Source organism: Microbacterium sp. Au-Mic1 (assembly GCF_021341785.1).
Lineage (GTDB): Bacteria > Actinomycetota > Actinomycetes > Actinomycetales > Microbacteriaceae > Microbacterium.
Genome location: NZ_JAJTTF010000005.1, coordinates 1 through 330519 on the forward strand (window position 1 = coordinate 1; position 330519 = coordinate 330519).

The window sequence follows — 330519 nt, forward strand, 5'->3', positions numbered from 1 at the left end:
CGGCCCCCGCGGCCGACTCCACGACCGCTGAGGCGAAGCCCGCCCCGACCGAGGCGGAGATGGTGCGTGCCCGCGAGATCCTCGACACCGTGTCGAACGCGTACTCCGCCCGCATGGTCGGGCAGGAGCGCCTGCGCACGAGCCTGCTGCTCGCGCTCATGGCCGGCGGCCACATCCTGCTCGAGTCGGTGCCCGGCCTCGCGAAGACCACCGCCGCGAGCACCCTCGCCGACACGGTGAAGGCCGACTTCAAGCGCATCCAGTGCACCCCCGACCTGCTGCCGAGCGACATCACCGGCACGCAGATCTACGACTCCGCGAGCGGCACCTTCCGCACCGTGCTCGGCCCCGTGCACGCCAACTTCGTGCTGCTCGACGAGATCAACCGGTCCAGCGCCAAGACGCAGTCGGCGATGCTCGAGGCGATGCAGGAGCGCCAGACGACGATCGGCGGGGAGATCCACCGGGTGCCGCGTCCGTTCCTCGTGATCGCGACGCAGAACCCGATCGAGCAGGAGGGCACCTACGAGCTGCCCGAGGCGCAGATGGATCGGTTCCTGCTCAAGGAGATCGTCGAGTATCCGAGCCCGGCCGACGAGCTCGAGGTGCTCGCCCGCATCGACTCCGGCGCCCTGGATCCGGACCGGCACGCGACCACGACGATCTCGCTCGCCGACGTCGAGCAGCTGCAGGACATCTCGTCGCGGGTGTACGTGGATCCGGCGATCCGCAACTACATCGTGTCGCTCGTCTACGTCACGCGCAATCCGGTGCCGTACATCGGCGAGACCCTCGGCGGCTACATCAAGTACGGATCCAGTCCGCGCGGATCCATCGCCTTCCTGCAGGCGTCGCGCGCGCTCGCCCTGCTCGCCGGGCGCTCGTACGTGATCCCCGAGGATGTGCGGAACCTGCGCCACCTGGTGCTCCGGCACCGGGTGCTGCTGACGTTCGAGGCGGAGGCCGAGAACGTACGCAGCGAAGACGTCATCGACGCCGTGTTCGGCGCCGTGCCGACCCCCTGATCCGCCGAGAGGATCAGGGACCGAGGACACCATGGCCAGCCTGCTGACGCCGGTGAAGGGCAAGCTCTTCATCGATTCGACACGCAAGTCGACGCACGCGCTCGACGGCGCGTACGCGTCGCTGCTGCGCGGGCACAGCCTCGATTTCGACGACCTGCGCGCCTACGAGTACGGCGACCAGATCCGCGACATCGACTGGAAGGCCACGGCGCGGCTCGGATCCCCTGTGGTGCGCCGGTCGCTCGCGACCCGCATGCACACCGTCCTCTTCGCCGTCGACACGGGCCTCGCGATGACCGCGCTCGCCCACGACGAGAAGCCGAAGAAGGATCTGGCGATCCTGACGGTCGGCGTGCTGGGACTGCTCGCGTTGCGGCACGGCGACGATTTCTGCCTGGTCAGCGGTGATTCCTCGGGCGTCCGCCGTCGCGAGATCGGCCGCAGCGAGGCCGCGCTGGAGCACACCCTGCGCACGATCGACCACGCGGTCGACGCCGCCGCCGCGCCGAGCGACCGCGACGCGGTGCTGTCGTACATCGCGCGCACGATCGCGCGACGCATGATCGTCGTCGTGGTCACGGACGACGCCCCGGTCTCCGACGAGACCGAGCGGCTGCTGCGGCGGCTGCGCGTGCAGCACGACGTGCTGTGGATCACGCTGCGCGACGCGGAGCCGGTGCTGGACCCTTCGACGGGCTCGGGGACCGGTGCGCGGTCGACGGGCTCAGGACCCGCCCCGCAGCGTGCGCGCCGCGATGTCGCGACGCGCTGGGCGATCCCCGAGTTCGTCCAGGGCGACGCCGAGCTCGCCGCCGAACTGCACGCCGCCGATGCCGCGGAGGCCGCGCGCACCGAGGCCCTGCTGCGCCGGCTGGAGATCACGCACGTGCCTCTGGCCGAACAGGACGAGGCGGTCGGCGCGCTGCTGCGGATGCTGGATGCGAGGTCGCATGTCCGGCACGGATGAGCTGTACCCTCCGGCCCAGTACGGCTGGGGCTGGATCCTGCTCGCGATCGGCGTCCTCGTGCTGATCGCCGGGATCGCCTGGCTCGTCGTCGTGCTGACCCGACCGCGCCGCGCGCTCGCCGTCGCGTCAGCGCCGACCCCGGTGCCGGCCTTCACCGCCGACGTCGCCACCGTGCTGCGGCAGGAGTACCTCGGCGCGATCGCGCAGATCGAGGCCGACTACCGCGAAGGACGCACCGACGCCCGCCGCGCCAACCTCGATCTCAGCCGCGTGGTGCGCGGCTTCGTGAACGAGTACAGCGGGATCGAGGCGCCCGTGCTGGCGCTCGACGACCTGGTGCGGATGGGCGTGCACCCCGCGCTCATCGATGCGATCGGGCGCAACTACTACCCCAGCATCTTCCGCCGCACCGCCCCGATCGACCCGCTCGTCGGCGCGGACGCCGCCCGGACGGTGGTGACCACGTGGTACTAGCCAACGTCTGGATCCTGCTCGCCGTCATCGGCGCCCTGCTCGTCGCCGTCGCGCTCGGCGTGCTCCTCGGGCTGCGCGGCCGCGGCACCGGATCCGCAGCACCCGGCGCCCCGATCGCGCGCGCCGAGCGGATCCGCTCCCTCCCGGCGTTCCAGCGCGCGGTGCGCCGACGCCAGGCGGCGCTCGCGGGCATCGTCGCGCTGGGCGTACTCGCCGTCGTGCTCGGCGGGGTGGTCGCCGCCCGCCCGATCGCCCAGAAGACGATCCAGCCGGTGTCCACGAACCGCGACATCATGCTGTGCCTGGACGTGTCCGGATCCATGACCGACGTCGACAAGGAGATCGTGTCGATCTTCGACAAGCTCGCCGACGGCTTCAAGGGCGAGCGCGTCGGGCTCACGATCTTCAACAGCTCCGCCGTGCAGGTCTTCCCCCTCACCGATGACTACCGGTTCATCCAGGAGCACCTGCGCAGCCTCATGAAGGGCCTCGACTACTCGACGGACGTCCCCGAGCAGTGGGTCGGCACGATGAACGGCGTCGGCGCCTCGCTCATCGGCGACGGCCTGGCCTCCTGCGCTCTCCGCTTCGACCACGCCGACGAGCAGCGCGCCCGCTCGATCATCCTCGCGACCGACAACGAGCTGAACGGATCCCCGATCGTCACGCTGCAGGAGGCCGCCGACTACGCGGCCTCGAAGAAGATCCGGATCTACACGATCAATCCGGTCGACGGCATCGACCAGCCCGACAGCAAGACGCTGGCCGACGCCGCAGCCACGACGGGCGGCAAGGCCTATGCGCTGCGGGCGACCACGACGGTCGGCGACATCATCAGCCAGGTGCAGAAGCAGGAGGCGACCCAGCTCAAGGGTCAGGCCACCGTGATCTGGACCGACGTGCCACAGCTGTGGATCGCCGCGCTCATCGTGATCGCGCTCGGCTTCGTCGTGCTGCTCTGGAGGGTGCGCCTGTGATCCTCCAGCCCGTCCTCGCACCGCTCCTGGTGCTCCTGCTCGTGCTGCCCGTGCTGGCCGCGACCGTGTGGATGCTCGTGCGTGCGCTGCGCCGTGCACCCGGTGGCGCCTCGACCGGCGCCGGTCCTGTGATCTGGGCACTGCGCGTGGTGCTCGTGCTCGCGTGCGGGGCGCTGCTGCTTCGGCCGGGCGTGCCCGGCGGGCACGTGCGCACCCTCGCCTCTGCGACGGACGTGGTGATCGCGATCGACACCACCGCGAGCATGGTCGCCGAGGACTGGGACGGCGTGAAGAACGGATCCGCGGGGAACGCCGACAGCACCCGCATGGCCGGCGTCCGCGAGGACGTGCAGCGTATCGCCGAGGCGTACCCCGGGGCGCGGTTCGCCCTCATCACCTTCGACGCGAACGCGGTGCTGCGCCTTCCGCTCACCACCGACACCGGCGCGCTCGTCTCGGCCGTCGAGGTGCTGCAGCCGGAGGTGACGCGGCAATCGAAGGGCAGCTCGATCGGCATCGCGAACCAGCTGCTCACGCAGACCCTGCAGAATGCGCAGAAGGCAGCGCCTGACCGCGCACGGATGGTGTTCTACCTCGGTGACGGCGAGCAGACGGTCTCCACCGAGCCCGAGCCGTTCGACAGCGCGAAGAAGCTGATCTCGGGGGGCGAGGTGCTCGGCTACGGCACCAGCCAGGGCGGCCCGATGCGCGAGACCACCGGCGCGTTCGGCGACACCGCGTCGGGCTCCGGCGCCGGGCCGTACATCCAGTACCAGGGATCCGATGCGCTCAGCCGCATCGACGAGAAGAACCTGCAGCGGATCGCCTCCGAGCTCGGCGTGGGCTACGAGCGCCGCACGGCCGACGCGAAGACCGTGCTCCCGCCCGCGCCGAAGTCGACCACCGCCTACCGCGAGGACGACCCGCTCACGCAGCCCACCGATCTGAGCTGGATCGTGGCGCTGGTGGTCGCCGCACTCCTGTGCGCCGAGATCGCCCGCGCGACCATGCTGATCGTGCGCATGCGCGGCCTCTCGGCGCGGCCGACGCCGGGAGGTGAGAACGCATGACCGCCACCGCGACGCCGGTTCCCGAGCGCGTCCCACCGGTTCCTGAGCGCGCCGAAGACGAGACGAAGGCCGCGCACGCCCTGCTCGCCGCGAACCGGCGTCGCCGCGTTGCGCGCCGATGGATCGCCTGGTGCTCGCTGCCGCTGCTGCTCGTCGCCGCGCTCTTCGTGGGCAAGCTCGTGAGTCTGTACGCCTTCGCGTACCAGTCGATCGTCACCTACGTCGCCGGCGACTACTCCGGGTCCGTGAGCGCCGCCGAGGGTCTGAACCCCGCGAACTGGTTCGAGCCCTACAAGGCCCCCTTCGATCAGGGCGTGGGCCTGGCCGAATCGGGAAAGCTCGCTGCCGGGCAGAAGAAGTTCGAGGAATCGCTGAAGCTCGCGCACGGCCTCGAGGTGTGCGCGGTGCGGTTCAACCTCGCCCTGGTGCTCGAGCGCGAGGGTGACGCGGCCGCCGACACCCAGGACCACGCCACGGCGCTCGAGTTCTACGCGCAGGCGCTGCAGGTCAACGCCGACCGGCCCAAGGAGTGCGACAGCAAGAAGGCGCAGGAGCAGTCGCCGGATCCGCAGCGCGACCTGAGCCAGTCGAACAAGGATCAGAAGGACCGACTGCAGCAGAAGCAGCAGGACGAGCAGCAGAAGCAGCAGCAGTCCCCGGATCCGAAGCAGGATCCGCAGCAGCCGCCGCAGCCGCAGACACCCGACCCGAACAAGCTCGACGAACTGCAGAAGAAACTGCAGCAGGGCGAGCAGGACCGCCAGCAGAACCAGCAGGGCGGCACCGACGGCGGCGGCAGCAGCGGGACGGACAAGCCATGGTAGAGCGCAGCGATCCGCCCCGGTACGTGTCCGATTCGGCCGGCGCCCCGCCCGTGCCGCCGCCCGGCGGCTACCGCGGTGCGCGGCGCGCGCTGCTGGGCACGGCGGTGCCCCTGGCCACGCCGGGTGTGCCGGCTCCGGCCGCTCCGGCTCCCGCGACCGGGGTCGTTGAGCACGGACGCGCGGAGCGCGCCCGAGACGAGACCCAGCGCCCTCTCGAAGGGAGCGTTTCGTCGCGCGCCGCCTCTGGCGGTGCGCGCTCGACGACCTCGAAAGCGCTGGGATGGATCGCACTGTGCGCCGCGATCGGCTTCGCCGTGATCATGCTGATCCTGCTCGCGATCGGCGCCGCCGACGCATTCTTCGGGGCGACCATGCTCGTGCTGCAGCTCGTGGTGCTGGGCCTCGCGATCGCCGCGCTGGCGACGAAGGCGGGTCGCGTGCTGGGCGCTGCCGCGCTCACGATCGCCCTCGTCCTGAACGTCGGCACGATGGGCGCCCTGAGCGCCGTCCGCGTCGCGGCGACCGGATCCTATGACGGGCACAAGACCGCCAAGCAGAAGCTCTGGGAGGCGTATCCCGGCATCAAGGACAAGGACCCGAGCACGTTCCTGAACCAGCAGTCCCTCGAGAAGCTGCAGGCACTGGCGGACGAGACCATGGCTGACGTGCGCGCCCGCTTGACGGCCGACTACGGCCTGCAGTGGGTGAAGTCGGCTGATGCCCAGGAGCGCCCTGAGCGCAACGGTTACGGCGGCGAGTCGATGCTGGTGCGCTTCACGTCGGACACCTGGGCGACGACGACGCCGGTGACCGGCTACGCCCACAAGCTCGAGGTCATGCAGACGATCGAGTCGGTGATCGCGCAGCACGGCTGGCGCGGCATGGTCGCGTTCAACGATCCGGGCAGCGGGGTGGATCCGGCGATGATCTCGAAGATGTACGGCGGGGCCACGCCCGAGACCCAGGTGAACTGGGAGTGGTTCAGCGACGACGAACCGGATCCGGGCTGGTTCTACGCCGACATCACCGATCTCGCGAACGACACGACGGGCGAGTACCGCGCGTCCCGCGAGCAGACCTCGCAGCGCACCGGCGAGCCCCTCGAGGGGCTGCAGCTCGCGATCGTGGGCCGCTACATGCTGAGCGAGAAGAAGGCCGGCGACTTCCAGAAGGCATTGACGAAGTACCCCTGACCGACGGGATCCGGCATCTTCGGCACCGCACCCGGTCGGCGGCAGGACCTGGCGCTATCTTCGATGCATGCAGATCTCCGCGCCCGAGCGCTCCGCGACCCGCCCGGCCCGCTTCACGATCGACATGAGGACCTGGTCCGTGGTTCGCCTCGTCGGCGCACTCGCGATCCTCACCGCGGTCGCCACTCAGCTCACCATCACGATGCAGAACGCGCTGGGGTCGACGACGCCCTGGGGCTCGCACCTGCCGACCGTGGTGACGAACTTCCTCAGCTTCTTCACGATCGAGTCGAACGTGTCCTCCGCCGTGGCGCTCATCCTCGCCGCGATCTGGGGGCTGCGCGTCGCCGCCTCCTCGAGGGGCGCTTCGTCTCGGTCGGCTTCGCCGTCCTCGCTCAACGACACCGGTGCGGCGGTCGAGCCGCGCTGGCTGGCGATCCTGCTCGCCTGCACCTCGACGTACATGATCGTCACCGGCATCGTCTACAACACCCTGCTGCGCGGCATCGAACTGCCACAGGGCACCACCGTCGTCTGGGCGAACGAGATGATGCACGTCGTGGGGCCCCTGATCCTGCTCGCCGATGTGCTGCTCGCGCCGCGCCGGCGCTGCCTCGGCTGGGGCGCACTCGGCATCATCGCGGCCTTCCCGATCGTGTGGGCCGGATACACGCTCATCCGTGCGAACCTCATCATCGCGCCCGCGACCGGCGAGCACAGCTGGTACCCCTACCCGTTCCTGAACCCGGCGCTCGTGCCCGGCGGCTACCTCGGCGTGGCCGGATACATCGTGGGCATCGCCGTCGCGATCCTCGCCGTGGGCGCCGGCGTGATCTGGGTCTCCCGCAAACGCGGCAGCTGATCCGGATCCGATCGCCTCGCTCTGAGCGTCGACGTCCGGCCGATCCGATCGCCGGACAGCGCGCTCCGCGGCGTCGAAACGCCGCCGAATCGAGCGCAGACCCGCCGATAGACTGGATCCCATGTCCAAGGTCCTCCAGTCCCTGCCCGTCGGCGAGCGCGTCGGCATCGCCTTCTCGGGAGGGCTCGACACCTCCGTGGCCGTCGCGTGGATGCGCGACAAGGGTGCTGTGCCGTACACGTACACCGGTGACCTGGGCCAGCCCGACGAGGACGACATCGCGTCGATCCCGGGCCGCGCGCTCGAGTACGGCGCCGAGGACTCGCGCCTGATCGACTGCAAGACCGCGCTGGTCGAGGAGGGCTTCGTCGCCCTGGCCTGCGGAGCGTTCCACATCCGCTCCGGCGGCAAGACCTACTTCAACACGACGCCGATCGGCCGCGCCGTCACGGGCACGCTGCTCGTGCGCGCCATGAAGGAGGACGGCGTCGACATCTGGGGCGACGGCTCCACCTACAAGGGCAACGACATCGAGCGGTTCTACCGCTACGGCCTGCTGGCCAACCCGCGGCTGCGCATCTACAAGCCGTGGCTCGACGCCGACTTCGTCACCGAGCTCGGCGGACGCCAGGAGATGAGCGAGTGGCTCGTCGCACACGGCTTCCCCTACCGCGACTCCGCCGAGAAGGCCTACTCGACCGACGCCAACATCTGGGGCGCCACGCACGAGGCCAAGACGCTCGAGCACCTGGACGTGTCCCTCGAGACCGTCGACCCGATCATGGGTGTGAAGTACTGGGATCCCTCCGTCGCGATCGAGACCGAGGACGTCACGGTGACCTTCGCCGGCGGCCGCCCGGTCGCGCTCAACGGCGTCGAGTTCGCCGACCCGGTGGAGCTCGTGTTCGAGGCCAACCGCATCGGCGGCCGGCACGGCCTGGGCATGAGCGACCAGATCGAGAACCGCATCATCGAGGCGAAGTCGCGCGGCATCTACGAGGCCCCGGGCATGGCGCTCCTCTTCATCGCATACGAGCGCCTCGTCAACGGCATCCTCAACGAGGACACCCTCGCGACCTACCACGAGCAGGGCCGGCGCCTGGGCCGCCTCATGTACGAGGGCCGCTGGCTCGAGCCGCAGTCGCTCATGCTGCGCGAGTCGATCCAGCGCTGGGTCGGATCCACGATCTCGGGCACCGTGACGATCCGCCTGCGCCGCGGCGACGACTGGACGATCCTCGACACCGTCTCCCCCAACCTGTCCTACGGTCCGGAGAAGCTGTCCATGGAGCGCGTCGGCGACGCCGCGTTCGGTCCGGTGGACCGGATCGGCCAGCTCACGATGCGCAACCTCGACATCGCCGACTCGCGTGCGCGCCTCGAGCAGTACGCGGGCCTCGGACTCGTGGGCGGAGCGACGGGCGAGCTCGTCGGCCGCGTGACGGCGGGCGAGGCCTCTGAGATCGCGGCCGCGGTCGAGGGCACGACTCTCGCCGACACCGAGGAGGCCCTGGCCGACGCGGTGGACGCGGCGAGCGAGGGCGCGGCGTTCGACGCAGGCACGGACTGAGCCCGGGTCTTCGAGGGGGGCGGATGCTGCGGCATCCTCCCTCGTTCCGGGACTCGCCCCCGGCGCCCTGCGCCTGCGCCCTCGCCGCGCCCCGCGCGACGCCTGCACGATCCTGCGACGGATGCACGATCGGATCCGCCGATCCCTCGTGCATCCGTCGCGTCGTCGTGCAGACGTCGCGCCGGTGCACCACCATTCACCGCTAACTTGCACATCGATGTGCAGGTTAGTAGTACACTGGTCCGGTGACAGACACCACCGCACCCCGCCGTCAGCGCAGGGACGCCGCCGAGAACCGGGCCGGCATCCTCGCCGCTGCCTCGCAGACCCTCGCCGCGGATCCGCACGCGTCCGTCGACCAGATCGCCCGCGCCGCCGGCCTCAGCCGCCGCGCACTGTACGGCCACTTCGACGACCGCACCGCGCTGGTGCACGCGCTGATCTCCGCGGGCGCAGCGCGCTTCAACGCCGTCGCACAGCGGGTCGACGACGCCGACAGCCGGATCGCCCTGGCCCGCCTCACCGCCGACCTGTGGCGCGAGGCCGCGCATGTGCAGGTGGCCGCGGCGATCGCGCTCAACGAGGCGCACGTGGAGGAGACCGCCGCCGCCCTCGCACCCCTGAGGCGCGTGCTCGCCGCGCTCGTGCGTCGCGGCCAGGAGGACGGCGAGCTGCGCCAGGACATGGCCGCCCCCACGCTCGCGCGCCTCATCGAGGAGAGCGCCCGCACCGTCGTCACCCGCACCGACGCCTCCTCCCCCGTCGCCGGAGACATCGCGGTGCGCGCCGTGCTCAGCATCGCGGGCCTCGGCTGGCGCGAGATCGACGCGCTGCTCATCGCGCACCCCGACCTCTCGTGGACCGGTGCGCCGGATACGCTTGCCACGATTCCCGCCGAGGAGGGCCGCGCATGAGGATCGCCGTGCATGACGTCAGCAAGGGCAAGAAGGGCCATGCGCTGCCCACCACGTCGCTCGAGATCGAGACGGGCCACGCCCGGTTCGTGCTCGCCGAGACCGAGCTGCGCCCCACGGTGCTGGGGCTCATCGCCACCGGCCGGATGCGTCCCGACACGGGCGAGGTCACCATCGACGGCACCCGGAACGACCGCGACCTGCGCCGCCGCATGGCGCTCGTCGACGCCCCCGAGGTCAGCGACCCGCACCCCGGGGTGACGCTCGCCGCGGTCGTGGGCGAAGAACTCATGTTCGCGGGACTCCCCGCCACCCCGCTGCACGCCCGGCGCTGGCTCGAGCAGATCGGCTTCGCCGAGCTCGCCGCGCAGCCGATCGGCACGATCAAGCCCTCTGTGCGCGTGCGCGTCATGGCCGAGCTCGCCGTGCTGCGCGACGACGTGGAGGGGTTCGTCCTGGTCTCCCCTGACCGTCACGGCGGACGGCCCGAGGGCTGGTGGCGCATCGCCACGGAGTTCGCCGAGCGCGGCTTCGCCGTGCTCGTGATCGTCGGCGGATCCGCGGCCGCCGTCATCGAACGCCTCCCCGAGGCGCTCGAGACCGACTATCCGTCCAACGCCACGGTCCCCGTCCGTCCGCTCGCCGACGTGACCGGATCCACGACCGTGAGGGACGCGGATCCGGCCACGCCGGTGGACGATCCCGCGGACACCCCTGGGGACGTCGAGCGAGCACCGGCGCAGCCAGAGCGAGACGAAACGCCGCTGCCCGCGGGAGACCCCGTTTCGTCTCGATCGGCTTCGCCGTCCTCGCTCAACGACCCCGTTGTGGAGGATCCGGCTGCCCCCGAGGCAGCCGACCCCGGGGAGGACCAGACGGCCCCCGTGCCGGATCCCGCCCCGGTCGCCAACCCCACGGACACCGACCCCACCGACACCGCGAACGGAGCCGAGCGATGAAGATCCCCGCGATGATCGGCGCCGAACTGCGCCGGCTGACCGCGAGCCCGATGGCCGTGATCGCCCTGATCGCCCTGATGGCCGTGCCGATCCTCTACGGCGGACTGTACCTGTGGGCCAACCAGGATCCGTACGGCAAGTTCAGCGAGGTGCCTGTCGGCCTCGTCGTCGAGGATGCCGGATCGACCTCGAACGGCACCACCACGAACTTCGGCGAGAAGGTCGCCGACAACCTCGTCGAGGGCAAGGCCTTCGACTGGCAGCGCATGAGCGCCCCCGCCGCGCGCGCCGCGCTCAAGAACGGCGACGTCGACTTCACGGTGACCATTCCGAAGACGTTCTCCGAGGCGCTGCTCTCCGCGTCCGGCACGAGTCCGCATCAGGCGCGGATCGAGCTCGAGACGAACGACGCCAACAACTACCTCGCGTCGTCGATCGGATCCGGTGCGGTCGAGAAGATCCGCCGCTCGGTCGCCGAGATGGTGGGCCAGGAAGCGGCGGACAAACTGCTCACGGGGCTCAGCGACGTGCGCGACAAACTCGGCGAAGCCGCCGACGGCGCCTCGCAGCTGCACGACGGTGCGAACACGGCGCTCTCCGGCAGCGGACAGCTCGCCGACGGCACGTCCCAGTTGGCCGACGGAGCATCCCAGCTGGCCGGTGGCACCGCGCAGATCGCGGACGGCTCGCAGCAGCTCGCCGCCGGTGCGGCGACCCTCGCGAACGGCGCACAGCAGGTGAGCGACGGGAACCAGCAGATCGCGCAGTACGCGAACGAGGCCGGATCGCTCGTTCAGCAGGCGACCGACGCCCTGCCCCAGGTGCGCAGCGACATCGCCAGCGCTCTCGCGGACCGCGGGCTCTCACAGGCGGAGATCGACGCGGTGCTCGCGAAACTGGATCCGCTCGGCGACGATCTGCGCAACGGCAATGACAGGGTGCAGGGCGCGGTCGGCAAGATCGACCAGCTCGCCGACGGCAGCGCCCAGGTCGCGTCCGGCAGCGCCACGCTCGCCGACAAGTCGCAGCAGCTCGCGAACGGTGCCCAGACCGCAGCCTCGGGCGCGGCGACGTTGAGCACGGGCGCGGCCGGCGCCCGCGACGGCGCCAAGGCCCTGCACGACGGCCTCGGCACCCTCGCCACCGGCATCGGCACGCTGCATGACGGCCTCGTGGCCGGCGTCGACGCGATCCCCGCCTCCACGCCCGACCTTCGCGAGCAGCAGGCGAAGACCATCGCGAACCCCGTCGACGTGTCCAGCGACAAGGTCGCCGCCGCGAAGGACTACGGTCAGGGACTCGCGCCGTTCTTCGCGGCGCTGGCCGGCTGGATCGGCATCTACGCCCTGTTCCTGATCATCAAGCCGATCTCGCGGCGCGCGGTGACGGCGCTGCACTCGCCGATCCGGATCACCCTCGCCGGCTGGCTCACCCCCGCGGCGTTCGGCGCCGTGCAGATGGTGGGCCTGCTCGGCGTGCTCGCCTGGGCGCTCGGGTTCACATTCCAGAACGGGTGGGGCGCGCTCGGGATCATGGTGCTCGCCTCGGCCACTTATGCGGCGATCATCCTCGCATTGAACGTCTGGCTGGGATCCGTGGGGCAGTTCGTGGGCCTCGTGCTCATGGTGCTGCAGCTCGTGACCGCGGGCGGCACGTTCCCGTGGCAGACGCTGCCCGCGCCGCTCGCCGCGCTGCACCATGTGCTGCCGATGGGATACGTGGTGGATGCGATGCGCCAGTTGATGTACGGCGGGCAAGTCGGGAGGGCGATGACGGATCTAGCGGTGCTGGGGATCTGGCTGGTCGGATCCCTGCTGCTGGCCATGATCGGCGTGACCCGGATGACGCACAAGCGCACGCTGCGCGACCTGCAGCCCAGCCTGATCGGCTGAGCGGCGGGCCGGCCGCCCGGATCCCGCTCTCGACAGGCCGCCATCCCGGGCTCGGATCCCAGCCTCGGATCCCGGCAGTGGGATCCGCGAAACCGAACTCTCGTCCCGAGACCGCGCAACTTATCGTGGGTCTCGGGACGCAGGTTCGGTCTCGCGGTCATCGTGGCGCAAGGGCGTCGGCCAGGACCGGACGGCGATCGCCCCGCGCTAGGATGCCAACACGTCTCGCGAGCTGCGACCCGATCCTTCCGGCAGTGAGACTCCGTGTCACGCGAAGGAGCGCTCATGTCGTCAGCCGATCCCACGGTGAAGCCCCGGCGCGCGGGCCGGATCGTCGGGCGCACCGCTTTCGGGGTGCTCGCGGGGATCGTGATCCTCGCCACCGCCGCCGCCCTTTTCCTGGTGTGGACCGTGCAGCGTTCGTTCCCGCAGACCTCAGGCGAACTGGCGGTCAAGGGGCTGCAGGCGCAGGTGACCGTGCAGCGCGACGATCGCGGGATCCCGACGGTCACTGCCGACAACACGCACGACCTGTTCTACGCGCAGGGGTTCGTGCACGCGCAGGACCGCTTCTGGGAGATGGACTTCCGCCGGCACGTCACGAGCGGCAGGGTCGCCGAGCTGTTCGGATCCTCGCAGGTCGCCACCGACGAGTTCCTGCGCACTCTCGACTGGCGCGGCATCGCTGAGAAGGAGGTCACGGCGATGGACGCCACCACCCGCGGCTTCTACCAGGCCTACGCGGACGGGGTGAACGCCTACCTCGCAGACCACAAGGGGGCAGAGGCATCCTTCGAATATGCCGTGGTCGGCATGACCAATCCCGACTACGGCATCGAGCCCTGGACGCCCGCCGATTCGGTCGCCTGGCTGAAGGCGATGGCCTGGGATCTGCGCGGCAACGTCGAGGACGAGACCACCCGTGCGCTGCTGGCTCCCACCGTCGATGCCACCACGATGAACGAGATCTACCCCGCGTACCCGTTCGACGAGCACCCCGTCATCGTTCCGACCATCACGCCGATGGAGCAGAGCGGGAGCGGGGCGGCCGCCGCGAGCACGTCCGCGACCTCACCGGACGGGACGGGATCGAACGCCGCTCCCGCGGGGACGGCACCCTCCGCGGCGCCCACCGGCGCAACCCCACCCACGGCCGGCGCGACCCCACCCACCGCCGGAGCCGCGGCGAGCGCGTCGGCGACGGTCCGCTGGACCACCGTGCGCAACACCCTCGAGGCCGTCCAGACGCTGCTCGGAGACCCCGGCGAGGGCATCGGATCCAACTCCTGGGTGGTCTCCGGATCCCTCACGGCGACCGGCAAGCCGCTGCTCGCGAACGACCCGCACCTGGGCGCGGCGCTCCCCTCGGTCTGGTACCAGATGCAGCTGCGCTGCCGCACGGTAAGCACCGCCTGCCCGTTCGACGTGGCCGGGTTCTCGTTCTCCGGCCTTCCGAGCATCGTGATCGGGCACAATGCGAACATCGCCTGGGGGTTCACGAACCTCACCACCGACGTGACCGACCTGTACATCGAGAAGATCGACGGTGACAGCTACTGGCGCGACGGCGTGCGCGTTCCACTGCAGACGCGCACCGAGACCGTCAAGGTCGCGGGCTCCACCGACGTCACGCTCACCGTCCGCTCCACCGCGCACGGCCCGATCGTCTCCGGGCTGACCGACGACTTCACCGCGCTCGCGAAGGCCCCCATCGTGGGGCGCACCGACACGACCTCACCGGGGGGCGAGACGGGCGTCGCCCCCGATGCCGCGACCGACGCGCTTCCCGGGCAGTACGCGGTGAGCCTGCGCTGGACCGCACTGGATCCGGGCACCACGTCGACCGCCATCTTCGCCATGAACACCGCTGCGGACTTCACCGACTTCCGGCATGCGGCGTCGCTGTTCGACGTGCCAGCGCAGAACCTCATCTACGCCGACCAGAAGGGGAACATCGGGTATCAGACGCCGGGCCGCCTGCCGATCCGCGGTGCGGGCAACGGCTACTACCCGCAGCCGGGGTGGACGAGCGCATCCGACTGGACCGGCTACATCCCCTTCGAGAAGCTCCCCGTGTCCTACAACCCCGACGCGGGCTACATCGTCACCGCGAACAATGCGATCGTGCCGGACAGCTACCCGTACTTCCTGTCGCGCGACTGGGACTACGGCTATCGCGCTGCGCGGATCGCCGATCTCATCGAGCGCACCGCGAAGCAGCATCCGCTCACCGCGCAGGACATGCGAGACATCCAGTTCGATCAGCAGAGCTGGATCGGCAAACAGCTCGCGGCGGAGATGCAGGAGATCCCGGCCTCGAAGGACGCCGGCGTGCGCGGGGCCGTGGCGCTGCTCAAGACGTGGGATGCACAGGCCACCGCCGACTCCCCCGCTGCGGCTTATGCGAACGTGCTCTGGCAGCACCTGGCGCTCAACCTCTTCGCCAACCGCGAGCATCCGCTGCCGATGGACGGGCAGGGTCGGCTGTTCACCGTGGTCGGACCGATGCTCGAGAACCCGGACGACCCGCTCTGGACCAACCCGAAGATCGGCGTGTCCGGGCGCGACGAGATGCTGGCTCTGTCGGCGAAGCAGGCCTACGACGAGCTCTCGAAGGCGCAGGGGCCGGATCCAGCTCGGTGGAACTGGGGCGATCTGCACGCGATCACGCTCACGCACCAGACGCTCGGCAAGAGCGGCATCGCGCCGATCGAGTGGCTGTTCAACCGCGGACCGTATCCGGTCGGGGGCGGATCCTCCCTCGTCGACGCCACCGGCTGGACGCTCGGCGGCTCCTACGCGACGACCACGGTGCCGTCGATGCGGATGGTGGTCGACCTCTCCGACTTCGACGCCTCCACGTGGAACCACCTCACCGGCGCGAGCGGCCACGCCTTCAGCCCGCACTACACCGACCAGACCGAGAACTGGTCGAAGGGCGTGCAGTCCCCCTGGGCGTTCACGAAGAAGGCGGTGGACGCCGCAACCGTCGACACCCTCGTGCTGAAGCCCGCGGGCTGAGCCGGGTCGGCGTCCTCACCGCCGCATGGAGTGGAGGCCACAGTGCTGAATCGCGGCATCGGCCTCTTGCCCAGCCGACCCCACCCTCTGGGGGCCGTTCCACCGGAGGCCGGCGGTCCATCCGGCTGAAGAAGTCTCGAATGGCTGGACCATCCCCGCCGGATCCCTCCGCCAGGCGGGCAGAGCTCAGCCAGCCGCCCCAGCCACGCTCACAGCGTCCAGGTGTGCACGGGGTCTCCGGTGTGCATGCGCTCGAGGTAGTCGGCGAGCATTCCGTGCAGCGCCTCCGACCGCGTGGCGCCGGCGCGTTCGCGGGCGGCGACGGCCTCCCGCTGCCACACCGCGCCGTTGCGGCCCGTCAGGCAGCGCTGCTCGATGACGCCGAGGTAGCGGTCGCGCGCGACCGGATCCACCCCGAAGCCGTCCAGCCCTTCAGCGGCGAGTGGCAGGAGCCGGCGCAGCACGAGCTCGCGCGGACCGATCCAGCCCACCTCGGGCCAGTACAGCCGCGACTCGATGCCGTCGCGCGCCGCGGAATGCAGGTTCTCCTCGGCGGCGTCGAACGTCATCTGCGTCCACAGCGGCCGGTCGGCCAGGGCGAGACTGCGCACGAGGCCGTAGTAGAAGGCGGCATCGGCCAGCACGTCCACGATCGACGGCCCGGCGGGAAGCACGCGGTTCTCCAGACGCAGGTGGTAGCGGTCGCCGTGCCCGTCGTAGATCGGCCGGTTCCAGCGGTAGACGGTGCCGTTGTGCATGCGCAGCTCGGAGAGCGCGGGAGTGCCGCCGCGCGCGAGCACCTCGAACGGATCCTCATCGGTCGTCACCGGTAGCAGGGCCGGGAAGTAGCGGGAGTTCTCCTCGAAGAGGTCGAAGATCGAGGTCACCCAGCGTTCGCCGAACCACACGCGCGGGCGCACCCGCTGGTTCTTCAGCTCGACCGAGCGGGTGTCGGTCGCCTGCTCGAACAGCGGGATCCGGGTCTCGTGCCACAGGGCCCGCCCCGCGAAGAACGGCGAGTTCGCCGCCAGAGCCACCTGCACGCCGGCGATGGCCTGCGCCGAGTTCCAGTAGGCCGCGAAGTCGGCGGGGTCGACCTGCAGGTGCAGCTGCACCGAGGTGCACGCGGCTTCGGGCAGGATCGTGTCGCACACGATGTCGAGGCTCTCCCGGCCGCCCGCACCGCCCAGTGCGGAGCCGTCGAGGCGCAGCTCGATGTCCTCACCTCGGGCCGCGAGGATCTGCTGGCTGAGCAGGTCGTAGCGCGGATCCTCGGAGAGCCACTCGCTCGTGAAGTGGTGCTCGTCGAGCGTCGGGAGCATCCCGATCATCGCGAGCCCGCACCCCGTGCTGCGCGCCTTGGCGTCAGCGGCGTTCAGCGCCTCGCGCAGCGAGTCCTCCAGCCGGATCACGTTGCCGCCGGCGAGGGGGCGCGGTTCGACGTTGATCTCGATGTTGAACTGACCGAGCTCGGTCTGGAACGCGGGATCGGCGATCGCCTCGAGCGCCCGTGCGTTCGCCATGGCCGGGTCGCAGGCGTCGTCGACCAGGTTCAGCTCGATCTCGAGACCCAGCCGCGGCTCTGACACCTCGAACTGGCCGTCGGCGAGCATGCTGGCCAGGGCATCGAGGCACCGCGCCGTCTTCTCGCGGAACCGTGTGCGGTCCTGCCGGGTGAACACCCGGTCGTCGACTCGGTCTCCCATGAGCAGAAGCTACTCGCCCCTTGTCGGCGCGTCGAGGTCGGATCCGACGATCCCGGGGGCTCACACCCGGACGTCCTGCTCCCGTGCGGCGCGGAACGCGATCGCCGCGATGCCGAGAGCGGATCCGAGGAACACGACCGCGAGGATCGCCCAGCCGGCGAAGCCGAGCGCGATGGCCGTCGCGTTCACCAGGATCGGCGCGACCAGGGAGCCGATCGAGAACGTCATGCCGAACACGCCCTGATAGGCGCCCGCGCGCACCGGATCGGCGAGCTCGAAGCTCAGACCCCAGCCGCCGGCCTGCGACAGGATCTCGGCGAAGGTGTGCGCGACGAGTGCGACGAGCAGCACCGCGACGGCCGCCACGACAGGGAGTCCGGCGGCCGAGGCGTAGACGAAGCAGGCGCCCGCCATGAGCGCGCCGGCGATCAGCGAGACCTTGCCCGCGACGCGCAGATCGTGCGTGTTCCGCGACAGCCGCACCTGGAAGAGCACGACCAGCACGGTGTTCGAGATGAGGAGCACCGAGACGGTCGCGTCCGGAGCGGTGGTGGCATGAGTGATCCACAGCGGCACGCCGACCTCGGCGACGCCGAACTGCATGCCGAACGCGGCGGAGAACAGGGTGAGGAGCAGGTAGCGGGGATCGCGCCAGGGCGAGCGGGCGCGCCAGTCTCGACGGAGTTCGCGCTCTGCGGCCGCCGTGGCGGCGGTGTTCACGGATCCGGTCTCGGTCGTGATCTTCTCGGCCACCCGCGCGACGGCATCGACGGACGCGGGCAGCCGCAGCAGCGGGATCGCACCGATCGCGCAGATCGCCCCGGCGATCACGATGACCGCTCGGTAGGCGACGGGGGTTCCGATCGCGAGTGCGATCGCGGCGACACCGGATCCGGCCGCGATCGAGAGGTTCGTCACGGTGCGCAGCACCGCGCGAGCGTGCACGCGGTTGTCCCCGGTGAAGCCCCGGGCGATCACCGCTGAGCGGGACGACTGCGCCAACGCGTCGAGGAAACCGCTCGCGACGGCCAGCGCGATCGCCGTGGCGAACGTGCCGACGAAGGCGTACGCGATAAGGAGAAGTCCCGCCGCGACTTCGAACACGAACGACAGCCGCCGCGCGCTCCACCGGTCGGCGAGCCATCCGCCGAGGAACGACGCGAGGATGCTGCTGCCGCTCGCCGCGGCGAGGACGATCGCCGCCTCGCCGCCGCTGAGCCCGACCACCCGGATGAAGTACAGCACGGTGATCGACAGGAAGACGCCGCGGCCGATGCGCGCCACCGTGGTGGCGGCGACCAGCGCCCGCAGCACCGGATCGTCGAGGGATCCGATGATCCGGCCGATCGGACCCGGGCGGCGCAGGGTCTGCGTGCCCGCCGGATCCGAACTCATAGGGTTCGATCCTATGCCGCACGCGACGGGAGGCCGCGGTCGGCGCCGGCGCGACCGTCACCCACGCCCTGGCCTCTGCCCCGCGGCCGCGGACGCCCCGGCCCGCGGCCCCACCGGCATCGATCTGCGACTCAGGCGGCGGCCTACGCTGGTCCTGTGCAGCGGACGACGATCGAAGGGGTCCGGATCGCCTGGGCTCGTTCGGCGTCCGACGTCCGCCGGGAGACCGCCCACGCCCTGATCCGGTCTCTGGCCGCCGAGCTGGCCCCGGGTTCCGACCTGCGGATCGTGCGGCGTTGCGTGCAGTGCGGTGGACCGCATGGGCGGCCGCTGCTGCCCGACGCCCCGCTGCACGCGAGCATCGCGTACGCGGAGCCCTGGGTGGTCGTGGCCGTCACCCGCGAGCAGGACTCCGCCGCGATCGGGATCGACGCCGAGCACGCGGGGACGATGCCTGCCCTCCGCGCGCTGTTCGCCCCGGCCGACCCGCCGGATCTGCGCGGGTGGACGGCCATCGAGGCGGCGCTCAAGGCCGACGGGCGGGGGCTCGCCCTGCCGCCGGATCAGGTGCGATTCACCCCCGACGGCTTCGCGACTGTGCCCGGCGGCGGCGACTTCCGGATCCTGCCGGTCGATGTCGACCCGGAGTTGATCGTCACCCTCGCGAGACGGCCTCCGGACTCAGGCCCGAGACCCACTCCTCGACGGTGACCACCTCGGCCTGACGCGGGAACACCTTCTCCAGCAGCACCCGGTGCACCTCCGCATCCTGATCCGCACAGGCGTCCGCAAGGACCGTGAGCCCGAAGTCCTGGTCGGCCGCATGGCGAACGGTGCTCAGCACGACGCCACTCGTGGCGACGCCCGCGAGCACGAGTTCGGTCGCACCGAGCCCTCGGAGCACCACGTCGAGGTCGGAGGCGAAGGCGCCGACGCGGCGTTTGACGACGATCGGCTCCCCCGGCCGCGGGGCGAGGTCGGCGACGACCTGCGACGCCTCGGCCGACTCCACGAGAAGTGGTCCGAGCGGTGAGTCCTTGATCGCGCCGAAGGCCTTGTTCCGCGCGGACGCCTCGGGGAAGCCCTCGCGGAAGCCGACGCGCACGAAGACGACGGGGATCGCGCCCGCGCGGGCCGCGTCGAGGGCGCGCCGCGCCGCCGGGATCACGCCGGGTGCGAGCTCGGCATAGCGAGCCGCGAAGCCGTTCTGGAAGTCCATGAGCAGGAGTGCAGTGGTCATGCGCGGCATCCTCGCACACATTAGACAGTTTTACCTGTGCAGTTTAGGCTGTCGATATGCCCGAGACTCCGTCCGAGACCTCCACGGTCACGCCGACCCCCACGCAGACGGCGCTCGATCTGCGCACCGTCGTCGCGCGCCTCCTCCGTCGGTTCCGTGAGGCAGGAGCCGACGACGCGCTCACGCCGTCGCAGGCGTCGGCCCTCGCCCGACTGGGCAAGGGCGGTGTCTCGACGGTGAGCGCCCTCGCGTCCGCTGAGCGCGTGCGGCCGCAGTCGATGGCGGCGACGGTCGAGGCCCTCGAGAGCGCCGGCTTCGTCACCCGCAGCCAGGATCCGAACGACGGACGCCGCCAGATCATCGACCTCACGGACGCCGGCTGGGCCCGTATCGCGGGCCAACGGGACGCCGCGGCGGCCTGGCTCGAGCACGCACTCACCGAGCTCGACGCGGAGGATCTGCGCGCGGTCTCGGTCGCGATGTCGGTGCTCGAGCGGATGCTGCCCTGATGCCGTCCCGCCGGGGCCTGCAGGGAGGGCCGGCGCCCGAAGGCCGCTTCGATCGGCGATTGCTCGCCCCGATGATGGTGGGGGCGATCCTCAACCCGATCAACACGGCCATCATCGCCGTGGCGCTCACCCCGATCGGCCTCGCCCTGGGCGCTCCCGCCCGCGAGACGGTGTGGCTCGTGTCGAGCCTCTACCTCGCCACCGCGATCGGTCAGCCCCTGGTCGGCCGGCTCGTCGACATCTTCGGGGTTCGCTCCCTGTTCCTGCTCGGCGCGGTGCTGGTGACGGCCGCCGGCGCGATCGGACTGCTCGCCCCGGAGAGCCGCGACAGCATCTGGTGGCTCGTCGCGGCGCGCGTCATCCTCGGCCTCGGCACGTGCGCCGGCTACCCCGCCGCGATGCACATGATCCGCGCGGAGGGCGAGCGCACCGGCGTCGCCTCCCCCGCGGGGATCCTCACCCTGCTTTCGGTGACGACGCAGACGATCGCCGTCGTCGCCCCTGCGCTCGGCGGCGTGCTGATCGGCGCCTGGGGCTGGCGAGCCACGTTCGCGGTGAACGTGCCGCTGGGACTCGCCACGCTGCTCCTCGGCGCCCTGTTCCTGCCACGCCGGACCGGTCTGGAGCCCGCCCCCGAGGATCGCCCGCGGATCGACGGGATCGGGATCATCCTCTTCGCCGTGGCCATGCTGGCGCTGCTGGTCTTCCTGCAGAACATCGCGCCCGCGTTGATCTGGCTGCTCGCCGTCGCCCTCGTCGCTGGCGGGGGCTTCGTCTGGTGGGAGCGCAGGATCTCGGATCCGTTCATCGACGTGCGGGTGCTCTCCGGCAACGGTCCCCTGCTGCTCAGCTATGTCCGGTCGCTGCTCACCGCGACCATCTCCTACACGTTCGTGTACGGCTTCACCCAGTGGCTCGAAGATGGGCGCGGTCTCACGCCGACCGTAGCGGGGCTGATCCTGCTGCCCGTGTTCGCGACCGGGATCGCCGTGGCTCTCGCGTTCGGGCGGCGCCCCGAGGTCGTCTGGAAGCTGCTGGTGGGATCCGTCGCGCAGCTCGTCGCCGGCGTGCTGGTGCTGTTCATGACCGGGACCTCCCCCATCTGGTTCCTCGTGCTCGCGATGCTGATCCTCGGCATCCCGCAGGGGCTGAACAACCTCGCGATCCAGAACGCGCTGTACTTCCAGGCCGAGCCCGAGCGGATCGCGTCGTCCGCGGGACTGCTGCGCACGTTCTTCTACCTCGGCGCGATCGTCTCGGCCGTGATCTACGGCAACGTCTACGGCGCACGGGCGACGACACCCGGCCTGCACGTCCTGGGCTGGGTCGTGGTCGGGATCGCGGCGGTGTTCCTGCTCATCACGGTGTTCGACCGATCGCTCGCCCGGATCGGGCGCTCCGATCGCGGCGACGCGGCCTGATCTTGCCGTCCGAGCGGAGCGATCAGGCCTCGCTCACCGCGCGCGGATTCACGCTCAGCGCCTCGGTCACCGGCGCCGGCTCGACCGCCGCGAGAGCCCCGGCCGCCTCGGGCAATGCCGGAAGCGCGGTCTGGTCGAGCCAGGCGTCGAAGAACGCCTCGAGCCTACGGCCCGCGATCGACGCGGCGAGCGTGCGGAAGTCCTCCGTCGTGGCGGTCGCGCCCGCGAAGCGCTCGGTCCAGGTGCGCAGGATCCGGAAGAACGCGTCGTCGCCCACCGTCAGCCGCAGCGCGTGCAGGGCGAGAGCGCCGCGCTTGTACACGCGGTCGTCGAACATGAGCTCCGGACCAGGATCCGAGAGCACGAGATCCTGCGGCTCGGTGGCGAGCGCGGCCCAGTGCCCGAGCGCCTTCGCGTGAGCGCTGTGCCCGCCGCTGCGCTCCGACCAGATCCACTCGGCGTAGCAGGCAAAGCCCTCGTTGAGCCAGATGTCGCGCCACCGGGCGACCCCGACGCTGTTGCCGAACCACTGGTGGGCGAGCTCGTGCGCGATGAGACGCTCGAGGCTGCCCTTCCCGTCGATGTGGTTGGCGCCGAACACGCCCATGCCCTGCGCCTCGAGCGGGATCTCCAGGTCATCAGCCGTCACCACGAGTCGATAGGACGGCAGCGGGTACGGCCCGAACGACTCGGTGAACACCGCCATCATGCGCGGCAGGGGCGCGAGGTCGGCCTGCACCCGAGCAGCCAGCGGGGCCGGGTGCAGCACCTGCCCCACGACGCCCGCCAGATCCATGCCGCGCGAGACATATTTTCCGATCTGCACCGTCGCGAGATAGCTCGGAGTCGGCGTGCTGCGCTCGAAGACCCAGGTCGTGCGCCCGCCCTTGGTCGCCGAGGAGACGGGCTCGGCCGCGGCGACCGCGTACCCGGGGTCGGTCGTGATCGAGAGCCGGTACGTCGCCTTGTCGGAGGGGTGGTCGTTGCAGGGGAACCACGACGGCGCGCCGATCGGCTGCGAGGCGACGATGGCGCCGTCCTCCAGCTCCTCCCATCCGAGCGTGCCCCAGCGGGTGCGCCGCGGGCGCGGGGCTCCCCCGTAGGAGATCGTGAGCTCGAACGGATCCCCCGCCGCGAGCTCACGGCCGAAGGCGACCTTGAGCTTGCGGTCGGTCTGGGTGAAGCCGATGCGCCCGCCGACGTCTCCGCGCACCTTGGTCGCGCGCAGCCCGGCAAGATCCAGGGAGACCGCCTTGGTCGCCTCGACGGCGCGCCCGCGCACGATCGCGACGCCGTCCAGCCGGTTCGTGCCGAGGCGGTAGTCGATGCTCAGGTCGTAGTGCTCGACGCGGTACCGGCGATCGCCGGAGTGCGGGGTGTAGTCGTCGGGGCTCACGGTTCCATGCTCACAGATCGCGCGGCCCGGTGCGCGCCCGTTCGGCGCCGCCGCCGGATCGCCCTCATTCGGCCGCCTGGTAGCTTCGCACCTTGACCGCACGCCACGGGCCGATCGGGTTGCCGCTCCATCGGCTCCCGACTGGCACGCTCTCCCCGCGCATCACGAGGGACGCCGGTCCCACCGTGGCATCGGATCCGATGGTCGCGGCCGGCAGGATCACGCTGTGCGGGCCGAGGGTCGCACCGGCCTCGAGTGTGACCGTGTCGATGCTCATCACGCGGTCGTGGAAGAGGTGCGTCTGCACCACGCAGCCGCGGTTGACCGTGGCGCCGTCGCCGAGCGTCACGAGATCCGGCTCCGGCAGCCAGTAGCTGTCCGTCCAGACGCCCTTCCCGATCGTGGCGCCGAGCGAGCGCAGCCACACGGCGAGCGCGGGCGTGCCCGCCGCGGCGTTGGCGAACCACGGGGCGGCCATCATCTCGGTGAACGTGTCGGCGACCTCGGTGCGCCAGACGAAGCTCGACCACAGCGGGTGCTCCCCCGGGCGGATCGGCCCCACGAACGCCCACTTCGCTGCGGTCGCGAACCCCGCGGCGACGGCGCCCGCGACCAGCAGGACGAGGCCGGAGAGCACCACGGTCCAGACCGGACCGACGCTCTCGGCCAGCGCGGCGAGCGTGAGCAGCACCGCCAGCCCGAGCGCGCAGGTGAGGATGACCGGCACGATGCGGCACAGCTCCCACAGACCACGCGCGACCCGCAGTCCCGTGCGAGGGCGGTAGGTGCGCTCCAGATCCGACTCGTTCACCACTCGGCGCAGGCGCACCGGCGGGGAGCCGAGCCACGACGATCCCGCCTTCGCCTTGTCCGGCGCCACCGAGAGCACCGCGACGAGGCCGTCCTTGGGCACCTTGTGCCCGGCGCCCGCCATGCCGGAGTTGCCGAGGAACGCACGCTTGCCGATCCGCGCCGCGGCCAGGCGCATCCATCCGCCGCCGAGCTCGTAGGAAGCGACCATCGTGTCATCGGCGAGGAACGCACCGTCGTCGATCGTGGTCATCGACGGGATCAGCAGCACCGTGGAGATCTCCACCTCCTTGCCGACCTTCGCCCCGAGCAGGCGCAGCCAGGCAGGGGTGAACAGGCTCGCGTACAGCGGGAAGAGCAGCGTGCGGGCGGAGTCGAGCAGTCGCTCGGTGGTCCACGCCTGCCACGCGATCCGGCCGCGGACCGGGTGGATCCCCTCGCGCAGCCCGATCGAGAGCAGCCGGGTCGCCGCCACGACGAGCACGGCGAACACGAGTCCGGTCACGAGCACCGACGGGACGAGCCAGATCGCCAGCCCCGGAAGCGCATCGCCGAGCGAGGCGGCACCACGCGCGCCCTGCACGAGCACGAGCGCGCCGAGGGCGAAGGCGAGCACGGGCAGGAGCCCGAGTCCCATGCTCGATGCGGCATATGCCCACAGCCAGCGCCTCGGCGCGGGCGGGCGCTCGGGCGCGAGCGGGGCGGACTTCCCGCCGACGCGCACCGCGGGGGAGCCGGCCCAGCGCTGCCCGGCGCGCACTCGGCCGAAGACGGCGGATCCGGGGGCGACCTCGGCCGCGCGACCGATGCGGGTGCCGGGGGCGAGGGTGCTGCGAGCGCCCACCACCGCGCCCGCACCGATGCGAATCCCGCCGATGCGCACCGTGTCGCCGTCGATCCAGTAGCCGGAGAGGTCGACCTCGGGCTCGATCGCCGCACCCCGACCGATGTCGAGCATGCCGGTCACGGGCGGCAGCGTGTGCAGGTCGACGTCGGGGCCGATCTTCGCCCCGAGCGCCCGGGCGTAGTAGCTCACCCACGGAGCGCCCGCGAAGCCGACGGGATCGATCTGGTGGCTGACCTGCTCCGCGAGCCAGAGCCGCAGGTGCACCCCGCCGCCGCGCGGGTAGTCCCCGGCCCGCACACCGGTGAGCAGGATCCTCGCGGCGATCGCGGCGATCGCCATGCGTCCGAACGGGGTCGCGAACACCACGAGGCCGATGATCAGCAGCCACAGCGGCGCCGTCGGCAGCCAGTCGAACCCTGGCACGAGGTGCAGGATCGCGCTGCCGGTGAGCAGCCAGAGCACCCACCTGATGCCGCCGAGGACGAACAGCGGCACTCCCAGGAGCGACTGGATCCACTGCATGCGCCGCGGTGTGGGCCGGGACTCGTGGAACTCGCCCGGCTCGTCGTCCTCATCGCCGGCCTCGGCCTCGACGGCGTCGGCCATGCGCCGCAGCCGCGGCAGGTCGTAGACGTCGGCCATCGTGAACTCGGGGGCGCGGGATCGGATCCGGCTCACCAGCTGCGCGGCCGCGAGGGATCCGCCGCCGAGCTGGAAGAAGTCGGCGTCCTCGTCGAGCGGCCGCGTGCCGAGCACGGCGAACCACTGCTCCGCCAGCCAGGCCGCGGTGCCGGTGAGCGTGGAGTCGTCCGCGTCCGGATCCGTGAGCGGCCACGGCAGGGCGGCCTTGTCGACCTTGCCCGAGGTGCGCACGGGCAGGTCGTCCATGACCGCGAGCAGCGGGATGAGCGGCGCCGGGAGCGTCTCGGCGAGCTCGGCGCGCGCGGTCTGCCGGTCGAAGCCCTCGGTCGGCACCACGTACCCGACGAGCAGGGGGATCCCGCCCTCGCTGCGCTGCACGACGACGGTCGCCGCCGTGACCGCGGTGAGGTTCTGCAGCGCGGCTTCGACCTCGCCGAGCTCGATGCGCCGGCCGCCGATCTTCACCTGGTCGTCGGCGCGACCCTGGAACACCAGGCCCGCCTCCTCGTACCGCACGAGATCCCCGGAGCGGTAGGCGCGATCCCAGCCCAGGGACGGCATCGGCGCGTACTTCTCCGCGTCCTTGGCCGGATCCAGGTACCGTGCGAGCCCGACACCGCCGATCACGAGCTCGCCGACCTCGCCCTCGGCGACGCGGTTGCCCTGGGCGTCGACGACGGCGAGTTCCCAGCCGTCCAGTGGCAGGCCGATCCGCACCGGCTCCCCCGCGCGCAGCGCCTCGCCGTCCATCTCGGCCGCGCACGCGACGACCGTGGCCTCGGTAGGTCCGTAGGTGTTCCAGACCTCGCGGTCCTCGCCCACGAGCCGCGCGGCGAGTTCGGGCGGCAGCGCCTCGCCACCGAAGATCAGCAGGCGCAGGTTCTCGATCGCGTCCTGCGGCCAGAGCGCCGCGAGCGTCGGCACGGTCGACACCGCGGTGATGCCGTGGCCGAGCAGCCAGGGTCCGAGGTCCTCGCCGGAGCGCACCAGCGCGCGCGGCGCCGGCACGAGGCAGGCGCCGTACCGCCAGGCCAGCCACATCTCCTCGCACGAGGCGTCGAACGCGACGGAGAGGCCCGCGAGCACGCGGTCACCGGGGCCGAGCGGCGCGTCCTGCAGGAACAGGTTCGCCTCGGCGTCGACGAACGCGGCGGCGGAGCGGTGGGTCACGGCCACGCCCTTGGGCACGCCGGTCGAGCCGGAGGTGAAGATGATCCAGGCGTCGTCCAAGGGCAGCGGGTGCGGCACCGTCGTGATCGAGACCGAGTTCGGGTGCGGATCCTCCCCGGCGAACAGGCCGGATCCGGGTCGCTCCGCGTTGGCGGGTCGTGCTGGCTCGGCCGTTACGGGGCTTGTTCCGTCCGTTTCGGCCGTGGGGCCATCCCCCCGATCCGCTTCGGGGCGCGCCGGCTCGTCTCGGGGCGCGCCTTGCCCGGGTTCGGCGGCGTGGTGCGCCCCGAACGGGGAATCTGCGCCCCGGAACACTCCGCCGGCGCCGATGACGCCGCGCACCTTGGCCTCGCCGAACACGAGGTCGGCCCGCTCCTGCGGATCGTCCGCGTCGACCGGCACGTACGCCGCGCCCGCGGCGAGCGTTCCGAGGATCGCGAGGTACAGCTCCCGCCCGCCGGAGGGCATCCTGATGCCGACCCTGTCGCCGCGCATGACGCCGTGCTCGCGCAACCGGGCTGCCGTCCGCCAGACCTGGGCGAGCAGCTCGGCATAGCTGAGCGCACCGTCCGCGTCCTCGATCGCAGAGGCGTCCGGGTATCGGCGCGCGGTGTCGACCAGGATGTCGATCAGCGTGCGCGGCGGCGCCGCGAGCGCGGCGCGGTCGAGGATGTCTTGCATCGGGTTCCGTTCGAGCGGCTGCACACAGGGCGCGTGCGCGCTCAGGGTACCGCGGGCGGGGAAACAGCAGGTGAAGCGCCCCCGCCGCCCCGCGATCCGGCCGTCGGCCCCCGCGTCAGCCGGCGCCGGGTGGGGTGCGCTTCGAGTCGGCGAGTTCGTCGACCACGAGGGAGCGCTCGTCGATCGTGCCGTTGCGGTAGGCCTGGCGACCGACCATGTGCGCCGACAGCGGGGCGGTCGCGAACTGCATGAGCACGACGGGCGCCACGAGCAGCAGCCCCAGCGCGACTCCGATCACGGAGCGCTGCGAGAGCGCGATCGCCAGGCAGATCAGGAGCAGACCGAGCACCTGCGGCTTCGTGGCGGCATGCAGCCGGTTCGGTACGTCGCGCAGGCGGAGCAGGCCGATGCCGGCGATCAGGCACAGCAGCGCGCCGATCAGCACGAGCACCCAGACTGCGGTGTCCACCACGACGTCGGGGATCCGCAGCTCGAAGACGTTCATCGCTCTCCCCCGTCCCGGCGGGTGCGGTGGGCGAAGGTCTGGTTCATGATGACCCCGTTCATGACGGCGTGTTGTCCCTCCGCGCGACGTAACGCGCGACTGAGATGGACCCGAACACGCCCACCGCGGCGACGACGATCAGCACGGGCAGCGTGCGCGTGTGGTGGTTGATCGCCATATCGGCGCCGAGCACGCACATCACCTCCGTGAGCAGCACGTCGGCGGCGACCGCGCGGTCGAGGATCGACGGTCCGATCACGATGCGGATCACCGCGAGCACGGCGGCGACCGCGAACACGATCATGATGACGAGCAGCAGCGGATTCATCGGCGACCCTCCTCGGATCCGTGCGACGTGCCGGATCCCTGCGGTCGGTGCGGCTTCGGCGAGGTCCCGGCCACCATACCCCCGAGACGGTCCGCCTCGGCGCGCTCGTCCGCACGCAGCCGGGCCGCCTGCGCCGGCGATCCCAGCGCCCGCACGATGCGCCGCTCCCAGCGCAGCACGCCCGCGCGCTGTCGCTCCACGTCCTCGAGCGAGCGCACGCCGATCACGTGCAGATACAGGGTGCGGGTGTCGCGCTCGGCCTCGACCACGAGGGATCCGGGGATGAGCGACGACGTCACCGCGACGTGGGTCATGACGAGGTCATCGGCGTAGCGCAGCGGCACCGCGATGATCGCGGCCCCCGGCGCGCGCCGCGGGTTCAGCACCTGCACCGCGACGGTGAGCGAGCCGTGCACGACGGCCGCCAGGAACTGCACCACCAGCAGCGCCGCCCACCACAGGTTGATCCGCCCGGAGAGCTCGATCGTGGGCAGCCGGAACACGCGCGTCACGAACAGCGCCACGGCGATGCCCGTCACGGCCGACAGCACGGTGAACTGGCCCCAGAGCAGCATCCACAGCACGACCAGCCAGAGCAGGAACGGCAGCTGCAGGCCGATCTCGCGCCAGAGTCCGCGCTTCGTCCCGGTGCTCATGAGGAGGCCTCGTCCCCGTCGAGCATGTCGAGGTGCACGGGCTGCAGCAGGTTGGCGCCGATCCGCTCGCAGAGCCCGTAGATCGGGCCCGCGAAGACCGTCAGTGCGAGGGTGACGGCGACCATGCCTCCCGTGGCAAGGGTCATGATCGTCGGGATCCGGCGCCGCTCCTGCTGCTCGTCGGCGGCCGGTGCGCTGCCGAGATGGGCGATGCGCTCGTTCTCCATCTCCTCCGGCGTCTCGTCCTTGCTCCGCCAGAAGGCGAGGTTCCACGCGCGCATGAGCGCGTACAGCGTGAGCAGAGAGGTGAGCACGCCGCCGACGACGAGCACCCAGATCAGCGGGGTCGCGACCTGCGCGGCCGCCTGGAACAGCGCGAACTTGCCGATGAATCCCGAGAACGGCGGCAAGCCGCCGAGGTTGATCGCCGGCACGAAGTACAGCACGGCGATGAGCGGCGCCGCCTTCATGAGGCCGCGCACCTTGAGGATCGAGGTGCTGCCCGCGCGGCGCTCGACCAGCCCCACCGCCAGGAACAGGGTGGTCTGCACGATGATGTGGTGCACGATGTAGTACACCGTCGCGCCGATCGCGGCAGGGGTCGCGATCGCCAGACCGAACACCATGTAGCCGACGTGGCTCACCAGCGTGAACGACAGGATCCTCTTCAGCTCCGCCTGCGCGACGGCGCCGAGTATTCCGATCACCATCGTCGCGAGCGCCACGATCATGAGCAGCGTGTTGATGCTCGACACGTTGAACAGCTGCGTCTCGGTGCGGATCAGGGCGTACACGCCGACCTTCGTGAGCAGTCCTGCGAACACCGCCGTGACCGGGGCCGGGGCGGTCGGGTACGAGTCGGGCAGCCAGAACGACATCGGGAACACGGCCGCCTTGATGCCGAAGGCGACCACGAGCATGAGGTGCAGCACGAGCTGCGTGCTGGGCGGGATCTCCCCGATCCGCTCGGCGATCTGCGCCATGTTCACGGTGCCGAGCGCGGCGTAGATGAGCGCGATCGCCACGAGGAACAGCACCGACGAGACCAGCGACACCACGATGTAGACCGCGCCGGTGCGGATCCGGGACTCGGTGCTGCCCAGCGTGATCAGCACGTAGGAGGCGACCAGGAGGATCTCGAAGCCGACGTAGAGGTTGAACAGGTCGCCCGCGATGAAGGCGTTGAAGATGCCCGCGGCGAGGATCAGATACGACGGATTGAAGATCGAGATCGGGGTCTCCTCGGCCCCGTCCGCGGCCCCCTGGCCCACCGAGAAGAGCAGCACGGCGACCAGCACGATGCTCGACACGAGCACGAGCAGGGCGGCGAGCCGGTCGACGTACAGCACGATGCCGAACGGGGCGGGCCAGCCTCCGACCATCACCGCGATCGGCTTGGTCTGATCCACGATGACGAGCAGGGTCGCGGCGATCACCGAGACCGCCGCGAGCGTGGCGACCGTGACGATGACCTGCACGCGCGTGTTGCGGCCGAACACGAGCGTGATCGCGGCGCCCAGCAGCGGGAGGGCGACGAGCAGCGGGACGAGGGCGTTCATCGCGGCTCCTCCCCCGGCTCGGGTCGTTCGTCAGGGCGCCGCGTTTCATCTCGGTCGGCTTCGCCGTCCTCGCTCAACGACCCCGGTCCGGCTGTGGTCGTTGAGCGAGCACCGCCCGAGGCGGAGCGAGACGAAACGTCGTCTATCGGATCCGGCCGGTCCACCGGGGCGTCATCGATGAGACCGTCCAGATCCTTGGCATGCAGCACGCGGATCGGAGAGGTCGCGACGCCCACGAAGTCGGTCGTGGCGTCCTCGTCCTCGAGGTCGACCTCGTCGTCCATGAGGTCTTCCTCGATCTCCGTGCGCTCGCGCAGTGCGATGTCGGCCTCGTCGTCCTCGACCGTGTCGGCCTTGCCCAGCTGCCAGGAGCGGTAGATGAGCGCGAGCAGGAAGGCGGAGACGGCGAAGGTGATCACGATCGCCGTGAGCGTGAGCGCCTGCGGCAGCGGATCGCTCATGTCGCCGTCGATGCCGTAGAACGGCGCACGCCCCGGGCGCCCCATCACGATCAGCAGCAGCAGGTTCACGGCGTTCCCGAGCAGCAGGAACCCGATCAGCACGCGGGTCAGGCTGCGCTCAAGCATCGCGTACACGCCGCAGCCGAACAGCACCGCCATCACGATGATGAGCACCAAGGAGACGTCCATCAGATGTCCACCCCCCGCGCACGCATCTCGAGGGTCTGCCGGTCGACCTCGGCGCCGAGGCTGCGCAGCACGTCGAGCACCAGCCCGATCACGACGAGGTAGACGCCGATGTCGAAGAACGTGGAACTGACGAACTCGATGTGCCCGATGACGGGGATCTCCGCCTCCCACACGGTGCTGGTCAGCGGAGCCATCCCGAAGAACAGGGGTACCACGGCCGCGCCCACGGCGAGAATGAGCCCGGCACCGAGCAGGCGACCGGCGTCGGTGGGCGCCGCTGCGCCCAGCTCCCAGCGGCCGCCCGCGATGTAGCGCATGACCAGGGCCATGCCCGCGACGAGGCCGCCGGCGAAACCGCCGCCCGGGGCGTTGTGCCCCGCGAAGAGCAGGTAGATCGACACCACGATGATCGTGTGGAACAGGATCCGCACGATCACCTCGAGCAGGATCGAGCGGTTCTCCGGCTTCACATTGCCGCCGCCGACGAGCCACGCGCGCGGGGCGGTGTCGCCCGCGGTCTGCACGCGCACGCCTTCGGTCGTCTCGACGAGTGGCCGGCGGCGAGCCTGCCGCGGGCCCTCGGGGAGCGCTTTCGTGGCCGAGAGCCGGTCGGCGCGGTGCGTGACGAAGACGAGCGAGGCCACGCCGGTCGCCGCGAGTACGAGCACCGACAGCTCCCCCATCGTGTCCCAGCCGCGCAGGTCGACCAGGGCCACGTTCACCACGTTCTTGCCGTGCCCGAGGTCGTACGCGAGCTTCGGGAAAGCCTCGGAGATGGGTTCGGCGACCCGGGATCCGGTGGCGACGATCGCCACGAGCGCCATCATCACGCCGGCCGCGATGCCGAGGATCGCGCGCGGCACCCTTCCGACCGACGCATTGTGCTCACCCATCCGCGCAGGCAGCCGGCGCAGCACGAGCGCGAACGTGACCAGCGTCACGGTCTCGACGAGGATCTGCGTGAGAGCGAGGTCGGGGGCGCCGCTCGTGCCGAACAGCACGACCATGCCGAGGCCCGTGACGGAGACCAGGACGACGCCGGTGTAGCGCTTCTGCGCCCGGATCGCGAGCAGGCCCGCGAAGATCATGATCGGCGCGACCACCAATTGCACCGGGGTGTGCCAGGCGCTCAGCTGCGCGTTCGCCGGGCCGCCGGCGATGAGGGCCGTCGTCTCGCCCGCGATCACGACGACGAAGATCGTGCCGACGTAGACCGGCAGCGAACCGCGCTGCGTGAGCGAGGTGGTGACCACGGAGAGTCGATCGACGCTGCGCATCACGAGGTAGTACGCGTCCTGAGCGGTGAACCGCAGCAGGCGCGGGCGGCGGTCCCAACCCAGGCGACGCGTGAGCGGGAACAGCGCGAGACCGAGCAGCACGGCCCCGAGCGACAGGAACAGGGCGGGTGCCAGACCGTGCCAGAGGGCGAGGTACCCGGGATCCAGGTCCACGCCGTCGTAGCCGGGCGCCTTCGCGTCGTCCGCGTAGCCGTACAGCACCACGGTGACCGCGGAAGCGAGCGGCCCCAGCACGAGCGTGCCGAGGGCGAGCAGCACCGGCGACACCAGGAACCCGAACGGAGGCGAGGGCCATTCCGTGTCCGGCATGTAGGTGCCCGCCGCATCCTTCTTCCGCCAGAACGCGCCCCAGAGGAACCTCGCACCGTATGCCGCAGTGAGTATGGATCCCAGGATCACGCCGATGAGCGCGACGATCCCCCAGGGGGACCCGCGCAGCGATTCGTCGAAGAGGGCCGCGAGCGTGGACTCCTTCGCCGCGAACCCGATCGTCGGGGGGATCCCCATCATGGATCCGACCGCGAGGAAGCCCGAGATCGCGAGCAGCGGGGCCTGGCGCCCGACGCCGCTGATCTCGGTGACGTCACGGGTGGAGAGCTGGCGGTCGATGACGCCGACGATCAGGAAGAGCGACGACTTGAACAGGGCGTGGCTGATCACGAGCGCGAGTCCCGCGAGCATCGCGTCGGGCGTTCCGTAGCCGAGCACGACCGTGAAGAAGCCGAGCTGGCTCACGGTGCCGAACGCGAGGATGCGCTTGAGGTCGGTCTCGCGCAGTGCCTGCACGCCGCCGAGCAGCATCGTGAACACACCCAGCGTGATCGTGATCGGCCGCCACGGACCGGACAGGGCGAACACCGGCGCGAACCGCGCGATGAGGTAGATGCCGGCCTTCACCATGGCCGCGGCGTGCAGGTAGGCGCTCACCGGAGTGGGGGCGGCCATGGCGCCCGGCAGCCAGAAGTGGAACGGGAAGATCGCGGACTTGCTGAGGGCGCCGACCAGCAGCAGCACGATCGCGGCGTCGACGACAGGCCCGGTGGGCGCGATCTCGAGGATCCGCGACATGCTCGACGTGCCGGCCTCGACGGCCAGGAACACCACCCCGATGAACATCGCGAGCCCGCCGAGCGTAGTCACCAGCAGGGCCTGCAGCGCAGCACGGCGGCTCGCACCGCGGCGGTGGTAGTGCCCGATCAGCAGGTAGGAGAGGATGCTGGTCAGCTCCCAGAACATGACCAGCAGCACCAGGTCGTCGGTCGTCACCAGCCCGTACATCGCGCCGGCGAACGCCAGCAGCACCGCCGCGAACTGGCCGATGCCCTCCTTCGAACCGCGGAAGTACCAGCGGCAGTACAGGAGCACGAGCGCGCCCACACCGGTGACGATCAGGGCCAGCAGCCAGCTCAGTTCGTCGAGCCGGAACGAGAGCGAGAGCCCGAGCTGAGGGATCCAGTCGATCGATTCCCGCGGCACCAGCGCGGGGTCATCGGATCCGGCGAGCACCTGAGGTGTGAGCACGATCAGATGCACGAACGCCGCGGCCGGCACGAGCGCCGCGACCGCGAAGGCGCGCGCGCCGATCCAGGAGACCAGCAGCGGCAGCAGCAGGGACGCGACGGCGAACACGGCGAGGAGCGTCAGCATGGCAGTCTCCTCTGGCTCGTCGGTCTCTGCAGGCTCAGCGGGTGAGCGTGCAGGTCGACACAGGCGGGCGGGTTCGGGTCCAGTTTACGTGCCGGATCCGGAATCGACCGCCGCCGTCGTCACGAAGCCGGCTCCGGCGAGGGCACAGGCCCGGTCGTGGTGCCCTCGCGGAACGTGCACGTGAAGCGGATCGACGCGGCCTGCTCCCCCGCCAGCAGCCGCGCGACGGCGTCTCCGGCGGCACGTCCCTTCTCCACCGCGGGCTGCACGGCGGTGGTGAGCACGTGCTCGCCGAGGCCGTCCACCGCGATGCCGTCGAACCCGGCCACGCTGACGTCCTCGGGAACGCGCAGGCCCGCCTCCTCCGCCGCGCGGATCACGCCCGCGGCGAGGAGGTCGCTCTGCGCGATGACGGCTGTCGGACGGGTCGGCGGATCCGCGAACAGGGTGCGCCCGGCGATGAGGCCCTCGTCGATGAGGCTGCCTCCGGCGGACACCACGCGGGCCGCCGGGAACACCTCGAGCGTCGCGTCCAGGCGCGCCTTCGTCACGGGCGTCGTGATCGTCTCGATGCGCTCGGGCGTCGCGTCGCCGCGCACCTTGCCCCCGTCGAACGGCAGCGTCACCACGGCGATGCGCCGGTGCCCGAGCGCACGCAGGTGGTGCGCGATCTGCGCGGCCGCCTCGCCGTTGTCCAGCTCCATGCGAGGGACGTCGTCGCCGGCATCGCCCTCGATCACCACCACGGGCAGGCCGCGGTTGCGCACCGCCTGCAGGGTCTCGCGCATGCGCGGGCTGCAGCCGATCAGCACGGCGGCGTCGATGGGCGCCGTGGCGAGTGTCGGCGCATCGGCCCCGGCCTCGGGGTCGTCCCGCAGCAGCAGCACCCCGGCACCGAGCTCGGCGAGGCCGTCGGTGAGCCCGTCCATCGTCGCGGTCTTGATCGGATCCAGGAACGCGGTGCGCAGATGCTCCTCGAGCGCCACCGCGACGATGCCGCTGCGCCCCCGCCGCAGCGAGGCGGCGCGGGGGTCCGGGCCCGTGTAGCCGAGCTCCGCCGCGACCGCGAGCACCCGCTGCCGTGTGGCATCGGCGACGGGCGCCTTCCCGCTGAACACGACCGACGCGGTGGATGGGCTCACCCCCGCGGCACGCGCCACATCCGCGATCGTGGCGCGGCGGCGCACCGCCGCAGCATCCGGATCCGAGCTCATGCCTCGACAATAACATCGTTGGGAACACAGAGATCGAATCGATTCGATACACTGACCGCATGGACACCGCTCTCACCCGCTCCCAGTTCGTGCGCTGGCGCACCGCGATCTTCGCGATCTTCCTCGCCAGCGGTCTGTCCATCGCCACCTGGGCCTCGCGCGTGCCCGACATCAAGGCGGCGCTGCACATCGACAACGGCCAGATGGGCCTGCTGCTGCTGGGCATGGGCGTCTCGTCGATCATCGGCATCTCGACGAGTCCGGCGGTCATGGCGCGCACGGGGGCGCGCCTCGGCATGCTCCTCACGATGCTGAGCTTCGCGGTCGGCGTCGGCCTCGTCGGCCTGGGCACCAACGTGCTCGGGTCCGTACCGGTCGTGGTGACGGGGCTCGTGCTGTTCGGCCTCGGCAACGGATCGCTGGACGTGATGATGAACGTCGAGGCGACGGCGATCGAGCAGCAGATGGGCAGGACGATCCTGCCGGTGTTCCACGCCTTCTTCAGCTTCGGCACGGTGATCGGCGCGGGCGTGGGCGCCCTCGTGGTACACCTCGGCCTGAACGTCGCGGCGCACACGCTGCTCATCGCCGTGGTCATCGCCGTGCTCGCCGTCGCCTGCTGGATGAACGTGCCCGACCGCGAAGCGACGCTCGACCCGCAGCCCGAGGAGAAGCCGCATTGGCGCGAGCGGATGCACACCGCACTCGAGGCCTGGCGCGAGCCCCGCACCTACTTCCTCGGCATCGTGATGCTGGGCATGTCGTTCGCCGAGGGCGGCGCCAACGACTGGCTGGCGCTCGGGGTGTCCGAGGACCACGGCGCCGGCCCCGCACTCGGCGCGGCGGCCCTGGCCACGTTCTCCGTCGCGATGACCGTGGTGCGCCTGTTCGGCGGCCCGCTCGTCGACCGCTTCGGGCGCGTCGTGGTGCTGCGGGTTCTCGCGATCACCGCGGCCGCCGGCATCCTGCTGTTCATCCTGGCGCCGAGCACCCCGCTCGTGTTCGTGGGTGCGGCGCTCTGGGGGATCGGGGCCTCGCTCGGCTTCCCGCTGGGCATGTCGGCCGCCGCCGATGACCCGGTCAAGGCCGCCGCGCGGGTGAGCGCAGCCGCGACGATCGGCTACATCGCCTTCCTCGGCGGGCCGCCCGTGCTCGGCTTCATCAGCAACCACATCGGCCTGCTCAACACGCTCTACATCCTGGTCGTGCTGGCCGCGCTCTCGGGCCTGTTCTCCGGGGCGGCCCGCCCGCTGCGGGACGACGAGAAGTTCAGCGCCGGCTGAGCGTCATCGCCCACTGTTCACCCGGGCCATGCGGCATGGTTCATATGGCCGGCGTTGTCACGGATGGCTGACGGATCCGCCGGATTCCTCAGCCGTTCGTGACCGTGTCCGCCGAACGGGACGCCGCCCCGCCCGGATCCGACGTCATGCTGTGACGCCCGCATGTCGGATCTACGGATCCGCGGATCCATCGGGTGTCCGCCCGACGACCGCGCCGGCGCGGCTGCCCAGCGGGCTAGGCTCTTCGGGTGCGTCTCGTCATCGCCCGCTGCGCCGTGGACTACTCCGGCCGGCTCAACGCCCACCTGCCCCTCGCCACGCGTCTGCTCGTGCACAAGGGCGACGGCAGTCTGCTCGTGCACTCCGACGGCGGCAGCTACAAGCCGCTGAACTGGATGAGCCCGCCGTGCCGCCTCGAGTCGGAGCAGCCGGGGGAGGAGGAGGCGTCGGCCGGCGTCACCGAGGTGTGGCGGGTCACGCACCAGAAGACCGGCGACGCGCTGCGCGTGCAGATCTACGAGATCCTGCATGACTCGGCGCACGAACTGGGCATCGACCCCGGCCTGCAGAAGGACGGCGTCGAGGCTGATCTGCAGCGCCTGCTGGCCGAGCAGGTCGACCGGATCTCCGAGGGCGCCACTCTCGTGCGCCGCGAGTACCCGACCGCCATCGGCCCGGTCGATCTCATGGTGCGGGACGCCGACGGCGCCGCGATCGCCGTCGAGATCAAGCGCCGCGGCGACATCGACGGCGTGGAGCAGCTCACCCGCTACCTCGAACTGCTCGGCCGGGATCCGCACCTCGCTCCCGTGCAGGGCGTGTTCGCCGCGCAGGAGATCAAGCCCCAGGCCCGAGTGCTGGCCGAGGACCGGGGTATCCGGTGCCTCGTGCTCGACTACGAGGACATGAAGGGCATCGAATCCGGCATCCCGCGGCTGTTCTGAGGCCGTATTCCCCGAGAGGCATGAACATGGCTGCATCCCCCTACACCTGCATCCTCTGGGACGTCGACGGCACGATCGCCGACGCCTCCGCCGGGATCCTGCCTCGTCTCGTCGAGGTGTACGCCGCGTTCGGCCTCCCGGAGCCCGCGCAGAGCGAGCTGTCCCGCTGGATCGGTCCGCCGATGTTCGAGTCGTTCCGCGACCTGGCCGGTCTGTCCGAGGCGGACGCGCATCTGGCGGTGCGGAAGTATCGCGAGCTGGCCATGCGCGACGGCTACGCCGCGAGCGTGCGGATCTACCCGGGGGTGGCCGAAGCACTGCAGACCGTCAAGGCCGCGGGGATCCCGCAGGCCACGGCGAGCTCGAAGCCGGAGAACCAGGTGCTGGCGATCCTGGAGCACTATGGCCTCATCGACGACTTCGTCGTCGTCGCCGGCGCCCTCCCCGATGCCGCGGGCCTGCACGACGGGAAGGAGGCGGTCCTCCGCCGCGCACTGAGCCGCCTGGCCGACGCGGGTGTCGACGTCAACCGCCCCGTCCTGATCGGCGACCGCCTGCACGACATCGAGGGCGCAGCGCCGCTCGGCGTTCCCGTGATCTTCGTCACCTGGGGCTTCGGCGAGCCGGGGGAGTCGGCCGGCGCCGTCGCCGAGGTCGCGACCCCCGACGAGCTGCTGCGGTTCCTGCTGCCCGCGGCCTGACCGGATCCGGCCGAGCCCGATCGCCCCGGCTTTCCGCGAGACCCGACTTCCATCTCGAGACCTACGAAACGATCGTCGGTCTCGAGACGCAGGTTCGGTCTCGCGGTCAGGGGTGCGGTTCTCACGGTCACCGCGGGTGGGTCAGGGAGCGCACAAAGAGAACTCCCCCGGTGCCGAGGCACCGGGGGAGTCAGAAGTCCGTGTCGCTCAGAGCGGACGGATGTTCTCGGCCTGCAGGCCCTTGGGGCCCTGCGCCACATCGAACTCGACGCGCTGGTTCTCGTCGAGCGAGCGGTAGCCGGAGGATGCAATGGCGGAGTAGTGCGCGAACACGTCAGCTCCACCGTCGTCGGGGGAGATGAAGCCGAAGCCCTTCTCCGAGTTGAACCACTTAACCGTGCCCTGAGTCATGTACTGCCTTCTTGCTTGGGCTTACGCCGGCGCAGACGCGTCGACGATGCTAACGCTATCCGAGTCGACCCGCATCGCAACACCCCGGATGACAAGGTGACGAAAATGTTGCAAGGCCGCGTGAGCGCCGGATCCGATCGACGCCGGTCGCACCCATCACGCGGAGCGGCGCGCATGCCGACGAAATGGAGCGGGTCCCCACCGCGGGGGGAGCGATGGGGACCCAGGACGACCGGAGGGTGCGTCTGAGACCAGCATAACCCATGTTCGTAGATTTTGTCCCCCAAAAGGGGGACAAAATCTCTTCGCGGGGATATCATCGCAATACATCGGAATACTGGGGACGAAGCGGCCCCCTCGGGGGATCCATTGGGGACTGGATGCGCCGAGGGGGCCATTGCACGCACTGACCGCCGGTCTCTGGGGAAGACCTTCCGCCTTCGCTGGGGACGTCAGGCGGGAGCGGCCGTCTTCACGTGCGCGCGGTCCACACTAGGCGAGGGCGCGCACCCTGTCCAGGTGGCACGGGCGTGCCGATCGGAAAACGCTCTCAATCGGTCAGGGAGCGCCATTCTTCGGCGAGAATCCCGTAGTTCATGCCATCCATCCACTCGCCGCTGCGGTGCAGGGCCGTGCCACGGCTGTGTTCCTCACGCCGCATTCCGAGCCGCTCCATCATCCGCCACGAGGCCTCGTTCGCGGCGAAGCAGCCCGCGCTGACCCGGCGCAGCCCGAGCGCGGTGAAGCACGCGGCCATCACCGCGCGCACCGCCTCGGTCGCGTAGCCGCGGCCCTGCTGCGCGGGATCCATGGCCCAGCCGAGCTCCGCCTGCACACCCGCGGCCTGTGCGCGCACTTCGGCCTGAGACCAGGCGTCCTCGACGCGCACCATGATGTCGCCGATCACGCCGGTGCCGGGCAGCTCCACGAGCAGGGTGATCGCGAGCCGGTCCGGATCCGTGAAATGCGCACGGAACTCCTCGGCATCGGCGGGCGCCGTGGTCAGCCAGCGGGAGACCTCGTCGAGACGGCGGTAGCGCCACACGGCGTCGGAGTCGGCCGGCGTGCTCGCGCGCACGATCAGCCGCTCGGTGCGCAGCGGGAGGGCGATCCGTTCCAGAGCGGAGGGGGTCATGCCTCCAGGCTACGGTCCGGATCCGACATCCGGGCGGCGCGCACGTCGACGAGCCCGTCCAGGGCCTGCAGCAGGCGCTCGGCACCCGGCCGGTCCGGGGTCGCCCGGGTGTGCACCAGCACGTTCATCGCGGCGAGCACGAGCGACACCGCGCGCACGGCCTCGTCATGATCGGCCGCCCGGCGCTCGGCGAGGTCGATGAGCTGCTCGCGCACGGATCCCATCCACTGCGAGAACGCGGGCAGCAGCTCGGGCCGGCGGATGAGCAGCTGCTTGATGCGCTGCCGGTCCATGCCCTCGTCCATCGACGAGCCGACGACCTCGCACAGCGCCGGTACGAGCTCGCCGCGAGCATGCAGGAAGCGCGTCACCACGTCGGCGGCGGCCCCGGACTCGGGCAGCTTCAGCGCCGCAGCCGCCTTCGACGGGAAGTAGTTGAAGAAGGTGCGCGGCGAGACGTCGACGGCCTCGCAGATCTGCTCGATCGTGGTGCCGTCGAGGCCCTGCTCCTCGACGAGGCGCAGGGCCGCCTCGTGCAGAGCCTGACGGGTCTGCTGCTTCTTGCGCTCACGTCGGCCCTCACCGGCGCGCTCGCTCGCGGCGCCCCGGCCGTCGGCGGTCTCGATCATGGTCATCATCCTTCCCGACGGGAGGGCCGGAACGGGAATCCGCCCGTTCCGGCCCGTCCGCTCAGGCCTGCTGGGTCCTGATGGTGCCGGTCTCGCTGACGCCGGCCTCGTCGGCCTGCTCCTGCAGCGCCGAGCGGGTGCGCAGCGGCGGAGCCTTGAAGAACCAGCTCAGCACGAACGCGAGCATGAGCACCCCGAACCCGACCCAGTAGATGATGTCGATGGCCTGCGTGAAGCCGACCATGAACGGCTTGGTGAGCACGGGGTCCGCGCCGTTCAGGAACGACGTGTCACTCACCGAGCTGCTGGATCCGCTCGACGCCTTCGACGTGCCCTTGTCGATCTCCTTGACGATGTTCGGCACGAGCTGATCGACCCAGTAGGAGCGCTGATCCTTGTTCGACCAGTCCACGACCACCTTGCCGTCCTGCACCGTCGCGTGCGCCTTGTCGGCGACCGCCTGCAGAGCCGCGGCCTCGGCCGCCGGTGTCGCCTCCGCCACCTTCTGGTCGATCACGGTCTGTGCCGCGGCCGCCGGGAGCTGACCCGCGGCGACGGCCTGGTTCACGCCGTCGGTGACCTTCTGCGTCACGGCCTCGCCGGCCGCGGTCTTCGCCGCGGCAGCGCCCTTGTCGAGCTGCGCCTGGATGTTCTGCTCGAGCGGACCGGTGATCGGCGTCCACAGCTGCTTCATCACGGCCTTGTTCTGCTCCTTGCCGGCCACGGCAGGATCCAGGGCCGCGTTCAGCGCGGCGGTCAGCGTCGGCTTGTCCGCCATGCTGTGCGTGATGTTCAGCGGCAGCAGCGTGAACAGGATCGAGAGCATGATCGCGGTGCCCAGCGTTCCGCCGATCTGGCGGAAGAAGGTCGCGGCGCTCGTGGCGACGCCCATGTCGGGGGCGGCGACCGCGTTCTGGCTCGCCATGGTGAGCGACTGCATGAGCTGGCCGAGGCCGAGGCCCACCACGAACATGCCGATCATCATGAACCACACGGGCGTGCTGGACGAGACGAACGTGAGCAGCAGGAAGCCGAGCGCCGTGCACAGCGTGCCCGTACGCGGGAAGATGCCGTACTTCCCCGTACGCGACGTGATCTGACCGGCCGCCATCGACGACGTCATGAGGCCCACGACCATCGGCAGCATGGCGAAGCCCGACTCCGTGGGCGTCAGGCCGGCGACGATCTGCATGTACAGCGGGATGGTCATCATCGCGCCGAACATGCCGAAGCCGACGAGCACGCCGATGACGGTCGCCATCGAGAACGTGTTGGAGTGGAACAGCCGGATCGGGATGATCGCGTCGTCCTTCATCGCGATCTCGATCAGCACGAAGGCGATCGCCCCGAGGCCGCCGATCACGTAGCAGGCGATCGCGGCGAACGACGACCAGCCCCACTCGCGGCCCTGCTCGGCCACCAGCAGCAGCGGCACCAGCGCCACGATCACGGCCGTCGCACCCCACCAGTCGATGCGCGGGTTCGTGTGCTTCCCGACCTTGGGGAGGTGCAGGAACGCGATCACCATGGCGAGCGCGATGAGGCCGATCGGCAGGTTGATGAGGAACACCCAGCGCCATCCGGAGATCCAGAGAATCTCGTTCGCACCGGCGAACAGACCGCCCACGAGCGGGCCGATCAGCGACGAGATGCCGAACACGGCGAAGAAGTAGCCCTGGTACTTGGCACGCTCACGCGGGGCGAGGATGTCGGCCATGATCGCGAGCGGCAGCGACATCAGCGCACCGGCGCCGATGCCCTGGAAGGCGCGGAAGCCGGCCAGCATCAGCATCGACGTCGAGAACGTCGAGAGCACGGATCCGATGATGAACACCGAGATGCCGAAGATGAACAGCGGCCGGCGGCCGAAGATGTCGCTGAGCTTGCCGTAGATCGGCACCGAGATCGTCGACGTGATCAGATACGCCGTGGTGACCCAGGCCTGCTGGTCGAGGCCGTGCAGGTCGTCGCCGATCGTGCGGATCGCCGTGCCGACGATCGTCTGATCGAGAGACGACAGGAACATGCCGGCCATGAGGCCGTAGATGACGAGCAGGATCTGCCTGTGCGTCATGATCGGGGCGTTGTGCTTGCGCTCGGTGCGCGTCGCCCCTGTGGTTGCAGTCGCGGTGGACATGGAGTCCCTTCGGGTGGATCGAGGACGCCGGAGCTCGTCGTCGACACCCGTCGCCTCGAGCGCCGACGTTGGCGGCAAGAATGTTGCAGCCCTGCAAGATTACACGATGGGAAAGGTTGCGCAAACGCAGTTTCGCTATGAGATTCCTGGATCTGCGGGGATCCGGCTCAGACCGCGTCGCGCAGCAGGGCGCCCCGGGCGGCCACCAGCTGCTCCACGGCCTCGAGCAGCCGTGCGGCACCGGGGCGTTCGCCGCCGGCGGTGCCGTCGTGCACGATCACGCTGAGCGCCGCCATGGTGAGCGCGACGGCGGCCATCGCCTCAGCGTCATCCGCGCGCTCGCGGACCAGGTGGAAGTACTGCTCCCGCACGCCGCCCATCCACTGCGCGAAGGCCGGCATGAGTTCGGGGCGCCGCATCACCAGGGCCTTCATGCGCTTGCGCTGCTGGGCGTCGTCCATCGAGGCGCCGATGAGTGCGCACAGCGCCGGCACCAGCTCGCCCTCGGCCGCTCGGAACGCCTCGGCGCCCTCGGGGGAGATCCCGGAGTCGGGCAGGTCCAGGGCGGCGGCCGCCTTCGAAGGGAAGTAGTTGAAGAAGGTGCGCGGCGAGACGTCTACTGCCTCGCAGATCTGCTCGACCGTGGTGCCGTCGAGGCCCTTCTCATCCACGAGCCGCAGCGCGGCCTCGTGCAGCGCCAGGCGCGTCTGCTGCTTCTTGCGCTCACGGCGCCCGCAGTTCTCCGCGTGCGGATCCGCCGCGGTCATCTCATCGATGTTCGTCATCTCGCTCTCCTCGAGCGCCGGGGCGGATGGGCCCCGGCGCTCGTCAGGCTCTGCTCAGGCCTTGTGGGTCCTGATGCTCCCGGTCTCGGTCATGCCGGCCTTGTCCGCCTGCTCCTGCAGGGCGGAACGCGCGCGCAGCGGCGGCACCTTGAAGAACCAGGTGAGCACGAACGCGAGCAGGATCACGCCGAACCCGACCCAGTACAGCGTCACGAGCCCCTGGATGAAGCCGATCATGAACGGCTTGCTGAGCGCCGCGTCCGCACCGGTCAGGAAGGAGGTGTCGTTCACTGCGGTGCCGGAACCGGATCCGGAGGCGTCGTTCTCCTTCTTCTTGATCTCGTCCTGCAGCGTCGGCACCAGCTGGTCGACCCAGTAGGTGCGCTGGTCGTGATCAGCCCAGTCGACCGCGACCGTGTCGCCCTGCACCGAGGCGTGCGCCTTCTCGGCGACCGCGGTCAGCACCTTCTGGTGCGCGGCGGCCTCGGCGGCGGGGGTCGCCTCGGCGACCTTCTGCGCGATCACGGCGGGCGCGGCCTCGGCGGGCAGCTGACCCGCGGCGACGGCCTGGTTCACGCCGGCGGTCACCGCGCTGGTGACGGCGTCGCCCGCGGCGGCCTTCGCCTTCGTGTCGCCCTCGGCCACGCCCTTGTCGAGCTGCGCCTGGATGTTCTCGGTCAGCGGATCGACGATCGCGCTCCACTGCTGCTTCATGATCGCGGCGTTCTCGGCCTTGGACGACGTCGCCGGATCCAGAGCCGCGTCCAGCGCGGCACTCAGGTTCGCCTTGTCCTCGGTGGCGTGCAGGATGTTGGCCGGGAGCATCGAGAACAGCACGGAGAGCATGACGGCCGTACCCAGGGTTCCGCCGATCTGGCGGAAGAAGGTGGCGGCGCTCGAGGCGACGCCCATCTCGTGCGGGTCGACCGAGTTCTGGCTGGCGAGCGTCAGCGGCTGCATGAGCTGGCCGAGTCCGAGACCCAGCACGAACATGCCGACGAAGATCTGCCACAGCGGCGTCTCGTACCGGATGAGCGTGAGCGAGAAGAAGCCGACCGCCGTGAACAGCGTGCCGAGGACCGGGAAGATGCGGTACTTGCCGGTGCGCGCGGTGAGCTGACCCGAGGCGAGCGAGGCGATCATCAGACCGACGATCAGCGGCAGCATCGACAGGCCGGACTCGGTCGGGTTCATCCCCACGACGATCTGCATGTACAGCGGGATGGTCATCATCGCGCCGAACATCGCGAAGCCGACGAGGAAGCCCAGCACGGTGGCCATCGAGAAGGTGCCGGAGCGGAACAGCTTCAGCGGGATGATCGCGTCGTCCTTCATGAGGGCCTCGATCACGATGAACGCGACGAGCCCGATGCCGCCGATCACGTAGCAGGCGATGGAAGCGACGGAGTCCCAGCCCCAGGCCCGGCCCTGCTCGACGACGATGAGCAGCGGCACGAGCGCCACGATCACGGCCGTCGCACCCCACCAGTCGATCCGCGGACCGTGGTGCTTCCCCACCTTCGGCAGGTGCAGGAACGTGATCACCATGAACAGCGCGAACAGGCCCAGCGGGATGTTGATGAGGAACGTCCAGCGCCAGCCGTCGATCCAGAGGATCTCCTTCGCGCCGGCGAACAGACCGCCGACCAGCGGGCCGATCACGGTCGCGATGCCGAAGACTGCGAAGAAGTAGCCCTGGTACTTGGCACGCTCACGCGGGGCGAGGATGTCTCCCATGATCGCGAGGGGGAGCGCCATGAGGGCACCGGCGCCGATGCCCTGGAACGCGCGGAACGCGGCGAGCATCATCATCGAGGTCGAGAACGCGGAGAGCGTGGATCCCAGGATGAAGATGACGATGCCGAGGATGAACAGAGGCCGGCGGCCGAAGATGTCGCTGAGCTTGCCGTAGATCGGCACGGCGATGGTCGAGGTGATGAGGAACGCCGTGGTGACCCAGGCCTGCTGGTCGAGGCCGTGCAGGTCGTCACCGATCGTGCGGATCGCGGTGCCGAAGACGGTCTGCGCGAGCGACGACAGGAACATGCCGCTCATCAGGCCGTAGATCACGAGCATGATCTGCTTGTGCGTCATGATCGGCTTCGCAGCCAGCGGGGCGGGCGCCTCGACCGTTGTGACGGTGTCGGTGGCGGTTGCCATGGAGGTCCTTCCAGGAGAACGGGGGATGGAGCGGTGCGGATCCTGCCCGCGGACTTCGTCGATCGACGCGGGCGCCGACGCCGGCGCAAAACTTGCAACCCTGCAATGTTACACCCTTGCAAGCTTTCCTGCACGCACGGATTCGGAACCGGGCCGCCGGGCCGTCCGTGTTGTCGGAGGCATCCGTCACGATGGACGCATGGCCGACGGCTACGACTCCGGGTTCCTCTCTTCATCCGTTCCCCTTCCGCGCCCTGCACAGGAGGTGCGCGAGCTCTCGTATCCGCGCTTCACGGTGCTGCTGGATCCGGGCCGCAAGCTGGCCGCGGCGACCGGGGTGAACATCGACGGGCGCACGATGCGCGATCTGCCGCGCACGGGCGAGTGGCGACTCGACCCTCGGGTGGGCGAGGACGAACAGACCGGTCCGGCCGTCTACGCGCGCAACGATCTCGATCGGGGCCACCTGGTGCGCCGTCGCGATCCGGGCTGGGGTGAGACCGGCGAGGCGCGGACGGCGATGGAGGCCACCTTCGTCTACCCGAACGCTGCGCCGCAGGCCGCCCGGTTCAATCAAGGTCCCGAACTGTGGCTCGGGCTCGAGGACCACGTGATGTCCTACGCCGAGGCGACCGAGCAGCGCCTCTCCGTGTTCACCGCTCCCGTGCTCGCCGACGATGACCCGCCGTACCGCGGCATCCTGATTCCGCTGCGGTTCTGGAAGATCGCGGCCTGGGTCTCGTCCGGCTCGCTCGCGGCGGCAGGGTTCGTGCTCGACCAGACGGAACTGGTCGACACCGGCAACGGGCTGCTCCCGGTCGCACCGCTCGGAGGCTTCCGCACCTTCCAGGTGCCCGTCGCAGACATCGCCGCCCTCGCCGGCGTCGACGTCGGGCCGCTCGTCGCGGCCGATGTGCTGCCCCCGCGCACCGTACGGGCGGAGGAGTGGATCCCACTGCAGAGCGACGACGACATCGTGCTCTGAGTCCGTGACCGGCCGACGGATCGGGGAGCGTGCTCAGCCCGCGGGCAGGTCGGCGCAGTCCGGGGTCGGCTCCTTGCCGTCCCAGCGGTCCAGGGTCCACTGCTCGAGCTGCGGCGTGAGGGGCGAGTCGGGCCCGACCAGCTCCACGTGCCCGAGTCCCGGGTAGGTGCGGTAGTCGATCGGGATCCCCGCGTCGCAGCGCGCCTGCACCCACTCATGCTGGATCGCCGGTTTGACGAGCGGATCCGCGAGGCCCTGAGCGACGAGCAGAGGGGCGGGGAACGGCCCGGTGGGCTCCTGCTTCTTGAGCTCGTCCCCGAACGGGCCGTCGAGCAGAGCGTTCGGGAAGATCTGGTTCGGCACCTGGCTGCCGCGCAGGATCGCCGCGAGCCCGTCGCGGCCGTTGAAGCAGAGCCCGCCGATGCGCTCCACAGGACCCGCGGATCCGGGGGTGAGGTTCTTCTCGACGTCGAGGGCGGGGAACACCTTGTCCCAGGTCGCCGCGATGTACGCCGACACCGTCTTGCCCGCCGTCTCCGACTTGATGGCCTCGGCCAGCGCGTACAGGTTGGATGCCGGTGCGAACGCGGCGACGCCCTTGACCGTGAACTCCGGCGCGTACGACCCGGCGATCTGGCCGGTCCACAGCGACCCCTGGCCGCCCTGCGAGTGACCCCAGATCACGGTGTCGGTCGAGACCTTGAGCTCGCTGAAACCGAGCATGGCCTTGGAGGCGTCCCACACGTTGCGCGCTTCCGCGTCGCCCACGAGGTAGGGGTGCGGGCCCTTGGTGCCCAGGCCGATGTAGTCGCTCGTCACGGCGACCCAGCCGTGCTTCACGACCATGTCGACCATCGCCGTACCCGCACCGTCGGCGAACGGCGCGGCGCTGAGCGAGGGTGCACAGCCGGGGACCACGCCGACCGTGCCGTGCGAGACGGTGAGCAGCGGGAGCGGATCCGGCCCGGGGGTCGCAGGTGCGAGCACCGTGCCGCTGCTCACCGCCGGGGATCCGTCGGGATTCGTGGTCGTGTAGAGGATGCGCCAGGCCCTCGCCCCGGCGGGCACTCCGACGGTCATCGGCTCGGAGCGGATCAGCGCGCCGGCCTTCGACGGCACATCGGCGGGCGGCGTGTAGAAGGCGTCCGGCGCCGGCAGCGGAGTGCCGCCGAGCAGCACGCCGCTGCCCGCGGCGAGCGCGACCGCCAGGACGAGCGCGACGCTCGCCCCGATCGTGCGGAGCCAGCGCACCCCGCGGCGTCCGCCCGGGGCCGCGCGCCCGGAGGACCGTCGCCACAGCGCCCGCACGAGAAGCTGCAGCCCGATGAAGACGAACCACGCGCCCACTCCGAGGCGGAACACGACCAGCGTCAGCACGGGCCAGAACACGGTGATCGCCGCGACCGCGAGCGTCGCGACGGCCGCGATGATCCCGGTGACGCGCTGATCCGCGCCGGGTCGGAGGGCGCGCACGGCGGTCGCCACGGCGAAGGCGACCAGCGCGACAGTGAGCAGCGTGGACAGCAGCGGCGCACCGGCGACCGGCCACAGCGCCATGCCCAGACCGAGCAGCACCAGCAGCACGCCGAGCACGCGCGAGACGATCACGGCCGCCGGACGCGACCCGGATCCAGCGCCCTCACCGGGCTCGCCGGCGTCGCCCGCCGTGAGCAGCACGGCGAACCCCGCCAGCGCGATCCCGATCCCGGTGACCAATGCGATCGTCTGCACCGTCATCGACACGAGGAGGAAGACGACGCCGACCGCGGCGAGCGCGAGACCCAGCACGATGCGGATGGGCGTGCTCTGTCGCGCGATCATCGCGGACAGGCGACGGAACGATCCCGTGCACCCCTCGTGCGGTTCGGGCGCCGTTGCGGACTCGCTCGGAACCACGGCGTCTCCTTCGGCTCGCACCGCGGTCCGCGGCTGACGCCAGGGTAGCCGCGCACGGGTCGCCTGTGAAGCTCCTGTGACCGGTGCCGCCGGCCGCGTGGCCGCAGCAACGAGAAAGGTCCCGGATCCTCTCGGATCCGGGACCTTTCCTTCTGTGCGCGAGGGGGGACTTGAACCCCCACGCCCTTGCAGGCACTGGCACCTGAAGCCAGCGCGTCTACCTATTCCGCCACTCGCGCATGTCGGTCCTCACGAACCAACCTCCCGAGAATATCACGCCCCGGGACCCGGTTCGAACCACGGCGCCGCACCTGCAGGCCGCCCCATCCGCGAGACTGCATCTGCGTCGCGAGACAGCGCGATAGTCAAGCAGTCTCGTCACGGAGTTGCAGTCTCGCGGATCCGAGCCCCGCGGATCCGTGCCGCCGCGTCGGCCCGCCGCATCCCCGAGCACTTCAGGGTTTCCTGCGTATCGCGCCGTCCGGGGGTTCATTCAGGCCGTGTGGCTACGATGGCCGTACCGATCGGTGAGCCATGGGAGCCCAGTGGGACTACTAGACAGCTTTGAGAAGGGTCTCGAGCGCGCAGTGAACAGCGCGTTCGCGAAGACCTTCCGCAGCGGCATCCAGCCCGTGGAGATCGCTTCGGCCCTGCGCCGTGAGATGGACACGAAGGCCGCCGTCGTCAGTCGCGACCGCATCATCGTGCCGAGCACGTTCCTCGTGCATCTGAGCGGCGAGGATGCGACCGCCATGCACGGCCTCGGATCCGCTCTCACCGACGAGCTGCACGTCCTGGTCAAGGAGCACGCCCGCTCGCAGGGCTACAGCTTCTCCGGCCCCGTGAACATCGCGCTCGAGGCGGACGACAAGCTCGCCACCGGCACCGTGCGCGTGGAGTCCGCCTCGACCTCGACCGGCGGACGGGTCACCTGGCAGGCCGAGATCTCGACCGGCGGATCCCGGTACCCGCTCACGAAGGCCCGCACCGTCATCGGGCGCGGCAGCGACGCCGACATCACCATCTCCGACGCCGGTTCCAGCCGCAAGCACGCCGAGGTCCTGTGGGACGGCGACCACGCCATGCTCCGCGATCTGGGCTCGACCAACGGCACCAAGCTCAATGGCCAGCGCGTGCGCGAGGCGCAGCTCGAGAGCGGCATGGTCATCACGATCGGCCGCACGGACCTGACGTTCCAGGTCGTGCCCGTCGCTGCTCCTGCCCGCGGCGGCCGCGGCGACGACACGACCCGCGCGTTCGGGGTCACCCCGTGAGTGCCTTCCGACAAACCTCAGGGATCAGTGAGGAGCTTTCGGCATGAGTGAACTGACGCTCCTCCTGCTGCGCATCGGCTTCCTCGTGCTGATGTGGTTCTTCGTGTTCGCGGTCGTCTATTCGCTGCGCGCGGATCTCTTCGGCGTGCGCGTGCGCAAGCTGCCGCAGGCTCAGGCCGCAGCGGCGAGCGCTCCCGCGGCGAAGCCGGCGCCCGCGAAGCCCGCGGCCGCGCCGAAGGGCAAGCCGGGCGGCCCCGCCACCACGTCCACCGTCACGAAGCTCGTGATCACCTCGGGTCCGAAGGCGGGCCTCGAGGTGCCGCTCGGATCCGAGCCGATGTCGATCGGCCGCTCCAGCGAGTCCGGTCTGGTGATCCGCGACGACTACACGTCCAGCCACCACGCGCGCCTGCTGCTGTGGGGCGAGGCATGGATGCTGCAGGACCTCGATTCCACCAACGGCACCTTCCTGAACGGCGAGCGCGTCGGCGCCCCGGTGCCCGTATCGATCGGCGCACCCATCAAGGTGGGCGCCACCACGTTCGAGCTGCGGGCGTAACCGGCGACCATGGTCTTCGAGGGCTCGAGCGCCGCGATCTCCCACACCGGGAAGGTCCGCTCCAACAACCAGGACTCCGGCTACGCCGGGGCCAACCTGTTCGTCGTCGCCGACGGCATGGGCGGCCACGCGGGCGGCGATGTCGCGAGCAGCATCGCGATCCATCGGCTGCAGAACCTCGATCACGCGTACCCCTCGACCATGGATGCGGAGGCCTCGCTGCAGGCGGCCGCGACGACGGCCGCGGGCGACATGATCCGCGCCGTCAAGGACCGTCCGGAGCTCGCCGGCCTCGGCACCACGCTCGATGCGATCATCATGGTCGACGACTACGCGGTCATCGGCCACATCGGCGACTCGCGCATCTACCTCTACCGCGACGAGACGCTCACCCAGATCACCACCGACCACACGTTCGTGCAGCGTCTGGTCGACTCCGGACGCATCACCCCGGAGGAGGCGCGGTACCACCCGCGCCGCTCGGTGCTGATGCGCGTGCTCAGCGACATGGACGCGGATCCCGAGCTCGACATGTTCGTCATGCCGACCCAGCCCGGCGACCGCTGGCTGCTGTGCTCCGACGGCCTGAGCGGCGTGGTCGACGAGGCGCACATGCAGAAGGCACTGCGACTCGGCATGGCGCCGGGGCGCACCGCGGACGGCCTCCTGAGGTACGCCCTCGACGGGGGCGCCCCCGACAACGTCACGATCGTGATCGTCGATGTCGGCGGGCAGCACCCTGTGCTCTCCGGATCCGCCACGGTCGTCGGCGCGGCGGCGAATCCGCAGGGCATCGTCGTGCCCGCGGCCCGCCCCGCGCGCCCCAGCTGGCTGCACCCGGTGCGCCAGGCGGCGAACGAGCCCACGCACTTCGAGCCCGCGGCCGACTACCTCGAGGAGCTCATCGAAGAGGACCACCGCCGTGCGGTGCGCCGGCGGATCGGCTGGATCACCGGCCTCATCGTCGTGATCGCGCTCATGACGGCCGCGCTGTTCGGCGCCTACGCCTGGACCCAGACGCGCTACTTCGTCGGTGTCGGCGCCGATACGGGCACCGTCGTGATCTACCAGGGCATCCAGCAGGATCTCGGGCCCATCTCGCTCTCGCACGTCTACGAGGACACCGGGATCAAGGTCTCCGACCTGCCCGCGTTCTATCAGTCGGCCGTCAAGGAGACCACCAGCGCCAGCACCCTGGCCGCCGCGCAGACGACCGTCGACAGCCTCCGTGCCGCCGCGGGGACGGGGAAGACGCCATGACCGCCACCGCGCCCGCTCACGACGTCGCGGCCGACACGGCCGTGCTCCGCGCCCTGCGCCGCATCCGCGGTCCGCAGACGCAGCGCAACCGCGAGTTCTGGCTGCTGCTGTTCGCCGTGATCGTCGCGGGCGCGGCGCTCACGCTCGTGCAGCTGGGCGCGCTCGGCCGCATCGACCCGATGATCCTGCTGATCGGCGGGGGTCTCGCCGTGCTCGTGTTCGCGCTGCACATCACGCTGCGCTTCGTCGCGAGCGATGCGGATCCGTTCGTGCTTCCGATCGCGACGCTGCTCACCGGTGTCGGCATCGCCGAGATCTACCGCATCGACATCGCGAACCACGACACCGGCTGGAACGCGTCCTCGAACAAGCAGCTCATGTGGATGGCGATCTCGGTGGTCGGCGCGATCCTGCTGGTGAGCCTGCTGCGCAACTACCGCGTGCTGTACAAGTACACGTACCTCTCGGGCCTGACCGGCATCGTGCTGCTGGTCCTGCCCTTCATCCCCGGCCTGAAGGCCGAGGCGAACGCGGACGTGTGGATCTCGATCGGCGGGCTCGGGTTCCAGCCGGGCGAGCTCTCGAAGATCTTCCTCGCGATCTTCTTCGCCGGGTACCTCGTGCGCACCCGGGAGAGCCTCTCGTCCGTGGGCAAGCGGTTCGCGGGCATCACCTGGCCGCGCATGCGCGAACTCGGTCCGGTGATCGTCGTGTGGCTCATCTCGCTCGCCATCATCGTCGCCCAGCACGACCTCGGCACGGGTGTGCTCATCTTCGGCATGTTCATCGTGATGCTCTACGTCGCGACGGGCAAGACCAGCTGGGTCCTCATCGGCGTGGTGGGCGTCGTGATCGGCGTCGCCGTCGTCGCGCAGTTCCTCACCTACGTGCAGAACCGCTTCAACACGTGGATCAACGCGTTCGACCCCGACCTCATGGAGAACCAGAGCTACCAGCTGACGCAGGGCATCTTCGGCCTCGCGCACGGCGGGCTGCTCGGCACCGGACTCGGCCAGGGACGCCCCCAGATCACCCCCGTCGCGGAGAGCGACTTCATCATCACCAGCCTCGGCGAGGAGATCGGCCTCATCGGCCTGTTCGCGCTGCTGTGCCTGTACATGGTGTTCGTCAGCCGTGGACTGCGCATCGGCGTCGCCGGCCAGGACGACTTCGGCAAGCTCCTCGCCGTCGGCGTCTCGTTCACGATCGGACTGCAGGTGTTCATCATGGTCGGCGGCGTCACCCGCGTGATCCCCCTCACCGGCCTCACCACGCCGTTCCTCGCCGCGGGCGGATCCTCCCTGATCGCCAACTGGCTGATCGTGGGCCTGCTGCTGCGGATCTCCGACGGCGTGCGCCGACAGCCCAGGGTGGTGATCGGATGACCAAGGAGCTCCGTCGGATCAGCATCCTCGTGCTGGTCATGTTCCTCGCCCTGTTCGGTTCCGTGAGCTGGATCCAGGTCGTGCAAGCCGACGCCCTCTCGCAGAACGACGCGAACCGGCGCACGAAGCTGGACAGCTACGAGATCCAGCGCGGGTCGATCATCGCCGGGGGCGCCCCGATCGCCACATCGACGCCGTCGAACGACATGTACTCGTTCCAGCGCGTCTACACCGATCCGCAGATGTGGTCCGCGGTCACCGGCTACTACAACCCCGCCCTGGGCAGCGCGACGGGCATCGAGAAGGCGATGAACAGCGAGCTCAGCGGCACGGGCGGCTCGCAGTTCCTGTCCTCGATCCAGCGCATCATCTCTGGTCAGCCGCAGAAGGGCGCCAACGTGGTGCTCTCGCTCGATCCCGCAGCGCAGAAGGCCGCCTACGACGCGCTGCAGGGGTATCAGGGAGCCGTGGTCGCGATCGAGCCGAAGACGGGCCGGATCCTCGCCATGGTGTCCACCCCGGGTTTCGACACGAACGGACTCGCCGTGCACGACTCGAAGGCCGCGAACGCGACCTATGACGGCCTCGTCGCCGACCCGAACAAGCCGCTGTCCAACCGTGCCATCGGCGGGAACATGAACCCGCCCGGATCCACGTTCAAGCTCGTCGTCGCCGCCGCCGCGCTCGACTCCGGCAAGTACACGATGCAGTCGACGTTCCCGAACCCGGCCGCCTTCACCCTGCCGGGCACCAGCACCGCGGTGCACAACGCGTGGGGCGGCACGTGCCCGGGTGGCGACGGCCAGACCGTGAGCCTCGCCGACGCGATCCAGTACAGCTGCAACATCCCCATGGCGGAGCTGGCCGTGCAGCTCGGCGACAAGGCGATCCGCGCCTCCGCCGAGAAGTTCGGCTTCGGCCAGCAGTTCTCGCTGCCGCTGCAGTCGACCGCATCGACCTACCCGAAGAGCCTCTCGCCCGACAAGACGGGTCTGACCGGCTTCGGGCAGGGCGACGTGCGCGCGACGCCGCTGCAGATGGCCATGGTCTCGGCCGGCATCGCGAACGACGGCGTCGTGATGAACCCGCGCATGGTCGACCAGGTCGTCGGCGATGATCTGTCGGTGCAGAAGCAGTACGAGAACACGCAGTTCCAGCAGGCGATGACCCGCGAGCAGGCCGCGGCGATCACGGCGGCCATGCAGGCGTCGGTCTCAAGCGGCGCGGCGCAGGGTGCAAGAATAGACGGAGTCGACGTGGCCGGTAAGACGGGCACAGCGGAGAACGGTGACACGGACCCCTACACGCTGTGGTTCACCGGCTTCGCGCCCGCTTCGAACCCGGAGATCGCCGTTGCGGTCGTCGTCGAAGACGGCGGTGGGCAGGGACAATCCGGATCCGGTGATGCAATCGCATCACCGATTGCCAAGAAGGTCATGGAGGCGGTGCTGAAGAAATGAGGCCGACGCAGGGTGTGCATTTCGGCGGTCGCTACGAGCTGCAGTCTCGGATCGCCATCGGCGGCATGGGCGAGGTGTGGGAGGCGACCGACCACGTCATCGGCCGGACCGTCGCGATCAAGATCCTCAAGGACGAGTACATGGGGGATCCTGGCTTCCTCGAGCGCTTCCGCGCCGAGGCCCGCCACGCGGCCCTGGTGAACCACGAGGGCATCGCGAGCGTCTTCGACTACGGCGAGGAGAACGGCTCCGCGTACCTCGTCATGGAGCTCGTTCCCGGCGAGGCCCTCTCGACCATCATCGAGCGCGAGGGCACCCTCAGCGCCGACAAGACCCTCGACATCGTCGCGCAGACCGCCTCCGCCCTGCAGGCCGCGCACGCCGCGGGTCTCGTGCACCGCGACATCAAGCCCGGCAACCTGCTGATCACGCCGGACGGCCGGGTCAAGATCACCGACTTCGGCATCGCCCGCATCGCCGACCAGGTGCCTCTCACGGCCACCGGTCAGGTCATGGGCACCGTGCAGTACCTCTCGCCCGAGCAGGCGTCCGGGCACGCCGCGTCACCGGCCACCGACATCTACTCGCTCGGCATCGTCGCGTACGAATGCCTGGCCGGGAAGCGCCCGTTCACGGGCGAGTCGCAGGTCGCGATCGCGATGGCGCAGATCAACGACGCCCCGCCGCCGCTGCCCGCCACGGTGCCGCAGCCGGTGCAGAACCTGGTCATGGCGATGATCGCGAAGAAGCCGGCCGACCGGCCGAGCTCCGCCGCCACCGTCGCGCGCGCCGCGCAGGCGCTGCGCCGCGGCGACCTGAACTCCGCGGCCATCGCGGTACCCGCCGTCATCGCCGGCGTCGTGGGCGCCGGGGCGGTCGCGAGCTCCGACGACGCCATGACGCAGCTCATGGGTGCGACCCAGGGCGCGACCACGATCATGCCGACCACGGCGCAGATCCCGACCGAGGCCGATGAGGCACCGGAGAAGAAGAAGCGCAGCCCGTGGACCTGGCCGCTGATCGCCCTCATCGCGCTGCTGATCATCGTGCTCGGCGGCACCGTCTGGGCGTTGCTGTCGAACCAGAAGGCCCCCGTGCCCGGCCCGTCGACGTCGTCGTCGGCTCCGGTCGTCACACCGACGAAGACGACGCCCGCACCGACGCCGACGTCTGACACCGTCGCGCTCAGCACGCTCGGACTCATCGGCAAGACCGGCGACGAGGCCGTGCAGATCCTCAAGAACGCCGGCCTCGACGGGTCCTACTCGACGGGCGACAGCGCCCCGGCGCAGGACAAGGTCGGCACGGTCTACAGCACCGACCCCAGCGGCGGCAACGTCAAGAAGGGCACCTCGGTCAAGCTCACCGTGTACGGCGACCTCGCTCCGATCGGCGCTCCCGACTCCGCTCCGAAGCTCGGCGGCCCGGCGATCGCGGGTCAGACCGTGCAGCTGAGCTGGGCCGGCTTCGTGTGCCCGAGCGGTACGGGCAACGTGTCGGGCTACGTGGTGACCCTCACCAACGCGACCTTCGTCGGCGACGGATCCCAGAAGACGTTCGACGCCGGCACGCTGAACGCGGAGGTCTCGATCGCGAACCAGCCCGGGGCTCAGGTCACCGCCACGTACATCGCGCTGTGCGGGGACAGCAAGCGCGAGAGCGGTCCGTCGCCGCAGATGGCGGATCCGATCCTGCCGGGCACCGGCCCGGTCACTCCGGCACCGACGCCCTGACGCCGGCCGAGCAGTACGAACGAGAGAACGAGGGGGGTCCTCTGTGGCGACGATCACGCGTGTGATGGCGGGTCGGTACCGCGTCGATGACCTCATCGGCCGTGGTGGCATGGCCCATGTGCACCGGGGTTACGACCTGACTCTGGGTCGCGAGGTCGCGATCAAGATCCTCGACCGCGATCTCGCTCGTGACGCGGCGTTCCGCACGCGCTTCCGGATGGAGGCTCAGGCCGCATCGCGCATGTCGCACCCGTCGATCGTGCGCGTGTTCGACGCCGGTGAGGACGCCACGCCCGAAGCCGGCGGCACGCCCGCCGAGCCGGTGCCGTTCATCGTGATGGAGCTCGTGCCGGGCGACCTGCTGAAGGACATCATCGCGCGCGGACCGGTGTCGACCGCCGACGCCGTGCGCTACGCCGACGGGATCCTCGAGGCCCTGGAGTACTCCCACCGCGCCGGCGTCGTGCACCGCGACATCAAGCCGGGCAACGTGAAGGTCACCCCCGACGGCACGGTCAAGGTGATGGACTTCGGCATCGCCCGCGCCGTGTCGGACTCGTCATCCACCGTCGCCGAGACCACGCAGATCATCGGCACCGCCGCGTACTTCTCGCCGGAGCAGGCCAAGGGCGAGCAGGTCGACGCCCGCACGGACCTGTACTCCGCCGGCATCGTGCTGTACGAGATGCTCACCGGGCGGCAGCCGTTCCGCGGCGAATCCCCGGTGGCCGTCGCCTACCAGCACGTCAGCGAGACGCCGCTGCCGCCGAGCGAGGTGCACGACGAGGAGCACTCCGCCGCCGAGCTCGAGCGCATCCGCGCCCTGGATCCGGTCGTGCTGCGCGCGATGGCGAAGGATCCCTTCCAGCGCTTCCCCGACGCCGTCTCGTTCCGCACCGCGCTGGACGATGCCGTGACCGGCACGGTGCCCACGAAGAAGCAGCTGACCTCGCTCACCAGCGAACTGTACGGTCCGAGCCCGCGGCACGCGCAGGAGACCGCGCGCACGCTCCGGCAGCTCTCCACCGACACGACCATGACGCGCACGCAGTCGGGTCCTCCGGTGGCATGGATCTGGGCCGGTGTCGCACTGCTGGTCGTGCTGCTGGCCTCGGTGCTGATCTGGGTGCTCGCGATCAAGCCCACCGCCGACGTGCCGAGCGCCACCCGCACGGTGCCCAGCGTCACCGGGCAGACCTACGAGTCGGCCGTGGCGCTGCTGTCGAAGAACGACCTGCGCGCGATCCGCATCGACCAGTCGGATGCGACCGTCGAGAAGGGCAAGGTCGTCAGCACCGAGCCCCAGGCGGGCACCCACATGGACAAGGGCCAGTCCGTCACCGTGTACGTCTCCAGCGGCGCGGCCGACGTCGCCGTCCCGCAGCTGGTGGGCCTCAGCGCCACCGCGGCCAAGGACGCTCTCACCAAGGCGGGACTGCAGCTCGGCTCCATCAGGCAGGAGAACGACCCTCGCACCCAGCACGACATCGTCCTGTCGTCGAGCGTGCAGGCCGACACCAAGGTGGCTCCCGGCACCGTCATCGACCTCGTCGTGGCGAGCGGCGTGGTGACGTTGAACAACCTCACGGGCTGGACGCTGGACTCGGCGACGCAGACGCTGCAGGAGGAGGGGCTGACGGCGAACCCGGTGGCGAACCCGAACTGCAAGGCCACGGATCCCAAGACGGTCGCCTCGATGTCGGCGCCCCCCGGAGACGTGCCCGTGCTGTCGACGATCGACCTGAGCTACTGCACCGGCAAGTGATCGGATCCGGTCCCCGTTGACGTTCGGGGAGCGATGTTCGTCCCCTTCAGGCCCGGAGCAGGACAAACATTGCTCCTCGAACGGTCAATGACCCGCGGCGCCCTCCCGGATCCGCTCAGGTCGGCGTCGGCGCGGGCTCGATACTGACGTCTCCAGGCGAGATCAGCGGGCTCACCCAGGGGAAGACCCAGAACATCAGGGCGTACAGCACCGCGGCCAGCAGCGCCAGCACGATGATCAGCCGCACCCACCACGCGCCAGGGAGTATGCGCCACAGAGCGCCGTACATCAGCTCACCGCCTTCAACGAGGCCGGGGCGCCCAGGGCCCGCGGCTGGAAGCTCTCGAACACCCCGTACGCGACGATCCGCTCGGCGAGCGAGTACAGCGGCGAGCACGCCGTGAGCGTGATGTACCGGCCGCCGACGGCTCCCGCCGCGGCCGGATCCAGCTCCTGGGGAACGGGATTCAGCACGTCGACACTGTCCGGCGTCACGTACTCGAGCGTGCGGAACCGATACGTGTACCAGCCCTGCTCCGTCTCGATCACGATGGCGTCGTTCAGGCGCAGCCGGTCGAGCTGGTTGAAGGGCTTGCCCCAGGTGGTGCGATGCGCCGCCATCGAGAAGTTGCCGACCTGTCCCGGCATGCCCGACCCCGGGTAGACCCCGATCCAGCCGTGGTCGAGGGTGTCGGGCCGGGTCACTCCGCCGGCGATCGTGACGGCGTAGTCGGCACCCCAGCGCGGCACGCGCATCAGGGCGCCCCAGGGCACCCCGTCCTTCGGCGCGGTCATCACGGGCGGCTCATACCGAGGGGTCGCATCGCCGACACCGCTCCCGTCGTCGATCACGGGCGGCAGGGCCGGGGCCGGGTCCTTCGCCCACTGCGCACTGATCGACTGCCCCTTGTCGTTCGCGGCGGCACTCATGATGACGTCGCCGATCCACATCTGCCACGCCACGTACAGCAGCACCACGACACCGGCGGTGAGCAGCAGTTCGCCGAGCACGCTCGTCACCGTGGCGCGGCGGCGGGGCCGTCCGCTCCGGCCGGCACGACGTGCGGCGGCTCGCGAGGCGTCGGTCATCCCGCGATCCTACCGAGGTGAGCTTTCCTCGAGCCCACGCCCTGATGTGCGACGCGGCACGTTGGGTAGACTGTGGCCATGGCACGATCCCGCAAGCCCGAAGAAGCCGCCACCCCGAAGGTCGACGGCGAAGCCGCACCCAACGCCGTGTGGTTCAAGCCGGTCATGGTCGGCTTCATGCTGCTGGGCCTGGCCTGGATCCTGGTCTTCTACATCACCGGGATGCAGTACCCGATCCCGGGCCTGCAGTCCTGGAACCTGCTGATCGGCCTCGGCATCGCCCTGATCGGCTTCCTGATGACGACGCGCTGGCGCTGACACCAACGCCCTCTTCTTCGAGACGCCCTCGCTCACGCGGGGGCGTTTCTGCATTCCGGAGCGGGAATCCCGCAGGGTTGTCCACGGATCCGGCGGGTTATCCACATTCTGGGGATGGATATGCACACCCCTTCCCCGAAGTTATCCACAGATCTATCCCCATGTGGGGAGAATTACACGCGTGTTATTCACACCGTCGGAAGACGACGAACGGCCCCCGCCCGAAGGCGAGGGCCGTTCCCGTCGGACGCTCAGCGGCCGGCGGTGATGAGCAGGGGAGGGACGATGGCGACCACGGCGAGCAGCACGAGGACGAGCGCGGAGACAAGACCGATCCACCAGAACTTCGCGTTGCGGCGCCCGCTCGCCCGGACGTAGACGAGCGCCACCAGCGCCCCGACGACGGCACCGCCCACATGCGCCTGCCACGCGATCCCCGGCACGATGAATCCGTACACGAAGTTGATCGCGAGCACGACCAGCGCGCCGATGATGTTGCCGCCGAGGTGTCGGCCGATCACGATCAGGGCGACGAACAGCCCGAAGATCGCTCCCGACGCTCCGACGGTGGGCTGGGCCGGAGCGATCAGGGCCATGGCGACGGATCCGCCGAGGCCGCTCACAAGATACAGCGTGAGGAACTTCGCACGACCCAGCAGCGGCTCGAGCTGCTGCCCGACCATCCACAGCGCCAGCATGTTCAGGCCGAGGTGGATGAAGCCACCGTGCACGAGCAGCGCGGTCAGCATGCGCCACGGCTCGAACGGCAGTCCCGACAGCGACGGATAGAGGTAGGCGCCTGCGAACTGCAGCGCCCCGGTGATCGGTCCGCCGATCCCGGGAAGCAACTGCAGCAGACTCACCGCCGAGGTGATGGCGAGGATCCAGTACGTGACGATCGGACGCCCGCCGACGGCGGTCATCGACCGCGCGCCCCAGCGCCGGTTGGCGCGGCGCTGGGCCGGGGTCTGGCTGCGACGCTGCTCCTGCATGCACTCCGGGCAGATCACGCCGACGGGGGCCTGCGTCTGGCACTCGGGGCAGATCGTCCGCATGCACCGCTGGCAGAGCACGAAGCTCTGCCGTCCGGGATGCCGGTAGCAGAAGTTGTCGGGATTCGCGTGGAACTCCGAAGTCGTCATCCGTGCGCTCCGGAGTCCGCTCGCGGGGTCAGTTCGCGACGATGTCGACGGACTGGAGCACCACGTCCTCGACCGGACGGTCGCCCGCACCGGTGCGCACCGCGGCGATCTCGTCCACGACGGCCTTGGACGCGTCGTCGGCGACCTCGCCGAAGATCGTGTGCTTGCCCTGCAGCCACGGGGTCGGGTCGGTCGTGATGAAGAACTGCGATCCGTTGGTGCCCTCGACCTGGCCGGTGATGGCGTTGCGGCGCAGGCCGGCGTTGGCCATGGCCAGGATGTAGGGCTCGTTGAAGTTCAGCTCGCCGTGGATCTCGTCGTTGAAGTTGTAGCCGGGTCCGCCGACGCCCTGCCCGAGCGGGTCACCGCCCTGGATCATGAAGTTCGGGATGATGCGGTGGAAGATGACGTCCTTGTACAGCGGGCCCTCGCCGGGCTTGCCGGTGGCCGGGTGCGTCCAGGATCCGGTGCCGTCGGAGAGCTCGACGAAGTTCTTCACCGTGCGGGGAGCGTGGTCACCGTAGAGGTTGACGACGATGTCTCCGTGGTTGGTGTGCAGCGTGGCGACGTGAGTGGCGTGAGGCATGGGTCCATTCTCGCATCGGATCCCCGGCAGTCTCTGATTCCGCCGGGAACTTCTCGGGCGCACACCCGCCACTCAGGGGCTTGTCTGGCAAGATGGGGAGTCCGAACCCCGTTTCGATTGGGAGGGCATCGTGAGCCTGAGCCGCAAGCGTCAGAAGGAACTCCGCCAGCTGCAGAGCGAGGCCGCCAAGCTGTGGGCCGCCCAGCAGGTGATCGTCGGCGAAGCCGCGGGCGTGGCCCGTGAGGCGGGCCGGCAGCTCGACAACTTCCGCCGCGAGCAGGTCGTCCCCACCGTGCAGGACGTGTACGAGCACCGCGTCGTTCCCGCCGTGGACAAGGGCGTGCGCTTCTCCCGCGACGTCGTCGACCACAAGGTCGTCCCCGCGATCGGCGGCGTGGTCGGATCCGCGCTCACCGCGTGGGACATCGCGAACGCCAAGCGCACTGGGACCACGCACGCCCCGCGGGCCCTGGTCGCGGCGCCCGCAGAGCGCAAGAGCGGCCTCGGCATCGGCTCCGTGATCGCCATCATCCTCGGTGCCGCCGCCGCGGTGGGCGTCCTCGTCGCCGCCTGGCAGGCCCTGCGCGCCGACGACGAGCTCTGGGTCGCGGACGACCCGCTGAACGCCCCCGAGGCGTGAGCACCTCCGCCGGCCCGGGCCCCGAGTCGGGCCCACGCGCCTCGGAGGCTCCGGGCAGCGCGGAGCGCCGGCTGGAGCCAGGCGTGGGGATCGAAGGATCCGCCGACGCGACGGATCTGCACGCCCGCGTGCGCGAGGCCGCGGCGTCACGCGGCCTGGAGATCGAGATCCGCGAGCGCCCCGCGGCGAACAGCCTGCACGAGGCCGCCGCCCTGCTCGGACTGGACCCCTCCGGCATCGTGAAGACCCTTGTCGTGAAGAGATCCGACGACACCTTCCTGTTCGCACTGATCCCCGGCGGGCGCAAGATCTCCTGGCCGAAGCTGCGGGCCCTGGTCGGAGCGAACCGGCTGAAGCTCCCCGAACCGGCCGTCGCCCTGGCCGCGACCGGCTACGAGCGCGGCACGATCGTCCCGATCGGCAGCACCACCGCCTGGCCCGTGTTCGCCGACGCGACGATCCGCGGCCGGCGGATCGCGATGGGCGCGGGTGCGCACGGCTACAGCCTGTTCGTGGACGCCGACGACCTCATCGCCGCCTATGACGCGACGGTGTCCGACATCTCCGAACCGGAGTGATCACGGCGCCCCTGCGTAAGGCGCGAGCCGGGGGGTAGCATCCGGGGCATGACGGAAGCGCTGGATGTGTGGTCGGAGTTCCACGTCGCGATGCTGGGCGCGACCGCGGCCCTCGCAGGGCTGGTCATCGTCGCGGCGAGCGTCAACATCGAGAAGATCATCCTCGCCAAAGCGCTGACCGCCCGACTCGCCGCGGCCATCGCCGGCCTCGTGCTCGCGATCCTCACTTCGGGCATCGCCCTCATCCCCGCGCTCGAACCGCTCTGGTTCGGCGCGCTCGTGCTGGTGACGACGGCCGGCGCCGCGGGCTTCCAGGTGCACGCCGCGCTCGCCCTCCGGAAGGACCCAGGGCTCGGCAGCATGGTGCCCCGCGCGGCTCTGGGCTTCCTGCCGCTGATCGCGTACACCGCTGCGGGCGTGCTCCTGCTGGCGGGTCTTCCCGTCGGGCTGATGTTCGCCGCCGCGGGGTCGCTGCTCGCCCTCGTCGTCGCGATCGTCATCTCGTGGATCGCCCTGGTCGAGGTGCTGCGCTGACCTTCAGGCCCTCGCGCCCGCCATGCCGAGCGCGATGTCGACGAGCCGCACGCGCTGCAGGCCGGCGACCTCGTCGAGCGAATACCACGCGGCCATGTCGGTGGATCCGCTCTTCTCGAAGCGGAGCCTCCCGCCGGTGATCCTGGCGCGGTACACGATGCGCAGGGTGTGCAGCGGATCCGTCGCACCGGGCGTGACCCGGCGGCGGGCGGGGATCACCCGGGAGTGGATGCCGAGCAGCTCCTCGACGACCACCTTGTACCCGGTCTCCTCGCGCACCTCACGGCGCGCGGCGGCCTCGGGGTCCTCACCCGGCTCGAGCCCGCCGCCCGGCATCGTCCACGACACGCGGCGCCCCTCCGTCCAGCGCGCCAGCAGCACGCGTCGGTCCTCGTCGAGGATGACGGCGTATGCCGCGACGCGCATGTCCATGGTTCACACCCTAGGACGTCCCGGCCGGTATGGCGCGGTCAGCTCACACGCCGACCGCCGAGGTGCACCTCGCGGACCACGGCCTCGGCGAGATCCTCGGGCGACACGGTCAGCGGATCCCGATCCAGCACGATCAGGTCGGCGAACAGGCCGGGAGTCAGGGATCCGATCTCGTGCTCGCTGAATAGCTGCCGCGCCGCGTTGGCCGTGTGCGCGGCGAGCGCCTGCGCCCGGGACACCGGGGAGCCCGCGGGCATGACCCGTCCGGAGCGCGTGCGCCGGGTCTCCGCCACCGCCATGTTGCGCAGCGGCTCGGCGGGCGTGACCCATCCGTCGTTGTGGAACGTCGCGCGGTGTCCGGCCGCGAACGCCGCGCCCGCGTCCGCCCAGGCCCCGCCGCGCTCCGGGCCGAACAGGTCGTCGACGAGCACCTCGCCCCAGTAGGTGATGTGATCCACGAACAGGCTCACCGTCACGCCGAGCGATGACGCGCGCTCGAACTGATCGCGCCTCATCGCTCCCACGTGCTCCAAGCGGAAGCGGTGATCGGTCAGGCCGTGCGTCACGATCAGTCGCTCGTAGACGTCGAGCGTCTCGTCGATCGCCAAGTCCCCGTGCGCGTGGCAGGCGAGCTGCCAGCCCGCGGCGGCGTAGGGCTGCGCGATCTCGTGCAGCTCGTCGGCGCTGTAATTGGAGGCGCCGCGATGCCCCGGTTCCAGACCGAGCCCGCGGGTCGCGGTCGTGTCGAGATAGGGGAAGCTCGTGGCGATGTTGCCGATCCACGGGGAACCGTCGGTCCAGGTCTTCACCCCGACCTGGCGGATCACGTGGTCCTCGGCGCCCGGCACTCCCGCGGGATGCGCCGCCGGAGACCCGCCCGGACGGGACATCTCGTACCAGCGCAGTCGGAGCGGCATCCGCCCGGCCGCGCGGAGCGCGTCGACGGCCGGGTTCAGCGCCGGGTTCCAGCTGAGGTCGGAGATGGTGGTGATCCCACGGCGGGAGAGGTCGGCGAAGTGCGCGCCGAGCAGCTCTACGATGTCGGCCTGCGCCGCCTGCAGCAGCGGCGCGGCCACCCGTTCCACGGCCCCCGCCTCGAGCGCGACGCCGTTCAGCTCGCCGTCCGCCGTGCGCCCGAACGAGGCGCCGGCCGGGTCGGGCGTAGACCGATCCAGCCCCGCGGCGACCGCCGCGGCGGCGTTGAAGTACGCCGAGTGCCCGGAATTGTGCACGATGACGAGCGGTGTGGATCCGGCGAGCCCGTCGAGGAGGCGCATGTCGGGGTCGGGCAGGCCGCGCTGCAGCAGGGCATCCCACCCGTTCGCGTAGACCGGCGCGCCCGCGGAGGCGGCGATGACGGTCCGCAGCGCGGACATCACGCCCTCCGCGTCCGGCACGACCACGGGCCGCAGATCCAGCACGCGGTCGGAGAGCAGCACCGCGGCGGTGCCGGGGTGCCCGTGCGGCTCGATGAGCCCCGGCATGACCCAGCCGTCCAGGGCCACGCGCTCGGCCGACGGATCCAGGGCGAGGAGGTCGTCCGTCGCGCCGACGGCGACGATGCGTCCGTCGCCGTCGACGAGCAGCGCTTCGACGAGATCGTCGGCGGAGGGGGAGAGCGGTCGGATCCGGCCCGTGAACAGCATCGTCATGACGCCATCGTGGCAGGTCCCCGGCGCGCGCGGTCTCCGGGTGCCCGCACACGTCTCGGATCGATCAGTTCTGAAGAAGCGCCGGTCGGCACGCCTTCGTACGCTGAAGGAAGTCCCCCGGATCCACGGGGCGTCGACAGGAGGATGCCATGACCGACAACACCGCCCCCGTGCTGACCGACTTCGAGCGTGCCGCCGTCAAGGAGGCCGCCAAGGAGAGCCGCACGCGCGCCGCCCGCAAGAAGGTGAGCCCAGAAGAGCTTCGGGCCGCCGGAGAGGCCGACGTGCTGGCCAAGATCGCGGAGATGGACGAGGAGGACGCATCGCTCGCCACCGCCCTGCACCGCCTCGTCGCGGAGAACGCGCCGCACCTGGTGCCGAAGACGTACTACGGGATGCCCGCGTGGGCCAACGCCGCCGGCAAGACGGTGTGCTTCTTCAAGCCCAAGGCGAAGTTCAAGGTGCGCTATGCCACGTTCGAGTTCGAGTGGCCGGCGCAGCTCGACGACGGCACGGTGTGGCCCGTCGCCTACGCGGTGACCACCCTCACGCCCGCCGACCTCGCCTTCCTCGGCGAGCGCGTCCGCATCGCAGCCCCGCGGAGTGACGGATCCGGATCCGTCACTCGCCGCGCAGGTGCGCGGCGGTGAGCTCGGCCATGTCCTCGTCGCTGAGCTCGTCCATGGTGCGCGACTCGCGTTTGTCCGTCCGGATCCAGCGCATCATGAGGATCACGAGGATCGGCACGTCGACGATCTCGGCGATGAACCACAGGAGGTCGCCCGAAAGCTGCTGATCGCGCAGCGGGTTCGGGAACCACAGCGGCAGCGCCCCGGGCCACCCCCCGGCGTGATCGAACACGACCGTGCCCAGGCGCAGCAGCACGCCCGGGATCGCGTCGAGCACCAGCTCCACGAACGCGAACATGAACTCGGCGACGATGAACAGGCTGGTGCGCGCCACGGTGTGCGCTGCCATCGGCAGCACCATCAGCAGGCCCAGCAGCGGCACGATCGCCGAGATCGCCCCCTCCGCCGCCGGGGAGAACCGCAGCATCGCCGACAGCGGCGTGAAGAACACGGCGAACACCAGGCATGTGAACACCGGGGCCATGATCGCGTTGCCGAAGAACTTCGCGAGCCACGACCTCAGGAAGCCGTTCATGCGGGCGCGGGGCCGCGCGGACAGTACCGTCCGGGCCAGCGATACGGGCCGGCCGAACGTCACCAGCATCGGCACGACGAACAGCAGCAGTGCGATCCGCGTCGTGAACGCCCAGCGGAGCTCGGTGCTCCACGTGCCGAGGAATCCGAACGACACCCAGGCGTACGAGCCGAGCCCGAGCACCAGGTACATGAGGGTCAGCCGCAACGGCCACCGGTGACCGCGCCGGCGCAGGACGAGGACCCCGCCGAGGTAGAGCCCGGCCGCGACGATCAGCACCGCGAGCGCGGTGGGATCCAGGCTCCAGGTGCTGAGGAAGACGGGGATGGACGGCGTGGCGACTCCGTGTCTCGTGAGGGCGGTGGGGGCCGCACCGCGCGGCGGGCGGTGCGGTGCAGCGGCGGTGGGCCGCGACGACGCTACGCCCGGCGGCTATGCGGCGGATGAGGACCTCGCGTGATGGGCCGCGGACGGGCCGCTCTTAACGCCGGGTGAACTCTCGCGGTCGAGTGCGCGAAAGGGGCTGTTCGCTCTTCCGGGGACCGGAATGCTGACGACCATGAGCGCCGAAGTGATGATCCTCGTCCTCGTGGTCGTGACCGCACTCGGGTTCGACTTCACCAACGGATTCCACGACACCGGCAACGCGATGGCGACGTCCATCGCCACCGGGGCGCTGAAGCCCAAGGTCGCCGTGGCGCTGTCGGCGATCCTGAACCTGGTCGGCGCGTTCCTGTCGGTCGAGGTCGCCGCGACCATCACCAAGGACGTGCTCACGATCCAGGGCCCGAGCGGAGACCTCGTGCCCGGCCTGAACCCCGAGTCCGCGATGATCATCATCTTCGCGGGCCTCGTGGGCGGCATCCTGTGGAACCTGCTCACCTGGCTGCTTGGGCTGCCGTCGAGCTCGTCGCACGCCCTCTTCGGCGGTCTCATCGGCGCAGGCATCGCGGGCGCCGCCACCGTCAACTGGGCCGGCATCGTCGGCAAGATCATCGTCCCCGCCGTGCTCTCCCCGCTGATCGCGGGCGTCGTCGCCGCCATCGGCACCTGGCTCGTCTATCGCCTCACCCGCACCGTGCACGCCAAGCATCGCGAGGCCGGGTTCCGCTGGGGTCAGATCGGCACCGCGTCGCTCGTCTCCCTCGCGCACGGCACCGGCGACGCGCAGAAGACGATGGGCGTGATCGCACTCGCGCTCATCGCGCACGGCACGCTCACCGGAGATCAGATCCTGAACGAAGGCCTGCCGATCTGGATCATCGTCACGTGCGGTGCGGCCATCGCCCTCGGCACATACCTCGGCGGCTGGCGGATCATCCGCACCCTCGGCAAGGGACTCGTCGAGATCGAGTCGCCGCAGGGTCTCGCCGCCGAGGCCTCCTCCGCCGCGATCATCCTCACCTCGAGCTCGATGGGCATGGCGCTGTCCACCACGCACGTGGCCACGGGCTCGATCCTCGGATCCGGCGTGGGTCGCCCGGGCGCGCAGGTGCGCTGGGGCATCGCCGGCCGCATGGTCACCGCGTGGTTGATCACCATGCCCGCGGCCGGGGTCGTGGGCGCCCTCTGCTTCTTCCTCGCGCACAGCATCGGCGGGCTCGCCGGTGCGATCACCGTGTTCCTGCTGCTGCTCGCGGCCGCCGCGCTGATGTACCTGCGCAGCCGCCGACAGAAGGTCGACCACCACAATGTCAACGCCGAGTGGGACGGATCGCTCGCGCCGAACTCCGCCGCGCAGGGCGCGACGGCCTGAACCGAAGGAGGGATGAGATGAACTTCGACATCGCGCAGATGGCGCTCTCGGCCGGCCGCGTGCTGCTGGTCGGCCTGCTGTTCGGCGCGGGACTGCCCGCCCTGTTCGCGATCGGGATGCGCCTGCAGTCCGCCGGAACCGGTGAGGTGGACGGCGAGGCACCCGGCACGCGTCGGCCGCTGCTGACCGCGGCGGGGTGGATCCTGTTCGCGCTCGTGATCGCGGTCGTGCTCGCGGGAGTCCTCTTCATCACCCGGCTGAGCATCTACCACTACTTCGGCATCTCGCTGTTCGGAGTCGGGAAGTGAACGGCAACGTCCTCAGCCGCGTGCTCGACTGGCTGCGTGCGGGATATCCGGAGGGCGTGCCGCCCAAGGACTACACGCCGCTGCTGGCGCTGCTCCGGCGCACACTCACCGCGGAGGAGCTCACGGCGGTCGTCACCGCGCTCGCCCAGCAGGAGACCGACCCGGTGCGGGTCTCGCAGATCCGCACCGCGATCGCCGGCGTGACCTCGGCGACCCCCGGCGACGACGAGGTGCGCCGCGTCGCGATGCTGCTCGCCGACCGCGGAGTGCCGCTGAGCACCAAGGCGCAGCGCATCGTCGGCGATCGGACGATCCTCGCGGAGGCCGCTGCCGGCGCGCACGGATCCCCCGGCTCCGACACGGCGACCGACCGGCCCGTGTCCGACGAGCAGAACCCGATCGCACAGGCCCTGCGGTGGCTGGGTGCGGGCTATCCCGAGGGCATCCCCGCCCAGGACCGCGTGCCGATCCTTGCGCTGCTGCGCCGGCGCCTCACCGACGACGAGGTGCAGGAGGTGTGCGAGGCGGTCGCCGCGCAGAGCGGGGCGGATCCGGAGATCTCGCTCGTCGACGCGCAGGTGCTCATGATGAAGGTGCTCGGCGAGCTCCCCGGCGACGACGACGTGGAACGCGTGCGTGCGCGCCTCGAGGAGTCGGGCATCACGCTGAGCTGAGCGCGAATCGTCCACCGCGCACGGCGCAGGACTCGCTCGGAGAAGACGAATCCCGCGCTGTTCGCGGAGGACGCGACGGTTCATCTCGATCTCGGAATATGTCTCCCCGCACCGCTGGCGCGGCTGCCAGGGCGGACGTAGCGTGGAGGGGTGAGCACCCCTTTCCCCGCCTCCGTGTACGCCGCCCGCCTCGACCGCGCCCGCGCCCTGACCGCCGAGGCGGGTCTCGACGCGATCGTCGTCGGGGCCGGTCCTGACCTGACCTATCTCGCGGGCGTCGAGGGGGACACGATCGAACGACTGACCGCTCTGGTGATCCCGGCGGTGGGGGATCCGACGGTCGTCGTCCCGCGGATGGAGCTCGCGAAGGTGCGCGACACGGCCGTCGGCGCGCTCGGGATCGCCGTGTCGGACTGGGTGGACGGCGAGGATCCCTACGCGCTGGTGACGGCTGCGATGAGCGGCGCGGTCTCGCGTTTCGGCGTCGCGGACGCCCTGCCGGCGCTGCATGTGATCCCGCTGACCGAGCGCCTGGACGCGCGGCCCGAGCTCGCGACGCCCGTGCTCCGCGAGAGCCGCATGATCAAGGACGCCGCCGAGATCGCCGAACTGCGCCGCGCCGGAGAGGCGATCGACGCGGTGCACCGTCGTGTTCCGGCCCTGCTCCGCGCCGGCCGTACCGAGCGCGAGGTCGGCGCCGACATCGCCGCGGCGATCGTGGAGGAGGGCCACCGCACGGTCGAGTTCGTGATCGTCGCATCCGGGCCCAACGGCGCCGATCCGCACCACGAGGTGTCGGACCGGGTGATCCAGGACGGCGATGTCGTGGTCGTGGACATCGGCGGCGCCGTGCCGGCCGGCTACAACTCCGACAGCACGCGCACCTACGCGGTCGGCGAACCGGATCCGGAGGTCGCCCGGCGGATCGCCGTGCTGGTGCGCGCCCAGCAGGCGGCCGTCGACGCGGTGCGTCCCGGCGTCACCGCGGAGCAGGTCGATGCCGCCGCCCGCGACGTGCTCGCCGCCGAAGGTCTGGGCGAGGCGTTCCTGCACCGCACCGGGCACGGCATCGGCGTCACGACGCATGAGGAGCCGTACATCGCACCCGGCAACGCGCTGCCGCTACGGGAGGGCATGGCGTTCAGCATCGAGCCCGGCATCTACTTCCCCGGCGCCTGGGGATCCCGCATCGAGGACATCGTGGTCGTCACCGCCGACGGCTGCGTGAACCTGAACACGACCCCGCACGAGCTGACCCCCGCCGGAGCCTGAGCCGTCACCCGCCCCTTCGGGGTCGTTGAGCGAGCCCCGAGCGCAGCGAGGAGCGAGACGAAACGCGGTGACATCGCGAGAGCGCTGCGTTTCGTCTCGGTCGCCTTCGGCGTCCTCGCTCAACGACCCCGGGGGGGCGGAACCCCGGCTCAACGACCGTCCGCCCGTGGGTCTCCCGGTGCGAGCGCGGGGGGCGGGCCCGCACCGGGAAGTCTGCAACGTGGTCAGCGCACGCGGTCGAGCGCCTCGGGGATCTCGATGCGCCAGGACGACGGGGCCTCCGAGGCCGGGGCCGCCGGCAGCACGCCCTCGCCGTCGGGGTGCGGGATCGCGTCGAGCAGCGCCTCGGTGTAAGGGTGCACCGGATTGGCCCACACCACGGGCGTCGCGCCCGACTCGACGATCCGGCCGCGGTACATGACGGCGACGCGGTCTGCCATGAGCCGGACCACGGAGAGGTCGTGCGAGATGAACAGCATCGCCGCGCCCGAGGCCACGCACAGCTCGCGCATCATGCCGGCGACCGAGGCCTGGGCAGAGGCGTCGAGTGCGGAGATCGGCTCGTCGGCGACGATCAGGTCGGGCTTCGCGGCGAGCGCACGCGCGATCGCGACGCGCTGCCGCTGTCCGCCGGAGAGCTGATACGGGTAGCGGTTCTCGAGAGTGGGAGAGAGGCCCACCGCTTTCAGCCAGTGCGACGGCGCCTCGGTGTCGACGCCGCGGGCGCGGGCCGCCCGGGATCCCTCCGCGATCTGCTGAGCCACGCGGATGCGCGGGTTCAGCGAGGAGTTCGGATCCTGGAAGACCATCTGGATCGCCGTGAGCTCGGCCGGGCGCGTGCGCATGCCGAGCGGCTGCACGGGACGGTCGCGATAGAGCACCTCGCCCGCACGCGGCTTCTCCATGCCAATCACGGCGCGCGCCGTCGACGACTTGCCGCAGCCGCTCTCGCCGACCAGCGCGAGCACCTCACCGGCCGCGATGTCGAAGGAGACGCCGTCCACCGCGCGGAACGCGGCGCGACCGCCGTATTCGACGACCAGGGAGTCGACGTGCAGGACCGGCTTCTGAGCGGTCATCGGTTCTCCTCCGTGGCGTCGGCGTCGTTGGTCGGGTTCTCCGCAGGCGCATCGACGAGGGAGTCCTGCGCGTCGGGCATCGCTTCCAGCAGCTCACGCGTGTACGGATGCTGCGGATCCTGGAAGACCTGCTGCCGGGAGCCGGATTCGACGATCAGCCCGCCGCGCATCACGGCGACCTCGTCGGCGATGGCGCTCATCACACCGAGGTCGTGGGTGACGAGCATCACGGCGAGGTCGCGCTCGGTCGCCAGGTCGCGCAGCAGGTGCAGGATCCCCGCCTGCACCGTCACATCGAGCGCGGTGGTCGGCTCGTCCGCGAGCAGCACCTCGGGCTCGCAAGCCAGGGCGATCGCGATCGCGATGCGCTGCCGCTGCCCGCCGGAGAACTGATGCGGGTACTTCTGCAGCGCCTCCTCCGGGTTCGGCACGCGCACCAGCGCGAGCAGCTCCGATGCACGCTTCCTTGCCTCGGCGCGGGAAAGTCCGAGATGCGTGCGGATCCCGTCCGCGAGCTGGGAGCCGACCGTGATCTGCGGGTGCAGGCTGGCGGACGGATCCTGGAAGACCATGCCGATGCGCTTGCCGCGCACGCTCCGGTAGGCTTTGCCCTTCATGCCGACGAGCTCGACCTCCGATCCGCCCGTGCCCCCGAGGACGATGGATCCCGATGCGGTGCCGCCGGCAGGCAGCAGACCGAGGATCGCCATGGCCGTCATGCTCTTGCCGGATCCGGATTCCCCGGCGAGGCCCTGGATGCGTCCCGGCACGAGGTCGAGCGAGATGCCCTTGACGACCTCGGTGCGCTGCTTCTTGCTCTGGCCGAGCTCGACGCGCAGGTCGCGGATCGCGAGCGCGGTCATGGGGTCACCTCCGCAGCGGCGGCGGAGACCGCGGTGGGCGACTCCGCCTCGCGCTCGCGCGCGGCGAGCGGGTCGAGGGCGTCGCGCAGCGAATCGCCGATGAAGTTGAAGGCCATCACGATGCTGAGGATCGCGAGGCCCGGGAACAGGCCGAGCCACCAGGCCGAGGTGTTCTGCATCGCCGCGGCGATCATCGTGCCCCATTCCGGCGTCGGCGGCTGGGCACCGAGACCGAGGAAGGACAGGCCCGAGAGCAGCAGGATCGCGGTGCCGATGTCGAGCGAGGCCAGCACGAGCACGGGTCCGGCGATGTTCGGCAGCACGTCCCGGAGGAGGGAGCGCAGCGGCGAGGATCCGAGCAGGCGTCCGGCGATCACGTAGTTCTGCGTGCGCAGGCCGAGTACGAGCGACCGCGTGATGCGGGCGTAGGGCGGCCAGGCCACGATGATGCCGGCGATCACCGCGTTCATGATGGACGGGCCGAGGGAGGCGGCGATGACCATCGCGAGGATCACGGTCGGGAACGCCATCACCATGTCGGTGATGCGCATGAGCACCTCGTCGAACCAGCCGCCGAGGTATCCCGCGACCGCGCCGACGGTGGTTCCGACGATCATCGCGCAGACGACGAGCATGAGCGCGAGCGGGATGGTCGCCTGAGCGCCCAGGAGCAGGCGCGAGAACACGTCGCGGCCGTTCACGTCGGTGCCCATGATCGCCTCCCCGCTGGGGGCGGCGAGCCGGGGGAGGTCCTGCGCGAGCGGGTCGTGCGGGGCGATCCACGGGGCGAGGATCGCGATCACGATCCACATCAGCGCGATCACGGTGCCGACCACGGCCAGGGGTGTGCGCCAGGCGCGCGGCAGCCAGGGGCGGCGGCGCTTCGGGGCGATCTTCTCGGGGATGACGAGATTCATGACAGCCTCACTCGCGGATCCAGGACGCCGTAGAGCACGTCGACGACGAGGTTGATGACGAGGTAGATGACGCCGACCACGAGGCCGACGCCGGTCACCGCGAGCAGGTCGAGGTTCTTCGACGCGTTGTAGGCGTAGGTGCCCAGGCCCGGCCAGGCGAACACCGCCTCGACGAGAACGGTGCCGGAGAGCAGGCTGCCGAAGGCGATGCCGACGAGCGTGAGGATCGGCAGCGCCGCTCCTCGCAGCACGTAACCGACGACGACCCGGCGTCCGCGCAGTCCCTTCGCCCGCGCCGCACGCGCGTAGTCCATGTCGAGCACCTCGAGCACCGAGGTGCGCACGAACCGGGTGAGGGTCGCGATCGTGAACAGGCTGAGCACGAGCACCGGCAGGGCCAGGTGGCTGGTCGCGTCGAAGAACCCGACCGAGTCGCCGTTCAGCAGGTAGTCGATCGTGTAGAAGCCGGTGATGCGCGGCGGCGGGGTGATCGTGGGGGAGATCCGCCCGGATCCCGACACCCAGTGCAGCTGCATGAAGAACAGCTGGTAGGTGAGGATCGCCATCCAGAACGTCGGGATGCTGAGCCCGATCAGAGTGACCACGCGCACGACCTGATCGGTGACCTTGCCACGCCGGTAGGCGGCGAGCGTACCCAGCACGATCGCGACGGCGAGGCTGATGATGATCGCGTAGAAGGCGATCTCCGCCGTGGCCGGGACCGCCTTGGCGAGGTCGGCCGAAACCGGCTGCCCCGACTTCAGCGACGTGCCGAGGTCGCCGCGCAGCAGGTTGCCGACGTAGAGGAAGAACCGGATCCACACCGGCTGGTCGAGTCCGTACTTCTGCCGGAACGCCTCGACCGTGGCGGGGTTCGACGCGGCCCCCTCGCCGAGGGCGGCGCGCACCGGATCGCCGGGCACGATCACGGTGAGGGAGAAGGTGACCAGCACGATCCCGAACAGCAGGATCACGCTCGTCACGGCCCGGCGGGCGAGGAACCGCAGCAGCGTGTGCTGGGCCTGCCTCGTCTTGCGGGTGGCGATGACTTGGGTCTCGGACACAGGGGCGCTTCCGGGTCTACGTGGCGGAGAGGGCGTGGTGCTGCGGGGGCCGGAACCTCTGGCTCCGGCCCCCGCAGGGCTTACTTCGCGGGGTGCAGCGTCCGCAGGTCGAGGGTCCAGGTCACGTTGTACTCGAGACCGGCCACCTTGGTGGAGCTGGCGAGGTTGATGCCGGGCACGATCAGCGGCACGAACGGGCCGGACTCCTGCATCGCCTTCGCGTAGTCGCTGAACGCGGTGTTGCGCGCGTCGACGCTGGTCGCGTTCTGCGCCTTGGTCACCAGGTCGGCGATCGATGTGTCGGCCTCGGCGGTCCAGCCGGCGCGCAGACCGACCTTCTGACCCGGTCCGAACGGCAGGAACGACGAGGTGTCGGCGTAGTCGGGGCCCCAGTACCAGAGCGAGAACGCCTCCTGCGCCTTGACGTACGGCTGCACCTCGGTCGCGAACGGCGCCGGGGCGAGGGTCGCGTTGATGCCGGCGGCCTTGAGCTGCTCCTGCACGCGCTCGGCGACCGGCGTGAACTCCACGCCGCCGACCGGGTTGTCGTTCGGGAACTGCAGCTTGACCTCCTGGCCGGCGTAGCCGGAGGCGGCGAGGGCGGCCTTGGCCTTGTCGAGATCCTGCTTCACGCCGGTCTTGTTGGCACCCGGGAACATCGGCGGGATGACGCCGGTGGCCTGCTCGGATCCGGCGCCGGCCAGCTCGAGCAGCTTGTCGTAGTCGAGCGCGTAACGCACGGCCTCGGCGAACTTCGGGTTCGCGGTCACGCCGCCCACGTTCTTGTCCTGGTTGATGAGAAGGAACAGGGTCTCGGCAGAGGGCGCCGAGTTCACCGTGAAGCCGTCGCCGAGGTTCTTGACCTGGTCTCCGGAGAGGTCGACCGCCACGTTCGAGTCGCCGCCCTTGAGGTTGGTCAGCTGCGTGGAGGACTGCGAGATGTTGCGCACGACGATCTTGTCGTAGGCCGGCTTGTCCTCGCCGTCGTACTTGTCGTTCTTGACGAGCACGACCTGCGAGGTGAGGTCGAGCGACTGCAGCTTGTACGGGCCGGATCCGGCCGAGTTGGCGTCGAGCCAGGTCTTCGCCGCGTCCTTGTCGTCGGTGGTGCCGCCGTTCTTCTTCACGAGCTTCGAGTTGAGGATCGCGAGCGACGGGTTGGTGACGATCGCGGGCAGCTGCAGCGACGGGGTCTTCGTGGACAGCGTGACCGTCTTGTCGTCGACCTTGGCGACGGTGATCCCGGTCATCAGGAAGTTCGCCTTGGAGTCGGTGATCCCGGCGACGCGGTCGAGCGAGAACACGACGTCATCGGCGGTGACGGGGGTGCCGTCGGAGAAGGTGCGTCCGTCCTGGATCGTGAAGGTGAACTCGGTGGCGTCCGAGTTCTGCTTCATGGTCGCGAGATCCGGCTTCGGGGTGGTCGAATCGGCGCCCTGGAACGTCAGCAGCGTGTCGTACACGGCGTGCAGCACCATGTTGCCGGTCGGCACGTAGTTGCGGCCGGGGTCACCGGTCTCGAGCGAGAACGCGGTGTCGACCACGAGCGTGCCGCCCGAGGAGGAACCGCTGGAGCTGCTGTTCGCGGAGTTGCCTCCCGAGCAGCCGGCGAGCGCGATGGCGGCCGCAGCGATGAGTGCTGCGGCGACGTGGCGATAGGAACGGGCCACGGGCTTCCTCCTTGAAGATGGACAGGTCAGATGACCAGGTCGGGTTTCCCGGCACTATATCCGACCGAATGGCTTGATTTCGAGCAATCCATTGTCACGCTTGCGTCACTACGGCAATATGTCCACCATGAGCGACGATCAGCCCTCTGTCTCTGGACGATCCGCGCCCGTGATCGACGAAATCGCCTACGACATCCTCCGGGCACTGCGTCGCAACGGCCGGATCTCGATCGCCGCGCTCGCGCAGGAGGTCGGGATCTCCCGGGCCAGCGCGTACTCCCGCGTGGAGTCGCTGACCCGCGCCGGGATCATCACGGGATACACCGCCGAGGTCGACACGACACGACTCGGCCTCGGGGTGAGCGCGCTCGTGTTCTGCACGATCCAGCCCCAGTCCTGGAGCTCGTTCCTGCAGGCGATCGGGGAGATGCCCGACGTGGAATCGGCGATGGTGATGACCGGGGAGCACGATGTGATGCTCCTCGTCCGCAGCATCGACATGGAGCGGATGCAGTCGCTCGTGATCGGCACGATCGCCGACCGCCCCGAGGTGACCAAGGTCGAGACGGCGATCGTCATGGGCGAGGTCTTCCGCCGGCCGTTCGTGCTCCCGGACGAGATCCCCGAGCGCGCGGCGATCGGCGTCGACAGCGGACTGATGCGCTTCACCCGCACCGATGGCAGCCGCGGGACGCGGGTCTGACCGTCACCCCCAGGGTCGTTGAGCGAGGACGGCGAAGCCGCCCGAGACGAAACGCGGTGCCCTCACCGGCGACCGCGGCGCTCAGACCTGCAGGCAGACGCTCACGTGGTCGACGCCGTCCACGGCGAAGTCCTCGATGAGGCGGATCCGGCCGTCGTCCTCCTGCTCGGCGCGGCTGACCGCGTCCCCGCGCACGACCGTGCCGTCGCTCACGAGCGCGTGGGCGAACGAGACCCGCACCTCGGCACCCGCGATCTCGCCGACGAAGCGCCCCTCGGTGACGGTGTCCCCGGTGTACTCGCCCCAGATCAGCCGGCCGTCCTGGTGATAGTCGAAGGTCGTCGGGGCCTCGGGATCGACCTCGCTGGCGGTCGAGGACACCATGGCGAAGCGCAGTCCGTCGAGGATGAGGGTGGAAGGCATGACGACGAGTATGGACCCGACACCGGCCTTCGGCGCAATCCCGTCGGCCCGCGGCCGGGGCTTCGACACCGGTCTCCGGATGGCGTATCCGCGGCGATCCTCTCCACCGGGAATGACAATCCCCGCAGAGCCGAAATCTATTAACAGGTTCATCCACATGTGGATTACTCGGCGAATGCGGAAATCGTCCTGCGCACCGCGTCCCGACCGGATCACGAGCGGCGATACCGGCTGTTCACCAGTGGTTTTCTCGGGCGTCACGGATCCGATCGCGGTGACCGCGGGAAAGCACGCACCGATATACCGGAGGCTCGCTCACGGACCCGGGAATCACCATCCGCGGATGGCGGATCCGCCTCAGGAAATCCGCCGGAAAAGCGCATTCCCGGCTGCGGCGAATGCGCACCCCACGGCGAGGATCGCGGCGCCCCCACCGGCGTAGGCGATCTGCAGGTGGCTGCCGTGGTTCTCCACCGTGATGAAGATGATGACGAAGGCGACGGCCGAGGCGAAGGCGCTCGCCCCCGCGATCCACCACAGCGCGGGCAGGGTCCGCGCCGGCGGCACGGCCTCCGGCACGCGCCAGAGCAGCAGCGCGATGCCACCCAGGCAGCCGCATGCCGCAACGAGCATGAAAGCCGCCACCACGTCGCTCGGCCGATGCCACTGCTGGATCACGAGCAGAATGCCGGTGAGTACAGCGAATGCTCCCCCCAGCACGGCCGCGAGCGGGCGCCAGCGCGGCGGGCTCACGACGAAGACGGCGAACGCTGCGGCGGCCGCGACGGTCGCATGCCCAGATGGGAATGAGTTGTCCAGCAGGTCGGTGGCTCCGGTCTCGGCGCGCACCAGGAACACGTGCTTGGCGAGTTCGGCCGCGATCACCGCGATCGTGCCGACGGCCAGGGCGACCACCAGATGCCGGAAGCGTCGCGTCACGAGGCCGATGACGAGCGTCAGCAGGATCCCCCCGCCGATCGCGATGGTCGGCACGTTCCCGAGCACCATGCCCGTCAGGCGGAAGACGGTGTCATGCTGCGAGGACGCCCCCACGAACGCCCGCTCGTCGACGATCTGCCCGATGTAGGTGCGCACGAAGAAGACGTACGTCGCCAGGAAGGCGGCCGCCAGGGTCACCGCAGCGATCGCGAACGACCACACTCCCCGTCTTGTCGCCATGCTCCCATCATGCAGGCCCGACCTGTGCGGTCGCTCACCAGTCCCTGCGGTCGCGCGCCGCGCGCAGGTCACCGCGAGCGCGCTCGTCGTCGTAGCTCACGACACCGGCGCGCCGCGTGAGTCGTCGGACGAGCCCCGCGTCCTCGGGGGGCAGCGTCCGCCCCTCCGGCACCCCGCCACCTCCGCGGCCCGTGCGCCTCGTGTCGAGCAACGGCATGGCGATGTGCACGAGCGGGCCGATTCCGAGGGCGAAGACCACCGTGCCGACGCCCACGGTTCCGCCGAGCAGCCAGCCGACCGCGAGCACCGTGAGCTCCACAGTGAGACGGGAGACCCAGATCGGCCAGCCGAGGCGGGAGTTCATCCCGGTCATCAGACCGTCGCGCGGCCCGGGCCCGAAGTGCGCACCGATGTACAGCCCGCTCGCGAGGGCGACCGCGAGCACCCCGCCGATGAGCAGGAGGATCTGCATGAGCAGGCCGTGCGCCGGCGGCAGGACTGTCACCGTGGCCTGGATCGCGGTGCCCACGAGAAGGACGTTGAGAAGCGTGCCGATGCCCGGCTTCTGTCGCAGCGGAATCCACAGCAGCAGCACGAGGAGTCCGACGATGTTGGTGATCCAGCCCACGCCGATCCCGGTGCGCTGAGCCAGGCCCTGGGCGAACACGGTCCAGGGGTCCACGCCGAGACCGGCGGTGATCATGAGCCCGTCTCCGACGCCGTAGAGCACAAGTCCGATCACCAACTGCAGCACCCGTCGTGTCATGGATCCATGATGCCGGAGAACTGGACTGTTGAGATCAGTCCAATCGTCCTAGGCTGGCCTCATGGACTCCCGGCTCTCCGCGCGCGCGCTGGTCGATCTGCTCGGCCTGTGGCGCACCAGCGAACCCGCGTTCGACGCCCTCGCCGACGCCATCCGCCTGCTGTGCCTCGACAACAGGATCGCCCCCGAGACGGCGCTTCCGGCCGAACGCGAGCTCGCCGCGGCGCTCGGAGTGAGCCGCACGACGGTGGCCGCCGCTTACCGCGCGCTGCGCAGCACCGGTCACATCGTCAGCCGGCAGGGATCCGGCAGTGTGACCCGCCCGCTCGGGCGCACCAACGCCGCTCGCTGGTTCGACCGCGAGGGCATCGACCTGCAGCAGGCGAGTCCTCCCGCCTGGCCGGGTCTTCCCGGGGTGATCGCGGAGGCCGCGACGTCGGCCACCGCTCTCGTCTCGCGCGCGGGCTACGACATCCTCGGCCACGCCGAGCTGCGCGCCGCGATCGCGAACCGGTACGCCCGGCAGGGGACCCCGACGCAGCCCTCGCAGATCATGGTCACCACCGGCGCGCAGCAAGCCCTGAACCTCATCGCGTCGACGCTGCTGCGCCGCGCGGACCGTGTGCTGATCGAAACCCCGAGCTACCCCCACGCGATGGAGACGTTCCGGCGGGTGGGGGCGCGGCTGGTCGGCGTGCCCGTCGACTCCGGGAGCGGCTGGGATCTGGACCGCGCCGCCCAGGCGTTCGCACGAACCAGGCCCGTCCTCGCGTACCTCATGCCCGAGTTCCAGAACCCCACAGGGCGCTCGATGAGCCTCGAGGAGCGCGCCGTGTTCGAACGCTCCGCACATGATGCCGGATGCGTCCTCCTCATCGATGAGACCACGGCCGACCTCGACATCGACGGCCTTCCGCGCGCGCGTCCGCTGGGTACGGCCGGCACCGGGACGATCCGGGTCGGATCGCTGGGCAAGTCGGTCTGGGGCGGACTGCGGATCGGCTGGATCCGCGCGGCCGACGATGTGATCCGGCGCCTGCGCGCCGCCCGGCCGACGCACGACCTGGGCACGCCCGACCTGGAGCAGGCCGTCGCGACCCGCATCGTGCACCGGCTCGACGAGATCCTCCCGCAGCGCGCGGCGCTGCTCGGTGCCGGCCGGGACGCCCTCACCTCCGCACTCCGACGCGAACTGCCGGACTGGTCCGTACCGCAGGTCCACGGCGGCGTCGCGATCTGGGCCGGACTGGGGGCGCCGCTCAGCTCGGCGCTCGTGATCGACGCCGCCGCGCACGGGCTGCACCTCAGCGCCGGCCCGAGATTCGCCGTCGAGGGGGGCCAGGAGCGCCACCTGCGGATCCCGTTCACGACCGAACCGCGCCAGCTCGAACAGGCTGTCGACATCCTCGCCGCATCGTGGGCACGCGTCACGGCGGGCTCGCCCCGCCTCTCGCCCGTCGCGGCCCTCGCCGAGGCGGTCGTGTAACCCACCGGCACCTGCCCGTATTCCAGGACACTCGACGAGATGACCCCGTCCGTGGTGGAGACGAAGAAACGGATCCGGTGGGACCGGATCCGTTTCGTGTTGTGGAGCCTAGGAGATTCGAACTCCTGACATCCTGCTTGCAAAGCAGGCGCTCTACCAACTGAGCTAAGGCCCCGTGTCGATGTTCGACGGGTTTCGACCGAATGAGCGGATCCAATTTCTCGGATCCGCTCACATGTCGGTGGGGCTACCAGGACTTGAACCTGGGACCTCTTCATTATCAGTGAAGCGCTCTAACCGCCTGAGCTATAGCCCCGTATCAACCTCCAAGACTTTACCGGACGTTGACACGATCGCGAAATCGAGCGGAGCTCGACGGCGTTCAGCTGCCTTCGCGCAGGGTGATGCTGCCCGCGGACAGGCGCGCATCGATGCGGTGGGTCGAGGACGAATCCTCCTGGAGGCGCGCGTCGATGGTGCCCGCCGACGAGTTCTTCTCGAGCGCATAGCGCCCTGCCGGCACCGTCACGTCCATGGATCCGGCGCTCACATCCAGGCGGACATCGTCGGGCTGGCGGCCCGAGATCGTCGCGTTCAGCTCGCCCGCCGACATCGACAGATCCGCGGTGGTCACGTCGTCCAGACGGAGCGTCGCGGATCCCGCGTTCACCGTGGTGGTCACGGTCCTCGCGCCCCCATCGAGGGACAGCGACCCGGCGTTCACCTTCGTGGTCAGCGTGTCGAATCGACCCTCGGTCGTGAGAGCGCCGGCATCCAGCTGCAGATCGGCCGTCAGCTCGCCCTCCAACTCACGGGGGAGCGTGAGCGTCATCTGCGGGTCGATCCCGAACCAGCCGCCGACCCACCAGCCGAACGGCCCGTTGGGACGGTCGACCCGCAGGACGTCGCCGTCGCGCCGAATGGTCCAGTCGCTGCTCCCCGTGCCGCTGACGCGCATGGTCGCCTCACTCACGTCGTCGAAGCGGATCGTGGCGGATCCTCGCCCGACTTCGACCTTGAGACCGGTGATGCCTGTCGTGTCGACACTGGTGCTGCGTGCCGCCGATCCGTCGCTCGAGGCGACCTGGGCGACGGCCGCGAGGGCCGAGCCGCCGCCGACCGTGACCAGCGCCCCACCGCCGATGATCGCTGCGGCGATCGTGATGGCGGCGAGCGTCCCTCGGCTCGGGGATGACGGGGGCGCGGGGGAGGAGGCGAGGGGATCCGCGGTGTGCGGCGTTCGTCCGCCGACCGGGTCGTGCTCGGGGGCGCTCGGAGGGGTGAGGTTCGTCATCGGTTCGTTCCTGTCTGTGCGGGTCCGGCTCCAGCGCCGTTCAAGCCGGCGCTGGAGATGTGGGCGATCGCGGCGAGGACGCGGCGGTTGCCGGACTCGTCGGGTTCCAGCCCGAGTTTCTGGAAGATGGCGGTGATGTGCTTCTCCACGCTGGCCTCAGACAAGAACAGCGTGGCCGCGATGGCCTGATTCGACTTGCCCTCCGCGATCAGCGCGAGCACCGTGCGCTCGCGCTCGGTGAGGCTTCGCATGCGGTCGTCCTGCCCCCGGCGGGTGAGCAGCTGCGCCACGACCTCGGGATCCAGCACCGTGGATCCGGATGCGATGCGCTCGACCGACTCGATGAACTCGGAGACGTCCGCCACCCGGTCCTTCAGCAGATAGCCGAGCGGACCCGCGGATCCCTGTGCCGATCCGCCCTGTGCGATGATCAGGTCGCTCGCATAGCGCTCCTCGACGTACTGGGAGAGCACGAGCAGCGGGAGCTGCGGAAGGCGCTTGCGCAGCGACAGTGCCGCGCGGATCCCCTCATCCACGAACGTCGGCGGGAGCCGGACGTCGAGGATGCAGAGCTCCGGAGACGTCGCATCCACGGTCTCGTCGAGGGAGTCCGCATCGCGGAGTGCGGCGACCACGTCGTGGCCAGCGTCCTCGAGGAGCCGCACGAGGCCCTCGCGGAGCAGGACGGAGTCCTCGCAGATCAGGATCCTCATGAGATGCACTCCTTCGGGGCGAGATCGCGGTGCTGGTCGAGAAGCGAGCAGATCAGGATGCGCACGGGACGCTCACCTCCAGGCTGGTCGGACCGCCAACGGGGCTGTCCAGACGGAACGTGCCGCCGGCCGCGAGCACGCGGTTGCCGATCCCGTCGAGGCCTCCGCCCGGGAGCACGGTCGCGCCCCCGATGCCGTTGTCCTCGACGCGGGCCCAGAGCGTGCCGCCGTCGCGCACCCGCACCACGACCCGGCACTCGCTGGCCCGGGAGTGCTTGGCCGCATTGGTGAGCGACTCCGCGATGGTGAAGTACACGGCGGCCTCGGCGTCGCGCGAGCACCGCCCGTTGAGCCGCACGTCGAGCACCACGGGCACGGGGGAGCGTCCGGCGAGGGCCGAGAGCGCCGCGTCGAGCCCGCGGTCGTCGAGCACCGACGCGTGGATTCCACGGGCGAGCTGGCGCAGCTCGGTGATCGCCGCCTTCGTCGAGGTGTGCGCCTCGGCGATGAGCGCCTTCGCGGCCTCCGGATCCGAGTCGATCTTCTGCTGCGCCATACCGAGGGTCATGCCGACGGAGACGAGGCGCGGCTGCACGCCGTCGTGCAGGTCCCGCTCGATGCGGGTGCGCTCCACGTCTGCGGCGCGCACGGCGCCGGCGCGCTGCGCCGTGGTGGTGCGCACCTGCTCGCTGAGGTCGAGATTCCGGTCGGGGGTGGCGACGATGCCGCGCGAGATCACCCGGTGCAGCAGGGCCACGCTGATGATGCCGACGACGCCGGCTGCCGCGCCCGCGCCGCCGATGAGCGGCGCCCAGGCGCTCGGATACCTCGTGCCCCAGCCCGTGTCGACCTCGCCGGTCGTGAACAACGGCGCGAAAGCCGTGACGGCCGACCACCCGAACCACGCCATGAGCCGCAGCACGAGGGATCCGAGCGCGCACGCGATGGCGAAGTTCGCCAGCGCGCGCCACATCCGCCCGTTGTAGGCCTGCCGCCAGAGCGAGAGCAGCCAGCCGCCGAAACCCGGGCGGTCGGTCGCGCGCCAGCGCAGGGCCGGGAGACCGAAGCCGTACAAGCCGTTCAGCCGGGCGATCTCGAACCAGGCCAGTCCGAACAGGGCGTAGACCAGACCCACCAGCACGAGGATCCCGATGCCGATGAAACTGAGGCCGAAGCCGATCCCCAGCGCGCCGCCGAGAATGCCGACCACGGCGGATCCGATCACGCCCAGCGCGGCGAGTTCGAGGATCGTGAGGAACAGTCGCACCGGAGTGCGCGCCGCTCCCGCGACAGGATCCGTCACGGGAGGCGGGGAGGAGGACGCTGCTGTGGTCATGGCTCCACGCTACGGGCGCAGCTGTGAGCGCGGAACGGAGGAACCCCGGGGATCCGGTTCGGGGTTTCCGTAAGACTCGCGGTTATGCATGCCTTGCCTGGATGGACGGCGGGCGCGTGCAGGTGCTTACGTTGACCCATGCGCGAACCGCGCGAACGGAGGGGTATCAAGTGACTGCAGCACATCCGCACGAACCGCACGGCACCGGTCTCGGGCAGCGCCTGAACTGGCTGCGCGCCGGGGTGCTCGGGGCGAACGACGGCATCGTCTCGGTCGCCTCCCTGGTGGTGGGCGTGGCCGGGGCGACGACCGACAACTCCGCGCTGCTGGTCGCGGGCCTCGCGGGCCTCATCGGCGGCGCCATCTCGATGGCGCTCGGCGAGTACGTCTCGGTGAGCAGCCAGCGCGACAGCGAGCACGCCCTCATCGCGAAGGAGCGCGAGGAGCTGCGCACGATGCCGGACGCGGAGCTCGCCGAGCTCACCGAGCTATACCGTCAGCGCGGCCTCAGCGACGACACCGCACATCGGGTCGCCGTCGAGCTCACCGCGCACGATGCGCTGTCCGCGCATCTCGAGGTGGAGCTCGGCATCGACCAGGACGATCTGGTGAACCCGTGGCATGCCGCGCTCTCCTCTGCGGTCGCGTTCACGGTCGGCGCCATCCTCCCGCTGCTCGCCATCCTGCTTCCGCCGCCCGCGTGGCGGGTGCCGGTCACGTTCCTCGCGGTGCTGATCGCCCTCGCCGCGACGGGCTTCCTCTCGGCGCGGATCGGCGGATCGAACCCGATGCGCGCCTCGATCCGCCTCGTCATCGGCGGGGCGCTCGCCCTCGCCGCCACCTGGCTCATCGGCACGCTGCTCGGCTCCGCGGGCGTGGTCTGAGGATCGATCCCGGATCCATCGACCGCGAGACTGCATCGCCGTCGCGAAACGGCAGCAGAGTCGTGCCGTCTCGCGACAGAGTTGCAGTCTCGCGGTCAGAGAACGCGGAAGGCCCGGATCCGAGGATCCGGGCCTTCCGCGTGTACGGGCGTCAGTTCGAGGTGAAGCCGACCAGCAGTCCGCCGGTGACCTTGACCGCGAGGTTGTAGATGCCGGCGACGATCGCTCCGAGCACCGTGAAGACGATGAGGTTGAGGATCGCGACGACGGAGCCGAAGGCGAGCACCTGCGGCAGCCCGACGACCGCGCTCAGCTTCGCGCCGTCGGCGATGCCGGAGACGAACTCGTCGGCCTTGGTCATCAGTCCCGTGGCATCGATCACCAGGTAGATGAGCAGGAACGAGACCAGGGTGACGATCGCGATGGCGATCGCACCGAGGAAGGACAGCTTCACTGCCGACCAGAAGTCGATGTAGACCAGGCGCAGGCGCACCTGCTTGCTGGAGGTCTTGCGGGAAGACTTCTTCGCGAGCTTGTCGGCTACCGTGCTCATGCGTCAGTTCCTTCGGGGGCTTCGGGGGCTTCTGTCTCGGGGGCCGCACCGGAGTCCTCGGACTCCTCGCTGTCGGCCAGGCCGCGCTCGGTGTTCCGGGCGATCGCAAGGATCCGATCGTCCTCATCGGTCCGGGCGAAAACCACGCCCATGGTGTTGCGACCCTTCGCCGGCACCTCGGCCACGGCAGAGCGTACCACCTTGCCACTGGCAAGAACCACAAGGACCTCGTCGTCCTCCTGGACGATCAGACCCCCCGCCAGAATGCCCCGGTCGTCGTTCAGTTTGGCGACCTTGATACCCTGACCGCCACGTCCCTGCACGCGGTACTCGTCCACCGAGGTGCGCTTCGCGTAGCCGCCGTCCGTGACCACGAAGACGAATCCGTCGCCCGTGACGAGCGAGGCGGACAGCAGGCTGTCCTCCCCGTTGAACCGCATGCCCTTGACACCCTCGGTCGCACGTCCCATCGGCCGCAGCGCCTCATCGGTGGCCTGGAAGCGCACCGACATGCCGTGCCGGCTGATCAGCAGGACGTCGTCGGTGGCGTCGGCGAGGAAGGCGCTGACGAGCTCGTCGTCCTCGCGGAGACGGATCGCGATGACACCGCCCTGACGGTTGGTGTCGTAGTCGCCGAGCCGGCTCTTCTTCACCAGACCGCCCCGGGTCGCCAGCACCAGGTACTGCGCCGCCTCGTAGTCGCGCAGGTCGAGGATCTGCGCGATCTTCTCGTCCGGCTGCAGCGCGAGGAGGTTGGCGACGTGCTGGCCCTTCGCATCGCGGCCGGCCTCGGGGATCTCGTAGGCCTTGGTGCGGTAGACCCGGCCCTTGTCGGTGAAGAACAGCAGCCAGTGATGCGTGGTCGTCACGAAGAAGTGCTCGACGAGGTCGTCGGCCCGCAGCTGCGCGCCCTTGACGCCCTTGCCGCCGCGGTGCTGCGAACGATAGTTGTCGCTGCGGGTGCGCTTGATGTAGCCCTCACGGGTGACCGTGATGACCATCTCCTCCTCGGCGATGAGGTCTTCCATCGAGACGTCGCCGTCGAATCCGTGCAGGATGTGGGTGCGGCGCTCGTCTCCGAAGCGCTCCACGATCGCGGTGAGCTCCTCGCGGATGATCTCGCGCTGGCGGCCCTCGTCCGCGATGATCTCCTTGTAATCGGCGATCCGCACCTCGAGCTCGGCGGCCTCGTCGATGATCCGCTGGCGCTCCATCGCCGCGAGGCGACGCAGCTGCATGTCGAGGATCGCCTGGGCCTGCTCCTCGTCGATGTCGAGGAGCTTCTGCAGACCCTCGTTGGCCTCCTGAGCCGAGGGCGAGCGGCGGATCAGGGCGATGACCTCGTCCAGCGCGTCGAGCGCCTTGAGGTAGCCCTGCAGGATGTGCATGCGCGCCTCGGCCTTGGCGAGGCGGAACTTGGTGCGCCGCACGATGACGTCGATCTGGTGGTCGAGCCAGTGCGTGATGAAGCCGTCGAGCGCGAGCGTGCGCGGCACGCCGTCCACGATCGCGAGCATGTTGGCACCGAAGTTGTCCTGCAGCTGCGTGTGCTTGTACAGGTTGTTCAGCACGACCTTCGCGACCGCGTCGCGCTTGAGCACGATCACGAGGCGCTGGCCCGTGCGGTCGCTCGACTCGTCACGGATGTCGGCGATGCCCGTGATCTTGCCATCGCGGGCCAGGTCGCCGATCTTCACCGCGAGGTTGTCGGGGTTCACCTGGTACGGCAGCTCGGTGATCACGAGGCAGGTGCGGCCCTGGATCTCCTCGACGCCGACGACCGCGCGCATCGTGATGGAGCCGCGGCCGGTGCGGTACGCCTCCTGGATCCCCTTCGTGCCGAGGATCTGCGCGCCGGTCGGGAAGTCGGGTCCCGGGATCCGCTGGATCAGGCCGTCGAGCAGCTCCTCCCGGGGAAGGCCGGGGTTCTGCAATGCCCAGAGCGCGGCGTCCGAGACCTCGCGCAGGTTGTGCGGCGGGATGTTCGTGGCCATGCCGACCGCGATGCCGATCGAGCCGTTCACGAGCAGGTTCGGGAACCGCGCCGGCAGGACGTCGGGCTCCTCGGTCTGGCCGTCGTAGTTCGGCGAGAAGTCGACCGTGTTCTCTTCGATGTCGCGCACCATCTCGAGTGCGAGCGGGGCCATCTTGGTCTCGGTGTATCGCGGAGCGGCCGCGCCCATGTTGCCGGGGGAGCCGAAGTTGCCCTGGCCGAGTGCGAGCGGGTAGCGCAGCGACCACGGCTGCACGAGACGCACAAGGGTGTCGTAGATCGCCGAGTCGCCGTGCGGGTGGTACTGGCCCATGACCTCGCCGACCACGCGGGCGCACTTGGAGAACGACTTGTCGGGGCGGAATCCGCCGTCGTACATGCCGTAGATCACGCGACGGTGCACGGGCTTGAGCCCGTCGCGCACGTCGGGCAGCGCGCGGCCCACGATGACGGCCATCGCGTAGTCGAGGTAGGACCGCTGCATCTCCGACTGCAGATCGACCTGGTCGATCTTGCCGTGGTTGTGCTCGGCGTCGGGACGGCTTTCGTCAGTCATGTCTTCTCTTCGTCTCAGCCAGTCGGTGTTGTCTTGGGGCCGGGCTCCGGGGATGTGATTCTGCGGAATCGGCGGGTTCCTTCCCGCTTCGCGGGCCCCTCCCGATATTCCGCAGAATCACATCCCCTGCGCCCTCCTCCGCAAGTGGCGGCGCAGTCCCGGGTTTTCGCTTTTTTGGTTGGGGGTCAGATGTCCAGGAAGCGGACGTCCTTGGCGTTGCGCTGGATGAAGCTGCGGCGGGACTCGACGTCCTCGCCCATCAGCACGCTGAAGATCTCGTCCGCGGCGGCGGCGTCGTCGATCGTGATCTGGCGGAGCGTGCGCGTGGTGTGATCCATCGTGGTCTCCCACAGCTCCTTGGCGTTCATCTCGCCCAGACCCTTGTAGCGCTGGATGCCGGCTTCCTTCGGGATCCGCTTGCCGTTCGCGAGGCCGTGCTCGAGCAGCGCGTCGCGCTCCGCGTCGGAGTACACGTACTCGTGCGGCGAGTTCGTCCACTTCAGGCGGTACAGCGGCGGCATCGCGAGGAACACGAAGCCGGCCTCGATGAGCCCGCGCATGTAGCGGAACAGCAGCGTCAGCAGCAGCGTCGTGATGTGCTGGCCGTCGACGTCGGCATCCGCCATGAGCACGATCTTGTGATAGCGCGCCTTGCCGAGATCGAAGTCCTCGCCGATGCCGGTGCCGAACGCCTGGATCATCGCCTGGACCTCTTTGTTGGCCAGGGCCTTGTCGAGACGCGCGCGCTCGACGTTGAGGATCTTGCCGCGCAGCGCCAGGATCGCCTGCGTGTGCGGGTCGCGCCCCTGCACGGCGGAGCCGCCGGCCGAGTCGCCCTCCACGAGGAAGATCTCCGAGATCGACGGATCCTTGCTCGTGCAGTCCTTGAGCTTGTCGGGCATCGCGGCCGACTCGAAGACGCTCTTGCGGCGCGCGGTCTCACGCGCCTTGCGCGCCGCCATGCGGGCGGTCGCGGCTTCGACGGCCTTCGTCACGACATTCTTGGCCTGCTTCGGGTTGCGGTCGAACCAGTCGCCGAGCTGGTCGCCGACCACCTTCTGCGTGAAGGCCTTCGCCTCCGTGTTGCCGAGTTTGGTCTTCGTCTGGCCCTCGAACTGCGGTTCGCCGAGCTTGATCGAGATGACGGCGGTCAGACCCTCGCGCACGTCGTCGCCGGTGAGGTTGTCGTCCTTCTCCTTGAGGATGTTGTTGGCACGCGCATAGCGGTTGACGAGTGTCGTCAGCGCCGCGCGGAAGCCCTCCTCATGGGTGCCGCCCTCGTGCGTGTTGATGGTGTTCGCATAGGTGAACACGTTCTCGGTGTAGCCCGTGGTCCACTGCATCGCGACCTCGAGCGAGATCTTGCGCGAGGTGTCCTCCGACTCGAAGGCGATGATCTCGTCGTTGACGACCTCGGCCTTGCGCACGTGGTTGAGGTACTCGACGTAGTCGACGAGACCGCGCTCGTAGAAGAACACGTCCGCGCGCTGGTGGGTGACGACGGTGCCGTCGACCTCCTCGTCGACCGTCGCGCCCTCGCGCTCGTCGAGCAGCTCGATGCGCAGCCCCTTGTTCAGGAACGCCATCTGCTGGAAGCGGGTGCGCAGGGTGTCGTACTCGAACTCGACCGTCTCGGTGAAGATCTCCGCGTCCGGCCAGAACGTGATCGCCGTTCCGGTCTCGGTCGTGGGCTCGCCCTTCTCGAGCTGCTGCTGCGGGGCGCCGCCGTCGGCGAAACGGTGCCTCCAGACGAAGCCCTTCTGCTTGACCTCGACGTCGAACCGGGTCGACAGCGCGTTGACGACCGAGGATCCGACGCCGTGCAGACCGCCGGAGACCGCATACGCGCCCCCGCCGAACTTGCCGCCGGCGTGCAGGATCGTGAGCACGACCTCGACCGTCGACTTGGTCGGGTCGGAGGAGTGCGGGTCAACCGGGATCCCACGGCCGTTGTCGATGACGCGGACGCCGCCGTCGGCGAGGAGCGTGACGAGGATCTTGTCGGCGTAACCGGCGAGCGCCTCGTCGACGGAGTTGTCCACGATCTCGTACACCAGGTGGTGCAGACCACGCGGTCCGGTCGAGCCGATGTACATGCCGGGGCGCTTGCGCACCGCCTCGAGGCCCTCGAGGATCTGGATCGAGTCGGCTCCGTACTCCACTTCTGGGGCAGGCTTCGCCGCCTCGGCGGGCACGGTCGGCTTCGTCGCGGATCCGGGTGCTTCTGCCCCCGTCTGGGTCGAGTCGTTCATGGTCGATTCGTGCGCGTCAGAGGGGGTTTCAGGCGTCATCTGAGGGGAGGCTCCACATCGAAGATCTAGACGCTCAGTCTATCGGAAAGACCCCTTCCTGTCTCGTTGTACGCGCTTCTGCGCGCCTGAAGTCCCCTGGGACGGGATGGATCTTGTCCTAACCGTAGGTATCGCGCGGACCGCGCCCTGGAGCGACTCTGGGGCCCCATTTCCATGAAGGAACGTCCGGCCCGACGAAGCGGATGTTCTCCACGCCGGCCTCCGGGTACCGCCGTCCGATCTCCGTGATGATCACCGCGCGCATGTACTGCAGGTTCTTCGCCCACGCCGTGGAGTCGCACTTCACGGTGAGCATGCCGCCCTCCAGCGACACCGGCTCGGAGTGCTTCGCGGTGTCTGGACCGGCCAGCTCCGCCCACTGCAGCACGAGGTCCTCGCGGCTGAGTGCCGCCTCCCAGCCCGCATCCTTGGTGAGCTTGGCGAGCACGTCGCCGAGCGTGCCGGGGTCACGTCCCGCGGTGAACGGCGCGTTCTCGTCGTCGACGAGGCGCTTCTTGCGCTTCCAGTTCTTGGAACTCGGCTTCAGCCCGCGGAGGCGCAGGTAGGTCGAGATCGTCTCCGGGACATCCTGCTCGTCAGGCCCGGTCATCGTCGACCTCGCGCTCATCGGTGATGGTGCCCGCAGAGATCCGCACCACGTGGCGATGCAGCACCTCGGGGATGTCCTCCTCCACGGCCGCGGTCACCAGCACCTGCTCGTAGCCGGCCGTGATGCCGGCGAGACGCCGGCGCCGCTCCGCGTCGAGCTCGGCGAACACGTCGTCGAGGATGAGCACCGGATCCCCGGCCGGGGATTCGGCCCGCAGCAGCTCCGCCGAAGCGAGGCGCAGCGCGAGCGCGATCGACCACGACTCCCCATGGGAGGCATAGCCCTTCACGGGCAGGTCGCGCACCCGCAGCACGAGATCGTCACGGTGAGGTCCGACCAGGGTGAGCCCGCGCTCGAGCTCGGCGGAGCGCTTCGCTGCGAGCGCAGTACGGAACAGGTCGGCCGTGGATCCCGGCGCGGATGCTTCCTCGGCGTCGTCCCCCTCTTCGGGGTCGCCGCCGCGGATCGACTGAGCCCAGTGCAGGCGCGGGTCGTGGTCCTCGCCGGCGATCGCGGAGTAGGCGTCGGCGAGCCCCGGCTGCAGATCTGCGGCGAGGCGGGAGCGTGCATCGATGATCTCTGATCCGAGCGCGACGAGCTTGTCGTCCCAGACGTCCAGCGTCGTCAGGGACTCGGCCTTCATACCGCGGGCGCGGGCGGACTTCAGCAGCGCCGTGCGCTGGCGCAGTACGCGGTCGTAGTCGCCGAGCACCGCGGTCATGCGCGGAGTGCGCTGGATCAGCAGTTGGTCGGCGAAGCGGCGCCGGGAGGACGGATCCCCGCGCACGATCTGCAGATCCTCCGGAGCGAACAGCACGACATGGGCGTACCGGGGCAGATCCGCGGTGCGTCCCGGAGCCCCGTTGATCCGCGCCTTGTTCGAACCCTGCCGGTTGATCTGCACCTCGATCAGGACTTTCCTCTGGCCGTGCGCGAGTCGTGCGCGGACGATGCCCGCATCCTGGCCGTCGCGCACCATCGGGGCATCGGAGGACACCCGGTGCGAGCCGAGGGTGGCGAGGAACACGATCGCTTCGGCGAGGTTCGTCTTACCCTGTCCGTTGCGGCCGACGAGGACGTTCGGGCCGCGGTGCAGCGCGAGTTCGGCGGTCGCGTAATTGCGGAAATCCACGAGGCTGAGATGCTCCACAATCACCCGAGCAACCTTACCCGCGGGCCCCGACACCCGGCTCGGGGTGGGGCTCCGGTTCAGAGCGCGCGGGCGACGTAGACCATGCCGCCCTCGCGGCGGATCTCGCTCATGCCCGACCGCGCCAGCACCGCGAGAGAGGCGAGATTCGTCTCCTCGGTGTCGGCGATCGCGCGTACCGCCCCGTGATCGGCCGCGATGCGCAGGCCCTCCGTGACAGCAGCCGTCGCGAGGCCGCGTCCGCGGGCGGCGGGGATCAACCCGTACCCGAACTCCACCGTTCCGGACTCGTCCGGCGGACCGAAGAAGCCGAATCCGCCGACCGCAATGCCCTCGCCATCACGGATGGCGTAGAGCGTGAAGACCGGATCCGCCTTTTCGCGAGCGGCGAGCGACCGCAGCGGCACCAGCTCGTCCTCGAACGGGTACTGGGGGTGCCAGTCGTCACCCGACCGCTCGTCGCGGGCGACGATCCGCGCCGCGAGCGCGGGATCGATCGGATCCAGTCTCATCCCGCTCAGCGCAGCAGGAGGTTCGGCTGCAGCAGGTACTTGAACGAGTCGAGGCCGGCCGCGTCGACCGAGGTCTGGCTCGTGATCAGCACCGGGCTGAGCTTGTTCGCATTGTCCGAGGACGTGAACGTGACGCGCACGAACTCGCTCTTGAGCGCGCCGAGCGCCTCGAGCAGGTACTGCGGGTTCAGGCCCAGCGTCACCTCTTCGCCGTTGAGGTGGGCGTCGACCGATTCGGACGCGCGGGCCTGTTCTCCGCCGGAGGCGTCCATGGTTACATCCGACGTGTCGAACGTGAAACGCAGCGGTGCGGAGCGGTCCAGCACGAGCGCGACGCGGCGCACGGCCTCGGTGAGGTCGGCGGTGTTCACCACGGCGTGGTGGTCGGTCTGCTCCGGGAAAAGACGGCGGACCGGGGGGAAGTTGCCCTTGATGAGCAGCGACGTGACGGTCTTGTTGCCCGCCGTGAACGCGATGATCTCGCGGTCACCGGCGCCCGAGAACGAGATCTGGATGGTGCCGGCGTGACCGAAGGTCTTGCCGACCTCCTGCAGCGTGCGGGCAGGCACGAGCGCCGTCTGCTCCACGGCCTCTCCGTCCCACGGCACGTCGCGCAGCGACACCCGGTAACGGTCCGTGGCGACGAGGCTCAGCGTGTTCTCGCCGACCTCGAGCTGCACGCCGGTGAGCACGGGCGTGACGTCGTCGCGGGATGCGGCGAAGGCGACCTGGGCGATCGCGGTGCCGAAGTCCTCGGCGGGCACGACGCCGCTGGTGCCGGACACCTCCGGGATCGAGGGATACTCCTCGACGGGCATGGCGGCGAGGGTGAAGCGGGCGGATCCGCAGCGCACGGCGATGCCGCCGTCCTCCTCGACCGAGATCTCGATCGGAGCGTTGGGCAGGCGGCTGGCGATGTCGGACAGCAGACGACCGTGCACGAGGATCGTGCCGGGCTCGTCCACCGTGGCCTCGATGGTCGTGCGAGCGGACGCCTCGTAGTCGAATGCCGAGAGCGTGAGCCCTTCGTCACCGGCCTCGATCAGCACACCGGCCAGGATCGGCTGCGGGTTGCGCTGAGGCAGCAGCTTGACGACGAAGGACACAGCTTCGCTGAAGACATCGCGATTGACCTGGAACCTCACGGCGCTCCTCCGTCGACTCGATGCGGAGAATGACATGCTTCTCCGCCCCATGGCACACACCAGGGGATCCCATGCTAATGCCACGCGGTGTCAGGTCCAGGTCGAAGTGCTCCGGATCGGGATCTATCCCCAGCCGGGCAGTGGGTGGTGATCGATGGACCGAGATTCGAAAGGAGTTCTTAACGGTGTTAACGCCTGTGGATACTGTGGATAAGTCTGGGGATGCTTTGCGGCTCTAGGGAACTACAGACGTGTGAGTTGTGGAGACCCTGCGGAAACAGTGGGGTTTCGGGCTGTCCTCTGCCGATCCGGTTCACCGAGTTATCCACAGATCGGGGGTCCTGATGGGGATTCCACACCGTCGCGATCCCGAGATATCCCCAAGTTATCCACATGTGGACTTCCGGGCGGGGCGGATGCCAGAATTCGCGCCGCTGACGCGGAAGGGTCGCTGACGGCGCTCCTGCGATCGCGGAGAGGGGGTCCCGTGTGGGGAGGGATCCGTGCGGAGGGTCAGCGCCGGCTGAGCTGGGCGGTGATCTCGGTGACCTGGTTGAAGATGGCGCGGCGCTCCTTCATGAGCTCGCTGATCTTCTTGTACGCGTACATCACGGTGGTGTGGTCGCGGTTGCCGAACAGCTGGCCGATCTTCGGCAGGGAGAGGTTGGTGCGCTCCCGGCACAGGTACATCGCGATCTGCCGTGCGGTCGCGATCTGCTGCGACCGGCTGGATCCGTAGAGGTCGTCTTCGCTGAGCTTGAAGTAGTTCGCCGTCGTCGTGATGATGTCGGTCGGCGAGATGATGCTGTCCTCGTCCTGATCGACGATGTCGCGCAGCGCGGTCTGCGCGGTGGCGATGTCGAGCGCGGAGCGGTTCAGGTTGGCGAACGCGGTGGCGCGGATGAGTGCGCCCTCGAGTTCGCGGATGTTGGACGACACCTTCGTGGCGATGTACTCGAGCACGTCGTCCGGCACGTGCAGCTGCTCGCTCTGCGCCTTCTTGCGCAGGATCGCGATGCGCGTCTCGAGGTCGGGCGCCTGTACATCGGTGATGAGGCCCCACTCGAACCGGCTGCGCATGCGCTCCTCGAAGCCGGTGAGGTGCTTCGGCGGCAGATCGCTGGTGATCACGACCTGCTTGTTGTGATCGTGCAGCTGGTTGAAGGTGTGGAAGAACGCTTCCTGCGTCTCCGCCCGGCCCTGCAGGAACTGGATGTCGTCGATCATCAGGATGTCGACTTCGCGATAGCGCGCCTGGAAGGCGGATCCGCGGTTGTTCGCGATCGAGTTGATGAAGTCGTTCGTGAACTCCTCGCTCGACACGTAACGCACCTTGACCCCGGCGTACAGCGACTGGGCGTAGTCGCCGATCGCGTGCAGCAGGTGCGTCTTGCCCAGACCCGGTCCGCCGTAGATGAACAGCGGGTTGTAGGCCTTGGCCGGCGCCTCGGCCACGGCCACGGCGGCGGCGTGCGCGAAGCGGTTGGACTGGCCGATGACGAAGTTGTCGAAGACGTACTTGGGATTCAGCCGCGACTCATGCCGGATCGGGGTCGGCTGCTGCTCGATGGGGGATTCGATCCGGGCGTTCTCCTGCCGACCCGGTGCGAAGTCGGAGACCGGGATCGGGACGGTCTGCTGCTCCACCATGTCGTGGTTGACCGTGACACGGAACGAGGTGACCTCGTCGCCGATGCGGGCGAGGGCTTCCATGATCGGCAGCCGGAGGCGCTTGTTGATCTGCCCCGCGGTGAGGTCGTTCGGGACCTCCAGGTAGAGAGTGGCCGTCATGACACCCGCCGGGACGGCGAGGTTGAGGAAGCCCTGCAGAGGAGCGGAGACGCGCTCGTCTCGGGCCAGCTCCGCGAGAAGTTCGTCCCAGATGGGGACTTCGGACTCTGCGGCTGCGGACATGGTTCCCCCGGGCGACTCGGCACAGCGGGCGAACATGGACACGCTGCCTGTGGATAACTGCTCGTGCCACGGTAGTCAGCCTGGGCCGCGAGGGCAACCTGCGACTGGGAACGGGCGACGGCGTGTCCCTGTTGAAGGATCCCTCCACAGATGTGGATAATGGTCCTTTCGCCTGCTCGGTTTGCGATGTCGGGGTCGACGTCGTAGCCTTAATCGGTTGACTTATGCCATTTCGGCAGTCTTTGTCCACCGTCTCCGGCCGCATCGATCCCGGTGACAGCTTCCCTTCCCCGGAGAAATCATGAGCAAGCGCACTTTCCAGCCCAACAACCGTCGTCGCGCCAAGAAGCACGGCTTCCGTGCCCGCATGCGCACCCGCGCCGGCCGCGCCATCCTTTCGGCACGCCGCACGAAGGGCCGTGTCGAGCTCTCGGCGTAATCCGTGCTCGCCCGCCCGCATCGCCTCGTCCGCGGGTCCGACTACCGCACGGTGGTTCGGCGCGGGCGACGATACGGCGGGCCGCGACTGGTCGTCTCGGTGCTCGACACCGGTGAGCAACGACCCGTGCGCTTCGGCTTCATCGTGAGCAAGCAGGTGGGGAACGCTGTGATCCGGAACACCGTCCGACGACGGTTGAAGGACGCATGCGCCCGTCAACTCCCGCTGCGGGACGGCGTCGACATCGTCATCCGCGCCCTGCCCTCCGCGGCGGAGGCGCCTTTCGTCGAACTGCTGTCGGATCTGGGACGGGCAGTCGACAGGGGCGTGCGATGAGCGCCTTGCCGGCGTACTCGCGGGGGACCGCCCACCTGCACGCTGCGGATGTGCTCCGAGCTGTGCCGCTGGTGCCGCGGAATCTGGCGTTGGGATTCCTCACCGCCTACCGCGCTCTGGTCTCGCCGCTGTACGGCGATGTCTGTGCGTACTATCCCAGCTGTTCCGCCTACGCTGTAGGAGCGGTGCAGCAGCACGGCGCGGTGAAGGGCGCAGGCCTCTCGGCGTGGCGGATCCTGCGCTGCAATCCCTGGAGCCACGGCGGTGTGGACGACGTGCCGCCGCACAAGAACTTCCGACACGCCCTCACGCCTCGAGGATTCGTCGTACCCTCCCGAAAGGACTGATCAGTGGGTTCCGACCTCCTGTTTGCCGCGTCTACGACGCCCGCTGCCTCGAGCGGAGGCTTCGATCTGCTCGGCATCGTCATGTGGCCGTTCAAGGCGCTGGTCGAGGCGATCCTCGTCGCCTGGCATTGGCTGTTCACCGCGATCGGTCTCCCGGGCGCTGCCGGCCTCACTTGGGTCCTGTCGATCGTCGGGCTTGTGCTGGTCATCCGCGCCGCGGTGTTCCCGCTCTTCGTGCGCCAGATCAAGAGCCAGCGCAAGATGATGGAAATCGCTCCTGAACTCAAGAAAGTTCAGGAGAAGTACAAGGGCAAGCGCGACCAGCTGAGTCGCGAGGCGATGAGTCGCGAGACCATGGCGCTGTACAAGAAGCACGGCACGACGCCGATGTCGAGCTGTCTTCCGCTCCTGGTGCAGATGCCCTTCCTGCTCGGCATGTTCTACACGCTGAGCGATGTGAAGAAGCACGCCATCGCAGGCGAGGGCGGCGTGTGGCTGCTGACGAAGCAGCTGACCAAGCAGTTCTACGATGCGACGCTGTTCGGGGTCGCTCCGCTGCACACCAGCCTGACCGACGCGGTTCAGCAGAAGCCGGCCGGCTGGGAGACCACGGTCGCGATCCTGGTCGTCCTGGTGGTCCTCATGATCGGGTCCCAGTTCTTCACGCAGCTGCAGATCATCTCCAAGAACCTGTCGCCCGAGGCCAAGACCGGCCAGGCGTACCAGATGCAGAAGATCATGCTGTACATCCTGCCCCTGGGCTTCATCTTCTCGGGTCTGTTCTTCCCGCTCGGCGTGGTCATCTACTGGTTCATCAGCAACCTGTGGACGATGGGCCAGCAGTTCCTCGTGCTCCGTGAGATGCCGACTCCCGGATCCGATGCCGCCAAGGCTCGGGAGGAGCGTCTCGCCCGCAAGGGGAAGGCGATCAACTCCGAGGGCAAGGTCGTGCCGAAGGCCGCCTACGACGCGGAGCAGCAGAAGATGCTGGAAGACGCGGAGCGCCTTCGTGCGCAGCAGCCCAAGCGGCAGCAGCCCAAGAGCGCCAAGCGTGCCAAGAAGGATCAGGACAGCGCCAAGAAGGACTCTGAGAAGAACGTGAACGGAGAAAAGGCATGACCGAGCACGACGTCGCCGAGCCGACCGTCTCCGATCTCGAGCACGAGGGCGACGTCGCGGCGGACTTCATCGAGGGTCTTCTCGACATCGCCGACATCGACGGCGACCTGACTCTGGACGTGAAGCAGGGGCGGGCGTACGTCTCGGTCGAGGCGGAGGGCGACGGTCTGCGTCTGCTGTCGGCGCCTGACACCGTGCAGGCGCTGCAGGAGCTCACCAGGCTCGCGGTACAGAGCAGCACCGGGTCTTTCTCGCGCGTGATCCTCGACGTCGCCGGTTCCCGCGATGCACGTCGCACGCAGCTCGAGCGCCTGGTCGATTCGGCTGTGGCGAAGCTCGATGAGGGAGCCTCCCAGGCGTCGCTGCCCTCGATGTCCAGCTACGAGCGCAAGCTGGTGCACGACATCGTGGCGGAGCGGGGCCTGATCTCGGAGTCCTACGGCGACGGTCCGACCCGCCACACCGTGATCCGCCGGCACTGACGTTTCACGTGAAACATGTCTGAACCCGTGTCGACCGAGCTCGAGACCGAGCCCGCGGCTGCAGAGGCTCTCTTCGGTGGCCGGATCGAACTGGCTCGCGCCTTCACTGCGGCGCTCGCCGAGCAGGGGGCGGAGCGCGGCCTGATCGGCCCGCTCGAGGTGCCGCGACTGTGGACCCGGCACATCCTCAACAGTGCGATCGCCGCGCCACTGTTCCATGGCCGCGTCGCCGATGTCGGATCCGGCGCGGGATTGCCCGGCATCGTGCTCGCGATCGCGCGCCCCGATGTGCAGTTCACACTCATCGAACCGATGGAGCGCCGCGTCGCGTGGCTCGATGAGCAGGTCTCATCGCTGGGTCTGTCGAATGCGACCATCGTGCGCGGCCGGGCGGAAGAGGTCGGGCTCAGTGGGACCTTCGACATGGTCACCGCCCGTGCCGTCAGCGCGCTGCGGACGCTGCTTCCATGGACCGCGCCCCTCGCGCGCAGTGGGGGAGAGCTCGCGCTTCTCAAGGGCGTCAACGCCGAAAACGAGATCACCGCGGCGCAGAAGCAGATCCGGAAGTTCCTGCTCAGCGACGTGCGCGTCGAGATCCTCGGTGAGGGCGTCCTGGCCGAGACGACGCGCGTGCTGCGCGCGACTGTTCGCGGCTGACCCTCGCTCAGGCCGTTCCTCGCGGCCTTCTTCGTGAACGCGGCTCTGTATCCGAAGCCCGGGCTGCGGGAGGTGAGGTCCACGAATCGGCGGGTTCCTTCCCGCTTCGCGGGCCCGCCCGATATTCGTGGACCCCACCTCCCTCCGCCCTCTCCTCCGCGTCAGATCCACTTCAGCTGCGCGTGATTGGCGGATTGATCCGTGAAGGACCATGGACACGTTTCACGTGAAACGTCGCTGGCCGGACGGAGTGAATGCGAGGCGCCCGGGTTTGGTCTGGGAGAGACGGGTCCAGGTTGCACTCGCGCGGCGGAGCATGATCCCCTGGTCAGAGTGCGGATCGGGCCACCAGCGGGTGTTTTGAACGATCAGGTCCAGGGATGCACCCAGAGGGTCGCACTCCGTGGTCTTCCGAGCAACAGGGGATCGGCACTGTGGCGGACTGCGCCGTGCGGTGATGGGGGAGGGTGCGCTGGGCGGGATTCCCCGATGCGCATGCAAGACGCCGTACAGCAGACGCAGTCCGCACCTCGCGCCGGATCTCCGCCCCAGGCCAGGACTTTTATGCCCGCGCAGGACTTCGGACTTGTCCAACGCCGTTTCACGTGAAACACCGCGTTTCGGTTTCCCCGCCTAGTAGCAGCCCTCAATGAGGAGTGCGCAGGAGTGCGGGAGTCACCAATTGGGGGACGGACCCGCGCAGCCGGAAGCAACCTATCGATTCGTGACTGGCGCACTCCGAAGTCGGTGCGTGCGACGCATGATGAGTGCGCAGCCCGGGTGATGTTCCCTCGCAGGGCAGGGCGCAGGGTTGTGCGGATGAAGAATATTGGGAGGGGCCCGCGAAGCGGGAAGGAACCCACCGATTCTCCATCCGCACAACCCGGAGCCCGGGCCCGCTACGAGCCGCGAGTGCGCAGCCGCCCATGGTTCCCGTATGAGGGGCTCGTGTTCTCAACGACTGAACCGTTGAAGGGTCACTCGGAGTGAGGTTTCACGTGAAACATCACTCGGATTCACCGATGGGAGCGGGGATTGTCGGTCACGCAAGTTAGAGTGGAGATTCCGTCGTTTCCCCGTCGGAGATCGTCGAAAGGAGTGGATGTTTCACGTGAAACAGTCCTCAAGCACCTCGACTGCTGGATACGGCGTGGACACCCCCCTGGCCCGGGAACTCGCGGATCTGACCGCTCGCCGCAAGGCGCTGGAAGACGTCTCCGTCCGTTTCGACGGGCCGACCCGCGTCTTCACGATCTCGAACCAGAAGGGCGGAGTCGGCAAGACCACGACCGCCGTCAACATCGCCGCGGCCATGGCTGATCTCGGGGCCAAAGTGCTCGTGATCGACCTGGATCCGCAGGGGAACGCGTCCACGGCGCTGGGTGTCCCGCATACGGCGGACCTGCAGAGCATCTATGACGTGCTGATCAGTGACGTTCCGCTCGCCGATGTCGTGCGGGTCAGCCCCGAATCCCCGGATCTTCTCTGTGCTCCGAGCACGATCCATCTCGCCGGCGCTGAGATCGAGCTCGTCTCGCAAGTCGCACGCGAACACCGGCTGCGTACCGCGCTCAACGACTACCTCGCCGTACACCCCGCCAACGTCGTGATCATCGACTGCCCGCCGTCGCTGGGCCTGCTCACGATCAACGCCTTCACTGCGGCGACTGAGGTCATGATCCCCATCCAGTGCGAGTACTACGCGCTGGAGGGTCTGAGCCAGCTTCTCGGCAACATCCGCATGATCCAGAAGCATCTGAATCCCGAGCTCACGATGTCGACCATCCTCTTGACGATGTTCGACGGGCGCACCCGACTCGCACAGCAGGTCGCGGAGGAGGTGCGGGGACATTTCCCGCAGGAGGTGCTGGAGACGGTGATCCCGCGTTCGGTGCGTGTCTCCGAGGCACCGAGTTTCGGTCAGACGGTGATCGCCTATGACGGGCAGTCGGTGGGCGCGGTCGCCTACCGAGAAGCAGCAGTGGAGATCGCCCGTCGGGCGAGCGAAGAGAACGAGAAGGGGCACTGATGGCCAAACGCACAGGACTCGGCCGGGGGATCGGTGCACTCATCCCCACTTCGGATGCCACGGAGCGGCCTGTCGACGTGTTCTTCCCCGGCGCACGCATCGAAGCAGACACTGAGGCCGTCCCCGCCACGCCGGCAGCCGAGCCGGCGGAGGATCTCATCGCGGTTCCCGGTGCCCGCCTGATCCGTGTGAATCCGCACGACATCGTTCCGAACCCGCGACAGCCGCGTATCCACTTCAACGAGGATGATCTCGCGGAACTCGTGCACAGCGTGCGCGAGTTCGGGGTGCTGCAGCCCGTGGTCGTGCGCCAGAACGACGAGGGCAAGTACGAGCTGATCATGGGCGAGCGGCGCACCCGTGCTGCCCGGGAGGCTGGACTGGACTCCATCCCCGCGATCCTGCGGGAGACGGCGGACGAGGACCTGCTTCGCGACGCGCTGCTGGAGAACCTGCACCGTTCGCAGCTGAACCCGCTGGAAGAGGCGTCTGCATATCAGCAGCTCCTCGAGGACTTCGGCATCACCCAGGAGGCGCTCGCGAATCGCATCGGACGGTCCCGGCCGCAGGTCAGCAACACGATCCGCCTCCTGAAACTGCCCGTTCCCGTGCAGCAGCGGGTGGCGGCGGGAGTGCTGTCAGCCGGGCATGCGAGGGCGATCCTTTCGCTCGACGATGCTGATCTCATGCAGCGCCTGGCGGACAAGATCGTGAACGAGGATCTCTCGGTGCGCGCGACTGAGGAAGCGGCGAAGACCGTCGCCGCGGCAGGCACAGTCGCCAAGTCGGTGAAGCCGCAGGCCGGCGCGCGTCGGGCCTACCTGGATGACGTGGCCGGCAAGCTCGGTGACCGACTGAACACCCGCGTGCAGATCGCTCTGGGAGCTCGGAAAGGCCAGGTCAAGATCGAATTCGCCTCGATCCAGGATCTCAATCGGATCCTCTCGGAACTCGGGGAGCAGGGCTTCGGATCCTGACGGACCGCACGAGCCGACCCGTCTGCTTCCGCGAAGGCCCGGAGACGATCTGCACATGCGGATCCTCCGGGCCTTCGTCGATCCTGTGCCGCGTAGGCTGGAGGGGTGAACGAATCCCCGACCCGTCGAGCCAGCCTCGAAGTGCTGCGCGCCGAAGCGGCGGACGAGCTTGCGGTCCTCGTACAGGAGCGCTTGCTCGGGGGAGAAGACCCGTGGGAGTTTATGGAAGAGCTCCCCAGCGTGGACGAGCTGGTCGTCTTCCTGCTGCGCGCTGATGAGATCGTGGAGAACGGGGGCATTCGCCCCGACGATGCTCGCAACTTCGAGCTCCTCCGCCGCATTGCTCTGGATTACTCGGAGCTCACTCCGGTCGTGTGGAGTCTGCTCGGCGACGGCCCGAAGTACCGTCGCTGGGATCTTCTCGCAGACGATGCGCGATCCTGAGACCACTGGCGCGTTTCACGTGAAACATCGGTCCCGTGCGGTGGTGTCGCCCCCCGCGACCTCACGTGTGCGCGACATCTGACCGAGAGTCTCGGGTCAGGGGTGCCCGTTGTTCCCGATGACGTCAGCGAGCTCCTGAACCCGGGCCGGATCCACGTCCCGGGCGAGCGCCACATAATGGTCCATGGTTGACGGTCGATAGCGCACCGGCAACGTCTGGCCTGGCGCGAGTCGGGTGAGCTCGGTGATCGTGAGACCCTCGTCCGCGATTCCTCGGAAGGTGTGGCCATCGACGGTCGTCACGTCGAGCATCAGGACCACCCGCGGATTGTTGTTGACCTCGCGCCAGTCGACGAGCACACCGAGCGCAAGAGTCCCTGTGCGCAGCTCGGCGTTGCGTCGGCGCGCGTCCTTGTCGAGGAGCGGATTCGGGGCGACGCCGGGGAAGTCGGGTCCGACACCGAGCGATTCCCGACTCAGGTCGGGCCTGAGCTGCCCCATCAGATCGTCGAGCCTCTTCCGTGAACCGAACATCCACACCCCTCCCTCGCACGACACGCGTGAAACCGCTGGTTCCGTCTCACCGCGATTGTATGGTGCATCGGTTCCTCGGCGTCGCCGTTCTGGGCGCAACGAGCCCTGCCTCGGTGAGAGATCATCAGCGGTCCATCGTTCGAACACGAGCGCAAAGTGAACACCGGAGCCCTCACCTGCATGGGTGCCGCGCGACGTGTTCGACGTGAAACGACCCATTCACAACGTCGAGCGCGCGTGCGTCGGGCGGAGATGTTTCACGTGAAACTGTCGGCCGGGCAGAGTGCGCGGAACCGAACCACGGTGCTAAACGCGGCCGCACCGCGATGCATGAAGAGGGGAGGGGGGTGCGAGAGCAGGAGCAGAGCGTCATGCCGGACCTCGTCGGGACGTCCGCGCACATCGCGATCGAGCACGCCGCCGACAATCGGATTCTTCTCACGGGCGATGATCTGGGCGGAGCCAGTCTGCACGCCCGGACGTGGCCAGGCCCTACGGGTGACGGCACAAGACGTCGCACCCGGAACGGTCGTCGAATGCTGGTCCCGTGTCGTGGTGACCTATGCCGTCGAGGGTGGCACGCGCAGCGGTGCCGGAACCACGCCCGTCGACCCTCCGCCGGCACTGTCTCAGCACGCGGGACGGCAGTCCGTGGAGAGCGACCGGACCTCGTTCTGACCGAAACGGGCCAGGAACGACGAAGCCCGCCCTCCTGGAGGAGAGCGGGCTTCGAGGCTGTGTGGCGGATCAGCCGAGGAAGGCGGCCAGATCCTGCTCGAGCGCGAACTTCGGCTTGGCGCCGATGATCGTGGTCTTGACCTCGCCACCCTGGAAGACCTTCATCGCCGGGATCGACGTGATCTGGTACTTCATGGCGAGATCGGGGTTCTCGTCCACGTTGAGCTTGAGGATGGTGAGCTTGTCGCCGTTCTCGGCCTGGATCTGGTCCAGGACGGGCGCGACCATACGACACGGACCGCACCACTCGGCCCAGAAGTCGACCAGAACGGCGCCATCGGCCTGAAGCACGTCCTGCTCCCAGGTCGCCTGGCTGGTTGCCTTGGCAGTCATGATTCTCCTTTGTGAAAGCGTGAGACGCTCAGAGGCGTCAACAGTGAGAGGGGCTGAAGTGTTCCCGCGGCTCAGACGAGAGCCGGCTCGGCGGCGGTTCCGTCCGAGAGTGCGGCGAGGAAGTGCTCGACATCCAGCGCCGCGACGGTGCCGGACCCGGCTGCCGTGATCGCCTGACGGTAGGTCGGGTCGATGACATCGCCGGCGGCGAAGACGCCCGGTACGGAGGTACGCGAGGTGCGGCCGTCGACCCAGATGGTGCCCTCGGCGGTGAGATCCAGCTTGCCGTGCACGAGGTGCGTGCGCGGGTCGTTGCCGATGGCGATGAACAAGCCGTCGACGGGGAGGTCGGTGGTGCTGCCGTCGACCGTGTTGCGCAGGCGCACGCCCGTGGTGGCGTCATCGCCGAGGACCTCCTCGACGGCGCTGTTCCAGATGAACTCGATCTTCTCGTTCGCGAAGGCGCGCTCCTGCATGATCTTGGAGGCGCGGAGCGAGTCCTTGCGGTGAATGATGTAGACCTTCGAGGCGAACTTCGTGAGGAAGGTCGCCTCCTCCATCGCCGAGTCGCCACCGCCGACGACCGCGATCGTGCGCTCGCGGAAGAAGAAGCCGTCGCAGGTCGCGCACCAGGAGACGCCGTGGCCGGAGAGTCGCTCCTCGCCGGGGATGCCGAGCGTGCGATAGGCGGATCCGGTCGCGTAGATGACCGACGCCGCCTCGAGCACGGTGCCGCTGCCGAGCGTGACCTTCTTGACCTCGCCGTCGAGCTCGAGCTCGGTGACGTCGTCGTAGAGGACCTCGGTGCCGAACCGCTCGGCCTGTTCCTGCATCTTGGCCATCAGGTCGGGACCCTGGATGCCCTCGGGGAAGCCGGGGAAGTTCTCCACTTCGGTGGTCTTCATCAGCTCGCCGCCGACCTCGACCGAGCTCGCCACGAGCACCGGGTTCAGGTTGGCCCGAGCCGCGTAGATCGCCGCGGTGAAACCCGCCGGTCCCGAACCGATGATGATGACCTGTCGCATTGCTTCTCCTTGCTTTCGCACGCTTCAACACATGGTACCGGCGCGGCATTCCGCGGGCCTGGGCGTTGCCGCCGTTCTCTGGCAGTGCGCGACGCGAAAGGGAGGCTCCTGCTGCGCCCGGCGGGCGCGCTAGGTCCGGTCGCCGGGAACGTCCACGATGCGGGTCGTGCCGTAGACGGGGGAGAGGGACCCGGCCGACAGCGCGGCGAGATCGTCGGCGAGCTCCTCCCTGGCGGCCTGCGGGATCCACAGGGCGAAGGTCGCGGCAGCGCCGTAGGCCACGTCGCCGAAGGACGCGCCGTGCGTCGCGGCCCAGTCGCGCAATGCGTTGTCGATGCGCCCGGCATCGGCGTGCGGCACGTCGACGCGCGCCTCGAGCAGCTCACGACGGTGCAGCAGCACTGCGTCGTCCAGCGCCTCGGAGACCGCGGTCGAGTACGCGCGGATCAGCCCGCCGGCGCCCAGCTTCACACCGCCGAAGTAGCGGGTGACGACCGCGACCACGTCGGTGAGGCCGCGTCGACGCAGAACCTCGAGCATTGGGATCCCGGCGGTTCCGGAGGGCTCGCCATCATCGGAGGACCGCGCCTGATCGCCGTTCACCCCGGTGACCATCGCCGTGCAGTTGTGGCGGGCGTCCCAGTACTGCCGTCGGACGGAGGCGATGACCTCCTCCGCCTCCGCGACGGAGCGGACCGGCACGAGGTGGGCGATGAAGCGCGACTTCTTCACGACGAGCTCACGCGTGACGGGGGCGGCGATCGTGTCGGGGTGCATGCGGGGCGTGGTCATCTGCAGGGGAGTCCGGATCCTTGGCGCTCAGCGCGACGGGACGAAGCGGCGCATGAGGCTCCTCAGGGCGTCGAGCTCCGGTGCCCGCAGCACGGCGAGCACGCCGATGTAGACCATCAGGACGGGGACGGCGACGATGACGCAGCCCGCGGCACCCGCGAACACGTTGGCGGTGGTCCAGCCGTCCGATCCTCCCAGCAGCAGGAAGACGCCCCAGCCGGCTGCCGAGGCCGGGATCGCGGCGAGGACGAAGCGTCCGAGTGCGAGGATCCACCCGGCGGTGCCGATACCGGCGAGGCGCCGGTGCAGCAGCGTCGTGGCGACGACGGTCTGCACGACGCTGGACAGCGATTGACCGAGCGCGATCGTCGCGGCCAGACCGGAGAGCGGGACGACTCCGGCGTCGTGCAGCAGTTTCGCGCCGAAGGCTGTCGCGACGATGAGGACGCACTGGAAGATCGTGAAGAAGAACGGGGTGCGGGTGTCGCCGTAGGCGTAGAACGTGCGCTGCACGATGAACAGCACGGCCAGGGGCAGCAACGCGACGAGGTACGCGACGAGCACGAGGGCGGCCGCGCGAGCCTCGGCCGCATCGTCGGTGAAGATGCGGGACGCGGGGATCGCAGCGGCCAGCACGGCCGCGAGGGCGCCCGTGAGGAAGAATCCGAGCGTGCGGATACTGCGGGCGATGTCGCCGCGTACCTCCTCGTCGCGCCCGGCGTGGGCGTGCTCGCTGAGCTGGGTGAAATAGGGCGTTCCGATGGACAGCACGATCACCGAGTAGGGGAGCATGAAGATCAGCCACGCGTTGTTCATCACCGTGATCGACGGGTCGTCGCCTGATGCCTCGATCGCGATGCGGTGCTGGTAGAACCCGGCGGCCAGGCTGGACAGCGCCATCAGCATGGTCCAGCCTGCGAGCTTGACCACGCTCCCCAGGCCGACACCGCGCCAGCGGAAGTCGGGGCGCAGGGAGAGCTTGGTCTTCGGCCAGAACACGAGCAGGATGGCCGCCTGGACGGCGATGCCCAGGGTCGCGGTACCGCCCAGCCAGGCGATCCGATCCGGCGACCAGTCCTCCACGTTGCGCAGCGGGGCGCCGAACATCACGCCGATCACGACGAAGCCGGCGATCGAGACGATGTTGTTCAGCACCGGAGCCCAGGTGAACGGGCCGAAGATCCGACGGGCGTTCAGCGTCTCGCCGATGAGCGCGTAGAGGCCGTAGAAGAAGATCTGCGGCAGGCACCAGTACGCGAAGGCGATCGCGAGCCCCACCTGCGCGGCGGGTCTGCCGCTCGCGATGAGGCCGACCAGCCACGGCGCTGCGAACGTGGCGATCACCGTGGTGACCAGGAGCACCACGGTACCCGCGGTGAAGATCTTGGAGATGAAGGCGCTGCCGCCGTCGTGGTGCGTGGTGGCCTGCACGATCTGCGGCACGAGCACGGCGGTCAGCACGCCGACGGAGATCAGGGAGAAGACATCGTTGGGCAGCTGGTTCGCGAGGCTGAACGCGTCCGTGGCCTTGCCGAAGGCTCCGATCACCTGCACGAGCACGATGGTGCGCAGCAGGCCGGTGATGCGGGACACCATCGTGCCCGCCGCGAGCAGGGCGCTGGCTCGGCCGAGGCTACTCATTCGTCTCCTTGTCGACCGAAGGGGATCCGGACTTCCCCTCCGTCAGGGAGTCCTCGTCCGTGGGAGTCTCCGGCTGATGCCCATCCACGCCGCCGTCGGATGCCTCCATCCCGTCTGCGGCATGCTTCTCCGCGGCGGCCCTGCGCCGGCGGACGGTGCGGAAGATGCCCGCGCCGATGAGCAGCACGCCCAGGCTTCCGAACACGATGAGGCCGATGGTCTCCCACTCGGCACGGATCGTGAGCCGCGCGGTCTGCGCCGGCCCGATCGCGACGCCGGTCGGACTGGTCAGAGTCATGGTGAGGGTGAGCTCGGTGTTGGCCACGTGCGACTCGAGCGGCAGGCGGACCCGCGTCGTGCTCGAGGGCTGCGCCTCGACGTCGGTCGTCGCGGGCACGTCGATGCGGCTGTCGCTGGAGGAGACGTTGAGCCGCACGCGCACCGGATAGGGGAGGTCATTGCGCACCCACACGGGCACGTCGACCTTCGGACTGATCAGGATCGGGTTGGACGGCTGGATCCCGACGGCATTCAGCGTCTTCTGCGTCGCGGTGCGATGCGTGCCGAGCGCCGCGGCGAAGTCGTCGGCAGTCGTGTGCACTCCCACGCCGAGCAGACGCAGCATCGAGATGCGCTCACGCACGGTGAGGTCTGCGGGACGCACCAGGATCGTGGCGAACTGGGCCAGGCGGCCCGCGTCCTCGTTCAGGACGGTCACGGCGGCGGCGCGATCCTCGGCCGACTCGGTCGCCATCGCGAGGTCGGCGGGAGGGCTGGACAGCACGCGATCCAGACGCCCGTCCTGGCCGCCGCTGAACGCGGTGATCGCGCTGGACAATGCCTCCTGCGACCGTGCTCCGGTGCGGGAGAGCCCGGCGAGCACCGTGGACCCCGGAGCATCGAACCAGAGCATGGCGTTCGCCTCGGTCAGCGCGTCGCCGCGCGCTGCCGCGTCGGACTGGCCGGCCGCCGCACTCAGCGCCTCGGACACGGCCTCGTCGCTGACGAGCACGGACGTGCCTCCCACGACGCCGCGCGAGGAGACCGGCGCGTCCTGCGCACCCGCGGTGAAGGATGTGGAGGGCAGGATCGGCACGGTTCCGGCGCCCGCAGGGCCGTAATGCGACATCGTCGCCACCTGCCCGGCGGTGACCTGGCCGCGCGGCCACAGGATGTCGGTGCGGGCGCCCGCGATCGCGTCGGGTGCGGCGGGGTCCTGGGACGGGCTCGCGGTCGATGTCGATGTCGGCGTCGGAGAGGGGGTCGTCGGGGTCTTGCCGGCCGGGTTCAGGAACGGCTCGAAGTCGTCGACGGTGAGCGGCGAACTCAGCCCGGCCGCGGCCTGGGCCGTGGCATCCGCGTCGCCGAACTGCAGGGTGAAGCGCTCGTTTGGCAGCGCCTCGAGCCGGGCCAGCCAGGCGGTCGCCGTGGCGGGCGCGCCCGCACCGAGAACGCGGATCGCGGCCGGGATGGACGGATCGACGGCGAGCACGGCGGGCGTGCCGGCGACGCCGTTCAACTGCGCGGTGAGCGCGCCGGCGGGTGCGGTGAGGGCGGCCAGCTCCGCAGCGCTCAGGAGATCGCCGGCGGGGGTCGCCGTGATGGGCACGACCGTGACGACCGTGGCCGGCGCCCCCTGCGCGACGACCAGGGCGCTGCGCGCGGGGGCCGGAGCCGGTGCGTCGGCGGACGCCGGGGTCGCCTCGAACCGCGCCTGCAGCGGGTAGACCCCCGGGGCGAGCGCGCCGACGTCGCCCGCGGGGACCACGATCTGGGTGCGCGAGGTGCCCTCCGCGTCCAGCACCGTGGTGCGCACGTCGCCGATCGGGCTGAGTGCGGGTGCGTCGCCGGATCCGTCCAGCCAGGCGCCCACGGCACGACGATCACCGAGCGCGGTGCGCCCCAGTTCCAGGTGCACGGTGCCCGCGCCGAGACCGGTGGTGGCGTCGTTGCGGAGCGTGAGCGTCGTGGTCAGCGGCGACCCTGATGCGTAAGTGCCGTTCCCGTCCGGCTGCAGTGAGAGCTGAACACCCGCATGCTGCGGGGTCTGTGTCGGGCTCGGGGTGGGCGTCTCCGCCGCCGCGGCGGGGGACAGCGCGGCCAGCGGGAGCACCAGACCCACCGCGACGACGAAGGCCCCGGCGGCGCGGCGCAGGCGGAGGCGCAGGGGTGCTGATTCGGTCTGGGTCGCAGTCATCGGGGATCCGTCGGGCGCACGCGGCGCATTCAGTGCTGGCCCTGAGATTCTAGGCGGCGCGCAGGGCCGATCCCTGGAGGCGGGCAGGGTGCGACCCCGCTTCCGCTTTTCGGCGTCGTTGAGCGGGCCCGTGCCAGCAGGTCGGCAGTGCGGGGGCGTTGAGCGAGCGAGCGCAGCGAGGAGGGAGACGAAACGGCGTTCCGCTGCGGAATGGCGTTTCGACACTTCGACTCACTGCGCTCGCTCAGTACGGCGCTCGGTCCCCTGCGGCGTCCTCGCTCAACGATCCCGGGGGGAGGTCGGCCGACCTCCCCGGCCACCCGCGATTCCGGGGAGACCGCGCAGCCCCCGCGTAGGCTGGCGCCGTGGTCCGACACCTCCTGCCCCGCCCCGATTCCGTGCTCTGCGCGGCGCTCGCCGCCGACCTCGACGCCGCCGACCTGCGCTCCGAGCCGTTGCGGACCGCGTGGGGTGCGGAGGCCGACGACGCACTCGCCCGGGGCGTCCGCTCGCCGCTGCTCGCGGCCATCGAGGGGCGCACCGATGCCCTGGCCACGCTCGGCCGCCTGTTCGTGCTGGGCATGCCGCAGCCGGAGGCCGATGTCGCAGCGGCGCTCGCGCGCACCGGCGTCGACGGGCTCGAGACCCTGGGGCTCGGCTACCGCGATGACGGCGTCGTGGTGCCGGCTGCTCTGATCCGTCCGCAGTCCTTCGTCGACGCGGACGGGGTCGGCGAGTGGTGGATCGCCAGCGACCTCGACGAACTGGCCCTGCACCACATGGACGGGGGCGGCGCACTGCCGCCCGACCATGTGCTCGGCGTCGGCGGCGCCTCGCGCACCCTCGCGTCGCTCGTCATGCCGCTCGAGGTCGAGCGTGCGCTCGACCTCGGCACGGGATGCGGAATACAGGCGCTGCTCGTCTCCCGGCACGCCGGATCCGTCGTCGCCACCGACATCTCGGCGCGAGCCCTCGCCTACGCCGAGTTGAACGCCATGCTCGCGGGCGTGCACAACATCGAGTTCCGTCAGGGCAGCATGTTCGAGCCGGTCGCGGACGAGAGCTTCGGGCTCATCGTGTCGAACCCGCCGTTCGTGATCACGCCGCGCGGTGCCGACGTCCCCGAGTACGAGTACCGCGACGGTGGACTCGTGGGCGACGCGCTCGTCGAGGCGTTCGTGGCGCAGGCGCCCGCGCATCTCGTGCCCGGCGGCTCCGCGCAGCTGCTCGGCAACTGGGAGTCGATCGGATCGTTGCTCGGCCTCCGTCGTCTGGAGTCCTGGATCGCCCCGGACCTGGACGCCTGGGTCGTGCAGCGCGAGACGCTGTCGCCGCTCGGCTATGCGGAGCTGTGGATCCGCGACGGCGGCACGACGCCGCGTGACGCCGCATTCGAACCGCTGCTGGACGCGTGGCTCGCCGACTTCGCCGTCCGCGGCGTGACCGAGATCGGATTCGGATACGTGCTGATCCGCCGACCTGCCGGGGTGGACTCCGGCGCGCCGGCGAACCCGCTGCGCCGCTTCGAGACGCTCACCCAGCCGGTGACGAGTGCCGGCCGGGCGTTCCGCGACGGGCTGGTCGGACACGATGCGCTCGCCGACGGCGTCCCGGAGGTGCTGCTCGTCGCGCCCGACGTGACCGAGGCGCGCCATCACCTGCCGGGCCAGGAGGCACCGAGCGTGATCGAACTGCGCCAGGGCGGGGGATTCGGGCGCACGGTCTCGGTCGACCCCGCGCTCGCCGGCTTCGTCGGCGCGTGCGACGGCGACCTCACCGTCGTCCAGATCGTGTCCGCGCTCGCCGACCTGTTCGAGGTTCCTCTCGCCGACCTCTGGGCCGACCTCGAGCCGCGCCTGCGCGTGCTCGTGACCGACGGCTTCCTGATCCCCGCCGAGCACTGAAAGGGAATGCATGTCCGGATCCATGCGTTTGAATGAATCATGAAGGCTTTCGGATTCCTCTCGTTCGGGCACTACGGCGATGTGCCGGGGTCGACGACCCGCACGGCCGGCGACATGCTGCGCCAGACGATCGAAATCGCCGAGGGCGCCGACGAGATCGGCGTCAACGGCGCGTACGTGCGCGTGCACCACTGGGCCCGCCAGGCGGCGTCGCCCATGCCGCTGCTGAGCGCGATGGCCGCGCGCACGAGGCGCATCGAGGTCGGCACCGGCGTCATCGACATGCGGTACGAGAATCCGTTCCAGTTCGCCGAGGAGGCAGCGGCGCTCGACTGGATCGCCGACGGGCGCATCGCCCTCGGCGTCAGCCGCGGCTCACCCGAGACCGCGCTGCGCGGCTACGAGACGTTCGGCTTCCACGACGAGGAGGATCCCGAGCGCGGCGGCGTGATGGCCCGCGAGAAGTTCGACCTGATCCTGCAGGTGATCGACGGAGCCGGCGTGGCACCCGGTGACCCGCGCATGGTGGGCGCAGGCCGGTACCTGGCGATCGAGCCGCAGTCGCCGACGCTGCGCGACCACATCTGGTGGGGAGCGGGCTCCCGCGCCACCGCGGAGGAGACCGGGCGCAAGGGCCTGAACCTGATGAGCTCCACTCTGCTCACCGAGGCGACGGGGCAGCCGTTCCACGAGCTGCAGCGGGAGCAGATCGACCTGTTCCGCGCCGCCTACAAGGAGGCCGGTCACAGCGGTGCGCCCCGCGTGTCGGTGAGCCGCAGCGTGTTCCCGCTGATCACCGACCAGGACCGCGCCTACTTCGGGCTGCGCAGCGAGGAGAGCGGCGATCAGGTCGGCGTGATCGACGGCTTCCGCTCGACGTTCGGCAAGACCTATGCGGCTGAGCCCGATGTGCTCATCGCGCAGCTGAAGCAGGACGAGGCCGTGATGGCAGCCGACACCCTCATGCTGACGATCCCGAACCAGCTCGGACCCGAGTACAACCTGCACGTGCTGCAGGCGTTCGCCGAGCACGTGGCTCCGGCGCTGGGCTGGAAGCCGAACACCGAGGGCCCGGTGCAGGGCGACGCTGTCTGAGCCTCCGTCTACATTCGGGAGCATGCAGACGCGAGTCGAGTTCGACCAGCTGTCCGAGAGCTACGCGCAGAACCGCTTTCCGGCCGACGCCACCGTGCAGGACATGAGGGACGCGTTCGCGCGCGGCGCCGTCCTGCCACCGGCGGGGGTCGTCTCCGCCCGGCGTCCGCTGGGGGGCCGGCCCGCGATCGAGCTGCGCCCGGAGGGCGCCCGGGACGGGATCCTGCTCTATCTGCACGGCGGCGGGTACGTCCTCGGATCCGCGGAGACCGGGGTCGGAATGGCAGCGGGCCTCGCAGTGCGCACGGACACGACGGCGTACTCGCTCGACTACCGGCTGGGCCCGGAGAACCGGTTCCCCGCGGCGGTGGACGACGCACTCGCCGCGTACGCCGACCTCGTCGAGCGCCACGGTGCCGGCCGTCTGCTCATCGCCGGCGACTCGGCGGGAGGCGGACTCGCGGTGGCCACGCTCATCGCCGCGCGAGAGGCCGGGCTCGAGATGCCGGTCGCGGCGGCCGTCTTCTCCCCGCACACCGACCTCACCCTGAGCGGCGCCTCGTTCCGCGGGCGTGACGGGGACGATCCGCTGTTCCGCCCGGACGACATCGCGGCGTCCGTGCACCGCTACCTCCCGGAAGGCGACGCCGCCCGTGCGGCCCGCTTACCGCTGGCGAGCCCCGTCTTCGCTGATCTGAGCGGGCTCCCGCCGCTGCTGATCCAGGTGGGCAGCAGAGAGCTGCTGCACGACGATGCGCTCCGTCTCGCCGTGAACGCCGCCCATGCCGACGTCGACGTGACCCTGGAGTCCGCCGCGCGGGCTCCGCACAACTATCAGACGGCGGTGGGAAGGCTCGCCGCGGCCGATCGCGCCCTCGATCGCGCCGCCGTCTTCCTGGCCGAGCGTCTGATTGATGGAGTGCGGGCGGCTCCGTGACATCGGCCGCGCCCAGCGCAGCGCTTCTCCTGATGCGCGAAGATCGCCGCCCCGGGTGCAGAGCCTCCGAGCGGACGTGTGCCGAAGCCGTCTCCGGCACGTCACGACGGTGCGCTACCCTACGTCGCAATGGAAGCGAGGATGAGCGGCGAGACGTGGGGCCGACGGGCCTTTCTCGGGGCGGGGGGACTCGCCTTCGCGTCCCTGCTCACGGCCTGCGGCGATGTCCCGTCTGTCGTTCCTTCGTCAGCCGGTCTCGCCGGATCCGCGACACCGTCGCCCATCGGCACCAGTCTCGTCACGCGCCCCGATGTGGCGGCAGCGCCCGAGGACGCGTCGACGATCGCCGCCTTCGGATCTACGTGGACACGGACTCCCGCGCCGTTCGAGGCGTTCACCGCCCTGCCCGGCAAAGGCGGACTTCTGGCCTGGACCGTCGACGACGGCGCAGACTCGTCCGTCATCCGGGCCTATGCGGAGTTCGCGGCAGTGACGGGCACGCGACTGACTCTGTTCGTCACCGCGTCCTACCCAGGATGGGCCGACAACGTCGACATCCTGAAGCCGTTGGTGGCCCGAGGGCAGGTGCAGCTGGGCAACCACACCTGGTCGCATCCTGATCTCACCTCTCTCTCGGAGAACCGGATCCGCGACGAACTGCAGCGCGCGCACGACCGTATCGGCGAGTTGTTCGGAGTGGACGCGCGGCCGTTCTACCGGCCGCCCTACGGCTTCCACAGCGGCAGGGTCCGGGCGGCGGCGGCATCGATCGGCTACACCGCACCCACGCTCTGGTACGGCACGCTCGCCGACTCCGGCCTGATCCCGGCGGAAGAGATCCTCCGACTGGGTGGCGAATGGTTCCTGCCGCAGCACATCGTGATCGGGCACCTCAACCACGCGCCCGTGACGACGGTTCTTCCGCAGCTCGCAGCGATCATCGCCGAGCGTCGGCTGACAACGGTGACCCTGAATCACGTGTTCAGCAGTCCGCAGCACCCGTGATCGAGGCGACGACAAGGGCGATGCCGGGGATCTCGCCGGCCGCGCGCGCCCGCCGTGACTCCTCTTCCGGTCGACCTCAGTCCTCCTCGGGGGCGCCGAACAGGCCCTTGCCGTGCTTGTGCAGCAGGTTGTACGCGTCCATGAACGTCTGCGGCTCCTGGTCCTCCGGCAGCCCGTAGCGCGCGAGCAGCAGACCCAGCAGCCCCTGGGCAGGCGGGGTCAGCGGCTTTCCGGCGTGGGCGTGCGCGGGGTGCGGCGCCTTCGCCTCCGGATTCGGCGGCGTGTACAGAGAGGTCGTCACGGGCCAGTCCGCGGGGTGGCGGGGCTTGTCCAGGTTGATGATCTGGAACAGATCGTTGGCGGTCGCATCCCGGCGGGTGAGCGGCTTCAGGCCGTGCAGGCGGGTGAGCGTCGCGATCACGGATCCGTGATGCATCTGGTCATTCACGATGGTGCCCTTGCGGGTGTACGCGGACACGGCGATCGCGGGCACCCGGCAGCCGAGGCGGTCGAACTCGAAGCCCATCTCGCCCGTGCCGGAGTTGTCCGGTGGCGTCGCCTTCGGCGGCACGACGTGGTCATACGTGCCGCCGTGCTCGTCGAACGTGATCAGCAGCAGCGTGTTGATCGCGTTGGATCCCTTCGTGGACCTGCTCGTGCGGATCGCGTCGTAGATGTCGTGCACGAGGTCGTCACCGGCGCGCACGTCCGAGAACGCGCTGTTGATGACGTCGGATCCGTCCACATCGCTCTGCCGGCGCGCCCCGAACGGCGGGTGGAAGTCGTTGTGGTTGTAGATCATGCGCGGTTCGATGAAGGAGTACGCGGGCAGCTCCCCGTGCTCGACGTCGGCGTAGAAGTCGTCCATGGTGCCGAAGTGCTCGGTGCGCCAGAACTTCTCCAGCACCGGTGCGTGCAGCACACCGGTGAAGGAGACCATCTGCAGCTCGTCGAAGTAGACCTTCCACGTCAGGCCCGCCTCCTCGAGACGGTTGAAGATCGTCGGAGACTTCGGCGCGTTCAGCCACTTGTCGTAATCGCCGCCCTCGTGGTTCGTGACGAACCCGTGCGAGGTCGATGCGTTGAAGAACGTGCGGTTGCAGAAGGTCTGCGATGGCACCGCGCAGAACCAGTGGTCGAACACGGCGAACTCGCGCGCGAGGGTCGAGACGGTCGGCAGCATCTCGGGCGAGAAAGAGCCCATGATGCGCTTGCGCTCGTCCTCGCTGGGCTCCTTGCCGTGCTTCAGGCGCATGAGGTTCACCTGGTAGTCGGTGACGAAGCCGCTCATGGTCGGCTCCTGGCCGTCCTCGGGGTGGTTGTACGGGGCCTGGAAGCCGCCGTCGTACAGGTCGGCGTTCTCGGCCGGGTTGATCACGTTGTACAGCTGGGTGTTGACGTGCGGATACATCTCGCCCGGATCCGGATCCGGCCAGGTCATGATCTGGTCGGTCGGACCCTCGTAGACATGGGCGTCGTAGCGGACGCCGTCGAGCTCGTTGTAGTACTCGCCGAAGTCGAGGCCCTCGAAGTCCTTTCCCTCGGGCAGGTTCTCCTTCGTATAGAGGTAGCCGAGCAGGTTGTCGAAGGATCGGTTCTCGCCCATGACCACCACGATGTGGTCGAACCCCGGCGCGTGCCGCGGTGCGAGCGCGCCGTAGTCCTCCAGCGCCTCCTCGAAGCCGTTGCGCTGGCCGAGGGCGTAGCCGGCCGCAGCGCCTGCGCCGCCGCCGACGACCGCCCCCGCAGCGGTCAGGCCGCCGATGCGCAGGAAGTCGCGGCGAGACCGGGAGCGACCCTCGAGCACTCCGTCGCCGGTGCCGTCCGCGCCGTCCCCGCCGTTCTCCGGCAGGCCGCCCGCATTCTCCCGCGCGTCAGCGGAACCGTCGGCCGGGTGGGATGATCCGTCGCCGGGGGCAGGGGAGCTCTTGCGTCTGACCATGCCGCGATCCTACTGAGCGGCCGGCGCCCCGGATCGCGTCCGGCGTCCCGATAGGGTCGGAGCATGACCGGCCCCGCAGACTACTCGACCGAGGCGCAGGTGCGCCGGATCACCGAGGAGTTCGCCCGCAGGCGTGCCCGCATGTTCGTGGCGTTCGCGTGCATCGAGGGCGCAGTGCTGGTCGGCGCCGTCGTCGTGGTCTACGTGCTCAAGCTCGTCGACCCCGACCTCGGCATGTGGATCATGATCGCGGTCGCACTCCTCGGAGCGCTGGTGCTCAGCACCATGATCATCCGGCAGATGCAGGCCCAGCAGCAGGCGATCCGCGACGTGGGCGGCACGCCGTTCCCGGGATCCACCGGCCCGACCTTCTGAGGACGGCCGCTCGCGACCGGATCCGCGTGCGCGGCAGGGCCTGCCCTTCGACCGGTCGCAGCGCCGGTTCCTGAACGAGCGGATCCGCCTGCTCGGCATCGGCCGAGCCCACCCCGGTACCCTGGAGACCATGCTCAACATGGCCGATTCCCTCGCGCGCCTGGGCGCCCTCGCTGAGAATCCGGTCGTGCGGACCCTGGCCACGGCGTTCGCCGACGCCGGTTTCGACCTCGCCGTGGTCGGCGGCCCCGTGCGCGATGCGCTGCTCGGCAGGCCCACGCACGACCTCGACTTCACCACGAACGCCCGCCCGGACGACATCCTCCGCATCGTGAAGCCCATCTCGACCACGCAGTGGGACATCGGCCGTGAGTTCGGCACGATCGGCGCCAAGGTGCCCTCGCCCGGCGGTCCTTCCGAGCAGGTCGAGATCACCACCTACCGCGCCGATGCCTATGACGGCGTCACGCGCAAGCCCGTCGTGTCGTTCGGCGACGATATCGACGGTGACCTCGTGCGCCGTGACTTCACGGTCAACGCCATGGCGTTCCTCGTCCCGCAGCAGCGGCTCGTGGATCCGACCGGGGGAGTCGAGGACCTGATCGCGGGTCTGCTGCGCACCCCCACCGCCCCCGAGGTGAGCTTCGGCGACGACCCGCTGCGCATGCTCCGTGCAGCCCGGTTCAGCGCCCAGCTCGGCTTCGGCATCGAGGAGGGCACGCTCGCCGCGATGGCCGAGCTGCGGTCGACGCTGAGCATGGTGAGCCCGGAGCGCGTGCAGGCGGAGCTGATCCGCCTGCTGCAGTCCGACGATCCGGTACGCGGCATCCGCGTCCTCGTCGACACCGGTCTCGTCGACGAGTTCCTGCCCGAGGTGAGCGCGCTCCGACTGGAGGTCGACGAGCACCATCACCACAAGGACGTCTACGAGCACTCGCTCACGGCGCTGGAGCAGGCGATCGCGCTCGAGCACGCCCGGCACCCCGGCGAGCCGGCCGATGCCGTGCTGCGTCTCGCCGTGCTGCTGCACGACATCGGCAAGCCCAGCACCCGCAGGCTCGAGCCCGGGGGAGCGGTGAGCTTTCATCACCACGACGTCGTGGGTTCCCGTCTCGCGCGCAAGCGCATGCAGGCGCTGCGATTCGACAAGGAATCGACCGACGCGGTGGCGAAGCTCATCGAGCTGCATCTGCGCTTCTTCGGCTACGCCGAAGGGGCATGGACCGATTCGGCGGTGCGGCGCTACGTGCGCGACGCGGGGGACCAGCTGGAACGGCTGCACATCCTCACTCGTGCCGACGTCACCACGCGGAACAGACGCAAGGCCTCCCGTCTCGCCGCGGCCTACGACGACATCGAGGCACGGATCACGGCCCTCCGCGAGCAGGAGGAGATCGACGCGATCCGCCCGGAACTGGACGGCAACGACGTGCAGCGGATCCTCGGCATCGCCCCGGGCCGCGAGGTCGGCGAGGCGTACCGGTTCCTGCTCGAGCTGCGCCTCGACGAAGGGGTCATCGGCCCCGAGGTCGCCGAGAAGCGCCTGCGCGACTGGTGGGCCGCGCGAGGCTGAGGATCAGCGCGCGACCGGCCGACTGACCCTCCATGCGGTCACGTCGTCCACTCCGCACCGGTGCGAAGCTCAGTCGATTTGCGGTGCCTCCGACGGGGCTTGACGCTGTTGCGCGGGATCGACGGAGTTCGGGCCGGTCGGACTCCCACCGCCGTTGCCGCGCAGCGCGGCCTCCACGAGGTGGGTGAGGTCGATCGAGACGATGCGCGGCTCGGCCACGGCTCAGCCCGCCGGGGTGGAGGTCGGTGACGGCGCGGGGGTGGCGACCGTCGGAGCGGGGGTCGGAGTGGGCAGCATCGTCGCGCCCGGGGTGGGCTGGGGCGTCCACGTGAGCGCGCGATCCGGGGCGCGCAAGAACGGGGGCTGGGGCGCGACTATGGTGCCGTGGCTGCCCGCGTTGATGTCCTCATAGCTGCGAAGACGCAGCGGGTAGACGTTCCACACCGCCCGACCTTGCGCATCCCGCATCGGCACCACGGAGTTCTGCCCGTCGACGCCCATGACTCGCCCCATCCCGTCGTTCAGATTCTCGCTGTCGGCCCCGAAGAGATTCACGGGTGTGCCACGCTCGGTGTAGAGCTGCGCCCCTTCGACGAGGTTGCCGTCCTTGTCGTAGACGAAGATGTTGCCGACCTGCGTGCCATCGAGCTGCAGGCCGGGAGCCGGCGTGTAGCCCGAGTCCGGCGGATAGGCGACAGCGTTGTACGCGCCGAACATGGCGGGCGAGAACAGCAGTGGAAGGAACAGCACGGCGACGACGCTGGCGACTGTCCGCACGTGGCGTAGTGCCGACCTGGGCAACCAGCGATCACGACCCCATTGCACGCTCACGAGGATGATCGCTCCGAACAACCCCCACGTGAACACCTGCGCAGGGAAACCTCCATAGCCGAGGATGGTGCGCGGGCCGAGCCCGGCCGGAATGGCGATGAGAGCTGCCAGCACCAGCCCGCGCAGCACCCACCACACCGGTCGCAGCGCGATCAGCAGATCCAGCAGCCAGGCGCCGAATGCCGAGGACCGGATCCGCCCGGCCACGCGTGCTCCCATGGCGGCGAGGCGCACGCGCCACGGCGTCTTCGTGTCCACGACCGGACCCCGTGCGGGCAGCCCCGCTGCGGCGCGCAGCTCTTCGGCGTACGCGACCGGATCGCCCAGGTCGATCGCGCCGTCGTGATCTGCGGCCTGATCGGTGAGGTCTCCCACGAGACCCTCGACGAGGTCGTCAACCTCCTCCGCGGGCAGATCGGCGAGTTCCGCGCGCACGGCATCGGCGAACGTGAGGATCCGCTCGGCGGCGGTGAGGGTCGTGTCGTTCATCGCTGAGCTCCTTCGGTGAGGATGCCGGTCGGGTTGGCGGGCGGACGGAACAGGGCGGGCGATGTCGGGGCGACCGCCGCGGTGGATCCGGGTGGGGCGGCGGTCGCGGGTGGCACGTGCGGTGCGAGCAGCCCCGACATCGCGACGGCGAACTGCGACCAGGTGGCGATCTGCTCGTCGAGCATCTGCTTGCCCTGGGTGTTGATGGCGTAGTACTTGCGGTGCGGGCCGCCGTCGGACGGCACGACGTAACTCGACAGGGCTCCGCCGGAGTAGAGCCGGCGCAGCGTGCCGTAGACCGACGCATCGCCGACGTCGCCGATTCCCGCATCGCGCAGGCGCCGCACGATGTCGTAGCCGTATCCGTCCTCATCGCGCACGACGGCGAGCACGGCCAGATCCAGCACGCCCTTGAGCAACTGTGTCGTGTCCATTCGGCCTCCTCATCGGGGTCGGGAACTGCATTGCTCCGCACACTACCACGCGACGCACAGTAGTGCCGAGCGCGGCACAGTCTCCGGTGGATCCGGCCGCCGTACACTGGACCCACTCCGTCGCCGACGATCGGAGACCCTGTGTCCTCTGGCTGGCAGCCCTCCCGCGAGCCGGCGCCCGCGCGCCTGCTCATCGAGCGCGCGCACGAGGAGCTCGTCGCCGGCAACATCGCCGACGGCCGCTTGCAGAACGTGCGCGCACTCGTGCGCGAGTCGTGGGAGCGTTCGTGGCGGCAGCGGGTCGGGGCCGAAGGCCTCCCGCCGCTCGACTTCGCTGCGGACGCCCTCGACGCCTACCGGCTCGCGCACCCCCTCGCGGGCGCCATGGACACGATCCGCGCGCTGCTGCTGCCCGGATCCGCGGACGATTCGGGCGTCATCGTCGCGGTCGGCGACCATGCAGGGCGGCTGCTGTGGGTCGAGGGCGACCTGAACCAGCGGATCCTGTCCGGCGAGATGGGTTTCGTCGAGGGGGCGAACTGGTCGGAGCGGGCGGTCGGCACCTCCGCCCCCGGCACCGCGCTCGAACTCGGCGCCTCGGTGCAGATCCACGGCGCCGAGCACTACAACCGCCTGGTGCAGCCGTGGTCCTGCACCGCCGCGCCCGTGTTCGACCCGGAGGACCGCCGCATCCTCGGAGTGATCGACGTCACCGGCGGACCCGAAGCCGCGAGTCCGCAGGCCCGTATGCTGGTCGACGCCACCGCCCGCGCCGTCGAGGCCGAGCTGCTCGTGGCACGATTGCGGGCCCGAGCAGCTCCCGCGGCTGCCGCCGCTCCGGCGCCGCGGCGGCGACCGGTGCCCGAGCGCGCCGCGCTGCGGGTGCTGGGTCGTGATCGCGCCCGGCTCGAGGTGTTCAGCACCGACGGCGAGCGGTCGGTCGAGCTCAGCGCGCGGCACGCCGAGATCCTGCTGCTGCTCGCCGTGCACCGGCAGGGGCTGTCCGCCGAGCGTCTCTCCGAGTTCGTCTACGGAGAGGGGTCCTCGGCCGACACGCTGCGGCCGGAGATGGTGCGCCTGCGCAAAGCTCTGGAGCGGATCTGGCCCGCGCTCGTGCCGGAGTCGCGTCCCTACCGGCTGACGGTGCCGCTGGAGACCGACGCGCAGGACGTGCTGTCGCTGCTCGACCGCGGCGCGCACCGTGTCGCCCTGAGCGCCTACCGCGGTCCGGTGCTGCCGGACTCGACCTCCCCGGGCGTGGAGGAGTACCGCGAGAGCCTGCGCTCGACTCTGCGCGAGACGATGCGCACCGAGGCCAGCGTGGACGTGCTGCTGTCGTACGCGGAGATCCCCGAGGGATCCGAGGATGCCGAGATCCTGCGGCTCTGTCTGGAGCTCCTGCCGGCGCGCTCGCCGAGGCGGGCCGGCCTGGTCAGCCGCATCGAACGGCTCGAGCAGGACTGACCCTTCACCTCGCGTCCTCGGCGCGAGGACGTGCAACCCGATGCAACGTGACGCATCCGGGTGCAACGTGCGCGCGCCTACCGTCGAGGCACACATCAACCCGCGCGGCATCGGAGCCGCGGTACGTCGAAGGAGACGCGATGACGATCATCGAGGAGAGCGTGTCGACCGCCTTTGCGGCACCCGGGCAGCCGGGCGCGCTCGCGAACTACCGCCCGCGCTACGGGCACTACATCGGCGGCGAGTTCGTCGAGCCCGTCAAGGGCCAGTACTTCGAGAACATCAGCCCGGTCAACGGCAAGCCCTTCACCGAAGTCGGCCGCGGCACCAGCGAGGACATCGACCGCGCTGTCGACGTCGCATGGAAGGCGTTCGCGAGCTGGGGCAAGACCAGTCCCGCCGAGCGCGCGAACGTCCTGAACCGGATCGCGGACCGCATCGAACAGCACCTCGAGGCCATCGCGATCGCGGAGACGTGGGAGAACGGCAAGCCGATCCGGGAGACGCTCGCGGCAGACATCCCCCTCGCCGTCGATCACTTCCGCTACTTCGCCGGCGTGCTGCGCGCGCAGGAGGGCGGGATCAGCCAGCTCGACGAGAACACCGTCGCGTACCACTTCCATGAGCCGCTCGGCGTGGTCGGACAGATCATTCCGTGGAACTTCCCGCTGCTCATGGCCACCTGGAAGCTCGCGCCCGCGCTCGCCGCAGGAAACTGCGTCGTCATCAAGCCCGCCGAGCAGACCCCCGCATCGATCCTGTTCCTGTTCGAGATCATCGGCGATCTGCTGCCGGCCGGCGTCGTGAACATCGTCAACGGCTTCGGCATCGAGGCGGGCGCGCCGCTGGCTCAGCACAAGCGGATCCGCAAGGTCGCCTTCACCGGGGAGACCACGACCGGGCGCCTGATCATGCAGTACGCGTCGCAGAACCTCATCCCGGTCACGCTGGAGCTCGGGGGCAAGAGCCCCAACGTCTTCTTCGAGGATGTCGCGAGCTCCACGGCCGACCCGTACTACGACAAGGCGCTCGAGGGCTTCACGATGTTCGCGCTCAACCAGGGCGAGGTCTGCACGTGCCCGTCGCGCGCGCTCATCCAGCGCTCGATCTACGACGGCTTCCTCGCCGACGGACTCGAGCGCGTGAAGAAGGTCGTGCAGGGAAACCCCCTGGATCTCACCACGATGATCGGCGCGCAGGCGTCGAACGACCAGCTGGAGAAGATCCTCAGCTACATCGACATCGGCACGCAGGGCGGAGCGCGGCTCCTCACGGGCGGGGAACGCGTCGATCTCGGCGGTGACCTCAGCGAGGGCTACTACGTCGCGCCGACCGTGTTCGAGGGCACCAACGACATGCGGATCTTCCAGGAGGAGATCTTCGGTCCGGTGCTGTCGGTGACGAGCTTCTCCGACTTCGACGACGCGATCTCGATCGCGAACGACACCCTCTACGGCCTCGGCGCCGGTGTGTGGAGTCGCAGCGGCGACACCGCCTACCGGGCCGGTCGGGCGATCGAGGCCGGCCGCGTCTGGACCAACACCTACCACCAGTACCCGGCGCACGCCGCGTTCGGCGGGTACAAGCAGTCCGGCGTCGGCCGGGAGAACCACAAGATGATGCTCGATCACTACCAGCAGACGAAGAACCTCCTCGTCTCCTACGCCGAGGGCCCGATGGGCTTCTTCTGATCCGGATCCTTCCCCAGGACGGGCAGGAGCCCCCTTCGTGGGGCTCCTGCCCGGCATCACGAGAGGAGTGGGCGATGCCCGAGTTCCACCGGGTCGCTGTCTCAGCCGAGGCGGCGGCGCTGCTGCGCGAGCTGACCGCGCAGCACGGCCCCCTGATGTTCCATCAGTCCGGAGGCTGCTGTGACGGCTCCGCACCCATGTGCTATCCGGTCGGGATGTTCCTGACCGGATCCGGTGACGTGCTGCTCGGTGATCTCGACGTCGGCCTCGAGGAGTCCGTGCCCGTCTACATGTCCGCGTCGCAGTTCGAGTACTGGAAGTACACGCACCTCACGATCGACGTCGTGGACGGACGTGGATCCGGCTTCAGCGTCGAGTCGCCCACGGGCAAGCGGTTCCTGACCCGTTCGCGGATGCTCGATCAGGCCGAGCTGGAGCACTTCGCTCTGGCCTGACCGAGCGCCCGGCCGAATTCAGCGGGTCCGGTCGATCTGCATCGCCAGCAGCGTGATGAGCTCGTAGACCACGTGGCTCGCGGCGATGCCGGTCATCTGCGCGTGGTCGTAGGCGGGGGAGACCTCGACGACGTCCGCGCCCACGATGTTCGTGTCGCGCAGGCTGCGCAGGATCCGCAGCAGCTCGCGGCTGGTCAGCCCTCCGGCCTCGGGCGTGCCGGTGCCGGGTGCGTGCGCCGGGTCGAGCACGTCGATGTCGATCGAGACGTACAGCGGCGCATCCCCGATACGGGTCAGGACCCGCTCGATCGCCGCTTCGACGCCGTGCTCCTCGATCGCCTCGCTGGTGACGATGGAGAAGCCGAGGCGTGCGTCATCCTCGAGGTCGCTCTTGTCATAGAGAGGCCCGCGGGTGCCGACGTGGCAGCTGGCCGTCATGTCGATGAGACCCTCCTCGCTCGCACGGCGGAACGGGGTGCCGTGGGTGATCGGGGCGCCGAAGTACGTGTCCCAGGTATCGAGGTGCGCGTCGAAGTGGAGCACGGCGACCGGGCCGTGCTTGCGGGCGACAGAGCGCAGCAGCGGCAGTGCGAGGGTGTGGTCGCCGCCGATGGTGACCAGGCGCGATGCGCGCTCGCCGAGGGCGGTCGCGGCGCGGTCGGTCTCCTCGACCGCCGCCGTGATGTCGAACGGATTGAGCGCGATGTCGCCGGCATCGACGACCTGTGCGCGGGCGAACGGCGAGAAGTCCTGGGCGGGGTTGTAGGGGCGCAGCAGTCGCGACGACTCGCGCACGTGCGAGGGACCGAACCTGGTCCCGGGCCGATAGCTCACGCCCGAATCGAACGGGGCGCCGACCACGGCGATGTCGGCGTGGTCGACCTCCTCCAGCCGCGGCAGGCGGGCGAAGGTCGCGAAGCCCGCATAGCGGGGGGTTAGGGAGGCGTCGACGGGGCCGATCGGAGTGGTCATGGTCAGTCCTTCTGTTCAGCGGGGGAGGGATGCGGGGCGGGCTGCACGACGTGCACGAGCCGCACGCCGCCGCCGGCGATGGCCGCGCGGATCGCCGGCGCCAGGTCCTCGGGTGCGCCGACCCGCTCGCCGTGCGCGCCGAAGGCACGGGCCAGGAGAGGCCAGTCGGGCTGCACCAGGTCGACGCCGATCGCGGTCATCCCACGATCGAGCTCGTTCTGTCGGATCTCGGCGTAGCCGCCGTTGTCGACGCAGACGATGGTCAGGTCGAGGCGCTGCTCGACGGCCGTCGCGATCTCGTTCACCGCGAACATGAGCGCGCCGTCGCCCACGACCGCCACGACGGGCCGATCCGGCTGAGCGACGCGGGCGCCGATCGCGGCGGGGAGGCCGTAGCCGAGCGTCGCATAGGTGGGCGTGTACAGCAGCGCGTGCGGGCCGGAACGACGGAGCACGTTCGCCAGTGCGAGATAGATGATCTGGGACGAGTCGCCCGCCACGATCGCGTCGTCGGGCAGCGCCGCGGCGATCTCCTCGGCCAGCGCGACGGTCGCCGGAGCGGTCTCTCGGATCTCCCGGAGCATCCCGGCGCGGACGTCGTCGATCGCGGGTGTGCGGGGTGTGAGAGACGGCAGGGCATCCAGGATCCGTTCGAGCACGGCGTGCGCGTCGCCGCGGATGCCGACCGTCGGCACCAGGTTCTTCGCGAGCTGCGCGTCGGAGATGTCCACGCGCACCACGGCACCGCGCGCCTCGAGCCGCGGGGCCCAGAGCTCGGCCTCGCCGAGCTTGGACCCCACGACGAGGAGCACATCGGCGTCCTCGGCGACGGCGCGGGCGCTCGCGAGGCGCAGGTTCGCTCCGAGGGCGAGCGGGTGGTGCTCGTCGATCGTGCCCTTGCCGTTGAGCGTGGTCAGGACCGGAGCGCCGAGCCGTTCTGCAACAGCGGTGAGGATCTCACCGGCGCGCGCCGCGCCACCGCCGGCGACGATCACAGGCCGCTCCGCCGCAGCGAGCAGGGCGACGGCCTCGGCGACCGCGACCGTGTCGCCGCTCTCCGCCCGAGGGAGCGGGCGGGGGAGGCGATCCGACGCGGGGACCTCGGCCGGCGCCTCGAGCACGTCCAGCGGCACCTCGATGTGCACGGGGCGCGGACGCCCGGTGCGGAACAGTGCGAACGCATCGTGCACGGCGGCGACCGCCTCCGCGGCCGAGCCGACGCGGCGCGACCACTCGGCGATCGCGCCGACCATCGCGGATGCGTCCTTCGTCTCGTGAAGGGTGCCCACGTCGGCGAACTCGGCACCGCGGGCGACCCCGGGGGAGAGCACGATCAGCGGACGCGACTCGCAGAAGGCGGTGCCGACGGCGCTCATCGCGTTCTGCAGTCCGGGACCGGAGGTGGTGATCACGACGCCGGGGAGCCCGGTCTGCTGCGCCCAGCCATCGGCGCCGTACCCGGATCCCTGCTCGTGCCGGTTCGTCACGACCCGGAAGCCCAGGTCGGCGAGAGGGCGGTAGAACTCCAGGTTGTGCGTGCCGGGGATCCCGAACACGGCCGTCACTCCGTAGCCGCGGATCGTCTCCAGGACGGCGCGACCGGCGGTGTCGGCGTAGGGGTCGGTCTCTGTCGTCATCTGTTCGTTCCCCTCAGGCCGCGCGGTGCCGCGGCTCGCCGTCGACCCACGTTTCGAGCACCCGGATCCGGCCGATCCGTTCGGGATCCGCCTCGAGCACATCCTCGTCCAGCACGACGAAGTCGGCGAGCTTGCCGACTTCGAGGCTGCCCAGGTCGTCCTCGCGGCCGAGGGAGACGGCGCCTTCGATCGTGTGCGCGCGCAGGGCGGACAGGGCGGAGATGCGCAGGTCGTCCGGACCGAGGCGATGCCCACGACGGGTGATCCGCGTCACCGCGGCCTGGATCGCCTCGAGCGGGATCGGGTCGGCGACGGGGGCGTCGGAGGAGATCGTGACCGGAACCCCGGCGCGCTCGAACTCGCCGAGCGGGTTGAAGCGCTCACCGGGAGTCCCGATCGCCTCCTCGACGCCCTCGCCCCAGTTGTAATAGTGCTGGGGCTGATTGACCGGACGGATGCCGGCGGTCGCCATGCGCGTGATCTGCTCGGGAGTCGGCAGCCCGCAGTGCTCGATCCGGTGCCGGGCGTCGTCGTCGGGGTTCTCCGCCAGTGCTGCTTCGATCGCCGAGACGACCATCTCGATCGCCGTGGGCGATTGTGCGTGGGTCGCGGTCTGGAGGCCTGCCGCATGCGCGCGCCGGATGAGGGCGGCGTACTCGGCGGGCTCGTGATAGAGCTGCCCGGTGCGGCAGGGATCGCCCACATAGCCGTCGGGGAAGTAGGCGGTCCAGCCGCCGAGGGTCCCGTCGGCGTAGAACTTGATGCCGGCGAAGCTGAGGTGGGCATTGCCGAACTGGCCGACGAGGCCCATCTCCAGCGCCTCGTCGAGCAGGTGCGAGAGCAGGTACATCGACACGCGCAGCGGCAGCCGCCCGGCCTGCGCCAGCCGCAGGTACATGTCGAACTCGCGGCGGCTCACCTGCGCATCTCCGATCGCGGTCACGCCGCCCGCGAGGAACCGGGCGGTCGCCACGTCGAGCTGACGCAGGTGCTCCTCCGGCTCGTCCGCGAGGTGGAAGTTCGGGCCGTGATGGCCGACCTTCACGCCGTGCACGCCGGTGAGGATGTTGCACGCCGCGTCGGACAACTCGCCGGTGAGCTCGCCGTCGGCGTCGCGGAAGAACTCGCCGCCGGCGGGGTTCGGCGTCTCGGGGCCGATCCCGCTGCTCTCGAGCGTGTACGAGTTCACCACGCCGCCGTGCCCGGAGGCGTTCATGAGGTAGACCTCGCGATCGGTCGCGACCTGGTCGAGCTCGAAGCGGGTGGGGTGTCGCTGCTCGGCGAGGTTGCGGTGCTCGTAGCCGTAGCCGCGCACCGGTCGCCCTGCCGGGAGTGCGGCCGCCGCCTCCTGCAGGAGGGCGACGATCTCGGGGATGCTCCGGGCCTTCTCCGGCCCGCAGTCCACCCAGGTCATCATCTGGCCGTACATGAGCGGATGCGCGTGCGCGTCGATGAATCCCGGGACCACCGTCGCGTCGCCGAGGTCGACCCGCTCCGGCGCCAGTCCCGCGGCCGCGGCGGCCGCTTCGCACTCGACCGCCGAGCCTGTCGCGAGGATCCGGCCTCGGTCGAGGAGCATCGCCGACGCGGTCGTGGCGGAGGGGTCGAGCAGATGGATCGCGCGGGCGGTGACGAGCCGGGGGGTCGTCTGGCGGGACTGGTCGAAGGGGACGAGCTTTCTCATGGCAGCCTGTTCGCGGTGGTGTCGGTGCGGGCGGTGAAGGACGACGTGACGGGGGCCTCGTCGGAGTGCTGGGGCGCGAGTCGGGTGCAGATCGCGGCGAGCACGGCCATGCCGATGAACATCCCGATGACCGACCAGATGCTGCCCGTCCACGCGACCAGCTGGGTCGCGAACCAGGGGGAGAAGCCGGCCCAGACGGCGGCGCCCACGCCGTAGGAGAGGGCGATCGAGGTGTAGCGGGCCTGCGGGCGGAACATCTGCGCGAGGATCGCGGCGATCGGCGCGTAGGTCGCGCTCATCGCAATGCGCACGAGCGACGCCAGGAGGAAGATGAGCGGCTCGACACGGCCGGGCATGAGCAGGAGGAACGGCGCGAATGTCAGCACGGAGGTCAGCAGGCCGATGTACATCACGTTCTTGCGGCCCCACTTGTCGCCGAGCCATGCCACCGGGAGCGTCACCACGAACTCCACGAAGGAGGCGATGGTCATCGCGTCGAGGATCACCTGCTCGCTGATCGAGATCGGCGCGCCTGTCGCGTAGGCGGTCGCGAAGGTCGTGGCCAGGTAGTACCCGCCTGTCGAGATCGGGAGGATGCCGATGCCGAGCAGGATCGGACGCCAGTTGGCGCGAAGCGCGAAGGCCAGCGGCATCGACTGCTTGCGGCCCTCGATCTTCTCCTCGAAGACCGGCGACTCCTCGACGCGGAAGCGCACCCAGAAGCCGACCGCGATGAGCACGATCGAGAGCAGGAACGGGATCCGCCAGCCGCCGTCGCGGATGAAGCCCTCGCCGCCGCGCGACATGATCGCGAAGATGCCCGAGGCGAGCAGCGCGCCGGCCGGGTTGCCGAGCTGCGTGAAGCCGCCGTAGAACGTCTTCGACTTCTCCGGCGCGTGCTCGACGCTCATGAGCACGGCGCCACCCCACTCGCCGCCGACGGCCAGGCCCTGAAGCGCGCGCAGCAGGATCAGCAGGATCGGGGCCAGGATGCCCACGTTCTCATAGGTGGGCAGGCATCCCACGAGCACCGTCGAGGCGCCCATCAGCAACAGGGTGATGACGAGCGAGACCCGGCGGCCGAGCTTGTCACCGATGTGGCCGAAGAGGATGCCGCCGATGGGGCGGACGAGGAAGGCCACGGCGAAGGTGGCGAAGGCGGCCGACGTCTCGGCGAGCGGATCCTTGCTCGGGAAGAAGAGCGGGCCGAACACGAGGGCGGCTGCAGTGGCGTAGACGTAGAAGTCGTACCACTCGATCGTGGTTCCGACGAAGGCGGCGAGACCGGCGCGCCGGGCCTTTGCGTGGGTGGAGGTCATGCCCGCTCCTTTGCGGTGTCAGGGATGCGAAGGATGCTAGGACGACGGGCGGTCGGTCGCAACGTCAATTGTCCAGCGTGAACGGTCATGAACTGGAGTATTGTTCGGTCTCATCGCCATTCAGATCCCATTTCCTCATCGAGATGGAATCTCCAAAGCATTTCTGACGACAACGGAATCCAAACGAGGAAAGTCGGGAGATCCACGTGGCCGCCGCTGATTTCGATGCCGAGCTCATCCGCGCGCTCCGTGAGGACGGGAGAGCCAGCATCCGCGCGCTGGCCGCCGAACTCGGTCAGACGAGGGTCGCGGTCGCATCGAGACTGCGCCTGCTGCTCGAGGACCGCACCATCCGGATCATCGGCGCGGTCGACCCCTCCTTCCTGGGGCAGCACGTGATCGCGCACGTGTCGATCCGCACCACCGGGGCCATCGCGGGTGTCGCCGTCACTCTGCAGGATCTGGAGGAGACCGTGTTCGTCTCGGCCGTCGCCGGGGTGCACGACCTCGTGACCGAGGTGCGATTGGGCACGATGTCCGAATTGCACGCCGTCATCGAGCGCGTGCGGGCGATCCCGCAGGTCCTCGACGTCAACACGCTCGTCTACACCTCGGTCGTGAAGGGTCCGTTCGTCTCCAGCTACCGGGGTCAGATAGCGATCGACACGATCGACGCCGCCCTGATCGAGCAGCTGCAGGCCGACGGCCGCGCCAGTTTCCGTGCGCTCGGCGAGGTCGTCCGACTTTCCCCGTCGGCGGTCGCGACCCGCGTGCAGCGCCTGCGGGAGGCCCACGTCATCCAGATCGGCGCGGTGGAGGCCCGCGGACCCGCGCACCGGCGGCAGTCGATGGGTGTCGGGGTCAGTCTTCGCGGCGACGACGATGCGGCACTGCGTCTCATCCGCTCCTGGCCCGGGGTCGACTTCGCGGCGCGGACGATCGGGCGCTTCGACGCCGTGATCACGTTCGTGGAGCCCTCGCCCGGTGCCCTTCATGAAGGCCTGGAGCGCCTGCGCTCCCTGCCGGAGGTCTCCCACACCGAGGCCTGGCTTCACCTCGCCGTGCTCAAGGAGGACTACGCGAGGCAGTTCGCACTCGTCCCCGAGTAGGACGGGATCGCGACGATGCCGCAGCCTGATCCGTGCCGCTGCGGTGTCAGGAAGATCTCCTGGTCAGGTCACGTCTCGGCGTCGGAACTCCCGCGAATCGCCGACCCATGCCTACAATCGGGTGTCCCGTGCGCCGTGAACCCTGACGGCCATGGATGTTGCGGCCGCGCTGAAGCGCGGCCACGGAACCGATACAGAGGTGTATATGTCATTCCACAGCACTCGAGGCCGTCTCGGCCTCGCCATCGGCGCGCTCGGCGCCACGGCCCTCGTTCTCGCGGGCTGTGCGACGAGCAGCACGGGCGGCGGGGGTTCGACCGGGGGATCCTCCGGCAGCACGATCACCGTCGGCACGACCGACAAGATCACGTTCCTCGACCCGGCCGGCTCGTACGACAATGGCTCGTTCGCGGTGATGAACCAGATCTACCCGTTCCTCATGAACAGCAAGTACGGCACGGCCGAGGTCACCCCGGACATCGCCGAGTCGGCGGAGTTCACCTCGCCGACCGAGTACACGGTGAAGCTGAAGAAGGGTCTGAAGTTCGCCAACGGCGACCCGCTCACCTCGGCGTCCGTGAAGTTCTCCTTCGACCGCATGGTCAAGATCAACGACCCCAACGGCCCGGCTTCGCTGCTCGGCAACCTCGACAGCACCGCGGCGCCGGACGCGACCACGGTCGTCTTCACGCTGAAGAACGGCAACGACCAGATCTGGCCGCTCATCCTCTCCAGCCCGGCGGCTCCCATCGTCGACGAGAAGGTCTTCTCGGCCGACAAGGTCACCGATGACGACACCATCGTCAAGGGCAAGGCCTTCGCCGGTCAGTACGAGATCACCGACTACAAGAAGAACCAGCTCATCTCCTACAAGCCGTACGCCGGCTACGAGGGCGAGCTCGGCAAGGCCGCCAACAGCCAGGTCAACGTCAAGTACTTCGCGGACGCGTCGAACCTGAAGCTCGCGATCGGCAACGGCGACATCGACGTGGCCTTCCGCAGCCTGTCGGCCACCGACACCGAGGACCTGGGCAAGAACAAGAAGGTCAAGCTGGTCGAGGGCCCCGGCGGCGAGATCCGCTACATCGTGTTCAACTTCAACACGATGCCCTTCGGCGCGACGACCCCCGAGGCCGACCCGGCCAAGTCCCAGGCCGTGCGCCAGGCGGCGGCGGACCTGGTCGACCGCGCGGCGATCGCGAAGGACGTCTACAAGGACACGTACAGCCCGCTGTACTCGTTCGTCGCGGACGGCATGGCCGGCGCCACCCAGCCGCTGAAGTCGATGTACGGCGACGGCAACGGCGGACCTTCGCTCGACAAGGCGAAGAAGGTCCTGGCCGACGCGGGCGTCACCACCCCGGTCACGCTGAACCTGCAGTACAACGGCGACCACTACGGCCCGTCCTCGGGTGACGAGTACGCCGCGGTCAAGGCGCAGCTCGAGCAGGGCGGTCTGTTCACCGTCAACCTGCAGAGCACCGAGTGGACGCAGTACTCCAAGGACCGCACGGCCGACGTGTACCCGGCGTACCAGCTCGGCTGGTTCCCGGACTACTCCGACGCGGACAACTACCTGTCGCCGTTCTTCCTCACGAAGAACTTCCTCGGCAACCACTACGACAACACGGCGGTCAACGACCTCATCGTGAAGTCGCAGACCGAGACCGACAAGGACAAGCGCATGGCCGACCTCGCGCAGGTGCAGGACATGGTCGCGAAGGACCTCTCCACCCTGCCGCTGCTGCAGGGCAAGCAGGTCGCCGTCGTCGGCAAGGACGTGAACGGCACCACGCTCGACGCGTCGTTCAAGTTCCGCTACGCGCCGCTGACGAAGTAGCGCACCTTTGACGGGGCACCGCCGCACTCGCGACGGTGCCCCGTCCTCGTTCCAGGGCGCAGATCCGGTCCCCGAGCCCGTCACGGGGTCCTGATCCGCCCGATTCCGGTTCGCAGCGAAGCGACCGGATCCGCTCCACCCTCACGAAGGTTCCCCATGGCCGTTGATGTCCTCGCCGCAGATCCCGTGGCGACGCGCCCCACCTCCTCCGGAGGGGGACTGTGGCGCTACATCCTGATCCGCCTCGTGCTGATCATCCCCACCGTCCTCATCCTGATCACCCTGGTCTTCTTCCTGATGCGGGTCACCGGCGACCCGATCACCGCGGCCCTCGGCGGCCGTCTGCCCGCCGATCAGCTCGCCCAGCGCGTGCACGAGGCCGGCTACGACCGGCCGGTCCTGATCCAGTACTTCGAGTACCTCGGCAACATCCTGCACGGCGACTTCGGGACCACCATCACCGACGGCCAGAAGGTCACCACGGTGCTGCTGACCTACGGATCCGCCACGCTCGAGCTCGCGATCTACGCGCTCATCGTCGCGTTCGCGGTGTCGATCCCGCTCGGCCTCGTCGCCGCGCACCGCCGCGACAAGTGGCAGGACGCGTCGCTGCGCATCATGGCGATCCTCGCCTACGCCACGCCCATCTTCTTCGTCGGCCTGCTGCTGAAGCTCGTCTTCTCGGTGTGGCTGGGCTGGATGCCGGTCTCCGGGCGCGCGAGCACCCAGACCGAGCTGCTGATGAGCGGGGTGAACACCCCTACCGGCATCTACCTGCTCGATGCGATCCGACTCGGCAACGGCCCCGCCATCCTCGACGTGCTGTGGCACGCGATCCTGCCGGCTCTCGCCCTCGGTCTGCTGACGGCCGGCATCTTCCTGCGGCTCATCCGCACGAACGTGATCGGCACCCTCGGCCAGCAGTACGTCACCTCCGGCCGTTCCCGCGGCGTGAGTGAGTACCGTCTGGTCACCAAGCACGCGTTCCGTCCCGCGCTGATCCCGATCATCACCGTGATGGGGCTGCAGATCGCGCTGCTGCTCGCCGGCGCCATCCTGACCGAGACGACCTTCGAGTGGAAGGGCATCGGCTTCATGCTGAGCGAGTACCTCAAGGCCCGCGACTTCGTGGCGGTGCAGGGCATCGTCGTGATGATCGCCGTGATCGTCGCCGTCACCAACTTCATCGTCGACATCGTCGCCGCCATGATCGATCCGCGGGTGAGGTACTGAGATGAACGTCGACAACACCCCCGACCCCGTGATCGACCGCGATCTGCCGACCCCGAAGACCGAGGCGCTCGCCGCGCAGGCGCCGCGCAAGCGCCGCTGGAGCGAGCGGCTCCCCGTGGTCTCGCAGCTGCGCCAGAGCGTGGGACTGCAGCGCGGCATGCTGGTCACCGGTCTCGTCATCACCGGCGTGTTCGTGCTGGTCGCGATCCTCGCGCCGGTCATCGCCCCGTACTCGTGGGCGCAGCAGTCCGTGAACGGCGTGAAGTTCGGCACGCAGCAGCCGCCGAGCGCCACCAACATCCTCGGCACCACCGTCAGCGGCTTCGACGTCTTCTCCCGCGTGATCTGGGGATCCCAGACCGCTCTGCTGGTGATCCTCGCCGCGATCGCCTGCTCGATCTTCATCGGCATCGCGCTCGGCCTGGTGTCGGGCTACTTCGGCGGCTGGCTCGACCGCACCCTCGTCGTGATCGCCGACGCGATCTACGCGTTCCCCTCGCTGCTGCTCGCCATCGTGATGTCGATCGTGATCAGCCGCGGGCAGTCGAACCTGTGGTCGGGCATCATGGCCACGGCACTGTCGATCACCGTGGTGTTCGTGCCGCAGTACTTCCGCGTGATCCGCGCCGAAGTGGTGCGCGTGCGGGCCGAGCCGTTCGTCGAGTCGGCGAAGGTCATCGGCGTGCCGACCGGACGGATCCTGACCCGGCACGTGCTGCGCAACTCCACGCGTTCGCTGCCGGTCGTGATCACCCTGAACGCCTCCGAGGCGCTGCTGACCCTCGCGGGGCTCGGCTTCCTCGGTTTCGGCATCGAAGCGACCTCGGCCGCGGAGTGGGGCTATGACCTGAACCGCGCCATCGCGGACGTCACCAGCGGCATCTGGTGGACGTCCATCTTCCCCGGCCTCGCGATCGTGCTGGTGGTGCTCGGCATCACCCTCGTCGGCGAGAGCCTGAACGACCTGAGCGATCCGCGACTGCGCACCCGTCGTCGCGCGGGAGGTGCGGCATGACCGGCACGACGATGAACACCGGCCTGCCCGATGTGGCAGAGCTCCGCGGACTCAAGGTCCGCTTCGCGACCGACGGCGAGCCCGTCGACGCGGTCAAGGGCATCGACATCCAGGCGCACGCGGGCGAGGTGCTCGCGATCGTCGGCGAATCCGGATCCGGCAAGACCGTCACCGCCAACGCGCTGCTCGGCCTGCTGCCGGAGACCGCCACCATGTCGGGTGCGGTCATCGTGCGCGGCCGCGGCGGTGAGACCGACGTCGTGCACGCCTCGGCCGCGAAGCTGCGTGCGATGCGCGGGCGCGACGCGGCGATGGTGTTCCAGGAGCCGTCCACCGCGCTGAACCCCGTCTACACCGTGGGCTGGCAGATCGCGGAGGGCCTGCGCGCGCACCATGACGGCCGGCTGTCCAAGAAGGAGGCGCGGGTCAAGGCGATCGAGATCCTCCGCAAGGTCGGCATCCCGGATCCGGATCGGCGCGTGGACGAGTTCCCGCACCAGTTCTCGGGCGGGCAGAAGCAGCGCATCGTGATCGCGATGGCGCTCGTGCTGAACGCCGGGCTCATCATCGCGGACGAGCCGACGACGGCCCTCGACGTCACGGTCCAGGCCGAGATCCTCGAGCTGCTGCGCGCCTGCCGCGACGAGTTCGGCGCGACGATCGTGCTCATCACCCACAACATGGGCGTCGTCGCCGACCTCGCCGACCGCGTGGTCGTGATGCTGCGCGGCGACATCGTGGAGCAGGCCCCGGTGCGGGAGCTCTTCGCGAACCCGCAGCAGGACTACACCCGCGAGCTGCTCGCCGCCGTGCCGCACGTCGGCCAGGGCAAGTCGGCGCTGGAGCCGGTCGCGCTGACGAGCCCGGCCCCCGCCGCGGCGGACGAGGCCCCGGACGGCAGCCTCATCGTGGCGCGGGCCTGCGAGATCGGCTATCCGGGCCGGTTCGGCCGTGGCGGCGTCGTCGCGGTGAAGGGCGTCGACTTCCATGTCGGCCCCGGCGAGGTCGTGGGCCTGGTCGGCGAGTCCGGATCCGGCAAGACCACGATCGGCCGCGCCGTCGTCGGCCTCACCACGGTGGTCGGCGGATCGCTGCGCGTGCTGGGCCAGGAGATGAACGGCGTCAAGCAGCGTCAGTTGGCCCCGCTCCGCCCCGAGATCGGGTTCGTGTTCCAGGACCCGGCGACGAGCTTCAACCCGCTGCTCTCGATCGCCGAGTGCATCGCCGAGCCGCTCGTGGTGCACGGCAAGGCGTCGAGCGTCGCCGCCGCACGCGCCCGCGTGGACGAGCTGCTCGACGCGGTGCGGCTGCCGACGAACTTCGGCGACCGCTTCCCGCACGAGCTGAGCGGCGGCCAGCGTCAGCGCGCCTCACTCGCCCGCGCCCTGGCCCTGGACCCGAAGCTGCTCATCGCGGACGAGCCCACCAGCGCGCTGGACGTCTCGGTGCAGGCGAAGGTGCTCGAGCTGTTCGTGCAGCTGCAGGCCGAGCTCGGCTTCGCATCGCTGTTCATCAGCCACGACCTGGCCGTGATCGACGCCGTCGCCGACCGCATTATCGTGCTGCGGCAGGGGCGCATCCAGGAGCAGGGCACGACCGCGCAGGTGCTGAACGATCCGTCGAACTCGTACACGAGGGAGCTGCTCACGGCGCTTCCGGTGCCCGATCCGGTGGAGCAGGCCGAGCGCCGAGCGCTCTGGCAGGCGGTTCGCCGGGGCGCCTGAGGCGTCACGCGCATCGGGGTCGTCGAGCGACGCCGCGCGCCGGCGCGACGGAGACGGAACGCGGTGCTCTCACGAGGGCACCGCGTTCCGTCTCCGCGTTTCGACTCGACGTCGGCTCCCGACCCCGAGCGCGCGACGGGTCAGTGTCCCAGCAGCATCCGGAACACGAACCACGCGACGGCGACGATGCCGATCATGAGCACCGACACCCACGGGAACGCGCGCTTGAGCCGCCGCCCGCCCGGGGCGACGCCGGGCGGGGGAGCCCACGGCTGCGCGGGATCGCCGGGCGTCGGCGCCGCGAAGCCCACGCCGGATGCCGTGGCGTCTGGGGCCGGTGCACCCCCGGCCGCCGGCGCGCCGGCCAGGAATCCGAGCGAGGCCGCACCGGCGACCGATGTCGACGGCACGACCGCAGGCCCCTGTCCGTCGCCGGCCGAGCGCAGCCGCTCGTCGCGCCAGCGCGCCCACTGCTGCAGCTTGGTGAGCACGGCGCCGACCGTGCCGAACATCTGCGCCCAGACAGTCGGATCCAGGGTCGTCACGGGGCGGTTCTGTGCGTACAGGAACAGCCAGTCGTCGACGATCTCGACGTCGAACGCCGAGGCGCTGTCCATGAACCGAGCCATGATGTCGGGCGTGAACAGGTACAGCGCGTCGCGTTCGTAGCCGGCCGGGCAGTACAGTGCGAAGTACTGGTCGAAGTCGCCCTCCAGCGACAGCCGCTGGTGCGCGTCGTAGGAGGCGGGCAGATTGGATCCGAAGAACCCGTTGTTGGCCTGCGCGTCGAGCACGATGTTCGGCAGCGGCACGTCGAGCCTGATCGCGATGTACCCCCAGTCGTGCGTCTGACTGTTCTTGCCCGATCCCGTGGTGTAGCGGAAGTTCGCGAACTCGACGAAGCGCGGAGCGGCTCCGCGGACGAGATCGGTGGAGACGCGACCGTGACCGAGGTCGAACAGCATGCCGGGGAGCTGCGGATCCTTGAGCTCGGGCAGGTAGGTCATCGCGTTCGCGGCGGCGAACCCGGAGAGACGGTAGCCGCGCACGAGCTGGCGGTTCCACCACGCGATCCCGCCCCACACGGCGAGCCCGACGACGACGAGCATGAGCAGCGGCAGCACCACGCCGCCGGACGAGCCCAGCATCGATGCCAGGACGACCCCGACCACGCCGAAGCCGACGAACGCGATGAACAGCGCGATCACGATGACGAGCACGATCTGCCCCACGCGCGGGCCCTGACCGCGCGCACCGGCCTCGCGGGCCCAGGCCGCCAGCCGTGCCCGATCGACCGGCTCGGTCAGCGCCCGGGCGTCGAACCCGTAGCCCGGGGTCGCAGGCGAGGGTGTCGTCACAGATTCACCTCGTCGGCGTCCCACTGCAGGCTCGCGCCCTCCGCGAGGGGCAGGGCCTCGATCCGCTCGTCCGCGCACAGCGCGGCGATGAGCGCGGCGGATCCGGCCACGACCGTGGAGTCGAAGTCGATCTCGCTGGCCAGGATCCAGGCGCGGTCGGCGGGCCAGATCAGACTCGGGTGCTGAGCCATCGGCGGGATGCCGCGTTCCTCCATTACGCGGTCGCGCCAGGGGACGAACGCGACCCAGTCCGGATCGGCGAACGCGCGGGGCGGTGCGGCGAACAGCACATGCTCCCGCTGCGGGAGCTCGAGATGCGCGCCCTCCGAGACCTCGCGGGACAGGATCCCGTCGTGCCAGACCGCCTTCTGATACGGGTTGTTGAACGGATCGTGGATGCTCTCGGCGAGCAGGGCGGCATGCGCTTCGACGGGGTCGTCGGTGGCGGTCAGGAAGACGCGGCCCGCGGGGCCGTAGCTTCCGAGCAGCCCGCCCCAGCCCGCCCAGATGCCTGCGATCCCGTCGTCCGGCGTCGTCGTGTGCGCGACCAGATGCTCGGCCACGTGCGCGAGGATCTCGGGAGGAAGGTCGCCCTCGATCGGCGCACTGAACTCCCGCCCGTCCGGGGCGTGCCGGTGTCGCCAGTCCTCGCCCGCCGGGGTGCGCACGATCCGGTTCCACTGCGCGAGCGGGTGCAGCACGGTCCCGAAGGCTACGGCGGTGTCCGCCCAGGTCACGGCCTCGTCGTGGAACGAGGCGACGGTGCGGTCGAAGTCGTCGTCCGGCAGCGCCCGCAGCTCTTCGGAGGTCGGCACGACGCCGCCATCGGTGAGACTCCGCACCGAAGCCGGATGGAAGACCCTCGCGTATGCGTCGAACCCGCGTGGCACGACGCCGTGCATCGTGGCGAAGCCCGGATCCAGACGATCCCGGATCCAGCCGCCGACCTCGACGTCGTCCTCCCAGCGCATCCGCTCAGTCCTTCGTCGCGACGATCGTGAACGTGCAGGGGATCCGGTCGCGGTCCGCTTCAGACCAGACGTATCCGCCGTCCGTGGGGAGCATCCGCGGGCTGAACCGCCACGGCAGGGTCCGGCCCTCGTCGAGGCGACGGATCCGCAGACCGGCTCCGATGAGGGCGTTCACGACGGAGGAGAGGGGGTGCGGCCATTCGTAAGTGCGAGGATGCGCGACCGTGCCGTCTCCGGCGTACGTGCCGTCGTCATCCCAGGCGTGCGCCTCTCCGGTGTCGAAGTAGGGATAGCGCAGCACGAGCTCCTCACGGGTCTCGTCGAGCGCGTACAGCACGGGGTGCCCGTCGCGGATGTAGAACGTGCCGCCCGGCCTCAGCAGCACGGCGACCTGAGCGGCCCAGCGGTCGAGATCGGGCAGCCAGCAGATGGCGCCGATGCTCGTGTAGACGAGGTCGAACTCCGCGTCGACCGCTGCGCCGGCATCGAGCACGTCGGTCTCGACCCAGTCGGCGTCGAGGCCGAGCCGCGTCGCGAGGGCGGCGGCCGCCTCCAGGGCAGGGGCGGAGAAGTCGACTCCTGTCACGCGCGCGCCGAGCCGGGCGAACGAGAGCGTGTCCGTGCCGATGTGGCACTGCAGATGGCAGAGCTCGAGGCCGTCGAAGCCCTCCGGCAGGAACGGGGCGAGGGCCGCGGCGTCCTCGCGCACCACGTCCGAGAGGTGGTCAGGATCGTCGAACGCCTGAAGGCCATAGGCCTCCGCGTGCAATGCGACGCGGTCGTCCCAGTTCTCGCGGTTGGCATCCCTCGCCGGCTCCCAGTCGATCCGCACGGGGTTCATCACGGGTTCGCTCATGCCGCCACGCTACCCGGCCCGATTCGGCGCACCCAGCCGGATCCGCTAAGCTGTTCAGGTTGCCTGGGCGAATCATGCCCCGGCACGTGCACAACACCCTCCTGCTTCCGGGAAAGTCCCGGAAGCCGTTCTAGTCCGAAGGAGGTGGGTAAGTGACGCACCAGTACGAGCTCATGGTCATTCTGACCCCCGAGCTGGACGAGCGCCAGGTTGCCCCCAACCTCGACAAGTTCCTGAAGGTCATCACCAACGATGGTGGCTCGATTGACAAGGTCGACATCTGGGGCAAGCGCCGTTTCGCCTACGAGATCAACAAGAAGACCGAGGGCATCTACGCCGTCGTGAACTTCACCGCGACCAGCGAGGCCACCAACGAGCTGGACCGCCAGCTGAACCTGTCGGAGCTCGTGTTCCGCACCAAGGTTCTGCGTGCCGAAGAGGCGCAGGCGATGGTCGCAGCCGAGGCCAAGCGCGCCGAGGAGAAGGCCGCTCGCAAGCCCAAGGCCGCGAAGGTCTAAGGATCATGGCCGGCGAGACCGTCATCACCGTGGTGGGAAACCTCACCGCCGACCCCGAGCTGCGCTACACGCAGAACGGGCTGCCGGTGGCGAACTTCACCATCGCTTCGACGCCGCGCACCTTCGACCGCCAGGCGAACGAGTGGAAGGACGGCGACGCGCTGTTCCTCCGTGCGTCCGTGTGGCGCGAGTTCGCCGAGCACGTGGCGGGATCCCTGACGAAGGGCATGCGGGTCATCGCATCCGGACGCCTGCGTCAGCGCTCCTACCAGGACAAAGAAGGCCAGAACCGCACCGCGATCGAGCTGGAGGTCGACGAGATCGGCCCCTCGCTCCGCTACGCGACCGCCCAGGTCACCCGCGCCGCCTCCAACGGCGGCGGCAACGGCGGTGGCTTCTCCGGTGGCAACAGCGGCGGTGGCTTCTCCGGTGGCAACAGCGGCGGTGGACGTCCGCAGCAGCAGTCCTCGAACGAGCCGTGGTCGACGCCCGGTTCCTCGAGCGCTGACGCGTGGAGCACTCCCGGCAGCTTCGGCGACGACACGCCCTTCTAAGGCCGTCGTCGGTCCCGCACAGGGGCCGGAGCACAAACAAGATTGCGGATCCTGACGGATCCGAAAACCATTTCTCGTAAGGAAGACTCATGGCTGGAAAGTCGAGCGGCGACCGCCGCAAGCCGCGGAAGGGTGGCAAGCCCACCGCTCCCGCGAAGTCCATCCGCGTGGGTGTCATCGACTACAAGGACGTCGCGACCCTCCGCAAGTTCATCTCGGAGCGTGGAAAGATCCGCGCCCGTCGTATCACCGGTGTCTCGGTGCAGGAGCAGCGTCTGATCGCCAAGGCGATCAAGAACGCTCGCGAGATGGCTCTCCTGCCCTACGCCGGCGCTGGCCGCTAAGGGGTACCGACATGGCAAAGCTGATTCTCACGAATGAGGTCGCCGGGCTCGGTAGCGCCGGTGACGTGGTCGAGGTCAAGAACGGGTACGCCCGCAACTACCTCGTGCCGCAGGGTTTCGCTGTCGCGTGGACGCGCGGTGGCGAGAAGCAGGTCGAGCAGATCCAGGCCGCCCGCAAGGCGCGCGCGATCCACGACCTCGACGACGCGGTGGCGCTGAAGAACGCCATCGAGGCCGCCAAGGTCCGCCTGGCCGTCAAGGCCGGCGCCGAGGGCCGTCTGTTCGGCTCCGTCAAGACCGCTGATGTCGCCGCTGCCGTCGAGGCTGCGGGCATCGGTGCGATCGACAAGCGCAAGGTGCACATCACCGCGCCGATCAAGTCGGTCGGCGAGCACGAGGCCACCGTTCGTCTGCACGACGACGTGACCGCCGTGATCACGCTGCAGGTCGTCGCCGCCAAGTAATCCGGCGGGCGCTGCACGCGCCGACTGCCTGTCAGGGGCCGTCTCCTTCGGGAGGCGGCCCCTTTCGCGTGCCCCGGGAGCGGTCTTCGGCGGCGCAGAAGGGACCGCCGCGGATCACGGAGCTTTTCTTAATGACCAGAACCGGTTCCGCCGCGGACGCCTCAGTACATTCAACGGGTCCGGCAGGGTCGCCGGCTCCGCACACCGGCGATGGCGCCGGTGACATGTGAAAGGCATCGTCCGTGAAGATCTCGACATTCGCCAGGGCCGCGGCGGTGGGGACGGCTCTGCTCCTCGCCCTGACGGCGTGCAGCTCCCCGAAGAGCGACCAGGGCGCCTCCGCCGATTCCGGAAGCACCGCATTCACGCCGCTCACCCGGCTCGAACTGATCGCCCCGGCCGCGCCGGGAAGCGGATGGGACCAGACCGCCCGCGCCACCCAGGGCGCGCTGCAGGCCGACGAACTGGCCAAGACCGTGACGGTCAACAATGTCCCCGGCGCCTCGGGCACCGTCGCCCTTGCGCAGGTCGCGCCGAAGAAGGGCCAGAAGGACCTCATGATCATGTCGGGGCTGGCGATGATGAGCGGGGTCGTCACGAACGGCACCTCCGTGTCCCTCGACGATCTGACCCCGATCGCGCGTCTCGTCGGCGAGCACGAGGCGATCGTCGTGCCCAAGGGCTCGTCCTTCGCGAACATCGATGACCTCTTCGCAGCGATCAAGAAGGATCCCAAGTCCGTCGCGATCGCGGGCGGATCCGCCGGATCGGCCGACCATCTCTTCATCGGCCTCCTCGCGCAGCACTACGGCGTGAAGCCGTCCGACGTCAACTACGTGCCCTACTCGGGCGGCGGCGAGGCGACCACCGCTCTGCTCGGCGGCAAGGTGCAGGCGGGCATCGCCGGCACGGGCGAGTTCGCGGCGCAGATCTCCAGCGGCGAGCTGACCGGTCTGCTCGTCTCCTCGCTCAAGAACGACGGCGACCTGACCTTCGTCCAGGCGGCGGGGGAGATCGATCCCGAGCTCGAGTTCGCCAACTGGCGATCCGTGATGGCCCCCGGCGGCATCGACGAGAAGCTGAGCGCGCAATACCTCAGCGCACTGGACAAGATGCACCAGGGCGACGCCTGGAAGGCAGAGCTGAAGAAGAACGGCTGGATCGACAACTACGTCGCCGGCGACGAGTTCGCGAGCTGGCTGAAGGACGAGAACAAGCGGGTCACGAGCGTCCTGAAGGATCTGGGGCTCGCGAAGTAGACACCACCATCGGGGAGGGGAGGCAGCGCGCCTTCCCTCCCCGCAACGTCTTGCGCGCCCGAGCGGGTGCACACGAGAAGGAGTTCCGGATGAGCGAGAAAACCTCGCCCGTGGTCCTCGATGACGAGGACGAGGGCGCGCGCAGCGCCGAGAAAGCCGCATCTGCGGCGACCGGCCCGGGGCGCGGCGAGTGGGTCATCGCCGCGGCCGTGTTCGTGCTGGGCGGCATCGTCCTGTTCGACGGGCTCAGTCAGCGTCAGTCGACCTCGGCGTCCGGGATCGGCGCCGGTTTCATGCCCATCGTCGTGGGCAGCGTGCTGCTCGTGCTCGCGGCTGTCCTGGCCGTGCAACTCGGACGGGGCAGGCACGGTGAGCCGGAACAGGCGGAAGGCGATGTCGATGTCACCCGCACCCACTGGGTGGCGCTGGGCGTCGCGGCCGCCGGGCTGCTGTTCTTCCTGTTCACCGTGGAGCCGCTCGGCTTCATCCCCGCGACCACGGTCATGTTCTTCCTGATCTCGCTCGCGATGGGTTCCCGGCGGTATCTGATCGCGTTCGTGATCGCGCTCGCGACCGCGTGCGTGATCTTCTTCGCCTTCACGAAACTGCTCTCGATCGATCTGCCCGCGGGCGTTCTGGAAGGGATCGTCTGATGCCCGGCCTCGAAGGGCTCATGCACGGGTTCGAGCTGGCCTTCCAGCCGCAGAACCTGATCTTCGCGCTCATCGGCACGATCGTCGGCACGCTCGTGGGCGTGCTGCCGGGCATCGGGCCCGCCCTCACCATCGCCCTGCTGCTTCCGCTCACCTACTCCGTGGACCCGTCGGCCGCGTTCATCATGTTCGCCGGCATCTACTACGGGGCCATGTACGGCGGTTCGACCACCGCCATCCTGTTGAAGACCCCCGGGGAATCGGGGTCGGTCATCACCGCGATCGACGGCAACAGGATGGCGCGCATGGGGAGGGGCGCCACGGCGCTCGCGACCGCGGCGATCGGCTCCTTCGTCGCCGGCACCATCGCCACGATGCTGGTCGCGTTCTTCGCCCCATGGATCGTCGACGTCGCGGTGCAGCTGGGCCCGCAGGACTACCTGGCGCTCATGGTGGTCGCCTTCCTCACGGTGAGCGCGCTGGTCGGCAGCTCGCCGTTGCGGGGACTCATCTCGATGGCGGTGGGGCTCGCGATCTCGCTGGTCGGCATCGACTTCCAGAGCGGACAGCAGCGCCTGACCTTCGGCCTCCTGCCGCTGCTCGACGGGATCGACACGGTCGTGCTGATCGTCGCGCTGTTCGCGATCGGCGAGCTGTTCTACGTGGTCGCCCATCAGTCGACGCTGCTCTTCAAGGTCATGCCGTTCTCGGGGCGCTGGATGAACCGGGTGGACTGGCGGCGCTCGTGGAAGCCGTGGCTGCGCGGCACGGCGATCGGGTTCCCTCTCGGCGTCATCCCCGCCGGTGGATCCGAGATCCCGACCTTCCTGTCGTACACGCTCGAGCGCCGGCTGTCGAAGCGGCCCCAGGAGTTCGGGCACGGGGCGATCGAGGGCGTCGCAGGGCCGGAAGCGGCGAACAACGCGAATGCCGCGGGCACCATGGTGCCGCTGCTCACGCTCGGTATTCCGACCTCGGCGACCGCCGCGGTGATCCTCGTCGCGTTCCAGCAGTACGGGATCCAGACCGGACCCCAGCTGCTGGAGACCAATGCCCCCCTGGTGTGGAGCCTCATCGCGAGCCTCGTGGTGGCCAACGCCATCCTGCTGCTGCTGAACCTCCCCCTCGTGGGGCTGTGGGTCAAGCTGCTGAAGATCCCGAAGCCGTACATGTTCGCTGGCATCGCGACCTTCGCCGTCCTCGGCGCCTATGCGGCAGGTGGGTCGACCTTCGATGTGGGCCTGCTGCTCGTGCTGGGCGTTCTCGGATACGTCATGCGCCGTTTCGGGTACCCGGTCTCGCCTCTCATCGTGGGGGCGATCCTCGGTCCGATCGCCGAAGTGCAATTCCGCCGTGCGCTCGACATCGCGGGCGGCGACCCCGCGACGCTGGTCTCGACGCCCTTCACCTGGGCGATCTACGGCACGCTGGCGCTGGTGTTCATCCTCACATTCGCGCTGCGCCGCCGCCCCTCGAAGCGAGACGTCCTGGTCGAGGTGGGTGCGCTGCCGACCTCCCTCGTTCCGACGATCGAGACGCTGGAGCGCGCGTCGGGCGACGAGCGGGCTCCGAAGCGGGAGGCGGCCGGCACGCAGAGCGACCCGGGGTGAGTGTCGCGCAGGGCACGCGCGGCGCCTACCCGGAGGCTGCTGCATCCGGAGGGCGCCGACCCGGCGCGTGGGAGACTGTTGCGGTGCGTCGTCCGATGTCGTTGAGCACGCAGCTGCTGGTGCTGCAGATCGCGATCGTGCTGGTCATCGTCGCGGGCACGGGCGCGGTCGCCGCCTTCCTGGCCGCCCAGGCGAACCGGGACGCCTACCGGGATCGCATGGTCGCCATCGCCCAGTCGGTCGCCGGCCTGCCGACCGTGGTCGAGGCGCTGCTGGCGCAGGATCCCGAGGGCCAGATCCAGCCGATCTCGGAGGCCGTGCGGAAGTCCTCCGGCCTCAGCTACGTCGTCGTGACCGACGACCACGGCATCCGCTACTCGCATCCGAATCCGGAGCGCATCGGGGAGAAGGTCTCCACCGATCCCTCGGTCGCCCTCTCCGGAAAGGTGCAGATCGAGACCCAGACCGGCACGCTGGGGGAGTCCTGGCGGGTGAAGGTGCCGATCCACGGAACCGACGAGCGGGTGATCGGGATCGTCTCGGTCGGGATCTTCGAGACGGATCTCCAGGCCCAGTTCGTCGATGATCTGCCCGGGCTCATCATCGCGCCCATCGCGGCCGCCGTGATCGGAGTGATCGGCTCGGTCTGGATCGGCGGGCTGCTGCGCCGGCGCATCTACGGTCTCGAATCGGAGGAGATCCGCACGATGCTGGACACCCGGGAGGCCATGCTGCACGGCATCCAGGAGGGCTTCATCGCCGTCGATGCGGACGGCCGTCTCGTCGTCGTCAACGACGCAGCGGCTCGACTCCTCGGTGTGGAATCGGAAGAGATCCTCGGCAGGGACGCCGCGGAGGTGCTCGACGAGGAGCTGGCGCAGTTCCTGCTCTCCGGAGAGACCGGAGAGACCCCCGTGCTGTCGGGTGAGCGCGTGCTCGTGGTGCACGGCGCGGCGGCCCGCGTGAAGGATCGCGATGTCGGCCACATCGCGATGCTGCGCGACCGGACCGAGCTGGAGGAGACGCTGCGCGACCTGCGCGGTGCGCGCAGCCTCGCCGACGACCTGCGTGCGCAGTCCCACGACTTCTCCAACACCCTGCAGGTGCTCAGCGGCCTGCTCGAGACGGACCAGACCGACGCGGCGCTGTCCTTCATCCACCGCGTCGGGGGCGGGGGATCCCTGCCGACCGGACAGCTGCTTCACGGCATCGACGACATCGAGGTCTCGGCGCTCGTTCTGGCCAAGTCCGCGCGTGCCCAGGAACTCGGGATCGACCTGATCGTGGACCCCGAGTCGCACCTGCGCGAGGTCGAGCAGGACGACGACCTGCTGACGATCGTCGGGAACCTGCTCGACAACGCGATCGAAGCCCTCGGATCACGAGGAGGGCAGGTGGTGCTGCTCATCAGGGACGACGTCCTGCCGGATCGCATCACGGTGAGCGTCGACGACGATGGTCCCGGAGTCCCCGCGCACCTGCGCGAAGCCGTCTTCGAGATCGACGTCTCGGACAAGGGCTCCGTTCCGCGGAAGGAACGGCGCGGGATCGGCCTCACCATCGTCAAGCGCGTGGCGCAGCGGCTGGGGGGCACCGCGACCGCGGAGGCCTCGGCATCGGGCGGCGCGCGCTTCGTGGTGGATGTGCCGTGGCCGTTCGAGGCGAAGGACCCGCGATGAGCCCCGCGCGGGTCGTGATCGTCGAGGACGATCGGCTGCTCGCCGGCCTCAACGCCAAGCTCGTCGGGGAACTCCCCGACTTCGAGGTGGTCGCCGTGGCCCACACCGCGTCGGCCGGACTCCGGGAGATCGAGCACCACCGCCCCGAGCTGCTGCTGCTCGACGTCTACCTGCCCGACCTGAACGGTCTCGAGCTGCTGAGGCGACTGCGGACGATGCGCACCGACGTCGAGGTGATCGCCGTGACGGCCGCGCGCGACCTCGAGACGGTGCGCCGCGCGCGGATGCTGGGCGTCCGGCACTACCTGGTCAAGCCGTTCACGAAGGCCGATCTGCATCGCCGGCTGAACGAGGTGCAGCGCGCGCTCGACATGACGGAGGGGAACGCGGATCTGGACCAGCGGGCGGTCGATCTCATGCTGGGCGGTGGATCGGATGAGGCCGCCGTCGCGCCCAAGAATCTCTCGGCCTCGAGCCTGCATCGGGTCGCGGAGCTTCTCGAAGGGGCAGCCGGTGACATGTCATCGGCGGAGATCGCGGATGCGCTGGGGATGTCGAGGGTGAGCGCGCGCCGCTACCTCGATCACCTCGCCACGATCGGGCGGGCGGAGGTCGCGCCCCGTTACGGCACGGTGGGACGTCCGGAGAACCGTTACCGCGCATCCCACCGCTGAGCAGCGCCGCGGTCGGTGCCGCCCACGCGGTTCTCCCCGCTCTCGGTGCGGCGCAGCTCCAGCCTCCTCGGCGACCGCGGTTCGTGACCGTCGTGCGCCTCCCCCGACCGGCGCTCCGGGCGCGCCCGTCGGGGGCCGTCTCCTCCAGGGGAGACGACCCCCTTCTCAGGCCGGCCGGCCGAAGCTGGGGACGAGGCCGTTCCGGCGGGGTCCGACGGTGCGGCGTGCACCCTCCCTCGGGCGTCGCACCGCCGAACCGGTCATCGGGTGAGCGCGCGCCGGGTGAGGATCCCGCCTCCGATCATCACGAGCAGCAGCGCCACCAGGATCAGCGGCGCCGGGGACGCTCCGCCCGTCTGCGCGAGATGCGGCCCGCTCTGCGCGCCTCCCAGGTTCGACACCGGAACCGACGCGGCGCCGTGACCGCCGGCCGTTCCCGGGGCGCCCGGGGTGCCGGGAGTTCCGGGGGTGCCTGGGGTGCCGGGGGTGCCTGGGGTGCCGGGGGTTCCTGGGGTGCCGGGGGTTCCTGGGGTGCCGGGGGTTCCCGGGGTGCCAGGAGTTCCCGGGGTTCCCGTGGTCGTGGTGCTGGTGCCGCCCACCGCGATCGCGTTGCCCCCGATCGTGATCGGAGCCGTCACCGGCAGCAGGATCTGGGTGCCGCCGAGGAGGGATCCGATCCCCGACGTCGTCGGGCCGGTTCCGACCGGGGTGCCGCCGCCTGCCACGGGAGAGGCTCCCGTCGTGATGGCGGAGCTGCGGCCGAGGATGGCGACGGCGTTGCCGAGGGCGGTGACCGGCGCGGTGACCGGGGCGACGACCTGCGTGCCGCCGAGGATCGCGTCGTCTCCGCTGGTGCTCGGACCGGCGCCGGCGGGCGGAGTGCCGGCGGGCGGCGTCGTACCGGTGGCTGCCGGGGCGGTCATGGCGGTGCTGTCGCCCAGCACGCTCACGGCATTGCCCGTGATCGTGATCGGCACGCTCACGGGGGCGACAGCCTGGGTGCCCGAGAGCAGCCCGTCATCACCGCTGGTGGTCGCCGTGGGTGCCTGCGTCGTCGCTGCAGGAGCGGCCGGGGGAGCGGTCGCCGTGCTGTCGGACTCGCCGAGGACGCTGATGGCGTTGTCCGCCACGGTGATCGGAATGTCCACGGGGACGACCGCCTGCGTGCCGGATCCGATCCCGTCGTCACCGGAGGTCGTGGCCGGTGCCGGATCGGGCGCGGGCGCGGAGGCCGGGGCCGGACCGGACGTCGTGGAGACCCCGAGGATCGAGATCGCGTTGCCGGTCACGGTGATGGGGACCGAGATCGGCGCGATGATCTGTGTGCCGGATCCGATCCCGTCGTCTCCGGAGGTGCTGTCGGCCGCGTTCGCGGCCGAGGCGCCGAGCAGGGTGATCCCGCCGGCGATGAGCGTGCCCCAGAGGGCATGCTTCACGAAAGTGCGCATGGTGTTTCTCTCCTGACGTCGAATCGATGGGTGAACGCGCGGGAACGCGCGTCGGCTCCTGCCCGCGATGGGCAGCCCGGATCGACTCAGTCGGGAGAGACGTCGGTGGGATACACCGGAGAAGAGGGCAGCGCGTCGTCGGCAGCGGTGCCGGTCGGCGCGCCGAGGGACGGTGTCGCTGTCTGAAGCGTCGAGAACGTCGCGAACCAGGACGTCGAACCCGCGCCGGACCCGGCGGAGGACGAGGACGACCCCGCGCCCGTCGCCCAGGGACCGGGCGCCCCTGAGGGCGTCGGCGCGGATGGGAGCGGAGGCGCCGGATCGCCCGCCCCGGTGCGCGAATCGGTGAGGTGGACGAGGGCGCTGGGGGAACGGTCGTGGATCCGCAAGGGCGGACCGACCGCGGATCCCGGGACCGCGCCCGGCTCGGGAAGGCGCTGATCCGTCCCACGGGAGCCGATTCCGACTGTGCCGCCCGTGCTGCCCGCGCCCGCCGGGGGGACCACGACCGGATCCGAGGGACCGGCGCCGCCCAGCACGGGATTCAGCGCGCGTGCGACGCTGTCGAGAGCGCCGTTGAGTCGGGCGAGCAGGGCGGGGACGCCGAGTCGCGCCGTCGCGTCACCGACGATCGGAACGGACACCAGGGTGTCGGCGAGCGGGTCTGTGAGAGACGCCGGCGACGACGATGCGAGCGCCGAGGAGACGGGAGCGAGCGCCTCGGGGACGGCGCTCGAAACGGAGCCGACGGCATCCGTGACGGCAGCCGTGACCGGATCAGCGACGGCAGAGGCCGGCGTGACGGCGTCGATGACGGGCTGAGCCGCATCCGGGACGCCGGCCGAGGCCGCACCCACGGCGCCTGACACGATCGGGGCGGTCTGCTGGACGGCGCTCTGCACCGGCGCGACGATCGCGTCCACGGTGCCGGCGACGGCGGACGTCGTGTCGCCGACGGTCGAGACGACCGCGGAGGTCGTGTTCCCGAGGAGTTCGCCCGCGCCGCCGAGCAGGCCGCCGGAGTCATCCGCATGGGCCGGCGAGGAGCCGAGGATCACGGAGAGCGCCGCCCAGCCCAGGGCGAGACAGGCGCCCGAGAGCAGGCCGACACGGAGCCGGTGACCGCTCGAAACGGTCACGTCCACGGTCACCTCCCCCAAGAGCCCCAGTGACGTCGCGAAGGCGACGTTCGCTTGGCGCTGACTGTACGCCCGGCGGCGGCGCACGTCCAGGGGTGTCGGCACTCTCCCGCGACGGCGCGGACGAGCGCGCTACTGTCGAGGCGGGAGGGGAGCATGAGCACGGAGGGTGGAGGCGCGATCCCGTATCCGCTGCCTCGCAACTGGCGGGACAGGGGGATGGGGCCGCTGCCCGTCACCGCGATGGTGATCATGGCAGCCGTCGCGGCAGGCCTGCTGACGTTCGGCGCCCTGCACGCGCTGGGCGGCGACGTGCTGGGCGCGATCCTGGCGACCGTGTTCTACGGCGCCCTCATGGCCGGGTTCTCGGTCGCTCGCGAGGGAGGCCGGCGGCGGATCAGAGGCCCCGTGCTGATGAATGCGGTCACCCTCACACGAGCGGACTCGGCCCCACCGGACTCCTGGGTGCACTTCTTCCGCGAGGGGCTCGCCTCGTGGGCGCTCGGCTGGGGGCTGCTGCTCGGCGGGGCCGGATCCGTCGTCCTGCTGGCGATGGCGGGCATACGCGCGGTCGCCATCGACGCCGGCGGATGGCTGCTGCTCATCGTCCCGCTCGGGCTGTGCGCAGGCATCCTCGTGCTGTGCGGGGTGATCGCGCTGATCATCGCATTCCGCAGCGCCTCGTTCGCGCGCATCCCGATCGGGCTCTCGATCGGGCGCAGCGGCGTCTCCCGGTACTATCTCGACGCGATCGAATCGGTCCGCTGGGAGGACATCCGCTCGATCGCCGCCGTGGCCCGCGAGGAGGATGACACGGAGGGATCCCGGAGCGTCCTGATCGAACGCGAGGGCAGGGATCCGTGGCGGATCGGGGTGGACGAGTATCCGACGCCGCCCTGGGTGATCTACGCAGCGCTGCGGTTCTGGCTCGAGCACCCGGCGGACCGGGGCGAGCTCAGCAGCACGTTCGCACAGCGACGCATCCAGGAGTGGTGCGCGGCGGCGCAGGATCCTGATGCGCGGCGCGCGGCCTCCGAGATCTCCCGGGGTGCGAGTTAGGCTCCGGGCATGCGCCGCGCGATCCGATTCTGCGTCCTCGGCCTGACGGCGGCCGTGCTGCTCACCGGCTGCACAGCGTTGCCGATTTCCGCCCCCGCCCTCACCCATGAGGTCGTGTTGAGTGCGCCGGCCGGCACGGCCGACGCCGTCGCGGCCCAACTGGGTCACCGTCTCGACGTCGCGGAGATCACCGAGCGTCGCATCGCCACCGCGGGCGACACGGTGACCGTGCGCTTCAACCCCCCGCAGAAGGCCGGCAAGGACGTCGAGGTCAGGGAGGAGCTGTTCCGGGCCCCGGGCGCCTTCGGGATCCGCCCTGTCACCGCAGTCGGGACGGACACTGCCGCAGCGACCGGGTGCGGGAAGGACGACGCCGCCTGCACGGTGACGACGGACGATCACGAGGTGCTCGAACTGGGTCCGGCGGGCGTCACGGAGAAGGATCTCCGGACGGTGAAGGCCGTGAACGTGCAGAACCAATGGGGACTGCAGGTCGACTTCACCAAGCCCGGTGCCGACGCGTTCGCGACCCTCTCCGGGCAGGCCGCGTGCGAGCAGGATCCCGAGCTCAAGCGCATGGCGATACTCCTGGACGGGAAGCTCCTCGCGGCTCCGACCCTCCAGCTGGAGTGCGGACAGTCCCTCTCGGACTCGGTCCAGATCTCCGGAGGTTTCGACCGCGACAAGGCGGCGCAGTACTCCGCACTGATGGGCACGTCGCTGCCGGACGGCGTGGAGATCGTGTCGTCGAAGCCGTAGCCGGTGCCGGCACCGTCCCACTGCGCACAACGGCGCGGCGACGACTCCATCCGATGCTCCTTCGAGCGGCGCCACACCCGCCGAATGGCCGACTTGACAAACAGGTGCGGGCGTGGGTGTTGTCCCCAAGTTGTGCACATCCGACGATCGCGGCACGAACCTTAAAGAAGCGGTTTAAGCAGAATTCCGTCCACAGGGTGGGGAAAAGGAAAATCCCAGATCAAGGAAAATAAAAAAGTCTCCGCGCCGAACGTTCCCCACAGTTATCCCCAGGCGTTCTGCACAGACACTCCGGAGTTACCCGCAATCTCTCCACACAGTTATCCACAGGCCGTCGAACGCTGCCGGTAGCGTTGTCGAGCATCCCGATGTCGGACCCTGGTGGTGTGCTTTGTGCGGCGGGATGATCATCCCGCCCGAGGCGCGGATCCGACGGTGATGTGCACGGCAATCGGTGGAGGAAGAGGGGGCGCGCGTGTCGATCGCGGACATCGCGGAGGAGCGGCTCGGTTCGGGACGCGGGCCTGAGCGGACCCCGCCGCACGACCTCATGGCCGAGCAGAGCACCCTCGGCGGCATGCTGCTGTCGAAGGATGCGGTCGCCGACGTCATCGAGTCGCTGCGCGGGGCCGATTTCTACATCCCCAAGCACGAGCTGATCTTCGACGCGATCCTCTCGCTGTACTCGCACGGCGAGCCGACCGACGTCATCGCCGTCACCGACGAGCTGATCAAGACCGGCAACCTGTCGCGCGCGGGCGGGGCCGACTATCTGCATTCACTGACGTCGATCGTGCCCACCGCCGCGAACGCCGGCTTCTACGCGGGGATCGTGCAGGAGCGAGCGCTCCTGCGCAAGCTCGTCGACGCGGGCACCCGCATCGTGCAGATGGGCTACGACGGACAGGGTGACGCCACCGACCTCGTCAACAGCGCCCAGGCCGAGATCTACGCGGTCACCGGCACCGAGCAGGCCGAGGACTACGTGCCGCTCACCGTGGCCGTCGACGCGGCGGTCGAGGAGATGGAGGCGGCGAGCGGTCGCGACGGATCCATGACGGGCGTGCCGACGGGATTCCGCGAACTCGACGAGCTCACCAACGGCCTGCACGGCGGACAGATGATCGTCGTCGCCGCCCGTCCCGCGATGGGAAAGTCGACGCTCGCGCTCGACTTCGCCCGCGCGGCCTCGATCGGGCACAACCAGCCCTCCATCTTCTTCTCGCTCGAGATGGGCAAGGCGGAGATCGCCATGCGCCTGCTCAGCGCCGAGGGCGCCGTGCCCCTGCAGAACCTCCGCAAGGGAACGCTGGACCAGCGCGACTGGACGACTGTCGCCTCGACGCGCGGGCGCATCAACGACGCACCGCTCTACATCGACGACAGCCCCAACATGACGCTCGTCGAGATCCGCGCGAAATGCCGCCGGCTCAAGCAGCGCGTCGGTTTGAGGATGGTCGTCATCGACTACCTGCAGCTGATGACGAGCGGCAAGAAGGTCGAGTCGCGTCAGCAGGAGGTCTCGGAGTTCTCCCGCGCCCTGAAGCTGCTCGCGAAGGAGCTGCAGGTTCCCGTGATCGCGCTCTCGCAGCTGAACCGTGGCTCCGAGCAGCGGCAGGACAAGAAGCCCGCGATCAGCGACCTGCGCGAGTCGGGCTCGATCGAGCAGGATGCCGACATGGTGATCCTGCTGCACCGCGACTCGGTCTACGACAAGGATGTCCGCCCCGGCGAGGCCGACCTCATCGTGGCCAAGCACCGTAACGGTCCGACCGCGACGATCCAGGTCGCCTTCCAGGGCCACTTCTCGCGCTTCGCGGACATGGCCAGCGACTTCCAGGGCGGCGGGGACTTCAACTAGGTTCCGTCCGATTCGGAGGTGTTCCGGCGTCGTCTTGGCTCACACGCCGATCGGCGTGACGCCGTCTCGCGCGGGCCGCGACCCGGTGCGGATCCATCGGGCTTGACGATGCATTTCGTCCTCGCGAGGATTCCAGCATGGAACGGGACAGCCACCAGGACGAGGCCGAGAGATTCGCCGCGCTCTTCATGGAGACGTATCTGTCCTTTCACCGCAGGACAGGACCGAGGAGTGCGCTCTCGGGTCCGTCGCGGGCCGTCCTGCTGCACCTGGCGGCGACCGGGCCGGTCACGATCGGGGAGGCCGCGCAGCACCTGAAGCGCACGCAGTCCGTCGTCAGCGAGATCGTCACCCGCCTCGAACGACGCGGCCTGCTCGAGCGGGAATCGGATCCGGACGACCGTCGACGCACCTTCGTCTGGCTCGCGGCGGAGGGCATCCGCTGCGTCCACGAGGAGCAGCAGGTGCTCGACGTCAACAGGCTGCGGGATGCGTTCTCGCGCATCCCGGCCGACCAGGCGGACGCGATGCTCGAAGGGCTCTCCGAGCTCGTCGGTCCGCGGACCTCACGGAGATCACCTCGAAAGGATGAATGATGAACACCGAATCCGTGCACTGCGAAAGCTGTGGAATGCCGATCGAGACGGGTCGGTACTGCGAGCATTGCGCCGACGCCTCGGGCAACCTGATGTCGTTCGACGAGCGGTTCGCGCGCATGGTGTCGTGGCAGGCGCGGCGGAACCCCGGCGCGTCACGCGACCAGCTCGAGCGCGAGACCTTGGACTACATGGCGACGATGCCGGCCTGGCGAGACCACCCGCGCGTCGTCGCCCGCGGCTGACGGTGTGACCGTGAGAGGACGGCGAGTCAGCTGTCGTGAGGCCGCGGCATGTACCACTCGGTGAACTCCTCGGCCTGTCCGTGCTCGTCGAGCTGGACGATCCAGAGATTCAGGTAGTCGCGCTCCGCGGGGTATTCCGTGCGGCCCTGCACCAGGAACCACCCTGCGTCCTCCCTGAGGATGCTCCACTCGAACGTCCAGGAGCCCGGCTCATCGAGGTCTTCCAGCCACCCTGCGACGATCGCGTCGCGGCCGACGCGGGGATCGGAGTCTGGGTTGGTGAGATATCGGCCGTTCGCGCTGAAGAGCGCGCCGATCTGCTCCGGATCGTTGGAACGCCATGCCGCCACGTAGTCCGCTGTCCACTTCTCGCCCGCGCTCGTCATGGTTCCTGCCTACCTCCGAGGCGCAGGAGCGTCAAGGCGTCGTGCCCTCAGCGGCGCCCTTCCATCGTGCTCGCGCCGACGTTCTCGTCGAGCCATTGCACGAGCGGGCGGGCGGCGCGGAGCACCTCCTCCACGTGCTCGGCGGCCTCGGGGGAGTGCAGCCACCGCGTCTCAGGGCCCCAGTGCGATCGGGCGACGAGGTCCTTGTTGCGCAGCAGCTCGATGCGCGGATCCGGAGTTTACGCCCACGTGACAAGGACCCAGTCGCCGGGGATGTCTACGCGACTCAACGCAGTCAAGCCATGCTCACGAGCCTTCATGGGGTCTTCGCCGTCGTACGCACTCCAAGCGACCTCGATGAACCGGCCATCCTCGTCGTACTTACGGACGTCGAGTCCAAGCACGACGAGGCCTGCCCGCGCCAGCGCGTCCAGCGCCTCGACCGCGTGCGCCAGAGGCCAGAGAACCTCGCCGTTCGTTTCGACCATTGCCGTCTGCTTCACGGAGGCAGGAACCAGGTCGAGGTCTCTGGCAGCTTTCGTCTGTTCGAAGTAGTCCTGGAAGGCTTCAAGAACGTCAATGCGCCAGGCCTGCTCGGTGTTCCGGACGGCGGTCATGACGTCGTCCGCTGACTGGACCTCCGTGTCAATGTAGTCGTCAGGCAAGCCCACGCCGATTGGTCCGAGGTCAGATGTTGTGAAGTAGTTGGGGTGATGTGCGGCGTACTCGCTCCAGTAGAAGTCGTCCAGAGCCTCCAAGGCTGCTGCTCGCTCGTCACGGGACAAGCGTTCGAGCCCAGCGAGTGTCCGAGCAGTCATCGCTGTTGATGGGTCAGGCAGAGCAACCGTGTGCCCGACTCCTGCGGCGTCCTTCCACATGCGACAACAGTAGGAGCAGTTCGCGCGGGCGTGGTTCAGGACGCGACTTGTGCTCAGGACACAGCTAGAAGCTGCACGCCTTCGCGCGTTCCTCACGCGTCGACCACGATGATTTCGGGTCACGAAAAGTCATACGAGAAGAGAACCAATACTCGCGGTTCGGGCGGAAGATCCTTCCCTCGTCGAACTCCGCGGACAGGTCGTCGAGCAGGGCCTGCATCGGCGCGAGGACCTCGGCGTCGTAGACCGCGCGGTTGCGGGCCCAGTAGTCCTTGCTGTTGTCGGCTTCAAGGCCGATGTAGAACGCACTCGCGCGCTCCGACCACCCGGGGAACGTCGCGCTCATGTCAGGCCTTCTTCCGCGGCGCACGCGCCTTGGGCTTCTTGGGTGGCAGCGCTCCGACCTGCTCGAGAGCGGCGGACACCCATTCCGCGGCACGCTCCGGCTCGTCCCGCCAATCGGCGGGCAGGGCGAGGTAGCCGCCCATCGGCCTCTCCGCCGGGCCGAACGGGTCCGTGCCGGGGACGGATCGCAGGGCGTTGAGGGACGCATCGTCGATGAGGCGCACCCCGAGATCGTCGCCGAAGAGCCCGGCGAACATGTTGCCGTTCACGAAGGCGCCCAGGTTGCCGAACATCGGCTTGACCTCGACGCCGGGCGCCGCAGGGATGATGCTGCGGAAGAAGTCCTTGGAGTCCTCGGACGGTCGCGGGATCTGCATGGCTCTGTTATCTCACGTCCGGCCGGAGAGCGTAACCCGCCGATGCCTTCCGCCGGCACCGGCCCCGGCCTAGACTCCAGCGCGAAGCCTCCGCACGCACCGGAGATCCTCGGCGCCGCGGCGGAGCCGGAGGAGAAGACATGCAGAACCTGACGATCGACTTCATCTGCTCCCTGGACGGCTACGGCGCCGCCGAGGGCTGGCCGGGCCTGTGGGGGATGGGCGGTCCCGAGTACTTCGATTGGCTCGGCTCCGCGCCGGACAAGGACTATCCGATCCTCATGGGCGCGACGACGTATCGGCTGATGTCGGCGTTCGCCGTCGCCGGCGAGGAGGGCATCGACGTGCTCGACGGGATCACCAAGTACGTGTTCTCGTCGACGCTCGACGAGCCGCTGACCTGGGCGAACTCGATCCTCGTCCGCGATGACGCCGTCGAGTTCGTGCGACGCCTCAAGGAGGAGTCCGATCACCCGCTGCGCACGCTGGGGAGCCTGGCGCTGTGCCGGTCGCTGCTGAACGCCGGCCTGGTCGATCGCTATCGTGTGGTGCTGTTCCCAGTGATCACCGGGGCGACGGGTCGGGACCGGATCTTCGACGGCTACCCGGACGTGCGTCTCGACCTCATCGAGTCGCGCACGTTCGACGGCCGGCTGCAGCTGCTCGAATACGTCCCGACGGTTCTCGAGGGGCCGCCCGGGCGCTGAACGGTCCCGCATCGCACCCGTTCTGCTTGTCGCCACGCACAGGACCCGTGCGTTCCGCCGGCGGGAGGAGCATGCTGGCCACAGGCGCGCAAGGCGCGAACCGGCGCCGCGCACGATGACGAGCGAGGGATCCGATGGGCCACGACAAGAACGACGAACTGCGCGACGAGCGAGAGGGCCAGGAGGAGCGCCGGCAGCACCATCGCGACGAGGCCTTCGACGAGACCGGCGGCGTCGATGACGAGGGCTCGCAGGACGAGCGCCGCCAGGAGGGCCTCGATCGGCTCTGACCGACCCGAAGCGAAGCGTGAAGGGGCCGCCGCCCCGGTGGTGGTCAGCCCCGGGGCGGCGGCTTCCTTCTCGAGCGCGGTGGGGGCCCTGGGACCCCCGCCGCTTCGACGTCACTCGGCGAAGAACGCGAGGATGTCGTCGTCCAGGGCCACCTGGTAGTCGCCCCAGATGCCGTGCGAGGCGCCGGGGTAGACCTTGAGCGTGCCCTGCGAGACGAGCGTGGCCGCTTTCTCCGCCGCGGCCGCGATCGGCACGATCTGGTCGTCGTCGCCGTGCGCGAGGAGGATCGGCACGTCGAGGGCCTTGAGGTCGGCGGTGAAGTCGGTCTCGGAGAACACCTTCACGCAGTCGTACGCGGCGTTCAGGCCGGCCATCATGCCCTGCCGCTGGAAGTCGTCGACGAGGCCCTGCGAGCGCTTCTCCGGCTGGTGGTTGAAGCCGAAGAACGACTCGGCGAGCTCCTTGTAGAACTGCGACCGGTCGTTGAGCACGCCGGCGCGGATGCCGTCGAACACCTCGAGCGGGGTGCCCTCGGGGTTGGTCGCGGACTGGAGCATGACCGGAGGGACGGCACCGGCCGTTGCGACCTTGGACACGCGGCCCGCGCCGAGGGTGGCCGCGTACCGGACGACCTCGCCGCCACCGGTGGAGTGGCCCACGAGCAGGATGTCCTGCAGATCCAGCTGCTCGGCGAGCGAGGCGAGGTCTGCCACGTAGGTGTCCATGTCGTTGCCGCGGTAGGTGCGAGACGAGCGGCCGTGACCGCGACGGTCGTGGGCGATGGCGCGGTATCCGGCGTCGGCGAAGATCTTCAGCTCCTTCTGCCAGGCATCCGAGTTCAGCGGCCAGCCGTGGCTGAAGATCACGGGGCGGCCCTGGCCGAGTTCGGTGTAGTAGATCTCGGTGCCGTCGGGCGTGGTGATGTAGGGCATCGTGTGTCCTTTCCTGGGGGAGGGGTTCGCGGCACGAGAGGGCGACGAAGGCGCCGCGCGAGCCGCGGAACACACGCTATGCGGGGTCTTGACCCGGGAGAGAGGCCCGCGTAGTACTACCCTCAGGCCGGGTCCGCACCCGACGCGGAGACTCCGGCTGTCGGCCCCGCCGTGAGCGGTCCGGATGCGGCGAGGCCGGTGAAGAGCGTCTCGGCCATCCCGCCGGGCGCGGCCGAGAGCACGGTGAGCTGGTAGCCGGGGAGGCTGCGCACGGCGAAGTTGTGCGCGTCGATCGCGACCTCGCCGAACCCCTCGATGGCGATGTGGAACGTCGTGTCCTCAGGGCCGGACACGTCATGTCGCGCCCAAATGCGGACGAAGTCCGGATCCGCGGACAACTCGCGCACCAGTTCGGCCAGGCGCGGCGCGTCAGGGTGGGCGTCGCGGCGGAGCGTGGCGACGGCCGAGCGCGTCATCGCCTCCCACTCGACGAGGGTGCTCTTCATGCGGGGGTTGAAGAGGGCGGCGACCTGGTTCACGCCCACGGCGAGCCCGCCGTGTCCGAGCGCGGCGGCGAGGGCGTTGGAGGCGACGATGTCGCGCTGCGGATCCGAGATGTACGCGGGGGTGCGGTACCAGCGGGACAGCGTGCGCGCGATGCGCTCCGCGACGGCGGGATCGGGGGCGACCTGTTGAGGCGGCCGCCCGGCGACCAGGCGGTGCATGTGGGCGATCGACTCGTCATCGAGTCGCAGCGCGCGGGCGAGGGCCGAGAGCACCTGCTCCGAGGGGCGCCCGATGCGCCCCTGCTCGATGCGCAGGTAGTACTCGGCGCTGATCCCGGCGAGCTCGGCGACCTCCTGCCGGCGGAGCCCGGTGACTCGCCGCCCCGGCTGCCGGACGAGCCCGACCTCCTCGGGCAGCACCACCCCGCGTCGTGCGCGGACATAGCGGCCCAAGGCGTTCAGAGAGTCGCTCACGCAGATCCTCGGTCGGAGAAAGGGGGGATACGACAATTGTCCGTCACGTCCCGCGTACCCCTGGCGTGTCGAGCCATGTTCCGAGAGGGCGGCGACAACCGGCTTGAAGCGGATGCGTGCCCGTGACAGGCTGACCGTGCGTCGCGAACGCGCGCGGAGGGGACGGATCCGGTGGTCACTCAGCAGTTCGTCGCACCGCCCGCGCGGGCCGCACTGTTCCTCGTCCTCACGGTGAACGAGGGCAGCGAGGAGGTCGTCCGCGACGTCCTCGCCGATCTCTCCAGCATCACGCGCTCGGTGTCGTTCCGGATCCCGGACGACCAGCTGAACTGCGTGCTCGGCATCGGCGCCGAGTTCTGGGATCGGATGTTCGCGTTGCCCCGTCCGAAGGGCCTGCATCCGTTCGTGCCGTTGCACGGCCCGCGGCACAGCGCCCCTGCAACCCCGGGTGATCTGCTGCTGCATGTGCGCGCCCACCACATGGACGTGTGCTTCGAGCTGTCCCGTCAGGTCATGAACAGGCTGCGCGGCCATGCCGTGGTCGTCGACGAGACCCATGGCTTCAAGTACTTCGATGAGCGGGATCTGCTCGGCTTCGTGGACGGCACGGAGAACCCCGAGGGTGCCGCCGCGCCGGCCGCCGTGCTCGTGGCGGATGAGGATCCGGACTACGCGGGCGGCAGTTACGTGATCGTGCAGAAGTACACGCACGACCTGGAGACCTGGGGCGCGCTGCCCATCGAGGAGCAGGAGCGCGTGATCGGGCGCAGCAAGCTCGAAGACGTCGAGATGCCCGATGCGGTCAAACCGGTCAACTCTCACGTGCACCTCAACACAGTCATCGACGCCGACGGTGTGCAGCGCCAGATCCTGCGCGACAACATGCCGTTCGGCGAGCTCGGCACCGACGAGTTCGGCACATACTTCATCGGCTACGCGGCGGATCCGGGCGTGATCGAGCAGATGCTGCGCAACATGTTCCTGGGCAGCCCGCCCGGCAACACCGATCGGATCCTGGACTTCTCCACCGCCCGCACGGGCACGCTGTTCTTCACACCCACGGTCGACTTCCTCGACGATGTGCCGCCGGGGCCCGGTTCGGCATCGGCGACCGCGGAGGTCGTCCCGGTCGACGCTCCGTCCGCCACCGCCGACCCCGCTGACGCCGACTCCGACGCCGAGGTGAAGGCGGACCTGGGCATCGGCGGGCTCCGAAGCCCCGCCGCGCACTGACACCCACTCAGCGAAAGGTCGCAGACATGGACAACCTCCACCGCAGGCTCGCGCCGATCTCCTCGGCCGCGTGGGACCAGATCGACGACGAGGCGCGGCGCACCTTCATCACCCGGATCGCCGGGCGTCGCGTCGTGGACGTGCCGGAACCGGGCGGGACAGCACTGTCGGCGGTCGGCACGGGGCACGTCGAGACCATCGACGCTCCCTCGCCGGCCGTGCAGGCGCGGCGCCGGCGGGTGCAGCCGCTGATCGAGCTGCGCGCCGAGTTCACCGTCACCCGCGACGCCGTCGACGACGTCGACCGCGGTGCGCAGGATTCCGACTGGCAGCCGGTGAAGGACGCCGTGGAGGCGCTGGCCACGGCGGAGGACACGCTGGTCTTCGCCGGCTCCGACGCGGCCGGCGTGCAGGGCATCGTGGCGAACAGCTCGAACGCGACGATCCCGGTACCCGCGGATGCGCGCGAGCTGCCGGCGGCGGTCGCGCAGGCACTCACGGTGCTGCGCACCGTAGGGGTGCAGGGCCCGTACGCGCTGCTGCTCTCGGCCCAGCTGTACACGGCGGCCTCCGAGACGGTCGACCACGGCTACCCGGTGCACGAGCACCTGCGCCGGCTGCTCGGCGATGACGGCACCATCGTGTTCGCACCCGCGCTGGAGGGGGCGATCGTGCTCACGATGCGCGGCGGCGACTTCGCGCTCACTCTCGGCCAGGACGTCGCGATCGGCTACCTCGCGCACGACGCGGACGGGATCCGGCTGTACGCGCAGGAATCGGTGACGTTCTCGGCGTACACGTCCGAGGCCAGCGTCATCCTGCGGTGAGGGCGCGGCGTTGACCACGACGGGCGGAGCGGGAGCAGAGGTCCGGGTGCGTCGCATCTACGACCCGCCGGGGCCGGACGACGGCGCTCGGGTCCTGGTGGACCGGCTGTGGCCGCGCGGGGTGAGCAAGGAGCGCGCCGACCTGCGGGAGTGGTGCAAGGACGTGTCTCCATCCACCGCGCTGCGGCGGTGGTACGGGCACGACCCGGAGAAGTTCGCCGAGTTCGCGCGCCGCTATCGTGCGGAGCTGGGGGCACCGGGACCGGCTGCAGCGCTGGCGGGCCTGCGCGTGCTCGTGCGCGAGGGGCCGGTGACGTTGCTGACCGCGGCCAAGCGAGCCGACATCAGTGAGGCCACGGTGCTGCAGGAACTGCTGAGCGAGTCTGTCTGATTTCGGGCGTCCGGCCGATCTGGTCGGGGTCGTGGTTCAGAACGGTGCGTTCGCGTCGGGTGGCGGCGGATACGGGTCTTCGATGGTGAAGGCCACCGGCGCGGGCGGCTTGTCGATGTAGGTGGATCCGGCCGGGCTGGTCCACTCGAGGACCCCGGCGCCGCGTTGCTTCACCTTCCAGGCGGTTTGATGCTTCAACACGTGGTGCCTTCGGCAGAGCCCGCCGAGGTTGCCTTCCTCAGTCGGGCCTCCGCATGCGGCGTCCACGGTGTGGTCGAGGTCGTGTGCTGTGGGTGGGAATCCGCAGGTGGGGAACCGGCATCGGGAGTCCCTCGCATGCAGCAGCCGGCGGAGGTTGGTGTTGGGTCGGTAGTGGTCCACGGCGAGGACCGCCCCAGTAACCGGGTGGGTGAGCACCCGTTCCCACGCGAAGGTTCCGCCGGCGAGGATCCGGGCCGTGTCGGTGTCGATGGCCTGTCCACCGGCGAGTTCCCCGGGCAGCTCGCGCCGGATCCCGAACGCGGCACCCGGGCCTGCACTCGCAGTATCGACGACCATCATCGTGAGCACGGGGATCGTGACTTCGACCCGAGCCTGGATCGCCCCGAGCAAGCCGGAGGTCGTGTCGTGTCCGAGCGGGGAACCGGTGAGGAGGGTGTCGGCGCACAGGTCCGCACGGAGCTGGTCGATGGTGCGGTCATCGCCCGGATCTCCCAGAGCATCCGGACCAGGATCCACGTCCGCGGTGGCATCTTTCGCCGACTGGGCGTTCGCGACCTGCACCGACCGGGACTGCTGGCTGAGCCGATCGTAGATCCCGTCCACGACCGCCGCGGCGTGGATCAGCCCAAGCATCTTCTGCCTGTCCGGGAGATCCTCTCGCCACACGCGACGGTTCTCCTGCGCGTCTCGGTGCCGGTCCGTGAGCGACCGCGGCGAGAGCCGCTCGGCGACCCGTTCCACGACCCGCTTGGCCCGGTGCGGTGTCTCACCGATGCATGCGGCGACCGCCGCCCGCTCGAACTCGCCCCGCACTTCATCGCTGTCCAAGCGCGCTCCGGCATCCTGAATCAGGCGCACGTGCGCGGCGTTGATCCGCGCGTCCGTGAACGCCTGCATCGCGGCCGGGTACCGGGTCATCAGCTCGGAGGCTCGCAGCATGCGGGCCTGCACGACTCGGTCGGACATGTGCAGCACTGCCGCGAGTTCCGCCGCAACGGATCGTGCAGCGAGGTCGGCCGACTCGCCCCGCGCAGCAGAGCCCACCTCTGCGGCGAGGTGTTCGGCGAGCCGCTGCGCGACCGCGAGCTGTGCCTCCTTCACCGCCTGCAACCGGACGATCGACGCTTCCGTGTCCGCCACCATCGACGTCAACGCGGCCAGCACGACGACCGGATCCACCGGGTCCACCCCGGGATCAAGAACCGTGCCGGTCGAACTCGTCATACCCCGATTCAACCCGGGGCCACCGACATTCCACAGGCGAAAAGGACCAGATCAGGTCAGGAAAATATCACGAAACGATCACAAGATCGAGCCGTCGGCGACGGCCGTTTCAGGGGGCGTCGAAACGACCGACCTGCGGGCGTTCCTCCCGTGTTCGACCCGCTCAGGGACACGCGGGGCGTGTGAAATCGCCTGTGCGCGCCCTCGCGGGATGCGCTCCGGGCCGTGCGTCGCTACTCGCGGACGTCGCCGCTGTCCGGCTCGAACCGCTCCTCCAGCCGCTCGTCGGGTTCGAACGAGGCGTCGTCCGTCTCGCTGTCCTCGACTGCGGCCGCTGCCTGCTCCTTCGCCCCTTCGAGCGCTGCTTCCTCGCGCTTCTCCTCGCGCCGCTTCTCTCCGAACATCGCGTCTCCTCAGGTCGGGCCGTCGCGGCCACCCTACGCCCGACGGACCCCCGCGGTCTGCGACCGGCGTGCTGCGGCACAGCAGCCGTCGTCGCGGGGCCCAAGGTCTGCGCGGCGACACCGTGCAGGCCCCCGTGCTCGACGGGACGTGACAAGACGGGGCGCGACAAGGGCGCCATGTGGGCCGTCGTTCGCGCCGGATCCGCGCCGTGGCGACCGGTGCCGAGTCCGAGGGCGTCGGGTACGCTGGCCCGAGCGTCGCGTGCCGGTGGCAGACCGTGTCAGGCATGGAGGCGCCGGATGGAAGGAGCGTGACGATGCTCTCGTCGCACCCTTCGTTCTCGCGTGACTGAGCGCGAGACGACCAGGCTCGTCGCCTGGAGCAATGAACTCCGTCGGGCGCATGCCCGGCTGCGAGAGGCCCTCGCCCTCGTGCGCGCCGGAGTGCGCGGAACGGATCCGCAGCAGCCCACGCGGGATCTGCTGCTGCACTGCCGCGGATTCTGCACGGCCCTCGATCAGCACCATCGCGGCGAGGACCGAGCGTTGTTCCCGGCGATCGAGGCCGCGCACCCCGAGCTCGCCCCGGTGCTGCGCACGCTCTCGGAGGATCACGCCATGATCGACGTGCTGCTCACGTCGCTGGCCGCCGCCGTCGACGGCGAGGTGCCGCCGGACGACATCGACCGGCACCTCGACGGCATCGGCGCGATCATGGAGAGCCATTTCGCCTTCGAGGAACGGCAGCTGCTGCACGTGCTGGAGGCGCTCGCGCTCGACGCGGATCCGCGCGACGTGCTCGGCCGGCTCTGACACGCGGGGGCTGCTCGACCATGCTCGCGGTCCCGACGACGGTGGGCGCGTCGCAGCGGCTCCGAGCCGGCGAGTCAGAACGCGGCTCCCACCTCCGCGGCACGGGCGGCAGCCTGCGCGGGAGTGCTCTGCACCAGCGGGCCGTGGCCGGGGAGCACGAACCGAGCGGCGACGGGGCTCAACCGCGCAAGAGCCAATGCGGCGCCGGACGGGGATCCGTGGAACACGCTCGGCAGCAGCTGAGGGCCGTGCAGGCCGCTCGTGGGGTGGGCCGTCACGAGCGCGTCGCCGGCGACGAGCACATCGTGCGCGGGCAGGAGGTAGGCGGTGTGACCGCGTGTGTGCCCGGGAAGCGGCACCGGGACGATCTCGACGCCGAAGCGCCCGCGCGCCTCTGCGGCGTCCGGGAAGGCGCTCACTGCGGCGACCGGCGCGGCCGACTTCCCTCCCGCTCTGATCGCGTGCAGCGCCCAGCGCAGCACGCCGCGGCGGAACAGGTGCGGGATCAGATCGGGCACGGCGACCTGCTCCAGGATCTGCCTGCGGATGTTCGGCAACTCTGCGGGATCGGAGTACACGGGGCAGCCGGCCTCGGCGGCCAGCGCGGCGGCGTTGCCGAGGTGGTCCCCGTGGCCGTGCGTGAGCAGGATCGCGGTCAGATCCGGGATGGCGTAGCCCGCCTCGCGCAGGCTCGCCCTGACGGCGTCCGCATCGCCCGGATAACCGGTGTCGATGAGCACGGCGCCCTCGGTGCCGGCGATGATGACCCAGTTCACCGACGGACCCTGCACGAAGAAGACGCCGTCGACGGGCGAGGACAGGCGGTACGAGCTCACGTCGTCACTCTACGGTCAGGCCCGGACGGATCCGGATCCCTCTCGATCCGAGACATTCGGGAGGAGGATGTCGATCAGCGGATCCGTCGATCGTCATCATGGTGTCGACGGTCATCGGGACATCGACAACCTCGCGAAAGGACCGATCATGCGTTACACGCTTCTGCTGCAGTACCCCGAGATGAGTGCCGAGGATCTCGGGCCGGAGGTGCTCGCCGAGGGCATGCGCGCCTTCGACCTCTACGCCAAGGCGCTCGATGAGGCGGGGGTGCTGCGCAGCGCCGAGGTGCTGCATCCTTCCGCCGCGACCACGACCGTGCGCGTGCGCGACGGTCAGCCCGTCATCCAGGACGGGCCGTTCGCCGACACCAAGGAGCAGCTCGGCGGCACCTTCGTGATCGAGGTCGACGACCTCGACGCCGCGATCGCGTGGGCGGCGCAGGCGCCGTCCGTCGAATGGGGCGCCGTCGAGGTGCGGCCCGTGGCGACGCGGTTCGCGGACGGAGCATGGCAGGGCGCCTCGCCGGTGCAGTGATCACCGCATCGGGTGGTCGGCACCGCCGTGTGGCCGCGAGACCTAACCTGAGGCCCGAGACCGCCGATGGTATCGGCGGTCTCGGGACGGAAGTTCGGTCTCGCGATTCTCACGCGGATCCGGACGCGGACTCGGATCCGGGTCTGCGTCCGAGTCCCGCCCCGTCCCAGGAGGCGACATGAGTACGGCCGATGAGGCACGGACCGCGGCCGAGCGCGCGGTCCGCGCCTCGTACGGGCGGCTCGTCGCGCTCCTCGCAGGAGGGACCGGTGATCTGGCGCTCGCCGAGGACTGCCTCGCCGACGCCCTCGAACGCGCACTGCGCACCTGGCCCGACGCCGGAGTGCCCGACAACCCGGAAGGATGGCTGCTCACCGTGGCCCGCAACAGACTCCGCGACGTGTGGGGCTCCGCGGCGCGCCGCACCAGCGCCCCGCTCGACGACGCGTCGGTGGGCGGCATGGGCGCCGGGCTCGACGTCGAGGCGTTCGTGGAACGCGGCGAGTCGATCCCGGACCGGCGCCTGGAACTGCTGTTCGCATGCGCTCATCCGGCGATCGATCAGAGCATCCGCACCCCGCTCATGCTGCAGACCGTGCTCGGCTTCGACGCGGCTCAGGTGGCGCGCGCGTTCGACGTCGAGCCCGCGGCCATGGCGCAGCGCCTCGTGCGGGCCAAGCGCAAGATCCGCGACGCCGGGATCCGCTTCGCCCTGCCGACGCGCGGCGACATGCCCGCCCGCACGACCGCGGTGCTCGAGGCGATTTACGGCGCGTACGCGCTGGACTGGCTCGGTCGGCACGACGACGTGCGCACCTCGCTCGCCGATGAGGCGCGCTGGCTCGCCGTGCTCACCGCGACGCTGCTCGACACGGATGCCGAGGCGTGGGGGCTGGCGGCGCTGCTCACGCTCGCTCAGTCCCGCGCGCCTGCACGGCACACCACGGCGCCCGGCGATCGGTGGCCCGCGCTGGACGAGCAGGATCCGGCGCTCTGGGACGCCGCACTCATCGCCGAGGGCGAGGCGCTGCTGCATCGGGCGGCGCGGCTCAGCGGCATCGCCGGCGGCGCGGAGCCCGGCCGCTTCCAGCTCGAGGCGGCGATCCAGTCGGTGCACTGCGACCGCGCCCGCACCGGGGTGACCGACCGGGCCGCGCTGCTGCGGCTCTACCGCGGACTGGTGCGGATCGCCCCGACCCGCGGGGCGGTCGAGGCGCTCGCCGCGGTCGAGGGACGAGAGTAACACGCCACCGCGCCGTCAGCGGGCCGTGTCCAGCAGTCCCCGGCGGAACCCTTCGGCCACCGCCGAGGCGCGATCGCCGACGCCGAGCTTGGCGTAGATGCTGAGCAGGTGCGTCTTGACCGTGCCCTCGCTGACGTGCAGGCGGTCTCCGGCGGCGCGGTTGGTCGCACCGTCGGCGATGAGACCCAGGATCTCGAGTTCGCGCGGCGTGAGCAGGCTCGCCTCCGGCGCGCGCACGCGGCCGACCAGACGCGAGGCCACCTCGGGCGCGAGCACCGTCCTGCCGGCCGCCGCTCCGCGGATCGCCGCCAGCAGCTCGTCGCGCGAGGCGTCCTTGAGCAGGTATCCCGTGGCTCCGGCCGCGATCGCGGGCAGCACGTCGGCATCCGCGTCGAAGGTGGTCAGCACCACGACCCGGCTGCCGATACCGCGACGTGCGAACTCCCGCAGCGCGGCGACGCCGTCCATCCGCGGCATCCGCAGGTCCATCAGCACCACATCGGGGGCGAGCACCTCAGCCAGGGCGACAGCCTCGGCGCCGTCCGATGCCTCACCGACGACCTCGATTCCCTCCGCGGATCCGACCATGCCGACGATGCCGTCGCGCACCACCGGGTGATCGTCGACGACGAGCAGTGTGAGCGCGCTCATGCCGGCACCTCCGCCCGCACCACGGTGCCGCGCCCGGGCCGGGCCTCGACGATGAGGCTGCCGGCGGCCGCCTCGAGCCGTTCGCGCATCGAGACGAGCCCGTATCCGCCGGACCCCTCACCCGCCCGCTGCAGACGCTCGACCCCGTCGAAGCCGCGGCCGTCGTCCCGGACCTCGAGGCGCACACCGACAGGATCCGTCCGCAGCGCGATCGTCACGCGATGCGCCGCGGCGTGCTTCTCCACGTTGGTGAGCGCCTCCTGCGCCATGCGCAGCAGCGCCACCTCCGTCTCGGTCGGCAGCGGTCGGGCCGTGCCGGTCACCGTCACCGTCGCCGGGACGCCGGTGCGCGCCGACCACGACCTCGCGACCCTGGAGAGGGCGTCGGCGAGAGAGGTCTGCTCGAGCGCCGTCGGGCGCAGCGCCTGCACGGACCGGCGGGCCTCCGCGAGCCCGTCGCGGGCCAGCGCGAGAGCCGCCCCGGTGTGACGTCGTCGGGCCTCGTCGTCGGAGGCCTGCTCGGCCGCCTGCAGCTGGGTGATGATGCCCGTGAAGCCCTGCGCGAGCGTGTCGTGGATCTCGCGGGCGAGGCGGGCGCGCTCATCCTGCACGGCGGTGCGGTGCAGGTTGTCCTCGGCGCGGTGCAGGCCGAACGACAGCCCGCACATCACCACGACGTTCAGCAGGACCACCGCGATCGTCCCGGCGACGCCGGCCGGATCCGCGCGGAACCCGGAGCTCTGCGCGAGGCCCGCGACGACGGCGGTCCCGGCGACCGGGAGCAGTTCCCACGGCCATTCGGCGAGCGAGTACGCGAACGAGAAGGTCGCTATCGCGAGGAATCCGAACGTGCCCTCGCGCAGCACCAGCAGCAGGTTGAGCGCGATCGCGCCCGTCAGGAACACGGCGACGACGGAGGGCCGGTCGCGCCACCGGAACGGCAGGGTGCGCATCACGAGGACCCACAGTCCGTAGGCGGCGCAGAGCGCCAGCGTCGGCGCCAGACGCGCCCACTGGCCCCATTGCGCGAACAGCACGAACGCGACCAGCAGCCCCAGCACCACGTACGGGGCGATCGCGAGCACGCTTCGCCAGCGCGAGTCCATCACGGGCCGACCTTACGCCGTCTGGGTGAAATGAGCGCTCATGCGGGGCAGGTTCACCAGGATCGCGACCGGGAGCAGGAGCAACCCGCAGGCGGCCTGTTCCAGGCGGACCCAGTCGGGCAGGAACCCGGGGATCGAGACGATCACGATCACCGCGGCGACGATGATCGGGCTGATGATCCGCAGGCGCACCCAGGCGCCGCGGGAGCCGCGGGCCGCGGAGGCGGCGATGGCCAGCACGACGATCGCACTGGCCAGCACGAGGGAGCAGCGGATCCAGATCGCGGTCTCGAAGCCGATCCCGGTGGCGCTCGCGATGCCGAGGAAGGCGATCATCGCGGCGCTGACCGCGACGAACGCCCAGGAGAGGGCGAGGACGGGGCGGAAGGCCGCGCGGCGCGAGGAGGCGAGGGACGATCCGGTGGATGAGGTGCGGAGTGTGGTGTTCATGCCTCCAGGCTCGTCGGATGCGACGCCGCGAGGATCCACCGATCGGTCAGGTTCGGCCACCGATCGGTCAGTGCGCGGATCCCGTGCGCTCGCCGCGCGTGGACGGCTCGCGACGCGGCGTCGTGGGGCCATAGTCTGCCCTGAGCGGCAGGGGACGGACCACGTCCCGCGCGGGTTCACCGAGGGAGGCGCGGTCCATGACGAGCGATGAGGATCCGGCGGCGCGCATCGCGCGGCTCGAGGCGGAGAACCATGCTCTGCGGAGCAACAGCGAGCGCCGAACCGGGTCGTGGTGGCGCAGCGCCGGGTCGGCGATCCTGATCGTGCTCGGACTCGTGCTCGGATCCGTCAGCGCGGTGACGAGCTACGCCCATGGACTGCTCACCGACACCGACCAGTTCGTGGCGACCTTCGCGCCGCTCGCCGCGGATCCCGCCGTGCAGGCCGTGCTGGTGACTGCGACGAATGACGCGATCGATCGGCAGGTCGACATCCCTGCCCTCACCGGCGACGTGTTCGACGGTCTGCGTGCGCTCGACATGCCGCCGAGGGCGTCGGCGGCACTGAGCCTGCTGGAGGCGCCCGTCGCGCAGGGTGCCCAGAACCTCGTGCACGGCATGGTCGCGAACGTGATCACCTCGCCCACGTTCGCAGACGTCTGGAAGCAGGCGCTCAGCGTCTCGCGCACCCAGGCTCTCGCGGTGCTGCAGGGTGCCCCCGACGCCGCGATCGCCGCGGGGCGGGACGGGGCGCTGCGACTGCAGCTCGGCCCCATCCTCGAGGGCGTCCGCTCACGGCTGCTCGCCGAGGGCGTGACGTTCGCCGCCTCGATCCCGACGACGGATCAGACCATCGTGCTCGTGCACAGCGCCTCGCTCGGCAAGGCCGTCGCGGCGTACGGGATCGTCACGACGCTCTCCGCATGGCTGCCGTGGGTCGCGCTCGCACTGCTCATCGCCGGGGTGCTCACGGCACGCCGGCGCCGGCGTGCGGTCCTGGCCGCCGGAGTCGCAGCGACGGCGATCATGGTGCTGATGCTGGCAGCGGTCGCGATCGGCCGCGCACTGGGCATCGGGGCGCTCGCCGCGAACGGATCCGTCATCACTCCCGCGGCGGCCGGATCCGTGTTCGACCAGATCACCGCGCCGCTCACCCAGCGGATCCTCGCGCTCGGGCTGCTCGCCCTCGTGGTCGCGATCGTCGCGTGGGTCATCGGTTCCTCCCGCTCCGCGCGCGCCGTGCGCACCGCCGGCGGCCGCATCGCCGCCGTGGTGCGGCCACGCGGCGATGCCCCCTCCGACGCCCCGCCGACCGCCTTCGCCCGCCTCGGCGGCCGGATCGACCGATCGCACCGGTGGATCCTCGTCGTCGTCGCGCTCCTGGCTGCGGCCGTGGTGCTGCTCGTGCAGCCGCTCACGGCGTGGCTCGTGCTGTGGGTGCTGGCGGGGTCGCTGCTCGTGCTCATCGCCGTCGAGCTGCTGCGCCGGCCCGCGCAGGAGTGACCGTCGGGTTCCAGGTCGCACCGGCCCGGTCCTGGACGCGCCGGACATCGTGACGTCTCGTCCGGTCGCAGCGGCGGGAGCGCGCGACGCGGAGGTCAGGCGCTCGACCTCAGGCGCGCACCCGCGCCGAGCGCCCGCCGACCGTCACGAGATCGCCCGCGACGAGCTGTCGTCCGCGGCGGCGCTCCTCCTCGCCGTTCACGCGCACGTGCCCGTCGATGATCGCCTCCTTCGCGTCGCCGCCGGAGTCCAGCAGGCCGGCGAACTTCAGGAACTGGCCGAGGCGGATGCTCTCACCGCCGATGGCGACGTCGTTCACGCGTTCCACGGGAAGATCCGCTCCCTGTCCAGCTCGCCGTCGCGGCCGATCCCGGCGAGGCTGTCGCCTCCGCCGCGCAGGCACAGCCACTTCAGCGGCCGGCCGGCGTCGGCGGCGCTGTGCACCGCACGCCAGGTCTCGGGAGCGACGCGCACGACCGTGCCCGGATGCACGTCGACCACCTCGTCGTCGAGCGCCATCTGCCCGCGGCCGTCGAGGAACACGTACAGCTCCTCGAAACGGCTGTGCCGATGCCAGAACGGCGAGCTCTCGCCCGGCTCCGTGGAGTTCACCGACATCCCGAGGTATTGCGCCGACTCCCCGTCGACGAACCGCTTGCCGGTGCCCTCGGCGACACCCCAGGTGTCGATCGCCCCAGCCTCGTACATGTCGTAGCCGCTCATGCCGCCACGCTATCCCAGAGTCCTGCGGTCGGTTGAACGTTAATGACAGAAAAAACTGTCATTTACGCTATTTCGCGCGTAGCATGCCGCTCATGGCGAGCATCGAGGACCGTGTGGCGTACGCCGACCGTGTTGCGGGCGTCTGGGCCACGCGTTACCGCATCGCTCCGATCACCGGGCGAATCGCAGGCTATCTGTACGTCTGCGAGCCCGGACCGCCGACCATCGACGAGCTCGCGACCACGCTGCAGGCCAGTCGCACGGCGATCGTGAACGGGGTGCAGGCGCTGGAGTCACGCGGCCTCGTGCGGCGCACGCGCGCGGCGGGGGAGCGGGCGGACCGCATCGCCATCGTGTTCGACGAAGCGCGTGGCTTCGATGCCGCACCGTACCGTGAGGCCGCGGTGATCGCGGAGGAGGGACTCGCTCTGCTCGCATCGGAGAGCGTCGAGCAGCGCGCTCTGCTCGAACGCACTGCCTCGCTCAACGCCTTCCTGGCCGAGCGACTGCCCGTACTGCTCGACGAGTGGCGTCGCGCAGAGGCGCGGAGATGACCGCGGATCAGCGCACGATCGGGCTGCGCGACGGACGGGCGCTGTCCTGGCACGAGGTCGGGGATCCGGCCGGTCGTCCGTGCCTGTTCCTTCCCGGATCCTCCAGCTCCGGGCTGGCCGGCGCCCCGCTCCACGTCGCGGCGGCGAAGGCGGGCGTGCGACTGCTGGCGCTGGACAGACCGGGACTGGGAGCGTCGGATCCGGTGGGCGATCGGGCGCTCGCGGATTGGCCGTCCGACGTGGCCGAGCTGCTCGACGCGCTCGGCATCGAGCAGGCAGGCGTGCTGGGCCACTCCGCAGGCGGCGCGTTCGCCCTTGCGGTCGTCCACGGCTTGCCCGACCGGGTGTCGGCGACGGCGATCTGCGCGGGATCCGGACCCTATGACGAGTCCTGGTACCGCGGCGCGGCGAGGCAGTCGGCGACCTCGCGGCTGTTCTACGGTCTGGCCAGGCATGCGCCGCGAGTCTTCGGGGCGCTCTTGCAATCCAGCACTCCGCGCACGCCGGCGGCGATCGACCGCACCCTCGCCCTGATCTCGCGCGGCTCGTCACCGGACGCGGAGTTCGCCCGGGCGCACCCGGAGGCGACGCGGTTCGCGCTCGAAGCCGTCGCCGACGGGTTCCGCGGCGGACCGGGCGGCCCCACCGACGATGCTCGCGCCGTCTGCCGCCCCTGGGGGTTCCGCGTGGAGGACGTGGCGTCGCCGATCCTCTGGTGGCACGGCGAGCAGGACGGCAACGTCGCGCCTGCGGCGGGCAGGGTGATGGTCTCCCGGCTCCCGCAGGGGACCGCCCGTTTCGTGAGCGGCGGTCATGCGCTGCTGTTCGCAGATCCGGATCCGATCCTCGCAGCGTTCGCCTAGCCCGCGACGGGCCCGTTGCGTGGGCTCAGCGGCCCGACCCGCCAGGGGGGAAAGGCAGCCAGGGGAGGGGGAGACGCGCCATGGGCTCGCGGAGCCTACCGCGTCGCGCGGGAGAGGGATCCGCTTGCGCCGTCTTCGCGTCGCGCGGCGTCACAGAAGCGCGTGCGTGACGTCATACGACGTCGAAAACCGACACACAGCGGTGGCGGATCCGGCAGGCGTGTGAACGTGGACGCACGCCGCGGCAGCCCGTCCGCAGGCGCATCGCCGGGTGTCGTACACAGCGCGCCGCCCGGACGGCACCGACCCGCGGTGCGACGACCCGAAGGAGGCCCCCATGGCAAGGAACACTCGACGCATCGCTTTCGCCGGGGTCATGGCGGCCACGGCAGCCCTCGCGCTCGCAGGATGCAGCCTCTCCGCCTCGGCGAACGGGCCGTCGGCCGGCGCCTCCGCCGGCAGCACCGTCTACTTCGGCGTCTCCGCCGCCCGGACCGGCCAGTACGCGCAGTACGGCGAGCAGTTCAAGAAGGCGTTCGACCTGGCCGTCGAAGAGGTCAACAAGGACGGCGGCATCGACGGGCACCCGGTCGCGCTCAAGTACGAGGACTCGCAGTCCGACCCGAAGCAGTCGGTGACCGTCGCGCAGAAGTTCGTGAACGACCCGCAGATCTCGCTCGTGTTCGGCGACTACTCGTCGGCGGCGTCGATCCCGGCCTCGCCGATCTACACGGCGGGCAAGCTGCTGCAGTACGGCTTCAACAATTCGAACCCCGACTTCACGGCCAAGGGCACGCAGTACCAGTGGTCGAGCGCCATCACCACGTCCGCGAGCTACACCTGGACGGCCGACTACATCAAGAAGCAGGGCGTCGACTCGATCGGCGTGACGTACTTGAACACCGCGGACTGGGGCATCCCCGCCTTCCAGGCGTTCAAGGCCGAGGCCGACAAGATCGGGCTCGCGATCACCGACGCGGAGGCGATCGACCCCACCTCCGACGACTACCGGCCCTCGCTCACCAAGGCCGTCGCCGGCAACCCGAAGGCGTTCGCCCACATCGGCTACGGCCCCGATGCGGCCAAGCTCGTGACTCAGCTGCGCGCGATCGGGTTCACCGGCACGTTCTACGGCGGCCAGGACGAGCAGTCCTTCGATGCCACGCCGGATGCGGCGGGCTCGGTCATCGGCACCGAGTTCGTCTCGTCCAGCACCGCTCCCGAGGTGCAGGCGTTCGTGAAGGCCTTCAAGAAGAAGTACCCGGAGGAGAAGGAGGTCACCCTCTTCGAAGCCGGCGCCTACGACGCGCTGCACGTCGCGGTCGCCGCAGCCAAGAAGGGCGGCACCGACCGCGCCGGGATCCTCAAGGGCTTCCAGGAGATCACCGACGTGCCGAGCGTCGTCTACGGCACGCTCTCGTTCGACAAGGACACGCGTCGCCCGGCGTCGCCGCAGCTGACCCCCACCGTGCTGAAGGACGGCGCCTGGGTCGCCATCGAAGGCTGATCGCTCCTCCATGCTCGACACTCTGATCGCCGGCCTGCTCCGAGGGAACGTCTACGCCCTCGGAGCGGTCGGCATCTCCCTCGTCTTCGGCGTCATGAACGTCGTCAACTTCGCGCAGTTCTCGTTCTTCGGGCTCGGCGCGATGCTCGCCTGGTTCTTCGTCGTGCAGCTGCAGCAGCCGTTCTGGATCGCGTTGCCGCTCGTGCTCGCGATCTGCGCGGTGCTGGGGCTCGTGATCAACGTCGCCGTGGTGCGCCGGCTCGCGAAGTACCTGCCGCTGGCCGCCATGCTGTCCACGTACGCGGTCGCGCAGATCCTGGACAACGGATCGCAGCTCGCGTTCTCGGCGCAGTTCCGGTCGTTCCCGCAGGTGCTGCCCACCTCGAACCTGCACCTCGGGAACATGCGATTCGGCACCTCGGATCTGGTGATGCTGGGCGTCACGGCGGTCGTCATGGTCGCGATGTCGCTGTTCCTGAAGTACGGCCGCACCGGTCGGGCCATCCGAGCCACCGCGCAGGATCAGGAGGCGGCCCTGCAGATGGGCATCCCGGTCGGCGCGGTGCAGAACCTCTCGTTCGTGATCGCGTCGGGCCTCGGCGGCCTCGCCGGCATCTTCTTCTCGCTCTACATCGGCGTCGTGAATCCCGTCTCCGGGCTCAACATCGGCATGACGGCCTTCGTGGCCGCGGCCCTCGGCGGGCTCGGATCGCTCGTCGGCGCCGTGGTCGGCGGCTTCGTGCTGGGGATCCTGGAGGCGTTCGGGATCTACTGGCTCGGCGATGCGGCGCGCCAGATCATCGTCTTCGTCGTCCTGCTGATCGTGCTGATCGTGCGCCCGGGCGGACTGCTCGGCAAGGTGCCGCTGATCTCGACCGAGCCGCTCACCGGCACGTTCCTCGGCAAGGGGCGGCCCCTCCGCATCCCGCGCTGGGTGTGGATCGCCGGGTTCGTCGTGCTCGGCGTGCTCGTGCCGGTGCTCGCCGACACGTACGTGCTCACGACCGGCACCCAGGTGCTCATCTACGCGATCATCGCGGCGGGCTTCACCGTCACCGCGGGTCAGGCGGGCGTGCTGGCGCTCGGCCAGGCCGGCCCGATCGCGATCGGCGCGTACATCTCCGCCCTGCTGAGTGTGCATCTGCACCTGTCGTTCTGGGTCGCCCTGCCGCTCGCCGGCATCGGCGCCGCCGTGATCGCGTCGATCCTCGCCTCGCCGATCTGGGGGGTGAAGGGCCACTACATCTCGATCGCCACCCTGGGACTCGGCATCGCGATCGTCGCCGTGATCCAGCTGCTCGTGCCGCAGGGCGTGTACGGGATCCCCGTGCCGTCCATCGCGGGCATCGACCTGAACACCCCGCTCGCCTACTACCTCATCGACTTCGTCGTGCTGGTGCTCACCCTGTTGGTGATGTGGCGGATCCGGCGCTCTCACCTCGGCAAGGTGATCTCCTCGGTCGGATCCGACGAGGTAGCCGCCCTCGCCTCGGGGGTGCGGGTGCGCGACTACAAGGCGCTCGCGTTCGCGATCTCGGCGTTCTTCGCCGGCATCGGCGGATCCCTCCTGGCGCATCAGTACACCTACATCGACACCACGATGTTCACGATGCTGATGTCGCTCCTCGTGGTCACGATCGTGATCCTCGGCGGTGTGGGGCTGCCCTACGGCGCGGTCGTCGGATCGATCGTGCTCATCGGGGCGATGGAGCTGCTGCGCTTCACCCCGGAGTGGCGGATCATCGTCTACGGCCTCGTGCTCATCCTCGTCGTGCGCTTCCGGCCCGGCGGCGTCCTGGTGAGGAACTCATGACCGCCCTGCTCGACGTCACCGGCCTGGAACGCCACTTCGAGGGTGTGCGCGCCGTCGACGGCGTCTCGTTCCAGGTGCGGCCGCACGAGGTCGTCTCGATCATCGGACCCAACGGATCCGGCAAGACCACCACGCTCAACCTCGTCACCGGCACCATCCCCGCGCACGGCGGCACGATCGCGCTGGACGGCACCCGCATCGACCACGCGAAGACCGTGGACATCGCGGAGCACGGGATCGCGCGCACCTTCCAGAACGGCCGCGTGTTCGCGACGCTCTCGGTCGCCGACAACATCGAGGTGGGGATCCACTCGCAGCTGCACGCGCACCGGCCGTTCCGGCGGCTCTCGCACGTCTTCCTGCTGCGCTGGATCCCGCTGCTCGCCGAGCTGTTCGTCGCGATCTTCGGCACCCCGGCCGCCCGGCGGGAGCGCGCCGAGATCGCCCGGATCATCGACCTGGAGGTCGACCGGTTCGAGGCTCGGCTCGGCCCGCGGCGCGACGACCCGGCGTACACGCTGAGCTACGCGAACCGCCGGCGCACCGAGATCGCCCGCGCGCTCGCGCTGCAGCCGAAGCTGCTCGTGCTCGACGAGCCGACCGCCGGCATGAACCAGTCCGAGACCGCCGAGGTGCTCGCGCAGCTGCTCGAGCTGAAGGCCGCGGGGCAGGCGATCCTCCTCGTCGAACACAAGCTCGATCTCGTGATGACGGTCTCCGACCGGGTCATCGTCATGGACGGGGGCCGGATCATCGCCGAGGGCGACCCGCAGAGCGTGCGCACCGACCCCGCCGTGATCGAGGCCTATCTCGGCCGGCGGCGGGAAGCCCCCGCTTCGGCGCCGGGGTCGTTGCGCGAGGACGCCGGGGCCGTTTCTCCTTCGGGGTCGTTGAGCGAGGACGAGCGAAGCGAGACCGAGACGAAACGCAGTGATCTCGAGACCGGCGAGGAGGGATCCGCATGACCGCCCTGCTGAGCCTGGACGCGCTGGACGTCTACTACGGCCCGTTCCACGCGCTGCGCGGAGTGTCGATCGAGGTCGGCGAGGGCGAGATCGTGTCGCTGCTGGGCGGCAACGCCTCGGGCAAGTCCACGACCATGAAGTCGATCCTGGGGCTGAACAAGGTCAAGGACGGGCGGATCCGGTTCGCGGGCGACGACATCACGCACCGCTCCACCGCGCGGCGGGTGCGGACGGGCATCGCCAGCGTGCCCGAGGCGCGACGGGTCTTCCCGCAGATGACCGTGGACGAGAACCTCTACGCCGGCGCCTACACGCGCCGCGACCGCGCCGGGATCGCCGAGGACATCGAGCGGATGCGGGAGCACTTCCCGCGGCTCGCCGAGCGCCGCCGGCAGGAGGCGGGAACGCTCTCCGGCGGCGAGCAGCAGATGCTCGCGTTCGCCCGGGCGCTGATGAGCCGGCCGAGGCTCATCTGCATGGACGAGCCGACGATGGGACTCTCGCCCAAGCTCGTCGACCAGGTGCTCGACGAGATCGCACGGCTCAACCGTGAGCTCGGCGTGGCCGTGCTCCTCGTGGAACAGCAGGCGGAACTCGCTCTGTCGATCGCGTCGCGCGGCTACGTGCTGGCGACGGGCGAGATCGTCGCCGAGGGCTCGGCGCAGGAACTGCTGCACGATCCCCGTATTCAAGAGGCCTACCTCGGAAGGAGCGGTTCATGACCGCACAGACCCCGTCCTCGTCCGGCCCGGATCGCGGATCCGGCCCTCGGCTCGGATTCTTCACGCGGGTGCTCGACGCCGCGCCGCCCATCGAACGTTACCGGCTGGCGCTCGAGCAGATCCGCACCGCGGAGCGGCTCGGCTTCGATACCGCGTGGGTGGCGCAGCACCATTTCCACGAGGACGAGGGCGGCCTGCCCTCGCCGTTCGTCTTCCTGGCGCACGCCGCCGCGCAGACCACCGGCATCGTTCTCGGCACCAGCATCGTGACGCTGCCGCTGGAGGAGCCGCTGCGCGTGGCGGAGGATGCCGCCGTGCTGTCGCTGCTCAGTGACGGACGCTTCGAGCTCGGCGTCGGCAGCGGCGGCACCCCCAACTCCTTCCCGCCGTTCGGACACGACCCCAAGGAGCGCGGCGTGATCTACGGCCGGCACCTCGCGCGCCTGCACGAGGCGCTGCGCGGGGACGAGCTCACCGCTGACGGCGGCAGGCTGTACCCGGCGGCGCCCGAGGTGCTCGACACGCTCTGGCAGGCCACGTTCTCGCCCGAGGGCGCGGCCCGGATCGGAGCCGCAGGATCCGGCCTCATGCTCTCGAAGTCGCAGCCGCACACGGCCGGATCCGGTCTCACCGCGCTCGCCGACACCCAGCGGCTCGTGATCGACGCCTACCAGGCGGCGCTTCCGGACGGCGTCGCGCCGCGCACGTTCGCCTCGCGCGGGCTGGTCGTGGTCGACGACGAGGCCGACGTCCCGGCGCTGCTGGCGCGCGGCATCGAGCGCTCTCTGCCCGCGGCCCGGCCGATGGGGATCACGGTGCCGGGCGGAGCGAGCGACGACGAGCTGCGGATCCTGTTCGACCTGCACATCGGCACGCCCGAGCAGATCATCGAGGAGCTCGCGCAGGACCACGTGCTCGCCTCGGCCACCGACATCGTGTTCCAGTCGCACCCGGTCGACCCGCCGCACGACGTGCTGCTGCGCTCGCTCGAGCTCATCGCGACCGAGGTCGCCCCGGCGCTGGGCTGGAGCCGGGCCGGATCCGCCCCCGACCTCTTCGCCCCGGCCATCGCAGAGGAGAGCCATGTCTGATCTCATCGACGACCTCGTCGGCATCGGCCCTGGCAGCGCGCTCGACGCGCTGCGCGCCAAGCGGCCCGTGGCACGCAGCGACGCCCAGGCGACGTACGACGGGCTCATCACGGCACCCACCGACCTCGCCCGGGCGACCGCGGCGGAGCGCGCGGCACTGGGCTACTGGGTCGCCGCGCTCAGCCGCGCGCAGGGCCTCGCCGACCACTACCGGGTGCTGCTGGATGACGCCGATCCCGGGCTGACCGCCGCGATCGCGGCGGCGTTGCCCGGTGCGGTGACGACCGGTCCGTACGGGGCGTACCCGGAGGGGCCTCTGAGCGTCGAGGACGAGGACGGCCCGCATTGGGTCGCGCCTCCGGCTCTCCGCGCCGCAACGGGGGAGCGGCTCGCCGCGGCCCTCGAGCATGCGCATCTGCTCACCTACCGTCCCCGCGACGCCAGCCCGGACACGCTGCAGACGCTGCTCGACGCGGGCTGGAGCACCGACGGCGTCGTGACCGTGTCGCAGCTCGTCGCGTTCACCCACTTCCAGCTCCGTGTGATCGCGGGGCTCAGCGTGCTCAAGGAGACGATCTGACATGGCAGAGCTGGTTCTTCGTCACCCCGAGGTGACCCCGCCGCACGTGTTCACGCAGGAGGAGCTCGGCTGGGTGCCGTGGCTCGAGCCGAAGCCCGAGGCCGAGCTGACCGACGACGACTACACGGCCCTCGTCGAGCGCTCCCGGGCCGCCAGCCCGTACTTCCGACTGCTGGTGCGCGATCCCGTCGTGCTGGGAGCCCGGACCCGTGCCGACAACGACATCTTCTACAACACCGACGCCGGTCTCGGCCGGGCCGAGCGGGAGATCTCCGCCGCCGCGGCCTCGCGCGTCAACGGCTGCCTGTTCTGCGCCTCCGTGCACTCGCGGTTCGCGACGATCCAGGCGCCCTCGCGCCGAGACGACGTGCAGCGCCTGCTGGACGAGGGCATCGACGGCGCGCAGGACGAGCGCTGGACCGCGATCATCGAGGCCGCGGCGGCGCTGACGGCCACCCCGTCGCGGTTCGGCGCCGCGCACGTCGAGGCGCTGCGCGCGGCGGGCCTGGACGATCAGGCGATCGTCGACGTGGTGCAGAGCGCGTCGTTCTTCAACTGGGCCAACCGCCTCATGCTGTCGCTCGGCGAACCGACGCCCCCGGCGCCGAAGGCCTGACCCGGCCCCGTCGCCTACTTCTTCTGCGGGGCGAACGGCGTGCCCAGCGTCGTGGCCAGGGCCTGGAAGATCCGGGTCGCGGGGGAGCTGCACGGCAGGTCGGTCGGGTTGTCCGTCAGGGTGCGGGCATCGCTCGGGCAGTCGCCGGAGGGGATGTCGCTGTTCACCATGGTGACGATCGTGGTGTCGTCCTTGGTGCTGTAGAACATGGCCGTGTTGTAGCCCGGAAGCTCGCCGGTGTGGCCGACCCAGCCGTTCTGGCAGCCCCAGCCGATGCCGTATCCGCCGTTGCCGTGGCCGTTGAACTCGCGGAACGACGTGAGCCGCTCGATCTGGTCCTTCGCCGGCACGAGTCCCGCTCCGGTCGCCTCGGCCCGCCCGTACGTCAGCAGGTCCTGTGCGCTGGAGATGAGCTCGCCGGCGGTCCAGCCCCAGGACGGGTTCCAGTTCGAGGTGTTCGCCGGGTCCTGCGGGGTGCCATGGCCGCCCTGCAGAGTGAAGCCCTGCGCGTGCGGATCCGGGAACGCGGCGGAGCCGGCGGGGAAGATCGTGTGCGTCAGGCCCAGCGGAGTGAGGATCTTCTCCGCGAGCACATCCTGATAGCTCTTGCCCGTCACCTTCTGGATCACCAGGCCCAGCAGGATCGTGTTGGTGTTCGAGTAGTCGAACGCGGTCCCGGGGGCGAAGTCCTGGGGCGGGAGCGAGATGCCGGCCTTGAGCAGCTCCTCCGGCTTCCAGACCCGGTCCGGCTCGGAGAAGAAGATCTTCTGCCAGGCCTCGTCCTTCGTGTAGCTCGTCACGGAGCTCGTCATGTCCGCCAGCATGCGGATGGTGACCTCGTCGCCGCGCGGCACGCCGTCGACGTACCGAGAGATGGTGTCATCGAGGCTCAGCGTGCCCTCGGCGGCGAGCTGCATCGTGAGGGTGCCGGTGAAGGTCTTGGTGATGGATCCGACGCGCTGGTAGATGTCGGTCGTCATCGGCGTTCCGGTGGCCGGATCCGCCACGCCGTACGCCTTCAGGAACAGCCCCTTCGGCGACTGCACGGCCACGACCGCACCCTTTGCCGAGGTCTGCGCGAACGCCTCCTGGGCGGCCTTGTCGATCGTCGTGGTCAGATCGTCCGGAAGCGCCGAGGTCGGCAGGTCCGCGGTGCGGGCCACCACCGCCGACGGATCGGCGACGCAGGTCGAGACCGCCGGCACCGTGGATGAGGGGGTTCCGGAGCCCGTGGAGGCGGGGCCGGTCGAGGGCTGAGCGGAGCAGCCCGCGAGCACGAGCAGGGCGGCCGCGAGCGCGAGCGGCTTCGCGAGACGGGCGGTGACCATGTCGGGGCTCCTTCGGGCAGATCGATCCTTCCCTCAGAGGAGACTCTGGCACCCGCGGCATCCGGGAGGAATAGACGTAGGCCCATTCCGGCGCCCGCCCGACCCGGGGAGACTTGTGGTCGCATGGGGATGCTCGAGGGGGGAGACGAGGGTCGGATCCGCACGCGCGGTGGACCGATGTGCGCGACGAGGAGGCTCACGATGGCGACAGAGGCCGAGGTGCGGCGGGGAGCGACGATGCTCGTGCGCACCTCACAGGGCGACATCACCGCGACCTTCGGCGTGACGAAGCGGCACGGATCCGCCCCCGTTTCTCCCGACGACCCCTTCCGGATCGGCTCCGACCCGAACGCGATGACCGGGACCGCCGGCGCGCGCCCGCCCGCGGCCACGATCACCATATCGCCCATGAAGCGCATCTACGGAGGTTGAGACGATGGCGTCCTCCCGCACTGTCCCACAAGTCCTGCGCCGCGCGCTCGCGCTCGCCGCGGTCACCGGCGCTCTCGTCCTGGCCGGCTGCTCCGGTCCGTCCGGCGCCGCGCCCGGCACGGCCTCGCCGTCGCGGTCCGCGACCCCGGCGGCGGCCGGATGCGTCGCGGATCCGGCCAGGACCATCGCCGCGAAGCCCGGCGCGAAGACGATGTCCGCGCTGCCCGCGGAGACCGTCGCCGCGCTCGACGCCGCGGCGGCGAAGGCCTTCGCCCTCGGTGCCTCCCCGGGCGCGGTCGTGGGGGTCCGCACGCCCGAGGGCACCTGGACCAAGGCCTACGGGAACGCCGATCTGGCCGGGACACCGATGCAGGTCGGCATGCACACCCGCATCGCCTCGCTCACGAAGATGTACACGGCGACGATCGTGCTGCAGCTCGCGCAGGAGGGCAGGCTCGCGCTCGACGACACCATCGGGACGTATGTGGACGGCATCCCGAACGGCGACACCATCACGCTCACGCAGCTCGCCGACATGACCAGTGGGATCGCGAGCTACACCATGAACGACAAGCTCCTGGCGAAGTACTTCGCGGATCCGACCGCCGTCTACACGCCCGAGGAGGTCATCGCCGCGGGCGCCGCCGTCTCGCCCTTGTTCCCTCCCGGTGAGGGCTTCGCCTATTCGAACACGAACACGGTGCTGCTCGGGAAGGTGATCGAGAAGGTGACGGGGCAGGACGTCGGCGCCCTCATGCAGTCGCGGATCTTCGACCCGCTGCACCTGGCGAACACCTCGTGGCCCGGGACCTCGGCCGCGCTGCCCGAGCCGTACGCCCGCGGGTACACGCTGAACGGGAACAGCGCGACCCCGGACGCCCCGGCCGACTCCACGGACTGGAACCCGTCTTGGAGCTTCACAGCCGGCGAGATCATCTCGGACATCGACGATCTGCTGACCATGGGCCGCGCGCTGGGCACCGGGCAGGGGCTGGTCGACGCCAAGACCCAGACTCTGCGGCTGACGTCGTTCTCGGACATCGGCTACGGCTTCGGGTTGAGCTGCTCGCAGGGGTGGGTCGGGCACACCGGCGACCTCGCCGGCTACAACACTTCGCTCTTCTACGACACGGCGACGGACACCACGGTCGCGGTGCAGACCAACAGCGACATCGCGTCGGGCGGCTGCACGACCTCGCCCACGCTCACCGATGATCCCGGGGACGCCATCTGCCAGACGCCCGCCGTGCGGCTCCTGGTCGCACTCACCGGTGAGCTCGGCACCGCCTACGTCCCGCCGCCCCGGAAGTGACGCCCGGGCCCTTGGGGATGGATCCGCCTCAGCGGTACTCCTCCGCGACCGAGGCGAGGAACCGCAGCACGGCGAGCACGCGGCGGTGGTCGTCGCCGTCGACGGACAGCCCGAGCGCGGTGTAGATGTGCGAGGTGTGCTGCACGACGGCCTTCTCGGAGAGGAACAGGTCCGTCGCGATCCGCGCGTTGCTGCGGCCCTCCGCCATGAGCGAGAGCACCTCGAGCTGGCGCGGCGTGAGCGAGCCGACGGCTCCGCTCGCGCGGCTCGCCCGGGTGACCAGCACCGAGACGACCTCGGGATCCAGCGCCGTGCCGCCCGCGGCCACCCGGCGCAGATCGGCGGTGAACGTGGTGACGTCCGCGATCCGCTGCTTGAGCAGATACCCGAAGCCCCCGCTGTTCTGGTCGAGCAGCTCCGTCGCGTAGCGGCGCTGCACGTACTGCGAGAGCACGACGACCGGGATCCGGGGATGCGCCTCGCGGATCCGCAGCGCGGCGATCAGCCCCTCATCGGTGTGCGTCGGGGGCATGCGGATGTCGGTGATCACCAGCTCCGGCGCGAGCAGCTCGACCTGCTCGAGCAGCGCCTCGGCGTCGCCGACGGCCGCCACGACCTCGAACCCGTCCTGTGCGAGCAGGTGCCGCAGGCCCTCGCGCAGCAGCACCTCGTCCTCGCCGATCATCACGCGCATGGCAGCTCCACCCTCACCTCGGTGCCGTGTCCCGGATCCGATCGCATCCGCAAGCGGCCGCCCAGCGCGTCGACGCGGTCGAGCAGGCCGCGCAGACCCGCACCGCGGTCCACGCTCGCCCCGCCCACGCCGTTGTCGCGGACGGCGATGCGCAGCAGGCCGTCCTCGGCACGCAGGCTGACTCGCACCCACGACGCCTTCGAGTGCTTGACCGTGTTCGTCAGCGCCTCCGCGATGATGAAGTACGCGGTGTGCGCGGTCGTCGACGAGATCGTGGCGTCGTCGATGGCGGCCTCGAGGGTCGCGGGGATCGCGAGCCGGTCGACGAGATCCTCCGCAGCGGCGGTCAGCCCGCGCTCGGTGAGCGTGACCGGCAGCACGTTGTGCACCAGGCGACGCAGGTCGGCCGCCGCCTCGTCGATCCCGTGCCGGAGGCGCGCCGAGGCCGCGCTCGTCTCGGGACTCGCGTCGGGGGCGTTCGCGATGGTCTGCGCGGCGAGGGCGAGCAGCACGAGCTGCACCTGGATGCCGTCGTGCAGATCCTGCGCGATGCGGGATCGCTCCCGGTCGGCGGTCTCGACGAGCCGGATCCGCGACTGCGTGAGGGCGTCGTTGCTCGCGAGCAGCTCAGCGGTGAGCCGCTCGCGGTCGATCGCGATCGCGAGCACATCGCCCGCCCGCCGCACCGGCGCCGGATCCGCAGTCATCCGGGTGTCGTAGACGATCGCGCCGACAAGTCGTGAGTCGACCCGGATCTCGCACCAGCCGCGGTCGGGGCCGCGCTGGGCGGGGTCGACCGGTCCGCCGGTCTCGTCGACGTACTCGCCGCGCTCGGCGGACCAGTACACGACGCGCAGCGAGTCATCGCCGAGGGTGCCGGCCAGGGCGCGGGCGACGGCCGGCCCGCCCGCGCCGGTGATGCCGAGCCACGCGCTGAGCGGCTCCAGCTCGCCGGTACGACGGAACCCGCCGAGCAGCACCCCGAGCAGGAATGCGACCGGGATCGCCGCGGACACGATGAGCTGCGTGACGCCGCCGATCGACCTGTCCCACCCCAGCGCGCCGACGATCGTGGGTGCGAAGGCGAGCAGCAGTACGGCCACGATGCCGTAGCCGAACAGGGGGAGCAGCACGCGCCGATGGCCGGGGTCGGCGACGACGAGACGCCGGGCCAGCACGACCGCCGTGAGCACCATCACCGTGATCCCGAGCGTCTTCTGCGCGGCGCCGACGAGCGGGACCGCGGTCGGCGCGGACGAGGAGAGGAGCACGAGCGCGAGCTGGGAGACCGGGCAGGCGACCCAGCCCAGCACCACGGTCGTGATCGAGAGGCGACCGCGCAGGCGCCCGGACGGGAAGGCGTGCAGCAGATGCATCGTCATGGCGAGCGGACTCGTCGCGAAGATCGCACTCACAACCGAGAGCGCGTCGACGTCGAGGTTCACGAGCCCGGCGAGGAACAGCGCGATGCCGCCGATCACGAGCAGCAGGCCGGTGTTGTTGTGCGGGCGGCGCCACCACGCGAGCAGTCCCGCGGCGACCCAGATCCAGAACACGCCGGTGAACAACGCCACCACCCAGAGCGTGTCGGGGGTGCGCAGCCCGACGCCCAGTTCGACCGCGCCGAGGAGGAACGCGAAGACCGCGATCATGACGAGGGCCGCGGGCAGGGGGCGTTCGGAGCCGCCGCGACGGTGCACGGCGGAGGACGGGTCGACGGTCGCCGGATCCGTCATCGCTCTCCTTCTTCGCCGCACCGGGTGCGCACGACGCGCACACCCCATGATGTCGCGCGGCGGGGTGCGATGACCATGGGCCTGGGTCCTGTGCAGGGGTAGGTTCGGGGCATGGCTGCGAACGTGGAGCACCGGATCCTCGCGGAGGACCTGCGGGCCGCCGTGGCGAGCGGCGTCGACGCACATGCGACGAGCGGCGCGATGCGGATCGGCGCCGGTGCCGAGGCGGCAGTGGCCGAGCCGTATGCGGCACTGGCGCGGACCGTGGGCGAGGCGTCCTACCGTGTGACCGACGAGCTGGTCGCGGCCGCGCGGCGGCAGGCCGGATCCGATCGGGGCGCGTTCGAAGTCATCATGTCGGCGGGTGTCGGCGCCGCGCTGCGTCGGTGGGACACGGCGATCCTCGCGATCGAGGAGGTCGCGGATGAGGCTCGCTGAGGTCGAACGCGGTGACAGCCCGATGCACCGTCTGTTGATCCGCGGGATCTCGCGGCTGGCGGGATATCGGTTGCCCGACGCCGCACGGGTGGCGTTCTACGACCGCGGCTTCGCAGGGCCGGTGCTGGGCCGGTGGACGCAGAAGGCGATGCGAGGGCCCAGCCCCTGGTCGGTGTCGGAGCGCGAACTGATGGCGGCGATGGTCGCGAGCTGGAACGCCTGCCCGTTCTGCGTCGGCGCGCACAGAGCGATCTCGGTGCGCGGCATGGAGCCGGCCGTCGTGGATGCGGTGCTCGCGGACTTCCGCTCGGCGCCGATCGATGAACGCCTTCGTGCCGTCCTGGCCTTCCTCGAGACGATGACGAAGGATCCGGACGGGCTGTCGGCGGCGGATGCCCGTGCCGCCCTCGATGCCGGCGTCACCGTCGCAGAGCTCGAGGATGCGGCAGCCGTCGCCGCCGTGTTCGCCGTGATCACCCGCAATGCGAATGCCCTCGATTTCGCGCTTCCGACCGCCGAGGAGTTCGACCGCGCGGCGGGGATGCTGCTGCGCCGCGGCTATTCCTGACGCCTCTTGCGTTTCCCTCCCCGCGGCGTGCTCGCCCCCTCTGGCGGGCGTCAACCAGAGGAGGGGAAGCCGCTGAGAGGAGGGAATCGCGGTGGAGGGACCCGTCGCTCAGGCGAACCGGACCGTCTGCTGGATCCGAGTGCGCAGGTCGAACAGCTCGGTGCCGCCGATCGTGCGGGATCCCGGCACACCGGCGCGGAGCAAGGGGCGCAGGGCGCTGCGGCGCACGACCACGACGGTGGTGCCGCGGATCGCGCCGAGAGGCGCCGTCGCCTGGGCGAGGTCGTCGTCGGGGAGCACCAGGATCGCCCCGCCGAAGCGCACCCGCGCCGCGCGCGCGATCGTGCGGACCTGCGTCACGAGCGCGGTGATCGGAGCGCGGGATCCGGCGCCGGACCCGATGACCTCGCCGGCACGGAAGCGCGCGATCTCGCCGAAATCGGCGGACATCAGGCCGTAGAGTCCACTCGGTCCGAGCACGATGTGGTCGAGGGTGTCGGGGTGCGGGGGCGCCCCGACGCCTGTGCCGGCCGCGGGTGCGCCGGCCGGCACCGCCACGTCGTGCCAGGCGGTGAAGCCCATGCCCAGATCGGCGACCGTGCGGGCGGTGTGCTCTTCGGCGAGGGCGTTCGCGAGTATGCGGCGCAGCTCGCGGGGGACCGTGCGCACGAAGGCGGGATCATACGGATCCGGCACGTCGGATCCGGCCCAGGCGCGCACCTGCGCGACATAGTGCCGGCGCCGGCTCCCGCCCGCGGCTCCGTAGGTCTTCGCTCGTGGCCGGGTGTCGGTGCGCGCGTCGGGTGCACGCCAGCCGTCCCACGGGGCCTCGTCGTCGGAGAATCCGTGCCCGCGGTCGTAGGCGGCGCGCAGCTCTGGCGTGCCGACGAGCTCCCAGGCGCGCTGCACCTGGATGAACACGGTCGCGTCGCCTCCCGTATCGGGGTGCGTGCGGCGCAGCTGGAGCCGGTAGGCGCGGCGGAGCTCGTCGTCGGAGACGTGCGCGGCGACGTCGAGCACCTCGTACGCGGAGGCGGAGAGCGGACTGTCGAACATCGCCCTCCTCGGGTGGTCTGCGGCGGCGGAACAGCGGAGTACAGGGTATCCGGTCCGATGTCGGAGGCCGCTCGTAGGCTCGCCACGACGACGAGAGGATCCCCCATGGCGATGATCGACTCCGCTACTCCGACCGGCTACACGAGCGTCGCGCCCTGGGTGGTGACCGATGACACCGGCGCCCTGCTCGACTTCATCACGGGTGCATTCGAGGGGGAGGAGCTCGCCCGTGTGCAGACCGAGGACGGCTCGGTCGGCCACGGCGAGATCCGCGTCGGGGACACCGTGGTTCTGGCCTTCGACCGGCGTCAGGACTGGCCGGTGATGCCGAGCCTGCTGCGCGTATGGGTGGCGGACGCCGATGCGGCGTTCGCCCGGGCGCTCGAACGCGGCGCGACGGTCGTGACCGAGCTCGGCGACAACGCCTTCGGGCAGCGCGGCGGGCGCGTGAAGGATCCGTTCGGCAACATCTGGTGGATCACCGCGCAGATCGAGGATGTGCCGGAGGAGGTCATGTGGCAGCGCCTGCAGGAGCCGCGCTATGCCGAGAACATGCGGTACGCGCAGGAATCCCTCGACGCGGCGCTGACCGGATCCGCATCGAACTGGAGCAGCGCGCCGCTGCGTTCCGACGACTCGCGCTGAGTTCGCGGTCGCGGTCGTCCGAGGTGAGTCGCAGGGCTCGGACCACCGCCGGGTAGCATTCCCCGGGTGAGATCCCCGATGAGCCCCGACCACCCGCTGCAGCAGGACTACGAGGTGCGCTTCGACTGGGCGCGCGAGGGCCTGCGCTCGATCGCGCAGGGGGCGGGCGTCATCGTCGTGATCGACGCCATCTCGTTCACGACGACCGTGGAGCGGGCCCTGACCGAGGGCCTCGAAGTGCAGCCGTTCCCCGGCACCCGCGCCGAGGCCGAGCGCCTCGCGGCGGAGCACGGCTTCGGCCCGGCGCGGCTCGCGGGCCCGCGTGGGGGAGCGGGGGTCACGCTCTCGCCGTCGAGCCTCACCGCCGACAACGTCGCCGCGTTCGGCGCCACCCGTGCCGTGGTGCCGTCGTTCAACGGCTCCCGTCTGGCGGCGGCGGCCGCACGGTTCGGTGTGCCGGTGCTTGCGGCCTCGCTGCGCAACCGCTCCGCCGTCGCGCAGTGGATCCTCGACCACCAGCACGCCGCCGGGCACCGCGTGAAGGTCGCCGTGGTCGCGGGCGGCGAGGTCCGCGACGACGAGACCGTGCGCTTCTCCGTCGAGGACATGCTCACCGCCGGCGCCGTGATCGACGCCCTGGGCGCGCTCGGCATCGACGCCTGCTCGCCCGAAGCCGCCGCGGCGTGCGCCGCCTACACCGGCCTGGCACGGGCGACCCGCCATCTGTTCACCGCTTCGTCGAGCGGAGTCGAGCTGCGTGAGGAAGGCCAGGGCGCGGATGTGGAGCTCGCCGCCCAGACCGATGTGTCGACCACGGTCCCGGTGCTCGTGGACGGGGTGTTCCGGGTGGTGGATCCGCGGCTGTCCTGAACCGGCGGCTGTCGCGCGCATCGGGCGCTGCGCCGACCCGATGCGGGACGATACTGGAGGAACCCCGATCCGCCGAGGAGTTCCGCATGCCCGCCACCGTGACCTCACCGCTCGACGCCGCCCTGCTCGGCGACGACGTGCGGGTGGCCTCGCGCACGATCGACCGGTTCGCCCGCGCGCACGACGCCTCGCACTACCTGCTCGTGCCCGACGCGGTGCTCGTGCCGCAGGACGCCGCGTCCGTCGCGCGGGTCTTCGCAGCCGTGCGCGCGGCGGGGCGCAGCCTCACCTTCCGCTCGGGCGGGACGAGCCTCAGCGGACAGGGCGTGACCGGTGACGTCATGGTCGACACGCGCACGGCGTTCCGCGGCATCAGCGTGAGCGCCGACGGTGCCTCCGTCTCGGCGCAGCCCGGCGCCACCGTGCGCCAGGTGAACACGCGCCTGGCGCGGTTCGGACGCAAGCTCGGACCGGATCCGGCGAGCGAGATCGCCTGCACGATCGGCGGCGTGGTCGCCGACAACTCGAGCGGCATGGCCTGCGGCATCGTGGAGAACTCCTATCGCACGATCGAGTCGATGGTGCTGGTGCTGCCGAGCGGCACGATCCTCGACACCGCGGCGCCCGACGCCCTGGCGCAGTTGCGCGATCGGGAGCCCGAGATCGCCCGGGGCCTGCAGCATCTCCGTGACCGCCTCCGCGGCGATCCCGCTCTGAGCGCCGAGGTCGCGCGTCAGTTCTCGATGAAGAACACCATGGGCTACGGCCTCAACTCCCTGCTCGACTTCGACGATCCGGTGCGGATCCTGGAGCACCTCGTGATCGGATCAGAGGGGACGCTCGCGTTCGTCGCGGAGGCGCGGTTCCGCACGATCGCCATCCAGCCCGCGATCTCGACCGGGCTCCTCGTGTTCGACACGCTCTCCGACGCGATGGCGGCGCTGCCCGGTCTGACCGCCCTCGGGCTCGCCACGATCGAGCTCATGGATGCCGCCTCGCTCAGGGTCGCGCAGGGGCTCAGCACCGTGCCCGACGTGATCGCCGGGATCGAGGTGCGGGGGCACGCCGCGCTGCTCGTCGAGGTCCATGCGGCGGACGCGACCGCCCTCGAGGCGGGCAAGGCGACGGCCCTCGCGCACATCGGAGAGCTGCCGCTCGCGGCACCGGCGCGGATGACCGAGGATCCCGCCGAGCGGGGCGAGCTCTGGACGGTCCGCAAGGGGCTGTACACCGCCGTCGCCGGCGCCCGCCCGTCGGGCACGACGGCGCTGCTCGAGGACATCGCGGTGCCGGTGGAGCGGCTGCTCGGCGTGTGCGAGGGGCTCACGGCGCTGTTCGAGAAGCACCACTACGAGGGCTGCGTGATCTTCGGGCACGCCAAGGACGGCAACGTGCACTTCCTCGTCAACGAGCGCTTCGACGACCCGGAGGCGCTGCGCCGCTACGAGGCCTTCACCGAGGACCTCGTCGAGCTCGTGCTCGCCCAGGGCGGGACGCTCAAGGCCGAGCACGGCACGGGCCGCATCATGGCGCCGTTCGTGCGACGACAGTACGGCGATGTGCTGACCGACATGATGTGGGAGATCAAGGGGCTCATCGACCCGGACGGGATCCTGAATCCCGGTGTCGTCCTCTCGGACGATGCGAGCTCGTACCTCGCCGACCTCAAGCTCGTGCCGACGGTCGAGGGGGAGGTCGATCGCTGCGTCGAGTGCGGGTACTGCGAGCCGACCTGCCCCAGCAAGGACGTCACGCTCACCCCGCGCCAGCGCATCGTGCTGCGCCGCGACATGACGGCCGCCCTGCACCGTGGCGAGGTCGAGGTGGCCGCCGAGATCGCGCGGGACTACGACTACGACGCCGTGCAGACCTGCGCCGTCGACGGCATGTGCGGGGTCGCGTGCCCGGTAGACATCAACACCGGGGATCTCGTGCGCCGTCTGCGCGCCGAGGAGGCCGGCCGGCTCGAGCAGGGCGTGTGGAACGCCGCGGCGAAGGGCTGGGGCGCGATCACCCGTGGCGGCGGATTCGCGCTGAACGTCGCACAGGCGCTGCCGGCGCCCCTGGTGGCCGGCGTGACCAAGGCGGCCCGTGCCGTGCTCGGCGCCGATACCGTGCCGCTGTATGACGCGAGGCTCCCTGGTGGAGGCTCGCGCGCTCCGCGGGCCCAGAGCCCCGCCGATGCGCAGGCCGTGCTGTTCGGATCCTGCATCGGGACGATGTTCGGCGCCGAACACGACGCGGACGGCGTGCACGGAGAGGGCTCGCGAGAAGCCGTGCGGCTGCTGCTGGAGCGGGCCGGGATCTCGTACAGCGTGCCGCCGGATGCCGGTGGGCTCTGCTGCGGCACGCCGTGGAAGTCCAAGGGGCAGCTCGACGGGTACACCACGATGACCGAACGCGTCCTGCCCGCACTGTGGCGGGCGAGCCACGAGGGCGCCCTGCCCGTGGTCTGCGATGCCGCATCCTGCACCGAGGGGCTTCACGTCATGCTCGCGAAGGCCGTCGCGGAGCGCCCCGAGTACGCCGCCCTGCGGATCGAGGACGCGACGACCTTCCTCGCGCGTGAGGCTCTGCCGAAGCTGACCGTGCGGGACCGGATCCATTCGGTCGCGGTGCATCCGACGTGCTCGACCACGCAGCTCGGCGCGAACGACGCCCTGCGCGCGCTCGCGGGCGCCGTCGCGGACGAGGTGTACGTGCCCGAGGGCTGGGGGTGCTGCGCGTTCGCGGGCGACCGGGGCATGCTGCATCCCGAGCTGACCGCGAGCGCGACCGCCGTCGAGGCGGCCGAGGTCGCGGCGGCCGGCGCCGATCGCGGTGGCTTCGACGCCTACGTCTCGGCGAACCGCACGTGCGAGCTCGGCATGAGTCGCGCGACCGGCCGGCCGTACCGGCACGTGGTCGAGGTGCTCGAGGAGCTCACCCGGCCCTAGCCGTCAGATCGGCGCTCCGGTCGCCACGCCGACGGCTAGCTGCCGAGCCGCCGGCCGGTCGCCTCGGCGACGCGCGTGAAGTACTCGCGGAACACGCCCTCCGCCGTCTGCGGCAGCACGGCGGAAGGCGTCTGCGTGAAGACGAAGGGCACCGGCCGGGTCCCGAAGAGCGGAGCATCGGGGGACTTCACGAATCCGAACCTCAACCGGCACCGGTCCGCACGGCGCACGTCGAACTGGACCGCGAGCCAGCGCGCCGGAGTCCGGAAGTGGAAGTCGGTCGTCGGCGGGAACTCGAAGAGCTCGAAGACGCCCCGATCGAAGCGGAGGAAGAGTCCCTCGTATTCGAGTTCGAGAAGATCGGGGGGGGGTACGGGGTTCATGGCGCCTCCGGTTCACATTCCGCTGCAATCGAGCCCACGATAGACGCGAGGCGCGCCGTCGAGGGTGAGGGCCACCGTCCCGGTGCCGACGGTGAGCGGCATCTCCTGTCCGATGCAGTCGATCTGCGTGACGCTCGCGCCCGTCGCCGCGACCGTCAGCGCGGTCTTTGTCGGCCATGGATCCAGCCAGAGCTCGGGGGCGGCGAACGTGCTCCCGGAAGGGTCGTGGCCGGCGTTCAGGATGTAGCCGTCGGCGCGGTTCCACAGCACGGCGAGCTCGCCCTCCGGCGTATCGAACAGGAGGCCCTTGTTGTCGTCGTCCGTGAAGGTGAGCCAGCGGACGAACGTCGCTCGATCGAGCAGTCGTGCTGCGTTCGCGTAAGCGAGCAGGGACGGTTTCGCGCTGGTGTCGCGGTTCATCAAGCCGTAGTGGTACTCGGCGTCGGTCGGGTTCGCGACTTGGGGGTTGCCGAGCACGCTGTCGTGGAACTGGTACCAGCACACGCAGCGGACGCCCTCGGCCTTCGCGAGTGCGAGGCTCAGGAACACGTTCTCCGCGGCGTGCCGGTAGGTGTCGTACCACCACGCGTTGGGCTTGGTGCAGGCGTACGCCTCGGTCATCCAGATCTCCTTCGGCCCGTACTGCGCGATGAGCGCCTTGAGCCTGCGCAGGCCGCCGAGGAAATTCCAGTAGGTGCCGTTCGCGCCCGCGTCCACGGGGCCCTGCGGATCGTAGTCGGGGGTGAAGTTGCCACGACCGGGGTGGAAGGCGATGCCGTCGATGAGATCCCAGCCGCCGGCGCTGTGGAAGTTCTGCACCCAGGGCTCGTCCATCCCCGCGAGTCCGTTGTTCAGCAGCTTCAGCGACGCCCCGGTGGCGACCACGCGGTCGTGCACCGGGCGCAGCGCCTTGTCGACGTACGCCTGCGCCGCCGTCCCGGTGTTGAACGGGCGGTTCAGCTCGTTGCCGACCTCGAAGTACTCGGCGCCGGCCGCGACGGCGGTCGTGGTGTTCGTGGCCGCCCAGGCGGTGGCCTCGGCAGCGGTGGCGGTCAGTGAGGGCTGCAACTCGATGTTGTGCGACATGCCGCGTGCGTCGAACGCGGAGGGCGGCAGTCCAGGGCCGCCGTCGTACGAGATCCGGACCCGGTCCACGCCGATGCTCTGCCAGAGGTCGAGCACGGCGGTCGCGGAGGGCACCTGGAGCCAGGGGTAGTTGGCCATTCCGAACATGCTGTCCGCCGTCGCGGGGTGGTCTCGGGGCGGAACCGCCGCCAGATTCGTGCGGGCGAACGCCTCGATCCCGCCGGAGACCGCGGCGACCTCGGTGACGACGAAGCCGGATCCCGGCGCGGTCAGGGTGAAGGCGTGGTCGAGGGTCCCGGTGGCGGGCACGACCACGGAGACCGTCTGACTGGCCAGCAGGGTCCCGTTGAAATCACGCGCCCACCAGACGAGGTCGACGGCGCGATCGGCCGCCGCGCCGTTCGCGACCTGGGCGGAGATCGCGATCTGCTGTCCGGCGGATGCCCACAGCCCGAACGGGCGGTCCGTCCACACCTCGATGCCGAGGTCCTGTGCCGTGCCGATCGAGGCGACCGCCGACGGCCGCTTGTCGCTGAAGAAGAAATCCGCCCGGCTCACGACGCTGCCGTCGGTCTGGAGCACGCCGGGCGCGTGCACCCAGGTGGAATTGGTCCAGGACTGACGGGAGCGGTCGAGGATGAGCAGCCCGTGCAGCGCGCCCCATGTCGACGTGTGCGCGACGCCCACCGCGTCCTCGAAGGGGATCCCGCCGGCGGCGTCCCGCTTCCACTCGGTGAGTGCGACATAGCCGTCCGACTCGGTCGCCGACAGGACCGCGCGACTGAACAGGAAGCCCTCCGGGGTGAAGGTGCTGGACCCCGAGGCATGCCATTCGAGCCGGACGTGGCGGGTGCTGATCGAGAAGAGCCCGTACACCGCGATCGGCCCGGCTGCGGCGGACATCACGTAGTCCATCCGGATGGCCGGGGTGCCGTCGGCGAGCGTCACGAGCGTGGGCGTTCCACCGGTGGACACCTGGATCCCCGTCACGGTGTCCTTGGTCTGGAACTTGGAGCCCTGCAGGCGGATGACGCCCGTGCCGTCCTTGATCGCGACACGGCCGCCGGGGCTGGCGACGATGCTCACCCCGTCGGCGCTGAGGGTCAGATCACCCGCCGCCGCAGTGGCGCGGATCGGACTCTGGGCTGCCACGAGGAGTGCTCCGGCCGCGAATGTCGCGCCGAGGAATCCTCGGCGCGTGAATCCTGCGCTTCTCTCGTCCTGGTTGGTCATCGGATCTCCATCGATCGTGATAATGCGCATTAGCGCGTGAGCGTTCTACAGTCTGATCACCCTTCCGGTTCGAAGTCAAGATGACTTGCGCTTTCTGAAGATACGCATTAGCGTCGGCGTCACGCCTTGGTGATAGGCATTATCAGACGCGGAGGATGGACATGTCGGGGAAGACGGGCAAGACGACCCAGAAGGAGATCGCACGGATCGCCGGGGTCAGCCAGACGACGGTGTCGCTCGTGCTCAACGATCGGGACGGCACGAACGTCCGCATCCCCGAGGCGACGAGGGAGCGGGTGCGTCGCGCTATCGAGCAGACGACGTACGTGGCCGATCCCGCCGCGCGCAGGCTCGCCGGGCTCGACAACAAGATCCTCGGCGTCTTCACCTACGAGTCCGCTCTGACCGCGGAGAGCATGGACTTCTACGGACCGCTGCTCAACGGGATCGAACGCGCTGCCGAGCAGTACGACTGCGACCTCCTGTTCTTCACCAGCTCGCCCGTCGAGAACGGCTCGCGCCGCCTGTTCCACCGGAACACCCGGTTGCGCCTCGCGGACGGCTGCATCCTGCTCGGTCAGCACATGGACGGGGAGGAACTGGCCCGTCTGGTCAGCGAGGGCTTCCCGTTCGTCGCCGTCGGACGACGCGACGAGGCCGAAGGCGTGCCCTATGTCGGGATCGACTACCGCGCACTCACCCGCGATCTGGTCGCGCGGGCAGCCGAGCTGGGCCACACGTCCGCGGTGTACCTGCACGGTGACCGGGACACCCCGTCGTCCCGCGATCGACTCGCCGAGATCGAGGCGGCGGGCGCGAACGGAGCGCTGTCCTTCCGCTCGCTCCCGGAGGTCGGTGGGGATCTCGCCGCGATCGCGCACAGGATCATCGAGAGCGGCGCGACCCTCGTGGTCGCCGAGGACGCCTTCGCCGCCGAAGATCTGGCGCTCGCCCTCGAACGGCAGGGCGTCGCACTGCCGGCCCAGGTCTCGATCGCCGCGCTCGGCGAGGTGCAGAGCCACACCGTCGGAGGCCTGCGCCTCTCCGGATTCCACACGCCCCGACAGCGCATCGCCTTCGAGGCGCTGGGCCTGCTCAGGGAGCTGATCGCGGCTGACCCCGAGAGCGCGGGCGCGATCGATCGGCAGCGCCTGCTGCAGGGATCCCTCGAGCTCGGCGAGACGCTGGTGGCACGTCGGGCCGACGCATGAGGGAGCTCCATGCCGACGTCGCGATCATCGGAGGCGGGCTCGGCGGCGTCGCTGCGGCACTCGCCGCCCTCGGCCGCGGCAACCGCGTGATCCTCTCCGAGGAGCATGCGTGGCTGGGCGGCCAGCTCACCTCCCAGGCTGTTCCCCCCGATGAGCACATCTGGGTCGAGCAGTTCGGCGTCACGGCCCGGTACCGCGCGCTGCGCGACGGGATCCGCGACCACTACCGCTCGTTCTACCCGCTCACCGAGGCCGCTCGCCGTGACCCGCGGCTCAACCCCGGGCTCGGACGCGTGAGCAGGCTCTGCCATGAGCCCCGGGTCGCCGTCGCGGTCATCGAACAGCAGCTCGCCCCGCACCTCTCCAGCGGCCGGCTCACCGTCCTCCAGCCCTACGCGCCGACGGCGGCCGCGGCGGCCGGACACGTCGTCTCCTCCGTGACCCTTCGCCATGTCCATGACGGCACCGAGGTGCGGGTCTCGGCGCCGTTCGTGCTCGACGCCACCGAGACGGGCGAACTGCTCCCGCTGACCGGGACGGACCACGTCGCCGGTGCGGAGTCGCGCTCCGAGACGGGGGAGCCGAGCGCGCCGGAGCAGGCCGATCCCGGCAACCTGCAGGCGATCTCGTGGTGCTTCGTCTTCGACCACGTCGAGGGTGCCGACTTCACGATCGAGCGACCGGAGACCTACGACTACTGGCGTGACTACGCCCCTGCGTTCTGGGGCGACCGCCTGCTGTCGTTCACCGCACCCCAGCCCCGCACCCTCGAGCCCGAATCCCGCACGCTCCACGTCAACCCGCCCTACGGCGCGGAGCGTGCGGCGCAGGATCCCCGTGAGGATCCCGGCGACCTGGACCTCTGGGAGTTCCGCCGGATCATCGCCCGTCAGAACTTCCTGCCCGGTGCCTACGAGAGCGACATCGTCGTGGCGAACTGGCCGATGCTGGACTATCTCGACGGGTCGATCATCGACGATCCGGACGCGGAGGCCCACCGTGCGGCCGCGAAGGAGCTGTCCCGCTCGTACCTGTACTGGTTGCAGACCGAGGCGCCGCGGCCCGACGGCGGAAGAGGCTGGCCAGGACTCCGTCCGCGCGGCGATCAGACGGGTACCGCGGACGGGTTCGCGCAGGCGCCGTACATCCGCGAGTCGCGCCGCATCAAGGCGGTCACCACTGTCGTCGAGCAGGACATCTCGGTCACGTCGCGCGGTCACGCCGGACCGGCGACGTTCCCCGACTCGGTCGGCATCGGCATGTACCGGATCGATCTGCACCCGTCGACGGGCGGCGACAACTACATCGATGTCGAATGCGCACCGTTCGAGATCCCGCTCGGCGCGCTCGTCCCGGTCGAAACGCGCAACCTCATCCCGGCCGCGAAGAACATCGGCACGACCCACATCACCAACGGGGCCTACCGGCTCCATCCCGTCGAATGGAACATCGGGGAGTCCGCGGGCGAACTCGCGAGCTTCTGCATCGATGAATCCACACTTCCGAGACATGTGCTCTCGGACCCGGAACTGCGACAGCGGTTCCAGAGCCGGCTCGTCGAGTCCGGTATCGAGCTCCACTGGCCGGAAATCCTCGGCTACTAGCGAGTCCCCTCCTATCAAGAAAGCCCCCCATGAACACAGCAAAGAAGCTGGTCGGCGCTGCGGCCCTGGCGACGGCCGCGATCGTCGCGATCACCGGATGCAGCGCCACCCCGAGCACCCCTGTCTCCACGACCGCCGCCCCGAACAGTGTGGCGCTCCGGATGACGGTGTGGACCTCGAACGAGGCGCAGCTCGCGCTGTTCGCCTCGATCGCCGACAGCTACAAGTCGACGCACCCCGAGATCAAGTCCATCACCTTCGACAGCCTCCCGTTCGCCGACTACAACACGACGCTCACGACGCAGATCGCCGGCGGCAACGCCCCGGATCTCGCGTGGATGGGGGATCTCTCCAAGGATCTGATCGCCTCGGACGCACTGCTTCCGCTCACTCCCGCGCTGAAGGACACGAAGGGGTGGGGGTACGGGGACCTGCTGCCCAGCGCGACAGCGGAGTTCACCCGCGACGGCCAGCTCTACGCCTACCCGTTCTCGAACTCGCCGTACGCCCTCTACGTGAACAAGGACCTCCTCGCCGCCGCGGGCCAGTCGCTGCCCGCCTCCGGCGTGACCTGGGACGAGGTCGCGAAGATGGGAGCGGCGGTGAACGCGGCGACGGGCAAGGCGGGGTTCGTCATCCGGGACTTCGACTACTCCGCATGGAACACCCTGGCCACGGTCTGGACAGGGTGGGGTGCGAGCGCATGGAACGCCGACGGCACGAAGTGCACCTTCGACGACGACAAGATGGTGGGTGCGTTCACCTTCCTGCACGACGCCGTCTTCAAGGACGCCGCGATGCCCGGCCCCGGCACCAAGGCCGACTTCTTCGCCGGTGACTCGGCATTCACCGTTGCGCAGGTCTCCCGGGCATCGCTGCTCACCGGCACCTTCGGCTACGACGTCGTGCCGCTTCCCGCAGGTCCCGCCGGAACGTACTCGGTGATCGGGCAGGCTGGCATGGGTGTTCTCCGCACGAGCGCGCATCCTCAGGAGGCGACATCCTTCCTCGCCTATATGACCGGCCCGGAGAACAGTGCCAAGCTCTCTCAGTTCTTCCCCTCGGCGCGCACCTCGCTGCTGACCGGCGAGAAGCTCGCGGCGAACAACACCAAGCTCACGGCGGAGCAGTTGCAGAGCGTGGTCGTGGATCAGATCCCCGACGCCGTCACACTGCCGAACCACACCAGCCCCGCGGAGATCGCGCAGAAGGGCAAGACCGCTCTCGATGCGATGTGGAAGCCCGACGCCGACGTCAAGAAGGTGCTGAGCTCCGTCTGCTCGGCGATCTCCCCGCTCCTGGCGAAGTGACGATGACCTCCACCCCCACCGTGCCCCGGGAGGCGGCCCTCGCCGCCTCCCGGACTCCCGGCAGCCAGGATCCGGTGCGCCGGCCCGCCAGACGGTTCTGGACCATGAGGCGTCGAGACGCCGCCGCGGGCTACCTCTTCATCGCGCCTCAGATGATCGGCGTGGTGCTGTTCGTGCTCATCCCCGTGGGCCTCGCGATCGTCTACAGCCTGAACAAGTGGAACATCTTCACAGGGCAGCTCACCTTCGTGGGCGGGGCGAACTACGCCGCGCTCGCTGCAGATCCGCAACTGCCGAGCGTGCTGGGCGCCACCGCGGTCTTCTCCCTCGGCGTGGTCGTGCTCAACATCGGGCTCGGGCTCGGCCTGGCCGTGATGCTCAATCGCCGGTTCCGCGGCGTCACGTTCTTCCGCACCCTGTTCTTCTCCCCGGTGGTCATCTCGGTCGTCGCCTGGACCCTCGTCTGGGGGTTCCTGCTCCAGGACAACGGCGGGATCAACGCCGTGCTCGCTCAGATCGGGATCCACGGACCCAACTGGCTGCAGGAGGGCCCGACGGCGATGGGAGCCGTGATCGTCACCCAGGTCATCCGCAGCGTCGGCGTGAACATGGTCCTTTTCCTCTCCGCGCTGCAGGGGGTTCCCCGCGAGCTCTACGAGGCGGCGCGCATCGACGGCGCCGGCAGCCGCACGATCTTCACGCGCATCACTCTGCCGCTCATCTCGCCGACGCTGCTGCTCACGAGCATCATCACGATCGTGGGCGCGCTGCAGGCGTTCGCGCAGATCGCCGTGCTGACCGAGGGCGGCCCCGCGCTGTCGACGACGGTGCTCGTCTACTACGTCTTCCAGCAGGCGTTCACGTTCAACAACATCGGATACGGCTCGACCCTCGCGCTGATGCTGCTCACCTTCGTGATGCTGCTCACCGTGCTGCAGTGGCAGCTCCGAAGGAAGTGGGTCTTCTATGAGCACTGAGACGTTGCCCGCCGCGGGGTCGAGGATCCCCGTTCCGAGGGCTCCGTTCGTTGGTGCCCGCCGGCCCGGGGGCGCCGTTCTCCGTCGGATCGTGCTCTACGTCGCGCTGGCCGTGATGGCGCTTCCGTTCGTCGTGCCGACGGTCTGGATGGTCGCCTCCTCGTTCAAGCCGCTCGACCAGATCTTCGCCTCTCCGCCCTCGATCTTCACGGCGTCGCCGACTTGGGACGCCTATGTGCAGGCGTTCGGCTTCCAGCCCTTCGCCCGTCAGTACGCGAACAGCGTCTACATCGCTGTCGTAGTGACGCTCATCGTGCTGCTGGTGTCGAGCCTGGCGGGTTACGCGTTCGCACGCCTGCGGTTCCCGGGGCAGAACGTCCTCTTCCTGGTCGTGCTGGTCGGACTGCTCGTGCCGGGGGAGGTGACGATCGTCCCCCTCTTCCAGATGTTCAAAGGCGTGGGGCTGATCAACACGCATTGGCCGCTCATCCTCGTGACCGCTCTCGCCGCGCCGTGCGTACTGGCGACCTTCATCATGCGGCAGTTCTTCATCGCGCTGCCGGTCGAACTGGAGGAGGCCGCAAGGCTCGACGGACTCGGCCGGTTGGCGATCTGGTGGCGGATCTGCCTGCCGCTCGCGAAGCCCGCGCTCTCCGCGGTCGCGATCCTCACCTTCCTCGCTTCCTGGAACCTGTACCTCGAACCGACGGTGTACCTGACCTCGCCGGATCTGTTCACCCTGCCCCAGGCGCTCACCCGTTACACCGACGCATACGGCGGCGAGATGTGGAACACCCAGTTGGCAGCCGCGACCATGACCGTCGTGCCGGTGCTCGTGGTCTTCCTGATCGCACAGCGGCAGTTCGTCGAGGGTCTGGCCCATTCCGGGCTGAAGGGCTGAGCGGCCGAGTTGCGACGGCACGCTGGGCGGCTGCCGGGTCAGTCGCGGTCCTGCGCCACCTCGAAGTACAGGTCGGCGTGCAGGGCGCAGCCAGGATTGAACGATGCAGTGCAGTGCGGGCAGGCGGTGACCCCGAGGTACTCGCGGATCTCGAGTTCGTGGCCGCAGACGCCGCACAGCACGGCTTTCGCGTCCTGCTCGGCGAGCGCCCACGGGCGGGACGGATGGTCGGCCGTCTCGGTGTGGCAGAGGTGGCACGGGTAGTACTCGCCGCAGCACGCGAAGCGGATCGCCACCACGTCGAGCTCGGTGCGATAGTGCACGCAGCGGGTCTGCCCGTCGACCGGACGCCCCTTGATCTCGAACTGCTCCGCGCCCATGGTGACGATCCTAGGCGCAGTCCGGGTTCAATCCCGGTGCACGTCGACGGGCACGATCATCGGCGTGCCGGCGATCGGATCCGGGATCACGACGGCTTCGAGGTCGAACACCTCGCGGAGCAGCTCGACCGTGACGACGTCGCCCGGCGCGCCTTCGGCGACGATGCGGCCGTCGCGCATCGCGACGAGATGGTCGGCGTAGCGGGTGGCCAGGTTCAGCTCGTGCATGACGACGACCACCTGCGTGCCGCGCTCGCGCGAGAGCCGCACCAGCAGCTGCAGCAGCTCCACCTGGTGGGCGAGGTCGAGGTAGGTCGTGGGCTCGTCGAGCAGCAGGATGTCGGGCTCCTGCGCGAGCGCCATGGCGACCCACGTGCGCTGCCGCTGTCCGCCGGACAGCTCGTCGATGGAACGCGCGGCGAACTCCGTCATGCCGGTGACCTGGAGCGCGTCGGCGACGACCTCGTCGTCGCGGTGGTCGCGCCCGCCCAGCCAGCCGCGGTGCGGCGTGCGCCCGCGGTCGACGAGGTCGGCGACGCTGATCCCGTCGGGGGCGACCGGCGCCTGCGGCAGCAGGCCCACGATCCGCGCGACCTCCTTCGTGGGCAGCTGCGCGATCGCGGACCCGTCCAGAAGCACGGATCCGCTGCGCGGCTTCAGCAGCCGGGCGAGGGTGCGCAGCAGGGTCGACTTGCCGCAGCCGTTGCCGCCGACGATCATCGTGATCCCGGATCCGGGGAGCGCCAGGTCGAGCCCGTCGATGACCGGGTCGCCGTCGTAGCCGACGGTCAGGGCTTTCGCCTCGAGGGTGTGCGAGCTCATGCGCGCGTGCGTCCTCTCATCAGGAGCCACAGCAGGAACGGCGCGCCGATCGCGCCGGTGACCACGCCGACGGGCAGCGTGATCGGGAACAGGTGCTGCCCGACCGCGTCGCCGGCGAGCACGATGATCGCGCCGAGGAGCGCCGAGACCAGGGGGAGGGCCGCGTCGCGTCGGACGAGGCGCAAGGCGATGGGGCCTGCGAGGAACGCGACGAATGATATGGGCCCGGTCAGCGAGGTGGCGACCGCGATGAGCAGCACCGCGCACAGGATCAGCAGGATCCGGGTGCGCTGCGGACGCGCGCCGAGCGCGGTCGCCGAGTCGTCGCCGAGACGGAGGACCGGGAGCGCGCGCGCCGCCACGAGCGCGGTCGCCAGCAGCACCACGAGCGCGGGCGCGGTCGGGGCCAGCTGATCCCAGAGGCTGCGGCTGAGGGATCCGGCCATCCACACGGTCGCCTGCTCGGCGGCCTTGACGTCGGAGCGGGTGAGCACGTAGCTGATCACCGCCTGGAGGGCAGCGGCGACGCCGATGCCGACCAGGACGAAGCGCAGGCCGGAGAGCCCGCGACGGGAGGCGAGCGCCCAGATGAGGAGCGCGGTCGCGAGCCCTCCGGCGACGGCTGCGCCCGATACGACGAGCCCGGACGCGCCGAAGAAGGAGATGGCGGTGATCGCCGCGGCGCTGGATCCCGTGCTGATGCCGATGACATCGGGGCTCGCGAGCACATTGCGCAGCAGGGTCTGGAACAGCATGCCGCCGAGGCCGAACGCGGCCCCCGCCAGCAGGGCGCCGACGGTACGGGGCAGACGCAACTCGACCACGGCGAAGCTCACTCCGGGCACGGCCTGTCCGCCGAGCGCGCGCAGCACGTCGGGCAGGGCCAGGGTCTTCGCGCCGAAGACGAGACCGGCGGCGCACAGGGCGACCACGACGACGGCGAGTCCCGCGATGAGCGCGGCATCGCGCACCGCCTTGCGGCGACGGGCGATGCGGAGCCGCTCGGCGGGTGCGGTGCCGGCCGCGGTGCGTGCGGCGTCGAGGACGATCACAGACCCACCGCCTTGCGACGGCGCAGGAGCGCGATGAACACGGGGGCGCCGACCACGCCCGTGACGATGCCCACCTCGAGCACGCCGGGGCGCGCCAGGATCCGCCCGATCACATCGCAGACGAGGAGGAACGCCGCACCGGCCCCGGCGGAGAGCGGAACGATCCAGCGGTAGTCGCTGCCCGCGAGGAAGCGGACCGCGTGCGGCACCGCGAGCCCGACGAAGCCGATGGGGCCGGCGAGAGCCGTGGCCGTGCCGCACAGGAGCACGACCGCGAGCACCGCGGTGAGGCGGGAGGCGCCGACCCGCACGCCCAGCCCGCGGGCGACGTCATCCCCGAGGGCGAGCGCGTTCAGCCGGCCCGAGCAGGCGAGCGCGAGCACCGCGCCCAGAGCGAGGAGGCCACTCAGCTGGGCGAGCGAGGAGAACGATGCCGCGGTCAGGGATCCGACCTGCCAGAACCGGAAGCTCTCCAGCGTCGACTGGTCGACGATGAGGATCCCGGTGATCACGGCCGTCGCGATCGCCGTGACCGCGGCACCCGCGAGGGCGAGCGTCACCGGGGTCGCACCCCCGGGACTCGCCGCGGCGGCGCCGTAGCCGAGCACGACCGCCACGGCCGCGCCGGCCAGAGCGCACCACACGATCACGAGCGGCGCCTGCCACCCGAACAGCGTCATCCCGAGCACCACGAACAGCGACGCCCCGGCGTTCACGCCCAGCAGCCCCGGGTCGGCGAGCGGGTTGCGGGCCATGCCCTGCATGAGGGCACCGCCCATGCCGAGCGCCGCGCCGACGAGCAGCCCGGTGATCGTCGTGGGCACCCGGGAGAGCACGGCCGCTTGGTCGGTGGAACCATCGGGGCGCAGGAATGCGTCCCACACGGCGTCTAGCGGCACAAGGCGTGCGCCGAGGGCGAGGGAGAGCAGGGTCGCGGCGAGCAGGGCGACCAGGCACACGACGAGCGCCCACGTCGGGGACAGACGCACGCGACGGCGTGCCTCGGATCCCGACGTGGGTGTCGTCGGCGCAGGGGCGAGGGTCATCAGGCCTTGGCGGCGGCCTCGCCGAGCATCTTGGCGTAGGTCGGCAGCGCCCACGGGATGGACAGCACGGTGGGCGCGGAGACGGCCATGAGAAGGGCCTCGTCGTTCATGAGCACGGCGGATCCCTTCTTCACGGCGGGGATCCGGCTGAGCAGCGGATCGTTCTGAAGGGTCGACAGGTCGCCGCCCTGCACGTAGACGACCGCGACGTCGGCGTCGAGCTTGTCGGCCTGCTCGGCCGAGATCGTGCCGACGAAGCCCTTCTCGTTCTTGGCCAGGTCGGTGATCGAGGTCGGGGTGGTGAAGCCGAGGTCGTTCAGGTACTGCACGCGGGTGTCGCTCGGCACGTAGTACTGCACCTTGCCGAGATCCTTCGCGTCGACCCACATGACCATGCCGGTCTTGCCCTTGGCCGCCGGGTACTTCGCCATCTCGGTGGCCATGGCCTTCTCGGTGTCCGCGATCAGGGCCTTCGCCTCTGCGGACTTCCCGAGCGCGGTGCCGATCATCGTGGTGGAGTCACGCCAGGACGTGCCCCAGGGGGCGCCCGGGTAGGCGACGGTGGGCGCGATCTTGGTGAGGGTGTCGTACTCCTGCTTCGTGAGGCCGGAGTTGGTGCCCAGGATCAGATCCGGCGAGGTGTCGGCGATCTTCTCGTAGGGGATGCCGTCGGTCTCGTCGTGAATCGGCGGGAGCGTCGCCTTGTCGGCGTCGATCGCCTTCTTCGTCCACTCCAGGTAGCCGTCGCCGTCCGGGTCGCCGAAGGTCGCCTTCGGGATCGTGACCGGGATGGTGCCCAGGGCGATCGCGGCGTCGAAGCTGCCCCAGCCGATCGTGGCGACGCTCTTGGGCGCCGACTCGACGACGGTCTTGCCGTAGACGTGCTCGACGGTGGCGGGGAATCCGCCGTCGGAGGAACCGGTTCCGGTGGCGCTGGGCGCGGATCCGGTCGAGCACGCGGTCAGGGCGAGCGCGCCGGCGGTCAGGAGGCTGAGGACGGCCGCGCTGCGGCGCAGACGAAGGGAGGGCATGGATCTCCTCGAAGAACGGAACGGGTAGGTAGGTAAGCCTAACCTATGCTGTCCGACTCGGAGGAGCATCGTGCGTCCCTGCGGAATCCTGGCGGCTCGCGCACGGGGACGAGGGCGGACAGAGAAGCGGAGGACCGCCCGAACGGGCGGCCCTCCGCAATGAGGTTCAGCGACGCTCGATCACCTTCGTGACTGCGCCTGCGGCCAGCAGGATCAGTCCGGCGAAGAGCAGGAACGGGTCGTAGGACCCGGTCTGCGCGAGAGAGCCGTTCCTCGGGGTCGCTGCATGCAGGCTGCGTGCGGCCCCCACGAGACCGCGGGTCACGTGGGACACGACCTGGACTCCAGCGTTGCCGGCGCCCGGTGCGGTCGCTCCGGTGCCCGTCCCGGGTGTTCCGGTGCCGGGTGTGCCCGGAGTGCTCGTGCCCGGGGTTCCGGGAACGGTGGGCAGACCGGGGAGGGATCCGGTGATCCCGCCGATCACGCCGGGGAGGGATCCGATGATCCCGCCGACGACGCCGGGCAGCGCGCCTGTGACCGAGCTGACGACGCCGGTGAGCGTCGACGGAAGGGACCCGGTGACACCGCCGACGAGGCCGCCGAGGTCACCGATGGGCAGGTTCGGCAGACCTGGGAGGGTGCTGCCGTTGCCCGGGGTGCCGCCGGTTCCGGGAAGACCCGGAATCGAGGGCAGGCCGGGGACGGTGGGCAGCCCCGGAAGGCTGCCGGTGATTCCGCCGAGGTTCGGCAGGCCCGTGCCCGGGTGCGGCTCACCAGGGAGGATCCCCGAGAGAGCACCCGTCAGGTTCCCAAGACCGGGCAGGCCCGGGAGGGTTCCGCCGTTGCCGGGGGTTCCCGTTCCCGGGACGGTGGGCAGGCCCGGCAGGTTGCCGGTCAGTCTGCCGAGTGCGCCGGTGACGGCACCGATGGGCAGGTTGGGCAGGCCCGGCAGGGTTCCGCCGTTGCCGGGGGTTCCCGGGTTACCGGATCCCGGGAGGCCCGGGACGGTGGGCAGCCCCGGAAGGCTGCCCGTGATTCCGCCGAGGACTCCGCCGAGGTTCGGCAGCCCCGGGAGGGCGCCGCCGTTACCGGGGGTGCCGGTTCCCGGGAGGCCCGGGACGGTGGGCAGGCCGGGGACGGTGGGCACCCCCGGAAGGCTGCCGGTGATCCCGCTGAGGTCGGGCAGGCCCGGGACGGTGGGCAGGCCGGGGACGGTGGGCAGGCCGGGGACGGCGGGCAGCCCCGGAAGGCTGCCGGTGATCCCGCTGAGGACTCCGCCGATGTTCGGCAGGCCGGCACCGGGGTTCGGCTCGCCGGGGAGGACGCCCATGAGGGCCCCCGTCAAGCCGCCGAGGTTCGGCAGACCCGGGAGGGCACTGCCGTTGCCGGGCGTGCCGCCGGTTCCGGGAAGACCCGGAATCGAGGGCAGGCCGGGGACGGCGGGCAGCCCCGGAAGGCTGCCGGTGATTCCGCCGAGGATCCCGCCGAGGCTCGGCAGGCCCGGGAGGGCTCCCCCGTTACCGGGGGTTCCGGTTCCCGGGAGGCCCGGGATCGAGGGCAGGCCGGGGACGGCGGGCAGCCCCGGAAGGCTGCCGGTGATTCCGCCGAGGATCCCGCCGATGTTCGGCAGGCCCAGGAGGGTTCCTCCGTTGCCGGGGGTTCCCGGGTTACCGGTTCCCGGGAGGCTCGGGACGGTGGGCAGGCCGCCGGTCAAGTTGCCGAGGACCGGCAGGGTGACCGAGGCGTGCGGTGCGGTGGTGCCGGTGGTGGGGACGGCCGCGTCGACGTAGACGTTGGTGGCGTCGGTGCCGATGCGGTCGGTGGTGGACACGCCGTTGGGGCCTGCGGTGAGGTCCCAGACGTCCTTGATTCCGAGGACGTTGAGGTTCTTACCGACGTTCAGGCCGTTCGGGGTGGTGCCGGTGTGAACCGTGCCGACTCCGGGAACCGGAATCGTGATCACACCCGTGTTGCCGCCGGTGCCGGGGAGACCTGGAACCGAAGGCACGCCCGGGACGGACGGCAGACCCGGGAGGGATCCGGTCAACCCGCCGAGCACACCGGTGAGGTCACCGATGGGCAGGGTGGGCAGGCCAGGGAGGGTTCCGCCGCCGTTGCCCGGGAGGCCCGGGACGGACGGCAGACCCGGAAGGACGCCGGTCAGGTTGCCGAGGTTCGGCAGGGTGACGGCGGCGTGCGGTGCGGTGGTTCCTGTGGTGGGGACGGCTGCGTCGACGTAGACGTTGGTGCTGTCGGTGCCGATGCGGTCCGTGGTGGAGACGCCCTTGGGGCCGGCGGTGAGGTCCCAGACGTCCTTGATTCCGAGGACGTTCAGGTTCTTTCCGACGTTCAGGCCGTCAGGGGTGGTGCCGGCGCGAACGCTTCCGACACCGGGAATGGGAACCGTGACGACACCCGTTCCCGGAGTTCCACCGGTGCCCGGGAGACCCGGTACCGAGGGCAGCCCCGGAACGGAGGGCAGGCCTGGAAGGCTGCCGGTGATTCCGCCGAGGACTCCGCCGAGGTTCGGCAGGCCCGGGATCGAGGGCAGCCCCGGAATGGTTCCTCCTCCATTACCTCCGGGGGTGCCGCCGGTGCCCGGAATGCCGGGAAGGGATCCGCCGCCGGGAAGCCCCGGGACGGTGGGGAGGCCGCCGGTGATTCCGCCGAGGTTCGGAAGCGTCACCGACGCGTGCGGGGCCGTGGTCCCGTTCGTCGGAACCGCTGCGTCGACGTAGACGTTGGTGGCGTCGGTGCCGATGCGGTCCGTGGTGGAGACGCCCTTGGGGCCGGCGGTGAGGTCCCAGACGTCCTTGACTCCGAGGACGTTGAGATTCTTTCCGACGTTCAGGCCGTCAGGGGTGGTGCCGGCGTGAACGCTGCCGACACCGGGGATGGGAACCGTGATGACACTCGTGCCCGGAGTTCCACCGGTGCCCGGGAGACCCGGAACCGAGGGCAGACCCGGGAGGGACGGGAGTGCCGGCAGGCTGCCGGTCAGACCGCCCAGGACTCCACCGAGATTCGGCAGACCGGGAAGGGATCCTCCAGTACCCGGGGTTCCGCCGTTACCGGGCAGACCCGGAACGGTGGGCAGGCCCGGGAGGCCGCCGGTGATTCCGCCGAGGTTCGGAAGCGTCACCGACGCGTGCGGGGCCGTGGTCCCGTTCGTCGGAACCGCTGCGTCGACGTAGACGTTGGTGGCGTCGGTGCCGATGCGGTCAGTTGTAGACACGCCCTTGGGGCCGGCGGTGAGGTCCCAGACGTCCTTGATGCCGAGGACGTTGAGATTCTTGCCGACGTTGAGCCCGTTCGGCGTGGTACCGGCGTGAACCGAACCGACCCCCGGGAGGGGAACCGTGATCACGCCCGGAGCTCCGCCACTCCCCGGCAGGCCCGGAATGCCTGGCAGCGAACCACCAGGAAGCCCAGGAAGCCCAGGAAGACCCGGAAGACCCGGAAGACCCGGGGTGCCGCCGTTGCCGGGCAGGCCGGGAACGGTGGGCAGGCTCGGCAGGTGTCCGGTGATTCCGCCGATCGTGCCGGTGACACCGCCGAGGGTGTCGCCGATGTTCGGCAACCCCGGCAGCGACGGGATGCCCGGGAGCCCGGGTGTGCCGCCGTTGCCCGGGAGGCCCGGGACGGTAGGCAGGCCAGGAACGGTGGGAAGACCGCCGGTGATTCCGCCGAGGGCGCCGGTGACGCCGGACGTGGTGGCGTCGGCGACCCCGTTGACGGTGTCGGCGACACCATCGCCCGCCGCCGCGACGACCGGGCCGACGGAGTCCGCAGCGCTGCCGGCAGCAGCGTGCGTGACGTCGTCGACGGTGTTCGTCACACCGGTCGTCGCCGCGTCGGTGACGCTGCTGACGGTGTCCACGGCGCCATCGGTCGCGGCCGTGGCGGCCTGGACGACGGAGCTCGTGACGTCGGGGACGGAGGGGACCGTAGGCAGACCCGGATCCGTGCCCCCACCCGAGGGGACCGTTCCCGTGACCGTGCCGAGCGTGTCGCCGACGAGCTGCGAGACGTCCTGCGTGACCGCAGGAAGACTGCCGGTTCCTCCGCTTCCGCCCTGCGACGGACCACAGGCTCCGGCCACGAGGTTCGTGACCGCGGTGAGTGTGCTGCCGACGACGTTGCAGCCGCAGTCGGCGCCATTGGGTGGCGCCTCTGCGGCATTCGCCGCCGTCGCGCCGGCGAGAGTGATCCCGCCCGCGATGAGCGTGCCCCAGAGAGCACGCTTGACGATGCGATTCATGTTCTCTTTCCTTCTGATCTGGGGATGCGCGAATGCGCGATGACACGTGCCGCCTCGAGGGCGGTCGTGCCCCGATCAGTCGGGAGAGGAGTCGTGGTCCGCGACCGGTGAGACCGGCAGGCGGTCATCGCCTGCGGATCCGGTGCGGACGGTCAGCAGACGGTCGCCCGCCGACAGGGAAGAGATGGTGCCGAAGAGGCGCACGTCGCTCGTGCTCCCACCGGATGCGGATCCGGTGCCGGGCACCCCGAACTCAGACGTCGGGGAACCCGACGGATGCCGCGCGGGCGCCGCAGGTGCGGTCGCCGCCGGGGGCGCGGAGAGCGCTGCCGTGAGGACGTCATCGACCGCGGGAAGTGCAGGCTGCGCCCCATCCCGGGCGGATGCGAGCACGACAGGCGGAATCGATGCGGAGGAGACCGGCTCCCGCGTGCCTTGGGGAGCGGGAACGGTGGGGGCTCCGACCGGATCCGAGACCGACGGTGAAGGCACGAGAGCGGTTGCGCCCCGTACCGTCTCGGTCACGGTGCCGACGGTGCCGTCGACGGAGACGGCGATCCGCGGGAGTGCAGCGGTCACGGCGTCGAGGGTCGTCGGAACTCGATGCAGCACGGCGTTGACCGGCGCGAGCACGGGGCTCAGCGCCGGGGCGACGGTGTCAGCGGTCGTCGTGACGGCGTCGATCGCCGCGCCGGCGGTCTGATCGACTCCTTGCACGACCGGAAGGACCGTCTCGACGATCGGCGCGATCAGGGGTGCCGCGGGCGCGGAGACCTCCGCGGGCGCCGGGCCTGCTTCGGAGACGGACGCCGTGTCCGTGATCGCGTCAGCGACGGGAGCGGGGAGCACCTCGGAGACGGAGGTCTGCACGGCCGAGAGCGTGCTCTGCACGGTGACCGGCCCTTCGGTGATCGAGTTCTGCACCGCACCGACGGTGCTCTGCAGCGCGCCGATGATGCTCGGGGGTGGTGGGGGTGCGGTTTCCGCCGCCTGCGCGGATCCGGATCCGAAGGCGATCGACAGCGCCACCCAGCCGAGGGCGAGGAATCCGCCCGCGATCGCACCGGGGACGAATCCCCGTAGCGACCACGTGCGACCCTGCATGATTACCCCCCGATATATCACTTACCGCACAAGGTATGCCCCGGAGGGGGTTCTGTCCAGAGGCAGGTTTCGTTGTTTCACACCGCTTCACCCGGGAGACCGCGGTGCTGCCGCGACGCGCCCAGGTGTCCCGCACTGACGTAGCGTTGATGTGTGAGTTCTCCCGCCCTCGATGTGGCCGCCGTCCGCGCCGACTTCCCCCTGCTCGCCGAATCCGTGAACGGGGCTCCGCTGGCGTACCTCGACTCCGCCGCGACGAGCCAGAAGCCCCGCGTCGTGCTCGATGCCGAGCGCGACTTCCTGGAGCGCTCCAACGCGGCCGTGCACCGCGGGGCGCACACGCTCGCCGCTGAGGCGACGGAGCTCTACGAGGACGCCCGTGCGGCCGTGGCCGGCTTCGTGGGTGCGCATCAGGACGACCTGGTCTGGACGCACGGCGCCACCGAGGGCCTGAACCTCGTGGCGTATGCGATCGGAAACGCGACCGCCGGGCGTGGGCTGCCGGAGAGCGCCCGCTTCGCGCTGAAACCGGGTGACGAGCTCGTCGTGACCGAGGCGGAGCACCACGCGAACATCGTCCCCTGGCAGGAGCTGGCCGCCCGCACGGGCGCCGTCCTGCGCGTGATCCGGATCCGCGACGACGGATCCCTCGACCTCGATCACGCCGCGGAGGTCATCGGATCCCGCACCCGCGTCGTCGCCTTCACGCACGTCTCGAACGTGCTCGGCATCGTGAACCCGGTGGGGGCTGTGGTCGCGCTGGCGCGCGAGGTCGGCGCGCTCACCGTGCTCGACGCCTGCCAGTCGGTACCGCATCTGCCGCTCGACCTGCCCGCGCTCGGCGTCGACCTCGCCGTGTTCTCCGGTCACAAGATGCAGGGCCCGTACGGGATCGGCGGCCTGTACGGACGTCGCGAGATCCTCGAGGCGCTGCCGCCCTTCCTCACCGGCGGCTCGATGATCACCCGTGTCACGTTCGAGCGCACCGAGTTCCTCCCGCCGCCGCAGCGCTTCGAGGCCGGAACGCAGCCGGTGTCGCAGGCGATCGCCCTCGCCGCCGCGGTCCGCTATCTCGAGGGTCTCGGCATGGACGCGGTGCACGCGCACGAGGCCGGGCTCGAGCAGCGCCTGCGCACCGGGCTCGGCGCGATCGACGGCGTGCGCCTGCTCGGCGCCGCGGACGGTGCCGAACGGGTCGCGCTGCAGGCCTTCGTCGTCGATGGTGTGCACGCGCACGACGTCGGCCAGTTCCTCGACTCCCGCGGCGTCGCCGTGCGCGTCGGGCACCACTGCGCCGAGCCCGTGCACGCCCGCCTCGGCGTGACCGCCTCGGTGCGCGCCTCCGCCGCGCTCTACAACACGGCGGACGAGGTGGATCGGATGCTCGACGCCGTCTCGGGCGTGCGGGCGTTCTTCGGGGTCTCCGGATCCCCCGACCAGCAGGAGGTGCCCGCGTGAGCGGCCTCGAAGACCTCTACCAGGAGCTCATCCTGGACCACTCCAAGCGCCCGCATGGCAAGGGCCTCCTCGGTGCGGAGGGCGACCCCCACACCGCCGAGTCGCACCAGCGCAACCCGATCTGCGGCGACGAGATCACCCTGCGGGCTCGCGTCTCCGATGACGGCGAGCGCATCACCGAGGTGAGCTGGGAGGGATCCGGCTGTTCGATCTCGCAGGCCTCCGCCTCGATGCTCACCGAGCTCGTGGTCGGCCACTCGCGGGCCGAGGCGGGGGAGCTCATCGACGGCTTCCGCGAGGCGCTGCGATCGCGCGGCGCGATGGAGCTCGACGAGGACGTGTACGGCGACGCGGCGGCCCTGACCGGCGTCTCCCGCTACGTCGCGCGCGTCAAGTGCGCGATGCTCGGCTGGGTCGCCCTGGAGGACGCGCTGCGCCGCGCCTGAGGCGTCACCTGCCCGTTTCGAAGCGCGTGAATGACCCGATTCCGGCTCTGGATCGAGCCAGTTGCGCGCTGTGAAACCAGGAGAGGTCAGGCCCCGAGCTTCTCCACGGCGAAGTCGAGGAGCGCTGAGGCGCGCGGCGTGAGATTCATGTCGGCGGGCCAGATCCCCACCACGTGGGAGCGCGTCACCGGAGGGTCGAGGGGGCGGATCACGACCGGGCGGCCCTCGGTGCTCATCGGGATGACGTTGGGTCGGGACATGAGCAGCCCATAGCCGAGTCCGCGGCCGACGAGCGCCTCGACGAGACCGATCTGCGTGACCCTGGTCTCGATGCGGGGCTCGAGCCCGCGGGCTGCGAAGGCGTCGGTCACGTTGCGGATGCTCGGGGCCGCGTCGTACAGGATGCAGGGCTGGTCGGCGAGATCCGCCAGGTCCACCGCCTCGGCCCTCGTTAGCGGATGGTCGGGATGCAGATGGACCTCGAGCTCCGTCGCGTAGACCTTCCGGCGGCGGTATCCGACCGGCAGGGAAACGTCGAATACGAGGGCGATGTCCAGGCGACCGGCTTCGAGCGCGGAGAGCAGCTCCTCGTTCGTGCCCACCATGATCTCGAGACGAACGCCGGGGTGCCGCTTCGGGAAGCCCTCGAGAAGCTCGGGGACCACGTTCGTGGCGAAGCTCGCGTAACAGCCGAGCTTGACCGGACCTCGCAGCTCCTCGCCCCGGCCGGCCCGCAGGACGAGCTCCTGGGTGTCCGCGAGGATCCTGCGGGCCTGTTCGGCGAACTCCTGACCCGTCGGCGTCAGGGTCAGGCCGCGCGCCTTGCGGCGCACGCACAGCTGCTCGCCCACGGCCTTCTCGAGGCTCGTGATGGCCTGGGACAGCGCGGACTCCGAGATGTGCAGATGAGCGGCGGCAGCGCTCAGCGTGGTGAAGTTCGGAAGCGCGGCGAACAGCTCCAGTTGTCTCAGGCTCACATCGGCCACGACAGTCCTCCTCGGGAAACTTCTTCGGCTCCATCGAACTATATCCGCGCATAACTGCGATTTACACGGAGACGGCGTTGTCCCACGATGAGAGGACCCGCTTCCCGAACCCTCCTCGACGGAGGGAGAACAATGACGTTAGGGACAACCATGACCTCCGCTCCTGCCCCCGGCGACCGCGCCTCTCAGCGACGGATCGCGTTCGCCACGATCATCGGCACCACGATCGAGTGGTACGACTTCTTCATCTACGCCACGAGCGCAGGGCTCGTGTTCGCGCAGCTCTTCTTCCAGCCCGCGGGCAAGGAGATCGCGCTCCTGCTGTCCTTCGCCACGGTCGGCATCTCCTTCCTCTTCCGTCCTCTCGGCGCATTCCTGGCCGGTCACTTCGGCGACGTCATCGGACGGCGGGCGATGCTCGTCGTCACGCTCGTCCTCATGGGCGCGGCGACGACACTCATCGGCGCGCTGCCGACATTCGCCCAGATCGGCATCGCGGCGCCGATCCTCCTGCTCCTGCTCCGGATCCTGCAGGGCCTGTCCGCCGGGGGCGAGTGGGGCGGCGCGGTCCTGATGGCCGTCGAGCACGCTCCCGCCGACCGCCGCGGTCGCGCGGGCTCCTGGCCCCAGCTCGGTGTGCCGCTCGGATTCCTGCTCGCCTCGGGCATGACCGCCCTCATGACCGGTGTGATCTCTCCGGGAGCGGCGTATCTGCAGTGGGGCTGGCGGGTGCCGTTCCTGGCGAGCGTGGTCCTCATCGTGGTCGGCTTCGTGATCCGTCGCTCGGTCGAGGAGAGCCCCGTGTTCGCGGAGATCGCGAAGCGCGGCAAGCAGGCGAGCCTCCCGATCGTGACGCTGTTCCGGCGCTACTGGCACCTGGTGATCCTCGCCGCGCTCGTGTTCGTGGGTAACGGCACCCTCGGCTACATGACCACGGGCGGGTTCCTGAACAGCTATGCGATCAACGTGCAGAGCATCGACACCACGGCGGTCCTGCTGGCCGCGGTCTTCGCGGCCGCCGTCTGGTTCTTCTCCACGCTCCTGGCAGGCTACCTGGCCGACGCGATCGGCCGGCGCAACACCTTCCTGATCGGATTCGCGCTGCAGGCCGTCATCGTCTTCCCGATCTTCTGGCTCGTCGACGCCGGAGGGCTGCCGGGCCTCTACATCGCGCTGCTGCTGATCTCCACCGGCCTCGGTCTCACCTACGGGCCGCTGGCCGGCTGGTACGCGGAGATCTTCCCCGCCTCGATCCGCTTCTCCGGGGTGTCGATCACCTACGCGGTCGGCGCGGTCCTGGGGGGAGCCTTCGCCCCGATGATCGCGCAGATGCTGCTGGGCGCCACCGGCACGACGGCCGCCGTCTCGGCCTACCTGCTCTTCGCCACCCTTCTGGGAGCGGGGGCGACCCTGTGCCTGCGCGACCGCAGCGGCATCCCCCTCGGCCCCGACCACGAAGCCGAGCAGGCGAGCGGCGCCACGATGTTCGCCCCGCGGGAGGCCGCCGGGGCACCGGTCGGCGCGCTCGCCGGGAAGCGCTGACGCCGCGCACGTCTCTGCACACGTCAATCAAGGAGAAGGAAATGGTCAGTCACGCCACCAGGATCGGGATCATCGGCGGGGGGATGGGCGGCCTCACGGCGGCGATCGCCTTGAGGCGGATCGCCGGGGTCCAGGTCACCGTGTTCGAGCAGGCCGGCGCGCTGGGCGAAGTGGGGGCGGGCGTCACGGTCGCGCCGAACGCCTCACGCGTCCTCGACCGGCTGGGTGTGCTCGACCGGATCAGGAGTGCGGGAGCGGTCCCGGACGGACACGGCGTCTATCTGGACGCCATGGGCCGCATGGTCACAGACGCGGCGTGGGAGGACTCGGCGAAGCAGTACCGCAACATCGGGATGTACCGGCCTGACCTCATCGACGCCCTGGCGCAGGACATCGATCCGGACTGCATCCGCCTCGGTCATCGCCTGAGCGCGGTGGAGACGGTGGACTCGGGCGTCCGCGTGACGTTCGAGAACGGCGCGGAGGACGTCTTCGACGCGGTGGTCGGAGCGGACGGGATCCACTCCGTGGTGCGCAAGGCCGTCGGACAGTTCCCCGAGCCCGTCTACTCCGGATACCTCGTCTACCGCGGCGTCGTCGACGCGTCACGCCTACCCGCGGACTGGCCCATGATCAGCCAGGTCTGGATGGGCGACAGCCGGCACTTCATGTGCTACCCGCTGCAGCAGCGGAAGTTGATCAACTTCGTCGCAGGAATCCCGAGCGACCGGCCCCTGCACGGGCCGTGGTCGGGACCGGCGGAGGTCGGCGAGCTCGCGGCGGAGTTCGCGGGCGACGGATGGGATCCGAAGCTCCAGCAGTTCATCGGGCTCATCGATCGGACGTTCTGGTGGGGTCTCTTCGACCACGAGCCCCTCACCGACTGGTCCCGAGGGGCGATCACCCTGCTCGGCGACGCGGCGCACACGATGCTGCCCCACCAGGGACAGGGCGTGAGCCAGGCGATCGAGGACAGCATGGCCCTCGCGACCTTCCTCGCGGCGGCGGATGACGTCTCCGACATCCCGGAGGCGTTCCGCCGCTACACCGCCGTCCGCATGCAGCGCACCGCGATCCTGCAGAGCGGATCGCGCAGAGCCGGCGCCATGTTCGACGCGCAGTACGAGTTCGCGGATCTCGCGAAGCGCGATGCCGACATCCGCGTCGGCCGGGACTTCCGCCGGAGCGCGGTGTTTGACTACGACGCGCACAAGGTGGCCGAACAAGCACTCACTCGATTCCGGAAGGTCCAGTTCGCATGACTTCGATCAGCATCATCGGCAGCGGGAAGATGGGCGCGGCGATCGCGGAGGTCGCCTCCCGCGCCGGCGCCGACATCCAGATCCTCAAGCGCAGCCCGGCGAGCATGTCCGCCGCGCGTCCCGGCTTCGAGTACGGCGTCATCGGCGACGAGCTCACCGGGGATCTCGTCGTGCTCGCCGTCCCCTCCGGGGCCTATGCGAGCATCCTCGAGCACTACCGGGACCGGCTCGGCGGCAGGGTCGTCATCGACATCAGCAACCCGATCGACTTCTCCACCTACGACGCGCTGACGTCTCCGGCGGACTCGTCGACCGCGGCCGAGCTCGCCAAGGCCCTCCCCGAGGGCGCGGCCGTGGTCAAGGCGTTCAACGTGAACCTCGGCGACACCCTCGCCTCGGGCACGAACGGGACGACCCGCACATCGGTCCTGTTCGCCGGAGACTACGCGGACGCGAAGATGGCCGTGGCGGCGCTGATCGAGGCGGCGGGGATGCGCGCGGTCGACGTGGGTCCGCTCACCCGGGCGAGGGAGCTCGAGGCGATGGGCTTCCTCCAGATCATCATGGCGGCGCTCGGCAAGACCCGCTACGAGTCGGGTTTCACCCTCCTGGAGTGACCCCGCCCGCCCGGTTCGAAGCGCGCGAATGACCCGATTCCGGGTCCGGATCGAGCCATTTGCGCGCTTTGAAGCCGGGATGTTAGGTTGACACCGTGGCCCTGACCTGTCGTTGTTGTCTCTGAGCGCGATCCGCGCTCCTTCGACGACCACAGACAGCCCGCGCCCTTCGAGCGCGACCACCGTTCAGGACATCTTCCGTGCGCTACGCCAGCCACGTCGCCGATCTCGTCGGCTCGACGCCCCTCGTCCGTCTCTCCTCCGTCACCGGCGCGACCGCGACCCGCGGGGCGATCCGCGCGACCGTGCTCGCCAAAGTCGAGTACTTCAACCCCGGTGGATCCGCGAAGGATCGCATCGCACGATCGATCGTCGACGCCGCGGAGCGCGACGGGCTGCTCCGGCCCGGCGGCACGATCGTCGAGGCCACGAGCGGAAACACCGGCGTCGGCCTGGCGCTGATCGCTCTGCAGCGCGGCTATCGCATGGTGTTCGTCGTGCCCGACAAGTTCGACGGGCCCAAGGTCGCGACGCTCCGGGCCTACGGCGCCGAGGTCGTCGTCACGCCCACGTCGGTGCCGCCGGAGCACCCGGAGTCGTATTACTCCGTCGCCGCACGGCTGGCCCGCGAAATCCCCGGAGCCTTCAATCCCAATCAGTTCGCGAACCAGAACGGTCCCCGTGGACACTACGAATCGACCGGTCCGGAGATCTGGTCCGACACGGACGGCAGGGTCACGCACTTCGTCGCCGGCATCGGCACCGGCGGCACGATCAGCGGCACCGGCCGCTACCTCAGGGAGGTCAGCGAGAGCCGCGTACGGGTGATCGGTGCGGATCCCGAGGGCTCCATCTACTCCGGCGATGAGATCCACTCCTATCTCGTCGAGGGCGTCGGCGAGGACTTCCTGCCGGCCACGTTCGACCCCGCCGTGGTCGACGGCTACGAGCGGATCTCCGACGCGGAGTCGTTCGCGATGACCCGTCGGCTCGCCCGCGAGGAGGGCCTGCTCGTCGGCGGGTCCAGCGGAATGGCCGTGGTGGCCGCGCTCCGCGTCGCCGAGCGCCTGGGGGAGGACGACGTGGTCGTCGTGCTGCTGCCCGACCACGGCCGCGGCTACCTGGACAAGCTCTACGACGACGACTGGATGACCGGGCACGGGTTCGACGTGGACGACGTGCCGAGCCGGGTTTCGTCTCTGCGTTCCGACTCGCCTTCGGCTCGCTCGACGAACACGGCGTCGCCGTCCTCGCTCAACGACCTCGCAGAAGCCGCTTCGGCTGCCGACGCGAACGACGAAACCCAGTGAAAGGGATCCGACATGACCATCGAGACCGACAAGACCGCCACCGCCGCCATCCACGCGGGCCAGGCCGCTGACCCGTACACCGGCGCGGTGATCCCGCCGCTGCACCTTTCGACGACGTTCGTGCAGGACGGCATCGGCGGGCTCCGCCAGGGCTACGAGTACGGCCGCAGCGGAAACCCGACGCGGGACGCCCTTCAGCAGCAGCTCGCGGCGCTCGAGGGCGGCACGCACGCCTACTCGTTCGCCTCGGGCCTCGCCGCGGAGGACACCCTCCTGCGCGCGATCCTGCAGCCGGGCGACCACGTGCTGCTCGGCAACGACGTCTACGGCGGCACGTTCCGGCTCATCTCGCGGGTGCTCGGCGCCTGGGGCGTGACGGTGCAGGTGGTCGACATGAGCGACACCGAGGCGGTGCGCGCGGCCGTCGCCGCGAAGGCGCCCCGTGCGCTGTGGGTCGAGACGCCGTCGAACCCTCTGCTGCGCATCTCCGACATCGCCGCGCTCGCGGAGATCGGGCACGGTGCCGGATCCGTCGTCGTGGTCGACAACACGTTCGCCACTCCCGTGCTGCAGCGTCCGCTGGAACTCGGCGCCGACGTGGTCGTGCACTCCACCACGAAGTACCTGGGCGGGCACTCCGACGTCGTCGGCGGAGCGGTGGTGCTGCGCGACGACGCCCTCGCGGAGAAGATCGGCTTCCTGCAGTTCGCAGTGGGGGCGGTATCCGGCCCGTTCGACGCCTGGCTCACCACGCGCGGCATCAAGACGCTGCCGGTGCGGATGCGCCAGCACGACGAGAACGCGCAGGCCGTGGCCGAGTTCCTCGACGCGCACCCCCGCGTGGCCCGGGTCTACTACCCGGGCCTGCCGTCCCACCCCGGGCATGAGCTGGCCGCGCGGCAGATGTCGGGCTTCGGCGGCATCGTCTCGGTCGCGCTGGAGTCGGGCGAGGCCGCTCGTCGCTTCGCCGAGTCGACGCGCGTGTTCCAGCTCGCCGAGTCCCTCGGCGGTGTGGAGTCGCTCGTCAACTACCCCGACGCGATGACGCACGCCTCCGTGCGGGGCACCGAGGCGGCCGTGCCCGTCGAGATCGTGCGCCTCTCGGTCGGGCTGGAGGACGTCTCCGACCTGCTCGCCGACCTCGAGCAGGCGCTGGCCGTCTGAGGCCTCGACGCCCCGGTGCCCCCGCCGCCCGGTTTCGAGGAGCGATGTTCGTCGTCCGCGCGGTGATCTCGGAGCAGACATTGCTCCTCGAAAGCCGGGTTCACGTCCGGAGGGCGGCCTCCAGCGCCGCGAGCCGGGCGGCTGGATCGCCGGAGAGCTCGAGGATCCGCGCCGTGCCGGTGAGCTCTTCGTCGTCGGTCAGCGCCCGCAGCGCCTCGTCCATGGCCTCGCGCAGCTCGGGATCCTCTTCCTCGGGCACGGTGATGCCGTCATCGAGCCCGAGGAGGACCAGCAGGTCGACGCCTGCCATGGCCTCCGCGGCGAGTGGGGCCTCGCGCCGGAACAGCTCAGCGGCCCGCGGGGACCGGTCCAGGTCGTCGAGCGCGGCGAGATAGGCGAGGAAGTCGAGCGGCCCGCGCTCCGCGATCACGGATCCCCCCAGGTCCGGGTCGAGGAGCCGGTCCGCGCTGATGCGCAGCTGCGCGACGAGGGATCCGGATCCGTGCCCCTCGTCCACGAACTCGAACGGATCCGGCAGGACGGCGAACTCCGGATGCGCGAGGGAGAAGTCCGAGACCAGGGTGCTCTTGCCGGTCGCGTGCGTGCCGGAGACGACGATGCGCATGCCCGGAGTCTACGATCCGCGGGTGCGGCAGGAGGCGTCGGGCTGCTGCAGGGCGTCGGATCTCGGCTGCGGAGACCGTAGCCTGACGTCATGACGGACATCGCCTGGTCGGACGGACGCTGGACCCACGATCCCGAAGAGGTCGTCGAGGATCGGGGTGATCTCGTCGTGACCGCGGCCGAGGGCAGCGACGCGTGGCGGACCACGTCATACGGTTTCGTGCACGACAGCGAGCACGCGCTCCTCGCGCCGTTCGAGGTCGGTACGGCCGTGGAGGTGGAGTTCACCGCGGCGTTCTCCGCGCAGTTCGACCAGGCCGGGGTCTTCGTGCGCGCCTCGGTCGAGCGCTGGGTCAAGGCGGGTGTCGAGTTCGCCGACGGGCGGCCCCAGGTGGGCGCGGTCGTCACGGACGGGCTGTCGGACTGGTCGCTCGCTCCGGTCCCGGAATGGGCGGACCGCCGCATCCTGGTGCGGGTGAGCCGTGGCGCGGACGCGCTCACGGTGCGCGCGGGTGTCCTCGGAGAGCCGCTCCAGCTGGTGCGCGTGCTGCCGTTCCCGTCGTCGCTTCCCGCGGATGCGGGGCCGTTCGTGTGCGCGCCGACGCGTGCTGGGCTCGCCGTGCGACTGCACGCCTGGCGCGTGGTCGAGGCCGACGGCGCCCTGCACTGAGTCCTCGCCTGCGCGCCACGTGTCTCGCCCGCGCGCCACGTGTTCTGCGCGGCGTCCGAGTGGCGAGGTCTGCCGGTCGGAATCGGGAGCTTTCTCGGATGCGGAATACCCCCTGGGGGTATATGGTTGTCGATATCGGATACCCGGACGGGGTATCGGACGGAGGAGATGACATGACCACCACCGAGTACCAGGTGACCGGGATGACCTGCGGGCACTGCGAGATGTCCGTGCGCCGGGAAGTCGGCGGCATCGCCGGCGTCGACGACGTCGAGGTGAGTGCTTCGACGGGCCGCCTCGTGGTGACCTCGACGACCGAGCTCGACGACGCCAGCGTCCTCGCCGCCGTCGACGAGGCCGGCTACCGGGCGGTTCGCGCCTGATGAACACCGCGGGACGCCTGGGCCTGTACGGCGCGGCGCTCGCGGCGGCCTTCGCCGTGGCGTTCGGCGCCGCGGCCCTGGCGGCCCCGCGCGGAGCAGTACCGCAGAGCATGCAGCACGAGGAGGAGACCGAGATGGACCAGCACGACGCCCACGGATCCAGCGCACACGGAACCCAGGACCACAGCGCGCACGGCGCCGCGGGGGAGAGCCTCGCGGGGGTCTCCCTGTCGGCCGGCGGGTTCACGCTCGCGCCGGTCTCCGCCCCGGCAGGCGTGGGGGAGCAGGGCACGCTGAGCTTCCGGATCCTCGACGCCGACGGCGCCGCGGTCGCGGCCTACACGCCGCAGCACGAGAAGGAGCTGCACCTGATCGTGGTGCGCAGCGACGGCACCGGGTTCCGGCACGTGCACCCCGTGCTCGACGCCGCCGGCGGCACCTGGAGCATCTCGTGGATGTGGGACGCCGCCGGCTCGTACCGCGTGTTCGCGGACTTCGCGGCAGCGGGGGCGGATCCGGTCACGCTCACCCGCACGATCGACGTCTCCGGAGCGTTCGCACCGGTCGCGCTCGCATCGAGTGCCGAGACGACGGTGGACGGCTTCGACGTCAGCGTCGACGGGGATCTGATCCCCGGATCCGCCTCCGAGCTGACGGTGACCGTCCGTCGCGGCGACGCTCCCGTCACCACGTTGCAGCCCTACCTCGGCGCCTACGGGCACCTCGTGGCGCTGCGCGAGGGCGACCTCGCCTACCTGCACGTGCACCCGGAAGGCGCGGAGCCGACGCCGGGCGCGACCTCGGGGCCGGACGTCCGCTTCTCCGCCCATGTGGGCACCGCCGGGCGCTACCTGCTCTACTTCGACTTCCAGGTGGAGGGGTCCGTGCACACAGCCGCCTTCGTGCTGGACGCGACGACGCACGATCACTGACCCCGGCACGACCGGCCGACGTCGAAAGGAGACGCACCCATGACCGCGAACGCGAACAGCGTGGAGCTCGAGATCGGCGGGATGACCTGCGCCTCCTGCGCGAACCGGATCGAGAAGACCCTGAACAAGATCGACGGGGTCACCGCCACCGTGAACTACGCGACGGAGAAGGCGAGGGTGTCGTTGCCGGACGGTTTCGACCCTTCCGCGCTCATCGCCCAGGTCGAGGACATCGGCTACTCGGCCGTGCTCCCGGCACCGCCGGTCGTCGCGGCGCCGGACGGTCCGGGTCCGGACGCTTCGGAGGCCACGCCGGACGACCCTGAGCTGCGCTCGCTGCGCACCCGGCTGCTGGTCAGCACGATCCTCACCGTGCCCGTCATCGCGATGGCGATGATCCCCGCGCTGCAGTTCACGTACTGGCAATGGGCCTCGCTCGCGCTCGCCGCCCCCGTGATCGTGTGGGGCGCGTGGCCGTTCCATCGCGCCGCGTGGCTGAACCTGCGCCACGGCGCGGCCACGATGGACACCCTCATCTCGATGGGCACGCTGGCCGCGTTCGGCTGGTCGCTGTACGCCTTGTTCCTCGGCACTGCGGGCACGCCGGGCATGCGGCACGAGTTCTCGTTCGCGCTGCAGGCAGGTGACGGCAGCGGCAACATCTACCTCGAGGTGGGGGCGGGGGTGACCGTCTTCATCCTGGCCGGACGGTACTTCGAGAAGCGCTCCAAGAGGCGTGCGGGCGCTGCGCTGCGCGCGCTGCTCGAACTCGGCGCGAAGGACGTGGCGGTGCTGCGGCGGTCCGCGGGCTCGGGAGACGAAACGCCGGGCGCGGCGACGGAAGAGGTCCGCATCCCCATCGGGCAGCTCGCCGTCGGCGACGAGTTCGTCGTGCGCCCGGGCGAGAAGATCGCCACGGACGGCGTCGTCGTCTCCGGATCCTCCGCGGTCGACGCCGCGATGCTCACCGGCGAATCCGTGCCCGTCGAGGTCGGCGCGGGCGATGCCGTCGCCGGAGCCACCGTCAACGCCGGCGGACGCCTGGTCGTCCGCGCGACGAGGATCGGATCCGACACGCAGCTCGCCCAGATGGCGCGGCTCGTCGAAGACGCCCAGACCGGCAAGGCTGAGGTGCAGCGTCTCGCCGACCGGATCAGCGGAGTCTTCGTGCCGATCGTGATCGTGATCGCGGTGGCGACCCTCGGCGCCTGGCTCGGCGCCGGCTTCCCCGCCACGGCGGCGTTCACCGCGGCGGTCGCCGTGCTCGTGATCGCGTGCCCGTGCGCTCTCGGCCTTGCCACGCCGACGGCGCTGCTGGTGGGCACGGGGCGCGGGGCCCAGCTCGGCATCCTCATCAAGGGGCCGGAGGTGCTGGAGTCCACCCGTCGCGTCGACACGATCGTGCTCGACAAGACCGGCACCGTCACGAGCGGCCGCATGGAGGTCGCCGACGTCATCGCCGAGGACGGGACGGATCCGGCCGAGCTGCTGCGCCTCGCCGGTGCGCTGGAGAACGCGTCCGAGCACCCCATCGCCCAGGCGATCGCCCGGGCGGCGCGCTCGGGGTCGTCGAGCGAGCGCGGCGAAACCGTGCGAGACGAGACGCGGTCCGTCGAGCTCCCATCCGTGGAGTCGTTCCAGAACCTCGAGGGCCGGGGCGTGCAGGGCGTCGTCGACGGTCACGCCGTGCTCGTCGGCCGGGAGGCGCTGCTCGCCGACTGGGCGCAGCACCTCAGCCCGCGGGTCGCTGCGGCGAAGGCGGAGGCCGAAGCCGGCGGCAAGACCGTCGTGGCGGTCGGATGGGACGGATCCGCTCGCGGCATCATCGTGATCGCCGACACCGTGAAGCCCACGAGCGCCGATGCGGTGGCGGAGCTCAAGCGCCTCGGCCTCACGCCGATCCTGCTCACGGGCGACAACGAGGCGGTCGCCCGGCGGGTCGCCGCGGAGGTCGGGATCGACGAGGTATCCGCCGAGGTGCTGCCCGAGGGCAAGGTCGAGGTCGTCGCCCGGCTTCAGGCGGAGGGTCGCGTGGTCGCCATGGTGGGGGACGGGGTGAACGACGCGCCCGCGCTCGCCACAGCGGATCTCGGCATGGCGATGGGCACCGGCACCGACGTCGCGATCGAGGCGAGCGACATCACGCTCGTGCGCGGCGACCTGCGCACCGCGGCCGATGCGATCCGGCTGTCCCGCCGCACGCTCGGCACGATCAAGGCGAATCTGTTCTGGGCCTTCGCGTACAACGTGGCGGCGATCCCGATCGCCGCGCTGGGGCTGCTGAACCCGATGCTGGCCGGGGCCGCCATGGCTTTCTCCAGCGTGTTCGTGGTGGGCAACAGCCTGAGGCTGCGCCGGTTCCGCTGAGCCTCGGCCTACCGCGCGGCCACGGGGTCTCGGCCGCGGTCCACCGCTGCTCCCGTCGCAGAATGTGTCGTTCTGAGCGCCTCATGGCGGCACCTTTTGCGACGGGAGCAGAACGAGCAGGCCCGGTCAGGCGCCGTGCCAGAAGATCGCGATGCCGGCGTTCAGTACGGCGAGGGCGCCGATCGTCCAGAAGGCCCCCGCGGTCGGCCGGCCCGCGCGCTCCCGCGTGATGACGACGCCGAAGGCGCCGCCGATGGCGAGGGCGACCACCAGCTTCACCCCCAGCTTGAGGTAGTCGAGATGCACGCCGGCGGGGAAGGGGATCGCGAGCAGCAGGCCCGACGCGATCATCACCCCCAGCCCCGTGCGGAACAGCGTCGTGGTGACGTAGCGTCGTCGCACCGCCTGCGCGGCCCAGCCGCCGAGAAGCAGGGCGAAGCCGATGAGGTGCACGAGCACGAGGAGCTCGCGCAGCAGGGTCAAGAGGTCCATGGGGTCTCCGTTTCGGATCGGTCAGAGCGCGGCGGTCTTGCCGCCGTCGACGGGCAGCACCACGCCGGTCACGAAGGATGCCGCGGGCGAGGCCAGCCATGCGATCGCCTCGGCGACCTCCTCGGGGCGCCCCATCCGCTGCATCGGGACGAACCGGCCGATCCGTTCGCGCACCTCCGCGGGATGATCGAGCACCGAGCCCGACTCGATCGGCCCCGGCGCGACGGCGTTCACGCGCACGCCCCGGGCGGCCTCGTCGAGCGCGGTGGTGCGGGTGAGTCCGACGACGCCGTGCTTGGCGGCGGCGTAGGCCGACATGCCCGGGGCCCCGCCGATGCCGGCGGTGGAGGCCACGTTCACCACGGCCCCGCCGTCGGGGATCACGGCGAGCTCCGCGCGCAGGCAGCGCGACAGGCCCAGCAGGTCGATCGCGAGCACCCGGGCGAACTCCGCGTCGTCGATCTCGACCAGGGGACGCGGAAGGTGCGCGATGCCGAGGTTGTTGACTGCGATGTCGATCCCCGTCGGCGCATGCGCAGCGAGGAACTCCGCCAGCGCGCCCGCGTCGGCGGCGTCGAACGCGGCGGTCTCCACGTCGCGACCATCGCCGCGCAGGGCGTCGGCGAGTGCGGCCAGCGGATCCGGTCGGCGCGACACCAGGAGCATCCGATGCCCCTCCGCAGCGAGCCGCCGCGCGACGGCCTCGCCGATGGCACCGTTCGCGCCGACCACGAGGGCGGTGCTCATGACGCGTCCTCCATGGTGACGGTGCGCGGGCTCCGCCGCGGCCGCTCCCTGGGCAGCAGGAACGCGACCGCGATCAGCCACGCCCCGCCCCCGAAGCGCACCACCGGCAGCAGCGCCTGCAGCGGGTCGAGCACCAGCGAGAGGAACGCCAGCTCGCCGATGACGGCGAGCACGAGTCCGGCCAGGGCGAGCCAGCGCGGGATCAGCCGCAGGATGAACGCCGGCACCGCGATGCCGGCGATCAGAAGACCCAGGCCCACGGCGTAGCCGACGCCGCCGAGTCCGAAGGCGAGTCGCCCGAGAACTGCGGCGCTGCCCGGGTCGGCGGCCTCCGGACCGGAGGCGAGGGCCCAGGTCGTGAGGGCCGACACGAGCAGCAGCAAGGAGGCGCCGATCCCGCCGTAGAGACCGATGACGGGACCGGGAACACGAACCCCCAGGCGCAGCTGACGGGCGTAGACCGAGGCGGCGAGGATCCCCAGCGGGACGGCGGCTCCCAGCTGCAGCGTCGCCGCGACGCGGATCGGAAGTGCGTGGGCGGTGTACCAGCTCGCGACGTCGGCGGCGGGGGCGAACGGCGCAGGAGCCGAGCCGGTGCCGACGAGCAGCACGACGACGCCCGCGATCGTCAGGGCGAAGGTGACGATTGCGAGCGGGCCCAGCGGCGGCCCGCCGGGGCGACGAGAGGCAGGCGAATAATCGGTCATGACAGAAATGATGCATGCTATGAATTATTCTGTCAAGAGGACTATGCTGGACCCATGGATGCCGCTCGTCGACCCGCACGCACGGGGTTCCTGCTGTCCCAGCTCGGCGCCTTCGCCTCCGCGCGGTTCGCCGAACTCGTGAAGCCTGCCGGCCTCACTCCGGCGACGGCGGGGGTGCTGCGCATCCTGATGCAGAACCCGGGGCTGAGTCAGCGTGCACTGGCGGACCGACTCGGCGCCGTGCCGAGCCGGGTGGTGGTGCTCGTCGACACCCTCGAGGCGGCCGGTCTGGTATCGCGGACCCGCGACCCCGACGATCGCCGCCATCACCGACTCGATCTCACCGAGGCCGGCCGCGCCTCTCTGCGCGGCCTCCGCGCGGCGGCGGAGCAGCAGAACGCCGACATCCTCGGCCCGCTCGATCCCGCCGAGCGTGAGGCGTTCACCGCGCTCGTGACCCGCCTCGCCGCCGCGCACGGACTCGATCCCGAGGTGCATCGCGGATACGGCGGCTCCCCGGGCGCCCGCTGAGTTCCCTCGAGGGGCATCGGCGCCGGCAGCGGAGCGCGCCGCTGCCGAGCGGTCAGTGCCCTGTGCGGAGCCTCTCCTCCTCGGCCGTCGCGGCCCAGCTGGCGAGCATCCGCAGCGCGTCCGCCGATCCGGATCCGGGTTCAGCGGTGTAGACCGCCATCATCACGCCGGGATCGGCGGACAGATCGAGGCCCTCGAACGTGAGGTCCAGGTCGCCGACGACGGGGTGATGCAGGCGTTTGATCCCGGTGCGATGGAAGCGCACGTTGTGCGCTGCCCAGAGCGCGCGGAACTCTTCCGAGCGATCGGAGAGCTCGGCGACGATCGATGCGAGCGAAGGGTCCGCGGGGTGCCTGCCGACCTCGGCGTGCAGGGTCGCGACGAGGTCCTGCACCACCTGATCCCATTCCCGGTAGAAGGTGCGCGCCGCGGGGTCGAGGAACGCGAAGCGCAGGCTGTTCGGCGCTGAGTGCGCGAACAGTGGCGCGTACAGCGCACGACCGAGCCGATTGGCGCCGAGGTAGTCGAAACCGCCGCCGCGCACGATCGCGGGCGCGTCGACGATCGCGTCGAGCATCCGGAGCACGCTGGGCCGGAGCGCGGCGGGGCGCGGTCGAGGGGAGAGCCCTGTGCGGCTCGCGCGGTCCGCGCCTCGGGCGAGGTCGAACAGATGCGCCGTCTCGGCCTCGTCCAGTCGCAGGGCCATCGCGATCGCGCTCAGCACTCCGTCCGAGGCACGGGCGAGGTCACCGCGCTCGATGCGGATGTAGTAGTCGACGCTCACGCCCGCCAGCAGCGCGACCTCCTCGCGCCGGAGGCCGGGGACTCGCCGGAACCGCCCGTACGCGGGGAGCCCGGCCTGTTCCGGAGAGAGGCGGGCGCGCCTCGAGGTGAGGAAGTCCTGCACCTCGGCCCTGAGGTCCCTTGCGCGCTCGTCCATGCCCTCGAACGTACGCGCCGCGACCCCGCGGTGCCAGGCACTGGCAGTACCCGGAACATCGGGGTCTGGTGCCCGCGGCGGATCGGGAGTCGACTGGAAGCGTCCCGGAGGCGCCGGGGCGCAGGACGCACCGGTCGTGATCGACCGGATCCGTGACGGACGGGAGACGGGGATGCACACGCGCACACTCGGGCACGGTAGCGACGGCAGGGGCCTCGAGGTCTCGGCGATAGGCCTCGGCGCGATGGGGATGTCGCAGGGCTACGGACCGAATCCCGGAAGCAGGGACGAGATGATCGGTGTGCTGCGCTCGGCGCTCGAGCAGGGCGTCACTTTCATCGACACCGCGGAGGTCTACGGCCCCTACGTCAACGAGGAACTCGTCGGAGAGGCCATGGAGCCGGTCCGGGGCGAGGTCGTGGTCGCGACCAAGTTCGGCTGGCACATCGAGGACGACGGGCGCTACACCGGGCTGGACAGCCGTCCGGAGCAGATCCGACGGGTTGCGGAGGCGTCGCTGCGGCGGCTGCGCACCGATGTCATCGACCTCTTCTACCAGCATCGGGTGGATCCGGCGGTGCCGATCGAGGACGTCGCGGGGGCGGTCGGCGAACTCGTGCGCGAGGGGAAGGTGCGCCACTTCGGGATGTCCGAGGCATCGGCGGCCACCATCCGCCGTGCGCACGCCGTGTTCCCGGTGACCGCCGTGCAGAGCGAGTACTCGCTGTGGACGCGGGATCCGGAGGCGGAGGTGCTGCCGACGCTCGCCGAGCTGGGCATCGGGTTCGTGCCGTTCAGTCCGCTCGGCAAGGGCTTCCTCACCGGTACGGTCTCGGCGGAGACGTCCTTCGCCGACGGGGACATCCGTGCCACCATCCCGCGTTACACCGCCGACAACCGCGCGGCGAATCAGCGTCTCGTCGACCACGTCGCATCTCTCGCGACGATCAAGGGTGCGACGCCGGGGCAGATCGCGCTGGCGTGGCTGCTCGCGCAGCAGCCGTGGATCGTGCCCATCCCCGGCACCCGGCGCACCGCGCGCATCGCCGAGAACGCCGGATCCACCGCGGTCGCGCTGTCGGCCGACGAGCGCGCGGATCTCGACTCCCTGGCCTCGCGGCTCGGCGTGGCCGGTGACCGCTACAACGAGACCCAGTTCTCGTACGTCGGGCACTGAGCTCCGTTCGGCGACGGGGTTTTCGAGGAGGCGGCGGGGGCGGCCGGATCCGGCAGAAAGTGGCCGAACCCCCTACCTCTTCACCGAATCGATTCGATAGCATGGGAGACGGCCTGCCGTGACCGATCACGGCGGGCCTCGCTTCGTCCCCCGCCCGATCCCCCGCCCGAAGAGCTCCGCATGTCCACGTCCCTCACCACAGGCCGCCCCTGGCGCGTCATCCTGGCCTTCGCCGTCCCGCTGCTGATCGGCAACGTCGTGCAGCAGCTCTATCAATTCGCCGACGCGATCGTCGTCGGTCGTCACCTCGGCGTCGACTCGCTCGCGGCCGTGGGCGCCACGGGCAGCCTGATCTTCCTGCTGATCGGGTTCGCCTGGGGCCTCAGCAGCGGCTTCGCGATCCCGACGGCGCAGGCGTTCGGCGCAGCCGATCACGCGGCCGTCCGCCGCTCCGTCGCCACGGGCACGCTGCTGACCGCCGCGACGAGCATCATCATCTCGGTCGGCGCCCCGCTCGTGACCGCGCCGCTGCTCGCGCTGCTGCAGACGCCCGAGGTGCTCATGCCCGAGGCGACCGTGTTCACGCAGGTCACGTTCATCGGCGGCAGCACGGTGATGTTCTTCAACTACCTCTCCGCAGTGATCCGCGCCATCGGCGACTCGCGCACCCCGCTGGTGTTCCTCACCGTGTCCTGCGCCCTGAACATCGTGCTGGTGATCCTCATGGTCGGCGCCTTCGAGTGGGGCGTCGCGGGAGCCGCCTGGGCCACCGTCGTCGCACAGGGCGTCTCGGTCGCACTGTGTCTGGTGTACGTGTGGCGCAAGCTCCCGGTGCTGCACGTGCACCGCGCCGACTGGCGCGTCACGCGCGCCGACATCGCCGAGCACCTGCGCCTCGGCCTTCCGATGGGCTTCCAGGCCTCGATCATCGCGATCGGCACGATCACCGTGCAGGTCGCGCTGAACATGCTCGGTCCCGACGCCGTCGCCGCCTACACGACCGCCTCCCGCGTGGACAGCATCGCGGTGGCGTTCCTCTCCTCGATCGGTCTCGCCGCCTCGATGTACGCGGCGCAGAACCTCGGCGGACGCCGACCCGACCGCATCCGCCGAGGCGTGACCCAGGCGATCTGGATGGCCGTCATCACGGCGATCGTGCTCGGCGCGCTGCTGGTGCTGTTCGGATCCTCGATGGTGCGCGTGTTCATCGGCGACGGATCCGATGAGGTCGTCCGTCTCGCCGCGCTCATGCTGCTGATCAACGGCCTCAGCTACACCGCGCTCGGCGTGCTGTTCGTGCTGCGCGGCGTGCTGCAGGGTCTGGGGCACACGCTCATCCCTACGATCACCGGCGTGATCGAGCTCGTGATGCGCGTGGCTGCCGCCGTCGTGCTGGGCGCCCTCATCGGCTACCCCGGCGTCGCGTTGAGCAACCCGCTGGCATGGCTGGGTGCGGCGGCGCTGCTCATCCCCGCGTACATGAAGGCGCACCGCGAGCTGGCGCGGATGCCCGTGGATCCGATCGAGGTCACCCCGACCACGGCGATCCCGGTCGTCGGCCCGACCGACGGCTCCATGGTGGTCGACGCCGTCATCACGGCTCCGGTGCCGGTGGTGCGGGCGAAGTCCCGCCTCAAGGTCGGGCGTCGCTGAGGCCGCGCCGCCCACGGTGACGTCGCGGCGCGAGCCCTGAGGGCTGTCGTGGTCAGCCGCGTCGGTACGCGTCGTGGGACAGATCTCGGCCGGGCGCTTGCGGTGCGGCCGCGCCGTCGCGCACTCTGGAGTCCTGGGGGGACCATCGGCGCGCGAGGAGCTTCCCCACATGACTCAGCGGATCACCCCCAACATCTGGTGCGACCACGCGGCTGAGGAGGCGGGGGCCTTCTACGCCTCGGTGTTCGAGCGGGCCACGTCGCGGGTCGTCGCACGCTATCCCGCCGACGGCCTGCCGGAGTTCCAGCGCTCGTTCGCCGGACTGCCGCTCACCGTGGATGTGTCGATCGACGGCTATCGGATCAGCCTCATCAACGCCGGGTCCGAGTTCGCCCCGAATCCGGCGATCTCCTTCCTGGTGAGCGTGGATCCGCGCGACTTCAGCGACGACGATGCCGCGCGCGCTTGGATCAACCGCACCTGGACCAGGCTCGGCGAGGACGGCCTCGTGCTGATGGACATCGGGGAATACCTGTTCAGCGGCCTGTACGGATGGGTCGAGGATCGCTACGGGGTGAGCTGGCAGCTGAAGCTGATGGACCGCGACGCCGAGCCGGCACCGCTGGTCACCCCGATGCTCGTGTTCGGCGGGCCGGTGCGGAACAGGTCGCAGGAGGCGATCGCGCTCTACGGCGAGCTGCTGCCGCCGTCGGGGATCACCCGCCGGGTCGAGTACCCGGTGACCGAGCCCCCGCACGTCGACGAGCCGATCTGGTACTCCGAGTTCCTGCTCGCCGGCCAGCGCTTCGCCGCCTTCGATTCCCCTATCGACCGGGACTTCACGTTCACCCCCGGACTCTCATTGCAGATCGACTGCGACGGGCAGGACGAGATCGACCGGATCTGGGATGCGCTCAGCGTCGTACCCGAGGCCGAGCAATGCGGCTGGCTCGTCGATCGATTCGGCGTGAGCTGGCAGGTCGTGCCCGCGAACATGGGCGAGCTGATGCAGCGGCCGAACGCCTACGAGCACCTGATGCGGATGGGGCGGATCGTCATCGCCGACCTCTGAGCCGGCGTGTTCCGGTCCGCGGATCCACCATCTCGTTTCAAGGAGCGAGGTGTGCGCTCGGATCCTGCGGAACAGAGCGGACATCGCTCCCCGAAACCAGTGGGCACCCGGGCCCGGCCAGTGTCAGCGAACGGCGAGGAAGCCCAGCACCGCGCTCGCCACCGCCAGCACGGCGAGGACGATCGCCGGGGCCGCCGGCTCCTTGCGGCGCAGGTGGACGACGACGGCGCCGAGCATGATGACGGCGAGACCGGTGCCGGCGAGGGGGGTCAGGATCGGGGCGATCCCCGTGGCCAGAGGAAGGATGAGGCCGATCGCGCCGACGACCTCGAGTGCGGCGATCGCCTTGATCGAGCCGGCGGAGAAGTCCTCGGTCCACGCCATTCCGCGCTCCGCGAGCACCGGCTTCGGGGTGATCAGCTTCATCCCTCCGCCGCCCAGCATGGCCAGGGTGAGCAGCGCGTTGACGATCCAGAGGGCGATCAGCATGGGGGTTCCTTCTTGTTATCGATCGTCACCTTGTTACGATCAGTAAGTAAAGGATGGAGCATCGTGGAGACGCGTACAAAAGGCACATCGGTGTCACCGGCGCACAGGGGCAGAACCGTGAGCGAGCCGGTGACGGCCACCCCCGCGGATCTCTCCGAGTACGAACGCTCGTGCGAGGGGCAGCCCGGAGGTCCCGAGGTGGGGCGCATGATCCGTGATGTCCTCGACCGCGTGGGTGACAAGTGGTCGCTGCTCGTGGTCGCCACGCTCGGTGGCGACGTCCTGCGGTTCAGCGACCTGCTCCGGCACATCCCCGGGATCTCCCAGCGCATGCTGACCCTGACGCTGCGGCAGCTCGAGCGCGACGGACTCGTGATCCGCACGGCCTATGCGGAGGTTCCGCCGCGCGTGGAGTATCGGCTCACGGCGCTCGGCAGCACCTTCGTCGAGATCGCGCACACGATCGCGCAGTGGGCGATCACCAATCACGCCACGATCGAGCAGTCCCGGGCCGACTACGACGCCCGCTGAGCCCCCCTTCCGGGCACCATCCCGGTTTCGAAGCGCGCACATGGCTGGATCCGGATCGGTTCCACCGCAAAGTGCGCGCTTTGAAACGAGGGGGAGAATTACCGCGTCAGCGGTGGTCGCGGTCGTGGTGCTGACCCGACTCGTCGCCGCTCGCGATGCGCTCGGCCTCGCGGGCGCGCAGATCCACCCGGCGGATCTTGCCGGAGATCGTCTTCGGCAGCTCGGGCACGAACTCGATGATCCGCACCCACAGGTGCGGGGAGAGCTGACCGCGCGCGTAGGCGAAGATCGACCCGGCGGTCGCCGTGAGGTCGTCGTGCGCCGACGCGGTGAGCAGCACGTACGCCTTCGGCACCGCCAGGCGGGTCGGATCCGGGCTCGGCACGACGGCCGCCTCCATGACGTCCGGGTGCTCGAGCAGCACCGACTCGAGCTCGAACGGCGAGATCTTGTAGTCCGACGCCTTGAACACGTCGTCCGCGCGGCCGACATACGTCAGATACCCCTCGGCGTCGCGGGTCGCGATGTCGCCGGTGTGGTGGAAGCCGCCTTCGCGTGAGCGCGCCGTGGCCTCCGGATCCGCGTAGTACCCCGCCATCAGCCCGAGCGGGCGCTCGGCGAGGTCGAGGCAGATCTCGCCCTCGGCCACACCGTCCGCGTCACCGTCGACACGCGTCCCGGTGACCGGATCCACCAGCACGACCGGGTAGCCCGGCAGGGGACGACCCATGGATCCGTCCTTCACGACCTGGCCCGGCGAGTTGCCCACGCAGGCCGTCATCTCGGTCTGCCCGAAGCCGTCGCGGATCGTGCCTCCCCAGGCCTGGCGCACACGGCCGATGACCTCGGGGTTCAGCGGTTCGCCGGCGCCGACGAGCTCGCGCGGCGGATGCGGCAGGCGTCCCAGGTCGGCCTGGATCAGCATGCGCCACACCGTCGGCGGCGCGCAGAACGTCGTGACGCGGTGCTGCTCCATGACCTCCATGAGCGTGTTCGCGTCGAAGCGGTCGTAGTTGTAGACGAACACGGTGGCCTCGGCGAGGAACGGCGAGTAGAAGCTCGACCAGGCGTGCTTCGCCCAGCCCGGTGAGGAGATGTTGAGGTGCACGTCGCCCTCGCGCACGCCCAGCCACCACATGGTCGAGAGGTGTCCGACGGGATAGGACACGTGCGTGTGCTGCACGAGCTTGGGTCGGCTGGTGGTGCCCGACGTGAAGTACAGCAGGCTGGTGTCGTCGGCCGGTGTCGGGGCGTCGGGCTCGAAGTCGTCGTCGACGCCGTTCGAACCCGCGAAGTCGTGCCAGCCCGCGGGCACCGCCGCGCCGGGAGCATCGGGCACGGCGATCCGTACGACCTCCGCGGGCAGCTCGGCCACGCGATCGCTCAGCGACCCGAGCGTCACAACCGCGCGCGCCTCGCCCTTCTCCGCGCGATAGGCCAGATCCGCCGGCGAGAGCAGCGTCGAGGTGGGGATCGCGACCGCGCCGAGCTTGGTGAGGCCGAGCATGGTCTCCCACAGGTCGATCGTGTTGCCGAGCATCACGATCACGTGGTCGCCGCGGCGGATCCCGAGGCCGTGCAGCCAGTTCGCCACCTGGTTCGATCGTCGCGCGAGCTCGCCGTAGGTCCAGCTCCTGCTCGTCAGATCGGCCGAGACGATCTGCACCGCCGGTCGGTTCGGCGTCTCGCCGGCGACGACATCGAACCACTCCAGCGCGAAGTTGAACTCCGAGAGCGCAGGCCAGTGGAACACGGAGCGAGCGCCCGGGTAGTCGGTGGCGTGCGCGAGCAGCAGGTCACGGGCGGAGCGGATAGCGGCGGTCGCCGCGGTGGCGGAACGGGGCTGGCTCATGGAGCCATCTTCGTCCTTCCGGACACCCGATGACAGTTTCGAGGAGCGATGTCTGCTGCTTCGCGGGTCCTTTCGGAGCAAACATCGCGCTCCGAAAGGAGAGGGCGGATCCTCGCTACGCTGGCGAGATGAGCGCTTCCCCCGAGCCCCTGTTCGTCCCGATCGGCAACGTGCCGCGCGACTACGCCTGGGGGCGGGTGGACGGGGTCGCGGGCGTGCTCGGGACCGCGGGCACCGGCGGCCCGGAGGCGGAGCTGTGGCTCGGCGCGCATCCCGGATCCCCGGCCCGCACAGTCGGCGGAGAGCCCTGGGCGACGCTGCTGGACTGGGAGCAGGCGAGCGGCTCCCGCCTGCCGTTCCTGCTCAAAATCCTCGTCTCGGGCGCGCCCCTGTCGCTGCAGGCGCACCCCACCCCGGCCCAGGCCGAGGCCGGGTTCGCCGATGAGAACAGCCGGGGCATCCCCCTCACCGCCGCGCACCGCAACTACAAGGACCCCTACGCGAAGCCCGAGTTCATCGTCGCGCTGGAGGACGGCTTCGATGCGCTCTGCGGCTTCCGGCACCCTGCCGCGATCCTCGCCGACGTGGATGCGCTCGCCGCCCGGGCCGGATCCGATGCGCTCGCTCCCTGGCGCGAGGAGCTGGCCGGGCCGGACGGGCTGCGCGCCGGATTCTCCTGGCTGCTGGCCGGCGGCACGGGCGTGGAGCTCGCCGTCGCCGCGCTCGTCGCAGCCGCCTCCGGTGACGAGCGCTTCGAGCTGATCACCCGCCTCGCCGAGGCCTACCCCGGTGATGCCGGTATCGCGGTCGCCCTGATGCTGAACCACGTGACCCTCGCCGCGGGGGAGGCGCTGTGGCTGCCCGCGGGCAACATCCACGCCTACCTCGGCGGCGCGGGCGTGGAGCTCATGGGGGCGAGCGACAACGTGCTGCGCGGCGGACTCACCCCTAAGCACATCGACACCGCCGAGCTCCAGCGCGTGCTGACCTTCGCCGCGTCGGACGACGACCACCTCGTCCCGGTCGAGATCGCCGAGAACGTGCGCAGCTACCGGCCGCGCATCCACGCGTCCGGCGCCGATGTGCCGTTCGAGCTGCTCGCGGTCACCGGCGCCGCCACGATCGCGCTCGCCGGTCCGTCCATCGCGATCACCACGGACGGATCCTTCGCACTGTCGGCCGGCGACGCGACGGCGGAGGCGCCGCGCGCCGCCTCCGTGTTCGTGAGCCGCGCGGCGGACGTGCAGGTGACCGGATCCGGCCGGCTCTGGATCGCCACCGCGGAATCCGCCGCCGGCTGAGTCGACCCCCCGGCGGGGTCGTGGCGCCGCACTGGCGCCCCGGTCGCCGCGCTGGTGCCCTGGTCGCCGCGCTGACCGCGAGACCGAACCTCTGTCCCGAGACCGACGATGCGATCGTCGGTCTCGGGACGTCGTTTCGGTCTCGCCGCCAGGGGGAACGGCTTCTCGGGGGTCGCGGGGCGCCGCCGCCCGGCCCCCGGTGGCGCCGGATCCCGTAGCGTAGTGCCGTGAACCAGCCCGCTCCTCGTCGCGTGTTCGGGCTCAGCCGGCAGGAGTGGGCCCTCGTCGGCATCACCGTCATCTGGGGCGGCACGTTCCTCGTCGTGCACACCGCGATGGAGCATTCCGGGCCGTGGTTCTTCGTCGGGTTCCGGTTCCTCGCGGCGGGGGTGTTCGCTGCGCTGATCTTCTGGCGTTCGCTGCGCGGCATGACCTGGCGCGAGCTCGGGGCCGGCGCGGCGATCGGCGCCGCGATCTACGGCGGCTACGGTCTGCAGACCGCCGGCCTGCAGACGATCGACTCCAGCACCAGCGCGTTCATGACGGCGTTCTACGTGCCTCTCGTCCCGCTGCTGCAGTGGCTGGTGCTGCGCAAGCCCCCGCGGGCGCTGACCCTGGTCGGGGCAGGCCTCGCGTTCGTCGGTCTGCTGCTGGTGGCGGGCATCGGATCCCGCGGCATCCACCTCGGCGAGGGCGAGATCCTCACGCTGATCAGCACCCTGCCGATCGCGGGGGAGATCATCCTGATCAGCCTCTTCGGCGGACGGTTCGACGTGGGCCGGCTCACCGTCGTGCAGCTGCTCACCGCCTCGCTGCTGGGCTTCGCGACCATGCCCGCCGTCGGTGAGGCGATCCCCGCCTTCGACCCGGTCTGGCTGTTCGCGGGTCTCGGCATGGGCGTCGCGAGCGGGCTCATCCAGCTCACCATGAACTGGGCGCAGCGCTCGGTCTCCGCAACCCGCGCCACCATCATCTACACGGGGGAGCCGGTGTGGGCGGGCGTGGTCGGACGCATCGCGGGGGAGAGGATCCCGCCGCTCGCGATCCTCGGCGCGGCCCTCATCATCGCCGGCACGCTGCTCAGCGAACTGCAACCGCGCCGCCCTTCGAGAGCCCCAGGGGCCGACAACGCACGCGCCGCCGAGGATCCTGGTGCGCACGCGGATGATCCGGATCCGGATGCGCCGGAGCTCACCTCCCGAGCGGGCGCCTAGGATCCCGCGCGTAGACTGGCAGGGTCCGCCCGTCCACCGGGGCGGCCGTAGAACCCGTCGAAGCGGTTGCTGAGGCCTGGTCCCTGAGGCCGCGCGAAGGGCTCGAAGCACAGGGACCCGAGGATCCGTCATGCCCGCCACCCGCACGTTCCAGCTGCGCCACGTGCAGCTCGCACGCGCCGCCTTCGCCGCGGTCGCGGCCCTCATGATCACCTTCTCGGCGAACCACTCCGCGATCGTCGGGCTCTCGGTGTTCAGCGGTTTCGCGCTCGTCACCGCGTTGATCCACATGCTCGCCGCCTGGCTGGTTGCGCCTGCCGGGTGGCGCTGGCCGTACGTGCTGCTCGCGGCGATCTCGATCCTCACCGGCATGGCCGGGAGCATCCCCGCCTGGCGCACCACGCCGCTGTTCTTCGTCGTCGTGATCGCCTGGGGCGCGCTCGGCGGACTCGTCGAGCTCATCGCCGGGCTCCGTGCCCGTCGCCAGGCCCGCGCCGGGACCGCGCCCGCCGTCGTCGCCGACGGGGCCCGCGATGCAATTCTGGTCGGAGCCCTCGGCCTCGCCCTCGCGGTCGGGCTCCTCTGCGTGCCGACGACCTATGCGCTCAACTACTCCATCGCCGAGGCCGGCTCGTTCACGCTGACCGGGATCACCCTGGCCGTCGGGATCTTCGGCGCGTACGCCGCCATCGTCGCCGTGTTCCTCGGCATCGCGGGGCTCAGCCCCCGCTCCCGCACCAACGGTTCGGGCATCGACACCGCCGGCACGGCGCCGGCCGAGAACGAAGGATCCGCATGACCGAGAAGACCAGGCGCAGGGATCTGTTCCGACCGTTGCAGCTGGTCGGCCTGTCGTTGCTGTGCGGACTCTTCGCCGGCATCGTGACCGTGATCGCGACAGGCGCGTTCACGGACAAGGTGATGCGCGCGGTGGAGAACGGCACCTACGGCGCGATCCCGCCGTGGAACCTCGCCTTCATCGTGACCGGCGGGATCTTCATCGCGAGCCTGCTGATCCTCTCGATCCTGATCCTCGCGGTCGACCCGGCGGACTTCACCAAGCCGCACGACCGCCCCGTGCTCTACGACACGGTCGATGACGCGACAGCGGCGCCCGGGACGGCAGCCCCCGACGCAGCCGACGCTTCCGACTCCGACGACGCGGCCGGATCCGCCGAGGGCGACGCGCCGAAGGCGTAGGCCACCGGGAATAGCCCGGATCCGGAACGCCTTGACCTCAAGGTGAGCATGACGATCGATCGCGCGGCCGTGGGTTTCCGCTCTGAGCGCGGTCCGGTGCTGCTCTCCCTCATGCTGGCCACAGGCCTGATCGCGATGGATGCGACGATCCTCGCCACGGCGGTGCCGAGCGTGGTGCAGGACCTCGGCAGCTATCAGCAGTTCCCGTGGCTGTTCTCGATCTATCTGCTGGCGCAGGCGGTGAGCGTGCCGATCTACTCCAAGCTCGCCGACACCGTGGGGCGCAAACCGATCCTCATGGTCGGGATCGCGCTGTTCCTGCTCGGATCCGTCCTGTGCGGTCTGGCATGGAGCATGACCTCGCTCATCCTGTTCCGGCTGGTGCAGGGCCTCGGCGCCGGCGCCGTCGGACCCATGGCCATGACCATCGTCGGCGACATCTACACGGTCTCCGAGCGGGCGGTCGTGCAGGGATACATCGCCAGCGTCTGGGCGATCTCCTCGGTCGTGGGTCCGGCGCTGGGCGGGCTGTTCGCGCAGCTCGACGTCTGGCGGCTGATCTTCTTCATCAACGTGCCGCTGTGCCTCCTCGCGGCGTGGATGCTGATGCGACACTTCCATGAGCAGGCCGAACGCCGCCGGCACCGCATCGACTACCTGGGCGCTGTCCTGCTCACGATCGGCCTGACCGGCATCATCCTGGGCGTGCTCGAGGGCGGCAACGCCTGGGCCTGGCTGTCGGTGCCGAGCCTGGTCTGCTTCGCCGGCGGAGCGCTGGCGCTGGCGGTGTTCGCGTTCGTGGAGCGACGTGCGGCCGAGCCGATCATCGATCTGCGGCTGATCTCGCGCCGGCTCATCCTCACCACGACGATCGCGTCGCTCGCGATCGGTGCGCTGCTGACCGGCGTCACCAGCTTCGCACCCGCGTACCTGGAGGGCTCGATCGGGGTCGTGCCGCTGCTGTCGGGGCTCGCCGTGGCCGCGATGACCCTGGGCTGGCCGCTCTCCGCCGCGAACGCGGGGCGGCTGTACCTGCGGCACGGGTTCCGCTTCACGGCGCTGATCGGGGCGTCGATCGCCACGCTCGGCGCGATCGGACTGGCGCTGATCGGGCCCTATCCGAACGCCTACACGCTCGCCGCGGTCGCCTTCGTGATCGGCTTCGGCCTGGGCTGGACCGCCGCGCCCACCCTCATCGTCGCGCAGGCCTCGGTCGGCTGGGGAGAGCGCGGCGCGGTGACCGGCATGAACACGTTCGCCCGCTCGGCCGGCAGCGCCGTCGGTGTGGCGGTGTTCGGCGCGATCTCGAATGCGATCATCGCCTCCGGCGGCGGATCCGAGGATCCCGCGACCGTCGTGCACGCCTCGACCTGGGTGTTCATCGCGGCCGCCGTGACCGCGGCGCTCATGCTGGTGGCGATCCTCGCGATGCCGAAGGACCGCGCCGGCGAGCACTCCGGCGCCCCCGCCACGATGCCCGCTCCCGAGCCCGCGGAGGCCTGAGCGTCCGTTCCCGCAGGAGTGCCCCCTCCGGGGCCGTTGAGCGAGGACGCGCGAAGCGCGACCGAGACGAAACGCGGTGCTCTTGCGCGAGCACGCCGTTTCGTCTCGCTGCTCCTTCGTCGCTGCTCGCTCAACGACCCCGAGGGCGAGGGGGAAGCTCCTTCGCGGCTGTTCGCTCCCGGGTCAGCGGGCGAGCGTCTCCGCGAGCCCGATGTACGTGGCCGGGGTCAGCGCGAGCAGGCGCTGCTTGGCGGCGTCGCCGATCTCCAGGCCCTGCACGAACTCGGCGAGGTCCGCGGCACCCACGCGGTGACCGCGGGTGAGCTCCTTGAGCAGCGCGTACGGATCCTGGATCGTGGAGCGGCCGGCGACGACCTCCGCGCGGATCACGGTCTGGATGGCCTCGGCGAGCACCTCCCAGTTGTGGTCGAGGTCCTCGAGCAGCACATCGCGGGAGAGCGAGATCTCGTTGAGGCCGCGGCGCAGGTTGTCCAGCGCGAGCAGCGAGTGCCCGAAGGCGACGCCGATGTTGCGCTGCGTGGTCGAGTCGGTGAGGTCGCGCTGCATGCGGCTGGTGACCAGGGTCTGCGACAGGGAGTTCAGCAGGCTGCCTGCCAGCTCCAGATTCGCCTCGGCGTTCTCGAAGCGGATCGGGTTGATCTTGTGCGGCATGGTCGAGGATCCGGTCGCGCCGGCGACGGGGATCTGCGCGAAGTAGCCGAGCGAGATGTAGGTCCAGATGTCGGTGGCGAGGTTGTGCAGGATCCCGCCCGCGTGACGGACGTGGTCGTACAGCTCGACCTGCCAGTCGTGCGACTCGATCTGGGTGGTGAGGATGTTGAAGTCGATGCCGAGGCCCTCGATGTACTCGCGGGCGATCATGGGCCAGTCGACGTCGGGCTCGGCGCTCAGGTGCGCCGACCAGGTGCCGGTCGCGCCGGAGAACTTGGCCAGGTACTCGGAGCCCTCGATCCGCTTCACCACGCGCTCCAGACGCCAGGCGAACACCGCCAGCTCCTTGCCCATGGTCGAGGGGGTGGCCGGCTGGCCGTGCGTGCGGGACAGCATCGCGGCGTCGGCGTGCTCGATCGCGAGCTCGCGGAGCTTGGCGATCACGTCCTGCAGAGCGGGCAGCCACACCCGCTCGACCGCGCGCTTCACGGTGAGCGCGTAGGAGGCGGAGTTGATGTCCTCGCTCGTGCAGGCGAAGTGCGTGAGCTCGGCGATCGCGTCCAGCCCGAGTGCCGACAGGCGGTCGCGGACGAGGTACTCCACGGCCTTCACGTCGTGGCGGGTGACCGCCTCCTTCTCGGCGAGCCAGTCGATCTCGGCCTGGCCGAAGTCGCGGTAGAGGCCGCGCAGGCGCTCCTTGTCGGCGTCGGCCAGCGGGGCGGTGCCGAACAGCGCGCGGTCGGTCAGGGCGATCAGCCACTCCACCTCGACCTCGACGCGGGCGCGGTTGAGCCCCGCCTCGGAGAGGTAGTCGGCGAGCGGGGCGACCGCGGCGCGGTAGCGGCCGTCGAGCGGGCTGAGGGGCTGGACGGGAAGCGAGGCGGTCACGGGGGTCCTCCGGGAAGAGTCGTGGATCCGGGCCGCCGGTGTCACGGACGCGGCGGTCGGATGGCGGGTTCGAGCTGGCCGAAGAGGCCGTGGCTCGCTCTCTCGATCATACCGAGCACCTCGTCGAACACCCGGGCGTCGGCGTAGTAGGGATCCGGTACGTCCAGCACGGTCGGATTGTGCTCGAACGAGAGCAGCAGGGTCACCTTGCCCTCCTCCGACTCGTCGCGCGCCCACTGCTTCAGGATCCGCTCATGCGTGCGGTCCAGGGCGACGACGAGATCGTTCTCGGCGAACGAGTCGTAGGTGAACTGGCGAGCGCGATGCTTCGATCCGTCGTAGCCGCGGCGGGCCAGGGATTCGATCGTGCGACTGTCGGCCTGCTCGCCCACGTGCCAGTCGCCGGTTCCGGCGCTCGTCGACACGATCCGGTCGCCGAGTCCCTGCTTCGCCGCGATGTCGCGGAACACGACCTCCGCCATGGGGGACCGGCAGATATTGCCCGTGCACACGAAGATCACGCGGAACGGGTCCGACTCGGTCATGGCTCCATTGTGCCGCACCGCGTCGCGCGGCGGAGAGGCCGGGCGGCGCAGGGGCGCTGCATCACGGCCGGCGGAGCAGCGCGGCCGAGCAAGGGTCGTCCTCCACAGTGCCGGATATACGCGGGATCTGCACGGGTCGCGCGAAACCCGCCCCGCAGGCGGTGCGCGCCCGGCAGGGTCGGCGTCATGTTCGCCATCGCTCCCACGACCGCCGAAGGATCCTGGATGCTCGCCGAGGCGCTGCTGCGCTGCGATCGCGCGCGTGAGCGGCTCGACCGCGCTCTCGCCGACCTGCGCGCTCTCCCGGTCGACTGCGCGTGGCGGGCGCGTGCGGTCGAGCTGATGCTCGAGCGATGCGCCGCACAGCAGGGCGAGCTGGTCGGCGCGCTCGACCAGCTGGTGACGGTCGAGTCCGCGCTGAGGGTGGGGTGACGCTCGTGGGAAGCGAGGTGGAGATCACGCACGGCGGGATCGTCGCCGTGGACCCGGACGACTTGCGTGCCATGGCGGGCCGCATCCGCGCCGATGCCGCCGCCGTGCAGGTCGCCAGGGAGGAGCTGCTCGAGATCCCGGCGATCCTGCAGTCCTCGTCCCTGCCGCCGGGATCGCGGTACGTCGCGACCACGCCGGTGTGGACGGTGGCGAACCGGCTGGATGAGGTCGGGGAGGTGCTGGACGAGATCGCGAGCGGCACCGCCACGATGGCCGACATCTTCGAGATCGCGGAGCTCCGTGCTCAGCGCGAGATGTCCGGCGTGACGGATCCCGAGCTCGTGAAGCGATCGCTGCATCGGATCGAGGCGATCCTCGGGCGGAATCCGCGCCTGGGGGAGATGCAGCGCGAGCTGCTGAAGACCTGGGCCGCGGGTGCGTATGAGGGCTTCACGCCAGTGCCGGGTGCCCCGCTCTCCGAGGCCAGCGGGGCGGCGTGGGACATCGCGTCCACGCTGACCCCGGCCCTGCGCCTCGCCCTGCTGAACGCGGGAGTGGGCGAGGGCGAGATCGCCCAGGGGGCGTTGCTTCTGCTGATGCTGGTGGCGCCGAGGTTCGGACAGACATCACGCTCACCGCTGACCCCGACGCCCGGGGTCGTGGTGGTCGACGGGGCGTCCGGCCCGGGCGCGCCGGGGAGAGGCGCCGTGGATCCTCGCCCGGGCGACCTGCTGCTCAGCCGCACGCGCACCCCCGGATCGGTATCGAGCGGTTCCGGGACGGCCGGGGCGACCTCGGGTGCGCTCCCGGTTCCGTCGGCGCCGGCCACCCTGAGCGATGCCGTCGCCCGCATTCCGTACGGCCAGGCGCCCCAGGTGCGCGTCGAGAGGTACACGCTCGCCGACGGCTCCCCGCGGTTCGTCGCGTATGTCGACGGCACCCGCCCCGGACAGCCCGCCTCGGAGCCGTGGGACATGGACTCGAACGTCCAGGCGTACGTCGAGCGGAAGGAATCGGACTCCTACAAGGCGACGGTCGCGGCGCTGCGCGCTGCGGGTGCCGACGAGACGACGCCGGTCGATCTCGTCGGATACTCGCAGGGCGGCATGAACGTCGATCTCGTGGCGCAGTCCGGGAACTTCGATGTGCAGGGCGTCTACACGGTCGGATCGCCGACGGAGCCCGCACTGCCCGCGGAGGTGGGCCACGTCGCGGTCCGTCACACCGACGATCCGGTCGCCGGGCTCGCGGGGGGCGGTCGGCCCGACGGACTGGGGTCGTCGCAGGGGCTGGTCATCACACGCACCGCCGCGCCGGGCCACGGGATCGACGCGACCATGCCGGCGCATCAGCTCTCCGAATACCAGGAGACGGTGCGCCTGGCCGAGCAGTCGGGGGATCCGCGGATGGGCGGGGTCCGCGCGCACTTCTCCGTCTACGAGGGCGCGGCGCTGACGGAGTCCACCGACTTCACGGCGACGCGCATCCCCGGATCGGAATGAATCCGCGTGGGTGTCGCAGCGAGCGACGGAGCGTCGGACGACGGGTCAGCGGTCGCGATCGCGCTGGCGCTGCGGGCGCAGGATCGCGTTGAAGACCGCGTTGATGATGGCGATGAGCAGGGCCGCGACGATCGTCCAGCCGAAGCCGCCGAGCGTCAGACCCCAGCCCCAGAAGCCCGTGATCCATGCCGTGAGCCAGAGCAGGAACCCGTTGATCACGAGCGAGATCAGCCCGAGGGTCAGGATGTACAGCGGGATTGCCACGATCTTGACCACGGTGCCGACGATCGTGTTCACGATCGCGAACACGGCGCCGATCGCGAGCAGTGTGACCAGCAGGGGGACCATCCCGCCCGGCGGGTAGGGGGTGACCGTGACCTCCAGGATGGCGATCAGGCTCACGACCCAGATGGCGAAGGCGTTCACGACGACGCGGATGAGAAACCTCATGTCGCCGATTCTCGCATCCGAACCCGGGATCCGCCCGGGGCATGATCGGATCCGGATCCTGCCGGTCGCCGAGCCCGTCGGGAGGCCGTGAGCGCGCGCAGTCCCGCCGGACGTCTTCGCGCCTCCACGCCGGGAAGACGCCGGATCTAGACTCGACGCGTGAGCGATGAGATCCTGCCCCGCATCCGTGAAGAGATCGCGGCCCTTCCGCCGTACCGCCAGGGCAAGCAGGCGGGCGCCGACGCGTTCAAGCTCTCCAGCAACGAGAACCCCTTCGAGCCACTGCCCTCGGTGCTCGCCGCCCTCTCCGATGCGACGCCGATGAACCGCTATCCCGACGCGACCGCGGGCGCGCTGCGCGCGCGTCTCGGCGAGCGTTACGGCGTCGCGCCCGATGCCGTGCACGTGGCCTCGGGCAGCGTCGCGATCCTGTACCAGCTCGTGCTGGCCGCGGCGACCGTGGGCGACGAGGTCGTCTACGCGTGGCGGTCCTTCGAGGCGTATCCCGGGCTGCCGCTGGTGGCCGGGGCGACCGGGGTGCAGGTGCCGCTCACGGCCGATGCCCGCCACGACCTCGACGCCATGGCCGCTGCGATCACGGAGCGCACCCGCGTGGTGATCGTGTGCACGCCGAACAACCCCACCGGTCCGATCGTGACCAGCGAGGAGTTCGCGGCGTTCGTGGCGAAGGTGCCGCAGGACGTGCTGATCGTGCTCGACGAGGCCTACGCCGAGTTCGTCACCGCGCCCGACGCCGTCGACGGCCTGGCCGAGCGCATCTTCGAGGCCCACCCGAACGTCGTCGTGCTGCGCACCTTCTCCAAGGCGTACGGGCTCGCAGGCCTCCGTGTCGGCTACGCCATCGGGCACCCGCGCGTGCTGGACGCGGCCCGCACGACCGCGATCCCGCTGTCGGTCACCGCCGCCGCCGAGCGCGCCGCGATCGCGAGCCTCGACGCCGAGGACGAGCTGCGCGCTCGGGTCGCGGTGATCGTCGAGCGTCGCGCCGAGCTCGTCGATGGCCTGCGTGCGCAGGGCTGGGACGTGCCGGACGCCCAGGGCAACTTCGTCTGGCTGCCCACCGGCGAGGCGACGGCAGACGTCGCCGCGGCGTTCGAGGAGGCGGGCCTGATCGTGCGCGCGTTCCCGGGCGACGGGATCCGCATCTCGGTCGGCGAGGCCGAGTCGCTGCCGCGTGTGCTCGCCGTGGCCGCCGCCCAGCGCGCCTGATCCGGCTACCGGGCCCGGGCCCGGTGCGCGGATATGCGGTAGGCCCGAACCGGGTGCCTGACAGCGCGGCGATCGATGCAAGGCCTTCCACGTAAAAAGCTAGGGGGACCTGGCATTAATACGTGGGACACCTGGATATCCGCGGGCCCGCATGCGTCCGTGGGGATCGTCACACAGGCCTCGGGATCGTTTGTGCGCACCCTCCACTGCGAAGCCGGAAAGCTCGGTTACCGTAGACAAGGTGACTGACGCCGATATCCCCACCGTCCGCGTCCTCGATGCCGACGGCCGCTTCGCTCCGAACCCTGCCGCGGAGGAGTATCTGCCCCTCATCGAGGCCCTGCCCGACGGCGAGCTCGAGCAGTTCTACCGGGACATGGTCGCGATCCGCGCGATCGACACCCAGGCCACGAACCTGCAGCGCCAGGGCCAGCTCGCCCTGTGGCCGCCGAGCCGGGGGCAGGAGGCCGCCCAGGTCGGATCCGCCCGCGCCGCCCGCCCGCAGGACACGATCTTCCCCTCCTACCGCGAGCACGCCGTCACCCGCATCCGCGGCGTGGATCCGGTCGACATCATCAAGCTCATGCGCGGCACCTCGAACGGCGGCTGGGACCCGACGGATCCGCGCAACGGCAACACCCGCATCTACACGCTCGTGCTCGGCTCGCAGACCCTGCACGCGACGGGCCTCGCGATGGGGCTCGTCTTCGACGGCAAGTGCGGATCCGGTGACGTCGATCGCGACCAGGCCGTCATGGTCTACTACGGCGACGGCGCGTCCAGCCAGGGCGACGTGCACGAGGCGATGGTCTTCGCGGCGAGTTACCAGACCCCCGAGGTGTTCTTCCTGCAGAACAACCACTGGGCGATCTCGGTCCCCGTCACGACCCAGTCCCGGGTGCCGCTCGTGCAGCGCGGCACCGGCTACGGCATCGAGTCGGTCCGTGTCGACGGCAACGACGTGCTCGCGAGCTGGGCCGTCACCCGCCGCGCACTCGACGAGGCCCGCACGGGCCAGGGCCCTCGAGCGATCGAGGCCGTCACGTACCGCATGGGCGCGCACACCACGAGCGACGACCCCACGAAGTACCGCGGCAGTGACGAGGAGCAGGAGTGGGCGCTGCGCGACCCGATCGCCCGCCTGCGCGCCTACCTGGAGCATCGGGGAGCCGCCGGATCCTTCTTCGCCGACGTCGAGTCCGAGGCGGCGGACGCCGCCGAGGACCTGCGCGTGCGCACCCTCGAGCTCGGCGCGCCGACGGCCGAGGCGATCTTCGACAACGTGTACAGCGACCCGCACCCGCTCATGGCGGAGCAGAAGGCGTGGCAGGCGCAGTACGAGGCCTCGTTCCAGGAGGACAACCGATGAGCACCGTCACGACGACCGCAGGCATCGAGACGATGCCCTTCAGCAAGGCCTTGAACGCGGGTCTGCGCAAGGCCATGGAGGACGACCCGCGCGTGCTCCTCATGGGCGAGGACATCGGTGCGCTCGGCGGCGTGTTCCGCGTGACCGAGCACCTGCAGCGCGACTTCGGCCCGCAGCGGGTGCTGGACACCCCGCTCGCCGAGTCGGGCATCGTCGGCACCGCGATCGGCCTCGCCATGGGCGGGTTCCGACCCGTCATCGAGATCCAGTTCGACGGCTTCGTCTTCCCCGCCTTCGACCAGATCACCACGCAGCTCGCGAAGATCACGGCCCGGCACGAGGGCAGGGTCTCGATGCCGATCGTGATCCGGATCCCCTACGGCGGGCACATCGGCGCGGTCGAGCATCACCAGGAGAGCCCGGAGACCTACTTCGCGCACACCCCGGGCCTGCGCGTGGTCTCGCCGTCCACCCCGAACGACGCGTACTGGATGATCCAGGAGGCGATCGCGTCGAACGATCCCGTGATCTTCCTCGAGCCGAAGAGCCGGTACTGGCCCAAGGGTGAGGTCGACCTGTCCGCCCCGGCCTTGCCGCTGCACGCGTCGCGGGTCGTGCGTCGTGGATCCGATGTGACCCTGGTCGGGCACGGTGCCATGGTGTCGACGCTGCTGCAGGCTGCGGCGCTCGCCGAGGCCGAGGGCACGAGCTGCGAGGTCGTCGACCTGCGTTCGCTGTCGCCGGTGGACTACGGCCCCATCCTCGACTCGGTGCGCTCCACCGGCCGCATGGTCTACGCGCAGGAGGCGCCCGGCTTCGTGAGCCTCGGCAGCGAGATCGCCGCGACCGTCATGGAGCGCGCGTTCTACGCCCTCGAGGCGCCGGTGCTGCGGGTGTCGGGCTACGACACCCCGTTCCCGCCCGCGAAGCTCGAGAGCACCTACCTGCCGGATCCGGACCGGATCCTCGAGGCCGTCGACCGGTCTCTCGCGTACTGATTCGCGCTTCCACCCCCGATCGGTGAAAGGATCCCGACCATGAGCACCCAGACCTTCACCCTCCCGGACGTCGGCGAGGGCCTGACCGAGGCCGAGATCGTCACGTGGCGGGTCGCGCCGGGCGACGCCGTGGCGGTCAACGACGTGATCTGCGAGATCGAGACCGCCAAGTCGCTCGTCGAGCTGCCCTCGCCGCATGCCGGCACGGTCGGCGAGCTGCTCGTGCCCGAGGGCAAGACGGTCGACGTCGGCACTCCGATCATCACCTTCGTGACGTCGGCAGCCGAGCCGGCGGCCCCGGCTGCGGTACCTGCGGCTCCCGCCGTCGAGGAGGGATCCGGATCCGTGCTCGTCGGCTACGGTTCCGGTGCGGAGGCGACCTCGCGCCGCCGTCGCCCCGCCGAGCGACCGGTGCGTTCGAGCGTCGGCGTGATCGCGAAGCCTCCGATCCGCAAGCTCGCGCGCGATCTCGGCGTCGACCTCACCCAGGTCGCGCCCTCGGGCGGCGACGGCGAGGTCACCCGCGACGACGTCATGAAGCACGCCGAGCAGGCCAGCGTGTTCCGCAACATTCAGACCCCGGAGTGGGGCGACGTGCGCGAGGAGACCGTGCCTGCGCCGCAGCCGGCACCGGTGGGCCTTGCCCGCGGCATCTCGCCCGCGCGCGCCGGCGCCGACGAGAGCCGCACCGAGTCGATCCCGGTCAAGGGCGTGCGCAAGGCGACCTCCTCGGCGATGGTGCAGAGCGCCTACTCCGCCCCGCATGTGACCGTGTGGAAGGAGGTCGACGCGACCCGCACCATGGAGCTCGTCAAGCGCCTCAAGGCCTCGCCCGACTTCGCCGACATCAAGGTGTCGCCGCTGCTCATCGTCGCCCGCGCCGTGATCTGGGCCGTGCGCCGCACCCCCATGGTCAACGCCGCGTGGATCGACACCGCCGACGGCGCCGAGATCGCCGTCCGTCACTACGTGAACCTCGGCATCGCCGCGGCCACCCCGCGGGGCCTCCTCGTGCCGAACATCAAGGACGCGCAGGAGATGGGCATGAAGGATCTCGCCCGTGCCCTGAACCGGCTCACCACGACCGCGCGCGAGGGCAAGTCCACGCCCGCCGACCAGCAGGGCGGCACCATCACGATCACCAACATCGGCGTGTTCGGGATGGACGCGGGCACCCCGATCATCAACCCCGGCGAGGCCGGCATCGTGGCCATGGGCACGATCAGCCAGAAGCCGTGGGTCGTCGACGGCGAGGTGCGCCCGCGCTGGGTGACGACCGTGGCCGGATCCTTCGACCACCGCGTCGTGGACGGCGACGGCATGAGCCGCTTCATCGCCGACGTCGCCGCCGTGCTCGAGGAGCCCGCGCTGCTCGTCGACTGAGACCGGATCCGGCCTCTTCGGGTTGTCCCCGAACGGGGTCGTTGAGCGACGACGCCGGAGGCGACGGAGACGAAACGCGGTGCTCTTGCGAGGGCACCGCGTTTCGTCCCACTCCTCGCTGCGCTCGGGGCTCGCTCAACGTCCCCGGGGGAGGTGGACGGGGCCGCGCTCAGCCCTTCAAGCGCTGCGCCACGAGCCGCGGCAGGCCCACGGTCCTCGCCGACGCGAGCGCCGTCGAGACGGCGCCGGCGAGCACGATGTCGGCGCCGAGGCGCGAGCGCAGGATCGCAGGCGCCGGCAGGTCCAGCAGCGGGCGCAGCACGTCGCGCGCGGCATCGAGCACGGGTTCGATGGCTTCCGCGATCGCGCCGCAGACGATCACGCGCTCGGGGTCGTAGGTGCTGCCGAGCACGGCGACGACCCGGGCGAGGAAGGCTCCGGCGTCGCGCACGACGAGCGCCGCGTCCGCATCTCCGGCAGCGGCGAGGGCGAGCACGCGGTCGGCCTTGAGCCCTTCTGGGGCGAGGTGCGCCAGCGCTCCGTCGGCGCTCGCCTCGCCGGAGGCCAGCAGCTCTCCGGCGATGCGCGTGATCGTGGGTCCGAGGCCGTCCGCCGAGTCCACCCCGCGCACGTGGTCGAACAGCACCATCTCGCCCACGCCGCCGTGCGCCCCGTGCAGGATGTGCCCGTCCACCACGGCGCCGGCGCCGAACCGCTCGCCCGCGATGAGCGCGATGTAGTCGCGGCAGCCCACGGCCTCGCCCAGGTCGCCTTCGGCCGCGGCCGCGAGCACGGCGTCGTTCTTGATCTCGACCACGGGCGCCCACCCCGCCAGCAGCTCGGCGAGGCCGGGGTTGGTGCGCTCCCAGAACCCGTCGGGGTGTGGAGGCGACGACCCGTTCCGCGCCACAGGAGCCGCGACCCCTGCGCACAGCGCGAGGACGCGATCGCGGGGCACGCCGCTCGTGGTCAGGGCCGCGTCGAGGTGCTTCAGGATCGCGGCCCGCCGCTGCCCCACGGTGTGTTGCGGATCCAGATCGGCGCGCACGCGCGCGAGCGGGGTGCGTGCCAGGTCGGTCACGGTCACACCGAGGTGCGTGTCGCCCGCGTCCAGCGCGATCACCGCGCCGAGGTCGGCAGGCAGCTCGAACCGCCGCGCGGGGCGGCCGGCCGAGTACTCGCCGGCGTCGCGGGCATTGGGCAGCTCCTGGACGACGCCTGCCTCGACGAGGGTGTCGATCGCGTCGATCGTGGTCGAGCGCGTGAGCGAGGCCCCGGCCATCGCCTCCGTGGCGGTGAACGGGCCGCGGCCCCAGGCGAAGTCCAGCACCTGGCCGAGGCTCGGCCGGCTGCCGGGCGTCGAGGCCGGAACCTCAGCGGGCGCGACGGTGGACCCCACGACGGCGGCGCCCGCGGCGGCCGCGCCAGGGGCGGCGGGCGCCGTGTCAGGCGCGGTGGATCTCGGCATTCGTGCTTGACCTCTCGGGTGGACCTCTGTCAGAGTATCCCTCGTCCGACTTAATTCGGACACAAAATCTAATCTCCGGAACAAAGATCCGCGTTACCGCCGGCGTCACGCCGCGGGAGCGTCGGATCCGCCGGAAGGGACGAGGACGATGGTGTCTGGGAAGAGAACGCGGATCGCGAGGGCGCTCGCTGCCGTCGCCGCGCTCGCCGTGGTCGGGGGAGCCCTCGCGGGCTGCGCCCCCGCCGACGGCCGTGAGACGGTGCGCTTCACCTTCAGCAAGCGCGAGGCGATCGACTTCATGACGAAGGTCGTGAAGGACTACAACGCCTCGCAGAACAAGGTGAACGTCGTCATCGACACGTCCGGCGTCGACGTGGTCTCCGCGAGCTTCGTGCGCGGCAACCCGCCGGACCTGATGCTGGCGAACTACAACTTCGAGGTCGCACGGTTCGTGCAGCGCTGCGCGTTGACCGACCTCTCCGACACGGCCGAGGCGGGGCGGATCCGCACCGATCTGCAGCCGCTGCTGGACCAGTACGGCACCTGCCCCGGCAAGACCACCGTGCTGCCGTACTCGGTGATGGCCGCCTCGGTGATCTACAACAAGGAGATCTTCGCGAAGTACGGCATCCAGATCCCGAAGACCTGGGATGAGCTGATCGCCGCGAGCGACACCCTCAAGGCGGCCGGGGTCACCCCGTTCTACGGCACGTTCAAGGACAACTGGACCATCGGTCAGGGCTGGTACGACTACGCGGTCGGCGGCGAGGTGCCGGTGGTGGACTTCTTCGCGAAGATGAACGCCGAGGGCACGAGCGTCGGTCCGGCCTCGCAGACGTCCTTCTCGAAGGACTTCGCGAAGCCGGTCGAGAAGATGACGCAGCTCATCAAGGACTACACCCAGCCCAATGCCGGCAGTCAGGCGTACGTGGACGGCAATCTCGCCTTCGCGAAGGGGCAGGGCGCCATGTACCTGCAGGGGCCCTGGGCCTTCGGCGAGATCGCCAAGACCTCGCCGGACCTGCAGCTGGGGACCTTCCCGCTGCCGATGACCAACGATCCGAGCGACCTCAAGGTGCGCGTGAACATGGATCTCGCGGCGATGATCCCGACCGGATCGCGGCACCAGAAGGCCGCACGCGACTTCCTCGCCTACCTCTATCAGCCCTCGGTGATCGACGCCTACAACGCCTCGCAGCTCGGCTTCGCGCCGACCACCGACGCCACGATGCCGACCGATCCGCGGATCGCGGGGATGATCCCGTACTACGACAAGGGCGCCGTCTATCAGGGGGCCTCGGTGCTCGTGCCGAAGACGATCCCGGTCTTCAACTACGTCCAGGCGATCGCCCTCGGGGGCAGCGTCAAGGGCACCCTGAGCACGATGGACGCGGACTGGGCGCGCGCCGCCTTCCTCGCCCCGAAGCTCCCGAGCGACACGAAGGGCAGCGAGAAATGAGCGCCACGACGACCATCGTGACGGGCGGTGACCGGAGGATCCGGCGCAGCAGCCGCCGGATCGAGCCGATCTACTACCTGTTCCTGCTGCCGACCCTGGTGCTGTTCACGCTGGCGATCACCGTGCCGGCCGTCATGGGCATCTTCTTCAGCTTCACCGACTCCATCGGGATCGGCACCTGGAACTTCAACGGGTTCACCAATTACATCGCCGCGTTCAGCGACCCGGCCATCCTGCAGAGCTACCTGTTCACGTTCGGTTTCTCGATCGCGACCGTGATCGTGGTGAACGTGCTCGCCTTCCTCCTGGCCGTCGGGCTCGTCTCGCGCATCCGGTTCAAGACCGGTCTGCGTGCGATCTTCGTGATCCCGATGGTGATCTCGGGCATCATCATCGCCTACGTGTTCAACTTCCTGTTCTCGAACTCGATCCCCGCGCTCGGGTCGGCGACGGGGATCCCGTGGCTTTCCACGAGCATCCTCGCGAATCCGGATCTGGCGTGGGTCGGCATCGTGATCGTGACCGCCTGGCAGGCGATCCCCGGCACGCTGCTCATCTACATCGCGGGCCTGCTCTCGATTCCGGGGGAGGTGTACGAGGCGGCGAGCATCGACGGAGCGAACAGGTCCCAGCAGCTCACCCGGATCACGGTGCCGCTCGTGGCCGGGTACTTCGTGATCAACATCGTGCTCGGGTTCAAGGGCTTCCTGAACGCGTACGACATCATCAAGGGCCTCACCGACGGCGGCCCCGGCACCGCGACCCGCAGCGTCGCCATGACGATCATCGCCGGCTTCAACGGCGGCGACTACGCCTACCAGATGGCCAACGCGACGATCTTCTTCATCGTGGCGATCCTGATCTCGCTGCTGCAGCTGTCTGTGACGCGCGGAAGGAACGCACTCTGATGTCCACCCAGAACCTCCTCACGACCCAGGCCATCGCCCTGGGCGGGCGCAAGCCCCGCATCAGGATGGAGCGGGTCAATTGGTCGGGGACGATCATCCTGATCCTGTGCACGGTCACGGTGCTGATCCCGCTCTACGTCACGATCTCGATGGCGTTCAAGACCTCGAAGCAGGCGGTCGACGGCAACGCGTTCTCGCTGCCGGCCCCGTTCAGCCTCGACGGCTTCACGCAGGCCTGGGATCTCACGAAGTTCCCGGTCGGCGCCGGGGTCTCGCTGCTCGTCACCGCGGGCACCGTGTTCCTGACCGTGGTGCTGGCCGCGTTCGCGTCGTACGCGATCGTGCGCAACTGGGACCACCGGCTGTTCCGGTACTCGTTCTTCTATCTGCTCGCGGCGATGTTCATCCCGTTCCCGGTCGTCGCGCTGCCGCAGATCCAGCTCACCGGGCTCACCCACCTGGACAACCCGTTCGGGGTGATCCTGCTCGCCACGATGTTCCAGCTCAGCTTCAGCGTGCTGCTGTTCACCGCGTTCCTGCGGTCGATCCCGCTCGAGCTCGAGGAGAGCGCCCGGATCGACGGCGCGAGCACCTGGCAGACCTTCTGGCGGATCATCTTCCCGCTGCTCGGCCCGATGAGCGCCACAGTCGGCATCTTCGCGTTCCTGTACGCCTGGAACGACTTCATGATGCCGTCGCTGATCATCTCGGATCCGGCCTTGCAGACACTGCCCGTGCGACAGAACCTGTTCCAGAACCAGTTCAGCAGCAACTACAACGTCGCCTTCGCCTCGTACCTGATGGCGATGGCTCCCGCGATCGTCGCCTACCTGTTCACCCAGCGCTGGGTGATGGAGGGCGTGACCCAGGGCGCCGTCAAAGGCTGATCGACCGGCCGGCTCCGGGGGCGATCGAACGGCCGATCGCTTTCGGAGCCTGCCTCGTCTGCCGGGCCGGCATGTGCCCGCGCAAAAACCGCAACACTGAAGGAGTCTCTCTTCATGACCGATGCAGTCCTCGCGACCGACACCCCCGTGACCGGATCCGCCGACGCCGCCTGGTGGCGCCAGGCCGTCGTCTACCAGGTCTATCCGCGCAGCTTCTCCGATTCGGACGGCGACGGCCTGGGCGACATCCGCGGCGTCGTGGACAAGGCCGACTACCTCGCCGGCCTGGGCGTCGACGCGGTGTGGCTGAGCCCGTTCTATCCCTCCGAGCTCGCCGACGGCGGCTATGACGTCGCCGACTACCGGGACGTCGATCCGCGGCTGGGCACATTGGCCGACTTCGACGAGATGATCGCCGCCCTGCACGGCCGCGGCATCAAGGTGATCGTCGACATCGTGCCGAACCACTCCTCCGACCGGCACGCGCTGTTCCAGGCCGCGCTCGCCGCGCCCAAGGGTTCGCCTGAGCGCGATCGCTACATCTTCCGCGACGGGCTGGGGGAGAACGGCGAGCTTCCGCCCGCGGACTGGACGAGCGTCTTCGGCGGCGCGGGGTGGGAGGCGGTCGGCGACGGCCAGTGGTACTTCCACTTCTTCGCGCGCGAGCAGCCGGACTTCAACTGGGACAACCCCGACGTGCACGCCGAGTTCCTGGAGACCATGCGGTTCTGGTCGGACCGGGGCGTCGACGGCTTCCGCATCGATGTCGCGCACGGACTCAGCAAGGACCTCCCGGAAGTGCTGCCGAGCCAGGCCGAGCTCGACGCGATGGACACCACGGGCGGGCAGCACCCGATGTGGGACCGCGACGCCGTGCACGACATCTACCGCGAGTGGCGGCAGGTGTTCGACGAGTACGACCCGCCGCGCATCGCGGTCGCCGAGGCCTGGGTCGCCACCGCCGAGCGGCGGGCGAAGTACGCCTCCCCGGAGGGCCTCGGCCAGGCGTTCAACTTCGACCTGCTCGAGGCCGACTTCGACGCCGCGCAGTTCCGGCACATCGTGACCGACAACCTCGCGCAGAGCGAGGCGACCGGATCCAGTTCCACCTGGGTGCTCTCCAACCACGACGTGGTGCGGCACGCCACCCGCTACGGCCTCGAGCCGCTGAACGGCCGCGCGGTCAAGCAGGGGTCCGCCTGGATCCTCGCCGGCGGCCCCGCCGATCAGGTCGACCTGGAGCGGGGTGGACGTCGCGCGCTCGCCGCGACGCTGTTCCTGCTCGGCCTGCCCGGCAGCACCTACCTGTACCAGGGCGAGGAGCTCGGCCTGCACGAGGTCGCCGACATCAAGGCCGAGGACCGGCAGGATCCGGCGTTCTTCCGCGGCGCCGACCCCGACCGGGACGGACTGGGCCGCGACGGCTGCCGCGTGCCGCTGCCCTGGGCCGGCACCGGGTCGTCGTTCGGCTTCGGCGCCGCCGGCGCGCACATCCCGCAGCCGGCCTGGTTCGCGGGCTACGCCGTCGAGACGGAGGATGCGGATCCGGCCTCCTCGCTCAACACGTATCGCCGCGCCCTCGCGCTGCGCCACGAGCTGCAGACCGGCGAGACGCTGGAGTGGATCGAGACCGGCCGCGACGACGTGCTGCGCTTCGTGCGGCCCAACGGCTGGCAGGTCGTGACCAACTTCGGCACCGAGCCGTTCGCGCTCGGTGCGGACTCCGGCGATGTGGTGCTCGGGGCGCTCGTCGACGGCGCGATCCCGGGTGAGAGCACGGTCTGGCTGCGGGGCTGAGCGGATCCCGGCGCGACCGGATGTGGCGCGAGTCTCCTGCGGGAGACCGCGCCACATCCGCTCGGAGTTCCTGTCAGACGAGGGGGGTCGTCGCTGCGGATGCCGGGCGGGCGTTCACGCGTCCGCGGATGAAGATCAGCAGGACGAGGCCGGTGATGATGACGACGGGGTTGCCGAGATTCGCGAGCGAGGCGAGCATGCCCGGCGCAGGATTCCCGACCATGAGGAAGATCGACGAGTCCGTCGTCCCGTGGATGAGGATCGGCCAGATGATGCTGCCTCCGACGCGCATCGCGAGGTACATGCAGATCCCGAAGCCGAACGTGTACAGCAGCTGCAGGCCGGTGGCGAGCAGAGGCTGACCGGAGAGCAGGTTTCCCGCGTGCAGCGCGGCGAACAGGGCGGCCGAGACGACGGCGACGACGATCTCGCGATAGCCGGCCTTGCGCATGAGGTTCACCACGAGGCCGCGTGTGAGGAACTCCTCGGCGAATCCGACGAAAAGGCTCGAGACGACCCAGCCGAGCACCACGCCGGCGCCGGCCTTCGCGTAGTCGATCCCCGCGAAGTGGAGGGCGTTGAACAGCACGGTGACGACGACGGCGATCCACATCCACCAGCTGCCGCCGATGGACTGCCGTGCGAAGACCTCCTGCAGCCATCCGGTGCTCAGGGCGAAGGCGATGAGCAGGACGCATCCGAGCGCGACGGGCAGGCCCGTGCCCACGAAGACCGCGAGTCCCTTATTCGCCGGATCCACACTCGTGATGATCGGGAGCAGCACCACCGTGAGGAGCTGCCACAGTGCGTAGTACCCGACGACCAGGAGCAGCGAACGCCACCAACCGCCCTTCTCCCAGAAGCGCTTCCATCCCGATGGGGTCCGCTGATCCGTCATTGGCGGTTCCTTCCTTTTCGGGTCCGTTCGGCTGCTCTCACGAACCCTACTGGTCGAGCACGGGGAGCAAGAGAGTCGCGCGAACCGCGAGAACTCCGTCACCAGCGTGAGAAGTACATGGCAGTTGCGGCGTCCCCCGATGCCCGTAGGATTTGGGACGCTCAGACCGAGGGCGTTCTTCGAGCGCCTGCACGCCCGCGCAGAACGCGTCGGTTTGTGGAATGCGGCCCCGGAATCAACGTTTATTCCTCTTGCAAACGCCTTCTAGCCTCTCTCGCAGAGACGACCGAAGGAGCTCGCATGCCCACTCTCCACCGCCGCACGGTGCTGCAGCTCGGCGGCTTGGCCGCCGCGGCTGCGCTGTTCGCGGATCTGTCCCGTCCGCCGTCCGCCGCCGCGGCGATCAAGCCTCTCGCAGTCGGTGTGCCCGAGATCGAGGCACTGCGACTGCGCTGGGTCGAGACGCTCACGGGGAGGGCGATCGTGGCGGCAACGCCCGCGGTCTTCGCCGACGCGATAGCGCGTCAGGACAAGGCCGCCGATGCGCTGCTCGGCAAGGCGAGCCCGACGGCGACGCGCTACTTCTCCGACCAGGATTGGGCGATCGGGGCGAGCGACATCGCCAGATCCAATTCGATGCGGATGAACTACGTGGGCATCCAAACCCTGGCGGTGTCCTGGGCGACCCCGGGATCCAAGCACGAGGGGTCGGCGACAGTGCTCGATGTGATCACCCGTGGGCTTGCCCACATGCACGAGCAGATCTTCAACACCGAGACGGCGTGGTGGGGGAACTGGTGGTCCTGGAACATCGGGGCACCCCAGCCGCTCGCCAACACCATGGCGCTCGTTCACGATCACCTGTCATCGGATGAGGTCGACGCCTACTGCACTGCGATCGATCACTTTCTCCCGAACCGTGATCCGCGACTGCAACTGCATCCCAGCGGGACACAGCTTTCGGACGCAGCGAACCGGGTGGATATCTGCCAGGGCGTCATCGTGCGCTCGATCGTGCAGCCCGATGCCGACCTGTTGCATGCCGCGGTGGCGGCGCTCAGCGACAGCTGGCAGTACGTCACTGAGGGCAACGGGTTCTTCCGTGACGGGTCGTTCGTGCAGCACTCCACGATCGGTTACACGGGCACGTACGGGCTGGTGCTGCTCGGCGGGCTCGCGAAGCTCTTCGCCCTGGTCGCCGGATCCTCCTTCGACATCACAGATCCGACCCGCGAGAACATCACCAGCGCGGTCGACGATTCCTTCGCACCGTTGATGTTCCGTGGCCAGATGATGGATGCGGTGCGCGGGCGGGCTGTTTCCCGTTTCGCGGAGCGGAGCATCGACGACGGTGACGGCCTCATCGAGTACGCCCTGCGTCTCGCCCAGTCCGCCGACGCCGCAACCGCCGCACGCTGGCGGGGCCTGTGCCGGCAATGGATCGAAAGCAACTCCGCGGCGGAGATCACGGCGTCGACGAACATCGTCCGGCTGTCCCTGGTCACGGAACTCCTCGCGTCCGACACGCCCGCGGTGCCGGATCCTCGCGGGCCGAAGCTGTTTCCCGCCATGGACCGTCTGGTGCACCGCTCGGCGGACGGCGGGTGGGCCCTGTGCGTCGCCATGTGCTCGAATCGCATCGCCTGGAATGAGGGCACGCCTGACGAGAACTTCTTCGGCGCCAAGACCAGTCAGGGCATGACCTATCTGTACCTGGCCGGGCAGGAGAGGGCATTCGACGATGAATTCTGGGCGACCTCCGATCTCGACGCGCCTCCCGGGACCACCGTCGATCTGACTCCGTTGCCGAAGAATCCCGAGGGCGAGTGGGGAGCGGGCACTCCGCAGAACGAGTGGACGGGTGGCGCCACCTTCGAGGACATGGCTCTTGCGGCGATGCACCTGGTGGCGCCAGGCGGTACCGGTCTCGTGGCCCGCAAGGCGTGGTTCACCCTGCCTGACGCTGTGGTCGCCCTCGGTTGCGGCATCTCGACGCGCAGCACGGCCGAGGTGCGCACGATCGTCGAGCATCGCAATCTCGGCACAGCCGGAAGGCGTCTCATCGTGGATGGGCAGGACGTCTCCGCCGACACCACGCTCGCAGGTGCCCGTTGGGCGCACCTCGAGGATGTCGGCGGCTATGTGTTCCTCGACGGATCTGCGCTGCTCACCGCGAGCATCGCCGACAGGCAGGGTTCATGGCAGCGCAACAACACGAACAAGGCGGCAGGCACGGGCGTTCTGCAGCGGCGGTCGTACGCAACGCTGACGCTCTCACACGGCGTCGGGGCGGGCGCCGCCGGTGGTTACGCGTATCTTCTGCGTCCGGGGGTCGACGCTGCCACGACTGCCGCGATCGCGCAGAAACCCCCGGTTCAGGTCATTCGAAATGACGAGACGGCCCAGGCGATTCAGCCCGCACCGCATGTCATCGCCGCCGCATTCTGGAAGCCCGGAACCGTGGGTGACGTGAGCGTGGACCGGGCAGCATGCGTGATCCTCCGCAAGACACCGGGGATGACACGGATCTCCGTGAGCGAGCCAACCCAGGACGAAGCAACGCTTGTGATCGATCTGGCGAACACGGAGGCGAGCAGAGCCAACGGCCAGGACGCCGACCGCGTCGCCGTCGTGCGACGCGCGGACGGTGTGCGTGTCACCGTCGATGTGTCCGGCGCCGCTGGTCGGACGGTCGAGTTCGTCCTGCAGCGCTAAAGAGATCTTCAAACGAGCGTTGAATCCCTCTGCGCTCAGCACGTCAGCTGGCAGGAACCCGCCCACAGGGAGGCATCATTTCGCAACGTCCCAACATCCTCGTCGTCATGGCCGACCAGTTCCGGGCCGCCTCGCTCGGCGCCGTCGGATCCGATCCGGTACGGACGCCGCATCTCGATCGACTCGCGTCCGAGGGGATCGTGGTGCGTCAGGCGGTGAGTTCGTACCCGGTGTGCAGCCCGCACCGCGCGATGTTCCTCACCGGCATGAGGCCCGAGTCGAACGGTGTCACGCTGAACGTCAACTCCGAAACCGCGCAGGACGGCGTGGGCCTCCGGGACGGTCTGCCGACCTGGGCGAGCGTGCTGCGCGCACACGGCTGGCGCACCGGCTACATCGGCAAATGGCACCTCGAGCCGCCGACCACCGATGATGAGCGGTTCGGAGAGGGGCGTCGAGTTGACGGCAAGGTGTGGGACGCGTGGTCACCGCCGGCCCGACGGTTCGGGTTCGACTTCTGGTACTCCTACGGGGCCGCTGACCATCACCTGGCTCCGCATTACTGGACCACGGACGCCGGGCGGGACGAGCGCGTCGATATCGATCAGTGGTCGGCCGAGCACGAGACCGACATCGCGCTGGACTTCCTCGCGGAAGCCGATCCGCGGCCGTTCGCGCTGATGGTGTCGTTGAACCCGCCGCATCAACCGTTCGATCAGGTCCCCGACCGATACCGCACCGCATATGCCGATCTCGATGAACAGGAGCTGTTGAACCGACCCAATGTGCCGCACGGCACCGCGATCGCGACCGAGGCAGCGGCGATCGCCCGTGACTACTTCGCCGCGATCACCGGCATCGACGAGCAGGTCGGGCGTCTGGCTGCGGCCGCGGCGGCCCTCGACGGCGACCGCCCGACCGTGATCCTGTTCACGTCCGATCACGGGATGCAGCTCGGCAGTCACGGACTGATGTACAAGAACGTCGCCTACGAGGAATCCATGAGACTGCCGCTGATCGTGCATGCGCCCGGACTCGTGCGCCCCGGCTCCTCCGATGCCGTGATCGACTCGCTCGACTTCACGCCCACGATCCTCGGGCTCGCGGGCGTCGCTGTGACGGATCCGCGGATGGTCGGCCGCGACCGCGCCCCGCTGCTGCGCGGGAAAGCCGAGGCCGAGCCCGACGACCCGACGGTGTATCTGCGCTACGCATCCCGATCGGATCCGAGCAGCGCACGCGGCCTGCGCACGACGACCGGCAAGCTCGTCGCTGCTTGGCATCCGGACCGAGGTCTGGATGTGCAGTTCTTCGACCTCGTCGCCGACCCGTTCGAACTCGACAGCGATCCGAATGCTCCGGCGGCGCACCGGCTCGCGACCGCGCTCGCCGCAGCCCTGACCGACGCCGGCGACGCCTGGGACGGTGCTGCGGCGCTCGCGGACGCCTACCCAGCAGCGACCGTCTGAGCGCTCAGGCGCCGTCCCAGTTCGGCGCGGCGAAGGCGCCCAGCGGATCGCCATCGAGGGGGCGGAGTTGCCCCGAGCCCATGACAGGCAGGGCGGCGCCGTCAGCCTCCGCGGTGCTGTGCGCGGCGAACCACTCCCAGAGCAGCCGACGCAGCGCGGCGACCTCGTCGGCGTGTGCCGCGTCCTCGGCCAGGTTGACGCGCTCCTTCGGATCCTGCACGAGGTCGTAGAGCTCATGTGGGCCGTAGGGCGCCCGATGCACGTACTTGCGCTCCCGGGTGCGGATCATCCGGGCCGGGCCGTACTCGCTGTGCACGACCACCGGACGCTCCGCCTGCGCGGTCGTGCCGTCGCGCAGCAGGTCCGCGAAGCTGCGTCCCGGACCCGTTTCGAAGGCCGACGGATCCTGGCCGATCAGATCGAGCAGGGTGGCGGGTAGGTCGTAGGCACTGAGGAGCTGATCGTGGACCGCTCCGACGGGCAGCAGCCCTGGTGCGCAGACGATGAACGGCACCATCACCGACTCGTCGTACATGTTCATCGGGAAGGTGCCGTTGCCTTTGCCCCAGAAGCCGTGCTGGCCGCAGCTGAATCCGTTGTCGCTGAGGAACACGACGATCGTCTCGTCCTCGATACCGTGCGCGTCGAGCCGCTCGAGGACGCGACCGATGGCGGCATCCATCGCGGTGACCGAGGCGAAATAACCGATCAGGGCCTCGCGGGTATCGGCCTCGCCTCCGATCGGGGCGCCGTCTTTGGTCTGAAGCCACGGGTGCGGCTCCTCCTGAGGACAGGTGTCGAAGGCGCAGTCACCGTACAGCGCGGTGAACTCCTCCGGATGCTCCCCGGCGAACGGGCGATGCGGCGCGGTGAAGTTGATCGCGAGGAAGAACGGCGCGTCCTGGCTCTGTTCGGCGTCGATGAACGCCGCTGCATCGTCGGCGATGACGTCGGTGAGGTAGTCCGTGACGTGCTCGGCTGCTCCCCCCCGATACATCACGGCGTCGTGATATGGGCTGCCTCCGCCTTCCAGCGCGTACCAGTGCACGAAGCCGCGCCGCGGCACGTCGCTCGCCCCGAGGTGCCACTTGCCGGAGAGGCCGAGGCGGTATCCGGCGTCGGTGAGGGCATCCGTCAGCGTCGGCAGATCGCCCAGATAGTCGCGGCTCTCGGGGCCGACGTGGGCGCCGCCGAGATAGTCGTGGACGCCGTGCGTCGAGGGGATCTGCCCGGTGAGCAGACTCGCGCGCGCCGGGGAGCACACCGGCGACGCGCAGAAGAAGCGGTCCAGGCGTACGCCCCGGTCGGCGAGGCCGTCGAGCACCGGTGTGCGGATCTCATGGTTGCCTGCGGAGCCGAGCGCCCAGGGGCCCTGATCGTCGCTGATGATCACGATGAGGTTGCGGCGGGATCCGGTCATGCGAGGGCCTCCACGGCGGCGAACGAGACCGCGGTGCCGGTCTCGGCGGAGCGGTACGCGGCGAGCACCAGCTCGACGACGTGACGTGCATGGGCGAGGGAGACGGCGGGCGTGGCACCGCCGACCACCGCGGCGAAGTCCGCCAGCTGTGCCGTGAAGGCACGCTGGATGTCGTCCGGACCGCTCTCGTGCACGACGCGAGTGCGCCCGTCGACGTGCACGGTCGTGCCGCGACGCGGATCCACCTCGATCACGCCCTGCTCGCACACGATCGTCATGCTGTCGCCCCGCGTGGCGGGGTCGCTGATGACCGAGATCGTCACGCCCACGCCATTGTCGAGGAGCAGCTGCATGCTGCCGTCGGTCTCGACCGACGATCCGAACCGGCTCGTCGTGTCGGCGAGCATCTCGAGTGCGCGCCCTCCGCCGAGCCAGAGCGATCGATCCAGGCAATGACCGCCGATGTTGATAAGCGCACCGCCGCCGGCGATCTCAGGGGAGAAGAACCACGCTGAGCGGGATCCGGGCCGGTAGTCGGTGCTGCGATTGTCGCGGATCATCCGCACTGCTCCCAGCTCGCCCGAGGAGATCACGCGGGCGGCTGCCACCTTCTCGGGGAGGAAGTGCTGGATGTGTCCTACGGTCAGGGCGACCCTGGCCGCCGTGCATTCCGCGATCATCCGGTCGCAGTCGGCGACGCTGGTGGCCATCGGCTTCTCCACGAGCACGTGCGCGCTCGCCGCAGCCGCGTCCTGGGCGATCGGCAGGTGCAGGGAATGCGGTGTGTTCACGATGACCGCATCGACGATGCCGGCCTCGAGCATCCGACGATGATCGGTGAACACGGCGGCTCCGGTCCCGGCGACCGCACGCAGTGCCGCGTGCTCGTCGATGTCGCAGACTGCGGTCAGCTCGATCCCGTCCAGCAGGGATGCAGCCGCGATGTGGAAAGGGGCGACCGCTCCCGCTCCGATCAATCCGATGCGCACGTGTTCTCCTCAGTTCTCGTCGTGTCGGTCGCCCGCGCCGCAGGATCGGCGGATCACGATGCGCGGGCGGAGTCTGATCTGGTGCAGCGGGCACTCATCGCCCTCGACGAGACGGCGCAGCATGACGTCGGCGGCCATCCGCCCGATGCGGTACTTCGGTGGGGCCACCGCCGTCAGCGGGACCTCGGCGAGGTCGGCGAACTCGTCGTCGTACGAGACCAGAGCGAGGTCGTCGGGCACTCGGACCCCGCTGCGCCGCGCGGCGCCCTCGAGCATCGCCGCCTCGCGGTCGCCGAACACGAGTGCTGCGGTCGCCTCGAAGGTGCGCAGCGCGGCGAAGGCTGACTCGGCGGAGTCGGCCTCCCAGTCGGTCTTCGCCTGCGAGAACTCCAGGTCCGGGGTGAGCCCGAGATCGGCGACGGCGCTGCGGTATCCCTGCACGACGCCGAACTCGGTGACCGTGCGCGAGCGCGTGAGCAGCGCAATGCGGGTGTGTCCGAGGAGGGCGAGGTGTCCGACCGCGTCGTATGCGCCGCCGGCGTGGTCCGAGCAGACGTGCTCCGTGGTGTCCGCGGGACCGACGCCGTGCAGGCTGCGCTCCACGAGGACGACCGGCACGGGCAGCGACATGAGCTCTCGGGTGCGGGCGAGCGGGGCCTCGATCCCGGTGAGGGTCGGTGCGAGCAGAAGTCCGTCGACGCCGGCGTCGAGGAGGGACGCGATCGACTCATCTTCGCGCTCGGGCTGGTAGCGGTAGGTGGCCAGTTGCAAGGAGGCCCCGGCCGCGGACAGCGACTCGTCGATGCCCTGCAGCACGCGCGGATAGTAGAGCTGAGTGTCGGGCAGCAGCACACCGATGCGGCGTCGGGTGCGCTCCTCTCGTGGCCGGGCATGAGCGACGAAGCTGCCTGCCCCCTGCCGCCGCACCACGATGCGCTCGGTGACGAGCTCGTCGAACGCGCGTCGCACCGTCGTCAGTGACAGTCCGGTCTCTTTCGCGAGTTCCTGCTCGGTCGGGAGCTTCTGCCCCGCGGTCCAGGTGCCGGCCAGGATGCCGCGGCGCAGCTGATCGGCGAGGATCTCGAACTTCAATCCCCGCGATTCTGCATCGCGCACAGGTGTCCCGCGCTGTCCTGCCATCACGATCCCTCCGTCGCACCTCCTCTGATTCTGTTCCTCGAAAAGTGAGGAATAAAGACGTATTCCCCTATTCCTCGCGTGCGGGAGGGAGCATTTCGACGCATTCGTCGGTCGCTGCCGGAGTAACGAGGAGACAAGTTCGCGATTACTCCTTGAATGCTTCTTTCCGATCGAGCGAGAGTCGTGCGACACAGGCGACGATGCCTCTCAGACGGAAGGAAATCCGATGGCGAAGATCCGAAAGCTCTCAGCCCTCGCCCTGATCAGCGCGCTCGCGCTCTCCGCCGCCGGATGCGCGTCCGGTACGAGCGGCGGATCGGGCTCGGGGGGAACGCTCACCTACTGGTCGATGTGGAAGGAAGGCGAGGCGCAGCAGAAGGTGCTCGCCTCCGCGATCGCAGACTTCACCAAGCAGACCGGCATCAAGGTCACCGTGCAGTGGCAGGGTCGCGACAGCGTGAAGAAGGTCGTGCCGACACTCAACACCAACAACGTCCCCGACCTCATCGACAGCTCGTTCGCGAAACTGGCCCCGGTCCTCGCGACGAGCGGGCAGGCCAAGGAGCTGGCCGCCGCGTACGGGGCGGACGTTGACGGCAAGAAGGTATCCGACCTGATCCCGAAGGCGTACCTCGCCGACACCGACATCACGCGTCAGGGCGACAAGGCGCCGTGGATGCTGCCGTACACGCTCACCAGCGATGCGATCTGGTTCAACGCCGCCACGCATCCCGAGCTCGCCTCCGCGCCGCCGAAGGACTGGAACGACTTCGTCGCCGAGCTCGGCACGCTCAAGGCCGCGAACGAGGTGCCGCTCGCCATCGACGGCGACGTCTCCGGCTACAACGCCTACTGGTACACGTCGGCGCTCGTGCACATCGCCGGTCCCGGCGCCATGAAGAAGATCGCCGAGGACAAGACCGGCAAGGCCTGGGAGGGATCCGACGCCGTCGAGGCCGCGAAGATGGTGCAGCAGCTCGTTGACGGCGGCTACTTCATCTCCGGCTACAACGCGAGCAAGTGGCCTGCGCAGCAGCAGGCCTGGGCGGACAACAAGGCCGCGCTGCTCTACAACGGCACCTGGATCCCGACCGAGACGGCGTCGTACGCGACCAGCGGCTTCCAGTACTCTTCTTTCCCGTTCCCCACGGTCGACGGCGGCAAGCAGGTCTCGCGGGCCGACTTCATCGGGTTCTCGGTGCCGGCCAAGGCCAAGAACGCCGAGAATGCGCAGAAGTTCGCCTCGTTCTTCCTGAACAAGAAGTACCAGGACGCGCTCGGCACGGACGCGAAGATCCTGCCCATCCGCGCGGATGCCGCCATCAGTCCCGAGGTCGACTCGGTGAAGAAGGCGCTCGATGCGGCCGACGGCTTCTACGTGCAGAACGACGGGATCACCTTCCCCGGCTACGCGGAGAAGCTGCTCTACCCGACCATCGACCAGCTCGTACAGGGCAAGCTCTCCGCGACCGACTTCATCGCCGCGATGAAGTCGGGCCAGGCCGACTACTGGAAGCAGAACTCATGACCCAGACGGCAGCGATGCCCGGGGTCGCCGCAGGCCGGGGCTCGCGTCGCGCGTCCCGGCCCGGCGGCAACGCCATCGACAACGCCCGCAAGAAGCTCTTCGTCCCCTTCGTGGGTCCGGCGCTGCTGTTCTACTCGGTGCTGTTCGTCGGCCCTTCCGTCTACGCGATCTGGATCAGCTTCCACAAATGGGCCGGAGCCGGTCCGATGGAGTTCGTCGGTCTCGGCAACTACGTCAAGCTGTTCGGTGACAAGCTGTTCCTACAGTCCTTCGGCAACACTCTGCTGCTGCTGTTCGTGGTCGGCATCGTGATCTTCTTGGTCTCGTTCGGCCTCACCCTGGTGCTGCGCGACATGGTAGGGCGCAAGATCGCCCGCTCCGTGATCTTCTTCCCGCACCTCGTGAACGCCATGATCTTCGGCGTGCTCGCCGGTTTCGTGCTCAACCCCGGCGGTCTTGTGAACAGGTTGCTGGGCTGGGTCGGCGTGACGGATCCGCCGGCCTGGCTCGCGACCGAGAACCTGTTTCCGCTGATCATGGTGATGCTCACCTGGATCACCACCGGCTACTACACAACGATCCTGATGGCCGGCGTCGACCGGATCCCGCCCTACTACTACGAGGACTGCGCCCTCGCCGGTGCGAACGCGTTCCAGCGGCTGCGCTACGTGATCCTGCCGCTGACCTGGGACGTGTTCGGCACCTGCGCGGTGCTGTGGACGATCTCCTCGGTCAAGATCTTCGAGATCATCTGGATCTTCGGCGGCTCGACCGGCCAGGGCATCCCGCCCACACGTACCTGGAGCACGGCCGTCTACACGTACGTGACGGCATTCTCGGGCGAATCCATCCCTGCGTACGGCATGGCCAGCGCCAGCGCGATCCTGTCGCTCGCCCTGGTGTCCATGCTCGTCGTCCTGCTGCGCCGCGTGATGAGGCGCGACGCGATCGAGATCTAGGAGTCCTGATGACCACTGCCCAGCTGCTCCGGGAGGAGACAAGCACCCGTGCGGTCGTGACCGGCCGATCCGACCGCCCCCGTCGGCGCCGGGGCGCCGCGATCGGACGCGAGCGCAGCGTGCTGCGCGGAGTCGGGCTGGTGCTGCTGTGGGCCTTCGTCGCCCTGAATATCGCCTGGATGGTCTGGATGGTGATCCAGGCCTTCCGTGACACGCGCTCGATCCTGAGCGATCCGTGGGGGCTTCCCTCCTCGCTCGATCCCGTGAACTTCGTGACGGCATGGACGGCCGGCGACTTCGCCACGGCGACGCTCAACAGCGTGAGCACGACGCTGGTCTCCTCGTTCGTGACGGTCGCGATCGCGGCCCCCGCCGCCTACTACCTCGGCCGGGTGGAGAACCGATTCACGAACGCGCTCACGATGTACTTCGTGTTGGGGTTGGGGATCCCGGTGCAGGTGATCCTGATCCCCTTGTTCGTGATGCTCAATGAGGTGTACCTCACCGACAGTCTGATCGGCCTCAACATCGTCTACGTCGGTGTCTCGATGCCGTTCACCGTGTTCCTTCTCATCGCCTTCTTCCGCTCCCTCCCGCGGGAACTCGAGGAAGCCGCAGCGCTTGACGGAACCTCCGCCTTCGGAACCTTCTGGCGGATAACGCTGCCGCTCGCGAAGGGCGGCATCCTCACCGCATTCGTGCTGCAGGTCATCTCGCACTGGAACGAGACGCTGCTGGCGCTCACGCTGCTCCAGTCGACCGACAAGTACACCCTGCCGGTGGCGCTGATCTCGTTCATTCAGCAGCAGACCTACTCGGGCGCCGACTGGGGCGGCCTATTCGCTGGGCTGTGCATCGTGGTGCTGCCGATGCTGGCGATCTATCTGTGGCTCGGGCGCCGCCTCACGGAGGGGCTGACGCTCGGCATGGGCAAGTAGTACCCGACATGGCGCTGGACGAGTTCTGAACGAGCGCGTTGGCCGGATCTCGCGGCGAACGCCGCGCCGCCGAACTCGCGTCGACGATCGCCTCGGTCATCGACGCCCCACTCGCAGGATTCGCTCCAGCCGGCGGAGGCGTGGGCGATGCCTTTGGCTCCGTTTTGATAATGATTCTCATTTAACGTAGTGTCGAGGACATGCAGAAGCCCCTCGCCGCCCTCGCTCTCGCCGTCGCCTCGATCCTCGCTCTCGCGGGCTGTTCCTCGACGGCCGGCCCCGCGTCCTCATCCAGCGCGGGGAGCATCGCGGTGACGGCGTCGACCAATGTCTGGGGCGACGTCGCGAAGGAGATCGGCGGCGATCACGTCGAGGTCACCTCCGTCATCGCTTCTCTGTCGCAGGATCCGCACGAGTACGAGGTGACTGCCGCGGATCAGCTGAAGGTCCGCGGCGCGAAGCTCATCCTGGAGAACGGCGGCGGCTATGACTCGTTCTTCGGCGACCTCGTCTCGAAGTCGGGGAGCAAGGCTCCTGTCGTCACCGCGGTCACGTTCGCGCCGAGCTGGCCGAAGGGTGAGGACGGCATGAAGACCGCCGAGGGATTCAACGAGCACGTCTGGTACGACACGGGGGTCGTCGAGGATGTCGCGAAGAAGGTCGCCGACGAGCTCAGCGGCATCGCCCCCGAGCACAAGGCCGACTTCGAGAAGAACCTCGCGACCTTCCAGCAGGGTCTCGCCGGGCTGAACTCCTCGCTCACGACGATCAAGGGTGCCCATCAGGGCGAGAAGATCTTCGTCACTGAGCCGGTTCCGCTGTACCTGACGGCGGCCGCGGGCCTGGTGAACGTGACGCCAGAGGCCTTCAGTCACGCGGTGGAGGAGGGGCAGGACGTCCCGCCCGCCACGCTCCTCGAAGCGACGAACCTCGTCGAGTCGGGTGAGGTCAAGGCGCTGTTCGCCAACGCCCAGGCCGGTGGTGCCGAGACCACGAAGGTCATCGGCGTCGCGAAAGAGAAGGGTGTGCCCGTGCAGGAGGTCACCGAGCTGGTGCCGGACGGCAAGACCTACCTGTCCTGGATGAAGGACAACATCGACACGCTCTCGCGTAACCTCGACAAGTGACCTCTCCCGCCGAGTCTCCGGCCGCTCCGCTGCTGCGGATCCGCGGTGCCGGCATCCGCCGGGACGACCGAGAGCTGTGGAGCGGACTCGACCTCGATGTGGCCGCGGGCGAGCTCGTGGCGGTGCTCGGCCCCAGCGGCACCGGCAAGACCACGCTGCTGCGCGCGATCCTCGGTCTGCAGCAGCTCTCCGAGGGCACCATCGAGGCGGCGGGGCAGCCGGTGCGTCGGCGCGGCAACCGCCGTATCGGCTACCTCCCGCAGGCGCGCCCGCTGCCGCCCGAGACATCGCTGCGGGGCCGCGACCTCGTCGCGCTCGGCGTCGACGGGCACCGGTTCGGCCTGCCGATCCCGCGCCGCGGTGACCGCGCCAGGATCGACGCGCTGGTCGCGGCGGTGGGAGCCGACTCCTTCGCGGATCGCCCCGCGGGCACTCTCTCCGGCGGCGAGCAGCAGCGGCTGCGTGTGGGCCAGGCGCTCGCCGACGACCCAGGGCTGCTTCTCTGCGACGAGCCGCTGACCAGCCTCGACCTGGCCAATCAGCGAGCAGTGGTGGAGCTCATCGATCGGCACCGCCGCACCGGTGCCGGTGTGCTTCTCGTCACCCACGACATCAACCCGGTGCTCGACATCGTCGACCGGATCCTGTACCTCGCGAACGGGCGGTTCACGCTGGGCACACCACACGAGGTGCTCACCACGCGAGTGCTCTCGGACCTCTACGGGGTTCCTGTTTTCGTCTCGGAGGTCGGCGGTCGGCTGGTCGTCGTCGGCGCGCCCGATGCGGAGAGCGCCGCGCATCATCACAACCATGTCGGACCGGACGGGGAGGCGGCCGCATGAACCTCGCGGACATCGGCCAGGCCATGTTCGGCGGCCTCTCCCAGTACGGCGAGATCCTCGCACTCGTCTCGAACTCGGTCTGGGCGGGAGCCGTGCTCGGCCTCGTCGGCGGTCTCATCGGCGTCTTCGTGATGCAGCGCGACATGGCCTTCGCGGTGCACGGCATCAGCGAGCTGTCCTTCGCGGGCGCTGCTGTCGCTCTGCTGGTGGGCGTCGACGTCGTCACCGGCTCGATCGTCGGCTCCCTGATCGCCGCCGCGATCATCGGTTGGCTGGGCGCTCGCGCGCGCGACCGCAACTCGATCATCGGCGTGCTCATGCCGTTCGGTCTCGGCATCGGGATCCTCGCCCTCTCGCTCTACAGCGGGCGCGCGGCGGGCCGGTTCAGTCTTCTGACGGGGCAGATCGTCTCGGTGCAGTCGGACCAGCTCGGCTGGCTGACCGGGATCTGCGCCCTCGTGCTGGTGGGCCTGCTGCTCATCTGGCGGCCGCTGCGCTTCGACTCGCTCGACCCGCAGTCGGCCGCCGCGCGCGGCGTTCCGACGGTCGGCGTCTCCTTCGCGTTCATGCTGCTGCTCGGTCTGGTCGTGGCGGTCGCGGTGCACATCATCGGCGCGCTGCTGGTGATGGCGCTCGTCGTGACACCGGCCGCCGCCGCCATGCGGGTGCGCTCCGGCCCGCTGTCGGTTCCGGTGCTGGCGGCCGTGTTCGGGGTGGCGTCCGCGGTCGGCGGTATCCTCCTGGCCGTGATGGGGACGCTCCCGGTGAGCCCGTACATCACGACGGTCTCGTTCGTGATCTACCTCGTCTGTCGCGCGATCGGATCCCGTCGGGATCGCGTCGTGCGCGCGGCGACCCGACCCGAGGCGGCGGTGCGCCAGCCGTGATCGACCGTCGCGCCGCCGCACCTCACCGCGTGCCGCGCGACCGGTCTTCCCGGGGGGACAATCCTCCCGGGGCGAGTGGAGGAGTTCGGCGATGGGACACGGGCACGGACATGACACGGCCGCGATCCGTCAGGTTCGGGTAGCGCGCACTCCCCGGCGCATTCTGCTGACGACCCTGATCGTCGTCGGGGTGGTGACGATCGTCGGGCTGCTGCTGCTCTGGCCGTCCCCGACGCGTCCGGGAAGCGTGGCGATCGGTTCCTCGTCCGCGCGGAGCACGACCTATCCGACCGGCGAGATCGTGAAGCTGACCGACTGCGCGGATCTGCCACCATCGGCGGGCGGCGGATCCGGCGGGGCAACCGGCTCCGGGGGAGCGGGCGCCGGTCCCAGTGGTCAATCGGGCGCCGGTGGCGTGGCGGCCCCTGCTGCGGGAGGTGCGGCCCCCGCGCCCTGCTTGATCGCCCAGGTCAGGATCGAGAGCGGCGCCCGTGCCGGAGACAAGGTCACGACCATGCTGAACGGGCCGTTCGCCCGTGCGGGTCTGCGTCCCGGCGACCGGCTCGAGCTGCGGGTGACCGAGGTTCCGGGGCGCGCGAACGTCCCGCAGCCGGGCGGGGTGGATCCGGGGATCGCGGCGTTCGGCGTGGTCAGGACCGTACCGCTCGCGGTCTGGGCCGGACTGTTCGTGCTGATCGTGCTCGTGGTCGGACTTCTCCGCGGCCTGCTCGCGCTCGTCGGGCTGATCTTCAGCGGCGCCATGATCGTGATGTTCATGCTGCCCGCCTTGCTGCACGCCGGGCCCGCGATGGCGATCGCCCTCGTCGGGTCCTCTGCGATCCTCTACGTCGTGCTGTATCTCGCGCATGGCGTCTCCATGCGCACGAGCGCCGCGCTTGCGGGGACCCTGGCGGGTGTCGCCATCACCGCGATCCTGGCCCAACTGGCGGTCGGTACCACCCGGCTCAGCGGCCTCGACGAGAGCGCCGGCTTCCTTGCGCCGATGGTGCCGCAGGTCGACTTCCAAGGGCTGCTGACCTGCGCGATCATCATCGCCGGCCTGGGCGTGCTCAACGACGTGACGATCACGCAGAGCTCCTCCGTCTGGGAGCTGCGTGCCGTCGCCCCGGAGCTCTCTCGGCGGCAGCTCTTCGGCCGCGCGATGCGCATCGGACGGGACCACATCGCGTCCACCATCTACACGATCGTGTTCGCCTATGTGGGGGCATCCCTCAGCGTCGTGCTCCTGCTCTACGTGTACGACCAGCCGATGGTGAGCCTGCTGAGCCTGGAGGACATCGCGACGGAGGTCGTCCGCACGCTGTGCAGCGGGATCGGGCTCGTGCTCGCCGTTCCGCTCACCACGGCCATCGCCGTCGCGCTGCTCCCGCCCCGTTCCGCCGTGACGGGGGAGGCGATGCCGTCCTCGCTTGGCGAGGACGATGCCGAGAAGGTCGCCTGGCTGCGCACGTTGCGCACCGTTGAGGACGAACCGCTGACGCGGCCGAGTCCGCGCACCGCGTGAATCCCGCTATGCGGCCGGATCGCCGTAGCGCTCGGCGATCTCCTTCGATCCCGGCCATCCCTCATACGTCGCATGCTGGGGCCAGCCGTCCGGGACGTCCTGCCAGACCTCCTGACGCCCGTACGGCAGCACGTCCGCGATCGCGAAGGTGAGCATGAACTGCTCGGCGCCGCGCCCCGTCGTGTGCCAGGTGCGGTAGACGTCGTCGCCGTCGCGCAGGAACACGTTGTACGCGAATCCCTCACCCGGACCGGCATCCATGTCCGCGCCGAAGGTCGACGCCGCCGAGGAGTACCAGGTCATGCGGTTCCCGACGCGCTTCTTGTACGCGAGGATCTCGTCCATCGGCCCGTTGGTGACGACGACGAACCGCACATCCAGCGGCTCCACGATGTCGGGACGCGCGAACTGCGCCGTGCCGCCGGTGCAGCCCGGGCACTGCCAGGTGGCGCCGTCGGTCCACATGTGGTGGTAGGTCACGAGCTGGCTGTGCCCGTCGAAGATCTCGGCCAGGGTGACCCGGCTGCCGTCCTCGGCGATCAGCGTGTACTCGGGCAGCTTCACCGCGGGCAGCCGACGGCGGGCGGCCGCGATCGCATCCAGCTCGCGGGTCGCCGCCTTCTCCCTGATCCGCAGTTTCGCGAGCTCCTCGCGCCAGGTCTGCTCGTCGACGACGGGGGGCAGAGCGGTCATGACTTCCTCCGATGGTCGTTCCGTTCGCGGCGGCGGCGCCGATGTTCACGGCGTCCACATCTGCTATGTTCACACCGTACACATGTGCGCCCGCCAGGACAAGGGCTGCGGGGGACGAAGCGAGAGGGGATCCGGTGGCCTACCATCACGGCGATCTCGCGACCGCCCTCGTCCAGGCAGCCGTCGACCTCGGCCGCGAGGGCGGGCCCGCGGCGGTGACGATCCGCGAGGCGACCCGTCGGGCCGGCGTCTCGCCGAACGCCGCGTACCGGCACTTCCCGAACCGTGCGGCGCTGCTCGACGCGACGGCGGCGGCGATCCAGCAGGGCCTGGCCGCCGCGATGACCGATGCCCCGAACCGCTCTCCGGCCGCGCGGCTGCAGCGGATCGGCGCCGCCTACGTCGACTTCGCCCTGGATGAGCCGGGCTGGTTCGCGGTGGTCTTCTTCGGGATCCGGCCGCCGGATCCCGCTACGGTGCGGCAGGCGCCCGCGTTCGTCGCGCTGACGGCCGCGCTCGACGATCTCGTCGCAGCCGGTGGCCTCTCCGCGGAGCGCCGGGATGACGCCGCGTGGGCGTGCTGGGCCACCGTGCACGGCTTCGCGGAGCTCTGCCTGCGCGGACCGCTCGCGGGCGTGGGCCGGGCGGAGCAGCGTCGACGCGCCGAGGTCGCGATCCACGCGGTGATCGCCGGGATCCAGCTCGACGCCGGGTGAAGATCTCCTGCGGTCGCGCTCTCCGCGATGACCGTTCTCAGGACGGGGTCCGCCTTCGAGCGGAAAGTCACGTGCGGGGCGCCCGATTCCGACAGATGATCCTGAGAACGGTCAGGAACGATTCCGCGCCCGGACCGCGGTCGTCGATGCGGCGATCCGCCAGGCGATCGTTCCGCGTCCGGCCGTGCACCGACCCTGTCGGCACAACGGAACGGCGGGTTAGGATCTTCAGGACTCGCGCGGATCGCGGACCCCGCACCCAGGGGCGCCGGACGACGCGATTCCCCCTCCGCATCCATCCTCCTGGCGCATCCCCCCTGCCCCGGAGCAGGAGGGGCGAACAGAAAGGCGCGGCACGTGGCCGAGGCAACTGAGGACCGAGCAACCGAGGACAAGGCCCCCCAGGGCGACTTCTTCGATCAGCTGCTGGACAACCCGACGACGCAGCAGTCCTTCACGATCGGCTTCCGCGGTTACGACAAGACCGAGGTCGACGCGCATCTGACCGCGCTCACCGAGGAACTGCGGCGGGCGACCGAGTCGGGCGCGAAGGCCGACGCCCACTTGCGCGGCGAGCTCGGCAAGGTCACGGAGAAGCACCGCCAGGACCTGGAGAAGGCCACCGCCGCGCATGAGAAGCGCGCGGCACAGCTGGAGTCCGACCTCGCGACGGCGAACGCGAAGATCGCCGAGTCGGCGCAGCAGATCCAGTCGCTGAGCACGGCCCTGGCCGGATCCCAGGAGGACATCGACGAGGCCACCTCGCGCTCGCAGTTCGAGACCGTGCTGCGCGTGGCGGAGGAGCAGGCCAGCGTCCTGATCCAGAACGCCGCGGTGCAGGCGGAGCGCCTGCTCGAGGCCGCCCGCGACGAGGCCGCCGCCAAGCGCGCCGAGCTCGACGCCGATGTCGCACGGATCACGGCGCAGGCCGAGCGCGACGCGGACCAGGTGCGTCTGAAGATGGAGACCGAGTTCACCGCGCACACGGCGCAGGTCGAGCGCGAGGCCGCGCACGCCGCCGAGAAGGTGAACCACGCCGAGCAGGAGGCGCACTCGATCCGCACGGAGGCCGAGAAGGGCGCCGCCGCGCTGCGTGCGATGGTCACCCGCGAGACGACCGATCTGCGGGTCTCGGCCGAGCGCGAGGTGCGCGAGATGAACGCGCGCGTGCTGGAGATGGAGGAGTCCCTCACGCGCCGCCAGGACGACGCCCAGCAGGAGTTCCTCGTACTGCACAACCAGGCCGTCGCGCACGCCGAGCGCATCACCGCCGATGCCAACGAGCAGGTCGCCTCCTCGCTCGCCCACGCCGAGCGGATCTCGGCCAAGGCCGAGGACTACGAGCGCCTGATGCGCTCGCAGGCCAGCGCGATCGAGGCCGAGGCGCAGGTGCGCGCCCGCGAGACCCTCGACCGCGCCCGCACCAAGTCGCAGAAGATCGTCGACATGGTCACCGCCCACACGGCCAACGTCGTGCGCGACGCCGACGACCGCGCCCGTCAGCTGCGCTGGCAGCAGCAGCAGCTCACCAGCTTCATGGCCGAGGTGCGCGAGCTGATCCGCCCCGACGGCGCTCTCGGCAGCGAGGCCTCCGGATCCGCTCCCGCCGCCGCGGAAGCGGAGGGGTCTGCAGAGGCCGAGGCATCCGCGGAGGGCGCCGAGGCCTGACCCTTCCCGGGGTCGTTGAGCGAACACGCGCGTAGCGCGAGTGAGACGGAACGCGGTGATCTCGCAAGGTCGCCGCGTTTCGTCTCGGTCTGCGTTTCGACTCGGTCGCTGCGCGACCTCGCTCAACGACCGTGCGGCGGCCTCGCTCAACGACCCCCATCCTCGCTCGGAGGTCACGGATACGCCGCTCCCAGCCGCGGACCAGAACCCCGCTCTAGACTCGAGGCATGGCTCAGCGGAACACGTGGCAGCGCGAACGCGTGCGCGAAGAGCTCTCCGACGTGCGCGGATTCGTCAGCGCGCAGACGCTGCACCAGGCGCTTCGAGAGGCCAACACCGGCATCGGCCTGGCGACCGTCTATCGCGCCCTTGCCGGGCTGGCGGCCTCGGGTGAGGCCGATTCGCTGCAGAGCCCCGAGGGCGAGGCGCTCTACCGCGCGTGCAGCAGCGAGGGCCACCACCATCACCTGATCTGCCGCTCCTGCGGGATGACCGTGGAGATCGAGGCCACCGACGTCGAGCAGTGGGCGCAGCGCACCGCGGCCCTGCACGGCTTCCGCGACGCGGAGCACGTCGTCGACATCTTCGGACTGTGCGCGAGCTGCGCGAACGCCGCCCAGGAGTGATCCCCGCGTGACCCTGACGACCCCCGGCCGCCGTGCGACTGCCGCACGAGACGGCGCGGCGACTCCGCACGCGCTGCGCACCCCACCGCCGCGGCTGTCCGGTCGCGCGGCGCTCATCGGCGCTGCGATCGGCGTCGCCGTGGTGGCGGCCCTCATCGCGATCGACGTGCTGGCGCCGCATCTGTTCTCCGCCCGCCTGCCGAACCGGCTGCAGGACGGGCTCACCCTGTCGCTGAGTGTGCTGTTCGAGGCGCTGCCGTTCGTGATCCTCGGCGTGCTGCTCTCGATCGTGGTGCAGGTGTGGCTGCCCGCCGGCGTGATCGAGCGCGTGCTGCCGAAGCGCGGCTGGGCGCGCCGGGCCGTGCTGTCGCTGCTGGGCATGCTCATCCCGGTGTGCGAGTGCGGCAACGTGCCGTTCGCGCGCGGCCTCATGATGCGGGGCCTGGGGCCGGCGGAGGCGCTGACCTTCCTGATCGCGGCGCCCATCCTCAACCCGATCGTGATCCTCACGACCCATGCCGCCTTCGGCTTCGACGGCGGAATCCTCGTGGCCCGCCTCGTCGGCGGCTACCTCGTCGCGAACCTGATCGGCTGGGTCTACAGTCGTCATCCGGATCCCGACGCGCTGCTCACCGCGCGCTTCCGCGACACCTGCGAGGTGGTCGTGCACGAGCAGGGATCCGGGATCCGCCGGAGTCTCGCCCAGTTCCTCATCGAGCTGCGCGCCGTGATGCCCGCGCTGATCATCGGATCCGCGCTCGCCGGCGCCGTGCAGGTGCTCGTCCCGCGCGACGTGCTGCTGGCGATCGGCTCGAACCCGCTGCTGTCGGTCGTCGCGATGATCGCGCTGGCCATCTCGGTGGCGATCTGCTCGAACGTCGACTCGTTCTTCGCGCTCTCGTTCGCCTCGACATTCTCCCCGGGCGCGATCGTCGCCTTCCTGCTGGTGGGTCCGCTGGTCGACATCAAGATGATGGCGCTGCTGCGCACCACCTTCACCGCCCGCACCCTTGCCGGGATCGTCGGCATCGTGGTCCTGTTCGGCTTCGCCCTGGGGATCGGGGTGAACATCCTTGCCTGAGACGACGACCGCGCACCGGCCCTCCCGCGCGCAGGCCCTCGGCACCCGCTGGCTCGGCGCCGGCCTGGCGGCCGCGCTCGCGATCGCGACCCTCGCCCTCGCCTTCACGGGACGACTCACCCTCTACATCAGCCCCGAGACCGTGTGGTTCGCCGTCGCCGCCGCGATCGTGACGCTCGTCGGGGCCGTGTGGTCGTGCATGCTGCCGCTCGGCGCGGAGCAGGATCACGGGCACGATCACGGCAACGCCGGCCACGACCACGATCACGCGCACGCTTCGTCCTCGCGCCGTGTCCTCGGGGCCGTGGTGGGTGCGACCGGCGGAGTGATCGCGACCGGCGTCGTCGCCGGCGCGCTGCTGCTGCCTCCCGCATCCCTCTCGGTGGACATGGCGATGCAGCGCGCCCCCATGGGCAATGTCCTGTTCGCCGGCGCCGACGACGTCGCCCTCGGGGCGAACACCGACACCAGTACGTTCGGCGTGGGCGGCTGGGCCAGCGTGTTCGCCACGGGCTCCCGGCCCGAGAAGTACGACGGATCCACGGTGACCCTCACGGGCTTCCTGACGCCCAGCGGATCCGCGAAGGATCAGGCGCACCTCACCCGCATGGTCATCACGCACTGCGTGCTCGACGCGCAGCCCGCGTCGGTGCCCGTGCAGATCAGCGGCTGGCAGGGACAGTACGCTGTGGGCGACTGGATCCAGGTGAAGGGGACCGTCCGCGCGAGTGCGGACGGGAAGCTCTCGATCGTGCCGGCCAGTGTGTCGAAGATCCCGGAGCCGAAGGACCCCTATGAGCACTGACGACGCGGATCACCCCCTCACCCGCGCCGAGCTGCGCGCGCGCCGCGCCGCGGAGGAGGCGGCTGCCGTGGAGCCCGCGGCGCCGGAGGGCTCCGCGTCGGCGCCGGAGGGCGCCGAGCCGGCTGCTCCCGGTGATTCCGCGCCGGCACCTGCGACGCCCGGGGTTCCGGCTGCCGCGGATGTCCCGGAGGCTCCGCGGATCCCCGCCGTGCCGGCCGCGGAAGAGCCGGTCACCCGCTCCGCCGCGCCCGAGCAGGTCTTCGACGCGAGGCCGGGCCCGCGACGCACCCCGAACGGGCCATCGGGCGTGAGCGTCTCGAGGGACGAAACAGGTCAGGGCTCGACCGGCGGCTCGGACACGACCGGCGGCCCGGATGCGGCCCCGGCGCCCGCTGCGCCAGCGGCCACGCGCGTGCATCAACAGGACCCGCCCCTCGTGCCGGACGACGCGCATGTCGAGGAACCTCCGACGGATCCACGGCTCCAGGCGCCGGAGTGGCAGCCGCATCCCACCCCGGAACCCGTCAAGCGCCGCCGACGGTTCCCGCTGGTCCTCGGCGCGGTGATCGCAGTGCTCGTCGTCGTGGTCGCGGCGTTCGGGGTGATCACGCTGCTGCAGGGACCGCGGATCAGCAGCGTGAAGATCGACGCGCAGTCCGCGATCGACGCCTCCGGCACCCGCATGATCATCACCGCCAGCCAGCCGCTGGCGAAGGTGGATCCGAAGCAGGTGACCGTGAGTCCGCAGGCTCCGTTCACGGTCGACACGTCGGGGCGCAACCTCGGGATCCGCTTCACCGTGCCGCTCGACGACGACACGAACTACACCGTCACCGTGAAGGACGCGACCGGCACCGACAAGCAGCGCCAGAGCACGCTGCAGGCGACCTTCCAGACGCCGAAGTCGACGATCTTCCTGCTCCAGCGCAACGCCGACGGCGACGACACGATCTTCCTCACCGATCTCGGTGGCAAGAACGCGGTCCCGGTGGTGCAGCACGAGAAGATCGACGATTTCCGGGCCACCGCCGATCACCTCGTGGTGGCGACCGAGAAGGACGGCGCGTCGGTGCTGCTGGTGATGGACCGGAAGGGCAAGAACCAGCGGCAGCTGAAGCTGCCCGGCGCCGGGTTCCTCTCGAACCTGCAGGTGTCGGAACGCGGGAACCTGGTCGGATACACCTTCACGGACAAGGGCATCAGCGCGACCAGCGGCCGGGCGAGCATCCTGGTGACCCAGTCGCTCACGGGCGACGGCGAGCCGCAGATCGTCACGGTCGGCGACAAGATGCCGAGCATCGCCCAGTGGGCGTTCGTGCCCGACTCGTCCTCGGCCCTGTTCATCGACTTCAGTGGCGCGCTGTACGTCGAGGACCGCGCCGACGCGAAGGCGAAGCCGACCGCCCTCGGCGCCGCGCAGACCGTCGAGGGCATCTCCCGCGGCACCTACACGGCGATCGTGAGCCGCGGCAACGACCTCGTCGAGCTGAATCTCGCGGACGGATCCGAGAAGCCCCTGGCGGCCTCCACGCCCGACTTCGGCGTGCCCGGCACGATCGCCCCCTTCCCGGGCGGAACGCTGCGACAGGTCGCCACCCGAGACGCCACCGGACTGCCGACCGGACAGATCGTCACGCGCGTGGGCGACGACGGCAAAGCCACGAAGCTGTTCAGCGTGACCGGATCCGATGCGATCATGCAGGCCTGCCCGTCGCCGAGCGGGCAGTACAGTGCGATCGTGGTGGCTCCCAAGCTCGTCAACAACCCGTACGACCAGTCGCTGCTGCCGCTGCCGACCACGATGCAGACGCACATCGTCGACACGAAGACCGGCAAGGAGCTCGTGGTGCTGGCGGGCTTCGACCCCTCGTGGTGCGCGCAGGCGCCGCACCGGTGATGACCGGGTCCGCCAGCCGATGACCGGATCCGACGCCCGCCGCGGCGGCACGAGCAGGAGCGGATCCGACGGTGCGGGGCTGCGCCGCGCGACGCGGGAGGACCTACTGGCGCTGCCGCTCGAGGTGGCGCCGCGTCTGCTCGGCGCCCGGCTGCGCACGCTCGTGGACGGCGCGGAGGTGCAGCTGCGGATCACCGAGGTCGAGGCCTACCACGGCAAGGGCGTCGGCGACCGGCACGACCCCGGATCGCACGCCCGGATGGGGCGTACCGCGCGCAATGCCACGATGTGGGGCGAGCCCGGGCATCTGTACGTCTACCTCAGCCACGGCATCCACTCGTGCGTGAACGTGGTGTGCGGGCCGGACGGAGTGGCCGGCGGTGTGCTGCTGCGTGCCGGCGAGGTGGAGACGGGTGTCGAGGTGGCGGCGGTGCGGCGCGGGCTGTTTCCCGTTCTCAGGGTGGATTCGCCGAAGTCACCGAGAACGGAGCGGATCGCGCCCCCGGAGGAAATCGATCCTGAGAGCGGTGTGCTGCCGCTCCGCGCGACCCAGCGGCGCGACCTGGCTCGCGGCCCCGGGCGGTTCGGGCAGGCCTCGGGCCTGCGGCACCCGCAGCACGACGGCATCGACGCGATCACCGGGCGGCCGCGGGCCGGTGCGGTTGCCGAGCTGTGGCTCGCGGAGCCGCTCGCCGACATCGCCTCCGGCCCGCGGGTGGGCGTCGCCGGTCACGCCGGCACGGACGCGTTCCCCTGGCGGTTCTGGATCCCCGGGGATCCGACCGTGTCCCCGTTCCGCTGGGGGCGCGGAGCCGCCGAGGCCGCCGCACGCTGATCCCGGAGACCGCGCGACCGGCCGTCTCCGCCGAGCCGGTGCGGGCTCAGCCTGCGCTCTGCGCGCGCCGCACGCCGAAACCGGTGTGGAAGCGCGGCTCCGCGGTATCGAAGGGCACGTCTTCGCGGGATGCTTCGACCGCCTCCATCGATGCCGGGATGTCGAACGGGAACGCACCGGTGATCGCCGCCCGGCCCTGCAACGCCGCCAGCAGCACGGCATCGCTCGCGCCGAAATCGCCGACGACCGCCGCGGCGACCTCGACCAGGGGGCCGAGGATTGCGGGGCGCTCCAGGTACACCGATACGAAGACCGGCGCGACCGATGCGTATGCCGTCAGTCGCTCGAGGATCTCGTCGTCGAACGCGAGCGTGCCACCGTGGAAGAAGTCACCGAGCGATCCGCGGCCCGGGGTGAACGGCGCGTCCAGACGCACCACGATCGCGTCCGCCTCGGCGGCATCCGTCACCGGGACGAGGCCGGCGTCGCGGGCGGCCTGCGCCGCGACACCGTCGAGCAGCACCCGTGCACCGGTCGCGAGCACCGGCGCGTCCGCCGTCGCCAGTACCAGGGACTGCGCCTGCGCACGCACCCCGCGGGCGGTGAACTCCGGCGATCCGCAGATCTCCCGAGTGCGGGCGACGTCGACGCGACGGTGCTCGAACACTCCGAGACGGAACTTCTCCCGCAGCAGCCGCCGGATCGATTCGTCGAGCCGCGACTCCCGGATCCGGCCGGAATCGACGAGCTCCTCGATCAGAGCCGCATTGCGGTCTCCACCGAACTGATCGACGCCCACGTCGATCGCGATCGCCGCGCGCTCGCCCGGGGTGAGGTGCTCCAGCCCCCATCCATTCGGGCCGAACTGCAGATCACCCATGGGTTCGGCCTCGAGCAGGTTCCAGTCGGTGACGACGACGCCGTCGAAGCCCAGTCGGCGACGCAGGATGTCCTGCACCACGGGCGCGTTGAACGCGAACCCGACCTCGGGCCACGCCGTGCCGACCGGCTTGCCGTAGTAGGTCATGACCTGGGTGGCTCCGGCCGCGAAGGCGCGCTCGAACGGGCGCAGGTGCAGCTCCTGCTGCCCGCCCGGATAGACCTGCTCGGGGTAGCGCGGGTCGTGCGCATCGTCGCCCCGCAGCTGCGGGCCACCGCCGGGGAAGTGCTTGACGACGGCGGCGACCGACTCCGGGCCGAGCTCTGGTCCGCCGCGCAGCGCCTCGATGAATGCGACGGTCAGGTCGGCGACGCGCTCCGGATCCTCGCCGAAGGTGCCGGACCCGCGCGACCAGCGCGGCTCGCTGAAGATGTCGGCCATGGGGCCGAGCAGCACCCGGATGCCCATCGCGAGGAACTCCTGCCGCATGGTGTCGCCGAACGTGCGGGCGGCGTCGAGCCCGCCGATCGCCGCGATCCCCGGGTAGTCGGGCCAGCGGGACAGACTGTCCAGCGCCTGCCCGGTGAAGAGGTTGCTGCGGAAGCCGTGCCGAGGATCCGAGGACAGAGTGATCGGGATCCCGAGCCGGGTCGACTCGGCGATCTCCTGCAGGGTGTTGTGCCACTCGGCGACGGCGGCGCTGTCCTCCCCGCCGAGCACGTTGAAATGGCTGATGCCGACGGCGCCGGCGTAGCGCTCGGCGGCGGCGAGGGCCTCCGTCTCGCTGAGTCCGTCGCCCGCGGGAGCGGTGGACGGGTGGAACATCATGGCGGCCTTCTCGGCGACCGTCATCCGGCGAAGCAGGTCCTCGACACGGCGATCGATCGGCAGGGAGGGATCCTGGTAGTCGTTCATCGGTTCTTCTCCGGATTCGTCAGCGGGTGGAGCGCACGAGCAGCATCGGCACGAACGCCAGCAACGTGAGGGCGGCGCTGACGAGCAGCAGCGCGGGGTAGTTCGCCACTCCGCCGCCGATGCCGAGCAGCAGGGGGGCGATGAACGGCATCACGGAGTAGGGCAGCGAGAGCGCGATGTTCACGACGCCGAGATCACGGGCTGCCGTGGCCGGGTCGTTCATGGTGGCCACGGCGAAGCCGATGTAGCCGCCGTACGCGATGCCGGTGCCGAGGCCTGCGGACAGGGAGAGGCCGACCATGAACAGCGGCACGGTATCGGCGAAGGCCAGCATCACGAGCCCGGCGACGACGAACAGGGCGCCGATTCCGAGGATCACCTTTCGGCGTCCGGTGCGGTCGTTCAGCCATCCGGCGAGCGGGGCGCTGGCGACGGCGATGATGCCGGGGATGACGTATGCGAGCGTGATCAGGCCGGGCAGCTCCGCCTCGGGCGGGGAGACACGATCCTGCAGCAGGTAGACGGTGTAGGTCGAGATGACGCCCATGCCACAAGCGATCAGGAACAGTGCGGCGAGGAACTTCGCGAAGTCGGGGGAACGTCGCGGGTCGATGTAGAAGCTGCCGAAGAACTCCTTGACGCTGAACGGCGGCATGTCGGCGGGCGCGGGGGCGTCATCGCGGAACATCACGATCAGCAGCGCGGAGAACAACACCGCCACGATCACCGGCAGGCCGAACTGGGCGATCACGCTGTCGGGGAACCACTGCACGAAGAACACGCCGACGAGCACTGCGGCGGAGGATGCGGTGCCGCTGAGTGCACCGACGATGCCCTGCTGCTTCTCGGGCACCCGGTCGGGCACGATGGCGAGCACGGCGGCGATCGCCGCGTTCACGAAGGCCTGCATGATGATCCAGCCGAGCAGCAGCAGTGGGAACGAGCTGCTGAGCCCGATGATCACGGCGCCGACGATCGTGCCCGCGAGGCCCACGACGATCCACGGGCGCCGGCGGCCGAACCTGCTGCGGGTGCGATCGCTGAGGCGACCGAACAGCGGGTTGGCGATCAGAGCGACGAGCGTTCCCACGCCGGCGGCGATCGAATAGCTTGTCGTCTTGCCGTCCGGATCGATCTGCGAGATGCGCAGCGCGAGCGTCACGGATGCCGGAAGCATGATCGACATCCAGATGCCGAACATGGCCAGGGCGTAGATCAGAACGAACGCCGGGCGGACGGGCCGGACTGCGACGCCGGTCTCCGGCAGTGGGGAAGCGGTCATGGGATCCTCAACATCGAGCGATTGGAAACGCTACCGGTAACGTTTGCGGTAGCGGTACCGATAAGGTAGGGCGAACCCGGGCGTGTCGTCAAGTCCATGATCACCGGGAAGGATCCGGAAGGGGTCGAAGGTGCGGAAAGTGACGCTGGCCGATGTCTCGGCTGCGGCTGGAGTCGGTGTCGCGACGGTGTCCCGTGCGCTCGGCGATCATCCCGACGTGAGCCAAGTCACTCGTGACCGGGTGCGCACGATCGCGAGGGAACTGGGCTATCGCCCGTCCGTCGCTGCGCGGGCGTTGCGCTCCGGGGGATACCAGGCGATCAGCGTCGTCGTCCCGGACGCCGCCTGGGGCTGGTGGGAGCCCGTGGTGCGGGCTGCGTTCGCGGCCGCCGCCGAGGAGGGCTACCAACTGCTCGTGCACCCTGTGGCGGGCGCTGCGGGCGGAGCGGCGTCCGTCGTGCGGAGCCTGGCGAACGTGCCCACCGAAGGTGTCGTGGTGATCAGCGTGCCCGATCAGGACGGAGTGCGCCGAGCCTGCGACGATGCCGCGCTCTCCGCCGTCGCCATCGACGACACCAGCCGGACGGTGCGGTTCCCCACGGTCTCCGTGGCCAACCGGCACGGCGCGCGTGAGGTGGTGCGCCATTTGATCGCCCAGGGGCGGCGCCGCATCGCGATGCTCGTCACCGACTTCAACTCAGCGGATGTCGCGAACTGGGGTGACGGGCTGTTCGTGGACGAGCGCCTCGCCGGGTACCGGGACGCGCTCGAGGAAGCCGGAGTCGCCTTCGATGAGGCGCTCGTGATCCCTTGCGCGTCGCCCTTCGACGAGACCGCCAAGGAGTGGCCCGAGCTGCGCCGCGCCCTGGCCGACGGCCTGGGGGTCGACGCGGTGTTCTGCGTCGCCGATCTGATGGCTGTCGCGGCGATCCGCTCGGTGCGGGCCGAAGGGCTGCGTGTCCCCGAGGACGTGTCCATCGCGGGATTCGACGACGAGCGTGCTGCGTTGCTGACGGACCCGCCGTTGACCACGGTGCGGCAGCCGTACGAGCAGATGGGGCGGCTCGCCGTGGAGCTGCTGCTGCGGAGCATTCGCGGCGATGAGCTCGACGAGAGCCGCATCGAGATCGAGCCGACGCTCGTCGTTCGCGAGTCGACGGCGGTGGCACGCTGACGGCGATCGCGCCGACACGCCCGGGTTCGGATCCGTGCTAGAGTAGCTCTTTGTCTGCGCACACTCCTGTGCGCAGTTCGTGTGCCTCCCCCTCCATGCCGAGCGATCGGGCGGGGGAGAGGCGTGCAGACAAGGGATCTTGGGTGAGGCCGTCCGGCCTCACGGTAGAGAAGGAGTCATCATGGCAGCAGTGTGCCAGGTGACCGGAGCAGTTCCCGGTTTCGGTCACAACATCTCGCACTCGCACCGTCGGACGAAGCGCCGCTTCGACCCGAACGTGCAGAAGAAGACCTATTTCGTTCCGTCGCTGGGTCGCAAGATCACGCTGAACGTGTCCGCCAAGGGCATCAAGGTGATCGACGCCCGGGGCATCGAGAAGGTTGTCGCGGACCTCCAGGCGAAGGGTGTGAAGCTCTAATGGCCAAGAAGGCACAGGACATCCGTCCGATCATCAAGCTGCGTTCGACCGCGGGCACGGGGTACACCTACGTGACCAAGAAGAACCGCCGCAACACCCCCGACCGCCTCGTGCTGAAGAAGTACGACCCGGTGGTTCGCAAGCACGTCGAATTCCGAGAGGAGCGTTGATCCATGGCTAAGAAGAGCAAGATCGCGCGCAACGAGCAGCGCAAGGTCGTCGTCGAGCGTTACGCCGAGCGTCGTGCCGAGCTGAAGAAGACCCTGGTCGACCCGAACGCGACCGAGGAGGCCCGCGAGGCCGCCCGCGTCGGTCTGCAGAAGCTTCCGCGCAACGCGTCGCCGGCCCGCGTCCGTTCGCGCGACGCCATCGACGGCCGCCCCCGCGGTGTCCTCACGAAGTTCGGCATCTCGCGTGTCCGCTTCCGTGACATGGCGCACCGTGGCGAGCTGCCCGGCGTGACCAAGTCGAGCTGGTAAGCAGTCTTCTTCCCTGAGTTCAGGGAATCAGGGGCGGGGATCTTCGGATCCCCGCCCCTTCTGCATGTCGGGATTCCGGATCCGACCTGTGACTGGAGTGACGGATGAGGCGCGACACGCCGCCGCAAAACGTCAAAACCCGCGAAATGACGCGGAAAACCGGGGTTTGGTTGATACATTCAAGGCGGTCGTTCGACCAACGGGGGGCATCCGCCCATCCGGAACTCTGATACGAAGCGACGGGATCCCGTCGCTGGAGGATGAAATGGCTGACAAGTCCATCACCAAGACCGAGCTCGTCGCGAGCATCGCCAGCGCCACCGGCCAGAGCCAGGCTGCCGTCTCCGGCGTTCTCGACGCCCTGTTCGCCACGGTCTCGGACGCTGTTGCCAAGGGCAGCAAGGTCTCGATCCCGGGCTGGATCTCCTTCGAGCAGGTCGCGACCGCCGCCCGCACGGGCCGCAACCCGCAGACCGGCGCCGAGATCAAGATCCCGGCCGGCAAGCGCGTCAAGGTGACCGCCGGTTCCAAGCTCAAGGCTGCCGTCAAGTAATTCGGCTCCGCCTCGCAAGGCCGCCCCTCCCCGGAGGGGCGGCCTTTCGCGTGCACCGGCTCTGCTGCGCCGTTGGGTTCTGTGGGCGCGAAGGTTGCCGGCGCACGATGCCACTTTGGGGCGCACTTCTCCCGTTCGGGGCGCGTGAGGAGCGGGGAACGCGGCGTACGGCGCCCCAAAACGAGGGGATGCGCCCCGAGAACTGGGTGCGAGCGTCGGGCGAGCCCGCTCCCGGCAGACCCCGAGCGACAGCGGAATAGGCTGGAGGGGTGAATCGCCCCGCCACCGGGGTCCGCCCCGAGACCGGGTCGGATGCCGCCCGCTCCGCCCTGCCCGCCGGATCCCCGACCCTGCGCATCGCCGGTCCCGTGATCCTCATCGGGGCCGCGATCCTCGCCGTCGTCGCCGGGCTCGCTTTCGGCGGGGGCGCGGCGCCGAACCTGCTGCTCGATCCCGGACCCGTGGTGCGCTGGGGCCTGCCCGTCGTGAAGACGATCAGCAACCTGGGCGCGGCGGCGATGCTCGGATCCCTGGTGCTGGCGCTCTTCTCGTTGCGCAGCGGGGCGCGGTCGTTCGAGATCGCGCTGGACACCGCGTCCATCGGCGCCGCGGTCTACACCGTGGCGAGCGCCGTGGCGGGCCTGTTCACGTTCCTGCAGACCCTCGGCGTGAAGCTCAGCGCGGGGCCCGAGTTCGGCGCGCAACTGGGCCGGTTCCTGCTGGAACTGCCCCTCGGTCAGGCGTGGCTGATGACGGTTCTCGCGGGCGCCGTCATCACGATCGCCGCCTTCGCCTTCCGCGGCTGGACCGCCACACTGCTCACGGCGATCCTCGCCGCCGCCTCGTTCATCCCGCTCGCGACGCAGGGGCACGCGGGCGAGCTCAGCGGCCACGACGCCGCCGTGAACTCGCTGCTGCTGCACACGATCGGCGCCGCGGTGTGGATCGGCGGCCTCGTGCTGCTGATCGTGCTGCGCGGATCCCGCAGCGAACTCGCCGAGACCGGACGCTCCGGCGCGAGCACCGCCGTGGCGAAGAACGCGGCCAAGAGCGGCGCGAAGACCGCGGTGACGCCCGGAGCGAAGGGCGCACACAAGTCGGCGGGCGCGAAGAAGACCAAGGGCGCCCTCACGTTCGCAGCCGTCGTGCGCCGCTACTCCTCCCTCGCTCTCGCCGCCTACGTCGTGGTGGCGGTCTCGGGCGTCGCGCGATCCATCGTCGCGGTGGGCGACTGGGCCGGCCTGCTTACGCCCTACGGCGGCCTCATCGTCGCCAAGGCGATCGTGCTGATCCTGCTCGGCGCGCTCGGCGCCCGCTACCGCACCCGGCTCATCCCGAAGCTCGAGGCGGGCGGATCCGGCCCGTTCTGGACGCTGGTCCTCCTGGAGCTGGCGCTCATGGGGATCGCCTCCGGCCTCGCCACGGCGCTGTCCCGCACCGCTCCGCCCACCGGACTCGAGGTGGCGACCGTGCGCACACCGGCCGAGATCCTCACCGGCTCCCCGCTGCCGCCGGAGCTGACGCCGATCCGCTGGATCACCGCGTGGAACATCGACCTCATCTGGGCGGTCGCGGCCGCGTTCGGCATCGTGCTCTACGTGCTCGGGGTGCTGCGGCTGCGCAGGCGCGGCGACGCCTGGCCGATCCACCGCACGGTCTTCTGGATCCTGGGGATGCTGGGTCTGGTGTGGGTCACCGGGGGCGCGATCAACGCGTACCAGGAGACGCTGTTCAGCGTGCACATGCTCGGGCACATGATGCTGTCCATGGCGATCCCGCTGCTGCTCGTCGCCGGTGCCCCGGTCACCCTGGCCCTGCGTGCGATCGACAAGCGCGATGACGGCACCAGGGGCGGACGGGAGTGGATCCTGTGGGCCGTGCACTCGCCGTTCTCGCGTGTGGTCACCAATCCGTTCGTGGCGGCGGCGATCTTCGTGCTGTCGCTGTGGGCGTTCTACTTCACCGACCTTGTGCGCTGGGCCATGACCGATCACATCGGGCACGAGTGGATGACGATGCACTTCCTCATCTCGGGGTACCTGTTCGTGCTCAGCCTGATCGGGGTGGATCCGGTTCCGCGGCGGCTGCCCTATGCGGGGCGCCTCATCACGCTCATCGCCGTGATGGCCACGCACGCGTTCTTCGGCATGGCGATCATGATGCAGTCGGGCCTGATGGTCGCCGAGTGGTTCGGATCCATGGGCCGCACCTGGGGAGCGACGCCGCTGCAGGACCAGTACGTGGGCGGCGGCGTGGCGTGGTCGGTGGGGGAGATCCCCACCCTGATCCTCGCCATCACGGTCGCGATCCAGTGGAGCCGCAGCGACGCGAAGGTGCAGAAGCGCCAGGATCGTGCCGCCGACCGCACCGGCGATGCCGAACTCGAGGAGTACAACGCGCGGCTCGCCGAGCTCGCCGAGAAGGACGCCAGGGCCGCCGCGCGCGGGCGCTGAGGCACCCACGGGGTCGTTGAGCGAGCGAAGCGAGACGAAACGCGGCACCCCGGCAGGGCACCGCGTTTCGTCTCGGTCGCCTTCGGCGTCCTCGCTCAACGACCACCTGCGGGGCGGGCTCAGCCCTCGGAGCCGGGCGGCGGGGCGGACTGCTCGGGCGAGGTGATGCTGATCGAGGCGGACCCGTCGGGCAGGAACCGGATCGTCCCGTCCACCTCGAACGGCACGTCCTGGTCTACGTGCGACACGGATCCGTCGTAGAGCGACTTCACGTCGAGCTGGATGTGCGCGGTGGCGGGCGTCGCTGCGATCTTCCACCCCTCGCCATCGGGCTGCAGCGTGATCTCTGGCCCCTTGACCATGCTCCAGGTGGGGCCGTCGATGACCCGGTTGGGCACGGTCTGACCGAACGGGCAGCCGGTGGGCTGCAGCACATGCTGCGTCGTGCACTGCGCCAGGAAGTCGTCGACCCGCTGCTGCACGACCTTGACGAAGGCGTCGGTGGGCGCGGCCTGCACATCCAGCGGCACGTCGGCGAGCGGTTTGTCGGCGAGCACGCCGATGCCGGTGGCCGTCGCGGTGGCGGTCTTCACCGACACCGAGTAGAGCCCCGGGGAGAACACCAGCATCGGGACCGGGTCGAGTGCTGACGAGTCCGCCCCCTGCGCGGCGACCTGACGGCGGTCGAGTTCGAAGTCGTTCACGAAGAACCGGTCGGATCCGCGCACGGTGAGCGAGATCACGGCGAGCGGGCTCTGCGCGAACTCCCACGCGGGTGCGACGCCGATCCAGCCGTCCTGCGCGATGCGGAAGGTGGAGGACCCGGGGTGGCCCCCGGCCTTGTACGTCACGGTGACCGACGTGGCGTTGCCGTCGGCGTGCTCGTCGGTCACGGTGATGTCGGTGAGTGTGCCGAGGGCGTCATGGCGCAGCAGGGCATCGGAGGCGGCCCGGAACGTGTCGCTGTCGAGGTCGCCGTGAGAGAGGGCGACGCCGGGCAGGCGCAGCGCGTCGGCCGCGCGACCTTCGCTGAGCAGCGTGAGATAGCGCGTGACGAAGGCGGAGGGGCTGTAGAACTGGCGGTAGACGGTGAGCCCGCCGGCCGCGAGCGCGGCGGCGAGGACGACGCCGACGACCGCGAGCAGCGTGAGGTCCGACCAGAGCGAGGCACGGCGACGCGCACTCCGCGCCCGGCGCGACCGCACGCCTGGCGTCAGCACCCCCGCCGACTGCACCATGTGCGCCAGTCTACGAAAGCCCGCCTGCGGGAACCCCGAATGCGCGACCGCCGGAGAAAGTCGCGCGCCGGTAGAATTCGAGGACCGTGAGCACGCCGACCCTCTCCGCCGAACAGGAAGAACTGTTCCGACTGATCGAGGACTCCCGCGAGCACGTGTTCATCACGGGACGCGCCGGCACGGGCAAGTCGACGCTGCTGCAGCACTTCGCGTACAACACGCAGAAGCAGATCGCCGTCTGCGCGCCCACGGGCGTCGCGGCGCTGAACGTCGAGGGGCAGACGATCCATTCGCTGTTCCGGCTGCCCATCGGCCTCATCGCCGACAGCGAGATCGACCAGTCGGATGCGACCCGCAAGATCCTGAACGCGATCGACACGCTCGTGATCGACGAGGTCTCGATGGTCAACGCGGATCTGATGGACGCGATCGACCGATCGCTGCGCCAGGCGCGCGGGCGGCGGGCCGAGGCGTTCGGCGGTGTGCAGGTGGTGATGTTCGGGGATCCGTATCAGCTGGCGCCGGTGCCGCCGCGCGGTGACGAGCTGCGCTACATCCAGGACCACTACCGCTCGTTCTGGTTCTTCGACGCCAAGGTCTGGACCGGCGGCGAGGCCACCGACGGGCTGCTCGACATCGGCACGCACGGCGCGACGCTGCACGTGCGCGAGCTCGTGCACATCCACCGGCAGTCCGACGCGGGGTTCAAGGCGATGCTGAACGCGGTCCGCTACGGCCGGGTGACCGCCGAGATCGCGGGCGCGCTCAACGACGCGGGCGCGAGAACCCCGCCCGAGCCGGCGCCGGGCGAGATCCCGATGATCACACTCGCCACGCGCAACGACATCGTGAACGGCATCAACGCCCGCCATCTCGCGGCGCTGCCCGGCAAGGTGCAGAAGGCCAAGGCCGACATCTCCGGCGACTTCGGCCGCGGCGAGGCCAACTATCCGGCCGACCAGGAGCTGCAGCTCAAGGAGGGCGCGCAGGTGATGTTCCTGCGCAACGACATCTCCGCGATGCCGGATCCGCCGCGCTGGGTGAACGGAACGATCGGCACCGTGGTGCGCATCCTCGGCGACGCCGTGCGGGTGGAGATCGACGGCGAGGAGGTCGATGTCGAGCCCGCCGTCTGGGAGCGCTACCGCTACATCTACAACCCCGGCACCAAGACGCTCTCGCGAGAGGTGGTCGCGGAGTTCACCCAGTTCCCGCTGCGGCTCGCGTGGGCGGTCACGATCCACAAGTCGCAGGGCAAGACCTACGACCGGGCGATCGTGGACCTCGGATCCGGCGCGTTCGCCCCGGGGCAGACGTACGTCGCGCTGTCGCGGCTGACCTCGCTGGAGGGTCTGTATCTGTCCCGTCCGTTGCGCCCCCGCGACATCCGCGTCGACGAGGACGTGCGCCGCTTCATGCGCGTCGCGTGGGAGGCCCGCCAGGGCGACTCCACGCCGCAGGTCGGGTCCTAGGCCGCGCATGCGACACGACGGGTCAGGCGGTCGCGCCGGATCAGGCCGACGAGATCCGGATCCGCCTGATCGCGTGCGATCGCGGACAGTCGCAGCGGCGGTCCTGCTGCTCGTCGCGGTCGGGGTCGCGGTGATGCTCGTGTGGCCGCAGGCGCTCGGCGCGCAACGCGTCGTCGGTGTGGCACAGCTGATCGCGTTCCGGGCGCCGCTGGCACTCGGGCTGGCCGTCGTCGCGGCGGTCACCGGCGCCGTGGTGCTGCTGATGCGCCGTCGGGCGGTGCGGCTGCGGCGCATGCTGGTCGCGTTCACGGCGGTCGTCGCGCTCGCCGCGGGCGGGAACGCGGCAGTGCTCTTCGCCCGCGGCACGGCGGCCGGCGGGACGAGGGGCCTGGGCAACGGCGATCTGACCGTGCTGGTGTGGAACACCCAGGGCGGTGCCACATCGCCCGCCGAGGTCGCCGAGCTCGTGCTCTCCACGGGGGCCGAGGTGGTCAGCCTGCCCGAGATGGATGACGATGCCGCCGCCGAGGTCGCGCGGCGGGCGACCGCCGGGGGGATCCCTATGACGGCTGCCACCACCCGAGCCGTCGCCGAGACGTCGGAGCCGTCGTGGATCCCGACCTCGTTGCTCGTCGCCGACCGCCGAGGCGCGTACCGGCTCGACGCCTCGGCGGGCACGACCCGCGGGCTGCCGAGCGGAGTGTGGCGGCCGGTGGACGGATCAGGCCCTGTCATCGTCGCCGCTCACCCCGCCGCGCCGCTCACCGACGGCATGGACGACTGGCGCGCCGGTCTGGACTGGGTCCGCGCGCAGTGCCAGGGGATCGGGCCCGAGCTGATCCTCGCCGGCGACCTCAACGCCACGGTGGATCATCTCGACGTCGGCGACTGCCGTGACGCCGCGACCGAAGCGCATGCCGCGGCGACCGGCACCTGGCCGGCCACGATGCCGGCGTGGCTCGCCGCGTCGATCGATCATGTGCTCGTCGGATCCGCCTGGCACGTGCGCGAGGTGCGGGTGGTCGACGCGACCGGCGGAACCGACCACCGGGCGCTGGTCGCCGTGCTGGTGCGGCACGACTGATCCGGTGAGAGGTGCTCAGGCATCCGCGCATTCCGCCAACGGGCAGCACCGTCACGGCCGGAGATCTGGGTGGGTTCGGGCTGGACCTTGCTCAAGGGTGGGCTGACTACAAGGATTCCGGTACTTCGCTCAGCATTCGAAGTTGGCTCGGGACGTATCTGGGAACGAGTGGCTCTCCGCAGTTCGACCTCGAAGACATGGTCGCCGATGTGGACGGATACCTTGTCGCCCGGATGCTGCGCGCCAACCCGAGCCGAGATCTCGACGACTGCGTGAGATCGATTGAGGTTTCGTGCCAAAGTGATCCGACCTGGCGGTATCGCGAGTTCGTCAATCTCCGTTTCGATGGGAACTGGTCGTGGGTCGCGAACGCGGGTGAGCACCTGTTTGACCCTGGTACCTGGAGCCAGCTGCCGGCTGAGCATTTCGGGGGAACTCCCCCGACGGCGGCGCAGAGCGTTCAGCTGGGCCTGGGCTTCATGGACGCGTTGAAGCGTCTCGCGGGCGCTTAGCCGGCGCCGAAGGGATCGGGGTGCCGCCATTCATCGACGGCGCACCGATCCCCGTTGGTTTTCGTGGGATCGATCCAGGATCTCGACCGGATAGTCAGTTCGCGCGGATAGGGTCGGATTCATGGCGGAGCCCCGGACGGATGTCCCTAGCATTGGCGTTGATGCGGTCTCACGTCCCTCCCGCGCCATCGCGATCGCCACTCTCTGCAGTGTGATCCTCTTGCTTGCTCTCTCGCTCTTTCACGCTGTCGTCACGAACGCGGCGGGCCTCGTCACGGCGGTCGCTGGCAGATGGGACTGGGCGGAGTGGAGCTACCTAGGGCTTGTCGCGCTGCTGGCGGCAGCGCTTCTCGTGCACGCCGCTCAGGACGATCGTGCAATGTTCCCGCGGACCATCGCCACCGTGGCGGTTGTGCTGGGATCGGCCGATTGCTTTCTGATGTATTGGAAGTGGGTGCTGCTCGCGCCCCCTCCGCTCAACGAGCCGGAGCCGAGCTGGCTCGCTGTCGCCGCGAACTTCATGTTCGTCCTCACCCTGATGCCCTTCGCGATGGCATTCGTCGCGGGATTCGTCATGCGACGTGTCGATCACACCTCAGCGCGGTTCCGGGTCGGCATGACGGCATTGGTCGTCGGGACCGCAATGCTCGTGATCGCACTGGCCATGTGGATACCGAGGCTGGCGGCGTCGGCCGGGGACGTATCGATCGGATGATGCCGACCAGCCGCTATGAACCGCGGCTGCTCTCGCCGGAGGGAATCTGCTCCCTAGCCTGTGCTGATCCGCAGCCGCGCCGACGATCCCGGTGACGAGAGCTGTTCTTTGACGAGGGCCCCGCCATCCGGGGCCTCGTCGCATGTGAAAGGAGGGCGCGATGCCCTACGACTACACCACCATCGACAGCCACCGAGTCGAAGCACACGTCGCGGGGGCATTTTCCGGTCTGCGTTCCGCGTTCCATGAAACGTTCGGGTTCGATCTCCTCGTGACCGATGGCACCCGCACCCGTGCCGAGCAGGCCGAACTCTACGACGGCTGGATCAACCGCCGCCCCGGGTACAGCCTCGCTGCGGCTCCGGGGCTCTCGAATCATGAGGAGACGGGGCCACGGGGCCCGCGGGCGCTCGACGTCCGCGACACGGGGCCGGATGCCGGCGTGACACGGATCGGGACGGAGCGTTCCCGGTGGCTGTGCGAGAACGGACCGGGCCACGGTTTCGTGGCCGCGGGCTATGACTTTCGACCCGCCCGAAGCCTGGCACATCGAATACACCGGTCCACTCGACGGCTCGGCATCCGGGGGCGGTGACGCTGCCGGGAATCCGTTCGGCATCCCGCGCACGCTGGGCCTGCAGAAGATCGCACGGCTCTATGGCTACGACGGGGCTTTGGATCAGGTCTTCGGAAGCGGAAGCATGGCGGGATTCGCGGGGTTCCTCCGCGCGAACTGGGGGTATCTCGATGCGGACGACGAGCTCGGTCGCCGCATGTGGTGTGCGATCCAGCGCTGGCTCGCGGCGCGCTGGGGATACGAGGGCGGCATCGACGGAGTTCCCGGACCGCTCACACGCGCCGCGCTGGTGCGCGCTGACGCGGCGAACGAGGCAGCGCTGTGAGCCCGGCGATCCAGCAGTGGCTTCAGGACCTATCGGTGTGGGATGTGGGATTCGGCGTGGTGACGCTCGCCGGTCTGGTCTTCGCCGTATGGCGCGTCATGCCGCTGGTGAGGAAGCTCGCGAACTTCATCGATGACGTCGTCGGCGAGCCGGAGCGCGCGGGTGTGCCGGCTCGCCCTGGCCTGATGGAACGCGTTCAGCGGATCGAGCACGAGCTGTTTCCGAACTCGGGGCTGTCGACCCGGGATGCGATCAACCGCACCGAGGAGGCCGTGAAAGGGATCCGCGTCAAGCTCGACGAGGACGAGCGGCGGCTCGAGCATCTCGAGCTCACGGAGCAGCATGAGCGGGTGTCGCGCTGCGCCCATGATGCACAGCGCACGAAGGAGAACGTATGACCACGACGATCGAGATCCCGCCCGGTGCCGTCATCGCCGATGCGCGGGTTCGGCGCGGGATCGGCGTAGGGCTCTACCTGGTGTCCCTGCTCGCCGGAGTCGCCGCACTGACGTTCTCCTTCTTCCCGGAGCTCGCTCAGGGCACCGATATCCCCACTCGTGCGATCGGACTGATCAATGGCGTCGTATCTCTGCTCTCCGGGGCGTTCGGGCTGGTGGTGACCGTACCCAACGTCCCCAGGGTGAGCGAATCGACCGCAACCCCGGTGCAGCGCTGACGGGATCAGGTCCGGGCGGGCACCTCGCCAGGTCGCCATTCCGCACACCGACCGGTCCTGGGATCCTGTACCCATGACACGGCTCAACGGTCCTCCGGGCGGACGCGTCCCGGCGGCGGGAGGACGGGGCCTGCGCGACGCCCTGGTCGGCATCGGGATCCTGATGGCCGCGCTCTGCCTCGTCGAGCTCGCTGTCCCCTCGTCGTCGCGAGGCCTCGGCGGATCACTCCTCGACGGAGTGCTGGTCGCCGTCTACACCGTCACCGGCCTGCTCGCCTGGTCACGGCGTCCGCACAACCGCATCGGCCGGCTGATGCTGCTGACCGCGCTGGCGCTGTGGGCGTCGCGCACGCAGGATGACGACCTCCCGGCCCTGCACATCCTCGGCACGCTGACGTCCAGTCTGCCGCTGGCGCTGCTGCTGCACCTGCTGCTCGCGTTCCCCTCCGGGCGACTGGCGAGCCGTGCCGCCCGCGCGATCGTGACCGTCGCCTACCTCGTGTCCGTGGCGCCCCAGATCCTCGTGGTCCTGCAGCCCGCCGTGACCGAGGTCGCTTGGACCCTCCAGGCGGCGGTCGGGATCGGCACGCTCATCGTCACGATCGTGCTCCGCGGGCGTGGGCTCGGACGGATGCCTGCGCTGCTGCGGCGCCAGTTGCTCCCGTTCATCGGCTACGGGTTCGCGGCGCTCGCCGTGATCGCCGCGACCGTCGTGATCCTGCACCTCGATTCCCGTCCCGGTGCCCAGCAGGCGGCCGCCGTCGTGCAATCGGTGATGCTCGGCGGCCTGCCGATCGCCTTCCTCGTCGGGCTGACGTTCGGCGCCTTCGGTCGGGCGGGCGAGATCGCCGAGGCCGCAGCGGGCATCGCGGCGGCGTCGATGGACCCAGCCCTGCTCGACACCCTCGCGGCGCGGGCACTGGGCGACCCGGGTGCCCGCGTCCTCTGGGCCTCGAACCCGGAGGGGGCGGATCCCTCCCGCTTCGTCGACAGCGACGGGCGCCCTGTCGCCGTGCCCCCGGAACGCGGCCGGTGGCCGATCGGCCCGCCGGAGGCCCCCACCGGCACGCTCCTGTACGACCGCGAGCTGATCGCGGACCGGAGCCTGGTCGCGACGGTGTCCGGGCAGCTCGGACTCGCGATGGACAAGCAGCGCCTGATCGTCGAGCTGCGCTCGGCCGTCCAGCAGCTCCATGTGGCCGCGGAGGAACTGCAGACCTCCCGCCGCCGGATCGTCGTGGCTGCGGACGCCGAACGCCGCCGGATCGCCCAGGACCTGCACGACGGCGCCCAGCAGCGCATCGTCCTGGTCGGAATCGACGTGCAGCGGATGGCGCGGCAGGCCGACGATGCGGACTACGTGCGCTTGGAGGCGGCGCAGATCGCCGAACGCTGCGGATCCCTCCTGGACGAGCTGCGCAGCCTGGTCGAGGGCCTCATGCCGAGCCGGCTCAAGGACCACGGGCTGGAGGCCGCGGTCACCGCGCTGGCCGACCAGATCCGGATCCCGGTGCGGGTCGAGGTCTCCGGAGCCCTCGACCGGATGGGCGCCGAGTTCGAGTCGACCGGCTACTTCGTGATCGCGGAGGCCCTGACCAACGCCGTGAAGCACGCCGGTGCACAGGAGATCGTGGTGAGCCTGACCGTGCGGGACGGCCGCCTGCAGATCGCAGTGACCGACGACGGGAAGGGGCCGGCCGGGGCAGCTCCGGGGTTCGGTCTGCGCAGCCTCAGGGATCGGGTCGAGACCCTGGGCGGCACGATGACGCTCGAGCCGGCCGGGCGCGGCGGGACGACGCTGCGGGCGCAGCTGCCGCTCGGATAGGCCTTCAGCGGTCCAGGAAGCGCATCACAGCGAGGACCCGGCGATGGTCGTCGGGATCCGGCGGCAGGTCGAGGGTCGTGAAGATGAGGGCGATGCTGCGCGCGACCGCCTTCTCCGTCACGAAGAGCTCGCGCGCGATGCGGGCGTTGCTGTAGCCCTGCGCCATCAGCTGCAGCACCTCCAACCGCCGGGGCGTGAGCTGCGCGATGCCGCCGTCGCGATGGTCTCGGACCTCGCGGCGCACCATCGAGGTGATGACGTCCGAGTCGATGCTGGATCCGCCGTCGGCGACCCGCTGGACGGAGTCGAGGAAGTCCTCCAGGTTGAGGATGCGACGCTTGAGCAGATAGCCGATACCGGCGGCGCCGTCGGCCAGTAGCTCCATGGCGCCGGTGGTGTCCACGTACTGGGACAGCACGATGACGGCCGTACCGGGAAGTTCCTGGCGGATCCGTTTCGCCGCCCGGAGGCCGTCGTCGGCGAAGTCCGGCGGCATCCGGATGTCGGTGAGCACGAGGTCGGGCCGATGGGCGCGGGTCTTGCCGAGCAGGTCATCGGCATCACCCGCCGTCGCGACGATCTCGTGACCCTCGTCGGTCAGGATCCGGGAGATGCCCTCGCGCAGCAGGACCTCGTCCTCGGCGATGACGACGCGCATACCTGCTCCTGCCTGACGATGCGGACTCCCATCGGTGAGGCCGACAGTACCGGAGCAGAGCCGCCGCCCACACCCTCTCGGGCGCGGGCGGCGGCTCGGATCCGTGGCTCCCCAGTTCCTCGGATCCCCCAGCACCCCAGTGGGTCAGTCGGTCGGCGTGATCGGCTTGATCTCGGCGACCTGCGGCAGGTTGGCCTTCTCCTGGTCGGTCAGCGGGCGTGCGACACTGTCGTAGAGCGGGTCGGCGTCCTTCTTCGGGACGTCGAAGTACACCCCGGTGAGCTTCCAGGTGGTCTTGCCCATCGTGACGGTGAAGTCGCCGGTCACCCGGTCGGTCAGCGACCGCGACCACATGTTGTAGTTCGAGTAAGGGCTCATCGTGTAGTTGTGCACCTTGGTGGTCTCCTTGGTGTCGGACCAGGAGCCGCCGTACTTGTGGCTGAGTCCCGCCTCGAGGATCCCCTTGATCGTCAGCTTGGCGGATCCGGTCGTCTCGACCGAGGAGGTGGTGGTGGCCACGACCTTGGTGGTGAAGCTCTCCGGACGCGCCGTGTCGGTGTTGTTCGCGCCGCCGGCGACCAGCCTGCGCTGATCCGGACCGTCCACCTTCGTCACCGGCGTGAACGTGCACGACGCGAGACCCGAGACGCAGGTCTGGTTGAGCAGCTCGGCCTGACGCTGCGCGTCCGATGCGGGCACGGTGATCGTGGAGAACTCCTTCTCGGACAGGATCAGCCGGCCCGCGGTGATGCCCTGGTTCTCGACGGTGAAGGTGGCGCCGGCATCCGTGCGGATGTTGGTGCCGCTGAACGCGTCCACCACGAGCGTGGCCTCGAAGGCCCCGATCCGGATCGAGCCGTCGGCCAGGGGCTCGCTGTAGTTGAACGTGAGGGTCGTCTCGCCGCGCTTGGCGAAGTAGTAGACCTTCTCGTAGCGGTATGACTGACCGGGGAGGATCTTCGTGCCGGTCGGTCGGTACTGATCGCGCTCGCCCGGGCTGCCGATCCCGGTCAGCTCCAGGGTGTGCTTGGTCGTGTTGACGATGTCGAACCCGCGGGTGACATCTGCCGTGGCCGCGGCGCGTACCGGGGTCGCGGCCGACGCGGGCGCGGCGGTGGCGACGCCGACGGCGATCGAGCCGAGCACGGTCGCGCCGACGAGCCCGGCTCCGACGAGGCGTCTGGTGGTCTTGCTGGTGGTCTTGGTGGTGTTCATGGTGTCCTTCTCTCACTGCCCGCGAGGGGCTTCTGCGGCATCCCGGTCCGGGAAGTTCTCGTACTGAAAAGGCTAGAAATCGCCGTTCCTCGCGCCGATGGTCGTGCCACCACAACCGTGTGGTGCCTGCACCACATCGCGGGGTGGAACGCGGATCTCCACCCGCCGGGCGCGGATCTCCACCCCTGGGCGGTGCCGCCGGATCCGGCATCCGAGGAGCATCGAGGACATGAACCTCTCGATCGTCTCCAACGTCCTGCTGATCCTCGTCGCGGTCGGCGTGATCGCCGTCCGGCAGATGACCTGGCGTCCGGTGCTCGGCGCCCGCGACTGGAGCTTCCCCGCGGTCGCGGCGATCCTCGGCGTGGCCCTGCTGCTGCAGTCGCTGAACGGGCACGGACTCGGCGTGATCGATGTCGTCGCGTTCGTCGTCGAGATGGTGATCGCCCTCGTCGTGGGCGCCGCGATGGGCGCGATCGCGCACATCCGCCGGATCGCCCGACCAGCCGGAGCCGCCCCGGTCACGGCCGGGCTCTCGGCCAAGAGCGCGGCCGTGGCCGCCGCCGAGTTCGAGACCCGCACCTCGCCGTGGGGCCTGGCGCTGTGGGTCGTGCTGATCGGCGTGCGGGTGGGCCTGACGTTCGCGTTCGAGTCGTTCGGCAGCCACCTCGGAATCTCGGGCGGACTGATCCTGCTCGTGCTCGCCGCGAACCGCGCCGCGCGCATCCTGGTGCTGCACCACCGGGTCGAGGGACTGCGCCGCAGCACCGCGCAGGACGCATCGGCGCGCATCATGGTCTCGTGACCCGCATCAATCCGCTCACCTGGTGGAGCGCCGGCATCAATCTCGCCGGCGCTCTCGCCGTCGGCTACGGGCTGTGGCGAGCCGCCCCCCTGGTCTCTCCCTGGGTCACCGCCCTCGCTCTGATCGGACTCGCGGCCTGGGTGGTCCGCACCCTGGTCGCGGCGACGCGCGGCGGAACGGATCCGGTCCCGACGGTGGGGACGCCGGCGCCGGTCGCACAGGCGGGGGAGTCCCGTGCCTCGGTGCCGGCGTCGCTGCTCGCGATCGGACTGCTCGCCGCGATGACGATCGCGGGCAGCCTCACTGCCGTCCCGACGCGCGGGGTGGGTGTGGCGCTGCTCGTGGTCGCGGTGATGATCGTCACGAGCGACCCCGAGACGCCGCTGCCGGTCTTCGGAGGCATCGCGGTCGCGGGAGCGCTCGGGATCGCGCTGGGCGCCGTGCTCGCGCAGGCCGGTGCGACGGGGAAGGCCGGAACCGAGGTCGACGTGCTCGGATTCGCCGGGATCGTCGCCGCCCTCGTGCTGTGCGTGATCGCGGGGCTCGGACGTCGGGCGCAGCGGGTGCTCCTGGTCGAGCGGGAACGCGCGGGCGCCGAGGCGCTGCGGGCGCAGGCGACCGCCGCACGCGTGGCGCTCGCCCGCGACCTGCACGACGTGCTGGCCCACAGCCTGGGCGGACTCGTGGTCCAACTGGACGCGGCGGAGGCGCTCCTCGATGCGGGCGACGCCGGTCGCGCGGCAGAACGGGTGACGGCCGCGCGACGACTCGCCGTGGAGGGGCTGGAAGAGGCGCGTGACGCCGTGCGGGCACTGCGCGAGCCGACGGAGCAACCCGGATCCGACGCCGCGGAGCCCGTGCCGCCGATCGAACTCGAGTCCCGGATCCGCGCACTCGTCACCGGTGAGAAGAACGCCCGCCTCGACGTCGTCGGCGTGCCGCGCTCCGTGCCGGCCGCGCTCGCCGAGGCGCTGATCCGCGCGGTGCAGGAGGGGCTGAGCAACGCGCGCAAGCACGCGCCGGGTGCAGAGGTGCGCGTCGGGCTGGTCTGGCATCCTGACCGGGTGGAGTGCACGATCGACAACCCGGTCCCCGTGGCGGCCGTGCCGGATGCGTCGCTCGTCGCGACCGGCGGCGGCTACGGGCTGCGCGGGGTGCGCGAGCGCTTCGCCGCGCTCGGCGGAACCGCCCGCGCCGGCCTGGAGCCGGGCCCCTCGCACGCCCCAAGGGCCGAACAGGGCGACCGGTTCGTCCTGCGGGTGGAGGCGCCGGCATGACCACGCGGATCCGCATCGTGCTCGCCGACGACCAGGCGATCATCCGCGACGGCCTGGAGACGGTGCTGGACCTCGTCGAGGACTTCGAGGTCGTCGGCACCGCGGCCGACGGCGCGGAGGCCGTGGCGCTCATCGCCGCGACGCGTCCCGACGTCGCCCTGATGGATCTGCGGATGCCCGTGCTGGACGGCGCCGCCGCGACCCGGCAGGTCACGGCGGAGACGCCGGGCACCGCCGTGCTGGTGCTGACCACCTTCGCCGACGATGCCGACATCGTCGCCGCGCTGCGCGCCGGTGCCCGCGGCTACCTCACCAAGGACGCGGGGCGGGCCGAGCTCGCCGCCGCGATCCGCGCGGTCGCCGCGGGGCAGTCCACGTTCTCGGCGCCGGTGCGGGACGTGCTGCTGGGACGGATCGACGCTCCGGACGCCACCGCGCCGGATGCTCGCGGACCCTCCCTCGCCGGCACGGATCCGGATCCCGCCTCGGCAGCGGCGCTCACCACGCGTTTCCCTGCGCTCACGGCCCGGGAACGCGAGGTCTACGCCCTCATCCTGCAGGGCCGGTCGAACGGCGAGATCGCTCAGGCGCTCTACGTCGGGGTGGCCACGGTGAAGACGCACGTCAACGCGCTGTTCGCCAAGCTCGGCGTGCGCGATCGGGCACAGGCGATCGCGAAAGGACTGGGGCGGGGCTGAGATCGCGTGGGCGGGGGATCCCGCACATCACGATCTTCACCCGATGTCCGGGATCATCCTCAGGGATGACGTCGGCCCTGAGAAGGGCCGCTTACAATCGTGAGGAATGTCAGGGGGGCGAATGCGTCGGATCACAGGCCGTCGGATAGGGGTGCTGGTCGCCGGTGCCGTGGTGGCGGCACTCGCGTTGAGCGGATGCTCGGGCAACGCGGCAGCTCCCTCGTACTCCCCGAAGCCGCAGGTGCAGGGCGAACTGCCGTCCGAGATGCAGGACCAGATCAAAGCGGCCGTCCAGCGCGCGATGGCGGCGAGCGGATCGAGCGGCGCGATCGTCGGCGTGTGGGCGCCGTGGGGCGGAAGCTACGTCGCGGGTCTCGGCACCGTCTCGGTCGAGGACAAGACGCCGGTGAGCACCGACATGTCGTTCCGCATCGGCGACGTCACGCGGCTGATGACCTGCGACGTGCTCTACGCGCTGGCCGACCGCGACACGGTCAAGCTCGACGCGTCGATCACCGAGTACGTCTCCGGTGTCCCGGATCTGCAGGACGTCACGCTGCTGGATCTGTGCAACGGCACCGGCGGGATCGGTTCCTCCCAGGCGACGGCGATGCCGATGTGGCTGAACAACCCCGACCGGCAGTGGGATCCGAAGGAACTGGCGTCCTACGGGCTCGCACAGAACCGCACGCCCCCGCACACCGGCTACCGCGACTCCGACGCCGGCTATCTGCTGCTCGGGCAGGCGCTCGAGCGTGTCACGGGTCAGACCGCGGCACAGCTCATCCGTCAGTACGTGACCGCCCCGCTCGGGCTGGGCTCCACGTCGTTGCCCGGTCCCCAGGCCGCCGCGCCCACCCCGTCGCCTGCGCTGAAGGGCTCTTACCTGGCTCAGGTCGACGGCGCCTATCAGTGCGCGAAGCCCACGGACATCACCGTGAGCTCGTCGAGCAACGGCTACACCGACTCGGGAGTGGTCTCCACGATCACCGACCTCGGGCGGTACATGCAGGCCGAGGCCGAGCAGGCGCTGCGCCTGAAGAAGACCCCGAAGCGCTTCGGCACGCCGCTGCGCATCGCGGACGATGCTCCGACCTGGTACCAGGCCGCGGGCGGTGCGAGGCTGGTCGGGTCGATGATCGGCCAGCACGGCGGGACGCCCGGCTACCTGACGGCGGCCTATTCCGACCCCGCGACCGGCTTCACGGTCGCCGTGGTGCTGAACGATTCCACCGTCGGCGACGCGTTCGCGGGCGACCTCGCGTTCGAGCTCGCCGCGATCGCCTCCAAGGCGCCTGCGGGCAAGGGCAGGACCGCTCCGGAGTTCGCCCTGCCGTTCACCTCGGACGACTACGCTAAGGCGGTCGACGGCGCGGCCATCTGCCCGCTGCCGCAGGGCTGATGCGAGAGTCCCGCCGCGCGCGGGAATCCCGCGTCCCCGGGCCCGATCGGCTGTCGGAAGGCAGCTGACGGGTCCGTTCGACGCCTCCCGCGATTCGGCCGGCCTGAAGGCCGAAGCGCACGCACGACCCGAGGAGCAACCATGGCGATCGTCGACAACGGCATCTATGTGGACGGCGTCCGCACCGACACCCCGCACACGCTGGACGAGACGTTCGAGCTCATGCACGCCCGCGAAGGCATGGGCTGGATCGGCCTGTATCGCCCCAGCGAGGAGGAGGTGCGTCAGGTCGCCGCGGAGTTCGGGTTGCATGAGCTGGCCGTGGAGGATGCGCTGACCGGACATCAGCGCTCCAAGCTCGAGCGCTACGGCGAAACCCTGTTCATCGTGCTCCGCCCTGCCCGCTATCTGGACGTCGCGGAGGAGGTCGAGTTCGGCGAGCTGCACGTGTTCGTGGGGCCCAACTTCGTGGTCACCATCCGGCACGCCGAGACGCCCAGCCTGAGCCGGGTGCGCGGGCGCATGGAGCACGATCCCGAGCTGCTCGCCCGCGGCCCCGAGGCCGTGCTCTACGCGATCCTCGACGAACTGGTCGATGAGTACACCCCGGTGCTGAACGGCCTGGAGAACGACATCGACGAGATCGAGGCGCAGTTGTTCCTCGAGGAGTCCGATGTCACCCAGCGCATCTACGAGCTGTCGAGCGAGGTGATCGACTTCCAGAAGGCCACGCAGCCGCTGCAGCCGATGCTCGAGAACCTGCTGCGCGGATCCGCGAAGTACGCAGTCGATCTGGAGCTGCAGCGCTACCTGCGCGACGTGCTCGACCACATCCTGACCCTGTCGGAGCGGGTCTCGACCTTCCGGGCGAACCTCGACAACGCGCTGACCGTGGAGGCGACGATCGTGGCCCGGCGTCAGAACGAGGAGATGCGCCGGATGACCGAGGAGAGCATCCGGCAGGGCGAGGAGGTCAAGAAGATCTCCAGCTGGGCCGCCATCTTCTTCGCGCCGACCATCGTGGCGGGCATCTACGGCATGAACTTCCACGTGATCCCTGAGCTGGCCTGGCCGTTCGGTTACCCGATGGCGATCGGCCTGATGGTCGGCGGCGCCTTCGTGCTGTACCTGGTGTTCAAGAAGCGCGGCTGGCTGTAACAGGATCCGCCCCCCTCGGGGTCGTTGAGCGAGGACGCCGCAGGGAGGGTGCCCGTCAGGATCCGGTCAGCGCGATCACGGCGAGGGCGGTGGCGGTGACCAGGATCCACAGGATGGCGCCGAGCAGGAGCGGCCGCCAGCCGGCTCTGCGCAGCGCTGCGACGTCGGTGGACAGCCCGATACCGGCCATCGCGGTGGCGATGAGGAACCCGCTCGCCTGCACCATCGCCTCGCGGGGACCTGCGGGGATCACCCCGAGGGATCCGATCACCGCGACGACCAGGAATCCGATGAGGAACCACGGCACCAGCCCGACCACGCCGCGCACCGTCATCCGGCGCCCCTCGACGGCCCGGCGCGACTCGATCACGGAGAGCCCGATCGAGATCGGGATGATCAACAGGGTGCGCACGAGCTTCACCACGACGGCGTAGCCGAGCGCGGCCGCGCCGAAGACGCTCGCCGCGGCGACCACGGAGCTGGTGTCGTTCACGGCGGTGCCGGCGAGCAGTCCGAAGGTGTGCGGATCCATGCCCAGGGCGTGGCCGAGCAGGGGGAACAGCACCACGGCGAGGATGTTGAAGACGAAGATCGTCGACACCGCGTATGACACCTCCGCGCTGAGCGCGCCGATCACCGGGGACACGGCGGCGATCGCGGAAGCCCCGCAGATCCCCGTGCCGACGCCGATCAGCGTCCGCAGCCGCTGCGGCACCCGCAGCGCCCGCCCGATGATCCAGGTGCCCAGCAGGCACACGGTGAGCGTGGACAGCATGACCGGCAGCGACTCCGCGCCCACGCGCAGGATCGCGTCGAGCGACAGCTGCGCGCCCAGCAGCACCACTGCCAGCTGCAGCAGGAACCGGCCCGAATACTCCACGCCGGGCTGGAACCGCGCGCCGGGTCGGCGGATCACGGCGACGACCACGCCGATCACGATCGCGGGCAGGGCCGATCCGAGCACGGGGACCGCCGTGCCGATCAGGTTCGCGGCGACGGCGATCGGCACGGTGAGCGCCAGGCCCGGCAGCACGTCCACCCCGCGTGCGACGAGGCGGGAGGGGAACGTGCGGGCAGGGCGGAACATCATGGATCCAGGCTCGTCCGCCGGCGTCCTCCGCGGTATCCGGCGGTGTTCGATAGGGGTACAGTCGTGGACTGTGGCAAGCACGGTGACAGACGGAACGATGCCCGACCTCGGATCGCTCGAACTGCTGGTCGCCGTCGTGCGCACCGGCTCGATCTCCGGCGCGGCACGAGAGACCGGCGTGACCCAGCAGTCGGCATCGGCGCGACTGCGCGCGGTGGAGCGCCAGCTCGGACTGTCGCTGTTCCAGCGCTCCCCATCGGGCACCCGGCCCACGCTCGAGGGCGAGGTCGTCGCGTCCTGGGCGGACGACGTGCTGGCGGCGGTCGGACGGTTCCGCACCGCGACGCGCACCCTGCGCGGCGAGAGCAGCGCGCGGCTCACCGTCGCGGCGAGCCAGACCGTGTCGGCCAGGCTGCTGCCGCTGTGGCTCGTCGCACTCCGCCGGCGCCAGGTCGAGATCGGGCGCACGCCGACCGCCGTGCAGCTGCTCTCGGGCAATAGCACGGACGCCGCTGCACTGGTGCGGGACGGGCATGCGGATCTCGCGTTCATCGAATCGACCGAGGTGCCGGTCGACCTCGGCGCGACCATGGTGGACCAGGACGAGCTCGTGCTGGTCGTGGCGCCTGAGCACCCCTGGAACGGTCGCGGCCCCGTCGAGTTCGACACGGTGGCCGACGAGCCGCTCGTGGCCCGCGAGCAGGGCAGCGGCACCCGGCGCGCCTGGGAGGACGAGGTGCGCCGCCGGCTCGGCAGAGACGCCGCGGAGCCGGCGGTGGTGCTGCCGACCTCGGCGGCGGTGCGGTCCGCCGTCGCCGGCGGACTGGGCGCCGCCGTGATGTCCCGCCGCGAAGCCGCCGACGACATCCGGCTGGGGCGGCTGCGGGCGGTGCGCACCGCCGGGGAACCGGTCATCCGCCCGATCACGGCGCTCTGGCGCGGAGGAGCGCGCGACCTCTCCCCAGCCGGCCGCGAGCTGATCGAGGTGGCCGTGGCGACGGCGCGGGAACGGGTGCGCCCGGGCCGCGGTACTCTCTGATCGTCTTCAAGGAAGGATCCGGATGCCCCCGCTCGTGCTCTTCGGCCTCGCCGCCGTGCTGCTGTGGTCGCTGGTGTCGCATCGCTTCGAGCGGTGGGGCGTGGCGGGCCCCGCGATGCTGCTCGTGCTGGGCGCCGCGACCACCGTGTGGGACCTGCCGACCTACGCGGCGGCGCTCGACGCGCCGCTGACCGAGAAGATCGTCGAGGTCATCCTGTCGATCCTGCTCTTCGCCGACGCGACCGAGGTGCGCGGCGGCATCTTCGGCGGAGAGGGCAAGGTCACGGCTCGGCTCGTGCTGATCGCGCTGCCGCTGTCGCTGATCCTCACCGCCATCGCCGGAGCCTTCCTCCTCCCGGAGGCACTCGTGGCGGCCGTGGTCATCGCCTGCGTGATCATGCCGACCGATTTCGCACCGGCGACGCGACTGCTGCGCACCAGGCTCCTGCCGGAGCGGATGCGCGCGATCCTGAACGTGGAGAGCGGCTACAACGACGGGCTGGTGTCGCCGATCTTCGGCATGGCGCTGCCGATCGCCGTCGTCCTCGCCCCGCTGGTGGAGAAGATGATCGCGACCGGATCCGACACGGTCACCATGGACGACAAGGAGCTCGGCCACAGCGGTGAGAAGTTCGTGGAGGCCTTCGTCAACGCGGTTCCCGCGACGGTCTCGGCCATCCTCATCGGCGTCGTGCTGGGCGGCGTCATCGGACTGGCGCTGCGGGCCGCCCGCGACCGGGGCATCGCGAACGAGGGCGGTGCGCGCTACGCGATGCTGCTGCTGCCGCTCATCGCCTACGGCATCGCGACGATCCCGGCGATCGAGGCGAACGGCTTCGTGGCTGCCTTCGTGGCGGGGCTCATCTACCGCGTCACCCGCACACGAGGCATGCAGGAGCGCGTGATCCCGCACGCCGAACTGCTGCTGGTCGAGGAAGTGGGCACTCTCACGGCGAACTTCGTCTGGTTCATGCTGGGCGGCGCCGCACTCGTCGCCTTCACGTCGTCGTTCGACTGGCGTGTCCTGGTGCTCGCACTGCTCGCGCTCACCCTGCTGCGGCTCGGTCCGGTGTACCTGTCGCTCATGGGCAGTTCCGTCAGCCGCGGCGATCGCGTGCGGATCGGTCTGCTCGGTCCGCGAGGCACCGCGACCATCGTGTTCGGCCTGCTCGCCTACAACGCCTTCGAGACGGACAGCGTCGAGAGCAATGCCGTGCTGCTGGTCATGGTCGTCACCGTCGTCGGCAGCATCCTGCTGCACGGCGTTGCGGCGCCGTTCGCGCTGCGGGCGCTGGAGAAGCGGAGCGTGGCCCAGGGCTGAGCGGAGCCCGACCCGCCCTCGCGCGCAGCCGCGCTCAGGGCGCGGACAGGCCCAGGTGCTTGTACAGCAGGTCCATCGCGAACGGGATGCCGCCGTTGAGGGCGTCGGCGACGTGCCCGGCGCCGGGCACTTCGTGGAACGTCGTGGCGAACCCCGCATCCTCGGCCAGTTTCGCGTTGCGCTGGGTGCCGGGAATGTAACCGGGGTCGTTCCCCCCGACCGTGAAGACCGCGAGGCGGCCGGTGAAGGCGCCGGGGTGTGCGGCGATGCCCGCGGCGGCCTTGTTCGCGTCGAACGCGGCGGTGTCGCCGTCGAACATGGTCTTGATGGCTTCATCGCGCCATTCCACGCCGGGGTACTCGTCGGGAGAGATCGCGACGATGTTGCCCCAGATGTCAGGGTGATGCGTGGCCCAGGTGAATGCGCATGCGCCGCCGTTCGAGTAGCCCATGATCGTCCAGGTCTTGTGGTCCAGGTCGATGTTCAGGTTCTTCGCGGCGTAGGCGGGGATGTCGGTGTTGAAGTAGGTCGAGACCCCGCCGTACTTCTTCGAGTCGATGCAGATGGGATCCTGGTTCTCGTTTCCGAGCTGATCGGCGACGATCACGATGGGTGCGAGGCCGTTGTTCTTCGCCGCGAGGGCGTCGAGCGCAGACGCGATGAACGAGGGTTCGGGGCTTCCCGGGTAGCCCATCATCATCACGACCAGCGGCAGTCGCGGCGGGTTCTTGACCTGAGCGGCGGGCGGGAGGTACACCGACGCGTTGCGTGGTGCGAAGCCTGCGGTGGACGGGATCGCCTTGTCTCCGGCGAGCTGGCCGACGGTGCCGTGCGCCGGCATGTCAGCCGGGGGCTTCCAGGTCTTGTACAGGGGCCCGCTGCTGGTCTCGGTGGGGCCGGGGGTGGGCAGGGTATGGATGTCGTCCTGAGCCGACACCCCGAGCATCGACCCGACGGTCGTGTTGATGCCGAACGCGGCGTTGACGCCGAGCGCGGTGGAGAGCAGGGAGAGGATGACCGCGAGGACCGCGACGATCTTCCGCCAGACTCCGCGCTCCCACAACGAGACGATGCCGAACAGGATCGCCGCGAATCCGCCGGGCACCCAGAACCAGCACGCGTACGGGAGAGCGGGCCCGAACAGGTGCGTGATGTTCGCGAACGCCACGAGCCCGACGCCCAGCGCGACCCCGACGGCGACGGCGATCACGATCCGCCACAGCCACGCCGGTGTCGGGCGCCGGATCAGCAGCACGACGATGGCGACGAGAGTCAGCGCCCAGACCGTGAGCGGGAGCGGACCGTCGATGACGTTCAGCCGGAGGAACCAGGTCATCAGAGCTCCTGACGTCGGGGCAGGGTGTCCGGATCCGCGACCGATGACACCGACGGATCGGGGTGCTCGGTCGTCGCGGGCCGATCACCACCGGGACGGATGGCTCCGCCGGAGATCATGCTGGCGACCGTGACGATCAGGAACAGCTGGCCGGTGATGGCCTCGGCGATCGCGACGCTCTCGAGGACGGGGCCGACGGGGACCACGTTCCCGTATCCCACGGTGGTCAGGGTGGTGAAGGAGAAGAACAGCTGCCCGCGGAAGGAGTCGCCGTGGGGTCCGTCGAGGACAGCGGCCGGTGAGAGCTGGGCGGCCAGGTTGTAGACGAAGGTGAAGAGCATCCCCACGAGGACGTAGGCCGAGACGGCGGCGATCAGGTTCTGCACGCCGGGGCGCCTCAGGCGCATGCGGTGAGCGATGATCGCGGAGGCGGCGAGCACGCAGGCGAACGCCGAAGCGATCGCCAGCACGAGGTCGACCACGCGCCCTCGCGTTCCGGCGATCTCGACGGCGACGACGGCGAGGACGGCCACGGCGAGAAGGACCCAGCTCGCGCGCTGCAGGCCATGCTCCGCATCTGCGACCCAGAGCACCACGACGAGCGTCGCGAGCTGCGCGAGGAAGGCGATGGCGCTGGGGTCCGCCCCCTCCTGTGCGGCGCAGAGCACGTAGGAGAGGGCGATCAGGGCGAGGACCAGCCAGTATCCGGCGCGCCGAAGAGCCGTCGTCAAGCGCTTCATTGCACGGACGCCTCCCTCTGGGTGCGCAGGCTCTCGCGCTTCGCCTTGCGGGAGGAGGCGATCAGGTTCAGTGCTTCCACGAGGATCGCGAAGGCCATCGGCGCGTAGATCAGGGCCTTGTCGATGTGCGCTCCGAACCCTTCGGCGATGAGGAAGACGCCGATGAGCAGGAGGAACGACAGGGCGAGCATCTTCACCGTGGGGTGCCGGTTGACGAACGCGAACACGAAGCGCGACGCGAACAGCATGACCACGAACGAGAGCACGACCACCGTGACGATGACGATGACGTTCTCGGTCATGCCGACCGCGGTGATGACCGAGTCGAGGGAGAACACGATGTCGAGCGCGAGGATCTGCACGAGGACGGAGCGGAACGTGATCCGCTTCATCGACACGTCGTGCTCCTCGTCGGCTCCCTCGAGCTTGTGGTGGATCTCAGTGACGGCCTTGTAGACGAGGAAGAGCCCGCCGGCGATCAGGATGAAGTCCTTCACGGAGAACCCGATCCCGAACAGCACGACGATGTCTTCCTTCAGCGTGATGATCCATCCCGCGAAGAACACCAGCACGACCCGGATCACCATCGCCAGGGTGAGGCCGAGACTGCGCGCCCTCGCCTGCTGCTCCTGGGGGAGCTTGGACGCCAGGATCGAGATGAAGATCACGTTGTCGACGCCGAGCACGACCTCCAGGATGAAGAGCGAGACGAAGACCGCGAGGAGGTCAGGGGTCACCGCAAGAGAGAGGTCCACCCGCTCATCGTAGGGGCCGAGTCGCGCGAGGCCCCGGAGGTCACCGGACCGGAGGTCAGCCGCGCGTGTAGATCCCGCGCACGAGAGGCGACGGATCCGCGTCCGCCGGCACCGCCGTGTCCAGCTCGAGCATCAGCCGGTCGCCGTCCGCACGCAACCGGGTCACGGTGCGGCCGCGGTCGGAGCGCCGGTCGAGCACCAGGACATCGTCCTCCCAGACCGCGGTGCCCGGTGTCGCCGGAGTAAAGCCGTACGTGTCGAACCACCAGAACCCCGCGCCGGCGACCACGGCGTGAGCGACGAGGGGTGCGCTGTCGGCTCCGTCGCGCGACTCCACGTAGTCCAGGAGGATCCCGTCGGGACCGGGTTCGACGCTCAGCGCACCGCGGGCCGATCCCGCTTCCGTCCACGCCGTGGGGAAGAGCTCCTCCGTCCCCGTCCAGTCGCCGAGCAGTGCCTTCAGCCGAGGATCCGGTGCCATGACCTCGAGCCTACGCGCGGAGTGCCGGGCGTTGTCGGACTGTAAAGATCCGCGATTCTTTGCGCGTAAGATCGCGAAAAGCCGAGGGATCCCCGCCGTCCGGCTCAGTACTCTGAGCAGGTTGTCCGGGCGAGGTCGCCTGGAGCCCCGTCATGGCCGACGGGCACAGAGGAGGTAGCTATGGCAGTCATCGGCATCGTGCGCGAGCCTGCGGGCGAGGCGCGCGTGGCCGCGACCCCGGCGACGGTCGCACAGCTTCGGAAGCTCGGTCACGAGGTGGTCGTGGAGCACGGAGCGGGATCCGCCGCGTCGTACCCCGACGAGGCCTACGCGGCCGCGGAGGCGACGCTGGTCGATCGCGAACAGGCGTGGGGGAGCGAGATCGTGCTGGCGATCACGCCGCCGGATCCGGAGCGGATCGCGCTGCTCTCCGACGGGGCGACGTTCATCGCGCTGCTCTCGCCGGCGCTGCGTCCCGACCTCGTGGAGTCCCTCGCGCAGCGCGGGATCACCGCGCTCGCGCTCGACGCGGTGCCGCGCATCTCGCGGGCCCAGTCGATGGACGTGCTGAGCTCGATGGCGAACATCGCCGGCTACCGTGCCGTGGTGGAGGCCGCGCACGAGTTCGGCCGGTTCTTCACCGGCCAGGTGACCGCCGCGGGCAAGGTGCCGCCGGCCAAGGTCCTCGTGGCAGGCGCGGGCGTCGCCGGCCTCGCGGCGATCGGCGCCGCATCCAGTCTGGGCGCCATCGTGCGCGCCACGGATCCGCGCCCCGAGGTGGCCGATCAGGTGACCTCGATCGGCGGCGAGTATCTGCCGGTCGACGTCGCGGTCGAGAAGTCCTCCGACGGCTACGCGAAGGCCACGAGCGAGGCGTACGACCGCCGCGCCGCCGAGATCTACACCGAGCAGGCCGCCGACGTCGACATCATCATCACGACGGCGCTCATCCCGGGGAGGGCCGCCCCGCGCCTCATCACGGCGTCGGACGTCGCCGCGATGAAGCCCGGCAGCGTCATCGTCGACATGGCGGCGGGACAGGGCGGGAACGTCGAGGGATCCGTCGCGGGCGAGCGCATCGTCACCGAGAACGGCGTGATCATCCTCGGTTACACCGACCTCGCCTCGCGGCTGGCCGCCCAGGCCTCGCAGCTGTACGGCACGAACGTGGCGAACCTCGTCGCCCTGCTCACCCCGGGCAAGGACGGAGTGCTAACGATCGACTTCGACGACGTCGTGCAGCGCTCGGTCACGGTGGTGCGCGACGGTGCCGTCACCTGGCCGCCCCCGCCCGTGCAGGTCGCCGCCGCCCCGGCCAAGGCTGTCGCGGAGCCCGTCGAGATCCCCGCCAAGAAGGGCATGTCGGCCGGCCGCAAGGCGCTGCTCATCGTGCTCGGCATCGCGGCGCTGTTCGCGGTGAACGCGTTCGCCCCGGCGCCGCTGCCGCAGCACTTCACGGTGCTGACGCTCTCGGTGGTGATCGGCTTCTACGTGATCGGAAAGGTGCACCACGCGCTGCACACGCCCCTCATGTCGGTGACCAACGCCATCTCGGGCGTCATCGTGGTCGGCGCGATGCTGCAGATCACGGATCCGAACCCCGTCGTCCAGGTCATCGCCGCGATCGCGGTGCTGCTCGCATCCATCAACATCTTCGGAGGGTTCGCGGTCACCCGCCGCATGCTCGCCATGTTCACGAAGGGCGGCCAGAAGTGACCGTCGGGGCTCTCTCCACTGCCGCATACATCGTCGCGGCACTACTGTTCATCCTCAGCCTCGCCGGTCTCAGCAAGCACGAGACCGCGCGCTCCGGCGTGATCTTCGGCGTCTCCGGCATGGCCATCGCGCTCGTCGCGACCGTGTCGCTCACGGTCGCGCACGCCTGGTCCGGCGGCGCCGTGATCGGGCTGGTCCTCCTGCTCATCGCCGTGCTCGTAGGGGCCGGAATCGGTCTGTGGCGCGCGAAGGTCGTCGAGATGACGGGCATGCCGGAGCTCATCGCGCTGCTGCACAGCTTCGTCGGCCTCGCCGCGGTGCTGGTCGGCTGGAACGGCCACCTCGCGCACACGGAGATCGCACCGTCCCTCGTCGGCATCCACAACGCCGAGGTCTTCATCGGCATCTTCATCGGAGGCGTGACCTTCACCGGATCCATCGTCGCCTACCTCAAGCTGTCGGCGCGGATCTCCTCCAAGCCGCTCATGCTGCCCGGCAAGAACATGCTGAACGTCCTGGCGCTCGTGGCGTTCCTGGTGCTCACGGTGTGGTTCGTGATCGACCAGCAGCTCTGGCTGCTCATCGCGATCACCGTGCTGGCGTTCGCACTCGGCTGGCACCTCGTCGCCTCGATCGGTGGCGGCGACATGCCCGTCGTCGTCTCGATGCTGAACAGCTACTCCGGCTGGGCGGCGGCCGCGGCGGGCTTCCTGCTCAACAACGACCTGCTCATCGTCACCGGCGCGCTGGTCGGATCCAGCGGTGCCTACCTCTCGTACATCATGTGCAAGGCGATGAACCGCTCGTTCCTGTCCGTCATCGCCGGCGGCTTCGGGATCGTGGCCTCCGCGTCGGGCGACGAGGAGCACGGCGAGCACCGCGAGATCACCGCGGAGAGCGCGGCCGAGATGCTCACCGGCGCGAAGAGCGTCGTGATCACGCCGGGCTACGGGATGGCGGTCGCGAAGGCGCAGTATCCCGTCGCCGACCTCGTGTCCAAGCTGCGCGAGCGCGGTGTGGACGTGCGCTTCGGCATCCACCCGGTCGCGGGGCGCCTGCCCGGCCACATGAACGTGCTGCTCGCCGAGGCGAAGGTGCCGTACGACATCGTGCTGAGCATGGAGGAGATCAACGACGACCTCGCGTCGACCTCCGTGGTGCTCGTGATCGGCGCGAACGACACGGTCAACCCCGCGGCGGCGGAGGATCCGGGCAGCCCGATCGCCGGGATGCCGGTGCTGCGGGTGTGGGAGGCCGAGAACGTGATCGTGTTCAAGCGCTCGATGGCCGCCGGCTACGCGGGCGTGCAGAACCCGCTGTTCTTCCGGGAGAATGCGCAGATGCTTTTCGGCGATGCCAAGCAGCGCGTGGAGGACATCATCGCGGCGCTGTGATCGGCTCCGCCGAGCGCACCGAGGGCCGGTCTCCTGCACGGAGGCCGGCCCTCGGCATGAGGCGGGCGGGCCGGCGTTCCTGAGCGCGTCCGCGTCGTCGCGGGGCCCATTCCTGGGAGAACCCGATGGATCCGGTGAACGGATCGGGAATGATGCCCGCGACCCCTGTCGTCGGCGGTCGTGCAGGCCTACCGTCGGTGCGGGACCCGATGCCGGGAGCGCCTGGCGTCCTCACGGCACCGAGGCCCCCTCCTCTCACGAAAGGTCCCTCGATGTCCCGTTCCCGACTCGGCACGGCCGGGGCGCTCGGCGCCCTCGTCCTGGTGGCCGCGGCCGGCGGTGCTGCCGGCGCGCTGCCGGCCGCCGCTGCTCCGCGCCCCGCTGCCGCCACGTCCACCCCGATCCAGCACGTCGTCGTGATCTTCGGCGAGAACGTGTCCTTCGACCACTACTTCGCGACCTACCCGAACGCGGCGAACGTCGCGGGCGAGACCGTCCAGGGCACCGGCGCGGCGGCGTCCGCGTTCACCGCCGCGAAGGACACCCCGACCGACATCGCCACGCTCGCGAACGCAGGCCTGCTCGCGCCGAACAACCCCAACTCGGTGCAGCCGAAGCGGCTCACGCCGGGTCAGGCGGTCACGTGCGACCAGGATCACGAATACCTCGCGGAGCAGAAGGCGTACAACGGCGGCGCCATGGACCGCTTCGTCGAGAACACCAGCACCGATACGTGCGGCAACCCCGGCGACCCCCGGTACGCGACCCCGGGCATGACGATGGACTACTACGACGGCAACACCGTCACCGGGCTGTGGAACTACGCCCAGCACTACGCGCTCAGCGACAACAGCTTCTCCGACACCTTCGGCCCGTCCAGCCCCGGTGCGCTCAACCTCGTCTCGGGCCAGACCCACGGGGTCATCAGCGTCGACCCGTTCACAGGTGCGCAGACCGCCACGCCCGACCCGTACACGGTGAAGAGCCCGGACGCGCAGGGCGTCGGCACCATGACGGAGGATCCGGATCCGGCGTTCGACGACTGCTCCGACGGCAGCCATGCGAAGAGCTACGCGCTCGCCGCGATGCAGGGCCGCAACATCGGAGACCTGCTCAACGAGAAGAACGTGTCGTGGGGCTGGTTCCAGGGCGGATTCACGCCGCAGGGCACCAAGACCATCAAGGGCGTGGACTACGCGCAGTGCACGACGACGCACACGAACATCGCCGGCGTCTCGTCGACCGACTACAACCCGCACCACGAGCCGTTCCAGTACTTCGCCTCGACGGCCAACCCGCACCACCTCGCGCCGGCCTCCGACGCTGAGATCGGGCACGCCGGCCAGGCCAACCACCAGTACGACATCACCGCCTTCAACCGGGTGGTCGACACCGACAACATGCCGGCGGTCTCGTACCTGAAGGCGCCGAACTATCAGGACGGGCACGCCTCCTACTCGGATCCGATCGACGAGCAGGCGTTCGTCGTGAACGAGATCAACGCGATCCAGAAGTCGAAGAACTGGGGATCCACGGCCATCGTGCTTGCCTACGACGATTCCGACGGCTGGTACGACCATGTCGCGGCGACGGTGACCAACGCGTCGAACGACTCGCAGAACGATGCGGCCTGGTGCCTGAACGCGGCGGCCTCCGGTACGCCGATCCTCGGCGGCTACGCCGACCGCTGCGGGCCCGGGCCCCGTCAGCCGCTGCTGGTGGTGTCGCCGTTCGCGAAGAAGGACTTCGTCGACCACACCGCCACGCAGCAGTCGTCCATCTCGCGGTTCATCGAGGACAACTGGGGCCTCGGCCGGCTCGGTGGCGGTTCGGTGGACGCGGTCGCGGGATCGCTCGACGCGATGTTCGACTTCTCCCACCCGCGCAAGGACGCGAACCTGACGCTGGATCCGGCGACAGGCACGATCGCGCAGCCGGCGTACTGCGACGGCAACAACGGCAAGCACCTCGGGCAGGGCGGCGGCTGCAGCTGACGTCCCACCGGCACGCCGCGCGGGCCGGACTCCTCCGGAGCCGGTCCGCGCACGGACACGACGGCCCGGGCGCTCCGAGTGAGCGGCCGGGCCGTCGCCGTCGTCACCGATATCCCGGTTCGGCGACTCGCGGCGTGGCGATTGCGGATCCGTCGCAGAGGGCGTACGAACGAACCACGAAGTCCCGCCGGACGATGTCGTGGTCCTCCGGGAACGTGCATCTCGAGGGAGAGGACACGACCGATGAGCGAGTTCGCCGCATCCGCTGAAGAGCCGTCGATCTACGGGGAGGAGGACGCGGGCGACGGGAAGCGCATCGTCCAGATCGCGTCCGTCGCCGCACTCGGCGGCCTGCTCTTCGGCTACGACAGCGCCGTGATCAACGGCGCGGTCGCCTCCATCAAGACGGCCTTCGGGGTGAACGACGCCCTCCTCGGCTTCGCGGTGGCATCGGCGCTGCTGGGCGCCGCAGCCGGCGCGATGACGGCGGGGCGTCTCGCCGACCGGATCGGGCGCGTGCGGGTCATGCAGATCGCCGCGGTGCTGTTCCTGATCAGCGCGATCGTGACGGGCCTCGCCCCCGAGCTGTGGACCCTGGTGATCTTCCGCGTGGTCGGCGGCGTCGCGATCGGCATGGCCTCGGTGATCGCCCCGGCCTACATCGCCGAGACGTCACCGGCCCGCATACGCGGTCGGCTGGGATCGCTGCAGCAGATGGCGATCGTCACCGGCATCTTCCTGTCGCTGCTGGTGGACTGGCTGTTCGCGACGGCGGCCGGCGGAGCGGACAAGACGCTGTGGCTGGGGCTGCCCGCCTGGCGCTGGATGTTCCTCGCCATGGCCGTGCCCTCGATCCTGTACGGGGTGCTCTCCGCGACCATCCCGGAATCGCCGCGGTACCTGATCGCGAAGCACCGGATCCCTGAGGCGCGGAAGGTGCTCACCATCCTGCTCGGCGAGAAGAACCTCGATCTCACGATCACCCGGATCCACGAGAGCATCGACCACGACGTCAAGCCGAGCTGGCGCGACATGCGCAAGCCCGGTGGCGGGCTCTACGCGATCGTCTGGGTCGGTCTGCTGCTGTCGGTGTTTCAGCAGGGTGTGGGCATCAACGTGATCTTCTACTACTCCAACATCCTCTGGGAGGCGGTCGGCTTCCAGGAGAGCGCGTCCTTCGGCATCAGCGTGTTCACCTCGGTCGTGAACATCGTCACCACGATCGCCGCGATCATGCTCGTGGACCGGGTCGGCCGCAAGCCCCTGCTGCTCGTCGGATCCTCGGGCATGATCGTCACCCTCGCCACGATGGCGGTCTGCTTCGGCACCGCCCCGCTGAACGCGAACGGCGACCCGCACCTCGTCGGCGCCGCGGGCCCGATCGCACTTGTCGCGGCGAACCTGTTCGTCGTGTTCTTCGGCATGAGCTGGGGGCCCGTGGTGTGGGTGCTGCTGGGGGAGATGTTCCCGAACCGGTTCCGTGCGGCGGCGCTCTCGCTCGCCGCCGCCGGGCAGTGGGCCGCGAATTGGGTGATCACCGTCACCTTCCCGCCGCTGAAGAGCCTCTCGCTCGGCCTCGCCTACAGCCTGTATGCCGCCTTCGCCCTGCTGTCGCTGCTGTTCGTGGCGAAGTTCGTGAACGAGACCAAGGGCATGTCGCTCGAGGCGATGGACGAGGCCACGGGGATGATCCCGCTGCAGCACAAGGACGGCTCCGCGGGTGGAGTCGTCCGCGACTGACGCGGGCTCGGGCCCCGCGCCCGCCGCGCAGTCTCTGCTCGTGCGGGACGCTCCGGACGTCGCTCACTCCCCGTGCGCGCCGGCGTGACGGGCGACGATCGTGGTGGCGGCCCGGGCGGGGGCGGTTCCATAGAGGAAGCCCCGTACGTCGCCGAGCCGGGAGGCCGCGAACGCGTCGGCGACCTCGTGCGGCGCGTGGCGGAGCAGCAGCGAGCCCTGCAGGGCGACCGCGAGCGCCTCGGTGAGCCGGCGCGCCCCGGCCTGCGCCTCGGCGGATGCGGGATCGCGCTGCGCCGCGCGCAGCAGCTTCTCGGTGCCGGCCACGTGCGCGTCGAGGCGTGCGTCCGCCCCGGCGGCGAGGCGCACCTCGGCGAGCAGCGCGTCGGCGGTCTCGGGCTCGCGGGCGATCGCGCGCAGCACGTCCAACGCGATGACGTTGCCGGATCCCTCCCACACCGCCATCACGGGCTGTTCGCGGTAGCGCCGGGCGAGCGGGAACGCCTCGGTGTAGCCGTTGCCGCCCAGGCACTCCAGCGCCTCGTAGGCGTGGCCGGGCCCGCGCTTGCAGATCCAGTACTTGAGCACGGCCGTCGCCAGCCGGCGGAACGGCTCGTCCTGGGCGGGCGCGTCGGACTCATAGGCCGCGGCGACCCGCAGCGAGGAAGCGATCGCGGCCTCGGCCTCCACGGCGAGGTCGGCGAGCACCTGCGTCATCGCGGGCTGGTCGGCCAGCAGCGCGCCGAAGGCCGACCGGTGCTGCGCATGCCAGATCGCCTCGGCGGTCGCCTGGCGCATGCCCGCGGCGGTGCCGAGCATGCAGTCCAGGCGCGTCTGGTTGACCATCTCGATGATCGTGCGGACGCCACGGCCCTCCTCGCCCACGAGCCAGCCGACGGTTCCGTCGAACTCCACCTCGCTCGAGGCGTTCGCGCGGTTGCCGAGCTTGTCCTTGAGGCGCTGGATGAGGAACGGATTGCGTGAACCGTCCGGCAGCACGCGCGGCACGAGGAAGCAGCTGAGTCCGGCCGGCGCCTGGGCGAGCACGAGGAAGCCGTCGGACATCGGCGCCGAGCAGAACCACTTGTGCCCGGTGAGGATCCAGGACCCGTCACCGGCCGGCGCCGCGGAGGTGCGATTCGCGCGCACATCGGATCCGCCCTGCTTCTCCGTCATCGCCATGCCGAACAGGGCGGAGGTCTTGCCGGGGCTGAGGTCGGGGGCGTAGTCCCGGGAGAGCAGCCGCGGCATCCACTCGTCCCGCAGAGCCGCGGACCCGAACTGCTGCAGCGCCGGGACGACCGCGTGCGTCATCGACACGGGGCAGGCGTGCCCCGGCTCGATCTGCGCGAGCAGCAGGAACTGCGCGGCGCGGGCGACCTGCGCGCCGGGGCGTGGATCCGCCCAGGCGGCGGTGTGGGCTCCGGCGGCGACCGCGGCGCCGATCACCCGGTGGTACGCGGGGTGGTACTCGACCTCGTCGAGGCGGCGTCCCCAGCGATCGAACGCGACGAGCTCCGGCTCGTGCACGTTCGCGAGCTCGGCGTCGTGCTGGAAAGCGGCGGAGCCGACCAGCTGCCCGGTCGCCGTGAGCTCCGGCTCGGCCCAGGAGGCGCCGTGGCGTCGCACACCCTCGACGAGGGGGAGGTCGAGTGCGAACTCGTCCACGCCCTCCCGCGGCGGCGCCTGGTTCGTGACGGTGTGCGTCGCCATGCGGATCCCCTTCGATCGCGGTCTGATCCGACGCTACGCCATCCGCCCGCGCGGACTCAGGGTCGGCGTGCGAATGGCCGTCGCGCTCGACGAGGACCGGAACGCCGGCGAGGCGAGCTCAGTCGGCCGCGGGGTTCTCGCGCCACTCGTCGCGGAGCAGCCCCATCCGCACGATGTCCTCGTAGCGCCCGCGCACCCAGGCGTGCTCGCGCTGGCGACCCTCGACGACGAAGCCGGCCTTCTCGTAGGAGCGGATCGCCGCGGCGTTCGACGCGATCACCTCGAGATGCACCCGGCGCAGGTTGCCGCGCACGAACCCGAACTCCACCATCTGCCGCATGGCCTCGGTGCCGATGCCCTTGCCCCGGGCCGACGGGACGAGCGCGATGCCGACCTCGGCGTGCCGCGCGACCTCGTCGATCTCGAACAGGCCGACGGTGCCGACGGCTTCGCCGGCGACGTCGATGACGAAGCTCCGGTTGCTGCCCGGATCCGCTTCTCGGGCCGTGAGACGCTCCTCCCACGTGGTGCGGGGCGGAACGGCGGGGCGGCCCGGGTTGCGTTCCTCCCACGTGTCCAGATCCGTCGCGATGCTGTAGAGCGCATCGAGGTCGGCGTCGGTGCGGGCGCGGAGGGTGACGGCGGGCCTTGTGGACATGGGTGTCACGCTACCCGCAGGTCCAGACAACGCGGCCGGCGCCGACGCCGAGGACCGGAGAGGGCCGTCCCCTTGTGACGCCCTGGACGGCGGCATACCCTGCGGAGAAGAGGTCGGATCAGGGCCGCTGCGGGCGGGTATGCAGATGAGGGCGTCGGGGCCGGCTCCCTCGTGAAGGAGGACGAGATGGGCCACGACGAGGACGACGAGCCGGTCGAGGAGCAGGTCGAAGACCAGGAGACGGCCGAGAACGGTCCGCCGTGGGACGAGGATGACGGCGGGCTGATCCCGCCACCCGACGTGGACACGATGCTCGGGTTCGAGGGGTCCATCGAGGGGCTCTGACGGCACCCGTCCGATGGCGTGCGCCGTCCGGGGCTAGATGATCGCGTGCGCCCGCACGGGGAAGGTCCCGAAGCCGGCGACGGCCGGTGGTGCGGCGGTGAACCGGGCGCCCCGGGCCGGCAGCGAGCCCAGGTTCGCCAGGTGCTCGACGACAGGGATCCCTGCCGCGAGCAGGATCGAGTGCGCGGGGCGCTCGCCTCCCGACTCGGTGTCGTCGATGTTGAGCGAGTCGATGCCGACGAGTGCGACCCCGGCGCCGACGAGCGCCTGCGCCCCGTCTTCGGTGAGGAACGGCGCGCCGCGGCCGTACGCCGGGGTGCCGAAATGCCGGTCCCAGCCCGTGTGCAGCAGCACGGCCGCGCCGTGCAGGTCGCGGTCGGCGAGGGTGGCGGATCCGATCCCGCGACGGTCGGGCGACCACGCGTCGGCGAGATGGAAGACCTCCGCCGGCAGATCGACGAGCTTCTCCAAGGGCAGCGAGGAGAGATCGCCCCCGTCGGCGTATCGGTGGAACGGCGAGTCGACGTAGGTGCCGGTGTTGCCGATCATCGTGATGACGTCCATCGCGAACTCGGTGCCCGGCGCGTACTTCGCCCGCGAATCCTCCCGGGTGAGGAACGGGGTGATCTCGGGCGCGGGCAGCCCGGGGTAGGTGACGAGGCCGGCGTGGATCGAGTGCGAGAGGTCCACGATGCGGCGCACGGAGGTGGGGGTCGCGGCTTCGACTCCCCGGCTGCCCCGGTGCTGTTCTTCGACGATCTCGAGATCGCGCAGCGCGACGGACTCGACGAGCGCGAGACCGAGGTGGCGGATGAGGAGCGTGCTGATCGCGTCGGCGTTCAGGTCGGCGGAGGGCAGGTCGAGGCGGAAGCCGTCGCCGTGCATCCCGCCGCCGTTGGCGAAGGCGATGTCGAAGCCGAAGCGCGCGCGGTACTCGGGTGAGGTCATCCCGCCAGTATGGCGAGGAACGCCGTGGGCGGGCGTCACGTGTCGACGATCGAGCTCTCCCCCGGGATCGTGCGTCGCGGAGATCCCGCGGTCGCCGTTCCGGGGTGAGTACTGGCGGCGGTCGGACGAGGAAGGGTCGCACCCGCCTGAGCGGACGCGACCCTTCCTGTCATGCGGCGGAGCGGGTGCTCAGTGGAACTGGCCCAGCTTGCCGAACTTCTCCGCGAGGAGGTAGTAGACCGTGATGCGGCTCTTGGTGCGGTCCGCCTTCATGGTCTCCTTGACCTCGTCGAGCGCGGCGTCGAGCACCGCGTCCGACTCCGTGAGGCCGAGCTTCTTCTTGAGGAAATTGGTCTTGACGGTCTCGACCTCGTCCTTGTCGGAGAACGCGACGTACGCCGAGTCCTGGCTGCTCATCACGAGCTGGTAGGTCTTGAGGAGACCCGCGATCGCAGCATCATCGGCGTCGGGACGGTAGATCTTGACGTCAGCGGCCCAGTCGGCCATAGGGAACTCCTTCGCTCCGGCTCGGCTCGATTGCCGCGCTCGCCAGAGATCCTAGACGGGGCATCCGAACAGCAAAAGACGTCCATAGGAAACTGACAGGCCGATGCTTGGGCGTGCCTTCGGTCCCGGGCGGCGGGAGATGTCTCTCGAGCGCACTCAGGACCGGTCCGGCCTGCCGGCGTGCGGCCCGTCCGCCAAGCGTCAGGATGCGGCGCGCAGTCCCTCCACGAGGGGTGTCGTGGGGCGGCCGAGCAGGCGGGCCAGGGTCCGGTCGGTGTCGGCGAGGGCGCCTTCCCTGATGTTCGCGTCGAGCGCCGTCACGAAACCGACGGTGCCCGCGTCGAGACCGGCGGCCTCGAGCGCCGCGGCGTGGTCCTCGCTGCTGAGCGGCGCATAGCGGACCTCGCGTTCGACGACCGCCGACGCGGCGCTGGCGAGTTCGTCGTAGTTCCACGCGACGTCGCCGGCGAGTTCGTAGACCTCGCCGACATGGCCGTCCTCGACCAGGACGATCGCGGCGGCCTCGGCGTAGTCCGCCCGGCTCGCGGAGGCCACGCGGCCCTCGCCCACGCTCGCCGCGATGACGCCGGTGTCCCGGGAACGGGCGACATCGCCGAGATAGTTCTCCGTGTACCAGTTGTTCCGCAGGATGACCGCCGGGAGGCCCGCGGCCGCGATCGCCTCCTCCGTCGCCTTGTGCTCGGGAGCCAGCACGAGGTCGCTCGTCGTCGCCTTCGGGGCGCTCGTGTAGACGAGCTTGGCGACGCCCGCGGCGCGGGCCGCGTCGATGACGACCTGATGCTGCGTCGCGCGCTTTCCGACCTCGCTGCTCGAGATGAGCAGTGCGGCGTCCACGCCGTCAAGGGCCGCCGCGACGGTCTCCGGCGCGTCGTAGTCGAGGGCGACGACCTGCACGCCTCGCGCGGCGAGATCTGCGGCCTTGGCGGTGTCGCGCGCGCCGGCGCGGACCGTGGCGGGGTCGGTGCCGCGGGCGAGCAGGCTGTCGACGACGAGGCGGCCGAGGTTGCCGGTCGCACCGGTGACGAGGATGGTCATGAGGAGTCCTTTCGCAGGGGTTACGCACTCGACAACGTGCTCGCCGCCCTTCGCCTTCCCCGCGGAGAGTACCCACTTTCAGGTAAGGTACGCACATGGTGGTGAGTTTTGCGCAGATCCGGGCATCGCAGGATCGACTCTTCGATGACGGATGCGGCACCCGTGTCGTGCTCGACCATGTCATGAGCAAATGGGGTGTGCTCATCCTCTCCGCGCTGTCCGACGGCACGCTGCGGTGGGGAGAGCTGCGGCGTCAGGTCGACGGCATCAGCGAGAAGATGCTCGCCTCGACCTTGCGCACGCTCGCCGCCGACGGTCTCGTGCACCGGGAGTCGTTCCCGAGTGTGCCCCCGCACGTGGAGTACCGCCTGACCCCGCTCGGGCAGGATCTGATGAAGAGGATGCTCCCGCTCGTCGCCTGGGTCGCCGATCACGCCGAGGAGATGGTCGGGCGGCCGTAGGCGCCCGTCCGCGACCCGGCCGGCAGACCACGGCAGCGTCGTGTCCTGCGGCCTCGCGGGAACGCTGTCAGGCGAGCACACGCGTCGCGCTGTCCGCGAGGAGGAAATGGATGGAGGGGCTGACGGGAATCGAACCCGCGCTGTCTGCTTGGGAAGCAGAAGTTCTGCCATTGAACTACAGCCCCGCACGTCGGTGACGCCTGGCCAGCATAACAAACGCTCGCGGGGTCCTGGATCCGCGGGTCCGGAACCGCGGGCTCGGGTCCTGGGTTCCGCTGGAGGTGTCGTCTCCGCGGTGCGCCGGGCGGGCCAGGGGAGGGAGCCCGGGATCCGGGACTCGCGTTCGGGGTTTCCGGAATCATCCCCGTGGATCCCCGGAGTCATCCTCCAGAGGGATGCGCGAGGGCACAGCCGCCGCATAGCGTCGAAGACATGATCACAGCAGAGGGCCTCAGCAAGAGATATGGACCCAAGACCGCGGTCGACAACGTGTCGTTCACCGTCCAGCCGGGTTCGGTCACCGGCTTCCTCGGACCGAACGGTGCCGGAAAGTCGACCACGATGCGCATGATCGTGGGCCTGGACCGTCCGAGCGCGGGCCGCGTCACCGTGAACGGCCAGGAGTACCGTCGTCTGCGCGCGCCCCTCACCGAGGTCGGCGTGCTGCTCGATGCGAAGGCCGTGCACACGGGCCGTTCCGCCCGCAACCACCTGCGCGCGCTCGCCGCGACGCACGGACTTCCGTCGAAGCGCGTCGACGAGGTGATCGAGATCGCCGGCATCGGATCCGTCGCCCGCAAGCGCGCGGGCGGGTTCTCGCTCGGCATGGGGCAGCGCCTCGGCATCGCCGCGGCCCTGCTGGGCGACCCGCACACGCTGATCCTCGACGAGCCGGTCAACGGGCTCGACCCCGAGGGCGTGCTCTGGGTGCGCAACTTCGTGCGGCACGCCGCGTCGGAGGGGCGCACGGTGCTGCTCTCCAGCCACCTCATGAGCGAGATGGCGCAGACCGCCGACCACATCATCGTGCTCGGCCGCGGCCGGGTGCTCGCGGACGCACCGCTGTCGCAGCTCGTGCAGCAGTGGACCACCGCCCAGGTGCGGGTGCGGAGCCCCCGCGCCGCCGAGCTGGGCGATCTGCTGATCGCCGCCGGCGCCCTGATCACCCCCTCGGGCCACGACACGATCGACGTCACCGGCCCCGAGGCGTGGTGGATCGGCGACCTCGCCGCCGAGCGCGGCATCCCGCTGCACGAGCTCACCCCTACCAGCGGTTCGCTGGAGGACGCCTACCTCGCCCTCACCGGCGAGGCCGTCGAATACCGCACCCGCGCCGTGCCCGAGGCCGGCGCCCCGATCCCGGAGGTGGTCGCATGAGCGCCGTCACCCCCGCCGTGCCCGCGCTGCCGGGCCGGTTCCGTCTCAGCTTCCCGCGGAGCCTGCGCAGCGAGTGGATCAAACTGACCACGCTGCGCTCGACCTGGTGGTCGATCGCGATCACCGCCGCTCTCACGATCGGCATCGCCGTGCTGATCGCGTTCGCCCTCACCTCGTCGGGCGAGGCTCCGCGTGGGCTCAACGGCATCATGGCCGTGGTCACGCCCATCCAGTTCACGGCGCTGCTGGCCGGGATCCTGGGTGCGATCGCCGTCACCGGCGAGTACTCCACGGGCATGATCCGCTCCACGCTCACCGCCGACCCGCGCCGCGGGCGCGTGCTGATCGCGAAGGCCGTCGTGCTGGCGGTGTTCCTGTTCCTCGCCTCCCTGGTGATGTTCGTGATCGCCGCCGCCATCGTGTCGGCCATCCTCAGCGGGCACGGCCAGGGGCTGGAGTGGGGAGCGCCCGACAAGGTGATCCTGCCGCTGCTCGCGGCCGCCGCGACGATGGCGGTGTGCGCATTGATCGGTGTCTCGTTCGGGTTCATGCTGCGTTCGGGAGCCGGCGCGATCGCCGCCACGGTCGGACTGCTGTTCGTGCTGCCGATCATGGCGAACTTCTTCGCCTTCGCCGGCGAGTCCTGGAAGTGGGTGCTCGACGCGGCCGCCTACCTGCCGCTGTCGGCCGCGCAGAACGCGATCCTGCCCAGCGACACCGCGCCGCTCTCCGCGGGCGTGGCGTTGCTCACCCTCGGCGCCTGGGTGGCCGCGGGGCTGCTCGGATCCTGGGTGGTGCTGCGCTCCCGCGACGCCTGACCCTGGGACCCGCTGACGTCGCCCCCTCCGCACCGCGCGGAGGGGGCTTCGTCGTCGACGGGGTCGGCGGATGTGGTACTTGAGGACGACCCCGGAACGGACCGGATCCTCCCCGAAGCGGATGTGCGGCCCGCCCCCGACCGGTTGGCTGAAGGTACGGCTCGTCGCAGCCCGCGGCAGTCGCGGGTGCCCTGCGCCCGCCCGTATCGCCTGGAGGATCCGTGACCCTGCTGACCCGACTCAGCCTCGCCAACCGCGCCGTCGTCGCCCTGTTCACCGTCCTCATCGTGGGGGCGGGGCTGTGGGCCACCGGCAGCATGAAGCAGGAGCTGCTGCCGTCGATGTCGCAGCCCGCGGCGGTCGTGCTCGTGACCAAGCCGGGCGCCTCGGCGGAGACCCTCGACCACGATGTGGTCAAGCCCCTGTCCGATGCCCTCGGCGCCGTGACCGGGGTGGACGAGGTGCGCACGAGCACGTCGAGCGGCAGCGGCCAGCTGACCGTGTCCTGGGCGTTCGGCCGCGACGACAGCAAGATCCTCGCCGACCTCAAGTCCGCCGCGACCGCCGCCGGATCCGCCGCCGACGGCGTGCACACCGAGGTCTACGCGGGCAGTTCCGCGGACATCCCCGTGCAGAGCCTTGCGATCACCGGCGACGGCGACATCGAGGCCCTCGCCGACCGGGTCGACAAGACCCTCGTTCCCGCGATCGAGCACGTGCCGGGCGTGCGCGCCGTGCAGGTCTCGGGGCGCGTCTCCGAGCGTGTGCTGGTGACCCTGGATCCGGCCAAGCTCTCGGCGCGGTCGGTCGATGCGGCCGCGGTGTCGGCGATCCTGCGCACGGCCGGCGTCGTGGTGCCGGCCGGCACCAGCAGCGACGGCACGCGCGCGATGGCCATCGAGGTGGGCCAGGAGGGCACGTCGATCGAGCGCCTCTCGGCGATGCCGATCCCGACGATGCAGGGGCCGGTGCCGCTGTCCGAGGTGGCGACCGTCGAGCTCGCCCCCGTCCCGCAGAGCACGATCTCGCGCTCGGACGGGCGTCCCGCGCTGAGCCTGACGATCACCAAGACCCCCGAGGCGAACGCCGTGCAGGTGTCGCACGCCGTGACCGCCGCGGTCGCGAAGACCCTGCCCTCGCTGGGCGGGAGCGCCGCGAGCTCGGTGCTGTTCGACCAGTCCACGATGATCGAGAAGTCGACCCATGACCTCGCCGTCGAGGGCGGCCTCGGCCTGGTGTTCGCGGTGCTCATCATCCTGGTCTTCCTGCTCTCGCCCAGGGCGACGGTGATCACGGCCGTGTCGATCCCGCTGTCGCTGCTCATCGCGGTGATCGGGCTCCGCGTCGGCGGCTTCTCCTTCAACGTGTTCACGCTGGCCGCACTGACCGTTGCGGTGGGGCGCGTGGTCGACGACTCGATCGTCGTGATCGAGAACATCGCGCGGCGACGCGGATCCGCACCGCTCACGCCTGCCGACGTACTCGCCGCGGTGCGGCAGGTGGCCGGCGCCGTGACGGCGTCGACGCTGACGACGGTCGCGGTGTTCCTGCCGGTCGCCCTCGTCGGCGGCATGGCCGGGGAGCTGTTCCGGCCGTTCGCGCTGACCGTGACGATCGCGCTGCTGGCCTCCCTGCTGGTGTCGCTGACGATCGTGCCCGTCCTCGCGTACTGGTTCCTGCGTCGCCCGGCGAAGACCGCGGTCGCCGAGGCCGAGGCGGTGAATGCCGAGCAGTCGGCGATGGCCGCGGCTGACGGCGCGGATGCGTCGCGGACCACGGTTCCGGCCGACGAGCCCGCCGCGACAGCTCCGGTCCCGGAGGCGGCGGATCCCGCGGAGCGCGTCACGCGCATGCAGCGCGCGTATCTGCCCTCGCTGCTGTTCGCGCTGCGGCGCCCCGTCACGGTCGTGCTGATCTCGGTCGTGGTGTTCGCCGGCACGATCGTGGCCGCCGGGTTCCTCAAGACCGACATGCTCGGCAGCTTCGCAGATGAGCGCGCGGTGACCGTCACCCAGACGATGCCGCTGGACACCACGCTCGCGGTCTCGGACAAGGCGGCCACCGCCCTGGAGAAGAAGGTCCGCGACCTCGACGGGGTCGCCTCCTACCGCACCACCGCGGGCGAGCAGGGTGCTCCCGTCACGCTCGACGTCGTGATCGCCGCGGATGCGGACCCCAAGGCTGTGCTGCCGCGGATCAGGAAGGCGGTCGCCGAGCTCCCCGACGCCGACCGGATCACCGTGTCGACCCAGGCGACGCAGACCACGTCCTCCTCGATCGACGTGATCGTGAAGAGCCCCGATGACAAGGCGCTGGCGAGCGCCTCGGAGAAGTTGACCGCCGCGCTCGGGAAGGTCGACGGCATCGGCACGGTGAAGAGCGATCTCGCGGCCGATCTGCCGGTGCTGAAGGTGTCGGTCGACGCCGCGCGCGCCGCGACGCAGGGCTTCACGACCGCGGAGGTGGGCGCGGCGATCGCCGCCGCCGTGCAGGGGGAGCGGCTCGGATCCGTCGGCATCGACGGCACCGCGACGGACCTGGTCGTGCGCGCGCAGTCGACGGCGACGGATCCGGAAGCGGTCAAGGCGCTCACTCTCCCGATCTCGGCGCTGCAGGCGCAGAAGACGCAGAAGGACGCGGCCGACGCGCTGCAGCGCGAGCAGGAGGCGATGTCCTCCCAGGCGCGCACCGAGGCGGAGAACAAGGCCGACGAACAGCTCTCGGCGCTGTACGACGCGCGCTCCTCGGGGGCTCAGGATCTGGTCGCGCTGCGCGACCAGCTCGCACAGCTGCTCGCCTCGCCGCCGCCCGCCGATGCGAGCCCCGCGACGCAGGGTCAGCTCAGCGCGCTCGAGTACCAGAAGCTCGTCCAGCAGCTCACCCAGGCCGTGGCCGGGGCGGAGAGCGGTCTGACGGGACTCGACGAGCAGATCTCCGCGGCCCGTACCGCGATCGCCGACGGGTCGCGCCAGCAGGCCGAGACCGATCGGCTCACGCAGGCGCAGCGCGACCTCGAGCACCTGCGCGCGACACCGATCCGGGTCGGCGACATCGCCGCGGTGGAAGTCGTCTCGGCGCCTGCCACGATCACCCGGATCGACGGCGCCCGGGCGGTCACGATCTCGGCCACGCCGGCGGACGGGGCGGACCTCTCCACCGCGTCGTACGGCGTGCAGACGGCCGTGGTCGGGGTCGACCTGCCCGCCGGCGTGAGCCTGGACGAAGGCGGCGCCGCCGCCGAGCAGGCGCAGTCGTTCGGCGAGCTCGGGCTTGCCATGCTGGCCGCGATCGCCCTGGTCTACATCGTGCTGGTCGCGACGTTCCGCTCCCTCGTGCAGCCGCTGCTGCTGCTGGTCTCGGTGCCGTTTGCGGCGACCGGGGCGATCGCGGGCCTGCTGATCACGGGGACCCCGCTCGGCATTCCGGCCCTGATCGGCATGCTCATGCTGATCGGCATCGTGGTCACGAACGCGATCGTGCTGATCGACCTCATCAACGAGTACCGGCGGAACGGCTCGGGCCTCGACGACGCGGTGGTGCACGGTGCGCGCCTGCGCCTGCGGCCGATCATCATGACCGCGTGCGCGACGATCTTCGCGCTCATTCCGATGGCGCTCGGCATCACCGGGGGCGGGGCGTTCATCTCGCAGTCGCTGGCGATCGTGGTGATCGGCGGGCTGGTGTCGTCGACCGTGCTCACCCTGCTGCTGGTGCCGGCACTGGTCGTGCTCTACGAGCGCCGCGGCGATCGCCGGCAGGCGCGGAGGGAGCGCCGCGAGGTGCGTCGACGCAGCCGCAGCGCCGGCGTCGAGGTGTTCGAGCAGGAGCAGGATCCGGCGTCGCCCGAGGAGGTGTCCGTCGGTGCGGTGCCGTCGAACGCGGAGGCGAAGGCGTCGCGCACATCGCTCCCGACCGCGGATCGGACGGCATCCGTCGACCCGGACGACCATGGGAGACTGGCGACGTGACCGACGGCTCCGCGCGCGCCCTGGATCGCGCCGCGTCGCGCTGGCAGCGCCATCCGCGCTGGGCCGACGCGCTCACGACGCTCAGCTGGGTCGTGCTGACGACCGTGCCGATGTTCGCGGCGGAGTCCGCGGACCCCGAGATCGCCACGCGCCCCGTCGGCCCCTGGGGAATCGGCCTGGGCCTCGTCGTGGTCGCGATCGTCGCGACGACGATGATGCTGTTCCGCCGCCGCAACCCGGTGCTGCTCTTCCTCGTCTCGGTCACGCTGCCGCTCGTGGTGCTGCCGTTCTCGCTCGATGTGGGCGCCTTCGCCGTCGCGTACGCGGTGTTCGCGATCGCCGTGTACGACCGGGTGTCCCGGGCGTGGATCGCCGGGGCGGTGGCCTACGCGGTGACCCTGGTGCTGAGCGTCGTGCATCTGCTCACGGGATTCGGCTTCGCTCCCGTGAACCGTTCGGGGTCGCGGCTCGAGACCTCCCTGACCTGGGCCGCCTTCGATCTGCTGATCCTCCTGGTCGCCCTGCTGTGGGGGCAGAACGCGGGCAACCGCCGCCGCTACGTGGCGGCGCTCGTGGAGCGAGCGCGGATCCTGGAGCACGAACGAGATCAGGAGGCGCAGCTCGCGGCCCTCGCCGAGCGCTCGCGCATCGCCCGCGACGTGCATGACATCGTGTCGCACTCATTGAGCGTGATCGTGCGGTTGGCCGACGGCACGAGGGCCGTCTTCGATGCGGATCCGGTCCGCGCGAGGGAGGCGGTGGGGCAGATCGGCGGTGTCGCGCGCTCCTCCCTCGACGAGATGCGCCGGGTGCTCGGCGTGCTCGAACGACCGACCGGTCAGGAGTCGACGCGCAGCGGCACGGGGCTGGAGGACCTGCCGCGTCTCGCCGAGGTCTACCGCGGGATCGGGCTGCCGGTGCGGCTGGACCTCGACCTGGGACGGCCGGTGCCTGGCGACGTCACCGGATCCGCGGCCGCCGATGCGCACGAGATTCCGGCAGGGCTCCAGATGACGGTGTTCCGGATCGTGCAGGAGGCCCTCACCAACGCGCTGCGCCACGCCGAGGCGCCCACCGAGGTGCGGGTCGAGGTGCGCGTGACCGAGGAGGTCATCCACGCCGAGATCCGGGACGACGGC

307 protein-coding genes, 4 tRNA genes and 1 pseudogene are annotated in these 330519 nt (G+C 70.1%); 185 read left to right on the plus strand and 127 right to left on the minus strand.

The annotated features are described in order from the left end of the window. From LXM50_RS07785 to LXM50_RS07845, 13 genes are all read left to right on the plus strand, one after another. Positions 1–1025 (plus strand): AAA family ATPase (locus LXM50_RS07785; protein ID WP_374107817.1); only part of this gene is annotated, 1025 nt, incomplete at its 5' end. A 31-nt stretch (positions 1026–1056) separates the two neighbouring features. Then, on the plus strand, positions 1057–1992 hold the full coding sequence (locus LXM50_RS07790) for a DUF58 domain-containing protein (protein ID WP_233310752.1): 936 nt from the start codon (positions 1057–1059) through the stop codon (positions 1990–1992). Continuing rightward, on the plus strand, positions 1976–2467 hold the full coding sequence (locus LXM50_RS07795) for a hypothetical protein (RefSeq protein ID WP_233310753.1): 492 nt from the start codon (positions 1976–1978) through the stop codon (positions 2465–2467). Before LXM50_RS07790 ends, LXM50_RS07795 begins: the two co-directional genes overlap by 17 nt. After that, complete coding sequence (locus LXM50_RS07800; protein WP_233310754.1) at positions 2458–3444, plus strand: VWA domain-containing protein; 987 nt, start codon at positions 2458–2460, stop codon at positions 3442–3444. Before LXM50_RS07795 ends, LXM50_RS07800 begins: the two co-directional genes overlap by 10 nt. After that, positions 3441–4514 (plus strand): VWA domain-containing protein, encoded by a 1074-nt coding sequence (locus LXM50_RS07805; RefSeq protein ID WP_233310755.1) that lies wholly within the window; start codon positions 3441–3443, stop codon positions 4512–4514. The genes LXM50_RS07800 and LXM50_RS07805 overlap by 4 nt, the downstream gene beginning before the upstream one ends. After that, the gene (locus LXM50_RS07810; RefSeq protein WP_233310756.1) at positions 4511–5338 is read left to right on the plus strand and encodes a hypothetical protein; all 828 of its coding nucleotides are present in this window, start codon (positions 4511–4513) and stop codon (positions 5336–5338) included. The genes LXM50_RS07805 and LXM50_RS07810 overlap by 4 nt, the downstream gene beginning before the upstream one ends. Continuing rightward, complete coding sequence (locus LXM50_RS07815; protein ID WP_233310757.1) at positions 5332–6531, plus strand: hypothetical protein; 1200 nt, start codon at positions 5332–5334, stop codon at positions 6529–6531. Before LXM50_RS07810 ends, LXM50_RS07815 begins: the two co-directional genes overlap by 7 nt. Positions 6532–6598: 67 nt before the next feature. Beyond that, a complete protein-coding gene (locus tag LXM50_RS07820; protein ID WP_233310758.1) occupies positions 6599–7393 on the plus strand; it encodes a Pr6Pr family membrane protein in 795 nt (264 codons plus the stop codon). Positions 7394–7514: 121 nt separating this feature from the next. Beyond that, positions 7515–8963 (plus strand): argininosuccinate synthase, encoded by a 1449-nt coding sequence (argG, locus tag LXM50_RS07825; RefSeq protein WP_233310759.1) that lies wholly within the window; start codon positions 7515–7517, stop codon positions 8961–8963. Positions 8964–9208: 245 nt separating this feature from the next. Next, entirely contained in the window at positions 9209–9877 is a 669-nt protein-coding gene (locus LXM50_RS07830) for a TetR/AcrR family transcriptional regulator (protein WP_233310760.1), read from the plus strand. Beyond that, the gene (locus tag LXM50_RS07835) at positions 9874–10836 is read left to right on the plus strand and encodes a hypothetical protein (protein WP_233310761.1); all 963 of its coding nucleotides are present in this window, start codon (positions 9874–9876) and stop codon (positions 10834–10836) included. Before LXM50_RS07830 ends, LXM50_RS07835 begins: the two co-directional genes overlap by 4 nt. Then, the gene (locus LXM50_RS07840; protein WP_233310762.1) at positions 10833–12728 is read left to right on the plus strand and encodes a YhgE/Pip domain-containing protein; all 1896 of its coding nucleotides are present in this window, start codon (positions 10833–10835) and stop codon (positions 12726–12728) included. The genes LXM50_RS07835 and LXM50_RS07840 overlap by 4 nt, the downstream gene beginning before the upstream one ends. A gap of 285 nt (positions 12729–13013) precedes the next feature. Next, positions 13014–15749 (plus strand): penicillin acylase family protein, encoded by a 2736-nt coding sequence (locus tag LXM50_RS07845; RefSeq protein ID WP_233310763.1) that lies wholly within the window; start codon positions 13014–13016, stop codon positions 15747–15749. A 209-nt stretch (positions 15750–15958) separates the two neighbouring features. On the opposite strand, the gene LXM50_RS07850 is transcribed toward LXM50_RS07845, so the two are convergent. Beyond that, positions 15959–17455, minus strand: coding sequence for a glutamate-cysteine ligase family protein (locus tag LXM50_RS07850; RefSeq protein WP_233310764.1), 1497 nt, complete (start codon positions 17453–17455; stop codon positions 15959–15961). Between the two features lie 60 nt (positions 17456–17515). Then, on the minus strand, positions 17516–18850 hold the full coding sequence (locus LXM50_RS07855; RefSeq protein WP_233310765.1) for an MFS transporter: 1335 nt from the start codon (positions 18848–18850) through the stop codon (positions 17516–17518). A gap of 156 nt (positions 18851–19006) precedes the next feature. Here LXM50_RS07855 and LXM50_RS07860 point away from each other — a divergent pair, with 156 nt between their 5' ends. After that, positions 19007–19561: a 4'-phosphopantetheinyl transferase superfamily protein gene (locus LXM50_RS07860; protein WP_233310766.1), complete on the plus strand. Its 555-nt coding sequence runs from the start codon at positions 19007–19009 to the stop codon at positions 19559–19561. On the opposite strand, the gene LXM50_RS07865 is transcribed toward LXM50_RS07860, so the two are convergent. Continuing rightward, positions 19506–20090, minus strand: a complete 585-nt coding sequence (locus LXM50_RS07865) for a cysteine hydrolase family protein (protein ID WP_233310767.1) — start codon at positions 20088–20090, stop codon at positions 19506–19508. The genes LXM50_RS07860 and LXM50_RS07865 overlap by 56 nt on opposite strands. 56 nt (positions 20091–20146) lie before the next feature. Between LXM50_RS07865 and LXM50_RS07870 the strand changes: the two genes are divergently transcribed. Together LXM50_RS07870 and LXM50_RS07875 are read left to right on the plus strand one after the other, a co-directional pair. Then, on the plus strand, positions 20147–20599 hold the full coding sequence (locus tag LXM50_RS07870; protein WP_233310768.1) for a MarR family winged helix-turn-helix transcriptional regulator: 453 nt from the start codon (positions 20147–20149) through the stop codon (positions 20597–20599). Then, positions 20599–22020, plus strand: coding sequence for an MFS transporter (locus LXM50_RS07875; RefSeq protein WP_233310769.1), 1422 nt, complete (start codon positions 20599–20601; stop codon positions 22018–22020). Before LXM50_RS07870 ends, LXM50_RS07875 begins: the two co-directional genes overlap by 1 nt. A 22-nt stretch (positions 22021–22042) precedes the next feature. Here the strand turns inward: LXM50_RS07875 and LXM50_RS07880 are convergent, their stop codons facing one another. The 9 genes from LXM50_RS07880 to LXM50_RS07920 all read right to left on the minus strand — a co-directional run bounded on the left by LXM50_RS07880 (position 22043) and on the right by LXM50_RS07920 (position 35423). Next, positions 22043–23416 carry a M1 family metallopeptidase gene (locus LXM50_RS07880; RefSeq protein ID WP_233310770.1) on the minus strand — a complete coding sequence of 458 codons (1374 nt, stop codon included), beginning with the start codon at positions 23414–23416 and terminating at the stop codon, positions 22043–22045. Between the two features lie 64 nt (positions 23417–23480). Then, the gene (locus LXM50_RS07885; protein ID WP_233310771.1) at positions 23481–27566 is read right to left on the minus strand and encodes a Pls/PosA family non-ribosomal peptide synthetase; all 4086 of its coding nucleotides are present in this window, start codon (positions 27564–27566) and stop codon (positions 23481–23483) included. A 115-nt stretch (positions 27567–27681) separates the two neighbouring features. Next, the gene (gene mnhG, locus LXM50_RS07890; RefSeq protein WP_233310772.1) at positions 27682–28071 is read right to left on the minus strand and encodes a monovalent cation/H(+) antiporter subunit G; all 390 of its coding nucleotides are present in this window, start codon (positions 28069–28071) and stop codon (positions 27682–27684) included. Positions 28072–28129: 58 nt separating this feature from the next. Beyond that, positions 28130–28399 carry a monovalent cation/H+ antiporter complex subunit F gene (locus LXM50_RS07895; protein WP_045271280.1) on the minus strand — a complete coding sequence of 90 codons (270 nt, stop codon included), beginning with the start codon at positions 28397–28399 and terminating at the stop codon, positions 28130–28132. Continuing rightward, positions 28396–29055 carry a Na+/H+ antiporter subunit E gene (locus tag LXM50_RS07900; protein WP_233310773.1) on the minus strand — a complete coding sequence of 220 codons (660 nt, stop codon included), beginning with the start codon at positions 29053–29055 and terminating at the stop codon, positions 28396–28398. The genes LXM50_RS07895 and LXM50_RS07900 overlap by 4 nt, the downstream gene beginning before the upstream one ends. Further along, a complete protein-coding gene (locus LXM50_RS07905) occupies positions 29052–30614 on the minus strand; it encodes a Na+/H+ antiporter subunit D (RefSeq protein ID WP_233310774.1) in 1563 nt (520 codons plus the stop codon). The genes LXM50_RS07900 and LXM50_RS07905 overlap by 4 nt, the downstream gene beginning before the upstream one ends. Continuing rightward, positions 30611–31264 (minus strand): Na(+)/H(+) antiporter subunit C, encoded by a 654-nt coding sequence (locus tag LXM50_RS07910; protein WP_233310775.1) that lies wholly within the window; start codon positions 31262–31264, stop codon positions 30611–30613. Before LXM50_RS07910 ends, LXM50_RS07905 begins: the two co-directional genes overlap by 4 nt. Further along, positions 31264–34209 carry a Na+/H+ antiporter subunit A gene (locus LXM50_RS07915; protein WP_233310776.1) on the minus strand — a complete coding sequence of 982 codons (2946 nt, stop codon included), beginning with the start codon at positions 34207–34209 and terminating at the stop codon, positions 31264–31266. Before LXM50_RS07915 ends, LXM50_RS07910 begins: the two co-directional genes overlap by 1 nt. Positions 34210–34328: 119 nt before the next feature. After that, entirely contained in the window at positions 34329–35423 is a 1095-nt protein-coding gene (locus tag LXM50_RS07920; protein WP_233310777.1) for a LacI family DNA-binding transcriptional regulator, read from the minus strand. A gap of 59 nt (positions 35424–35482) precedes the next feature. Between LXM50_RS07920 and LXM50_RS07925 the strand changes: the two genes are divergently transcribed. The 3 genes from LXM50_RS07925 (at position 35483) to LXM50_RS07935 (ending at position 38351) form a co-directional block, all read left to right on the plus strand. Continuing rightward, a complete protein-coding gene (locus LXM50_RS07925) occupies positions 35483–36706 on the plus strand; it encodes an MFS transporter (RefSeq protein WP_233310778.1) in 1224 nt (407 codons plus the stop codon). 248 nt (positions 36707–36954) lie between these two features. Further along, the gene (nucS, locus tag LXM50_RS07930; protein WP_233310779.1) at positions 36955–37650 is read left to right on the plus strand and encodes an endonuclease NucS; all 696 of its coding nucleotides are present in this window, start codon (positions 36955–36957) and stop codon (positions 37648–37650) included. A gap of 26 nt (positions 37651–37676) precedes the next feature. Further along, positions 37677–38351, plus strand: coding sequence for an HAD hydrolase-like protein (locus LXM50_RS07935; RefSeq protein ID WP_233310780.1), 675 nt, complete (start codon positions 37677–37679; stop codon positions 38349–38351). A 207-nt stretch (positions 38352–38558) separates the two neighbouring features. Here the strand turns inward: LXM50_RS07935 and LXM50_RS07940 are convergent, their stop codons facing one another. From LXM50_RS07940 to LXM50_RS07965, 6 genes are all read right to left on the minus strand, one after another. After that, positions 38559–38762 (minus strand): cold-shock protein, encoded by a 204-nt coding sequence (locus LXM50_RS07940; RefSeq protein ID WP_045250254.1) that lies wholly within the window; start codon positions 38760–38762, stop codon positions 38559–38561. Between the two features lie 550 nt (positions 38763–39312). After that, the gene (locus tag LXM50_RS07945; protein ID WP_233310781.1) at positions 39313–39897 is read right to left on the minus strand and encodes a GNAT family N-acetyltransferase; all 585 of its coding nucleotides are present in this window, start codon (positions 39895–39897) and stop codon (positions 39313–39315) included. Beyond that, the gene (locus tag LXM50_RS07950) at positions 39894–40526 is read right to left on the minus strand and encodes a TetR/AcrR family transcriptional regulator (RefSeq protein WP_233310782.1); all 633 of its coding nucleotides are present in this window, start codon (positions 40524–40526) and stop codon (positions 39894–39896) included. Before LXM50_RS07950 ends, LXM50_RS07945 begins: the two co-directional genes overlap by 4 nt. A 61-nt stretch (positions 40527–40587) precedes the next feature. Beyond that, complete coding sequence (locus LXM50_RS07955) at positions 40588–42663, minus strand: MDR family MFS transporter (protein ID WP_233310783.1); 2076 nt, start codon at positions 42661–42663, stop codon at positions 40588–40590. Between the two features lie 167 nt (positions 42664–42830). Further along, positions 42831–43448, minus strand: coding sequence for a TetR/AcrR family transcriptional regulator (locus LXM50_RS07960; protein ID WP_233310784.1), 618 nt, complete (start codon positions 43446–43448; stop codon positions 42831–42833). A gap of 54 nt (positions 43449–43502) precedes the next feature. After that, entirely contained in the window at positions 43503–45608 is a 2106-nt protein-coding gene (locus LXM50_RS07965) for an MDR family MFS transporter (protein ID WP_233310785.1), read from the minus strand. Positions 45609–45807: 199 nt separating this feature from the next. Here LXM50_RS07965 and LXM50_RS07970 point away from each other — a divergent pair, with 199 nt between their 5' ends. Further along, positions 45808–46593 carry a DNA/RNA non-specific endonuclease gene (locus LXM50_RS07970; protein ID WP_233310786.1) on the plus strand — a complete coding sequence of 262 codons (786 nt, stop codon included), beginning with the start codon at positions 45808–45810 and terminating at the stop codon, positions 46591–46593. A 33-nt stretch (positions 46594–46626) separates the two neighbouring features. Here LXM50_RS07970 and LXM50_RS07975 read toward each other — a convergent pair whose 3' ends face one another. Further along, a complete protein-coding gene (locus tag LXM50_RS07975; protein WP_233310787.1) occupies positions 46627–48414 on the minus strand; it encodes a lipase family protein in 1788 nt (595 codons plus the stop codon). A 230-nt stretch (positions 48415–48644) separates the two neighbouring features. Continuing rightward, positions 48645–48728, minus strand: a tRNA-Leu gene (locus LXM50_RS07980). A gap of 306 nt (positions 48729–49034) precedes the next feature. On the opposite strand from LXM50_RS07980, the gene LXM50_RS07985 reads away from it, so the two are divergent. The 7 genes from LXM50_RS07985 to pknB all read left to right on the plus strand — a co-directional run bounded on the left by LXM50_RS07985 (position 49035) and on the right by pknB (position 57925). Continuing rightward, positions 49035–49763 carry a DUF3662 and FHA domain-containing protein gene (locus LXM50_RS07985; protein ID WP_233311043.1) on the plus strand — a complete coding sequence of 243 codons (729 nt, stop codon included), beginning with the start codon at positions 49035–49037 and terminating at the stop codon, positions 49761–49763. A gap of 43 nt (positions 49764–49806) precedes the next feature. Next, complete coding sequence (locus LXM50_RS07990) at positions 49807–50322, plus strand: FHA domain-containing protein (protein WP_233310788.1); 516 nt, start codon at positions 49807–49809, stop codon at positions 50320–50322. 9 nt (positions 50323–50331) lie between these two features. Then, a complete protein-coding gene (locus tag LXM50_RS07995; protein WP_233310789.1) occupies positions 50332–51582 on the plus strand; it encodes a PP2C family serine/threonine-protein phosphatase in 1251 nt (416 codons plus the stop codon). Next, the gene (locus tag LXM50_RS08000; protein WP_233310790.1) at positions 51579–52967 is read left to right on the plus strand and encodes an FtsW/RodA/SpoVE family cell cycle protein; all 1389 of its coding nucleotides are present in this window, start codon (positions 51579–51581) and stop codon (positions 52965–52967) included. The genes LXM50_RS07995 and LXM50_RS08000 overlap by 4 nt, the downstream gene beginning before the upstream one ends. Further along, positions 52964–54427: a penicillin-binding protein 2 gene (locus tag LXM50_RS08005; RefSeq protein ID WP_233310791.1), complete on the plus strand. Its 1464-nt coding sequence runs from the start codon at positions 52964–52966 to the stop codon at positions 54425–54427. Before LXM50_RS08000 ends, LXM50_RS08005 begins: the two co-directional genes overlap by 4 nt. After that, positions 54424–56160, plus strand: a complete 1737-nt coding sequence (locus LXM50_RS08010; protein WP_233310792.1) for a protein kinase — start codon at positions 54424–54426, stop codon at positions 56158–56160. Before LXM50_RS08005 ends, LXM50_RS08010 begins: the two co-directional genes overlap by 4 nt. A gap of 64 nt (positions 56161–56224) precedes the next feature. Further along, complete coding sequence (gene pknB, locus LXM50_RS08015; protein WP_267920726.1) at positions 56225–57925, plus strand: Stk1 family PASTA domain-containing Ser/Thr kinase; 1701 nt, start codon at positions 56225–56227, stop codon at positions 57923–57925. Between the two features lie 115 nt (positions 57926–58040). Here pknB and LXM50_RS08020 read toward each other — a convergent pair whose 3' ends face one another. Then, the gene (locus tag LXM50_RS08020) at positions 58041–58214 is read right to left on the minus strand and encodes a hypothetical protein (protein WP_233310793.1); all 174 of its coding nucleotides are present in this window, start codon (positions 58212–58214) and stop codon (positions 58041–58043) included. Continuing rightward, complete coding sequence (locus LXM50_RS08025) at positions 58214–59014, minus strand: class E sortase (protein ID WP_233310794.1); 801 nt, start codon at positions 59012–59014, stop codon at positions 58214–58216. Before LXM50_RS08025 ends, LXM50_RS08020 begins: the two co-directional genes overlap by 1 nt. A 78-nt stretch (positions 59015–59092) precedes the next feature. On the opposite strand from LXM50_RS08025, the gene LXM50_RS08030 reads away from it, so the two are divergent. Further along, positions 59093–59332 (plus strand): cell division protein CrgA, encoded by a 240-nt coding sequence (locus LXM50_RS08030; RefSeq protein ID WP_233310795.1) that lies wholly within the window; start codon positions 59093–59095, stop codon positions 59330–59332. A 251-nt stretch (positions 59333–59583) separates the two neighbouring features. On the opposite strand, the gene LXM50_RS08035 is transcribed toward LXM50_RS08030, so the two are convergent. Beyond that, positions 59584–60474: a rhomboid family intramembrane serine protease gene (locus LXM50_RS08035; protein WP_233310796.1), complete on the minus strand. Its 891-nt coding sequence runs from the start codon at positions 60472–60474 to the stop codon at positions 59584–59586. Positions 60475–60502: 28 nt separating this feature from the next. Further along, positions 60503–61060: a peptidylprolyl isomerase gene (locus LXM50_RS08040; RefSeq protein WP_233310797.1), complete on the minus strand. Its 558-nt coding sequence runs from the start codon at positions 61058–61060 to the stop codon at positions 60503–60505. A gap of 130 nt (positions 61061–61190) precedes the next feature. Here LXM50_RS08040 and LXM50_RS08045 point away from each other — a divergent pair, with 130 nt between their 5' ends. From LXM50_RS08045 to LXM50_RS08055, 3 genes are all read left to right on the plus strand, one after another. Continuing rightward, positions 61191–61700 carry a DNA helicase gene (locus LXM50_RS08045; RefSeq protein WP_233310798.1) on the plus strand — a complete coding sequence of 170 codons (510 nt, stop codon included), beginning with the start codon at positions 61191–61193 and terminating at the stop codon, positions 61698–61700. A 128-nt stretch (positions 61701–61828) separates the two neighbouring features. Continuing rightward, on the plus strand, positions 61829–62278 hold the full coding sequence (locus tag LXM50_RS08050) for an aminoacyl-tRNA deacylase (protein WP_374107821.1): 450 nt from the start codon (positions 61829–61831) through the stop codon (positions 62276–62278). 48 nt (positions 62279–62326) lie between these two features. Further along, complete coding sequence (locus LXM50_RS08055) at positions 62327–62812, plus strand: hypothetical protein (protein ID WP_233310799.1); 486 nt, start codon at positions 62327–62329, stop codon at positions 62810–62812. 3 nt (positions 62813–62815) lie between these two features. On the opposite strand, the gene LXM50_RS08060 is transcribed toward LXM50_RS08055, so the two are convergent. Beyond that, complete coding sequence (locus LXM50_RS08060) at positions 62816–63244, minus strand: NUDIX hydrolase (protein WP_233310800.1); 429 nt, start codon at positions 63242–63244, stop codon at positions 62816–62818. Positions 63245–63282: 38 nt separating this feature from the next. Continuing rightward, entirely contained in the window at positions 63283–64896 is a 1614-nt protein-coding gene (locus tag LXM50_RS08065) for an amidohydrolase (RefSeq protein WP_233310801.1), read from the minus strand. 149 nt (positions 64897–65045) lie between these two features. Here LXM50_RS08065 and LXM50_RS08070 point away from each other — a divergent pair, with 149 nt between their 5' ends. Beyond that, the gene (locus LXM50_RS08070) at positions 65046–65546 is read left to right on the plus strand and encodes a hypothetical protein (RefSeq protein ID WP_233310802.1); all 501 of its coding nucleotides are present in this window, start codon (positions 65046–65048) and stop codon (positions 65544–65546) included. Here LXM50_RS08070 and LXM50_RS08075 read toward each other — a convergent pair. Beyond that, positions 65518–66339: a cytochrome c oxidase assembly protein gene (locus tag LXM50_RS08075; RefSeq protein ID WP_233310803.1), complete on the minus strand. Its 822-nt coding sequence runs from the start codon at positions 66337–66339 to the stop codon at positions 65518–65520. The genes LXM50_RS08070 and LXM50_RS08075 overlap by 29 nt on opposite strands. 280 nt (positions 66340–66619) lie before the next feature. Here LXM50_RS08075 and LXM50_RS08080 point away from each other — a divergent pair, with 280 nt between their 5' ends. The 4 genes from LXM50_RS08080 (at position 66620) to LXM50_RS18705 (ending at position 70070) form a co-directional block, all read left to right on the plus strand. After that, the gene (locus LXM50_RS08080) at positions 66620–67816 is read left to right on the plus strand and encodes an inorganic phosphate transporter (RefSeq protein WP_233310804.1); all 1197 of its coding nucleotides are present in this window, start codon (positions 66620–66622) and stop codon (positions 67814–67816) included. 17 nt (positions 67817–67833) lie between these two features. Further along, positions 67834–68124 (plus strand): hypothetical protein, encoded by a 291-nt coding sequence (locus LXM50_RS08085; protein WP_233310805.1) that lies wholly within the window; start codon positions 67834–67836, stop codon positions 68122–68124. Continuing rightward, positions 68121–68798: a DUF3349 domain-containing protein gene (locus LXM50_RS18700; RefSeq protein ID WP_233310806.1), complete on the plus strand. Its 678-nt coding sequence runs from the start codon at positions 68121–68123 to the stop codon at positions 68796–68798. Before LXM50_RS08085 ends, LXM50_RS18700 begins: the two co-directional genes overlap by 4 nt. Positions 68799–68948: 150 nt before the next feature. Then, entirely contained in the window at positions 68949–70070 is a 1122-nt protein-coding gene (locus LXM50_RS18705; protein WP_233310807.1) for a Xaa-Pro peptidase family protein, read from the plus strand. Between the two features lie 224 nt (positions 70071–70294). Here LXM50_RS18705 and LXM50_RS08100 read toward each other — a convergent pair whose 3' ends face one another. The 5 genes from LXM50_RS08100 to LXM50_RS08120 all read right to left on the minus strand — a co-directional run bounded on the left by LXM50_RS08100 (position 70295) and on the right by LXM50_RS08120 (position 75663). Further along, positions 70295–71149, minus strand: coding sequence for an ABC transporter ATP-binding protein (locus LXM50_RS08100; protein ID WP_233310808.1), 855 nt, complete (start codon positions 71147–71149; stop codon positions 70295–70297). Then, complete coding sequence (locus tag LXM50_RS08105) at positions 71146–72012, minus strand: ABC transporter ATP-binding protein (RefSeq protein WP_233310809.1); 867 nt, start codon at positions 72010–72012, stop codon at positions 71146–71148. Before LXM50_RS08105 ends, LXM50_RS08100 begins: the two co-directional genes overlap by 4 nt. Beyond that, the gene (locus LXM50_RS08110) at positions 72009–72929 is read right to left on the minus strand and encodes an ABC transporter permease (RefSeq protein ID WP_233310810.1); all 921 of its coding nucleotides are present in this window, start codon (positions 72927–72929) and stop codon (positions 72009–72011) included. The genes LXM50_RS08105 and LXM50_RS08110 overlap by 4 nt, the downstream gene beginning before the upstream one ends. Then, on the minus strand, positions 72926–73993 hold the full coding sequence (locus LXM50_RS08115; protein ID WP_233310811.1) for an ABC transporter permease: 1068 nt from the start codon (positions 73991–73993) through the stop codon (positions 72926–72928). Before LXM50_RS08115 ends, LXM50_RS08110 begins: the two co-directional genes overlap by 4 nt. Before the next feature lie 80 nt (positions 73994–74073). Further along, positions 74074–75663 carry an ABC transporter substrate-binding protein gene (locus tag LXM50_RS08120; RefSeq protein WP_233310812.1) on the minus strand — a complete coding sequence of 530 codons (1590 nt, stop codon included), beginning with the start codon at positions 75661–75663 and terminating at the stop codon, positions 74074–74076. 169 nt (positions 75664–75832) lie between these two features. Between LXM50_RS08120 and LXM50_RS08125 the strand changes: the two genes are divergently transcribed. Next, positions 75833–76366 carry an Lrp/AsnC family transcriptional regulator gene (locus LXM50_RS08125; protein ID WP_233310813.1) on the plus strand — a complete coding sequence of 178 codons (534 nt, stop codon included), beginning with the start codon at positions 75833–75835 and terminating at the stop codon, positions 76364–76366. An 81-nt stretch (positions 76367–76447) separates the two neighbouring features. Here LXM50_RS08125 and LXM50_RS08130 read toward each other — a convergent pair whose 3' ends face one another. From LXM50_RS08130 to LXM50_RS08140, 3 genes are all read right to left on the minus strand, one after another. Continuing rightward, complete coding sequence (locus LXM50_RS08130; RefSeq protein WP_233310814.1) at positions 76448–76789, minus strand: hypothetical protein; 342 nt, start codon at positions 76787–76789, stop codon at positions 76448–76450. A gap of 357 nt (positions 76790–77146) precedes the next feature. Beyond that, complete coding sequence (locus tag LXM50_RS08135; RefSeq protein ID WP_233310815.1) at positions 77147–77968, minus strand: phosphatase PAP2 family protein; 822 nt, start codon at positions 77966–77968, stop codon at positions 77147–77149. A gap of 34 nt (positions 77969–78002) precedes the next feature. Continuing rightward, entirely contained in the window at positions 78003–78734 is a 732-nt protein-coding gene (locus LXM50_RS08140) for a hypothetical protein (RefSeq protein ID WP_308192512.1), read from the minus strand. Between the two features lie 61 nt (positions 78735–78795). Here LXM50_RS08140 and LXM50_RS08145 point away from each other — a divergent pair, with 61 nt between their 5' ends. Further along, on the plus strand, positions 78796–80220 hold the full coding sequence (locus tag LXM50_RS08145; protein WP_233310816.1) for a PLP-dependent aminotransferase family protein: 1425 nt from the start codon (positions 78796–78798) through the stop codon (positions 80218–80220). A gap of 102 nt (positions 80221–80322) precedes the next feature. On the opposite strand, the gene LXM50_RS08150 is transcribed toward LXM50_RS08145, so the two are convergent. The 5 genes from LXM50_RS08150 to LXM50_RS08170 all read right to left on the minus strand — a co-directional run bounded on the left by LXM50_RS08150 (position 80323) and on the right by LXM50_RS08170 (position 83563). Beyond that, positions 80323–80395 (minus strand) — tRNA-Ala (locus LXM50_RS08150). Positions 80396–80462: 67 nt separating this feature from the next. After that, positions 80463–80536, minus strand: a tRNA-Ile gene (locus tag LXM50_RS08155). Between the two features lie 66 nt (positions 80537–80602). Next, positions 80603–81514, minus strand: a complete 912-nt coding sequence (locus LXM50_RS08160) for a DUF4097 family beta strand repeat-containing protein (RefSeq protein ID WP_233310817.1) — start codon at positions 81512–81514, stop codon at positions 80603–80605. Beyond that, positions 81511–82227, minus strand: coding sequence for a response regulator transcription factor (locus LXM50_RS08165; RefSeq protein ID WP_233310818.1), 717 nt, complete (start codon positions 82225–82227; stop codon positions 81511–81513). The genes LXM50_RS08160 and LXM50_RS08165 overlap by 4 nt, the downstream gene beginning before the upstream one ends. A 52-nt stretch (positions 82228–82279) precedes the next feature. Beyond that, positions 82280–83563 (minus strand): histidine kinase, encoded by a 1284-nt coding sequence (locus tag LXM50_RS08170; protein WP_233310819.1) that lies wholly within the window; start codon positions 83561–83563, stop codon positions 82280–82282. 170 nt (positions 83564–83733) lie between these two features. On the opposite strand from LXM50_RS08170, the gene LXM50_RS08175 reads away from it, so the two are divergent. Beyond that, a complete protein-coding gene (locus tag LXM50_RS08175) occupies positions 83734–84447 on the plus strand; it encodes a VIT family protein (RefSeq protein ID WP_233310820.1) in 714 nt (237 codons plus the stop codon). A 151-nt stretch (positions 84448–84598) separates the two neighbouring features. On the opposite strand, the gene LXM50_RS08180 is transcribed toward LXM50_RS08175, so the two are convergent. The 8 genes from LXM50_RS08180 to dnaA all read right to left on the minus strand — a co-directional run bounded on the left by LXM50_RS08180 (position 84599) and on the right by dnaA (position 95171). After that, entirely contained in the window at positions 84599–85000 is a 402-nt protein-coding gene (locus LXM50_RS08180) for a DUF3566 domain-containing protein (RefSeq protein WP_233310821.1), read from the minus strand. After that, positions 84997–87549, minus strand: coding sequence for a DNA gyrase subunit A (gene gyrA / locus LXM50_RS08185; protein ID WP_233310822.1), 2553 nt, complete (start codon positions 87547–87549; stop codon positions 84997–84999). The genes LXM50_RS08180 and gyrA overlap by 4 nt, the downstream gene beginning before the upstream one ends. A 185-nt stretch (positions 87550–87734) precedes the next feature. Then, positions 87735–89801, minus strand: coding sequence for a DNA topoisomerase (ATP-hydrolyzing) subunit B (gene gyrB / locus LXM50_RS08190; RefSeq protein ID WP_374107818.1), 2067 nt, complete (start codon positions 89799–89801; stop codon positions 87735–87737). A 157-nt stretch (positions 89802–89958) separates the two neighbouring features. After that, a complete protein-coding gene (locus LXM50_RS08195; RefSeq protein ID WP_233310824.1) occupies positions 89959–90450 on the minus strand; it encodes a DUF721 domain-containing protein in 492 nt (163 codons plus the stop codon). After that, positions 90437–91606 carry a DNA replication/repair protein RecF gene (gene recF / locus LXM50_RS08200; RefSeq protein WP_233310825.1) on the minus strand — a complete coding sequence of 390 codons (1170 nt, stop codon included), beginning with the start codon at positions 91604–91606 and terminating at the stop codon, positions 90437–90439. Before recF ends, LXM50_RS08195 begins: the two co-directional genes overlap by 14 nt. Positions 91607–91659: 53 nt before the next feature. Further along, positions 91660–92112 carry a GNAT family N-acetyltransferase gene (locus LXM50_RS08205; protein WP_233310826.1) on the minus strand — a complete coding sequence of 151 codons (453 nt, stop codon included), beginning with the start codon at positions 92110–92112 and terminating at the stop codon, positions 91660–91662. Between the two features lie 5 nt (positions 92113–92117). Further along, positions 92118–93257 (minus strand): DNA polymerase III subunit beta, encoded by a 1140-nt coding sequence (gene dnaN, locus LXM50_RS08210; RefSeq protein ID WP_233310827.1) that lies wholly within the window; start codon positions 93255–93257, stop codon positions 92118–92120. A gap of 513 nt (positions 93258–93770) precedes the next feature. Next, on the minus strand, positions 93771–95171 hold the full coding sequence (gene dnaA, locus LXM50_RS08215; RefSeq protein WP_233310828.1) for a chromosomal replication initiator protein DnaA: 1401 nt from the start codon (positions 95169–95171) through the stop codon (positions 93771–93773). Positions 95172–95472: 301 nt separating this feature from the next. Between dnaA and rpmH the strand changes: the two genes are divergently transcribed. The 9 genes from rpmH to LXM50_RS08260 all read left to right on the plus strand — a co-directional run bounded on the left by rpmH (position 95473) and on the right by LXM50_RS08260 (position 102001). After that, positions 95473–95610 (plus strand): 50S ribosomal protein L34, encoded by a 138-nt coding sequence (gene rpmH, locus LXM50_RS08220; RefSeq protein ID WP_105689046.1) that lies wholly within the window; start codon positions 95473–95475, stop codon positions 95608–95610. A gap of 3 nt (positions 95611–95613) precedes the next feature. Then, positions 95614–95946, plus strand: coding sequence for a ribonuclease P protein component (gene rnpA, locus LXM50_RS08225; protein WP_233310829.1), 333 nt, complete (start codon positions 95614–95616; stop codon positions 95944–95946). Next, complete coding sequence (gene yidD / locus LXM50_RS08230; RefSeq protein WP_233310830.1) at positions 95943–96293, plus strand: membrane protein insertion efficiency factor YidD; 351 nt, start codon at positions 95943–95945, stop codon at positions 96291–96293. The genes rnpA and yidD overlap by 4 nt, the downstream gene beginning before the upstream one ends. 3 nt (positions 96294–96296) lie before the next feature. Next, positions 96297–97412: a membrane protein insertase YidC gene (gene yidC, locus LXM50_RS08235; protein ID WP_233310831.1), complete on the plus strand. Its 1116-nt coding sequence runs from the start codon at positions 96297–96299 to the stop codon at positions 97410–97412. Next, on the plus strand, positions 97409–97894 hold the full coding sequence (locus LXM50_RS08240; protein ID WP_233310832.1) for a R3H domain-containing nucleic acid-binding protein: 486 nt from the start codon (positions 97409–97411) through the stop codon (positions 97892–97894). The genes yidC and LXM50_RS08240 overlap by 4 nt, the downstream gene beginning before the upstream one ends. Before the next feature lie 15 nt (positions 97895–97909). Next, positions 97910–98551 carry a 16S rRNA (guanine(527)-N(7))-methyltransferase RsmG gene (gene rsmG / locus LXM50_RS08245; protein WP_233310833.1) on the plus strand — a complete coding sequence of 214 codons (642 nt, stop codon included), beginning with the start codon at positions 97910–97912 and terminating at the stop codon, positions 98549–98551. 1102 nt (positions 98552–99653) lie between these two features. Next, entirely contained in the window at positions 99654–100580 is a 927-nt protein-coding gene (locus LXM50_RS08250; RefSeq protein WP_233310834.1) for a ParA family protein, read from the plus strand. Continuing rightward, complete coding sequence (locus LXM50_RS08255; protein WP_233310835.1) at positions 100580–101557, plus strand: ParB/RepB/Spo0J family partition protein; 978 nt, start codon at positions 100580–100582, stop codon at positions 101555–101557. Before LXM50_RS08250 ends, LXM50_RS08255 begins: the two co-directional genes overlap by 1 nt. 105 nt (positions 101558–101662) lie before the next feature. Beyond that, positions 101663–102001 (plus strand): tryptophan synthase subunit alpha, encoded by a 339-nt coding sequence (locus LXM50_RS08260; protein WP_233310836.1) that lies wholly within the window; start codon positions 101663–101665, stop codon positions 101999–102001. A gap of 96 nt (positions 102002–102097) precedes the next feature. On the opposite strand, the gene LXM50_RS08265 is transcribed toward LXM50_RS08260, so the two are convergent. From LXM50_RS08265 to LXM50_RS08290, 6 genes are all read right to left on the minus strand, one after another. Then, a complete protein-coding gene (locus LXM50_RS08265; RefSeq protein ID WP_233310837.1) occupies positions 102098–102535 on the minus strand; it encodes a hypothetical protein in 438 nt (145 codons plus the stop codon). 747 nt (positions 102536–103282) lie between these two features. Beyond that, positions 103283–103606 carry a thioredoxin gene (gene trxA / locus LXM50_RS08270; protein WP_233310838.1) on the minus strand — a complete coding sequence of 108 codons (324 nt, stop codon included), beginning with the start codon at positions 103604–103606 and terminating at the stop codon, positions 103283–103285. A gap of 71 nt (positions 103607–103677) precedes the next feature. Next, complete coding sequence (gene trxB, locus LXM50_RS08275) at positions 103678–104631, minus strand: thioredoxin-disulfide reductase (protein ID WP_233310839.1); 954 nt, start codon at positions 104629–104631, stop codon at positions 103678–103680. A 129-nt stretch (positions 104632–104760) separates the two neighbouring features. Continuing rightward, positions 104761–105423, minus strand: coding sequence for a YigZ family protein (locus LXM50_RS08280; protein WP_233310840.1), 663 nt, complete (start codon positions 105421–105423; stop codon positions 104761–104763). Positions 105424–105450: 27 nt separating this feature from the next. Next, complete coding sequence (gene murJ / locus LXM50_RS08285; RefSeq protein WP_233310841.1) at positions 105451–107064, minus strand: murein biosynthesis integral membrane protein MurJ; 1614 nt, start codon at positions 107062–107064, stop codon at positions 105451–105453. Further along, positions 107057–109261, minus strand: coding sequence for a DUF6049 family protein (locus LXM50_RS08290; RefSeq protein ID WP_233310842.1), 2205 nt, complete (start codon positions 109259–109261; stop codon positions 107057–107059). Before LXM50_RS08290 ends, murJ begins: the two co-directional genes overlap by 8 nt. 365 nt (positions 109262–109626) lie before the next feature. On the opposite strand from LXM50_RS08290, the gene LXM50_RS08295 reads away from it, so the two are divergent. The 4 genes from LXM50_RS08295 (at position 109627) to LXM50_RS08310 (ending at position 114202) form a co-directional block, all read left to right on the plus strand. After that, positions 109627–111165 (plus strand): methyltransferase, encoded by a 1539-nt coding sequence (locus LXM50_RS08295; protein ID WP_233310843.1) that lies wholly within the window; start codon positions 109627–109629, stop codon positions 111163–111165. A 39-nt stretch (positions 111166–111204) separates the two neighbouring features. Beyond that, a complete protein-coding gene (locus LXM50_RS08300) occupies positions 111205–112260 on the plus strand; it encodes an LLM class flavin-dependent oxidoreductase (protein WP_233310844.1) in 1056 nt (351 codons plus the stop codon). Between the two features lie 22 nt (positions 112261–112282). Then, a complete protein-coding gene (locus LXM50_RS08305; RefSeq protein WP_233310845.1) occupies positions 112283–113197 on the plus strand; it encodes an alpha/beta hydrolase in 915 nt (304 codons plus the stop codon). Between the two features lie 141 nt (positions 113198–113338). Then, complete coding sequence (locus tag LXM50_RS08310; protein WP_233310846.1) at positions 113339–114202, plus strand: polysaccharide deacetylase family protein; 864 nt, start codon at positions 113339–113341, stop codon at positions 114200–114202. A 76-nt stretch (positions 114203–114278) separates the two neighbouring features. Here LXM50_RS08310 and LXM50_RS08315 read toward each other — a convergent pair whose 3' ends face one another. Then, the gene (locus LXM50_RS08315; protein ID WP_233310847.1) at positions 114279–116144 is read right to left on the minus strand and encodes an alkaline phosphatase family protein; all 1866 of its coding nucleotides are present in this window, start codon (positions 116142–116144) and stop codon (positions 114279–114281) included. 63 nt (positions 116145–116207) lie between these two features. On the opposite strand from LXM50_RS08315, the gene LXM50_RS08320 reads away from it, so the two are divergent. Next, positions 116208–116519: a hypothetical protein gene (locus LXM50_RS08320; RefSeq protein ID WP_233310848.1), complete on the plus strand. Its 312-nt coding sequence runs from the start codon at positions 116208–116210 to the stop codon at positions 116517–116519. A 130-nt stretch (positions 116520–116649) separates the two neighbouring features. Further along, a complete protein-coding gene (locus tag LXM50_RS08325) occupies positions 116650–118092 on the plus strand; it encodes a CCA tRNA nucleotidyltransferase (RefSeq protein ID WP_233310849.1) in 1443 nt (480 codons plus the stop codon). A 69-nt stretch (positions 118093–118161) separates the two neighbouring features. On the opposite strand, the gene LXM50_RS08330 is transcribed toward LXM50_RS08325, so the two are convergent. The 3 genes and pseudogenes from LXM50_RS08330 to LXM50_RS08340 form a co-directional block, all read right to left on the minus strand. Then, complete coding sequence (locus LXM50_RS08330) at positions 118162–118311, minus strand: hypothetical protein (RefSeq protein ID WP_233310850.1); 150 nt, start codon at positions 118309–118311, stop codon at positions 118162–118164. 3 nt (positions 118312–118314) lie between these two features. Continuing rightward, positions 118315–119412 (minus strand): hypothetical protein, encoded by a 1098-nt coding sequence (locus tag LXM50_RS08335; RefSeq protein WP_233310851.1) that lies wholly within the window; start codon positions 119410–119412, stop codon positions 118315–118317. Between the two features lie 125 nt (positions 119413–119537). After that, a pseudogene (locus LXM50_RS08340) lies at positions 119538–119846 on the minus strand (PadR family transcriptional regulator); the annotation flags it as partial. A 141-nt stretch (positions 119847–119987) separates the two neighbouring features. Between LXM50_RS08340 and LXM50_RS08345 the strand changes: the two are divergent. The 3 genes from LXM50_RS08345 to LXM50_RS08355 all read left to right on the plus strand — a co-directional run bounded on the left by LXM50_RS08345 (position 119988) and on the right by LXM50_RS08355 (position 123456). Next, positions 119988–121310 (plus strand): helix-turn-helix domain-containing protein, encoded by a 1323-nt coding sequence (locus tag LXM50_RS08345; RefSeq protein WP_233310852.1) that lies wholly within the window; start codon positions 119988–119990, stop codon positions 121308–121310. A 140-nt stretch (positions 121311–121450) separates the two neighbouring features. Further along, entirely contained in the window at positions 121451–123001 is a 1551-nt protein-coding gene (locus LXM50_RS08350) for an aldehyde dehydrogenase family protein (RefSeq protein ID WP_233310853.1), read from the plus strand. Between the two features lie 74 nt (positions 123002–123075). Then, a complete protein-coding gene (locus tag LXM50_RS08355) occupies positions 123076–123456 on the plus strand; it encodes a DUF779 domain-containing protein (RefSeq protein ID WP_233310854.1) in 381 nt (126 codons plus the stop codon). 18 nt (positions 123457–123474) lie between these two features. Here LXM50_RS08355 and speB read toward each other — a convergent pair whose 3' ends face one another. Genes speB through LXM50_RS08375 form a run of 4 tightly spaced genes read right to left on the minus strand, consistent with a single transcriptional unit; the run spans position 123475 to position 129068 of the window. After that, positions 123475–124428, minus strand: a complete 954-nt coding sequence (gene speB, locus LXM50_RS08360) for an agmatinase (protein ID WP_233310855.1) — start codon at positions 124426–124428, stop codon at positions 123475–123477. Positions 124429–124430: 2 nt separating this feature from the next. Continuing rightward, on the minus strand, positions 124431–126065 hold the full coding sequence (locus LXM50_RS08365; protein WP_233310856.1) for a thiamine pyrophosphate-binding protein: 1635 nt from the start codon (positions 126063–126065) through the stop codon (positions 124431–124433). 13 nt (positions 126066–126078) lie between these two features. After that, positions 126079–127749, minus strand: coding sequence for an amidohydrolase (locus LXM50_RS08370; protein ID WP_233310857.1), 1671 nt, complete (start codon positions 127747–127749; stop codon positions 126079–126081). Then, positions 127746–129068: an MFS transporter gene (locus LXM50_RS08375; protein WP_233310858.1), complete on the minus strand. Its 1323-nt coding sequence runs from the start codon at positions 129066–129068 to the stop codon at positions 127746–127748. The genes LXM50_RS08370 and LXM50_RS08375 overlap by 4 nt, the downstream gene beginning before the upstream one ends. A 206-nt stretch (positions 129069–129274) precedes the next feature. Here LXM50_RS08375 and LXM50_RS08380 point away from each other — a divergent pair, with 206 nt between their 5' ends. From LXM50_RS08380 to LXM50_RS08400, 5 genes are all read left to right on the plus strand, one after another. Beyond that, entirely contained in the window at positions 129275–130177 is a 903-nt protein-coding gene (locus tag LXM50_RS08380; protein ID WP_233310859.1) for an Lrp/AsnC family transcriptional regulator, read from the plus strand. A 205-nt stretch (positions 130178–130382) separates the two neighbouring features. Further along, positions 130383–132017 (plus strand): ABC transporter substrate-binding protein, encoded by a 1635-nt coding sequence (locus LXM50_RS08385; protein ID WP_233310860.1) that lies wholly within the window; start codon positions 130383–130385, stop codon positions 132015–132017. 156 nt (positions 132018–132173) lie between these two features. Beyond that, positions 132174–133250, plus strand: coding sequence for an ABC transporter permease (locus LXM50_RS08390; RefSeq protein ID WP_233310861.1), 1077 nt, complete (start codon positions 132174–132176; stop codon positions 133248–133250). Between the two features lies 1 nt (position 133251). Further along, positions 133252–134265, plus strand: a complete 1014-nt coding sequence (locus LXM50_RS08395; RefSeq protein WP_233310862.1) for an ABC transporter permease — start codon at positions 133252–133254, stop codon at positions 134263–134265. After that, positions 134262–135989, plus strand: coding sequence for an ABC transporter ATP-binding protein (locus LXM50_RS08400; protein ID WP_233310863.1), 1728 nt, complete (start codon positions 134262–134264; stop codon positions 135987–135989). The genes LXM50_RS08395 and LXM50_RS08400 overlap by 4 nt, the downstream gene beginning before the upstream one ends. A 140-nt stretch (positions 135990–136129) precedes the next feature. Here the strand turns inward: LXM50_RS08400 and LXM50_RS08405 are convergent, their stop codons facing one another. From LXM50_RS08405 to LXM50_RS08415, 3 genes are read right to left on the minus strand one after another with little or no spacing between them, the layout of a single operon-like run. Continuing rightward, positions 136130–137347, minus strand: coding sequence for a DUF3137 domain-containing protein (locus LXM50_RS08405; RefSeq protein WP_233310864.1), 1218 nt, complete (start codon positions 137345–137347; stop codon positions 136130–136132). Then, complete coding sequence (locus LXM50_RS08410) at positions 137344–138318, minus strand: hypothetical protein (protein WP_233310865.1); 975 nt, start codon at positions 138316–138318, stop codon at positions 137344–137346. The genes LXM50_RS08405 and LXM50_RS08410 overlap by 4 nt, the downstream gene beginning before the upstream one ends. 4 nt (positions 138319–138322) lie before the next feature. Then, positions 138323–139174, minus strand: coding sequence for a bifunctional 2-polyprenyl-6-hydroxyphenol methylase/3-demethylubiquinol 3-O-methyltransferase UbiG (locus LXM50_RS08415; protein WP_233310866.1), 852 nt, complete (start codon positions 139172–139174; stop codon positions 138323–138325). Positions 139175–139326: 152 nt separating this feature from the next. Here LXM50_RS08415 and rpsF point away from each other — a divergent pair, with 152 nt between their 5' ends. The 9 genes from rpsF to LXM50_RS08460 all read left to right on the plus strand — a co-directional run bounded on the left by rpsF (position 139327) and on the right by LXM50_RS08460 (position 146929). Further along, on the plus strand, positions 139327–139692 hold the full coding sequence (gene rpsF / locus LXM50_RS08420) for a 30S ribosomal protein S6 (protein WP_233310867.1): 366 nt from the start codon (positions 139327–139329) through the stop codon (positions 139690–139692). Positions 139693–139697: 5 nt separating this feature from the next. Continuing rightward, positions 139698–140246, plus strand: a complete 549-nt coding sequence (locus LXM50_RS08425; RefSeq protein WP_233310868.1) for a single-stranded DNA-binding protein — start codon at positions 139698–139700, stop codon at positions 140244–140246. Positions 140247–140335: 89 nt separating this feature from the next. After that, entirely contained in the window at positions 140336–140590 is a 255-nt protein-coding gene (rpsR, locus tag LXM50_RS08430) for a 30S ribosomal protein S18 (RefSeq protein ID WP_071641238.1), read from the plus strand. Positions 140591–140601: 11 nt separating this feature from the next. After that, positions 140602–141054, plus strand: coding sequence for a 50S ribosomal protein L9 (gene rplI / locus LXM50_RS08435; RefSeq protein WP_233310869.1), 453 nt, complete (start codon positions 140602–140604; stop codon positions 141052–141054). Between the two features lie 242 nt (positions 141055–141296). Next, on the plus strand, positions 141297–142313 hold the full coding sequence (locus tag LXM50_RS08440) for a tripartite tricarboxylate transporter substrate binding protein (protein WP_233310870.1): 1017 nt from the start codon (positions 141297–141299) through the stop codon (positions 142311–142313). Positions 142314–142402: 89 nt separating this feature from the next. Continuing rightward, positions 142403–142966 (plus strand): tripartite tricarboxylate transporter TctB family protein, encoded by a 564-nt coding sequence (locus LXM50_RS08445; RefSeq protein WP_233310871.1) that lies wholly within the window; start codon positions 142403–142405, stop codon positions 142964–142966. Further along, entirely contained in the window at positions 142966–144576 is a 1611-nt protein-coding gene (locus LXM50_RS08450) for a tripartite tricarboxylate transporter permease (protein ID WP_233310872.1), read from the plus strand. Before LXM50_RS08445 ends, LXM50_RS08450 begins: the two co-directional genes overlap by 1 nt. 95 nt (positions 144577–144671) lie before the next feature. Next, on the plus strand, positions 144672–146255 hold the full coding sequence (locus tag LXM50_RS08455) for a sensor histidine kinase (RefSeq protein WP_233310873.1): 1584 nt from the start codon (positions 144672–144674) through the stop codon (positions 146253–146255). After that, entirely contained in the window at positions 146252–146929 is a 678-nt protein-coding gene (locus LXM50_RS08460) for a response regulator (protein WP_233310874.1), read from the plus strand. The genes LXM50_RS08455 and LXM50_RS08460 overlap by 4 nt, the downstream gene beginning before the upstream one ends. A gap of 260 nt (positions 146930–147189) precedes the next feature. On the opposite strand, the gene LXM50_RS08465 is transcribed toward LXM50_RS08460, so the two are convergent. Both LXM50_RS08465 and LXM50_RS08470 read right to left on the minus strand, forming a co-directional pair. After that, positions 147190–148377 carry a chaplin family protein gene (locus tag LXM50_RS08465; RefSeq protein WP_233310875.1) on the minus strand — a complete coding sequence of 396 codons (1188 nt, stop codon included), beginning with the start codon at positions 148375–148377 and terminating at the stop codon, positions 147190–147192. Positions 148378–148463: 86 nt separating this feature from the next. After that, complete coding sequence (locus tag LXM50_RS08470) at positions 148464–149522, minus strand: hypothetical protein (RefSeq protein WP_233310876.1); 1059 nt, start codon at positions 149520–149522, stop codon at positions 148464–148466. A gap of 150 nt (positions 149523–149672) precedes the next feature. Between LXM50_RS08470 and LXM50_RS08475 the strand changes: the two genes are divergently transcribed. The 5 genes from LXM50_RS08475 (at position 149673) to LXM50_RS08495 (ending at position 154036) form a co-directional block, all read left to right on the plus strand. Next, complete coding sequence (locus tag LXM50_RS08475; RefSeq protein ID WP_233310877.1) at positions 149673–150575, plus strand: hypothetical protein; 903 nt, start codon at positions 149673–149675, stop codon at positions 150573–150575. 9 nt (positions 150576–150584) lie between these two features. Then, on the plus strand, positions 150585–151334 hold the full coding sequence (locus tag LXM50_RS08480) for a hypothetical protein (RefSeq protein ID WP_233310878.1): 750 nt from the start codon (positions 150585–150587) through the stop codon (positions 151332–151334). Positions 151335–151809: 475 nt separating this feature from the next. Continuing rightward, complete coding sequence (dnaB, locus tag LXM50_RS08485) at positions 151810–153195, plus strand: replicative DNA helicase (protein WP_233310879.1); 1386 nt, start codon at positions 151810–151812, stop codon at positions 153193–153195. Between the two features lie 137 nt (positions 153196–153332). Further along, the gene (locus LXM50_RS08490; protein WP_233310880.1) at positions 153333–153791 is read left to right on the plus strand and encodes a MarR family winged helix-turn-helix transcriptional regulator; all 459 of its coding nucleotides are present in this window, start codon (positions 153333–153335) and stop codon (positions 153789–153791) included. Continuing rightward, positions 153791–154036, plus strand: a complete 246-nt coding sequence (locus tag LXM50_RS08495; protein WP_233310881.1) for a hypothetical protein — start codon at positions 153791–153793, stop codon at positions 154034–154036. The genes LXM50_RS08490 and LXM50_RS08495 overlap by 1 nt, the downstream gene beginning before the upstream one ends. Positions 154037–154062: 26 nt before the next feature. Here the strand turns inward: LXM50_RS08495 and LXM50_RS08500 are convergent, their stop codons facing one another. From LXM50_RS08500 to LXM50_RS08515, 4 genes are all read right to left on the minus strand, one after another. Then, entirely contained in the window at positions 154063–154422 is a 360-nt protein-coding gene (locus LXM50_RS08500; protein WP_233310882.1) for a nuclear transport factor 2 family protein, read from the minus strand. A gap of 239 nt (positions 154423–154661) precedes the next feature. After that, a complete protein-coding gene (locus tag LXM50_RS08505; RefSeq protein ID WP_233310883.1) occupies positions 154662–155300 on the minus strand; it encodes a hypothetical protein in 639 nt (212 codons plus the stop codon). Between the two features lie 64 nt (positions 155301–155364). Next, positions 155365–155646 carry a DUF2461 family protein gene (locus tag LXM50_RS08510; protein ID WP_233310884.1) on the minus strand — a complete coding sequence of 94 codons (282 nt, stop codon included), beginning with the start codon at positions 155644–155646 and terminating at the stop codon, positions 155365–155367. A 1-nt stretch (position 155647) separates the two neighbouring features. Next, positions 155648–156022 carry a TfoX/Sxy family protein gene (locus LXM50_RS08515; protein WP_233310885.1) on the minus strand — a complete coding sequence of 125 codons (375 nt, stop codon included), beginning with the start codon at positions 156020–156022 and terminating at the stop codon, positions 155648–155650. Between the two features lie 140 nt (positions 156023–156162). Here LXM50_RS08515 and LXM50_RS08520 point away from each other — a divergent pair, with 140 nt between their 5' ends. Together LXM50_RS08520 and LXM50_RS08525 are read left to right on the plus strand one after the other, a co-directional pair. Continuing rightward, positions 156163–156729: a dihydrofolate reductase family protein gene (locus tag LXM50_RS08520; protein WP_233310886.1), complete on the plus strand. Its 567-nt coding sequence runs from the start codon at positions 156163–156165 to the stop codon at positions 156727–156729. Positions 156730–156863: 134 nt separating this feature from the next. Then, complete coding sequence (locus tag LXM50_RS08525) at positions 156864–157019, plus strand: hypothetical protein (protein ID WP_233310887.1); 156 nt, start codon at positions 156864–156866, stop codon at positions 157017–157019. Positions 157020–157130: 111 nt separating this feature from the next. On the opposite strand, the gene LXM50_RS08530 is transcribed toward LXM50_RS08525, so the two are convergent. Together LXM50_RS08530 and LXM50_RS08535 are read right to left on the minus strand one after the other, a co-directional pair. Next, positions 157131–157952: an alpha/beta fold hydrolase gene (locus LXM50_RS08530; protein ID WP_233310888.1), complete on the minus strand. Its 822-nt coding sequence runs from the start codon at positions 157950–157952 to the stop codon at positions 157131–157133. A gap of 122 nt (positions 157953–158074) precedes the next feature. After that, positions 158075–158932, minus strand: coding sequence for a helix-turn-helix transcriptional regulator (locus tag LXM50_RS08535; RefSeq protein ID WP_233310889.1), 858 nt, complete (start codon positions 158930–158932; stop codon positions 158075–158077). Positions 158933–159103: 171 nt separating this feature from the next. Between LXM50_RS08535 and LXM50_RS08540 the strand changes: the two genes are divergently transcribed. The 3 genes from LXM50_RS08540 to LXM50_RS08550 are packed head-to-tail and all read left to right on the plus strand — an operon-like array spanning position 159104 to position 161383. Continuing rightward, on the plus strand, positions 159104–160165 hold the full coding sequence (locus LXM50_RS08540) for a Dyp-type peroxidase (RefSeq protein ID WP_233310890.1): 1062 nt from the start codon (positions 159104–159106) through the stop codon (positions 160163–160165). A 26-nt stretch (positions 160166–160191) separates the two neighbouring features. After that, entirely contained in the window at positions 160192–160992 is an 801-nt protein-coding gene (locus LXM50_RS08545) for a family 1 encapsulin nanocompartment shell protein (protein WP_233310891.1), read from the plus strand. A 10-nt stretch (positions 160993–161002) separates the two neighbouring features. Next, positions 161003–161383 (plus strand): DUF488 domain-containing protein, encoded by a 381-nt coding sequence (locus LXM50_RS08550; RefSeq protein ID WP_233310892.1) that lies wholly within the window; start codon positions 161003–161005, stop codon positions 161381–161383. A gap of 36 nt (positions 161384–161419) precedes the next feature. Here the strand turns inward: LXM50_RS08550 and LXM50_RS08555 are convergent, their stop codons facing one another. Both LXM50_RS08555 and LXM50_RS08560 read right to left on the minus strand, forming a co-directional pair. Beyond that, a complete protein-coding gene (locus tag LXM50_RS08555; RefSeq protein ID WP_233310893.1) occupies positions 161420–162829 on the minus strand; it encodes an HNH endonuclease signature motif containing protein in 1410 nt (469 codons plus the stop codon). A 233-nt stretch (positions 162830–163062) separates the two neighbouring features. Further along, a complete protein-coding gene (locus LXM50_RS08560; RefSeq protein WP_233310894.1) occupies positions 163063–163233 on the minus strand; it encodes a hypothetical protein in 171 nt (56 codons plus the stop codon). Between the two features lie 345 nt (positions 163234–163578). Between LXM50_RS08560 and LXM50_RS08565 the strand changes: the two genes are divergently transcribed. Further along, entirely contained in the window at positions 163579–164046 is a 468-nt protein-coding gene (locus LXM50_RS08565) for a hemerythrin domain-containing protein (RefSeq protein ID WP_233310895.1), read from the plus strand. 74 nt (positions 164047–164120) lie between these two features. Here LXM50_RS08565 and LXM50_RS08570 read toward each other — a convergent pair whose 3' ends face one another. After that, complete coding sequence (locus tag LXM50_RS08570; RefSeq protein ID WP_233310896.1) at positions 164121–164882, minus strand: MBL fold metallo-hydrolase; 762 nt, start codon at positions 164880–164882, stop codon at positions 164121–164123. A 148-nt stretch (positions 164883–165030) separates the two neighbouring features. On the opposite strand from LXM50_RS08570, the gene LXM50_RS08575 reads away from it, so the two are divergent. Further along, positions 165031–165417: a YciI family protein gene (locus tag LXM50_RS08575; protein ID WP_233310897.1), complete on the plus strand. Its 387-nt coding sequence runs from the start codon at positions 165031–165033 to the stop codon at positions 165415–165417. 178 nt (positions 165418–165595) lie between these two features. After that, positions 165596–166660, plus strand: coding sequence for an RNA polymerase sigma factor (locus LXM50_RS08580; RefSeq protein WP_233310898.1), 1065 nt, complete (start codon positions 165596–165598; stop codon positions 166658–166660). Between the two features lie 15 nt (positions 166661–166675). Here LXM50_RS08580 and LXM50_RS08585 read toward each other — a convergent pair whose 3' ends face one another. The 3 genes from LXM50_RS08585 to LXM50_RS08595 are packed head-to-tail and all read right to left on the minus strand — an operon-like array spanning position 166676 to position 168867. Next, positions 166676–167311, minus strand: a complete 636-nt coding sequence (locus LXM50_RS08585; protein WP_233310899.1) for a response regulator transcription factor — start codon at positions 167309–167311, stop codon at positions 166676–166678. Further along, complete coding sequence (locus tag LXM50_RS08590) at positions 167308–168417, minus strand: sensor histidine kinase (protein ID WP_233311046.1); 1110 nt, start codon at positions 168415–168417, stop codon at positions 167308–167310. Before LXM50_RS08590 ends, LXM50_RS08585 begins: the two co-directional genes overlap by 4 nt. A gap of 12 nt (positions 168418–168429) precedes the next feature. Beyond that, positions 168430–168867, minus strand: coding sequence for a hypothetical protein (locus tag LXM50_RS08595; protein WP_233310900.1), 438 nt, complete (start codon positions 168865–168867; stop codon positions 168430–168432). Positions 168868–169064: 197 nt separating this feature from the next. Between LXM50_RS08595 and LXM50_RS08600 the strand changes: the two genes are divergently transcribed. Continuing rightward, positions 169065–170369, plus strand: a complete 1305-nt coding sequence (locus LXM50_RS08600; protein WP_233310901.1) for a hypothetical protein — start codon at positions 169065–169067, stop codon at positions 170367–170369. Between the two features lie 109 nt (positions 170370–170478). Here LXM50_RS08600 and LXM50_RS08605 read toward each other — a convergent pair whose 3' ends face one another. Both LXM50_RS08605 and LXM50_RS08610 read right to left on the minus strand, forming a co-directional pair. After that, on the minus strand, positions 170479–170697 hold the full coding sequence (locus tag LXM50_RS08605; protein WP_233310902.1) for an RNA-binding S4 domain-containing protein: 219 nt from the start codon (positions 170695–170697) through the stop codon (positions 170479–170481). Next, positions 170685–171092: a cupin domain-containing protein gene (locus tag LXM50_RS08610; protein WP_233310903.1), complete on the minus strand. Its 408-nt coding sequence runs from the start codon at positions 171090–171092 to the stop codon at positions 170685–170687. Before LXM50_RS08610 ends, LXM50_RS08605 begins: the two co-directional genes overlap by 13 nt. Positions 171093–171184: 92 nt before the next feature. Between LXM50_RS08610 and LXM50_RS08615 the strand changes: the two genes are divergently transcribed. The 9 genes from LXM50_RS08615 (at position 171185) to LXM50_RS08655 (ending at position 179803) form a co-directional block, all read left to right on the plus strand. After that, entirely contained in the window at positions 171185–171646 is a 462-nt protein-coding gene (locus LXM50_RS08615) for a GbsR/MarR family transcriptional regulator (protein ID WP_233310904.1), read from the plus strand. Next, a complete protein-coding gene (locus tag LXM50_RS08620; protein WP_233310905.1) occupies positions 171643–172509 on the plus strand; it encodes an alpha/beta fold hydrolase in 867 nt (288 codons plus the stop codon). Before LXM50_RS08615 ends, LXM50_RS08620 begins: the two co-directional genes overlap by 4 nt. A gap of 337 nt (positions 172510–172846) precedes the next feature. Further along, positions 172847–174016, plus strand: a complete 1170-nt coding sequence (locus LXM50_RS08625; protein ID WP_233310906.1) for an ABC transporter substrate-binding protein — start codon at positions 172847–172849, stop codon at positions 174014–174016. Between the two features lie 10 nt (positions 174017–174026). Beyond that, positions 174027–175829: an ABC transporter permease gene (locus LXM50_RS08630; protein ID WP_233310907.1), complete on the plus strand. Its 1803-nt coding sequence runs from the start codon at positions 174027–174029 to the stop codon at positions 175827–175829. Continuing rightward, positions 175826–176794: an ABC transporter ATP-binding protein gene (locus LXM50_RS08635; RefSeq protein WP_233310908.1), complete on the plus strand. Its 969-nt coding sequence runs from the start codon at positions 175826–175828 to the stop codon at positions 176792–176794. The genes LXM50_RS08630 and LXM50_RS08635 overlap by 4 nt, the downstream gene beginning before the upstream one ends. Further along, on the plus strand, positions 176791–177516 hold the full coding sequence (locus tag LXM50_RS08640) for an ABC transporter ATP-binding protein (protein ID WP_233310909.1): 726 nt from the start codon (positions 176791–176793) through the stop codon (positions 177514–177516). Before LXM50_RS08635 ends, LXM50_RS08640 begins: the two co-directional genes overlap by 4 nt. Further along, positions 177513–178607: a putative FMN-dependent luciferase-like monooxygenase gene (locus LXM50_RS08645; protein ID WP_233310910.1), complete on the plus strand. Its 1095-nt coding sequence runs from the start codon at positions 177513–177515 to the stop codon at positions 178605–178607. The genes LXM50_RS08640 and LXM50_RS08645 overlap by 4 nt, the downstream gene beginning before the upstream one ends. Continuing rightward, positions 178600–179187, plus strand: a complete 588-nt coding sequence (locus LXM50_RS08650) for a CMD domain protein (protein ID WP_233310911.1) — start codon at positions 178600–178602, stop codon at positions 179185–179187. The genes LXM50_RS08645 and LXM50_RS08650 overlap by 8 nt, the downstream gene beginning before the upstream one ends. 1 nt (position 179188) lies before the next feature. Next, complete coding sequence (locus LXM50_RS08655; protein WP_233310912.1) at positions 179189–179803, plus strand: alkylhydroperoxidase domain protein; 615 nt, start codon at positions 179189–179191, stop codon at positions 179801–179803. A 14-nt stretch (positions 179804–179817) separates the two neighbouring features. Here the strand turns inward: LXM50_RS08655 and LXM50_RS08660 are convergent, their stop codons facing one another. Then, positions 179818–181131 carry a serine hydrolase gene (locus tag LXM50_RS08660; protein WP_233310913.1) on the minus strand — a complete coding sequence of 438 codons (1314 nt, stop codon included), beginning with the start codon at positions 181129–181131 and terminating at the stop codon, positions 179818–179820. A 201-nt stretch (positions 181132–181332) separates the two neighbouring features. Between LXM50_RS08660 and LXM50_RS08665 the strand changes: the two genes are divergently transcribed. Together LXM50_RS08665 and LXM50_RS08670 are read left to right on the plus strand one after the other, a co-directional pair. Beyond that, the gene (locus LXM50_RS08665; RefSeq protein ID WP_233310914.1) at positions 181333–181563 is read left to right on the plus strand and encodes a hypothetical protein; all 231 of its coding nucleotides are present in this window, start codon (positions 181333–181335) and stop codon (positions 181561–181563) included. A gap of 4 nt (positions 181564–181567) precedes the next feature. After that, on the plus strand, positions 181568–182875 hold the full coding sequence (locus LXM50_RS08670; protein WP_233310915.1) for a serine hydrolase: 1308 nt from the start codon (positions 181568–181570) through the stop codon (positions 182873–182875). A gap of 28 nt (positions 182876–182903) precedes the next feature. On the opposite strand, the gene LXM50_RS08675 is transcribed toward LXM50_RS08670, so the two are convergent. Next, positions 182904–183569: a response regulator transcription factor gene (locus tag LXM50_RS08675; protein WP_233310916.1), complete on the minus strand. Its 666-nt coding sequence runs from the start codon at positions 183567–183569 to the stop codon at positions 182904–182906. Further along, complete coding sequence (locus LXM50_RS08680) at positions 183560–185305, minus strand: sensor histidine kinase (protein ID WP_233310917.1); 1746 nt, start codon at positions 185303–185305, stop codon at positions 183560–183562. The genes LXM50_RS08675 and LXM50_RS08680 overlap by 10 nt, the downstream gene beginning before the upstream one ends. A 111-nt stretch (positions 185306–185416) precedes the next feature. Here LXM50_RS08680 and LXM50_RS08685 point away from each other — a divergent pair, with 111 nt between their 5' ends. Together LXM50_RS08685 and LXM50_RS08690 are read left to right on the plus strand one after the other, a co-directional pair. Then, positions 185417–185743 carry a hypothetical protein gene (locus LXM50_RS08685; RefSeq protein WP_233310918.1) on the plus strand — a complete coding sequence of 109 codons (327 nt, stop codon included), beginning with the start codon at positions 185417–185419 and terminating at the stop codon, positions 185741–185743. Beyond that, positions 185730–186311 carry a carboxymuconolactone decarboxylase family protein gene (locus LXM50_RS08690; protein ID WP_233310919.1) on the plus strand — a complete coding sequence of 194 codons (582 nt, stop codon included), beginning with the start codon at positions 185730–185732 and terminating at the stop codon, positions 186309–186311. Before LXM50_RS08685 ends, LXM50_RS08690 begins: the two co-directional genes overlap by 14 nt. Before the next feature lie 108 nt (positions 186312–186419). On the opposite strand, the gene LXM50_RS08695 is transcribed toward LXM50_RS08690, so the two are convergent. Beyond that, positions 186420–187367 (minus strand): J domain-containing protein, encoded by a 948-nt coding sequence (locus tag LXM50_RS08695; RefSeq protein WP_233310920.1) that lies wholly within the window; start codon positions 187365–187367, stop codon positions 186420–186422. A 105-nt stretch (positions 187368–187472) separates the two neighbouring features. Between LXM50_RS08695 and LXM50_RS08700 the strand changes: the two genes are divergently transcribed. The 3 genes from LXM50_RS08700 (at position 187473) to LXM50_RS08710 (ending at position 191818) form a co-directional block, all read left to right on the plus strand. Further along, positions 187473–188012 carry a VOC family protein gene (locus LXM50_RS08700; RefSeq protein ID WP_233310921.1) on the plus strand — a complete coding sequence of 180 codons (540 nt, stop codon included), beginning with the start codon at positions 187473–187475 and terminating at the stop codon, positions 188010–188012. A gap of 66 nt (positions 188013–188078) precedes the next feature. After that, positions 188079–188882, plus strand: coding sequence for a 2-phosphosulfolactate phosphatase (locus LXM50_RS08705; protein ID WP_233310922.1), 804 nt, complete (start codon positions 188079–188081; stop codon positions 188880–188882). Positions 188883–188968: 86 nt separating this feature from the next. Further along, positions 188969–191818, plus strand: coding sequence for an FAD-binding and (Fe-S)-binding domain-containing protein (locus LXM50_RS08710; protein ID WP_233310923.1), 2850 nt, complete (start codon positions 188969–188971; stop codon positions 191816–191818). 35 nt (positions 191819–191853) lie between these two features. Here LXM50_RS08710 and LXM50_RS08715 read toward each other — a convergent pair whose 3' ends face one another. Further along, positions 191854–192201: a hypothetical protein gene (locus LXM50_RS08715; protein ID WP_233310924.1), complete on the minus strand. Its 348-nt coding sequence runs from the start codon at positions 192199–192201 to the stop codon at positions 191854–191856. Between the two features lie 12 nt (positions 192202–192213). Then, positions 192214–194439, minus strand: a complete 2226-nt coding sequence (locus LXM50_RS08720) for a hypothetical protein (RefSeq protein WP_233310925.1) — start codon at positions 194437–194439, stop codon at positions 192214–192216. Positions 194440–194681: 242 nt separating this feature from the next. Here LXM50_RS08720 and LXM50_RS08725 point away from each other — a divergent pair, with 242 nt between their 5' ends. The 5 genes from LXM50_RS08725 to LXM50_RS08745 all read left to right on the plus strand — a co-directional run bounded on the left by LXM50_RS08725 (position 194682) and on the right by LXM50_RS08745 (position 200523). Next, entirely contained in the window at positions 194682–195731 is a 1050-nt protein-coding gene (locus tag LXM50_RS08725; protein ID WP_233310926.1) for a LacI family DNA-binding transcriptional regulator, read from the plus strand. Beyond that, positions 195728–197335, plus strand: coding sequence for an FAD-dependent oxidoreductase (locus LXM50_RS08730; protein ID WP_233310927.1), 1608 nt, complete (start codon positions 195728–195730; stop codon positions 197333–197335). The genes LXM50_RS08725 and LXM50_RS08730 overlap by 4 nt, the downstream gene beginning before the upstream one ends. A 29-nt stretch (positions 197336–197364) precedes the next feature. Next, on the plus strand, positions 197365–198645 hold the full coding sequence (locus LXM50_RS08735; protein WP_233310928.1) for an ABC transporter substrate-binding protein: 1281 nt from the start codon (positions 197365–197367) through the stop codon (positions 198643–198645). Between the two features lie 2 nt (positions 198646–198647). Next, entirely contained in the window at positions 198648–199622 is a 975-nt protein-coding gene (locus LXM50_RS08740; RefSeq protein ID WP_233310929.1) for a carbohydrate ABC transporter permease, read from the plus strand. A 91-nt stretch (positions 199623–199713) separates the two neighbouring features. Then, the gene (locus LXM50_RS08745; protein ID WP_233310930.1) at positions 199714–200523 is read left to right on the plus strand and encodes a carbohydrate ABC transporter permease; all 810 of its coding nucleotides are present in this window, start codon (positions 199714–199716) and stop codon (positions 200521–200523) included. A gap of 38 nt (positions 200524–200561) precedes the next feature. On the opposite strand, the gene LXM50_RS08750 is transcribed toward LXM50_RS08745, so the two are convergent. The 7 genes from LXM50_RS08750 to LXM50_RS08780 form a co-directional block, all read right to left on the minus strand. Continuing rightward, the gene (locus tag LXM50_RS08750) at positions 200562–200903 is read right to left on the minus strand and encodes a CHY zinc finger protein (RefSeq protein ID WP_233310931.1); all 342 of its coding nucleotides are present in this window, start codon (positions 200901–200903) and stop codon (positions 200562–200564) included. Positions 200904–200930: 27 nt separating this feature from the next. Beyond that, complete coding sequence (locus tag LXM50_RS08755; protein ID WP_233310932.1) at positions 200931–201725, minus strand: ABC transporter ATP-binding protein; 795 nt, start codon at positions 201723–201725, stop codon at positions 200931–200933. Next, a complete protein-coding gene (locus LXM50_RS08760) occupies positions 201722–202777 on the minus strand; it encodes an iron chelate uptake ABC transporter family permease subunit (protein ID WP_233310933.1) in 1056 nt (351 codons plus the stop codon). Before LXM50_RS08760 ends, LXM50_RS08755 begins: the two co-directional genes overlap by 4 nt. Beyond that, entirely contained in the window at positions 202774–203823 is a 1050-nt protein-coding gene (locus LXM50_RS08765) for an iron ABC transporter permease (RefSeq protein WP_233310934.1), read from the minus strand. Before LXM50_RS08765 ends, LXM50_RS08760 begins: the two co-directional genes overlap by 4 nt. Further along, positions 203823–204854, minus strand: a complete 1032-nt coding sequence (locus LXM50_RS08770) for an iron-siderophore ABC transporter substrate-binding protein (protein WP_233310935.1) — start codon at positions 204852–204854, stop codon at positions 203823–203825. Before LXM50_RS08770 ends, LXM50_RS08765 begins: the two co-directional genes overlap by 1 nt. Positions 204855–205020: 166 nt before the next feature. After that, positions 205021–209115, minus strand: a complete 4095-nt coding sequence (locus tag LXM50_RS08775; RefSeq protein ID WP_233310936.1) for a hypothetical protein — start codon at positions 209113–209115, stop codon at positions 205021–205023. 75 nt (positions 209116–209190) lie between these two features. Continuing rightward, complete coding sequence (locus LXM50_RS08780) at positions 209191–210219, minus strand: hypothetical protein (RefSeq protein ID WP_233310937.1); 1029 nt, start codon at positions 210217–210219, stop codon at positions 209191–209193. Between the two features lie 153 nt (positions 210220–210372). Between LXM50_RS08780 and LXM50_RS08785 the strand changes: the two genes are divergently transcribed. Both LXM50_RS08785 and sufU read left to right on the plus strand, forming a co-directional pair. After that, positions 210373–211677: a SufS family cysteine desulfurase gene (locus tag LXM50_RS08785; RefSeq protein ID WP_233310938.1), complete on the plus strand. Its 1305-nt coding sequence runs from the start codon at positions 210373–210375 to the stop codon at positions 211675–211677. After that, on the plus strand, positions 211674–212123 hold the full coding sequence (sufU, locus tag LXM50_RS08790; RefSeq protein WP_233310939.1) for a Fe-S cluster assembly sulfur transfer protein SufU: 450 nt from the start codon (positions 211674–211676) through the stop codon (positions 212121–212123). Before LXM50_RS08785 ends, sufU begins: the two co-directional genes overlap by 4 nt. An 86-nt stretch (positions 212124–212209) precedes the next feature. Here the strand turns inward: sufU and LXM50_RS08795 are convergent, their stop codons facing one another. Beyond that, entirely contained in the window at positions 212210–213109 is a 900-nt protein-coding gene (locus LXM50_RS08795; protein WP_233310940.1) for a LysR substrate-binding domain-containing protein, read from the minus strand. 150 nt (positions 213110–213259) lie between these two features. Between LXM50_RS08795 and LXM50_RS08800 the strand changes: the two genes are divergently transcribed. The 5 genes from LXM50_RS08800 to LXM50_RS08820 all read left to right on the plus strand — a co-directional run bounded on the left by LXM50_RS08800 (position 213260) and on the right by LXM50_RS08820 (position 219004). After that, a complete protein-coding gene (locus LXM50_RS08800) occupies positions 213260–214651 on the plus strand; it encodes an MFS transporter (protein WP_233310941.1) in 1392 nt (463 codons plus the stop codon). A gap of 41 nt (positions 214652–214692) precedes the next feature. Beyond that, on the plus strand, positions 214693–215913 hold the full coding sequence (locus LXM50_RS08805; protein ID WP_233310942.1) for an FAD-dependent monooxygenase: 1221 nt from the start codon (positions 214693–214695) through the stop codon (positions 215911–215913). Continuing rightward, complete coding sequence (locus LXM50_RS08810; protein ID WP_233310943.1) at positions 215910–216530, plus strand: NADPH-dependent F420 reductase; 621 nt, start codon at positions 215910–215912, stop codon at positions 216528–216530. The genes LXM50_RS08805 and LXM50_RS08810 overlap by 4 nt, the downstream gene beginning before the upstream one ends. Positions 216531–216730: 200 nt before the next feature. Continuing rightward, positions 216731–217840, plus strand: a complete 1110-nt coding sequence (locus LXM50_RS08815; RefSeq protein WP_308192513.1) for a pyridoxal-phosphate dependent enzyme — start codon at positions 216731–216733, stop codon at positions 217838–217840. Positions 217841–217852: 12 nt separating this feature from the next. Further along, positions 217853–219004, plus strand: a complete 1152-nt coding sequence (locus tag LXM50_RS08820) for a cystathionine gamma-synthase (protein ID WP_233310944.1) — start codon at positions 217853–217855, stop codon at positions 219002–219004. 100 nt (positions 219005–219104) lie between these two features. On the opposite strand, the gene LXM50_RS08825 is transcribed toward LXM50_RS08820, so the two are convergent. Continuing rightward, positions 219105–219629 carry an AAA family ATPase gene (locus LXM50_RS08825; protein WP_233310945.1) on the minus strand — a complete coding sequence of 175 codons (525 nt, stop codon included), beginning with the start codon at positions 219627–219629 and terminating at the stop codon, positions 219105–219107. A 90-nt stretch (positions 219630–219719) separates the two neighbouring features. On the opposite strand from LXM50_RS08825, the gene LXM50_RS08830 reads away from it, so the two are divergent. The 4 genes from LXM50_RS08830 (at position 219720) to LXM50_RS08845 (ending at position 223980) form a co-directional block, all read left to right on the plus strand. Beyond that, the gene (locus tag LXM50_RS08830; RefSeq protein ID WP_233310946.1) at positions 219720–220298 is read left to right on the plus strand and encodes a DUF1349 domain-containing protein; all 579 of its coding nucleotides are present in this window, start codon (positions 219720–219722) and stop codon (positions 220296–220298) included. Between the two features lie 173 nt (positions 220299–220471). Then, positions 220472–220681 (plus strand): heavy-metal-associated domain-containing protein, encoded by a 210-nt coding sequence (locus tag LXM50_RS08835; protein ID WP_233310947.1) that lies wholly within the window; start codon positions 220472–220474, stop codon positions 220679–220681. Beyond that, positions 220681–221613: a heavy-metal-associated domain-containing protein gene (locus LXM50_RS08840; RefSeq protein ID WP_233310948.1), complete on the plus strand. Its 933-nt coding sequence runs from the start codon at positions 220681–220683 to the stop codon at positions 221611–221613. The genes LXM50_RS08835 and LXM50_RS08840 overlap by 1 nt, the downstream gene beginning before the upstream one ends. 39 nt (positions 221614–221652) lie before the next feature. Next, positions 221653–223980, plus strand: coding sequence for a cation-translocating P-type ATPase (locus tag LXM50_RS08845; protein ID WP_233310949.1), 2328 nt, complete (start codon positions 221653–221655; stop codon positions 223978–223980). A 126-nt stretch (positions 223981–224106) separates the two neighbouring features. Here LXM50_RS08845 and LXM50_RS08850 read toward each other — a convergent pair whose 3' ends face one another. The 3 genes from LXM50_RS08850 to LXM50_RS08860 are packed head-to-tail and all read right to left on the minus strand — an operon-like array spanning position 224107 to position 225926. Further along, positions 224107–224472 carry a Fe-S protein gene (locus LXM50_RS08850; RefSeq protein ID WP_233310950.1) on the minus strand — a complete coding sequence of 122 codons (366 nt, stop codon included), beginning with the start codon at positions 224470–224472 and terminating at the stop codon, positions 224107–224109. 21 nt (positions 224473–224493) lie between these two features. Beyond that, positions 224494–225219: an SDR family NAD(P)-dependent oxidoreductase gene (locus LXM50_RS08855; protein WP_233310951.1), complete on the minus strand. Its 726-nt coding sequence runs from the start codon at positions 225217–225219 to the stop codon at positions 224494–224496. Beyond that, entirely contained in the window at positions 225216–225926 is a 711-nt protein-coding gene (locus LXM50_RS08860) for a hypothetical protein (RefSeq protein WP_233310952.1), read from the minus strand. Before LXM50_RS08860 ends, LXM50_RS08855 begins: the two co-directional genes overlap by 4 nt. A 54-nt stretch (positions 225927–225980) precedes the next feature. Here LXM50_RS08860 and LXM50_RS08865 point away from each other — a divergent pair, with 54 nt between their 5' ends. After that, positions 225981–226457, plus strand: coding sequence for a MarR family winged helix-turn-helix transcriptional regulator (locus tag LXM50_RS08865; RefSeq protein ID WP_233310953.1), 477 nt, complete (start codon positions 225981–225983; stop codon positions 226455–226457). A 52-nt stretch (positions 226458–226509) separates the two neighbouring features. Here LXM50_RS08865 and LXM50_RS08870 read toward each other — a convergent pair whose 3' ends face one another. Then, positions 226510–227397: a helix-turn-helix domain-containing protein gene (locus tag LXM50_RS08870; RefSeq protein WP_233310954.1), complete on the minus strand. Its 888-nt coding sequence runs from the start codon at positions 227395–227397 to the stop codon at positions 226510–226512. A gap of 172 nt (positions 227398–227569) precedes the next feature. Here LXM50_RS08870 and LXM50_RS08875 point away from each other — a divergent pair, with 172 nt between their 5' ends. The 3 genes from LXM50_RS08875 to LXM50_RS08885 all read left to right on the plus strand — a co-directional run bounded on the left by LXM50_RS08875 (position 227570) and on the right by LXM50_RS08885 (position 231299). Further along, positions 227570–228574 (plus strand): aldo/keto reductase, encoded by a 1005-nt coding sequence (locus LXM50_RS08875; RefSeq protein ID WP_233310955.1) that lies wholly within the window; start codon positions 227570–227572, stop codon positions 228572–228574. A 180-nt stretch (positions 228575–228754) separates the two neighbouring features. Next, positions 228755–230227, plus strand: a complete 1473-nt coding sequence (locus LXM50_RS08880; RefSeq protein ID WP_233310956.1) for an MATE family efflux transporter — start codon at positions 228755–228757, stop codon at positions 230225–230227. Between the two features lie 169 nt (positions 230228–230396). Beyond that, positions 230397–231299 (plus strand): VOC family protein, encoded by a 903-nt coding sequence (locus LXM50_RS08885; RefSeq protein WP_233310957.1) that lies wholly within the window; start codon positions 230397–230399, stop codon positions 231297–231299. A 123-nt stretch (positions 231300–231422) separates the two neighbouring features. Here the strand turns inward: LXM50_RS08885 and LXM50_RS08890 are convergent, their stop codons facing one another. After that, entirely contained in the window at positions 231423–231788 is a 366-nt protein-coding gene (locus LXM50_RS08890; protein WP_233310958.1) for a DoxX family protein, read from the minus strand. A gap of 207 nt (positions 231789–231995) precedes the next feature. Between LXM50_RS08890 and LXM50_RS08895 the strand changes: the two genes are divergently transcribed. After that, the gene (locus LXM50_RS08895) at positions 231996–232319 is read left to right on the plus strand and encodes a helix-turn-helix domain-containing protein (protein WP_233310959.1); all 324 of its coding nucleotides are present in this window, start codon (positions 231996–231998) and stop codon (positions 232317–232319) included. A 106-nt stretch (positions 232320–232425) separates the two neighbouring features. Here the strand turns inward: LXM50_RS08895 and LXM50_RS08900 are convergent, their stop codons facing one another. Then, positions 232426–234171, minus strand: coding sequence for an AMP-binding protein (locus LXM50_RS08900; RefSeq protein WP_233310960.1), 1746 nt, complete (start codon positions 234169–234171; stop codon positions 232426–232428). A 128-nt stretch (positions 234172–234299) separates the two neighbouring features. Between LXM50_RS08900 and manA the strand changes: the two genes are divergently transcribed. The 5 genes from manA (at position 234300) to LXM50_RS08925 (ending at position 239389) form a co-directional block, all read left to right on the plus strand. Beyond that, positions 234300–235472: a mannose-6-phosphate isomerase, class I gene (manA, locus tag LXM50_RS08905; RefSeq protein ID WP_233310961.1), complete on the plus strand. Its 1173-nt coding sequence runs from the start codon at positions 234300–234302 to the stop codon at positions 235470–235472. 227 nt (positions 235473–235699) lie between these two features. Further along, complete coding sequence (locus LXM50_RS18710) at positions 235700–236686, plus strand: DMT family transporter (RefSeq protein ID WP_233310962.1); 987 nt, start codon at positions 235700–235702, stop codon at positions 236684–236686. A gap of 130 nt (positions 236687–236816) precedes the next feature. Beyond that, positions 236817–237485 carry an acyl-CoA synthetase gene (locus LXM50_RS08915; protein WP_233310963.1) on the plus strand — a complete coding sequence of 223 codons (669 nt, stop codon included), beginning with the start codon at positions 236817–236819 and terminating at the stop codon, positions 237483–237485. Further along, on the plus strand, positions 237482–237886 hold the full coding sequence (locus LXM50_RS08920; protein WP_233310964.1) for a hypothetical protein: 405 nt from the start codon (positions 237482–237484) through the stop codon (positions 237884–237886). The genes LXM50_RS08915 and LXM50_RS08920 overlap by 4 nt, the downstream gene beginning before the upstream one ends. Positions 237887–237934: 48 nt before the next feature. Further along, entirely contained in the window at positions 237935–239389 is a 1455-nt protein-coding gene (locus LXM50_RS08925; protein ID WP_233310965.1) for an MFS transporter, read from the plus strand. Between the two features lie 183 nt (positions 239390–239572). Here the strand turns inward: LXM50_RS08925 and purB are convergent, their stop codons facing one another. Together purB and LXM50_RS08935 are read right to left on the minus strand one after the other, a co-directional pair. Further along, positions 239573–240949, minus strand: coding sequence for an adenylosuccinate lyase (gene purB, locus LXM50_RS08930; protein WP_233310966.1), 1377 nt, complete (start codon positions 240947–240949; stop codon positions 239573–239575). A 41-nt stretch (positions 240950–240990) separates the two neighbouring features. After that, positions 240991–241494, minus strand: a complete 504-nt coding sequence (locus LXM50_RS08935; protein ID WP_233310967.1) for a low molecular weight protein-tyrosine-phosphatase — start codon at positions 241492–241494, stop codon at positions 240991–240993. A 186-nt stretch (positions 241495–241680) separates the two neighbouring features. Here LXM50_RS08935 and LXM50_RS08940 point away from each other — a divergent pair, with 186 nt between their 5' ends. After that, entirely contained in the window at positions 241681–241926 is a 246-nt protein-coding gene (locus tag LXM50_RS08940; protein WP_233310968.1) for a hypothetical protein, read from the plus strand. Then, entirely contained in the window at positions 241923–243428 is a 1506-nt protein-coding gene (locus LXM50_RS08945) for a hypothetical protein (RefSeq protein ID WP_233310969.1), read from the plus strand. Before LXM50_RS08940 ends, LXM50_RS08945 begins: the two co-directional genes overlap by 4 nt. A gap of 45 nt (positions 243429–243473) precedes the next feature. Here the strand turns inward: LXM50_RS08945 and LXM50_RS08950 are convergent, their stop codons facing one another. Further along, positions 243474–243878 carry a phage holin family protein gene (locus LXM50_RS08950; RefSeq protein ID WP_233310970.1) on the minus strand — a complete coding sequence of 135 codons (405 nt, stop codon included), beginning with the start codon at positions 243876–243878 and terminating at the stop codon, positions 243474–243476. Positions 243879–244037: 159 nt separating this feature from the next. Between LXM50_RS08950 and LXM50_RS08955 the strand changes: the two genes are divergently transcribed. The 4 genes from LXM50_RS08955 to LXM50_RS08970 all read left to right on the plus strand — a co-directional run bounded on the left by LXM50_RS08955 (position 244038) and on the right by LXM50_RS08970 (position 248858). After that, positions 244038–245108 carry a histidinol-phosphate transaminase gene (locus LXM50_RS08955; protein WP_233310971.1) on the plus strand — a complete coding sequence of 357 codons (1071 nt, stop codon included), beginning with the start codon at positions 244038–244040 and terminating at the stop codon, positions 245106–245108. Between the two features lie 241 nt (positions 245109–245349). Beyond that, complete coding sequence (locus LXM50_RS08960) at positions 245350–246477, plus strand: thiamine pyrophosphate-dependent dehydrogenase E1 component subunit alpha (RefSeq protein ID WP_233310972.1); 1128 nt, start codon at positions 245350–245352, stop codon at positions 246475–246477. Continuing rightward, positions 246474–247475: an alpha-ketoacid dehydrogenase subunit beta gene (locus LXM50_RS08965; protein ID WP_233310973.1), complete on the plus strand. Its 1002-nt coding sequence runs from the start codon at positions 246474–246476 to the stop codon at positions 247473–247475. The genes LXM50_RS08960 and LXM50_RS08965 overlap by 4 nt, the downstream gene beginning before the upstream one ends. A gap of 39 nt (positions 247476–247514) precedes the next feature. Continuing rightward, positions 247515–248858 carry a dihydrolipoamide acetyltransferase family protein gene (locus tag LXM50_RS08970; protein WP_233310974.1) on the plus strand — a complete coding sequence of 448 codons (1344 nt, stop codon included), beginning with the start codon at positions 247515–247517 and terminating at the stop codon, positions 248856–248858. 169 nt (positions 248859–249027) lie between these two features. On the opposite strand, the gene LXM50_RS08975 is transcribed toward LXM50_RS08970, so the two are convergent. Beyond that, on the minus strand, positions 249028–250326 hold the full coding sequence (locus LXM50_RS08975; protein ID WP_233310975.1) for an ROK family protein: 1299 nt from the start codon (positions 250324–250326) through the stop codon (positions 249028–249030). Positions 250327–250474: 148 nt separating this feature from the next. On the opposite strand from LXM50_RS08975, the gene LXM50_RS08980 reads away from it, so the two are divergent. The 4 genes from LXM50_RS08980 to LXM50_RS08995 all read left to right on the plus strand — a co-directional run bounded on the left by LXM50_RS08980 (position 250475) and on the right by LXM50_RS08995 (position 255377). Then, entirely contained in the window at positions 250475–251785 is a 1311-nt protein-coding gene (locus tag LXM50_RS08980; RefSeq protein WP_374107819.1) for an extracellular solute-binding protein, read from the plus strand. Further along, a complete protein-coding gene (locus LXM50_RS08985; protein WP_233310977.1) occupies positions 251782–252693 on the plus strand; it encodes a carbohydrate ABC transporter permease in 912 nt (303 codons plus the stop codon). Before LXM50_RS08980 ends, LXM50_RS08985 begins: the two co-directional genes overlap by 4 nt. Then, positions 252693–253580 carry a carbohydrate ABC transporter permease gene (locus tag LXM50_RS08990; protein WP_233310978.1) on the plus strand — a complete coding sequence of 296 codons (888 nt, stop codon included), beginning with the start codon at positions 252693–252695 and terminating at the stop codon, positions 253578–253580. The genes LXM50_RS08985 and LXM50_RS08990 overlap by 1 nt, the downstream gene beginning before the upstream one ends. A 114-nt stretch (positions 253581–253694) precedes the next feature. After that, complete coding sequence (locus tag LXM50_RS08995) at positions 253695–255377, plus strand: glycoside hydrolase family 13 protein (RefSeq protein WP_233310979.1); 1683 nt, start codon at positions 253695–253697, stop codon at positions 255375–255377. A gap of 73 nt (positions 255378–255450) precedes the next feature. On the opposite strand, the gene LXM50_RS09000 is transcribed toward LXM50_RS08995, so the two are convergent. After that, the gene (locus tag LXM50_RS09000) at positions 255451–256275 is read right to left on the minus strand and encodes a CPBP family intramembrane glutamic endopeptidase (protein ID WP_233310980.1); all 825 of its coding nucleotides are present in this window, start codon (positions 256273–256275) and stop codon (positions 255451–255453) included. A gap of 300 nt (positions 256276–256575) precedes the next feature. Between LXM50_RS09000 and LXM50_RS09005 the strand changes: the two genes are divergently transcribed. Then, complete coding sequence (locus tag LXM50_RS09005) at positions 256576–258990, plus strand: polysaccharide lyase 8 family protein (RefSeq protein ID WP_233310981.1); 2415 nt, start codon at positions 256576–256578, stop codon at positions 258988–258990. Positions 258991–259085: 95 nt separating this feature from the next. Next, positions 259086–260459, plus strand: a complete 1374-nt coding sequence (locus LXM50_RS09010) for a sulfatase (RefSeq protein ID WP_308192515.1) — start codon at positions 259086–259088, stop codon at positions 260457–260459. Positions 260460–260463: 4 nt separating this feature from the next. Here LXM50_RS09010 and LXM50_RS09015 read toward each other — a convergent pair whose 3' ends face one another. Genes LXM50_RS09015 through LXM50_RS09025 form a run of 3 tightly spaced genes read right to left on the minus strand, consistent with a single transcriptional unit; the run spans position 260464 to position 263960 of the window. Next, positions 260464–261879 (minus strand): sulfatase-like hydrolase/transferase, encoded by a 1416-nt coding sequence (locus tag LXM50_RS09015; protein WP_233310983.1) that lies wholly within the window; start codon positions 261877–261879, stop codon positions 260464–260466. Next, positions 261876–262868, minus strand: coding sequence for a Gfo/Idh/MocA family protein (locus tag LXM50_RS09020; RefSeq protein ID WP_233310984.1), 993 nt, complete (start codon positions 262866–262868; stop codon positions 261876–261878). Before LXM50_RS09020 ends, LXM50_RS09015 begins: the two co-directional genes overlap by 4 nt. 9 nt (positions 262869–262877) lie before the next feature. Further along, positions 262878–263960, minus strand: a complete 1083-nt coding sequence (locus LXM50_RS09025; protein ID WP_233310985.1) for a substrate-binding domain-containing protein — start codon at positions 263958–263960, stop codon at positions 262878–262880. A 274-nt stretch (positions 263961–264234) separates the two neighbouring features. Between LXM50_RS09025 and LXM50_RS09030 the strand changes: the two genes are divergently transcribed. The 7 genes from LXM50_RS09030 to LXM50_RS09060 all read left to right on the plus strand — a co-directional run bounded on the left by LXM50_RS09030 (position 264235) and on the right by LXM50_RS09060 (position 271814). Next, positions 264235–265536, plus strand: a complete 1302-nt coding sequence (locus tag LXM50_RS09030) for an ABC transporter substrate-binding protein (protein WP_233310986.1) — start codon at positions 264235–264237, stop codon at positions 265534–265536. Further along, complete coding sequence (locus LXM50_RS09035) at positions 265533–266495, plus strand: carbohydrate ABC transporter permease (RefSeq protein ID WP_233310987.1); 963 nt, start codon at positions 265533–265535, stop codon at positions 266493–266495. Before LXM50_RS09030 ends, LXM50_RS09035 begins: the two co-directional genes overlap by 4 nt. A gap of 8 nt (positions 266496–266503) precedes the next feature. Beyond that, on the plus strand, positions 266504–267433 hold the full coding sequence (locus tag LXM50_RS09040) for a carbohydrate ABC transporter permease (protein ID WP_233310988.1): 930 nt from the start codon (positions 266504–266506) through the stop codon (positions 267431–267433). 200 nt (positions 267434–267633) lie between these two features. After that, positions 267634–268560, plus strand: a complete 927-nt coding sequence (locus LXM50_RS09045) for a metal ABC transporter solute-binding protein, Zn/Mn family (RefSeq protein ID WP_233310989.1) — start codon at positions 267634–267636, stop codon at positions 268558–268560. Then, a complete protein-coding gene (locus LXM50_RS09050) occupies positions 268557–269402 on the plus strand; it encodes a metal ABC transporter ATP-binding protein (RefSeq protein ID WP_233310990.1) in 846 nt (281 codons plus the stop codon). The genes LXM50_RS09045 and LXM50_RS09050 overlap by 4 nt, the downstream gene beginning before the upstream one ends. Beyond that, positions 269399–270289: a metal ABC transporter permease gene (locus LXM50_RS09055; RefSeq protein ID WP_233310991.1), complete on the plus strand. Its 891-nt coding sequence runs from the start codon at positions 269399–269401 to the stop codon at positions 270287–270289. Before LXM50_RS09050 ends, LXM50_RS09055 begins: the two co-directional genes overlap by 4 nt. A gap of 91 nt (positions 270290–270380) precedes the next feature. After that, the gene (locus tag LXM50_RS09060) at positions 270381–271814 is read left to right on the plus strand and encodes a YibE/F family protein (protein ID WP_233310992.1); all 1434 of its coding nucleotides are present in this window, start codon (positions 270381–270383) and stop codon (positions 271812–271814) included. Positions 271815–271820: 6 nt separating this feature from the next. On the opposite strand, the gene LXM50_RS09065 is transcribed toward LXM50_RS09060, so the two are convergent. After that, positions 271821–272507, minus strand: a complete 687-nt coding sequence (locus tag LXM50_RS09065) for a DUF899 family protein (RefSeq protein ID WP_233310993.1) — start codon at positions 272505–272507, stop codon at positions 271821–271823. A 134-nt stretch (positions 272508–272641) separates the two neighbouring features. Here LXM50_RS09065 and LXM50_RS09070 point away from each other — a divergent pair, with 134 nt between their 5' ends. The 7 genes from LXM50_RS09070 to LXM50_RS09100 all read left to right on the plus strand — a co-directional run bounded on the left by LXM50_RS09070 (position 272642) and on the right by LXM50_RS09100 (position 280135). After that, positions 272642–273223 (plus strand): TetR/AcrR family transcriptional regulator, encoded by a 582-nt coding sequence (locus LXM50_RS09070; RefSeq protein ID WP_233310994.1) that lies wholly within the window; start codon positions 272642–272644, stop codon positions 273221–273223. 357 nt (positions 273224–273580) lie between these two features. Next, on the plus strand, positions 273581–274891 hold the full coding sequence (locus tag LXM50_RS09075) for a cell division initiation protein (RefSeq protein WP_233310995.1): 1311 nt from the start codon (positions 273581–273583) through the stop codon (positions 274889–274891). A 227-nt stretch (positions 274892–275118) separates the two neighbouring features. Continuing rightward, on the plus strand, positions 275119–275517 hold the full coding sequence (locus LXM50_RS09080; RefSeq protein WP_233310996.1) for a Fur family transcriptional regulator: 399 nt from the start codon (positions 275119–275121) through the stop codon (positions 275515–275517). A 73-nt stretch (positions 275518–275590) separates the two neighbouring features. Next, entirely contained in the window at positions 275591–276598 is a 1008-nt protein-coding gene (locus LXM50_RS09085; RefSeq protein ID WP_233311047.1) for a permease, read from the plus strand. After that, complete coding sequence (locus tag LXM50_RS09090; protein ID WP_233310997.1) at positions 276591–277403, plus strand: TIGR03943 family protein; 813 nt, start codon at positions 276591–276593, stop codon at positions 277401–277403. Before LXM50_RS09085 ends, LXM50_RS09090 begins: the two co-directional genes overlap by 8 nt. After that, positions 277393–279300, plus strand: a complete 1908-nt coding sequence (locus tag LXM50_RS09095; RefSeq protein ID WP_233310998.1) for a hypothetical protein — start codon at positions 277393–277395, stop codon at positions 279298–279300. The genes LXM50_RS09090 and LXM50_RS09095 overlap by 11 nt, the downstream gene beginning before the upstream one ends. A 19-nt stretch (positions 279301–279319) precedes the next feature. After that, positions 279320–280135 carry a DNA-3-methyladenine glycosylase gene (locus LXM50_RS09100; RefSeq protein WP_233310999.1) on the plus strand — a complete coding sequence of 272 codons (816 nt, stop codon included), beginning with the start codon at positions 279320–279322 and terminating at the stop codon, positions 280133–280135. 46 nt (positions 280136–280181) lie between these two features. Here the strand turns inward: LXM50_RS09100 and LXM50_RS09105 are convergent, their stop codons facing one another. Both LXM50_RS09105 and LXM50_RS09110 read right to left on the minus strand, forming a co-directional pair. Continuing rightward, complete coding sequence (locus LXM50_RS09105) at positions 280182–281930, minus strand: glycoside hydrolase family 3 protein (protein WP_233311000.1); 1749 nt, start codon at positions 281928–281930, stop codon at positions 280182–280184. Positions 281931–281949: 19 nt separating this feature from the next. Further along, complete coding sequence (locus LXM50_RS09110; RefSeq protein ID WP_233311001.1) at positions 281950–283212, minus strand: MFS transporter; 1263 nt, start codon at positions 283210–283212, stop codon at positions 281950–281952. A gap of 139 nt (positions 283213–283351) precedes the next feature. Between LXM50_RS09110 and LXM50_RS09115 the strand changes: the two genes are divergently transcribed. The 6 genes from LXM50_RS09115 to LXM50_RS09140 all read left to right on the plus strand — a co-directional run bounded on the left by LXM50_RS09115 (position 283352) and on the right by LXM50_RS09140 (position 288289). Continuing rightward, positions 283352–284386 (plus strand): LacI family DNA-binding transcriptional regulator, encoded by a 1035-nt coding sequence (locus tag LXM50_RS09115; protein ID WP_308192514.1) that lies wholly within the window; start codon positions 283352–283354, stop codon positions 284384–284386. A 181-nt stretch (positions 284387–284567) separates the two neighbouring features. After that, complete coding sequence (gene rpmB / locus LXM50_RS09120; RefSeq protein WP_045271470.1) at positions 284568–284804, plus strand: 50S ribosomal protein L28; 237 nt, start codon at positions 284568–284570, stop codon at positions 284802–284804. Further along, positions 284804–284974: a 50S ribosomal protein L33 gene (gene rpmG, locus LXM50_RS09125; protein WP_045250846.1), complete on the plus strand. Its 171-nt coding sequence runs from the start codon at positions 284804–284806 to the stop codon at positions 284972–284974. Before rpmB ends, rpmG begins: the two co-directional genes overlap by 1 nt. Positions 284975–284977: 3 nt before the next feature. After that, positions 284978–285283, plus strand: a complete 306-nt coding sequence (gene rpsN, locus LXM50_RS09130; RefSeq protein ID WP_233311002.1) for a 30S ribosomal protein S14 — start codon at positions 284978–284980, stop codon at positions 285281–285283. Between the two features lie 265 nt (positions 285284–285548). Next, on the plus strand, positions 285549–285836 hold the full coding sequence (locus LXM50_RS09135) for an HU family DNA-binding protein (protein ID WP_045250850.1): 288 nt from the start codon (positions 285549–285551) through the stop codon (positions 285834–285836). Positions 285837–286105: 269 nt separating this feature from the next. Continuing rightward, positions 286106–288289, plus strand: coding sequence for a cytochrome c oxidase assembly protein (locus LXM50_RS09140; protein WP_374107820.1), 2184 nt, complete (start codon positions 286106–286108; stop codon positions 288287–288289). 119 nt (positions 288290–288408) lie between these two features. Here the strand turns inward: LXM50_RS09140 and LXM50_RS09145 are convergent, their stop codons facing one another. Beyond that, positions 288409–289527, minus strand: a complete 1119-nt coding sequence (locus LXM50_RS09145) for a hypothetical protein (RefSeq protein ID WP_233311003.1) — start codon at positions 289525–289527, stop codon at positions 288409–288411. 86 nt (positions 289528–289613) lie between these two features. Here LXM50_RS09145 and LXM50_RS18715 point away from each other — a divergent pair, with 86 nt between their 5' ends. The 9 genes from LXM50_RS18715 to LXM50_RS09190 all read left to right on the plus strand — a co-directional run bounded on the left by LXM50_RS18715 (position 289614) and on the right by LXM50_RS09190 (position 296713). Then, entirely contained in the window at positions 289614–290999 is a 1386-nt protein-coding gene (locus LXM50_RS18715) for an ATP-dependent RecD-like DNA helicase (protein ID WP_233311004.1), read from the plus strand. A 73-nt stretch (positions 291000–291072) separates the two neighbouring features. Then, a complete protein-coding gene (locus LXM50_RS09155; protein ID WP_233311005.1) occupies positions 291073–292083 on the plus strand; it encodes an endonuclease/exonuclease/phosphatase family protein in 1011 nt (336 codons plus the stop codon). 11 nt (positions 292084–292094) lie between these two features. Next, positions 292095–292595: a hypothetical protein gene (locus LXM50_RS09160; RefSeq protein WP_233311006.1), complete on the plus strand. Its 501-nt coding sequence runs from the start codon at positions 292095–292097 to the stop codon at positions 292593–292595. Positions 292596–292806: 211 nt separating this feature from the next. Further along, positions 292807–293310, plus strand: coding sequence for a hypothetical protein (locus tag LXM50_RS09165; protein WP_233311007.1), 504 nt, complete (start codon positions 292807–292809; stop codon positions 293308–293310). A gap of 160 nt (positions 293311–293470) precedes the next feature. Then, on the plus strand, positions 293471–293905 hold the full coding sequence (locus LXM50_RS09170; RefSeq protein WP_233311008.1) for a M15 family metallopeptidase: 435 nt from the start codon (positions 293471–293473) through the stop codon (positions 293903–293905). 106 nt (positions 293906–294011) lie between these two features. Beyond that, entirely contained in the window at positions 294012–294212 is a 201-nt protein-coding gene (locus tag LXM50_RS09175) for a peptidoglycan-binding protein (protein ID WP_233311009.1), read from the plus strand. Next, on the plus strand, positions 294209–294610 hold the full coding sequence (locus LXM50_RS09180) for a hypothetical protein (RefSeq protein WP_233311010.1): 402 nt from the start codon (positions 294209–294211) through the stop codon (positions 294608–294610). The genes LXM50_RS09175 and LXM50_RS09180 overlap by 4 nt, the downstream gene beginning before the upstream one ends. Then, the gene (locus LXM50_RS09185) at positions 294607–294888 is read left to right on the plus strand and encodes a hypothetical protein (protein WP_233311011.1); all 282 of its coding nucleotides are present in this window, start codon (positions 294607–294609) and stop codon (positions 294886–294888) included. The genes LXM50_RS09180 and LXM50_RS09185 overlap by 4 nt, the downstream gene beginning before the upstream one ends. 73 nt (positions 294889–294961) lie before the next feature. Continuing rightward, positions 294962–296713 (plus strand): histidine kinase, encoded by a 1752-nt coding sequence (locus LXM50_RS09190; protein ID WP_233311012.1) that lies wholly within the window; start codon positions 294962–294964, stop codon positions 296711–296713. A 4-nt stretch (positions 296714–296717) separates the two neighbouring features. On the opposite strand, the gene LXM50_RS09195 is transcribed toward LXM50_RS09190, so the two are convergent. Continuing rightward, positions 296718–297371 (minus strand): response regulator transcription factor, encoded by a 654-nt coding sequence (locus LXM50_RS09195; RefSeq protein WP_233311013.1) that lies wholly within the window; start codon positions 297369–297371, stop codon positions 296718–296720. A gap of 144 nt (positions 297372–297515) precedes the next feature. Further along, positions 297516–298586, minus strand: a complete 1071-nt coding sequence (locus tag LXM50_RS09200) for a hypothetical protein (RefSeq protein ID WP_233311014.1) — start codon at positions 298584–298586, stop codon at positions 297516–297518. Between the two features lie 229 nt (positions 298587–298815). Here LXM50_RS09200 and LXM50_RS09205 point away from each other — a divergent pair, with 229 nt between their 5' ends. The 5 genes from LXM50_RS09205 (at position 298816) to LXM50_RS09225 (ending at position 303926) form a co-directional block, all read left to right on the plus strand. Next, positions 298816–299391: a hypothetical protein gene (locus LXM50_RS09205; RefSeq protein ID WP_233311015.1), complete on the plus strand. Its 576-nt coding sequence runs from the start codon at positions 298816–298818 to the stop codon at positions 299389–299391. Then, a complete protein-coding gene (locus LXM50_RS09210) occupies positions 299388–300668 on the plus strand; it encodes a histidine kinase (protein WP_233311016.1) in 1281 nt (426 codons plus the stop codon). Before LXM50_RS09205 ends, LXM50_RS09210 begins: the two co-directional genes overlap by 4 nt. Beyond that, positions 300665–301366 carry a response regulator transcription factor gene (locus LXM50_RS09215; protein ID WP_233311017.1) on the plus strand — a complete coding sequence of 234 codons (702 nt, stop codon included), beginning with the start codon at positions 300665–300667 and terminating at the stop codon, positions 301364–301366. The genes LXM50_RS09210 and LXM50_RS09215 overlap by 4 nt, the downstream gene beginning before the upstream one ends. A gap of 151 nt (positions 301367–301517) precedes the next feature. Further along, a complete protein-coding gene (locus LXM50_RS09220) occupies positions 301518–302768 on the plus strand; it encodes a serine hydrolase (protein WP_233311018.1) in 1251 nt (416 codons plus the stop codon). 141 nt (positions 302769–302909) lie between these two features. After that, entirely contained in the window at positions 302910–303926 is a 1017-nt protein-coding gene (locus LXM50_RS09225; protein ID WP_233311019.1) for a magnesium and cobalt transport protein CorA, read from the plus strand. Positions 303927–303981: 55 nt separating this feature from the next. Here LXM50_RS09225 and LXM50_RS09230 read toward each other — a convergent pair whose 3' ends face one another. Beyond that, entirely contained in the window at positions 303982–305016 is a 1035-nt protein-coding gene (locus LXM50_RS09230; RefSeq protein ID WP_233311020.1) for a YeiH family protein, read from the minus strand. A 97-nt stretch (positions 305017–305113) separates the two neighbouring features. On the opposite strand from LXM50_RS09230, the gene LXM50_RS09235 reads away from it, so the two are divergent. Both LXM50_RS09235 and LXM50_RS09240 read left to right on the plus strand, forming a co-directional pair. Continuing rightward, positions 305114–306055 carry a LysR family transcriptional regulator gene (locus LXM50_RS09235; RefSeq protein ID WP_233311021.1) on the plus strand — a complete coding sequence of 314 codons (942 nt, stop codon included), beginning with the start codon at positions 305114–305116 and terminating at the stop codon, positions 306053–306055. Positions 306056–306077: 22 nt separating this feature from the next. Next, positions 306078–307376 carry a cation:proton antiporter gene (locus LXM50_RS09240; protein ID WP_233311022.1) on the plus strand — a complete coding sequence of 433 codons (1299 nt, stop codon included), beginning with the start codon at positions 306078–306080 and terminating at the stop codon, positions 307374–307376. A gap of 34 nt (positions 307377–307410) precedes the next feature. On the opposite strand, the gene LXM50_RS09245 is transcribed toward LXM50_RS09240, so the two are convergent. From LXM50_RS09245 to LXM50_RS09260, 4 genes are read right to left on the minus strand one after another with little or no spacing between them, the layout of a single operon-like run. After that, positions 307411–308712 carry an esterase family protein gene (locus LXM50_RS09245; protein ID WP_233311023.1) on the minus strand — a complete coding sequence of 434 codons (1302 nt, stop codon included), beginning with the start codon at positions 308710–308712 and terminating at the stop codon, positions 307411–307413. Beyond that, the gene (locus LXM50_RS09250) at positions 308712–309452 is read right to left on the minus strand and encodes a potassium channel family protein (RefSeq protein WP_233311024.1); all 741 of its coding nucleotides are present in this window, start codon (positions 309450–309452) and stop codon (positions 308712–308714) included. The genes LXM50_RS09245 and LXM50_RS09250 overlap by 1 nt, the downstream gene beginning before the upstream one ends. Next, complete coding sequence (locus LXM50_RS09255) at positions 309449–310207, minus strand: TerC family protein (protein WP_233311025.1); 759 nt, start codon at positions 310205–310207, stop codon at positions 309449–309451. The genes LXM50_RS09250 and LXM50_RS09255 overlap by 4 nt, the downstream gene beginning before the upstream one ends. Before the next feature lie 55 nt (positions 310208–310262). Continuing rightward, the gene (locus tag LXM50_RS09260) at positions 310263–310688 is read right to left on the minus strand and encodes a hypothetical protein (protein ID WP_233311026.1); all 426 of its coding nucleotides are present in this window, start codon (positions 310686–310688) and stop codon (positions 310263–310265) included. A 180-nt stretch (positions 310689–310868) separates the two neighbouring features. Between LXM50_RS09260 and LXM50_RS09265 the strand changes: the two genes are divergently transcribed. The 4 genes from LXM50_RS09265 to LXM50_RS09280 all read left to right on the plus strand — a co-directional run bounded on the left by LXM50_RS09265 (position 310869) and on the right by LXM50_RS09280 (position 317532). Beyond that, complete coding sequence (locus tag LXM50_RS09265) at positions 310869–312404, plus strand: Re/Si-specific NAD(P)(+) transhydrogenase subunit alpha (protein ID WP_233311027.1); 1536 nt, start codon at positions 310869–310871, stop codon at positions 312402–312404. Continuing rightward, a complete protein-coding gene (pntB, locus tag LXM50_RS09270; RefSeq protein WP_233311028.1) occupies positions 312401–313798 on the plus strand; it encodes a Re/Si-specific NAD(P)(+) transhydrogenase subunit beta in 1398 nt (465 codons plus the stop codon). Before LXM50_RS09265 ends, pntB begins: the two co-directional genes overlap by 4 nt. A 272-nt stretch (positions 313799–314070) precedes the next feature. Beyond that, on the plus strand, positions 314071–315792 hold the full coding sequence (locus LXM50_RS09275) for a phospholipase C (RefSeq protein ID WP_233311029.1): 1722 nt from the start codon (positions 314071–314073) through the stop codon (positions 315790–315792). Positions 315793–316035: 243 nt separating this feature from the next. Beyond that, positions 316036–317532, plus strand: a complete 1497-nt coding sequence (locus LXM50_RS09280) for a sugar porter family MFS transporter (RefSeq protein WP_233311030.1) — start codon at positions 316036–316038, stop codon at positions 317530–317532. A gap of 63 nt (positions 317533–317595) precedes the next feature. On the opposite strand, the gene LXM50_RS09285 is transcribed toward LXM50_RS09280, so the two are convergent. Together LXM50_RS09285 and LXM50_RS09290 are read right to left on the minus strand one after the other, a co-directional pair. Further along, positions 317596–319242 carry an acyl-CoA dehydrogenase family protein gene (locus LXM50_RS09285; RefSeq protein WP_233311031.1) on the minus strand — a complete coding sequence of 549 codons (1647 nt, stop codon included), beginning with the start codon at positions 319240–319242 and terminating at the stop codon, positions 317596–317598. Positions 319243–319360: 118 nt separating this feature from the next. Beyond that, a complete protein-coding gene (locus LXM50_RS09290) occupies positions 319361–319900 on the minus strand; it encodes a GNAT family N-acetyltransferase (protein ID WP_233311032.1) in 540 nt (179 codons plus the stop codon). A gap of 186 nt (positions 319901–320086) precedes the next feature. On the opposite strand from LXM50_RS09290, the gene LXM50_RS09295 reads away from it, so the two are divergent. Then, the gene (locus LXM50_RS09295; RefSeq protein ID WP_233311033.1) at positions 320087–320245 is read left to right on the plus strand and encodes a hypothetical protein; all 159 of its coding nucleotides are present in this window, start codon (positions 320087–320089) and stop codon (positions 320243–320245) included. 33 nt (positions 320246–320278) lie between these two features. On the opposite strand, the gene LXM50_RS09300 is transcribed toward LXM50_RS09295, so the two are convergent. The 3 genes from LXM50_RS09300 to LXM50_RS09310 form a co-directional block, all read right to left on the minus strand. After that, a complete protein-coding gene (locus tag LXM50_RS09300; protein ID WP_233311034.1) occupies positions 320279–321193 on the minus strand; it encodes a cyclase family protein in 915 nt (304 codons plus the stop codon). A 189-nt stretch (positions 321194–321382) separates the two neighbouring features. Beyond that, the gene (locus LXM50_RS09305) at positions 321383–321700 is read right to left on the minus strand and encodes a DUF2853 family protein (RefSeq protein WP_233311035.1); all 318 of its coding nucleotides are present in this window, start codon (positions 321698–321700) and stop codon (positions 321383–321385) included. A 201-nt stretch (positions 321701–321901) separates the two neighbouring features. Next, positions 321902–322756, minus strand: coding sequence for an SDR family oxidoreductase (locus LXM50_RS09310; RefSeq protein ID WP_233311036.1), 855 nt, complete (start codon positions 322754–322756; stop codon positions 321902–321904). Positions 322757–322851: 95 nt separating this feature from the next. On the opposite strand from LXM50_RS09310, the gene LXM50_RS09315 reads away from it, so the two are divergent. Next, complete coding sequence (locus LXM50_RS09315; protein WP_233311037.1) at positions 322852–323217, plus strand: helix-turn-helix domain-containing protein; 366 nt, start codon at positions 322852–322854, stop codon at positions 323215–323217. A gap of 111 nt (positions 323218–323328) precedes the next feature. On the opposite strand, the gene LXM50_RS09320 is transcribed toward LXM50_RS09315, so the two are convergent. Continuing rightward, positions 323329–323402 (minus strand) — tRNA-Gly (locus tag LXM50_RS09320). 247 nt (positions 323403–323649) lie between these two features. Between LXM50_RS09320 and LXM50_RS09325 the strand changes: the two genes are divergently transcribed. The 4 genes from LXM50_RS09325 to LXM50_RS09340 form a co-directional block, all read left to right on the plus strand. After that, a complete protein-coding gene (locus LXM50_RS09325) occupies positions 323650–324594 on the plus strand; it encodes an ABC transporter ATP-binding protein (protein ID WP_233311038.1) in 945 nt (314 codons plus the stop codon). Beyond that, positions 324591–325412, plus strand: a complete 822-nt coding sequence (locus LXM50_RS09330) for an ABC transporter permease (RefSeq protein ID WP_233311039.1) — start codon at positions 324591–324593, stop codon at positions 325410–325412. The genes LXM50_RS09325 and LXM50_RS09330 overlap by 4 nt, the downstream gene beginning before the upstream one ends. 221 nt (positions 325413–325633) lie before the next feature. Then, entirely contained in the window at positions 325634–329380 is a 3747-nt protein-coding gene (locus tag LXM50_RS09335; protein ID WP_233311040.1) for an efflux RND transporter permease subunit, read from the plus strand. Continuing rightward, positions 329377–330519 (plus strand): histidine kinase (locus LXM50_RS09340; RefSeq protein ID WP_233311041.1); only part of this gene is annotated, 1143 nt, incomplete at its 3' end. The genes LXM50_RS09335 and LXM50_RS09340, both read left to right, overlap by 4 nt.

Excerpts from the sequence above, each read along its gene's own strand:
- LXM50_RS07790 (WP_233310752.1), top strand. The coding sequence starts at position 1,057 with ATGGCCAGCCTGCTGACGCCGGTGAAGGGCAAGCTCTTCATCGATTCG.
- LXM50_RS07795 (WP_233310753.1), top strand. The coding sequence starts at position 1,976 with ATGTCCGGCACGGATGAGCTGTACCCTCCGGCCCAGTACGGCTGGGGC.
- LXM50_RS07810 (WP_233310756.1), top strand. The coding sequence starts at position 4,511 with ATGACCGCCACCGCGACGCCGGTTCCCGAGCGCGTCCCACCGGTTCCT.
- LXM50_RS07815 (WP_233310757.1), top strand. The coding sequence starts at position 5,332 with ATGGTAGAGCGCAGCGATCCGCCCCGGTACGTGTCCGATTCGGCCGGC.
- LXM50_RS07820 (WP_233310758.1), top strand. The coding sequence starts at position 6,599 with ATGCAGATCTCCGCGCCCGAGCGCTCCGCGACCCGCCCGGCCCGCTTC.
- argG (WP_233310759.1), top strand. The coding sequence starts at position 7,515 with ATGTCCAAGGTCCTCCAGTCCCTGCCCGTCGGCGAGCGCGTCGGCATC.
- LXM50_RS07835 (WP_233310761.1), top strand. The coding sequence starts at position 9,874 with ATGAGGATCGCCGTGCATGACGTCAGCAAGGGCAAGAAGGGCCATGCG.
- LXM50_RS07840 (WP_233310762.1), top strand. The coding sequence starts at position 10,833 with ATGAAGATCCCCGCGATGATCGGCGCCGAACTGCGCCGGCTGACCGCG.
- LXM50_RS07845 (WP_233310763.1), top strand. The coding sequence starts at position 13,014 with ATGTCGTCAGCCGATCCCACGGTGAAGCCCCGGCGCGCGGGCCGGATC.
- LXM50_RS07850 (WP_233310764.1), bottom strand. The coding sequence starts at position 17,455 with ATGGGAGACCGAGTCGACGACCGGGTGTTCACCCGGCAGGACCGCACA.
- LXM50_RS07855 (WP_233310765.1), bottom strand. The coding sequence starts at position 18,850 with ATGAGTTCGGATCCGGCGGGCACGCAGACCCTGCGCCGCCCGGGTCCG.
- LXM50_RS07865 (WP_233310767.1), bottom strand. The coding sequence starts at position 20,090 with ATGACCACTGCACTCCTGCTCATGGACTTCCAGAACGGCTTCGCGGCT.
- LXM50_RS07870 (WP_233310768.1), top strand. The coding sequence starts at position 20,147 with ATGCCCGAGACTCCGTCCGAGACCTCCACGGTCACGCCGACCCCCACG.
- LXM50_RS07875 (WP_233310769.1), top strand. The coding sequence starts at position 20,599 with ATGCCGTCCCGCCGGGGCCTGCAGGGAGGGCCGGCGCCCGAAGGCCGC.
- LXM50_RS07885 (WP_233310771.1), bottom strand. The coding sequence starts at position 27,566 with ATGCAAGACATCCTCGACCGCGCCGCGCTCGCGGCGCCGCCGCGCACG.
- mnhG (WP_233310772.1), bottom strand. The coding sequence starts at position 28,071 with ATGAACGTCTTCGAGCTGCGGATCCCCGACGTCGTGGTGGACACCGCA.
- LXM50_RS07895 (WP_045271280.1), bottom strand. The coding sequence starts at position 28,399 with ATGAATCCGCTGCTGCTCGTCATCATGATCGTGTTCGCGGTCGCCGCC.
- LXM50_RS07900 (WP_233310773.1), bottom strand. The coding sequence starts at position 29,055 with ATGAGCACCGGGACGAAGCGCGGACTCTGGCGCGAGATCGGCCTGCAG.
- LXM50_RS07905 (WP_233310774.1), bottom strand. The coding sequence starts at position 30,614 with ATGAACGCCCTCGTCCCGCTGCTCGTCGCCCTCCCGCTGCTGGGCGCC.
- LXM50_RS07910 (WP_233310775.1), bottom strand. The coding sequence starts at position 31,264 with ATGGACGTCTCCTTGGTGCTCATCATCGTGATGGCGGTGCTGTTCGGC.
- LXM50_RS07915 (WP_233310776.1), bottom strand. The coding sequence starts at position 34,209 with ATGCTGACGCTCCTCGCCGTGTTCGCCGTCGCGTCCCTGCTGCTGCCG.
- LXM50_RS07920 (WP_233310777.1), bottom strand. The coding sequence starts at position 35,423 with ATGAGCTCGGATCCGGATGCTGCGGCGGTGCGCCGCCGCGCCACGATC.
- LXM50_RS07925 (WP_233310778.1), top strand. The coding sequence starts at position 35,483 with ATGGACACCGCTCTCACCCGCTCCCAGTTCGTGCGCTGGCGCACCGCG.
- LXM50_RS07935 (WP_233310780.1), top strand. The coding sequence starts at position 37,677 with ATGGCTGCATCCCCCTACACCTGCATCCTCTGGGACGTCGACGGCACG.
- LXM50_RS07940 (WP_045250254.1), bottom strand. The coding sequence starts at position 38,762 with ATGACTCAGGGCACGGTTAAGTGGTTCAACTCGGAGAAGGGCTTCGGC.
- LXM50_RS07945 (WP_233310781.1), bottom strand. The coding sequence starts at position 39,897 with ATGACCCCCTCCGCTCTGGAACGGATCGCCCTCCCGCTGCGCACCGAG.
- LXM50_RS07950 (WP_233310782.1), bottom strand. The coding sequence starts at position 40,526 with ATGATCGAGACCGCCGACGGCCGGGGCGCCGCGAGCGAGCGCGCCGGT.
- LXM50_RS07955 (WP_233310783.1), bottom strand. The coding sequence starts at position 42,663 with ATGTCCACCGCGACTGCAACCACAGGGGCGACGCGCACCGAGCGCAAG.
- LXM50_RS07960 (WP_233310784.1), bottom strand. The coding sequence starts at position 43,448 with ATGACGAACATCGATGAGATGACCGCGGCGGATCCGCACGCGGAGAAC.
- LXM50_RS07965 (WP_233310785.1), bottom strand. The coding sequence starts at position 45,608 with ATGGCAACCGCCACCGACACCGTCACAACGGTCGAGGCGCCCGCCCCG.
- LXM50_RS07970 (WP_233310786.1), top strand. The coding sequence starts at position 45,808 with ATGGCCGACGGCTACGACTCCGGGTTCCTCTCTTCATCCGTTCCCCTT.
- LXM50_RS07975 (WP_233310787.1), bottom strand. The coding sequence starts at position 48,414 with ATGATCGCGCGACAGAGCACGCCCATCCGCATCGTGCTGGGTCTCGCG.
- LXM50_RS07990 (WP_233310788.1), top strand. The coding sequence starts at position 49,807 with ATGAGTGAACTGACGCTCCTCCTGCTGCGCATCGGCTTCCTCGTGCTG.
- LXM50_RS07995 (WP_233310789.1), top strand. The coding sequence starts at position 50,332 with ATGGTCTTCGAGGGCTCGAGCGCCGCGATCTCCCACACCGGGAAGGTC.
- LXM50_RS08000 (WP_233310790.1), top strand. The coding sequence starts at position 51,579 with ATGACCGCCACCGCGCCCGCTCACGACGTCGCGGCCGACACGGCCGTG.
- LXM50_RS08005 (WP_233310791.1), top strand. The coding sequence starts at position 52,964 with ATGACCAAGGAGCTCCGTCGGATCAGCATCCTCGTGCTGGTCATGTTC.
- LXM50_RS08010 (WP_233310792.1), top strand. The coding sequence starts at position 54,424 with ATGAGGCCGACGCAGGGTGTGCATTTCGGCGGTCGCTACGAGCTGCAG.
- pknB (WP_267920726.1), top strand. The coding sequence starts at position 56,225 with ATGGCGGGTCGGTACCGCGTCGATGACCTCATCGGCCGTGGTGGCATG.
- LXM50_RS08020 (WP_233310793.1), bottom strand. The coding sequence starts at position 58,214 with ATGTACGGCGCTCTGTGGCGCATACTCCCTGGCGCGTGGTGGGTGCGG.
- LXM50_RS08025 (WP_233310794.1), bottom strand. The coding sequence starts at position 59,014 with ATGACCGACGCCTCGCGAGCCGCCGCACGTCGTGCCGGCCGGAGCGGA.
- LXM50_RS08030 (WP_233310795.1), top strand. The coding sequence starts at position 59,093 with ATGGCACGATCCCGCAAGCCCGAAGAAGCCGCCACCCCGAAGGTCGAC.
- LXM50_RS08035 (WP_233310796.1), bottom strand. The coding sequence starts at position 60,474 with ATGACGACTTCGGAGTTCCACGCGAATCCCGACAACTTCTGCTACCGG.
- LXM50_RS08040 (WP_233310797.1), bottom strand. The coding sequence starts at position 61,060 with ATGCCTCACGCCACTCACGTCGCCACGCTGCACACCAACCACGGAGAC.
- LXM50_RS08055 (WP_233310799.1), top strand. The coding sequence starts at position 62,327 with ATGACGGAAGCGCTGGATGTGTGGTCGGAGTTCCACGTCGCGATGCTG.
- LXM50_RS08060 (WP_233310800.1), bottom strand. The coding sequence starts at position 63,244 with ATGGACATGCGCGTCGCGGCATACGCCGTCATCCTCGACGAGGACCGA.
- LXM50_RS08065 (WP_233310801.1), bottom strand. The coding sequence starts at position 64,896 with ATGACGATGCTGTTCACGGGCCGGATCCGACCGCTCTCCCCCTCCGCC.
- LXM50_RS08070 (WP_233310802.1), top strand. The coding sequence starts at position 65,046 with ATGACCGACAACACCGCCCCCGTGCTGACCGACTTCGAGCGTGCCGCC.
- LXM50_RS08080 (WP_233310804.1), top strand. The coding sequence starts at position 66,620 with ATGAGCGCCGAAGTGATGATCCTCGTCCTCGTGGTCGTGACCGCACTC.
- LXM50_RS08085 (WP_233310805.1), top strand. The coding sequence starts at position 67,834 with ATGAACTTCGACATCGCGCAGATGGCGCTCTCGGCCGGCCGCGTGCTG.
- LXM50_RS08100 (WP_233310808.1), bottom strand. The coding sequence starts at position 71,149 with ATGACCGCTCAGAAGCCGGTCCTGCACGTCGACTCCCTGGTCGTCGAA.
- LXM50_RS08105 (WP_233310809.1), bottom strand. The coding sequence starts at position 72,012 with ATGACCGCGCTCGCGATCCGCGACCTGCGCGTCGAGCTCGGCCAGAGC.
- LXM50_RS08110 (WP_233310810.1), bottom strand. The coding sequence starts at position 72,929 with ATGAATCTCGTCATCCCCGAGAAGATCGCCCCGAAGCGCCGCCGCCCC.
- LXM50_RS08130 (WP_233310814.1), bottom strand. The coding sequence starts at position 76,789 with ATGCCTTCCACCCTCATCCTCGACGGACTGCGCTTCGCCATGGTGTCC.
- LXM50_RS08135 (WP_233310815.1), bottom strand. The coding sequence starts at position 77,968 with ATGGCGACAAGACGGGGAGTGTGGTCGTTCGCGATCGCTGCGGTGACC.
- LXM50_RS08140 (WP_308192512.1), bottom strand. The coding sequence starts at position 78,734 with ATGACACGACGGGTGCTGCAGTTGGTGATCGGACTTGTGCTCTACGGC.
- LXM50_RS08145 (WP_233310816.1), top strand. The coding sequence starts at position 78,796 with ATGGACTCCCGGCTCTCCGCGCGCGCGCTGGTCGATCTGCTCGGCCTG.
- LXM50_RS08160 (WP_233310817.1), bottom strand. The coding sequence starts at position 81,514 with ATGACGAACCTCACCCCTCCGAGCGCCCCCGAGCACGACCCGGTCGGC.
- LXM50_RS08165 (WP_233310818.1), bottom strand. The coding sequence starts at position 82,227 with ATGAGGATCCTGATCTGCGAGGACTCCGTCCTGCTCCGCGAGGGCCTC.
- LXM50_RS08170 (WP_233310819.1), bottom strand. The coding sequence starts at position 83,563 with ATGACCACAGCAGCGTCCTCCTCCCCGCCTCCCGTGACGGATCCTGTC.
- LXM50_RS08180 (WP_233310821.1), bottom strand. The coding sequence starts at position 85,000 with ATGAGCACGGTAGCCGACAAGCTCGCGAAGAAGTCTTCCCGCAAGACC.
- gyrA (WP_233310822.1), bottom strand. The coding sequence starts at position 87,549 with ATGACTGACGAAAGCCGTCCCGACGCCGAGCACAACCACGGCAAGATC.
- gyrB (WP_374107818.1), bottom strand. The coding sequence starts at position 89,801 with ATGAACGACTCGACCCAGACGGGGGCAGAAGCACCCGGATCCGCGACG.
- LXM50_RS08195 (WP_233310824.1), bottom strand. The coding sequence starts at position 90,450 with ATGACCGGGCCTGACGAGCAGGATGTCCCGGAGACGATCTCGACCTAC.
- LXM50_RS08205 (WP_233310826.1), bottom strand. The coding sequence starts at position 92,112 with ATGAGACTGGATCCGATCGATCCCGCGCTCGCGGCGCGGATCGTCGCC.
- dnaA (WP_233310828.1), bottom strand. The coding sequence starts at position 95,171 with ATGTCCGCAGCCGCAGAGTCCGAAGTCCCCATCTGGGACGAACTTCTC.
- rpmH (WP_105689046.1), top strand. The coding sequence starts at position 95,473 with ATGAGCAAGCGCACTTTCCAGCCCAACAACCGTCGTCGCGCCAAGAAG.
- yidD (WP_233310830.1), top strand. The coding sequence starts at position 95,943 with ATGAGCGCCTTGCCGGCGTACTCGCGGGGGACCGCCCACCTGCACGCT.
- LXM50_RS08240 (WP_233310832.1), top strand. The coding sequence starts at position 97,409 with ATGACCGAGCACGACGTCGCCGAGCCGACCGTCTCCGATCTCGAGCAC.
- rsmG (WP_233310833.1), top strand. The coding sequence starts at position 97,910 with ATGTCTGAACCCGTGTCGACCGAGCTCGAGACCGAGCCCGCGGCTGCA.
- LXM50_RS08250 (WP_233310834.1), top strand. The coding sequence starts at position 99,654 with ATGTTTCACGTGAAACAGTCCTCAAGCACCTCGACTGCTGGATACGGC.
- LXM50_RS08255 (WP_233310835.1), top strand. The coding sequence starts at position 100,580 with ATGGCCAAACGCACAGGACTCGGCCGGGGGATCGGTGCACTCATCCCC.
- LXM50_RS08265 (WP_233310837.1), bottom strand. The coding sequence starts at position 102,535 with ATGTTCGGTTCACGGAAGAGGCTCGACGATCTGATGGGGCAGCTCAGG.
- trxA (WP_233310838.1), bottom strand. The coding sequence starts at position 103,606 with ATGACTGCCAAGGCAACCAGCCAGGCGACCTGGGAGCAGGACGTGCTT.
- trxB (WP_233310839.1), bottom strand. The coding sequence starts at position 104,631 with ATGCGACAGGTCATCATCATCGGTTCGGGACCGGCGGGTTTCACCGCG.
- LXM50_RS08280 (WP_233310840.1), bottom strand. The coding sequence starts at position 105,423 with ATGACCACGCCCCGCATGCACCCCGACACGATCGCCGCCCCCGTCACG.
- murJ (WP_233310841.1), bottom strand. The coding sequence starts at position 107,064 with ATGAGTAGCCTCGGCCGAGCCAGCGCCCTGCTCGCGGCGGGCACGATG.
- LXM50_RS08290 (WP_233310842.1), bottom strand. The coding sequence starts at position 109,261 with ATGACTGCGACCCAGACCGAATCAGCACCCCTGCGCCTCCGCCTGCGC.
- LXM50_RS08300 (WP_233310844.1), top strand. The coding sequence starts at position 111,205 with ATGAAGGCTTTCGGATTCCTCTCGTTCGGGCACTACGGCGATGTGCCG.
- LXM50_RS08305 (WP_233310845.1), top strand. The coding sequence starts at position 112,283 with ATGCAGACGCGAGTCGAGTTCGACCAGCTGTCCGAGAGCTACGCGCAG.
- LXM50_RS08310 (WP_233310846.1), top strand. The coding sequence starts at position 113,339 with ATGAGCGGCGAGACGTGGGGCCGACGGGCCTTTCTCGGGGCGGGGGGA.
- LXM50_RS08315 (WP_233310847.1), bottom strand. The coding sequence starts at position 116,144 with ATGGTCAGACGCAAGAGCTCCCCTGCCCCCGGCGACGGATCATCCCAC.
- LXM50_RS08320 (WP_233310848.1), top strand. The coding sequence starts at position 116,208 with ATGACCGGCCCCGCAGACTACTCGACCGAGGCGCAGGTGCGCCGGATC.
- LXM50_RS08325 (WP_233310849.1), top strand. The coding sequence starts at position 116,650 with ATGCTCAACATGGCCGATTCCCTCGCGCGCCTGGGCGCCCTCGCTGAG.
- LXM50_RS08335 (WP_233310851.1), bottom strand. The coding sequence starts at position 119,412 with ATGAACGACACGACCCTCACCGCCGCCGAGCGGATCCTCACGTTCGCC.
- LXM50_RS08350 (WP_233310853.1), top strand. The coding sequence starts at position 121,451 with ATGACGATCATCGAGGAGAGCGTGTCGACCGCCTTTGCGGCACCCGGG.
- LXM50_RS08355 (WP_233310854.1), top strand. The coding sequence starts at position 123,076 with ATGCCCGAGTTCCACCGGGTCGCTGTCTCAGCCGAGGCGGCGGCGCTG.
- speB (WP_233310855.1), bottom strand. The coding sequence starts at position 124,428 with ATGACCACTCCGATCGGCCCCGTCGACGCCTCCCTAACCCCCCGCTAT.
- LXM50_RS08365 (WP_233310856.1), bottom strand. The coding sequence starts at position 126,065 with ATGACGACAGAGACCGACCCCTACGCCGACACCGCCGGTCGCGCCGTC.
- LXM50_RS08370 (WP_233310857.1), bottom strand. The coding sequence starts at position 127,749 with ATGAGAAAGCTCGTCCCCTTCGACCAGTCCCGCCAGACGACCCCCCGG.
- LXM50_RS08375 (WP_233310858.1), bottom strand. The coding sequence starts at position 129,068 with ATGACCTCCACCCACGCAAAGGCCCGGCGCGCCGGTCTCGCCGCCTTC.
- LXM50_RS08385 (WP_233310860.1), top strand. The coding sequence starts at position 130,383 with ATGTCATTCCACAGCACTCGAGGCCGTCTCGGCCTCGCCATCGGCGCG.
- LXM50_RS08390 (WP_233310861.1), top strand. The coding sequence starts at position 132,174 with ATGGCCGTTGATGTCCTCGCCGCAGATCCCGTGGCGACGCGCCCCACC.
- LXM50_RS08395 (WP_233310862.1), top strand. The coding sequence starts at position 133,252 with ATGAACGTCGACAACACCCCCGACCCCGTGATCGACCGCGATCTGCCG.
- LXM50_RS08400 (WP_233310863.1), top strand. The coding sequence starts at position 134,262 with ATGACCGGCACGACGATGAACACCGGCCTGCCCGATGTGGCAGAGCTC.
- LXM50_RS08410 (WP_233310865.1), bottom strand. The coding sequence starts at position 138,318 with ATGCGCTGGGAGGACGACGTCGAGGTCGGCGGCTGGATCCGGGATCGT.
- LXM50_RS08415 (WP_233310866.1), bottom strand. The coding sequence starts at position 139,174 with ATGAGCGAACCCGTGATGAACCCCGTGCGGATCGACTGGGAGCCGGCG.
- LXM50_RS08425 (WP_233310868.1), top strand. The coding sequence starts at position 139,698 with ATGGCCGGCGAGACCGTCATCACCGTGGTGGGAAACCTCACCGCCGAC.
- rpsR (WP_071641238.1), top strand. The coding sequence starts at position 140,336 with ATGGCTGGAAAGTCGAGCGGCGACCGCCGCAAGCCGCGGAAGGGTGGC.
- rplI (WP_233310869.1), top strand. The coding sequence starts at position 140,602 with ATGGCAAAGCTGATTCTCACGAATGAGGTCGCCGGGCTCGGTAGCGCC.
- LXM50_RS08445 (WP_233310871.1), top strand. The coding sequence starts at position 142,403 with ATGAGCGAGAAAACCTCGCCCGTGGTCCTCGATGACGAGGACGAGGGC.
- LXM50_RS08450 (WP_233310872.1), top strand. The coding sequence starts at position 142,966 with ATGCCCGGCCTCGAAGGGCTCATGCACGGGTTCGAGCTGGCCTTCCAG.
- LXM50_RS08455 (WP_233310873.1), top strand. The coding sequence starts at position 144,672 with ATGTCGTTGAGCACGCAGCTGCTGGTGCTGCAGATCGCGATCGTGCTG.
- LXM50_RS08460 (WP_233310874.1), top strand. The coding sequence starts at position 146,252 with ATGAGCCCCGCGCGGGTCGTGATCGTCGAGGACGATCGGCTGCTCGCC.
- LXM50_RS08465 (WP_233310875.1), bottom strand. The coding sequence starts at position 148,377 with ATGCGCACTTTCGTGAAGCATGCCCTCTGGGGCACGCTCATCGCCGGC.
- LXM50_RS08475 (WP_233310877.1), top strand. The coding sequence starts at position 149,673 with ATGAGCACGGAGGGTGGAGGCGCGATCCCGTATCCGCTGCCTCGCAAC.
- LXM50_RS08480 (WP_233310878.1), top strand. The coding sequence starts at position 150,585 with ATGCGCCGCGCGATCCGATTCTGCGTCCTCGGCCTGACGGCGGCCGTG.
- LXM50_RS08490 (WP_233310880.1), top strand. The coding sequence starts at position 153,333 with ATGGAACGGGACAGCCACCAGGACGAGGCCGAGAGATTCGCCGCGCTC.
- LXM50_RS08495 (WP_233310881.1), top strand. The coding sequence starts at position 153,791 with ATGAACACCGAATCCGTGCACTGCGAAAGCTGTGGAATGCCGATCGAG.
- LXM50_RS08500 (WP_233310882.1), bottom strand. The coding sequence starts at position 154,422 with ATGACGAGCGCGGGCGAGAAGTGGACAGCGGACTACGTGGCGGCATGG.
- LXM50_RS08505 (WP_233310883.1), bottom strand. The coding sequence starts at position 155,300 with ATGTGGAAGGACGCCGCAGGAGTCGGGCACACGGTTGCTCTGCCTGAC.
- LXM50_RS08510 (WP_233310884.1), bottom strand. The coding sequence starts at position 155,646 with ATGAGCGCGACGTTCCCCGGGTGGTCGGAGCGCGCGAGTGCGTTCTAC.
- LXM50_RS08515 (WP_233310885.1), bottom strand. The coding sequence starts at position 156,022 with ATGCAGATCCCGCGACCGTCCGAGGACTCCAAGGACTTCTTCCGCAGC.
- LXM50_RS08520 (WP_233310886.1), top strand. The coding sequence starts at position 156,163 with ATGCAGAACCTGACGATCGACTTCATCTGCTCCCTGGACGGCTACGGC.
- LXM50_RS08525 (WP_233310887.1), top strand. The coding sequence starts at position 156,864 with ATGGGCCACGACAAGAACGACGAACTGCGCGACGAGCGAGAGGGCCAG.
- LXM50_RS08530 (WP_233310888.1), bottom strand. The coding sequence starts at position 157,952 with ATGCCCTACATCACCACGCCCGACGGCACCGAGATCTACTACACCGAA.
- LXM50_RS08545 (WP_233310891.1), top strand. The coding sequence starts at position 160,192 with ATGGACAACCTCCACCGCAGGCTCGCGCCGATCTCCTCGGCCGCGTGG.
- LXM50_RS08555 (WP_233310893.1), bottom strand. The coding sequence starts at position 162,829 with ATGACGAGTTCGACCGGCACGGTTCTTGATCCCGGGGTGGACCCGGTG.
- LXM50_RS08560 (WP_233310894.1), bottom strand. The coding sequence starts at position 163,233 with ATGTTCGGAGAGAAGCGGCGCGAGGAGAAGCGCGAGGAAGCAGCGCTC.
- LXM50_RS08575 (WP_233310897.1), top strand. The coding sequence starts at position 165,031 with ATGCGTTACACGCTTCTGCTGCAGTACCCCGAGATGAGTGCCGAGGAT.
- LXM50_RS08580 (WP_233310898.1), top strand. The coding sequence starts at position 165,596 with ATGAGTACGGCCGATGAGGCACGGACCGCGGCCGAGCGCGCGGTCCGC.
- LXM50_RS08585 (WP_233310899.1), bottom strand. The coding sequence starts at position 167,311 with ATGAGCGCGCTCACACTGCTCGTCGTCGACGATCACCCGGTGGTGCGC.
- LXM50_RS08590 (WP_233311046.1), bottom strand. The coding sequence starts at position 168,417 with ATGGACTCGCGCTGGCGAAGCGTGCTCGCGATCGCCCCGTACGTGGTG.
- LXM50_RS08595 (WP_233310900.1), bottom strand. The coding sequence starts at position 168,867 with ATGAACACCACACTCCGCACCTCATCCACCGGATCGTCCCTCGCCTCC.
- LXM50_RS08600 (WP_233310901.1), top strand. The coding sequence starts at position 169,065 with ATGACGAGCGATGAGGATCCGGCGGCGCGCATCGCGCGGCTCGAGGCG.
- LXM50_RS08610 (WP_233310903.1), bottom strand. The coding sequence starts at position 171,092 with ATGAGCGGCTACGACATGTACGAGGCTGGGGCGATCGACACCTGGGGT.
- LXM50_RS08615 (WP_233310904.1), top strand. The coding sequence starts at position 171,185 with ATGGCGAGCATCGAGGACCGTGTGGCGTACGCCGACCGTGTTGCGGGC.
- LXM50_RS08620 (WP_233310905.1), top strand. The coding sequence starts at position 171,643 with ATGACCGCGGATCAGCGCACGATCGGGCTGCGCGACGGACGGGCGCTG.
- LXM50_RS08625 (WP_233310906.1), top strand. The coding sequence starts at position 172,847 with ATGGCAAGGAACACTCGACGCATCGCTTTCGCCGGGGTCATGGCGGCC.
- LXM50_RS08630 (WP_233310907.1), top strand. The coding sequence starts at position 174,027 with ATGCTCGACACTCTGATCGCCGGCCTGCTCCGAGGGAACGTCTACGCC.
- LXM50_RS08635 (WP_233310908.1), top strand. The coding sequence starts at position 175,826 with ATGACCGCCCTGCTCGACGTCACCGGCCTGGAACGCCACTTCGAGGGT.
- LXM50_RS08640 (WP_233310909.1), top strand. The coding sequence starts at position 176,791 with ATGACCGCCCTGCTGAGCCTGGACGCGCTGGACGTCTACTACGGCCCG.
- LXM50_RS08645 (WP_233310910.1), top strand. The coding sequence starts at position 177,513 with ATGACCGCACAGACCCCGTCCTCGTCCGGCCCGGATCGCGGATCCGGC.
- LXM50_RS08650 (WP_233310911.1), top strand. The coding sequence starts at position 178,600 with ATGTCTGATCTCATCGACGACCTCGTCGGCATCGGCCCTGGCAGCGCG.
- LXM50_RS08655 (WP_233310912.1), top strand. The coding sequence starts at position 179,189 with ATGGCAGAGCTGGTTCTTCGTCACCCCGAGGTGACCCCGCCGCACGTG.
- LXM50_RS08660 (WP_233310913.1), bottom strand. The coding sequence starts at position 181,131 with ATGGTCACCGCCCGTCTCGCGAAGCCGCTCGCGCTCGCGGCCGCCCTG.
- LXM50_RS08665 (WP_233310914.1), top strand. The coding sequence starts at position 181,333 with ATGGCGACAGAGGCCGAGGTGCGGCGGGGAGCGACGATGCTCGTGCGC.
- LXM50_RS08670 (WP_233310915.1), top strand. The coding sequence starts at position 181,568 with ATGGCGTCCTCCCGCACTGTCCCACAAGTCCTGCGCCGCGCGCTCGCG.
- LXM50_RS08675 (WP_233310916.1), bottom strand. The coding sequence starts at position 183,569 with ATGCGCGTGATGATCGGCGAGGACGAGGTGCTGCTGCGCGAGGGCCTG.
- LXM50_RS08680 (WP_233310917.1), bottom strand. The coding sequence starts at position 185,305 with ATGACGGATCCGGCGACCGTCGACCCGTCCTCCGCCGTGCACCGTCGC.
- LXM50_RS08685 (WP_233310918.1), top strand. The coding sequence starts at position 185,417 with ATGGCTGCGAACGTGGAGCACCGGATCCTCGCGGAGGACCTGCGGGCC.
- LXM50_RS08690 (WP_233310919.1), top strand. The coding sequence starts at position 185,730 with ATGAGGCTCGCTGAGGTCGAACGCGGTGACAGCCCGATGCACCGTCTG.
- LXM50_RS08695 (WP_233310920.1), bottom strand. The coding sequence starts at position 187,367 with ATGTTCGACAGTCCGCTCTCCGCCTCCGCGTACGAGGTGCTCGACGTC.
- LXM50_RS08700 (WP_233310921.1), top strand. The coding sequence starts at position 187,473 with ATGGCGATGATCGACTCCGCTACTCCGACCGGCTACACGAGCGTCGCG.
- LXM50_RS08710 (WP_233310923.1), top strand. The coding sequence starts at position 188,969 with ATGCCCGCCACCGTGACCTCACCGCTCGACGCCGCCCTGCTCGGCGAC.
- LXM50_RS08715 (WP_233310924.1), bottom strand. The coding sequence starts at position 192,201 with ATGAACCCCGTACCCCCCCCCGATCTTCTCGAACTCGAATACGAGGGA.
- LXM50_RS08725 (WP_233310926.1), top strand. The coding sequence starts at position 194,682 with ATGTCGGGGAAGACGGGCAAGACGACCCAGAAGGAGATCGCACGGATC.
- LXM50_RS08730 (WP_233310927.1), top strand. The coding sequence starts at position 195,728 with ATGAGGGAGCTCCATGCCGACGTCGCGATCATCGGAGGCGGGCTCGGC.
- LXM50_RS08735 (WP_233310928.1), top strand. The coding sequence starts at position 197,365 with ATGAACACAGCAAAGAAGCTGGTCGGCGCTGCGGCCCTGGCGACGGCC.
- LXM50_RS08740 (WP_233310929.1), top strand. The coding sequence starts at position 198,648 with ATGACCTCCACCCCCACCGTGCCCCGGGAGGCGGCCCTCGCCGCCTCC.
- LXM50_RS08750 (WP_233310931.1), bottom strand. The coding sequence starts at position 200,903 with ATGGGCGCGGAGCAGTTCGAGATCAAGGGGCGTCCGGTCGACGGGCAG.
- LXM50_RS08755 (WP_233310932.1), bottom strand. The coding sequence starts at position 201,725 with ATGAGCTCGCACACCCTCGAGGCGAAAGCCCTGACCGTCGGCTACGAC.
- LXM50_RS08765 (WP_233310934.1), bottom strand. The coding sequence starts at position 203,823 with ATGACCCTCGCCCCTGCGCCGACGACACCCACGTCGGGATCCGAGGCA.
- LXM50_RS08770 (WP_233310935.1), bottom strand. The coding sequence starts at position 204,854 with ATGCCCTCCCTTCGTCTGCGCCGCAGCGCGGCCGTCCTCAGCCTCCTG.
- LXM50_RS08775 (WP_233310936.1), bottom strand. The coding sequence starts at position 209,115 with ATGAATCGCATCGTCAAGCGTGCTCTCTGGGGCACGCTCATCGCGGGC.
- LXM50_RS08780 (WP_233310937.1), bottom strand. The coding sequence starts at position 210,219 with ATGCAGGGTCGCACGTGGTCGCTACGGGGATTCGTCCCCGGTGCGATC.
- LXM50_RS08800 (WP_233310941.1), top strand. The coding sequence starts at position 213,260 with ATGACCTCCGCTCCTGCCCCCGGCGACCGCGCCTCTCAGCGACGGATC.
- LXM50_RS08805 (WP_233310942.1), top strand. The coding sequence starts at position 214,693 with ATGGTCAGTCACGCCACCAGGATCGGGATCATCGGCGGGGGGATGGGC.
- LXM50_RS08810 (WP_233310943.1), top strand. The coding sequence starts at position 215,910 with ATGACTTCGATCAGCATCATCGGCAGCGGGAAGATGGGCGCGGCGATC.
- LXM50_RS08820 (WP_233310944.1), top strand. The coding sequence starts at position 217,853 with ATGACCATCGAGACCGACAAGACCGCCACCGCCGCCATCCACGCGGGC.
- LXM50_RS08825 (WP_233310945.1), bottom strand. The coding sequence starts at position 219,629 with ATGCGCATCGTCGTCTCCGGCACGCACGCGACCGGCAAGAGCACCCTG.
- LXM50_RS08830 (WP_233310946.1), top strand. The coding sequence starts at position 219,720 with ATGACGGACATCGCCTGGTCGGACGGACGCTGGACCCACGATCCCGAA.
- LXM50_RS08835 (WP_233310947.1), top strand. The coding sequence starts at position 220,472 with ATGACCACCACCGAGTACCAGGTGACCGGGATGACCTGCGGGCACTGC.
- LXM50_RS08840 (WP_233310948.1), top strand. The coding sequence starts at position 220,681 with ATGAACACCGCGGGACGCCTGGGCCTGTACGGCGCGGCGCTCGCGGCG.
- LXM50_RS08845 (WP_233310949.1), top strand. The coding sequence starts at position 221,653 with ATGACCGCGAACGCGAACAGCGTGGAGCTCGAGATCGGCGGGATGACC.
- LXM50_RS08850 (WP_233310950.1), bottom strand. The coding sequence starts at position 224,472 with ATGGACCTCTTGACCCTGCTGCGCGAGCTCCTCGTGCTCGTGCACCTC.
- LXM50_RS08855 (WP_233310951.1), bottom strand. The coding sequence starts at position 225,219 with ATGAGCACCGCCCTCGTGGTCGGCGCGAACGGTGCCATCGGCGAGGCC.
- LXM50_RS08860 (WP_233310952.1), bottom strand. The coding sequence starts at position 225,926 with ATGACCGATTATTCGCCTGCCTCTCGTCGCCCCGGCGGGCCGCCGCTG.
- LXM50_RS08865 (WP_233310953.1), top strand. The coding sequence starts at position 225,981 with ATGGATGCCGCTCGTCGACCCGCACGCACGGGGTTCCTGCTGTCCCAG.
- LXM50_RS08870 (WP_233310954.1), bottom strand. The coding sequence starts at position 227,397 with ATGGACGAGCGCGCAAGGGACCTCAGGGCCGAGGTGCAGGACTTCCTC.
- LXM50_RS08875 (WP_233310955.1), top strand. The coding sequence starts at position 227,570 with ATGCACACGCGCACACTCGGGCACGGTAGCGACGGCAGGGGCCTCGAG.
- LXM50_RS08880 (WP_233310956.1), top strand. The coding sequence starts at position 228,755 with ATGTCCACGTCCCTCACCACAGGCCGCCCCTGGCGCGTCATCCTGGCC.
- LXM50_RS08885 (WP_233310957.1), top strand. The coding sequence starts at position 230,397 with ATGACTCAGCGGATCACCCCCAACATCTGGTGCGACCACGCGGCTGAG.
- LXM50_RS08890 (WP_233310958.1), bottom strand. The coding sequence starts at position 231,788 with ATGCTGATCGCCCTCTGGATCGTCAACGCGCTGCTCACCCTGGCCATG.
- LXM50_RS08895 (WP_233310959.1), top strand. The coding sequence starts at position 231,996 with ATGATCCGTGATGTCCTCGACCGCGTGGGTGACAAGTGGTCGCTGCTC.
- LXM50_RS08900 (WP_233310960.1), bottom strand. The coding sequence starts at position 234,171 with ATGAGCCAGCCCCGTTCCGCCACCGCGGCGACCGCCGCTATCCGCTCC.
- manA (WP_233310961.1), top strand. The coding sequence starts at position 234,300 with ATGAGCGCTTCCCCCGAGCCCCTGTTCGTCCCGATCGGCAACGTGCCG.
- LXM50_RS08915 (WP_233310963.1), top strand. The coding sequence starts at position 236,817 with ATGCCCGCCACCCGCACGTTCCAGCTGCGCCACGTGCAGCTCGCACGC.
- LXM50_RS08920 (WP_233310964.1), top strand. The coding sequence starts at position 237,482 with ATGACCGAGAAGACCAGGCGCAGGGATCTGTTCCGACCGTTGCAGCTG.
- LXM50_RS08925 (WP_233310965.1), top strand. The coding sequence starts at position 237,935 with ATGACGATCGATCGCGCGGCCGTGGGTTTCCGCTCTGAGCGCGGTCCG.
- LXM50_RS08935 (WP_233310967.1), bottom strand. The coding sequence starts at position 241,494 with ATGACCGAGTCGGACCCGTTCCGCGTGATCTTCGTGTGCACGGGCAAT.
- LXM50_RS08940 (WP_233310968.1), top strand. The coding sequence starts at position 241,681 with ATGTTCGCCATCGCTCCCACGACCGCCGAAGGATCCTGGATGCTCGCC.
- LXM50_RS08950 (WP_233310970.1), bottom strand. The coding sequence starts at position 243,878 with ATGAGGTTTCTCATCCGCGTCGTCGTGAACGCCTTCGCCATCTGGGTC.
- LXM50_RS08965 (WP_233310973.1), top strand. The coding sequence starts at position 246,474 with ATGAGCACCGTCACGACGACCGCAGGCATCGAGACGATGCCCTTCAGC.
- LXM50_RS08970 (WP_233310974.1), top strand. The coding sequence starts at position 247,515 with ATGAGCACCCAGACCTTCACCCTCCCGGACGTCGGCGAGGGCCTGACC.
- LXM50_RS08975 (WP_233310975.1), bottom strand. The coding sequence starts at position 250,326 with ATGCCGAGATCCACCGCGCCTGACACGGCGCCCGCCGCCCCTGGCGCG.
- LXM50_RS08980 (WP_374107819.1), top strand. The coding sequence starts at position 250,475 with ATGGTGTCTGGGAAGAGAACGCGGATCGCGAGGGCGCTCGCTGCCGTC.
- LXM50_RS08985 (WP_233310977.1), top strand. The coding sequence starts at position 251,782 with ATGAGCGCCACGACGACCATCGTGACGGGCGGTGACCGGAGGATCCGG.
- LXM50_RS08990 (WP_233310978.1), top strand. The coding sequence starts at position 252,693 with ATGTCCACCCAGAACCTCCTCACGACCCAGGCCATCGCCCTGGGCGGG.
- LXM50_RS08995 (WP_233310979.1), top strand. The coding sequence starts at position 253,695 with ATGACCGATGCAGTCCTCGCGACCGACACCCCCGTGACCGGATCCGCC.
- LXM50_RS09000 (WP_233310980.1), bottom strand. The coding sequence starts at position 256,275 with ATGACGGATCAGCGGACCCCATCGGGATGGAAGCGCTTCTGGGAGAAG.
- LXM50_RS09005 (WP_233310981.1), top strand. The coding sequence starts at position 256,576 with ATGCCCACTCTCCACCGCCGCACGGTGCTGCAGCTCGGCGGCTTGGCC.
- LXM50_RS09015 (WP_233310983.1), bottom strand. The coding sequence starts at position 261,879 with ATGACCGGATCCCGCCGCAACCTCATCGTGATCATCAGCGACGATCAG.
- LXM50_RS09030 (WP_233310986.1), top strand. The coding sequence starts at position 264,235 with ATGGCGAAGATCCGAAAGCTCTCAGCCCTCGCCCTGATCAGCGCGCTC.
- LXM50_RS09035 (WP_233310987.1), top strand. The coding sequence starts at position 265,533 with ATGACCCAGACGGCAGCGATGCCCGGGGTCGCCGCAGGCCGGGGCTCG.
- LXM50_RS09040 (WP_233310988.1), top strand. The coding sequence starts at position 266,504 with ATGACCACTGCCCAGCTGCTCCGGGAGGAGACAAGCACCCGTGCGGTC.
- LXM50_RS09045 (WP_233310989.1), top strand. The coding sequence starts at position 267,634 with ATGCAGAAGCCCCTCGCCGCCCTCGCTCTCGCCGTCGCCTCGATCCTC.
- LXM50_RS09055 (WP_233310991.1), top strand. The coding sequence starts at position 269,399 with ATGAACCTCGCGGACATCGGCCAGGCCATGTTCGGCGGCCTCTCCCAG.
- LXM50_RS09060 (WP_233310992.1), top strand. The coding sequence starts at position 270,381 with ATGGGACACGGGCACGGACATGACACGGCCGCGATCCGTCAGGTTCGG.
- LXM50_RS09065 (WP_233310993.1), bottom strand. The coding sequence starts at position 272,507 with ATGACCGCTCTGCCCCCCGTCGTCGACGAGCAGACCTGGCGCGAGGAG.
- LXM50_RS09080 (WP_233310996.1), top strand. The coding sequence starts at position 275,119 with ATGGCTCAGCGGAACACGTGGCAGCGCGAACGCGTGCGCGAAGAGCTC.
- LXM50_RS09095 (WP_233310998.1), top strand. The coding sequence starts at position 277,393 with ATGAGCACTGACGACGCGGATCACCCCCTCACCCGCGCCGAGCTGCGC.
- LXM50_RS09100 (WP_233310999.1), top strand. The coding sequence starts at position 279,320 with ATGACCGGATCCGACGCCCGCCGCGGCGGCACGAGCAGGAGCGGATCC.
- LXM50_RS09105 (WP_233311000.1), bottom strand. The coding sequence starts at position 281,930 with ATGAACGACTACCAGGATCCCTCCCTGCCGATCGATCGCCGTGTCGAG.
- LXM50_RS09110 (WP_233311001.1), bottom strand. The coding sequence starts at position 283,212 with ATGACCGCTTCCCCACTGCCGGAGACCGGCGTCGCAGTCCGGCCCGTC.
- rpmB (WP_045271470.1), top strand. The coding sequence starts at position 284,568 with ATGGCAGCAGTGTGCCAGGTGACCGGAGCAGTTCCCGGTTTCGGTCAC.
- rpmG (WP_045250846.1), top strand. The coding sequence starts at position 284,804 with ATGGCCAAGAAGGCACAGGACATCCGTCCGATCATCAAGCTGCGTTCG.
- rpsN (WP_233311002.1), top strand. The coding sequence starts at position 284,978 with ATGGCTAAGAAGAGCAAGATCGCGCGCAACGAGCAGCGCAAGGTCGTC.
- LXM50_RS09135 (WP_045250850.1), top strand. The coding sequence starts at position 285,549 with ATGGCTGACAAGTCCATCACCAAGACCGAGCTCGTCGCGAGCATCGCC.
- LXM50_RS09145 (WP_233311003.1), bottom strand. The coding sequence starts at position 289,527 with ATGGTGCAGTCGGCGGGGGTGCTGACGCCAGGCGTGCGGTCGCGCCGG.
- LXM50_RS09170 (WP_233311008.1), top strand. The coding sequence starts at position 293,471 with ATGCCCTACGACTACACCACCATCGACAGCCACCGAGTCGAAGCACAC.
- LXM50_RS09175 (WP_233311009.1), top strand. The coding sequence starts at position 294,012 with ATGGCGGGATTCGCGGGGTTCCTCCGCGCGAACTGGGGGTATCTCGAT.
- LXM50_RS09185 (WP_233311011.1), top strand. The coding sequence starts at position 294,607 with ATGACCACGACGATCGAGATCCCGCCCGGTGCCGTCATCGCCGATGCG.
- LXM50_RS09190 (WP_233311012.1), top strand. The coding sequence starts at position 294,962 with ATGACACGGCTCAACGGTCCTCCGGGCGGACGCGTCCCGGCGGCGGGA.
- LXM50_RS09195 (WP_233311013.1), bottom strand. The coding sequence starts at position 297,371 with ATGCGCGTCGTCATCGCCGAGGACGAGGTCCTGCTGCGCGAGGGCATC.
- LXM50_RS09200 (WP_233311014.1), bottom strand. The coding sequence starts at position 298,586 with ATGAACACCACCAAGACCACCAGCAAGACCACCAGACGCCTCGTCGGA.
- LXM50_RS09205 (WP_233311015.1), top strand. The coding sequence starts at position 298,816 with ATGAACCTCTCGATCGTCTCCAACGTCCTGCTGATCCTCGTCGCGGTC.
- LXM50_RS09215 (WP_233311017.1), top strand. The coding sequence starts at position 300,665 with ATGACCACGCGGATCCGCATCGTGCTCGCCGACGACCAGGCGATCATC.
- LXM50_RS09225 (WP_233311019.1), top strand. The coding sequence starts at position 302,910 with ATGGCGATCGTCGACAACGGCATCTATGTGGACGGCGTCCGCACCGAC.
- LXM50_RS09230 (WP_233311020.1), bottom strand. The coding sequence starts at position 305,016 with ATGATGTTCCGCCCTGCCCGCACGTTCCCCTCCCGCCTCGTCGCACGC.
- LXM50_RS09235 (WP_233311021.1), top strand. The coding sequence starts at position 305,114 with ATGCCCGACCTCGGATCGCTCGAACTGCTGGTCGCCGTCGTGCGCACC.
- LXM50_RS09240 (WP_233311022.1), top strand. The coding sequence starts at position 306,078 with ATGCCCCCGCTCGTGCTCTTCGGCCTCGCCGCCGTGCTGCTGTGGTCG.
- LXM50_RS09245 (WP_233311023.1), bottom strand. The coding sequence starts at position 308,712 with ATGACCTGGTTCCTCCGGCTGAACGTCATCGACGGTCCGCTCCCGCTC.
- LXM50_RS09250 (WP_233311024.1), bottom strand. The coding sequence starts at position 309,452 with ATGAAGCGCTTGACGACGGCTCTTCGGCGCGCCGGATACTGGCTGGTC.
- LXM50_RS09260 (WP_233311026.1), bottom strand. The coding sequence starts at position 310,688 with ATGGCACCGGATCCTCGGCTGAAGGCACTGCTCGGCGACTGGACGGGG.
- LXM50_RS09265 (WP_233311027.1), top strand. The coding sequence starts at position 310,869 with ATGGCAGTCATCGGCATCGTGCGCGAGCCTGCGGGCGAGGCGCGCGTG.
- LXM50_RS09275 (WP_233311029.1), top strand. The coding sequence starts at position 314,071 with ATGTCCCGTTCCCGACTCGGCACGGCCGGGGCGCTCGGCGCCCTCGTC.
- LXM50_RS09280 (WP_233311030.1), top strand. The coding sequence starts at position 316,036 with ATGAGCGAGTTCGCCGCATCCGCTGAAGAGCCGTCGATCTACGGGGAG.
- LXM50_RS09285 (WP_233311031.1), bottom strand. The coding sequence starts at position 319,242 with ATGGCGACGCACACCGTCACGAACCAGGCGCCGCCGCGGGAGGGCGTG.
- LXM50_RS09290 (WP_233311032.1), bottom strand. The coding sequence starts at position 319,900 with ATGTCCACAAGGCCCGCCGTCACCCTCCGCGCCCGCACCGACGCCGAC.
- LXM50_RS09295 (WP_233311033.1), top strand. The coding sequence starts at position 320,087 with ATGGGCCACGACGAGGACGACGAGCCGGTCGAGGAGCAGGTCGAAGAC.
- LXM50_RS09300 (WP_233311034.1), bottom strand. The coding sequence starts at position 321,193 with ATGACCTCACCCGAGTACCGCGCGCGCTTCGGCTTCGACATCGCCTTC.
- LXM50_RS09305 (WP_233311035.1), bottom strand. The coding sequence starts at position 321,700 with ATGGCCGACTGGGCCGCTGACGTCAAGATCTACCGTCCCGACGCCGAT.
- LXM50_RS09310 (WP_233311036.1), bottom strand. The coding sequence starts at position 322,756 with ATGACCATCCTCGTCACCGGTGCGACCGGCAACCTCGGCCGCCTCGTC.
- LXM50_RS09315 (WP_233311037.1), top strand. The coding sequence starts at position 322,852 with ATGGTGGTGAGTTTTGCGCAGATCCGGGCATCGCAGGATCGACTCTTC.
- LXM50_RS09325 (WP_233311038.1), top strand. The coding sequence starts at position 323,650 with ATGATCACAGCAGAGGGCCTCAGCAAGAGATATGGACCCAAGACCGCG.
- LXM50_RS09330 (WP_233311039.1), top strand. The coding sequence starts at position 324,591 with ATGAGCGCCGTCACCCCCGCCGTGCCCGCGCTGCCGGGCCGGTTCCGT.